The organism is Mesorhizobium sp. BR1-1-13, from assembly GCF_020165515.1.
Taxonomy (GTDB): domain Bacteria; phylum Pseudomonadota; class Alphaproteobacteria; order Rhizobiales; family Rhizobiaceae; genus Mesorhizobium.
Map to the genome: position 1 here is coordinate 1 of NZ_JAIUIH010000003.1, position 451,312 is coordinate 451,312.

The following is a 451,312-nucleotide window of genomic DNA, read 5'->3' on the forward strand; positions in this document are numbered from 1 at the left end:
TCGGTCCACGAGGCATTGGCATCCGGCACCGCCTTCAGGGCCATGGCCATCGCCTTGATCACCATGTCGTTGACCGAGAGCTTGTAGGCGGGCGCCTCGCCCTTGTCGGTCTTCTTTACCGGTGCGGCCGCATTGAGCTGCGTGCGCAGCGAAAGCAGCGCATCGAGCTCGCAGTCGAGCGTCAGGTAGAAATGCGGGATGGTGGTCTTGGCCTCGACCAGCCGCCGCGCGATGGTCTTGCGCATGTTGTCGTGCGGAACCAGCTCGTAGGAGCCTTCCTCGAACAGGCGCAGCACCTGATCGTCCGACATCGCCTTTACCGGCGCGGGAGCAGCGGCCGGCGCGCCAGCCGGAGCCTTGGCAGCGGGTGCTGCCTTGGCGCCGCCGCCGGCTATGGCGGCATCGACATCGGCCTTCACCACCCGGCCATGCGGGCCGGTGCCGGTCACGGCAGACACATCGACGCCCGCCTCTTTGGCAATACGGCGCGCGAGCGGCGAAGCAAAGGTGCGCCCTTCCAAGGATTGGCCGATCTCCCCACCCGTGGGGGAGATGCCCGGCAGGGCAGAGGGGGGCGTGACAGAATGCGACGTGGGAGGGGCAGCGCGCCCCTCTGTCGGCTTCGTCGACATCTCCCCCACGGGTGGGGAGATTGGCGCCTTCTCCTGCTGTGCCTCGGCTTTCGCCGGCGCGGCATCGCCACCGCTTTTCGCGGCGGCACTTGCGTCCTCGCCCTCGGCGGCAAGCACGGCGATCAGCGCATTGACCTTGACGCCTTCGGTACCGGCGGGAACGACCAGTTTCGCCACCGTGCCCTCATCGACGGCTTCGACTTCCATCGTCGCCTTGTCGGTCTCGATCTCGGCAATGACATCGCCGGGCGAAACCTTGTCACCTTCCTTGACCAGCCACTTCGACAGATTGCCCTCTTCCATGGTGGGCGAGAGGGCCGGCATGGTGATGTTGATTGGCATTGTGTCCTCCCGCCCGGTTCAGCGATATGAGACGGCTTTGACGGCCTCGATGACCTCGCCGACATTCGGCAAGGCCAGCTTTTCGAGATTGGCCGCATAGGGCATCGGCACGTCCTTGCCGGCAATGGTGATGACCGGCGCGTCGAGGAAATCGAAGGCTCGCTGCGACACCTGGTTGGCGATATGGTCGCCGACCGAGTTCTGCGGGAAGCCTTCTTCCACCACGACCAGCCGGTTGGTCTTCTTCACCGAGGCGATGATGGTGTCGAAGTCGAGCGGACGGATGGTCCTGAGATCGATGATCTCTGCGTCGATGCTCATGCCGCGCAGTTCCGCTTCGGCCTTGACCGTATAGGTCATGCCAATGCCGAAGGAGACGATGGTGACGTCCTTGCCTGACTTATGGATGCGCGCCTTGCCGATCGGCAGCACGAAATCGTCCAGCTTCGGCACGTCGAAGGACTGGCCGTAGAGGATTTCGTTTTCTAGGAAGATGACCGGGTTCGGATCGCGGATCGCCGCCTTGAGCAGTCCCTTGGCGTCGGCGGCGGTATAAGGCATTACTACCTTCAGGCCCGGTATATGGCTGTACCAGGCGGCGTAGCATTGCGAATGCTGGGCGGCGACGCGAGCCGCAGCACCGTTCGGCCCGCGGAAGACGATCGGCGCGCCCATCTGTCCGCCGGACATATAGAGCGTCTTGGCGGCCGAGTTGACTATCTGGTCGATCGCCTGCATGGCGAAGTTGAAGGTCATGAACTCGACGATCGGCTTCAAGCCCGCCATCGCCGCGCCGACCCCGACGCCGGCAAAGCCGTGCTCGGTGATCGGCGTGTCGACGACGCGACGCGGTCCGAACTCCTGTAGCAGTCCTTGGGTGATCTTGTAGGCGCCCTGGTACTCGGCAACCTCCTCGCCCATGACGAAGACATCGCCGTCGCGGCGCATTTCCTCCGCCATGGCATCGCGCAGCGCTTCGCGCACTGTGGTCGAGACCATCTCGGTGCCTGCAGGAATGTCAGGATCGGCGGCGACTTCAGTCTTCGGCGCGGCCGCCACAGGTGCCGCCGCCTCGCTCTTGGCTGCGGCGGGCGCAGGTGCCGGCGCCGCTGCTTCAGCCTTGGCGGGCTCTTCACCGATGCCTTCACCGGCCTTGTCGACGTCTTCGCCATCCACGGCCAGCACGGCGATCACCGCGTTGACCTTGACGCCTTCGGTGCCTGCGGGAACCACGATCCTGGCAAGCGTGCCCTCATCGACAGCTTCGACTTCCATCGTCGCCTTGTCGGTTTCGATCTCGGCGATGACGTCGCCGGCGACCACCTTGTCGCCCTCGTTCTTCAACCATTTGGAAAGATTGCCCTCTTCCATGGTCGGCGAAAGGGCGGGCATGAGAATTTCGATCGGCATGTCCTTGCCCTCCCGTTACAATACGATGTCGGTCCAGAGCTCGGACGGATCCGGCTCGGCGTCGTGCTGGGCAAACTCGGCGGCATCGGCGACGACGTCGCGAACCTCCTTGTCGATGGTCTTCAATTCGTCCTCGCTTGCCCACTTCTTCTGGATCAGCCGCGCTTTGACCTGCTCGATCGGGTCATGCTCGGAGCGCATCTTCTGCACTTCTTCCTTGGAGCGGTATTTCGCCGGGTCGGACATCGAATGGCCCCGATAGCGGTAGGTCTGCATTTCGAGGATCAGCGGCCCATTGCCGGCACGGCACCATTCGGTGGCGAGATCGCCGGCGGCCTTGACAGCACGCACGTCCATGCCGTCGACCTGGATGCCGGGAATCTTGAACGAGGCGCCGCGATTAGAGAAGTCGGTCTCCGCCGAGGAGCGCGATACCGAGGTGCCCATGGCATAGCGGTTGTTCTCGATAATGTAGATCACCGGCAGCTTCCAAAGCGAGGCCATGTTGAAGCTTTCGTAGACCTGGCCCTGGTTGGCGGCCCCGTCGCCGAAATAGGTCAGCGTGACATTGTTGTTGCCGCGATAGCGGTTGGCGAAAGCCAAGCCCGTGCCGAGCGACACCTGGGCGCCGACGATGCCGTGGCCGCCGTAGAAATGCTTTTCCTTGGAGAACATGTGCATGGAGCCGCCCTTGCCCTTCGACAGGCCGCCTCGGCGGCCGGTCAGTTCGGCCATGACGCCACGCGGCGAGAGTTCCATCGCCAGCATATGACCGTGATCGCGGTAGGCGGTGATCATCTGGTCACCGTCGAGCAGCGCCATCTTCATACCGGTGACGACCGCTTCCTGGCCGATGTAGAGATGGCAGAAGCCGCCGATGAAGCCCATGCCGTAAAGCTGGCCGGCCTTTTCCTCGAAGCGGCGAATAAGCATCATGTGCCGGTAAGCGGCAAGCTCCTCGTCCTTGGTGAATTCCACTGGTTTGGGCGCGGAAAGGCCCGATTTGCCGTCGGATTTCGACTTGGCAGGCGCTTTCCTGGCTGCGGTTGCCATGCATCACTCCCTGTTGGCGGCTCTTCGCGGACATTTCGAGCAAGATAAAAATCTGCTCGAGCAAGATGAAATCTGCTCAGGGGAGATCAGCTCTCCCCACTGATTTTGGGGAGGCTAACACGTGAGAACGTGTTCCGCCATGTCGAAATTGCATAGCTGGCATGCGACTAAGCAATTAGAATCATTGAAAATATTGGTGATTAACCTGATATTGGTTACTTTGCCGAGACCGGCAGCATGATGGTGATCTCGTCGGCCTGGGACAAATTCAGCGCCTTACGCGCCTGCTCGTCGAGCATGTCCTTCTCCAGCGTGCCGTCGTGCATCAGCTTGACGCGCCGTTCCAGCTCCATCCTGCGCGCCTTGATCGCATCGAGCTGGGCCTGCAGGGCAACAGTCTCGGCCTCGAGCTGGTATTTCGAATTGATGCCGAACTCGCCGTGATAGGCATGAAAGCCGAAATAGGCCAGGAACACCGCGCAGAGCGAGGGAATTATCAGCCGGCCGGTGTTTCTCTGTTTGTGCTGACGCGTCCACATCGCCCGATCCCTCGCAGTCGCGAACTCAGGCGACCACGGTCTTTTTCGCTCCATTGTGCTTAACGGACGGTTACGGATGACGCGTCCACAGGCGCTCCAACGAAAAAGGGCGGGAATTCCCGCCCCTCGCCGCCATCCCTGTGTCCGATGCTCCGGCTCAGCCCTTCAACATCGACTTGCCGGCGTAGCGCGCCTGCTTGCCGAGTTCTTCCTCGATGCGGATGAGCTGGTTGTATTTGGCCATGCGGTCGGAGCGTGACAGCGATCCGGTCTTGATCTGCCCGCAATTGGTGGCGACGGCGAGGTCGGCGATGGTCGAATCCTCGGTCTCGCCCGAGCGATGCGACATGACGGCGGTGTAGCCGGCCTTGTGCGCGGTCTCGACGGCGTCGAGCGTCTCGGTCAGCGAGCCGATCTGGTTGACCTTGACCAGGATCGAATTGGCGACGCCCATGCGGATGCCGTCGCGCAGGCGCGCCGTATTGGTGACGAAGAGATCATCGCCGACGAGCTGCGTCTTCTTGCCGATCAGGTCGGTCAGATATTTCCAGCCTTCCCAGTCGTCCTCGGCAAGGCCGTCCTCGATCGAAATGATCGGATAATCGGCGGCGAGTTTGGCCAGGTATTTCGCCTGCGCCTTCGGGTCGCGTGTCTTCTTCTCACCTTCATAGACGTAGTTGCCATCCTTGAAGAATTCCGTCGCGGCGCAATCGAGGCCGAGCGCAATCTCTTCGCCCGGCTTGAAGCCGGCCTGCTCGATCGATTCCATGACGAAATCGAGCGCCACCGGCGCGCTCTTCAGGTTTGGGGCAAAGCCGCCTTCATCGCCGACATTGGTGTTGTGGCCGGCGTCCTTCAGCTTCTTCCTTAGCGTGTGGAACACCTCCGAACCCCAGCGCACGCCTTCGCGCAGCGTCGGCGCACCGACGGGCAGGATCATGAATTCCTGGAAATCGATCGGGTTATCGGCATGGGCGCCGCCATTGATGATGTTCATCATCGGTACCGGCAGCAGATGCGCCTTGGTGCCGCCAACATAACGATAGAGCGGCAGGCCGGCGGCTTCGGCCGCGGCCTTGGCCACCGCCAGCGACACGCCGAGAATAGCGTTGGCGCCGAGCCGGCTCTTGTTGGGCGTGCCGTCGAGTTCGATCATGGTCTGGTCGATGTGGATCTGGTTTTCGGCTTCCATGCCGCCGATCGCCTCGAACAGTTCGCCGTTGACCGCCTCGACGGCCCGCAGCACGCCCTTGCCGAGATAGCGGGCGCCGCCGTCGCGCAGTTCGACGGCCTCATGCGCGCCGGTCGAAGCTCCAGACGGCACGGCCGCGCGGCCCATCGAACCGTCTTCGAGCACCACATCGACCTCGACGGTCGGATTTCCACGGCTGTCCAGGATTTCACGCCCGACAATGTCGATGATGGCGGTCATTGCGATGTCCCCGATTGATCTGACGAAACGTCGCGCCCGTCTTAGCCAAAGCGGCGCAAAAGGCAATCGGGCCACCGGCAATTATTGCCGCCGGCGCGATTCACGAAGCGCAAATTCCTGTCATCATAAGTCATGCGCCATAGGGTGGCCGCCGGTCTATGATGGCAACTGCGCGGGGCGAAACAGGAGGAGTTTCGCCATGTCCGAGTTGAGCGGTATCGTGAGTTTGTTCCTGATCGCGGCGGCGTTCTTGACGTCCTGCGACAACCAGCAGCCTCCACAGGGCGCGGTGCAACTGTCGACCCTCCGCAGCGCGGAGTAGGCACTGCAGGCGATCATGTAAAAGGCCCCCGCTGCGTTTGCGGGGGCCTTTTCACGTCAGGCTGGCCGGTCAGTGCCAGTAAGGCTCGACCTTGTAGTAATTGTAGGAGGCGTCACGTGCGGCCTCGCCATCGGCGCCCGTCAGCTCGTTGATCGAATAGGCGGGAGCGGCTTTCAGCTGGTCCTTGGAGAATGGCACGACATAGCCGCCCCGGTCCTCATCGTAATCCAAACTCGCCCATGGGATGGCGTGATATTTTTCACCCATGCCGAGAAAGCCGCCAAAACCGATCACAGCGAACATGATGCCGTTGGACAGCTTGTCGAGCATGACGTCCTCGATGCTGCCGATCTTCGTGCCTTCGGTGTTATAGACGGATGTGCCGATAACCCGCGAAGCAGCGATAGCCTCTGTGTGTCCTGCCTGGGTTGTCATGATGTGCTCCTCATTGTCGTTGCTCTGGACTTTCACAATGAGGGGCGAGATCGAAGGTTCCCGACTTTTCCGCCGGTCTGTTCGACTTTTTTCGCCTGTATGAAGGTGACTTCTTACTGACGTGGCAGACCGATATATGTCCTCCGCGGCGACAACCTTCAGCTGCGCCGGGTCAGCGGGCCTTCGCCACCCGGTCGAACGCCATCAACCTTTCCAGAAGTGCCGGCATATCCTTCAGCGGCACCATGTTCGGTCCGTCGGACGAGGTCGAATTATCCGGATCCTGGTGGGTCTCGATGAAGACGCCGGCAACGCCGACAGCGACAGCCGCGCGGGCCAAGGTCTCGACAAAGCGGCGTTCGCCGCCGGAGGAACCGCCCTGCCCGCCCGGCTGCTGGACCGAATGGGTGGCGTCGAAAATAACAGGCGCGCCGATGTCGGCCATAATGGGCAGGGCCCGCATGTCGGAGACAAGCGTGTTGTAGCCGAACGAGGCGCCGCGCTCGGTGGTCAAGACATTGGCGTTGCCGGAGCCGGTGATCTTGGCCACCACGTTCTTCATGTCCCAGGGCGCGAGGAACTGTCCCTTCTTGACGTTAATCACCTTGCCCGTCCTTGCGGCGGCAACCAGCATGTCGGTCTGACGCGACAGGAAGGCCGGGATCTGCAGCACGTCGACATGCGGCGCAACGATGGCGCACTGTTCCTCGGTGTGGACGTCGGTCAGAACCGGCAAGGAGAATTCCTTGCGCAACTCGTCGAAGACCGGGAGCGCCGCTTCCATGCCGGCACCTCGCGTTGCCGACAGGGAGGTGCGGTTGGCTTTGTCGTAGCTGGTCTTGTAGACGAGGCCTATGCCCAACCTGCCTGTCAATTCCTTCAGCGCGCCGGCCATGTCGAAAGCATGCTGGCGTGATTCAAACTGGCAAGGGCCGGCGATCAGCGACAGCGGTGCTGCGTTGTCGAAGACGACATTGCCGACGGTTACCGATGAATTGGGCGCCAAGGCGTTGCTCATTGTATCTCCCGAAAGATGAAGGCCGCGCCCTGCCCGGATGCCGGCTGCACGACGATATCATTGCCCGACATATCGTATCTGATGGAATTGGCTGCAAGCAGACCTGCCGCGACAGCGGCACGCTGAACCGAAAAGACGACTGCCGCGAAGCGGAGTTGCGTCGGCTTACCGGCGGGCACGCCAAAGCGTGCCGTGAAAGAGGCCGGGTCGAGCACAGTCAAGACAGCGTTAGGTAGACGAAAAATGGAGGCGCGCGCGTCAGCGGTCGGATCGTTTGCTGCCACGGAAATCAGCCGACGCTGCTCGGCGGGCTCGTCGCTGATTGCCACGATCTCGACAATTCCCGTGGCACCGTTGGCGTGAGCCTGCAGCGCTGTGCGGTCCACTTCCGGCGCGTTGACGCGCTGGCAGGCGAACAGGAACGCATCGGTTGAACCCCCGGACGACGCGAAGGCCAGTCTGAATGACGCCATGTCGCTTTTGCCCGAGGCATCGGTGAACGCGCGCGAAAAGCCCAGCATGTCCCCGCCCGACAGGCTCGCATCGACATAGCGTGCATGGTCCGCATCGGCATCATCCGTGGCCAGGACCACGGCGGAAAAACCTTCCTTGCCATTGCGGTCACGATAGAGTCGGTCACGCGCGACGAAGACATTGCCCTGGCCGGCGGCCCTCATCGCGGCCTGGTCATCGCCGACAGCCAGCGGTTCGAGATAGGTGCCGTCCGCGAGGAAGACGCAGCAATTTTCCGTGCCGAATGGATGGATGCCTGTCGGCGCGACGATGAAGCCGAGGGCCGTTAGCCGCGCCCGCGCCACATCCAGGCTCAAGGTCGGCAGCACGAGGTGGTCCAGCGGATGAGTGCCTGTGGATGGTGTGTGGATCATGCCGGCGCGGTGTGCCTCATTCCGCAAAAGGGTTCAAGAGTGTCGGATCAGCTCCCCGCCACCACATCGGCGGAATAACGCAATTCACGCAACGGTTTGACCCTGCTGGTGGTCTGCGCATAGAGCGGATGCGCCTTGTAGGCGGCCAATGCGGCGGCATCCGTGAATTCGGCATAGACGACCACGTCGATTTCATCCGACAGCGGATCGACCTTGGTGTTCAGCGTCACCTCGAACAGGCTGGAATGGGGAATGCCGCCGAGCGCCAGCAGCCCCGAGCGCACTGCCTCCACATCCTCGCCGCGCCGCGCGCTGAAGAAAACGATATGCCGGATCAAACCCGCCTCCTTGATCAAAATCCGGGGTCTTTTGTGACGACGAAACCGTCAGGTCAACCGTTCAGGGTGCCGCGCGTCCTTGCGACGCGCCCAGGATGCGCCAAATCTAGGCCTTGCCGGTGACGTAACGCACCACGTGAGAGACATTCCTCACCGTCATATCGAGGTACCGGCCCTGGTTGTAGAGACCGTCCCAGATCAGGAAAAACGCAACGGCGGCGATGACGATGACATAACGCATGGCTAATCTATCGCATAAGCCCGGCTGTGCTCCTAGACGTTTCTGCCAGGCAAAAACAGGTCCGTGTCGACCCTCGTCCGGTGTGTGAGCTCTCGGCACCTGGAACTGGCAAATCAATGCCGGCGCGCCTTTGATCTCGTCGCCGGGCGACTGGCCGGGCATGCCCCGAAACGGCCCGCGGCCCAATTGCGAGTGGCGATCAGAGAAGGATTCGGTATTTCGCGAATCCTGCCTCGCCTTCGCCAGCCGGCTCGATCTTCAACGACTTCACTTCAGCGATGAAGTCCTTCGCCTTGGGCCCTGTCTCGAACACGACGCTGGTTCCGGGCAGCGGCGCGAACGACCAGTTGCCGTCCGCCGACGGGTTTATCGTGCCCTGCTTGACGATGTAGCGGACGATGACATCGCGGTTGGTGTCCGGCGCTTCGTAGATGATCCTGGAAGCATCAATGTCAGGGAAATTGCCGCCGCCGCCGGCCCGGTAGTTGTTCGTTGCAACCACAAATTTCTGATTGGGATCAATTGGTTTTCCGTCGAACATCAAGTCGACGATGCGATTGGCGCCGGCATTGGCAAGCCCGCCCTTGGCATCGTATTTCGGCGGCTGGGACAGATCTATTTTGTAGGTGACGCCGTCGATAACGTCGAAATTGTAGGACGGAAAGTCGGTGTTGATGAGCGCCTGGTCGGCCTTGCCAAGTTCGATCCGGTTGAAGATGCCGGCCGACATTTCCAGCCATTCCTTGACCTGCGCTCCGGTGATCTCAACGGCCCGCACGGTGTTGGGATAAAGGTAGAGGTCGGCGACGTTCTTGATGGCGATGTCGCCTGCCGGCACATCGGTGTAGTAGTCGGCGCCGTTGCGCCCGCCGGCCTTGAAGGGGGCTGCCGCCGACAGCAGCGGCACGTTCTTCCATTGGGTGTTTTTCAGGATGTCCTGCAGGTACCAGGTCTGCGCCTGGCTGACGACCTGAACCGACGGATCGTCGGCGACCAGCGCGAAATAGGAATAGAGCGGCGCTGCGGTCTTGCCGACGGGACGACGCACATAGGCGAGCGTTGCCTGGTGGTCCTGCTCGAGCGCGGCGATGATGCGGTTGTCGTCCGCGACAGTCGGCTTGTTCTTGTTATCGACACGCTCGAAGATCGGCCGCGCCTCCGAGGTAGCGGAAACGATCTTCCATTTCGATCCGTCGCGCTCCAGCATCAGATCGATCAGGCCCATATGCGAGCCCCAGAAGCCGCCCATGACGGCGGGCTTGCCCTGTAGCGTACCCTTTTGCGCATCGACGCCTTCGAGCGCCTGAAAATCCTTCTTCCCAGGGAACACCAGATGCTGGTGACCCGTGAACACCGCGTCGATGCCTTCGACGCCGGCGACAAAGAACGATGCGTTCTCCATCATATCGCCCTGCTTGATGTCGATGCCAGAATGCGAGAGCGCGATGATAATGTCGGCGCCGTCCTCCTTCATCTGCGGCACCCAGGCCTTGGCGGCCTCGACAATGTCGCGCGTTCTGACATTACCTTCGAGGTTCTTGAGATCCCAGACCATGATCTGCGGCGGCACGAAGCCGATGATGCCGATCCTGATCGGTTGCTCGGTGCCTGAACCGTCCTTGATCTTCTTGTCGAGGATGACGTAGGGCTTGAGGTAGAGCTTGTCGTCGCGCGGGTTCGCGGCAAGCTTGGTGCCGCGGATCAGGTTGGCGCAGACGAAGGGAAAATTGGCGCCGGCCAGAACCTTGTCCATGAACGACAGGCCATAGTTGAATTCGTGGTTGCCCAGCGTCGAGCACTCGTAGCCGAGCAGGTTCATGCCTTTCATGACCGGATGAAGGTCGCCGTCCTTCATGCCCTTTTCATAGGCGATGTAGTCGCCCATCGGATTGCCCTGCAGCAGGTCGCCATTGTCGATCAGCATCGAATTGATAGCCTGCTTGCGCACCGCGTCGATCAGCGAAGCCGTGCGCGACAGTCCCATCGTGTCATTCGCTTTGTCGGCGTAATAGTCGTAGGGCAGCACATTCACATGGATGTCGGTGGTCTCCATGATCCGGAGATGCGCCTGGTTAGCCTGGGCGCGGGCGGAGAAAGGGTGAAGCGCAATCAGCGCGCCCGTGGCGCCGGCGCCCGCGAGGAGACTGCGGCGGGAGACGGAATGGAGCGGCTGCGACATGTTTTCTCCTTTTCGACGACACGAAAGCCCTGCCCCAAAGCGAACTTCGCGCTGAAACCTATTCGAGTCCATTCAAGAAGTTGCGCGCATCGGAGCTCTCAGTCGATCAGCAACTGATGACGCGCGGATGAACGGGCGCAAGCGCGGAAGATCAGCCCTTGTCGTCGTCGCCCTGCGTGATCAGGCGGGCGCTGCGTTGGCCCGTGACGTAGATCCATAGCCAGCTCAGCGACACCGCGAGCCGGTTGCGGAAGCCGATCAGGAAATAGATGTGCGCCAGTCCCCACAGCCACCAGGCCGGCCAGCCGGTCAGCCTGATCCAGCCGAAATCGATCGCTGCGGCGCGCTTGCCGATCGTGGCCAGGTCACCGGCATGCTTGTAGTGGAACGGCCGTACGCTCGGGTCGCCGGCAAGCCTGGCCTTGATGGTCGCGGCAACATGGCGGCCCTCCTGCTTGGCGGAAGGCGCCACGCCGGGAACTGGCCGTCCATCGGGCCGCAGCACGAGAGCGGCGTCGCCGATGACGAAAATCTCGGGGCTGCCCGGGACGGTGAGATCGGGTTCAACCAGCACCCTTCCCGCCCGATCGGCGGCGGCGCCCAGCCATTCGGCTGCCGGCGAAGCGGCAACGCCCGCCGCCCACAATATGGTCCTCGCCGGCAGATGCGTGTCGCCGAAGACGACGCCCTCGGCGTCGCAGCGCGTGACCGCCCGGCCGAGTTCGATCGTCACGCCGAGCCGCTTCAGCGCCTTTTTGGCATAATCGGACAGTTTCGGCGCGAAATTGGCCAGTATGCGGTCGCCAGCCTCGATCAGCACCACACGCGTCTCGCGCGTGTCGATGTTGCGGAATTCGCCGCGCAGTGTGTCGTGCGCCAGTTCGGCAATGGTGCCGGCAAGTTCGACACCGGTCGGACCGCCGCCGACGATCGCGATGGTCAGCAGCGCCTGGCGCCTGGCGGGATCGGTTTCCCGCTCGGCCTGTTCGAAGGCGAGCAGAATGCGCCGTCGAATGGTGGTGGCGTCCTCCAGGGTCTTCAGCCCTGGCGCGAACGGCTCCCATTCATCGTGGCCGAAATAGGCGTGTCGGGCACCGGTGGCGAGCACCAGCGTGTCGTAGGCGACGGTGCTGCCGTCATCGAGCAGCACGCGTTTTCCGGCTCGGTCGATGCCGGTGACATTGGCGAGCAGCGTCGTCACGTCCTTGCGCTTGCGCAGCAGGTGGCGGATCGGCCAAGCGACCTCCGAGGTCGCCAGCGCCGTCGTCGCGACCTGGTAGAGCAGCGGCTGGAAAAGATGATGATTGCGTTTGTCGATCATGGTGATGCGCACGGGCGCTCCGGCGAGAGCGCGGGTGAATTCGAGGCCGCCGAACCCCGCCCCTACGACGACGACATGGTGATTGGCTTGATCCATCGCGTTCACCCTGACGAGCAATATCGCCTGCCTTTGATGTAGGAGCTTTTGTGCAATGCAGCAACACAAAGGCCGTGCCCGAGACTCGTCGTTCCATGTCGTGAATGCACATGTCGCATCCCGCCGCCGGGTATAGCGTTATGGAAAACAGCGATGAGGTGAAGCATGGCCAACGATCACGACGACCAGGGTCCCGCGCAATATTCCTCGCCGCCATGCTTCATGCACGAACTCGATCCTGCGTTTCACGCGCCCATAGCCGATTGGACCGACGTCAGACGATGGCGCAAGGCCGAACGGGAACGCCTGATCGCGGCGCGTCTCGCGGTTTCCGCCGATGCGCGAACGGCGATGTCGCAGAGCATCGCCGGAGCCCTCGACGCGGTGATCGGCAATATCGCCGGCCGCATGGTCAGCCTCTATTGGCCGTTTCGCGGCGAGCCGGACCTGCGGCCATGGATGGCCGCCATCAATGAACGAGGCGGGCGCACCGCGCTGCCCGTCGTCGTCGAAAAGGCACAGCCGCTGATCTTCCGGGCCTATGTTCCGGGCGACCGGCTGGAGAAGGGCGTGTGGAACATTCCGATTCCGGCCGAGGGCGAACCGGTCTTGCCCGACATCGTCATCTCGCCGATCGTCGGCATCGATTCCGGCAATTATCGCCTGGGCTATGGCGGCGGGTTCTATGACCGAACGCTGGCGGCGATGCCGTTCAAGCCGCTGGTCATCGGCGTCGGCTACGAATTGCAGCGCATCGCCACCATCTACCCGCAGCCGCACGATATCCCGATGGACCGGATCGTGACGGAGGCTGCCAAGGCGTAGACGGCTGAAGGCGTGGAAGGCTGAGAACGCTCAGGCCATTTCGGGCTTCAGACCCATCGCCGTCCGGTCGACGATTTCGCGCAGGGCAAAAGACGAATTGATCTTCGTCACATGCGGCATCGCCGACAGCCACTCCTTGTGGATGCGTTCGTAGTCGGCAAGGTCCTTGGCCGCGATCCTGAGGATGTAGTCGTACTCGCCCGACATCAGGTGACAGGACAGCACGTTGGGGCAGCGCTTGATCGCAGCCTCGAAATCCGACAGCGTCTTCTCGAACTGGCCCGACAGCGATATGTGCACGATCGCCGTCATCTGGTGACCAAGTGCTGCATTGGAAAGCCGGGCATGATAGCCGCGGATGGTTCCGGATTTCTCCAGATTGTCGAGCCGGCGCGAACAGGCCGACTGCGACAGGCCGACCCTTTCGGCAAGGGCGGCGTTCGGCATCCTGCCATCCTTCTGCAAGGTCTCCAGAATGGCGATATCAATCCTGTCGAGCGGCATTCTTCGTGATTCCTGCGAATTTTTGCGCATTCTACGCAACAATTATCGAATAGCGAACCCTCCTGCAAGTGCATTCGCAAACACTTACGCAACGATTCGTGGTTGACTGCGTCAATACAGGGAACGAGCCCGGAAGGGCCGTGTCAGGAGAAAAGAAAATGCGCGTCGGCTGCCCCCGGGAAATCAAGAATCATGAATATCGTGTCGGGCTTACGCCCGGCTCGGTCCGCGAATATGTCGCCCACGGACATGAGGTGCTGGTCGAGACCGGCGCCGGGGCTGGCATTGGCGCCGACGACAACGCCTATCGCGCCGCCGGCGCCACCATCGCCAAGACGGCGGCCGACGTGTTCGCCAAGTCGGATATGATCGTCAAGGTCAAGGAGCCGCAGCCTAACGAATGGGCCCAACTGCGCGATGGCCAGATCCTCTACACCTATCTTCACCTTGCTCCAGATCCGGAACAGACCAAGGGCCTGCTCGCTTCGGGCGTTACCGCCATCGCCTATGAAACGGTGACCGACGACCGGGGCGGCCTGCCGTTGCTGGCGCCGATGTCGGAAGTCGCCGGCCGCCTGTCGATCCAGGCCGGCGCCACGGCGCTGCAGAAGGCCAATGGCGGCCGCGGCGTGCTGCTCGGCGGCGTGCCCGGCGTGCTGCCCGGCAAGGTCACTGTGCTCGGCGGCGGCGTCGTCGGCCTGCACGCGGCCAGGATGGCGGCTGGCCTGGGCGCCGACGTCACCATCATCGACCGCTCGATCCCGCGCCTGCGCCAGCTCGACGACCTCTTTGCCGGCCGCGTCCACACCCGCTACTCGACCGTGGAGGCTCTGGAAGAAGAGTGCTTTTCCGCCGACATCGTCGTCGGCGCCGTGCTGATCCCGGGTGCTGCGGCGCCGAAGCTGGTCTCGCGCGAAATGCTTTCGGGCATGAAGAAGGGGTCGGTGCTGGTCGACGTCGCCATCGACCAGGGCGGCTGCTTCGAGACCTCGCACGCGACCACGCATGCTGAGCCGACCTATGAGGTCGACGGCGTCATCCACTACTGCGTCGCCAACATGCCGGGCGCCGTGCCGGTCACCTCAGCACATGCACTCAACAACGCGACTCTGCACTATGGCCTGCAGCTCGCCGACAAGGGCCTGAAGGCGCTGGTCGACGACCATCATCTGCGCAATGGACTCAACGTCCACAGAGGCAAGATTACCAACCGTGCGGTCGCCGAAGCGCTCGGCTACGAACTGGTCGAACCGAAGGCGGTTCTCGCGGCCTGATTCTCCTGAGAGGATACCGGCCTCCCGTCAGCCCGCCGGTCATTCCCGGCGGGTTTTTTCTTTCCGGATTGGCGGCTGTCAGGCCTGCACCCGGCTCGGGCTTAAAACATGTGCCGCAACCTGCGTCTCGGCGCCAATTGCAAGTTTAACTGAGCCCTCCAGGCAAATAGTCGAAGCCCATCGGCTTCTTTGCGCACAAACTTTCTGTGGGAGGTTCAGGCAAACAAAAAAGCGGAGCCAAGGCCCCGCTTCCTCGATGTCGAGATTTGCCGCCGGTTCATCCGCGGTCGACAAATCGATCGACGACTACCCGTGTACCGCACTGGTGTGACGGGAGTACGACAGCGCTCTGCTATCGCACCGCCCACATGCGCCCCTTCAGGTGCGTTCGATCCGGCATTGGTAGCAATTGTTGCGCGCCGAGCGAACATGGACGTAGGCAATGTCGTCGCGCTCCAAGAGAGCCTCGGCGCGCGCCGCGATCGCATCGGTCGCAATGACGCCGCCGCTGCCATAGACGATGCGGTCATCCCTGCCGTAGCCGCGCACGATATAGTCCGGGCTTTCGAGAATTTCGGGAAGCGCCTGAGATTCCGCGGTGCGCTCGCATTCCTGCGCGTGAAGGAAGATCGGTCCGGTCTCGGCATAGGGCTGAAGTTTGGGGAATGGCCGGTAGGCCAGGATGAGATAGTCGTCTCCGGCGGAGATGTTCTTCAGGCAATGCCGGCATGGCATGCCGTCGCCGTCGGAGACTTTGCGCTCGGGCGTGTTTCCATACGCATCGGGTCCGCCGCGCTGAAGCGCTCGTACATCTTGTGTCGGCAAGGCTTTGAACTGGATGGTCATGGCGAAAATCTCCGATGTCGTTGATCGGAAGTTATGCGCTTCAGCCCCTGCCTCCCACCCGATTCCTGACAACCATTGGCCCTTGACCGGCATTTTCCAGCCGACCAAGGCAAGGCGAACTTCACCGGATTGTCGGAACTCCTCAGCGAATGAAGTCGTCAAAGCGACGGAGGGTGACCCGCCGGTTCCGCCAGTTTTCGTTCTGCGTCTGCACCAGCAGGAATTCCTCGCCATAACCGACCGTCTCCAAAGCATAGGCCGGCACGCCGAATTCGCGCACCAGGGTGCGCTTCAGCGAGGCGGCGCGCTGTTCCGACAGGATCTGGTTCGATTGGAAGGAGCCGACGGCGTCGGTATGGCCCTCGATGAGGACGCGCGCCCCGGGATTGCGGCGCAGGATACGCTGCAACGCATCGGCGATAGTGTCGATCTTGTCGTATTGCGAACTGGAAATCGCGGCCGAGCCGAAGGCGAAATTGATCGACTGGATGTCGATCGACCGGGCCATGCGGCGCAGGTCCGGCCGGCGCTTGAACTCACGGATGGTGACACGCTCGTTCGGGCGCAGCTTCACACGGGGTGCCGCCTCGAGCTTTCGTTCGATGGTTGCGGCCGAAGGTGTTGTCGCCTGCCCGGCGGCGAGACCGGGCATTGCGATTGCCGCGATCAGCGCGGCGGCAAGGGTACGGCGGGTCAGCATGTCTTTTCTCCTTCGGCCCGTATTATGTGCGGGCAAGATCGCAGAGACAGGCTGAAGCGCGGATGAACGAGAGGTTCAGCTTTTGTGAGGGCGTCGCTATGGCCGCATGACGCTGGCCGAGCGCTCGGCGAAGGGCAGAGGGTGCACGGTCTCCTTCTTCTGCGCCACCGGCGCGAAGCCGAGCTTCTGGTAGAGCGGCAAGGCAGCAGGATGGTCGAGCGTGCAGGTCTGCACCGTCACCCGTTTCGGTCCATACGACCAAGCCGCGGCGATCGCCGATCCCAGGAACCAGCGGCCGATGCCTTGCCCGGTGGCATGTTCCATCATGCCGAAATAGGCAAGCTCAACTTCTTCCGGCAGATGCGGCTTGAGGTCGAAAAACCCGGCGGGCGCGCCGTCGAGATAGAGCACCCTGATGTCGCGATCCTCGCGGTGGATGCCGGCAGAAAGCTCGTCGTCATCCAGCCTCAGCACATTGACCCAGTGCCATTTACGCCCCACCCGATCCATCAGGTACCGGTAGAAATGCAGCGGAATGTCCTTGGTTTTCAGGAGTGCGACCTGGCGGTTGTAGGGCATGGGCGGCGACACGGCCGGTGGTGCATGCATCTCGAGGAACGTCACCGTGACTTCGATGTCCTTCAGCTCGCCGTTTTCCATCGTCATTCCTTGCCTGTCACGACTGGTGTGTCGGAGAGACCGCCCCATTCGGTCCATGAGCCGTCGTAAAGCCTGTTGTCGGTATGGCCAAGCGTTTCCAACGCAAGCGTAATCACCGCTGCCGTAACGCCAGAGCCGCAGGAAGTGACGACAGGCTTCGACAGATCGAGGCCGGCGTCCTCGACCACCTTGCGCAACCGCTCCTTCGGCAGAAGCACGCCGTGTTCCGACAGCGCCGAATAGGGCAAGTTGCGCGCGCCCGGCATATGGCCGGAACGGACGCCCGCACGCGGCTCCGGCTCCGCGCCGGTGAAGCGTCCTGCCCCGCGCGCATCGGCAATCTGGCTCTCCCGGGTTTCGACGATGCGGCGCATATCGGCAAGGCTGGCGACCCGGCCGGCGTCGAAATCGGCGTGGAACACGCTGGGCGCGATTTTGGTCGGTTCGGCCGTCACTGGCCGGCCGGCCGCTTTCCAGCCATCGAAACCGCCGTCAAGGATATAGGTCTGGAAGACGCCCATCACCCGGAACATCCACCATGCCCGAGGTGCCGAGAAAAAGCCCGGGCCGTCATAGACGATAATCGTGTCATCGGCCGAAACGCCCATCGCGCCGACATACTGGGCAAAATGCTGCGGCGACGGCAGTGTATGCGGCAGCGCGGCGTCCGGATCGGAGACCGCGTCCTGATCCAGGAAGCGGGCGCCCGGAATGTGCCCGGCATCATATTCGGCCCGCGCGTCGCGGTTCTGCGCCGGGAGATACCAGGATGCATCGACAATCGTCAGGCCAGGCTGGCCCAGACGCTCCTGCAACCAGTCCGCGTCGACGGTGAAAGGACTGTCTTCAGCCATTGTGGTTCTCCTGCCGCCATTGACCAGACGTTGCCTTGCCGCATGATCTTGTCCGAAAACGTCGCAGCTTTCGAGATCATGTTTGAGGCATCAGTCCAAACCGGATGCGGAAGCGCCGGTTCTCACGTCCCTTCTTCTCGATCTTGCCGATATGGATTTCGCCGATCTCGCCGGTGCTTTTGACATGGGTACCACCGCAGGGCTGGCTGTCCACCGAAGCGTTCTCGCCGATGCAGACCAGCCGGATTTTGCCGGTGCCTAGCGGCGGACGGACATTTTTGGACTTCACCAGACCCGGATTGGCGGCCAGTTCCTCGTCGCTGATCAGCCTGGTAAAGATCGGATGATCGGCCCGCACCAAGCCCATCAGGCTCGCCGTCACGTCTTCCTTGCTGAAGCTGGCGTCGGGAATGTCGAAATCGACACGGCTGTCGTGTTCCGAAACCGCCGCGCCGGTGATTGGAAACGGGCAGACGACGGTGAGCAAATGGCAAGCGGCATGCATGCGCATCAAAAGGTGCCGCCGCTCCCAGTCGATAGCGAGCCTCAGGCGCTCCCCGACCGCAGGCGCGGCTTGTTCCGGCGCCGGCACGTGGATGATCTCGTCCTTTGTTTCCCCGGTGATGGTGGCGGCCAGCACGATGCGGCTGCCATCGGCGCGCTGGAGATGGCCGCTATCTCCCGGCTGCCCGCCCGAGGTGGCATAGAAGATGGTGCGGTCCAGAACGATGCCGCCGCGCTCGTTGACGGCGACCACCACGGCATCGGCCGTCCTGAGATAGGCGTCGTCGCGAAACAGCGCTTCGGTCTTGTGCGCCATCACACAACCTCTTCAAACGGCACGGAAATCTCTGATTTCTCTTCCATCCAGCCGGGCACCGGCAGCTTCTTTTCGCGCAGGAATTCGGGATTGAACAGCTTCGATTGGTAGCGTGTGCCGTAGTCGCAAAGAATGGTCACGACGGTATGGCCGGGGCCGAGTTCACGCGCCAGCCGGATCGCGCCCGCTATGTTGATGCCGGTCGAACCGCCGACGCAAAGGCCTTCCTCCTGGACCAGGTCGAAGACGATCGGCAACGCATCCTCATCACGAATCTGGAACGAGAAGTCGGGCGTGAACCCATCGAGGTTGGCTGTGATGCGCCCCTGCCCGATGCCTTCGGTGATCGAACTGCCTTCCGACTTCAGCTCACCGCTGGTGTAGAAACTGTAAAGCGCAGCACCCAGCGGATCGGCGAGGGCGATCTTGACGTCCCTGCTTTTCGCCTTCAGCCCGAAAGCGACGCCGGCCAGCGTTCCGCCCGAGCCGACCGCCGAGACGAAGCCGTCGACCTTGCCGCCGGTCTGGCTCCATATCTCCTGCGCCGTGGTGCGGATATGACCATCGCGGTTGGCGATATTATCGAACTGGTTGGCCCAGATAGCGCCGTTCGGCTCCGACCGCGCCATTTGCTCAGCCAGCCGCCCCGACAATTTCACGTAGTTGTTGGGGTTCTTGTACGGCACGGCCGGAACCTCGATCAGCTCGGCGCCGAGCAGCTTGATCGTGTCCTTCTTCTCCTGGCTCTGCGTCTCGGGAATGACGATGACGGTGCGGTAGCCGAGCGCCTTGGCGACCAGCGTCAGCCCGATGCCCGTATTGCCGGCCGTGCCCTCGACAATGACGCCGCCCGGCCTGAGCAGCCCACGCTCTTCGGCATCGCGGATGATGAACAGGCCGGCGCGGTCCTTGACCGACTGTCCAGGATTCATGAATTCGGCCTTGCCCAGAATCTCGCAGCCGGTCTCTTCCGAAGCCTTGTTGAGGCGGATCAATGGCGTGTTGCCGATAGCGTCGATCACGGAGCGGGGCATTCGGGAGTCCTTGTGTAGCTGCGGCGAAACCCTAGAAACCCGAAGCTTCGGTTTCAAGGCAAGAATTTGCCTGGTCCAGTCGCATTTTCCGCACTGCATTTGCGCCGGCGTCTCCCTGGTGCCGGGCGTATCCGCGCTGTTCATTTGCGACTGGCGTCGAAAACCGCTCTTTTCATTCGATTTCTTCGCGGTTAGAGCAAAAGCCAAGAACAATTCGACGGGGGCGCAGCATGACACTCTATCGGGCCGACCCGAAGCATGGCGTCGCCTGGGTCACGGGAGGCAGCAGCGGCATCGGCCGTTCGCTGGCCAGGGATCTTGCGTCCCAGGGCTATGCGGTGGCCGTAACGGCACCCGATGGCGATCCGATCGACACGCTGATTGTCGAGACCGCGCAGATGCCAGGCAAGGTGAAGGCTTTTCCCTGCGATGTCACCGACGAGCCGCGCATGGCGAGAACCGTCGCTGCGATCGAGAACGAGCTTGGCCCCATCGTGCTCGCCGTCTTAAACGCGGGCAATTACATTTCCACGCCTGGCGAGGCTCTCGTCGTCAGCGATTTTCGCCGCTCTTTCGAGGTCAACTATTTCGGCATCATCAACGGGCTGGTGCCGGTCGTCGAACGCATGCGCGTGCGGGCGCGCGGCCATATCGTGCTGGTCGGCTCGGTCACCGCTTATTTCGGCTGGCCGACGACGGCCGCTTATGGCGGCACCAAAGCGGCGATCAACATCCTGGCCGAATCGCTGAAATACGATTTCGACAAGATGAACGTGCGCGTCCAGGTCATGAATCCGGGCTTCATAGACACACCGCTGACCGAGAAGAACATGCTGCCCATGCCGGGGCTGATGCCGGTCAGCCGAGCGACGCGGCGCATGGTGCGGGGTATCAAATCCGGCGGCTTCGAGGTCACGTTCCCGCGCCGGACGAGCTGGCCCCTGAAGCTGCTCAGCCTGTTGCCGAGACCGGTGTACCGAGGCGTGATCAGCCTCATGACGAGCTGGAAGGCACGGCCGCTGAATTATGACCGCAAGCCGCCGAGCGAATAGAAGCCACCGGATCGGCGGCTTCATCGCCGGGCCGGTCGTTGCCTGTTCCCGGCCACCCCGGTGGGTTTGTTGTTGTTGCGTTTGGAGTCTGCGATGGGGCGACATATCGTGCTTGCTGTGCTGGGGTTAGTCGCCATCCTCGCACTGGCCTTCGTGCTCGGCCCGCGGGTTCCCGTCGACACCACGATCCGCTTCGATCCATCCGCAATCGGCGACGATCCGCAGGCCTACGTGGCCAGGACGGAAGCGGCGATATCCGGCATCCGTGACGGGCTGGAGAAAGAAATCATCTGGGCCAATCCGATGGTGCATGCCAGGACACCGCTGTCCATCGTCTATATCCACGGCTTTTCGGCGTCGAAAGGCGAACTCCGCCCGCTGCCCGACGAGGTTGCCGACCAACTCGACGCCAATCTGTTCTTCACCCGCCTCACCGGCCACGGGCAGGATGGCGCGGCCATGACGCAAGGCAGCGTCAACGCCTGGATCAACGATTATGAGGAGGCGCTCGCGATCGGTCGGGCCATCGGCGACAAGGTGATCGTTATCTCCACTTCGACCGGCGGCTCGCTGGCGGCCTGGGCGGCAACACAGCCGGGCGCTTCGGACGGCGTGGCGGCGATCGCGTTCATCTCGCCGAATTTTGGCGTCAAGGCGTCGGGCGCCGATATCCTGACCATGCGATGGGGCAAACAAATAGCCGAACTCGTCGCCGGCAAAGAGCGCAGCTTCATGCCGCGCAACGCGCTGCACGAGAAGTTCTGGACCACCAGCTATCCCCTTGCCGCGACGCTGCCGATGCAGGCGCTGACGGAACTTGCCTATGGCGCGCCGGTGGAGAAAGCGGTGGTCCCTGCCCTCTTCATCTTTTCGGATTCGGACAGCGTGGTTCGGTCTGACCGCACGCGTGAAATCGCCGGGCGTTGGGGCGCGCCGCACGAACTGGTTCCGGTCGACGACACCGGCGATGCCGACAACCACGTCATCGCCGGCGACGCCCTGTCGCCATCGACCACGACCTTCCTTGCACAAAGAATTGCCGTCTGGATCGAGGCGGTCGCGAAGTAGCCCGAGCTTCCATACGGAAAGGGCGACCGCAGCCTCACCGCGGTCGCCCTTTATCTCACTGGTGACCAGCCGGGCACGCAAATGCCCGGCCGATACGAAGCGGCCTGCCTACGCAGCCCGCGCCGCAGGACGCTTGCCGCCGAAGCGGCGTTTATTGTTGCCCTTGAAGGGCTTGGCGCCTTCCGGTTTGCGGTCGCCAGCGAAGGCCGGCTTGTCACCGAAGCGTTTCTTGCCGGAGCCGTTGTTCTGGCCGCCCGGCCGCCTGCCGTCCCGACGGCCATTGCGCTCGTTGCGGTCATTGGCAGGCTCGAAGCGCTCGTTCTTCTCAGCCGGGTTGCGCTGCGGATCGGGGCTGCCGAGATGGTCGGCGACAACAGGCAGCTTGGCGCGGATGATGCGCTCGACCTGGCGCAGCTTGCTGTTCTCGGACGGGTCGCAGAGCGTAATCGCAATGCCGTCCCGGCCGTTGCGGCCGGTGCGGCCGATACGGTGGACATAGCTCTCCGCCTCATCAGGCAGGTCGAAATTCACGACATGACTGATGCCGGGCACGTCGATGCCGCGCGCGGCGATGTCGGTGGCCACCAGAATGCGCACCGCGCCGTCGCGGAAATCATTGAGCGCCTTCTGGCGCGCATTCTGCGACTTGTTGCCGTGAATAACGGCGGCCTTGAAGCCGTCGCGCTCGAGGTCCTTGGTCACCCGATCGGCGCCGTGCTTGGTGCGCGAAAAGATGATGACGGACTTCATCGCCTCGTCGGCGAGCATTGTCGACAGCACCTGGCGCTTCTGCTTGGTGCGGGCAAGGACGACGCTCTGCACGATCTCGGCCGCCGTCGTGCTCTGTGGCGCGACTTCGACGCGAACCGGGCTCTTCAACAGGCCCTTGGCCAGCTCGGCGATCTCGTTCGGCATCGTCGCCGAAAACAGCGCCGTCTGGCGATCCGGCGCGGTCGCCTTGGCGATGCGCTTGACGTCGTTGATGAAGCCCATGTCGAGCATGCGGTCGCCCTCGTCGAGGACCAGCCATTTGGTGTCGGAGAGGATGAGGTCGCCCTCACGCACCAGGTCGGTCAATCGGCCGGGCGTGGCGATCAGTACATCGACGCCGGGAGCGATCTTCTTCACCTGGCTGAAGCGCGAGACGCCGCCCAGCACGAGCGCCGTCGAGACATGCGCGCCCTTGGCGAGGATCTTGATGGTGTCTTCGATCTGCACGGCGAGCTCACGAGTCGGCGCCAGAATCAGCGCACGGGTCGTCTTGGCACGCCGTTTGGTGCCGAGCGCGATGATCTTGGAGAGGATCGGCAGAGCGAAAGCCGCTGTCTTGCCGGAGCCGGTCTGGGCGATGCCGAAAATGTCACGGCCTTCCATCTGGGGCGGGATAGCCTGGACCTGGATCGGCTTCGGATCGGCGAAGCCGGCGGCATGGGTGGCCTTGAGCAGCGCACCCGTAATTCCCAGTGCCGCGAAACCGGAGAGTTCTCCAGTGTCGTTGCCGGGCAAAGTGTTTTCGTTGGTCAAAATATTCTTCTTTCACACGGCCTCTGGCCGCAAACATCAATGGCGGCAGGGCGCAACCCGCCGTCGGACAATTGTTATGGAACGACAAGGCGGCGGACGTGTCCGTCCGCGCGGCTGCGCTGTCGTGCCCGCAGGCATCATGCCACGGGGCTTTTTCGCCGCCTTGCTAACCAATCGGGGCCGATCAGCAGGAAAGAGGGAAAACAGACGCAACCAGTCTCATTCGAGGAGAAGGCCGGATCAATCCGGCCCAAGCGCCTATGCCGTGCATATGGCTGAGTTCGCTCTGAAATGCAAGGGCATCATGTTGCAGCGCAACAAAACGCCTCGAAAAAGCGACGCTTGCGCTCATCTGCGGGCACCATTACCACAAAGCAGCCCGCGCAGGAGATCGAGAATGAAGGACGTGCTGAAGGAACTCGAGCGTCGTCGCGAGATCGCCCGCATGGGCGGGGGTCAGGCCCGAATCGATGCCCAGCACAAGAAGGGCAAGCTGACCGCCCGCGAACGCATCGACGTATTTCTCGACGAGGGCTCGTTCGAGGAGTTCGACATGTATGTCGAGCACCGTTCGACCGACTTCGGCATGGAAAAGACCAAGATCGCCGGCGATGGCGTCGTCACCGGTTGGGGAACCGTCAACGGCCGTCCGGTCTATCTCTTCGCCAAGGATTTCACCGTTTTCGGCGGCTCGCTGTCGGAAGCGCATGCCGAGAAAGTCATCAAGGTGCAGGAGATGGCGCTGCGCAACCGCGCGCCGATCATCGGCCTCTACGATGCCGGTGGCGCCCGCATCCAGGAGGGCGTGGCCGCACTCGGCGGCTATGCCGAGATATTTCAGCGCAATGTGCTGGCGTCGGGCGTCATTCCGCAGATTTCCGTAATCATGGGGCCTTGCGCCGGCGGCGATGTCTATTCGCCGGCCATGACCGACTTCATCTTCATGGTGCGCGACACGTCCTACATGTTCGTCACCGGGCCGGACGTGGTGAAGACCGTCACCAACGAGACGGTGACCGCCGAGAGCCTCGGCGGCGCTTCCGTCCACACGACGAAATCCTCGATCGCCGACGGCGCCTATGACAACGACGTCGAGGCCCTGCTGCAAATGCGCCGGCTGGTCGATTTGCTGCCAGCCTCGAACACATCGGAGATCCCCGAGATCGAATGCTACCAGTCGGTCACCGATCACGATCTGTCGCTCGACCGTCTGATACCGGACAACGCCAACAAGCCTTACGATATCAAGGAGCTGATCCTGAAAGTCGCCGACGAGGGTGATTTCTTCGAGATCCAGCAAAGTTTCGCCAAGAACATCGTCACCGGCTTCGGACGCATCGAAGGCCGCACGGTCGGCTTCGTCGCCAACCAGCCCATGGTGCTGGCCGGCGTGCTCGATTCCGATGCCAGCCGCAAGGCTGCGCGCTTCGTGCGCTTCTGCGACTGCTTTTCGATTCCAATCGTCACCTTCGTCGATGTTCCGGGCTTCCTGCCCGGCACGGCGCAGGAATATGGCGGGCTGATCAAGCACGGCGCCAAACTGCTCTTCGCCTATGCCGAGGCGACCGTGCCGAAGATCACCGTCATCACCAGAAAAGCCTATGGCGGCGCCTATGACGTGATGGCTTCGAAACACCTGCGCGGCGATATGAACTATGCCTGGCCGACGGCGCAGATCGCCGTGATGGGCGCCAGGGGCGCGGTCGAGATCATCTATCGCAAGGACATCGGCGACGCCGAAAAGATCGCAGCCCATACAAAGGCTTACGAAGACCGCTTCCTGTCGCCCTTCGTCGCCGCCGAGCGCGGCTATGTCGACGAGGTGATCATGCCGCATTCGACCCGCCGCCGCATTGCCCGCGCGCTGCGGATGCTGCGCAACAAAGACATGCAGAACCCCTGGAAAAAGCACGACAACATTCCGCTGTAAGCTGAATGTCGCGGCCGGTCAGCGCGCGCCGCGAGCCGCCACCAGTTCACGCAGCACAGGCACCAGCGCCAGCGGCAAGTCCTCGGCGATCAGCCCCGGTCCGAACCGGCTGCCGGCCTCGGCATGGATCCATACCGCCGCGCAAGCCGCCTCGAAGGCCGGCATGCCTTGCGCCAGGAAGCCGGCCACGAGCCCCGAGAGCACGTCGCCCGAACCGGCGGTTGCCAACCATGGCGCGCCATTGGAGTTTATCGCAGCCCTGCCATCGGGAGCAGCGATTACGGTGTCCGCGCCCTTGTAGACGATCACGGCGTTGGCACGGGTGGCGGCCATACGGGCCCTGCTCAGCTTGGACGAAACGGCGCCGCCCGCAATGTCAGCAAACAGCCTGGCAAATTCCCCCTCATGCGGCGTCATCACAAGCGGCGGTGCGCCCGGCTGGCGCGCGGCTTCGAACAGGACGTCCGGCGCCTCGCGAAACGAGGTGATCGCGTCGGCGTCGAACACCAGGCCATCGACCCGGGCGGAAATGTTCCGGTGCTGGCCAGCGGCGAGCAGCGTGAGCGCAAAATTCTGCGCTCTTTCACCGACACCGAAGCCAGGCCCCAGCACAAAGGCGGAGGGCCGGCGTTCGCCGATGAAGGCGTCGATGTCGCCGCTGTCATTGGCCTTGCGCAGCATGATCGAGGTCAGATGCGCGGCATTGACCTGCATGGCGTTCGCCGGGGACAGGACGGTGACCGCCCCTGCCCCGCTGCGCGCTGCGGCAAGCGCCGCAAGCCGCGCCGCGCCGGTGGCGCTCGGGCCGCCGGAAAAGACGCCGACATGGCCGCGCTTGTATTTGTGCGTATCGACGCCTGGAATCGGAAAAGCGCTGAGCCAAAGCGCCGGCGAGTTCTCGAAGGCCTGGGGCCGAATCCGCGCAATGAGACCATCGGTGATCCCGATGTCGGCGAGTACGATCTCCCCGCACATCTCGCGCCCGGGCAGCAAAAGATGGCCAGGTTTTTTGCGTGCGAAGGTGACGGTGACCTCAGCCCGAAAAGCATGGCCGAGCACTTGGCCGCTGTCCCCGGAAACGCCTGATGGCAGATCGACCGCGACGACCGGCACGGCCAGGTTTGCCACAATGCCAACCGTTCTCGCCGCTTCCCCGGACAGCGGTTTGGACAGCCCTGCGCCGTAAAGGGCGTCGACGACGACAGCGCCGGCCTCGGCCGCGAAATTCGCCAGTGATCGAGGCTTCACCGGGCATTCACCGGCGGCGAGCGCGGCATCGCTGCCCGGCTTCGGCGTGCCCGACGCCCAGACCACCGTGTCGACACCAGCGGCTGCCAGGCAGCGGGCCACGACATAGCCATCGCCGCCATTGTTGCCGGGACCGCAAAGCACATGGACCCGCTTCGCCGCTGGATAGCGCCTGAAAATTTCGGCCGCAACGGCTTCGCCTGCACGGCGCATCAGGCCGATGCCGTCGATTGCGCCGGCGGCAATCGTCAACCGATCCGCCTCGCTCATCTCCCCGGGAGAAAGAAGTTCGTTGCTCATGGATTGCCGATCCGCATTCGATCAAGCATTGTCCAGTTTTCGGCTCGACGCAAACGCAGAGGAGTTGGCGCGGTCCCAGCCAAGCTGAGCGATGCCTACCAAATAAGCAATACGCCTAAATATCGGGCAGACATAAACACTGACGCCGCGTAGGTTTGCAGCCATCCGTCGCGCGCTGGATGCAGTGAACGATGCGAATTTGCATCTTCGTGCGGCATGGTTCTGGAATCGAATGACACCGCTTGAAATCCCGCCAATTGGCACAATTCGTGCTTGATGGAGGCGCAAGCGGGGCTCACAACCCGTTTTTTTGGCAGTGGAGGCCACTTTTTACATGAAAAAGATCGAAGCGATCATCAAGCCATTCAAGCTGGACGAAGTGAAGGAAGCGCTTCAGGAGGCCGGACTGCAAGGCATCACCGTGACCGAGGCCAAGGGTTTTGGACGCCAGAAGGGCCACACCGAGCTTTATCGCGGCGCCGAATATGTCGTCGACTTCCTGCCCAAGGTGAAGATCGAGGTCGTGCTCGGCGACGATGCGGTCGAAGGCGCCATCGAAGCCATCCGCAAGGCGGCCCAGACTGGGCGCATCGGCGACGGCAAGATCTTCGTCTCGAACATCGAGGAAGTCGTGCGCATCCGCACCGGCGAAACCGGCATGGATGCCGTCTGACACCTCGCCCATCTTCCGAAACGTCATTATTAAAAAACGTCACACAGGGATACATGACATGACGACAGCCAAAGACATCATGAAGCAGATCAAGGACAACGATGTGAAATTCGTTGACCTGCGCTTCACCGACCCGAAGGGCAAGCTGCAGCACGTGACGATGGATGTCATCGAGGTCGAGGAAGACATGTTCGCCGATGGCGTGATGTTCGATGGTTCTTCGATCGCCGGCTGGAAGGCGATCAACGAGTCCGACATGGTGCTGATGCCCGATCCTGAAACGGTCCATATGGATCCGTTTTTCGCGCAGTCGACCATGGTCATCCTGTGCGACATCCTCGATCCGGTTTCGGGCGAATCCTATAACCGCGACCCGCGCGGCACTGCCAAGAAGGCCGAGGCCTACATGAAGTCGGAAGGCATCGGCGACACCATCTATGTCGGCCCGGAAGCCGAGTTCTTCGTCTTCGACGACGTCAAGTACAAAGCCGATCCCTATAACACCGGCTTCAGGCTCGATTCCACCGAACTGCCGTCCAATGACGACACCGACTACGAGACCGGCAATCTCGGCCACCGTCCGCGCATCAAAGGCGGTTATTTCCCGGTGCCGCCGATCGATTCGGCGCAAGACATGCGTTCCGAGATGCTGACGGTGCTGGCCGAGATGGGCGTGCGGGTCGAGAAGCATCACCACGAGGTGGCCGCGGCCCAGCACGAACTCGGCATCAAGTTCGACACGCTGGTCCGCAACGCCGACAAGATGCTGATCTACAAATATGTCGTGCATCAGGTCGCCAATGCCTACGGCAAGACCGCCACCTTCATGCCGAAGCCGATCTTCGGCGACAATGGCTCGGGCATGCATGTCCACCAGTCGATCTGGAAAGGCGGTAAGCCGACCTTCGCCGGCAACGAGTATGCCGGCCTCTCGGAAAGCTGCCTGTTCTATATCGGCGGCATCATCAAGCACGCCAAGGCCATCAACGCCTTCACCAACCCCCTGACCAACTCCTACAAGCGTCTGGTGCCGGGCTACGAGGCGCCGGTGCTGCTCGCCTATTCGGCGCGCAACCGCTCGGCATCCTGCCGTATCCCGTTCGGCTCGTCGCCAAAGTCGAAGCGCGTCGAGGTCCGCTTCCCCGATCCGGGTGCGAACCCCTATCTCGCCTTTGCCGCCATGCTGATGGCCGGCCTCGACGGGATCAAGAACAAGATCCATCCCGGCCAGCCGATGGACAAGGATCTCTACGATTTGCCGCCGAAGGAGCTGAAGAAGATCCCGACCGTCTGCGGCTCGCTGCGTGAAGCGCTCCAGAGCCTCGACAAGGACCGCGGCTTCCTGAAGGCCGGCGGCGTCTTCGACGACGACCAGATCGACAGCTACATCGAGTTGAAGATGGCCGAGGTGATGCGCTTCGAAATGACACCGCATCCCGTCGAATACGACATGTACTATTCGGTCTGATTTTTTATCTCCCTGGACCCGGCGCACCCGGATCCAGCGGCTTCAATTCAGCCTGCAAATGCGGGGCCGGAAGATGAACCTCTTCCGGCCCTTTTGTTTGCACATGTCAAGGCTTCCATTCAGCCAAATCCGCGGACACTGACGCGTTCGATCGGATGCTGCCCGATCTAGCGACTGGAAAGGCGCACCGGCTGCTGGGTTCCGTCGGCTGGTCACGTCACACGTGTCGATTGCGCTGAGGCACTGGCCGGCTTGAGCCAGCCAAGCTGGGCTGCCAGGCGATCCGGCATGCGCTTTTTGCAAGTGAAGAGATAGGCCAGGAGCGAGCGGCACACTGCCTCAGGCTGCAATGCCCGCTCGTCCGGCGCCCCCGCCAATGCTGTCGTTCAAGAAACCCCGCCCCGTTCGAACAGCACCGCTTGGCGTATCCCCAATGCCTGCGAATACGCATGTTGCGCCGCAGCCTGTCAATGTCGCCCGCCGGGCGTCGAGAGGGTCGATTTTGGAGTATGAACAGGGGCTTATGAAAGGATCGGTCGACAGGCATTCTTGTCGGAATGGCCAGATTTCCGGGCTTTTTCGAGGATTTCGAAGCCTGCGGCCCAGCGCCAAGGCATGCTTTCGTCAGCCAAAAGCCGTCTTGTCGGGATGGGTTTGAACCGCCCTTTTCAACCTGACTTTTTTTGGGGGAATTTGCTTTGCCAGGCCAGGAGCCAGGAAGGCGAGGATCGGCGAACGGAAACAGCGGCATGCGATAGTGCCCGCCATCGTCATACGAAAAAGCCCCGGCAATTACCGCCGGGGCTCGCGTCATGGTTGTCGAGGATCTTGAGGCCCGACGTGAAATATCAAGCAGCGGCCGAAACCGATGCGCCGGTCGAAACCTGCGAGATCGTCTTCAGGACCTGGGAGGCGATCTGGTAGGGGTCGCCCTGCGAGTTCGGGCGGCGGTCCTCCAGATAACCCTTGTAGTCATTCTTGACGAAGGAATGCGGCACGCGGATCGACGCGCCGCGGTCTGCGATGCCGTAGCTGAATTTGTTCCAGGGCGCCGTCTCGTGCTTGCCGGTCAGACGCTTGTCGTTGTCCGGACCGTACACGGCGATATGGTCCATCAGGTTCTTTTCGAACTGCGCCATCAGGGCCTCGAAATAACCCTTGCCGCCGACCTCGCGCATATATTTGGTCGAGAAGTTGCAATGCATGCCCGAGCCGTTCCAGTCGGTGTCGCCGAGCGGCTTGCAGTGGAACTCGATATCGATGCCGTACTTCTCGGTGAGGCGCTGGAGCAGGTAGCGGGCCATCCACATCTGATCGGCGGCCTTCTTGGAGCCCTTGCCGAAAATCTGGAATTCCCACTGGCCTTTGGCCACTTCGGCGTTGATGCCTTCATGGTTGATGCCGGCGGCGAGGCAGAGGTCGAGATGCTCTTCGACGATCTGGCGCGCGATGCTGCCGACGTTCGAATAGCCGACGCCGGTGTAGTACGGGCCCTGCGGAGCGGGATAACCGCTCTCGGGGAAACCGAGCGGACGGCCATCCTTGTAGAAGAAGTACTCCTGCTCGAAGCCGAACCAGGCATCCTCGTCGTCGAGAATGGTCGCGCGGCTGTTGGACACGTGCGGCGTGACGCCATCGGGCATCATGACTTCGCACATGACGAGAACGCCGTTGGTGCGGGCCGGATCGGGATAAAGCGCGACCGGCTTCAAGACGCAATCGGAGCTACGGCCCTCGGCCTGCATGGTGGACGAGCCGTCAAAGCCCCATAGCGGCAGCTGGTCGAGCGTCGGGAACTCGGCATAATCCTTGATCTGGGTCTTGCCGCGAAGATTGGGGACCGGGGTGTATCCGTCGAGCCAGATATACTCGAGCTTGTATTTGGTCATTCTAGAGCCTCTCGTTGTGCTTGACCACCGCACGCGGTGTCGACGCATGGCCGGAGCAAGCCGACCTGCCGACTGGTAAAAAGCAATTCATATGCCACTCCGGCATCGACCGGTGCGACAAAATGGTCGCGAGATTCCTCTGAATTCGCTGCACCGCCACAGCAATGCGCTGGGATCGATCAGACGCAGAGATTGCGCAAACAATAGGCAATAACTGATCTTTTCATAAGCATATTGCCTAAATGAATCGCAGAACCTATTTTGAGGAAAAGCTGAATCAACTGACCCTCGGAGAAGAAAGGAGATCGCCAATGGAAGTCACCCTCGCCCGTCCATCGGCAAAGATCCTGATGTTCCCGCTTGCAGGCCGCGTATCTGCCTCAAATTTAGGCGCGAAGGCCAAGTTCGCGGCAGAGCTTGCCTCGCTGCGTAACACGTATGCCGATTTCGATGGCTGGTATCACGAGGCCGCTGTCGAGGAAGAAAACCAGCAGCCGAAGAGCTGAACGCATCTTCAGCCTCGATATGAAAACCCGGCGCGATCGCTCGCGCCGGGTTTTCTCATGCATGTGGATCCGACCCGTTACTGCTTGGTCTCCAGGTTCGTGCCCAGCGTGTCCTTGACGAAGATCATGCCGATGACGAGCGACATCGCCGCGATAATCACGGGATACCAGAGGCCATAATAGATATCGCCCCTGTAGGCACTGAGCGCGAACACGGTCGCGGGCAGCAACCCGCCGAACCAGCCATTGCCGATATGGTAGGGCAGCGACATGCCGGTGTAGCGGATGCGTGTCGGGAACATCTCGACCAGGATGGCCGCGATCGGACCGTAGACCATGGTCACGAACAGGACGAGGACGAACAGGATGGCGATCGTCATCGGCCAGTTCACGGCCGCAGGGTCGGCGAACATGGCGAAGGCCCCGCCGCCGGGTATGTTGTAGACGGTGACCTCAGGCGCACCGGCAGCCTCGTCGGCGGTCAAAAGCTTGTCCTTGATCGCCTGATCGGTAGGAACCGTCGCCTTCTCGCCGGCGCGGATGGCGGCGGCGTCGAGCTTCAGTTCGGGATTGGCAGCGACAAACGCGTCGAGCTTCTGGTCCGGTATCTTGATCGCAGCACGCTTCAGCGGATATCCGCCGTCCTGCAGCGACATGTTGACGGCCTTGACGAAGGCGGCCTCCTTGGCCTTGGCCTGGTCGCCCGCGGCGACAGCATCGTAGGATGCCACCGTCTCATTGCCGATCTTGACCGAAGCAGCCGTACCGGGTGCCGCCGTGGAGACGACGTCATAGGGCACCGAGTTCTTGGTCAGGAACGAGGTCGCGATGTCGCAAGACGTCGTGAACTTCGCGGTACCCACCGGATTGAACTGGAACCTGCAGTCGCCGGGTGCCGCGGTCACCGTCGCGCGGGTGCTCTGCTGTGCCTGGGCAAGGGCCGGATTGGCGGCCCAGGTCAATGCCTTGAACAGCGGGAAGGTGCAGACGATCGCCAGTGCGAGCCCGGCCATGATGATCGGCTTGCGACCGATCTTGTCGGATAGCCAGCCGAACACGACGAAGAAGATGGAACCCAGCGCAAGCGCGATGGCGATCATGATGTTGACCGACTGGGCGTCCAGCTTCAAAACGTTCTGAAGGAAGAACAGGGCGTAGAACTGGCCGTTATACCAGACCACGGCTTGGCCGGCCGTAAGGCCGAGCAGTGCCAGCAGCGCGATCTTGGCGTTCTTCCACTGGCCGAAGGCTTCCGAGAGCGGTGCCTTGGAACCCTTGCCCTCTTCCTTCATGCGCTGGAAGGTGGGCGATTCGGAAAGCGACAGCCGGATCCAGATGGAAATGCCGAGCAACAGGAACGACACGATGAAAGGAACGCGCCAGCCCCAGGCGGCATAGGTTTCCTTGCTCATCGAGCCCTGGACGATCAGGATGACGATCAGCGACAGGAACAGGCCGAGTGTGGCGGTCGTCTGGATCCACGACGTGTAGTAGCCGCGCCGGTCGTCCGGCGCATGCTCGGCGACATAGGTGGCCGCACCGCCATATTCGCCGCCCAGTGCCAAGCCCTGGAGCATGCGCAGGATGATCAGGATCACCGGAGCCGCGATGCCGAGGCTCGCATAACCAGGCAGCAAGCCCACCAGGAAGGTCGACAGGCCCATGATCGTCATGGTGACGAGGAAGGTATATTTGCGGCCGACAAGGTCGCCGATGCGGCCGAACAGCAAAGCGCCGAACGGACGGACGAGGAAGCCGGCGGCGAAAGCCAGCAGCGCGAAAATATTGCGCGTCGCTTCCGGAATGGTCGGGCTGAAAAAGGTCGAACCGATAAAGGCCGCCAAAGACCCGTAGAGATAGAAATCGTACCATTCGAAAACGGTGCCGAGTGAGGAGGCGAAGATGACCTTCTTCTCCTCTCGCGTCATGCCGCGGCTCTTTCCGCTGGCGGTCGATGCGATAGTCATTGAGATGCTCCTCCCGTGAGACCCTTGTCCGCGATGCTGCGCGGCTTACGTCCGCGTTCTCCTCCGAACGCGGACTCGCGGCAGCCATCGCGGAAAAAAATGACAGAAAGCACCCGCCAACGGCAGAGAGCCTTTGGGATTATGACTTTGGTATTAGATGCGGTGCGGTAGCCGCAGCATCAGGCTTCGAGCGCCTCGAGAAGGGCGACGGCAGCCATCATGTCGCGCTTGCGGGCGGAGCGGCGCGCGACCGCTTCCGCGTCCTGGCCCCAATGCTCGATCTGCCAGTCCTCGTCGACATGGCCGGCGGTCCAGGCCGCCTCGCCGTCGAGCTCGCCGAAGTCGACAGCCAGCGCCAGCAGCGCCGAACCGGTCAGCGACGTCATGACGTGGATGGCGGCCAGGCGCAGCGGCTCGGCGCGCTGGCTGAGATGGACGCCGAGCACCGTGATGGTTTCGCGCGGCTGCTCGACATGGATAATGCCCTCGGCAAGGTTGAAGCGAGCCCCAAGTGCGGTCCGCGCCCAGTCGAGAACCGGATCCCACTGCTCGTTCTGCCGCTCGACCAGCCCTTGCGGCGCATCGGCGCGATAACAGAGCAGATCTGACGAGGCAAAGCGCAATATGTCTTCCAATACCGCCTGCGGATCGCTAGCGACGCCATCGAGCGCGGTGTTGACGAGGCGCATCACAGGCATCGACACCGGATCGATGGTCTCCCCCTGGGCGGCGAATTCATCGGCGACCAGCGATGCCGCCTTTTCGGTTGGCAGCGCCAGCAGCGCCTTGCCCGGCGTGCGCACCGGTTTGCCGTCTAGATGGACGGCAAAGCCGCCATCGGCCGGGGCGACGGAGACAGTCTTGTAGAAACGCCTAGGCAGTGGCGTCTTCATCTGGATCTGGGCGCGGCGCACCGGGTCGGGATCGGAAAGCAGTTTTCCCGCTTCGAGATCGCTGAGGATATCGCGCATGTCAGCCTCCTTCGGCTGTCTGCTGGCGCGACGGCCTGTTGACGATGATCAGGCCGGCGGCAATGAGACCAAGTGCCAGAAAAATGCGTACGGTCAGCGGCTCGTTCAAGAACAGGGCGCCGCACAGCACGCCAAAGACCGGCGACAGGAAGGTGAAGCTCGACAGGCTGGAGGCGGGATAACGCCGCAGCAGCCAGAACCACAGGACGTAGGTGAAGGCGACGATATAGAGCGCCTGGAAAAGCAGGGCCAAGGTCGGCAACAGCGAGGGATCGCGCACGGATGGCCCCGCCAGAGGCAACGCCAGGACGCCGACAACGGCAGCGCCGGAGAGTTGGTAGAGCAGCAGCTTCTCGGCGCTCGTCTCCACCAGCTTCGAACGCTTGATGAGGATGTTGGTCAAGGCCCAGACGAATCCGGAGCCTAGACTCAGTAAGTCGCCGAACAGCATGTCCCCGCCGCCGAGCTTGTCGGAAAAGACCGCGGCAAGGCCGGCAAAGGCCAGCAGCAGGCCAAGGGCTTTGCGCAGGCTGATTGGTTCGCCGAGCAGGAAATGGCCACCCACCAGCATCCAGAATGGCATGGTGTTGACCAGCAGCGTGTTGCGGGCAACCGTGGTGTGCTCCAGCCCGACGTAAAGGAAGAGGAACTCGATGCCGAAGAGCACGCCCACCGCGATGCCGGCGCGCAAGGTGCCATCCCTGGTGAAAAGCGCTATGCCGCGCCAGCGGCACCAGAGGAAGACGCAGAGCCCGCCGATAGCCGAACGCGCGATCGACAGGAAAACCGGATCATAACCGGCATAAGAGATCTTGGCGGCAACGTAATTCAGCCCCCAGGAGAACGTCAGGCCGACCATGATGGCCGCGGCGGCCATGTCGACTGCGTCACGGCGATCGAGCGCATCGGCGGCGCCACTCACGGTCAATCCTCCGCGCTGGCGTCGTCGAAGCCGATCAGGTTCCAGCTCTGGCGCATGTGCGGCGGCATCGGCGCGGTGACGTCGATAAAACCCTTATCAGGATGAGGGATGACGATGCGGCGCGCGTGCAGATGCAGGCGGTTCTGCATCCCGCCGGGAAAATCCCAGTTGGTGTCGGCCTCGAAATATTTGGGATCGCCGATGATCGGGCAACCGATATGGGCGGCATGGACGCGCAGCTGGTGGGTTCGGCCGGTGTAGGGCTCCATCTCCAGCCAGGTCAGTGCCTGCGCCGCCTGCTCGACGATGCGGTAGTAGGACACGGCGTGGTCGGCGCCCTTTTCACCGTGCTTGGCGACGCGCACCCGATCACCATCCGGTGTCGCTTCCTTGATCAGCCAGGTCGAGATCTTGTCCTCGCGCTTGGGCGGCACGCCCTTGACCAGCGCCCAGTAAGTCTTCTTGGTTTCGCGTGCGCGGAACGCCTCGGAGAGCTTCATCGCCGCCAGCCTGGTGCGGGCAACGACCAGCACGCCGGACGTGTCGCGATCGAGCCGGTGCACCAGCCGCGGTTTCTCGCCCTTCTGGTTACGCCAGGCTTCCAGCATGTCGTCGACATTGCGGGTGACGCCCGAGCCGCCCTGCACGGCAAGGCCAGCCGGTTTGTTGAAGACGAAGACCTTGGGATCCTCGTGGATCAGCATTTTTGCCAGGACGTCAGCGTCGCCTTGGTTGCGGATCGAATGGCCGGTCAGCGAGCTGTCGCCCTTCTTGTCCACTTCCAGCGGTGGAACGCGTACCATCTGGCCAGGCTCGACGCGGGTGTCGGCCTTGACGCGGCCGCCGTCGACGCGGATCTGGCCGGAGCGCAGCAGCTTCTGCAGGTGACCGAAGCCAAGGCCCGGGAAATGGGTCTTAAACCAGCGGTCGAGCCGCATGCCCGCCTCGCCGGCCTCCACCGTGATCTGTTCAACGCCTGCCATGATTTCTTCGCTTATCCGTTTCCTGACAGGCCCAGGCCTGCTCTCGGCGCGGCAATAGCATTAAGGCAGGCTTCTTGCGAGCCAAAGACCCAAAAACAGGGCAATGATGGCGCCAATCACGCTGGCCAGCGCATATCCAAACGCCGGCAAGATGGCTCCCCGCTCCCACAAGGTCGCGAAATCGAGCGAAAAGGCGGAAAAGGTCGTGAAGCCGCCTAAGATGCCGGTGGCAACAAACAGCCTGACTTCGTTAGACCCGCCGCGGCGCGCCAGGGTGGCGATGAACAGGCCCATCGCGAACGAGCCGACGATGTTGATCGCCATCGTGCCCCAGGGATAATTGGGGCCGACAAGGCGCAGCGCGCCCATATTGGTCAGATGGCGGATGCCAGCGCCAATGCCGCCGCCGGCGGCCACGAGAAGCAGATTGAACATCGCCGTCTGTTGTCCCCGACTGTTCATACCTAGCCGGCGCGCCGGACACGTTTGAAAAACTTTCAGCTCAGGTGGTTTCGGCCTTTTTCGGCTTGGTCGAGCCGATCATCTTCCAGTTCTTGTAGAACATCGAATTGATGCGCTCGACGCTCACCGAGACGATGGCGAGAAGGCCGGCGATAAGCCTGGGGACCGGGGACGGCCTGATAATGTCCATGAATACGCAGTAGCGACGACCGTCATACTCATTGACCGACCGATGCAGCAGCGTGTCGTCGAAAATGAACAGCGGATTGTCGTGCCAGTAGTTCTTGACGTTGCCGCACTCGACGAAGATCTCTGACTTCACCGGAATGAGGTTGTAGAGGATGCGCAGGCTGAGCCGCAGCGGCCCGAAGTGCCAGGAAGTCGATTCGCGCTTGCTGAAAACGGAGACGGCTATGGTCTTGATGTATTTGAAATCCTTGTTGAACTCGGCGACGTTATCTATCCTGTGCTTGCCATACCATTGGTAGACATACATGCCGCGCCGGCCGGCGCCGAAATTGGCGTCGATGTCGGCGATGATTTCGGCCTTGCGCGCCTTGAAGACGTCAAGAACCTCGTTGACCTCGCGCTGATAATCCTGCGGGAACTGCTCCAGCTTCCACACGCCCGGATTTCTGTAGCACAGGAGATCGACCAGCAGGTTGAACGGCGAAAGCAGCCAGGTGAAGATGCCGTTGCCCAGGAAATAGCCGCTGAACAAGGACAGATTCTTGCGATCGTTGCGCAGCACGTCGATCAGGCCACAAACGACGAAAATCGTCGTGAGGATCGGAATGAAATAGAAGCCAAGGGCAAGGAGCGGGATGGCAATGGCGAATTTGCGAAGGGTCTTGCGAAGGGTTTTTGTCATTTTTCCACGCGCCGAGCGCGATCCTGTTGCGAATGAGATGCCCAAATCATGGCAACGGCCACCGCCCGACCGTGCGCCTTGATAAGGTTTTTTGGGTCACCGCACAACGGCCATGGTATCTGGCCGGGCTGGCTGCCTGGTGGAGCCTGCCGCGCTGTCAGTGCACCGCCGGCAAGCCAAGCTCGTCCCATTTCTCCCTGGCCACCGGATCGCCGACCAGGAACTCAAAGCCCATGACGCTTTCGCCGTCTGGTGCGAGCTGGCATTTGAATTTCAAACTGTACCAGTTTTTACGGCTGCGGAAAGCCGCGCCGTCGGCGGTGATCGTCGTGCCGGCGATTTTTTCCGCCGTAGTTGCGTAGGGCACCACCCGCTCCGGCTGGAAATCCGCACGCCATTGGCGGATCTGATCCATGGCCTCCAGATTACACAACTGCACCATGCGCTCGTCGGATGCGAAGGTCTTGAGATCGGCGCGGGCCTGCTTGCTGCGCGGATCGGCGAGCGTCTTGGCCGACAGCATTTGGGTCGGCCGGATCATGGCCGGTGCAGCGTGAGGTCGAGGCTGAACAGCGGCGGGAGCGGCCGGCGGCGATTCAGGCGCTTGCGTGGCCGGCACCTCCGGCTCATGCGGCCGAAGCGGCCTTGTCGAGACCTCGAACTGTCGCGGGGTCAGGATGTCGACCGTTACCTGCTCTTCCTCCGGTCGGGTCGGAAGCTTCGGCATTGGCATCGATAGAATCATGGCCGCGAGCAGCACGTGCAGAAGAACCGATGTGGAAATGCCCCAAGGCGAGGCCTCGTTTCGAACCGCAACCGCCACCGGCCGCCGCAAGCCGGCTATTCCCGCTCTTTGCGCAGCTTTGCCCAGTAGTCGAGCCGCTTCCTGATATCGCGTTCAAAGCCGCGTTCGGGTGGGTCGTAGAAGGTCTGGCGGCCCATCTTCTCCGGAAAATAGTCCTGGCCCGAAAACGCGTCCGGCTCGTCATGGTCGTAGCGATAGCCGGCGCCGTAATCCTCTTCCTTCATCAGCTTGGTCGGCGCGTTGAGGATGTGCTTTGGCGGCAGCAGCGAGCCATGTTCCTTGGCAGCGCGGGTGGCTGCTTTGAAGGCCGTGTAGACGGCGTTGGATTTAGGCGCGGTGGCGAGATAGACGGTCGCCTCGGCAAAGGCGAGTTCGCCCTCCGGCGAGCCCAGATAGTCATAGGCGTCCTTGGCGGCATTGGCGACGACCAATGCCTGTGGATCGGCAAGGCCGATGTCCTCCATCGCCATGCGCACCAGCCGGCGGCCGAGATAGAGCGGATCCTCGCCGGCGTCGAACATGCGCGCGAGATAGTAGAGCGCGGCATCGGGATCCGAGCCGCGCACCGACTTGTGCAGCGCCGAGATCAGATTGTAGTGGCCATCCTGGCCCTTGTCGTAGATCGGCGCGCGGCGCTGGACGATGCGTTGCAGTCCCTCCGGGTCGAACACCTCTCCGGGCTTGGCGGCGCGCCAGACTTCTTCCGCCAGCGTCAGGGATGCACGGCCGTCGCCGTCGCTCATGCGGATGAGCATCGTCCGCGCCTCGTCATCGAGCGGCAGCGCCCGGCCCTCCGTCTCTTCCGCCCGCGTCATCAGCTTGGCGATGCTCTCCTCGCCCAGCGAATGAAAGACCATGACGCGCGCACGCGACAACAAGGCTGCGTTCAGTTCGAAGGACGGGTTCTCGGTCGTGGCGCCGACCAGGACGACCGTGCCGTCCTCCATGACAGGGAGAAAGGAATCCTGCTGGGCGCGATTGAAGCGGTGGATCTCGTCGACGAACAGCAGGGTCTGGCGACCGTTGGCGCGGCGCAGCTTGGCCGCTTCGAACACTTTCTTCAGGTCGGCCACGCCGGAGAACACGGCCGAAATCTGCTCGAAGGCAAGGCTGGTTTCGCCAGCAAGCAGACGCGCCACCGTGGTCTTGCCGGTGCCGGGCGGCCCCCAGAAGATCATCGAGCCGAGCGAACCGGAATTGATCAGCCGGGTCAGTGCGCCATCGGGGCCGGTCAGATGCTCCTGGCCGACGACCTCGCCAAGGTTTTTCGGGCGCAACCTGTCTGCCAGAGGGCGGCCTGGCGGCGTCTTTTCCGGTTCATCGACACTGAACAGATCGGCCATGCACTTCTTTTGGGTTTGGAGCGCGATCTCTTCAGCGATCGAACTCAGTAACGCAACACCTGGCGCAGTATCTGCCCGCCGCGCTCGACGGTAAAGCGCCACCAGCGTGTATCCTGCTGGGAAGCCTGCGCCAGCGTCGCCGCCGAATCGATGGTCGTGCCGTTGACCTCGCGCACGATATCGCCCGGCTGGAAGCCGAAATCGGCGGCCGGCGAATCGCGATTGATGTCGACCACGGTGACGCCCTTGACGTCGGTGCGCAGGCCGAGCTTCTGAGCCAGCCGCGGCGACAATTCCGCGACCTTGGCGCCCGAGAACGGGCTGCGGCCATGCAGCGTCACCTCCGAGGGTTTTGCACCCTCGGGCGCGCGTTCCAGCGCGATGTCCATCGCCGCCTGCTGGCCTTTGGTCAGCACCGCGAAATTGGCCTTGGTGCCGATCGACAGCGTCGCCATACGATAGTCCAGCGCCTCGATGCTCTCGACCGGCTTGCCGTTGATCTGCAGGACCACGTCGCCAGGCTTCAATCCGGCCTTGCCGGCCGGCCCGGCCGCGTCAACGGACGAGACCAGCGCGCCGGCCGGCTTTTCCATGCCAAGCGATTCGGCGATCTGAGGCGTCACCGCTTCGAATTCGGCGCCTATGTAAGGCCGCTCGAAGAAATCGAGACCGGCCTTGGCGGCATCGGCGAAAGCGCGCACCATGTTGGCGGGAATGGCAAAGCCGATGCCGATCGAGCCACCGCTGCGGCTGAAGATGGCAGTGTTGATGCCGACCAGCTGGCCGCCCATGTTGATCAGCGCGCCGCCGGAATTGCCGGGATTGATGGCAGCGTCCGTCTGGATGAAATAACCCGAATCCGAAACGCCTATATGGCTGCGGGCAAGTGCGGAAACGATGCCGCTGGTGGTGGTCTGCCCGACGCCGAAAGGATTGCCGATGGCCAGCACCAGGTCGCCGACTTCGAGCGCATCCGAATCGCCGATGGCGATGACCGGGAATGGCTTGTCGGATTCGATCTTGAGCACGGCAAGATCGAGCGTCTCGTCCTTGAGCATCACCTTGCTGGTGAATTCGCGCCCGTCGGCGGTCGCGACCTTCACCTCGTCGGCATCCTTGATGACGTGGAAATTGGTGACGATGACGCCGCTCGGATCGACAAGCACGCCCGAGCCCAGCGAGGACTGCGCGCGCGGCTGCGCGCGACCGAAGAATTCTTCGAAGAACGGATCGCCTTCGAAAGGCGAAACCACCTTGGCCGTTTGCGAGGCATAGACATTGACCACGGCCGGCGCCGTCTGCTTGACCAATGGCGCGAACGACAACTGTACTTCCTCACGGCCGAACGGCACGCGCTTGTCGGGGCCTGAGGTGGCGTTTTCACCCTCGACGCCGTGCAGCAAGTCGGTCAGTACGTCGGAGAGACCCGGATCGGCCTTGGGGGCATCCTCGGCCAGTGCCTGCCGGACTGTCGACATGGTTGCGAACACCATGAAGGCGCAGAGCAGAACCAGGGACAGTCTTTTAGCGCGCATTGCGAATCCTCCGAGCGAGTTCGGGCGCATTGTCCCGACGAATGTGCAAAATAAAAGGCTAAGCCGCTGAAATCCGAATATTTTCACGCCGGCAGCCCAGTACGAGCGCGCCTGACACACGTAGACAAGCAAAAGGGGCCCGCAGGCCCCTTTAAATCATTTGGAAGACGAAGCCTTACGCGGCCGCGGCTTCCTCGTTGGCGCCCTCGGCTTCGAGGCGAGCGCGGTCGCCGGCGCCCTTGGCGTCCGTGTCGCGGTCGACGAACTCGATGACCGCCATCGCGGCATTGTCGCCGTGGCGGAAGCCTGCCTTCATGATGCGCAGATAGCCGCCATTGCGGGTGGCGTAGCGCGGCGCGATGGTGTCGAACAGGCGCTTGACGACGCCTTCATTGCCGATCTGCGCGATCACCTGGCGGCGGGCGTGCAGGTCGCCGCGCTTGCCGAGCGTCACCAGTTTCTCGACGATTGGACGCAGGTCCTTCGCCTTCGGCAGGGTGGTGACGATCTGCTCGTGCTCGAGCAGCGACACGGCGAGGTTGGCGAACATTGACTTGCGGTGGCTTACGCTGCGGGCGAAGCGACGGCCTTTGAAACCGTGGCGCATGGCTCTTTTCCTTCTTCAGTTGTTCAAGAGGCCACGGCCCCTGATGATTTTCTGCATGACCGTCGGATCGAGCGGCTCACGCCGCCGATCCTTGGAATTCATGCTCAATATTGATCTTCGTAACGCTTGGCGAGGTCTTCGATGTTTTCCGGTGGCCAGTCCGGCACCTCCATACCGAGGTGCAGGCCCATCGCCGCCAGGACTTCCTTGATCTCGTTCAGCGACTTGCGGCCGAAGTTCGGGGTGCGCAGCATCTCGGCTTCGGTCTTCTGGATGAGATCGCCGATGTAGACGATGTTGTCGTTCTTCAGGCAGTTGGCCGAACGCACCGAAAGCTCGAGTTCGTCGACCTTCTTGAGCAGCGCCGGGTTGAAGGCGAGCTCGGTGACGGCTTCGGTGGCGACTTCCTTCTGCGGCTCGTCGAAATTGACGAACAGGCCAAGCTGGTCCTGCAGGATACGGGCGGCGAAAGCCACCGCGTCCTCGCCCGAGATCGAACCGTCGGTCTCAATGGTCATGGTCAGCTTGTCGTAGTCGAGAACCTGGCCCTCGCGGGTGTTCTCGACCTTATAGGAGACCTTCTTGACCGGCGAATAGAGGCTGTCGACCGGGATCAGGCCGATCGGCGCATCCTCGGCGCGGTTGCGGTCGGCCGGCACGTAACCCTTGCCGGTGTCGACGGTGAATTCCATACGGATTTCAGCGCCTTCGTCCAGCGTGCAGATGACGTGGTCGGGATTGAGGATCTCGACGTCGCCCACCGTCTGGATGTCGCCGGCGAGAACCGCACCCGGGCCCTGTTTGCGAACGACCATGCGCTTGGGACCGTCGCCTTCCATGCGGATGGCGATTTCCTTGATGTTGAGGACGATGTCGGTCACGTCCTCGCGCACGCCGGCGATGGACGAGAATTCATGCAGAACGCCGTCGATCTGTACGGCCGTGACTGCCGCCCCGCGCAGCGAAGACAGAAGCACGCGACGCAACGCGTTGCCGAGCGTGAGGCCGAAGCCGCGTTCGAGCGGCTCGGCCACCAGCGTGGTCAGCGTCTTCTTCTTCGACGAGAACTCGATCTTGTTCGGCTTGATCAGTTCCTGCCAATTTTTCTGGATCATGATGCTTTCCTTCCGTTGACCCGCCACCATCCAATCGTGGCGGGCGACCTGGAAAACCGCGGAGGAACGCTTCTGGCGTTCACGCGGCGTTCGGTAATTCCTTAGACGCGGCGCTTCTTGCGCGGGCGGCAGCCATTGTGCGGGATCGGCGTCACATCACGGATCGAGGTGATGGTGAAGCCCGCCGCCTGCAGGGCGCGCAGCGCCGATTCACGGCCGGAGCCAGGTCCGCAGACCTCGACCTCGAGCATGCGCATGCCATGTTCCTGGGCCTTCTTGGCAACATCCTCGGCAGCCATCTGGGCAGCGAAGGGGGTCGACTTGCGCGAACCCTTGAAGCCCTGGGCACCGGCCGACGACCAGGCGATCGAATTGCCCTGCGCGTCGGTGATGGTGATCATGGTGTTGTTGAAGGTCGAATTGACGTGGGCAACGCCCGACGAGATGTTCTTGCGTTCGCGACGGCGAACACGAGCGGCTTCCTTGGCCATGGTATTCCTTTCAGTTGATCTCTACACCGCCGTAATGCCAGCGGCTCCACCTAGGAAAGGCAGTAGGGGAGTAGGGCAGTAAGGGAATAGGGAAAACAATCCCTACTGCCTTACTGCCCTATTCCCTTACTCCCCTAAATTACTTCTTCTTGCCGGCGATCGACTTGGCCGGGCCCTTGCGGGTGCGTGCATTGGTGTGCGTACGCTGGCCGCGAACCGGCAGCGAGCGACGGTGACGCAGGCCGCGGTAGCAGCCGAGGTCCATGAGCCGCTTGATGTTCATCGACACTTCGCGGCGCAGGTCGCCCTCGACCTGGTAGTCGCGGTCGATCGTCTCGCGGATCTGCAGCACTTCCGCGTCGGTCAGCTGGTTGACGCGGCGCTCGGCCGGGATGCCGACCTTGTCGACGATTTCCTGGGCGAACTTCTTGCCGATGCCGTGAATGTACTGAAGCGCGATGACAACGCGCTTGTTGGTCGGAATGTTGACGCCGGCTATACGAGCCATGTTCTTCTCATCTCCATATGGGCCGGACGAACCGGCGCTGTCTGCGTTGCCCCGCGTCCGGTGGAGGCCGGCCCTTGCGGGAGTTTCCTGGTCAAAAACAGCTGCCCTGCCCTTGCGGGCAAGCAAACTCCATGCCTGACAGGAAGACGGGCCGCCATACCCCAGCGGACCGCTTCAGTCAAGCACAATCTCTATTTGGCCGCTGCGGCCTCTTTCACCGTCGCCGCGAGCACGGCTTCGATCTCCGACGTCACGGCATCGATACCAGCCATGCCGTCCACGCTCTTCAGCCGGCGCTTGGCATAATAATAGCCGATCAACGGAGCGGTCTTCTTGTAATATTCCCGCAGGCGCTCCTCGAACACCGCCGGATTGTCGTCCTTGCGCACCGGCTGACCGGCTGCCTTGGCCTCATCGGCGCGCTTGACGATACGGCCGACCAGCGCCTTGTCGTCGACGACAAGCTCTATGACGGTGTCGAGCGCGATGCCACGTTCGTCAAGCATCGATTCAACCGCATCAGCCTGCACCAGCGTACGCGGGTAGCCGTCGAGGATGAAACCATTGGCGCAATCGGGCTGGTCAATGCGCTCGGCCACGATGGCGTTGACGATGGCATCCGAGACCAGCTCGCCGGCATCCATGACCGCCTTGGCGCGCTTGCCGACTTCGGTACCGGCCTGGACTGCGGCGCGCAGCATGTCGCCCGTGGAAAGCTGGGGAATGCCGTGTCTCTCTACCAGTCTTTGTGCTTGTGTCCCCTTGCCCGCTCCTGGCGGCCCAAGCAAAATCAACCTCATCTGGCTTTCTTCCCCCCGCGCAGCTTCGACTTCTTGATCAGGCCTTCATATTGGTGCGCGATCAGGTGGCCCTGAATCTGCGCAACCGTGTCGAGCGTGACACTGACCACGATCAGAAGCGATGTGCCACCAAGGTAGAATGGTACGCCAGTCGCCGAGATCAGGAACTCCGGCAGCAGACAGACCAGCACCAGATAGATGGCACCGACGACAGTGATGCGGGTAAGAACGTAGTCGATATAGTCGGCGGTGCGCTCGCCCGGACGGTAGCCGGGGATGAAGCCGGAGTGCTTCTTGAGCTGGTCGGCGGTGTCCTTCGGGTTGAAGACGATCGCGGTGTAGAAGAAGGCGAAGAACACGATCATCGCCGCGTAGAACAACATGTAGAGCGGCTGGCCATGGCCGAGCGAGGCCAGGATGGTGCTGGCCCAGGCCGGCATGTTCGTGGTCTGCGAGAAGCCGGCGACGGTCGCCGGCAGCAAGAGCAGCGACGAGGCGAAGATCGGCGGGATGACGCCCGACGTGTTGAGCTTGAGCGGCAGGTGCGAGGTGTCGCCTTGGAACATGCGGTTGCCGACCTGACGCTTCGGATACTGAATCAGCAAGCGGCGTTGGGCGCGCTCGAAGAATACGATGAGCGCGATGACGACGATGGCCAGCACGATGATCGCCAGGATCAGGCCGGTCGACAGCGCGCCGGTGCGGCCGAGTTCCAGCGTGCCGGAGATGGCATGCGGCAGGCCGGCGACGATACCGGAGAAGATGATCAGCGAAATGCCGTTGCCGATGCCGCGCGCGGTGATCTGCTCGCCGAGCCACATCAGGAACATGGTGCCGCCGACCAGCGTGACGACGGTCGAGATGCGGAAGAACATGCCGGGATCGCTGACGATGCCGTTGCCGCCTTCAAGCCCGACCGAAATACCATAGGCCTGCACCAGCGCCAGGAGCACCGTGCCGTAGCGCGTGTACTGGTTGATGACCTTGCGGCCCTGCTCGCCTTCCTTCTTCAGCGCTTCCAGCGACGGGATAACCGATGTCATCAGCTGCATGATGATGGAGGCGGAAATGTAAGGCATGATGCCGAGCGCGAAGATCGCCATGCGTTGCACGGCGCCGCCGGCGAACATGTTGAACATGCCGAGCACGCCCTTGCTCTGCGAGGAGAAGGCCTGGGCGAAGGCGTCGGGATTGATGCCGGGAAGCGGGATGTAGGTGCCGAGCCGGTAGACGAGCAGCGCGCCGACGGTGAACCAGATTCGTTTCTTCAGGTCCTCCGCTTTGGCGAAGGCCGAGAAATTCAGATTCGAGGCTAGTTGTTCAGCAGCCGAAGCCATGCCCGATTCTCCGCTTGGTCACGCTTGATGGCCCTAAGGTCAGGCGGCGCGTGTCACCGAAGCTCACGAGATAAGCTCCGGACTGTAAACATGCAAGCGGCCGCGTTGACGCGGCCGCCATATTGAACAGGTCGAAGCGCGATCGAAAGCAAAACCGGATCCGGCCTTGCCGAGCGCGCTTCAAATTGCTGTTACTCGGCGGCCGCCTCTTGCGGCAGCTTGACCGAACCGCCGGCCTTTTCGATCTTCTCGATCGCGGCCTTGGAAGCGCCGGCCACATCAAAGGCGAGCTTCGCCTTGAGATCGCCATCCGACAGCACACGCACGCCGTCCTTCACGCGACGGATGACGCCGGCGGCGACCAGCGCCTCGGCCGTCACGGTCGCCTTCGCATCGAGCTTCTTGGCGTCCACAGCGGCCTGGATACGGGCCAGCGAGACGACAGTGAAGCTCTTGGCGAAGATGTTGTTGAAGCCACGCTTCGGCAGGCGCCGATAGAGCGGCATCTGGCCACCCTCGAAGCCGTTGACGGCAACGCCGGAGCGCGCCTTCTGGCCCTTGACGCCGCGACCGGCGGTCTTGCCGGAACCGGAGCCGATGCCGCGGCCGAGACGCTTCTTCGAATGCGTCGCGCCGTCCTTGTCACGCAGATCGTTGAGTTTCATCTTGCTTCTCCTGCGCCTGTGCTCAGCCCTCGTCCACGACGCGGACGAGATGCTGGACGGCAGCGATCATGCCGCGCACGGAAGGCGTATCTTCCAGCGTGCGCTGCTTGTGCATCTTGTTGAGGCCGAGGCCGACCAGCGTCGCGCGCTGCTCCTTCGGGCGGCGGATCGGCGAACCGATCTGCTCAACGGTGATGGTCTTGGTTGCTTTCTTGGCCATGGTCAAAATCCCTGGTCAGATCGACTATTCTTCAGCCGCAACGGCGGTGCCGCGGCGGGCCTGAAGGGTCGAATACTTGATGCCGCGCGCGGCAGCCACATCCTTGGGATGCATCTGGCTCTTCAGCGCATCGAAAGTGGCGCGAACCATGTTGTAGGGGTTCGACGACCCCATCGACTTGGCGACCACATCATGCATGCCGAGCGTCTCGAAGACGGCGCGCATCGGGCCGCCGGCGATGATGCCGGTACCCTGCTTGGCGGCGCGCAGCAGAACGCGGCCGGCGCCCCAGCGTCCCTCGACGTCGTGGTGCAGCGTGCGGCCCGAGCGCAGCGGCACGAAGATCATGTCGCGCTTGGCCGATTCGGTCGCCTTGCGAATGGCTTCCGGCACTTCGCGCGCCTTGCCGTGACCGAAGCCGACGCGGCCCTTCTGGTCGCCGACGACGACGAGTGCTGCAAAGCCGAAGCGGCGGCCGCCCTTGACGACCTTGGCGACACGGTTGATGTGGACAAGCTTGTCCACCATGCCGTCATCGCGCTCTTCACGATCGCGGCCGCGGCCGCCATCCCTACGTTCCTGTGCCATATCCTGTTCCTTGTTCTTTTCCGGAAGCACGGGTTGCTGAATGCCGACGCCTCATTGCGGGTCGCCGACGGTGAAATCATCATTCCCTTGCATGATCCTTTCCGAAAAGTCTGCAACTTTCTGCCGACCTTCGGTCCGGATCAGGCTTAGAAGCTCAAGCCGCCTTCACGAGCCGCCTCGGCCAGCGCCTTGACGCGGCCGTGATAGATGTACGGGCCGCGGTCGAAGACGACTTCCTTGACGCCTGCCTTGGCAGCGCGCTCGGCGATCAGCTTGCCAATCGCGGCAGCGGCAGCGGTATCGGCGCCGGTCTTGAGCGAACCCTTGAGGTCCTTCTCGAGCGTCGAGGCCGCAACGATGGTGTGGCCCTTGGCGTCGTCGATGACCTGGACGTAGATGTTCTTCGACGTGCGGTGAACCGACAGGCGCGGACGCTCGCCGGCGACCTTCTTGATCTGGCGGCGGACGCGCTGCGCGCGGCGCTGAGTTGCTTCCTTGGTACCCATGATGGTCTTCCTTGCCTTCAGAAAACGGGGGCCGCCCTGTGCGGTAGGCGAAAGCGCCTCCCGCGACCGCTCCCCGCGGCGTTACACTTCCTGGCTTGGCCCCTTCCGAAAAGTCTGCACCTTCCCTGGGCCAAACCCACTACTTCTTCTTGCCTTCCTTGCGGACGATCTTCTCGCCTGCGTAGCGGACGCCCTTGCCCTTGTAGGGCTCGGGACCACGGTATTCGCGGATCTCCGCGGCCACCTGGCCAACCTGCTGCTTGTCGATGCCGGCCACGGTGATTTCGGTCGGCTTCGGGACGGTGATGGTGATGCCTTGCGGCGTCTCGTAGACGACGTCGTGGCTGAAGCCGAGCGCCAGCTGCAGGTTCTTGCCCTGCAAGGCGGCGCGATAGCCGACGCCGGTGATCTCGAGCTTCTTCTCGAAGCCGTCCTTGACGCCCTGCAGGATGTTGACGATCTGCGTGCGCGACATGCCCCACTTGGAGCGGGCGGTCTTGGACTGGTCGCGCGGCTCGACAGCGATCTCGCTGCCTTCCATCTTGACCAGCACTTCGTCGTTGACCACGAACTTCAGCTCGCCCTTGGGGCCCTTCGCCGTCACGGTCTGGCCGTTGACGGTCGCGGTCACGCCCTGCGGCAGCGAAACGGGTTTCTTTCCAATACGAGACATTTTGTTGTCCTCGTCACTTCTCTTGTTTCAGGTCTCTGTCTTCGGAACGATCCGAAGACCGGATTCCATTTTTTCGGGATCACGCTGCCGGATCAGAAGATCTGGCAGAGGATCTCACCACCGACGTTCTGTTCGCGCGCTTCGTGGTCGGCCATCACGCCCTTGGGCGTCGAAAGGATGGCGATACCGAGGCCGTTGGCGACATGCGGGATCGACTTGGCCGAAACGTATACGCGGCGGCCCGGCTTCGAGACGCGGGCGATTTCGCGCACGACCGGCGCTCCGTCGAAATACTTCAGCTCGATCTCGATTTCGGACTTGCCGTTGTCGAAGTCGGTCTGGCTGTAGTCGCGGATATAGCCTTCAGCCTTCAGCACGTCGAGGACGCGGGTGCGCAGACGCGAGGCCGGCGTCGACACGCTCGACTTCTTGCGGCCATAGGCGTTGCGGATGCGGGTCAGCATATCGCCGAGAGGATCGCTCAATGACATGTTATGTCCTCCTTACCAGCTCGACTTGACCAGGCCCGGGATCTGGCCGTTATTGCCGAGATCACGAAGCGCGATGCGCGATACTTTGAGCTTGCGATAGTAGGCACGCGGGCGGCCGGTGACTTCGCAGCGGTTGCGGATGCGGATCTTGGCCGAGTTGCGCGGCATGGCGGCAAGCTTGAGCTGAGCGCGGAAGCGCTCTTCCATCGGCTTGGACTGGTCCATGATTATCGCCTTCAGGGCAGCGCGCTTGGGACCGTACTGGTCGGCAAGCTTGCGGCGCCTGTTGTTCTTCTCGACTGAGCTGGTCTTTGCCATTTCAGATTTTTCCTTTTCTCGCTGCCGTTACTGGCGGAAGGGGAAGTTGAAGGCCTTGAGCAGTGCCCTGGCTTCGTCGTCCGTCTTCGCAGTCGTACAAACGATGACGTCCATGCCCCAGATCTGATCAACCTTGTCGTAGTTGATCTCCGGGAACACGATGTGTTCCTTGATGCCCATGGCGTAGTTGCCACGGCCATCGAAGCTCTTCGGATTCAGTCCACGGAAGTCGCGGACGCGCGGCAGCGCGATGTTCACGAGGCGGTCGAGGAACTCGTACATGCGTTCCTTGCGCAGCGTGACCTTGGCGCCGATCGGCATCTTCTCGCGGACCTTGAAGCCTGCGATCGAATTGCGGGCGCGGGTGACGACGGCCTTCTGGCCGGCGATCATCGCCAGATCCTCGGCCGCAATCGAAGGTTTCTTCGAATCGCCGGTCGCTTCGCCAACGCCCATGTTCAGCACGATCTTGTCGATGCGCGGAACCTGCATCTCGTTGTCGTAGCCGAACTGCTCCTGCAAGGCCTTGCGGATGGTCTCGTTGTAGACCTGCTTGAGGCGCGGCGTGTTCTGGGCAGTCGCCTGCTTGGTTTGAGCCTTAGCCATTGATGACTTCTCCCGAGCGCTTGGCGACGCGCACCTTCTTGCCGTCCTTCTGGAAGATGAAGCCGACACGGGTCGGCTTGCCATCCTTGGGGTCGGCCAGCGCGATGTTCGACAGCTGGATCGGCGCTTCCTTGGTGATGATCCCGCCCTCTTGGGACTGGGACTGCTTCTGGTGACGACGGATCATGTTGACGCCGCGCACCAGCGCGGTGTCGTCCTTCGGCTGCACCGACAGGACTTCGCCCGAACGGCCCTTGTCCTTGCCGGCCAGCACGACGACCTTGTCGCCTTTTCTAATCTTCTGCATTGGTCGGCTCCTTACAGCACTTCAGGCGCGAGCGAGATGATCTTCATGTGGTTCTTGGCGCGGAGTTCGCGCGGAACCGGTCCGAAGATACGCGTGCCGATCGGCTCTTTCTTGTTGTCGACGAGAACGGCCGCGTTCTTGTCGAAACGGATCACGCTGCCGTCCGGGCGGCGGATGTCCTTGGCCGTGCGAACCACGACCGCCTTCATCACATCGCCCTTCTTCACGCGGCCGCGCGGGATGGCTTCCTTGATCGACACCACGATGATGTCGCCTACGGAAGCGTATTTCCGCTTCGAGCCGCCCAGCACCTTGATGCACATGACACGACGGGCGCCGGAATTATCCGCGACGTCGAGGTTTGTTTGCATCTGAATCATGACTGGCCGCCTTCTTCTTTTCTAACGGGACGGGTGCTTCACCCCTCCCCGGTCTGTCCAAAATTCGGTTTCTTACGCCTGGTCCGAAGACACGACGATCCAGCGCTTGTCCTTGGAAATCGGCTTCGATTCCTGGATGAACACCTGATCGCCGACCTTGTGGGCGTTGTTCTCGTCGTGCGCCTTGTACTTCTTGGTCATGCGCACGGTCTTCTTCATCACGGGATGCGTGAAGCGCCGTTCGACCTTGACGACAACCGTCTTCTCGTTCTTGTCGCTGACGACGGTGCCCTGCAGAATGCGCTTTGGCATGGTTTTCGTCCTTAAGCCTTCTTAGCCGCGGACTTTTCCGCAGCGATGGTCTTGATACGCGCAATGTCCTTGCGGACCTGCCTCACGCGCGCGGTCTTTTCGAGCTGGCCGGTCGCCTTCTGGAAGCGCAGGTTGAACTGCTCCTTCTTCAGGCTGGCCAGGTCGTCGGTCAGCTGGTCCTGGGTCTTGGTCCGGATGTCTTCGGCTTTCATGATCAGCCCGTCCTTATTCTGCGATGCGCTGTACGAAGCGCGTCCTGACCGAGAGCTTGGCCGCGCCGAGACGCAGTGCCTCACGGGCGGTTTCTTCATTGACGCCGTCGATCTCGAACATGATCCGGCCCGGCTTGACGCGCGCCGCCCAGTAGTCGACCGCGCCCTTGCCCTTGCCCATGCGGACTTCGGTCGGCTTCGAGGTGACCGGCAGATCCGGGAAAATACGGATCCAGACACGGCCGGCGCGCTTCATCTCGCGGGTGATCGCGCGGCGGGCCGCTTCGATCTCGCGCGCTGTGACGCGGTTCGGCTCAAGCGCCTTCAGCCCGAAACCACCGAAATCCAGGTTGGTGCCGCCCTTGGCGGTACCGTGGATGCGGCCCTTGAACTGCTTGCGGAACTTTGTGCGCTTTGGCTGCAGCATCGTTCTAACTCCAAATTCCTAAATGTCTCAGGCGTTTTCGCGACGACGACCGCGTTCGCGATCACCACCACCACCGCCATGCGCATGATCGCCCTCGGTCGCGCGGCGCTCCGAAGCCATCGGGTCGTGCTCGAGGATCTCGCCCTTGAACACCCACACCTTGACGCCGCAGATGCCGTACGCCGTATTCGCCTCGGCCGTGCCGTAGTCGACATCGGCGCGCAGCGTGTGCAGCGGCACGCGGCCTTCGCGGTACCATTCCATGCGCGCGATTTCGGCGCCGCCGAGACGGCCCGAGCAGTTGATGCGGATGCCTTCGGCACCGAGGCGCATCGCCGACTGCACGGCACGCTTCATGGCGCGGCGGAACGCGATGCGGCGCTCGAGCTGCTGGGCGATCGACTGCGCGACCAGGGTCGCGTCGATCTCCGGCTTGCGCACTTCGACGATGTTCAGGTGCGTCTCGGACTTGGTCATCTCCATCAGCTTCTTGCGAAGCTTCTCGATGTCGGCGCCCTTCTTGCCGATGATCAGGCCCGGGCGCGCGGCATGGATGGTGACGCGGCACTTCTTGTGCGGACGCTCGATCACGACCTTGGAGATGGCAGCCTGCTTGAGCTCCTTCTCGAGGTACTTGCGGATCTTGATGTCCTCATGCAGCAGCTTGCCGTACTCGCCGGTGTTCGCGAACCAGCGCGAATCCCAGGTGCGGTTGATGCCGAGGCGAAGACCGATCGGATTGACTTTCTGGCCCATTATGCGGCCTCCCCTTTTTCTTCGACTTCACGAACGACGATCGTGAGGTGCGAGAACGGCTTCTCGATACGGCTGGCGCGACCACGGCCACGAGCGTGGAACCGCTTCATGACGATCGACTTGCCGACATAGGCTTCCGCCACGATCAGCGCATCGACGTCGAGGTCGTGGTTGTTTTCCGCGTTGGCAATCGCCGATTCCAGCGTCTTCTTGACCGTGCCGGAAATCCGCTTGGCCGAGAATTCGAGGTCGGAAAGCGCTGTCGCGACCTTCTTGCCGCGGATCAGCGCGGCAACCAGGTTCAGCTTCTGCGGGCTGATACGGATCGTGCGCAGAACGGCGCGCGCTTCGTTGTCAGCAAGCCTGCGCGGAGCTTTGGCCTTGCCCATGATTATTTCCTCTTCGCCTTCTTATCCGCGCCGTGACCGTAGTAGGTCCGCGTCGGAGCGAATTCACCGAACTTGTGACCGACCATGTCCTCGTTCACCGAGACGGGAACATGCTTCTGGCCGTTGTAAACACCGAAGGTGAAGCCGACGAACTGCGGCAGGATGGTGGAGCGACGGCTCCACATCTTGATCACCTCATTGCGACCACCTTCACGAACCTTGTCCACCTTCTTGAGAAGGTAGCCGTCGATGAAGGGGCCTTTCCAAATAGAACGAGTCACTTGGCGTTACCTCTTCTTAGCTCTTGCGCTGATGGCGCGAGCGCAGGATGAACTTGTCGGTCGCCTTGTTGGACCGCGTCTTCTTGCCCTTGGTCGGCTTGCCCCACGGCGAGACCGGATGACGGCCACCGGAGGTGCGGCCTTCACCACCGCCATGCGGGTGGTCGACCGGGTTCATGGTCACGCCGCGATTGTGCGGGCGCTTGCCACGCCAAACCGTGCGGCCGGCCTTGCCGTCGTTGATGTTGCCGTGGTCCGGGTTGGACACGGCACCGACGGTGGCCATGCAGGAGCCGTGAACGACACGCTGCTCGCCCGAGTTGAGGCGCAGGATCGCCATGCCCTGGTCGCGGCCGACGAGCTGGGCGTAACCGCCAGCCGAACGGGCGACCTGGGCGCCCTTGCCCGGCTTCAGCTCGATATTGTGGACGATCGTGCCGACCGGCATCGAGGCCAGCGGCATTGCATTGCCCGGCTTCACGTCGACCGCTTCGCCAGCCACGATCTTGTCGCCGGCGGCAAGGCGCTGCGGGGCGATGATGTAGGACAGCTCGCCATCGTCATACTTGATCAGCGCGATGAAGGCGGTGCGGTTCGGATCGTATTCAATGCGCTCGACCGTGCCGACGACGTCGAACTTGCGGCGCTTGAAATCGATGATGCGGTACGAACGCTTGTGACCGCCGCCGATGAAACGGGCAGTGATGCGGCCGTAATTGTTACGGCCTCCCGACTTGGTCAGGCCCTCGGTCAGGCCCTTGACGGGCTTGCCCTTGTAGAGGCCCGAGCGGTCGACGATGACCAGCTGACGGGTGCTCGGCGTTATCGGGTTGAATTTTTTAAGTGCCATTGTCCTGTCCTCGCGGCCTTGCTCAGAGACCCGTCGCGACGTCGATCGACTGGCCATCGGCCAGTGTCACTACCGCCTTCTTGACGTCGCTCTGGCGGCCGATCGTGCCGCGGAAGCGCTTGATCTTGCCCTTGCGGACAAGCGTGTTCACGGCCATCACCTTGACGCCGAACAGCGCTTCGACGGCGGCCTTGATTTCCGGCTTCGACGCCTTCTTGGCGACGTTGAAGACGACCTGGTTCTGCTCGGAAGCCATGGTCGACTTTTCGGTGATCGCCGGGCTGACGATTACGTCGTAGTGACGAAGGTCGGTCATTTAAAGCGCTCCTCGAGAGCCTCGACGGCGGCCTTCGAAAGGACCAGCGTGCCGCGGCGCAGAATGTCGTAGACGTTGATGCCCTGGATGGGCAGCACGTCGATGTTCGGGATGTTGGTCGCGGCCAGTTTGAAGTTCCGGTCGAGCTCGGCGCCACCAATCACCAAGGCGTTCGTCAGGCCCAGCGTCGCGAAATTCGCGATCAGCGCCTTGGTCTTCGCCTCGGTCAGCTTCAGCTCGTCGATGACGATGATCGACGCGCTCTTGGCCTTGGCAGAGAGAGCATGCTTGAGGCCGAGCGCGCGAACCTTCTTCGGCAGCTCATGTTCGTGGCTGCGAACGACTGGCCCGTGAGCCTTGCCGCCGCCGCGGAACTGCGGAGCGCGTGCCGAATGGTGACGGGCGCGGCCCGTACCCTTCTGCTTGTACATCTTGGCGCCGGTGCGCGCGATCTCGGCGCGGCCCTTGGCCTTGTGCGTGCCCTGCTGCTTCTTGGCGAGTTGCCAGCGCACGACGCGCTGCAAAATGTCCTCGCGCGGATCAAGGCCGAAAATCTCCTCGGAGAGTTTCACCTTGCCGGCGTCCTTGCCGCCCAGCGTTGTGATCTTGAGATCCATTATTCCGCTCCCTCTGTGGCCGGAGCCTCATTCTTCGTGCCCATACCGGCAGCAACTGGGCGGATCGCGGCGGGCTTCGGCGCATTGGCCGGAAGCGCCACCTTGGCGGCGTCGCGAACCAGGATCCAGGCACCCTTCGACCCGGGAACCGCGCCGCGGATCAGGATCAGGCCGCGGTCGGCATCGGTCGAGACGATCTCGACGTTCTGCGTGGTGACGCGCGTGTCGCCCATGTGGCCGGCCATCTTCTTGCCCTTGAACACCTTGCCTGGGTCCTGGCGCTGGCCGGTCGAGCCGTGCGTGCGGTGCGAGACCGAGTTACCGTGGGTCGCGCGGCCACCACCCATGTGGTGGCGCTTGATGACGCCCTGGAAACCCTTGCCGATCGTCGTGCCGGTGACGTCGACCTTCTGGCCGGCGACGAAATGCTCGACGGTAATCTCGGCGCCGACATCGATCATGTTGTCGGCGGAGACGCGGAACTCGGCAAGCTTGGCCTTCGGCTCGACGGAAGCGGTCGCGAAATGGCCGCGCATCGCCTTCGACGTGTTCTTCACCTTGGCAAGGCCAACGCCGAGCTGAACGGCGGTGTAGCCATTCTTCTCCTGCGTGCGCTGCGCCACGACCTGGCAGTTCTCCATCTGGAGAACGGTGACGGGAACATGTTCCCCGGCATCGTTGTAGATGCGGGTCATTCCCACCTTCTTTGCAATCACACCTGAACGCATCGGTTCAATTCCTTTAGAGTTCCGGGCCAGGGGCACCGCCCCTTACCGCGCTCTCATTCCCTTAGAGCTTGATCTCGACGTCGACACCGGCGGCCAGATCGAGCTTCATCAAAGCATCGACGGTCTGCGGGGTCGGATCAACGATATCGAGCAGACGCTTGTGCGTGCGCATCTCGAACTGCTCGCGGCTCTTCTTGTCGACGTGAGGCGACCGGTTGACCGTGAACTTTTCGATCCGCGTCGGCAGCGGAATGGGGCCGCGGACGTTGGCACCGGTGCGCTTGGCCGTCGACACGATTTCGCGCGTCGAGGCGTCGAGCACCCGGTGATCAAACGCCTTCAGGCGGATGCGGATATTCTGTCCGTTCATGCGTCACTTCCTTGTTCTGGCGCGGCGCGGGCACCCGCGCCCGCGACAGATCGGTTTAAGTCCAAATTACTCTTTGATGGTGACGACGATGCCGGCACCGACGGTGCGGCCGCCTTCACGGATGGCGAAGCGCAGCTTCTCTTCCATGGCGATCGGCACGATCAGCTCGACGTCGACCGTGATGTTGTCGCCAGGCATCACCATCTCGGTGCCGGCCGGCAGCGACACGATGCCGGTCACGTCGGTGGTGCGGAAGTAGAACTGCGGACGGTAGTTGGTGAAGAACGGCGTGTGACGGCCACCCTCGTCCTTGGTCAGGATGTAGGCCTCGGCCACGAACTTCTTGTGCGGCTTCACCGAACCGGGCTTGGCCAGAACCTGGCCGCGCTCGACACCTTCACGGTCGACGCCGCGCAGCAGCGCGCCGATATTGTCGCCGGCCTGGCCCTGGTCGAGCAGCTTGCGGAACATCTCGACGCCCGTGCAGGTCGTCTTGGTGGTCGGACGGATGCCGATGATCTCCAGCTCCTCGCCGACCTTGACCACGCCGCGCTCGACGCGACCGGTCACGACCGTGCCGCGGCCCGAGATCGAGAACACGTCCTCGATCGGCATCAGGAACGGCTTGTCGAGCGGACGGACAGGCGTCGGGATGTAGGCGTCGACCTGAGCCATCAGCTCGCGGATCGCGTCCTCGCCGATCTTCTTGTCCGAATCTTCCAAAGCCGCCAGCGCCGAACCCTTGACGATCGGAATGTCGTCGCCGGGGAACTCGTTCTTGGTCAGCAATTCGCGAACCTCGAGCTCGACCAGCTCAAGCAGCTCGGCGTCGTCGACCTGGTCGACCTTGTTCAAGAACACCACGATCGACGGCACGCCGACCTGGCGGGCCAAAAGGATGTGCTCGCGGGTCTGTGGCATCGGGCCGTCGGCGGCCGACACAACCAGGATCGCGCCGTCCATCTGCGCGGCGCCGGTGATCATGTTCTTCACATAGTCGGCGTGGCCGGGGCAGTCGACATGGGCGTAGTGACGGTTCTCCGTCTCGTACTCAACGTGAGCCGTCGAAATGGTGATGCCGCGCGCCTTCTCTTCCGGCGCCGCGTCAATCTGGTCATAGCGCTTGTATTCGCCAAAATACTTGGTGATCGCTGCCGTCAACGACGTCTTGCCATGATCAACGTGGCCAATCGTGCCGATGTTCACATGCGGCTTGGTGCGCTCGAATTTACCTTTTGCCATGTGATGTCTCCATTCCTGCTCGCCCGTACGGGCTCTTAATTAAGTTGCCGCAGCACCCTGCCGGGTTACGCGTATTTCTTCTGGACTTCCTGGGCGACCGCGGTCGGGACCGGCTCGTAATGGTCGAACTGCATCGTGTATGCCGCACGGCCCTGGCTCATCGAGCGCAGGTTGTCGACGTACTTGAACATGTTGGCGAGCGGCACCATCGCGTTGATGACGACTGCCACGCCGCGGGCTTCCTGGCCCTGGATCTGGCCACGACGGCCGTTGAGGTCGCCGATGACACCGCCGACATAATCTTCCGGCGTCACGACCTCGACCTTCATGATCGGCTCGAGCAGTTGCACGCCGAGCTTCGGCGAAGCTTCCATAAAGCAAGCGCGGGAAGCGATTTCGAATGCGAGCACCGAAGAGTCGACGTCGTGGAAAGCGCCGTCGATCAAGGTTGCCTTGACGCCGATCATCGGGAAGCCGGCAAACGGGCCGGAACCCATCTTGCTCAGCAGGCCCTTTTCGACACCCGGGATGTATTCCTTCGGCACAGCGCCGCCGACGATCTTGGATTCGAACACGAAATCCTCGCCATCGGGGTTCGGCTCGAACACGATCTTCACGCGAGCGAACTGCCCGGTACCACCGGTCTGCTTCTTGTGCGTGTAGTCCTGCTCGTGCCTGCGGGTGATCGTCTCGCGATAAGCCACCTGCGGCGCACCGACATTGGCCTCGACCTTGAACTCGCGGCGCATGCGGTCGACGATGATGTCGAGGTGCAGCTCGCCCATGCCGGAAATGATGGTCTGGCCGCTTTCCTCGTCGGTCTTGACGCGGAAGGACGGATCCTCGGCAGCCAGGCGATGCAGCGCCAGGCCCATCTTTTCCTGGTCGTTCTTGGTCTTCGGCTCGATGGCGATCTGGATAACCGGATCGGGGAATTCCATACGCTCCAGGATGACCGGATGCAGCGGATCGCATAGCGTATCGCCGGTGGTCGTGTCCTTGAGACCTGCGAGAGCGACAATGTCGCCGGCATAGGCCTCTTCAACGTCGGCACGGGAATTCGCATGCATCTGCAGCATGCGGCCGATGCGCTCTTTCTTGCCCTTCACGGTGTTGTCGACCGAGATACCCTTGGTGAGCTTGCCCGAATAGATGCGGGCAAAGGTCAGCGAACCGACGAACGGGTCGTTCATGATCTTGAACGCCAGCATCGACAGCGGCTCGTTGTCATCGGCGTGACGCTCGATCTCGGCGTCGGTCTTGGCATCGACACCCTTGATCGCGGGCACATCGGCCGGCGACGGCAGGTATTCAACGACGGCGTCGAGAAGAGGCTGCACGCCCTTGTTCTTGAATGCCGAGCCGCAGAACATCGGGAAGAACTTGACCGCGATGGTGCCCTTGCGGATCAGCGCGCGGATCTCGTCATTCGACGGCATCTTGCCTTCGAGGTAGTTTTCAAGAGCCGTCTCGTCCATCTCGACGGCGGCCTCGATCATCTTCTCGCGATATTCCTCGGCGCGGGCCTTCAGGTCGGCCGGGATCTCGACGACATCCCAGGCAGCGCCCAGTGTCTCGTCGCGCCAGACCAGCGCGTTCATCTCAACCAGGTCGACGACGCCCTTGAATTCGGTCTCGGCGCCGATCGGCAGCTGCATGACGACAGCCTGCGCACCAAGGCGCGAGCCGATCATCTCAACCGAGCGGTAGAAGTCGGCGCCGGTCTTGTCCATCTTGTTGCAGAAGATCATGCGCGGCACGCGGTACTTGTCGGCCTGGCGCCAGACGGTTTCCGTCTGCGGCTCCACACCGGCATTGGCGTCGAGCAGCGCGATGGCGCCGTCAAGCACGCGCAGCGAACGCTCGACCTCGATGGTGAAGTCGACGTGTCCGGGCGTGTCGATGATGTTGAAGCGGTGCATCTTGCCGTCACGACCCTTCCAGAAGGTCGTGGTCGCGGCCGACGTGATCGTGATGCCGCGCTCCTGCTCCTGCTCCATCCAGTCCATGGTCGCGGCGCCGTCGTGCACTTCGCCGATCTTGTGCGACTTGCCCGTGTAATAGAGGACGCGCTCGGTGGTCGTCGTCTTGCCGGCGTCGATATGCGCCATGATACCGAAATTGCGGTAGTCTTCGATTTTATATTCGCGGGCCATCGTAACTGCCTCTCAGTCTCGTTCGCGCTTTACCAGCGGTAGTGCGCGAAGGCGCGGTTGGCTTCAGCCATCTTGTGGGTGTCTTCACGCTTCTTCACGGCGGTGCCGCGGTTGTTGGCCGCGTCCATCAGCTCGCCGGAAAGGCGGTCGACCATGGTGGTCTCATTGCGGTTGCGGGCCGCGGCGATCAGCCAGCGGATGGCCAGCGCCTGACGGCGCTCGGGGCGCACGTCGACCGGAACCTGGTAGGTGGCGCCGCCGACGCGACGCGAACGCACTTCCACATGCGGCGCGACATTGTCGAGCGCCTGATGGAAGACAGTGACCGGCTCCTGCTTGGTCTTCGACTGAACCTGGTCGAGCGCGCCGTAGACGATGGTCTCGGCAACCGACTTCTTGCCGTCATACATGACGGCGTTCATGAACTTGGTGACGATCAGATCGCCGAACTTGGGGTCCGGATTGATCTCACGCTTTTCTGCACTGTGACGACGGGACATGGCTTTTGTCTCTCAATCTCTCATAGCCCGGCGCAGTCAAAAAAGCGCCGAAGCCGGAAAACCTTACTTCGGACGCTTGGCACCGTATTTCGAACGGCGCTGTTTGCGGTTCTTCACACCCTGCGTGTCGAGCACGCCGCGGATGATGTGGTAACGGACACCCGGAAGGTCCTTGACGCGGCCGCCGCGGATCATGACCACGGAGTGCTCCTGAAGGTTGTGACCTTCGCCGGGGATGTAACCGATCACCTCGAAACCATTGGTCAGGCGGATCTTGGCCACCTTGCGCAGCGCCGAGTTCGGCTTCTTCGGCGTCGTTGTGTAGACGCGCGTGCAGACGCCCCGCTTCTGCGGGTTCTGCTGCATGGCCGGGACCTTGTTGCGCTTCACCGGCGCAATGCGCGGCTTGCGGATCAGCTGGTTGACGGTAGGCATTAAACCCTCTTGTCTCTCAATTCCGTGTCTCGTGCCGGTCAAGGCTCGCTCAAAGCGTCATTTCCATACGCAAATTCGGGCCACAAACCGCGCCTTGCGGTCTTGCCCGAACAAATCGCAGAGGAAGCGGATACCGCTTCGTGCACGCCGGAAATGTCTTTTCGCTCGTAAAACGAACCCTGTTTGAGGCAAACTCCAAAGCGTGTCGCTTCGGAAGGGAGAGCCTCACATCGGTTCTGACTGGGCGGCTTCTACTCGCAAGCCCGCGTACCGTCAACCCCGGAGCGGCAAATATTGCATTGAAGCCGGGGCTTGGCAGCCATGCGTAAACCGCATGTAATTTTCTTTCGTCATTTTGCAAGGGCGAGGAAGAAAGTGCCAAGCCTTTAGCAAAGTGAATGGCGTTTGGCTGTTGCGCGGCGCGGCTTCATGCGAAAAAGCCGCATGAACAGTCAAAGCCCCTCGCCGCGAAGGAATCGGCCCGTGAACGACAACGAGGAACGCCCGGTCACCATCATCACCGGCCGGGTGTGGAAGAGAAAAGGCGGCAAGCCGGAAGGCGTGCACGTCATGCTGGTTGCGCCCGATGACGATTCGGCGGTGCGCCGTGCGCTCGAATCGCTGGCGGCTGAGGGTTACGCCGAAGCCGAGCTCGACCAGATCGGCGACATGGAGGGCGAGCCCGACGAGGAGCCGCATCTTTCGGCCTTCCAGGGCGCGCTCGAAGGCGAAGTGTCGATCGTGACCTTCGATGTGCCGATCTGAAAGCATGCCGGCCCTCGTCGTTCGAATCGGCGCTGGAGCCTTCCAACGAGTGAAAGGCCGGCGCTGCAGCTCCGGCAAAGCCGGAGTTGACCCTTCGGCTCCGGCTTGCCCAGGGCACGTGTTCTGATAAGAAGCGCTCACCATCACACAGCAGACGGAGCGGCCGTGTCCCAGCCCATCAAGATAGGCATTGTCGGTGTCGGCAAGATCGTCCGCGACCAGCACCTTCCGGCGCTCGCCAAGGACCAGGACTACCGGCTGATCGCGGCGGCCAGCCGCCACGGCAAGGTGGACGGCATCGCGAATTTTCCCGATATCGAGACGATGCTTGGCGCCGTTCCCGAACTCGACGCCGTCTCACTCTGCATGCCGCCGCAATTCCGCTACGCTGCGGCGCGCACCGCGCTCGAGGCGAAGAAGCACGTGTTCCTGGAAAAGCCGCCCGGCGCCACGGTCAGCGAGGTCGAGGACCTGAAGGCGCTGGCGGCGAAACAGGGCGTGTCGCTGTTCGCCAGTTGGCATTCGCGCTATGCCCCGGCGGTGGAAGCGGCACGGACATTCTTGGCATCGACGAAGATCAGATCAGCGGCGATCGTCTGGAAGGAAGACGTGCGCCGCTGGCACCCGAACCAAGACTGGATCTGGCAGCCTGGCGGCTTCGGCGTCTTCGATCCAGGCATCAACGCATTGTCGATCGCGACCTACATCCTGCCCGCCATGTACATCACCTCGGCCGCGCTCGATTTCCCGGAGAACCGCGACGCGCCGATCGCCGCCCAGGTCGCCTTCCGCGCGGCAAATGGTTCGGCGGTGACGATGGATCTCGATTGGCTCCAGACCGGACCGCAGAGCTGGGACATTCTCGCCGATACCGATGCCGGCAAGATGGTGCTCTCGGGCGGTGGTTCGAAGCTCGCCATCGACGGCCGCGTCGTCCATGAAGAACCGGAAGCGGAATATCCTGAACTCTACAGGCGTTTCGCCGAGATCGTGCGCGCCGGTATCTCCGATGTCGACCTGGCGCCGCTCCAGCATGTCGCCGACGCCTTCATGCTCGGCAAGCGCAATGTGGTCGAAGCGTTCTTCGACTGAACAGCGACTGTCGCCCGGATCTCTGATCCGGCCGCCATCGCAACAACTCAATCGACAATCGCTATGGCAAACCCGTCATAGCTCTTGGCGCCGACAGTCTGGATCGCGGTGCCGTCCAGGCGCTTGTCGCCGCCGATGAAGGAGAATGCAGCGCGTGCACCTTCGACATTGGCGTCGTTGCCATCCTCATCGAGCACCGCGCCGTCACGGATGACGTTGTCGCAGACGATGACCGTCCCTGAGCGCGACAGCCGCATGGCCCAGGAGAGATAGTTGGGGTTGTTCGGCTTGTCGGCGTCAATGAAAACGAGGTCGAACGGCCCGGCATTCTCGGCGCCCAGCGCAGCGAGCGATTGCAGCGCCGGCCCGACCCGCAGATCGACCCGTTCGGAAACCCCTGCCCGCTCGAAATTCGAACGCGCGACCTTGGCATGGTGCGGATCGAGTTCGAGCGTCACGATCTTGCCGCCGGCCGGCAATCCCCGCGCCATCCAGATGGTGGAATAGCCGCCCAGGGTGCCAATCTCGAGCACCTTTTTCGCACTGCTGATGCGCACCAGCAGCGAGAGGAGCTTTCCTTGCGCCGCCGAGACGTCGATCGCCGGCAAGCCACCGTCGCGGTTGGCCGCCAGGACCGCGTCGAGAACGGGATCCGCCTCGAAGAGCGAGGAAACGATGTAGTTATCGACAGCCGTCCAGGTTTTCGTGCTCATCTGTCTTCCTCTCTCGTTCGTTGAAACGAAAAAGCCGCCGGGTTGCCCCGGCGGCCTTGTTGCCTGAGATTTCGTGCCGCCGCGCTTACTGCGCGGCGGTTGTCATGTCGGCCAGCATCGGCTCGGCGACTTCGACACCGGAGGCCTTGCGGCGCTCGTCGATGATCAGTTCGTCGCGCGAGGTCGCGATGCGGCGGATCTGGCTCATCGTGCCGCCGGTACCGGCCGGGATCAGCCGGCCGACGATGACGTTTTCCTTCAAGCCCTGCAGCATGTCGGTCTTGCCGGCAACCGCGGCTTCCGTCAGCACCCTGGTCGTCTCCTGGAAGGAGGCGGCCGAGATGAAGGACGGCGTCTGCAGCGAGGCCTTGGTGATGCCGAGCAGCACCGGCTGACCTTCGGCCGGCTTCTTGCCGTCCTCGACCAGGCGCTCGTTGACCTCTTCCAGTTCGATCACGTCGACGTGGTCGCCCGGAATATAGGTCGAGTCGCCCTGCGTGGTGATCTCGACCTTCTGCAGCATCTGGCGAACGATCACCTCGATGTGCTTGTCGTTGATCGACACGCCCTGCAGACGGTAGACCTCCTGGATCTCGTTGACGAGGTAGGACGCAAGCGCCTCCACGCCCTTGATCGCCAGGATGTCGTGCGGCGCCGGATTGCCGTCGAGGATGTAGTCGCCCTTCTCGATGACGTCGCCGTCCTGGAGATGGAACGGCTTGCCCTTCGGGATCAGGTATTCGACAGGCTCAAGCGTCGAGTCATGCGGCTCGATGATGATGCGGCGCTTGTTCTTGTAGTCGCGGCCGAAGCGGATCGTACCATCGATCTCTGCGATGATGGCGTGATCCTTCGGACGACGGGCCTCGAACAGCTCGGCAACACGCGGCAGACCGCCGGTGATGTCCTTGGTCTTGGCGCTTTCCATCGGGATACGCGCCAGGACGTCGCCCGGGCGAACCTGAGCACCCGGCTCGACCGAGAGAATGGCCTCGACCGAGAGCAGGAAGCGGGCATCGCCGCCCTTCGACAGCTTGCCGACCTTGCCCTTGGCGTCCTGAACCACGATCGCCGGCTTCAGGTCGTTGCCGCGCGGCGTCGAACGCCAGTCGATGACCTCACGCTTGGTGATGCCGGTCGATTCGTCGGCCGTTTCCTGGACGGAAATGCCGTCGACCAGATCCTCGAACGCCACCTTGCCCTCGATTTCGGTGAGGATCGGGCGGGTGTAAGGATCCCACTCGGCGATGCGCTGGCCGCGCTTCACCTTGTCGCCATCGTCCACGAAGATGCGCGAACCATAGGTGACGCGGTGCGTTGCGCGCTCCTTGCCGGCCTCGTCGAGGATCAGCACCGCCATGTTGCGGCCCATGACCATCTGCTGGCCGTCCGAGTTGCGCACCACGTTGCGGTTGCGGATCTCGACCTTGCCCTCATAAGAGGCTTCAAGGAACGAGCTATCCACCACCTGCGCCGTACCGCCCATGTGGAAGGTACGCATGGTGAGCTGGGTGCCCGGCTCGCCGATCGACTGCGCTGCGATGACGCCGACGGCCTCGCCCTGGTTGACCGGGGTGCCCCGGGCCAGATCGCGTCCGTAGCAGACCGCGCAGACGCCGACCCTGACTTCGCAAGTCAGCGCCGAGCGGATGCGGACCGACTGCACGCCGGCCTTTTCGATCTGCTCCACGTCGCGCTCGTCCATCAGCGTTCCGGCCTTGACCAGCAATTCGCCGGTCACCGGATGGTTGATGTCGTCGAGCGCGGTGCGGCCCAGCACGCGCTGGCCGACCGAAGCGACGACCTGACCGGCATCGACGATCGGCTGCATGGTGAGGCCCTTGTCGGTGCCGCAGTCCACGGAGTTGACGATGCAGTCCTGCGCCACGTCGACCAGACGACGGGTGAGATAGCCCGAGTTCGCCGTCTTCAAGGCGGTGTCTGCCAGACCCTTGCGGGCGCCGTGGGTCGAGTTGAAGTACTCGAGCACGGTCAGGCCTTCCTTGAAGTTCGAGATGATCGGCGTCTCGATGATTTCACCCGACGGCTTGGCCATCAGGCCGCGCATGCCGGCGAGCTGGCGCATCTGGGTGGGCGAGCCGCGCGCACCGGAGTGCGACATCATGTAGATCGAGTTCATCGGCTTTTGACGGCCGCTGTCCTCGAACTCGACCGCCTTGATGCGGGCCATCATTTCGTCGGCGACCTTTTCCGAGCACTTGGCCCAGGCGTCGACGACCTTGTTGTACTTCTCGCCCTGCGTGATCAGGCCGTCATTGTACTGCTGCTCGTATTCCTTGGCCAAGGCCTCGGTGTCCGACACCAGCTTGATCTTGGTGTCCGGGATCAGCATGTCGTCCTTGCCGAACGAAATGCCGGCACGGCAGGCATGAGCGAAACCGAGAGCCATGATGCGATCGCAGAAAATGACCGTCTCCTTCTGACCGCAATGGCGGTAGACGGTGTCGATCATCTTGGAGATGTTCTTCTTGGTCATCTCCTGGTTGGCGGTCTCGTAAGGCACGTTGACGTTCTTCGGCAGAAGCTCGCCGATGATCATGCGGCCAGGCGTGGTGTCGTAGATCTTCGACACCACCTTGCCCTCGGCGTCGACCGAGCGGAAGCGGCCCTTGATCTTGGCGTGCAGGGTCACCGCCTTGGTCTCGAGCGCGTGCTGGAGTTCGCCCATGTCGGCAAACACCATGCCCTCGCCCGGCTCGTTCTGGTTGACGATCGAGAGATAGTAGAGACCCAGAACCATGTCCTGCGACGGCACGATGATCGGCGCGCCGGAAGCCGGGTGCAGGATGTTGTTGGTCGACATCATCAGCACGCGGGCTTCCAACTGCGCTTCCAGCGACAGCGGCACGTGGACCGCCATCTGGTCGCCGTCGAAGTCGGCGTTGAAGGCCGTGCAGACCAGCGGGTGCAGCTGGATCGCCTTGCCCTCGATCAAGATCGGCTCGAACGCCTGGATGCCGAGGCGGTGCAGCGTCGGCGCGCGGTTCAAGAGCACCGGATGCTCGCGGATGACCTCGTCGAGGATATCCCAGACTTCCGGACGCTCCTTCTCGACCAGCTTCTTGGCCTGCTTGACGGTCGAGGAGTAACCCTTGGCGTCGAGGCGGGCGTAGATGAAGGGCTTGAACAGTTCGAGCGCCATCTTCTTGGGCAGGCCGCACTGGTGCAGCTTGAGCTCCGGACCGGTGACGATGACCGAACGGCCGGAATAGTCGACGCGCTTGCCGAGCAGGTTCTGGCGGAACCGGCCCTGCTTGCCCTTGAGCATGTCCGACAGCGACTTCAGCGGACGCTTGTTGGCGCCGGTAATGACCCGGCCGCGGCGGCCGTTGTCGAACAGCGCGTCGACGGCTTCCTGCAGCATGCGCTTTTCATTGCGCACGATGATGCCGGGGGCACGCAACTCGATCAGCCGCTTCAGACGGTTGTTACGGTTGATGACGCGTCGATAGAGATCGTTGAGGTCCGACGTCGCGAAACGTCCGCCGTCCAGCGGGACGAGCGGGCGCAGGTCCGGCGGGATCACCGGAACCACCTTCATGATCATCCATTCAGGACGGTTGCCGGATTCCATGAAGTTCTCGACGACCTTGAGCCGCTTGAGATACTTCTTCTGCTTCAGCTCGGACGTGGTCGAAGCCAGCTCCGAACGCAGATCGCCGGCGATCTTCTCCAGGTCCATGCCGGCCAGAAGGTCATGAATGGCCTCGGCGCCGATCATGGCGGTGAAGCTATCCTCGCCATATTCGTCGACGGCGATCATGTACTCTTCCTCGCTGAGCAGCTGGTGCTCCTTCAGCGCGGTGAGGCCGGGTTCGGTAACGATGTAGTTCTCGAAGTAGAGGACGCGCTCGATGTCCTTCAGGGTCATGTCGAGCAGCGTGCCGATGCGCGAGGGCAGCGACTTCAGGAACCAGATATGGGCGACGGGTGCCGCCAGCTCGATATGGCCCATGCGCTCGCGGCGAACGCGCGACAGCGTGACTTCGACGCCGCACTTTTCGCAGATGACGCCCTTGTACTTCATGCGCTTGTACTTGCCGCACAGACATTCGTAGTCCTTGATCGGGCCAAAAATGCGCGCGCAGAACAGACCGTCACGCTCCGGCTTGAAGGTGCGGTAGTTGATGGTCTCCGGCTTCTTGATCTCGCCGAACGACCAGGACAGAATCTTCTCAGGGCTGGCGAGCGATATCCGGATGGAATCGAACACCTGCGCCGGCGCCTGGGGATTGAAGAGATTCATGACCTCTTGGTTCATGCCGTTCTCCTTTCGGGGTCCTCGAAAACCCCTTGCATCTGATGCGGGGCGAATGCCCGCTGAGTGGTCGGCCCACCGGCCGAAGAATTTGGTGCACCCGGTCGCGGAAGCCTCTCCCGCGACCGGGTGTCTTGTTTATTCCGCTGCGTCGGGCAGCCGAACCGGGGCTTCGTCGAGCTTGGTGTTCTCCAATTCGACGTTGAGGCCGAGCGACCGCATCTCCTTGACGAGAACGTTGAAGCTCTCGGGAATGCCGGCCTCGAAGGTGTCGTCACCGCGGACGATCGCCTCGTAGACCTTGGTGCGGCCGGCGACGTCGTCCGACTTCACCGTCAGCATTTCCTGCAGCGTGTAGGCGGCGCCGTAGGCTTCCAGTGCCCAGACCTCCATTTCGCCGAAGCGCTGGCCGCCGAACTGCGCCTTGCCGCCCAGCGGCTGCTGGGTGACCAGCGAGTACGGACCGATCGAACGCGCGTGGATCTTGTCGTCCACGAGGTGGTGAAGCTTGAGCATGTAGATGTAGCCCATCGTCACCTTGCGATCGAACGGCTCGCCGGTGCGTCCGTCATAGAGCTGCGACTGACCGCTGGTGTGCAGGCCCGCCTGCTCCAGCATGACGTTGATGTCGGCCTCGTGCGCACCGTCGAACACCGGGGTCGCGATCGAGACGCCGCGGCGCATCTGCTCGCTCAGGCGAACGATGCTCTCGTCGTCATACTCGCGGACCGGCTCATTGCGGTCGTTGGCGGGCATGAAGCTCTCCAGCGTCTTGCGCAGCGGCTTGATGTCGCCGGCAGACTTGTAGGCGTCGATCATCTCGCCGATCTTCCTGCCCATTCCGGCGCAAGCCCAGCCCAGATGCGTTTCCAGAATCTGGCCGACATTCATGCGGCTCGGCACACCCAGCGGGTTGAGCACGATATCGGCATGCGTGCCGTCCTCGAGGAAAGGCATGTCCTCGACCGGAACGATGCGCGACACGACACCCTTGTTGCCGTGACGGCCGGCCATCTTGTCGCCCGGCTGCATCTTGCGCTTCACCGCCACGAAGACCTTGACCATCTTCATGACGCCTGGAGGCATTTCGTCGCCGCGCTGCACCTTCTCGACCTTGTCCATGAAGCGCTGTTCGAGCGCCTTCTTGGAATCGTCGTACTGGCCGCGCAGGGCTTCCAGTTCGCTCTGAAGCTTTTCGTTCTCCACGGCGAACTGCCACCACTGCGAACGCGGATACTCGTCGAGCGTATCCTTCGACAGCGTCGAGCCCTTCTTAAAGCCCTTCGGTCCAGCGATCGCTTCCTTGCCGACGAGCACGTCGGAAAGGCGCGCGTAGACGTTGCGATCCAGGATCGCCTGCTCGTCGTCACGGTCCTTGGCGAGGCGTTCGATCTCCTCGCGCTCGATCGCCATGGCGCGCTCGTCCTTCTCCACACCGTGGCGATTGAACACGCGCACCTCGACGACGGTGCCGAAGGTGCCCGGAGGCATGCGCATCGAGGTGTCGCGCACATCGGATGCCTTTTCGCCGAAGATGGCGCGCAGAAGCTTTTCTTCCGGCGTCATCGGGCTTTCGCCCTTCGGCGTGATCTTGCCGACCAGAATATCGCCCGGCTGAACTTCGGCACCGATATAGACGATGCCGGCTTCGTCGAGGTTCTTCAGCGCTTCTTCCGAGACATTCGGAATGTCGCGCGTGATTTCCTCCGGTCCGAGCTTGGTGTCGCGCGCCATGACCTCGAACTCCTCGATGTGGATCGAGGTGAAGACGTCGTCGGCGACGATGCGCTCGGACAGGAGGATCGAGTCCTCGTAGTTGTAGCCGTTCCACGGCATGAACGCGACCAGCACGTTGCGGCCGAGGGCCAGATCGCCGAGCTCGGTCGAAGGACCGTCCGCGATGATGTCGCCCTTGTTGACCCGGTCGCCCATGCGCACCAGCGGACGCTGGTTGATGCAGGTGTTCTGGTTCGAACGCTGGAACTTCATCAGCCGGTAGATGTCGACGCCGGACTTGCCCGGATCGAGATCTTCCGTTGCGCGGATGACGATACGCGTCGCGTCCACCTGGTCGACGATGCCGCCGCGGCGGGCGCCGATGGCGGCGCCCGAATCGCGGGCGACGATCGGCTCCATGCCGGTGCCGACGAACGGCGCTTCGGCGCGCACCAGCGGCACGGCCTGGCGCTGCATGTTCGAGCCCATCAGCGCGCGGTTGGCGTCGTCGTTCTCAAGGAACGGGATCAAGGCCGCGGCCACCGACACCATCTGCTTGGGCGAAACGTCCATCAGGTCGACGTTCTCGCGGGGCGCCATCATCACTTCGCCGGCACTGCGGCAAATGACGAATTCGTCGACAAAGCGACCATCCTTGTCGAGCTCGGCATTGGCCTGCGCGACATGGTGCTTGGCCTCTTCCATCGCCGACAGATAGACGACGTCATTGGTCAGCTTGCCGTCGACGATCTTGCGGTACGGGCTCTCGATGAAGCCGTACTTGTTGACGCGCGCGAAGGTGGCGAGCGAGTTGATCAGGCCGATATTCGGGCCTTCCGGCGTCTCGATCGGGCAGATGCGGCCGTAATGCGTCGGGTGCACGTCGCGCACCTCGAAGCCGGCGCGCTCGCGGGTCAGACCGCCCGGTCCAAGCGCGGAGAGACGGCGCTTGTGGGTGATCTCCGACAGCGGGTTGGTCTGGTCCATGAACTGCGACAGCTGCGAGGAACCGAAGAACTCGCGCACGGCGGCAGCCGCCGGCTTGGCGTTGATCAGGTCCTGCGGCATGACCGTGTCGATCTCGATCGAGGACATACGCTCCTTGATCGCGCGCTCCATGCGCAGCAGACCGACGCGATACTGGTTTTCCATCAGTTCGCCGACCGAACGCACGCGGCGATTGCCGAGATTGTCGATGTCGTCGATCTCGCCCTTGCCGTCACGCAGTTCGACCAGCGTCTTGACCACGGCCAGGATGTCGTCCTTGCGCAATACACGCACGGTGTCCTCGGCCTTGAGTTCGAGGCGCATGTTCATCTTGACGCGGCCAACCGCGGACAGGTCGTAGCGCTCGCTGTCGAAGAACAGCGAGTTGAACATGGCTTCGGCGGTTTCGAGCGTCGGCGGCTCACCGGGGCGCATGACACGATAGATGTCGAACAGCGCGTCCTGGCGGCTCTCGTTCTTGTCGACGGCGAGCGTGTTGCGGATGTAGGCGCCGACATTGACGTGGTCGATGTCGAGGATCTGGATCTCCTCCTCGCCCGTACCGAGCAGCACCTTCAGCGTCTTGTCGTCGATCTCGTCGCCAGCCTCGAGGAAGATCTCGCCGGTGGCGTAATTGACGATGTCCTCGGCGAGATAGTTGCCAAGCAGGTCCTCGTCGGTCGCCTTGATCGCCTTCAGGCCCTTTTCGCCGAGCTGGCGGGCCTGGCGGGCGGTGATCTTCTTGCCGGCCTCGACAACAACCTCACCCGTGTCGGCATCAACCAGGTCGCCGACGGCCTTCAAGCCGCGGAAACGATCGACGTTGAACGGAATACGCCAGTGATCGCCGGCGCGCTTGTAGGTGATCTTGTTGTAGAAGGTCGACAGGATCTCTTCGCCGTCCATGCCGAGCGCCATCAGCAGCGACGTCACCGGAATCTTGCGGCGACGGTCGATGCGGGCGTGCACGACGTCCTTGGAATCGAACTCGATGTCGAGCCACGAACCGCGATAGGGGATGACGCGCGCGGCAAACAGGAGCTTGCCCGACGAGTGCGACTTGCCCTTGTCATGGTCGAAGAAGACGCCCGGCGAGCGGTGCATCTGCGAGACGATGACGCGCTCGGTGCCGTTGACGATGAAGGTGCCGTTCGAGGTCATGAGCGGCATGTCGCCCATGTAGACGTCCTGCTCCTTGATGTCCTTGATCGACTTCGCGCCGGTATCCTCGTCGATATCGAACACGATCAGGCGCAGCGTCACCTTCAGCGGCGCGGCATAGGTGAGGTCGCGCTGACGACATTCGTCAACGTCGAATTTCGGTCCTTCGAACTCGTACTTCACGAACTCCAGCATCGAGGAGCCGGAAAAATCGGAGATCGGGAAGACCGACTTGAAAACAGCCTGCAGTCCCTCGTCCGGACGTCCGCCCTTGGGCTCGTCCACCATCAGGAACTGGTCATAGGATGCCTTCTGAACCTCGATGAGGTTCGGCATCTCCGCAACTTCCGGGATCTTTCCGAAGAACTTGCGTACGCGTCTGCGGCCATTGAAAGTCTGGGTCTGGGCCATCGTCGCTCCTTAGCTCTAAACTCGGGGCGAGCCTCGCCGCGGCTCGCCTTGCATCCGAACCGCCTGGGCAGCGGCTCTCTGTCTGTTCTCCGGCCCCATTACCAAACTACTTGGCGGCGGCCGGCTAAAACGGGAGAAAACCCGTTTCCTGAGGGCCGGTTTTCGGCCCTCAGGAAAGAGGTTTTCGTACATCTCGCGCTACGCAGCCTCCCCACCCGAGGGAGTGGCGGACGGCGCGAGGCCGCCCGCCGCTTGTTACGCTTACTTCAGCTCGACCTTGGCGCCGGCTGCTTCCAGCTGGGCCTTGAACTTGTCGGCGTCGGCCTTGGAAACGGCTTCCTTGACCGGCTTCGGAGCCGCTTCGACCAGATCCTTGGCTTCCTTGAGGCCAAGGCCGGTGATGGCGCGGACTTCCTTGATGACGTTGATCTTCTGAGCGCCGGCGTCGGTGAGGACGACGTCGAATTCCGTCTTTTCCTCGACCGGAGCAGCGGCAGCGGCAGCGCCGCCGGCAGCGGCAACCGCCACCGGAGCAGCAGCCGAAACGCCCCACTTTTCTTCCAGAAGCTTCGACAGCTCAGCCGCCTCGAGGACGGTCAGCTTCGAAAGGTCGTCTACGATCTTCGCGAGATCAGCCATTGTTGTATTCCTTCATAAGGTTCGAACGTGTGTTTGTGATAGCGAGGAACGGCCTCATGCCGCCTCGTCCTTCCGGGCGTAAGCGCCGATGACACGCGCGACCGAAGCCGCGGGCGCATTGACGATCTGGGCGATCCGGGTTGCCGGCGTGGCGATCATGCCAACCAGCTTGGCGCGCAGCTCGTCGAGCGACGGAAGTGTGGCGAGTGCCTTCACACCGTCGGCGTTGAGCGAGGTGGTGCCCATTGCGCCGCCGAGGATGACGAGCTTGTCATTCCCCTTGGCGAAATCGGACGCGACCTTCGGCGCCGCAATCGGATCCTCCGAATAGGCGACCAGCGTCTGTCCCTTGAACAGATCGATGATCGACGCGGAGTCCGTGCCCTGAAGAGCGATTTTGGCGAGACGGTTCTTCGCGACTTTAACGGTGCCACCGGCAGCGCGCATTTTCGACCGGAGGTCGTTCATTTGCGCGACGGTGATACCGGCATAGTGGGCCACGACCACTGAACCCGCGTTCGAGAACGCATCGTTCAGGCCCGTGACGAGTTCGCGTTTTTCCGCTCTGTCCACTGCCTATCTCCAGTTGACCCCCATCCTGCTAACGGGAACATTCCCATTCACGAGGACAGGCGTCGGGTTGCCTTTTGCCGGCCGGGCCATCCAGTAACGGATCTCCCGAACAGCGCTCGAGGATCCTGCCCCCTTTCGCCACATCGCCGGCATGCCGGACGATGCGCAGACAAAAGGCAAACACGGTTCGAACCTTTCATTGGAGCGCTTGCTCCATTGTCAGGTCTTCACCCGTCTCATGCAGGCCCACATGAATTAAGGCCCCCCTTTTCAATCAAGGCCGGGCCGCCTGCAATCTCGGACAGGATGTCCGGAAGCCTTTCGGCTCCCGGTACCGGGCCCAGAACGATCCGGGCCCGGAATTCACTTGCGGATCGACCTTCCAGCGACCGATCCAAATGGTCTTAATCAGGACGCTGCGAGCGTCGAGACATCGAGCTTGAGGCCCGGGCCCATCGTCGAGGTGACGGACACCTTCTTGACGTAGTTGCCCTTGGCGCCAGCCGGCTTCGCCTTGGTCACCGCATCGGCGAAGGCGCGGACGTTTTCTTCCAGCGCCTTGACGTCGAACGAGACCTTGCCGACGCCGGCGTGAACGATGCCGGCCTTCTCGACGCGGAACTCCACAGCGCCGCCCTTCGATGCCTTGACGGCGGCCGCGACGTCGGTGGTGACAGTACCGACCTTCGGGTTCGGCATCATGCCGCGCGGGCCGAGCACCTTGCCCAGACGGCCGACGAGCGGCATCATGTCCGGCGTGGCGATGCAGCGATCGAAATCGATCGTGCCCTTCTGGACGATGTCGACCAGGTCCTCCGCGCCGACGATGTCGGCGCCGGCGGCCTTGGCTTCCTCGGCCTTGTCGCCACGGGCGAACACGGCGACGCGGACCGAGCGGCCGGTGCCGTTCGGCAGGTTGACCACGCCGCGGACCATCTGGTCGGCATGACGGGGATCAACGCCGAGATTCATCGCGACTTCGATCGTCTCGTCGAACTTGACCGTGGAGCGATCCTTGAGCAGCTTCAGCGCGTCACCCAAGGTATAAGCCTTGTTGGGATCGATGCCTTCGCGGGTCTTCGATACACGCTTTGCAATCTTTGCCATGATCTCAGCCCACCACTTCCAGACCCATCGAGCGGGCGGAGCCCTCGACCATGCGCATGGCCGCCTCGACGTCGTTTGCGTTCAGATCCTTCATCTTCTGCTCGGCGATGGCGCGGACCTTGTCGCGGCCGATCGTGCCGGCCTTGACCTTGCCCGGCTCCTTGGAGCCCGACTTCAGGTTCGCGGCCTTCTTCAGGAAGTAGCTCACCGGCGGCGTCTTCATGACGAAGGTGAACGACTTGTCCTGGTAGTAGGTGATGACGACCGGAATCGGCGATCCCTTTTCCATTTCCTGGGTCTGCGCGTTGAACGCCTTGCAGAACTCCATGATGTTGATGCCGCGCTGACCAAGCGCCGGGCCGATCGGGGGCGACGGCGTAGCCGAGCCCGCGGCGACCTGGAGCTTGAGCTGGCCTGCAATTTTCTTAGCCATCTCTATTCCTGCCTTTGTCTATGCCGGTCCCACCATCTGGGAAAACACCGGCTGTTGCAGTCTGGTGGTGCGGTTCCTGCGGCCGGCTAAAGCCGCATTCGCCTCCCACCGTTCTCAGGCCGCGCGTTGCCGCGCCGCCTCCCCTGACCACCGGAACGGCGCCAGGGATTTCGGATCAGCCTTTTTCGACTTGTCCGAATTCCAGATCGACAGGCACGGCGCGCCCGAAGATCGAAACTTCCACCTTGAGCCGCGCCCGCTCCTCGTCCACTTCCTGGACGAAGCCGTTGAAGGACGCGAAGGGGCCATCCGAAACGCGGATCGCCTCGCCGATCTCGAAAGTAACCGAGGGCTTCGGCCGCTCGACGCCTTCCTGCACCTGGTTAAGGATGCGCTGCGCCTCGGCCTCGGTGATCGGCACCGGCTTGGAGTCGCCCAGGAAGCCGGTGACCTTCGGCGTATTCTTGACCAGCGAGAACACGGCGTCAGTCAGGTTGGCCTTCAGGAGCACATAGCCCGGAAAGAACTTGCGCTCGGCGTCGACCTTGCGGCCGCGACGAACCTCGACGACCTTCTCGGTCGGCACGACGATCTGCTCGATATCGGCGGACAGGCCCTTCTGCTTGGCCTTGTTCTCGATGTCCTCGGCGACCTTCTTCTCAAAGTTCGAATAGGCGTGGACGATGTACCAGCGCGTAGTCATTTCACGACTTCTCCGTAATCGCCGGACTTAGCGTCCAATGCCCAGAATCTGTTCGACCGCGAGGCCCATGAGCTGATCAGCGGTGAAGAAAAAGATCATCGCGATCACAGCGAAGGCCAGAACCATCACCGTCGAGATCATCGTTTCGCGTCGCGACGGCCAAGTCACCTTGGCGGTCTCCGCGCGAACCTGCTGGAGAAAGACGAAAGGATTTGTGGTTTTCGAAGCCATATGCCGCTCTGTCTTCAAGACCCGTTGGCCGGGTCTCCTGGATGATCCCGCTGGCCGGGACGTGCCGCCTGGGCCCATTTTCGCGCCGAATCAGCGCAATCATTTCGCCCATGCAAATCAGACGCGTAAAGCCGGCTTCCCAGCTCCACGCGTCGCGTGTCTGTTTCGTCTACATAAAACCGATTCTTGATCCACGCAAGTGGCAAGTGTCCGCTTTATGACCAAACGCCGCCTCGGAACCATCCAGTCGTTCCGTCCCGGCTATGGCGCCCTTATGCCTCAATCAGCCTAATATGGCAAGCCGGTCGCCGATTTTCAAAGGGCAGCCTGCAAAATATCGTTTCGATGGCCATTTTGGAAACGGCTGAGTTTTTGTCTTGACGTGCCATTTCTTGAAATGGCACGGGCAGCAGGGCTCGAACCTACGACCTGCGGTTTTGGAGACCGCCGCTCTACCAACTGAGCTATGCCCGTACACGTGCGCCTCGGCGCAGCAGGGGCTTCCTAAAAGCTTCCGCGCGCTCTGTAAAGAGCGGTTTGCAAGCAATCGCGCCTTCATCCCCTTTACTGGAAATCGGGATGGCCGACGGCCAGCCCGCCGCCATCGGTCTCAAGCTCGCACGTAAGATCGCCGGCATGCCCTTGGCGGAGATGACCCCGCCTGCCGCCGTGCATCTTGAACGCTATTTTGCCTCCGGAACGCGGTATGGTCCGCCGGGCACGCCCCAACCCCAGGCCGGCATCGGCTCGGTCTCCGGGTCGCAGGTTTCGCCGAGATTGGAGTTCATCCTGGCCAGCCGCGATCCCCATTCGATATAGCCCATGAAGGCGGAACGGAACTCGGGATCGTCAGGCAGGCCGACGGCATCCGCCGCATCAGCCAGCAGGTTGATCCAGCGGCGGCGCTGCTCTTCCGTCAAATGCTTGCCCAGGTGATGCATCACCATCTCGCGGTGGCCGCCGAATTTTTCGCTGTAGGTTTTCGGGCCGCCGAAAACCTCGCCGATAAAGGCCGCGACATGGGCGGGGTGGTCGGGCGACATATGCTTGAACACCGGCCCGACGACCGGATCCCGCGCCACCTTGTCATAAAAGGTCTGCGTCAGCCGGTTCAGCGCCTCGATACCGCCGGCCCATTCATACAGTGTCGGAACATCCTGGCTCATACTTGACCTCCGCCCAGCGCCGCCTGCAGCGACGATAGCGGAAAAATCGAGCAAGCCTCAACCTGCCTCGATGGCCAGTTCGATGACGCAGCTGCCGTTCGACCGCGTGTCGGCCCCGGCATGCCAATGGTTGATCTTCAGTCGCCAACAAAAAGGGCGGCCCGCGGACCGCCCTTTCCTTCTCGATCCGGCTGATGCCGGTGTCGACTATTCCTTGATGGTGACGACGATGCCGGCACCGACGGTGCGGCCGCCTTCACGGATGGCGAAGCGCAGCTTCTCTTCCATGGCGATCGGCACGATCAGCTCGACGTCGACCGTGATGTTGTCGCCAGGCATCACCATCTCGGTGCCGGCCGGCAGCGACACGATGCCGGTCACGTCGGTGGTGCGGAAGTAGAACTGCGGACGGTAGTTGGTGAAGAACGGCGTGTGACGGCCACCCTCGTCCTTGGTCAGGATGTAGGCCTCGGCCACGAACTTCTTGTGCGGCTTCACCGAACCGGGCTTGGCCAGAACCTGGCCGCGCTCGACACCTTCACGGTCGACGCCGCGCAGCAGCGCGCCGATATTGTCGCCGGCCTGGCCCTGGTCGAGCAGCTTGCGGAACATCTCGACGCCCGTGCAGGTCGTCTTGGTGGTCGGACGGATGCCGATGATCTCCAGCTCCTCGCCGACCTTGACCACGCCGCGCTCGACGCGACCGGTCACGACCGTGCCGCGGCCCGAGATCGAGAACACGTCCTCGATCGGCATCAGGAACGGCTTGTCGAGCGGACGGACAGGCGTCGGGATGTAGGCGTCGACCTGAGCCATCAGCTCGCGGATCGCGTCCTCGCCGATCTTCTTGTCCGAATCTTCCAAAGCCGCCAGCGCCGAACCCTTGACGATCGGAATGTCGTCGCCGGGGAACTCGTTCTTGGTCAGCAATTCGCGAACCTCGAGCTCGACCAGCTCAAGCAGCTCGGCGTCGTCGACCTGGTCGACCTTGTTCAAGAACACCACGATCGACGGCACGCCGACCTGGCGGGCCAAAAGGATGTGCTCGCGGGTCTGTGGCATCGGGCCGTCGGCGGCCGACACAACCAGGATCGCGCCGTCCATCTGCGCGGCGCCGGTGATCATGTTCTTCACATAGTCGGCGTGGCCGGGGCAGTCGACATGGGCGTAGTGACGGTTCTCCGTCTCGTACTCAACGTGAGCCGTCGAAATGGTGATGCCGCGCGCCTTCTCTTCCGGCGCCGCGTCAATCTGGTCATAGCGCTTGTATTCGCCAAAATACTTGGTGATCGCTGCCGTCAACGACGTCTTGCCATGATCAACGTGGCCAATCGTGCCGATGTTCACATGCGGCTTGGTGCGCTCGAATTTACCTTTTGCCATAGTCTCTTTCCTTGGACGGCCTGGACCTTCAGTTCAGTCGAATGCGGGGCGATTAGCGACAAAGGCCAAAAAACACAAGCGTCTTTTGCCCGGGCGCCGTCTCACTCGGTCCGAACCCGTGATCCGATTGCAGGGATATAGCGCTGATATAGGAACGTGCCGCGCGAAATGGAATGGCCTAAACCCCTGCGCAATGGCGCCGGCATTGCGCGCGCCGCTCGTCGGTTGCTGTCGGATTGGTCGCCGCTCCATGGCCCATTGCGGCGGCGTTCCCGCTCTGATTTCCTGCACCGATGCATTTCATCCCGATAGCCGTTCGCGGCCCCCTGTTCATGATCGTCTCGACCGGGTCGTATCTCGTCAACGATACGATGATGAAGCTCGCCACGGCCGGCCTGCCGGCCTATGAAGTGCTGTTCCTGCGCGGCGCGGCGGCGGCGCTCTGGGGCTTTCCGCTGCTGTTTGCGCTCGGTTATGGCAAGCAGATCCCGCTGATCTTCGACAAGCGCGTGCTGCACCGCAACCTGCTCGAACTGGCCGCCATCCTTTGTTACGTCGTGGCGCTCGCCAACATGCAGATCGCCGATTCCACCGCGCTCGGACAGGTCACGCCGCTCTTGATGCTGGTCGGCTCCTCCATCCTGTTCGGCGAGCGGATCGGCGGCCAGCGCATGGCGCTGATCGGGCTCGGCTTCATCGGCGCGCTGATGGTGGCGCAACCGACCATGCAAGGCATTTCGGTGTATGCCTTGCTGGCTCTTGGCAACGCGGCGTTCGCAGCCGCCCGCGATCTGGCCGGCCGCAAGATCACAGCCGAGGTGCCCGGAATGATCGTGGCGATTTCAGCCGTCGTCGTGGTGCTGATCGGCGCCGGTGCGGCACACCTGGTTTCAGAGCGCTGGATCATGCCCGAAGCGCATCATCTGCTGCTCATGGCCGGAGCCGGATTTTTCCTGATCTTCGGCCATTTCTTCATCTTCATGGCCTATCGCGTCGGGCCGACCAGCGCGGTGGCGCCGTTCTACTACTGCTTCACCGTCTGGGCGGTGATTTCGGGCCTGCTGGTGTTCGGACAATTCCCAAACGCGCTGGCGGTCTGCGGCATCCTTCTGGTTGTCGGCAGCGGATTGGCCATCGTCTCGCTCGACCAGCGCAAGCGCCGGCTGGCCGCCGTCGCATAGGCCTAGCGCCCTGGCAGGCGCCCGCATATGCCCTTTCAGCAGATATTGCAGTAGCCAGATTGATCGTCTAATCGGCGAAGCATCGTCCGACCGACCAAGACATGATGATCAGCCAAGGGAGATTCCCCATGACCGATTTTGACCAGAACAGGCACTCCGACGCCGAGCACAAGGCGGCCATCCGCAAGTCGCTTGTCGGCTGGGCGGTGTTCATCGCGGGAACGCTGATCTTTTTCGCCGCGGCCGACGCAATCCTGATGCCATAGGCAAGCTTGCCGGGCATACCGGCCGGAAGCCGGTGTTGCCTCGGCGGAATTCGAAATATCAGACAGTTCGGCTGGCGCTTAGATCGTGCGTTTGCCGGCGAACTGGTGGTAGGCCCACAACACGACCACGGCCCCCACCACCGCGACGATCAGGCTGTATATGTTGAGGCCGGTCACGCCCGACGCGCCGAAAGCGCTGAAGATCAGGCCGCCGACAATGGCGCCGACAATGCCGAGCACGATATCCATGATCATGCCCTGGCCGCTCTTGTTGACGATCTTGCTGCCAAGAAAGCCGGCGATGACGCCCAGAATAATCCAGCTGATGATTGACATTTTTCCTCTCCAATCCCCTGCCACGTCCATCATTTTCATATGATTGTCAAAAGCTCAAGCCAGCTTGAAATTCCGCCCGATTGCGTCATTGTGAGGATGGGACGGGCTTGGTTGACAAGGAGATCCACGATGGGACTGTTTGACAATGCCGTTCCGGGCGGCAACATCACCAAACCCCTGATGATCGCGCTCGGCGCGCTGCTGGTCGGAAAGATGCTGAGCGGCAGGAGTACCGAACAGCCGGAGCAACCCCAACCTCCCGCACCGGCCGAGCCCAGTGAAACCGCGGCCGGCGATGGCGGCCTGCTTGGCGGACTGGGCGGCCTGCTCGACAAATTGAAGAACTCCGGCCACGGCAACGTCGCCGATTCCTGGGTCGGCACCGGCCAGAACCAGCCGATCAACGCCAACGACCTGGGCAACGCGATCGGACCGCAGGTCATCCGCGAGATCGCGCAGAGGACGGGGCTCGACGAGCAGGAACTGCTCAAGCAATTGAGCACGGCCTTGCCTGGCATCGTCGACAAGCTGACGCCGAACGGCCAGGTGCCGCAGCAACACCAAGTCGCGTCGGCCTTCAACAGCTGAAGCGAGCGGACAGCCATCCTCTGGAGCGCTGCGCGACTTGGCCGCGCAGTGTTTCAGCTTGCCGATGGCGTGGGTTGGAAATCTGGAGCGGGTAGCGGGAATCGAACCCGCATATTCAGCTTGGAAGGCTGCTGCTCTACCACTGAGCTATACCCGCGCCTTGCCCTGAAGTATCGGATTTCCCGGAAAAGCGCCATGCGCTTTTCGCCTCCGATGCTTTCACGTTTCAGGGCTTCCGGGCCGGCAGTGGTGGAGAGGGTTGGATTCGAACCAACGTAGGCTAAGCCAACGGATTTACAGTCCGTCCCCTTTAACCACTCGGGCACCTCTCCAGTCTGCCGCCGGAGCCATGCAACGAGGCATTCTTGCCGATCCGGACCCGAGTATCACTTCTCCGAAATCAGCGAAGCGCCTTATGGCGGCAAGGCCAGTGGGTGTCAACCGCGTGGGAAGGGTTTTTCGATGTTGTTCGCCGGCTGTGGCGACGGGCCATATCCCTGGCCGCCGGAGACCGCTATAGAAGCCGGCCATGAGCAACAAGACCGGCACCCCGAAAGACACCCACTACGCCAAGCTGCGCCGTGCGCACCGCGACGAGAAGAGCGGCGGCGCGCCGGCGTTCCGGCCGCGCCAGCCCGTGCCACCAGGCGAAAACGCAGGCGACGGCCTGGTGCGTCTCTATGGCCTGCACACGGTGCGGGCGGCGCTCGACAATCCGCGCCGCAAGATCAAGAAAATGCTGGTGACGCGCAATGCCGCCGAGAGGCTGGGACTGGCCGACCTCGCGGCCCTGCCTTTCAAGGCGGAGTTGGTCGAACCCAGGGACATCGACAAGATCACGGGTTCGGATGCCGTGCATCAAGGCGTGCTGATCGAGGCCGAGCCGCTGAAGTCCAAGCGCCTCGACGCTCTCGGCGATACGAAGCTGGTGCTGGTGCTCGACCAGATCACCGATCCGCACAATGTCGGCGCCATCCTGCGCTCGGCGGTCGCCTTCGATGCCGGCGCGCTGATCACCACGGCGCGCCACAGCCCGCAGGAATCGGGCGTGCTGGCGAAATCAGCCTCGGGCGCGCTGGAGCATATCGACCAGATCGAGGTGAAGAACCTCGCCGACGCCCTTGGCCAGTTGCACCAGGCGGGCTTCCAGACCATCGGCCTCGATTCGGATGGGCCGGCGGAACTGGAGACCAGCTTTGCCGGTGACCGGATCGCGTTGGTGCTCGGCGCGGAGGGCAAGGGCCTGCGCCAGAAGACGCGCGAGACGGTGACGACACTGGCCCGCCTCGACATGCCCGGCGCCATCCGCTCTCTCAATGTGTCGAACGCCGCGGCGGTGAGCCTTTATGCGGCACGGAAATTTTTAGCGAGTAGCGAGTAGCGAGTAGCGAGTAGCGAGTAGCGAGTAGCGAGTAGCGAGTAGCGAGTAGCGAGTAGCGAGTAGCGAACTCCAATCCCGGCTCTCCGCGGCTGCAACCCCTATTCGCTATTCCCTACTCGCTATTCGCCTCTGCCTACCTCATGTCCCGCCATCCGCTCCAGCGCCCTGACCAGGGCCGAGTGATCCTCCCTGGCGCCGCCGTTGGCGGCGCAGGAATTGAACAGTTGCTGGGTGGTCGACGTGTTGGGCAGGGAGACGCCGAGCGCCCTTGCGCCTTCCAGCGCCAGATTGAGATCCTTCTGGTGCAGTTCGATGCGGAAACCCGGCGCGAAGGTGCGCCTGACCATGCGTTCGCCATGCACTTCGAGGATGCGTGAGGCGGCCAGCCCGCCCATCAGCGCCTGCCTGACCTTGGCGGGGTCGGCGCCGGCTTTCGAAGCAAAAACAAGCGCTTCGGCGACGGCTTCAATGGTCAGCGCGACGACGATCTGGTTGGCGACCTTGGTGGTCTGGCCGACGCCGTTCGGTCCGACCAGGGTGATGTTCTTGCCCATCTTCTCGAAAACGGGCCTGGCGCGCTCGAAGGCCTCTTCCTTGCCGCCAACCATGATGGTCAGCGATGCGGCCTTGGCTCCCACCTCGCCGCCCGAGACCGGCGCATCGAGATAGTCGCAGCCCAGTTCGTTGATTTTTTTGGCGAAGGTCTTGGTCTCGATCGGCGAGATCGAGCTCATGTCGATGACCAATTTGCCTTTGGAAAGACCTGATGCGACGCCGCTGTCGCCGAACAGCACCTCGGCCACCTGCGGTGTGTCGGGCACCATGGTGATGATGATGTCGGCGGCCTTCGCCACGGCGGCATGGCCGGTGACCGACTTCAGGCCCCTGGCGACGAGATCGGCCGGCGGCTTGGAGCGATGGTCGCTGGCGATGACCGTGTAGCCGGCGTCCAGCAAATGTCCCGCCATCGGCGCGCCCATGATGCCAAGGCCGATGAAGCCGATGGTTTCCATTGTGGTTCTCCGTCTTGTTGAGGTTGCGTTCCTTCACGCCCCCTCTGGCCTGCCGGCCATCTCCCCCACAGGTGGGGAGATTGGCAGTTTCGGCGCTGGCCCCAATTTTCTCGGTTTAAAATTTAGCGAGGCCGCCGGTGACATCCGATCTCCCCTTTTTGGGGGAGATCGCCGGCAGGCCAGAGGGTGGCGCCGTAGAGCGCGAGTTCAAATTCCTACTGCTAAGCCGCCGCACTCCCTTGCCCAGCCAACTCTTTGAACCAGCCCAAACCAGCCTCGGTCCCCGCCTTCGGCTTGTATTCCGCCCCGACCCAGCCGGTATAACCAATGCGGTCTATGTGCTCGTAAAGGAAGGGATAGTTGATCTCGCCCGTCCCCGGCTCGTGACGGCCGGGATTGTCCGCAAGCTGGATATGCGCGATGCGGCCGAGATTTGCCTCGATGGTACGGGCGAGATCCCCCTCCATGATCTGCATGTGGTAGATGTCGTATTGGAGGAACAGGTTCTTCGAGCCGACGCGGTCGATCAACGCCAGCGCCTGGTCGGAATAGTTCAGGAAGAAGCCCTCGATATCGCGCGTGTTGATCGGCTCGATCAGCAATTTGATACCGGCCTGCTCCAGTTTCTCCGCGGCGAAGGCGAGGTTCTCGGCAAACACATCCTCGAGCACGTTGCGGTCGACACCGGCGGGCGCGATGCCGGCCAGGCAATTGACCTGTGAGCAGCCGAGTGCCTGCGCGTAGGCGATCGCCTTGGCGACGCCCTGGCGGAATTCCGGCACGCGGTCCGGCAAAACGGCGATGCCGCGCTCGCCCTTGCCCCAATCGCCCGCCGGCAGGTTGAACAGCACCTGTGTCAGGCCGTTCTTCTTCAGCCGCGCGGCCACCACCTCGGGGGCATGGTCGTAGGGGCCTATATATTCGACGCCTTTGAAGCCCGCGCGGGCAGCTGCATCAAAACGTTCGAGGAAGTCATGCTCGCCAAAGAGCATCGAAAGATTGGCTGAAAAACGCGGCATTCTTTTTCTCCTAGTCCAGCATCACGATCGCCGTCGGCGCGTCTTCCTGATGTTCGGCAAGGTCCTCGAATTCGGTGATCTTGTCGATCTCAGTGCCCATCGAGATGTTGGTGACGCGTTCGAGGATGAATTCGAGCACGACCGGGACCTGATGCTCCTTCATTAGCCCCTGCGCCTCCTTGAAGGCGCCGGCGAATTCTTCCGGTTTGCGCACCCTGACCGCCTTGCAACCCATCGCCTCGGCAACAGCGACGTGGTCGACGCCGTAGCCGGCCTCGGGATCGTCCGACCGGTTGATATTCTCGAAAGCGAGGCTGACCTCGTAATCCATGGAGAAGCCGCGCTGCGCCTGGCGGATCAGGCCGAGATAGGCGTTATTCACGACGACGTGGATGTAAGGCAGCTTGTGCTGCGCGCCGACCGCCAGTTCCTCGATCATGAACTGGAAATCGTAGTCGCCCGACAGCGCCACGATGGTGCGCTCGGGATCGGCCGCGCGAACGCCAAGGGCTGCCGGCAGTGTCCAGCCGAGCGGGCCGGCCTGGCCGCAATTGATCCAGTTGCGTGGCTTGTAGACATGCAGGAACTGCGCGCCGGCGATCTGCGACAGGCCGATCGTGGTGACGTAGGTGACATCGCGCCCGAACGCCTTGTTCATCTCTTCATAGACGCGCTGCGGCTTCAGCGGCACCTGGTCGAAATGCGTCTTGCGCTTCATGGTCTTCTTGCGGTCCCGGCATTGCTTCGCCCAGCCCGACCAGTCGCGCAGTCTTCCGGCCGTTTTCCACTCGGTGGCGACGTCGAGCAGCATCTTCAGCGCGGCCCCCGCATCCGAGACGACGCCGAGATCGGGTGCGAACACACGGCCGATCTGCGTCGGCTCAATATCGACATGAATGAACTTTTTTCCCCTGGTGTAGACATCGACGGAACCGGTGTGGCGGTTTGCCCAGCGATTGCCAATGCCGAACACGAAGTCGGCCTCGAGCATCGTCGCGTTGCCGTAGCGGTGCGATGTCTGCAGCCCGCACATGCCGGCCATCAGCCGGTGGTCGTCGGGGATCGCGCCCCAGCCCATCAGCGTCGGGATGACGGGCACGCCTGCTATTTCGGCGAACTCGATCAGCAGGTCCGAGGCATCGGCATTGATGATGCCGCCGCCGGCGACAATCAGCGGCTTTTCGGCGGCGTTGAGCATCGCCAGCGCCTTCACGGCCTGGGCGCGCGTCATTGCCGGCTTGAACGGCGCCAGCGGCTCATAGGCGTCGATGTCGAACTCGATCTCGGCCAATTGGACGTCGACCGGCAGGTCGATCAGCACCGGTCCCGGGCGCGAAGACCTCATCAGGTGGAATGCCTTCTGAAGCGCCATCGGCACGAGATAAGGCTCCATGACGGTGACCGCCCATTTGGCGACGGGCGAAGCGATGGTCGCGATGTCGACGGCCTGGAAATCCTCCTTGTTCAGCCGCGCCCGCGGCGCCTGGCCGGTGATGCAGAGGATCGGGATGGAATCGGCTGATGCCGAATAGAGCCCGGTGATCATGTCGGTGCCGGCCGGGCCTGACGTGCCGATGCAGAGCCCGATATTACCTGCCTTGGCCCTGGTAAAGCCTTCGGCCATGTGCGAGGCGCCCTCCACATGGCGGGCCAGCACATGACGGATGGTGCCCCTCGCCTTCAGGGCCGAGTAGAGCGGATTGATCGCCGCGCCCGGCACGCCGAAGGCGCAGGCGATGCCTTCCTTTTCGAGAACGAGAACCGCCGCATCAACAGCGCGCATCCTGGCCATTTTCCGGCCCTCCACAGGGGTTGTCATTGTTGGATGGCGGAGAATGTCAGCAGGCCGTCTATTTTTCAATTTTTTCAGAATATTTTTTCATTTCTAGGAAGCTGCCGTTGTCTCTTGATTTCATTTCTCTTTTTGTTTTCCAAAAAGTGGCAATGCAGAAGGCGTGAAAAACTTTTTTATTGTCCGCTCGGGAAAATCGGGCATGATGGCGCCATGGAAACCGCTGAAAAACGCCAGCGCGGCCGGCCGCGCGCCTTCAACGGCCCGTCGGAGGCGGCTTCGGTGCAGTCGTTGGACCGGGCCTTGCGCATCCTGGCCATCGTTGCCGAGGGCAGCGGCCTGTCGCTGAGCGAGATTTCAGCGCAAAGCGGGCTGGCCGCCTCCACCGCCTACCGCATGCTGACGACGCTTGAAAACCACGGCATGGTCGAGTTCGACAGCACGGACCAGCTTTGGTCGATCGGCGTCGAGACCTACCGGATGGGCGCGGCGTTCCTGCGCCGCCGCAAGCTGGTCGACCGCGCGCGCATCGTCATGCAGGAACTGATGGAGAAAACCGGCGAGACCGCCAATCTCGGCGTCGCCGAGGACGATTGCGTGGTGTTCGTCAGCCAGGTCGAGACGCACCAGGCGATCCGCGCCTTCTTCCGGCCGGGCACGCGCAGCCCCTTTCATGCTTCAGGCATCGGCAAGGCGGTGCTGGCGCATCTGGAACCCGCGCGCGTCGGAGCCATCCTGCGCAAGGCCGGCCTGCAGCGCTTCACCGACAGGACGCTGTCCGACATCCCTGCCCTCGCCCGCGATCTCGCGACGATCAAGCTGCGCGGCTGGTCGGTCGACGACGAGGAACGGCATCCAGGCATGCGCTGCGTGGCATCAGCCATCTTCAACGAATTCGGCGAGCCGATCGGCGGCGTCTCCGTGTCGGGCCCGACGGTCCGGGTGACGCCTGAGCGGCTGGCCGAGATCGGGCCGATCGTGCGCAATGCCGCGGCCGAGGTCACCAGGATGATCGGTGGCGTACAAACCGGATGATCAACCTGCCCCCGGCAGCGCGCTTCTGCTCGCAAGATCGAAGAAATCGAGCAGGATCGCCATGCCGACACCGCAGGCGGTGAAGACGAGGCCGATGATGAAGATGCGATTGGCGTGTTCATAGAGGCGCCGCTGCAGGCACTTTGTGTCGAGCAGAAGCGACAGTGCCCGCATCTGCAAGGCGATGCCGGCCAGGATCGGTAGCACGGCGACGAGATGATAGGTCTGCCACGGGATCGGATTGGCAGCCCAATGCGTGATGAAGCCCAGCGAAAACGCCAGCAGGATGCCGACGGCCGTGACCGTGCCGTTGCGGAAAATAATTTCGACCTGTTCCTCTTTCGGGTCCTGCTCGTCCAAGGATCACCCTCCCCCATATCTGCCCGCAGATCATCGCCAAGCAGATTAGGCCTTCGGGAAATGCCTGTACATTGCCGATCGCATTGATGATTCAAGGTTCAGGCTTGCCCTTGACAGTCGGCCCAATCCAACAAATGTCCCGCCGTCCAGAGCAGCAGAAAAGGGGCTCGCCTGAACCCCTCTTCCGGTGCTGAACGGTGCTGCTCCTCTCAAAGACGGCAATAATGACGATAGCCGTCGTAACCAATGTAGGTGTCGGAGTCCGGATCGTAGCTCGAATAGCGATCGAAGCAGCGGCGGACGTGCCACGAGCCGCCGTCCTCATCCACATAGACAGCGCGGGGCTGGGCAAGCAGGCTGCCCAGGACAAAACCGCCGACGCCGGCGGCAATGCCGATGCCGATGCCATGGTGGTGGTGATGCGAATGAGCCGCCGAAGGCTGGACGGTGCCGATCAAAGCGGTGGCGGCGACGGTGGTGGCGATGAGGCTGGAAACGAGTGCGCGCTTGAACATGATGATCTCCTTGCTTCGTTTGGAGAGGCGACCCATCCGCCTCTTGATCATCTGTCGTTCGGCACAAGAAAAAGGTTCGAATCTTTTTTTAACGTGAACCGAGGAGGTCGTGCTGACGGCGACCTAAGAGCTTGACGAGACATTCATGACCGCCCCGCTTCGCCCAACGAAAAAAGGCGGCCGAAGCCGCCCTTTCGGGTGAATTGGGTTCCTCCATCAAAGGAAAATGATCACCTTGCCGTGCTTGTGGTGATGATGGTTGTGGTGCTTCCACCAGAACTTCTTGAAGTGCTTCTTGTGATGGTTGTGGTGGTGATGGTGGCCGTGCATGCCGTGGGCCGACGACGTGCCGACGGTGCCGGCGAGCGCGCCGGTGGCGACGAAGATGGCAACGAGGCCTGAAACGAGAGTGCGCTTGAACATGATGATCTCCTGGATCTTTTGATCGAGGCGACCCATTCGCCTCTGACCATCAGTCGGCGCGGCGCGGGAAAAGGTTCGAAAGGTGGAGGAGATTTTTTCGGAGAGGTCGGGGGAGTGGTGAATAGTGAATAGTGAGTAGTGAACCCGCACGACCGACCTCGGGTTCACTACTCACTACTCACTACTCACCACCCACTCTTCACCACCCCAGGCCCGTGACATGGCGCAGCCAGAAGGCGAGCGCGATGAAGCCGATGATTGTGGTGACGCCGGTCCAGTCGATGTTGGCGTTCTTGACGTCCCTGATGAGCTTCACCAGCAGCATCCAGGCTATGACGACGATCGGCAGGATGATGACGAATCTGATCATGCGACAGCCTCGCCCAAGCGATTGCACCTGCCGTAGGATATAGGAAGCGAATTGGCCGTTTTCAGGATGGCGTGTCTGTTGCCCGGCAGCGTCTATGAGCGCCTCAAACCCGACATTTGTCTTTACTGGCGCCGCAAATATGGCTAACCGGTGCCGCATGCCCTTGTAGCTCAGCTGGTAGAGCAGCGGTTTTGTAAACCGAAGGTCGCGGGTTCGATTCCTGCCGGGGGCACCACCCTTCGCTCGAGCTTCGGGTGGCACGCCACCCAGAGCCCGTTATAAGAACACCAGATCTCGCGAAACGAAGAAGTGTCCTCCGAAGCCTGTCGCAGGAGGACTGCTCATGCGGAGAGGCGAAACCCAGCGGACTCTCGCTAGGCGGCCGTCGCAACCTGGCCGGCTGCCACTTCGCCGCCGAACGTATTCTTCACCCTGACGGACTTGTAGACGTAGGCGACCCAGGCCCCGGTGAGGATGAACGACAGAACGGGTGTCATCAGCGCATCTCCAGCGAGGATCTGGCTCACCGGGACGCCTAGGGTTGATGAGATCAAGATCGTGTCCACCACGAACACAACCGGTATCGCAATCCACTGGAACAGAAACAATTGTTGAAAGCGTCGGCTTCGCCGCAGCATCGAAATGAGCACAACCAGTTGAAGCGCCAGAAATGCCAGATTGAGGGCAACCTCGCTATACACCGCAACCGGCCCATTTGGCTGGGGCATGAGTTGCCGGTAACCCTCGACCGAATTGGCCAACGCGGCAAGCGTGCGCAGCGGCGACAACACCTGACCGATCGCCAGTAGCATAAACCAGCCACCGAATCCTACAAGAGCCGCCAGGCCCTGTGACGGCTTCACGGCTGAGCGAACCGCAAAGAAAACAGGCACGCCGATCATCAGCAGCACGATCGCCCAATGCCCGATTGAAAACGTCCCCATTGACCATCTCTCCCCTCTGTCTGCCCCTATAAGTTGTATCAGGTTTCAAACTCAACTCAAGAGGTGAACTCGCGCAATGAGGTCGATGCCGAAGCGGCGACTTTCTCCTGCCTGTTCCTGGCTCTCGAGCCGATAACCCGGAACCAAACCCGGCCGGAGGCGGTTAACGATCGAAGGGACCGCAAACTCTGTAGCGGAACAATGATCGAACTCTTGGACATGGAACTGGCCCAGGCCAGGCAGCGAATTGGCCGAGCTGAACTCGCCCTCAAACGCGCGGAAGAAATGTTGGAGCGAGACTGTGGCGTCGGCATCAATCTCGCGCTTTGCAGCAGGATAAGGTCCGCGCAGCGGCGCGTCACCGAAGCGCGAGAGCGCCTGACGAAGATCGATCCGACCGATCACTGATTCTTACCTGCGCCACTGCGGCCGCGCGTCTGCTTTCCCTCAGTCGATGCTTCGAACGGATCGCTGGTCAGGGCCGGCGGCTACGCTGTCAATCCCTGCAATGTCAAGCCGCTAGGTCATCCCGTGCACCGGAGTCCTGCGGTGTAGACGGATGCCGCCGTTGGCACTCATCGTCAGTCACGCTGGCAGCGGAAGCTGGCTTCATGCCGCGCTCCCTCCTCACACCCCGATCGCCGCCACCAGGATCCGGTTCTGCCGTCGGATCGCCGCGCGCAGTTCCACTATCCTTGCCTCTTCGCGCTTCACGAATTCGATGAACATCATGTTCATGTTGTTGAAGACCAGCTCACCCACCGCCTGCCCGTCGACGTCGCGCCGCACCAGGCCGATCTCCAGCAGCCTTGCGATCAGGGCGCGGATCTGTTCGGTCAAGGCGCGGTCGAGCGCCGTGTAGGCCTGGCCGAACGGGCTGTCGGGCAGTTGCGTCGAGATCGCCATCGCCTGGCGCCACATTTCCTTGCTGAGATAGTGCAGCGAGTGTTCGATATAGATGCCGATCAGCGTGTCCAGCGCATCGCCGACATTGGCCGGTGGGCTGTCCACCACGCCTCGCCCGGCATTCAGCACCTCGTTGACCTCCATGGAGACGATGGCGCCGAGGATGTCGCCCTTATTCTGATAGTAATTGTAAATCGTCCCGATCGACACTTCGGCCTGGGCGGCGATCGTCTCGATCTTCGCGCCTTCATAACCGGCCTCGCGGAAAAGCTCGGCCGCCGCCTCGATGATGCGGCGGTGCCGGTCGGCCTTTTGCCTTGCCCTCAATCCACTCATGCCGGCTGTCTGCCACAAAAACAGAATTGACTCAATTTTAGAATTGGTTCAACTTTTTGCAAGAAGCCACAAAGGCAAGGGAGAACACTCGATGTCCGCACGATCCGCAGCCAATAATCCGCTTTCAACCCTGAAGAGGCATCTGCGCGCCGCTTGCGGCGCCACGGCACTGATGCTCTCAGCAGCCGGCGCCAGCCAGGCCGCCGATCTTAACGCCCTGATCTGGTGCGATCACGCCGACCCGGCGCTGCTGCAGCCCTTCGAAGAGGCCAACAACATCAAGGTCAACGTCAAGGAATTCGAGGGCACCGGCGCGGGGCTCGCCATCGTCGAGCAGTCGCAACCCGGCGATTGGGACGTGATGGTGATCGACAGCATCGATGTGCCGCGCGGCGTGGAAAAGGGCCTGTTCGAGCCGCTGCCGGAGGACAAGCTGCCGTTGGGCGACCTCTTCCCGCAGGTGAAGATGGACAGCTCCACCGTGGTCGGCGGCAAGCGCTACGGCATCACCGAAAAGTTCGGCTACAACACGATCGGCTTCAACAAGACCAAGGTCGACCCGGCCGACATGCAATCCTTGGCGTCGCTGACAAGCGACAAGTACAAGGGCAAGGTCGCCATCTACGATTATTACCTGCCGGTCATCGGCATGGCAGCACTCGCCATCGGCAAGAGGACGGCTGAACTCACCGAGGCCGACCTTCCCGCCCTCAAGGCCGAGCTGCTCAAGATGAAGGCCAACGCCAAGCTGGTTGGCGAGGTGACCGCCAGCCAGACGGCGCTCGCCACCGGTGAGGTCGATATTCTGGTCGGCGGCGGCGAATGGGTGACGGCGGGCCTGGCCAAGGAGAACCCGGCGCTGGACTTCTCGATACCCAAGGAGGGAGCGGTCCTGTGGTCGCAGTCGCTGGCCATGTTCAAGGATTCCAAGAACAAGGACATGGCGTTGAAATTCATCCAATACATCATGAGCCCGGAGGGCCAGGCCCGGCTTGCCACCTCGTCCTGCTACTGGGGCATGCCGGCGAACAGCAAGGCGGCGCTCACCGACGACCAGAAGAAGATCCTGCGCTTCGACGAGCAGCCCGAATTCCTTGCCCGCGCCCAGGCCTATCCGGCGCCGAATGCCGGTCTCGACAAGAAGATGCAGGACATGTGGACCGAGATGCTGCAGGCGCAGTAGACGGGCGTCGTAAGCAGCCCCGCGAACAAGGCCCTGCCCTGGGCGCTGGTTACGCCGGCGCTCGGCTGGACCTTGCTGTTCTTCGTCTTGCCTTTCATTGCCATGGGGCTTTCCAGCCTGACGGCGCATGAGGGCGGCGGCTTCACATCAGCCAACTACAGCCAGTTCCTCACCAACCCCGCCTATCGGCAGGCGATGGTCAACTCGCTCCAACTCACGGCGATCGTCACCGTTGTCTCGGTGCTGCTCGCCTACCCCTTCGCCTGGATCCTGGCCGAACAGGTGCCGGAACGCTGGCAGCGGCTGGCGCTGATGCTGGCCGTGCTGCCCTTCTGGACCTCCTATGTCGTGCGCTCCTACTCCTGGCTTTTGGTGCTGGCGCAGAATGGCGTCGTCAACCGCGCGTTGACCGGTATCGGCGCGATCAGCGAACCGCTGCAACTCGCCAACACCCGCTTCGCCACCGTGACCGGCTTCGTGCACTTCTTCGTCATGCTTTTGACGCTGACGATCTTCGCCAATTTGAAGCAGCTCAGCCCGAGCTACCGCAAGGCCGCGGCCGATCTGGGCGCCGGGCCGGTGCGGACCTTCCTGCATGTCATCCTGCCGCTGACCTTGCCGGGCATCATGGTCGGTGCCTTCCTCACCTTCGTGCTGTGCATCGGCGACTACATCACGCCGCAGCTCCTGGGCGGCAACAACGAGCTGGTCATGCCGCAGCTGGTGATGATGCAGATCGGCCGGCGCGGCGACTTTCCGCTGGCCTCGGCGCTCTCGATCATCCTGATGGCGGTCGTCACGTTAGCCTATCTCGCCTGCGCCCGCTGGCTGAAGATCGAGCGGGCCTGAGATGGGCCGGATCGTCCGCATCGCTTCCTGTCTCTACGCGATCGCCATCTATGCCTTCATTTTCCTACCGGTGGTCGTGCTCGTGCTGTTCTCGCTGCAGGCAACCTCCTTCCCCATCCCACCCTTCACCGGCCCGTCGCTGCGCTGGTACCAGGCCGTCCTGTCCGATACGCGGCTGACCTCGGCGCTGGTGAACTCGCTGCTGGTGGCCGTCCTTTCGTCGCTCGCAGCCGTCACGCTCGGCTTCCTCAGCGCCTGGGCGTTCGCACGCTTCGTGCTGCCGGGTTCGGCCCTGCTGCGGGGATTGATCACCCTGCCGCTGACGGTCAGCTATCTCATCATCGGCATGGGGCTGCTGGTGCTGTTCAACTGGGCCGGCGTGCCGAAATCGCTGATGGCCGCCGGCATCGGCCATGTCGTGATCAACCTGCCGCTCTGCTTCGCCATCGTCTACAGCCAGATGGGCGACCACCAGATCAACATCGAGCGCGCCGCGCGCGACCTCGGCGCGCCGGAATGGAAAGTGCTGCTCTTGATCACCGTGCCTGTCATGGCGCCGGCCATCTTTGCCGGCTTCTTCCTCTCGATGACCTTCTCCTGGGACGAGTTCGTGATTTCCTTCCTGCTGACGCGCTTCGAAACCACGCTGCCGGTGGAAATCTGGAACCTCTTACGCTCCGGCCTCAACCCCAAGACCAATGCCGTCGGCTCGCTGGTCTTTGCCGTCTCCATCGTGCTGGTGGTGCTATTCGAACTGACGCTGCTGCGGAGAAAGCCGGCATGAGCGCGCCCCTGGTCGATATCCGCGGGGTCTCGCACCGTTTCGGCCAGTTGGCGGTGCTGAAAGACGTCTCGCTGCGGATCGAGCCCGGCAGCTATACCATCCTGCTCGGACCGTCGGGCTCCGGCAAGACGACGCTTTTGTCGATTTTGGGCGGCTTCGTCACACCGAGCGAAGGCAAGGTGTTCATACGCGGCGAGGACTGCACCGCGGTTCCGCCGGCAAAGCGCCCGACAACGACGGTGTTCCAGGATTATGCGCTGTTTCCGCATATGAGCGTCGGCGCCAATGTCGGATTCGGCCTGCGCATGCAAGGCGTCGACGGCGCGACACGCGCCGCGAAAGCGCGCGACGCGCTAGCGCTCGTCGGACTGGCTGCCGCCTTCGACAAGAAGCCGCACCAGCTTTCCGGCGGCCAGCGGCAGCGCGTGGCGCTGGCGCGGGCACTGGTGATCGAGCCCGCAGTGCTGCTGCTCGACGAGCCGCTCGGCGCGCTGGACCTCAAGCTGCGCCGGCAGATGCAGGACGAATTGAAAGCGATCCAGAAGCGCGTCGGCACCGCCTTCATCCATGTCACCCACGACCAGGAAGAAGCCATGGCGCTGGCCGACCACTGCGTGGTGATGAGTGACGGTCGCATCGAGGACGAAGGGCCGCCCGAACGCGTCTATGCGCGCCCAAAGACACGCTTTTCGGCGACCTTCATGGGCGAAAGCACCATTCTTCGCGGAACGGTGGCGGAGATGATGGACAGGACAAGCACTGTCGCGACACAGGTCGGGCCGGTCTCGGCGTCCGGAGCGTTGCCGGTGGGATCGGCGGTTGCCTTGGCCATCCGGCCGGAGCACCTTGCCCTGGGCGCGACCTCAGGCCCCACAAAGCTGGGAAAGGCGCAGGTCAGCGATGTCGTGTTCCAGGGCAGCTTCAAGCGCGTGCTCGCGGTCTCCGCTGAAGACCCCACGCTGCAATTCATCGCCAAACTGCCCGCGACGTCCGCCGTGCAGCCGGGCGACACGGTCGCGGTTTCCTGCGATACAGACAAGATCATTCTGCTGACGGATTGAGCCATGGCGAAGCTCCCAATCATCGACGCGCCGGACTGGTACGAAACCATCCGCATGGGCGACGACATCACGCTGATCCACGAGCCGTGGATCAAACCGTTCTTCCGCTGCAATATGTGGCATGTGCGTGGTCGCGACCGCGATCTTCTGTTCGATAGCGGGCTTGGCCATTTCAGCCTGCGGACACATGTGCCGCTGGTCAGCGAGCGCAAGCTCACCTGCGTCGCCAGCCATACGCATTTTGACCATATCGGCTGTCACCACGAATTTCCCGATCGCTGTGTGCATCGCGCCGAGGCTGAAATCCTCGCCGATCCGCGCAACGAATGGACGGTGGCTGACCGCTACGCCAATGAAGAGATGTTCGATCGCCAGCCGGAAGGTTGGGACACGGCGCGCTATCGCATCATGCCCGCCCCGGCGGACCGCCTGCTCGAACATGGCGATATCGTCGACCTCGGCGATCGCGCCTTCGAGGTGATCCACACACCCGGTCATTCGCCCGGCGGCATCGCGCTCTACGAGAAGAAGACCGGCATCCTGCTTTCCGGCGACATCATCTATGACGGCCCGCTGATCGATGACGTCTACCATTCCGATATCGGTGACTATGTCGAAACGCTGCTCTCCATGCGCGCGCTCGATGTCTCGGTGGTGCATGGCGGCCATTTCCCGAGCATCGGCAAGGTGCGCTATCGCCAGTTGATCGACGAGTATCTGGCACAGAAACGCCAGACCGGCTGCCATCTGCAACCGCGCTCCTAGCAATCAGCTTGTTTGACCTACAGCGCCCTTTGCGGACAAGGCATTCCGGCGGCGTCGCCGCAGCGCGAGGCCGTGGGCAATGGCCTCAGGCTTGTTTCTTCCGAGTGGCGCACCAGTTCGGCGAAGATAAGCGCGAAGCTTCCCAGCACGACGGAGATGATGATCAGGCGTGTTACCAGCAATATGTTGGCCCCGGCTGGCGCGTGTCCCCGAAATCGGCCTCGACTCTCGAAGGTTTCGCGCACGATCAAAAGTGCCACAGCGTCTTTCGTATCCTGAAAGGCATAAGATCGCTGCGGGCGCCCCCACGCCACCCATGCCGGCTAACATGATCGATGCGGCTTTACGAGAGTTTAAGCCCGACCTTAACCATCACATTGGCTCGTTCCCTGATATGATTCGCGACTGCCGGTTCGAACCGCACGGCTGCGAGCTCTCTTTGCACACAGGCCCGACCATGCTACCCCGGCCCAGCCGCCAACCGGTCACCGTCGGAGAGCCATGAGCAAAGCCGCCAGCAGCATCGCCTTCGTCTCGTCGGGCACGCCTGACGCCAAAGCGGCGCTGGAAAGCCTGTCGGCGCGCTATGGCCAGCATTCCGTCGCGGAAGCCGAGGTCGTCGTGGCTCTGGGCGGCGACGGTTTCCTGCTGCAAACTTTGCGCGATACGATGGGAACCGGCAAAAAGGTCTACGGCATGAACCGTGGCACCATCGGCTTCCTGATGAACGAATACCGTTCCGGAGGTCTCACCGAGCGCATCGCGGCAGCGGTCGCCGAAACGATCCGTCCGCTGGAGATGCAGACGGTCACCTCGGATGGCGAAACCGTCTCGGCGCTGGCGATCAACGAAGTGGCGCTATGGCGCCAGTCCTATCAGACGGCCAAGATCCGCATTACCATAGACGACCAGGTACGGCTCGAGGAATTGAATTGCGACGGCGTGATGATCGCCACGCCGGCCGGCTCCACCGCCTACAATCTTTCGGCACACGGACCGATCCTGCCGCTCGACGCGCCGCTGCTGGCGCTGACCCCCGTCAGCCCGTTTCGCCCGCGCCGCTGGCGCGGCGCTTTGCTTTCCAACAAGGCAACCGTGCGCTTCGACATATTAGAGGCGGAAAAGCGACCGGTGAACGCCGCTGCCGACCATACGGAAGTCAAGGCCGTGGCTTCCGTGACGGTGCGGGAATCAGCGACGGAGACCGCAACTTTGCTGTTCGATCCCAATCACTCGTGGAACGAACGCATACTGGCAGAACAGTTCCGTTATTGAGCCGATATTGAGCCGGCGCGCGGATAAGCGGTCGGATCAGACATAGCAATTAAGGTTACGACTTCACAATCGAGCCATTCCCGGCCGTTTGTGTTGACAAATCGCGGGCTTGCGCCTAGTTGCAGTGATGATCTTGCGGGCGCGCGGCGCCTGCCGCGACGGATGCCGTTGCGCTTCCCCGAACAGCCAAAGACAGCCAGAACTTGTCCTCAGACACCCAGACCGCTCAAGAAGCGTTGACTTTCGCGGACCTCGGCCTATCGCCGAAGGTCCTTTCCGCAGTCACCGATGCCGGCTACCTCAAGCCGACGCCGATCCAGGCCGGCGCCATTCCGCACGCGCTTTTGGGCAAGGATGTGCTGGGCATAGCGCAGACCGGTACCGGCAAGACGGCTTCCTTCGTGCTGCCGATGCTGACACGGCTGGAAAAGGGCCGCGCCCGCGCCCGCATGCCGCGCACGCTGATCCTGGAGCCGACCCGCGAGCTTGCGGCACAGGTCGAGGAAAACTTCATAAAATACGGCAAGAACCACAAGCTCAACATCGCGCTGCTGATCGGCGGCGTGTCGTTCGACGAACAGGACAAGAAACTGGAGCGTGGCGCCGACGTGCTCATCGCGACGCCCGGCCGCATGCTCGACCACCGCGAGCGCGGCAAGCTCTTGCTCAACGGCGTCGAGATCCTCGTCATCGACGAAGCCGACCGCATGCTCGACATGGGCTTCATTCCCGATATCGAGCGTATCTGCGAGATGATCCCCTTCACCCGGCAGACGCTGTTCTTCTCGGCGACGATGCCGCCCGAGATCACCAAGCTGACCGAAAAATTCCTGCACGCGCCGGTGCGCGTCGAGGTTTCAAAGGCTGCCTCCGCCGCCACCAACATCATCCAGCGGCTGGTGAAGTCCGGTTCCAAACCCTGGGATAAGCGCGAGACGCTGCGCAACCTGATAAAGGCCGAGGATGCGGAGCTGAAGAACGCCATCATCTTCTGCAACCGCAAGATCGAGGTGTCGGAGCTGTTCCGCTCGCTGCTGAAATATGATTTCGACGCCGGCGCGCTGCATGGCGACATGGACCAGCGCGCACGCATGCAGATGCTGGCCAATTTCCGTGACGGCAAGCTTCGGTATCTGGTCGCCTCCGACGTGGCGGCGCGCGGCCTCGACATTCCCGACGTCAGCCACGTCTTCAACTATGACGTTCCGATCCACGCCGAGGATTACGTCCACCGCATCGGCCGTACCGGCCGCGCCGGGCGCTCCGGAAAATCCTTTACCATCGCGACCAAGTCCGACACCAAGTATATCGACGCCATCGAACGGCTGATCGGCACCAAGATCGAGTGGCATGACGGTGACCTGTCGACGGTTGTGGCCAGCGAAGGCGAGGACGAAGCTCCGCGCCGTGGCCGCGGTGCGCCGCGTCGCGCCGGCCGCAAGGACGACGACCGCAAGGACAGGGGCGAGCGCAAGAGAGGCGGACGCCAGGCCAAGCACAGCGAAGACGCGGCACCGGAAACCGTGCGCGAGGAACAGCCGGTCGAGGAAACGGTCGCCGACATCGGTGAGCGGCGCACACGCAAGGACGCTACCCGCTCGGAAAATTCCGAGCGCAAGAACTCCGCGGCGCGCAGCGAGCGACGTGCACCGGAGCGTGGCGACACCAGGCCCCAGCGCGATGACCGTCGCCCTGCCCGCAACCGAGAAGACGAAAACGACGCCACCGTTGGTTTCGGCGACGATATGCCGGCCTTCATGCGGATCGTCGCCAAGGGCTGACCGACGAGTGGTTCCAAGACAAGACGGCCATCCGGCCTGCCCTACCGGCAAGCTCCTGGCTGGGCCGGCCGTTACATCGGCCCAGGCATCATCTTGGTCGGTTTCTCCAACATCGGAAACTCGGCCTTGTTGCATTTCACGTTCGGGTTCGTCGGACTGAACACGCCGTTCGGATTATCACCCAGCCAGGCGTGAAGATCGTAGTGGACGAACTCCCTCGGGATGAGCGGATAGTGTCCCTCCATCGGACCCATGAAGGTTTGGCCAAACAGCTTCGGCGGCTCTTTGAGGTCCGGCGTCAGTGGCACCAGCCATTCCGCCCCGACCAGGCGCAGACCGTTTTTCGTCGGCTCGTAGATCAGCACATTGGGGCGCATCGGGTCGAGTTTTTGGCCGACACTTGGGACGTTGACGAAGTGGATGCCCATGGCGCCTTTCGGGTAGTACATCGCTCCGGATATCTTTTCTCCGCTATAGTAGACGCAACCGACCGTCGACAGATAAAGGTCGCGGACGGCGGCGGTGTAGTCCTCATATTTGGCGAGCGACTTTTTCAAGGCCTCGATGTCAGCTTTGTTGGCATCCTCGGCCCGAGCCGCCGCGACGCCCAACCATGCGCTTACAAGGCCTGTTAAAGCGAGGACGCCGCAGCGCCCGAGGCTGGCTGTTCTTGTCATGCATTCCTCCCAGATTTTTTTGATCTGGCCGTGCAAGACCGAGGCTGAAAAAGAAATGCGTATTGCGCGGCCAGGTGTACCGCCTCATCCCCCCGGAACAGCGACGATGCTATTCCTTTCCATGGCTGCGGGAAAGCGGTTATTTAGGGCTGGCTAATTCTCCGGCACGCCAATCTCAATCTGAGAGCGGCCGGTCGCGGCCGGTGAAGCTGTTGCCGTCATCGCCGAGCGACGCCACCGTTGGCTTCGGCGACGACCCACCGGCCTTTCATGCGCATCGTTGCCAAGGTTTGATATCGTCGTGTGTTGCAAGGACGCACGGCCTCGCCGAAAATGGCGTGATGAAGCGTCTGGTGGAAGATTGGGTCTATGGTGGCGTGCTTGCCGGCCTCACTCTGTGTGTGGTGGCGATCGGGCTGGCCGGCCAATTGGAGACAGCCGAACTCGCCGTCTTCCTGCTGATCCCGATTTACATGCTCCACCAATACGAGGAGCATGCCGAGGACCGGTTCCGGCTTTTTGTCAACAAGATGCTCGGCGGCGGGGCGCCGCTGCTTACACGTTTCGATGTCTTTGTGATCAACGTACCAGGTGTATGGGGCATCTACTCCCTGGTTTTCACCCTCGCTGCCAAGGTCGATGCCGGAATAGGGCTGATCGCCGCCTACACCACCCTGATCAACGCTTTGGTTCACATCGCGCAGGCCATCAGAATGCGCAGCTATAACCCCGGGCTCATCACCGCGATTGTCTTGTTCTTACCCACATCCATCTGGTCGATCCTGACGCTTTCCGGTTCGGGAACGGGCTTCCATGTCCTTGGACTTGCGGGCGGGCTGCTCATTCATGGACTGATCGTTGCCCATGTCGTCCGGCGGCAGCGCCTGATCCAATGAGCGACGATCGATAAGCCGACCTCACAACGCGGGGCCGCAGGCCTGGCCATCGGCCGCATTCTGCAAACAAAAAACGGCCCCTTGCGGAGCCGTTTTGCATTCTGATCGATGCTGCTCAGGTGAGCGGCGAAAGCTGGATCTCGACGCGACGGTTTTGAGCGCGACCCTCGGCGGTGGCGTTGGACGCGACCGGACGGGTCTTGCCGAATCCGGTGACCGCGAAGCGGCGCGAATCGACGCCCTGGCCAGCCAGGTAGTTGGCGACCGCCAGCGCGCGGCGCTGCGACAGATCGAAATTGTGCTGGTCGCCCCCGGTCGAGTCGGTATGGCCGAACACGTCGACCGTGGTCTGCTTGAACTTCTTCAGCACCAGCGCGACCGAATTCAGCACCTGGTAGAAGCCGGGCTTCACCGCGTCCTGATCGACGTTGAAGGTGATGTCGGACGGCATATTGAGGATGATCTGGTCGCCGGAGCGGGTGACGCTGACGCCTGTGCCCTCCAACTGCCGGCGCAGTTCGGCTTCGTTCTGGTCCATGGTGGCGCCGATGGCGCCGCCGGCCAGCGCGCCGATGCCGGCGCCGATCAGCGCGTTGCGGCGATCATTGCCGCCGGCAAGCAGGCCAAGGCTGGCGCCGGCCAGAGCGCCGAGGCCGGCACCGGCCGCGGTGTTGGAAATCTTCTGGTCACCGGTATACGGATCGGTGGTGGTGCAGGCGCTCACCAGCACAGCCGTCGCCACGACGACGAGCACGGTCTTCTTCATAGGATTGTCCCTCTCCAAGTCACGCCTTGCGGTGGCGCCAAATCAGCCCTTCGCGCGACTTGTACCATGAAATGCGGCGAAAAACGGAACGGAAAAAGCGCCGGCCACGGCTTTTCCCCGGGGCACAAATTTCCCGATTGGGCATCCGGGAATCTACCAGAGATTCTTGCCGTCGATGACCACCACTTCCACCTTGTCCAGATCGAAATCGTCAAACAGCCGCGAGTTGACGCTGATCTTGGGATTGTCGAAATCCGGCTCTCCGCTCGACCAGTCCGGTGTTTCGGTGAATGTCCCGCAGCCGCAGGTGTCGCAAAAACCATGCTTAACGGTCTTCGATCCCCACAGATAGAAGGAAACATTCTTCTGCGGCGTGAGGAGCTTGAACTGCGCCGGAGTGTAGTAGGCCCAGAGCGAGCCGCGTTTCGAGCAGAACGAACAAGTGCACTGCGTCAGCGTCTGCGGTGCTTGCGAAACCTCGAATATCGTCGCCTTGCAGTGGCAGCTTCCCTTGATGGTCATGGACGTCACCTCTCCCTTGTCCGCCGCCCGCAGGCAACGCAACACAAAGGAGCGGTCCTGGCAACCGTCCGTCAGCAGGCCCCCGCCCATCGCGGTCCGGGCCGGTCGCCGCTGTGCCTCCCGGGCTTAGTAGGAGCGCGGCGGCACGAACAGGCAGATCGTCTTACCGGCGTCTAGACCCGCTTGATGCGCGCACCAGTGGAATTCGCCGTCCGGGCTGTCCTTCACACGCTTGTCGGTCATCGGGACAACTTCCCCCGTCCCGGCGATCACATAACCCTCGGGTTTTTCCAAAACCTCGCCTGTATGGGCCGTGCGGCAATCGTAGTTGGCACAGCATGCGAATGGATAACTCCAACCCAGCGGTTTCGCCGCTGTAGGCTTGGCATCGTGGGAGAAGGCAGGCGCCATGGGCAACGCAATCGCTGCGATTGCAAGCAGGCAGAGCATGAGTCGGCTCACCGCGGCTCGAGCCGATCTTGATGGGGCAGCAGACATGGAAGCGCTCCTTTCAAACGAGCATCAAGCGTTTCGCTTGCCCGTTCCTGAAACGTGACTTCCCAGTGGCCGGATCGTCAGCAGGCATTTCTGCCGCGCCGGCCATAGATGCTTTTGTCTCCCCTCGACCATGAATGGTGAGCCGATTTGTGAGTCGGCGCAAGAAACCACTGCATGCCGATGTGGCAGGGCTGAATGCCGCGCATCGGCAACAGAAAAACAGGCGCCGTCTCTCGATTGGATAGGCAGGCACAACCATGCCCAGCAGACGGGATCGCAGATAACGAGATTCAGCGAGAGAAGTTCCGGCCTATTCGCCAGCAGGTCCTGCGATCACGTGTTCGTCATACTGCGGCAGGCCGTCACTGATCGTGTACCACGGCGCCTTGGAACCTACGAAGATATGCTCGGTCGGGCGGATGCTCGGGTCGTCGACGAGCGTTCCCATCGCGACATGGACGAAGGCGCCCTCACGCACGACCGAATAGAGCAGCGAACCGCACCGCTTGCAGTGCGCGTCATGGCCATTGTCGTCGCCGAAGACCAGCAGCATGTCGTGGCCCTTGGTCAGGACAAACTTGGCGCGTTCGATGCCCGCGAAGGGCTTGAAAGCCGAACCTGTCGTGCGCCGGCAGTTCGAGCAATGGCAATTCGCCGCGTACAGGAACTCGTCAGCGACCGCATAGTGCACCGCACCGCAGAAGCACTTTCCAACAAGCTTGCGGGCCATAATCCAATCCAGATGTGTGGCACTGTAGGCGCCGGCCCTAATCCAGGTCCGGCACCGCTTCCCCAGCACCACCCTCGATGCGTTGCGACAGCGAGGCTTCCATGAAGTCATCGAGGTCGCCATCGAGCACGCTCGACGGGCTGGTGCTTTCGACGCCAGTACGCAGATCCTTCACCAGCTGATAGGGCTGCAGCACGTAGGAGCGGATCTGGTGACCCCAGCCAATGTCGCTCTTCGATGCTTCGGTGGCGTTGGCGACGGCTTCGCGCTTCTTCAGCTCTTCCTCGTAAAGCCGCGAGCGCAGCATCTCCCATGCCTTTGCCCGATTTTTGTGCTGCGAGCGTTCGGCCTGGCAGGCGACCGCGATGCCGGTGGCGAGATGGGTAATGCGCACCGCCGAATCGGTGGTGTTGACGTGCTGGCCGCCCGAACCGGACGAACGATAGGTGTCGATGCGCACGTCGGATTCGGAAACGTCGATCTCGATCGTATCGTCGATGACAGGATAGACCCAGACGCTGGCGAAGGATGTGTGCCGGCGCGCGTTGCTGTCATAGGGTGAAATGCGCACCAGCCGGTGGACGCCGGACTCCGTCTTTAGCCAGCCATAGGCATTGTGGCCCTTGATCAGCAGCGTCGCGGACTTGATGCCGGCCTCTTCGCCGTCATGCACTTCCAGCACCTCGACCTTGAAGCGGCGGCGCTCGGCCCAGCGCGTATACATGCGCAGCAACATCGAGGCCCAGTCCTGGCTTTCGGTGCCGCCGGCGCCTGCGTGGATTTCGAGATATGTGTCGTTGGCGTCGGCTTCGCCCGAGAGCAGCGTCTCGACCTGGCGAGCCTTCGCCTCGCCTTGCATCGAGCGGATCGCGGCCTCAGCCTCGGCAACGACGCTCTCGTCGCCCTCTTCCTCGCCGAGTTCGATCAGGCCGATATTGTCTTCAAGCGCCTGGGTCAGCCCCCTGACCGCCGCGATGCCTTCCTCGAGGCCCTGGCGCTCGCGCATCAGCTTCTGCGCTTCCAGCGGTTCGTTCCAGAGGCTGGCGTCCTCGGCGCGCACATTCAGGTATTCAAGCCGCTTTATGGCCTGATCCCAGTCAAAGATGCCTCCTCAGCAGGGTAATCGCCTGCCTGATCTCATCGACAATATTCTGCGTTTCCGCGCGCATGGCCTGCTGTTTTATCCTGTTGCTGAAAGTGACGCCTGGTCGGCGCGATACATAGGGACGCCGCCGCCGCCTGTAAAGCAAATTGGACCGGCCCTGGGCCGGCCCAATCCTGCATGCATACCTGTCAGTAGAGGCCGCCGCCGCCCGACTGGATGGCCTGGTTGGCCTGAGGCGACAGCGCGCCGCCGGAGGCATTGGACCCGTCGGCGCCCATGCCGATCACCCAATAGCTGTCGGCTGGGCCGGTGCCCGGCTTGAAGGCTTCGATGATGGTGCCGGGATCGCCCGAATTGGCCCGCATGCCTGTCTTGCGGTTGATGGCGACCAGATTCATGCCTTCGGGAACCTTGAAGTCGACGTTGGGCGTGCCATCCAGCGCCACGCGCATGAAATCCTTGAAGATAGGAGCGGCGAGGCCGCCGCCGGTGGCGCCATGGCCAAGGCCGCGCGGCGTGTCGTAGCCCATATAGAGGCCGACGACGAGGTTCGGCGTGTAGCCGATGAACCAGGCGTCCTTTTCGTCGTTTGTAGTGCCGGTCTTGCCGGCAATGTGGCGTCCGAGCTCGGCGATGGTGGCGCCGGTGCCGCGCTGGACGACGCCTTCCATCATCGAAGTGATCTGATAGGCGGTCATCGGATCGAGCACCTGTTCGGAGTTATCGACGAGCTCGGGTTCCGGCTGGTTCTGCCATTCGGCCGCGTTGCAGCCCTCGCAGCCGCGTTCGTCCTGCTTGAAGACGGTCTTGCCGTAGCGGTCCTGGATACGGTCGATCAGTGTCGGCTTGATCGACTTGCCCCCATTGGCCATGATCGAATAGGCCGAAACCATGCGCATCACCGTCGTCTCGCCGGAACCCAGCGCCATCGGCAAATACGGCGCCAGATGGTCATAGACGCCGAAGCGCTCCGCATATTCGACGACCAGCTTCATGCCCATGTCGTTGGCGAGGCGCACAGTCATCAGATTGCGCGACTTTTCGATGCCGGAGCGCAGGGTTGCCGGACCGGCGACCGTGCCGTCGTAGTTCTTCGGCGTCCAGGTCGTGTTGCCGCTCTGGATGGTGATCGGCCCGTCCATGATGACCGACGCCGGCGTATAGCCATTGTCGAGCGCGGCGGAATAGACGATCGGCTTGAACGAAGAGCCGGGCTGGCGCATGGCCTGGGTGGCGCGGTTGAACTCCGATTGCGCATAGGAGAAGCCGCCGACCATGGCCAGCACGCGGCCGGTGTGTGGATCCATGGCGATCAGGCCGCCTTCCACTTCGGGGACCTGGCGCAGGCTGTAGGCGTCGTCGGAGCCTTCATTCTTCTGGACGAAGATGACGTCGCCCGGCTTCAGCACATCGGCCGGCGACTTGGCCCTGACCGTCTTGCCGCCGACCACATGGCGCATGGCAAAGCCCATGTCTTCCTTGCTGACGGTGCCTTCGACGCGCTCCTTGACGATGTCGCCCGACGCCTGGCGTGCCGGCTGCAAGCCAATCGACAGGCCGGATGCCGAACTGTCGAGCACGACTGCGAGCTTCCATTCGGGAACGTCTTCCAGCCCCTTCACATTGCCCAGCGGCACACCCCAGTCGCCGGACACGTCGATCGTCTTCAGCGGCCCGCGGTAGCCGCGCAGCGTGTCGTACTTGATCAAGCCGTTCTGCATCGCCTTGCGGGCGATGAGCTGGATCTTCGGGTCGAGGGTGGTGCGGACGGACAGGCCGCCTTCATAGAGGGCGTTCTCGCCGTAGCGGGCGATGATCTGGCGGCGCACCTCCTCGGTGAAGTATTCGCCGGCGAACAGATAGGTGCCGTTGCGGCGCGGCGTGACGCCGAGAGGTTCCGCCTTGGCCTTGTCGCCTTCCTCGCGCGTGACGTAGCCGTTCTCGACCATCTGGTCGATGACCCAGTTGCGGCGCTCAAGCGCGCGGTCGGCATGCTTGAAGGGGTGATAATTGTTCGGCCCCTTCGGCAGCGAGGCCAGATAGGCGGCCTCGGCCACGGTCAGCTCGTTCACCGACTTGTCGAAATAAGTGAGCGCGGCACCCGCAACGCCATAGGCGCCGAAACCGAAGAAGATTTCGTTGAGGTAAAGTTCGAGAATGCGGTCCTTGGAATAGGCCTGCTCGATGCGGAAGGCGAGGATCATTTCCTTGATCTTGCGCTCGTAGGTCTGGTCCGAGGTCAGCAGAAAATTCTTCGCCACCTGCTGGGTGATCGTCGAGGCGCCAACCTGACGCCTGCCCGAGCCGAAATTCTGCAGGTTGACGATGATAGCGCGGCCGAGGCCGGTCACGTCAATGCCGGGGTGGTTGTAGAAATTCTTGTCCTCGGCCGACAGGAAGGCCGCCTTGACGCGGTCGGGGATGGCCTGGATCGGCAAATACAGGCGCCGTTCGCGCGCGTACTCGGCCATCAGCGCGCCGTCCGAGGCATGGATTCGGGTCGTCACCGGCGGCTCGTACTTGGCCAGCACCTCATAGTCGGGCAGATCCTTCGACAAATGCCCGATATAGATGGCAACCCCCGCCGCGACCAGCAGGGCCAGCGTCGTGCCGATACCGAAGAAATAGCCAATGAGACGAATCATGCCCGCTCCAGTCCTTGGTTCGGGAATTTCCTAAACGAAGCCGCCTTCCGCGCAAGCATTCGAGCCGGTCCCAACCCGTAATCGAAAACCCATGTCGCTACCATGTGGGCAAAATACGGCAAGGTCGGATTTCGCGGCTGTGAGGCGGAAATAAAAGCGTCGGGTGTTGTCGCCGCGCAACGCTGCCTGTGGTTGCAGGCGTCGTCAGGCATTTCAGCCCCCGGTTCCCGTTCCGGCACGCGCTGAAGCGAACAGCGCGACGGCGTTGGTGATGCTTTGCGCCGCCTTGTCGCGCCAGTCGGCGTTGAGCAGTTGCGCCTCGTCCTTGGCATTCGAGAGATAGCCGAGTTCGACCAGCACGGACGGGACGTCAGGCGCTTTCAGCACTTTGAATCCCGCGGAACGCTGGGGATTGTTGATGAGGCCGACGCTGGTCGACAACTGGCCGACCAGCGTGTGGGCGAAACTCATCGAGAAGGTGTGAGTCTCGCGGCGGATCAGGTCGATCAGGATATCGGTAACTTCCTTGTTGTCGTCCTTGATCTCCATGCCGGCGAACTGGTCGGAGAGATTTTCACGATCGGCAAGCGCCTGTGCTTCCGGATCCGAAGCCTTGTCGGAAACGGTATAGACGGTCGCGCCCCGGATACCCTTGAGGCTGATAGTGTCGGCATGGATGGAGATGAGCAGGTCGGCCTCATGCTGGCGAGCGATGCGCACGCGGTCGTCCAGCCGCAAATATTCGTCGGTGTCGCGCGTCATGAAGACATTGTATCTGCCGACGGCGGCGAGCTTGTCGCGCAGTTCCGTGGCGAAAGCCAGCGTGACGTTCTTTTCGACTGTGCCGTTCAGGCCCTCGGCACCGCCATCGACGCCGCCATGGCCCGGATCGATGACGACGGTGAAGCGATGGCCCGGATTGGAGACCGGCCCGGTACCGACCCGCCCGCCCTTGTCTGTCGAAACCGTGGAACCGGTGGTCAGCGCCTGATTGGCAAGGGCAGTGTCGAACTCGCGTTCGGAGGCCGCCGACATGTCGACGGCGATGCGGTAGCCCACGCCGTCCTCGTTCTTGAGCACGTCGAGCTTGTCGACCGCGAACGGCCCCTTGCCGGTGAGAACCAGCCGCGACACGCCTGCATCGAGTTCACCCAGGCGCACGCCCTTGACCAGCCCGCGTGGCTTCAAATCCTTGGCATCGATGGCCAACTTCGTATTCGCCAGATCGATGACCAGACGATTGGGCCCGCGCAAGAGGAACCATTTGACGTCGGGCTCACGGTCGAAATCCATGACGATGCGCGTCTTGGTGGCATCGCCCGCCATCTTGTAGCCGGTTGCCGTGAGCGGGGCATCGGCGGCGTTGGCGACCAACGAGATGGTCATCGACAGAAGGAGGCAGAAGATCGCGAGCAAACGGCCGCCGGCACGACTGCCCTTGTCTGTGAAGCCTGCCAATCCCATCTCTTTGCAGTCGCTCCCGGTTTGGCGCCGAGGCGCCCGGTCATGTGGTCGAAGTGCCGGTTAGGCCGCGAACTCGATTAACGATTGGTATCCAGAGAAGGTTAACCAAGCCTTTTCACGCGAGCCCCGGACTCGTGCTTACGTGGCGGAACCGCTTTTGCCGGCGTCGGAAATCGGGGTTGCCTTCCAACCCGCCAAATCATAAAAGCGATAGTGGATCACTGCAATCCTGGAACCGCCCTCCTCCGCAGCTTCCCGCTACAGGTGAGACGAAAGGCGGCTCCTTTCGCTCCATGCGAGAAGGGTTCAGGTGATCGCGACGAATTTCGCAGGTGTGCGCCCGTGGCGGGGGAATCGCCTGCGTGAGGAAAACGGCCGGGTTTGTCCCGCGCCGGCTCTGTATGAGCAAACAAGCTGGTCCGGTTTCCGGGCTTTGGTTCAAAAGGTTCTGCTGGTGACGATGGCTTCAAGCGCAATCATGGAAAGGTCCGCATCAAACCGCGCCAATATGGCTGCGGGCGGCACCGCCATGGCGCGCAGGCACCGTCCGGCGGACATTCAGACATCCGGCACCCACATTCATCCAGACACACAGCAGCGGCCCTTGCGCCGCAAGCTGCGGCTGACGGCTGCCGGGGGGAAACGAAATAATGCCCAACAAAATGCTGATAGACGCCTCCCACCCGGAGGAAACACGCGTTGTCGTCGTACGCGGTAATCGTATCGAAGAATTCGACTTTGAATCACAGGACAAGAAGCAGCTCAAAGGAAACATCTATCTCGCCCGCGTAACGCGCGTCGAACCCTCCCTTCAGGCAGCCTTTGTCGAATATGGCGGCAACCGTCACGGTTTCCTCGCCTTCAGTGAAATACATCCCGACTACTACCAGATCCCCGTCGCCGACCGTCAGGCGCTGCTGCGCGCTGAAGCGCAGGAAGCCGAGGACGAGGACGATGAGGACGGCGAAGGCGACGACCGCCAGAGCCGCGATCGCGGCCGGCGCGGACGCCGGCGCGGCGGCAAGGGCCGCGACCGCGCAGAACACAAGCGCGATGCGAGCGGGACCGATGCCGACGAGGCATCCGAAACGGCCGGCGAGGCAGGCGACGACGCCAATGGCAACGACGCCGTCTCAGAGAACACTTCCCGCGGTTCGGAAACCATCGAACATGCGGCCGATGCCCCGGAACAGGCCGCGGATGCATCCAATCATGGCGAAGCCTCCTCCGAGCAGAGTGACGAATCTTCCGGACAGAACGAAGGCGAGACCCGCGAGGGCGGCCCGACGTCGATCGCCGCCTCCGTCGACGCCGATGTGATTTCCGAACCCGTCCCGCAGACGGAACAGGGCAGTGAATCCAGCGACGATGATCGCGGCATGCTGGAAGAGGTTCAGTCTTCGCATCCGGACGATCACGAGGTCGAATCGGTCGGCGCCGAGGATGCCCTGGAGGAAGCGCGCAACCGCCGTAAGCCGATGCGCCGCCAGTACAAGATCCAGGAAGTGATCAAACGCCGCCAGATCCTGCTGGTGCAGGTCGTCAAGGAAGAGCGCGGCAACAAGGGCGCAGCGCTCACCACCTATCTGTCGCTTGCCGGCCGCTATTCCGTGCTGATGCCGAACACGGCGCGCGGCGGGGGAATTTCGCGCAAGATCACCAGTGCCGTCGACCGCAAGCGCCTCAAGGAAGTGGTCGCCGATCTCGAAGTGCCCCAAGGCATGGGCGTCATCCTGCGCACCGCCGGCGAGAGCCGCACCAAGGCCGAGATCAAGCGCGATTATGAATATCTGATGCGGCTTTGGGAGAACGTGCGCAATCTCACGCTCCAGTCCACGGCCCCTGCCCTCGTCTACGAGGAAGGCAGCCTGATCAAGCGTTCGGTGCGCGACCTCTACAACAAGGACATCGATGAGATCCTCGTCTCCGGCGAAGAGGGCTACCGCGAGGCAAAGGACTTCATGCGCATGCTGATGCCGAGCCACGCCAAGGTGGTTCAGCCGTTCCGCGATACGACGCCGATCTTCGTGCGCAATGGCATCGAGGCGCAGCTTGACCGCATGCTGCAGCCGCAAGTGACGCTGAAGAGCGGCGGCTACATCATCATCAACCAGACCGAGGCGTTGGTCGCCATCGACGTCAACTCGGGCCGCTCGACCAAGGAGCACTCGATCGAGGACACCGCGCTCCACACCAATCTGGAAGCAGCGGAGGAAGTCGCCCGCCAGCTCAGGCTGCGCGACCTTGCCGGCCTGATCGTCATCGACTTCATCGACATGGAGGAGAACCGCAACAACCGCGCCGTCGAGAAGCGGTTGAAGGATCACCTCAAGAACGATCGCGCGCGCATCCAGGTCGGCCGCATCTCGCATTTTGGCCTGATGGAGATGTCGCGCCAGCGCATCCGCGCCAGCGTGCTGGAATCGACCATGAAGCCTTGCCCGCATTGCGGCGGCACCGGCCATGTGCGCTCCGATTCGTCTGTCGCTCTGATGGTGGTCAGGGCGATCGAGGAGTTCCTGCTCAAGGATTCGCGCAGCCACATCACGGTTCGCACGCCTGCGGCGACCGCACTTTATGTGCTCAACCACAAGCGCGGCACGCTGGTGGAACTGGAAAGCCGCTTCGGGCTGACCATCACGCTTGAGGCCGACGACACGGTCGGTTCGCAGCATTATGCGATCTTCCGCGGCGCGCTGGCCGAAAAGCCGGAAGGCTTCGTCGAAGCGCGCACCCTGCCGGCCTATGTCGAACCGGAAGAGCCCGAGGATGAGATCCTCGCCGACGAGGGAGAAGAAGCACCGGCCCAAGCCGAACAGCCGCGTCAGCCTCAGCAAGGCCAGCACCAGCAGAGGCCCGGCGAAGAGGGCGAAGGCCGCGACCGCAAGCGCCGCAAGCGTCGCAGACGCCGCGGTGGCAAGGATCGCGATCGCGATCATGGCCACATCGACGGTGCTTCCGTGTCCGCGCAGGCCGACGAGTTGTCCACATCGGAAGGCCCAGTGAGCCGTGACGAGGCGGAAGCCGGCGACGAGGCCCCGGTCCCCGCGGCCGGAACTGCCGAAACGGCGGAAGCATCCGACGAAGGCCAGGGCAAGAAGCGTCGCCGCGGCAAGCGTGGCGGCAAGCGCAACCGGCGCGAGGACGGCGAAGGCGAGGCCGAGGCAAGCGTCGATGAAGCGACCGAGCCTTCCGGGATCGATGCTTCCGAAAGCGAGCCTGTGATCGAGCCGGTAGCCGTCGTGGCTGCGGAAGAGCCGGTGGCTCCGGTGAGCGACGAGGCGACGACCGCCGAGAAGCCCAAGAAGCCGCGGCGTGTAGCCAAGCCGAAGAAGGCAGCCGCCGAGGCCGTCGCCGAGGAGCCGATCGCTGAACTGGCCGTTCCGGCACCCGCCGAGACGCCAGCCACGGCATCGGACGAGGCAGCGGCGACGACCGCCGAGGACACACCGAAGGCCCGTCCGTCACGACGCAAGCCGGCGGCCATCGATGCGCCGGTCGTGCCGGTGGTTTCCTCGACCGTCGCCGAAGAGCCGGAAACCAAGACCGAAGAGAAGCCGAAGCGCGCCGGCTGGTGGCAGCGGAAAGGTTTCTTCTGAGATTTCAGCTCTTTGAACTGATTTCCTGAATAAAAAAAATCCCGCGCGGTCGAAAGACGGCGCGGGATTTTTCAGATCCGGTTTGCCGGAACGTTACGGCGCGAAGATCGACCAGTTCATCATCCTGGCGAGCTTTTCCAGGGCGATCGAGCCCAGCTTGGAATTGCCGTTGGCGTTGAGGCCGGGCGACCAGACGGCGAGCGAGGCGACGCCGGGCACGATGCCCAATATGCCGCCGCCGACGCCGCTCTTGCCCGGAATGCCGACGCGGAAGGCAAAATCACCGGAGCCGTCATAGTGGCCGCAGGTCAGCATCATGGCGCCGATGCGGCGTGCCCGCTCGACCGACACCACGGAATGTCCGGTCGCCGGATTCTTGCCGCCATTGGCGAGGAACCGGCCGGCCATCGCCAACTGCCGGCAGCTCATGGCGATGGCGCAATGGTGGAAATAGACGCCGAGCGCCAGCTCCGGCGCATGATGAAGATTGCCGAAGGATTTCATGTAGTTGGCGAGCGCGAAGTTGCGATAGCCGGTGGCGCGCTCCGACGCCGCGACCTCGCGGTCGATGATGATGGTCTCGTCGTCGGCGAGGAACTGGATGAAGCGCAGGATCTCGCCGATCGCCTCGCGCGGCTGATGACCGGCAAGCAGGATGTCGGAAATGACGATGGCGCCGGCATTGATGAAGGGATTGCGCGGAATGCCGTTCTCATGCTCGAGCTGCATGATCGAGTTGAACGGGTTGCCCGAGGGTTCGCGCCCCACCCTTTTCCACAGCGCATCGCCGACATTGCCCAGCGCCAGCGTCAAGGTGAACACTTTCGAGATGCTCTGGATCGAAAAGGGCTGGTCGGCGTCGCCCGCCATCAGCACGCGGCCGTCATTGGTGACGGCTGCGATGCCGAATTTCTTGGGATCAACCTTGCCGAGTTGCGGGATATAGGTGGCGACCTCGCCGCGATCGGTGCGTTCGGCCATTTCGGCCGCGACTTCGGCCAGGGCCTGCTCGAGTTCCGGCATGGATCTACCTCAGCCAGCGTTCGATGCGCGCCAATGCCTCGACCATGTCGTCATGGCTGCCGGCATAGGAAAAACGCATGGTGCGGTGCCCGGCCTGGGTGTCGAAATCACGGCCGGGCGTGGCCGCGACATGCGCCTCGGCCAGCATCTTGCGGGCGAAAGCCATGCTGTCATTGCTGTGCCGGGTGACGTCGCAAAAGGCATAGAAGGCGCCATCCATCGGTGCGGCCAGCGGAAAGCCGAGCTCCGGCAGACGCGTCATCAGGAGCTCGCGGTTCCAAACATAGCGACCCTTGACCGCTTCCAGCTCCTCGGTAGCGGCAAAGGCCTCGATTGCGGCGACCTGCGACAGTTCCGGCGGCGAGATGTAGAGGCTCTGCGCAATGCGCTCGATGGGCCGCACCAGCGCTTCCGGCAGCACCATCCAGCCGATGCGCCAGCCGGTCATGCAATAGTATTTCGAGAAGGAGTTGATCGCCGTGACACCGGTGCCAAAGGCGAGTGCCGTGGTGTCGGGCGCCGTATAGGCCAGCCGGTGGTAGATCTCGTCGGAGATGACGGCAATGCCGAGCGCCTCCGCCGTCCGGACCAGGTCCGCGAGATCATCGGCCGGAATGACCGCGCCGGTTGGGTTGGCGGGGCTTGCGAACAGCACGCCCTTGAGCGGTTTTTCGCTATGCGCGGTCTCCAGGTGAGCGGCATGAAGATAGGCTGCATCGCCGAGCTCTATCTCGATCACTTCGATGCCCAGCGCCGCCATGATGTTGCGATAAGCGGGGTAGCCCGGCGCTGCGATGGCGACGCGGTCGCCGGGATCGAACATTGCCAGGAAAGCGAGATTGAAGGCGGCCGAGGATCCCGTGGTGACCGCGATCCGGTCGGGCGCGACCTCAAGCCCATAGTGATCCCCATAGTGTTCCGCGATCGCCTTGCGCAATCCAGCCAGGCCCAGAGCATCGGTATAGCCAATACGCCCGTCCTGCAAAGCCCTGGCCGCCGCGGCACGAACGCGGGCCGGAGCCGGATCGGACGGCTGGCCGACGGCCATGGAAATGACCGGCGCGCCCGTCGCTCTCAGCCGGTTCGCCTCGGCCAGCACATCCATGGCGTGGAAGGGTTCGACATTGCCACGGCGTGAGAGCGAAACGACCATTTTGACCTCGATCCGGCGATTGAGCGCGCCACGTCCTGGCGCATGCGCCGCACAAATGCCCGATTGGTGTGAGGATCACAAGTTGAGGAAGTTTTTCCGGTGCCGACTTTTCATCTTTCGCCCGCTCGTCTACCAGTGGACACGTCATGTTGAGCCGACCCAAATCGATGGTTGCCCGGGCAGCGCGCGTCGTTGCGACGCTTTCGCTTGGCGTCGCCGTCGCGGTGTCTGGTTCCATCAGCGCCTTCGCCCAGAACGTGCCGGTCGTGCGCGATGCCGAGATCGAGGCGCTGGTGCGCGATTACGCCCGCCCGATCTTCAAGGCCGCCGGTCTGGCGAATGACGGCATCGACATCGTCCTGGTCAACGACCAGAGCTTCAATGCCTTCGTCACCGGACGCCGGCTGTTCATCAACACGGGCGCCTTGATGGAAGCCGAAACGCCCAACGAGATCATCGGCGTCATCGCTCACGAGGCCGGCCACATCGCCGGCGGCCACCAGCAGAAACTGCGTGACCAGCTCGAGCGCGCCAAAACGATGGCCATCATCGCGACCTTGCTGGGCGCCGGCGCCATGGTCGCCGGGGCGACCACCAACAGCCGCGGACTTGCCGGCGCCGGCGTGGGCGTGGCGGCTGGCGGCGGCGAGATGGCGCAGCGCAGCATTCTCGCCTATCAGCGCACCGAGGAAATGACGGCCGACCGCTCGGCGATCACCTATCTCAACGCCACCGGCCAGTCCGGCATGGGCATGCTGAAGACATTTCAGCGTTTCCAGACGGCCTTGTCGCTGTCGGGCGCGCAGGTCGATCCCTACCGGATCAGCCATCCGATGCCGCGCGATCGAATCTCCAACCTCGAAGTGCTGGTCAAGCAGAGCCCCTATCTCGACAAGGTCGATGCGCCGGCCCTGCAATTGCGCCACGACATGATGCGGGTGAAGATCGCTGTCTACATGGAAGGCCAGGCCGCCGCGTCGCGGCTGATGCGAAAGATGCAGGGCAGCCTTGCCGCGCAGTATGGCGAGGCCCAATCGGCCTATCTTTTCGGCAACATCGCCACCGCACTCGCCAAGACCAACGCCTTGATCAAGGCCCAGCCCGGCAACGCTTATTTCCAGGAATTGCGCGGCGATATATTGATGAAGGCGAACAAGCCCAAGGAAGCTGCCGACGCCTACGCCAAGGCAGTCAACCTCGACAAGGCGCGATCTGGATTGCTGCCGGTTTCGCTCGGCCAGGCGTTGATGGCGACGGGCACCCCAGACGCTCTGAAAAAGGCCGTGGTGCAGATCAACAACGGCTTGCGACGCGATAAGGAAAATTCCGTGGGATACCGCTATCTGGCGCAGGCCTATGGCGAATTAGGAGACATACCGGGCGCCGAGCTCGCCACGGCCGAGGGTCATTTCTATTCCGGTAACTACAAGGATGCGAAGATCTTCGCCATGCGAGCGCAGCAGCAACTCAAACGCGGCGAGCCGCGATGGATTCGCGCCCAGGACATCATAAACTACAAGCCGTCGGGCAAGGTATAATGAACCTTCCGGCCGTGCGCTGCGACGCAGCCAGACCGGAAAACAGGCAAAGGAACGGAACGATGAAAAAGGCACTGTTGCTGGGCACCACGGGAGTTGCGATAGCCCTTGCCATGCTGGCGTTCGGTTTTGTGGCCGGCAGCCCGCAAATCGCGGAAGCCGGTGCGGCGCAACCGCTTCAGACGGCCGCGGCCGATACCAAGATCGACCGCACCGAGGTCGAAGGCATCATCCGCGATTATCTCCTGAAGAATCCGGAAGTGCTGCTGGAAGTCCAGGATGCACTCGAGGCCAAGCAGAAGGAAGAGCAGCGCATTGCCCATCTCGGCGTCATCAAGGGCGCCAAGGAGCAGATCTTCAACTCCTCCTTCGACGGCGTGGTCGGAAACCCGAACGGCAAGGTCACGATCGTCGAGTTCTACGACTACAATTGCGGCTTCTGCAAACGCGCCATCGAAGACATGCAGGCGCTGACCAAGGCCGATCCGGACCTGCGTTTCGTGCTCAAGGAGTTCCCGATCCTCGGCCCGGATTCGCAGAAGGCCAGCGTCGTCTCGATGGCCTTCCACCTGATGATGCCGCAGAAGTATGGCGAGTTCCACAATGCGCTGCTCGGCGGCCAGGGACGCGCCACCGAGGCGGCGGCGATTAAGGTCGCGCTTTCGCTCGGCGCCGACGAAGCGACGCTGCGTGAAAAGATGAAGGACCCGTCCATCACCGAAGCCTTCTCCAAGACCTACGATCTCGCCAACAAACTGGCGATCACCGGAACGCCGTCCTACGTCGTCGGCAACGAGGTCGTGTTCGGGGCGCTCGGACAGGAAGTCCTGGCGGAGAAGATCGAGGCGGCGAAAGCCGCGCTTTGATCGGCCGCGGGTTTTCTTCACGGGCGCATTTCCGCCTGTTGTGGACAGTGAAAGAACGCACTTGCGCTCTTTCCGCGGGCGTCTATGCCCATTATAGAGGGCCCAACGCCGGTTGTACGCCGGTGCCGGGAAAGGTCAGCATTTTTTGAAAACGGTTTTCGTCCTGAACGGTCCCAATCTCAACGCGCTCGGCAAGCGCGAGCCTGGCATCTATGGCGGCAAGACGCTTGCCGCCATAGCGGAGGACTGCAGAGAGGCGGGCACGGCGCTCGGGCTCGAAATCGACTTCCGCCAGTCGAACCACGAGGGCGACCTCGTCGACTGGATCCAGGAAGCGGGCGACAAGGCCGCCGGCATCGTCATCAATCCCGGCGCCTATAGCCACACCTCTATCGCGATCCACGACGCCATCCGTTCCGTGGCGCCGCTGCCGGTCGCCGAGGTCCATCTTTCCAACATCCATGCGCGGGAATCATTCCGCCACGTCTCCATGGTCGCGCCGGTCGCTGTCGGCATGATCTGTGGCTTTGGGCCGCTCGGCTACACGCTGGCGCTGCAGGCGCTGGCCGCACGCCTATGACCGGCCAACAAACAGAAGGCTCGAAAATGTCGATAAAGAAGAACGGTGTTGACCAGCAGCTGATCCGCGACCTGGCGGGCATACTGAACGACACCAATCTCACCGAGATCGAAGTCGAGCTGGGCGACCTGAAGGTGCGCGTGTCTCGACAGGCGCCGGCCGTTCACGCGATAGCTGCGCCGCAGCCGGCCTTCGCGCCGGCGCCGGCGGCCCAACCTGCCACCGCAGCCGTTCCGGCCGCCGCCGACGTGTCGAAAAACGCCGTGGCCTCTCCCATGGTCGGCACCGCCTACCTGGCGCCCTCGCCGGATGCCAAGCCGTTCATCGAGATCGGCCAGAACGTCAAGGAAGGGCAGACGCTGCTGATCATCGAAGCGATGAAGACGATGAACCAGATCCCCTCGCCGCGCGCCGGCACGGTGACGGCGATCCTGTTCGAGGACGCACAGCCGGTCGAATACGGCATGCCGCTCGTCGTGATCGAGTAGAGCGGCCCTAATGTTCCAGAAGATTCTCATCGCCAATCGCGGCGAAATCGCGCTTCGGGTGCTGCGCGCCTGCAAGGAGCTTGGCATCCAGACGGTGGTGGTGCACTCGACCGCCGACGCCGACGCCATGCATGTTCGGCTCGCCGACGAGAGCGTATGCATCGGGCCACCGCCATCGCGCGACAGCTACCTCAATATCCACCAGATCGTCGCCGCCTGCGAGATCACCGGCGCCGACGCCGTGCATCCCGGCTACGGTTTCCTGTCGGAGAACGCCAAGTTTTCCGACATATTGGCAGCGCATAACATTACCTTTATCGGTCCGACCGGTGACCATATCCGCATCATGGGCGACAAGATCGAAGCCAAGCGCACCGCCAAACGCCTTGGCATTCCGGTGGTTCCCGGCTCCGACGGTGCGGTGACCGAGGAAAAGGAGGCCAAGCGCATCGCCGCGGAGATCGGCTATCCCGTAATCATCAAGGCGTCGGCCGGCGGCGGCGGACGCGGCATGAAAGTGGCGCATACCGAGGCCGACCTCGAAGTCGCCTTGCAGACGGCCCGCTCGGAAGCGGGCGCGGCCTTCGGCGATGACGCCGTCTATATCGAAAAGTACCTGCAAAAGCCGCGTCATATCGAGGTTCAGGTGTTCGGCGACGGCTTTGGCCGGGGCGTGCATTTCGGCGAGCGCGACTGCTCCTTGCAGCGCCGCCACCAGAAAGTCTGGGAAGAGGCCAACTCACCCGCCCTCAACGCCGAGGAACGCTCGCGCATCGGCGATATCTGCGCCAACGCCATCGCCGACCTCGGCTATTCCGGCGCCGGCACGATCGAGTTCCTCTACGAGAATGGCGAGTTCTATTTCATCGAGATGAACACGCGCCTGCAGGTGGAGCATCCGGTGACGGAGGCTATCACCGGCATCGATCTGGTGCATGAGCAGATCCGTGTCGCCTCGGGCGGCGGTCTTTCGGTCAAGCAGGAAGACATCCGCTTCCAGGGCCATGCCATCGAGTGCCGCATCAATGCAGAGGATCCGCGCACCTTCACGCCCTCGCCCGGCACGATCACCCATTTCCACACGCCAGGCGGTCTTGGCATCCGCGTCGATTCCGGCGTCTATTCCGGATACAAGATCCCGCCCTACTACGACAGCCTGATCGGCAAGCTGATCGTGCACGGGCGCAACCGCGTCGAATGCATGATGCGGCTGCGCCGGGCGCTGGACGAATTCGTCGTCGACGGAATCAAAACGACGTTGCCGCTGTTTCGCGACCTCGTCGGCAACGCCGACATCGCCAATGGCGACTATGACATCCACTGGCTGGAAAAATATCTGGCCAAAGGCGAATAGCCCCCCGACTTGCCGCTATAATGAAGCGATGACCCGCCCTTACGCGCCAGGCTATCGTATCCCGACCGACCTTCTGCTCAAGGCCTACGCCTCGGGCGTCTTCCCGATGGCCGAAAGTGCCGCCGACCCGGAAGTGTTCTGGGTGCGGCCGGAAACGCGCGGCATCATCCCGCTCGACCGCTTCCACGCACCGAAAAGTCTTAAGAAGGCGATTCGGCGAAACCTCTTCGACATCCGTTTCGACTTCGATTTCGAGGCGACGATCGATGGCTGCGCCGAAAGGCGCGAGGAGCGCCGTTCCACCTGGATCAACGCGCCGATCCGCGAGGCCTATGTGCAATTGCATCGCATCGGCCATTGCCATTCTGTCGAGGCCTGGCGCGAGGAGCGGCTGGTCGGCGGCCTCTACGGTGTCTCGCTGGGGCGGGTGTTCTTCGGCGAAAGCATGTTTTCCCGGGAAACGGACGCTTCGAAGATTTGCCTTGTGCATCTCGTCGAACGCCTGCGGGCGCGCGGTTTCGCGCTGCTCGACACGCAGTTCACCACCGAACACCTCAAGCGCTTCGGCGCAATCGACGTGCCGCGCGGCAAATACGAGAAGATGCTGGCCGACGCGCTGAAGGGTGAAGCGGTGTTTTTCCCCTGATGATCCAGCCCGTCAGCGGACCTTCGTTTCCAGCGGAGCCTGCGAATGGAACATCATCTTCCAGCCGTTGACGCGATGGACATAGCCGGTGCTGACCAGCGCCGCGTAGGCTTCGCCATTGCCCCTCACGGCATGCACTTCATAGGCCAGGATGACGATGTCGCTGCCTGGTTCGACCACGCCCTTGAGATCGATCTCGAGATCACGCCATCGCTTGGGATCGGCGGCGGTTTCGGCGAGATCGGCATTGCTCATGGTCTGGGCCATCCGCGGAAATGCCACCAGGCACTCGGTGTCGGCATTGGCCGCGAAAAATGCCGAATCGCCTGTCCAGAAGCCCTTTTCGAGCTCAAGCAGTTCCTTGATGCTGGCGGTGATCCGCTTTCTGGCAGACATCGGAAAATCCTCCCGGCGCGCATCGTATGGCCGTCAACGCCCAACGCATTGCCGTCAGCGCGGTTCCGAAGGATCAGTTGGTGCTGGTCGTAGGCGGTTCCGTGGCTTCCGGTTCGGCCGCAGCCGGAGCGGCCGTGGCATTCGGCTGGGCTGTATCGGGCTTGGCCCCATCGGTCTTGGCCGCATCGGGCGCTGGCACATCCGACTTCTGCTTGCAGGCCTTCAGCCAGACGTCATAGACGGCATGCTCGACGGCATTGAGACCAGGGCTTTCGGCAAACATCCAGCCAGTGAAGATGCGGCGGATCTTGCGGTCGAGCGTGATCTCGTCGACTTCGACAAAGGAATCGGTCTTCGGCTCCTCGTTCTGCGGCCGGGAGTAGCAGACGCGCGGCGTCACCTGCAAAGCACCGAACTGCACCGTCTCGTCGATATAGACGTCGAAGGTGATGATACGGCCGGTGATCTTGTCGATGCCGGCGAATTCGGCGACCGGGTTGGTGATTCGATCCGACCCCGGCGCCGGCGCGGGTGCGGCCGGCTCTGCCGAAGCGGCAAGTGCTGCGGTGCTAACGGTGAGCCCGGCGGCTACCATCAGTGCGCCCATCGATGTCAGGCTGGAAATGCTCATGCAGGGATACCGGTGGTTAGCGCCCGGGTGATTCTCTTTATCACAAAGGCTAGTCGCCGTTTTTTGATCAGCAAGCAGCTAAACACCAATTGTGGCGATAAAGGACCGACGCCCGCTTACGATCCGGGCGTCCAGGCGTCGTAGTCGCCGGTGACCTGCGGACGGTGCTGGTTGGTCAGCACCGAGCCCTTCGGACGATAGGCCGAGGGCGAGCCGGTCAGGTTCGGTTGATGCGGCTTCTGCCAGTCGCGCGGCTTGTAATCGTCGCTCGGCGGCGCGACGTCGACGCGGTGATGGATCCAGCCGTGCCAGCCGGGCGGGATAGAAGAAGCCTCGGAATAATCGCGATAGATGACCCAGCGGCGCGTGCGTCCTTCGGAATCGACACCGCCTTCGTAGTAGACGTTGCCCACCTCGTCCTGCCCGACCTTCCTGCCGTAGCGCCAGGTGTGCAGGCGCGTGCCAAGCGTCTGGCCGTTCCACCAGGTGAAAAACTGCGTAAGGAAAGTCTTCATCTTCAAAACCCTCGCGCCGATGGCGCCCGTTTCCTGCTTATGGCGTCAGCCCTTCGTGAAGGCAAGGGGCTTGCCGCCAAGAGGGCGCAAATGGCGCGCCGGTAAGGCGACACAAGCCGGTGATGCATTGCCGGCGCCTATGGCGCTTGCCAAGCACCCTCAGCCTTTCTAAAGCTCTGCGCGCGCGCCCCGTGCGGGTATCCTGCCGACCATTGGCCGAGGGAGGTGACGATTGGCCAGGGAATCGCCGACCGCCGACATTCGCATCGGCGCCGATGCCATTCGCCGCCGCAAGCGTGGCGTGCCGATCGTCTGTCTCACTGCCTATACCTACCCCATCGCCCGGCTGCTCGACGACCATGTCGATCTGCTCCTGGTCGGCGACAGCGTCGCAATGGTCCTGCATGGCCACAAAACGACGCTGGGCGCCTCGCTGGAGATGATGATCGCGCATGGGCAAGCGGTGATGCGCGGCTCCGCCAAGGCTTGCGTCGTCGTCGACATGCCGGCCGGCAGCTATGAGGATTCGGCGGCCCAAGCGGTGGCCTCGGCGCGGCGTATCGTTGGCGAAACCGGCTGCCAGGCAGTGAAACTCGAGGGCGGCGTCGGTATGGCCCGGCAGATCGCCGCAGTCGTGGATGCCGGCATCGCGGTCATGGGCCATATCGGCCTACTGCCGCAATCCGTCGAGAAGGATGGCGGCTACAGGATCAAGGGCCGGACCGACGAGAATGCGGCAGCGCTATTTGCCGATGCGCGCGCCGTCGAAGAAGCGGGCGCCTTTTCGGTGGTCATCGAGGGCACGGTCGAGGCGGTCGCGGCCGAAATCACCCACCGCATCGCCATTCCGACCATCGGCATTGGCGCCAGCGGCGTTTGCGACGGCCAGATCCTGGTCATAGACGACATGGTCGGGCTCACCGTCGATCGCGTGCCGAAATTCGTCAAGGAGTACGCCGATTTGCGCAGCGTGGTCTCGCATGCGGCCGCACGTTACGCCAGCGAGGTACGAGACAGGACATTCCCCGGCCCCGAAAATGTGTTTTCGGCCACCTTGGGCAAGGACAACCGATGAGCCGGCCCCTCGTCGTCGACACGGTCGCCAGCCTTCGCGCGCGGATCCGCGACTGGCGGCGCGACGGCCTTCGCGTCGCCATGGTGCCGACAATGGGCGCCTTGCACGAAGGGCACCTGTCGCTGGTCAGGATCGCGCTCGAACGAGCCGAGCGCTGCGTCGTCTCGATCTTCGTCAACCCGACGCAGTTCGCGCCAAGCGAGGATCTCGACAAATATCCACGTCAGCTCGCCCGCGATCTCGACCAGCTCGCTTTGGCCGGAGCCGATCTTGCCTACACGCCTGGGGTTGGTGAGATGTATCCTGCCGGCTTTGCCACCAAAATCTCGGTCGGCGGTCCCTCCACCGGGCTCGAATCGGATTTTCGACCGACTTTTTTCGAAGGCGTCGCCACCGTCGTGGCGAAGCTGCTCCTGCAGGCGTCGCCCAACGTCGCGGTCTTTGGCGAAAAGGATTATCAGCAATTGTGCGTCGTCAGGCAGCTCTGCCGCGACCTCGACCTGCCCGTCGAAATCATCGGCGCGCCGACGATCCGCGACGCGCACGGCCTCGCCATGTCATCGCGTAACGCCTATCTCGGCGAGGCCGAACTCCAGATCGCCCGCCGGCTCAACGTGATCCTGCGCAAGGCAGCCGCGGCGCTGGCAGCCGGCGCCGACCAGAACGGCGCGACAGGCGAAGCCAGCCGCGCCCTCCTCGCGGCCGGTTTCCAGAAGGTCGATTATGTCGAAGCTCGCGAGAGCCGGACGCTGGCGCCATGGCGCCGCGGACAGGAGGGCCGCCTGCTCGCCGCCGCCTGGCTGGGCAAGACCAGGTTGATTGACAATGTGGATATCTCCACCAGATAGGCCGCGGCTCGATCGCTGAATCCGACCGCCGGATTGCGCACCCGAAAAGCTCCGCCGCTATGCGGCAAGCAGCCTTTCATAGACGAGCGCCGGGATAGCGGAATGGGCCGAACCGCAATTGTCGGTGCGGCCGGTCTGGACGAAGCCGTTCGCCTGGTAGAAGGCAATTGCGCGCGTGTTCTTCTCTTCCACTTCCAGCCGGATGGCGCGGGCCTCGGGGAAGCTTTCAATGATCTCGTCGAGAAGCATGCCGCCGATGCCCCGGCCCTGCAGGCCGGGCTGCACGTAAAGCTGCTTCAGCATGATCAAGCCGCCGCTATCGACCGCTTCGGCAAATGCCATGCCGCCAATGCGCTGGCCATCGTCGGCGACGAGGAACTCGCTGTTCGGCTTTGCCAGCCGCGCCGTGAGCGACGCGATCGAATGCCACTCATCGGTGATCTCTGTCACCCGTTCGGCGCCGTAGATGGCGTCGTAAGTCGCATGCCAGGTCTCGACCAGCAGCGCCCGGATGGGGGCGAGGTCGCGATCCCCGGCGGTGCGCACGAACATAGCCTACTCGATGCCCAGCTTGGCCTTGACCAGGTCATTGACGGCTTGCGGGTTGGCCTTGCCGCCGGTCGCCTTCATCACCTGGCCGACGAACCAGCCGGCCATGGTCGGCTTGGCGCGCGCCTGCTCGACCTTGTCCGGGTTGGCTGCGATCACCTCGTCCACCGCCTTTTCGATAGCGCCGGTGTCGGTAACCTGTTTCATGCCGCGGCTCTCAACCAGCTGGCGCGGGTCGCCGCCCTCGTTCCAGACGATCTCGAACAGGTCCTTGGCAATCTTGCCGGAGATGGTGCCATCCTTGATCAGATCGATGATGGCGCCGAGCTGGTCTGGCGAAACCGGAGCGTTTTCAATGTCCTTGCCAGCTTTGTTCAATTGTCCGAGCAGGTCGTTGATGACCCAATTGGCGGCGAGCTTGCCGTCGCGGCCGGCGGCCGCCTTCTCGAAATAGTCGGCGATCGGCTTTTCCGACACCAGGATCGAGGCATCGTAAGTCGACAGGCCGAGCGAGGAGATCAACCGCGCCTTCTTGTCATCAGGCAGTTCCGGCAATTCCTTGGCCAGCGCTTCGACATAAGCCTGGTCGAACTCCAGCGGCAACAGGTCGGGATCGGGAAAATAGCGGTAGTCGTGCGCCTCTTCCTTGGTGCGCATCGAACGGGTTTCGCCCTTCACGGCGTCGAACAGCCGCGTTTCCTGGTCGATCGTGCCGCCATCCTCGATGATGGCGATCTGCCGGCGCGCCTCGAAGTCGATCGCCTGGCCGATGAAGCGGATCGAATTGACGTTCTTGATCTCGCAGCGCGTGCCGAATTCGCCGCCCGGCCGGCGTACCGAAACATTGACGTCTGCGCGCATGGAGCCTTCGTCCATATTGCCGTCGCAGGTGCCGAGATAGCGCACGATGGTGCGCAGCTTGGTGACATAGGCCTTGGCTTCGTCGGCCGAACGCATGTCCGGTTTGGAGACGATTTCCATCAGCGCCACGCCGGAGCGGTTGAGATCGACATAGGACATGGTCGGATGCTGGTCGTGCATCGACTTGCCGGCGTCCTGCTCCAGATGCAGGCGCTCGATGCCGACCTCGATGTCCTCGAACTCGCCCTGGCGGTCGGGACCGACGGAGATGATCACCGTGCCCTCGCCGACGATCGGCTGCTTGAACTGCGAGATCTGGTAGCCCTGCGGCAGGTCCGGGTAGAAGTAGTTCTTCCGGTCGAAAACGGACTTGTGGTTGATCTGCGCCTTCAGCCCGAGGCCGGTACGGATCGCCTGCTTGACGCATTCCTCGTTGATGACGGGGAGCATGCCGGGCATTGCCGCGTCGACCAGGCTGACATTGGCGTTGGGGGCGGCGCCGAACGACGTCGAAGCGCCGGAAAACAGTTTTGCTTCCGATGTCACCTGCGCATGGACCTCGAGCCCGATGATGATTTCCCAGTCGCCGGTGGCGCCGGGGATCAGGCGTTTCGCGTCGGGCGTGCGGGTGTCGATGATGCTCATTGTGGCCTGCGAACTGAATAATGGAAGTTGCATTAATGCACATTCTGATTTGCAACTTCGCTAGTGCAAACCGCATCACGAGACAAGCGTAAAGCCGTCCGCTGGCCTTTTCCGCCGCTTTCGCCTATAGGCCATCCATCCCAATGGAGAGTGGATGTCCACTTACGCTCAGTCCCGGTAAGGCCCTGACCTCGTAGCGAGGCAGGGCAGAAACCTGAAACCCCGTGCCGCGAAGCTTCGCGGCGGCGGCTTTTGTTGTTTTCCCGGAAAACTCTCCCATGGATATTTCGCGTATTGAACAACGCGTTCTGCACCTGCTCGCCCAGGGCGGGCGCATCGAGATCGAAAAGAGCGACAAGAAACGGATTGCCTCCGTCAAATGCCTGACCCGCGACGGCTGGCACTACCCCGGCGTCGATCTCGACCTGTTTCGGAAGCTGAAACGCAAGAAGGCGGTTTCGTCATCGGACGGCGGCCCCTACCGCATCACGCGGCGCGGACTCCAACTCGTCCGCTCCGAACTCGACAACAGGTAGCTATCGCCCGCCGGCCGTTGCGCGGCCGGCGGTTGCTTGCCGCTCAGGCGGTAGCGATATAGGCGCGGATTTCCTCAGCCTCGCGCTCGACATCCTCGATACGACGCTTGACCACGTCGCCGATCGAAACGATGCCGTCGAGCATGCCGTCCTTTTCCACCGGAAGATGGCGGAATCGGCCCCGGGTCATGATCTCCATCACCTCGTTGACGGTGTGGTTCTCGTTGCAGATCTTCACTTTCGGCGTCATCGCGGAACGAACGGCTATGTCGAGCGCGGCAGCGCCTTCCCTGGCGACGACGCGCACGATGTCACGCTCGGAGAGAATGCCGACGATCTTGCGATCGCCATTGGTGATGACCAACGCCCCGATCCTGTGTTCGGCAAGGATGCGGATGGCTTCGCTCAGTTTTTCGTTCGGCCCGAGCGTCAACACGTCGTGGCCTTTTTGCTCGAGAATGGCCTTAACCGTCATGGCGTCCTCCTCTACTTTGCCAACCGGTTCCTGCCCTGACCGGCTTTCACGTAAGAGTGAACATCGTGCGCCGCGATCGGTTGCATTTCAAGTGCGGTGGTCGGTCGTCTCCCAGTCGAGCGGCTGCCAACGTCTGTCGAACCAGCGCAAGCCGAAGAAGCCGGCGACAAAGCCGCCAATGTGAGCCTCCCAGGCGATCTGGCTGTCGATGCCGGGGGCGAAGCCGACAAGGCCGGTGACAAGATTGATCACCATCCAAACGGCAAGGAAGATCATCACGCCACGCGAGCGCAGCACCATTGCGATCGGCAGCACGGGGCCGGCGAAAGCGGCTTTGCCCGCCGAACGATCCGTACGGAAGCCAAAGCGTGCCGCCGCTCCCATCATGCCCGATATCGCACCGGAAGCACCGACCAGCGGCGCTTCGCCATATGGATGCATGGCCCAGAAAAGCGCCACTGAAGCCAGTCCCGTCGCGGCGAAGAACAACGCGAACCAGAACGCTCCGAGCCGATTGGCCAGCGGCGAGCCAAAGGCAGCGAGCCAGACCATGTTGATGGCGATATGGGCAAATCCACCATGCATGAAGGCATATGTGAAGGGCCGCGTGAACAGGAACCAGTCGAAGCCGTATTGGCCGGTGTAGAGGACAGGGATGAAGGCTCCGTCGTAAAGCAGTGTCATTTGCTGAGCATCACTCAGCACGTATTGCTGCAACAGGTAGACGGCCACGCAAATGGCGATCACCGCCAGCACGATCGGCGGCAGGTTGAAGACCGGCTCGCGACGCGGCTCGGGCTCGCGATCCGCCTGTTCCATTTCCGGTGGGCTTACAGGTTCACTCATGCGCACTAGCACTCGGTCCAGGATTCGTTGTTGCGAGCATCTAGACCACTGCCCGCCGGACCACAAAGGGCGAATCGCCGAGCGCGAATCAAAAGTGCCGAATCAAAAGAAAGCCGTCCAAGGTTTCCCTTGAACGGCTGTCGAGTCCCCTGTTCCCCCGAACTCTTGACTGAAGTGCTGCCGATCGTCGCGAAACGACCGCTTCTGGAGTGGTTTTTGTGTGCCACGCGGCTCGCCTGGGCGCAACGTAAACCACTTGTTAACCTTAACGGCCCCGACCCGTGAACAAGTGTTAACGACGCTGGCACGCTTCCTGCTCCGCAACGCATGTAGGTCATCGGAGGGCGCCCTTCTGTTCACCGATGGGACATCAGACGACAGAATGCGCGGAGCTGCTTAGCATGAACCAGAACGGATCGATCACGCTGTTCCAGTATTGGAACCGCTTGCGTGATGAACGCCCTGCTCCGAAGCGCTCGGAAGTAGAGCCGGCCGATATCAAGTCGCTGCTGGCCGACACGTTCATCCTGGAAAGGGACACACGTGGGCAAGCGGTGTTCCGGCTGGCCGGCACAAGGCTCTGCGCCTCCTACGGCCGCGAACTCAAGGGGTTCTCCTTCCCTTCGCTGTGGCGCGAGAAGGACCAGCGGCTGGTTTCGAAGCTGATCCATGGCGTGTTCGACCAGAAATCCGTCGTGCTGATCATATTCGAGGGCTTCAGCCGCAACGGCCGTTCCAACAAATTCGAATTGCTTGCCTTGCCGCTGGATGGCGGCGTCGAAAACCCGCGTTGCCTTGGCGTGATCAGCGCTGTGGAGAAGCCGTTCTGGCTGGGTGCCGACCCGATCACGGACGCTTTGATCGATTCGATCCGTGTCATCGATCCGGAAAAAGAGCTGCTGGCCAGCCGCCCGGCGATCGACGTTCCCTCGCTTGTTCCCGCCGAACTGGAGGCGCCCGAAACCATCTCGGCGCTCGGCCGCGCGCGCCGCATTCGCCACCTCGTCGTCTTCGATGGCGGGCGCGAGGAATAGTTGACGATCCTACAGCCCGCCGGCCCGTTTTTCCCCTTTGTTAACCCGCTTTGCTGTAGTTCTGGGATGAAGTCCCTGGCATCGGCGCGCGGGGATGCCAAACGGGGTGTAGGCAGTCATGAGGTCAGCGGCGGTCGACTACGCGCCGTCCCAAGCTGAGAGACGTAACTTTCAGCGCGTCCGGGTCAAGATATACGGGCGCTTCATGCTGGAAGACCGCACCGAACATCCTTGCCAGGTCGTCGATATGTCGCCGGGTAACGTCGCGCTTCGCACGGACCGCATCGGCATGCCCGGCGAAAAGGTCATCGCCTATATCGACCATATCGGCCGCATAGAAGGCGTCGTCACCCGCACCTTGCAGGACGGTTTCGCAATGACGGTGATTGCGTCGGACCGCAAGAAGGACAAGCTCGCCGCGCAATTGACGTGGCTCGCCAACAAGCACGAACTCGATCTGCCCGAAGACCGCCGCCACGAGCGCGTTGCCCCCCGCAACCCGACCAGCATCCTGCAGCTCACCGATGGCCGTCAGTACCAGTGCCGCATCATCGACCTGTCGCTCTCCGGCGCGGCGATCGAGATCGACGTCAAGCCGGCGATCGGCGTCCAGGTCATGCTCGGCACCATGCGCGGACAGATCGTGCGTCATTTCGAGGATGGCGTCGCCATCGAATTCGCCGTCATCCAGCGGCCTGAGACGCTCGATTCGGAATTCAACACGCCGCGCGCCTGAAGCCCCAACAGCGTCCAGATCAAAACCGGCCCTCGCGGCCGGTTTTATATTTCACGACAGCGCAATTCGAGGCACTTCAGTTCCCGAAACGTTAAACGATTGACCGTTCAAAAGTTTCAAATTTGATACTTATTCTAGGGGCGTTTTACTCAATATCTACTGCGCGCTTTTGCGTCGAATAAATCCACCTGTGGCAATGTCTCCTTCGAACGGGGAGACAAAAACAATGAAGAAAACGAGGGGCAAGCTGTTGCTGATGGCAATGGCGATGCAGCTTTCCGCTTGGGGATCAGCATATGCCGCGGGACCGGCCTATATGCACACCGGCGGCCGCACCACACAGCCTGTCGGCCACTATGAATTCTGCCGGCGCATACCGGGCGAGTGCAGCGAGCGGACACCTAAGGGGGCGCCGGTCGAATTGACCCGCAAGCTGTGGGCGACGATCGTCAGCATCAACAATTCGGTCAATACCCGCGTCAAGCCGCGCACCGACATGGAAAACAACGGCGTCGAGGAATATTGGGCCTATCCCGACAATGGCTATGGCGATTGCGAGGACTACGCGTTGGAAAAGCGCCGCGAGCTGATGGACGCCGGCGTTCCGGCCGGCAACCTGTTGATGACGGTCGCGCGCCAGCCGAACGGTGACGGCCACGCGGTGCTGACTGTGCGCACCAGCCTCGGCGAGTTCATCCTCGACAATCTGGAAACCAAGGTCCTGTCCTGGACGGACACCGACTACACCTACCTCAAGCGACAATCGGATACCAACTCCGGCGTATGGGTGACGATCAACGACGGCCGTGCCGACGCGGTCGCCAGCGTCCGCTGAGGCGTCGATCCATGCCGACCAACGCGCAGCTTTGGGGGACCGGCACGCTTGAACCAGAGACCAGGCGCTACGCATCAACGCGATGCGCCTAAGGAGAAACCCGGTCGAGTCCCCACCCTCCCCGTCCCAACGACCGGGTCTAAGGAGCCGGCCCCGTCCCCGGGCCGGCTCCGCCATTTCTGGCGGAGACTCAGACCTTCTTCAACGCCGCCTTGAACCGCTTGCCGTTGGCGACATAGTGCGCGGCCGAGGCCCGCAGCCTCGCGATCGCCGTCTCGTCCAGCACCCTGATCGCCTTGGCCGGCGAGCCGACGATCAGCGAATTGTCCGGGAATTCCTTGCCTTCGGTGACCAGCGCGCCGGCGCCGACCAGCGAATTCTTGCCGATCCTGGCGCCGTTGAGCACGATTGCGCCCATGCCGACGAGGCTGTTGTCGCCAATGGTGCAGCCATGCAGCATAGCCCGGTGTCCAATCGTGCAGCCTTCGCCAATGGTCAACGGAAAGCCGGGATCAGTGTGCATGACCGTGTGCTCCTGCACGTTGGTGTCGGCGCCGATCACGACAGGTTCATTGTCGCCGCGGATGACGACGCCGAACCAGAAGCCGGCATTGCGGCCGATGCTGATGTCTCCGATGAGCGTCGCATCGGGCGCGATCCAGTTCGAGTCCGCATCCGCGAAGCTTGGTTCGCTGCCATCGATCGCATAAAGCGGCATTTCCGGTCTCCGATTCGTCTCAAGCCTGGAAGTCGAACGACCCTAGGTTGGCAGCCCCCCAACACGCAATGGCGACGAGGACGACGCCGAGCGCCAGCATCCAGGCCACCGCCGTGCAGCCGCAGGAGATCAGCGCCACCGACGAAATGCGACCCTCGCGGCGGGCGTCCAAGGCATCGTTGAGCAGCATGAACGGCCCGGCGCACGCGGTGGCGGCGAGCGAACGCAGTACGTGCGCGGAGGACACATAAGGCTCGGTGAACGCGACCTTGCGCCCGGCAACCAACTCCATCGCCGATCCGACCAGCCCGCAAGCCGTCAACCCGACAAGAAAAGCGAACGCAGTTAGCTCAACCGGGCCCATCTTTACCTTCCGTTTACCATGAAATCGCACAGTCGCTGGGAGGACTGCAAGAGCCGTGCCGTGCGATGCGTGCCGTCACGGGACAGGAATCCGGGGACAGAGATGAAGCAGGCAGCGATCGCCGACGATCCCGAATTCACCGTGGTCGATTCCACGCTGATGAAGCGGGTGTTCTACGCCTTCGCAGCACTCGCCCTGCTGTCGGTCGCAATCAGCCTTGCCGGCAAATGGTTCGGCCATTCGATCGCCATGGCCGGCTACACGGATGATGCGACGATGCGCAAGGTGGTGATCGGCAACAATGTCATCGCCGTGCCGGCCAACTTCATCCGTTTCGAGCAGGCGCGGCGCGACGGCATCGCCTCGCGGCTCGACCTCTACCTGCGCTACCCCCAGATGGATGGCTACAGCGAAGCTGCCCGCCGCGATTTCAATCACACGGGGCCAACCAAAAGCATCGTCTTCCTATCCTTCGAACAGCAGATGATGTCTCGCGACATGAGCGGACGTTTCGGGCCGATCTACAGCGCGCTGATCGTGCAGCCCGGCACGGCAGGTCCGGGCGGCACGACGATTTACGGTTTCAACGCGAAATCAGGTTACCTCAACGAGGTGCTCGTTGTCGGCAACCGGCCCGGCAAGGACCCGTTCGTGGCCCGCTGCCTGAGTGGGCCGGCAGCCGAACAATCGCTGGCGCCTTGCGAGCGCGACATCCATGTCGGCGAGGATCTCAGCCTCACCTATCGCTTCCCGAAGGAATTTCTGGGGGATTGGCAGGCCCTTGACGCGGCAATCACCGCCGAGGCCGGGCGTGTCCTGAAGGCGGGACATTGACGGGAAGGCCGGCCGCGTTTGCGTCCGGCGTCGCCATGGGACGGTAGGATCAGCCCAGATCGATGTCGAGAATCGCCATCGAGAAATTGTAGTCGCCGTCATCCTCGTCCTTGAAGACGATGCCGAGGAATTCGTCGCCGACATAGACTTCGGCCGAATCCTCCTTGCGCGGCCGTGCCTTGACCTCGAGCTTGGGGTTCTGGAAGACGCGCTTGAAATAGGCGTCCAGCTTTCTGATTTCGTCAGGCTTCAACAGTCTTCTCCGATCATCGGGCTTGCTCGTTTGAACGGCGCTTCTGACACGTCGACGATGGCCATGTAAAGGCAAGCTCGCCGTATTGCACGGCAATCGAAGCCGCCGGCGCGAGCAGTGCGGAACTCCGCGACGCCCCGCGGTAAAAATCAGATGTCGAAGCTGACGACCTGGTCCATCGTCTGCGACGGCAGAAGCTGGTCCATCTGGCGCGATGGCTGGTCACAACCGGTCTCGCCGACGACGCGAGCCGGCACGCCCGCGACCGTCTTGTTGTGCGGCACCGGCGAAAGCACCACCGAACCGGCGGCGATCTTGGAGCAATGGCCGATTTCGATATTGCCGAGGATCTTGGCGCCGGCGCCGATCAGCACGCCACGACGGATCTTGGGGTGGCGGTCTCCGCCGGCCTTGCCGGTGCCGCCGAGCGTGACACCGTGCAGGATCGACACGTCGTCCTCGATGACCGCTGTCTCGCCGACGACCAGACCGGTGGCGTGGTCGATGAAGATGCCCTTGCCGATGCGGGCCGCCGGATTGATATCGGTCTGGAAGACCGAGGACGAACGGCTTTGCAGATAGAGCGCGAAATCCTTGCGTCCCTGGTTCCACAGCCAATGCGCCAGCCTGTGGGTCTGGATGGCGTGAAACCCCTTGAAGTAGAGCACCGGCATGATGAAGCGGTCGCAGGCCGGATCGCGGTCGTAATAGGCCTGGATATCGACACGCACCGTGGTCGGCCAATCCTTGTCGTCGGCCAGCATCGACTTGAAGGTCTGGCGGATGAGATCGGAGCCGATGTCCTGGTGCGCCAACCGCTCGGCCAGCCGATGGATGACCGCCTCCTCCAGGCTCTCCTGATTGAGGATGGTCGAATAGAGGAAGGCCGCGAGCAGCGGGTCGCGATTGACCGCGTCCATCGCTTCGTCACGGATCGAGCGCCAGATCGGATCGACCGGCTGCAACGCGCTGTGTCGGGAAATGCTGATGCTGTTCATCGACGTCGTCCTGCCGCCTTGCCTAATGTCGGGCCGCACATATAAGCCAGATCATAGCACGATTGAACTCAATTTTCCTTAGTGCTTTGTCAAATGGATTTGGTTCGCGGGAATTCAAGCCGCCATGGAAAATGAACGCTTGCTCGACGATGCCCTCAAACGCGAGCTTTCCACCCTCTACGAGGACAAGGACCGCCACTACCACAACCTTGCCCATATCGAGGCGATGCTGGCGCTGGCCAGTGAATACCGGGAGCTGCTCGGCGATCCCGAGGCCGTCGAGGCCGCGATCTGGTTCCACGACGCCGTCTATGACAGCCGGGCCAAGGACAATGAGGCGCAAAGCGCGGCGCTCGCGGAAAAAAAGCTCGCGGGCCGCATCGACGCCCAGCGCCTCGGCCGCATCAGCGCCATGATCCTTGCCACCGCGACACACCGGTTGCCGGTCTTCGAAGACATGACCGCGACGCACGACGCCGCCCTTTTCCTGGACATGGACCTGTCGATCCTCGGCGCCCCGCCAGATGCATTCGACGCCTATGAGCGCGCGATCCGCGCCGAATATCAATGGGTGGAGGAGCCGATGTGGCGGGCCGGTCGCGGCGCGGTGTTGAACAGCTTCCTCACCCGCCCGCACATCTTCCACAGCGAGGAATTCCGCCGGCGCTTCGAACCGCAGGCCAGGCTGAACCTTGCCCGGTCGCTCGAAGCGCTTAAGGAATAATTTAAACCCCGGGATCGCAAATGCCGTCTGGCTCAAGGCCCAACGCCGGACAATGACCGCTCAAAGCGGATTTTCGGCGTAGAATTCCAGTACACGCTGCTTGAAGGTCTTGTCGCCGACGGCCAGCATATGGTCCCGGCCCTCAATGTGGAAAGCTTTTGCGTTGGGCATCAGCGCGGCAAGCTCGTCGGGCGAGCCGCCAATATCGTCCGTGGTACCGACGGCGATCAGCGTCGGCTGGGCGATCCGGGCAATTTCGTCCTCGCTCAGCAACTCGCGGGACGTGGCGATGCAGGCCGCGAGCGCCCGGCGGTCGCTGCGGGTCTGGTCGGCGAAGGCGCGGAACGAACGGCCGCGGGGATGGGTGGTCTTGGCCGGATCGTCGGCAAGAAGGGCCGCCGCGATCGGATCCCAATCGCCGACGCCGTCGATCATGCCGATGCCGAGACCGCCGAAAACCAGCGTCGCGACCTTGTCGGGATCCGACAGCGCCAGGAATGCCGCTATCCTTGCGCCCATCGAATAGCCCATGACATGGGCGCGCTGGATGCCGAGATGATCGAGCAAAGCAGCCGCGTCCGAGGCCATCCGGGCCGGGGTGTAATCTGCCTCTTCGTAGCTTTTCGATGACGAGCCGTGGCCGCGATTGTCCAGCGCAATGGCACGGTAGCCGGCATCGTTCAGCGTCTTGAACCAGCCGGGCGAAACCCAGTTGACGTAATGGCTGGATGCAAAGCCATGGATCATCAGCACAGGATCGCCCCGGCCCGATCCCGGCTGGCGATCGAGGAAGGCGATATCGAACCCGTCATGGGAAAAAAACTGCATCGGCTATACTGTCCGCGTCCTCAACCGCCACCGCCGTTCGGCGCATCGCCATTGTCCGATGGCGGCACCCCGGGACCTGATATAGTGTCAACGGCCGGATGGCGCACCAAGTCGCCATACCCGATGCCGTTCCTGGCGGCGGTGCCCGCCTTGAGCTCGAGCACGAAGCGCACCGGGACGCCAGGCGAAATCAGGGCCTGGGATTGCGGCTCGCCGTGCTTGACCGCCCGGATCTTGCCATCCTGGCCGATAAAAACCAGGTCAAGCGGCATCGGCGTGTTCTGCATCCAGAAGTTGACCTGCTGCTGCATGTCGAAGACGAACAACATGCCGTGATCGTCTGCCATATCTTGGCGATACATCAAGCCGGCCTCGCGTTCAGCGTCGGTGTCGGCGATTTCGATGGAAAAGGAGCGATCTCCGCCTTTCGTCGCCACGACCAGCGGCGTCGGGTCCACCGGCAAGGTCATCACCCGGCTGTCGGCCGCCGTCGGTGCAGGCGAATAGAAATAGGCGCCCGCGGCGACGATGACGGCAGCCAGGACGCACATTGCGCCCGCCGTCAGCCAGTTCCTATGTGTCATGCGAAAATCCTCGGCAACCGCCCTAATGCGCGACCGGCAAGGTTCCCATATCGGGATGGATTTCGGCAGCCATAAGGCCTTTGTCGCCGCGCCCGAAGCGGACAAGCACGACCTGCCCCGGCCGAAGCTCGGTGATGCCGTAGCGGCGCAAGGTCTCCATATGGACGAAAATGTCCTCGGTGCCCTCGCCCCGCGTCAGGAAACCAAACCCCTTGGTGCGGTTGAACCACTTCACCAAGGCGCGTTCCAGCCCGCTCTCCGGCGTCACCGAGACATGTGTGCGCTGCTCCTGCATTTCCGCCGGATGGACAGCCGTGGTGACATCCATGGAGAGAATCCGGAAAGCCTGCAATCCGCGCTCGCCCTGCTTGACGAGGCAGACAACGCGCGCTCCCTCCAGAGCAGTCTGGAAACCATCCCGTCTAAGGCATGTCACATGGAGGAGGATGTCGCCTGAAACGCCGTCATCCGGGAGGATGAAGCCATAGCCCTTGGCTACATCGAACCACTTGATGGCGCCGGATATTTCGGTCAGATCGACAGCATCGCCGCCTTCGTCGCGCTTCATGGCGTCGCCAAGGGTTTCGGACCGCCCCGTCAAAGAGGCCTTTTCCCCCATAAGAATGCCCCCTTTTTTCAAGACCACCGCAACTGATTCTTGACACCAGATTAACACTGCGGCTTCCGGTGTGTGCAAGACCTGACGTGCCTTTTTTCACGGCTCATTATGCGAATGCCGGATTTGTTCTTTGGCGGCGCCGGCGGCCGCCTGGGATTTGCCCTTTGGACGGCCCACCCCTATGTTGCGCCGCAACCCAACAAGTCGAGGAAATCACATGCGCTATCTGCACACCATGGTCCGCGTCGCCGACATCGATGCTTCGCTCGATTTCTACTGCAACAAGCTCGGCCTGAAGGAAGTGCGCCGCTACGAGAACGAGCAGGGCCGCTATACGCTGATCTTCCTGGCCGCGCCGGAAGACGAGCAAAGCGGCATCGACGAGAAAGCACCGCTGGTCGAGCTCACCTACAATTGGGACCCGGAAGACTACAAGGGCGGCCGCAATTTCGGCCACCTCGCCTATGAAGTCGACGACATCTACGCCACCTGCCAGCGGCTGATGGACAGCGGCGTCACCATCAACCGGCCGCCGCGCGACGGCAACATGGCTTTCGTCAAGTCGCCGGACGGAATCTCGATCGAACTTCTGCAGAAAGGTCCGGCGAAGGCAAAGGCCGAACCGTGGGCGTCGATGCCGAACACCGGAAGCTGGTGATCGATCACCTTTTCGAGCGGTCGGCAGCCGGCCTATGGCGGCGGGCGAGGTTGCGCCTATCTATGCGGCGATAGCGCCCGCCTCGAAAGCGGGCGCCGTTTCGTGCGTTTCACCCTCGGAGATCCCTTCATGACGATCAGCCATGCCGATGTCACCACCGCACATGCAAGCCGTTATCTGCAGCAATTGTGCAAACATTGGGCCCACAAATTCCCCGTGGAATTCGATCCCAACCATGGCGCCATCGACCTTTCGCTCGGCCGCACCATCATGGATGCCGATGGAGCTGCGCTGCACATCACCGTATCGAGCGACGACCCCGGCTCTATCGAGCGCCTTGAAAGCGTCGTCGCCGACCACATCAAACGCTTTGCGTTTCGCGAGGAGCTGACGTTCGACTGGAAACGCGCCGAGGCGGCATAGGCTCTTCTTTGCGCATTACGGCAGGCATCAATCAGCCGCCGCCGGACTTGCCGGCCATCTCCAGCAGCGCCAGCACCGAGCGCCAGTTGCGGGCAGTGCCCGGTACCTTCAGCGTGCGTGGAATGAGATTGGCAAACACCGATTTGCCCAGTCCGTCGGGTGCATGCAGGTAAAGCACGTCGCCCTTGATCTCGAACCGCTCCGGACCCGTACATCTTTCGGCCAGCCGTGCCACCTCCTCGGCGGTCGGCGCGCGCTCCAGCGCATACGCGTGCAGCTTTGTCGGCTCCTCGGCAATCTCCGGATAGGGATTTTCCCTGACCAGCCGTTCGACCCAGCCGAGATCGCGCACCATGATGCGCGAATGGAACCCCCATTTCTTCTCGAAGGCTGCCTCGATCTCTTTCGTCAGCGTGGCAGCGTCCCCCTTCTCCGACCGAAACACGGCATTGCCGCTCTGCACGTAGGTGGCGACGTCGCAAAAGCCGAGATCCTCGAAGAATGCCCGCAAGTCCGCCATCCTGACGATGCGGTTGCCGCCGACATTGATGCCTGAAAACAGGGCGATGAAGACGTTTCCACTCATATGATGAACCCGGCCAATGTCTCGTTGTCCGTGATATCCTGATGCTGGACGCCTTCGGCCTCGAAATTCGCTTTCAGCAGGTCGAAATTGCGGCGATCCTTGGTTTCGATGCCGATCAGAACCGAGCCGAAATTGCGTGCCGACTTCTTCAGATATTCGAAGCGGGCGATGTCGTCGTCCGGCCCAAGCATTTCAAGGAAGTCACGCAGCGCGCCCGGCCGCTGCGGAAAGCGAATGATGAAGTATTTCTTCAGGCCTTCGAAGCGCAGTGCCCGTTCCTTGACGTCCGGCAGCCGTTCGAAATCGAAATTGCCGCCCGAAACCACGGCCACGATGGTCTTGCCGCGGATTTCCTTCCTGGAAAAATCCTTCAGCGCATCGATAGCCAGCGCGCCGGCCGGCTCCAGCACCACGCCCTCGACATTGAGCATCTCGATCATGGTCGCGCAGAGCCGGTTTTCCGGGATCAGCCGCACCGTCTCGGCGGCGAAGTCCTTGAGGTGCCGCAGGGGCTCACGGCCGATTTCGGCGACCGCCGCGCCGTCGACGAAATTGTCGACCTTGGCGAGTTTGAGTCGTTTTCCCGCCGCAAGGCTCTCGCGCAGGCTTGGCGCCCCTGCCGGTTCGCAAAAGACGAAGCGCGCCTCACGCCCCTGATCGGCGAAGTAGTGCGTCACCCCTGCGGCCAGACCTCCGCCACCGACCGGCAGCACGACAATGTCGGGCATGCCGCGCCGGGCATCTGGTCGGCGATCTCATAGGCGACCGTCGCCTGTCCCTCGATGATGTCCTTGTGGTCGAAGGGCGGCACCATATGAGCGCCGGCGCTTTCTGTGAATTCAATGGCGGCGCGATAGCAATCGTCGAAGAAATCGCCGATCAGCCTGATCTCGACGAAGTCGCCGCCGAACAGCCGCGTCTTGTCGATCTTCTGCTGCGGCGTCGTCACCGGCATGAACACAACGCCCTTTTTGCCGAAATGGCGGCAGACGAAGGCAAAACCCTGCGCATGGTTGCCTGCGGAAGCGCAGACGAACAGTTCGGCATGGTTGCCCTCGCCCAGAGCCTTGCGGAAGAAGTTGAAGGCGCCGCGGATCTTGTAGGAGCGCACCGGGCTCAGATCCTCGCGCTTCAAAAATACCCGCGCGCCGGTCTTCTTCGACAGATAATCGTTCTCCTGCAGCGGCGTTTCCGGAAAGATCCGGCGGATGGCGGAAGCAGCGGTGGCAACGCGGGAAGAGAAGCTGGTCATCGGGGCCACCTTGAACGCATGTCGTTTGGGAATGTCTATCATCGATTGACCACGGAACGACCGTTTGTCGCGAGCCTTGCCGCCGAGCAACCCGATTCCGTCTATTGCACAGGCGGCCCCGTGAAACCATTGCCCGGTCACTCATGTTCCCAAGTCGTCGGCGTTTCGTGATATATTTGCCGTTAGTTGGGGATGGTTGTTCATGTAATTCTTGAAATCCATGCGGGTGCCAAGGCCCGTCGGGGCCCGTCCTGATGCCAGTCTGGCTTTCGTGCAACACTGCGGCGGCGGTCGCCGTACGCCGACCGCTTTTCGGCTGGACACGACTTACTTCCGCCGCACTTGCCCTGTCGGGGGAGACTTGTGGAGGCGATTGGCCTTTTCGGGCCGGAGTGGAATTTCAGACGTGCCGTTGAAGACGATTTTTGCCATTGGCCTAGCCTTGCTTGTCGCGGGCTGCGCGGGACAGCAGACCCAGGAACTGCTCGGCAGCGCCATCGTGGCAGCGCCGGTGACCGAGATCGCCGGCAATCACAGCATCTTCATCGCCACCACGCGCAAGAAATCCGACGATCCGAACAAGGTCTTCGACGGCGAGCGATCGGCCACGCTGAACTACGCCCGCGTCAACGTCACCGTGCCCGGCATCCACCAGACCGGGCAGATCGAACGCCGCTCGCGCGGCAAGTCGAACGATCCGGCCAAGTATTTCATGGCCTCCGAGGTCGTCGGCTACGACACCCAGCCGAAATTCGCCAGTGCGCTGAGTGCTGACATCGCGGCGCGCGGCGACCGCGTCATGGTCTTCGTCCATGGCTACAACACCGGCTTCGACGACGCCGTTTACCGCCTGACCCAGATCGTCCACGATTCCGGCTATCCCGGCACGCCCGTGCTGTTTTCCTGGGCATCCGGCGCCAAGACTACCGACTATGTCTACGACAAGGAAAGCGCCAGCGCCGCGCGCGACCAGCTCGAAGTGACGTTGCGCATGCTGGCGCAGACCGGCGCGCGGCGCATCGATATCGTCGCCCATTCGATGGGAACCTGGGTGACCATGGAGACGCTGCGCCAGCTCGCAATCACCGGCGACCGTGATCTCGGCGGCAAGCTCGGCGACGTCGTGCTCGCATCGCCCGACATCGATGTCGACGTGTTCAAGAGCCAGATGCGCCGCTATGGCAAACCCAACAAGCCGTTCATCCTGTTGTTGTCCGATGATGACCGCGCGCTCCGGCTCTCTGGCCTGATCGCCGGCGCGCGGCCGCGCGTCGGCGACTACAAGGACGCCGCCGACCTTGCATCCTACGGCGTAACCGTCGTCGACCTCTCCAAGATCAAGGGAGCGGACAGTTTCAACCATACGAAATTCGCCGACAATCCCGCGCTGGTGAAGATGATCGGCCAACGGCTGCGCGAAGACGATGGATTTGCCAGCGACCGCGACGTGACCGACCGCATCAGCCTGCTCGGGCAATAGATGCATTGCCGCGGCTTGGCGTGGCCCGCTTGGCCTTGCGAAGGTGCCGACCAACTTTGAACTGGACCGCGCCGGCCTCTGGCCTTATCGAAATATCCAGCGACGTCACGCGTTGACGTCCTCCTTTGCGGGAGCCGGCGTGTGACGGTGCATTCGAAGAGTTTCGTCGTCATTGCGTTCGCGCTGCTGGTCGCAGGCTGCGCCGGCCGAAACACGCACGATCTGCTGAACAGGACTATGGTTGCCGTACCCGCGTCCGACATCGCGGCCACCCACGAGATATTCGTCGCCACCACCCGCCAGAAGGCGACGAAGGACCCGCGGCAGGTGTTCGACGGCGATCGCTCCTTGACCACCAGCTTCGCCCGGGTCGACGTCACCGTGCCGAAAAGCCACAAGGTCGGCATGATCGAGCGTGTCCGAGGGTCTGCCAACAGCAATCCAGCCAAGGACTTCACCGCCAAGGATGTCGCGTTCTATGCGGATGCGCCGCAATTCGCCAAGGCGGTCGGTGCCGACATCGCCATGCGCGGCGACCGTGCGCTGGTTTTCGTGCACGGGTTCAACAATGGTTTCGACGACGGCATCTACCGGCTGACGCAGATCGCGCACGACACGAAATATCCGGGCACGCCGGTGCTGTTCTCCTGGGCTTCGAGCGGCAAGACGACGGGCTACATCTACGACAAGGAGAGCGCCAACGCGGCGCGTGACGACCTCGAGGCAACGCTCAGGATGCTGGCAAAGACGCGGGCCAAGAGCATCGACATCGTCGCCCATTCGATGGGAACATGGGTGACCATGGAGGCGCTGCGCCAGCTTGCCATCACCGGCGACCGCGATCTCCACGGCAAGCTTGGTTATGTCATCTTGGCCTCGCCCGACATCGACGTCGACGTGTTCAAGAAACAGATGATCCGCTACGGCAAGCCGGACAAACCCTTCGCCATCCTGCTTTCCGCGGACGACCGGGCACTCAAATTGTCTTCCCTGATCTCGGGCGACAAGCCCCGCGTCGGCGACTATGGTGACGCGGCCGATCTCGCCAGCTATGGCGTGTCTGTGGTCGATCTCAGCCAGACCAAGGGTGGCGACCGGCTGAACCACGCCAAATTCGCCGACAATCCGATCCTGGTTCAGTTGCTCGGCGACCGGCTGCGGGCCCCGGCCGGCCTGGCGTCGGACGAACCCCCAGTGCAGCTCAACAACCTCGGCCAGGGCCTTGGCAAGGCCGTCGGCTCGGTTGCCGAGATCGTCATCACCACGCCGTTCAAGGTGTTGACGATCGCCACCGGCGGATGAGCGAAGCGACCGCAACTGCTCTTACACGAAGAGGTCGACCTTCTGGAAGGTCGTCACGTCTATCAGGCCGACATCGGAAATCCTGAGCTCCGGAATGACGACCAGCGCCAGCAGCGAGTGCTGCATGTAGGCGTTGTTCAGCGAGCAGCCCATCTGGCGCATGGCCTCGGTCAGTTTGTCGGCCTTGGCCGCGACGATTTCGGCCCGCTCGTCCGACATCAGCCCGGCGATCGGCATTTCGACCAATGCCAGTTCCTTACCCTTGGAAAACAGCACGACGCCGCCACCGACCTCGCCCAGTCGGTTGACCGCAAGCGCCATATCCCGCTTGTTGGTGCCGACGACGATGATGTGGTGGGCATCATGCGCGACGCTCGACGCCATCGCGCAATCGCCGATGTAGCCGAAGCCGGAGACAAAGGCATTGGTGATGCCGCCGGTACCCTTGTGACGCTCGACCAGTGCGATCTGGCAGATGTCGTTGCGGCGATCCATGGCGACCAGCCCGTCCTCGACGGCGAGATCCGCTTCCAGCGCCCGCGTCGGTGCCTGATTTTCGATGACCCCGATGACCCTGACGCGCACCTCGTTGGCGCCCTTGGGTGCCGCGACGTCGAAATCCGCGGCTTTGAGTTTCTTGCCAAGCTTGACCGTATTCTTCGCAGTCTCCGGATAATCGTAGGCCGGAATATCGATGTCGAGCTTGCCGCCCTTGGCCAGCCTGACGCCGCGCGCATAGACCTCGTCTATGGCCATTGCAGCGAGATCCGAGACAATCAGAAGATCGGCCAGCCGCCCCGGCGCGATCGATCCGATCTCGCGCTCCAGCCGGAAATGCTGAGCGGTGTTGAGCGTCGCCATCTGGATCGCTGTCACCGGTTTTAAGCCCTGGCTGATGGCGTGGCGGACCACGCGGTCCATATGCCCCTGGTGAACCAAGGTGCCGGAATGGCTGTCGTCGGTGCACAGGATGAAATTGCGCGGATCGATGCCGCCCTCGGTGACCGCCTTGATCTGCGAGGCGACGTCGTACCAGGCCGAGCCCAGCCTGAGCATCGCCTTCATGCCCTGGCGCACGCGTGCGATGGCATCCTCGGCGCGCGTGCCCTCATGGTCGTCCTCCGGGCCGCCGGCGACATAGCCGTGGAACGGCAGGCCGAGATCGCGCGAGGCATAATGGCCGCCGACCGTCTTGCCCGCCTTCACCGTAGCGGCGATCTCGCCCGACATCACCGGATCGTTGGCGGCGACGCCCGGGAAATTCATCACTTCGCCCAGCCCGATGATGTTTTCCCAGGTCATCGCTTCCGCCACGTCGGCGACCGTCAGCTCGGCGCCGGCATGTTCGAGCCCGGGGGCCGAGGGCACGCAGGACGGCATCTGGACATGCACGTTGATCGGCATGGCGACGGCCTCGTCATGCATCAGCCGCACGCCGGGCAGGCCGAGCACATTGGCGATCTCGTGCGGATCGATAAACATGGAGGTGGTGCCGTGCGGAATGACGGCGCGGCAGAACTCGGTCACCGTCACCATGCCGCTCTCGACATGCATGTGCGCGTCACAGAGGCCGGGCACCAGATAGCGTCCGCCGGCATCGACCACCTTGGTGCTCTGCCCGATCGCGTGGCCGGCATTCGGCCCGCAATAGGCGAAGCGCCCGCCGGCAATGGCGATGTCGGTGCCGGCTATGATCTCGCCTGAGTGAACATTGACCCAGCGGCCGTTGCGGATGACGAGGTCAGCGGGTTTCCTGCCCATGGCGACATCGACCAGATGCGTCGCCATTTCAGTCCATGGTCTGGGTTTGCTGCCCGACGGCGTGTTCGCCATGAAGCGACTCCTGTTTGCTCGACTGTGCCAAGCCGCCACGGTTTTGGCCAGCCTCACACTTTCTCCCGATTGTTCCAAGACCCGACGCAGAGAGCGTAAATCAGCCGCACAGAAATGCGATTCCGTTTTGCCGCAAATCGGGTTAGCGTGCCAGCCAGGATCTTCCAGCTCTTCGTTCGGGGAGTTCGATGCGTCGGCTAATGCTTGCAAGTGTCGGTTTTCTTGCCGCTCTGGCCGCACCGGCTTTCGCAGCCGAACCTGTGGCCGATGTGCCGATGACCGCGCCCGGTTTCGACTGGACCGGCTACTATGCCGGCCTGCAAGGCGGTTATGGCTGGGGCAGTTCGGACATTTCGGGAACCGAGGGCGAGCCGTTTGCCGCCTCGCCAGACCTCGACGGCGGTTTCGTCGGTGGCCATGTCGCCGGTCTGTGGCAATTCGACCAAGCGGTGCTCGGCGCCGAAGCAGAGCTCAACTATTCCTCGGCAAAGGGCGCCGAAGAACTGGGTGCGGGAAATCTGCTCGGCACGGATGTCAAGTGGTTCGGTTCCATCAATGCCAAGGCCGGCTATGCGATGGACCGGTTCCTGATCTACGGCATCGGCGGCATCGCCTTTGCCGGCATCGAAACCTCGCAAGATGCCGGTACCTTGTTCGACAACACGCGAACCAGCATAGGCTGGACGGTTGGCGCCGGCGTCGATTATGCGCTGACCGACAGGTTCGTCGTCGGGGCGCAGTATCGCTACTATGATTTCAGCAAGGAGCATTTCGATGCGCCGGACGATTTTCTCGATCGCGACCAGAATGTGAAGCTGAATACGGTCGGCATCAATCTGAGCTACAAGTTCTGAGCCCATCGCCACGTCCGGTCAACGGACAGGATCATGCTCGATCTCGCATGGTCCGCGACTGCAATTCTACGGCAATTCCAAGGACTGAGGGGCCGGCGTCCCCAGTGGGCGGGGGGATGGGTTGGGCCCGGTAGACGCCGGCCTAGACGGATCAGATCCGCCGCGCAAACACCGTATCATTGCCCGCGGCGCGCGGAATTGCGTGATCGCACCAGTATCACCATGCCCGCTTGTCTGAAAGCGACCGGCGCAGGAGCTGATGCCGCGTGTCGTCATGTTCCCTGCGTGCGAACATCGAAGAGTCGCATCGGGAAAACAGCCGTCGAGTGGCAAGCGCGACGAAGGTCCAAGTAAATCCGCAAGACCTTGGTCCGAATATCTGCGGCAGAGGTCCGATCAGCTCCCCTGCGAGGAACGTACTGGCATTCCTCCCATTTGTTTGATGGGTGCAGCAACGGTCCCTTCATGCGCCCATGAGAGCAGGGGTCACCAATCAACTCCGACCCAACCCGTTGGCGGCCCCTGCTCATTCCGCTGCAAAAGCCCAAATCGAGATTTCTTGCGACTTTGGCTGTTGTGAACGTATCCGAGGGACCGGGAAGATGGAGAACACTTATGAAAGCGATTCTGTTGACAAGTGCCATGGCGCTCATTTTCGTCGCAATGCCGGTTGTCGCGTCGGCGGCAGAGGCCGATGTCGTCATCAAGACCCACCGCCATCATCACCGCCATGTCGCGGTAATCAACGATCAGGGCCAGCGCCTCCATCATCGACGTCACGGCACCGTGGCCTTCTATGATCATGGTCGTCGGCATCATAGCCACGACACCGTCGTTGTTACGGGCTCAATCGAACGTCGCCACCATCGGCATCACCCAGCGGTGATCGACGATCGCGACTACTAATGCATGTTGCCCAAAGCGATCTGAAGCGCGTCGCATGAATTCCTTCAACGCGGCGCGCTTTTGATGTCCTGCCGCCAACCCGGGCTAGCGGAAGCCAAGTCTAACGAAAAACCAGGATCGCTCAACGAAGACGCGACCACCGGCAGCCAGATTTGCCACACGATGGGCCTCGAGGGCACCCCGGCTCAAGCTGCTCGTTCAAGAGGGCAAGAGTAAAAAATAAACACCGGCGACCAGTGTCGATGTCAAGCAAATCGCCATCAGCACGACCACCTTGGCAGCGAGGCGCTCAGCTTTCGCGCAAAGCACGTCGGCGAAGTCGTCGCTCTGGACAATGTCCAAGAGCGACTCGGTGGGAATATCGGCGCCAGCCATCTGATTGTCGTTAGCAGGAATCTCGGTACGGACGTGGCCATCAACTTTGATGGAACCAGGGGTCATGCTTTGCCTCATGATGCGTCGGATTGACATCAACCGCCGTTCGACGGCGCGGCTGGTGCTGCCGGCTTCGCCGGTGCGGGCGCGGAAGGCGCCTCGACCTTGGGAACGTCAACTTTGACGTCAATGTTTTTCCCCCCACCACCAAGATTTATCACGCCCGTAAAGATGAGCAGGACAACAATCGCGACAATTGCTAGAACTACCGCCACAGCAGTGCCGCCGCCGCCAGAATTTACCACAGTAGGGCCGTCGGCCATGATCAGTCTCCTTTTGAACATTAGTAGCAAACGCAACGCACGTTTCTGGGGAGCAGTTCCATTGCGGGGCTTAGGTCCTATTGAACATGCGACCAAAGTCAAATGACAGGACGCAAAGGGCCCAAACCCACCGTTGTTCGGAACTCATGGGTTTGAATGCAATTTGCCTGACAGGTCGTTCGAACGAGATCCCCTTGTCGGCGGCCAAGTTGGGCGCCTGCCAACTCCTGGCGATCTTGGGCGCGCCACTTCGTCTAGCGCAAAAGACTCGCGAGCGCTTCGCGCCAAGCTCAAAGAAGAAAGGAAGCAACATGAGAACCGATCTTACAGCCGTCGCAGCGGGAGTTTTGCTACTTGCCGGCATCGGCGCCGCCGCGGCACAGGACGTGGTCATTCAGCCGCAGGACGAGACAGTCATACAGGAGTACGTCAAGAAAGAGCCTCTGGCCTCAGTCAAGGTTCCCGGCGTGGAACTGAATGTCGGGACCGCTCTGCCCGACACGGTCGAACTCCATGAGGTTCCGAACGTCAAATATCGCTACGTTGTCGTGGACAATCGCACGGTTATCGTGGATCCCGGCACCCGCAAGATCGTAAAGATCATCAAGTAAGCGATTGAGCGCACGGTTCGCCGCTTCGGGCGGCGGACCGTGGCAACATCCAGCCGAGAGACCTGTGGAGGACGGCGCGCCTCGTTGCGCGCTCCCCGAGCCGCCGCTTAAAAGACCCCGACCGGTCCGGTGCACCTGCAGGCGCGGTTCGCGTATCTCCTCCACCTCATGCGCCGTCATCATCTGAAAACTCCCTGTTCCCCATGCCGCATCCCCTGCCCTTCGATGCAGTTCGGTGCAACACTTGACGCCGGTCATGATAGAGGCGTTGAGCGCCTGCCGGCTTGGACGAAAAAGATCGGCAAATCGGGTACAGGGGAATAAAACAGACCATGTTTTGCACAACGCTTTTTCGGGACTACATGACGCCGATTGACGAGACCGCCTAAGTAGTTGAAACGAAACGGGCGCGGACGTGGCGGAATTGGTAGACGCAAGGGACTTAAAATCCCTCGATCTCTGATCGTACGGGTTCGATTCCCGTCGTCCGCACCACCCTTCGCTCTTCTCGCTTCGGGGTGGCAGGCCACCCGCTCAGCCGACAATCGGGTTCAGCTTCAGATGCTGGATCAGAATAATGGTTTTGGCGTCGATGATGCGGCCGTCGGCGATGCCGGCAAGGGCCTCGTCGAGCGGCATTTCCAGCACTTCGATGTCCTCGCCTTCGTCTGCTGCGCCGCCGCCGGCCGAAATGCGGTCGGCGGGCGAATAGAGGGCGGTGAAGAACCAGAGCCGCTCTGTGACGCTGCCCGGGCTCATATACGGCGAGAACAGCCGCTCCACATGGTTCAGCCGATAGCCGAGCTCTTCCTCCGCCTCCTTGCGGATGCAGGTCTCCGGATCGTTTTCGTCGAGCAATCCCGCGCAGGCCTCGACCAGCGGCTCGCGGTGGCCGGTGACATAGGCAGGATAGCGGAACTGGCGCACCAGGAGCACGGTCGAACGCTGGGGATCATAGGGCAGGATCACCGCGCCATCGCCGCGATCGTAAGTCTGGCGGATTTGTGTCTCCCATTGTCCGTCGCGGCGACGGTAGTCGAGGACGGTCTTCTTCAGAACCGCCCAGTCGTCGGATAGGATTTCTTCAGAACGGATGCGTATACGATCTTCCATCGGCGGCCTCCACGTTATCCGGGAGGCGTAGCCGCGAACCGGCGTTCACGCAATCGGGGCGGCGGTTGGTCCAGCAAGCGTTTCACTCTCTCGTGTGTGGCATGGCGGCGATCGATTGCCTAAATAGCGCATCCTGTTCCCGGAGTTTCGTTGATGACCACATCGCTTTTCCAGCCGATCACGCTCGATGGCTTGAGCTTTCCCAACCGCATCGCCGTCGCGCCGATGTGCCAGTATTCGGCCGAAGACGGCTCGGCGAGCGACTGGCATCTCCACCACTGGATGAACCTCGCAATGTCCGGCGCCGGCATGGTCACGGTCGAGATGACCGATGTCGAGCGGCGTGGCCGCATCAGCCATGGCTGCCTTGGCCTCTATTCCGAAGACAATGAAGCCGCTGCGCGCCGCGCCCTGGACGCAGCAAGGCGCGTGGCCGCACCCGGCACCAAATTCGGCACTCAGCTTGCCCATGCCGGCCGCAAGGCCTCGAACCGCAAGCCCTGGGAGGGCGGCGGACCGCTGCAGCCGAACGAGGATCCCTGGCAGACCGTCTCGGCCTCGGCAATCGCCTACGATACCGGCTGGAACGTGCCGCGGGCGCTGGAGGACGAGGAGATCCTGCTGCTCATCGAGCGGTTCGCCGAGGCGGCAAGACGGGCTGAACGCGCGGGCTTCGACTTTATCGAGCTGCATGCAGCGCACGGCTATCTGATCTTCCAGTTCCTGTCGCCACTCTCCAACCAACGCGCGGACCGCTGGGGCGGCTCGCTGGAAAACCGCATGCGTCTTGTGGTCGAGATCGCCAAGGCGGTGAAAAAGGCAGCGCCAAAACTGATGCTGGGCGCCCGGCTGTCGGTCAAGGATTGGGTCGATGGCGGTTTCGACGTCGAGGATGCGATCGAAGTGGCGAAAGCGCTGAAGGCCGAAGGCGTCGCTTATCTCTGTTGCTCGAGCGGCGGCAATTCGCCCTTGCAGAAACTGCCCTCCGGCCCCGGCTACCAGGTGCATCTGGCGGAAGCCGTGCGCAGGGGCGCCGGCATCCCTACCCGCGCGGTCGGTCTGATCGATGATCCCAAGCAGGCCGAGGCGATCATCGCCGAAGGCCGCGCCGACATGGTGGCGCTGGCGCGCGCCTTCCTCGCCGACCCGCGCTGGGGATGGCGAGCCGCCGCCACATTCAGCGAGACGATCCATCCGGCGCCGCAGCTCGCGCGCTCGGTGACGACGATGCAGCACTGGATGAAGGCGACGGGCTGAACGGCCCTTCCGAGAAGGGCGGAACGCGTCGTCGGATGACCGCCGAAATAGAGCTTCCAAGGAGGTCTGGGGCGTTTGGGCGCAGGCTGAGGACACGGTTGCAACCAAATTGACTGCTTTGCGTTGCGCCCATGATGGACAACAAGCCTTTTGAAACACCGGTCGTGGTCGAACTCGGCCATGTCGGCAAATATCGCCATATCCGCAGCACCCAGGAGGCGGCGGAATGCCTGATGACGGTTTGGCCGCTCAATCGCGGCCCTCGTCATCGTGATGCTCTCGACACTTGCCTCAAAGTGCTGGAAGGTTATCGTTCGACAGCGGATGCGCGCCGGGCACTTATCGAAGCCGCCAGGGAATCGGAAGTGCTGGTGCCAGACGACAAGCTGTCCGACGACCGGCTGCATTGAGCGGACGGACCTTTAAACCGGAGGTTTTTTGATGGCGAAGCTGACTTACAAGATCGTCGAGCATGACGGCGGCTGGGCCTACAAGGTCGGAGCGACGTTCTCGGAGACGTTTCCCACGCATCAGGACGCGTTGCGGGCCGCCGAGATCGCTTCGGCCGAGCAGCAGGTCGCTGGGTCGACTGACGGCATTCAGTACGAGGATGCCGAGGGCAAATGGCATGAGGAACTGGCTGATGGACGCGACCGGCCGCAGACCGAGGTTTCCGACTGATCTTTCAGCCCAAAGCCCGATCGCCCCAATGGCCGGCTGCCCCGGAGCGCCGACCGAGGACGTAGGAGAGAAAACGTCCTACGGTCAGCAGGGAGCCTACGGCTGATTATTTGCCGCAGTACTGGTCATTGACGTTGCCCTGAGCATTGGCGTCCGGACCTGGAGTGTTGTGAGCACATGGGCCCATCCCACCGGTATTGCCTTGGGTGCTCAATCCGGAGCCGTATGCGTTGATGCTGCCGGTGGTGCTCTGGTCGATGGCTGATGAATCGTCATTGCCGAACAGCGACCAATTGTTCCCCCAATTGTCATGGTTGTAGTACCTGCCGTCCGTCGACTGCGCCATCGCCGATGTGGCAAGACCGGCCGTCAGAACGAATGCCGCAAGAAGTTTTTTGTACATTGGATCACTCCGTTTTGTCTTCGTCGCCTTGGGTGCGACACGGGGCAAACCAGTCATCAGCCGAATGGTTCCTTGAATTCCTTGTGAAGCATCGGTGAAGCGACGATCCACGGCGTGGACCACAAGCATCGCAAGCAGGAGTAACGCCGCCAGGCGCCGGCGGCACAACGATCAGCCGTGCAGCTTCGCGGCGATTTCGGCGACGCGCCCGCCCTGGAACTTCGCGCCTTCGAGTTCCTGCGCAGAAGGCTGGCGCGAACCGTCGCTATCGCTTGTGGTGGTCATGCCGTAGGGCGCCCCGCCACGCACGACATCGTTGCCCATCTGAGCCTGATAGGCATAGGACAGGGGAACGATGATCATGCCGTGGTGCTGAAGCATGGCCTGGGTGCTGATCAGCGCTAGTTCCGCGCCGCCGTGCTGGGTCGCGGTCGAAGACATCACCGAGCCGATCTTGTTGACCAGCGCGCCCTTGACCCATAGTGGGCCGGTCTGGTCGAAGAAGTTCTTCAGTTGCGCGCACATCATTCCGTAACGCGTCGAGGCGCCGACGATGATCGCGTCATAGTCGCGCAGTTCCAACGGGCTGGCGATCGCCGCTTCCTGGTCGAGCTTGTAGTGGGCTGCCTTGGCGACCGCTTCGGGCACAAGTTCGGCGACGCGCTTGATGGTCACCTCGGCACCGGCTTCGCTTGCGCCTTCGGCTGCGGCCTTGGCCATCTGCTCCATGTGACCCCAGCTCGAGTAGTAGAGAACAAGTACTTTCGCCATTTGCGTCTCCTTGACGTGATGATCCTCGGCCGCCCGGCCACGCCAGGGCACTTAGGGCGCGGATATTCGGGGAATACCGCGTATGCGGGCACAGTTTGTTCACCGGTCGGGTGGCATTGCCGCTGGCCGCGTGCCGCGCTATTTCAGGCGACCCGTTTTTGCCGGAGCCATCGATGTCCGAAATCGTTACCGCCGCCATGCTCGTCATTGGCGATGAGATCCTGTCCGGCCGGACCAAGGACAGGAATATCGGCCATCTGGCTGACATCATGACGGCCATCGGCATCGACCTGAAGGAAGTGCGCATCGTTCCCGATGAGGAAGACGAGATTGTCGCAGCGGTAAATGCAGTGCGGGCCCGCTATACCTATGTGTTCACAACCGGCGGCATTGGCCCGACCCATGATGACATCACAGCTGATTCGATTGCCAAGGCCTTCGGAGTGCCGTGCGAATACGATGCCAAGGCCTATGCCCTGCTGGAAGCAAGCTATGCCGCTCGCGGCATCGAATACACCGAGGCCCGCAAGCGCATGGCCCGGATGCCGCGCGGCGCCGACCATATCGACAATCCGGTGTCGGTCGCGCCCGGATTCCGCATCGGCAATGTCCACGTCATGGCGGGTGTGCCCTCGATCTTCCAGGCCATGCTCGACAATGTCGTGCCGACGCTGAAAGCCGGCACGAAAATGCTGTCGGCGGCGGTGCATTGCCCGTTCGGCGAAGGTCTCGTCGGCGGGCCGCTGGGCGATATCCAGAAAGCGCATCCGGATACGATCATCGGCTCCTACCCGAAATACGGCGACGGTAAGTTCTGGACCGAACTGGTGGTTCGTGCCCGCAGCCAGCAGGCCCTGGACGCCGCGCGCGCCGATGTCGAGGCGATGGTGGCCGGCTTTGCCAGCAGCGCGAGCTGACCCGGTCCAGGCCGGAACCAAGCACAACGCTGCGACGTTTCCTTGCCGCGGGCGGATCGCTCGCAAAATGAGGGGATCACGATGCGCTTCAAGACGATCGTCGCCATTCTGCAGAACGAGCAGGACGCAGAGCGCGTACTCGACTTCGCCATTCCGCTTGCAAACCGCTTCCAGAGCCATCTGATCGGCATCCACGCTGAAGCGCTTCCGGTGCCCTACACCTCGGCCACCGGCTTCCCCGACACCGAGTTCCTGCAGGTTTCGGCCGACATGAACCGCGAACGGGCCGAAAAGCTGCGGGCCGCGTTTCTCAGGCATATCGAGAATTCCGGCCTCTCCTTCGAATGGCATAGCCTGGAGAGTTTTTCCGGCGACAGCGCCTTGACCGGCATTTCAAGCGTGCGTGCCGCCGACTTGATAATCGCCGCCCAGCGCGAGACGGGCGGCGATGCGAGCGCCGACGTCGACACGCTGGTCTACGACGCCGGACGGCCGGTGCTGGTGGTGCCGCACCTGGGCCCACTGATCACCACTTTCAAGCGTGTGCTGCTTGCCTGGAACGGCAGCAAGGAGGCCGCACGCGCCGCCTTCGATGCGCTGCCCTTCATCATTGAGGCCGAGAAAACCGACATTCTGGTCATCGATCCGCCGGACACGCTCGATGAACGCCCCGAGGCCGCTGGAGCGGAAATCGCTTCCGCTTTGTCGCGTCATGGCGCCACCGTGAGCGTCTCGGTGCAGAGGTCGGGCGGCACCTCGGTCGACGAGATAATCCAGACCAGGATCGCGGAGACCGGCGCCGATCTATTGGTCCTTGGCGCCTACAGCCACTCGTGGCTTCGCCAGCTCCTGTTCGGCGGAGTGACGCGCTCCGTGCTGCGCACCGCGCCGGTAGCGGCTTTCCTGTCGCGGTAAGTCCACAATGATCGCTTGCGGTCGCTCTTGCCAAGCGCGAGGTTTTCCAGTTACTTCCGCGCGCATTCCCCTGTTTTCTGCGCGCGACCGCGCGTGCTGCGGAGTGCGCGAAAAATGTCCCTTCCCGAAAAAGCCTTTCCGGTCTCGTGGGATCAGTTCCACCGCGATGCGCGCGCGCTTGCCTGGCGGCTTGCCGGCACCAACAAGGCGCAATGGAAAGCCATCGTCTGCATCACGCGCGGCGGGCTGGTGCCGGCGGCGATCATCTCGCGGGAGCTCGGCATCCGCGTTATCGAGACGGTCTGCGTCGCCTCCTATCATGACTACAGCAGCCAGGGGCAGCTGCAGGTGCTGAAGGAGGTCACGCCGGCCCTGCTCGCCGACGACGGCGCGGGCGTGCTGATCATCGACGACCTGACCGACACCGGAAAGACGGCGGGCATCGTGCGCGCCATGATGCCGAAGGCGCATTTCGCCACCGTCTACGCCAAGCCGAAGGGGCGGCCGCTGGTCGATACTTTCGTCACCGAGGTCAGTCAGGATACCTGGATTTATTTTCCCTGGGATATGGGCTTCACCTACCAGAAGCCGATCGCCGACGATCACGCCGGCTGATTCGCGGCAAGCAACCTGCTGCAATCGAGCCGCAGGGAAGTCTCATCCACTAGGCAAAGGGGTCTCGCGAGGCAGGCTGGCGCGCGGAAATCGGCGTCTATTGGCGAAATCGGCCATCCTAATGAAAGTTTTTACTTTTATTGCCGATAATTAGCCGTAAGATTCGTGAGACGGCAAACGATTCTGGAGGCTGGGGCTAGCTTCTCCGATGCTGACGAGGCCAACGACGCACAACCATCTGGCCGAAAGGGTCCGGCGACTCTTCGGCACCGCGCCGTGCCGTCTGCAGGTAGCCGCCCTGCCCTGGCGTGAAAGCGGAAACAGCGTCGAGATCATGCTGATTACCAGCCGCGACACCGGCCGCTGGGTGCTTCCGAAGGGCTGGCCTGAGGCCAGGGAGCCGCTTTGCGAAGCCGCGGCGCGCGAGGCTGTCGAGGAAGCCGGACTGCGCGGGACGATCTCGCATCTCGAGGCCGGCCGCTATTTCTACGCCAAGGCCCTGGCCTCCGGCGAGGAGGTGCCATGCGAGGTATTGGTGTTCCCGCTGCATGTCGACAAGGTCGCCGACCATTGGAAGGAAAAACGCTCCCGCACCCGCAAATGGGTCAGTTCGAGCGAAGCAGTGCGCATGGTCAACGAACCGGATCTTTGCCAGATCATCGCTTATTTCTGCGCCGACCCGCGCCGGTTTGCCTGAACCGGGACCGGCCGCGCCACCAAGCAGCTCGGACGGGCGCGCCTGCCGGCGTGAATGCTTTTCTAATGAAGACGTCATAGGATCTCATCCGATCCTGGCGTTTCACCGATGACAAATCCCGCAAATCCCAATCCAGAGCGATCCGATGAGCACAAGCGCGAGCATCGCCAGCGCGTGCTCAAGGGCGGCACGATCATCACGGGCATCTCGAATTCGGAAGTTGGCTGCACGCTGCGCAATCAAAATGAAGGTGGCGCCGAACTCAAGGTTCCGCCCGAAGCAAGGATTCCGGATCATTTCCTTCTCTATGTGCCCGTCGACGGCATCGGCTATCGATTCGAAGTCCGCTGGCGCCGCAACGGCCGGATCGGGGTGCACTTCACTGGAACCGAGCCGAAGCCCAGGACGCATTAGGGCTGATCCGCGACGCCGGATGGGCCAGATGGTCTGTGTCTGGATCACGCCCCGGAGCCGTCGCGGAGCCTGACAAGCGCGTCTTTGTCCGCTCGGCCGGCGGCTACCGCGGCAGCTCCATTCTGTCCCCGTTATCCACATGTGTGACACACAAGATGTTGGGGTCACAAAACCTACGCAAACGAATCCTTGACGGCGCAAAACGAGTCGCCTTTTATAGGCCATGCGCTCCTGTTGAGAGCGCGACCGGAAAGTTCTGAGCCCGGTCATTTTCCCGGATTATGTGCGTTTTTTCCCGCATTTCCGCCTGTTTACGAGGCCGGCGGAAGCGTTGGGATGTGGGGGTCGTGGGACAGCGAAAGGGAGAATTGTCGGGCTGGAAAAAATGATCTGTTAACACTATATTTAGTGTTTGCAGGCAGGCTCGACGCTAGATAGTGTGAACTTCCCTCGATTGAGGGAATCGAAAAATTCAGTTTTGAGGGACCCGCGTGGTCGGCTGGCAGCCTCGGCAAAGTGCCCGGCAAGGCGTTTGGCCGTCCGCTGCTGCGGCGCCCGCGACGAGGAGATGCCGGCATCGTTCGAAATGCCGGCAAACGGCGGACTGCGCGTTTCACCTTTGGGGGCAGAAATCCCTTGGGAAAAGCGCTATATATAGACAAAAGGGACCGGACCAATGCGCATCGAGCGTCGTTTCACCAGACAGGGACAATCGGCTTACGCGGAGATCGAATTCCGCAAGGCGCTCTCCGAGATCAAGAATCCGGATGGCTCGGTGGTGTTCCGCTTGGACAATATCGACGTGCCGGCGCAGTTCTCGCAGGTCGCCGCCGACATCCTGGCTCAGAAATATTTCCGCAAGGCTGGCGTCCCCGCGCGGCTGAAGAAGGTCGAGGAGAACGATGTCCCCTCCTTCCTGTGGCGCTCCGTCGCCGACGAGGCGGAATTGGCCAAGCTGCCGGAAGCCGAGCGCTACGGGTCCGAGATCGATGCCCGCCAGGTGTTCGACCGGTTGGCCGGCACCTGGACCTATTGGGGTTGGAAGGGCGGCTATTTCAAGTCGGAGGAAGACGCGCGCGCCTTCCGCGACGAGCTTGCCTACATGCTGGCCACCCAGCGCGTGGCGCCGAACTCGCCCCAATGGTTCAACACCGGTCTCCACTGGGCCTATGGCATAGACGGCCCGAGCCAGGGCCACTTCTATGTCGACCCATTCACCGGCAAGCTGACCAAGTCGAAATCCTCCTACGAGCACCCGCAGCCGCATGCCTGCTTCATCCAGGGCGTGCAGGACGATCTCGTCAATGAGGGCGGCATCATGGATTTGTGGGTGCGCGAGGCGCGCCTGTTCAAATATGGCTCGGGCACCGGCTCCAATTTCTCGCTGCTGCGCGGCGAAGGCGAAAAGCTGTCCGGCGGCGGCCGTTCGTCCGGCCTGATGAGCTTCCTCAAGATCGGCGATCGCGCTGCGGGCGCTATCAAGTCGGGCGGCACGACGCGCCGCGCCGCCAAGATGGTCATCGTCGACGCCGATCACCCCGACATCGAGGAATTCATCGATTGGAAGGTCAATGAAGAGCAGAAGGTCGCCTCGCTGGTGACCGGCTCCAAGATCGTCAAGAAGCATCTCGAAGCGATCATGAAGGCCTGCGTCAACTGCGAAGGCCATGACGACGACTGCTTCGACCCCGCCATCAACACGGCGCTGAAGCGCGAGATCAAGGCGGCCAAGAAGGACGCGGTGCCGGAGAACTACATCTACCGCGTCATCCAGTTCGCCAGGCAGGGCTACACCTCGATGTCGTTCAAGACTTACGACACCGACTGGGATTCCGATGCCTACCTCACCGTGTCGGGCCAGAACTCCAACAATTCGGTGTCGCTGAAGGACAATTTCCTGCGCGCCGTCGAGGATGATGCCGACTGGCATCTCACCGCCCGCAAGGACGGCAAGGTGCTGAAGACGCTGAAGGCCAGGGATCTCTGGGAAAAGATCGGCTACGCCGCCTGGGCATCCGCCGATCCGGGCCTGCACTTCAACACGACGATGAACGACTGGCACACCTGCGCGTCCGCCGGTGCGATCCGGGCCTCCAACCCGTGCTCGGAATACATGTTCCTCGACGACACAGCTTGCAACCTGGCCTCGATCAATCTGCTGCCCTACCGCAACACCGACGGCACGATCGACATCGCGGCCTACGAGCACACGGTGCGGCTGTGGACCATGGTTCTCGAAATCTCGGTGATGATGGCGCAGTTCCCGTCGAAGGAGATCGCCAAGCTTTCCTACGACTACCGCACGCTCGGCCTCGGCTACGCCAATATCGGTGGCCTGTTGATGACGTCGGGCATTCCCTATGATTCCGACGAGGGCCGCGCCATCTGCGCCGCGCTGACCGCCGTCATGACCGGCGTCGCCTACGCCACCTCGGCCGAGATGGCGTCCGAACTCGGCGCCTTCCCCGACTACGACCGCAACGCGCAGAACATGCTGCGCGTGATGCGCAATCATCGCCGCGCCGCCTATGGCGACAAGGACGGCTACGAGAAGCTGGCCGTCAACCCTGTGCCGCTGGTCGCCTCCGACCTCAAGCAGCAGGAGCTGGCGACGCATGCCAAGGCTGCCTGGGACCGCGCCATCGAGCTCGGCGAGGAGCACGGCTATCGCAACGCCCAGGCGACCGTGATCGCGCCGACCGGCACGATCGGGCTGGTCATGGATTGCGACACCACAGGCATCGAACCCGACTTCGCGCTGGTGAAGTTCAAGAAGCTCGCCGGCGGCGGCTATTTCAAGATCATCAACCGCGCCGTGCCGGAAGCGCTGCGCACGCTGGGCTATTCGGAAAGCCAGATCGCCGAGATCGAGGCCTACGCCGTCGGCCACGGAAATCTCAACCAGGCGCCCGGCATCAATCCCGGCTCGCTCAAGGCCAAGGGCTTCACCGACGACAAGATCGCGGCGCTGAATGCCGCGCTGAAGTCGGCCTTCGACATCAAGTTCGTCTTCAACCAGTGGACGCTCGGCGCCGACTGGGTGAAGGAGACCTTTGGCTTCACCGACGAGCAGCTCAACGACTTCTCGTTCGAGATGCTGCCGGCACTGGGCTTCTCCAGGAAGGACATCGAAGCCGCCAACATCCATGTCTGCGGTGCGATGACGCTTGAGGGAGCGCCCTTCCTCAAGGCCGAACACCTCCCCGTGTTCGACTGCGCCAGCCCCTGCGGCAAGATCGGCAAGCGCTCGCTGTCGATCAACAGCCACATCCAGATGATGGCGGCCGCACAGCCCTTCATTTCCGGCGCCATCTCCAAGACCATCAACATGCCGAACGACGCCACGGTGGAGGACGCCAAGAACGCCTACATGCTGTCGTGGAAGCTGGCGCTGAAGGCCAACGCGCTCTACCGCGACGGCTCGAAGCTGTCGCAGCCGCTCAATGCCTCGCTGCTCGCCGATGGCGAGGAGGACGAGGACGAGGCGATCGAACAACTGGTCGCCGCGCCCGCCGCGCAGCGTGCGGTGCAGGTCACCGAAAAGATCGTCGAGCGCGTCGTCGAGCGTCTCTACCGCGACCGCGAAAAACTGCCGAACCGCCGCAAGGGGTATACGCAGAAGGCGGTCGTCGGCGGCCACAAGGTCTACCTGCGGACCGGCGAGTTCGACGACGGGCGTCTCGGCGAGATTTTCATCGACATGCACAAGGAAGGCGCGGCCTTCCGCGCGATGATGAACAATTTTGCCATCGCCATCTCGCTCGGCCTGCAATATGGCGTGCCGCTGGAGGAATTTGTCGAAGCCTTCACCTTCACCAAGTTCGAGCCGGCCGGCATGGTGCAAGGTAATGACGCGATCAAGAACGCGACGTCAATCCTTGACTATGTGTTCCGCGAACTTGCGGTCTCTTATCTCAACCGCCACGACCTCGCCCATGTCGATCAGTCGGATTTCGACAAGACGGCGCTCGGTCGCGGCATCACCGAAGGCAAGGCGACACCCTTCTCCAAGGGGCTCTATCGCGGTGCCTCGCCGGTCAAGCTGGTGTCCGGCGCCGAACCGAAGGGATTTGGCGGCTCTGGTCCGGCTACGCCCCCTGCCCGCATGATGCCGACGGCATTCTCCGGGTCCAATGTGCTGGCGCTGAAGCCGGCGAGCGACGAGGCCATCGCCTACAAGCGCGACTATGAGGAACGCGCCAGGGAGCTGGTCGAGGACATCGCCGAGGAGGAAGCCGAGACTGAGGGCGCCGAAGGGCTGTTCTCTGACGCCGCGGCGCACGAGGCCGCGGAAGCCAAGGCACTCGCCGCCACCCGGCGCCAGCAATCGCTGATGCAGGGCTATACCGGCAACGAGTGCTCGGAGTGCCATAACTTCACCATGGTGCGGAACGGCACCTGCGAAAAATGCGACACCTGCGGCTCGACGAGCGGGTGCAGCTGAGAAATTTGAAATTTGAGACGCATCGGCCCGGTCGCAAGATCGGGCCGATTTGTTTCAATGTCTCGGACCGGGGCTGTGATCGACCACAATCGAAGTGAGGGACAACGAGAGGAGTAAGCTCTTCTACGAGCAGGCTTTCGCGCCGTTAGACTATGGCCTCTTCTTCGGCCTCAATCCGCGTCCGCCACCATCTGCCGGCTGCCGGCCCAGGCGCGCCATTGCCGCTCGTCGCCGTGGAAGACGTTGAGGTCGATGCGGCCCGTCACGCCGTGCGAAAGGCCCGAGCCGGAATACTGCCAGAACAGCCATTTGCGGCCGGGATAGACCTTTGAGGGATGCTGCGCCACGGCGCGGAGCCAGAACGGGTAATCGAGGAATTCGCCCCTGAGATTGTCGCGGTAGAAATCGGGCGCTGTGTAAATGATGGGCCGCTGGCCGTAATGGCGCTCCAGCTTGTCCATGAACACCTGCATCTTCTCCAGCACCTTTTCGCGCGACGGCCGCCGCTTGCAGCTGGATTCGCCGTTCCACTCCACGTCGATCACCGGCGGCAGGGCGCCGTCGACCTTCGGCACGTTGCGGATGAACCAGTCGGCCTGCTCGCCGGCCGTGCGGCACCAGTAGAAGAAATGATAGGCGCCGCGCTTCAGCCCGGCGGCATCGGCGTTGCGCCAGTTCTTCATAAACATCGGATCGAGATGGTCGCCGCCGTCGGTCGCCTTGATGTAGGCGAAGTTGGCCCCCTGGGCGCGCAGCTTCTCCCAGTTGACGTTGCCTTGCCAGCGCGACACGTCGACACCATGCACGGCAAGACGGCGTGGCGAGGAGCGGCCGAAATTGATCGGCTTGGCATCGCGAAAGCTGTAGCGCGTGACCGGTCCGGCCAGCATGGGCGGTGCTGCCCGCGACAAAAGCTTCGGCGGCGATACCAGCGCCGCCGGTTCGACGACCGGCGGCTCGATGCTGTCCGGCAGGTCGGGCGCCGGAAACGCCACCGTCTCTTCCTCCGTCAGGCCGAAAGGCCGGACACTCTCGTCCTCCGGCGTGGCTTCCGCCACTCTCCGCTCGGCCTTTCTCACGGGGACGGATGCGATCGGTGCGCTTGGCCGCACCACGGAGCTGGTGATCTCGTTCGACGGCCTCTGCATGTCCAGCGCGTCCACGCCGGATGTCGACGAACAGCCGGCAAGGCACAGCGATGCGATCACGAAACTGATGACGCCTGGTAACCGCATCTGGACCTGTACTCAAACACAACAGACCGAAGGCGACGGCCGACGGACAAACCAGTTCGAGTTATGAACGAGAAATTACCAATAAAGATTGAATCAAGTTTTTAAGCATGTTGGAGCGGCTACTGTGGAGAGCGCGATGCGCCGACGGCCGTCAGCCCGGATTCCTGAACACGCCGATCATCGGCCCCAGATTCCAGTAGTCGTCATTGCGGCCGATGGCCGGCGCGAGCAGGCTCGATATCGACCCGTCGAGGAACAGCGCATTGTCGCAGCCGAGTCCGTCGCGAAACAGGCGTGCGAATGCATGGAATGTCACCGTGCCATTCGAAATGGCGAAGACGGCGACACCGTCCCTTCGCACCCCGACACCGTCGCGCGTCTTGCGCGAGGTGCCGTCGGCCCGGAATTTCTGGTGCAATCGGCCGTCGATCACCAGCATCGGCCCGGACTGCGTGGCATAGTCGGTGGGCGGACGCTTCTTTAGGAAATCCCTTGTCGCGCGGACCGCGGCCTTGCCGTCGCTGATGTAGAAGATGCCATTGGGCTGGAGCGAAAAATTGCCGCTTCCCGAACCGACCTTCGCCGAGGCCAGCTCCTGCCCGCGCTCGACATACAGGCCGACCGGCGCGAGGTTTGGATGGTACATTCCGGCATTGATGGCGAACAGCATCGTGCGCCCGGCCCGCCGCTGGGCGTCGTCGAGATTGTGCAGCGATTGATAGGGCTTGCCGGCCGGGTCCTTCCAGAACAATTCGATCCGGTATCGTCTGGGATCGACCTCGCAGACCAGGTAGCTGGTGGCCTCGAAGACGAAATCGCGGCATGGCGGCAACGAAGCGAGCCATTGGCCTAACCCCATGCCGATCGCCGCTGCCGACGGCAGCGCGGTCTTGATCAGCGCCAGCAGCAAAGGCGCGGACTGCAGGATAGTCAGAAGATCCATGCGCGCACCGGATTACCAGTTCCAACGGGCGGCCGCCAGCACTCACCGGCACGAAGCAAGGTCGTCCCCAAGGGAGGATGGATCAAACGGCTAAGGTCGAAATGCGGCTGCCGACACAAGGGACCGGCGACATCATTGAACAGAGCTGACGAGCCGCTCGTCGCCGCCAAGGATGGAAACCCAGCGACCGCTGTTGTCGCTAGCCTGTCTCTTCAGGTAGCGATAGCCGGTCTGGTTCCAGAGGCGAACCTTGTCGCTGAGATTGTCGAGGATGAAATCGCCCTTGTCGGTGCGCACCGTAAGTACGGCGTGGCCTTCGCCGTCCGGCTTGCGCACCACCGTCATCAGCAGATTGGATATGGCGATGCCGGCGGCCTTGAGCTCGCGCTGCTTTTCAAGCGCGTAGTCTTCGCAGTCGCCAAACCCGTTGTCGGGGTAGGCCCACCACTCGTCCTTGCCGTAATTGTCGATGTCGCTCATCGGCTTGACGCGCGTGTTGACCGTGAGATTTACGGCGGAAATCTCCCGCAACAGCTGGCCGGTCATGCTCTCCGGAGCGTTGGCGGGCGAGCGGATGGAGCATTCGGCAGAATGGACCTTGCAAAAATCATAGTGTCCGATCGGTTGGGAGGTTTGGCCGCCGATGGTCATGGAAAGCGACGCCGCATTCGCCAAACCCGCCGCCGAACAAGAAGTCGTCAGCGCAAGCGCAAACCCAAACCCCTTCGCCTTGCGGCGCCAACCCACCGAGGATGCCATACGGCCCCACCCATCTGTTTTTCTTAACAGAACATTAAAAGTGGATTTTTGCCCGAAGTCAATGAAGGCGGCCGATCACATCTTCGACGATCGACGCGTGGCTGCCCGGGGTTGCGCCGGCGCAACACCGGCACCCACGTTTCTGGAATTACCTTTTTATCCTTGTCTGACGAATTCCGGACGGAAAACCGCTACGCACTTTTCCTGGAATTGCTTTAGGAGCCGGGATCCTGCCAGCCCAGCACCACCGGAACGATGCGCATATGAGCGGTGGAGGAAATCGGCAGCAGTTCGGTGATGCCTTGGACCAGGCCGAGAAATGCGACCTTGGCGTATCCCAGACCGACAAAGCCGGTGTCCATGCCTTGCATGCAGATGTCGGCCATGACGAATTTCATATGTGAGAGATCGAGTGGGCGGAGGACGACCGCTGGCGATCGGCCCGGGCAAAGCCATACCGCCATGGGCCGGAAAATCAATTCACCGAGTGTGGAAGGCGTGTTCGAATATCAACACCGCGCCGCCTCGGCGCGCTGGCAGCGCCAGACCCGGCCCGTTGAGTCGGTCTGCAAAACTGGAGCAAATCACGATGCGATCAGGGGCAAAGCCAGAGTTTCTGGCACGTCCTAGCGATCACGTGCGCCGGCGGGACAACCGGCTCCTCGACGGAAGGCCGGCGCGCCCGTTCGAGCAGCATGCGCACCTGTTCCGGGCGCACACGATCGCGCTCCATCACAAGCAGGACCATCGGATCGCTCAAAAGCTCGTCCAGGGTGCTGATGCTGTCGTTCATCCGTCGTCTCCTCGAATGCCGGCCCGCACCGGTTAAATAGGGGGACAATGATGGCTCGCCAATGACGGTTTGCCGGCTTTCGCGTGACTGTTTCGGTTATTTCGTGACTGTTTCGATTAATTTTTGTCATGGTCGCGTAACGTCACCCTTCTGTTGGTCCGAAGGGTGGATGCGTGGCCATGCCGCACTTCATCCGGCACGGCTCATCGGTTTCGGCGCTCAAGCGCAGATTCATCTTCTTTCATAAGGCGTGAAGGAAGGCCGGAGGCCTCAGGCAGGCGGCGCGCCTTCGTGCTGCGGCAAGCCGTCATCGAGCACCACCCAGGACTGCTTGGAGACGATCCAGATGTGCATCTGTGGCTTGAAGACGGACGGATCGTCGAGTGACCCGGTGGTGACGCCTATAATGCCGGCGGCATCGCGCCGCGAAAACATCGTCGTGCCGCAGCTTGGGCAAAACCCCCGTTTAATATCCGGCGAGCTGTTCACGGTCGCCACCGGCCCTTCGATCGTCACATCGTCGATGCGAAACAGCACACGCGCATTGAAGGCGGCGCCGATTGCCTTTTGACAAAGCCGACAATGGCAGATGCGTTCGTTGACGGGCTCGACGTCGGCGCGATAACGCACCGCGCCGCACAGGCATCCGCCCTGATAATTAGCCATTGCCGTATCCATTCCTGAGAAGATTTGATGCGAGACTATCGACGCCCGACACCGGGTCAATTCAAAAGCATTGATACGATCGCATCGACTGCGGCGATAAAACTGCCAGCCGCCTCGAGGGAGACCGCCGGCAGCCAATGCCGGGCAAGCTATTCGGTTTCGCCGACCACCTCGTCCCAGCTCTTCACCTTGGTCTCACCGTTGAGGAACGGCAGCGCGGCGGCCGTCAGCTCTGGAGCGAAGAAGACGTCGTAGTGGGTTCGGTTGGGCAGGATCGCCAGGCGGTTCCGCGACAGGTTTTCACGCATCCAGCCCGCGTCCTTCAACCCGCCGCCGAGCATCTGGTAGAACTTGATCTCGTGCTCGAGCTTGTACATGTCGCTGTCGCCGTAGGCCAGCATGACCGGCATCTTTAGCCTGGGAACATCGGCCGAGTAGTCGTAGTTCTGGCGCATGAAGTTGCCGAGTGTGTCGAGCAGCTTCGGGAACTCCTCGGGATGCGGCGCCACCGCGACGTAGGATTTGTACATCGGCGTGTCCTTCATGAAATCGGCCGCTGCCGCGCTCACCTGCGCCTGCTGCGGGCGCATCTCGTCATAGAAACCGTCGGCGGCATAGCCGGTCGAAACCAGCACAAGCCGGCGCACCGTTTCGGGGTGCTGGACGGCCATGCGGAAGGCGACGCCGCCGCCCAGCGAATAACCCATGACGTCGACCTCGCCGTAACCAAGCCGTTTGACGATATCAGCCATGTCGTCGCCCATTGCTTCCAGCGTGAACGACCGGTCGCCAAGCGCAGTGCGGCCATGGCCTTGCAGGTCGACGGTGATGACAGTGCGATGCTCGGCAAGCTTCGGCAGGAGGGGGGCGAACATGTCCGATGTACCGAGACCGCCATGCAGCAGAAGCAGCGGCTCACCCTTGCCGTAGACGGCATAATAGTAATTCAGGCCGTTGATCGGCAGCAGGCCGGATTTTTCAGGCTTCGGCGGTGTCTTCGCTTCGGTCGTCATGGCAGATTTTACCTCTTTTGCGTTGGTGATGCCCGGACCGGCGAGAAGCGCCGCGGCCGAAGCAAGAATGGCGAAAAGCAGGGCTTTGGACATATCGATCTCCTCCAGTCTGTCCGTGTGTCGGTGCGTTCTTGAGATGGCTGGTGCATCGGCCCCAACCCGCGCGAAAACCGATCGAGAATATTGGTCTGACCCGGCTTCCGTCCCAAGGACGAACCAGCGAAATGCAGACCGACATCATCAAGGAGAAATTCTGGGGCTTTCCCGTGGATGGGGACCAACGGCGAAATCGAGGACGCGTCAGTGACGCTTGGCTTGCACCAGATAGGCATCAATCTCGGTCTCGCCGAGCCACTTGGCCGCTTCCAGCCGATGCAGGCCTTCTACCAGGATATGACGCTTGCCGTCGTGACGGACCTGGATCGGCATCTTCATGCCATTCTCCAGAATGTCCTCGGCGAGATGACGGACCGTCTCGGGATGCAGCGTCTTCTTGCGCGCCGTCGGCACGTAGATGTCGTCGACCTTGACCTTCTGCACTCTGAGCATGTCGACCCCCTGGGCGGAACGCCGCCTTGTCCTGAGATAGTCGCTTTGTCGACGAGGGCCAAGGGCATGGCGATGAATAGGGAGGCAAGCGGGTTTGTCTGCCGCCGCACATTCGATATTGCATATCAGCCTTTGTAGATACGGTCCTCGAGCGGCGTCTCGGCGATCAGCGTCTGCAGGCCCGACAGCAACGCCTTCTCGGCGCGGTTCATCGCCTTGTCCGGATTGACCAGCAGGAAGATATCGATGGCCGGCGGCTCATCATAGGGCGGCAGCCGCCACAGCGCGCCGTCCGCCACATCGCGCCGCGCTACATGCAGCGGCAGCGGGCCGATGCCGAGCCCGGCGACGATCATGCGCCGCACCTCCTCCAGGCTCGACGACACACCCACGACATCCGCGTTCAGCCGTGCTTCGCTGCGCAACAGCGCGACCGGCCGCAGCGCATCCGAAATATGGTCGGTCTGGAACGATACCGAGGGCTCGTCGCGGAGATCGGCCAGCGTCAGTCCGGTTTGCCCGTAGAGCCTGTGCCGCGGCCCGCAGAAGAAGCCGAAGAACTCGCGATAGACCATGTCGTATTGCAGCGCCGGATCGCGCTGGCTGACCAGGCAGACGCCAAACGAAGCACGGCGCTCCCTCACCTGCTTGGCCACTTCGGTGCTTGCCGCGACCGAAATGGTGATGCTGGCGCGCGGATAGTTGCGGTGGAATTCCGACAGCGCCCGGTCGAACAGCGGCGAGACCACATGGCTGGCGGTCGCGATCATGACATGGCCGGTAACATCGTCGCTGATGCCGCGCATCAAGAGCGGCAGTTGCGATATGGTGCCGAACACCTCGATGCTCTGCTCGTAGAGAAGCCGTCCAACCTCGGTGAGTTCGAAGCGCGTCGCATCGCGCTCGACCAGCCGTCTGCCGACCCGGTCTTCCAGCCGCCGCAGCGCATTGCTGACGCTTGGCTGCTTGAGGTTCAGCCTCTCGGCGGCACGCGTGATGCTCTTCACCTCCGCGATGACGACGAATGTCCGCAAAAGGTTCCAGTCCAGATCCCAGACCAGCCGTTCGGGGCGCGGCAATGCCATTCCTGATATCTATGCTCCCTATTTCCATTATCTATTTGCGCAATGCTACCGCAAAGGCAATCATTGCCGTCAGGAGGCGCCCCAATGCCTCCCAAGAACAAGCCTTCGCGCTCCATCCAGAGGACGGTTCAAATGAACAAGGTATTTTCCGGCATTGCCGTCGCGGCGCTGCTGTTTGCGTCTTTCTTCACTAACGTCTCGGCCAGGGCCGATGACCTCGAGAAGATCAAGGCGGCGGGCGAATTGAAGATTTCCATGAGCGGTCAGTATCCGCCTTTCAACTTCGTCAACGATCAGAACGAGGTCGTCGGCTTCGACGCCGATATCGGCAAGGCCATCGCCGAGCGCATCGGCGTCAAGGGCACCATCATCACCACCGCCTGGGACGGCATCATCGCCGGCCTGCTCGCCAACAAATACGACACCGTGGTCGGCTCAATGACGATCACGCCGGAGCGTGAGAAGGTGGTCGATTTCGTCGGCCCCTACTACCACGCCGGCCGCGCGGTTTTCGTCAACCAGGATTCCAAGGTGCAGAGCCTCGACGATCTCAAAGGCAAGACCCTTGGCGTGACGCTCGGCGAAACGCATGAGAAATGGGCGCGCCAACAGGGCGGCTGGGACATCCGCACCTATAAGGGGCTGCCGGAATTGCTGCTGGAATTGAAGGCCGGTCGCGTCGACGCCATCGTCGTCGACAACATTCCGGTCATGGTCGCCGTCAAGGAGACCGGCGAGAAGGTACGCAAGCTCGACACGCCGGGTATCGAAGGCGGCAGCGTCGCCATCGGCATCGCCATCCGCAAGGACAATCCGGAGCTCAAGGCCGCCATGCAGAAGGCGCTGGACGGCATGATGGCCGACGGCACCTACCAGAAGATATCCATGCACTGGGTGGGCAGCGACATCCGCTAATTTCGCCAAGGCTTCGACGGTTCAGGCCGCCTGAAGCCGAAAGCCACTGCGCCGGGCCATTTCATGGATTTCTCTTTGATGCAGCGCGTCTTCCCGTTCTTCGTGGAAGCCGCCTTGGTGACGCTGGAACTGACAGCGCTGGCCCTGGTCCTGGGGCTGGCCGCGGCAGCACTTGCCGCGACCGCGAGAATGTCGAGATCGGCGATCCTGCGGGCCGTCGGCACACTCTATGTGAGCCTGTTTCGCGGCACACCGTGCCTGATCCAGCTCTTCGTGTTCTATTTCGGCGGCCCGCAGATCGGCATCAATCTGGATCCGTTCGCGGCCGGCGTGATCGGCCTCGGGCTGAACATCGGCGCCTATATGGCGGAATCAATCCGCGGCGCCGTGGTGGCGGTCGACCGGGGCCAGACGGAGGCGGCGCGCACGATCGGGTTTGGCCGGTTCCAGACCTTGCGCAAGGTGGTGCTGCCGCAAGCCGCCAGGCTGATGATCCGCCCGCTCGGCGTCAACACGGTCGCGCTGCTGAAAGGCTCGGCCCTGGTGTCCACCATCTCGGTCGTGGAATTGACCTACACCGCCCAGCGCTTCATCGGCTCCACCTACAAGCCGTTCGAGATCTTCGGCGTCGCGGCCCTGCTCTACATGATCATGGTCTATGCCGTCGCCCGCATAGTCGACGTGCTCGACAAACGCTTCGCGATCGTCTGAGGGCAGAACACGATGCAAGACCTGGATTTCACCGTCGTCGCGCCCTACTGGGATCTTCTGCTGACCGGCGCCTGGTGGACATCAGTGCTGACGGTCTCGGCGGGAGCGATGAGCTTCGTCGTCGGCATCTTCTTTGCCGTTGTCGTACTCTACGCACCGGCAATCCTGGCCTACCCCGTGCGCGCCTTCATGTGGGTGTTCATGGGCACGCCGCTGCTGTTGCAGCTCTTCCTGATCTATTTCGGCCTGGTGCAGGTCGGTATCGACATCCCTGCGCTGGCGGCCGGCATTGTCGGCCTTGGACTGCATTTTGCCGTCTACAATGCCGATGTCATCCGGGCGGGCATCGTGGCCGTCGATGTCGGCCAGACGGAAGGCGCGCGCAGCATCGGCTTCGGCAAGTGGCAGACGCTGCGCCATGTCGTGATACCGCAAGCCATCCGCAACACGGCGCCACCGATCGGCAGCAATTTGATCGCGCTGTTGAAGGAATCCTCCATCGTCTCGGTCATCGGCATTGCCGAGCTGGTTCACTCGGCGCAACTGGCGATCAGCGAAACGTTTCGCCCTTTCGAATTCTACATCACTGCCGCGGCACTCTACTACATTCTCAACCTCGTGCTCGAGGCGGCCCTGCATCGGTTTGAAAGACATGTGGAGGTTTCCCGATGAGCACGCAGCGGCCAATGGTCGAGGTCCGCGGCGCACGCAAATCGTTTGGCGCCGTCGAGGTCCTCAGAGGTATTAACCTGTCGGTCGAACGTGGGCAGATCGTCGCCATCATCGGCCCGAGCGGCTCCGGCAAGAGCACGCTGCTGCGTTCCATCAACCATCTCGAGAGTTTGAACAGCGGTGAAGTCTGGCTGGACGGCCTGCAGGTCAACCAGAAGCTGCAGGGCCAGGCGTTCGAAAGGCACATCAACAAGGTGCGCCAGCAGATGGGCATGGTGTTCCAGCACTTCAACCTGTTCCCGCATTTGACCGTGATCGAGAACATCACGATGGGGCCGGTGATCCTGAAAAGCATGCCGAAAGCCGAGGCTCGTGCGCTGGCGCTTGGTCTTTTGTCCAAGGTCGGTCTCTCCGACAAGATCGACGCCTATCCCTCGCGTCTTTCGGGCGGGCAGAAGCAGCGCGTGGCGATTGCCCGCGCGCTGGCCATGCAGCCCAAGGTGATGCTGTTCGACGAGGCCACTTCGGCGCTCGATCCGGAGCTGGTCGACGAGGTCAACGCGGTGATGAAGCAGCTTGCCGCCGAGCACATGACCATGCTCATCGTAACGCATGAAATGCGCTTTGCCGGCGAAGTGGCCGACAGGGTGCTGTTCATGGATGGCGGCGTGGTGGTGGAAGAAGGCCCGCCGGGCGACATCTTCCGCGCCCCGCAAAAGGAACGCACCCGCACCTTCCTCAAGAAATACCTTTCAGCCTGAGCATGACAATGACCAGATTGACCACTGAATTCCCCGATTTCGGATTGACGCCAGAGCAACGCCGGCACGCGGTGCGCGGCCACTATTACGAATGGCCGGGTATGGATGGCGAGCGCGGTGAAATCTGGTGCTACAGCGACCGGTTTTCCTATCGCGCTGGCGAGACCGTGGCGCTGCATGTCAGTTCGACTGCACCGTCCTTCAGCATGACGATCGTCCGCGACGGCGGCACCGAAACAAAGGTGTTCGAGAAGTCCGGCATTGCGGCGCGTTGGCAGGAAAGTCCAGACCAGTGCTCGGCCGAAGGCTGCAGCTGGGAAGCCTCGTTCGAATTCACCGTCGGCAGCGACTGGCCGTCCGGCGCCTACCGCGTGACGCTGACCGCGGACGGCCGCGACGGCAAGCCGATCCTCTCCCATCATCTCTTCATCGTCGCGCCGCTGCCCGGCAAGAAGCCAGGCCGTGTGCTGCAGGTGGCGGCGACAGGCACCTGGCTCGCCTACAACACCTGGGGCGGCTCCAATCATTATCAAGGCATCACCGGGCCGGACCGCAACCAGTACTCGCCTGTTGTCTCGACGCAGCGCCCCTGGTGCCGCGGCTTCGTCGTGCTGCCCACGGAGGCGCCGCGCGTGCCGCTGGAGGTCGCGGTGCCACCCAGGACCGTGCCGCGCTATCCGCACATGGAATGGGCGCTTGCGACCGGCCATTCGAAGAAATACGCCTCGTCGGGCTGGGCGAGCTATGACAGCCATTTCTTCCGCTTCGCCGAACGGGCGGGCTACGCCGTCGACCTCGCCAGCCAGCATGATCTGCACTTCTCGCCTGAGATTCTCGACGGTTACGATTGCGCCGTCTTCGTCGGCCATGACGAGTACTGGACCTGGGAAATGCGCGATGCGGTCGACAGCTACGTCGAGCGCGGCGGCCATGCGGCGCGTTTCGCCGGCAATTTCATGTGGCAGACGCGGCTGGAGGATGAAGGCCGGCGGCAGGTCTGCTACAAATACCGTGCCCGGGCCGAAGACCCCGCCTATCGCGGCGGCGACGTCACCCGCGCCACCAACTCCTGGGAGGCGCCCGAGATCGGCCGGCAGGGTTCGGCGACCTTCGGGCTCAACGCCACACGCGGCCTCTATGCCGGCTGGGGCGGCTGCGCCCCACGCGGTGTGCGCGGCTTTCCCGTGTATCGACCCGAGCACTGGGCCTTTGCCGGAACCGGCATCTACTATGGCGACCTGCTTGGCGCCGACAGCCATGTCTATGGCTATGAGGTCGACGGGCTGGACTTCGAAATCCGCGGCGGCCTGCCCTACCCGACCGCGACCAGCGGCGCGCCGGATGGCTTGCAGGTTCTCGCGGTTGGCATGGCCAGCCAGGTCGAGGAAAGCGCCGATATCCCGATCGAGGATCAGTTTCTCACCGACGAGGATGGCCGCTTCAGCGCCGAGACGCTGTTTGGCGATCGGAGCGACGCCAGCCTGGAAAAAGTCAAACGCGGCAACGGCATGATCGTCAGTTTCCCGCGCGGCAAGGGCGAGGTCTTCCACGCCGGGAGTTGCGAATGGGTCGCCGGCCTGCTGAGGCAGGACCCGATGGTCGAACGCGTTACCCAGAATGTCCTCGATCGTTATCTCGGAAAGTCCTGACATGTCGAAAGCCCCGACCGCAGCCTTGGACACTGACTCCCGGCGCCAATCGCATCTGTTCTACCTCTCCAGCCTGCGCCGGCCGCTAATCGACCGCGCCGAGGGCATCTATATGTGGACGCAGGACGGCCGCCGCTTCATCGACGGATCGAGCGGCCCGATGGTCGCCAATATCGGCCATTCCAACCGCAATGTGCTCGACGCCATGAAGCGGCAGATGGATCGCGCTACCTTCGCCTACCGGCTGCATTTCGAGAACGAACCGGCCGAAGAGCTGGCGCGCGAACTCGCCGTCAAACTGCCCGAAGGCATGGATCGTATCTTCTTCGTCTCAGGCGGCTCGGAAGCGACCGAATCCTGCATCAAGCTGGCGCGGCAGTGGGCGGTGGCCACCGGCCAGGCCAGCCGCTGGAAGGTCATCACCCGCTTTCCTTCCTACCATGGCGGCACGCTGGGTTCGCTCTCGATCACCGGCGACGATGCGCTGGCCGAGACCTTCACGCCGATGATGCGGGTGATGCCGACAGTGCCGTCGCCTACCGCCTGGCGCGACCGCGACAATCTCTCGATGGAACAGCGCGGCGTCCGTTATGCAGACATGCTTGAGGAGAAAATCCTGGCCGAGGGGCCGGAAAGCGTGGTCGCCTTCATCATGGAACCGATCGGGGGTGCTGCCACCGCGGCGCTGGTGGCGCCGGACAGCTACTATGCGCGCATCCGCGAGATCTGCGACCGCTACGGCATCCTGCTCATCCATGACGAAGTGATGAGCGGCGCCGGCCGCACGGGAAAATTCCTCGGGGGCGACCACTGGAACTGCAAGCCAGACATCGTCGCGCTGTCAAAAGGCCTGGGATCGGGTTACGCGCCGCTCGGCGCGCTGGCGGCGCCGATGCGGCTGGTGCAGCCGCTGCTTGCCTCCGGCGGCTTCCAGCACGGCCATACCTATGCCGGCAATCCGCTCGCCTGCGCCGCAGGGCTGGCCGTGCTCGGCGAAATGGACCGCCTCGACCTGATCGCCAATGCGGCCGCCATGGGCGATGTGCTGATGGAGGGATTGCAGGGGCTCACCAAGCGCTTCCCGTTCATCGCCGACGTGCGCGGAAAGGGCCTGCTCACCGGCGCCGAGATGGTTGCCGACCCCGAAACGCTGCGGCCGATAGACCAGGGCAAAAAGGCCACCCAGCGCCTGCTCGACCTCGCCTATGAGCGCGGGCTGATCATCTATGGCCGCAAGGTCAAGGGCGGTGTCGACGGCGACAATTTCATGGTTGCGCCGCCAATGATCGTCACCAAGGAGCAGGTCGGCGAGATCGTCTCCATCATCGGCGACTCGCTCGAAGTTCTGGCTGCCGAACTCAACCTGCCGGTCGAAGGCCAGGGATAAAACAATGGCGCCGAGAAAGGTCATCATCACCTGCGCCGTCACCGGCTCGGTCCATACACCGTCCATGTCGCCTTATCTGCCGGTAACGCCGGATCAGATCGCGGCGGATGCCATCGCCGCGGCCGAGGCCGGCGCCTCCATCCTGCATCTCCATGCCCGCGACCCAAAAGACGGCCGGCCAACGGCTGATCCGGATGTGTTCATGCAGTTCCTGCCACGCATCAAGCAGGCGACGTCGGCGGTGATCAACATCACAACCGGCGGCTCCTCCCTGATGACGCTGGACCAGCGTCTGGCCGCGCCGTTGCGGGCCGAGCCCGAAATGTGTTCGCTCAACATGGGCTCGATGAATTTCGCGCTGTTCCCGATGCTCGACAAGCCAAGGGAATGGCAACACGAATGGGAACCGAAGCTGCTGGAAGCCACACGCGACACGATCTTCAAGAATACCTTCGCCGACATGGAGGGCGTTCTCGAGAGACTGGGCAAGGGCTGCGGCACGCGCTTCGAATTCGAATGCTACGATGTCGGCCATCTCTATTCGCTGGCGCATTTCCGAGACCGCGGGCTGGTGTCGGGGCCGCTGTTCATCCAATTCGTGCTGGGCATTCTGGGCGGCATCGGCGCCGATCCGGACAATCTCATCCACATGAAGCGCATCGCCGACAAGCTGTTCGGCGACAGCTACCAGTTCTCGGTGCTGGCCGCGGGCCGCCACCAGATGCCGCTGATCTCGATCGCCGCGGCCATGGGCGGCAATGTCCGTGTCGGGCTCGAAGACAGTCTCTACGACGGCCGCCAGCTGGCGAAGTCCAATGCCGATCAGGTGCGCCGTATCCGTGGCATTCTCGATGGACTGTCGCTGGAGGTTGCCACGCCGGCCGAAGCACGCGACATGCTGGCGCTGAAGGGTGGTGACAGGGTAGCGTTCTAGTGATGGTGATCCGAGATGCGCCTTCAATGACTGTTCCCACGCCCAGGATCGTCTTGCGCCCCGGACGGATCGAAGACGTCGAAACCATCCATGCCGCAATTCTGAAGCTCGGCACCCATATCGGCGCGCCCGAGGAAATCCTCTCAACGCCAGACGATCTCAGGACCTGGGGCTTTGGCGAAAGACCCGCCTTCTCGACCCTGATCGCCGAAGTCGATGGCGAATTCGCCGGACTGTGCCTCTATTTCCCGATCTTCTCGACCTGGATGGGGCGGCCCGGCGTCTATGTGCAGGACCTCTATGTCGAGGACCGGTTTCGCGGCCGCAGGATCGGCGAGCGCCTGCTGCGGCGCGTCGCGGCCGAGTGCCGCAAGCAAGGCGGCGCTTATCTCAGATTGTCCGTCGATACCGACAATGAGAGCGCAAAGGCGTTTTATGAACGGCTGGGCATCGCTTGGTCGAGCTACGAGCAGACGCAGAAGATCATCGGCGACGCTTTCTTCGCCTTTGCCTACGCGCCGGAGGAAAAAGAATGAAAGCCTTCTACGCGCAGGAGCAGAAGCGCCACGACCCCAAGGCTTTCCTTTCCAGCGGCGCCCCGCAGCCCAATCCCGAAAAGCCGGAGCGCGTCGAGAGATTGTTAGCAGGCGCAAAATCGGCCGGCTGCACGATCGAGCGGCCGCGCAATCACGGACTTGGTCCGGTCGCGGCGGTGCACACGCCCGAATATCTCGATTTCCTGGAGCATATCTACACGCGTTGGGAACGCATCGAGGGTGCCTCGGCGGAAGTGATCCCCAACATTCACCCGATCGCGCGCAACGGCTCCTATCCGGCCTCCGCGGTCGGCCAGGCTGGGTACCACATGGCCGACACGGCTTGCCCGATCTCGGGCGAGACCTGGCAAAGCGCGCTGTGGAGCGCGTGGAGCGCGGTCGAGGCGGCGGAAGCGGTGATGGCGGGCGCGCCGGCCACCTATGCGCTTTGCCGCCCGCCCGGTCACCATGCGTTCGCCGACGTCGCCGGCGGCTTCTGCTTCATCAACAATTCGGCCCTCGCAGCACAGGTACTGCGCCGCCAAGCGGCACGGGTTGCGATCCTCGATGTCGATCTGCATCACGGCAACGGCACGCAAGGCATTTTCTATGCGCGGCCGGACGTGCTCACCGTGTCGCTGCATGCCGACCCGGTGCGCTTCTATCCGTTCTTCTGGGGACATGCCGACGAGCGCGGCGAAGGGCTCGGTCTCGGCTACAATTTCAACCTGCCCTTGCCACGCAAATCCGCCGACGCGGCGTTTCTGGAAGCGCTTGAGGTGGCGTTCCAGCGCATCCGCGCCTTCTCGCCCGACGCGCTGGTCGTGGCGCTCGGGCTCGACGTGTTCGAGGGTGATCCGTTCGGCGGACTTTCGGTGACGACGCCAGGTTTCTCGCGCATCGGCGAGGCCATCGCCAAGCTCGGCCTGCCGACGGCAATCGTCCAGGAAGGCGGCTACCTCTCCGACGGACTCGGTGACAACCTCACCGCTTTCCTGACCGGGTTCGGCACCAAGGCACGCTGACCGGTCGATCTCGGGTCAGGGCCGCTGCTGCCTGAGCATGGCGATGATCCGATGCGCGCTCTCCAGCGTCTCGTCGATCTCGTCGGATGTGTTGTAGTGGGCGATGCCGATGCGCACGACGCCTTGTTCGGCCGGAATGCCGAGCTGGTGGACGATCTCCCAGGCGTAGTTGTGGCCGGACCAGAGGAAGATGTTCTCTGCGTTCATCTGCCGGACGATCGTTTCCGGCGCGATCCCGTCGACGGTGAAGGATACCGTCGGCACACGCTCGCCGATCCGGGCAGGATCGGTGATGCCACGGACCGTCAGCCCCTGGATATCCGACAGGCCTTCGATCAGCCTCCGGGTCAGCACATTCTCATATGGGATCGACACTTCGAACGCCTTGGCAATGCTTTGCCGCCGTGAACCGCCCTCGCCCGCCGCGGCACCGAGATCGGCGAAATAGTCGACGGCCGCCGTCAAACCGGCCATCAGTTCGATCTGCGGCGTGCCAAGTTCGAACCGCTCCGGCAGCCTGTCTGACGAGCAGCGGCATTTGTAGGGTTGCAAGTCATCGATGACATCGCGACGGCCCCACAATATGCCCATATGCGGTCCGAAGAATTTGTAGGCCGAGCAGATCAGGAAATCGCAGCCGAGATCCTGCACGTCGATCAGCCCATGCGGCGCGAACTGCACCGCATCGACATAGACCAGGGCACCAGCTTGTTTTGCGAGGCGCGTCAGAGATTTAACCCGGTTGATCGAACCGGTCAGATTCGAAGCGTAGTTCAACGCGACCATTCGTGTCTTCCCGGACAGAAGCCCGGTCAGCGCGGCCTCTTCGATCTGCCAACTCTTTTCATCGAAGGGCAGCCAGCGCACGACGAGACCAAGATCCTCAGCAAGCTGCAGCCACGGCGAAACATTGCCCTCGTGGTCCATGCGCGTGAGGATGATCTCGTCGCCGGGCTTCATCGTGCGGCCGAGCGTACGCGACATGTGGTAGGTCATCGTCGTCATGTTGGCGCCGATGATGATCTCCTCAGGGCCCGCGGCGCCAAGGAAGTCGGCCATTGCGTGATGCGCTTCGTCGACGACAGCTTGAGCCGCGATCGTCGTTTCGAAATAGCCGCCGAGATTGGCGTTGGTGGTCAACAGGCAGCGCGACACTGCGTCTGCCACAGCCTGCGGCACCTGCGTGCCGGCGGGATTGTCGAGATAGATGCGCCGGCGCCCTTTATCGGTCAGAGCGAGCGCGGGGAATTTTCCACGCACTGTTTCAATCGGAAAATCCACCATCATCTGCACCCCACTGTTATTCTTGGTTAATTCCACTCGCGAGCCAATCAAGGACAGGGATTGCCGACCCGCTGGTGAATGGCGTCCACCGCCTTCTGCATCTCTTCGGTCCAGACGACCTCGACTGAAGACAGCGCCATTTCCAGCTGCGAAATGGTCGTCGCGCCAATGATGTTCGACGTGACAAAGGGCCGGCTCGATACATAGGCGTTGGCGAACAGCGCCGGCTCCAGGCCGAAGGAGCGCGCCAGCTCGTTGTATTCAAGCTGCGCCTCGGCGGCATTGGGCGTCTCATAACGCTGGCCGCGGTTGAAGAGCTGCGAGCGCGACCCCTGCGGGCGCGCGCCGTGATCGTATTTGCCCGAGAGGTAACCCTGTGCGAGCGGCGAATAGGCAAGCAGCGAGACCTCTTCGCGATCGCAGACTTCGGCGAGGTTCACCTCGAAGGTCCGGTTGACCAGATTATAGGCGTTCTGGATCGAGGCGACGCGCGGACCAATGGCTTTGTCAGCCTCTGCAATGAAGCGCATGACGCCCCAGGAGCTCTCGTTCGACAGGCCGAAATGACGGATCTTTCCCGCCTTCATCAGTTCATCAAAAACGGCAAGGGTCTCCGCGATCGGCGTTTCCCCGGTCGGCGCCCCGACGGAATCAGTGCGGCGCGCCACGGCGCCGACGCGCGTCGGATTGGCGCCCCAGGGTATATCCCGCTCCGGCCAGTGGATCTGGTAGAGATCGACATAGTCCGTGCCGAGCCTGGCCAGCGACTTGTCCACGGCATCGAAGATATCGGCGCGCACCAGCTGCGACGGCCTGTCGCCGCGAAACCAGCTGTTGGCGGTGCGGCCGACGACCTTGGAGGCGAGTATCATCTTGTCGCGGTTGCCCTTTGCCTTCATCCAGCTGCCGATGATCTTCTCGGTCCGCCCCTGGGTCTCCGCCTTGGGCGGGATCGGGTAGAGCTCGGCAGTGTCGATGAAATTCACCCCGCGCGAAAAGGCCAGGTCCATCTGGGCGTGGCCGTCGGCTTCGGTGTTCTGCTGGCCCCAGGTCATCGAACCGAGGCATATCTGGGTGACAAGAAGATCGGTCCGACCGAGACGGCGTTTGTGCATGGAAGTGTGCTCCGGCGGGAAAAGCTTGCGCGGCTGCGCGGGGAAGGAAGTTTCATCCTACAAGAAAGCAGAGGCGCTCTCCAAGCCTCGGCAAACCGACTTTTGCGTGAACCAGGCTGCGCTAGCGGCGAGCCCCTGCCAGGGCGCGCCGCTTGGCCTCGTCGATCAGCATGTTGGCCACCTGCATGCGGATCATGGCGCGCTGGCGCAGGTGCGGCGCGACGCGATCGGGATGGTTCGAAAAGGCGAAGCTGCGGCGCATGCGGCCAAAATCGGCGACAGCCTTAGGCGTGTCCAATCCCAATTCCACGGCAATTGATTCGGGATCGATCGGTGGCAGTTTTTCTTCGGGCCTTGTCTCTTCGCCCGCAAGTGCCAGCTTCGCATGATCGAGCAGGGCCGCGAATTCTGCGGCGAGATCCGCGCCTGCCTCGCGATACTCGGTGGCAAATCCGCTGCCAGAAACCTTGATACGGCCGGAATGGAGCTCGTCGGCGACGGAAAGATAGTCAAATGGAATCGACGGGCGAGTGGCGGCCTCTTCGCCTCCCCCGTCCTTGTCGGAGGCGACGAAGAGATCATCGAGCAACGAAGCGAAATCCCGCTTGGCGCTGGTAACGATGTCTGCCTCCCCAGTCTCACGGTGTGTTCGAGACATCCACCTTAGGGTCGGCTCGTTAAAAATGCATGCCGCCGATTTTAACAATTGAAAGCGTTGGCGAGACTGGACCGCAGCCCCGTCACTCACAAAAGCCAAGCCGCACTTTCAGCAGTCCGCAATTCGCCAGAAGCGGCGAGGAAAAACCGGCCATGTGCCCAGCAAGAGGGATACGATTCGCGATCTGCGAAAGTTTCAGGCGATGCAGGATCATGGCAGAAAAATTTTGCAGAGCATGGCAGGCATGCAAATGCTGCACTGCACAATTGTCACGAATCCCCTATATTCCGACGCTGGGAGGTCCAACAGGGGCCTGGATTATGGGGTTCTTCACTGAAATGTTCGCGCGGCCACGGCCGCAGGAACATCTGCGTTATCGTGCCGCGCTCGCGCTGCTGCATTCCATGAGCAATGCGGACCGCGCCGACATCGGCGTCAAGCCCGCCGATTTCCCGCGCATCGCCCGCGAAATGTCCGTTCGCTAGTTCGCCCAGCCAGGATATTTCCGCTCCTGATGCGCAACGCCTTGACGGCGTGATCCGTCAACGCGAGCCCAGGAACGTTGCCTTGCCCAACGGCACACCATTGTGGCGAAGAATGTCGTAAGCGGTGGTGAGGTGGAAATAGAAATTGGGCATGGCCAGATGCAAGAGATACTGCAGACCGGCCATCGAGACCTCGCGCCCGCCGAGCCTGACCTCGACAATCCGCTCGTCCGAACCTTCGAGATCGGCCGCAGAGAACGTCGCCAGATGGTCAAGCGTCTTGGCGATGCGTGCCTGCAATTCGGCAAAGCTCGCCTCATTGTCCTCGTATTTGGGAATCTCCCGGCCGGCGAGCCGCGATGGGGCTCCCTTGGCATGGTCGGTGGCGATCTGCACCTGCCTGGTCAACGCGAACATGTCGGGCGCCAGCCGCGCCGTCAGAAACACCTGCGGGTCGATCTTGCGCTCGCCGGCGTTCTGTTCGGCCGTGGATAGCACGCTGGACAGCGCTTTCAACCGGGCCGAAAACACGGCTACCGATACTTCATACATGGATAGGGTCACGCAATTATCTCCCGGGGCAGTTGAGGCGCCGCGAGCGCGAACTAGCGCCTTCCCGGGCGATTCTTCAAGCGATACCCGCAAGGCGTCACCACGTCGCCGCAATCACCGTGGTAGAATTTCCGTTACCGCGTGGAGATTCCCGATGAGACACGCTTTTCTCGCAGCGACTGCCTTGTTCTCCCTTGCCTCGATCGCCCAGTCGGCACCTGCCGACGAGGCGCCCTACGTCGATGACAGGTCGAGCGCCGAGGCGGTTGTCCGCTCGCTCTACAGTGCCATCAACCGGCATGAATTCGCACGTGCCTGGGGTTACTATGGAGATACCAAGCCGGCCAAGGACTTCGACAGCTTCGTCAAGGGCTATGACGGTACCGACAGGGTGGATGTCAGGACCGGCGCCGTATCCAACGAGGGCGCGGCAGGCAGCATCTACTACAGCGTGCCGGTCGCCATCCAGGCAACCGACAAGAAAGGCGAGGCGAAGGTCTTTGCCGGCTGCTACACGCTGCGCCAGGTCAATGCCCAGATTCAGGCGCCGCCATTCCAGCCGATCTTCATCGACAGCGGAGCGCTGAAGCCGTCGAGCGCGGATTTCGAGGAGGCTGTGCCGGCTAGCTGTGGCGACGGCCCGCCGCCGCCGAAGAAGGATGCAGCCCTGGAGCAGGCCAGGAAGGCTTTCCTGGCCAGCTATAGCGATCAATGCGACAGGGATCTCGCGGCCAAGGAGCCGGAGATTTTTTCCATCAAATACAGGGACAAGGATGCGGCGGCCGGCGATCCAGACAAGGAAACGCGCCTGTTCCATTTTTCCTGCTCGGCGGCCGCATACAATGAAAGCTCGATCTACTACATGACCGACGAGGCGAACGGCGTCAGGCAATTGCAGTTCACCGAACCGGAGATGGACATCCGCTACGTGAACAACGACAGCGAAGGCAAGGTCGAATCCATGCACATCGTCGGCTTTCAGACCACCGGCTGGGCGATCAATTCCAGCTACGACCAGGACGCCCACACAATCACCACCTTCAACAAATGGCGCGGCGCCGGCGATGCCTCGTCAGCAGGCACCTATCTGTTCCGCAACGGCGATTTTTCGCTCGTCCAGTACGACGTCGACGCCTCCTATGACGGCGAGGAAAACCCGCAGACGGTTGTCGACTACAACACCGCTCCGTAGGGAAGACTCAATCAAGGACGCCGCGTTCGACCCGTCCTTCGCATTCACCTTCTCGATTCACGCCGCGAACGCATCGGCCGAAAGAAGGCGCGAATGTCCTGGACCAGAAGATTGGGTTCCTCCAGCGCAGCGAAATGGCCGCCCCGCGGCATCGGTGTCCATCGCTGCACGTCGAAGACCCTCGCCACCCAGGAGCGCGGCGGCATTGGCAGTTCGCGGGGGAAAAGCGCTACCCCAAGTGGCGGCGAAACGCGTTCCTGCGCCTTGAACGCAAGAGGGGACAGCCGATTCTCCTTGTAGAGCCGCAAGGACGAGGTGAGCGCATTGGTGAACCAGTAGAGAGAAACGTCCGTAAGGAGCGCGTCCATGCCAAAGGCGCGTTCCACGTCACCGTCGCAATCGCTCCAGGAACGGAACTTCTCGATCATCCAGGCTGCGAGACCGATCGGCGAGTCTGTCAGCGCATAAGCAAGCGTCTGAGGCTTCGTGCCCTGCAGATGGGCATAGGCACCCTCCGTTGCCGTCCAGGCCGCAGCCTTGTCCAGAAATGCCTGTTCCTCAACAGTGACAGGTGGCTCAGTTGCACCCAAGGGTGGCCGATAGCTCCCGGGAATGTAATTGACATGGACGCCAAGCACGTTTTCAGGAAGGAGCCGTGCCATCCAGGCGGAGACGCCCGCGCCGATGTCGCCGCCCTGGCAAGCGAAGCGGTCATAGCCGAGCCCGCACATCAACTGCACCCACAGCTCCGCGATGCGGCCGGAGTGGAAGCCTGGTTCCGTCGGCGCCTGCGAGAAGCCATATCCGGGCAACGAGGGAACCACGACGTGGAAAGCGTCGGCTGGGTCACCACCATGGGCAGATGGATCCGTCAGCAATGGAATGATGTGTTCCATTTCGATGAAGGAACCGGGCCAGCCATGCGTGATGATCAGCGGCAGCGGCGCCGGTCCGGTGCCTGGCTGGTGAACAAAATGGACGTCCAGGTTGTTCACCCTGGCCAGATATTGCGGAAGCCGGTTCAGCCGCGCCTCCTGCGCTCTCCAGTCGAAGCGATCTCGCCAGTAATCCGCAAGGCGCTCCATGAACGGCAGGTCGGCCCCATCGTTCCAGCCTGTTTCGATTGGCGGAACTGGCCATCGCGTTGCGTGAAGACGGCCCTGGAGATCCTCAAGTTGTCCGTTCGGAATCTGGATATTGAAGGGGCGAGCGTCCATCGCCGTGCTTCCGAGCCGTTGGATCATATCAGCCTACACCTGCAAGAGGATATCGGCCGAACGATGATAGCCAAACCCAACACACTTTGGCCGATATGCATCAAGGCGCCTTCGACAGCATCCAGTTGAGCGTGCCGCGCCAGTCGGTCATGCGGATCGGCGTACCATGGGTGCCGGTCTCGAAACGGACAAACCGCGTCGGATAGGGATAGGCTTTCGATCTCGCGATGATGGAGCGGAAGAACGCTTCCTGCTTTTCCACGGGGAAGACCACGTCATGGCTGCCCTGGCCGAAGAAGACCGGGACATGGCGCCTGAAGGCCGGGCTTGCGAGGAAACTCTCGTCCCATAGCGAGCCGAGCAGCAGCAGCCCGTTGATGCGCCGGCCGGTATCGTTGCGGGCGGCTAGTTTCCAGCACAGGGCGCCGCCCATCGAGCCACAGGCGACGAAGATTTTCGCGGCTGGCGATTGTTCGGCATAGTGATTGATCAGGGCCGCGACCTGCGCCGCGCCGGTGTCGCCGAAATCGGAAAAGTCCGGGCTGAGATAGAGGCCGCCATTGCCGGCCATCAGGTTTTTCAGTCGGTTGAAATTACCGCCGAAGGTGAAGTCGTCGACGCCCTGCTTGCGGCTGCCCCCCTGCCCGTGCAGGTAAAGCACGATGATGCCGGCGCCTTGCGTCTTGCCAACGGCAATGTGCCTGACATCACCGGCATCGGTCTTCAACAGCAGATCCTGCTGCACCTTGCGTACGCCGGTGTCGGTATACTGGGCGTGCACCCTTCGCTCCGGCACCTGGTCACGCTGGTTGATGTCACGCATCTCGCGGTAGTCGATGACCGTATAAGTGCCATTGGTGTCGGACGACAGCGTGGCCGGATAGGCGAAGAGGTCGTCTTTGAAGGGTTTTAGTTCCAGAGCGGCAGCGTGGGCGGCGACGCAAAAAACAAATGTCGCTGCCAGAAAGTGGAGTAAGGGCGCAAACGCGGAGGGAAGGAACCGAATAGCCATGCCCAAGGCATGCGTAATTCGGCTCGGGTTTGTCAATCCTGCAGCACGCCGCCGGCGCCTTCCAGCGCCTCGCGGGTGTCGACATCGACGGATGCACCCTCGCCGATCTCCACATCGATGACGTCGAGCCCCTCGGCCTCCACCAGATGACGTGCGCCGGTATCGCCTTCGAGATGGGCGATCGCCGGGAACAGCGCGCGCGGCAGAAGTACCGGGTTGCCGCGCTTGCCAAGGTGCGAGGCGCGGACCACCGAATTGCCTCCTGCCCCGCGAAACGCATCGATCAGCCGGTCGAGATCGGCGGACGAGACACCCGGCATGTCTCCGAGAACAATCATCGCACCGGCGGCATCTCCCGGCAGATAGGCCATACCGGCTTTCAGGGAGGTGGAGAGCCCATCGGCAAAATCGGGATTGTCGGCGAAGGTCACGTCCAGGCCCGACAACGCGCCGCGCACCCGCTCACGCTGGTGGCCGGTAACGACGATCATGCCCGAAGCTTTCGAGGCGAGCGCACGCTCGGCGGTGCGGCGCACCAACGGTTGGCCGTCGAACAGCGCCAGGAGCTTGTTCGGCCCGCCCATGCGACTCGAACGACCTGCTGCCAAAAGCACGATCCCAACCTTGAGCCGGCTTACGGCCGGCAGCGGTTCGCGCGGCTGCGGGCGTGTCGGGATTTCCATCAGCAGGCCGCCGACGCCCATGCCGGCGATGTCGGCCGCCGTTACGTCGAGGCCGGCGATCAGCCGGTCGAGCACCCAGTCGAAGCCATTCTCCTTGGGGCTGCGGGCGCAGCCCGGCGCGCCGATGATCTGCTTGCCGGCGAGTCTGCCGAGCACCAGCAGATTGCCGGGGTCGACCGGCATGCCGGCGCGGATGACACTACCGCCCGCTTCCTCGATCGCGGCCGGAACGACGTCGGCGAAATCGCTCATGGCCGAAGCGCCGAAGATCACCACCATGTCGTTATCGCGCGCCAGCGAGGCGGCCGCCTCGGCAACCGGCGCAACCTCGTGCGGCGTGCGGCGCTCGGCCGTCAGCCGCCCGCCCGAACGCGCCAACCGTGCCTCGGTGACGCGCAACGTCTTGTCGAGCACGCTCGGCTTGACGCCTGGCAAGACGGTCTGGATGACACCGACACGAATGGGCCGATAGGCATTGACGGCAAAGATCTCGCCGCCGGCGCAGATCTTCATGACCGCATCGACCAGCGCCGACCCGACGGCGAAGGGAATGATCTTCACTGTCGCTACCATCTGGCCCTTTTCAACCGGCGCATGCTGGCCAAGCGTGGCAATGGTGATGGTTGGATCGACGGCATTGATGGCGTCGATCATCGCGCTGTTGACGGTGAAGACGCCAGCGGCTTGGGCATGGAGGTTGACCCGCCCGGTCGCGGCAGGCTTGGCCGCGACATTGCGGTGGCGCATACCGGTCGCGATCCGTTCAGCGGCGGCGTCTTCGCCCAGATCGCCGGGAGAAAGCACGGCCGCAACGACTTCGCCGATGCCCGCCGCTTTCAGCAAGCCGACATCCTCTGCACTCAGCCGATGCGCTTTGCGGAAACGTCGCTCGCCGACCGTCGTCGCGTGCGCAAGCACGGCGCCCTCAGCCTGTTCGATAGGAACCGGGCCGAATTTCACGCTGCGGCGTCCCTGGCTTCAAGGCCGCGCAAGCGAAATGCGTGAATAACCTGCGCCAGCACGGCGACGGCGATCTCGGCCGGGCTGGCCGCACCGATGTCGAGACCGATCGGCGCATGGATGCGACCGATCTGCTCGGAACTGGCGCCCAGCGCCAACAGGCGCTCGACCCGCTTGGCGTGAGTTTTCCTGCTGCCGAGTGCCCCGACATAGAAGCACCTGGCGTCGAGCGCCGCTTTCAACGCGAAATCGTCGATCTTGGGATCGTGGGTGACGGCAGCGACCGCCGTGTAGCTGTCGAGTGGCTGTCGTTGCAGGACCTCCGCAGGCCATTCGGCGTGCAACGCGACGTCGGGGAAGCGGTCCGACGTGGCAAAAGCGGTGCGCGGATCGATGATCTCGACTGGATAGCCGGCGATCCTGGCCATCGGCGCCAGCGCCTGGCTGATATGCACGGCGCCTATCACCACCAGGCGCGGATGCGGCAGATGCGCGTTGAGAAAGAAGGTCCGCCCTTCCGCTTCGACCGAGCCGGAATTCCCGGTGCGGAACGCCTTGCTGATCGCGGCACCGAGATCGCCGGCGACCGCATCGCCTTCGCGCACGACACGGTCGCGGCCATCACCAAGATCGGTGACCAGGATCGCGGCGCGGCGGGCACGGCGCTCGGCGTTGAGTGTTTTCAGCGCATAAGGATCCATCGAAGATCAGCCTAGCCTTTCCACATAAACTTTGATGCGGCCGCCGCAGGAAAGGCCCACCTGCCAGGCGGTCTCGTCGGCGACGCCGAATTCCAGCATTCTGGGCTTGCCGGTGCCGATGACGTCCATGGCCTCCGTGACCACGGCGCCTTCGACACAGCCGCCCGAAACCGAGCCGTGGAAATTGCCGTCGGCGTCGATGACCAGATGGCTGCCGGCCGGGCGTGGCGCGGAACCCCAGGTCTCGACGACGGTCGCGATGGCGACATCCTTGCCGTCCTTCATCCAGCCTTCCGCGATGATCAGCGGGTCGCGGGCCTCGTCGAGATAAATGCTGTCGCTCATCGTTGCTTCTCTCAGGGTCTGTTTTTCCCGGAAATATGTGTCTTCAGCAGCATATGGCTACGCGGCGCGCCTCGCGCCACTCTCCATCCATCGCCGCGGATCGACGGCATATCCAGGCTTCCGGTCCAGCGAAGCGCAGAGATCGGCGAGCGCGTCGAGATTGTGCACGGCACGGAATTCATCGACATGCGGCAGCATCGCCCTGACGCCGCGGGCGCGCGCCTGGAAACCGTCGAAGCGCAGCAAGGGGTTCAGCCAGATCAGCCGCCGGCAGGATTTGTGCAGACGCTCCATTTCCTCCGACAGGCCGTCGACCTCGTCTCGCTCCAGCCCGTCGGTGATCAAAAGCACCACCGCGCCCTGTCCCAGCACGCGACGCGACCACATCAGGTTGAACTCGGCCAGTGTGTCGCCGATGCGCGTGCCGCCCGACCAGTCCTTGACCGCCGCGGAACAGTCGGCCAGGGCGGCGTCGGGATCGCGATGGCGCATCTGTCGGCTCAGATTGGTGAGCCTGGTGCCGAAAACGAAAGTGTGCACCCGCCGGCGCTTTTCCGTCAGAGCATGCAGGAAATGCAGGAAGATGCGCGTGTACTGGCTCATCGAACCGGAAATGTCGGCAAGCACGACCAGCGGCGGATACACTTCGCGGGGCGAGCGGAATTTCGGCAGGATCAGTTCGCCGCCGGTACGTGCGGCCGAGCGCATCATGGCACGCGGATCGATGCGGCGACCGTGCGCATCCGCCTTGAAACGGCGCGTCCGCACCATGTCGAAGGGCAACCGCAGTTCGGCGATCGCTTTCCTGGCGTCGGCCATCTCGGCGGCATTCATCTGAGCGAAATCCTTGGCCCTCAGCACCTCGTTGCCGGAGAAAGTAAAGCGCGCGTCGACCTCGATCTCGGGGATTTCCTGCGCCGGCTGGTTCCTGCTGTGGCCTTCGAACATGGCCTGGCTGACACGGCTTTCGGCCGCGCGTGGCTTCTGCTTCTCCCTGGTATCGGGCGCCACCGGCGAAAGCATCGCCAGCATCTTTTCGATCAGTTCACGCGACTTCCAGAATAGCCGGAAGGCTTCGTCAAAGATGGCATGGTCCTCATGCCGCGACACCAGCACGGCATGCAGCGTCCAGTAGAAATCGTCGCGCAAGCCTATGCCGGCGGCAAGTACCGCCTCGATGGCATCCTTGACCGAGGCCGGCCCGACGCGCATTCCTGATTTGCGCAAGACACGGGCGAAATAGACGATGTTGTCGGCGATGTGGCCGTCGACAGCCACCTCCTTGGGTTCCGCGCGAGGCATGACCATGACCCTACTCCGCCGCCGAAAGCTCGGCCTTCACCTCGTCGAGGATACGCCGGCCTTCACCCTCGCCGATGCGGGCAATGTCGTCCTGGTATTTCAGCAGCACGCCGATCGTGTCGGAGACGGTTTCCGGGTCGAGCGCGACCTTGTCGAGTTCGGTCAGCGCGCCGGCCCAGTCGATGGTCTCGGCAACGCCCGGCATCTTGAACAATTCGATCTGGCGCAGCTTCTGGATGAAGGAGACCACCTCGGCCGAAAGCCGGCTGTTCGCCTGCGGCACCTTGCGGCGCACGATCTCCAACTCCCGCTCGGCGCTGGGATAATCGACCCAGTGATAGAGGCAGCGCCGCTTCAGCGCGTCATGGATTTCGCGGGTGCGGTTGGTGGTGATGATGACGATCGGCGGCTCCTCCGCCCTGATCGTGCCGAGTTCGGGCACCGTCACCTGGAAATCAGAAAGGATCTCGAGCAGGAACGCCTCGAACGCCTCGTCGGTACGGTCGAGCTCGTCAATCAGGAAAACCGGGGCGGCGCCGGCCTTGCCGGTCAGCGCATCGAGCACCGGACGGCGTATCAGGTATTTTTCCGAGAAAACATTGCGCTCCATGTCGGACCGGTCAACTTTGCCGGCTGCCTCCTCCATGCGGATCTCGATCATCTGCGCGGCATAATTCCACTCATAGACGGCAGACGAGACGTCGAGACCCTCATAGCATTGCAGACGGATCAGCCGGCGGCCGAGCGCCTCGGCAAGCACCTTGGCGATCTCGGTTTTGCCCACGCCGGCCTCGCCCTCGAGGAACAGCGGCCGCTTCATGCGCAGCGACAGAAAAAGCACGGTGGCCAACGACCGGTCCGCCACATAGTCCGCGCCGGTCAGAAGATCGAGCGTCTCGTCGATCGTCCGCGGCACGGGGCGCGGTTTTAGCTCGGTCATTCCTTCTCCGTGGACGCCTCTGCCCCGCTTTCCAGAATGTGGTAGCCGCGGGCGTGATAGATCAGCGGCCGCAAATTATCGCCCATGCGCAGGCCTGTCACCTTGCCAAAAAGCACACGATGGGTGGCCAGGTCCTTGGTGTCGATCAGTTCGCAGTCGAACACCGCCAGCGCGCCCTTCAACGTCGGCGCGCCGGTGGAGATCACATCCCACTCGCCGAGCGCGAAACGTTCCTCGACCGGCAGGCCGGTCATGCCGGAAAAGCCTACCGACAGCGGCTCCTGGTGCGAGGCAAGCGTGTTCAAGGCAAACCTGCCGTTTTTCACGAACGGCTCGTTCTTGGGATTTTCACGGTTCAGGCAGACCAAAATGGTCGGCGGCGTATCGGAAACCGAACAGGCGGCGATGACCGTCGCGCCACGCTTGCCGGCCGGCCCGTCGGTAGTCACCAGATGGACGTGACCGGCAAAATGGCTCATCGCGTCGCGATAGGCCTGCGGTCCTATGTCGTTCTTCTTCAACACCGGAGATTTTCCATAGCCTGAACCCTACCGCTATATATGGCTAGATATGACATGCCACAAGCGAAGTGCTTGGCCCATATCCCGAAATTCGCGTGTTGCGCCAAGACCGGGCAGCCTTTAGGTCTTGGCGGGAGTGGCGCCGGGACCATCCGGGCTCGCTTGGAGGAAGTCTTCGACAGGATGCGACCCGGGGGAACGATATCTGCCGCGCTGGCCTGGCTGCTGCTGACCGGCGCCGCCAGCGCCCAGACGCTGCTTGTCGGCGTTGCCGCGCCGCTCTCCGGATCCTCGGCGATCCTCGGCAGGCAGATCGAGGCGGGCGCCGAGATGGCCCAGGTGAACGGCATCGAGCTCAAGACCATCGACGATGCCTGCACGGCCGAGGGGGGTGCCGCGGCAGCCCGGGAATTCGCGGCCGCGAAGGTCAATGTGGTGGTTGGATTTCTCTGTACGGAAGCGATCGAGGCGGCGATGCCGATCCTGAAGGACGCAGGCATCCCTGTCATCACTGTTGGCGTGCGAACCGAAAGCCTGACGGACCGCCGTCCCAAGACCGGCTGGCCGGTCTACCGGCTCGGACCGAGGGGCGACGACGAGCGCAACGCCGTCGCCGCCACCCTCACACGGCTTTGGCAGAATGAACTGTTCGCCGTCATCGATGACGGCACTATCTATGGCCGTGAGATCGCCGAGACGTTGCGGGCGGCGGCCGAACAGGCGGCGCTGAAACCGGTGTTCGTCGATACGTTCCGGCCGCAGCTCGACAACCAGATCGGTCTGGTTGGCCGGCTGAAGAAGGCGGGCGCGACCCATGTCTTTGCCGGTGGCGACGGCGACGACATCGCCATCATGGGTCGCGACGCCGCGCAACTCAACGCCGGCATCGTATTCGCCGGCGGTGAGAACCTGCGCACGCCGCCCGGCGCAGTGCCCTATGCCACGGGAACGCTGATGATCGCTCCCCCCGAATGGGCCGATGTCGCCGATCCCAAGGTGCTCGAGGCGTTTGCCGCGCAAAACATCGTGCCGGACGGCTACACGCTGCCGGCCTATGCGGCGGTAGAAACCGCCAAGGCGGCCATGGCGGAAGCGGCAAGCTCCGGCAGGCCGCTTGCCGAGGCCCTCATCCAACATGATTTCACCACGGCGATTGGGCCGGTGCGCTTTGATGCCAAGGGCGACCTCAGCCGGACTCCGTACCGCGTCTTCCGTTTCGATGGCGCCCGCTTCGTACCGCTGGAAAGCAACTGATGTTTCGCACCGGCCCGCGCAACCTGATCACAGACGTCGCCGGTCTCAGCGTCGGCAATGCCTCCGATGCCAGGCTGAAATCCGGCGTGACGACGATTCTTTGCGACGAACCGGCGGTGGCCGGCGTGCAGATCCTGGGCGGCGCGCCGGGGACCCGCGAGACCGACCTGCTGGAGCCGCACAATTTGGTCGAGGTGGTCCATGCCCTGGTGCTTTCAGGCGGTTCGGCCTTCGGTCTCGACGCCGCATCCGGCGTGCAGGCGGCACTGCGCGAGCGCGGCATCGGCGTTGAGGTGGGAGGCTTTCGCGTGCCGATCGTTCCGGCGGCGATCCTGTTCGACCTGCGCAATGGGGGCGACAAGGACTGGGGCCGTTATCCGCCCTACCGCGACCTCGGCTACGAGGCAGCGCAAAATGCCGCCGCCGATTTCCAGATCGGAACGGCGGGCGCCGGTACCGGCGCCCTGATTTCGGGCCTCAAGGGCGGCCTCGGCTCGGCTTCGACGCTGCTTGACAATGGCATCACCATCGGCGCGCTGGCGGCGGTCAATCCGACCGGCTCGGTGACCATTAGCCGAAGCCGCCATTTCTGGGCGGCTCCGTTCGAGATCGGCGACGAGTTTGGCGGGCTTGGCTATCCCTCGCCGATGCCGGACGACGCCAAAAGAATTCTTTTGAAGTTTCGCGACAAGGCCTTCACGGGCAAGGCGGATGCCGGCGGCAACACCACCATCGCCGTCATCGCCACCGACGCCGTTCTCACCAAGTCCGCCGCAAAGCGCCTGGCCATGTCGGCGCATGACGGTTTCGTGCGGGCCATATGGCCGACGCACACGCCGGCCGATGGCGATCTGGTCTTCGCGCTGGCGACCGGCAGGAGCGGTATCCGGCTCGAAGCCGACGCGGCAATCGACCTTTATGCCGCGGCAGGCGCCACGATGGCGCGCGCCATCACTCGCGGCGTTTTCGCCGCCACGCCCGCCGAGGGCGATCTGTTTCCGGTCTGGTCGTCGCGCTGACTTACAGGCGATCAGGTGGGGTCGGACTTTTCTTCCTCGAAAGTGACCGCGACGTCGGAATTCGCCGACAGCCAGACCTTCTTTCCCTCGACCTCCGCGACAAGACTCAGGGGAATGAAATGGTGGTGCCCCTTATGCGAGCCCATGCCGCTGTCGGACTTGGTCAGCTTGATCCGCTGCCCCTCGACCTTGTCGACGGTGCCGACATGAACGCCATCGGCACCGATCACTTCCATATGCTCACGAATTTTGCTGGTGTCGGTCATGGTGGTTCTCCATTGGGACTGCCGACAATAACAAACGAGGCCGCGATTGGATGCATGGCGCCTGCTTTATCGGACAGCGCGACGCCGGCGTCTTGCCGTGATAGGGAATGGCGATATCGTTGGCCCGGCGGAAAACCCTATGCAAAACCGTCTTCTGTTTGCCGTTTGCCTGCTTGCGCAGTTTTGCGCGCTCGTCGCCGCCCGGGCCGGGGATGTCGCCGAGCTTGAAATCCTGGGCTTCACCAAGGACGGCGGCGTCTTCGCGTTCGAGGAGTATGGCGTGCAGGATGGATCGGGATTTCCCTACGCCAATCGCTATTATATCGACACCAGCAACGACCGCTTTCTCAAGGGAACGCCTATCCGCATCCGGCTCGACGACGAGAACGCCACATTGGCGGCGGCTCGCGTTCAGGCCCGCGAGAAGGGCGAAGCGGTCGTCAGCCAGACGGAGTTGGCCGCGAACAAGGGCATTACCGCGGGCTTCAACCCGGTAACGGAGCTGTCCGCCGACCCGCATCGGATGGCGGTCAATCCGCGTCCGATCTTCTCGCCGGTCGACCAGCCGCTCGAGTTCCGGCTGGACGAGATCGGCATGAACGAGACTAAGGGCTGCGAGAGCCAGGGTGAGATCAACGGCTTTCGGCTGCTGCGCGTCGAGGCGCAAGCCGGCGGCGCGACGAAGCTGCTGCACGAGGACAAATCGATCCCCAAGAGCCGGGGTTGCCCGAACGGCTACCGCATCGGAGCCGTGCAGACCTTTTCGATGGACAGTCTCAGCGCCTATGCGGTGCTGATCGCGGTGCGCCAATATGGCTTCGAAGGGCCGGATTATCGCTGGATCGCGGTGACCGGTCGCCTGTGACACCGCTTGTCCAACCCGCCAGGCGTCTCCGCGCCCTGGGCCGCCTCCGCGGCGCCATACCGGAGCTGCGCACGGCGCTGCTCGGCGCTGTGCTGTGGGCCGCCACGATGGGCGCCAGCGCGCTCCTCAACCTGTTGCTGGAAAGCTGGGTGACGCCAGATAAAATCCGCACCGTGACGCTGCTGTTTGCAGGCGGCGGCGCTCTGGCCTTTCCTGTTGGCCTGTTCGCGGCACGGCTGGTCTCGCTCGGAAGGAGCCGGGAAGTCGCCTTCGCGGCCGCATTCGTGGGTCTCGCCGCCGCGACAATCGGCCTGACCGCCGGGCTGTATGCCTTGCAGTACCGGTCCTACTATGCCGAATGGCATGCACCCACCTTCACCCTCACCTGGGGGCTTCAGTTCATCTTCACGATGGCGGTGGCGCTCTACCAGTTCGCGGTGCTGGGCGTCCGGCTCTATTTTCCGCTCGGCTTCGTCGCCTTGTTTACCGCCAGCCTCTGGTTTGCGCGGTGGCGGCGTTGAGCATTTTGTCCGCCTCTGTTAGGACGCGGGCAAATTTCTCGACACGTCAGGACTGACCGATGATCCCTCGCTACTCCCGGCCGGAAATGGTGGCCATATGGTCGCCCGAAACCCGGTTCCGCATCTGGTTCGAGATCGAGGCCCATGCCTGCGACGCGCTGGCCGAACTCGGCGTCATCCCGAAACAGGCGGCGAAGACCATCTGGGAAAAAGGCAATGCCGCGAAGTTCGACGTCGATGCGATCGACGAGATCGAGCGCGTCACCAAGCACGACGTCATCGCTTTTCTCACCCATCTCGCCGAATTCGTCGGACCCGATGCCCGCTTCATCCATCAGGGCATGACATCCTCGGACGTTCTCGACACGTGTTTCGCGGTGCAGCTCACCCGTGCCAGCGACATGCTGCTGGCCGACATCGATGCGCTGCTTGCGGCGCTGAAGCGCCGCGCTTTCGAGCACAAGGATACCGTCACCATCGGCCGCAGCCACGGCATCCATGCCGAGCCGACCACTTTCGGCGTCAAGCTGGCGCAAGCCTATGCCGAATTTTCGCGCTGCCGCGAGCGGCTCGTGCACGCTCGCGAGGACATAGCCACCTGCGCCATTTCGGGAGCGGTCGGCACCTTCGCCAATATCGAGCCTTATGTCGAAGAGCATGTCGCGGCAAAGCTCGGGTTGAAGCCGGAGCCGGTATCGACGCAGGTGATCCCGCGCGACCGCCATGCCATGTTCTTCGCCACGCTCGGCGTCATCGCATCGTCGGTGGAGCGGCTGGCGATCGAGATCCGGCATCTGCAGCGCACCGAGGTGCTGGAAGCCGAAGAGTATTTTTCGCCTGGCCAGAAAGGTTCGTCGGCGATGCCGCACAAGCGCAACCCCGTGCTGACCGAGAACCTCACCGGCCTTGCCCGCATGGTGCGCTCCTTCGCGCTGCCGGCGATGGAGAATGTGGCGCTCTGGCACGAGCGCGACATCTCGCATTCCTCCGTCGAGCGCATGATCGGGCCGGATGCGACGGTGACGCTGGATTTCGCGCTGGCGCGACTGACCAGCGTCATCGACAAACTGCTCGTCTATCCCGACAACATGCTGAAGAACATGAACAAGTTCCGCGGCCTGGTGCATTCACAGCGCGTGCTGCTGGCATTGACGCAAGCCGGTGTCTCTCGCGAGGATGCGTACCGGCTGGTGCAGCGCAATGCCATGAAGGTGTGGGAGCAAGGCGCTGATTTTCTTGAAGAACTACTGGCCGACAAGGACGTCACCGCCGCCTTGCCGGAAGCCGAGATCCGCGAGAAATTCGACCTGGGCTATCACACCAAGCATGTCGACACGATCTTCCGGCGAGTTTTTGGAGAGGCGTGAGGGGCCTTCCTTCTCCCCGTCGCTATACGAAGAGAAGGTACCGTAGGACGTAACTGCCGATCACGCTTTGCCGGGAATGGTCCTGATCACCGTGCCCCACGGATCTTCGCGGGTCGTTTCATTGGTCACGTTGTCGGAACGCATCTCGACCCAGGCAAGGCCCGACCGGGCCGGATCGCGGCGGCCGGCGCCGGCGCTCTGCCACGCATTGGCGCCTATATGATGATGGTAGTGGCCTGACGACAGGAACACAGCCTGGCCGCCATACTTCGCCACCGTGTCGAAGCCGAATTCCTGGTTCCACCAGGCTTCCGCCTCTTCCGGCCGGCCGACGCGCAGGTGGACGTGGCCGACAATGCTGTTTTCAGGCGCTCCCTGCCAGCCCGCATCGCCAGCCGGCACTTCGGCGACGACCGAAGGAATGTTCAGCCGCTCGGTCGCCATCGCGATCTTGTCGCCGTTCCACGTCCAGTCCTGCGGACGGCGATCGGCATAGATCTCGATCCCGTTGCCCTCGGGATCGGTGAGGTACAGCGCTTCGCTGACCAGATGGTCCGAAGCGCCCTCTATGGCAATCTTGTCTGATATGGCGTGGTTGATCCAGCGGCCGAGATCGGCACGGCTGGGCAGCAGGAAAGCCGTGTGGAACAGGCCGGCGCTGCGCGGATCGTCAGGCGTGGCCGACGCATCCGGCTCCAGCACCAACAGCGGACGGTTAGCGGCGCCCAGCGTGATCGCGCCATCGGCGCGGCTCAATTCCTGCAAGCCGACAACAGCGCGATAGTAGGCGGCAAGGCCTTCGGCGTCGCGCGCCTTCAGCCCGACCCGGGCAACGCTCACCGGCGTGGTGGCGGCAAAGGGCAGTTCGCTCATCATTGTCTCCGTTGCGGCGACGCTTGGCATAAACCCAGAGGTCAGGAGCCCGGCGCCGGCGATCATTGTACGTCGTGTCAGCGCCCAAATGCGGTCCTTCACGGCGGTTTCTTTCCCGACGATAAATCGGGATCGTGATCGTTCACACAAGACAGCGAAAAGCGAACATGGTGTTCACCGTTGCAAGCAGGAGCGCGTCCATCGACGGTTGCATGAGGCAATCACGCTCGCTATCTCAGCGCCATGAAGGTCAGAGACGCAGATATTCTCATCATCCCGGGCTACACCAACTCCGGACCCGAGCACTGGCAGACCCGCTGGCAGTCGAAGCTGTCGACTGCGCGGCGCGTCGAGCAGGCGGAATGGTCTAAGCCGGTGCGCGAGGACTGGACGGCTAGCGTGGCCAGTGCGGTCAACGAGGCCGAGAGGCCCGTCGTCCTCGTCGCGCATTCGCTGGGCGTTGCCGCGGCGGTGCAAGCCATCCCGCAGTTCCGCAAGCCGGTCGCCGGCGCGTTCTTCGTGGCGCCGCCCGATGTCGCCAATCCGGAGATACGGCCAAGGCACCTGATGACCTTCGGCCCCTACTCGCGCGAGCCGCTGCCCTTTCCGTCCATGGTGATTGCCAGCCGCAACGATCCGTTCTGTGGCTTCGAGGTCGCCGAGGACATTGCCGGCGCGTGGGGATCTCTGTTCATCGACGCCGGTGAAGCGGGTCACCTCAACGCTGATTCAGGCTTTGGCCCCTGGCCGGAAGGTTCGATGACCTTCGCCAAATTCCTGACCGAACTGAAGGCCTGACGACCCCCACCGGATCATTGCTCTCAATCAGGCGCCGATCGAATCCTTGATGCCCCTCAAAAGCGCCTTCGCCCCCAGCGAAATCAGCGAGTGCTCGGACCCTGTGGCCAGCAGCCGGTAGCCCATCGCCACGACGCGGCCGGCGATGGCCGGTTCGATGACGTAGATCGCCGCATGTTTGCCGGCCTTGCGGGTACGCTCGGCGATCGAACCCACCGTTTCCATCATGCTTTCGAGCGTCGAATTGACGGTCGCGCCGTTCGACCAGGCAATCGAGAAGTCCGATGGCCCCAGGAAAATGCCGTCGATACCGGGTGTGTCGAGGATGCCGTCCAGCGCATCGAGCGCCGCCCGCGTCTCGACCATGGCGAAGGCCATGGTGCGCTGGTTGCTGTCGCGCAGCCATTCGGCATGATCACCCTTGCCATGGCGTGGGAAGGCATAGGTCGGGCCCCAGGAGCGCTCGCCCACCGGCGGGTATTTCATCGCCGCAGCGAACAGTTTTGCATCCGCCACCGAGTTGACCATCGGCGCGATCACCGCCTCGGCGCCGAAATCGAGCGCCCGGCTGGCCATGTCGAAACGGCCGACGGGAATACGCACCAATGCCGGCTTGCCGGTGGCAAGCACGGGCGCCAGGCCGCGCAACACGCTGTCTTCATGATGGCCGCCATGCTGCATGTCGAGCGTGACCGCATCGAAGCCCTGCCTGGCAAGGATTTCGACGGTCAGCGCGTCCGGCACGCCTGACCATGCGGTGACCAGCGTTTCATCGGCCGCAAGGCGGGATTTCAGGGACATCGGCTCTTTCCTCGCTAAGGAGCGCAGTTTCAGCTGGAAACGACGGGAAACGCAAAGAAAAACGCCCGGCTGGGCCGGGCGGTCGATTGGTCCAGTCGTTCTCTTATTTGCCGCAGGTTCTGTCGCAAAATTGTGGGACACTTTCGCGGAACCTGCTTCGGCTGGATCAGGTGTTCTTGATCTGCTCGATCGCCTGCGCCATCAATTCGTCCATGGTGCGGCGGATCTGATGGTCCGACTGGCTGACGCCGGCAGCGTCGAAATCCTTACGGATCTTGCGGAAGACGTCGTGATCGCCGGCTTCCTCGATATCGGAAACAACCACTTCCTTGGCGTAGGCATCGGCCTCGGCGCCGGATTTCCCGAGCTTTTCCGCGGCCCAAAGGCCGAGAGCCTTGTTGCGGCGCGCCGACGCCTTGAACCGAAGCTCCTCGTCGAACACGAATTTGCGCTCAAAACCCTCTTCGCGATCCTTCATGTTGCTCATGGCGTCCCTCCGATGGAAATCGATTCGCTGGCATTGATGAATATGTGATGGCGAAGCACAAACCAAAAGGCTGGCGGCCGGTCAATACGCTTCGTGGCTTGCTGCGCTGCGGCATTTCGGTCCCGAAAGCAGTTGATTGAAAGGATTTGCCGATTGAGCAAACAAGGCGATTACGATAGACACCGGCATTGAACGCCCCCGTCGCCACACTAATTTAGGCAGACGGACAGGAACTGGTCGCTTGCCGCCTGCCCGCAAATCCAGAGAAAAATCAAATGAAAAATCGCCGCCGCATTTATGAAGGCAAGGCCAAGATACTTTATGAAGGCCCAGAGCCCGGGACGCTGATCCAGTTCTTCAAGGATGACGCCACCGCCTTCAACAAGAAAAAACACGAAGTCGTCGATGGCAAGGGCGTGCTTAACAATCGCATTTCCGAGCACATCTTCAATCATCTCAACCGTATGGGTATTCCGACCCACTTCATCCGCCGGCTCAACATGCGCGAGCAGCTGATCAAGGAGGTCGAGATCATCCCGCTCGAAGTGGTGGTTCGCAATGTCGCCGCCGGTTCGCTGTCCAAGCGCCTTGGCATCGAGGAAGGCACGGTCCTGCCCCGCTCGATCATCGAATTCTATTACAAGGCCGATGCGCTCGACGACCCGATGGTCTCTGAAGAGCACATCACTGCCTTCGGCTGGGCGAGCCCGCAGGAAATCGACGACGTCATGGCGCTGGCCATCCGCGTCAACGACTTCCTGTCCGGCCTGTTCATGGGCGTCGGCATCCAACTCGTCGATTTCAAGATCGAATGCGGGCGCCTGTTCGAGGGCGATATGATGCGCATCGTCGTCGCCGACGAGATTTCGCCCGATTCCTGCCGGCTGTGGGACGTGGCGACGCAGGACAAGCTCGACAAGGACCGTTTCCGCCGCGACATGGGCGGCCTCGTGGAAGCCTACCAGGAAGTCGCCCGCCGCCTCGGCATCATGAACGAGAACGAGCCGCCGCGCCCAACCGGACCGGTGCTCGTCGCGTCCAGCGAACCGCCGAAGGGCATGAAGCACTAATTGCCCGCAACGGCTTGCCGGCAACGGCAGGTCCGGCGCAGGCCGATACCGATCATTCAGGAGCATCGATGAAAGCCCGTATCACCGTAACCCTCAAAAACGGCGTGCTGGACCCGCAAGGCAAGGCGATCGAGCATGCGCTGTCGGGGCTAGGTTTTGACGGCATCGGCTCGGTGCGGCAGGGCAAGGTGTTCGACGTCGAGCTCGCCGGGACCGACAAGGCCAAGGCCGAGGCCGACCTGAAAGCCATGTGCGACAGACTGCTGGCGAATACGGTGATTGAGAATTATAGCGTAACGCTTACCTGAGGTTGTGCCGGAGGCACGGATGCCCGAAGTCACGAATGAGTTGATGTGCGAGTTGCTGAAGAACGCATAGACCGCCGTCTCGATTTGCGCGAATTTGCCGAAACTCAGAGGCCTTACGAACCAAAATGAAATCAGCCGTCGTCCTCCTGCCTGGCCTTAACCGCGACCGCGATATGATCGCGGCGCTGACCAAGATTTCCGGCAAGGCGCCAGCCACGGTCTGGCAAACCGACACCGAAATCCCGGACGTCGACCTGATCGCCATTCCCGGCGGCTTCTCCTTCGGCGACTACCTGCGCTGCGGCGCGATCGCGGCGCGCATGCCGGTGATGCGGGCGGTCGCTGAAAAGGCGGCCAGGGGCGTCATGGTCATCGGGGTCTGCAACGGTTTCCAGATCCTGGTCGAGGCCGGCCTGCTGCCGGGAGCGCTCATGCGCAACTCCTCGCTCAAATTCGTCTGCCGGCAGGTGAAGCTCGAGATCGCCAATGCCAACACCATGTTCACCCGCCGCTACCAGCCGGGCCAGATCATCCGCTCGCCGGTAGCGCATCACGACGGCAACTACTTCGCCGATGCCGAGACGCTTGCGCGCCTCGAAGGCGAAGGCCAGGTGGTGTTCCGTTATGCGGACGGCACCAATCCCAACGGCTCGATCAACGACATCGCTGGCATCATCAGCAGCCAGGGCAACGTGCTCGGCCTGATGCCGCATCCCGAGAACCTGATCGAAACGGCACATGGCGGCAATGACGGGCGGGCGCTGTTCGAAGGCGCGCTCGGCATCGCCGCCTGATATTTTCCGAAATTCTTTCAGAACCTGGGGCGGCCTGACCATGAGACTGACGATTGCTCGCTTTGCTCTCCTGGCTGCCACCGGTATTGCGCTGGCCTCCTGCCAGTCGGGCCCGAAAAGCGCGCCGCCGCCTTCCGGCAAGAGCGCGGCCCTGCTGGCCATGGAACAGGTGGCGATATCGGCGCATAACTGCTGGATCGCCAGCAAGGACCCGGCCTTCAAATCCTACCAGATGGCCAATGAGCTGAATTCGTTCAGCGGCACGCCGCGCTTCCTGCTGGTGCCCGCCAAGCATTATGGCGGCAAGCCGCTGCTGGTGGTGCAGGCGCAAGGCAATTCGAGCCGTGTCGACGTGTTCGGTCCGCTGATGGCCGAGCCCCTCGGCGCGCGCATTGGCTCCGACATCGCCCGCTGGCAGGCCGGCAATCCGGCCTGCGCCGCCGCCGCGTAGGATGGGCCGGCTGCTGCAGGTCGCGGGTCTGGTCGCAGGGCTGGCCGGTCTTTTCCTGCAGTTCTCGATCACCGTTCCGGCCTCGATGGAAGCGGGCCGCGGCCTATTCGGTTCCGTCGTCTTCTACTTCAGCTTCTTCACCATCCTGACCAATATCGGCGCGGTGCTCGTCCATGCGTCGCTGCTGTCGCCCGCCGGCCATGCCTGGTTTCCGGCCTTTGCCGGAGCGCGGATGCGGGCAGGCGTCGCCGTCGCCATCACCGTGGTCTTCATGGTCTACGCCACCGTGCTGGCACGCCTCTGGCAGCCGCAGGGCCTGTTCCTGCTATGCGACGTGCTGCTGCACTATGTGACGCCTGCACTGTTCGTGCTGTGGTGGCTGGCCGCCGGTGCCGACGGCAAGACGCGATGGCGAGACGTTTCCTGGTGGATGCTCTATCCGCTCGCCTATCTGGCCTATGCGCTGGCACGGGCGTCCATAACAGGCGAAGTGCCCTACCCCTTCCTCGATGTCGCCAGGAACGGCATCGCCAGCGTCGCCATCGCCTCGCTGGCCATCACCGCCCTTTTCCTGGCGCTATGCGTTGGCGCCGTGCTTGCCGACCACGGCCTATCGCGGATCAGGGCGCCAGCCGTGCGGCTACGCAAGCAGGATTGAACGCTGGCCGGGCTGAACATTGGCCGATTGAACGCAGCATCGCGCCTGTTCAATCCCAGAATGGCCTGATCCCTTCGCGATGGGCGTCGCAGCGGGAAATGCCGATGTCCTTCAACTGATCATCGGTCATGTCCAGCAAGGCAAGCCGGCTGCGCCTGCGCTCCAGCAGGCCGTCGATCCAGCGCCCTAGCGATTTGACCATACGCACGATGCGGCTGACAAAGCCGCCGCGGCCCACAGGTCGCGCGGCGAACAATCCTGCGCCTGCCTGGCTGATTGTCTCGATTGTATCCATTTTCGCTCTACCAAAGCTGCAAATTGCACTCTTTTCTTCCACACTTTGCATGTGAATTGACTCACCGCTCGACGCAATATACAAAATTGTCACCATGACAAATTGGCTTCCCGACCTCACGGCCAGCTCCGGCCCGCTTTATCAGCGCCTTGCTGACAGCATTGAGTCAGATATCGACCGCGGCGTGATCGACGCCGGGACCAAGCTGCCACCGCAGAGGGATCTCGCCTATGACATCGGTGCAACCGTCGGCACGGTCGGCAGGGCCTATCAATTGCTGCGCGAGCGCGGGCTGGTCAGCGGCGAGGTCGGGCGCGGCACCTATGTCCTCGGCCGGCAGAACTCGAGGCCCGACTTCATAGCGCCGGACGCGCAAGGCACGCGCGACATCGATGCGCCGCGCGGCAAGCTGCGCTTCGACAGCACGGCGGCGCCCGATGTCGGCCAGGGCGCCATCGTCACCGAAGTGCTGTCGCGCACGGCTTTGGATCACGCGCATGAGATTTCGAGCTACACGCGGGATTTTCCCGAGCGTTGGTACGAAGCCGGCGCCAGCTGGCTGTCGCGCAACTCGTTTCGACCGAGCGCCGATACGATCGTGCCGACCCTCGGCACGCATGCCGCTGTCATGGCGGCCATCGCGGCATTGACCACGCCCGGCGATTACGTCGCCTTCGAGCACCTGACCTATTCGCAGATTTCGCGCAGCGCCGGCCTGATCGGTCGTCGCACGGCGCTGGTGGCATCGGACCATCAAGGTCTCGATCCCAACGATTTCGAGCGCGTGTGCGCGCAAAAGCATCCGAAGATGATCTTCCTGATGCCGACGGTCCAGAACCCGACGCTGGCGATCCTGCCGGCAGCGCGACGTGAGGCAATCGCGCGGATCGCGCGTGAATACAATGTCGTCATTATCGAGGACGATCTTTACGGCGGCCTGACCGAAGATCCGACGCCAATGCTGGCCGACTATGCACCCGAGCGCACCATCGTCGCAGGCGGCCTGTCGAAGTCGGTCGCAGCCGGCGTTCGCGGCGGCTGGCTCTCCTGCCCGCCCGCTTACCGCCATCGCATCCGCGTCGCCCACAAGATGATGACCGGCGGCATGCCCTTCCTGCTGGCCGAAGTGAATGCCCGGCTGGTGCTGTCGGGCCAGGCCGCGGACATACGCAAACGCAGCATCGCCGAGATCGCCGCCCGCATTGCCATCGTGCGCGAGACATTGACCGGCTTCGAATTCAAGTCGCAAGACAATATACCCTTCGTCTGGCTGACCTTGCCCGACCCCTGGCTTTCCGGCACGTTCAAGAAAGCCTGCCTTGAGCACGGCGTGCTGATTGACGACGAAGATGAGTTCAAGGCGGGCCGTTCCGAGCGGGTCTTCCACGCTGTGCGTTTTGGCGTTTCGCAGCCGAGACAGCGCAAGGATATCGCGGATGGCGTCGCGGCGATCCGACGGCTCCTCGATGAAGGCCGCGCCGGCTACGACAGTTTTTCGTGATCCGCATCGCCTTGGAGCACCGGCGGCCCAGCGCAACGACATGCCTCCAGACAAGACCAAGGCGCATCTCTTGAAGCCGCCCCCGCGCGAAGCGCTTTCAATGGCGTAGCGGCTTTCTCCGGATTTCAGCCATTTTTCGTCGGTCCATGGGGTGTATCGGCCGCAAAGCTTGCGATAAGAGGAGACTCAAAATCCCAAGCTCCCACGGATAAAAACCGCCGCCCATGACCATTTCCAATTCCGTGCCGATCACGCCCGAGCTCATTGCCGCGCACGGGCTGAAGCCAGACGAATACCAGCGCATCCTGGAGCTTGTCGGGCGCGAGCCGAGCTTCACCGAACTTGGCATCTTCTCGGCAATGTGGAACGAGCATTGCTCGTATAAATCCTCGAAGAAATGGCTACGCACGCTGCCGACGACCGGCCCGCGGGTCATCCAGGGGCCCGGCGAGAATGCCGGCGTGGTCGATATCGGCGACGGCGACTGCGTCGTCTTCAAGATGGAGAGCCACAACCACCCCTCGTTTATCGAACCCTACCAAGGGGCGGCGACAGGCGTCGGCGGCATATTGCGCGACGTCTTCACCATGGGCGCGCGGCCGATCGCGGCGATGAACGCCTTGCGCTTCGGTGCTCCCGATCATCCCAAAACAAGGCACCTCGTGGCGGGAGTGGTTTCCGGCGTCGGCGGCTACGGCAATTCCTTCGGCGTGCCGACGGTCGGCGGCGAGGTCAATTTCGACGCCCGCTACAACGGCAATATCCTGGTCAACGCTTTTGCCGCGGGTCTTGCCAAGACGGACGCGATCTTCCTGTCGGAGGCCAAGGGCGTCGGCCTGCCGGTCGTCTATCTCGGCGCCAAGACCGGTCGCGACGGCGTCGGCGGCGCCACCATGGCCTCGGCCGAATTCGACGACAAGATCGACGAGAAGCGCCCGACCGTGCAGGTCGGCGATCCTTTCACCGAAAAGTGCCTGCTTGAAGCCTGTCTCGAGCTGATGGCGTCCGGTGCGGTCATCGCCATCCAGGACATGGGTGCTGCCGGCCTTACCTGCTCGGCGGTCGAGATGGGCGCCAAGGGCGATCTCGGCATCGAGCTCGACCTCGACAAGGTGCCGGTGCGCGAGGAGCGTATGAGCGCCTACGAGATGATGCTGTCGGAAAGCCAGGAGCGCATGCTGATGGTGCTGCGCCCCGAAAAGGAAAAGGAGGCCGAGGCGATCTTCCACAAATGGGGACTCGACTTCGCCATTGTCGGCAAGACGACCGACGATCTGCGCTTCCGCGTTCTGCATCAAGGCGACCAGGTCGCCGACCTGCCGATCAAGGATCTCGGCGACAAGGCGCCGGAATATGACCGTCCGTGGGTCGAGCCGAAGAAGCCGGCGCCACTTGCGGCCAATGACGTTCCGCAGGCCGATGTCGCCGACGCGCTGCTGAAACTGCTCGGCGGGCCTGACCTGTCGTCGCGCCGCTGGGTGTGGGAACAGTACGACACGCTGATCCAGGGCAATTCGCTGCAGCTTCCCGGGGGCGATGCCGGCGTGGTGCGGGTCGAAGGCCATCCGACAAAAGCGCTGGCCTTCTCGTCGGACGTGACGCCACGCTATTGCGAGGCCGATCCCTATGAAGGCGGCAAACAGGCCGTGGCCGAATGCTGGCGCAACCTGACCGCCACCGGCGCGCTGCCGCTGGCCGCCACCGACAATCTCAATTTCGGCAATCCGGAGCGGCCGGAGATCATGGGTCAGCTGGTCGGCGCGGTGAAGGGCATTGGCGATGCGTGCCGCGCGCTCGGCTTCCCGATCGTTTCCGGCAATGTCTCGCTCTACAACGAAACCAATGGCCAGGGCATCCTGCCGACGCCGACCATCGGCGGGGTCGGGCTGATCGCCGACTGGTCGAAGATGGTGCGGGCCGGCTTCGCGGCGCAAGGCCAGATGATCCTGCTGGTCGGTGCACCCGCCTCCTGGGGCACACATCTCGGCCAGTCCGTCTATTTCAGAGACATCCATGGCCGCTCCGACGGTCCGCCGCCCCCGGTCGACCTCGAGCATGAGAAGCGCGTCGGCGACCATGTGCGTTCGCTGATCGCATCGGGCATCGTCACGGCGGCGCATGACGTCTCCGACGGAGGCATCGCCGTGGCTTTGGCTGAGATGGCGATGGCATCGGGCATCGGCGCGACCGTCCCCGGGCTGGCCGGCACCGATCCTATCCCGGTCTGGTTCGGCGAGGACCAGGGCCGCTATCTCCTCACTCTGTCGATCGATCCAGACAGTGAGGACTGGGATGCGATCCGCAAACGGCAAAGCGAACTCGGCATTTTCGCGCCCTGGATCGGCTCGACCGGCGGCGACACGCTGAAACTCGGCGAGGCACGGGCGATCCCGCTCGGCGAATTGACCGCCGCGCACGAAGGCTGGTTCCCGCGCTTCATGGATCAGGCCATTTGACCAGAGCATGATCCCGAAAAGTGGACACCGGTTTTCGGAAAAGATCGTGCTCAATCGCAGGAAACGGGCCGCCCGGGCACTGCTTGCAGTCGTCTTCTGGCCATCGTTGTTCTTCTTCTGGTGCCTCGGCCCGTTCGTCTTTTTCCTGCTGTCGACGACCTCGAGCGAGATCTGCGCCCGGTTGGAAACACGCGCGGAGTTCCTCGCCGCGGCCAACGACACGCTTCCGATGCTTGGCCTGCAAAACCTTTTCTATGCAGTTCCGCTTGTCTGCCTGGTGCTTTGGAGCCGGCTTCTGCCGGACCGGGCACGGACAAGGCACATCTTCACCTGCATCAAACTTTTCGCCGTCGCGGCCGCATTGGGGGCGCTGTGGGAGTATGGCTCCTCGCTGGTCTGCGATGGTTATGGCCAGCCGTTCTTCTCGCCCGCCTGGCGGATGACCGCCTACCTGCCGATTGCCAACCTGGCGATCAACCTTCCCCTCTATGTGCTGACCTTCAGCCTTGGGCGTACCTTCTCGACGCCCGAGGACGACCCGGCAGACGACGCCGGCGGTTAGAGCGAGAACGCGTCGTAAGCCACAATCGCGCTGGGGGTTGGACGGAACGGCTTCAATCCCGGCCGGAAAGGCTTTAGGTTCATCCCGACTCTCATCGCACGGGCAGCCATGCCGCAGCCCGCCCGAAAAACAGGAACTTGCCATGGCAATGGATGCCCGCGACATCGAAAAACTGATCAAGGAGGGCATCCCGGATGCCAAGGTGACCATCCGTGACCTTGCCGGCGACGGCGATCACTATGCGGCCGAAGTCGTGGCTGAGAGCTTTCGCGGAAAAAGCCGGGTGCAGCAGCACCAGATGGTCTATGACGCGCTGAAGGGCAATATGGGCGGCGTGCTGCACGCGCTGGCACTGCAGACGAGCGTGCCGGATTAAGGCATTTCCACAGAGAGGGGCGGAGGACCAGCAGCCGCGATGTCCCGATCGGCAGCGTCTATTGTGCCGGAGCTCGCGACCAAGCCGGCCCGAGTGACTGTTTACGGGATACGGCATCCAGAGTCGCTTGGCCCAAAACGCCGCATCTTTTGCGCCATTCAGGCCACGGCGCGGCTAAAGTCTTGTTTCGGGCAACCTATGGGTTTATCTGAAGGAAAAGCTTCGAGCCTGACTCCCACAGGCGGGAAAGGATATTCCATGAGCGGTATCAACGACTACATCGACAACGAGGTGAAGGGCAACGACGTCGTGCTTTTCATGAAGGGCACGCCCGGTTTCCCGCAGTGCGGATTTTCCGGCCAGGTTGTCCAGATCCTCGACTATATCGGCGCCGACTACAAAGGCGTGAACGTGCTGGACTCGGCCGAACTGCGCCAGGGCATCAAGGAGTACTCCAACTGGCCGACGATCCCTCAGCTCTATGTCAAGGGCGAGTTCGTCGGCGGCTGCGATATCGTGCGCGAAATGTTCCAGGCGGGCGAGTTGCAGACATTCCTTGTCGAGAAGGGCGTGAGCGTCAAAGGCGCCGCCTGATTTCGGTTGGGCATGTCGCTGCCGACATGCCCTGAGCACCGGGGCAGCCCCGCCTCGGCAATTTTGCGTCCGGGACCCGGACCAGGACGAGCCAATGCGCCGGGCTACCGGCGCGTTTTCGTTTGAGAGATCGGACTTGCCGTGGACCAGCAGACGTCAGCACCGCAATCGGCAAGCAAATTGCCCATTCCGCGCTGGGAGTTCATCGCGCTGTGCGCGGCGCTGATGGCGCTCAATTCACTGGCCATCGATATCATGCTGCCGGCGCTGCAGCAGATCGGCGCCTCGCTTGGCGTGGAGAACGAAAACCACCGGCAATATGTGATCACCGCCTATATTCTGGGTTTTGGCGGCGGACAGCTTTTTTTCGGACCGCTCTCGGACCGTTTCGGTCGCCGCGCGCCGCTCGTCGCCGGCCTAATCATTTACGTGGCGGCCGCGGCCGCGGCCGCCATTTCGCCGAGCTTCGAGACGCTTCTCCTCTGCCGCGCCGTGCAAGGCATCGGCGCGGCGGCGACGCGCGTCATCGCCGTTTCGATCGTGCGCGACACGTTCGATGGCCGGCGCATGGCCGAGGTGATGTCGCTGATCTTCATGGTGTTCATGGCGATCCCGGTGATCGCTCCCGGCATCGGCCAGTTCATCATGCTGTTCGCGACCTGGCATTTGATCTTCGTCACCATGGCCGTCGGCGCGCTTGTCGTCTCGGCCTGGTCGCTGCTGCGCCTGCCCGAGACGCTACATCCGGAATATCGCCGGCCATTGACCGTCAATGCCATCATCGGCGGGTTTCGCATCGTGCTGACCAACCGCGTCGCGATCTGCTATGCCTTCGCCAGTACGTTCATCTTCGGCGCCATGTTCGGCTTCATCGCCTCGGCGCAGCAGATTTATGTCGACATATTCAATGTCGGCGAATTGTTTCCGGTCATCTTCGCCGGCGTGGCCGGCGTGCTCGCCTTCTCGAATTACCTGAACTCGCGTCTTGTCGGCCGCGTCGGCATGCGCCGCCTGTCGCAGAGCGCGCTGCTGTTGTTTCTGGTCATCAGCCTGGCCTGGCTGGTCGTTTCGCTGGAAATGAAGATGCCGCTCTGGCTGTTCGTCACCTTCTTTGCCTGCGCCATGCTTCCGTTCGGCGCGCTCGGCGCCAATTTCAACGCGTTGGCCATGGAGCCGCTTGGTCAACTGGCCGGCACGGCGTCGTCCATCCTGGGCTTCATGCAGACGTTTCTCGGCGGCATTCTCGGCACGCTGATCGGTCAGGCTTTCAACGGCACGGTGACGCCGTTGGCCGCCGGCTTCTGCAGCGTCTCGGTCGCAGCGCTGCTGATGATCTTCATCGCCGAACGCGGCAAGATGTTCCAGCCGCAGAACCCACCCGTCTCAGGGCACATCGCCGATCTGCATTGAATTGTCGCCTTTGCGACGCTCGGCTGGGCATTCGAATTGGCAGCCGGCTATTGCGCCCAGAGTTCCCTGCGCAACTCGCGCCAGCTTTCCCGGTCGGGTGCCACAAGCAGGCCGCCGCCGACATGTGACGGCAGGTAGGCACTGGCGTCGAAACGCGCGGCGTGACCGCCGGCCTCGGCATGGATCAGCACGCCGGGCAGATGGTCCCACGGCATCAGCTTGTTGTAGACGACGAAATGGGCATGGCCGCTGGCCAGCAGGCGATATTCATGCGCGGCGCAGCGATAGGCGAATTGCGATAGGATTTTCGTCTGGTTGCGCGCCAGCCGCGACCGCCCCGGTTCGGTCATGTACTGCCAGGAGACGGAGCCGGTCATTTTCGAGATCGGCACGGGCGCCGCGACACGCACCTTTTCAAGGCTGCCATGCGCATGCCTGATATGGCTGCCGGCGCCCTTGGCGCCGATCAGACAGTCCTTGCCGACCGGATCGTGGATGATGCCGGCGACGGTCTCACCCCGGACCACGACACCCAGCATGACGCCGAACAACGGCACGCCGGAAGCGAAATTGAAAGTGCCGTCCACCGGGTCGATGGTGAAAGCCAGATCGGCATCGCCCAGGCCATCGAGCAGCGCCGGATTGTCGGAACAGGCTTCCTCGCCGACGATCATGGCTGTTGGGTAGCGTTCACGCAGCTTGGAGGTGATCAATCGCTCGGCACTGACGTCGGCTTCCGTCACCAGGTCGGCGGCCGACGTCTTCTGGCGGACCTCGCCGTCGCCCAACCGGCGAAAGCGCGGCATGATTTCGGCTTCGGCTGCTTCGGCCAGGGTTCTGGCCAGCCAGTCGATCGCGGTATCGTCAAATGTCATCGGAAATGTCTTGCCTGCTGGAGAGCGTTTCATCGAGTGCGGCGAAATCGAACAGTTTCCTGTCGAGCAGATGCGACGGCCTGGTGTTGGACAACGCACGGAGCATCGTGTCCTTGCGGCCGGGCATGCGCTTTTCGATATCGTCGAGCATAGCCTTCATCGCGTTGCGCTGGAGACCTTCCTGGCTGCCGCAGAGATCGCAAGGGATGATCGGGAACCGCATCGCCGCGGCGAGCTTTTCCAGGTCGATCTCGGCGCAATAGCTCAGCGGGCGCAGCACCATGACGTCGCCCTCGTCGTTGAGCAGCTTTGGCGGCATGGCGGCGAGACGACCGCCATGAAACAGGTTCATGAAGAAGGTTTCGAGAATGTCCTCGCGATGATGGCCGAGCACCAGCGCCGAGCACCCCTCCTCTCGGGCTACGCGATAGAGATGGCCACGCCGCAGGCGTGAACAGAGCGAGCAATAGGTACTGCCCTGCGGCAGCTTGTCGGTGACGACGGAATAGGTGTCCTGGTATTCGATGCGGTGTGCAATGCCGTGGGCATTGAGGTAATCGGGCAGGATGTGCTTGGGAAAGTTCGGCTGGCCCTGGTCGAGATTGCAGGCCAGCAGCTCCACCGGCAGCAGGCCGCGCCATTTGAGGTCCAAGAGCATGGCAAGCAGGCCATAGGAATCCTTGCCGCCCGACAGAGCCACCAGCCAGCGCTCGCCTGGCCTGATCATCGAAAAATCCTCGATTGCCTGGCGAGTCAGCCGCAGCAGCCGCTTGCGCAACTTGTTGAACTCGACCGAGGACGGCACATCGGCGAACAGCGGGTGAAAGCCGCCTTCGATGTCGGCGGCCTGCTCAAGCGATTGAGCGTCTGGCAGCATGTTCATGGCGTCGGTTCCAAATCCTGGAGCAACGAACGTTCGGAGCTTCGTTGCCGCCCGGATTAGCGGACATGGCCGACAAAGAAAAGGCCGCCTCGATGGGCGGCCCCTTCCGGTCTCGCAAAAAGCCGTCGCTTAACGCGAATAGAATTCGACGACGAGGTTCGGTTCCATCTGGACGGCGAACGGAACGTCCGCCAGGCCCGGGATGCGCGAGAAGGTCGCGGTCATCTTGTTGTGATCGGCTTCGATGTAGTCGGGCACGTCGCGCTCGGCGAGGCCGACCGACTCCAGGACGATTACCAACTGCTTCGACTTTTCGCGCACTTCGACGACGTCGCCCGGCTTGCAGCGGTACGAGCCGATGTTGACGCGCTTGCCGTTGACGTTGACGTGGCCGTGGTTGACGAACTGGCGGGCGGCGAAAATGGTCGGAACGAACTTGGCGCGATAGACGACCGCGTCCAGACGCGACTCGAGCAGGCCGATCAGGTTCTCCGAGGTGTCGCCCTTGCGGCGGTCAGCCTCTTCATAGACCTTGCGGAACTGCTTTTCCGAAACGTCGCCATAGTGGCCCTTCAGCTTCTGCTTGGCGCGCAGCTGCAGGCCGAAATCGGAAAGCTTGCCCTTGCGGCGCTGGCCGTGCTGGCCGGGGCCGTATTCACGCTTGTTGACCGGGGACTTCGGGCGGCCCCAGATGTTTTCGCCCAGACGGCGGTCGATCTTGTACTTCGCGGATTCGCGCTTGCTCATCGCATTCCCTTTCAAAACAACATAACCCGGAGCCTCATGGTCCGGGTGAAGGAAACGCGCCCTCCTCTGGCCTCCGTTTTCGAGACCTGACAGGGTTTTTCCACGCAACGCGGCGAAAAACCCACGGGACACGTCAGTTCAAACAAGACCTTGGAAAACAGACTGGCTTCCGTCGAGGTCTTGCGCATGCAAAACAAACCACCGGGCGTTGCGGCCCGGTGTTGGGAGCGCTGTTAAACAGAGATTTAACCGCTGTCAAGGTTCCAACTGGCGCCGCCCGCGCGACCATCTACGATTTTCTATGTTGTTGTTCAATGCGGTGCCGTATCCGGCGGGAGATTGTCGCGCCCGCGGTATTAAAACAATTCCCGGAAAGCGCTAGTGGTTTCTACCCGGGATTGTGTAAAAAACCGGAGCGGGGCGGCGATTCCCTGAAGCTGACCGCTCCAGGAAGGGACTTGAGCAGAGGAGCCTGAATGCGGATGAAGAAGTTCTTTCTAAGCCTGACTGGTGCGGCGGTGTTAGCCGGATCGATGGCCGTCATTACCCCTGAGCCGGCGATGGCAAGGCATTGGCAAGGCCACCGGCCTCATCAGGTATGCCGGACCGTGGTCAAGAAGCGCGTCGTCTGGCGCCATGGTCACCGCCATGTCATTCGCCAAAAAGTGCGACGTTGCCACTGGCGCTAACAGCTGCCACTGGCGCTAACAGCCGCCACTGGCGCTGATTACGTCGGCCATTGACCCGACAACAGCATCAAGGCCTGCGACCCCGTCGCGGGCCTATTTCTTGCATTGGAGGAACCCTTCAAGAAGGTCGTTGCCAAATAGCGCTTCCTCAGTGCTTCTTTTTCTCCGGCAGCCCCTTGCGCTTGGTTTCGGCGAATTCCTCGAGCTGCTTTTCGCTCATGGATTCATACATTCCCTTGGAAGCGCCTTTGAGTTCGCTCTTCTTGGTCTCGCCGCGCTTGGCCGACAGTGCGGCACCGGCGGCCTTCTGCTGGGCTTTCGAGGTGGCAGGCATGGTTTTTCTCCCTTCATTGCCTGGGAGAAAACGAAACGGCCTCGCCAATGTTCCGGAAATCAGGCGACCGCCAGTCCAAAGCCCTGCATCAAACGGCTCGTGGCAAAGTCCGCCTTGCCTGATGTGAAGACGGCAATATCCCGTTGGCCGTGCGGCAACGGCCCATCGACCGGCGCCAGCAGCGACATCGCCCGCCGGGCGATCGCTTCGGCAGGATCGATCCAGTCGACCGGCCAGGGTGCGGTCTTGCGCATGCGGTTGACCAGAAAAGGATAATGCGTGCAGGCGAGCACGGCGATGTCGGTGCGCATGCCGTCGCGCTCAATGAAACACGGGGCGATCTCGGCGCGCACGGCTTCCTCGTCGACGAAACCTTCGCGCATATAGGCTTCGGCCAGCCCCGCCAGGCGGTCGCTGCCGACCAGCCGGACATGGCACTTCTGCGCCCATTTGCTGATCAGGTCGCGCGTGTATTGCCGTTTCACCGTGCCCGGCGTCGCCAGCACGGAGACGAGGCCGGAGCGGGTACGCTCCGCCGCAGGCTTGATGGCAGGCACGGTGCCGACAAAGGGATGGCCGGGAAACCTCTCGCGCAACGCGTCGATCACCAGCGTCGAGGCGGTGTTGCAGGCGATGACCGAGATGGCCGGGGAGAACCGGTCGAGCAATTTGCCGAACAGGTCGAGTATATGGACCCGCAGCGCCGGTTCCTCCCAGGCGCCAAAGGGGAAGGCGGCATCGTCGGCGATATAGACGAAGCGGCGGTCGGGCATCAGCACGCGCGCCTCGCGCAGCACAGTCAGCCCGCCAATGCCGGAATCGAACATCAGGATCGGCTGATCAGTCATTATCGGTTCCCTTGCCGCCGAGCGGCGGCGCGACGTTGTCGTCGTCATCAACCACCTGACGATCCGCATTGGTCTTGCGGCCGGGACCGCCGGCGCGCGCCGCTGCCGGAAGCCGCCTTGGATCATCTCCCGGAGAGCCGTCGCCGCGCGGCATTGCCGGCGAGAACCTGTCCAGCGACGAGATGATGCCGCGCAGCACCTTGAGCTCCGGCTCGGCAAATCCCGCCCGGGTCAATACGGCGCGCAGATTGTCAACCATCTTCGGCTTCTTCGGCGCCGGCCGGAAATAGCCCCGCGCTTCGAGTGCACCTTCGAGATAGGCGAACAGGCCGTGCAGATCTTCCTTGCTGGCCGGCTTCATGTCCGGACCCGTAAAGTTGGTCTTGGTCTCGTCCTCGAGGCCGGATTTCATCCACTCGTAGGACATGAGAAGCGCGGCCTGGGCGATGTTGAGCGAAGAGAAATCGGGATCGACCGGAAAAGTGACGATCTCGTCGGCGAGGCCAACCTCGTCATTGTAGAGGCCGAAACGCTCGCGGCCGAACAGGATGCCGGTTCGCTGACCCATGCCATGGCGAGCCCGGAGCACCCTGCCCGCCTCGACCGGTCCGCGCACGGGCTTGAAGCCGTCGCGTTGCCTTGCCGTGGTCGCGAAAACGAAATTCAAGTCGGCCATCGCTGTGGCGAGATCGCCGAAAACCTTGACGGCGTCGATGACATGGTCGGCGCGGCTGGCCGCCGCCCGCGCCTTCTCGTTCGGCCAGCCGTCGCGCGGGTTGACGAGGCGAAGTTCGGCCAGTCCGAAATTGGCCATAGCGCGCGCGACCATGCCGATATTCTCGCCGAGCTGCGGCTCCACGAGGATGATGGCTGGGCCGGCAGTTGGAGCGTTATCGGGACCTTTGGTGACGGGCATGGTTGTCAATGAACTGCTGTTTGCGGCATTTCAGCGTCCCCTGCCATATTCGGCCGCGAAAATGAAGCATTCGCAAATGGCGGGCGATCGCTTCGCTTTCGTGACCGATCGCCGTTTGCGCGGCCAAAAACGCTTTGATATACGGGCGCATCCCGGCCGAACGCCACGCGGGCAAGGCCGTCCCATTCCCACAACGAGGCATTCTTTCCATGGCGAAGATAAAGGTGGCGAACCCGGTCGTCGAACTCGACGGCGACGAGATGACCCGCATCATCTGGCAGTTCATCAAGGACAAGCTGATCCACCCCTATCTCGACCTCAAGCTTGAGTATTACGACCTCGGCATCGAGCACCGCGATGCCACCAACGACCAGGTGACGATCGATTCGGCCAACGCCATCAAGAAATACGGCGTCGGCGTGAAATGCGCGACGATCACGCCCGACGAGCAGCGCGTCGAGGAATTCAAGCTGAAGAAGATGTGGAAGTCGCCGAACGGCACCATCCGCAACATCCTCGGCGGCACCATCTTCCGCGAGCCGATCATCATGAAGAACGTGCCGCGGCTGGTGCCCGGCTGGACCAAGCCGATCATCGTCGGCCGCCACGCCTATGGCGACCAGTACCGCGCCACCGATTTCCGTTTTCCCGGCAAGGGCAAGCTGACGATCAAGTTCGTCGGCGAGGATGGCCAGGTGATCGAGCACGACGTGTTCGATGCGCCCGGCGCCGGCGTCGCCATGGCCATGTATAATCTGGATGAATCCATCCGCGAGTTCGCCCGCGCCTCGCTGAACTACGGCCTGCTGCGCAACTACCCGGTCTATCTCTCGACCAAGAACACCATCCTCAAGGCCTATGACGGCCGCTTCAAGGATATTTTCCAGGAAGTCTACGAGGCTGAATTCGAGGCCGAGTTCAAGTCCAAGAAGCTGTGGTACGAGCACCGCCTGATCGACGACATGGTGGCCTCCAGCCTGAAATGGTCGGGTGGCTATGTCTGGGCCTGCAAGAACTATGACGGCGACGTACAGTCCGACACGGTGGCGCAGGGTTTCGGCTCGCTCGGCCTGATGACCTCGGTCCTGATGACGCCGGACGGCAAAACCGTGGAAGCGGAAGCCGCGCACGGTACCGTGACGCGCCACTATCGCCAGCACCAGAAAGGCGAGGAAACCTCCACCAATTCGATCGCCTCGATCTTCGCCTGGACCCGAGGGTTGGCCCACCGCGCCAAGCTCGACGACAATGCCGCATTGAAGCGTTTTGCCGAAACGCTGGAAAAGGTCTGCATCCAGACGGTCGAATCCGGCTTCATGACCAAGGACCTGTCGCTGCTGATCGGCCCCGACCAGCCTTGGCTCTCGACCACCGGCTTTCTCGACAAGATCGACGAGAATTTACAGAAGGCGATGGCGTAGGCACCTGCGGGTTCAACATGCCGAAGGCTCCGGAAGGAGCCTTCGCTTTTTGGGCCAACGAAAACGAAGCAAAAGGCTGGCAGCATGGCCAAACCGGTCCTCTACGGCGCGGACTACAGCGTTTACGTGCGCATAGCGCGCATGGCGCTGGAGGAGAAGGGCGTCGACTATGAGCTTGTGCCGGTCGATGTCTTCGCCGCCGAGGGCATCCCCGGCTGGTATTTCGAGCATCACCCGTTCGGCCGCATCCCGGCCTTCGAGCATGACGGTTTTCGCCTGTTCGAGGCCAGCGCGATCGCGCGCTATGTCGACGAGGCGTTCGACGGGCCACCCTTGCAGCCGAAGGATCCGCGCGGCCGCGCGCGGATGAACCAGATCATCGGCATGCTCGACGCCTATGGCTATCGGGCCATGGTCTGGGATGTCGCCGTGGAGCGGCTGGAGAAGGCGTCGCCTGACGAAGCGCTGATTTTCAGCGGATTACGACAAGCAGAAACGGTCCTTCAGGCGCTCTCATCATTGGGACCCGCGGGGCCGTGGTTGCTCGGCAATCAACTGACGCTCGCCGACCTGCATGCGGCACCGATCATCGGCTATTTCGTCAAGGTGGCGGAAGGGCGGGAACTGCTGGCCGAATTTCCCGACGGCGATGCGTGGTGGACGCGGGTCTCAGGACGATCGAGCTTCGCCAACACCGAAAAGGCCGGTTGACCTGCGACGCAAAGACTTTCGGAGACCAATTATCGACGCCGGCGCCGCCCCTCAGCCGCCTGCCGGCACCTTCTCTCGTATAGGGACGGGGAGAAGGGACTGGCCGCGACGTCGGCGCTTGTTCCGCAACCCCGGCGATTGGTGAAACCATCGATGACAGCGTCTTTCTCCCCGTCACTATACGGGGAGAAATGTCCGGTAGGACAATGAGGGGCAGCGTCACCCTCGAAAAAGTGTGGAAGCAATCCTGACTGAAGCGGTTGTCCGACAAAGCTCGCGCTGATCACGCCGCCTCCAGCGCCGCCCTCACCGCAGCAATCGCGTCGTCGGCCTTCGAGGCATCGGGGCCACCGGCCTGGGCCATGTCGGGCCGGCCGCCGCCGCCCTGCCCGCCGAGTGCTGCGGAGGCGACGCGCACCAGGTCGACGGCGCTGAAGCGGCCGACGAGATCGTCGGTGACGGCGACCACGACGCTCGCCTTGTTGTCCTCGCCCGCACCGACGAACACGACCACCCCGGAGCCGAGCGAGCTTTTGCCGGCGTCAGCGAGCGGCTTCAGATCCTTCGGCGAGACACCCGAAACCGACTTGCCGAGGAAGCCGACGCCCGCGACGGTCTCGTTGGCGGCCGGCGCGTCAGCGGGCGACCCGCCGCCCAGTGCAAGCTTCTTGCGCGCTTCGGTGAGCTCCTTCTCGAGCTTCTTGCGCTCTTCGAGCAGGGCTTCAACACGCGCCGGCACGTCGGCCGGCGAGATTTTCAGTGTTGCCGCGGCCGCCTTTAGCCGCCGGTCCTGTTCGTCGAGATGCTTGCGCGCGGCCTCGCCCGTCAGCGCCTCGATGCGGCGCACGCCTGCGGCGACGGCGCTGTCAGACACGACGCGCACCAGGCCGATGTCACCGGTTGCCCTGACATGCGTGCCGCCGCAAAGCTCGACCGAATAGGGGCGGTTGGCCTTGGCGCCATGCAGGCCGGTGCCCATCGACACGACGCGCACCTCATCGCCGTATTTCTCGCCGAACAGCGCCATGGCGCCTTCGGCGATGGCATCGTCGACTGACATCAGGCGCGTGATCACCGGGCTGTTCTGCACCACGATCTCGTTGGCCATGCGCTCGACCTCCTCGAGTTCCGAGGACGAGATGGGCTTGTTGTGCGAGATGTCGAAGCGCAGGCGCTCAGGCGCGACCAGCGAGCCCTTCTGTGCAACATGGGTGCCCAGCACCTCGCGCAGCGCCTCATGGATCAGATGCGTCGCGGAATGGTTCGCGCGGAGCCTGGAGCGCCTCGCATGGTCAACCTTCAGCTCGACGGCGGCACCCGTCCTGGCAGTGCCGCTGACCACCTTGCCGAGATGCACGAACAGCCCGTCGGCCTTCTTCTGCGTATCGGAAATCTCGATCGAGAAGCCTTCGCCTGAAATGGTTCCGGTGTCGCCCATCTGGCCGCCGGATTCGGCATAGAACGGCGTCTGGTTGACGACCACGGCAACGGCTTCACCCTTGCCGGCGCTGTCGACGGTCTTGCCGTCGCGGACAAGCGCCTGGATGATGCCTTCCGCCTGCTCGGTCTCGTAGCCAAGGAATTCGGTAGCGCCGGATTTTTCGCGCACCGGGAACCAGACCGCTTCGGTCGCCGCCTCGCCGGAACCTGCCCAGTGCTTACGCGCCTCGGCCTTCTGCTGCTCCATCGCATTGGTGAAGCCGGCAAGATCGACCGAGATGTTGCGCTGGCGCAGCGCATCCTGCGTCAGGTCGAGCGGGAAGCCATAGGTGTCGTAAAGCTTGAAGGCTGTCTCGCCGTCCAGCATGTCGCCGGCGCCGAGCTTTTCCGTCGCCTCCGACAGCAAACCCAGTCCACGCACCAGGGTCTTGCGAAACCTGGTCTCCTCAAGCTTCAGCGTCTCGGTGATCAGCTGTTCGCCGCGCACCAGTTCCGGATAGGCCTGACCCATCTCGCGAACCAGCGCCGGCACCAGCTTCCACACCAGCGGCTCGTTCGCACCGAGCAGCTGTGCATGGCGCATGGCGCGGCGCATGATGCGGCGCAGCACATAGCCGCGGCCTTCATTCGATGGCAGCACGCCGTCTGCGACCAGGAACGACGACGAGCGCAGGTGATCGGCTATGACGCGATAGGATGCGACGGTCTCGGCGTCGGGACCGCGGCCGAGCGCGGACGACGCTGCATCGATCAGATGGCGGAACAGATCGGTCTCAAAGACGCTTTCCACGCCTTGCAGGATGGAGGCCATGCGCTCCAGGCCCATGCCGGTGTCGATCGACGGGCGCGGCAGGTCGATGCGCTCGTCCTTCGTCACCTGCTCGTACTGCATGAACACCAGGTTCCAGAATTCCAGGAAGCGATCGCCATCCTCCTCCGGGGTGCCGGGCGGACCGCCCCAGATGTGCTCGCCACGGTCGATGAAGATTTCCGAGCATGGCCCGCATGGCCCGGTGTCGCCCATCGCCCAGAAATTGTCGGAGGTCGGGATGCGGATGATGCGATCGTCGGAAAAACCCGCGATCTTCTTCCAGAAGCCGGCCGCCTCGTCGTCGGTGTGATAGACGGTGACGAGCAGCTTGTCCTTCTTCAGCCCGAACTCCCTGGTGATGAGGTTCCAGGCCAACTCGATGGCGCGCTCCTTGAAATAGTCGCCGAAGGAGAAATTGCCGAGCATCTCGAAGAACGTCAGGTGGCGCGCGGTGTAGCCGACATTGTCGAGGTCGTTGTGCTTGCCGCCGGCGCGAACGCTTTTCTGGGCGGTCGTGGCACGCGAATAGGGCCGCTTCTCCAAGCCGGTGAAGACGTTCTTGAACTGCACCATGCCGGCATTGGTGAACATCAGCGTCGGATCGTTGCGCGGCACAAGCGGGCTCGACGCCACGACCTCGTGACCCTCCTTGCGGAAATAGTCGAGAAATGTCGACCGGATCTCGTTCACGCCACTCATGAATGCTGCCTTTTCGAGAGGGCCGCCGGCCGGACCGGCGGAAATGGGCTCTGCTTTAGAAGATGGAGCTGGCCTTTTAGCCGCCGCTTGGCACCCTGTCCAGAAACACGCAAGCCGGCCAATTCGCGGTTCGCCAGCCGCTCAAAACGCAAACCGCCGGCACGGGGGCCGGCGGTTCGAAACGCAATACTACAGAACTCGATTACATAAGCTCAAGTTGATGAACCGGGATTATGGCCGAACTCGGGCCGTAAATCGAATGATAGATCGCGCCCGCGAACGCTTGGATTACGCCGGCGAACGCTTACATCGCGCCGGCTTCATCCTCGAACCCATCGTCACCACCTTCGGAGCCGCCATTCTCTAGGAATTTTTCGGCGATCAGTCCGGCGTTCTGCCTGAGCGCAAGTTCGATCTCGCGCGCCGTATCGGGATTGTCGCGCAGGAACAGCTTCGCGTTCTCCCGGCCCTGGCCGAGACGCTGCGAATTGTAGGAGAACCAGGCGCCCGACTTCTCGACCACGCCGGCCTTGACGCCGAGATCGACCAGTTCGCCGGTCTTCGACACGCCTTCGCCGTACATGATGTCGAACTCGACCACCTTGAAGGGCGGCGCCAGCTTGTTCTTGACCACCTTGACGCGGGTCTGGTTGCCGACGACCTCGTCGCGGTCCTTGACCGAGCCGATGCGGCGGATATCGAGACGCACCGAGGCGTAGAATTTGAGCGCATTGCCGCCGGTGGTGGTTTCAGGCGAGCCGAACATGACGCCGATCTTCATGCGGATCTGGTTGATGAAGATGACCATGGTGTTGGAGCGCGAGATCGAGGCGGTCAGCTTGCGCAGCGCCTGGCTCATCAGGCGGGCCTGCAGGCCGGGCAACGAATCGCCCATCTCGCCCTCGATTTCGGCGCGCGGCGTCAGCGCCGCGACCGAATCGACCACCAGCACGTCGATGGCGCCGGAGCGCACCAGCGTATCGCAGATCTCAAGCGCCTGCTCGCCAGTGTCAGGCTGCGAGATCAGGAGGTTTTCGAGATCGACTCCGAGCTTGCGGGCATAGACCGGATCGAGCGCATGCTCGGCATCAACGAAGGCGCAGATGCCGCCCTTCTTCTGGGCTTCCGCCACCGTGTGCAGCGCCAGTGTCGTCTTGCCCGAGCTTTCCGGCCCGTAGATCTCGATGATGCGGCCGCGCGGCAGGCCGCCGACGCCAAGCGCGATGTCGAGGCCGAGCGAGCCGGTCGGCACGGTTTCGATCTCGACGACCTGCTCGTTCGCGCCGAGCCGCATGATCGAGCCCTTGCCGAAAGCTCGCTCGATTTGCGACAGCGCCGCATCCAGAGCCTTTGATTTGTCCACTGCCTTATCCTCTACAAGCCGCAAGCTGTTCTGAGCCATGATACATCACCCCGTAGTCGTCAATGAAGGCCGGACAATCCGTAATCCTTGGTTATTTGTACCTTTTTTGTTCTCATTTGGCAAGAGGGATCAAGCATTTGAAAAATAAGAAACATCCTGATTTGTTCTTTTTTTGTCTCACGATTCGGCTCCAGCATGGTCCGAATATTAGGCCAGGCTGGTTCGCCGGGCCGACCTCACGAATCGCCGGCTGTTGCCTGCGAAGCTCCGTCGCACAGCATGGCGCTTGTGCGTGACCGCCAACAAAGGTCATATCGGCGCATGGTGAGATCTCCAAGAGTCCTGGCGGTGGGCGGCGCCCATATCGACAGGCGCGGTCAAGTGTCCGGCGCTTACGTGCCGGCTGCCTCCAACCCGGGCACGATGCGCGAGGATGTCGGCGGCGGCGTCTTCAACGCCTTGCGCAGCACGGTGCGGCGAGGCGTCTCGGGCTCGCTGCTGTCGGTGCGCGGCGGCGATGCCGCCGCCGACACGGTTTCGCGCGCCATCGCCGAAGCGGGCATTGCCGACCTGTCCGCGGTGTTCCTCGACCGGACGACGCCGAGCTATACGGCGCTGATCGACCGCGAGGGCGAATTGCTCGTCGGCTTTGCCGACATGGCGCTTTATGAGCTGGCATTTGCAAAGCAGATCCGCCGCTCCAGGGTGCGGGAGGAGATCGCCGCCGCCGATGCCGTTCTGTGCGACGCCAATCTGCCATCGGCGGCTCTGGAGCGGCTGGTATCGCTTGCCGCCGGCAAGCCCGTGTTCGCCATTGCCATTTCACCGGCCAAGGTCGTGCGCTTGACACCGGTGCTCGGCGGACTGGCCGTCGCCTTCATGAACAGGCGCGAGGCGGTGGCGCTTGCCGGGCTTGATGATGCCGCCTCTCAAAAAACTATCGTCGACGGGCTGAGAAGCGCCGGCCTCGACAGCGCGGTGGTCACGGCGGGCGGTGGCCCGGTGCTGGGCTTCGACCGCGACGGCAGCTTTGCCGTCGTCCCGCCCCCTCCAAGAAAGGTCGTGGACGTCACTGGCGCCGGCGACGCGCTGGCGGGCGCTACGGTCGCCGCCCTACTGCGCGGCATGCCCTTGCGCGCGGCGCTGCGCGAGGGCGTCGCCGCCGCGACGCTGGCTATTGAAAGCGCGGGCGCCGTTCCCGATTTCACCACGGCGACTTTTGCGCAAGCTCTGGCTCTTGTGCCCGAAGAGCAGGAAATGGCATGAGACCGGCGTCTGAAAGGATGCCCCGCATTTCGGATTGGAGATCCAGATGACCCCAGATACCGTCCGCCCCTTCATCGATGTCCACGCGCCGGTGGCGCAGGCCCTGTCGGCCGGGAAGCCCGTGGTGGCGCTGGAAAGCACCATCATAACCCATGGCATGCCCTACCCCGACAATGGCGCTATGGCGGCCGACGTGGAAAGGATCATTGCCGATGGCGGCGCGGTGCCGGCGACGATCGCCGTGGTGGCGGGCCGCATCAAGATCGGCCTCTCCGACGGAGAACGCGAATCGCTTGCCATGACCGGCGATGCCATGAAGCTCTCTCGCGCCGATCTCGGCTTCGCCGTTGCGCAAGGGCGCACCGGCGGCACGACGGTTGCCGCCACGATGATCGCCGCGCATATGGTTGGGATAAAGGTGTTCGCCACCGGCGGCATTGGCGGCGTGCACAAGGGCGCCGAAAAAAGCTTCGACATTTCGGCTGATCTCGATGAGCTGGCGCGCACGCCCGTCATCGTCGTCTCGGCTGGAGCCAAGGCCATCCTCGACATCGAAAAGACGCTGGAAGTGCTGGAGACCCGCGGCGTGCCCGTGATTGGCCATGGCTGCGAGACCATGCCGGCCTTCTGGTCGCGGCAGTCGCCGTTCCGGGCGCCGCTGACCTTGCACGCTCCGGAAGACATCGCGCATTTCTACAAGACGCGACAGGCCCTGGGCCTGAGCGGCGGCATGCTGATCGCCAATCCGGTGCCGGAGGGTCACGAAATCCCGGCCGGCGAGATGGGCGGCTACATCGAGGCCGCCCAGAAGGCCGCCGAGGCGCTCAATGTCACCGGCAAGGCGGTGACGCCGTTCCTGTTGTCGAAGATCCTCGAGCTGACCGGCGGCCGAAGCCTGAAGACCAACATCGCCCTGGTCGAGAACAATGCGCGGCTGGCAGCGCGGATCGCCAAGGCGCTGTAGGGCCAATGTCGGCGGTGTGAAGGAACTCGACGGCTGCGGTTCACTTCCCCGCCCTTCGCCCCGCCTCATAGGCCCGCCGCGCCCACACCGCCATCTCATCCGGGTCGTCGAAGGCACTATCGGGAATGCTCCAGTAGGGCATCGCCACCAGCTTGCCGTGGCGGGACCCGGTGTAGGTCCACTGCGTGCAGGCGGCGGCCTCGAAGTCGGGCGCGCTTTGCTCGTCCGCCTTCAGCATCAATTCGCCGCGCAGCACGATGGCGACGATGACGCCGTCGGCATAGATGCCCTTGCCGCCGAACAGTTTCCGGATGCTGACCGGGCCCAGGCTCTGGAAGAGTTCTTCTATGCGTTCATTGTCCATGTGCGGATCATGTCACCGCGATCCGGCCTTGTCATCGGCGCAACCAAAACCATGCTGACAGGTTGAAAAGGATCGATCGGAGTTCCCGCCATGCCTGTCCTGCTCAAGGGGTCCTGCCGCTGCAATGCCGTTCGTTTCGAGGTGGAAAGCCACACGCCCGTGCCGTTCATGCTGTGCTACTGCTCGATCTGCCGCAAGCAGCAGGGCGGCGGCGGTTTTGCCATCAATCTCGGCGCCGACTACGAGACGATGACCATCCGGGGCAAGAGCAGCCTCGGCGTCTATCGGGCCGAGATCGAGGACGACGAACATCCGCATTGCGAGATCTCGACCGGAGAGCGCAATTTCTGCCGCAAATGCGGATCGGCGCTGTGGCTCTACGACCCGACCTGGCCGGAACTCGTCCATCCCTTCGCCTCGGCGATCGACAGCGACCTGCCGAAACCGCCTGAAAAGGTGCATCTGATGCTGAAATACAAGGCCAAGTGGGTCGAGCCCGATATCGGACCGAGCGACAAGGTGTTCGACGTCTATCCCGAGGAATCGATCGCCGACTGGCACAAGCGGACAGGGACGTGGGTGGAGTAGTCTTCTTCTTCCCGTGTACGGGGAACGTGCAGCTGATGAGAGGCGGCACAGACTTCGGATGAGCCAGCGCTGCCCCTGATCCGGCCCTTCGGGCCACCTTCTCCCCGTGAACGAGGCGAAGGAAGGTCAGGCGGAGGCGCGTGCTTCTGCCAGCGCCTTGAGGTCGGCCGGCTTCAGTTCGACGGATTCGCCGCAGCCGCAGGCCGAGCTCTGGTTCGGATTGCGGAAGGTGAAGCCGGTGCGCAGCGTCGTCTGCTCGAAATCCATCTCGGTGCCGAACAGGAAAAGTGCTGCTTCCGGCGCAACATAGACATGGGCGCCGTCGCGCTCGATGTGGTCGTCCTTGGTGTTGGGTTCGGTCACCAGGTCGACCGTGTATTCCATGCCGGCGCAACCGCCCTTCTTGATGCCGAGGCGAATGCCATGCGCGCCTTCACGCGTGGCAACGATCTCGCGCACCCGGTCGGCGGCCTTTTCGGTCATCGTGATGACGGCAAAGCGTCCCATATTTCCTTCTCCATTCCATGCAGGTTCAAGGCCTGCCGAATGATTCCTCACCTAAAATGGTGAAGTTTTACCATTGGCGCAAGTGTACCAGGCTCGCTGCTAGTACCAGCCCACCGCCACCTGCGCCTCTTCCGACATGCGGTCGGGCGACCAGGGCGGGTCGAATGTCATGTTGACCTCGACGCCCGACACACCTTCGACGGCGCCGACGGCATTTTCCACCCAGCCGGGCATTTCGCCGGCCACCGGGCAGCCGGGCGCGGTCAGCGTCATGTCGATCTTGACCGAGCGGTCGTCCTCGATGTCGATCTTGTAGACGAGGCCAAGCTCGTAGATATCAGCCGGGATTTCCGGGTCGTAGACCGTCTTCAGCGCCGAAACGATGTCGTCGGTCAGCCGCGCCAGTTCGTCGGCGGGAATGGCGGAGGCGGAAACCACCGCATTGGCGGCCGCGTCGGGAACAGCGTCGGTGGCTGTGCTGGCATCTTCCATGATCGTCACCCGAAAAACTTGCGCGCTTTTTCCAGCGCATCGGCCAAAGCATCGACTTCGGCTCGCGTATTATACATGCCGAACGACGCCCTGCATGTGGAGGTTACGCCGAAGCGTTTCAACAGCGGCTGGGCGCAATGGGTGCCCGCGCGGACAGCCACGCCTTGCCGGTCGATCACCATCGATACGTCATGGGCATGAATGCCTTGCAGCTCGAACGAGATGATGGCGCCCTTGCCCGGCGCGTCGCCGAAGATGCGCAGCGAATTGATGGCGCGCAATCGTTCGTGCGCATAGTCCTTCAAATCGGCCTCGTGCGCGGCGATGCGCTCGCGGCCGATTTTTTCCATGTATTCGAGCGCGGCGCCGAGCCCGATCGCCTGGACGATCGGCGGCGTACCGGCCTCGAAGCGGTGGGGCGGGTCGTTGTAGGTGACGATGTCTTCAGTCACCTCCTCGATCATCTCGCCGCCGCCCATGAACGGCCGCATGCGCTGCAGGATGTCCTTCTTGCCATAGAGCACGCCGATGCCGGAGGGGCCGTAGACCTTGTGGCCGGTGAAGACGAAGAAATCGCAGTCGAGGTCCTGCACGTCGATGGGCATATGGACGGCGCTCTGGCTGCCGTCGACGAGCACGGGAATGCCGCGCGCATGCGCGATGCGCACGATCTCCTTGATCGGCGTCACCGTGCCCAGCGCGTTCGACATCTGGGTGATGGCGACCAGCTTTGTCCGGTCGGTCAGTCGCTTCTCGAATTCCTCGACATGGAAGACGCCGAGATCGTCGACCGGCACCCAGACCAGCTTGGCGCCCTGCCGCTCGCGAATGAAGTGCCAAGGCACGATGTTGGAGTGATGCTCCATGATCGACAGCACGATCTCGTCGCCCTCGCCGATATTGGGCATGCCATAGCCATAGGCGACGGTATTGATGGCCGAGGTCGTGTTCGAGGTGAAGACGATATTGTCGGTGCTCGGCGCGTTGAGGAAGCGGCGCACCGTCTCTCGCGCCTTTTCATAGGCGTCGGTCGCCGCATTGGACAGGAAATGCAGGCCGCGATGGACGTTGGCGTATTCCTGGCTATAGGCCTGCTGGACGGCGTCGAGCACCGCCTGCGGCTTCTGCGCCGAGGCGCCGTTGTCGAGGTAGACGAGAGGTTTGCCGTAGACTTCGCGCGACAGAATCGGGAAATCGCGGCGGATCGCCTCGACGTCGTAGAAATCGCCGATCTTGCCTGGTGCGTTCATCACTTCACCCGTGCGTCAAAAACCATTCGTCGAGTCGCGCTTCCAGCGCCTCGACGATCACCTCGTCGTCCAGTTCCTCGATCACCTCGGCGATGAAGGCCTTCACCAGCAGACCACGGGCGCTCTTCTCGTCGATGCCGCGCGCCATCAGATAAAACAGATGGTTGTGGTCGATCTCGGTGACGGTGGCGCCATGACCGCAGACGACGTCGTCGGCGAAGATTTCGAGTTCCGGCTTGGTCGAGAACTCGCCGTCGTCCGACAGAAGCAGCGTGTTGCAAGCCATTTTGGCGTTGGTCTTCTGCGCGTACTGATGAACGTTGATGCGCCCCTGGAAGACCCCGCGCGCCTTGCCGGTCACCACATTGCGGATCAATTCCGTCGACGTCGTGTGCGGCACCGCATGGTCGAGCACCATGGTGGTGTCCGTGTGGGCGTCGCCGGCCAGCAGGTTGATGCCGCGCAACTGGAAGTCGGCGCCCTCGCCCGTCGTCTTCACCACGACCTCCTGGCGCACGAGCTTGCCGCCGGCGTTCATGACGAACAGCGTCAGCTTCGCGTTCTTGCCGATATGAGCCTTGAACTGCGCCAGATGCGTTGCCGTGTCCGGCTGCTCCTGGATGATGAGCCACGTCACCTCGGCGCCTTCGCCGAGCACGAGCTGACTGACCGAGCTGACAAGGGCTGCGCCCTCGCCCGCCTGGCGCTCGACGAGGACAGCTTTGGCGCCGGCGCCGACACGCACGGCCAGGCGCACATGCGTCTGGCCGCCGGCCTGCAGGTTCTGCAATTCGATCGGCTTTTCCAATTCAGTGCCGTCGGCGATGTCGACGAAATAGCCGTCGGCGACGAAAGCCGTGTTCAACGCCCCGATGGCATCGTCGCTGCCATAGGGATCGAGCCCAGGCGCGATGCTGCCGTCGGTCAGTTTCTCCGACAGGGCCTGGACGCTGACGCCTTCGATTCCGGGCGTTTTGGCGCTCGACACGCCATTGAGAAGCGGCAACACGGTGGAACCTTCAACAACTGGCGCGATGGCTTTGGCCACGGCCGTCGGATCGAAGTCCGGCACGGTGTTCAGCAGCCGGCGCAGGTCCGTGTAGTGCCAGGATTCGATGCGCCGGGTCGGCAGTCCGTGCTTCACCGCCTCGATGGCGTCGTCGCGCTTCAACATCACCGCGCCGTCGCCCGGCAGCAGCGACAACCGTTCGCCGAAAGCGTCGATCAACGCGGTTTCGACCGGCGTCCGCTGCGGTTGTGCGTGCATGTTCATCAGTTTGACCTTGCCCTCTGGCATCTCACGCGGCTTGCCCGATCACGCCGGCATAGCCATTGGCCTCCAAATCGAGCGCCAGCGACTTGTCGCCGGACTTGATGACCTGGCCCTTGTAGAGCACGTGCACGGTATCGGGCACGATGTGTTCGAGCAGCCGCTGATAGTGCGTGATGACGACAATGGCGCGCTCAGGCGAGCGCAGCGCGTTGACGCCATCGGAGACGATTTTGAGCGCATCGATATCGAGGCCCGAATCGGTCTCGTCGAGCACGCACAGCTTCGGCTCCAGCAGCTTCATCTGCAGGATCTCGGCGCGTTTCTTCTCGCCGCCGGAGAAACCGACATTGAGCGGCCGCTTCAGCATGTTCATGTCCATGTTGAGCGAGCCGGCTGCCTCCTTCACCCGCTTCAGGAATTCCGGGATCTTCAGCGGCTCCTCGCCGCGCGCCTTGCGCTGCTCGTTCATGGCCACCTTCAGGAATTCCATGGTCGCCACGCCCGGTATCTCCATCGGATACTGGAAGGCGAGAAAGATGCCTGATGTGGCGCGCTCGGCCGGATCCATTTCGAGGATCGATTGGCCGTTGTAGAGAATGTCGCCCTCGGTGACCTCATAGTCCTCGCGGCCGGCGAGGATATAGGAGAGCGTCGACTTGCCCGAGCCGTTCGGGCCCATGATCGCGGCGACCTCGCCGGTTTTCACCGAGAGATTCAGGCCGCGGATGATCTCGGTGCCGTCATCGACGATGCGGGCATGCAGGTTCTTGATCTCAAGCATTCTTTTGTTTCCTGAATATCTGTCCGGTCAGCCGACCGAGCCCTCGAGCGAGATCCCGATCAGCTTCTGTGCCTCGACGGCGAATTCCATCGGCAGCTGCTGGATGACGTCCTTGACGAAGCCGTTCACGATGAGCGCGATCGCTTCCTCCTCCGGAATGCCGCGCTGCATGACGTAGAACTTCTGGTCCTCGGAAATCTTCGACGTCGTCGCCTCATGCTCGAACTGAGCCGTCGCGTTCTTGGCTTCCATGTAGGGCACGGTGTGGGCGCCGCATTGGTCGCCGATCAGCAGCGAGTCGCAATTGGTGAAGTTGCGCGCATTGGTCGCCTTGCGGTGCGCCGAAACCTGGCCGCGATAGGTGTTCTGCGAGAAGCCGGCGGCGATGCCCTTGGAGATGATGCGGCTCGACGTGTTCTTGCCGAGATGGATCATCTTGGTGCCGCTATCGACTTGCTGATAGCCGTTCGACACGGCGATCGAATAGAACTCGCCGCTCGAATCGTCGCCGCGCAGGATGCAGCTCGGATATTTCCAGGTGATGGCCGAGCCGGTTTCGACCTGCGTCCATGAAATCTTCGAGCGGTGGCCACGGCAATCGCCGCGCTTGGTGACGAAATTATAGATGCCGCCCTTGCCCTCGGCGTCGCCGGGGTACCAGTTCTGCACCGTCGAATACTTGATCTCGGCATCGTCGAGCGCGACCAGTTCGACCACGGCGGCATGCAACTGGTTCTCGTCGCGCTGCGGCGCCGTGCAGCCCTCGAGATAGGAGACGTAGGCCCCCTCCTCGGCGATGATCAGCGTGCGCTCGAACTGGCCGGTGTTCTTCTCGTTCATGCGGAAATAGGTCGACAGTTCCATCGGGCAGCGAACGCCCTTGGGCACGAAGACAAACGAGCCGTCGGTGAACACGGCCGAATTCAGCGTCGCATAAAAATTATCCGACGTCGGCACGACCGAGCCGAGATATTTCTGCACCAGTTCGGGATGCTCGCGGATGGCTTCCGAGATCGAGCAGAAGATGACGCCCGCCTGCGCCAGTTCCTTCTTGAACGTGGTGACGACGGAAACCGAATCGAACACGGCGTCGACGGCGACGCGGCCGGACTTGTAGACGTTGTCGCTGGCTTCCTCGAGCTCGGACGCATCGGTCTTCTGCACGCCTGCCAGGATCTCCTGCTCCTTCAGCGGAATGCCAAGCTTCTCGTAGACCTTCAAGATCTCGGGATCGACGTCGCTGAGCGAAGTCGGTCCGGGCGTGCTCTTGGGCGCCGCGTAATAGTAGATGTCCTGGAAATCGATCTTCGGATAATTGACGCGCGCCCAGGTCGGCTCTTCCAGCGTCAGCCAGCGCCGATAGGCTTCCAGCCGCCATTCCAGCATCCAGGACGGTTCGTCCTTCTTCGCCGAAATGAAACGGATGATGTCTTCGCTCAGGCCCTTGGGAGCCTTGTCGACAGCGATTTCGGTCTGGAATCCGTATTTGTATTGGTCGACGTCGATCTTTCGGACCCGATCAATCGTGTCCTGCACAGCAGGCATAAGCGTTCTCCATCCACGCCGGGGTCAAGGCCCGACAGTTTTCAAACTATGGCACCGCCGGATGGGCACCCAAGAAGCACCTGCGGCGGCGTAAGTTTCATATAGTGCGCCTCGGCCGGAAATTCACCCGGCCAGCATGAAACGCACGGCTCAACCAGGCCGAAAGGCCCAAATTCGTCCAACCGCTACGCGGCCTTCTCCTTGCCCACCCGACGTTCGGCGATTTCTGCCAATGCCAGGCGGAACGCCTCGATGTCCTGCGCGCCGGTCGCCGCGCCGATCGACACGCGCAACGCACCCAAACTGCCACCGTGACCCATGGCCTTCAGCACATGGCTCGGACCGACTTTTCCCGACGAGCAGGCGGAACCCGCCGACAGCGCCACACCGGCCAGGTCGAAGGCGATCTGTACCGTTTCGGCCTTGGCGCCGGGAATAGCGAAGAATGTCGTGTTGGCAAGCCTCGGCGCGCCAGTTCCGAAGATTTCCACGTCCGGCACCAACGTTTTAACGATGGCCTCGATCTCGTCGCGGCGCCGACGCAGGGCATCGACGGCCTCCAATCCGATGAGAGCCTCCCGCGCCGCCGCGCCAAATCCTGCAATGCCGGGCAGGTTCTCAGTGCCGCCGCGATGGCCCTTCTCCTGGCCGCCGCCGTTGACGAGAGGCTTCGGCATCATGAGATCGGCAGCGGCCACAATGGCGCCGACGCCCTTGGGGCCGCCGATCTTGTGCGACGACAATATCAGATAGTCGGCGTAACCCCCCGAAATGTCGATTGAAATGCGCCCTGCCGCCTGAACCGCGTCTACGACGAGGACACCGCCGAGCGCCTTTACGATTTCGGCGATACGATCGACCGGCTGGATGACGCCAGTCTCATTATTGGCGGCATGGATTGCCACCAGCGGCAGCCCGCTGGCCTTATCGTGCGCGGCAAGCACGTTTGCCATTGCTTCGAGGTCGACAATTCCATTGGCGTCGACGCCGATCCGCGTCACCTGCGAGGCCGGGAAGGACCCGCCGTTCAACAGGCAGGGGTGGTCGGCTTCGCAGACATAGAGATGGCTCATGCGGATGGTCCCGCGCCCCATCCGCCAATCGGGCGTCAGCAGCGTCGAGGCGGCTTCCGTGGCGCCTGACGTGAACACGACATGCCCAGCCTTGGCCTTCACCAATTCCGCCACATCACGCCTTGCAGTTTCGATCAGGCGACGGGCCGCGCGCCCTTCGGCATGGACCGATGATGGATTGGCGGCGGTATCGAGCGCCGCGACCATAGCCTCGCGTGCCGCTGCAAGCAGCGGCGCACTGGCATTGTAGTCGAGATAGGCGCGCATTCCGGCCATTTTCTTCCCATTGGTCCCGTCAGAAGCCATTCCACCGAGATATCGCGTTATTTCCTTGAAATTCCAAGGCAAGCCGTCCTATTTACGCGGCTTGCGGCGCGGGCAGCCGGGCGATTGCGTTCCGGCCACCCAGTTTTGAACAATTCTAAACTAGCTTCTATGAAGACGCTCGCCCTGCGTCAAGGCCAGAGGAAGGTTCTCGGGCGCCGCGCATTCTTATTACCCAAGTTGGAGTATTTCATGCCTGAGGTCATTTTCACCGGTCCGGCCGGCCGCCTGGAGGGTCGCTACCAGCCCTCGAAGGAAAAGAGCGCGCCGATTGCCATTGTCTTGCATCCGCACCCGCAATTCGGCGGCACGATGAACAACAAGATCGTCTACGACCTCTTCTACATGTTCCAGAAGCGCGACTTCACCACGCTGCGCTTCAATTTCCGCGGCATCGGCCGCAGCCAGGGCGAATTCGATCACGGTACAGGCGAATTGTCGGATGCGGCAGCCGCACTCGACTGGGTGCAGTCGCTGCATCCGGATTCCAAGAGCTGCTGGGTTGCCGGCTATTCGTTCGGCTCGTGGATCGGCATGCAGCTTTTGATGCGCCGGCCTGAGATCGAAGGCTTCATCTCGGTCGCGCCACAGCCCAACACCTACGATTTTTCCTTCCTGGCGCCCTGCCCCTCCTCGGGGCTCATCATCCATGGCGACGCTGACAAGGTGGCGCCACCGAAGGACGTGCAGGGCCTGGTCGACAAGCTTCACACGCAAAAGGGCATCACCATCACGCAGAAGACCTTGCCCGGCGCCAATCATTTCTTCGCCAACGATGCCGAACTGCTGATCGAGGAATGCGCGGATTACCTCGATCGCCGGCTGGCCGGCGAATTGTCGGATCCGCGCCCGAAGCGGCTGCGCTAAAGGGCGGATGGCCGCGATGTACCAGCCTCCTCATTTCCAGGAAACGCGGCCGGAGGTGCTGCACGGGCTGATCCGGGCACATCCGCTCGGCCTGCTGGTTTCCAGCGGACCCGAGGGGCCGGCCGCCGACGCCATTCCGTTCCTGATTGACGCCGATGTCGGGCCAAACGGCAGGCTGCGCGCTCATCTGGCCAGAGCCAATCCGCAATGGCGCCTCATCGCCGACAATCCGGCCTCGACGGTGCTGATCGTCTTCCAGGGCACCGATGCCTATGTGACGCCGTCCTGGTACGAGACCAAGCGCGAAACCGGCAAGGTGGTGCCGACCTGGAACTATGCCATCGTGCAGGTGCGCGGCACCGCGAAGGTGATCGACGATCAGGACTGGCTGGCACGGCAGATCGCCGACCTGACGGCTTCGCAGGAGGGCGCGCGTGAGGCGCCATGGGCGGTAACGGATGCGCCTGTCCCGTTCATCCAGTCGCAGATCAAGGGCATCATCGGGCTGGAGATCGAGATCGCCGAAATCCACGGCAAATGGAAGGTCAGCCAGAACCGTCCCGTCGCGGACCGCGCAGGCGTTGCGCGCGGGCTTGAGAGCGAAGCGGCCAATTCATCCGACATGGTGAACCTGGTAAGGTCCTACGGCGGACTGGACGGCGCGTGAAATTCCAGACTCAACGGATCGGACGGCCGTTCGCCTTGTTTCGACCGATCAGCCGAAAGGTTCGCTTGCGCACCGGCAGTCCCGATCGTGTCGGGCTGAAGATGAAGCCAAGCCGGGCAAAGACCAATCCGCAAACCAGCGCGAAGGCAAAGCCAAGACCAAAGCCGGCGACGGTATCGCTCGGATAATGCGCGCCGACGAAGACTCGCGTCGAGGCAATGCAGGTCGTGACAAGCAAAGCGATATACCAGCGCCGCGGGAACAAAAGCAGCAGGATGCCGAACACGGCCCCCATGGTCGTGGCGTGACCGGACGGAAAACCGGCAAAGCGCGCATCGAAGGCGAAGGGACGCAGGGACAGCACACCAAGCTCCTGAAAATAAAGCGGACGCGCGCGGCCGACCGCATATTTCAGGACATTGACCAGCAGGCCGGACAGGCCGACGGCGCTCAGCGCAAGGAACGCCAGGCAGGTCCAGTTGTAGACGAGCATCAATGACCGCCGCGGCAGGCTTCGCCAGTCCGTCAGATTGGCCCCTATGAGCAGCAATGCCGGCGGGATGAGATACCAGCCGCCCAGGCCGAACTGCGTCAGGAACTCGGCAAGCCGGCCGAAGCCCGCCGACCACTGGCCGTGCAGCAGTCCCGCCGGAGTGTCGAGGCCGACGAACGCCACTGCCGTCAGCAAAATCCAGGCCGAGATCCAGAGCGGCCACAGGATCTTGGGATACGATGCGGAACGAGCAGCGAAGCGCCCTCTGACGATCCGCAGCGTGTCGCGGAAATTGCCGGCCGACCGACGCAGCACCGCAGCGGGCGCAATGGAAACGGAAGGGCGCGGTTTCACCAGCATTGAAAACTCGACCCCGTTGTCGAACTCATTGGGCGATACGGTAGAGGCCGAGCGACATTTTGTCTCCCGATGAAAAGTTTAGCCCGTCGATCGTCGTAAGACGGCTCGCCGCCTTGCCTTGCCCGGCCAGCAGACCATCGAGTTTCTGCTCATCCTCGATCGGCGCCAGCCCCAGCGCGCAGGCGGGGTCCGCAAGCAGGTGCTTTGCCACGCCATCGATGTCGGTCAACACCGTTTTCGTGCCCACCAGGAACACAAGGCTCGGCTCGTGATACCGCGCCGACGCCAGCACCGAGGTGTCGCAGGGCTTGTAGGCGCGCACAGCCTCGTTGATCGCCGGGCTCAGCCATATCGGCCCCAAGGATGGGGCGATGACACCAAAGAGCAACCCGTAGGTGATGCCCGCACAGGCGGCGACGGCGCCGATACGGGCAAGCGGCACTTGCAGCTGTCGCGAGAAGGCCAGATAGCCGGCGCCGATCGCCGACGCGGCCGCCGGAATGCTCCACCAGGAGAAAGCATGGGTGAGGTAGATCGGGGCGGCCACGCAGACCGCCGCCAGGCCGAGGCTGACCACGATCAGGCCAAAGGCCGTCGACCACCACAACCATTGCTGCCAGCGCCGGAGCGGCGCATTGGCGTCCTGCGGCTGCAATGTCAAAAGCCAGCCAATCAGCAGCGCCATGCCGGGATAGGCCGGCAGCACATAGTGCGGCAGCTTGGTCGGGATCAACTCGAACACCAGCCAGAAGGGGATGTACCAGGCGAGGCAGAAGCGCAGCCGTGCATCGTCGCGGAGCCGGTTGAGGGCTTGCAAGCCGGCGCCGACGGCGATCAGGCCGAACGGCCACATGAACAGCGAATAGGTCAGCATGTAGAAGCCGGGCGGCAGGCCGTGCGATTCCTCGCCCTGGGCGACCTTGCCGAGCATGTCCTTGCCGACGGCCTGCTGGAGGAAGGCGCCGTGGCTTTTCCAGGTGATCAGGGCGAGCCAGGGCAACACGATCAGCACGACGAGGAGCAGGCCGCGTCCCACCTTGAGCTTCGACAGCCAGCGCCCATCGCGTTCGAATGCAAACAAGACAGCGATGGTGAGCGCCGACAGCAGTGGGGCGATCGGCCCCTTGATGAGGATCGCGGCCCCTTGCGCCAGCCAGAATATCCACCACAGATGGCCGGCGACGGGCTCGTTGCGGCGCGATGCCAGGTAAATCTGCGCCAGCGCGCCCTGCGCCGCCACGCAGCAGGCCAGCAGCATCGCATCGGTCTTGGCGTCACGGCCCTCGAAGGCGGTGGCGAAGATCGCCGCCATCACCAGGCCGGCGGCGATGCCGGCGCTGGCTCCGAAAAGCCTGGTGCCGGTCCAGGCGATGCCGAGAACGGTCAGGGCGATACCCAGCGTCGACACCAGGCGGTAGACCCATATTGGTGCGGCGGCCCCCTTGCCGCTCAGGGCCACGGCCGCGGATTGCAGCCAATAGATGCCGATCGGCTTCTGGTAGCGCGAAGCGTCCTGAAAGCGGATGTCTACATAATCGCCGCTCTCGACCATCTGCTTGCTGGCCTGGACGAAGCGCGGCTCGTCACGATCCAACGGCGGCATGGACGCAAGTCCCGACACCGTCATCACCAGGCTGAACAGGAAGAGAAGGATGTAGTTCCTGTTCAGCGCCATATTCCAGCCTCTCCGACCATTCTTGCTGATGCGCAAAGCCGCTCAATCGACCTTGGTCATCGCCGCCTTGCGTTCATTGGCGATCAGCCAGAGATTTCTGATGTAGATGAACAAGCCCATGCCCTGGCCGGCGATGAACACCGGGTCCTGCCGCTTGATGGCATAAATCAGCAACAGACCCCCTCCGAACAGCGAGAAGAACCAGAAGGCGATCGGCACGACGCTTCGCTTGGCCTTTTCCGATGCGAGCCACTGCACGACGAAGCGCATGGTGAAAAAGAACTGGGCGACGAAGCCGAGCAGGATCCATGCGTTGAACTGTTCGATGAAGACCCGGTGGATCCAGGTCACCAGTTCCTGAAGCACGTTAACCATGCATGATTTCCTCTACTTTTGGCATCCGGCGACGCCTGCGGCGCAGCCACCAGACGCCACAGAGATCGAGCACGCCCTGGAGGCCGCGGTCGAAAATCCCGTAATTCGACTTGCCGTGGCGGCGGGAGCGGTCGACGACGTCGCAATGCACGATATGGTATCCTTCCTGGATGACCAGCGCCGGAACGAAACGATGGGTGCCGTCGAAGAACGGCAGCTTGCGCAGGATCTCGGTGTGGACCGCCTTCAGGCCGCAGCCGGTGTCGCGCGTCTCGTCATGCAGGATGGCGTTTCTCAGCCAGTTGGCGAACCGCGACGCCAGTTGCTTGACCTTGCTGTCGCGGCGCTTCAGGCGCTGCCCTTGCGCGGCACCGTAGTCGGGCCCGGCTCGCCGCAAGGCGTCGACCAGCATGGGAATGTACTGAGGATCGTTCTGGCCATCGCCGTCGATCGTGGCGACGATGGTTCCGCGCGCCGCCCAGGCGCCGGAGCGTACCGAGAGGCTCTGGCCGGCGGATTTCTCGTGCCGCAATTCCCTGACGGGAAACGGTCGAAGTGCTGCCTGCCTGGCGAGAACGGCTGCGGTTTCGTCGGTCGAGCCGTCGTTGACGATGATCAGTTCGAAGTCGCGCCCGGTCATCGCCGCCTCGATCTCATCGATCAGCAGCGGCAGGTTTGCCGCCTCGTTCCTGCAAGGAATGACGATGGATATCAATGCGTCCGGCATGTCGCGTGGGGCTCTGTCGTCGGATATGGCATTGGGTGGATGCCGTGCGGTGCCGCTTGAGGTCGTGGGCTGCAAGGACCTTTTGGCGCGCGCCTCATTACGCCAGCACAAACAATGAAGCAAGCATCCGCGCCGAGAGGCGGCTTGCGGCGTTTCAACAACAAGTGATTGCCAAGCCCCTGATCGAAGCGCGATCGGGCGCAAAACCGGATTCCACTTTTGCTGATCGCGAGTCCCTGGCTAAAGCGCGATCGGACGCAAAACCGGATTCCACTTTTGCTGATCGCGCTTGGGTGCTAAACGCGCGCGTTCATATACGTCCGTACCGGATCGGGCGGACGCTTTCGGGAAAGAAAAAATGCCTGCCTTCAAATCCGATTTCCTGCGCACGATGAGCGAGCGCGGCTTCATCCACCAGACTTCGGATGATGCCGGGCTGGACGATCTCTTCGCCAAGGAGACGGTAACTGCCTATATCGGCTTCGACGCGACCGCCAAAAGCCTGCACGCCGGCTCGCTGATCCAGATCATGATGTTGCACTGGCTGCAGCAGACCGGCCATCGGCCGATCGCCCTGATGGGCGGCGGCACCTCGATGATCGGCGACCCTTCCTTCAAGGACGAGGCGCGCAAGCTTCTGACACCGCGCGACATCGACGACAATCTCGCCGGCATCCGCCGCAATTTCATGCCGTATCTCAAATTCGGCAGCGGCCCGAATGACGCGATCATGGTCAACAACGCCGACTGGCTGATGGAGATCAACTACGTCAATTTCCTGCGCGACGTCGGCCGTCACTTTTCGGTCAACCGCATGCTGGCCTTCGATTCCGTCAAGCTGCGGCTCGACCGCGAGCAGTCGTTGTCCTTCCTCGAATTCAACTACATGATCCTGCAGGCCTATGACTTCGTCGAGCTCTACAAGCGTCTCGGCTGCCGTCTGCAGATGGGCGGGTCCGACCAGTGGGGCAACATCATCAACGGCATCGATCTCGGTCGCCGCATGGAGGACGCGCAACTTTATGCGCTGACGACGCCGCTGCTCACCACCTCGTCGGGCGCCAAGATGGGCAAGTCCGCCACGGGCGCGGTCTGGCTCGATGCCGAGATGCTCTCGCCTTACGAATTCTGGCAGTATTGGCGCAACACGGAGGACGCCGATGTCGGCCGTTTCCTGAAACTCTATACGACGCTGCCGTTGGACGAGGTGGCGCGCCTCGAAAAGCTCGGCGGATCCGAGATCAACGAGGCGAAAAAGATCCTCGCCACCGAGATCACCGCCTTGCTCCACGGTCGCGGCGCCGCCGAACAGGCCAGCGAAACCGCACGCAAGACGTTCGAGGAAGGTGCCCTCGCCGAGACGCTGCCGAGCGTCGAGGTCGAAAACGCCAAGCTCGAAGCCGGCGTCGGCATCCTGTCGCTGCTGGTGACCGCCGGGCTGGCGGCATCCAACGGCGAAGCGCGGCGGCATGTGCAAGGCGGTGCGGTACGGCTCAACGATCAGCCTGTCAGCGATGACCGCCGCACGGTCACGCTTCAGGATTTGAGTCCGGAAAACGTCGTAAAGCTTTCACTCGGCAGGAAAAAACACATTCTGGTGAGGCCGATCTGAGATCGCTTCACCGGTACTCGAAGATCGACCTGAATATCCCGGGCGCGATCACCGAGAGCGGGTTGATGTCGAGCAGCGGCTTGTTGGCGTTGCCCTTGAGCCGGTAGGTCACGCCGATCAGGCCGCGGTCGCGGCCATTGCCCAAAAGCGCGCCGACGATGGGCAGTTCCCCGAAGATGCGGTTGAGGCCATAGACCGGCATGAAGGTGCCGGTCATGTCCATGTTGTTGTTCTGGTCATAGAGCGTGCCCTGGAATGTCGTGCCGATGCGGGGACCGCGCAGCACGCCATTGGCCAGCTTGAGATAGCCGCTGCCCTTCTCAATCTCGGCGTAGCCGCGTTCGAACTGTACCCGTGAGGTGTCGAGCTTGCCCTTGACCGCCTGATTGAGGCTGCGGCTGTCGCCGGCCGGCGTGGTCGAGACGATGGACGCGAGCTTCGGTTCATTGACAACGAAGAAGTTCGTCGTGTCCACCTTGCCCTTCATCGGCCCGTCGCCCGCTCCCGACAGGGCCAGGGCAATCGCCCCACCTTCCATGTGCTCGTAGATGTTGAGGAACCTCAGTATCGCACCGGCGTCCGCCGACTGTACGTTGAGTGAGCGCCGGCCGGCGCTGCTCGTGTTGCTGATGGCAATGGCGGCTCCCGAACTTGCGGTGGCGCTGACCTTCAGCCCGTTCACCCTCGAGCCGGCCGCGCTGTAGTCGAGCTTGAGATCGGACAATTGCTCGTCGTGGAAGCCGGTCAGCCGATCGACGTCAGCGCTGACGGAAATCGCGTCGGCGCCCGTCGTCTTGGTCGCGGTGTCGACGTCGGAGGTGAACTGCTTGATCAGCGAGCGGGCATCCAGGGCATTGCCGCTGATGTTGACTGCATAGCCCCTGCCCGATCGCTTGACGGACACCGCCACGTCGTCGCCCCGGTTCAGGGCGACTTTGCTGAACTTTGCCGAGGACAGGGCACCGTTGACCAGCACGATGTTGCCGTCGACGGAGAATGTCTTGCCGTCGAGGTCGAAGTCGGACAGCGTCGTGGTATCGCCGGACGTGGTCATGACGAATGTAGCACTTGCCGGAATCCCTGCCCCCTTGCTCCATCCAGCCCAGGGGATGTCGAGCCTGGCGTTGGTCAAGTCGGCCGAGACGTTCTGGTTGCCCTCGCCGCTTTTGTCGATCGCGACCTTCACTGTTCCGCCCAACAACGGGGCCAGCCCCGGCATGGCGGCGGCGCGGATCTTGTCGTCGAGCACCAGGGCCACCTTGCGGCTGCGTGCCGGTCCGCCATTCTCCAGCGGCTCGATCAGGTCGAGTTCGGCGGGAATGCCGTTCAGGGATGCCTTGGCGGAAATGACAGCCTTTTCAGGGTCGACCGTGACGGAACCGTCGGCATCCGTGACGGTCTGGCCTTCGAACGGCTTGGCCAATGAAAGCCCGCTGTAGTCGAGCGATACCAACCAATCGAGCTTCGAGCTGTCGACGCCGGATTGCAGCGGAATATCGGCCCTGACATGGCCGGTGACGCTGCCGGACAGGTCTTCCGGCAGGAAGCCGACATGGCGCATGGCATTGATCGGCTCGTAGGAGGCAAGTTCAGCGACCGCGGACGCTTCGCCGGCAACGTCGATGTCGAGTGCGCCGACGACCGGAGGGCGGTTGGCCGCCTTGACGGTCAGCGTACCATTGCTGGCCGCCACGGTGCGGCCGCTGGGCATAAAGACGGTGCCCGAGGACAGGGAGATATCGACGTCATTGCCGTGGAAGGCGACGACACCGACGGCATCGCGTATCGGGGGGATGCGCCCAGCCGTGTCGAAACGCGATCCTTCGATCTGGAAGCGGCCGAACACCTCGTCGGCGGAAAGCGGCACGCCATTGCCGAGGCGATCAGGCACCACTTGGAATTGAAGATTGGCATCGACGACGCGGCCGCCGAACAGATTGTCCAACACCCAGAGCCGCGCATTGCGCGCCGAAAACCATGGCCAAAGCTGCTTGACGTGCGAGACCGGCATGTCGTGGACGTTGAGCGCCAGATTGATGCCGGGAGCCTTGCCGTCAACGAACTCCACGGCCGCGGTTCCAAGGACCTCGCTGGAAGCGGCGGACCGGACTGCGATCTGATCGGCTACCAATTTATGGCTTTTGGTCTGGTAGACGCCGGCGATGCGGGCAAGGAAGGTGAGCGCCGGCTCCGGCGATTCCGAAGGCGCCAGCGTCGAGCCGTCACTGGTCAAATCATATCGGTAGGCCGGCTCCTCTCCGGCGGCGCCGGTCGGGGGCCTGGGCCCAATCGAGCCGGCGAAATCAAAGGTCGAGCGGCCGGTTTTCAGCAACAGCCTGTCCACCTGGATCTTGTTGCTGCCGCGGACGAGCGTGGCGTCGAGATCGACATCGGCCGACAGCATGCCACGCGTGCCGAGATCAAGCACCGATCCCCTGGACGACAGGGCGGCCGTCAGCCGCGACGCGGTGTCGCCGGCTCCTTGCGACCCTTTGAGCGTCACGCTGAGCGCGCCCAACTTGCTGCCGGACGCCGCGGCGCCGCTCGCGCCATCGTCTTCGGCGATGCCGACGGTGGCATCCAGCGATATCACGCGCCGGGTCTCGGCATCGCGGCTGGCGGATGCGGCGACGGTCACCGCCTTGCCGTCGACATTTGCCTGCGAGGAGAACTCCATGCCGCCTGTCCCCGACTGCAGGACGACGGCGTCGGCGACGGTGATCAACCTGACCGCCTCGGTATCGGGCAAGACGAATGCCACATTGTGAAGATCGATACGGTGCAGCGATTCCTCGCGCACCGCATCGAGAGCGTGATTGATGTTGGCAAAGAGCGCATCGGACAGTTTTTCGGGATCGATCAGCCCGTCCCGATTGCGCAGCTCGGCCGTCCAGTCGCCGCCCGACGGCATCGCCGCGGTGACGATGCGCGCATCGGAAATCCTGGCGCTGGTCAGCCGCACCTCGCCTCGAAGCAGCGGCAGCAGGCGGATGCCGAAACCCACCCTGCCCGCATCGGCCATGGGCTTGCCGTCGCTGGCCTTCAGGCTGACGTCGCTCACCTGGAGCGCGACGAAGCTCGAACTGTCGAGGGTGATGCGGGCGGGCCCGACCGCAACATCGACATCGACACCCGCCAGCTTCTCGATGGCGGCCTCGGCCTCGACGCGCAGCCGGTCGGCCCCTATTCCGGAGACACCGATGAGATAGACGGCCACTGCGGCCAGCACCACCAGCGCAATGGCGCCGGCAAACAGCCGCGAAAGGACGCGAAAGCCGCGCCCGATCGCCGCTTGGCCGAGAGGCGGAACGCGGCAAGCCGACGGCAACGCGCCCAGGTCGGTGATTTCATCCCGCCTGAACCTGATCTTCTCGTGCTGCGGTTGCTCCTGATCCACGCAATTTTCCGTTCTACGAACTCGCTCGTGGACGAATCCCCGCTCGACACTATATCGGTGTGGGTTCGCGCGTAACCTCAAACAAGGGCATGGATATGGCTGACCTCAATGTGGGCGATCCCGCGCCGCAATTCGAGTTGCCGCGGGACGGCCGCGGTTCGCTCAGCCTGGCCGGCTTTGCCGGCAGGCCTGTCGTCCTCTACTTCTACCCACAGGACGACACCACCGGTTGCACCGCCGAAGCGATCAGCTTTTCGCAGCTGAAGCCGGAATTCGAGAAGGCCGGCGCCGTCGTGATCGGCCTGTCGCCCGACAGCGCCAGGAAACACGACAAGTTCAAATCGAAATACGATCTTACCATCGACCTTGCCGCCGACGAGGAGCGCAAGGTGATCGAGGCCTATCATCTTTGGGTGGAGAAATCGATGTATGGCCGCAAATACATGGGCGTCGAGCGGGCGACGTTCCTGATCGGCCGCGACGGGCGTGTCGCCAGGATCTGGCGCAAGGTCCGCGTCAAGGGCCATGCCGAGGAAGTCCTGGAAGCTGTGCGCGCGCTTTAAGGGCCAGTAGCGTCTCCGTGCCGGCGCTTTGTTTTCAGAAGGCGGCGCGAAGATTTCTCCCACAACCCCATGCTCGTTTTGCGCGCAATCCTTGCCGACGCCTTGCTTCGGCAAAGCTTTGTTAACCTTAATAATGTGTAGTCGGGCTGTCGTGGTGTCGTAAACGAAAGCTTGGTCCCGTGAACGCAACCGGTCAGTCCGCGATCTTTGGCAGGCGCAAGGAACCGCATACAGTCATCATCGCCCGTGGCAGCGAGATCAGGCACTTCACTATCCGGCCCTGGCTGGTTGTATTTCTCGGTTCGGCGCTGGCGGCGATCGCCATCGGCTACCTGTTGGCCACCTCCTATCTCGTGCTGCGCGACGACCTGATCGGCGCCACCACCGCGCGCCAGGCGCGTATGCAGCAGGCTTACGAAGACCGCATCTCCGCATTACGCGCCCAGGTCGACCGCATCACCAGCCGGCAATTGCTTGATCAGCAATTGATGGAAACCAAGGTGAGCGAGCTTTTGGAGCGCCAGACGCAGCTCAGCCAGCGCCACGGCCGCCTCGGCCCGCTGCTGGACCGCGCCGAAAATGAAGTCGGCGCAGCGACGGCCGAAGATCCGGCAGTGCCGGCAAAGCCTGACAAACACGCCGAAGTAACCGGCAGCATCGCCCAGCCTGCTCAAAGCTACGCGCTGGCCAGCCTCGGCGCCGCCCCTGGCGCCGCCGACACCAGGCCGTTCTCCCTGTGGGCTACCCGCTCCGATCCGCTGCCGAACGATTCAGCCGCCGATCGTGCCGACAAGCTGTTCATTTCGATCAACAAGTCGTTGAAATCCATCGAGAACGACCAGCTCACGCGCATCAGCATACTTGCTGACAACGCCTACAAGAATGCCGACGCCATAACCCAGGCGCTCGAGGCGGCCGGGCTGCCGGTCGACAGCGACTTCGGCAAGAACGAAAGCGATGTCGGCGGACCGCTGATCCCGCTCGACAGCTCGATGTTTTTCGACAGCAAGGTCAAGGAACTGGACGAGGCGCTGGACACGCTCGACCAACTCAAGAAGGAAGCACGCCGGCTGCCGCTCGCCAATCCCGCCCCCGGTCATTCCGTCACCAGCCCGTTCGGCGTGCGCACCGACCCGATCCTCGGCACGGCCGCCCTGCATTCGGGAATGGACTTCAGGGCGCCGATCGGCATGGCGGCCAAGGTCACCGCGCCAGGCGTGGTCACCAAGGCCGGCTGGAATGGCGGCTATGGCCGCATGGTCGAAGTCGATCACGGCAATGGGTTTGCCACGCGCTATGGACATCTCAGCGAAATCGACGTGACCGTGGGCGAAAAAGTGGATGCCGGCGCTGTCATCGGCAAGACCGGCAGCAGCGGCCGCTCGACCGGGCCGCATCTGCACTACGAAGTCCGCCACAATGGCGAAGCGATCGATCCTTTGCGTTTCCTCACGGTCGGCAAGAAGGTCGCGCAGTATCTCTAACGCACGGGCCCAGGCAGTCGCCATCCTGCGCCGTCTTCATTGCTTTTTCGCATCCTTGTCGCCGTTCGGGGCTTTTCCCTTGCGGGGCGACCGCAAATTGTCGAAGCCTATATAGTGGTCGGTATCAGATGTATTCCATCTGCCGCCCAGGCAGATGATGGCAATGGCCGCGGCGAAGATCAGCAAGACATAAATCTTATCCATGTCCCCTATCTAGGGCACGGTGATCAGCCGGACAGCCGCCGGCCTTTCTGCCGTCGCGGGCACATCACTCAAGTGCGACACATTTTTGAATTCCATTTGACTGAATAAATGTTTGGTGCCAACCTTGCGTCAACCGGGGACGCAAGGCATGGCATTGCGAGGGACCAATCAGGAGTTCGGGCGGCCGTACAACCGGCGCATCGTGCTCGAATCGATCCGCCGGTTTGGCCCCATCGCCAGGGGCGACATCGCCAGGCATGTCGGGCTCACCGTCCAGACCGTGTCGACCATCGTTCGCGAACTGGAGGAGCAGGGCTACGTCCTGTCCGTACGCGAGGAGCCGAAGGGCCGTGGCCTGCCACCGGCGACGCTGCGCATCAATCCCGAGGGCGGCTATGCCGTTGGCATCCACCTGACGCCGCTGGGGATCGACGCGGCGCTGATCAATCTCAGCGGTGACGTGATCGACAGCTTGCACCGCGAGGCCCCCAACGCGACGCCCGATCATGCGTTCGACCAGGTCGGCGCCATGGTCCGCGAGCTTACCGGAACGCGCGCCGCGGGCCGTGTCATCGGCATCGGCATGGCGCTTCCCGGCCCGTTCGGCGTCGACACTATGAGCTTCATCGGTCCGACCACAATGGCCGGCTGGAAGGACGTGGCACTGCGCGAGCGGCTAACGGCGGCGACGGGATTGCCGGCCTTTTTCGACGGCGACATGGCAGCGGCCGCGATGGGCGAGCGCCTCTACGGCATCGGCGCCCAGCATTCCGAATATTACTATCTCTATTTCGGCGTCGGCCTTGGCAGCGCCATGATGCATGACGGCAGCGTGCTGCGCGGCGCCTGGGGCAATGCCGGCGAGATCGGCCATATTCCCGTCGTTCCCAATGGCGAGCTTTGCCCGTGCGGCAATCGCGGTTGCCTCGAACGTTATGTCTCGCTCGAGGCGCGGGGGCGCTGGAAGGGCAGCGATGCCGATTGGGTCGCCGAGGTCGGCCCGATCTTCCGCAACGCCATAGCCATCATCGAGAACCTTTTCGACCCCGAGACGGTCGTGCTCGGCGGGCTGGCGGCGCCGGACCTGCTCGAACGCCTGGCGAGGTCGGCTGCGCCTCTGCACAATTCGGTTTCCGCCCGCAAGGACCGCAAGACGCCGCGCATCGTCGTCGCCGGCGGCGGCCAGCATGCCGTGCTGCGCGGCGCGGCCGCATTGGCCGTCTCTGGGGTGTTGTCGCCGCGCTTCGGCCAGATGTTCACCGCCGGGCGCGAGCGCGGCCGCGATATCCTGACGGCCAGGGAGGTTGCCTGATGAGCGAACCCTTGCTGGTGCTCGACAACGTCACCAAGAACTATGGCGCGATCCAGGCGCTGAAGGGCATAAGCTTCTCGATCGGCAAGGGCGAGGTGGTCGCGTTGCTGGGCGACAACGGCGCCGGCAAGTCGACGCTGGTCAAGATCATCGCCGGCGGGCTGGAGCCCACCTCCGGCCGCATGCTGTTCGAAGGCAAGGAGTTCCTCGCCAAATCCCCCGCCGAGGCCAAGGCGGCTGGCATCGAGACCGTGTATCAGGACCTGTCGCTGTGCACGAATGTCGACGTGGTTGCCAATTTCTTCATGGGGCGTGAGATCACGCGCAAGGTGCTTGGCATTCCAGTGCTCGACGAGCGCGCGATGGAGGCCGTGGTCGGCAAGGCGCTTGCCAGTGCCGGCACCCGTATTCCGTCATTGCGCACCAATGTCGAGCATCTCTCGGGCGGACAGCGGCAAGCCATCGAGCTCAACCGCTTCGTGCACTGGGGCGGCAAGCTGGTGCTGCTCGACGAGCCGTTTGCAGCGCTTGGCGTCGAACAGACGCGGCGCGGTCTCGACATGATCCGCCAGGTGGCGAACCAGGGCATCGGCGTCGTCATCATCACCCACATCATGCAGCAGGCCTTCCAGGTCGCAGACCGGATCGTGGTGATCCGGCAAGGCGTCGTGGCCGGCGATGTCGCACGCAACAAGACAAGTCCCGATGCGGTGATCAACATGATCACCGGAGAGACGCTTGCCGGTGCCGGACCGGCGGGCTGAGGGACAAAAGAGGGGTCCGGCACTAGAGGAGCCAACGACATGAAACGAATACTTCTTTCTGTCCTCGGTATCCTGGCACTGGCAGTTGCCACGCTCACGCCGGCATTCGCCCAGTCCAAGGGTACCGTCTACTACATGGTGCCGACCTTGCTCGACGAGTTCCAGACCGGCTCGGTGAGCGCGCTGGAACTGTTCCTGAAACAGGTCGGCTACGAGATGAAGACGCTGAATGCCGACAACAAGACCGACGCCCAGCAATCGCAGATGAACGACGTCATCGCGCTGAAACCGAAGGCGATCATCCTGGCCGCCGTCGACTTCAACGCGCTGAAGCCGTCGATCGAGGCCGCGCGCGCGGCCGGCATACCTGTCGTGGAATTCGATCGCCAGATCACCTCCACTCCATCCGACTTCACCTCGGTAGCCGGCACTGTCGAAATCGGCCACGTCGCCGCCGAACAGGCCGAAGCGCTGCTGAAGGCCAAGAACGGCGCTGTGAAGGGCAAGGTCCTGCAGGTGCTCGGCGATCCCGGCGATCCCTACACGCTCGACATCCAAAAGGGCTTTGAAGAGAAGATGAAGGCGTTCCCGGACGTCAAGATCATCTCGCTGCCTGCCATGCAATGGGAGGCCAGCAACGCCGGCACCATCGTCGCCGACCAGATGCTTGCCAACCCCGACATCGACCTGATCTTCAGCCACGCCGCGCATCTCTCGGTCGCCGCCGTCGCCTCGCTCGAGGCCGCCGGCAAGAAGCCGGGCGACGTCATGCTGATGAGTTCGAACGGCGCGCCGGTCGGCCTCGACCTGATCCGCAAGGGCTGGCTCAACGTCGAAGTCGAACAGCCGCTCTACGCGCAGGCCGCGGCCGTCGCCATGTTCATGGACAAGGTCGTCAACAAGCAGGAGATCAAGCCCGGCGACTATGACGTGCTTGGGCTCAAGTCAGTGGTGACCAAGGAGGCCTGGGGCCCGAACATCAAGATCCCGGGTGCCGCGATCACCAAGGAGAACGTCGATAATCCGGCCTTCTGGGGCAACCAGAAGCCGCCGACGGACACCGTGAAGCCCGTCGAATAAGCCTTCCCCAGAACGGTTCCGGGCCACCCGCCCGGAGCCGCCCTGCCCGGCAGAATTGCCCGGCATAGAGCCGCCGCGGCATTCGAACCCAAACCGGATCAGCCCATGAGCCCCCGCACCCGTCAAATCCTCGAGTTCGTCCTCGATAATCTCGTCTGGTTCATGCTGGTCTTCGTGCTGGTGGTGTTCTCCCTTTTCATTCCCAACTATTTCCAGCTCGGTATTTTCGCCAACATCATCGAAGCCTCCAGCGTGCTGGGCGTGATGTCGATCGGCCTGGCGCTGGTCATCATCGCCGGGCACATGGACCTGTCGGTCGAATCGGTGGCCGCGCTCAGCGCCATGGTGGTCGGCATCCTGTTCTGCTCTTCAGGCATCGGCCTTGGCGTGCAGTTGCACCCGGACTGGCTGATGGTGCCGGTTTCGCTGCTGCTGGCGCTTGCCGTCGGCGGCATCATCGGCGCCTTCAACGGATTCCTGGTCGTCAAGGTCAGGATGAGCGCCTTCATCATCACGCTGGCTTCCTACATCTGGGTGCGCGGCCTGGTGCTGGTCATTTCGGGCGGCCGCTCTGCGCAGGATCTGGCGCCTGCCATCCGCTGGTTCGGCATCCAGCGGCTGATCGGTCTGCCGCTCACCGCCTGGATCGCGATCGCCTGCTTCGTCGTCTTCTCGCTTATCATGGCCAAGACGCCTTTCGGCAGGCATCTGGTGATGATCGGCGGCAACGAGACGGCGACCTTCCGTGCCGGCATCCGCGTCAACCGCAACCTGATCATCGCCTTCGTGCTCGCCGGCGCCATAGCCGGCCTTGCCGGCTGGCTGCTCGCGATCCGCACCTCGGGCGCCACCGCCAATCTCGGCGTCGGCCTGCTGTTCAACGCCTTTGCCGCCGTCGTCATCGGCGGCGTCAGCCTGAAAGGCGGCGTCGGCACCTTGCCCGGCGTCTATGCCGGCGTGCTGCTTTTGTCGGCAATCAACACGGCGATCAACCTGATGGGCCTGCCCGCCAACTTCACCCAGGTCATTCACGGCTTGCTGGTGCTGGCGGCGGTCCTGCTCGACGCCTTCAAGCAAACCATTCGCCAGAGGCTAGCATGACCGTACGGCCAGAGACCGGAAGACTGTCCGGCAAGGTGGCGCTGATCGTCGGCGCCGCGCGCGGCATCGGCAAGGGCATCGCCCAACGTTTCGCTGAGGAAGGCGCCAGGCTTGTGCTTGCCGACACCGAGATCGAGGTGGGGCGAGCGACGGCCAGTGAACTTGACGCCGCCTTCATCGGCACGGATATCTCGCTTTTGGCCGATGTCGAGGCCGCCGTCGCGCTGGCGATCACGCGCCACGGCCGCCTCGACATCATCGTCCAGAACGCCGGCATTTATCCCTGGCAATTGCTGGAGAACACCAGCCCGGACGACTGGGATCGCGTCATGGCGGTCAATCTGCGCGGCAGTTTCAATGCCGCCCGCGCCGCACTGCTGCCGATGAAGGCGCAGCGCCGTGGCCGCATGCTGTTCACCTCCTCGATCACCGGACCGCACGTCACCAGTCCCGGCCACGGCCACTATTCCGCGACCAAGGCAGGCATAAACGGGCTGATTCGTTCGGCGGCGCTCGAATTCGCCGGCTACGGCATAACCGTCAACGGCGTCGAACCCGGCAACATCCTCACCGAGGGAATGGAGCTTCACCGGGGTGCTGCCTTCATCAAGAACATGGAAGACGCCATTCCGCTCGGCCGGCTGGGCAGCCCGCGCGACGTCGCCAATGCCTTCCTGTTCCTGGCCTCCGACGATGCCAGCTACATCACCGGCACCACGATTGTCGTCGATGGCGGGCAATTGCTGCCGGAGGGGAGCGACTTCAGGCTGGCGCCGCCGTGAACAGCCCGTGAGGGAAACAAGAAAGCCGGCGCACATCGCCACAGATGCCAAGCGCAGTGATGCCAAGCGCAGCCGCAGCGTTCCCCCTGGCGGTGATCGATGGGGATTGGGCCCAGCGGAACCTCATGGCGCTACACCCGTTCTTCATGTGTGATTCAGGAGATAGCCACAATGGATTGGAACCGCGTCGAAGGAAACTGGAAACAGGTCAAGGGTAAAGTCAAGGAGCAGTGGGGCAAGCTCACTGATGATGATCTCGACCGCATCGCTGGCAAACGCGATCAGCTTGAGGGCATTATCCAGGAACGCTACGGCATCGAGAAGGATCGCGTACGCCGAGATGTCGACGACTGGTATAGTCGGCAGGGCTGGTAGATAGCAGAGCTGCCATAAAAGGCCTCTTTACCGAGAGCCGTTATGCCTACGGTGGGCGGGCTCCCCCGCCCTTCCTGGCAATCCGCATGATGGCGCTCGCCACGCAAAAGCACAACGTCTACACCTCCAAGATCTGCGGCCAGAAAGCCGATATGCGCCACCTACCCCGGTGGATGAACAGCCGGATCATAGGCCTCTTGAGATCGGCTAGAACTCGCGCAGATGTTCCGTTATCGCGGAATATCGAACCACAAGGTTTTCCGGCATTATACTTCCTGGCGGACCCCAACCCGCCTGGCCGGCGTCCTGCAAGTCGGGTTTACCCCACCCGCCCCCAAAAAAGGGCGCCGGCCACCTAGGCTCGGGAAGGTGGCTCTTGCCGCCTTGATCGACAGGAGACGCTTCACTGTCTGAATGGGCGTTTTTACAAGTAGGCTGCCGTTCGGCGCGTCGGATCAGGTCCCAGATACGCAAGGTCTGGTTCTCTCCGGCAACAAAATATTTTGACATTCAACGTCAACATTTCTCCAAAGCCAAGGGTTTGTTTCCCTTGAGAGAAATGGCGCGAGTGACGGGGCTCGAACCCGCGACCTCCGGCGTGACAGGCCGGCACTCTAACCAACTGAGCTACACCCGCGCATTGACGAGCACGTGTCAGCCGTGTTCGTCGTTGGGGCGCTGGATAAGGGGTTCGCCACCGGGTGTCAAGCGCACGAAACCATCATAACATCAAACTGGAGAAGGTTTTTTGACGGCCGGCGTTTTGTTCGCAAATACGGCCCGCAACCACGGCGTCCCACGCTCATTTGGCCTTGCGAAGCTGGCCCCGACCGCTTAAAGGTCCGGCCCGGAGCGGGCGATTAGCTCAGTTGGTAGAGCGCTTCGTTTACACCGAAGATGTCGGCGGTTCGAGCCCGTCATCGCCCACCATCCAGGCCTTTCATTTCAAGCACCCCTCGCCAGTAGCGCCTCCACCTCGTGCAAGTCCGGCATGGACGGCGCGGTGCCTGGCCTCGTCACCGAAATGCCCGCAACGGCGCAAGCAAAGCGCACAGCTTGCAGGGGCTCCACCCCACGCGACAGCGCGGCGGCCAGGCCGCCATTGAAGGCATCGCCGGCTCCCGTGGTCTCGACCACCGGGCCGGCGCTGACGGCGGCGACATGTTCGGACCGATCCCTCGAGTGCAGCAATGCGCCTTTCTCTCCCAACGTGACGATGACGGCGCCGGCGCCCTTTTCGAGCAGCTTGCCGGCGGCTGCGCGGGCGTCATCGACCGAGGCGACCTTCATGCCGGTCAACTCCTCCGTCTCCGTCTCGTTGGGCGTGAGGTAGTCGCAGAACGAATAGATGCGGTCGGGGAGCCTGGCCGCCGGAGCCGGGTTGAGGATGGTCGTCACCCCTGCCCCGCGCGCGATCTCCAACGCCCGCAGCGCCGCCTCGATGGGCTGTTCGAGTTGCGTCACGAAGACGCTGGCGCCACGAATCAGTTCGGCATTGGCCTCGATGTCGTCGGGCGAGATCAACATCGCCGCGCCGGGGCTGACGATGATGGCGTTGTTACCGGTGCCCTCCTCGACAAAGATATAGGCGGCGCCCGTATAGCTCTCGGGCGTGTCGATCACGGCATTCTTCACGCCGGCGTCCTTCCAGGTGCGCTTGGCCATGTCGGCGAAGGGATCGACGCCGAGGCGCGTAAGAAAGGTTACATCGGCGCCGAGCTTACCGGCCGCAACCGCCTGGTTCGAACCCTTGCCGCCGGGACCGAGGGTAAAGGATGTTCCGAGGATCGTCTCGCCCATGCGCGGCTGCCGCGCGGCGCGATAGGCCGTGTCGGCGACGAAGACTCCGAGGATGACGATCGGCTTGCCGGCCACCATGCCGCTACTCCGCATCCGGCGGGACCACGCCCTTGCGGAAGGCAAAACAGCCGTAGAAACGGCGTTCGCCGGTCTGGATAACGCAGTAAGCCTGCTTGGCGCGCTCGTAGAAAGCGTAGCGCTCGACCGGCAGCATCGGCCATGGCTTCCCCTCGGCGGCGTCGATCTCCTTTTGCACTTCCTGCTGGACGGGCGGGATCTCGTCCGGCTTGCCGACGATCTCCATGCGCGCGGCCGAATCGTCGACGAACGTATCCAGCGGGTAGAGCGACAGCACCGCCTTCACGACTTGCGCCGCCGGCGCGTCGATGCGCAGCAGCCGCCCGAGCGCCGTCTGGCGCGCCACCGAATCGGAGGGGAAGTTGGTGTCGGCGATAATCAGGTCGTCGCCGTGTCCCATCGCCCGTAGTGCCCGGAGCACGTCGGCATTGAGGAGCGGATTGATCCCTTTGAGCATGATATTCCTTGTGAAATGAGTTTGAGATCAGAGACGCCTGCCGGTCTCGGCATCGAACAGATGGATGTGGTCGAGCCTCGGCCTGAGCTTGAGCGTATCGCCGGGCTTGAAGTCGTGGCGTTCGCGGAACAGCGCCACCAGCTCGCCGTCCCCGAAACGCAGAAAGACCAGGGTTTCCGAACCAGTCGGCTCGACCACCGAAATCTTGGCAGGCACGCCATCGGCATGGATCTCGACATGCTCCGGGCGCACGCCATAGACGACCGCGCGTCCTTCCTCCACAGCGCTGCCGGGCGCGACCGGGAACAGGGCGCCGGCGATGTCGACGCCGCCCTTGCGCGCGACGCCCTTGAGCAGGTTCATCGACGGCGAGCCGATGAAGCCGGCAACAAACAGGTTGGCAGGCCGGTCGAACAGTTCCAGCGGCGCGCCGACCTGCTCAATGCGGCCGTCGCGCATCACCACGATCTTGTCGGCCATGGTCATGGCCTCGATCTGGTCATGCGTGACATAGATGGTGGTGGTCTTCAGCCGCTGGTGCAATTCCTTGATCTCGGTGCGCATCTGCACTCGCAGCTTGGCGTCGAGATTTGAGAGCGGCTCGTCGAACAGGAACACCTGCGGGTTGCGCACGATGGCGCGGCCCATGGCGACGCGCTGGCGCTGGCCGCCGGAAAGCTGCCGGGGATAGCGTTTCAGGTAAGGGTTGAGGTCGAGGATGTCGGCGGCGCGCTTGACCCGCTCGGCAACCACGGCCGGATCGGTTTTGCGCAGTTTGAGCGCAAAGGCCATGTTCTGCTCGACTGTCTTGTGTGGATAGAGCGCATAGTTCTGGAACACCATCGCGATGTCGCGCTTGGCCGGCGGCAAGTGGTTGACCACGCGGTCGCCGATGGCGATCGTGCCGCCGGAGACGGTCTCCAGCCCGGCCACCATTCTCAGCAGCGTGGACTTGCCGCAACCCGAAGGACCGACCAGCACAACGAATTGGCCGTCAGATATATCGACGCTGACTTCGTGCAGAACCTTGACGGTTCCAAACGCCTTGGCCACTTTGCTGATCGCGACTTGAGCCATATCTCCCCCATCGGCTCCATTGCCGTATGCGCAGAAGCTAACCAACGCGACCTGCCAGGGCAAGCCGGTCTCTTCCCGACAAAAACCGGGTCTCGTTGACACGGCGTTTGGTTGCGAGAATAGTGACAAGCGCTGGTCCGAATACCGGTCGCCCGAACCAAAAAAACGGAACTTCAATCGAGCAGGTGGGGTCCTGCATCGTTCGTTTCCGAGCCGGGAGAATCGTTTGGCGCGCCAGCGCCTGAGAAATTTGGCCGCATTCACAACAGATATTCTGGGAGGAACATCGATGAAAACAGGTCTCTACGAAACGCTGGTCCGCGCGGGGGCAACCCGACGCGACATATTGAAGGGCGCGGCCTCGATGGCCGCGATCGCCGCCGCATCCGGCGCCGGGCTCGGCGCCCTCACGCGCCCTGCCTCCGCCGCCAGCGAGCTGCGCTCGAAAATCCTGCAGATCCCCGGCGTGGGCAAGGGTCAGCCGACCGACGCCGACTTCCAGAAGGTCGGCGAGCTCTGCCTCGAGGCGACCAAGGCCAATGTCAAGGAAGGTGAATTCGCCGGCGTCGAGCTTACCTTCATGGGTCTCAACAACCAGAACCTGCACAATGTGCTGTTCCGCGGCTTCCTGAAGCCCTGGGAAACCTATACCGGCGCCAAGATCAACTGGATCGATCTGGCGCAGGCCGACTACAATGCCCGCCTGCAGCAGTCGATCGCCACCGGCACGGTCGACTTCGACATCATCGAGATGGGCGCGCCGTTCGAGGGCGACGTCTGCGGCAAGGGCCTCACGTCCGAGATGCCCGACTGGGTCAAGACCCAGATCGATTTCGATGACCTCGTCAACTATCTGAAGCCGCCTGTCGGTACCTGGAACGGCAAGCAGTACCGCGTGACCGTCGACGGAGACGCGCATAATTTCAATTACCGTACCGATGTGTTTTCCGATGCCGATCTCGCCAAGGCCTGGAAGGACGGCGGCGGCGGGGGTGAATGGGGCGTGCCGAAGACCTGGCAGCAGGTCCAGGCGGTCACCAAGTTCCTCAAGGGCAAGCAGGTCAAGGGTCAGGACGTCTACGGCTATCTCGACGCGCCGAAACCCTGGGGCGGATTCGGCTTCTATTTCCTCGGCAGCCGCGCCACCGCCTACGCCAAGCACCCCGACGACAAGGCTTGGCTGTTCGACGCCGACACGATGAAGCCGCGCATCAACAATCCGGCCTGGGTGCGCGCCATACAGGACGTGATCGACGCGCTGCCTTCGGAGCCTGCCGACCAGATCAACGCCGATCCGAACACCACCGCCTTCCAGCAGTTCCTGGCCGGCACCGGCTCGATGGTAACCTGGTGGGGCGATGTCGGCTCGAACGTCAAGACCAACGACTCCTCCGTCGTGGGCGACGTCACCGGCTTCTCGATCCTGCCCGGCTCCGACGATGTCTACAACTCCAAGACCGGGCAGTGGGACAAACTCGCCAGCGGACCGAATTATGCGCCGAACTGCGCCTATCTCGGCTGGGGCGTATACGTCATGGCCCGCGTCGATAGCGACGAGAAGAAGAAGAAGGCGGCATGGTCCGCTGCCGCCCATCTCGGCGGCAAGGACCTGTCGATCTGGACGGCGATGTACCCGTCGGGCTTCCAGCCCTACCGCAACTCGCATTTCGACATTCCGGAGTGGGTGGCGGCGGGCTATGACGAAGCCTTCATCACCTCCTATCTCAAGTCGGAATCGGACAGCTACAACCACCCGAACGCGGCGATCGAGCCACGCATCCCCGGCATCTTCCAGTACTATTCAGCCGCCGAGGACATTCTGGCAAACACCTTCGCCGGCAAGATGAAGGCGCAGGAGGGCGCAGACGCCATTGCCGCGGCCTGGGAAAAGCTGACCGACCAGATCGGCCGCGACAACCAGATCAAGCTCTACAAGGCCTCGCTCGGCCTGTAGGCAGGCGTTACGATGGATCACGGCCCGGCGGAACGTCGTCGCCGGGCCGTATCTCGGCCGGCTTAGGCCGGTCATTTGCGCAAAAGAGGCAAGAGGCGTGGCTGACCAGACTTCGACCACGAACGCGTGGCCGGCAAATTCCGTACCGACCGACCTGATTCCGCCCGGCCGCAAACGCCTTGGTTGGTCCCTGATGGCCGTCGCGACGCTCGGCCTTCTGGCAACGATCCTGGTGCAAATCCTCTACAAGAGCGAGGTCGACACGATCGGCTTCGAGACATGGCGGCCCGTGGTCTACGCCTATGTGCTGTGGGGCGTGGCGCTCGGCATCGGCCAGGTGCTGACGCGCGGCGAAGACGGGCAGCGCGCGCTGTTCCTGCTGCCAGCGCTGCTGTTCACCATCGCCATGGTGATCTTCCCGACCCTGTTCGGCTTCTACATCGCGCTGACCGACTGGAACCTGAGTTCATTCTCGGGCCGCAAGTTCAACGGGCTCGACAATTTCTGGCAGATGCTCGGCGATCCCTATTACCGCAACGCGCTGTTCAACATGGTGCTCTATGTGCTGGCGGTGCTGGTCGAATATGTCATCGCCTTCGGCCTGGCGCTGCTGCTCAATGCGCAGATCCGGGCGCGCAAATTCTTTCGCGTCGTCTTCCTGATGCCGCTGATGCTGTCACCGGTCGCGGTCTCGTGGATGATCGGCAAATCGCTGATGGAGTACCGGTTCGGGCCGGCGGCGACACTGGCCCGCAACCTCGGCTGGGACAACCCCGCCTTCTTCTCCAACCCGATCACCGCCCGTATCTCGATCATGATGCTCGACGCCTGGACCTTCATCCCCTTCATGATGATCATGCTGCTTGCCGGCCTGCAGGCGATGTCGCGCGAGGTGCTGGAGGCCGCGCGGGTTGATGGCGCCACGGCCTGGCAGACCTTCTGGCAGGTCACTTTCCCGCTGATGCTGCCGGTGTCGGTGACCGCGGTCGTGCTGCGCATCATCTTCAAGCTGAAACTGGCAGACATCATCATCACGGTCACCTCGGGTGGTCCCGGCGGCGCCACCGATTCCGTGTCGAGCTTTATTTATCGCGAGTACCGGGACCGTTCCAATGTCGGCTACGGCACGATGCTGGCGATGGCCTATCTCGTCATCATCGTGGTGTTCGTGACCTGGCTGCTGAAGGTCGCCAACCGCTTCGTGCGCAATGTGAATTAGAGCGGCCGGGATCATGAGCGTTCAGACCACCGACTATACCGTCTCCGAAATCCGCTCGCCGGCGAGCTTCATCACCAGCCGCGTCTTCATCTATGGCGCGCTGGTGTTCTGGGCCTTCATCTGCCTGTTTCCGATCTACTGGACGATCACGACCTCGTTCAAGTCGGCGGTCGACGTGACCCAGGGTCATTTGATCCCCTTCGTCGACTTCCAGCCGGACTGGAAGGGCTGGCGATCGCTCGGCCTGTCGCCGGATTCGATCTTCCAGACGTCGACCGTCCGCGACGAATTCTTCAAGCGTTTCATGAATTCGGTCATCACTTCGGTCGGCGCGTCGAGCCTCGCCATCGTCATCGGCAGCCTCGCCGCCTACGGTCTTACACGCTATCGCTATCACTTCGCCTGGTTCAAGAACGAGGACATTTCCTTCTTCTTCCTGTCGCAGCTCATCCTGCCGCCAGTTGTGCTCGCACTGCCGTTCCTGGTGCTTTACCGCGAAGTCGGCCTGCTCGACACGCGCATCGGGCTGATCCTGCTTTACACGCTGATGGTGCTGCCAATCGTCATCTGGATCATGCGCGACCAGTTCAATTCCATCCCGGTCGAGCTCGAGGAAGCGGCCCTCGTCGACGGGTTGTCGATCTGGGGCGCGTTCTTTCGCATCGTCATGCCGATTGCCCTGCCCGGCATGGTCGCGGCCTTCATCCTGGCGATGGTGCTGTGCTGGAACGAGTATTTCTTCGCCGCCCTTTTGACCTCGACCGACGCCAAGACAATTCCGGTCATGGTGGCGAGCCAGACCGGTTCGCAAGGCATCAACTGGTGGTCGATGGCAGCGCTTGCCACAGCGGCAATCGCGCCCTTGGCCGTCATTGGCATCGCGCTGGAGCGTTACCTGATCATGGGCATGACCGCGGGAGCGGTGAAATAGGCGGCGCCGTCCTTACCTTCTCCACGAGGAAGAAGGAAGAGCCGCGCTAGCCCCTTAGGATCGTGCGCAGGTGATCCATGATCATGGCAACGCCCTCTGCTCCGAGCGCAGCGGAGGCATCCGGAGCGCTGGCCGTATACCAGCTCGTATTGTCGGCGAAATGGCCGGCATCGACAGCCTCAGGGCATAGCGCCAGCATCAGCGAGGTCTCGCCGATGCCGGCATGGTCGAATGGGTACTTGCCGTTCATCGCGGCCGGCATCAGCGGATGCACCTGCACCCAGTTGAAGAAATTTTCACCCGCGGCGTGTCCGGCATAGTAGTCGGCCATCGCGTCGGCCCCCCACCAGCCCTCGCCACGCTGCTTTTCGAGGAAGCGGAAGATCGCCTGGCGGCCGGCGGTCTTGAAGGCGAGATCGGTCGGCATGCCGGCGGCGAAATTCTCGGTCTGGTGGTGGATTATTGCATGGATGTTGCGAAAACCGATGCGCAGCAGGCTGTAGAACAGTTCCTCCGCGAAGGGGGCCAGTTGATTGCCGCCAACCTGCACCGAGCCGGTGCCCTCCGGCGGCGCCACGGCGTAGCTCGCCGCGCCGTAGTAGAAGGGCGGCAGGATGACGATGTCCCGCTCCTTCTCGAACAGCTCCAGCGTCTTGACGACCGCCAGCGTGTCCATGCCGACCGCCATATGCTCACCATGATATTCGAGCACGCCGAGCGGCAGCGCGACCGGCCAGTTCTGGACGATCGCCTTGCGGATCTGGTGCGGCAGCATCAGCTCATAGCGCATCGCACTACTCCATATTGGTGTGGCGGGCCCGCATCGCCTCCGGCGAGGCCGCGGTCAAACCCCTGAGCTTCAGCACCATGACCTCGAACAGCAGGAACAGCGCGCCTTCGAACACCGATCCCATCGGCAGGACCGATGTTTTTTGCGGGCCTTGGTCGTCGGCCATGGTCTGCGCCGGCACGAGCAGCGTGAAGTCGGCCAAGCGTGCTGCACTGCCACCCGGCTGGGCGGTCAGAAGAAGAACCGTCGCGCCGGCCTGGCGCGCCACCTGCATCAGGGTCAGCACGGTCGCGGTTTCTCCAGGCCCGGAACTGACGAGGAAGACATCGCCCTGCCCCAAGGGCGGCGTGGTCATGTCGCCGACCACCGACACCGGCAGGCCCAGATGATAGAGCCGCATGGCGAAGCCCTTGACCTGCAAGGCCTCACGGCCGCAGCCATAGACAACGATCTGCCGTGCTCCTGCGAGCATCCCGCAGACGGCATCGATCCGGCCGTCGTCAACGCGTGCCAGCACAGTGCCGAGCTCGTCCAGAGCGGTCCTGAACATCTGCGAGCCCTCATCGCTCATGACGGTGCCGTCCAACGATCCAAGGTCGAAGAAGAGTGGAAATTCCCGGTCACGTCTCTCCCCGAACAGCTTGTTTTTATTCATGGTATCACCGCGAAAATCCGTGTCCAACGCCCCTGCGCGCTTTTGCTGTGCCACGGGCGTGATAGTGTCATGTCAGACAAATCAATGAGGCAAACGGCAGGACATGAAGACACGGCATTTCGACCGCATCGGCAATGGCGGCATCAGCTTCACCGAACTCGGCTTCGGCACGGCGCCGCTTGGCAACCTCTACCGCGCCGTCTCCGACGAGGACGCCAATGCGACGCTGGAGGCTGCATGGGCGACCGGCTGCCGCTACTATGACACCGCGCCGCTCTATGGGCTTGGCCTGTCGGAGACGCGGCTCAACCCCTTCCTGCGCGGCAAGAAGCGCGACGACTACGTGCTGTCGAGCAAGGTCGGCCGCATCATGCGCGCCTGTCCGCCGCAAGAGCGCACCGGCATCGGCAAGTTCTTCGACACGCCGTCGCGCAAGGAGGTCTACGACTACAGCTATGACGGCGTGATGCGCTCCTTCGAAGCGTCCCTGGAACGGCTCGGCGTCGACCGCATCGACATTCTGTTCGTGCACGACGTCGACATCTTCACCCATGGCAGCAAGGAAGCGTCCGACCAGCGCATAGAGGAGTTTATGCGCTCCGGCTATTACGGGCTGCTTGCCTTGCGCGACCAGGGCGTCATCAAGGCCTTCGGTGGCGGCATCAACGAATGGCAGGTTGCCCAAACATTGGCCGAGCGCGGTGATTTCGATCTGTTCCTGCTCGCCGGCCGCTATACGCTGCTCGAGCAGGAGGCGCTGACATCCTTCCTGCCGCTCTGCCAGAAGCGCGGCATCGGCATCGTTTTGGGCGGCCCCTACAATTCCGGGATCCTGGCCACGGGGCCGAAGCCGGGGGCCTTCTACAACTACACCGAAGCGCCGCGGGACGTGCTCGACCGAGTGGCGCGCATCGAGGCGGTCTGCCGACGCCATGACGTGCGGCTGATCGAGGCAGCGCTGCAGTTTCCGTTGCTGCATCCGTCCGTCGTGTCGGTGATCCCCGGTGGCCAGCGGCCAAGCGAGGTCGAAAGCAATCGGTCACTGCTCGATGCGAAACTGCCGGCGGCACTCTGGGCCGACCTGAAGAAGGACGGCCTGATGCGGGCGGACGCGCCGACCGGGTAGCTCGCCATCGCGAACCCATCCACCACTATCTGCGCAAAAGAAAAGCCGGGGCTTGCCCCGGCTTTTCTGATATTTTGAAATTTAAAAAAAGGCGCTTAATTGACGGCGTCCTTGAGACCCTTGCCGGCCGAGAACTTCGGCACGGTGCGCGCCGGGATCTTCACTTCGGCGCCGGTCTGAGGGTTGCGGCCGGTCGAGGCCGCGCGCTTTGACACGGTGAAATTGCCAAAGCCGACAAGCCGGACATCGCCGCCCTTCTTCAGTTCGCCGGTGATGACGGAGAATACCGCATCGACAGCCGACTGCGCGTCACCCTTCGAAATGCTCGCGGCGTCGGCGACAGCGGACACCAGTTCGTTCTTGTTCATAAAAATTCCCTTCCATGAGAACACCGGAACTCACGACTCATCCGGCAGGAAACGGACTTTAGAAAGAAGCGCTCGCGCAACCAAGTCGAAAAGCCGGGAAAGAGCGGAAAAAAGCCCGGAATTCCGGGGTTTTTCACATGAAAAAGCCGGGCGCGAGGCCCGGCTTTCTGTTTGTGCGCTGCAACTTTAGCAAGAACTAATGCGCAAGCGACTTTCCGGCGTCATCCGCAGCGTCCGTCGCGGCAGGAGGATTGACCGGTTCGACCCATTCGATTGGCTCCGGCATACGCACCAACGCGTGGCGTAACGCCTCGCCGACCCGCGAGACCGGGATGATCTCCATACCGTTCTTCACGTTGTCAGGAATATCCGCCAGATCCTTGGCGTTGTCTTCCGGGATCAGCACCTTCTTGATGCCGCCGCGCAGTGCGGCAAGCAACTTCTCCTTCAGACCGCCGATCGGCAGCACCCTGCCGCGCAGCGTGATCTCGCCGGTCATGGCGACATCGGCCCTGACTGGAATGCCGGTCAGCACGGAGACGATCGCGGTCGCCATCGCCACACCGGCCGACGGTCCATCCTTGGGCGTGGCACCCTCCGGCACGTGGACGTGGATGTCGCGCTTGTCGAACAGCGGCGGCTCGATGCCGAAATCGAGAGCGCGCGAGCGGACATAGGAGGCCGCCGCCGAAATCGATTCCTTCATCACGTCGCGCAGATTGCCGGTCACCGTCATGCGGCCCTTGCCGGGCATCATGACACCTTCGACCGTCAGCAGCTCGCCGCCGACTTCCGTCCAGGCAAGTCCGGTGATGACGCCGACCTGGTCGTCTGCCTCGACCTGACCGAAGCGGAAGCGCGGAACACCGAGATAGTCGGCGAGATTGTCAGCCGTGATGTTCACAGTCTTCTTCTTCGTCTTCAGGATCTCGGTCACCGCCTTGCGTCCGAGCTTCATCAGCTCGCGCTCCAGGCTCCTGACACCCGCTTCACGGGTGTAGGTCTGGATGATGGCGCGGATCGCGTCCTCACTGACGGAGAACTCCTTCGGCTGCAGCGCGTGATCGCGCACCACCTTGGGCAGCAAATGCCGCTTGGCGATCTCGATCTTCTCGTCCTCGGTGTAGCCGGCGATACGGATGATTTCCATGCGGTCCATCAAGGGCGCAGGGATGTTCAGCGTGTTCGCCGTCGTCACGAACATCACACTCGACAGGTCGTACTCGACCTCCAGATAGTGGTCCATGAACGTCGAGTTCTGCTCGGGGTCGAGCACCTCCAGCAAAGCCGACGACGGATCGCCGCGGAAATCCTGGCCCATCTTGTCGATCTCGTCGAGCAGGAAGAGCGGATTGGATTTCTTCGCCTTCTTCATCGACTGGATGACCTTGCCGGGCATCGAGCCGATATAGGTGCGCCGGTGGCCGCGGATCTCGGCCTCGTCACGCACGCCGCCCAGCGCCATGCGGATGAACTCGCGGCCGGTCGCCTTGGCAATCGACTTGCCGAGCGAGGTCTTGCCGACGCCGGGAGGGCCGACGAGGCACAGGATGGGCCCCTTGAGCTTCTTCTGGCGGCTTTGCACGGCGAGATACTCGACGATGCGGTCCTTGACCTTGTCGAGACCGAAATGGTCGGTGTCGAGCACGTTCTGCGCGAACGCCAGATCCTGCTTGACCTTGGAGTTCTTGCCCCACGGGATCGACAGGATCCAGTCGAGATAATTACGCACCACGGTCGATTCCGCCGACATAGGCGACATCGTCCTCAGCTTCTTCAATTCGGCTTCCGCCTTTTCGCGGGCCTCCTTGGAGAGCTTGGTCTTCTTGATGCGGGCCTCGATCTCGGCGGCCTCGTCGCGGCCATCCTCGCCTTCGCCGAGCTCCTTCTGGATCGCCTTCATCTGCTCGTTGAGGTAGTATTCGCGCTGCGTCTTCTCCATCTGGCGCTTGACGCGCGAGCGGATGCGCTTCTCCACCTGCAGGACGGAGATTTCGGCCTCCATGAAGCCCATAGCCTTTTCCAGCCGCTCCTTGACCGAGAGCGTGGCCAGCATCTCCTGCTTTTCGGGGATCTTGATGGCGAGGTGCGAAGCGACCGTGTCGGCGAGCTTGGAATAGTCGTCGATCTGGCTGGCGGCACCAACCACCTCGGGCGAGATCTTCTTGTTGAGCTTGACGTAGTTCTCGAAGTCGGTGACGACCGAACGAGCCAGCGCCTCGACCTCAACCTCTTCCTCTTCCGGCTCGACCAGCGCGGTGGCGCGGGCCTCATGGAAGTCGGGACGGTCGGTGAACGCGGTGATTTTCGCGCGCGAGGCGCCTTCGACCAGCACCTTGACGGTGCCGTCGGGCAGCTTCAGCAATTGCAGCACGTTGGCGAGCGTGCCGATATCAAAGATGGCATCGGGCTCCGGATCGTCATCGGCGGCATTCATCTGGGTGGCGAGCAGGATCTGCTTTTCCTGACCCATCACCTCTTCCAGCGCCTTGATCGACTTTTCACGGCCGACAAAGAGCGGAACGATCATGTGGGGGAACACCACGATGTCGCGCAGTGGGAGGACTGCGAAGACACCGTCGCTGGGAGCCTTGGTTATTTTGGCCATTGTCCAACCTTTCATGTCGCGGCCGCCAATCGGCCAACCGCGAATCTTATATTAACGACCGGGGATCGTTCCGCCTACCACCGTTTGTGACGGGAGTTTTACAGCACAGAAATCGGGCACCTCGGCCTTCCCGTGTTAGGTGGATGCAAGCGGCCCAAAGATCAAGAGTTAACATCGTCGGCAATCCACTCCATCGCATACCCCTTTACGGCAAAACGGCGCCCCGAGGGCGCCGTTCCACAAAATATGGGATCAAGTGCCATATCAGGCACTGACATTGCCCTTCTTTTCCTTCTGTTCGGAATAGATGTAGAGCGGCCGGGCGCTGCCGGTCACCACTTCTTCCGAAATCACCACTTCGCGCACGCCTTCGAGCGCCGGCAGTTCGAACATGGTGTCGAGCAGGATCGCTTCCATGATGGAGCGCAGGCCGCGCGCGCCGGTCTTGCGCTCGATGGCGCGCTTGGCGATCGCCGACAAAGCGTTCTCGTGGAAGGTCAGGTCGACATTTTCCATCTCGAACAGCCGCTGGTACTGCTTGACCAGGGCGTTCTTCGGCTCGGTCAGAATCTGGATCAGCGCCGGCTCGTCGAGGTCTTCCAGCGTCGCCAGGACCGGCAGACGGCCGACGAACTCCGGAATGAGGCCGAACTTCAAGAGATCCTCTGGCTCCACCAGGCGGAAGACATCGCCGGTGCGACGATCCTCGGGCGATGCCACGGTGGCGCCGAAGCCTATCGAGGTCTTGCGGCCACGATCCGAGATGATCTTGTCCAGCCCGGCGAAGGCGCCGCCGCAGATGAACAGGATGTTGGCGGTGTCGACCTGCAGGAATTCCTGCTGCGGATGCTTCCTGCCGCCCTGTGGCGGTACAGAGGCGACAGTGCCTTCCATGATCTTCAACAGCGCCTGCTGCACGCCCTCGCCCGACACGTCGCGGGTGATGGAGGGGTTGTCGGACTTGCGCGAAATCTTGTCGATCTCGTCGATGTAGACGATGCCGCGCTGGGCGCGTTCGACATTATAGTCGGCCGACTGCAATAGCTTCAGGATGATGTTCTCGACGTCCTCGCCGACATAGCCGGCCTCGGTCAGCGTCGTGGCGTCGGCCATGGTGAAGGGCACGTCGATGATGCGGGCGAGCGTCTGCGCCAGCAACGTCTTGCCGCAACCGGTCGGGCCGATCAGCAGGATGTTGGACTTTGCCAGCTCGACATCGTTGTTCTTGCCGGCGTGGGCGAGGCGCTTGTAGTGATTGTGGACGGCCACCGAGAGCACGCGCTTGGCGTAGGGCTGGCCGATAACGTAGTCGTCGAGAACCTTGAGGATCTCCTGCGGGGTCGGCACGCCCTCGCGCGACTTCACCATCGAGGTCTTGTTCTCCTCGCGGATGATGTCCATGCACAGCTCGACGCATTCGTCGCAGATGAAGACCGTCGGGCCGGCGATCAGCTTGCGCACCTCATGCTGGCTTTTGCCGCAAAACGAGCAATAAAGCGTGTTCTTGGAATCGCCGCTGTTGTTGCCGACTTTGCTCATTTTCATGTCCTTTCATGGCCGCCCGCCGATGGTCTGGCTGAAAGGGCGCATACTCTATTTATCGCGGGAATCCGCCGCCGCCAGTATCCCGGCTCCCGCAACGTATTCCGTACGAAACACAAATCAGAAAACGTGGCAATGATTCGCAGCAACCCCACACAAAGCTAAGCCGTCGAAAATCAACATAGCCTTAACGTAGGCAATCCCGATCGTCGAGGGAACAGCCAATTGTGGCCGAAATGCCGCAAGACGTGCCAAAAGCGCGTGATGCCGCCATCCAACTGCCAATATGCCGTTATGCCAGCGCCCCTTCGGCCGCTTCGCGCGACGAAATGACCTTGTCGATCAGGCCGAAGTCCCTGGCCTCGTCCGCGGTCATGAAATGGTCACGGTCAAGCGTCTTTTCAATCTCGTCGTAGCTCTTGCCGGTGTGCTTGACGTACACCTCGTTGAGGCGACGCTTCAGTTTGATGATGTCCTGGGCATGACGCTCGATGTCGGACGCCTGGCCCTGGAAGCCGCCGGACGGCTGGTGAACCATGATGCGGGCGTTCGGCGTGGCGAAGCGCATGTCCTTGTGGCCGGCAGTCAGGAGCAGCGAGCCCATGGAGGCCGCCTGGCCGATGCACAGCGTCGACACGGCCGGCTTGATGAATTGCATGGTGTCGTAGATGGCCATGCCCGAGGTGACGACGCCACCGGGCGAATTGATGTAGAGGTTGATTTCCTTTTTCGGATTCTCGGCTTCCAGGAACAGAAGCTGCGCGCAGACCAGCGTCGCCATGCCGTCCTCGACCGGACCGGTGATGAAAATGATACGCTCCTTGAGGAGGCGCGAGAAAATGTCGTAGGCCCGCTCGCCGCGATTGGTCTGTTCGACCACCATCGGAACGAGGTTCATGTAGGTTTCGACGGGGTTCTTCATTCGTTATCTCTTGTCTCGCGGTGGGATTCCGGCGCCGGACATGCTGGCAACTCGGGCAGAATCGGTTCTGGATCGTTATTGTGTAAATAGGATGCCGGCTCATCCTTGTGCAAGGCCGACCCCTCCTAGCCATCTGGGTAAGTCGAATCAAGCTTCCAGGCAAGATTCGTAGCGGCGGGCGCTTCCACCAACTCGCGACGGCACCTGCGGCCTGACAGGTAGCAGTTTCTTAACCCCGTCACTTAACGAATGCGCCGAACCCGCTTTCCTCGCGGACCGCTTCCCCTACAATTCAACATTGAACTTGTGTCCGTGGTTCAACAGGGGGAATGTCATGTCCAGGAAAACCGCATGCTTCGCCATGGCCGGGCTGACCATGCTCGGCTCGATTTCGCAGACGGCGGCCGGCGGCCGCGCCGTCGAATGCTATGAGCCGGTCCAAACGCCTGATGTCTATGACACCGTGTACGAGGACGTGATGATCAGTCCGCCCAGCCAACAGGTCGATTATGAAGCGCCGATCTACGGCACTCGCGAGCGCGTGGTGATGACGGTTCCGGCACAAGTGACCTATGAGGTGGTGCCCGCAATCACCCGTACCGTCTATCGCACGGTCAAGGTCGACGATGGCGGTTATTCCTGGGAATGGCGGCTCATCCACGGCCGCAAGGTGCTGTGCAAAGTCTGGCACAAGGCGCGCTATGAACGCGTCGCCGAGACGGTGGTGATCCAGCCGGAGCGCACAAGGCGTGTCGTCATTCCGGCGCAATATGAGAGGATCGCCCAAGAGGTGCTGGTGCGACCGGAGCAAAGGCGCGTCATTGACATTCCCGCCGCCTACCAGACCGTCGCGCGACGCGTGCTGGTGCGCGAAGGCTCATCCGGCTGGCGGCGCGTGCATATTCCGAGGCACTGTCAGGACTGAATTCAGGCGATTTCGGCCCGCAGCCAACGTTTCAGGCCGGCGACATCGACATCATCAATGGCCGCCGCCACGCGCCGGCCAACCGCCGCCCCGAATTTGTAGCCATGGCCCGAGCAGGCCGAGACGATCAGGCACTTGCCTGTCTCATGCGCCAGGAATTTCTCGTCGTCCGTGAATGTGTAGGCGCAGGTGACGACCTCGGTCACCTCATACTCCTCGATGCGGGCGATCGGCGGCGAGAACAGGTTGCGGATCGCCTCGCCCTCGCCCGGCACCGGGTCGCGGTTCCAGTCGGCGTCGCTGGTCGGCACCTTGTGCAGGCCCGAACCGAATTTCATGCCGGCACCTCGGGTCAGCGGAATCATGTAGCCGTCGGTCTTGCCACCTACATCGAGGACCACGGGCGCCACTTCCCAGACGGCCTTGAGGTCCGCCGGCGGTTCGACATAGGCGAGCGCGGTTCGGTACGTCTTCAGTTCGCCCCCGAGTTCGGGGAACAATTTCAGCACCCAGGCGCCCGCGGCGACGACGATGCGGTCGGCCTGCATCGTCTCGCCGGACGCGAGCACGATATGGCCTGCCTCGGGGTCGACCGCCGTCACCTTGCTGTTCTCGTAGACGTTGGCGCCGTTGGCGCGCAGCCAGTTGGCCAGGCCGGACGCGATCTTGCGGCAATGCAGCGCGCCGCCTTCCGGCGAAAAATAGGCGTAGCGGAACGAGCCCGGTTCCAGGAAAGGCCAGCGTTCGACCGCGGCATCGGATTCCAGCAGATCGAACGGATAGTTTCCCTCCTCCAGCCCTTCCCGGTATTCCTCGGCTTCGTCGCCCGGCTCGCGCGACACGCAGAGAAAGCCCCTCGAATCAAGATGGTTGTCGCCGAGGTCGGCCCACATTTCGTCCCAGGCTTCATAGGCCTCGCTGATCAGCCGGCCGTAGCCGGTCCCGGCCCGGTAGGCACGGCGAATGATGCGGTGATGGTCGCCGGATGCCGCCAACGGATTGGGGATCGGCCCCTGCTCGACGATGGAAACGCTATGGCCGGCCTTGACCAGCGACCATGCGGTGGAGAGACCGGCGATGCCCGCGCCGACAACGATCACATTCATCAAATCAGACTTTCCGCAGCCGTCGCGGCTGGCTCAACGCATTGGATTGCGGGCGCCAACATACGGTCTGGAACCAGGCTGGCAAGCCGCGCTATTGGTCTGGCATGACCAAATCGACGCCATCCTACCTCGCCTTTGATCCAGCGACCCGTCGCCTGAGGCTAGACCCGCATGAGCGGGCTTTCTTCCAGGATCCGTACGAGGCCTACGCGTTCCTGCACGCTGCATCGAACGTCTTTTTCTGGGAAGAATTCGGGTTCTGGTGCTTTGGCGGCTTCGAGGACGTCAACAAGCTGTTGCGCGACCGCCGCTTCGGCCGCCAGAACCCGGCGGGCATTCCCGACAGTCGTGGCATCGGCCGGGATAGAACACATCTCAAGGCGTTCGACGGCATCGAAGCCAATTCCATGCTGGAACTGGAGCCGCCGGTGCACACGCGGCTTCGAACACTGGTCAACCGCGCCTTCGTCTCGCGCCAGGTCGAGCGACTGCGGCCGCGCGTGGAGGCGCTCGCCAACGAGCTGATCGATCGTTTCGAGCCGGGCAAGCAAGTCGACCTGCTGCCCGCCTTCGCTTCTCCCCTGCCCATCACCATCATCGCCGAGATGCTCGGCGTGCCGGTCGAAATGGGACCGCAACTGCTCGACTGGTCACATCGAATGGTCGCCATGTACGTGCATGGCCGCACCCGCGAGACCGAGGAGACGGCCAATCGCGCGGCTCAGGATTTCGCCGATTTCCTGCGCGGCACCATAGCCGAACGGCGCAAAAATCCCGGCGACGACCTGCTGTCGCTGCTGATCTCGGCGCAGGAGGACGGCCAAAAATTGTCGGAAGCCGAAATGGTGTCCTCGGCGATCCTGCTGCTCAATGCCGGCCACGAAGCCACCGTGCACCAGACCGGCAATGCGGTGCGCACGATCCTTGCGCAAGGCGGCGACCCACGTCGTTTCTTCACCTCACCTGAAGCGACCACGGTCGCTGTCGAGGAATGCCTGCGCTTCGACGCGCCGCTGCACATGTTCACGCGTTACGCCTACCAGGAGATCGAAATCGCTCCCGGGATCGTCGTGCAGCCCGGCCAGACGATCGGTCTGCTGCTTGGCATGGCCAACCATGACCCTCATGCCTTTGCCGAGCCGCGGGCCTTCCGGCCGGATCGTGCCGACCAGAAGAACGTGTCGTTCGGCGCCGGCATCCATTTCTGCATCGGCGCGCCCCTGGCCAGGCTCGAGTTGCAGGTGTCGCTGAAAACCTTGTTCGAGCGGCACCCAAAGCTCCGTCTTGCCGAAAGCCCAAGCTTCCGCGACACGTATCATTTCCACGGGCTGGAAGCGCTCACCGTCGGCTTCTGAAGGAGCGCAGGCCTGGGCTGTGAGCTGCGCGCGGCAAAGGATCACAGCCTGATCACATACTCCTTGCGGGTGGTTTCAAGCACTTCCCAGCTTCCCTTGAAGCCAGGCCGCAGCACGAAGCTGTCGCCGGCCCTGACGGTGCGCGCTTTGCCACCCTCTTCTTCGATCACCGAAACGCCGGAGAGGATGTGACAGAATTCCCATTCATCGTAGACGATGCGCCACTTGCCCGGAGTCGATTCCCAGATACCGGCATAAAGGCCGCCTTCGCGCTCCTCGACGTTCCAGGTGCGGAATTTCGGATCGCCCGAGATCAGACGATCGGGCGCCGGCGCGCCTTCTTCGGCGTCGACAGAGTCCGTCGATATCATCAGGTAATGCGCGGACAGGATTTGCCTCCATGAAAGAACCGGCCTCGGGCCGGCTCGCCCTAACCCGGCGCTTTGCGCCGACCCTCCTACGAGGGAGAGAACAGATCAAACTTTGGCGAGTGCCTGTTCGAGGTCGGCGACGATGTCGGTAACGTCTTCGATGCCGATCGACAGCCGCACCGTGTCCGGTCCCGCACCCGCCTTGACTTTCTGCTCGTCGGACAGTTGTCGGTGCGTGGTCGACGCCGGATGGATGACCAAGGACTTGGTGTCGCCGACATTGGCCAAGTGCGAGAACAACTCCAACGCTTCGACGAATTTGACGCCGGCGTCGTAACCGCCCTTGAGGCCGAAGGTGAAGACCGCGCCGGCGCCTTGCGGCGAGTATTTCTTTTGCAGGGCGTTGTTCTTGTCGCTGGGAAGGCCGGGATAGTTGACCCAGGCCACCTTGGGATGGTTGGACAGCCAGCCCGCGACGGTGATCGCATTGTCGCAGTGGCGTTGCATGCGCAGCGGCAAGGTTTCGAGGCCTGTCAGAATGAGGAAGGCGTTGAACGGCGAGATCGCCGGGCCGAGATCGCGCAGGCCAAGCACGCGCGCGGCGATGGCGAAGGCGAAATTGCCGAAGGTTTCGTGCAGCACCAGGCCGCCATATTCGGGGCGCGGTTCTGACAGCATCGGGTACTTCCCTGATTTCGACCAGTCGAACGTGCCGCCATCGACGATGGCGCCGCCGATCGAGTTGCCGTGACCGCCAATGAACTTGGTCAGCGAATGGACGACAATGTCGGCGCCGTGCTCGATCGGCCGGATCAGGTAGGGCGAGGCCAGGGTGTTGTCGACGATCAGCGGCAGGCCATGCTTGCGCGCGATGTCGCCGATCTTCTCGATATCGACGAAGGTGCCGCCGGGATTGGCCAGACTCTCGATGAAGATCGCCTTGGTCTTGTCATCGATCTGGCTCTCGAAGGTTGACGGATCGTTCGCTTCGGCCCAGCGCACCTCCCAGCCAAAGTTCTTGAAGGCATGGCCGAACTGGTTGATCGAACCGCCATAGAGCTTGTTGGCGGCGATGAAATTGTCGCCCGGCTGCAACAGATTGTGGAACACGATTACCTGGGCGGCGTGGCCGGACGCGACCGCAAGGGCGGCCGTGCCGCCCTCGAGCGCCGCTATGCGCTCTTCGAGCACCGCCTGCGTCGGGTTCATGATGCGGGTGTAGATGTTGCCGAAGGCCTTCAGCCCGAACAGCGAGGCAGCATGATCAGCGTCGTCGAAGACAAAGGAGGTCGTCTGGTAGATCGGCGTGGCGCGTGCGCCGGTGGCCGGATCGGGCTTGGCGCCGGCATGGACGGCGAGCGTGTTGAAACCGGGCGTGCGGGTCACTGAAACCTCCCTCGAAAAAATTCTGAATTCGCCGGCCATTCTTGGCCAAGCTCGACCACGAATGCAAAGAAGAAAATACCCTTCGGCGTGTCATCTTCGACCAGGCAGCAGGAAAATACGGCTCCTGCCGGAATAATTTTGCGCCTTCCCCTTGTCTATTTTTGCCGCACGCCGAAACTCTGGAACCCCGACCGCATCAGCGGCTTCTTCGACGACAGCACACCGGAATTGACCCCGGTCCAGCCGATCTCGCCGGACAGCTTGCCATATTCGATCTTGGGGCAGCGGTTCATCACCACCTTGATGCCGGCGGCTTCGGCGCGCGCGGCGGCTTCGTCGTGGCGCACGCCGAGCTGCATCCAGATCACTTTCGGCAGAGGATCGAGCTTCAGCACCTGGTCGACAACGCCGGGGACCGCCGCCGAGGCGCGGAAGATGTCGACCATGTCGATCGGCTGCGCAATCTCGGCAAGGCTGCCATAGACCGTACGGCCGAGTATCTGCTTGCCGGCATGGCCCGGATTGATGGGGAACACCTCAAACCCCTTGGCCAGCAGGTATTTCAACACGAAATAGCTCGGCCGCACGTCGTTGGCAGACGCGCCGACCATGGCGATGGTCTTCACCGAATTGAGGATGCCGGCGATGTAGGCGTTGTCGTAGCTATCGTGATTCATGGCTCGTCCTCATACAACGCCTCGGCGAGAAAGCCATCAGGATCACTGCTGAAATCGCGCATCATGCGGAAGTGGTCCGTATCACGAAAATTGGTCGAATCCAGCCCGAACCGGCTGATGCGGAACAGCCGCGCGCCTGGACAGGCCATCAGCAGCGGCGAATGCGTCGCCATGATCACTTGCGCAGTGCCCGACCGATCCATGCGCCGCAGCATCTTGAGAAGTTCGATCTGGCGCGATGGAGACAGCGCACTTTCGGGCTCGTCGAGGATGTAGATGCCTTGCCTGCGGCAACGTTCCTCGAAGAAGCGGATGAACCCTTCGCCATGCGACCAGGACAGAAAGTCGGGCGGAGGTGGGTTGAACGGATCTTCCAGGGCCACCTGGTCGAGATAGCGAGCCACCGAGTAGAAGGATTCGGCGCGAAAGAACCAGCCGGCGGTGACTTTTGGCAACCAATGGCCACGGAAGGTATCTGCCAGCGCGGCACCACTCCTGTCGATGGCGCCGGAATGATCGACAGGCCGGTAGCCCTTGCCGCCTCCGGCTTCGTCGTAACCGGCGAGCGCGCCGATCGCCTCGAGCAATGTCGATTTGCCGGTACCGTTCTCACCGACGATGATGGTAATTGGTGTGGTGAATTCGAGTTCGAAGGCGTGACCGCGAAACAGCGGCAGCTTCCACGGGTATTTTTCCCAATCGGTCACCCGCTCGGAATCGAGCAGAATGCGCTTGAGATAGGGCGCCTTGAGCCGCGTCAACTGCCTGCGGTGAGCCATCAATCGGGCAGCGAGATCGTACCGTCTTCCGCGATCGGAAAGGCCGGGTTGTGCGCCACTTCCCAGACATGTCCGTCGGCATCGGCGAAATAGCCGTACCAGCCGCCCCAGAAGGCACGGCCTGCCGGCTTGACGATGCGGCCGCCGGCCTTTTCAGCCATCGCAAGCACCGCGTCGACTTCGGCATCGGAGCGGGTGTTGTAGGCGAGATAGACGGCGGAAGGCGCCTTGGCGAAGGTGATGCCGGAATCCTCCTCGGCGCTGACGCGCGGGAACAGGCCGAGTATAACACCACCCATCTGGAAGAAGGCGACGCCATCGGTGATGCCGGCATGACGCTTCAGGCCCATCGTCTCGTAGAAGCGCACCGCACGATCGAGATCGTCGGTGGCGATGGTGATGATGGAGATGCGCGGCTCCATGACTTTCGTCCTTATTCGTCGGTCCATTCCGGTTTGCGTTTGCCAATGAAGGCGCCGATGCCCTCCTGGGCGTCACGCGCCAGCATGTTCTCGACCATGACCCGGCCGGTATAAGCATAGGCATCCGCCAGCCCCATCTCGGCCTGCGCGTAAAACGCTTCCTTGCCGGTCTTCACCACCGAAGATGATTTTGAAGCAATGGTTTGTGCGTATTTGTTGACAATCTGATTCAGGTACTCGCGCGGCACGACGCGGTTGACCAAGCCGAACTCCTTGGCGGTCGCGGCATCGATGGTTTCGCCAGTCAGGAGCATTTCCATGGCGTGCTTGCGCGAGACGTTGCGAGACAGCGCCACCATCGGCGTCGAGCAGAACAGGCCGATGTTGACGCCCGGCGTGCAGAAGGTCGCCTCATGCGAGGCGATGGCGAGGTCGCAACTGGCGACAAGCTGCAGGCCGGCGGCGGTGGCCAGGCCATCGACTTCGGCGATCACCGGCTTGGGATGGCGCACGATCGCCTGCATCAGCGTGGCGCAGGCGGCAAACGTCTCTTCGAAGAAGGCCTTGCCGCGATCGGCGTCGGCGCGGCGCGCTGTCATCTCCTTGAGATCGTGGCCGGCGCAGAATACTTTGCCGGCCGCCGACAGCACTATGACGCGAACGGCCTTGTCGGCCCTGGCGCGGTCCAATTCCTCCGTCAGCGCCGCCATAACCGCCAGGGAAAGCGCGTTAGCGGGGGGATTGGCAAGCGTCAGGCGCAGCACGCCCTTGTCGAGGCTGGCAAGGACGGGGCCTTCGGCGGCCGGCTTGATGGCGACGATTTCAGCCATATGAAACCTCTTTGTCTGCCCGGCTTGGCGGGCCATGGAGCAAAAGAACTAGCATGCTGCCGATTGAAGAACAGCCGCGAGGCGTGTTTTCTCCATGGCAACATTTGGTCCAGGCATCCTCGCCCGAAGCTCTCATATTTCATATAGGAAACCGCCCATGCCCGCCCAAAGCAATCTGACGCCCGTGCTGAGCGCGGCCGAAACCAACACGTTGATGAATAGCGTCTATCCGCAGCTCAACGAGCAGTTCCGCTTCTATGAGGTGCTCGACGTGTTTCCCGGCGGCTGCACGGTTCGGCTCAACGCCTCCGGACGGCACCTGCGCCCCGGCGACACGGTGTCGGGCCCGTCGCTGTTCACGCTTGCCGACATAGGCGGCTATGCCTGCGTGCTCTCTCATGCCGGCCCGGACGCGCTCTCGGTAACCACCAATCTCAACATCAACTTCGTGCGCAAGGCGCAAGCCGGACCGGTCGACGGCCATTGCCGGATTCTCAAGCTTGGAAGAAGCCTGATGGTGTTCGATATCGACATCGTCGCCGGCCCGGAGGGACAGACGGTGGCACATGCGACCGGCACCTATTCGATCCCGCCGCAACGATCTTAGCGATTGAACCAATAGGGATGCCGGAGGCTGAGATGGAGAACCATTTCGCGCTAGTCGAAAAAGAGACTAACAGCGCGTTCGGTATCCGCTTCCCCGATATCCCTGGCTGCTTTTCGGCTGCGGATGCTGCGGAAGATATCGTACCCCACGCCGTTGCAGCCTTGCAATTGTGGGCGCGCAGGACGTGTCCGTTACAGAATCCTCCAGCCACGAAATGATTGTCGCCCTTCCCGATATATGCGAGTCGCTTGCCGAATGGGGCTATCTCGTCTCGGTGCCGTTCATCGACTATGACAGCGCAGTCGTCAGGGCTACGTTACTTTCGAGCGCGGCCCGCAAGGGAATCGAGGCAAGCACTCACCAAACCAGGCGCGCGGCCCCACAAGCTGTGGTAAAATAATACCTTTAAGCCAAGTATCTGTTTTCGCTATAGTTTCTTTGACACCGGCTTTCTCACTCGCCTTGACGTGATCCTCGCCCTCCCCTATAAGCCCTCACGAAGCAGCGGCCCGCAAAGGCCGCCGTTTTGTTATTGGCGGCGGGCAAGCGCTTTTCGCCAATCCAAGCAACAAGAAACGCCTTCCTTATCATTTGTGGATTGGGGAAGGTCCGAACCGAAAGCAGAAAACATGACAACCTTTTCGCAGAAGCCTGCGGATGTGGTGAAAAAGTGGATCCTGATCGACGCCGAAGGTCTCGTCGTCGGCCGTCTCGCCACCGTTATCGCCAATCATCTTCGCGGCAAGCACAAGCCGACCTTCACCCCGCATGTCGACGACGGCGACAATGTCATCGTCATCAATGCCGACAAGGTGGTGTTCACCGGCAAGAAGTTTACCGACAAGGTCTATTATTGGCACACCGGCCATCCCGGCGGCATCAAGGAGCGCACCGCGCGCCAGCTGCTCGAAGGCCGTTTCCCCGAGCGTGTCGTCGAGAAGGCCGTTGAGCGCATGGTTCCGCGTGGCCCGCTCGGCCGTCGCCAGATGAAGAACCTGCGCGTCTATGCAGGCGCCGAGCATCCGCATGTCGCCCAGCAGCCAGAAGTCCTCGACGTGGCCAAGCTGAATTCCAAGAACAAGAAGGTCGCATAAGATGGCTGAGCTTTCCTCGCTCGCAGAACTGGGCGCCGCCACCGGCAACACCAATACGCAGGCCGCGGCACCCGTCCATGTCCAGAAGCTCGACAAGTCGGGCCGCGCCTATGCCACCGGCAAGCGCAAGAACGCCATCGCGCGTGTTTGGGTGAAGCCAGGTTCGGGCAAGATCGTCGTCAACGACAAGGAATTCGCGACCTATTTCGCGCGTCCGGTCCTGCAGATGATCCTCAACCAGCCCATCATCGCCGCCAACCGCTCGGGCCAGTACGACATCATCGCCACGGTCATCGGCGGCGGCCTTTCGGGCCAGGCCGGCGCTGTGCGTCACGGCATCTCCAAGGCGCTGACCTATTACGAGCCGGCGCTGCGTGCCGTGCTCAAAAAGGGCGGCTTCCTGACTCGCGACAGCCGCGTCGTCGAACGCAAGAAGTACGGCAAGGCGAAGGCCCGTCGTTCGTTCCAGTTCTCGAAGCGCTAAGCGCACGCAGCTTCACAATCGAAAGGCCGCCTCCGGGCGGCCTTTTTGTTTGGCGAGGATGGCAACGAGCCGACCTCCCTTCGTGGCCCCAGAAAGGGGGAGATCGGCAGCTTCAGCCGCCTAATTAATACTTGCCGTGCTCGCCGGCTCGGCCGGTCGGCCCTCGTCCGCATAGGGCACGCGAAAACCGTTCGCGGCGAGCCAGCCTATCGCCGCTTTTGGCTCATCGGTCTGGATGATGGTGGCGCCGCGATCGGCCCAGAAGCCCCAAGCTTCGCGCGGCAGGCTGGCCTGAACCGCCAGTTCATCGCCGCGGCCGCCGGCAAGGAAGCCGCCCGGTTTGTTGACGATGGCATAGGTGTCGGCCCAGATGTGCCAGTCGCCCCTCACCGCGGCCGCGCGCATGCGCGTGCTGAACAGCGGCCCGCCAGTCTCGGTCAATGTCTCCGCGCCGGCGCGCCAGTTGATCAGCTCGATCGCGCGCGGCGCAAAAGCATGGTCGACCGTCGCGGCGAAACCGGCGTCATGCACTGCGTCGTCGGCGATGATCGGCATAAACTGGAAGCCGCCGCCGACCGCTTCCATGGCAGCCTTCACCGTAGCGATCCTGGTCTGGTTCCACAGGTTCTCCTTGACGATGACCTGGTCGGCCATGCCGAGATCTCGCGCCACCGCGACCATACCCGACAGGTCCCCAACCTCGAGCTTGTTGTCGAGATTGATGAGGATCTTGTCCCGGGTCGCCAGCAGCATCTCGCGCAGCGTCGAGACTGTCTCGTCGGTGACGGCGCCCGTGCCTTCGATCACCAGCCGGCAACTCTTCAGTTCGGCCAGCGTGTATTTAACCACCTCACCCTTGCAGGTCGTGGTGCGATCAAGCCAGCTGTCATGCATGACGACAAACTCGCCGTCCTTCGAGCGCCGGATGTCGACCTCGACGATCTCGGCGCCGATCGCGATCGAGCCTTCGACGGCGGCGAGCGAATTTTCCGCATAGAGCGTCTTGCCGGCCTGCATGCTGCCGGCGCGATGCGCGGCCACCATGACGTGGTCGCGCCAATGGTTGGCATGTTCGAAGCGGTCGAGGATCTGCCTGGCGCGGGTTTCGCCCGCCATTGACTGGCTGGCGGAAGCCGCCAGCGTGACGGAAAGCAGAAGGCTCGGCCAGAAGGTCCGCATCGAGAATCGCTCCATTCCGGATCGAACCGGGAATAGGCGATGCCCGTGACATCTGGGTGAACGAAGCCGGCTGGCGGTTGCCGCGATATGTCGCCTCAGATGCGTTTCGACAGTCGGCGGGACCAGGCCATCGCAGGCATTTCGACGCAACGCCAGGTGATCCAGGAGACAGCTATCGTGGCAATAAGCATGACGAGGATCGCAACGTCCCCCGCCCAGCCGGAGCCGAAGCCGGTCGCCGGTTCTCCGCGCAAGACGATGTCGCCGACAAGACCGAGGCCGAGCTTGCGCTCGACCAGGCCGGCGACGTTGATCATGCGCGCCTGGACGAAGATGTGGACCATGTAGATCGAGTAGGACAGCGCGCCGAGCGTCAGCATGAGTGGGGTTCTCAGAAAGACGCTGATCCAGCCGCCCTCATGAGCAAAGAGAAACAATGCCAGTGCAAACACCAGCGGTGCTGCGATCCCGGCATCATTGTCGCCCGCCAGCGCGACGAAAAGCACAATGACAGCCGCCATGACGATTTCGGCAAGGGTCCAGCTCAGCAGCGGGCCGGTCCGGGCAAGCGCCTGTCGCGCGCCTGCAATGGAATCATGCTGGAACCAGGCAAGCAAGGCGCCGAGCGAGAAGCCGTACAGGCAGCGTATGAAGCCGAAATCGAAGGACACATCCATATGGTGGGTCGAGAAGCCAAGCAGGAACAGCGGCGCGGTGATGGCGGCGGCGACAAACCACACCCAGGCGCGTGCGCCGGCGGTGAAGACCACTCCCGCGAACAACAGATAGGCGAAGAACTCCGCCGAAATGCTCCAGCTTGGCGCATTCCAGGTCAATTGGTCCTCGAAACCGACCCCCTGGAGCAGCAGCAGATTGCTGAGCAGGCTCTCGAGGCTGAAGCCGCCGGTGAAGGGAGCGGCACCGGCGCCATGCACCTGCGGCAGCATCAGCCGCAGCAGCTCGAATCCGGCAAAAGCGGCGAGCATGAGAAAGTGCAGCGGATAGATGCGGCCGAAGCGCACCAGCGCAAAGCGTGCGACCTCCCGCGGCTGGTTCAGCCGCCAGCCATAGGAGCTGGCGATGACGAAACCGGAGAGAACGAAGAAGAAGTCGACGAACAGATAGGACGAACCGACAAAGGCGCTTTGCGAGATCGTCGAAGCGGTCGGGAAGTGGAACAGCGCCACCAGCAGGGCGCAGATGCCGCGCCACGAATCGAGAACCAGGAACCGCTCACCCGCCACCGTGCCGGCCTGGATCGACACCGCGCCACGGGGAGAATCAAGAAACGCGGTCTGTGTCATGATGATACAATCCTGTCTCGCGGCGGCACCGCGGCCGCGCCGTTTCGTTTCCCCAAGCTGTGACTGGCATGTTGCGTGCCGGTTCTGTAGTTGTTGCACCCCGATGAAAACCAAGGATCCGTAATGGCGAACAAGAACATCGACCATGCCTTCACCGCCCGCTCAAAGACGGGCGCCTCGTTCGAGCCGACCTATGCCGGCGCGCTGTCGTTCATGCGACGCAGATATACGAAGGACGTGAAAGGCGCGGACGCTGTGGTTTGGGGCATCCCTTTCGATGCCGCCGTCACCAATCGGCCCGGCGCGCGTTTTGGGCCGCAGGCGATCCGCCGCGCCTCGGCAATCCTCGACAACGATCCGCAATATCCCTTTTCGCGCGATCTGTTCGAGCACCTTGCGGTGGTCGACTATGGCGATTGTCTGCTTGATACCGGCAACCACCAGAAGACGCCGGGGACGATCGAACGCGAGGCGGCCAAGATCCTGAAGTCAGGTGCTTTCCTGCTGTCGCTGGGCGGCGACCATTTCGTCACCTGGCCGCTGCTCAGGGCACATGCCGCAATCCATGGCCCGCTCGCTCTGGTGCAGTTCGATGCGCACCAGGATACCTGGGAGGATGACGGCAAACGCATCGACCACGGATCCTTCGTCGGCCGCGCGGTCAAGGAAGGCATTATCGATCCCGACCGCTCGATCCAGATTGGCATCCGCACCCACGCGCCCGACACATTCGGCATCAAGATCCTCTACGGTCATGAGATCGAGGAGATGCGTGCATCCGACATCGCCTACGCCATCGTCGACAGGACGGGCGGCAAGAAGACCTATCTCACCTTTGATATCGACTGCCTTGATCCTGCCTATGCACCCGGCACCGGCACGCCGGTCGCCGGCGGGCCGTCCTCTGCAAAGATCCTGTCGACGCTGCGCCAGCTCAACCAGATCGATATTGTCGGGGCCGACGTCGTGGAGGTTGCGCCGGCCTACGATCACGCCGATATAACGGCGATTGCCGGCTCGATGATCGCCATGCAGTATCTCGGCCTGCTGGCCGAGCGGAAAGCACGGCTCGAAGAGCTGAACAACGGCAGCCACAACGGCGCCGCCGTGAATCAAGGCAACGGCATATAGTTTTCGATATCAGGGAATTTGATCAGCCAATGAAACCGAAAATCTTCATCGACGGCGAGCACGGCACCACCGGCCTCCAGATCCGGGCGCTGCTTGCCGAGCGCGGCGACCTGGAGATCATTTCAATTCCCGCCGAGCGCCGCAAGGAAACGGCGGCGCGAGCCGAATTCCTCAATGCCGCCGACGTTGCGATCCTGTGCCTGCCGGACGATGCGGCGAAGGAGAGCGTGTCGCTGATCTCCAACGAGACCACCAGGGTCATCGATGCCTCGACCGCGCATCGCGTCGCGCAAGGCTGGGAATATGGCTTTGCCGAGATGGACAAGGAGCAGGCGAAGAAGATCGGGGCGGCAAAACGCGTCGCCAATCCCGGCTGCTGGCCGCAGGGACCGATCGCGACGCTGCGGCCGCTGGTCGTCGCCGGCCTGCTGCCTGCGGATTTCCCGGTCACCGTCAACGGCATCTCGGGTTATTCGGGCGGCGGCCGCCCGATGATCGAGGACTATGTCGCCAAGGGCCAGGATGCCCCTGAATTTCTGCCCTACGGGCTCACCCTCCAGCACAAGCACGTGCCGGAGCTCAGGGCCTATGCGAAGCTGTCGCACGATCCGATCATGCAGCCAGGGGTGGGCAATTTCGCGCAAGGCATGATCACGGTGGTGCCGCTGCAGCTCGGTGGCCTCGACCATGTGCCGACCGGTGCGGAACTCCATGCAGCCATCGCCGACCATTTCGCCGCCATCAAGGGCGGCGTGGTCGAAGTGGCGCCCTATGCGCATCTGGAACGCATTCCGGAGATTGATCCCGAAATCTACAATGGCACCAACCGCATGAAACTCTACGTCTTTGCCAATGACAAGCGCGCGCAGGCCCTGCTGCTCGCCGTCTACGACAATCTCGGCAAAGGGGCATCGGGGGCTGCCGTGCAGAACATGGACCTGATGCTCGGCCTCTGATGGGGGCACCGGCATTTCCGGACCGCTGGAAGGTCAGCGCGCCCGAGCTCATCGCCGAGACGTTTTCGAGCCGCATCTGGAAGGTGCGGCGCGAGGACGGGTCGCCGGCGATCGTCAAGGCGCTGAAGCCCTTCGATGACGTCGCAGACGAGTTGCGCGGCGAGCATTTCCTTGCCTGGCGGCGCGGCGAAGGCGCCGTGCGGCTGCTGGGCCGCGACGGGCACTCCATGCTGCTCGAATATGCCGGGGAGACCATGCTGTCGCATGTTCTTGCCGAGCAGGGAGATTTGGCCGCCACAGAAATCGCGGCGGAGGTGATGGCAAAGCTGTTTTCGCCATCGGATCACCCCGCCCCGGCCGACCTGCAGCCGCTTCGGGAACGGTTTTCCAGCCTGTTCAAGAAAGCGGAGACCGACCGTGTCGATGGCCGGAACAGCCTTTATGTCGAAGCGGCGGAAATCGCCGACCGGCTGCTGAGTGGTCCGCATGATGTCAGGCCGCTGCATGGCGACCTCCATCACGACAACATCATGCACGGAGCACGCGGCTGGCTGGCGTTAGACCCGAAGGGCGTTCTCGGCGACCCCGGATTCGATGCCGCGAACATGTTCTACAATCCCCTTGATCGCGACGACCTTTGTCTCGATCCCCAACGGATTGCCGGGATGGCCGAAGTCTTTGCGCGAACGCTGGGCCAGACGCCGGCGGCAATACTGGACCACGCCATCGCCTATGGCTGCCTGTCGGCCTCGTGGCACCATGAGGACGACAACGCGGTCGAGGAGAACCGCGAACTGTCGGTCGCAGCAGCGATCCGAACGGTACGGCTCGGCTTCTGATCCGTGCCGCCTTGCGTCAGGCGGAATTCGACGGCGACAAGACGATGGCGCAGTCGAACGTTCTGGATGCGACCGGCGAAACTCAGCGTCCGACGGCGATCTCGTGGGGCAAGGGATAGGCGCCCTTGGTCCCGCGCCAATGCGCGGCGGCGAACCCCAGCACGATCAACGCGAATCCCTGGTGGATCAGCGCCATGTGCAGCGGCACATGCATCAATAGCGTGCCGATGCCAATGGAGGCCTGCGCCAGCACCAGGGCAAACAACAGCGTCGCGCGACGAGCATGCGTTGAGCCGGGCAGACGGCGACGCGTGGCGATCATGTGCCACAGGGCGACGACGAACACCGTGTAGGCGCCGATCCGATGCACGAACTGCACCGTCTTGGGGCTTTCGAAGAAATTGCGCCATGCCGGCTCCAGGATCAGCAGATCGCCGGGGATGATCTTTCCGTCCATCAGTGGCCAGGTGTTGTAGCTCAGGCCGGCGTCGAGCCCGGCGACCAGACCGCCGAGATAGATCTGGATCAGCGCCAGAAGCACTATGAAACCAGCCATTTTCTGGGTCGAGCGATCGGCCGCTGGCTCCGAATGCGGCGCCAGGCCACGCGCGACGACCATGGTCGCCGTGAAGATCAGGGCGGCAAGCGTCAGATGGGTGGCGAGCCGATACTGGCTGACCGAGACGCGGTCGACCAGACCCGAGGCAACCATCCACCAGCCGATGGCGCCCTGCAGACCGCCGAGAAGCAGGATGCCGACCAGCTTCGGCCCCAGTCCGCGCTCGATGCGGCGCGCCGCCCAGAAGAACAGCAGCGGCAAGGCAAAGACCAGACCGACGCTGCGCGCCAGGAGACGATGCGCCCACTCCCACCAGAAGATCGACTTGAATGCCTCGATGCTCATGCCCTTGTTGAGCTCGGCATATTGCGGGATCTGCTGATAGCGCTGGAATTCCTCTTGCCATTCGGCGTCGTTGAGCGGCGGAATGACGCCGTGGATCGGCTGCCACTCGGTGATCGACAGGCCGGACTCGGTGAGCCTTGTGGCGCCGCCGACCAGCACCAGCGCGAACAGCACCAGAAGCACGACGTAAAGCCAGCCACGCACCAGCGCGCGGTTGTGCAGATCGCGGTCACGCGCCTCGTAAGGCGCGGCAGTGATGGCGGCCATGGATTTATCCCGGCAGGTTGAAGTCGCGGATTGGTGGACCATCGCATTCCCGCATGCAAGACCGGGCGGCGCGGCACGCCGTCGCGCCGCGTCTGCCGGGTTGCGCAGCTTCGCGTCAGGTTCTATGCGAAGCCGACACATTGAGCTGGGCCGCACCTTTACCCAGCTCCAGGAGGCCAACCATGCCCGTGCGCCTGAAAAAGCTGATCGGAATGTTCCTGCTGGTGGCGCTTGTCATCATCTATGCGCTGGTCGCATCGATCTTCGCGGTCGCCCGATTGTCCGAGGCGGGTCCGTGGACGCATTTCCTATTCTTCCTGCTGAGCGGCCTGCTCTGGGTGCTGCCGGCGATGGGCATCATCAAATGGCTGATGCTGGAGCCCCGACCCAAGCGCTGAACCGTGGCCGGCCGGCGTCAGATGGTGACCACCATCTTACCGGCGTTGGCGAGCGGCGTCGTCACGCCCGACAGCATGGTGCGGATGTGGGCGAGGTTCTGGTAGCGGCCGTTCACCGAGATGCGCGGCAATGCTTGCAGGAAGCCGGCGTGTTCGGCGCGCAGCACGCCATGACGTGTGGTCACGGCCGAAGTATAGCCGGCATCGCGGACAAAGCCCACTTCGCGGCAGCCGACGGCGCTGGCATAGCCGTAGGGATAGGCGAAATGGCGCGGCTCCTCGCCCAGCTCGGCTCGCAGGATGGACTTCACCCCGACGATTTCGTGCCGCGCATCGGCTTCTGAAAGCCGTTTCAGATTGCTGTGGTTGATCGTATGGGCGCCGATCGTCACCAGCGGATGCGCTGCGATCGCGCGGATCTCCGACCAGGTCATCAGCGTGTCTACGCGCGGCCGGCCGGCATCGACGCCGTTCGCATGCGCCAGTTCGCGCAGCACGGCGCGCAGGTCCTCCTCGCGAACCTCGGTGGTGAGATAGGTGTGCAGCCGTGCGATGGCCTGGAGCTTTTTGGCCGGGCTGGCGCAGTCGATCGTCGTTTGCCCGTCGGACGTCGTCAGGGTCAGGCGATCGCCTGCGTTAACGAGATCCTCTACCACGTCCCACCACAGATCCGCGGTGCCGTTGATCAGCCCGGGAGCCACATAGATGGTGATCGGCGCGCCGTGCTTTTCGAGCACCGGCAAAGCCTCGGTCATGTTGTCGCGATAGGCGTCGTCGGCGGTGATGGCGGCGAATTGGCCGCCCTTGCCGCGCGCCGCGATACGCTCCACCGCCTCGTCCATCGAGACGAAAGCGTAGCCATCCGCCTTCAGGCCGGCGATCATGGCGTCGAGGAAGCCGGGCGCAATGTTGAGATGACGGTTGACGCTGTCGGGCTTTTCGGGCTTTGCCGTAACGCGGTGCAGCATGAGGATGGCGCCAATACCGCCGACCAGCGGTTTGGCCAGCGGTGCGAGGCCGGTATAGCGGGCGACGTTGAGCGCCAGCTTTCGGATTGCCTCCCCGCCGTCGATCATTCCTTCACCTTTTGCGCCTAGGCTGAACCAAGCACGGATACGCCTGAGCGCCCCCAAATCGGCAGCAATACGCCCTAAGGATTGAGGTATGGTTGACGCGGCCGCGTCATTTGACGGCAATCGCCTGGCGGCAACCGAAGCCTCGCCCAGTGTGCCGCCGATAGAGCCGGCTGGGCTGACGGTTTCCACCGCTTCCGCCGATGGGTTCGCGGCCTATGCCGCGTTCTGCCGCTCCGCCGTGTTCGCGCCGGCGCAAAGCGCGGTTTGGATCCGCAACTGGGCCGCGCAGGTCGAGCCGGACACGGTCGTGGCGATGCTGAATTGCGAAGGCAGGCCGGTTTTCGCCCTCGCGCTGGAGGTCGTCAGCCATGGGCCATTCCGGGTTGCACGCTTCATGGGCGGCCGCCATGCCAATGGCAATTTCGTCGCCACCGACCCGCAATGGCTTGCCAGAGCGGATAGCGCAGCCCTCCGCATGATTCTGGCGGCCATCGCCAGGGACCGTCCCGACATTGATCTGATCGCTCTCGAGCGCCTCTTGCCCGATCTCGATGGCGTGGCCAACCCACTTGCCTCGTTCGATCATTTCGACAGCCCAAACCTGTCGCTTGCCGTCGACCTCGCCGGCGGTTTCGACGCACTGCTTTCCCGCGCGAGCGGCAAGCGCAAACGCAAAAAGCACCGTTCGCAAACGCGCAAGTTCGAGGCCGTCGGCAGCCATCGCCGCATCGAGGCGCGGACGGCGGACGAGGTCGCCCGGCTGCTGGACGCCTTTTTCGAGATGAAGGAATCCCGCTTCCGCAGGATGGGCATCGCCAATGTTTTCGGCGACGACCAGGTGCGCGCCTTCTTCCGCGCGTTGTTCACCGGCGCGCTTGCCGAGGACAACCCGTCCTTCGTGCTGCACGGGCTCGAGGTTGCCGGCAAGCTTCGCGCCGTGACCGGATCGAGCCGCGCGGGCAAACGCCTGATCTGCGAGTTTGGCGCGATCGCAGAGGATGACCTCGCCCACACCAGCCCAGGTGACTTCCTGTTCTTCGGCAATATCCAGGAAGCCTGCGAGGCGGGGTTCGACGTCTATGATTTCTCCGTCGGCGACGAGCCCTACAAGCGCTTGTGGTGCGATATCGAAACGCAGCATTTCGAGGTGCTGGTTCCGCTGACGGCGAAAGGCCGTGCATTGGCACTGATGCTGCGGCAAAGCGCAAGGCTGAAAGCCGTCGTCAAGAACAGCCCGATGATCTGGAAGCTGACCAAGCTTCTGCGCCGCAAGGCCGCTGGCCAGGCGCCGGCACCCACCGAAGACGGTAGCTAACCCCTTCCAACGTGATGACCACAAGCGCCGCTCAACGGACTCAAGCCGCCGAGCGCCTTCCCGGCACCGGGGTGCCCGGCGGTTCGTGGCCGAGCGGGGTCACCAGCGTCAACTCCGGATAGCCATTCTCGATCAGCTTGACGGCGGCCTGCGTCACCTCATCATCCGGCTCCAGCATGGAGAGGAACACCTCGGTCGCTTCGCCACCCAGGCGGCTGATGCCTTGGGCATCGGCGGGCCCGCATTCGACCACCACCAGGTCATAGGCGGTGGTCAGCGATTGCATGATGATCGGTAAGCGGTCGGCGGCGCGCATGGCGCGAACCGGATCGGCGGTGCCGACGGGAATGACATGGCAGTCGGAATAGAGGTCGGGGTGGATGACCTCGCTGAACTGCGCCTGCGACGCGAGCAGATTGGTGATGCCCGGGAACAGCCCGCTGTCGAGCATTGGTCGCGAGGCGGCGCCGGAAGCCGTGAGGTCGAGCAGCAGCACGCGCAGGCCAGCGTCGGAGACCTCGCGCGCCACCAGGATCGCGGACGCGGCCGCCTCGTCACCTTCCGGTGACACGAAGATGGCGCGCGCGGCGCCGCTTGCGATCAGCTTTTCCGCCGCTTTTTCAACGTCGATCTCGCCCAGCACCGAACGCGGCCTGGTTTTGGCGACCGGGGCGGCCTCGGCGACAGGGGCGGTTTCGGCGACCGGGGCGCCGGCGGCGGGTTCGACCTCTGTGGCAGGGCCCGCCGGCGAGGGCAGATCCGGTTCCGCCATCATCTCCGGTTCTGCCGCTTTCTCGGCGTAGTGCTTAGGCGCGAGCTCTGGAATGATCGTCGGTTCCCTGGCCGCGACCGGCATCGCCACCTCGTCGATCGGCTCGAAGCGAGCGCCGCTAGCCGGGCGCATGGCACGGCCGGAAAAGAGTTCGCGCAGCAGCGTGATCACCGACATGAGCAAAAGCGAGGCGGCAAAAGCAGCACCGACGATCGGCCCGATCTTGGGGAAGTAGGCCTCGGAAGGCACCACGGCCTTCGAGATGACACGTGCGTCGACCGGCACGTAGTTGCGATCCTGGCGCGAAGCCGCCTCGCGGTAGTTGGTCAGGTAAAGTTCGAGCTGCTGGCGCTTGGCGGCAGCGTCACGCTGCAGCGCATCGAGACCAACCTGCTGTTCGCCCGCCGCGGCGGAAGCCGCCTTCAGCGTGTTGACGTCGGCGACGAGCTGGCTCTCCCGTGCCTTGGCGGCATCGGCCTGCATGGCCAGGCCCTTCATCACCTTCTGAGCTTCGCTGCGGATCTGCGCGTCGAGATCGGCCAGCTGTGATTTTGCCGCACGAATGCGCGGATGATTGTCGAGCAGCGTCGTCGACAGGTCGGCGATGTTGGCGCGCAGCTCGACCTGCCGTTCGCGCAAGCGCTGGATGAGATCGGACGACAGCACTTCGGGCAGCGAATCCAGCGAGCCGCCATTCTGCAGTGCCTTGCGCATGCTGTCGGCGGTGCCTTCGGCGGCGGCGCGGTTGGCCCGCACCCGCGATAATTCGGTCGATAGTTCGGCCAGTTGTTGAGTGGCGAGCACAGAATTGTTGCCGCCCACCAAAAGGTCAGACTGGGCGCGATAGGCGGCGACCTTGGCCTCGGCATCCCTGACCTGCTTCTGCAGATCGGCGATCTCGGGAGCCAGGAAGTCCGCGGCGGCTGTGTTGGATTCGAGCTTGGCCGCACCCTGCCCGGCAATATAGGCGGCGGCAATGGCATCCGGGATAGCAGCCGCGAGCTTGGGATCTTCCGAGGAGAACTCGATGGCGATGATACGCGTCTTTTCGACGCCATAGACGTTGAGCTTCTCGCGCATCTTCTTCAGGACGCGCTCGTCGACCGGGATATCCATGGGATCATTCTTCAACCCCACCAGGATCAGCAGGCGGTTGAGAGGCGACATATCGACAGTCTCATCGAATTCGTGCAGTCGCGACAGATCAAGCTTCTGCGCCACCCGCTTGAGGATTTCGTTGGACGAAATGATCTGGACTTGGGTGGCGACGCCTTGCTCATCGAGGATCGGCTTGTCGCTGTCATTGCTGCCGGCTGGGCGCGTGTAGACGGATTCACGCGTATCGATCTGAACCTGCGTCTGGGCCTTGTAGTGCTTGGTTGCCAGCGAAGCGAGCGCAAACGCCAACCCGGTGACCACCAGGGAGACGACCAATATTCGCAGCCAGTTCCTCGCCAAGCTTGCGAAGAGCCGGCTGAGATCGACGTCAACGTCTGCGGCCGTGGGCTGAACGGACATGCATCCTACTCCGATACGGATCGGCATGCACCGTAAACAACTATGGTAACTCAGCCGTTAAGATCACAGCAAGCTTCCGTTAGCACTTACTGACAGGCGCCAAGCAAAACCGTCAAAGTTGTAAAACTCCTGTCGATCGGTGCCGTATCGGTCGCGCCCTTTACCGGCCATTAACCCTAACAGGACGATAACGGACGCGCTCTCAGATGTTTGCTGCGACGCCGCAGCGGCCAGTCGAAGGTATGTGTCCTGTCATGAAAAGCACTGCTTCCCTTTTTCGCGCGCTGCTTGCCGTGTCGATGCTTGCTGGCTGCTCCAGCTACCGGCCGACGCCGGCCGCCTTCCACGAGGTGCTCGATCAACCCTATCGCCTGGGCGCCGGCGACCGCGTCCGCGTCACGGTGTTCGAGCAGGACGGGCTGACCAACACCTATAGTGTCGACCAGTCCGGCTATCTCTCCTTCCCGCTGGTCGGTGCCGTGCCGGCGCGCGGCCACACCGCCCAGCAGATGGAAAAGGAAATCGCCGACAAACTGCGCCAAGGCTATCTGCGCGACCCTGACGTTTCCGTCGAGATCGACCGCTACAGGCCTATCTTCGTCATGGGCGAAGTGGGCGCCGCCGGCCAGTATTCCTATGTGCCCGGCCTCACCGTTCAGAAAGCCGTCGCGATTGCCGGCGGCTTCACGCCGCGCGCCAACCAGGAAAGCGTCGACATCACCCGAGATATCAACGGCAAGGTGATGACGGGCCGGGTCGTCACGTCAGACCCGCTGCTGCCCGGAGATACCGTCTATGTGCGCGAACGTCTGTTCTGACGAACACACGTGGCGGACAAGCTCAGGATCGTCCATTGCTTTCGTTCACCTGTCGGCGGGATCTTTCGGCATGTGCGCGACCTCGCGGAAGCTCAGGTCGCCGCCGGCCATTCGGTCGGCATCGTGTGCGATTCGACCACAGGCGGGGAATTCGAGGAGCGCCTGTTCGATCGGATGAAGGCCATGCTGGCGCTCGGCATCCATCGCACGCCGATGCAGCGCCATGTCGGACTGGGCGATCTCGCCTCGGCCTGGCGCACTTACGGGATCATCAAGGAATTGCGGCCGGACGTGCTGCACGGGCACGGCGCCAAGGGTGGCGCCTATGCCCGTCTGTTCGGCTCATTGTTGCGGGTATCAAGGTCTCGCGTAGCCCGCCTTTATTCGCCGCATGGCGGTTCTCTCCACTACGACGAGAGCACGTTCACGGGAAAGCTGTTCTTCGCGCTCGAGCGATCCATGGCTCACTTCACCGACTGTCTGCTGTTCGTCTCGGACTATGAGCGACGCACCTATCGCAGGAAGGTCGGCGAGGCGCCCATTCCGAACGCGCTGGTCTACAATGGCCTGCGCGCGGCCGAGTTCGACCCTGTTCCTGAGAAGCCCGGAATGGTGGACCTGCTCTACATCGGCATGATGCGTGACCTGAAGGGACCCGACATCTTCATCGACGCGCTGGCCCTTGCCGGGACACGGCTCGGACGCCCGCTGGGCGCGGTCATGGTGGGCGACGGCGACAACCTGCCTCGCTACCGCGCGCAAGTGAAGCGGCTAGGGCTCGACGGCAACGTGCGTTTCCTGCCGCCGATGCCTGCCAGGGATGCCTTTGCGCTGGCCGCACTGGTCGTCGTCCCCTCGCGCGCCGAAGCCTTGCCCTATGTCGTGCTGGAGACGCTGGCGGCGGGAAAACCGATGATCGCCACGGCCGTCGGCGGCATACCGGAGATTTTCGGCGCCGAATCCCCTGCCCTGATCAGGCCTGATCCGTTGCAGCTTGCCGACAAGATGGCCGAAGCGCTGGTCGATCCCGCCGCGTATCGAAAACTGATGCCCGATCGCGCCGATCTGGAGGCACGCTTCGGCGCCGATGTCATGGCCGCCGAGATCGAGAAGGCGTATTTCGCGGCGCTGGCCAAATAAACCACCGGCCCAAGCCCTTCCAAAGCCACGCGTTGTTTCAAGGGTTTCTTAGCTCTCTTTTGCTATTGCCTGGGGGAAGCTTGCGGAAACCCCATGAACGAGATCGATCCCGTGCACCGCTTTTCGGCAGAGGCTGTGCGCAAACTCGACACCCCGACTGATGGCGGCATGCCGGGCGGCATGAATGATGTCGCCCGTCAGGTCGCCTCGCAATACCGGCGCGATACGATGTCGCCCATCATGGTCAGCGGCGTCCTGCGGATGGTCGAGTTCGCAGTGCTGTTTCTTGCCGGGCTCGGCGTCTATTTCTACTTTGTCGGCTTCTTCAACTATTTCGCCTGGCAATATCCGCTGACGATCGCCGCCGCGTCGTTCCTTGCAGTGGTGCTGCTCGACGTCACCGATTGCTACCAGATCGTCTCGCTCATGCGGCCGATCGCCAATTTTGGACGTTTGCTGCTGGTCTGGGCCGGCACGTTCGCCCTCATGGCGCTGACGGCATTCGTGATGAAGATATCTGAAAACTATTCACGATTGCTGTTCGGCACCTGGTTCGCCGTCGGTTTCATTCTGATCTTCGGCCTGCGGCTGGTGATGTCGAAGCTGATCCGGCGCTGGGCGCGCGACGGCCACATGGAGCGGCGCGCCGTCATCGTCGGCGGCGGCAAGGCAGCGGAGATCCTGATCCGCTCGGTCGAGAGGCAGCCCTACAACGACATCCGCATCTGCGGCATCTTCGACGATCGCAGCGACAAACGCTCGCCGCCTATCGTCGCCGGCTATCCCAAGCTCGGCACAATCTCGGAGCTGATCGAATTCGCCCGCATCGCCCGCATCGACATGCTGATCGTGTCGCTGCCGCTGACCGCCGAATCGCGCGTGCTGCAATTGCTGAAGAAGCTGTGGGTGCTGCCGGTCGATATCCGGCTGTCGGCGCATTCCAACGCGCTGCAGTTTCGTCCGCGCGCCTATTCCTACATCGGCTCCGTGCCGATGCTCGACATCTTCGACAAGCCGATCAACGACTGGGATTCGGTGGCCAAGCGCGCCTTCGACATCGTTTTCAGCCTGATCGGCATCGTCGTGTTCTCACCGGTGATGCTGGCGACCGCTATCGCCATCAAGCTCGACAGCAAGGGACCGGTGCTGTTTCGCCAGAAGCGGCATGGTTTCAACAATGAGGTGATCGAAGTCTACAAATTCCGCTCGATGTATGCCGACCGGTCGGACCCGACCGCCAAGCAGACGGTCACCAAGAACGACCCGCGCGTCACCCGCGTCGGCCGCTTCATCCGCAAGACCTCGATCGACGAGCTGCCGCAGTTCTTCAATTCGCTGCTGGGTTCGCTGTCGCTGGTCGGCCCGCGGCCGCACGCGATTGCCGCGCAATCGCACAACCTGCTCTACAACGAAGTGGTCGACGGCTATTTCGCGCGCCACAAGGTCAAGCCCGGCGTCACCGGCTGGGCGCAGATCAATGGCTGGCGCGGCGAGATGGACACCAACGAGAAGATCCGCATGCGGACGGAATACGACCTCTACTATATCGAGAACTGGTCGATGCTGTTCGACCTGCGGATCCTGTTCCTGACGCCGATCCGGCTGCTCAACACGGAAAACGCCTATTGAGCGCGGTCACCCATGACCTGCCGCGTGCGGCGGTCAATGCCAAGCTGATCGCACTGATTTCCTCGGGCGCGGTCGCGCTCGGCATCCTGCTTTCCGGCTTCGTCATCAGCGAGCCGGCTCCTTACGAAATCTACATGGCCGGCCTGATCGCCATCTGGGCGCTCTTCGGTTTGAGGATTTCGCGCGCGGCCGCGCCGCTGCTGGTGCTTCTGGTGACGATGAATATCGGCGGCATGATCGCCATGACGCAGATGTCGGACCTCGCCAACACGCCGCTCTACCTTGCAGTGTCGCTGTTTCTCGCCTTCAGCGCGGTGTTCTTCGCATCCGTCACCGCCACGCAGCCGAGCCTCTACCGGCTGATCTTCATCGCCTATGTCGTATCCGCGGTGATGACGTCGCTGCTCGGCATAGCGGGCTATTTCCATGCCTTCCCAGGCGCGGAGATGTTCACCAAATACGACCGCGCCGCGGGCGCCTTCCAGGACCCGAACGTGTTCGGGCCATTCCTGGTTCTGCCCGGCATCTATCTGCTTTATCTGCTGCTGACCGGGCCGGTCTCGCGCATGCCGCTGCTGGCGGTACCGCTGCTCATCATCACATCCGGCATCTTCTTCTCCTTCTCGCGCGGCGCCTGGGGCATGTTTGCCGTCTCAGCCGTCCTGCTCACCGGCTGCCTGTTCCTGCAGAGCAACAGCGGCATGTTCCGGCTGCGCGTGGTGGTGATGACCATCGCGGCACTGTCGCTGCTGACGATCGCCATGATCGTCATCCTGCAGCTGCCCGGCGTGGCGGAGATGTTCTCCAACCGTGCCCATCTCGAACAGAGCTACGACACCGCCCGCCTCGGCCGGTTCGCCCGCTATGCAATCGGCTTCCAGATGGCGATGGAGCATCCGTTCGGCATCGGGCCTCTGGTGTTCGGCACCATCTTCGGCGAGGACACCCACGACATCTGGCTGAAGATGCTGATGGATTATGGCTGGCTCGGCTTCGTATCGTTCCTGACGCTCGTCATCTGGACGGTATGTGCCGGATTCCGCATCCTGCTGCGCGACCGGCCGTGGCAGCCCTATCTCCTGTGCGCCTATGTCGCCTTCATCGGCAATGTCGGGCTCGGCACCTTCATAGACATCGACCATTGGCGCCACGTCTATCTACTGCTCGGATTGGTCTGGGGCGCGATCGCGCTGGAACACCGCCATCAGCGGCAGTTACGGATGGCGATGCCGGATTCAACAGCCATCCCATCCACACGGGCGCGACAAGCGCCGAATTTCGGTTGACCCGAGCGGGGTTATCACGATACATCGCGACCGGTCCGGAGTGTAGCGCAGCCCGGTAGCGCACTTGACTGGGGGTCAAGGGGTCGTCGGTTCGAATCCGGCCACTCCGACCATTTTTCACAAGGACTTACCCCCAAAGTCCGTCTTATCGATTGCCATCTACCCTTGGCAGACATCGACCCATTCAGCGTCGGTGAGATCAGCCATGCGTTGCGGCGCGATACGCACCGCCGCGTTGGTGGCGCCGGCGGCGGGCACGACCTCTTCGAAACCGCGCAGCGACACGTCGCAATAGACCGGCAGCGGCGCCGGCAGGCCGAACGGGCAGACACCGCCGACCGGATGGCTGGTTGCCTCGACAACCTCAGCGGCCTCCAGCATGCGCGGCTTACTGCCGAACCGATCCTTGAACTTGCGATTGTCCAGCCTGGCGGTGCCGCTGGTCACCACCAGCATGGTGCGTGCGCCGACGCGAAGGCAGATCGTCTTTGCGATCTGCGCCGGCAACACGCCGTGCGCCTGCGCAGCCAATGCCACGGTCGCCGAACTCGCGTCAGTCACGATCACCTCGATGTCAGGCGCCTTGCTGGCGAAAAAGGCACGAACGGATTCCAGGCTCATCGAACCCCCATGGAGCGGCATGATGAAATCGGCAAGCTAGGCCGGCGCGTCCACAAACACGCGCCAAGGGCAAGCAGGCAAGCCTTCAGTCACGGCAAACAGAAAACCCGCCAAGGTCCCCGGCGGGTTTTCGAACATGCCTGGCACTGGCCCTCACAGCGCGGGGCGGTCTTGCGCTGCCCGCGCCTGCGCGGCCGTGCCGAGCAGCGCCTCCTGAGGAAGCCGAAGCGCCGACGCAATACGGCGCAGCTTCGACGGATCGGCCGTCCTGCCGTTCTCGATATCCTCGATTTCGTCGACCGCCAGACCGGTTGTCAGGGAAAGCTCCTCGACACTGTATCCCTTGGTTTCCCGAATCGTTCTGAGGGCGCTCTGGCCTTGCCCGGCTTCGCTGGCAACCAGTTCCGGGAGGGGTTCGCGCTTTGCACTGTATGGCATTGGCAACTCCGTTGGCTGAAAGAGTTTGATGAAAATGGTGTTGCCTGAGACGGCGAGAACATGCCCGCTTGCGGGTGATTTGCCAAGTCACAAACTGGCCGTCACAGCATCGTGAACCGGGATGTGCGCACGTCGCTCGCAGCCTTTCTCGATCAAGTTCTTTTGAACGCCTGATCACCTCGTCGCTCGATAATTTTGACACCCCGTTCGTTGTTTCAATTGCGCCGGCGCGTAACCCAAGACCGTTGCCGGCGCGGCTATCATTTTCCTGAAAGGATCGATGCGATGAAATTGCGGACAATCATGATCGTGCTCGGCGCGCTTTCCAGCCTTGGCCTTGCTGCAACCAGCGCGCCGGCGGCAGACACGGTGCGCGTGCGCGGCGTCGTGGCCAGTTCCGATCAATCCCAGTTGACGGTGAAAAACCGCCAGGGCGGCATGGATAAGGTCAAGCTAGCCGCCGGATGGAAGATATCGGGCGTCGCGGGCGCGTCGGTAAAGGACATCAAGCTCGGCGATTTCCTCGGCATAGCGTCCGTGTCGAAGGCCGATGGCGGCAGCGGTGCGCTCGAGGTCGTGGTGTTTCCCGCTGCCTTGAAAGGCACGGGCGAAGGCGACCGCGCCTGGGACCTCAAGCCCAACAGCCGCATGACCAACGGCACCGTCGCCGACGTGACCGAGGTAAATGGCCGCGCGGTGACGCTGACCTATGACAACGGCCAGACAAAGAAGATCTCAATCCCCGACAAAACACCGGTCGTCACCTTCGCACCGGCCACACCGGCCGATCTCAAGCCCGGCGCGCCCGTCGTGGTCACCGCGACGCGCGGCGCCGACGGCACGCTGAGTGCCAACCGCGTCGTGGTCGGCAACAATGGCGTGGTCCCGCCCATGTAAACCGGTTGCGTCTGCGCCTCGTACCGAAATCTCTTCCGCTCAACGGCACTGTGGGCCCAGCTGTCGCCGGAGCCCACAGCCCTGCGCCGCCAGACACATTCCAGAAACAAATTTCTATATTCGGGAAATACTGACGAAAAAAATCGAGAGCGTAATCCCGCTCGCGGCGATCAGGCCGTCGGCTTGATTCACATTGCCTGCGAAAAAAGGAAAATATCCATGAAGAAGTCCCTCCTCTCGGCCCTCGGGCTTGCAGTTGCACTTGCGTTCACGATGCCAATCCTGAGCGCAACCAGCGCTGATGCGGCGCCGATGCACAAGCATCACCGTCATCATCATCATCGCAAGCACCATCGCAGCCACCATTACCATCACCACCACCACCATATGGCCAAGAAGGCCTGAGCCTAACCGACTGCCAATGAGAAGACCGGTTTAGGGCTCTCGTTCGAAGCCGGTCTTCTCTTGGTTTCCTCCGGACACGCGCCGTATCAGTGCGATCCCGCGGAGCCCGAGAGCTACAACGAGCGTCTGCTCTGAAGAAAAATCCCCTGTTCATGATGCAGACCGACAAGCTGGTGGAAGGGGTCCTTTCTTCGTGGCGCCCGAAGGCGCCGCCGTCCCAAACCGGGTGCATTTTCGGGCGACATAGATCGCCCCCAGCACCGGCTCCGGTGGAACCGTCTTTTGAGAAGAATGAAATAAAGGTCAGCGCCGGCTGAATAGCAGACTGGCGACCAGACCAACTATCACGAGACCTATGGCGGCTGCCGTCGCCGGATGCTCGCGGGCTGATTTCTCGATCGCCCTGCCTCGTTCGCGGATCGCCGGCATCGCATCGTGCAGACGTTCCGCAAGGTCGGAATACGTGTCAAGTGCGGCGTCGCGACCGCCTTCGTAATAAGCGCCGCCCCGCCTGGACACGGCCTTCTTCAGGGCCGCCAGTTCCCTGGAGAGTGCAGCGACCCGCTTGTCGAGATCGACGTCCGAGAGGGCCGAGAATGATGCCATGATGCGTTTCCTTGTCTGCTCAAGCCTTGTCTTGCTCAAGGAAACGTAACGCATCACCCAAAGGCGGGTTCCCGTTCTTCAGGCGCCGCGGTTGCCCGTCAGCGCACCTGGTCGAGGAGGCGCTTGCATTCGAGCAGGTCGAACAACGCTTCCTGCAACAGCGCGCGGTTGTCGCGCGACAGTTTCGAAGCGTCCGGCTGGACCGGGCCTTCCTCGTCGCTCTTGCCAAGGCCGAAGAAACGGCGGCTGGGCTTGACCCTCGGCTGGCCAACCAGTTCGTCATCTCCGCCGCGCGGCTGCGCTGCCGCTGTCAACGGCACCTGATCGGCCTGCTTTCGTTGCGAGATCGCCTCGACGGCGGCCATGTCGCCATTGCCGATGGCAACCAGGAAATGGTTGCCGTTTTCACGCAACAGCTTCTGCACGCCCTTGATGGTGTAGCCCTGGTCGTAGAGCATATGGCGGATGCCCTTGATCAGTTCGACATCCTGCGGCCGGTAGTAGCGGCGGCCGCCTCCGCGTTTCATCGGCTTGATCTGGTTGAAACGCGTTTCCCAGAAGCGCAGCACGTGCTGCGGCAGATCGAGGTCTTCGGCGACCTCGCTGATGGTGCGAAAGGCGTCAGGGCTCTTGTCCATGGGCGAAATCCTCACACTGGAGCATGATCCCGGGACATGGGAACCGGCGTTCGAACGGGATTCCCTCGACAGGAGGGAAGCTCATTCCGGCTGCGCGTAACGATCACGCGGAACACCAATCCGGCCATGTTGCCGAATCGGGTCTCATTTCAGCGGTTTGTGAGGCAATATTCAAGCCCGGCATCTCGCAAGGCCTGTTTTCAACCGGGCATTTGGAGCGAGCCTACTTGCCGCCCTTCGCCTTGCCGCTCTGGTGGGAGCGCAAGATACGGTTCTTCAGCACGTTCGACGACTTGAAGGTCATCACCCGGCGCGGCAGGATCGGCACCTCTTCGCCGGTCTTGGGATTGCGCCCGATGCGCTCGTTCTTGGAGCGGACGTGGAATGTCGCGAAAGACGACAGCTTCACCGTCTCGCCACGGACGATCGCCTCGCAGATCTCGTCCAGCACCGCCTCGACGAGTTCGGCCGATTCAGTGCGCGACAAACCTACCTTGCGGTAAACGGCTTCGGCAAGGTCGGCGCGCGTAAGTGTCTTTCCCCCCATGCGACCGTCCCATCAGCTCAAAACATAAAATCGACACAACAGCGGCAGAGCCTAAGTAATTGATCCGGCAAGGTCAAGGACCGAACCGGACCGTTCGGCACTTACCAGCGAAGCAGAACCGCCCCCCAGGTGAAGCCGCCGCCCATCGCTTCCAGAAGCACAAGGTCGCCCTTTTTGATGCGGCCATCGGCAACAGCCACAGAAAGCGCCAGCGGCACGGAAGCAGCCGAAGTGTTACCGTGCAGATCGACCGTCACCACCACCTTTTGCTCGGCTATCCCGAGCCTCTTGGCGGAAGCGTCAATGATCCGTTTATTGGCCTGATGCGGCACGAACCAGTCGAGGTCGTCGGCGGTGATGCCGGCCTGCGAGAACGTCGCCTCGATGACGTCGGTAATCATGCCCACCGCGTGCTTGAAGACCTCGCGGCCTTCCATCCTGAGATAGCCGACGGTTCCCGTCGTCGAAGGCCCGCCGTCGACAAAGAGCTTGTCCTTGTGGGCGCCGTCGGAGCGCAGGCTCATCGCCAGCACGCCGCGGTCGGCAATATCGCCACCCCCCTCGCCGGCTTCAAGAACCAGGGCGCCGGCGCCGTCGCCGAACAGTACGCAGGTCGAGCGATCGGTCCAGTCGAGGATGCGCGAAAAGGTTTCCGAGCCGATCACCAGCACGCGCTTGGCCAAGCCGCCACGAATATAGAGGTCGGCCGTGGTTACCGCATAGACGAAGCCCGAGCATACCGCCTGCAGGTCGAAGGCAAAGCCGTGATGCATGCCGAGCCGGTTCTGGATCTCGACGGCTGTGGCCGGAAAAGTGTTGTTGGGCGTCGAGGTCGCCAGCACGATCAGGTCGATGTCTCCGGGCGTCAGGTCGGCATCGGCGAGCGCTGCGCGCGCCGCCGCCTCACCCAGCGAAGCCGTCGTCTCGTCGTCGGCCGCGATATGGCGCTGGCGGATGCCGGTGCGCTGGGCGATCCACTCGTCCGAGGTTTCGACCATGCCTTCAAAGTCGGCATTCTTCATGATGCGGCGGGGCAGCGCGGCGCCCATGCCGCGCACGACTGATCTGATCAAAGTTCTTTCCTATTCCTTTGCGTCGCTGACGACGTCGGATTTCCTAGATGTCTGGGCATGCGGATTGCGCGCATGGAACAAGTCCAGGTCGGCCTCGATGCGGTCGAGCAGATTGTTGCGCACCATGTCGTAGCCGAGTTCGATGGCGGCGGCCAAACCATCCGAATCGGCGCCGCCGTGGCTTTTGACCACAATGCCGTTCAGGCCGAGGAAAACGCCGCCATTGGAGCGGCCGACATCCATCTTTTCGCGCAGGCGATCGAACGCGCCCTTGGCGAAGATATACCCGATCCTGGCCATCAGTGTACGGCTCATCGCCGCTCGCAGGTAACCGCCAATCTGGCGCACCGTGCCTTCCGCCGTCTTCAGGGCGATGTTGCCGGCGAAGCCTTCGGTGACGACGACGTCGACCACGCCCTTGCCGATGTCGTCGCCCTCGACGAAACCGTGATAGTTCATCGAGGCCATATTGGCTTCGCGCAGCATGCGCCCAGCCTCCTTGACCTCTTCCTGGCCCTTGATCTCCTCGACCCCGACATTGAGCAGGCCGACACTGGGTCGCGAGACGCCGAAGACCGATCGGGCCATGCCGGTTCCAAGGATGGCAAAATCGATGAGCTGGTGCGCATCCGCGCCAATGGTGGCGCCGACGTCGAGGACCACGCTTTCGCCGCGCAGCGTCGGCCAAAGTGCCGCGATCGCCGGGCGGTCGATGGTAGCCATGGTGCGCAAGCAGAATTTCGACATCGCCATCAGCGCGCCGGTGTTGCCGGCCGAGACGCACGCGTCCGCCGTGCCCGACTTGACCGCCTCGACAGCCTTCCACATCGATGACTTCCAGCGGCCATGGCGCAGCGCCTGGCTCGGCTTGTCGTCCATCCTGACGGCCACCTCGCAGTGGAAGAATTCACTCACACCGGCCAGCTTGGGAAATTTGGCCAGTTCGGGCCGTACGGCCTCCTCCCGCCCGTAGATGACGAAGCGAACGTCGGGACGGCGGGTCGCGACCGTCATGAGCGCCGGAATGACCACGGCTGGTCCGTGATCGCCGCCCATGGCATCGATGGAAATCCTGATCACGCGGTATTCATCTCACGGTTTTGCTTAGGCGGCGGATCGTTTTAGTGATCGCGAAGGTTCGGCGAAAATAGCGGTTTTGGACATTCGCACAACCGACTTTTCCGTCGCGGGTGAGGTTTTCAGGATTTTCCCAGCAGCGACCGCAGTTTCTGCTGAAATTCATTCTCCACCGGTTCGGCCTCGCCGCCGGCATCAAGCGACGCACCCGGCTTGCGCGGATAAGGATCGATGGCCAATCCGAAGAACTGCTCGGCGAGTGCCCCGACATCGATCGTGTCGCCTGAAAATGTTTCGGGACTGTCAGGTCCATCCGCATCGAGCAGGATCTCGCCGCCGCCTTCGAAACCCTGTCGTCCAAGCTTGGAATCCTCGGGCAGGAACAGAGCCTCGAATGATTCGTCGATATGCGCTCCGACCGGATCGAGCGTGACGATACAGGCCTGGGTGATGTCGGCCTCGACCCGGCCGCTGACCTTCACGCCATTGCGTTTCCACGGCGTCACCAGGAACTCGGCGCGGTAGGCTTCGACCGAGAGCAAGCTGTGCTCCTCGGCGAGTGTCGCGCGCTGCGTGGCGTCGGCCTCGATGACCACCGGCAGGCCCTTCTGCGGCAGGCGGGCGACGTTGGCAAAAAACGACACCGGGCTTTGCGGATCGGCGTGCTTCATCGATCTGCCTCCTGGGCGAGCGGAAAGGTCACTGTGCCGGAGACGATCGCCCGGCATGGCTGCGTGGCCAGCCGGTTGCGGGCATCGGCGACATAGTCGGACAGTCGTGACGCTTCCGCCCAGGCCGCGGCGTCGGGCCGGACATTGCGGGCAAGGGCGGCGGTGAGCCCATCATGGTCATTGCGCTCCAATGCGTCGTCATAGGCGGCGGTGCGGCCATAAAACATCTTCGCCAGCTTTTTCATACGCTTGGGCACTCCGACATCGCCAATGCCGAGTTCCCGCAGCGAATGGTCGACGTCGAGGAAAAACTCGTCGATCAGCACCTGAGCGATCTCCTGCGCCACGCCGTCTTCGCCACGCAGCCGGTGCTGGACCAGGAACATGTGCAGCGACAGCATCTCGAAACGGCCAAGCGGCGTGTCCGGCACATTCCAGTGGGAATAAAATACGGTCTGCCGCGCGGCCGCCACGATTTGTGCGTAAAGCGCGTCGGTGATGGCGCGGTTGGCGTGGCGTTCACGACCAAAAAGGCGCTGGAACATGGGGATGGTCTCCGGGGACCGTTTGTTGAATTGGCCTTGTTGCATCGGCAAGCAAGCTGGTTTACCGGTTTTGCGGCCCAGCGCAAGTTGCGGCGATATAATGGAGAATTGTTGTTGCGCGCGCTGAATTTCAAGTCGACCTTCTCTTTCAGGCCCGCTGGCGCGATCTCGCTGCTGGCCATCATTGCGGCGCTTTCGGCCTGCAACAGTTCCAAGATGATCGGCGATCTGAACCCCAGCGAAACGTTGACGCAGGGATATGTCATCGATCAGCAGGCGATCGATTCGGTGCCGGTCGGCTCAAGCCGCGAGCAGGTGCTTCTCGCGCTCGGAACGCCCTCGACGACGGCGACCTTCGACAATGAGGCCTTTTATTACATCTCGCAGACTCGCAAGCGCTACGTCGCCTTCGACAAGCCGCGGCTGGTCGATCAGCATGTGCTGGCGGTCTATTTCGGGGCCGATGGGCGGGTCACCCAGATCGCCAATTACGGCCTGAAGGACGGCAAGATCTTCGATTTCATATCGCGCACCACGCCGACTGGCGGCAAAGACCAGAACTTCCTCAGCCAGATCATCAACGGCGCCAGCAAGCTGGCGCCTGGCATTCCCGGCGGCGGCACTCCCTGATCTCAGACCGCCTCCCCTCGGGGAAGGCAGCACCATCTCAGGCGACCAAAAACCCGTGGGAGCGATCCCACGGGTTTTTGTTATCAAGGGACGGAGAGGCCGGCTCGCCGGTGATGGGCAGCCAGCAACGGCAGGACGCGGACGCAGCCGTTGAAATTCGCTTTCCGCCTTCCGAGACCGCCGTCAAATTAAAGCCCGCGGGGATTGCTCTCCGCGGGCTTTCAATGCCGAGCTTTGCCGCTCAGCCGTGCGCCAGCACCGCCAGCAGCAGGAGCGCCACGATGTTGGTGATCTTGATCGCCGGGTTGACCGCCGGGCCGGCCGTGTCCTTGTAGGGATCGCCGACCGTATCGCCAGTCACCGAGGCCTTGTGCGCCTCGGAACCCTTCAGGTGCTTTACGCCGTCCTTGTCGGTGAAACCGTCCTCGAACGACTTCTTGGCGTTGTCCCAGGCGCCGCCGCCCGAAGTCATCGAGATGGCGACGAACAAGCCGTTGACAATGACGCCGAGCAGCGAGGCGCCGAGAGCCGCAAAGGCCGATGCTTTCGAGCCCGAGATCAGCAGCACGCCGAAATAGACGACGAGCGGCGCCAGCACCGGCAGCAGCGACGGGACGATCATTTCCCGGATAGCCGCCTTGGTCAGAAGATCGACCGCGCGCGCATAGTTCGGCTTGGACGTGCCGGCCATGATGCCCGGGTCGTCACGGAACTGCTTGCGCACCTCCTCGACGATGGCGCCCGCCGCGCGGCCGACGGCCGTCATGGCGATGCCACCGAACAGATACGGGATCAAGCCGCCGAAGATCAGGCCGGCGACGACATAGGGGTTGGAAAGATCGAAGGAGACCTCGCCCATGCCCTGGAAGTAGGGGTATTTGTCGCCATTGGCGGCAAAGAATTTCAGGTCGTTCGAATAAGCCGCGAACAGCACCAGCGCGCCGAGGCCTGCCGAACCGATGGCATAGCCCTTGGTCACCGCCTTGGTGGTGTTGCCGACCGCGTCGAGCGCGTCGGTGGAGTGGCGCACTTCCTTGGGCAGGCCGGCCATTTCGGCGATGCCGCCGGCATTGTCGGTGACCGGGCCGAACGCATCGAGCGCGACGATCATGCCGGCAAGGCCGAGCATGGTGGTGACGGCGATCGCCGTGCCGTAAAGGCCGGCGAGCTGGTAAGTCGAGATGATGCCGCCGACGATGACGATGGCCGGCAGTGCCGTCGATTCCAGAGAGACCGCAAGGCCCTGGATGACGTTGGTGCCGTGCCCGGTCACCGACGCCTGGGCGATCGAGTTGACCGGACGCTTGTTGGTGCCGGTGTAGTACTCGGTGATCACGACGATGAGACCGGTCACCACGAGGCCGATCAGGCCGCAGATGAACAGGTTCTTGCCGGTGATGACCATGCCGGCGACAGTGCCGACCTCGCCCCAGCCAAGCGTGGCCGAGGTGGCGACGCCCAAGCCCACGATGGACAACAGGCCGGTGACGATCAGGCCCTTGTAGAGCGCGCCCATGATCGAACCGTTGGAGCCGAGCTTGACGAAGAAAGTGCCGACGATCGAGGTCAGGATGCAGGCGCCGCAGATGGCGAGCGGATAGAGCATCGCCGCACTCAGAACCGCGGTGCCGCCAAAGAAGATGGCGCCCAGAACCATGGTGGCGACGACTGTGACCGCATAGGTCTCGAACAGGTCGGCGGCCATACCGGCGCAGTCGCCGACATTGTCGCCGACATTGTCGGCGATGGTGGCGGGGTTGCGCGGGTCATCCTCGGGAATACCAGCTTCGACCTTGCCGACCAGATCGCCGCCGACATCGGCACCCTTGGTGAAGATGCCGCCGCCGAGACGGGCGAAGATCGAGATCAGCGAGGCGCCGAAGCCGAGTGCGACCAGCGAATCGATGACGACGCGGTCATTGGGCTGAAGCCCCATGAAATGGGTGAGGATCAGGTAGTAGATCGACACGCCAAGCAGGGCAAGCCCGGCAACCAGCATGCCCGTGATGGCGCCCGACTTGAAGGCGATGTCGAGGCCGGCGGCAAGGCTGTTGGAAGCGGCCTGTGCCGTGCGAACATTGGCCCGCACCGAAACATGCATGCCGATGAAGCCGGCCGCGCCCGAAAGCACGGCCCCGATCAGGAAGCCGATCGCGGCGGTCATGGACAGCAGCCACCAGGCGAGCAGCAGCACGACCACGCCGACGATGGCGATGGTGGTGTACTGGCGCGCCAGATAGGCTTGCGCGCCCTCACGGATGGCTGCGGAGATTTCCTGCATGCGTGCGTTGCCCTGGTCCGAAGCGAGGACCGAACGTGTCGCCCAGATGGCGTAAAGGACAGAAAGCAGGCCGCAGGCGATGACGGCGGAAATTATGGTCATTGCCGGGTTTTCCTCGATTGCTGGCCCAAAAGAACCCCTCCCTGGGCCGTTGAGACAAAGACGGAATCCCGTGCACGGAATCCCCCTCTTCGCAGCGGTGTATGCGAAACAGGGCCGCGAACGTCAAGATATTGTTCGGTTTTTGCCCGGCTTTCGCCCAAAAGAGCCAAACGGCGGCAGGTGTCGCCATGCCGCTGCTGCTTTATATCGATTGAAATCGCCAATCAGCAGTCAGGCCTGGCGCAGATCGCCGTCTGGCTGGATGACGAAGATCAGCACCGCCAGCATGGTCATGTAGAACATGAATGCCTTCTGCTGCCCGTTCCAGATGCTCGACTGCCACATGGCGAACCACTCGCCGCCCACCACCATGAATCCAAGATACCAGATCAGGAATCCCATCGTCGCGGCGATAACGGCGAATTTCTTGGCATCGTTGAAAACCTGTCCGCTGGCATTGCGCGCCTGCCACAGGTTCCAGGCAGCGATCAGGTAGAGCAGAGACGTCAGCGCCTCGCCGGCGATGATGAGCCAGTAGCCCGCCGTCCACAGCGAGGGGTTGGTGATCGAGCGATACATCAACGCGTTGCCGGGAAAGGTCGTGTCCATGCTCAGCACATGCTGGACAAAGGCGAAGTTTGAGCCGTAATCGGTGACGTTGCCGAAAGCGACAAGAAAGGCGAAAGCCGCCAGACAGAGACACATGACGATCTTGGAGAAGCGCAAGGTCATGGCAAGAACTCCTGCTGAAGGATCGGGGCATCGGCCCAATCAATCGCCGAGTCCCGAAGATCACGCAACTGGCAGGCGGGTGTCGATTATGCTCACTGCCAGCGCAAGACATTATGCCGGCAAGCAAGTCATCGCCGAACCCATCGAGGCGCTCGAGCTCGGCAGCGATTGCGCCGTGGGTGATCTTGTCTCGCTCGTGAAAGCCGGCACACAACACGACTTTGCCGTCATCTGCCGCCGCTGGATCTGCAAAGACCAAGGCATCGAACTCGAACTGACGCTCGACCACCCTGCCCGTTCAAGTGGACGTTGAAAGATCGGAGCTCCTGGACAGAAGCCTACTCGGCCTGGCGCCCCATGCGCCGCGCGGCATAGCGTTCGACCGCCGACAATCCGTCATAGATCAGCACGGCCAAGGCGGCGACGATCAGGCCGCCCTGCAAGATGAAAGCGAGATTGTTGGACAAGAGCCCGGCAATGATCACCTCGCCCAACGTCTTCGCTGCAACCGTCGAGCCAATGGTGGCGGTGGCGAGGCTGATAACCACCGACAGCCTTATGCCGCCGAGAATGACCGGCGCGCTGAGCGGCAATTCGACCTTCAGCAGCCTTTGCCAACCGGTCATGCCGGCACCGCGCGCCGCTTCCATGACATTGCCGGGCAATGTCGTCAGGCCGGTCAGCGCGTTCTCGAAGATCGGCAGCAGACCATAGAGGAACAATGCGATCAGCGTCGGCTTCTCGCCGAACCCGACCGCCGGCACGGCAAGCGCCAGCACCGCCACCGGCGGGAAAGTCTGGCCGATATTGACCAGGCTGCGTGACAGCGGCAGGAATTCGGCGCCGGCAGGCCTGGTGACCAGGATGGCGAGCGCGACCGCCACGATGGTGGCGGCGAGCGTGGCGATCAGCACGGTGCGCAGGTGCAGCAGCATCAGCGTCAGCAGGCTGCCCTGATTGTAGATCACCGGCGCGCCGTTCTCGGTCAGCGGCTTGAGCAGCGGCTCGAACCAGCCTGGACTGGTGACGAAAGCGACCAGCAGCACCACCAGCGCAAGCCTGAGCAGCAACGGCAGCCAGGCTTTCATGCCGGCCTCGCCGCACGCTTCACCAAGCCGTCGACGGTAACGCGGCCGAGCGGCTTGCCGTCGGCATCCCTGACCGGCAGCGCCGGACGGCCGGACCAGAGAAGTTCGGCCAGCGCGTCGCGCTGGCTGGCGTCGCCGGGGATCGCCTCACCTTCCGCCGCGCCCTTTTCGACTGCGTCGCGCACGCGGCCGAGCGACAGCAGCCGGAACGGTTTTTCGCTGGCGCCGACCAGGGTCTCGACGAAGCCGCTGGCCGGCCTCGCCAGTATCTCCGCCGGCCTGGCATATTGTACCAGCTTGCCGGCATCCATGACGGCGATCTTGTCGCCCATATGCACGGCCTCTTCCATGTCGTGGGTGACGAGGATGATGGTGGTGCCGAAGCGCCTCTGGATCGCAAGCAGATCTTCCTGCGCCTTGGTGCGGATGATCGGGTCAAGCGCGCCGAACGGCTCGTCCATCAACAGCACATTGGGTTCGGCCGCGAGCGCGCGGGCGACGCCGACGCGCTGTTGCTGGCCGCCGGAGAGCTCGTGCGGATAGCGCGGCCCGTAGGCCTTCGGGTCGAGCTGGTAGAGCGTCATCAGTTCATCGACACGGGCCTTGATGCGATCCTTGTCCCAGCCAAGCAGCACCGGCACGGTGGCGATGTTCTGCGCCACCGTCCGGTGCGGGAACAGGCCGTGGCCCTGGATGGCGTAACCGATGCTGCGCCGCAGCTCGTAGCCCGGCACCGAGCGGTTGTCGGCGCCGTCGAGCTTGATGACGCCGGAAGTCGGCTCGACCAGCCGGTTGATCATGCGAAGCAGCGTCGTCTTGCCGGAGCCCGAGGTGCCGACGATGACGCAAAGCGTGCGGGGCTCGATGATCATCGAGACATCGTCGACCACCGTGGTCGCATCGTAACGCTTGGTAATGCCTTCGATCTCGATCATGCGGGGTCCGCCCTGCGCTTGGTTGAGGTCATTTCGATCACCGCGTCGAGAATGATGGCGGCAGCGAAGGCGAGCGCGACCGTCGGCATGGCGCCAAGCAGCACCAGGTCCATCGCCGTCTGGCCGACGCCCTGGAACACGAACACGCCGAAACCGCCGCCGCCGATCAGGGCGGCGATGGTGGCGAGGCCGATGTTCTGCACAAGCACGATGCGGATGCCGGTGAGAATCACCGGGAAGGCCAGCGGAAACTCGACGCCGAACAGACGTTGGCGATCGGTCATGCCCATGCCGCGCGCCGCGTCATTGGCGGCACGCGGCACACCGGCAAGACCGACCACGGTGTTGGCGACGACCGGCAGCAGCGAATAGAGGAACAGCGCCACGAACGCAGGTGCCGTTCCGATGCCGCGGATACCGAGCGCGGCCGCTCCCGGCACATGCGCCGCCACCCAGCCGAGCGGCGCGATCAGCAGGCCGAACAGCGCGATCGAGGGAATGGTCTGGACGATGTTGAGCACGTTGAGCACGCCGGCGCGCAGGCGCTCGACGCGATGGCACAGGATGCCGAGCGGCAGGCCCACTATCACTGCCGCCGCCAGCGAACCGAGCGCCAGCGTGACATGTTTGGCGCCCTCGGCCCAGAAACTGTCGGCACGGTTGAAATATTCCTTGAGGATCGAAAGACTGTCCCAGGATCCCGATATCAGCAGCAGCCCGATGGCGAGCGCGGCAACGACAAGCACGCCGACACGTGACCAGGGAGACAGGTTCATTCTCGTCAGCACGTCGGCCAGCAGGAGGGTAAAGGCGAAAATCAGCAGCCAGAATCCGGAGGCCGGCGAAACGCGCGCGAAGGTATTGCCTGCCGGGGTCAGGAATGTCCCGGTGACGCCGATCAACAGCGCGAGAGCCGCCAATGTCACGACGCTGGCGGCCAGGCGCAGCACGAGCGGCGTTTTCAGCAGCGCGACAAGCGCGGCTGCGACAACGATGGCCAAAAGCAGCGGGCCGGCCATTGCCGGAAGTGCCTCAACGATCGATCGCGCCTGGCCGGGCACGATGCGATTGGCGCGGAACGTGGCGAAAGGAGCGGCGAAAACCGCATAGGCAGCGATCGCGGCGATGACCACGCCGAGCTTGTCGAAGCGGAGGGTCATAGGGCGCATCTGCGCAGAGCGACGTCACCAGAACGCAACGCAGTTGCAGAATTGTGAGCTCTGTGCGAGGCGCCCCCCTCTGGCCTGCCAGCCATCTCCCCCTCGAGGGGGGGAATCGAATGTCGCAGGGGCATTCGCCAATCTCTGACGCCGAAGAAAGAAGCGGGGCGCAGGAACTGCCAATCTCCCCCCTTGAGGGGGAGATGTCCGGCAGGACAGAGGGGGGCGCCTCGCACTGGTGCCACGATCTGAGGCTGTTTACTTCAAGAACCCGTTCTTCTTCAAAAAGTCTTCCGCCACACCCTTGACCGGCTCTCCGCCGACCTGGACGCGGCCGTTGAGCTCCTGCAGCGTGACGAGGTCGAGCTTGGCGAAGACCGGCTTCAACAACGTATCGATCTCGGGATGCTCCTTCAGCACCGCCTCGCGGATGATCGGCGCCGGCTGGTAGACCGGCTGCACGCCCTTGTCGTCGTCGAGCACGACCAGCCCGGAGGGCGCGATGCCGCCGTCGGTACCGTAGACCATGGCGGCGTTGGCGCCATTGGTCTGGTTGGCTGCCGCCGCGATGGTCGCGGCCGTGTCGCCGCCGGAGAGCGTGATCAACTGGTCAGGTTTCAACGCGAAGCCGTAGGTGGTCTGGAAGGCGGGCAAGGCCGCGGCTGAATTGACGAACTCGGCCGAGGCCGCGAGCACCACCTTGCCCCCGCCGGCGACATATTTGCCGAAGTCGGACAGGGTGGCGAGCTTGTTGGCCTCGGCCACCTCCTTGCGTAGTGCGATCGCCCAGGTGTTGTTGGCCGGCGACGGCGACAGCCAGACGATCTTGTTGGCGTCATAGTCGAGCTTCTTGGCCGTCTCATAGGCCTTGGCGGCGTCCTTCCAGACCGGGTCGTCGGTCTTCTCGAAGAAGAAGGCGGCATTGCCGGTGTATTCGGGATAGATGTCGATCTCGCCGGCGGTGATCGCCTTGCGCACCACCGGCGTGCCGCCAAGCTGGATGCGGTCAGTGGTCTTGACGTTGTTGGCGTTGAGGACGAGCTGGATGATGTTGCCGAGCACGCCGCCCTCGGTGTCGATCTTCGAGGAGACGACCACCTGAGCATTCGCCGATGCTATCGCAATACCGAGCGCGAGCGCCGCGCCAGCCAGAATCTTGATTGAAAACATTGTGAAAATCCCTTGCTGTGAACCGGAATTCGGTGCCGCATATGAGCACGGCTCCAACGTCTCGTCGGGGCACACGGTTTCATAACAAGTGGTACAGACGCAATATTTTTGTTCGGAAGGCCAATTGCGACGCGACGCTGGCGATCTGCTGACATTTGGCGGATAATGCGGTGAGGGTGCGGGTGGCAAACACGGAGAGCGTGTCATGGCCATACACAAAGTCGGTTACCTCATCGGCAGTCTTGCCCGGGAATCCATCAACCGCAAGCTCGCGAAGGCGCTCGTTCAACTTGCCCCTCCCGAACTCGATATGACCGAAATCGCCTTCAAGGATCTGCCACTCTACAGCTACGACTATGACGCCGATTTCCCACCGGTCGCCCAGGCTTTCAAAAAGGCGATCGCCTCCGTCCAGGCCGTATTGTTCGTCACCCCGGAGTACAACCGCTCGATCCCTGGTGGATTGAAGAACGCAATCGACTGGGCCAGTCGGCCCTAGGGCAAGAATTCGTTCGCGCGCAAACCGTCAGCCGTCATCGGAACATCGCCGGGCGCCATCGCGACCGCCGTCGCCCAACAAAGCCTTCGAAGCGTTCTGAGTTTCTGCAATTCACCCCAGATGAACGCGCCTGAAGCCTACATACAGTTCACGCCGGGGCTGATCACGGACGACGGCGAGGTGACGGTCGAATCCACTAAGGACTTCCTGCGCAACTACATGGCTGAGTTTCACATGTTCATAGCGCGAGTGCTTCAGGTTCTGCCGCCGGACGCATAAATTCAAATTGGGCGTCAAGCCAGACGCAAGCTCGCCATCCTCAGCGCGCCGAGCGCGACGAAGCATAGCACGGTGACGGGAAAGATCATCCAGTTCAGCATGGTCCAGCCCCAGGCATTGTAGACCATGCCCGACATCAGCGAGGCGCAGGCCACGGAGCCGAACAGGACGAAGTCGTGGAACCCCTGCACCTTGCCCTTTTCGGAAGGCCGGTAGCCTGCCGCGACCATGGCCGTGGCGCCGATGAAGCCGAAATTCCAGCCGAGGCCGAGCAGGATCAGCGCCGTCCAGAATTGCCATAGCGTCAAGCCGGACAGCGCGACGACCGCACAGCCGATCAGCAGGAGGAGGCCGGCCGCGACAATGCGTTCAGCACCGAAGCGATGGATCAGCGATCCGGTGAAGAAGCTCGGCCCGAACATTGCCATGACATGCCAGGAAATGCCGAGCGTCGCATCGTCCTCCGACAGGCCGCAGCCGACCATGGCGAGCGGCGCACCGGTCATGACGAAGCTCATCAGGGCATAGCTGCCGACGGCGCAAAAGAGTGCCGCGACGAAACGCGGCTGCGTAACGATCTCGGCCAAGGGCCGGGCATCGCTGCCGGCAATTTCCGTTCCGCCGGCGGTGGCCCTCGCCGGCAGGCGCAGCAATGACAGGATCGCTGCGCCGACGGCGGCCAGCACCAGTATGGATGCGAACGAACCGGCAAACATCACCGGTGCGAACAACTCGCGGGTGAAGATGACGATCTGCGGTCCGAGAATGGCGGTGATGATGCCGCCCGCAAGTACGAAGGAGATCGCGCGCGCCTTGAACTGCGGCGGCGCATTGTCGGCGGCGGCAAAGCGGAACTGCTGGACGAAGGCGCCACCGACACCGATCACCGTCAGGCCGAAGGCGAACAGCCAAAAATTGCCATGGAAGAGTGCCAGCGTCGCGACCAGACCGCCAAGCGCGGTGACGATCGTACCGGTCATAAAGCCGCCGCGCTGGCCCATCGCGCGGATGATGGCCGCCGCCGGCAGCGCGCCGAGCGCCACGCCGAGATTGAAGCCGGTGATCGGCGCCGTCGCCAGCGACTTGTCGGGACCGAGCAGATATTGACCGGCCAGCGCGCCCATGGAGATGGCGATGGGCGCTGCCGAACCGATGATCGCCTGCGAGGCGGCGAGGATCAACGCGGTGCGCCGCGCCTCCCTGGCCGCCTCAATGGCGGCCGCCGTCATGAAGCGTCCTTGCCGCGTCCCTCGCCACGCACCCGACGGGAGACGCGGTCGAGCACGGCGTTGACCAGCTTCGGCTCGTCTTCCTCGTAGAAAGCCTTGGCGATATCGACATATTCGGAAACGATCACCGCCACCGGCACGTCTTCGCGCTTCATCAGTTCGTAGACACCGGCGCGCAGGATTGCGCGCAGCGTCGAATCGAGGCGCGACAGCGGCCAGTCATCGGTCAGCGCCTGGCGGATAACCGGATCGATGGTTTTCTGGTCCTCGACGACACCGGTGAGGATGGCGCGGAACCATTGGGCATCCGCCTCGCGGTAAAGCGCACCATCGACTTCCTTGCCAAGACGAAACGCTTCGTATTCGGCCGTGATCTCGAAGACGCCGCTGCCGGCGACATCCATCTGATAGAGGGCCTGCACGGCGGCAAGCCGCGCCGCGCCGCGCTTGTTGGCGTGGCGCACCGTGGGCTGTCCGGGCGAAGCGGGGTCGCTCACGATCGCGCTCCCAGTCGTTCCTTGAGCGCGATCATGGTCAGCGCCGCGCGCGCGGCAAAGCCACCCTTGTCGCCTTCCGAACGTTTGGCCCGCGTCCAGGCCTGTGCGTCGTTTTCCGTGGTCAGGATGCCGTTGCCGATGCAGACCGAGTCCTGCACGGACAGGTCCATCAGCGCGCGGCTGGATTCATTGGCGACGATATCGAAGTGATAGGTGTCGCCGCGGACGACGGTGCCAAGCGCGACGAAGCCGTCATAGTTCGTGCCGCCTTCCGCCGCGCCGTCCAGCGCGAAGGTAATGACGGCGGGAATTTCGAGCGAACCTGGAACGGTGACGACGTCGTAGGTCGCATCCGCTTCGTCAAGCGCGCGTGTCGCGCCTTCGAGCAGCGCGTCGGCAAGATCGTCGTGGAAGCGTGCCTCGATAACGAGAAGGTGGGCCTTCTTCTTCGGGCGAATGAACGCTTTGCCGTGTTGGGATGTGCCAGCCATAAATGTCTCCGGGATCGCCGGTGACTTAGGCCGAAGCCGGATTGATCGCAAGCACAAGATTGCCTCATTGGGCCGGGGTACCGAGATCGGACAATCTGTAGCGAGGCTTTGAGCCCAGGCAACAATGGCGTGGGCCACTACTCGGCCAGCATCTATATCGGCCACCTCATCCGCGCTTGCACTTTGGAACTCCTGTGTTCCATCACCGCTAGTTCCTCATGAACAGCTCGGCGATGCTCAAAGCCCCTCCTTCGCCGCTTCCGCCAGGCGGGCCGCATAGCGGGCCATGGTGTCGATCTCGAGATTGACGCGGTCGCCGACCTGGCGCTCACCCCAGGTGGTGACGGTCAGCGAATGGTGGATCAGAAGCACGTCGAAGCGGGTGCCATCCACCTTGTTGACGGTGAGCGAGGTACCGTCGAGCGCGACGGAGCCTTTCGGCGCGATGAACTTCGCCAGCTCGCGCGGCGCTTCCAGCGTGAAGCGAACGGCGTCGCCCTCATCCTTGCGCTCGACGATCTCGGCGGTACCGTCGACATGGCCCGACACGATGTGGCCGCCAAGCTCGTCGCCGATCTTCAACGCCCGCTCAAGATTGATCCGCGTGCCCGATTTCCAGCCCATTGCCGTCGTCAGCCGGAGCGCCTCCTCCCAGACCTCGACTTCGAACCAGCGCGCGTTCGAGCCGCTGTCGGGCAAGGCCGTCACGGTAAGGCAAACGCCGCCGCAGGAGATCGAGGCGCCGATGGCGATGGTTTCGGGATCATAGGCGGTGTCGATGCGCAACCCCACGCCTTCCCGCAGCGGCTTGACCGCCGCGACGGTGCCTACGTCTGTAACAATGCCGGTAAACATCGGTGTTGATCCTAAAAGTCTCTTATCCACTCGGCGTAGCTGTCCTCGCCGAACCGCATCTCGCGCAGTTTGCGAAATCCCGCCGGGACATGGTTGGCATCGATGGGCGATACAATGCCCCCCTTGCCGATCGCCTCCGGCCCCCGGAACAGCACGATGCGGTCGACCAGGCCTTCCGACAGGAAGGCGCTGGCCACCTTGGCTCCGCCTTCGACCAGCACGCTGGCCATACCGAGCGCGGCAAGATCCTCGAGCAGTTCCGGCAGCGCCACGCCGCCTTCATGCGTCTCGGTGCCGATGAAACGCACGCCGGCGCGTTCGAGCGTTGCCCGCCGCAGAGGATCCGCTTCCAGACAAGCCGCGACGTAGAGCGGCACCCTGTCAACACCGGACACCAGTTTCGAAGTCTCAGGCAGCCTGATCTGCCTGTCGAGCACAATGCGCGCCGGCGACCGGTTCTCCAGTCCCGGCAAGCGCACCGTCAGCGCCGGGTCGTCCTCCAGCGCTGTGCCAATGCCGACCAGGATAGCATCAGCCTCGGCGCGCATCAGATAGACTTCGCGGCGCGCAATGTCGCCTGTGATCGACACCTGCCCGGCCCCTTCCATGCCGATCTTGCCGTCGCTGGAAAGCGCTAGCTTGAGAGTCACTTCCGGCCGTTTCCTAAGCGATCGAATGAGATAGCCGGCCATCTGCTCGGCGGCCTCCGCCGCCAGGACATTCTCCACAACCTCGACGCCCGCGGTGCGCAGGATCGCGTAGCCTTGGCCCGACACGCGCGGATCGGGGTCGCTGGCGGCGCCAACGACGCGCGCGATGCCGGCATTAACCAGAGCGTTGGCGCAAGGCGGCGTGCGTCCGTGATGCGCGCAAGGCTCCAACGTGACATAGGCGGTGGCGCCGCGCGCCAGTTCGCCCGCTTCGGCGAGCGCCTCGGTCTCGGCATGCGGGCGGCCGCCGACGGCGGTGACGCCGGTGCCGACGATCATCGGGCCCAAGCCATCGTCGCGCACAATGAGTGTGCCAACGGAAGGATTGGTTGAGGTCCGGCCCGCATTCTTGCGCGACAGTCGGAGTGCAGCCGCCATGAAACGGCGGTCAAGGGCTGCCTGTTCGGCCTCGCTGCGTTCCGCCATGCTCAGCCGGCGTCCTCTTCGCTCTTGTCCTCGTCGCCCTTCAATTCCCCCAGCAGCTCATGGAAATCCTTGGCCTCGCGGAAATTGCGGTAGACCGAGGCAAAGCGGACATAGGCGACGTCGTCGAGCGACTTCAGCGCTTCCATGACCAGCCGCCCAACCTCACCCGAGGCCACTTCGGTCTCGCCGGAGCTTTCCAGCTGGCGCACGATGCCGGTCACGGCACGATCGATGCGCTCGGGATCGACATTGCGCTTGCGCACCGCGATCTCGACGGAGCGCAAGAGCTTGTCGCGGTCGAAAGGCACTTTTCGCCCCGACTTCTTGACCACGACGAGGTCGCGCAACTGCACGCGCTCGAAGGTGGTGAAACGGCCGCCGCAATCGGGGCAGACGCGACGCCTGCGGATCGCCGCGCCATCCTCGGCGGGGCGCGAATCCTTCACCTGCGTATCTTCGGACTGGCAATAGGGACAGCGCATTGAGAGCCTTGGGTTCGCGAATCTGGTGAGGCGAAAAGGCTTAGAGCCTTTTGCCACGATGGCAAGGCACGCAGACCCTTTCGCTCCAGAGATAGCGAGCCGCGAGGCAGATTGCCAGCACCCGCTTCCGCGCGCTTGGCTAGGGTGCAACGTCCTTGGTCGGAAAGCCGCATGATGTGCCGAGGTTGCGGTAGGCCTTGGTGAAGCCGTCCATTGGAATGCTGGCGAAAGCCTCTTTGCCGAAAGCGACATCGAGCGAGGTGACTTTGCGCATGGCTCGCAAGAGCGCGAGACTGGTCTTGGGCTGGTTGTCGACCGTCCAGCTGGGACGGCCGTTGACGGCATCGTTCGAATAGACGGTGGCGGAAACCTTGACGCCAGGATCACCAAAAGTGGCGGCGATCTTCTTGCCGGTGGGAAGGTTCCCGTTGTCGACAATAATCATGATGGCCGGGTAGGCGTCCGGCGGCATGGCGTCGCCGTTCGAGATCGACAGCGTCAGCGTGCCCGAATTGCCGCTGGCATCGAAAAAGGCGGTCGAAGCGGCGCAGGTCTTGCGCGCATCCTGGCCGGTGTCGAGCGTATCGACGATGGTTGTCCATCTGCCGAAGGTAGCGGTGGCGGGCATTTCTGGGGCGGGTTGGGTCTGCGCAAGGGCAGCTCCGGGTAATGTCAGGAAAACGCCCAGCAAGGTATGGACGCCAAGAGTGGCGGGGCGGAAATTACGCATCGTCTGGTCTCCAGTTCGGCGCGTCGACCGATTGGGGTCGGCGCACCGCTGGCGATAAAAGATGACGCGTGGCGCGAGGTCAACCGAGATAAGGGTAGAGCGGGAATCGATCGGTCAGTGCCACGACCTTGGCCTTGACCGCGGCCTCGACCGCGGCATTGCCGTCATCGGAATTGGCGGCCTTGAGGCCATCCAGCACCTCGGCGATCAGCTTGCCTATTTCGCGGAACTCGGCCTGGCCGAAACCGCGCGTGGTGCCGGCGGGCGTGCCAAGCCGCACGCCTGAGGTTACGAAGGGCTTTTCCGGGTCAAAGGGGATGCCGTTCTTGTTGCAAGTGATGTTGGCGCGGCCAAGCGTTGCCTCGGCGCGCTTGCCGGTGGCATTCTTGGGGCGCAGGTCGACCAGCATCAGGTGGTTGTCGGTGCCGCCCGACACGATGTCGAGGCCGGTCTCCTGAAGGCTGGACGCCAGCGCCTTGGCGTTGGCGGCGACGCTCTCGGCATAGAGCTTGAAGCTCGGCTTCAGCGCCTCGCCGAAGGCAACCGCCTTGGCGGCGATGACATGCATCAGCGGTCCGCCCTGCAGGCCGGGGAACACCGCCGAGTTCATCTTCTTGGCGATCTCCTCGTCATTGCACAGGATCATGCCGCCGCGCGGGCCGCGCAGCGACTTGTGCGTGGTGGTCGTCACGACATGGGCATGCGGCAGCGGCGAGGGATGCACGCCGCCTGCCACGAGGCCCGCGATGTGGGCCATATCGACCATGAGGTAGGCGCCGACCGCATCCGCGATCTCGCGAAAGCGCTTCCAGTCCCAGATGCGCGAATAGGCGGTGCCGCCGGCCAGGATCAGCTTCGGCTTCGTCTCATGCGCCGTCTTCTCGATGGCGTCCATGTCGAGCAGATGGTCGTCCTTGCGCACGCCGTAGGACACGACCTTGAACCATTTGCCGCTCATATTGACTGGCGAGCCGTGCGTCAAATGCCCGCCGGAATTGAGATCGAGGCCCATGAAGGTGTCGCCCGGCTGCAAGAGCGCCAGGAACACCGCCTGGTTCATCTGGCTGCCGGAGTTGGGCTGCACATTGGCGAAGTTGCAGCCGAACAGTTTTTTCGCGCGCTCGATCGCCAGCTCCTCGGCGACATCCACGAACTGGCAGCCGCCATAGTAGCGCTTGCCCGGATAGCCCTCGGCGTATTTGTTGGTCATGATCGAACCCTGCGCTTCGAGCACGGCGCGCGAGACGATGTTTTCAGACGCGATCAGCTCGATTTCGTGGCGCTGGCGACCGAGCTCGTTGCGGATGGCGCCGAAAATTTCCGGATCGGCATCTTCCAGCGTGGTTTCGAAGAAGGATTCGAATTTGTTCGACGCTGCCGCTGCTGTTGCCATGGCCTGAATTCCTTAGGTCCGGAGGGTCGGTTTTGTCTTGTGCATGCCGTTATCCCAAACCGCTGCACATTTTTGGATGACAGGATTGGGTTCGCCGCGCATTAACACAGTTGTTTTCGCCTCGCCACGTTTGCGGCGCGAAATTTGCTGGCCGGATTGCGGCAAGCAGAGCGGCGGACCGTTATTTCCTGTCGCGCCGCTGCTTCAGAAGAGCCTCGGTCAAGGTGATCTCGGAAAACAGCGCCCGCATCGTATGGTCATTGATCTCGCGGCTGAGAAACATGGCGCGTAGCGCGGCGCGCTCGGCTTCTATGCCGGCCGCCCTGAGTTCAAGCTCCAGACGGCTCGCCTCGCGCGCTTCGTCGGCGTCGTCGGAAGCGGCGATGCGGCGCCGGTACCCGGCGACGATGCTGTCGGCAACGGCGAGCCGTGCCTCGACGGCCCCGCCCTCGCCTGCCTCATTGGCGATGCTCTCGGTGTGAACGGCCTGGCGGCGGCGACAGGAAAAGGCCGGCCCAAGAGCGGCCTTTTCCCTGAATAATCAGTCTCTTAGAGCGACGAGGTGATCTGCAGCTCGTTGTTTCCGTCGAGGCCATATATGTCGTCGCGGAACTGGACGACGCCGGGGCCCGTCGACCAAGCCGAGAGATAGAGGAAATGCACCGGCACCGGGTTGGTGACCTGGATCGGCGTGTTTTCGCCGGTCTTGATCGCAGCCTCAAAATGCTGGCGGTCCCAGCCGGGCGTGTCGCGCAGGATCCAGGTGACGAGGTCGCGCACGTTTTGCACACGCACGCAACCCGAGGAATCGAAGCGCATCATCTTGCCGAACAGGCTCTGCTGCGGTGTATCATGCATATAGACACCGTCCGGGCTCGGGAAATTGATCTTCACCGACGCCATGGCGTTGTCCGAACCGGGATCCTGGCGGAAACGGTACTTGGCCGCGTCGTCGGTCGACCAGTCCACATTCATCGGATCGACTTCGCTGCCATCTGGCGCAAACAGGCGAATATGGCTGTTCTTGAGATAATCGGGGTCCTTGCGCATCAATGGGATGATGTCCTTGCGCACGATCGACACCGGCGCGTTCCAATATGGATTGACGATGATCTCATTGATCTTGGAATTGACGATCGGTGTCTGGCGATCGATCTTGCCCACGATCGCGGTATGGCGAAGCACGACGCGGTCGTTCTCGACCGCCTCCACCTGCGCTGCCGGAATATCGACCAGCACATAACGGCTGCCAAGCGTGCCCGCCTTCTCCTTCAATCGCTGGAGATTGGTTTGCAACTGGCCGAGCCGGATCTGCGCCGAAACGTTCATCGCCGCGTAGGTATATTTGCCCAGCGCTCCGTCGGCCGGCAGGCCGTGGCGCAATTGGAAGCGCTTGACCGCCGAGTCGACATAGGAATCGAAGGCCGTCGAGATGCCGGCGCTCTGCGACAGGTCGCCGGCGACCATCAGGCGCTTGCGAAGCGGCACGACATCGGGATCGTCGACGCCGAGCTGCAGTTTCTTGGTCGCGGGAACCTCGACCCAGCCGCCCTGCCCGACGATGTTCTGGTACTGCGCCACAGCCTGCTCGGTGAAGGCGACGGTCTGCGGGCTGAAGATGGGCAGCGTCGAGGCCACCTTGCCGCCTGCGCTGGCGCGGGCGTCGAACTGATCGTCCCAGTTGCCGCGCGCCGAGGACTTCAGGATGTCCCCGATCACGTCCTGCGCGCTGGCGCGGCCGGCAACAACGGCGGCTGCGAGCGCGGAGGCTCCGGAAAGGAAGAAACGGCGGCTGGTTCTCATGGACGTTCCAGACATATGTAGCAGTTCGAACACTTGCTGCGTTGATCATCGGGCGATCTCGCCCGTACTCTAAAATTGGCAATCTTAACAATTAGCCAACCATGGTCCGCATCACCTCGGTGTGAAAACGCGCAAGGCTACACGGCTACGGGTGAACCCATGGTCTTTACCACAGCATCACTGCCATCTTCGGTTCCATTGGAATATGGCGGCAACGTGGCCTTGGCCCGCAATTTGCTTCGGCCAACGCAACGAAAAGAAAAGACCGATGCTTTTCGGCACCGGCCCTGACTGGAGGTCGCTGTTGCTGCCACGCTTCTGTGGCGCGGCTTCTGATTGGAGACGTGGCTTACATCCGGTAAGCGATGGTGTCGTTCCAGAAGCGGTCGAGACGCTGGAGGGCGCGGTTCATCTGCTTGAATTCGTCGGTGTTGATGCCGCCGACCTGCTCGATCGAACCGACATGGCGCTCATAGAGACCGGCGACCACGTCCGCCACCTCATTGCCTTTCGGCGTCAGCGAGACGCGGACGGAACGACGGTCGATGCGCGACCGCTGGTGGTTGATGAAGCCGAGATCGACAAGCTTCTTGAGATTGTAGGAGACGTTCGAGCCGAGATAGTAGCCCCGCGAGCGCAGCTCGCCGGCGGTCAGCTCCGAATTGCCGATGTTGAAGAGCAGCAACGCCTGGATGGCGTTGATGTCGGAACGGCCGTTGCGGTCGAACTCGTCCTTGATCACGTCGAGCAGACGGCGGTGCAGGCGCTCGACCAGTTGGAGCGATTCCATGTACAGGGAACGGATTGCCTCGCGGCGATCGTCGGAAACGTTGGCGGTCTTTGCCGCCGGACGCGAATTGATCATTGTCTTTGCCTCTCGTTTGTCGCCCTGGTGATTTTTTGTTTTTCACCTTGATCGCGACACTATCGAATACTCATAAAATTCGACTTAAACGCCAAGGCTAACAAGAGCTTACCGGTAATAGGTTTCGCAAGACGCTTAACAAACGGTCACTTGGGCAAGGATAATTAACCTAAAGATTTAGCCAATGATTTCAGGGCGAAATCCGATCAGCGGACCGCCGGCGGCGCGTGCCTGCTTCAGGTCCGGGGCGACCGCTTCTGCAGATAGATGACGAGGCGGAAAACGGCATAGAGCAGCGCCACCCCCGCATGCGAGACGACGATGAGCGGACGGTGGCCGAAGAGTTCGGGAAAGCCGGCATACATGACGATCTCCGTCACGGCGCAGATGAACCAGATCACCGGCCCCCAGGAGGCCAACATCCATAGGCCGGCGGCGGCAAAGGGGAAAAATACGGCGAGCATCACCGCCGTCACCTGCCAGTGGACCGGCATCAGGTCGAAGCGCCAGAGCGAGCCGGGATAGAAGCCGATAAGCCTGACCCAGTACAGGATACCGAACAGCAAGCAGTAACCTGATATGATCCGCTGGAACCAGGCGAAGATAACCTCCACCCCTGAAGGCTGAAGCACGACGCGTCTGGACGTCACCTCGCTCATAGCGCGAGTTCCCGTTCACCGAGCGAGGCAAAATAGGCATCGACATCCGCGTCGTCGACCGCATCGAGGGTTGCCGGCAGCCATTGCGGCTTGGAACCTTTTTCGATGATGGTGGCGCGTATCCCTTCGTAGAAATCGTGGCCCGCAAGCATCCGGTTGAGGATGCGGAATTCCATCTTCATGCATTGATCCATCGGCAGCGTCAGGCCGGCAGTGATCTGGCGCCAAGCGACACGAAGGCTGGTCGGCGAGCGCGTCAGGATCGTCGCCAGCGTCCTTGCCGCAAACTCGTCGCTGCCTGCCGCCTGCTCCAGGCTGCCGATGATATCGGCAAGCGAGTCCTGCGCGAAGTGATGGGCGATCGCCTCCAGCACCTGCCTGTCCGTCTCGCGCTTCGCCGGGATGAAGAAGCCGCGCAGCACCGATTCAGGATCGCCGGTTGCGGCGAACTGGTCGAGAAAGCCAGCCTGGTCCTGCGCCTTGATCGTATGCGTGGCCAGCCCGGACCACAACGCGTCGCCATAGCGGATGCGATTGCCGGTCAGCGCCAGGTACATGCCGAAGGAACCGCCAAGATCGGGCAGCAGATGGCTGGCGCCAACATCCGGGAAAAACCCGATTCCCACCTCCGGCATGGCGAACTGGGCATTTTCCGTCATCACCCGATGCGATCCATGAAAGGAGATGCCGACGCCGCCACCCATGACGATGCCGTCGATCAGCGCCACATAAGGTTTTTTGAAACGTGCGATCTGGGCGTTCAGCCGATACTCGTCGGCGAAGAACTCGACAGGCGGCTTGCCGGCCCGGCCGGCCTCATAGATGTGGAGAATGTCGCCGCCGGCTGAAAACGCCCTACCCTCGGCCTTAACGACGACGGCATCGACGCCCCAGTCCCGCTCCCAAGCGTGCAATGCCTTGGCGAGCGCGTTGACCATCCTGTGCGTGACCGCATTGAGTGCCCGCGGCCGCGTCAACGTGACGATGCCGGCCCGGCCCAGATGTTCGAAGCGGATCTCGTCGCCTCCGCCAAAATCCATCGTGAAAGAATCCCTCCCCCGCTCCGCCGGGACTGAAGTGCTAAAGCGTGGCGCATGGGCGCGTCAATGCCGGCATGCTGACAGCGCGTCTTGGCTCGTGCCGGAGCCCAGTGCTAAAAAGAGGCCGTTGTGGCCGCAGCGCCGGGAACCGAATGGCGACGGCGCACCTGTAGCAAGTTTTTCGATGGGTGTGGCTCATGGCTGGATTTGCGCGCCTCGTGCCGATGACGATCGGGCTGATTGTCATTTGCCTGGCTTTGCAACCGACCCTGGCGGCAAGCCTCGCCGAGCTTTACCAGTCGCAGACCATCGTCAACGGTCGGTATGAGAAAAACCGCCAGGCCGGCTTCAAACGTTGCCTCGACGCGGTTCTGGTCCGGGTTTCCGGCGACCAGCGCCTGCTGGCGAAACCGGAGATGGTGGCGTTGCGCGACAGGGCCGCCAGCTTCGTCGCCAGCTTTCGCTACCGCGATCGCATGGAAGGCATTCCCAACCATGACGATCAGGGCACGTATGATCGGCCTCACAATCTCTACTGCCAGTACAGCCCGGCGATGATCGATCCGGTGCTGGCTTCGCTCGGCAGCAGGCCGTGGCTGACCGAACGGCCACGGCTGGCGGTGTTCTTGTCGACCGAGCGCGGCGCCAGGCATTTCGCGCTCGATGCCGACGACGAGCACGGCGTGCTGATGCGCGAGTCGTTCGGCAATGCCGCCGCGCCGATGGCCATGCAGGTAACCTTCCCAACGGCAGTGCTGCTGTCGAAGGCCGGGCTGGACGACAGGATCATGCGCGACGCCGACATGGCGAAGCTCGACACGGCTGCGAAAATGGCCGGCGCCGATCAGGCGCTTTCCGGCAGCATCGTCTGGAGCGACAAGGAGTTCGGCTGGATCGCCGACTGGCGGCTAGCGAAGGCCGGCAGGACCTATGCCTGGCAAGTGCGCGGCGTCGGCTTCGACGAGGCGTTCCGTGTCGGCATGCACGGTGCGGCGCAGATCCTTTCGGGCAATGGGCAACCCGAATAGGGACCCGACCGGATTGCTGGCACAAACGTGTCGCATTGGTCAGCACCACGGTGCGTGATAAAAGCCGGCCAAAAGAGAGTTTTTGGCGATGAACAGATTCACCCCGGCAAAACCTGCCGGCGCGCGCAGCGTCGACGACATCACCGGCAGCCGCCGCTTGCGACGCATGCGCAAGGCCGACTGGTCGCGGCGCCTGGTGCAGGAGAACAGGCTTTCCGTCGACGACCTGATCTGGCCGATCTTCGTCGTCGACGGCAGACAAGTGCGCGAGCCGATCGCCGCCATGCCGGGCGTCTTCCGCCTGTCGATCGACTTTGCCGTCAAGGAGGCCGAACGCGCGGCAAAGCTCGGCATCCCCGCGCTCGCCACCTTTCCCAATGTGGACATTTCGCTGCGCGACCAGACCGGCTCCCATATCCTCGATCCCGACAACGTCATCAACCGCGCCACGCGCGCGATCAAGGACGCGGTGCCTGAGATCGGCGTCATCACCGATGCCGCGCTCGACCCGTTCACCAGCCATGGCCATGACGGCATCCTGCGTGACGGTCTCATCGTCAATGACGAGACGGTGGAACAGGTGACCGCGGCCGCCGTCATACAAGCAGCGGCCGGCGCCGACATCATCGCGCCGTCCGACATGATGGACGGCCGCATCGGCGCCATCCGCGACGCGCTCGACGCAAACGGTTTCCAAGACGTGGCGATCATGTCCTATGCAACGAAATTCGCCTCCGCCTTCTACGGGCCGTACCGCGAGGCGGTCGGCACGGCCGGCCTGCTCAAGGGCGACAAGAAGACCTATTACATCGACCACGCCAATTCAGACGAAGCGGTGCGCGAGGCCGAGCAGGACCTGGCCGAAGGCGCCGACATGCTGATGGTCAAGCCCGGCCTGCCCTATCTCGATATCATCCGCAGGCTGAAGGACGAATTTGCGGTGCCGACCTTCGCCTACCAGGTGTCGGGCGAATATTCGATGATCAAAGCGGCGGGCGCCAATGGCTGGATCGACGGCGAAAAGGCTATGCTGGAATCGCTTCTTGCCTTCAAACGCGCCGGCTGCGACGGCATTTTGACCTATTTCGCCCCTGAGGTGGCGGAGATGCTGAGAGCATAGTTTCCTCCCACGCCTTCAGACCATATGCTCTTCATGGAACTCACCGGCGAATGAGCCGGTATGGCGGCCGTCTCGGCAGCCGCTACTTTGGCATCCGAGCCGACCATCAGGTAATCCTCTGGACATCGCACGGGCGAGGTAGGGATATGCGTCTTCTCGACCGCTGAAAATACCGCTTGCAATTCGCCATCGGTTTGCTAGAAAAATAACTGCTTGCAAAATACAACCGGTCCTGAGGAGGCTTTCCATGTCCAAACTTCGCGTCAACGCATTCACCTTGTCGCTCGACGGTTACGGCGCCGGTCCCGACCAGGATTTGAAAAACCCGCTCGGCGTCGGTGGGGAAGCCCTGCACAAATGGATGATCGGCACCCGCACCTTCCGCAAGATGGTGCTCGGAGACGATGGCGGCACCACCGATACCAACGAGGCGTTCGCGGCGCGCAGCTTTGAAAATGTCGGCGCCTGGATCCTGGGCCGCAACATGTTCGGGCCGATCCGCGGCGAATGGGCCGACGAAAACTGGAAGGGCTGGTGGGGCGACAACCCGCCCTATCATGTGCCGGTCTTCGTGCTGACCCACCATGCGCGCGAGCCCATCGTCATGGAAGGCGGCACGACCTTTTACTTTGTCACGGATGGCATCCATTCGGCGCTCGAGCAGGCAAGAGCAGCGGCCAATGGCAGCGATGTGCGGGTCGGCGGCGGCGTCGCCACCGTCCGGCAATATATTCAGGAGAGGCTCATCGACGAGATGCATCTGGCGATCTCGCCGGTGCTGCTCGGCTCCGGCGAGCACCTCTTCGCCGGGATTGATATGCCGAAGCTCGGCTACGCGTGCAGCGAACAAGTAGCGACGCCGCTTGCCACGCATGTCGTCATCAAGCGGACTTAGGAATTAGTTGTGCGACAGTGGGAATTGGCGAAACCCTTGGTGCAGATCCTTTCTCCCGGTCACTATACGGGGAGAAGGCCAAACTCTCGTTCAATACTTCTCGGGCACGTAGAGCTCGCGCGGCAGCACCTGGCGCTCGTATTCGGGATTGAAGACGCGCTCGGGTAACGTGATCTCCTCGTGCGGCACCTCTTCGTAGGGAACCTGCTGCAAGAGGTGGTCGATGCAGTTCAGCCGCGCCCGCTTCTTGTCATTGCCCTCGACGATGAACCAGGGTGCCTCCGGAATGTTGGTACGGGCGAAGGTCTCTTCCTTGGCTTTGGTGTACTGTTCCCAGCGCACGCGCGACTGCAGGTCCATCGGCGACAGCTTCCACTGCTTCATCGGATCGTGGATGCGCATCAGGAAGCGCATCTGTTGTTCCTCGTCGGTGATCGAGAACCAGTATTTGACCAGCGTGATGCCCGAGCGGACCAGCATGCGCTCGAACTCCGGCACGTCACGGAAAAATTCCTCCACCTGATCGGGCCCAGCGAAACCCATCACCCGCTCGACGCCGGAACGGTTGTACCAGGAGCGGTCGAACAGAACGATCTCGCCGCCGGCCGGCAGGTGCGGCACATAACGCTGGAAATACCATTGCGACTTCTCGCGCTCGGTCGGCGCCGGAAGCGCCACGACGCGGCAGATCCGCGGATTGAGCCGCTGGGTGATGCGCTTGATGACGCCGCCCTTGCCAGCCGAATCACGGCCTTCGAAGATCACCACAAGCTTCTTCTTGTGGTAGGCGACCCAGGATTGCAGCTTGATCAGCTCGGATTGCAGCCCGATCAGGTCGCGAAAATACTGCATTCGGTCGATAGAAGGCGGATGCGCGTTCTTGTAGATCCTGGCGATCTCCAGCGACAGCGCCGGTTCCGACATCTCCAGCTCATAGTCCTCGTCGAGCGTGTCGGCGAGTTCGGCTTCCAGCCAGTCACGGGCGCCGGACTTGGGTATGGATTCATTCATCTGGTGCTCCTCCATCTGCAAGCTGCCGCCTCCGGCAACGACCGGGCACACTGGCCGCGTCCTGACGGCGGCGCGCAACACCCTGACCGACTGAGTATAGGCCGGCAATGACGGTTTTATTGCAGGGGCACGCCAGGGCCGCTCATCGGTGTGCCGGGGCCGGAGGGCGACAAGCCGCGCGGATTGTCCTACAAATCCAGCAACCTGCTCGGGCCATTCTCAATCGCGAGGACTGACATGGAATACCGCACTCTCGGCCGTTCCGGCCTGAAGGTTTCGGCGCTGACCATGGGCACCATGACCTTTGGCGGCGCAGGCCCGTTCGCGGCTGTCGGCAACAGCGATCTCGCCGAAGCGAAGCGCATGATCGATCTGTGCATCGATGCCGGCATCAATCTCATCGACACGGCCAATGTCTATTCGGACGGCCTGTCAGAAGATATCATCGGCGAGGCACTCGGCGGCAAGCGCAGGAACGACGTGCTGATCGCCTCCAAGGCGCGCATGCGCATCGGCGACGGTCCCAATGACGAAGGCCTGTCGCGCCATCATTTGATCCGCGAATGCGAGAAAAGCCTGAAGCGGCTCAAGACTGACGTCATCGACATCTATTTCCTGCACGAATGGGACGGCGTGACGCCACTCGAAGAGACCATCGCCGCGCTCGATGCGCTGGTCGGCCAGGGCAAGATCCGCTATATCGGCTGCTCCAACTATTCCGGCTGGCAGGTGATGAAGGCGCTGTCCATCAGCGACAGCCGCCATCAGCCGCGTTTCGTCACCCAGCAGATCCACTACACGCTCGAGGCACGCGAAGCCGAATACGAGCTGCTGCCGATCTCGGTCGACCAGGGATTGGGCGTGCTGGTGTGGAGCCCGCTGGCGGGAGGCCTGCTGTCGGGCAAGTATCACCGTGACAACCCGACCGCGCGCCAGGTCGCCGGCTGGTCCGAACCGCCGATCCGCGACGAGGACCGGCTGTGGCGGATCGTCGATGTGCTGGTCGAAATAGGCAAGGCCCGCGGTGTGTCCGCCGCACAGGTGGCGCTTGCCTGGCTGCTTGGCCGGCCGGCTATCAGCTCGCTGGTGATCGGCGGGCGCAACGAGGCCCAGTTCAGGGACAATATCGCGGCGGCCAGCCTGACGCTGACCGGCGAGGAACGTGATCGCCTCGACGCGGTCAGCCGCCCGCCCCTGCTCTATCCCTATTGGCATCAGCAGTTGACAGCAAAGGAGCGTTTCGGCGCCGCCGACCTTGTGATCGACCGAAGCAGCTTATAGGAACCCTGGTGCCGGCTCCGAGACCTCGGAAGGCGAACGACGCGTAGTCAGCCCACAAGAACAGCAAAAAAGGAGCCGCTATGGCACGAGCACCAAATTACGATCAGGAACGCAAGGAACGCGATCGCCAGAAGGCGGCCAAGAAGGCCGAAAAGCTGGCGGCCAAGGCTGCGGCGCGGGAGCGTCAGAAACCCGAGACTGACGCCGAGACTGAAACAGAGGAATGACGGCGCGCGGCGGCAATCCGGCCTGGATCAGGCCGGCGCCTTGTCGCTGACGAAGACGTCCACTTCACGCGCCGCCGCGATAAAGGCGCGCCTTGCGTTCATGGCCGGCTTGTCGCCGGCCAGCGCATCGTGGCAGGCCTGCAGCGCCGCGCGATGCTTGGGAGTGCGCTTCCCGGGCCAGCTGTTCATGAGATAGTCGGAAGCCTCGCGGGCCGAGCGTAAGAGCTGTGTACTTCCCGCCGTGACTGATTTGACGGTCACGGGTACTTCAAATCGGTTGTTTTCCATCGCCCGGTCCTACGCCATCGGCGTCCACGAAGCGAGGCCGAAAGTGGGGCTCGGGGCCGGCGGTCCTTTTTTCGGCGGCGAGTGGCCTGCCCTGCAGGCTGCATTATGCCGCCACGACGGCGAATCCCCTGGCGCGAAGGCCGCGGCGATCATTGGCCAGCGACGTCAACAGACGGTCGCGACTGCCGACGATATGCTCTGAGAGCAAGCGCCCGGCTTCCTGTGCATCGCCGCTCCGCACGGCGGCCAGGATGGCGTGATGTTCAGCCCACGCGCGGCCAAGGGCCGCTCCATCGCGTACCTCCAGCCAACGGGCGCGCGAAAGCCTGGTCATCGCATCGCGGACGGCCCGAAACAGGAATTCATTGCCGGACAGTCGCGCCAGCTCGATGTGGAAGTCCATGCCGACGCGATGCCATTCCTCGCGCGGAGTGTCGTCGTCGCAGGAGACGAGCATAGCCTCGACGACATCGACGGCGCTTCTGTCGGCAAGCCCGCATGTCAGCCGCAAGGCCGCGACCTCGACCGCTTCGCGGTAGACCGCGATCTGCTCGAGTTCGGTCAGGTTGATGGGCGAGACCGTCCAGCCGCGCCCGTCCCTGCCGACCAGCCCCTCGGTTTCGAGCCGCAGCAACGCAGCCCTGACCGGCGTACGCGAGGCGCCGAAGCGGCTTTCGATCCAGCGCTCGGTGAGTTTCTCACCCGGTCCGATCTCAAGTCCAAGGATCATCTCGCGGAGCTGCCGTTCGACGTTGTGCATCTGCGACATCGTTGTTGCCTTTTCACGTGCGCATTGACAGCGGTCGGGCTGTGGGTCCATGACGGATACCGACTTGGTATCCCAAAATGGTATCCACAACAATCCCCTGACACACGCAGGCACGACATGACGCAGAACGACACGGACCAGGGCGGCTACAACATCCACTGGCGGCGCAATCTTGCCGTCTGCTTCGCGGGTTCGTTCAGCACGCTCATCGCCATGACCCTGCTCTTGCCGTTTCTGCCGCTCTATGTCGAGCAACTGGGCGTCGAGGGCCATGCGGCGATCGTGCAATGGTCGGGCATCGCCTATGGGGCGACCTTCTTCGCGGCGGCCCTCGTTGCGCCGTTATGGGGACGGCTCGGCGACCGCTACGGCCGGAAGCTGATGCTGGTGCGCGCCTCCTTCGGCATGGCGATCTGCATGTCGCTGACCGGAATGGTCGAGACGGTCTGGCAATTGGTGCTGCTGCGCCTGCTGATCGGCTTTGCCGGCGGCTATTCCTCCGGCTCGACGATATTGGTGGCCATGCAGACGCCGAAGGACCGCTCCGGCTGGGCGCTCGGTGTCTTGTCCGCTGGCATCACGGCAGGCTCGCTGGTCGGCCCCTTGCTCGGCGGCGCGCTGCCGCCGGTAATCGGCATCCGCGCGACCTTTCTGTTGTCCGGCGGCGTCATCTTCCTTGCCTTCCTGGCCACGACATTCCTGATCAAGGAGAACCAGCGCCCGCAAGCAAGCAAAGCCGCGACGGCGGCAAAGCCGAAGAGCGGCTGGTCGCAAATTGCCGACAAGCGTCCGGTCGTGGCCATGCTGACGACCGGCATGCTGCTGGCCTTCGCCACCATGTCGATCGAGCCGATCATCACTGTTTATGTGCAGCAGCTGATCGAGGACCAGAGCCGGGTGACGCTCGTTGCCGGCGTGGTGATGTCGGCTGCCGCCCTTGGCGCAATCCTGTCGGCGTCATGGCTTGGCAGGCTCGCCGACCGCGTCGGTCATTGGAACGTCGTCGTCGGCGCGCTGGCCGTGTCGGCGCTGCTGCTCATTCCGCAGGCCTTCGTCACCGACGGCTGGCAACTGATCGGGCTGCGCTTCCTGATGGGCCTGGCACTCGGCGGTTTGCTGCCTTGCATCACCAGCGTCATCCGCCACAACATTCCCGACGGCGTCGGCGGCAACGTGCTCGGCCTTTCGATCTCGGCCCAATATGTCGGCCAAGTCGCCGGACCGCTTGCCGGCGGTTTCGTCGGCGGCCATTTCGGCATGCGGGCGGTGTTTCTCGGCACGTCGGTGCTGATGGCGCTCGGCGCGGTCTACAACTGGATTGTCCAGGCGCGGCGGACGCGGCATATGTTGATGGAAGCGGGCAAGCCCTGACAAGCTGCCCAGCCGATCAAGCGAAGGAGCGTCGACATGAACCTGGCCGAAACGACCGGCAGCCGTCTGCTTGTGCTCGCCGCCGGCATCGTGGGCGCGGCGGGGGTGGCGCTGTCGGCGGCCGCCGCACATCTCGGCGGTGCCTTCACCGGTACGGCGGCATCCTTCCTGCTGATGCACGCACCGGCGTTTCTGGCCGTCGGTCTCCTCGACGCGAATCGCCCGCTGCGGATAGCCAGCCTAGTGCTGCTCGCCGGGCTCGTGCTTTTCACGGGCGATCTTCTCGCTCGCGATTTTCTCGGATCGAGGCTGTTTCCGATGTCGGCGCCGATCGGAGGCACCCTGCTCATCGCAGGCTGGCTGGCCATAGCTGTCTCCGCCGTGGTGCGTCGGCGACCCTGAGATGGGCGGCCGGTTTCAATCCCGGCGACGTTCAAGTCGGATCCAAAGATCGCGGTTGCGCGCCGAGAGCTTCGCGCGGCGCGGCGCCTCTGGCCGCTCCGCGGCCGGGCCGATGCCCCAATAATTGCGATAGATGTCGTCGAACAGATGTTTCAGGGGATGCATGGCTCTTCTCCTCTTGATTTGAATTGAATCGATCCAATCAGCCGGCGCGAAAAATTCACGCCAGTCAGCTCCGCTTACGCGCCACCAGGAAGCGCAGATCGCGAATCCACGGGCTTGTTCCGCCGCGGCGCTTGGACTTTTTGGCGGCCGCCCCGATGCTCCAGTCGCTGCGGTAGATGTCTTCGAAAAGATAGTTGACCGGATGCATGGCGCACCTCCCATCTAGGTTTGATCCAACAGGCAAATCTGAGTTGGATCGATTCAACGATAGGCTTATGGAAGCCGTCGGTCAAGCAAAATTTGAATCGATCCAACGAAAGTGCTAGATGCAAATCGGGAACGTGCTAAATGCATATCAGGAGGCACGCACAAATGGCGTCACTCACCGCAGGCAATCGACGACCCGTCCGGCTGGCCGACATCGCCAAGGCCGCCGGTGTTTCGCATGGCACTGCCTCCAATGTCTTCAGCCGCCCCGAGATCGTGCGCGAAGAAGTCCGCGAACGCGTTCGCGCGACGGCCGAGGCGATGGGCTATGCCGGCCCCGACCCCAAGGGCCGCCTGCTGCGGGCAGGCAAGGTCAACGCCATCGGCGTGGCCACCGCGGAGCCCCTCTCCTATTTCTTCGAGGATCCCTTCGCGCGCGTGATGATGGCGGGCATCTCGCAGGCCTGCGATGCGACCGGGGCCGGCATATCGTTAGTCTCGGCCGCCAACACCGAACAGCTTGCCTGGAACATCCAGAGCGCCCTTGTCGACGGCTTCATCGTCTTCTGTATCGAAGGCGGCTCGCGCCTCGTCGAATTGGCGCGTGAGCGCAAGCTGCCCTTCGTGGCGCTCGACCTGGATTCGGAGGATGGGTCCGTCGCGGCGATCGGCGTCGACAACATCGCCGGCGCCGGCCTGGCGGCACGTCATCTTACGGATCTCGGGCATCGCCGCTTTACCGTGCTGGCGCTGCCTTTCGCCGATGGCAGGACAGGCCTCATTTCGCCCGAGGAGCTTCGCGCCGCAGCCTATGCGGGGACACGCGATCGCCTCACCGGTTATTTCCGGGAGCTTTCGCGGGTTGGCATCGACACGTCCAAAGTGCCCGTCTACGAAACCGCCAACGATGCCGCTACTACAAAGGCGGGGCTGGAAACGATCTTTGCTTCCGGCGAGCCACCCACGGCCATCCTGGCGATGTCGGACAGAATGGCCTTGGCAACGCTTGAATGGCTGAGCGCGCGAGGGCTGAACGTCCCCCATGATGTTTCAGTCATCGGTTTCGACGGCGTTCCCGAAGCAGGGTTGTCCGAGCCACCATTGACCACGGTCGCACAGCCGATCGCCGAGATGGGCCGGCTTGCGGTCAAGGCGATTCTTGAAAGCGACGGCAAGGTCAGCCGGCAATTGTTGCCGGTCGAACTGATCGTGCGCGCCTCCTCGGCTCCGCCGCGCCGCTGAATCGGCTCGCCGACCTCAGCGGTTGGCTCTTGCCACGACCGAGATACCGAAAGACGCCTGGACGGGCTTGGCGTCCTTTTGCGTCGTCGTGGCTTTCCCCGAACCGCCGATGGTCGACAACCATTCGAGATAAAAAGCGAGCGCGAACTGCATGGCGATGCCGGCGGCGAGCAACAGGCTGTCATAAGTGAGGCCGCCGGGATTGATCAGTTTCATCACCTGGGCAACCATGGCGATCAGCGTGCCGGCGATGAACACCGGCAGCGAGCGCTTGCCGAGTATCGCCAGCGGATGGTCGGGGCCGGTGCGAAACAGGTTCGAGACCACAGGCAGTGCCACCACCAGATAGCTGACCGCCAGGATGTGCAGCAGCCGCGGGAGCGACAGGAATGTCTTGTCGAAGCCGGTCAGCACCACCGGCAAGTCGAACCAGGTCACCTGCCCCCAAAGCGGACTATGCACCCATGCCAGCGCGGCCAGCACATAGGCCGCGGCGGCACCGGTCAGCCAACGGTTGACTGGAATGACGCCGCCGCGCCTGACATGCAGCATGGCGGCAAGGCCGATGTTGAACAGGAACTGCCAGGACAGCGGATTGAGGAACCACAGGCCGGGCTCGGGATAGTTCGGCGGGGCGATCTGCCAGATGCCGGCTACAAGCCATAGCAGGCCGGACACGGTCAGCGCTGCAAGCGGCCTGTAGCTGATGAACAGCAAGAAGGCCGGCGCCAGCAAAAGCAGCACCGCGTAGACCGGCAGGATGTTGTTGTAGCCGAGCTGGTGGCCGAGCGTGACGATGCCGACCAGCACCTCGGGCGTGTTCCTCATCAGCGGTTCGATGTTGATCAGCTTCAGCAGTTCCGGCCGCCGGCCGAACACCGCCGCGGCACAGAACAACGCCATTACCACCATCGTGGTGACGATATGAGCGATGTAGAGCACGCCGGCCCGCCGCCACATTTTCAGCGTCGCGAGCAGCCGGCCTCCCGGGCGGAACTTCGTGCCATAGGCGAGCGCGACCGAAATACCCGATATCAGCACGAAAGCCTCGGCCGCATCCGAAAAGCCGAAATTCTTGTAGGTCAGGGTCTCGAAAGCCGTGCCCGGCACATGGTCGACGAAGATCGTCAGCAGCGCGAGCGCACGCAACACATCGATGCGCGTATCGCGCTCGGTTGGAACTGGGGTGGTCATCGACAAAAGGCCTCAAAGCTGGTTGTTCATGCCCAGCAATGCGACCCCCGGCGCACCGCTTCGATTCCTCCGCGATGGAGTATATCGGCGCAGAAACGGACTGAAATGCGCCCGGTTCAATCAACTTTCGCGGAGCATGAAAATATTGCGTTTTGAAGCCGGCAAATTGAGTGAAATGAAATGTAATCAAAAGGATACGGCATGAGCGATCCAAGCGTCGAAAACAGCCCGCCGCGGCTGGATCTGGCCTTCCCCTATCGCTTCTTCGGATCCGGCGGGGCCAGCGACGAATGCCTGTTCCTGCTGCATGGATCAGGTGTCGACGAGACGACCCTGGTGCCGCTGGCGAGGCAGATCGCACCGCATGCCTGCCTGGTCGCCGTGCGTGGCCGCATCGTCCAGGACGACGGCTTCCGCTGGTTCGAGCGGATCACGCCGACCAGCTTCGAGCAGGCCAGCATCCGCCGCGAGACGGCCGCTTTCGCACGCTTCATGGCCGAAGCCATGAAGCGGCACCGCATCGATCCGAAGCGCACGGCTTTCCTCGGCTATTCCAACGGCGCCAATCTGGTTTCCAGTCTGATGCTGCTCAACCCTGGCCTTGTCGGACGGGCGGCGCTGCTGCGGCCGATGCCGGTGCTGGACGAGACGCCAGCAACCGACCTGACCGGTATCAAGGCCTTGATCATCGCCGGCGCCGCCGACCTGACTTACGGACCCTTCGCGCCGGCGCTGGTGACGCTGCTCAGCCAGCGCGGTGCCGCGGTCGATGCGCGCATCATCGCGTCCGGTCACGAGATCGGCGATCCCGATGCCGCAATCGTCCGGCAATGGCTCGGCTCGCCCGCACCTGTCGCCTGAGGAACCGGCAAAACGCCCTTCGCTGACAGCAGCAGGATCAGCCCTGCCCCATCCTGTTCCAGGCGTCCAGCCCGGCGATCTTGTAGGCCTCGGCCAGCGTGGGATAGTTGAATGTATTGTTGACGAAGAAGTCGACCGTGCCACCCAGATTGATCACCGCCTGGCCGATGTGGATCAGTTCGGTGGCGCCCTCGCCGACGATATGCGCGCCGAGCAAGCGGCGTGTCTCGATCGAGAACAGAAGCTTCAGGAAGCCGGTGTTGACGCCCATGATGTGGCCGCGCGAGGTCTCGCGGAAACGCGCCACGCCAACCTCGTAGGCGGCGCCGCTCTCGCGCACCTGCTCCTCGGATTGGCCGACGGTGGAGATCTCGGGCACCGCGTAAATGCCATAAGGAAAGGTTTCCGGCGGCGGCGGCAAGGTCACGCCGAAGGCATGGCAGGCGGCCACACGGCCCTGCTCCATCGAGGTGGAGGCCAGGCTCGGAAAGCCGATCACGTCGCCGGCGGCGTAGATGTTGGGCACGCTGGTCTGGAAGGTATGCGGATCGACCTTGATGCGTCCCCTGGAGTCAGCCTCGATGCCGACCGCGTCGAGGCTGAGGCTACCGACATTGCCGGTGCGGCCCGCGGCGTAGAGCACGATCTCGGAACGTATGGTGCGCCCGTCGGCCAGCGTGACCTCTGCATGGTCGGGCCTGGAGGCAATCTCCTTCACGGCGCTTCCCAGCCGGATGGTCATGCCGCGGTCGCGCATCTGGTGGATGAAGTCGTCGACGATCTCGCGGTCGACGAAATCGAGGATCGTGTTGCGCGGCTCGACCAGCGTCACCGGCACGTCGAGTGCCGAAAAGATCGTCGCGTATTCGACCCCGATGACCCCGGCGCCGATGACCGTCAGCGTTCGCGGCAAGCGGTCGAGCTCGAGCATTTCGTCACTGTCGAACACGCGGCTCTTGTCGAACGGCACGTCGCCCGGCCGGTGCGGCCTCGTGCCGACGGCGATCAGCGCATTGGCGAAGCCGACCTCACTGTAGTCGCCATTGTCCGATGTCAGGCTGACCCTGTTGGGCCCGAGAAATTTCACCTCGGCGCGGGCGCTCTTGACCGTGTTGCGCATGAACTGGTGCTGCAGCACCTCGACCTCGTGATCGAGGGTCTTGTGCAGGCGCTCGACCAGGTCTCCGACCGAGATGTCCTGCTTGACCCGGTAGCCGCGCCCATAGAAGCCGCGCTCACGCCAGCCCGAGAGATTGAGCACGGTTTCGCGCAGCGTCTTCGACGGAATGGTGCCGGTGTGCACGGAAACGCCGCCCAGGCGCCGCCCCCTGTCGACGACCAATACCGATTTGCCTAGTTTGGCCGATTGTACGGCGGCACGACGGCCGGAAGGGCCGCTGCCAATGACCAGCATGTCGTAATCCATCCTGCCCGTCCCTGCCCCTTGGCGCTTTTGGTGCGCCGCAACAAGCTAACGCCATGTCAGGCGCGAATTCAACCGGCCCGCCGGCCGCTTCGCCCGCCTTGCCTACCGGCAAAGGCTCGATCTTGATTCCGCCATCAGCCTTTACCATTTTCCCAGCAGGTGGGGCGCAGGCTAAGCAGGCCCCTGTTACGAGGAAATGACATGAACGCTCGCGTTCTCGACGGCGAAATCATCAACACCAGGCTCGACGACGTCAGGGCCTATGAAGGCGTACGCACGCGGCGTGTCCTGGCGGTCATGATCGACTATGTCATTGTCGCGCTGCTCACCATCCCTGTCGCCATATTGGTGTTCTTCCTCGGGCTTTTGACCCTCGGCCTTGGCTGGATGCTGTTTGGCGTCCTGGTCCCGGCCGTCGCGATCCTCTACATCTGGAACACGCTTGGCAGCGCCGACCAGGCGACCACGGGCATGAAGATGATGGGCATCCGGCTCGATCGGCTCGACGGCAGGCCGATCGACGGGCTCACGGCAGTGGTCCATTCTGTGCTGTTCTGGGCCGGCAACGTCATCCTGTCGCCGCTGGTGCTGCTGGTGACGCTGTTTGCCGATCGCAAGCGCACGCTGCACGACCTGCTGCTCGGCACGGTGGTCAGCCGCACCAGCCGCTGAGGCGCATTTTCGCAAGCATCGCCGCGGCGTCGGCGCAAATGTGAAGGCGTCCGCATGGCCACGCCTTCACAATCCTGTTGAATTTTTCGCTTTCCGCGCCAAAGGTAGAGCGATTCGAAGGAGTGTTTCCGAGACTCGATGACGCAGCACCCGACCCAGTCGCCGCAGTTCTTCCTGACCGCGCCGTCGCCGTGCCCCTATCTCGACGGCCAGTTCGAGCGCAAGGTGTTCACGCATCTGGTCGGCGACAAGGCGTCGGAGATGAATGATCTCCTGACCCAAGGCGGGTTCCGCCGCTCCCAGAATATCGCCTACAGACCGGCCTGCGAAACCTGCCGCGCCTGCGTCTCCGTGCGCATCCTGGCGCAGGAATTCGTCGCCAGCCGCAACATGAAGCGCGTGCTGCAGCACAATTCCGATCTCGTCGGCGCGATGCACAATGCCGAGCCCTCGACCGAACAATATTCGCTGTTCCGCAGCTATCTCGATGCTCGCCACCGCCGCGGCGGCATGTCGGACATGACGGTTCTGGACTACGCCATGATGGTCGAGGACACCCATGTCGACACCAAGGTCATCGAATATCGCCGGCGCGGACCCGATACCTTCATCACTGGCAAGGGACAGGGCGAGCTGATCGCGGTGGCGCTCACCGACAAGATGGCCGACGGCCTGTCGATGGTGTATTCCTACTTCAATCCCGACTTCGAGGAGCGGTCTCTCGGCACGTTCATGATCCTCGATCACATCGCTCGCGCCAGGGCGATGGGGCTGCCCCATGTCTACCTGGGATACTGGGTCAACGGCTCGCGCAAGATGAATTATAAGATGCGCTTCATGCCGCAGGAGCATCTCGGCCCGAAGGGCTGGGAGCGCTACACCAACGAAGCGGTCTCACGCTGAGTTTTTCCAAGATCCACGTTTAACTGTTTCAACGCAGGGGATGCTGGTCTTTCAGCCGCTTGGCGGGAGAGTGCGTCATTGCGCCGATCGGCTGTCCCATCTGTATTTCATTACGAAAGTTCGCAAATGACGTCCCACAGCGACCACCAGAAGGGCCTTCTGATAACCGCCATTGGCGGCCTGACGCTGACCCTCGACATTCCGCTGATCCGCCTCGCCGATGGCGGCGCATGGACGATCCTGCTCTTGCGCGGGGCCGCCACCTTCATCGCGGCAATGATCATCTGGGCTGTCTGGCGGGCGCTGAGCCGAAACGCGCCCCAGCTCATTCCAGGCTGGTCGGGACTTGCGGCCGCGATATGCTACGGGCTGACCTCGATCACCTTCGTCACCGCCGTCTTCTACACCTCGACCGCCGACCTGGTGTTCATCCTGGCCTTCAACACCGTGTTCGCCGCGCTCTTGTCCTGGTTGTTTCTCCGCGAAAAGCCGCGGGCGGTGACGCTCGCGGCGATGCTGGTCATGATCCTCGGCGTGCTGGTAATCGTCGGCGGATCTGTCGGCGCCGGACACCTGTTCGGCAATTTCATGGCGTTGTGTTCGGCCTTCTTCATTTCCGTGGCCATCACCATTTCGCGGGCCAGCGGCAAGGACATGGGCTTCACGGCGCTCGTCGGGGTGGTTCCGTCGCTCGTGCTGGCGGCCTTCATGGTGTCAGGTGAAGGCGTCCATGTGAGCGCGCCCTGGTGGATCATCTTTAACGGCGCCGTGATCATGCCGATTTCGTTCTTCTGCCTGGCGGCCGGCCCCAAATACATCTCCGGACCGGAGGTGGCGATGTTCTACCTTCTGGAGACCGTGCTGGCACCGGTGTGGGTATGGCTGATCTTCTCCGAAACGCCGTCACGCAACAGCCTGATCGGCGGCGCGATCCTGATCGTCACATTGGTGGTTCATTCGGTGTGGCAGCTGCATGACGGACGCAGGCGCCGCGCCGCCCTTGCGGTGCGTCATCCAGCCTGAATCTTCTTCGCCTCGCCGTCAATCTCGATCAGCGACGGCGAGCCTTCCTGTTCCGGGGAGGCGGGCATCTCGTCCATCATCTCGACCTCGCGCAGCCATTCGCGCCAGATCGCCACCAACAGCGCCATCAGCACCGGGCCGATGAACAAGCCGAGAAAGCCCATCGTCTTGACGCCGCCGATCAGGCCGAAAAAGGTCGGCAGGAAGGGCAGTTTTATCGGCCCGCCGACGAGCTTCGGTCGCAAGGTCTTGTCGACGATGAACAGTTCGACCGTCCCCCAGATGAACAAAGCCAGGCCGGCCACCGGTGAGCCGCTGGCAGCGAGATAGATCGAAACCAGCGTGAAGGAGAGCGGTGCCCCGCCGGGAATCAGCGCCATGACGCCGGTCAGGGCGCCAAGCGTCACCGGCGACGGCACGCCGGCCAGCCAGTAGGCGATGCCCAGCACCAACCCCTCGCCGATGGCAATAACGGTCATGCCGGTCACGGTCGAGGAAATGGTCGCCGGCACGACGCGCGAGATACGCTCCCACCTCGTCGGCAGGATGCGCTCGCCGAGCCGGTCGACCTGGCCGGCGAAATGCTCGCCGTCGCGATAGGCGAAGAACAGCGCGATCATCATGAACAGAAGCGTCAAAAGCAGGCCGAAGGCGCTGCCGCCGGCGGCAAGAACGCCGCGATAGATGCTGCCGATATTGGCGCCGCTGACCAGTTGGATCAGTTCGCCAATGCCGCCGGGATGGCCAAGATTGGTCGTCCATTGCTGGTTCAGCCATTCTCCCACGACAGGCAGCGTGGCGATCCAGTGCGGCGTGGGGGCGCCGTGCCGGTTGGTCTCGATCGCCCAGCCGACCCATTCGCGCACCTCGTTGATGGCGTAGGTGCCCGCGAGCGCAATCGGTATCACCAGGAAGGCAAGGATGAACAATATGGCGAAGGTGGCGGCGATGGTGCGGTTGCCGCCGACACCGGCCAAAAGCCGCCGGTAGAGCGGCCAGCTCGCGAAGGCGATGACCAGCGCGGCCAGCACCGGGAACAGGAAGCCGTGGAAGAAATAGACGCCGGCGGCAACGATCAGCACCAGCAGCCAACGCGCCGCTGAGAGCGGTGGGATGACGGCGGCTCTGAGCGGCGTCGACAGACCGAACAGGCGCTGCCCCGGTTTCTGGATCTTCGCTTCCTTCAAACGCTCGTCTCTCCCCGGCCATCCCGCTGCTTATGCACTGATATAGTGCAGCAATCGTGACGATAGTCCAAATGAGTGGGTAGCGTCTCTTCCTTCTCCCCTTGTGGGAGAAGGTGGCCGGGCGAAGCCCGGTCGGATGAGTGTTCCAGGGAACGCCAACGCCTCACTCCGCTGGAACACCCCTCAACCGTCTCGGCGCTGCGCGCCGATCCACCTTCTCCCACAAGGGGAGAAGGAAGAGGGCGCTACCCAAATTTCCCCGTCCTCGGGAAACCCTTCGGCACCATGCGGCCGGCCGAAGCGCGGGCGCCGATCCATTCGGCCAATTCCTCGCGTGACCTGGTGAAGGTACGGTCGGCCGAATCCTGCCAGGAAAGGCCGGTCTCCAGCGTGAACGGCTTGAGATCGAGAAGGCCGCCATCCTTGTATTTCTGCAGCCGCACGCCCTTGCCGCGGCTCATTTCCGGAATGTCGGACAGCGGAAACACCAGCATCTTTCGGTTCTCGCCGACGATAGCCAGATGATCGCCGCCGACCGGCACGCAGCGCTTGGCTTCGTCGGGCGCCTTGACGTTCATCACCTGCTTGCCCTTGCGGGTGTTGGCGACGACCTCTTCCTCGGGCACGATGAAACCGTTGGCGTCATGCGAGACCAGCAGCAATTTGCGCTTCGGATCGTGGACGAAGGCCGTGACGATGTCCTGGTCATTGTCCATGTCGACGATGATGCGGATCGGCTCGCCATGGCCGCGCCCGCCCGGGAGCCGATCGGCGCCGATTGTGTAGAACTTGCCGCCGGTGGTGAACACCAGGATCTTGTCGGTCGTCTGCGCAGGGAAGGCGAGTTTCAGGCTGTCGCCTTCCTTGAATGCAAGCTGCGAATGATCGGTCAGATGACCCTTCATCGCCCGCAGCCAGCCCTTTTCCGAAACCACCACGGTGACCGGCTCGCGCTCGATCATGGCATGCGCGATGTCGGTCAGGTCATGCTCGGGCGCATCGGCGAACTGGGTGCGGCGCTTGCCGAGCTCGGTCTCGGGGCCGAATTTGTCCCGCAGGCTCGCAACCTCCCACTTGATCGTCCCCCATTGCTTGGCTTCGGACGCAAGCAGCGCCTCGATCTGCTTCTTTTCGGCGGTGAGGCCGTCGAATTCCTTGCGGATCTCGAATTCTTCCAGCTTGCGCAGGGCGCGCAGGCGCATGTTGAGAATGGCTTCGGCCTGGGTGTCGGTGAGCGACCAGCGGGCGATCATGACCTGCTTTGGCTCATCCTCCTCGCGGATGATCTTGATCACCTCGTCGATATTGAGATAGGCGATCAGGTAGCCGGCAAGGATCTCCAGCCGTCTTTCGATCTCGCCGAGGCGATGTTTCGAGCGGCGGATCAGCACGTCGCGGCGATGCTCGAGCCATTCCTGCAGCACGCCTTTCAGCGACAGGACGTTAGGCACCTTGCCGCGCGACAGCACGTTCATGTTGAGGGGAAAACGGCTTTCAAGCTCGGTGAGCTTGAACAGCGATTCCATCAGGATACCGGGATCGACGGAACGGCTCTTGGGCACCAGCACGACGCGGATGTCCTCGGCGCTTTCGTCCCTGATGTCCTCGAGCAGCGGCAATTTGCGCGCCATCAGGAGCTCGGCGATCTTCTCGATCAGCCGCGCCTTCTGCACGCCATAGGGGATTTCGGTGACGACGATGCTCCAGGTGCCCCTGCCCTGGTCTTCCTGGCTCCATTTTGCCCGCACGCGAAAGCCGCCGCGACCGGTTTCATAGGCTTCGAGGATGGAGGCTCGGCTGTCAACGATGATGCCCCCGGTCGGGAAATCCGGGCCCTGGACGAAATCCATCAGCTTGGCCACCGGCGCGTCCCGATGCTCGATCAGGTGAAGGGCGGCGTCGCAAAGTTCGGCGGCGTTGTGCGGCGGGATCGATGTCGCCATGCCGACAGCGATGCCGGACGAGCCGTTGGCCAGCAGGTTGGGGAAGGCGCCCGGGAGCACCACCGGCTCCTCGTCCTCCTCATTGTAGGTCGGCCGGTAGTCGACGGCATCCTCGGTGATGCCCGCGAGCAGCTCGGTCGCCACATCGGTCATGCGCGCTTCGGTGTAGCGCATGGCGGCGGCGTTATCGCCGTCGATGTTGCCGAAATTGCCCTGGCCGTCGACCAGGGGGTAGCGCATCGAGAAATCCTGCGCCAATCGCACCAGCGCGTCGTAGATCGACTGGTCGCCATGCGGGTGGAACTTGCCCATAACCTCGCCGACGATACGGGCGCATTTGGCGAAGCCCTGGTCGGGGTTGAGGCGCAGCAGGCGCATGGCGTGCATGATGCGGCGATGGACCGGCTTCAGCCCGTCGCGGACATCGGGCAGCGCCCGGTGCATGATGGTCGACAGCGCATAGGCAAGATAGCGCTCTTCCAGCGCCTTCTTCAGATCGACCGGTTCGATGTGATCGCCGCCACCATTGTCAGGCGGCAAAAGCCTTTTTCCCATGGGCTGGAACTAGCCGAGCGGGCGATTCGCGGCAAGAGGGCAAGCCTTGAAGCGGGTGCATGCCCTGCCCTGCAACACGAAGCCGCAGGCAAGCCCGCCAGCCAACATCAATCCGTTACATGCCGTCTCTATTGCGAAGCGCGACGACGCTCGGCGGCGGCCCGGTCTCCAGCATGTTCGGATCGGGTTTGCCTTTCGCCGCGATTTTTGACCATTGTGGCGGGATGCGCCTTTTTCCCGTCCAGTTCGTCACTGAAGGGTGATGGCGCCAAAAATTGAAAAATAATTTTCAGGACACTCGCAGGGGCATTCGCGATGACAATCAAACGCTCGACTCTCAGGAAATTCGCCTTTTCGACCTTCTTGCTCACACTGCCGCTGAACGCGGCGCTCGCCCAGGACACCGCAGTCGCCGACCGGCTGAAGGCGGCGCTTGCCGCGCAGGGCGTCGATATTTCCTGGACCGGCGTGACCGGCGACAACGCCAGCATGGTGTTGCAGGGCGTATCCATCAAACCGGGTGCGGAAAAGGAGGCCTTTGCGATCGGCGACGTCAAACTCGAAGGCGTGACCGAAGCCAATGGCGGCTATGATATCGCAACCGTGTCGACCTCGGCGTTCGAACGTAGCAAGGACGGCGTCACCCTCAATTTGAGCCCCCTCGTCATCCATGACATGACGGTTCCGGCCGATGGCGCCACAGGCCCGCTGGGCTCGCTGATGATGTACAAGTCCGCCGAACTGTCGAACATGACGGTCAAGGTCGCCGACAAGACGGCCTTCTCTATGGATGGGCTTGCCATCCAGATCACGCCGCCGGCGGACGGCAAGGCGATGGAATTCACCGGCACCACCGAGAAGTTCAATGCCGACCTGACGCTGGTCGAGGATCCCAAGTCGAAGGAAGTCATCAACGCACTCGGCTACCAGAACATTGCGGGCAATTTCGAGATGGCCGGCACCTGGCAGCCCACGGACGGCAAGATGGAGCTGTCGAAATACAACATTTCGGTCGAGAATGCCGGAACGCTCGGCATGACCTTCGATCTCGGCGGCTACACGCTCGACTTCATCAAGTCGCTGCAGGAAATGCAGAAGAAGATGGCGGCACGGCCCGAAGGCGCCGACAATTCCGCACAAGGCATGGCCATGCTCGGGCTGCTGCAGCAGCTTTCCTTCAACAGCGCCTCGATCCGTTTCGACGACGATTCTCTGACCAACAAGGTGCTGGACTATGTCGGCAAGCAGCAAGGCATGTCGGGCAAGGACATCGCCAACCAGGCCAAGGCGATCGTGCCGTTCGGCATGGCACAGCTCAACAATCCCGAGCTGACGGCGCAGGTAACGGCGGCGGTCGGCAAATATCTCGACGACCCGAAGAGTCTTGAAATCTCGGCCAAGCCGCCGGCGTCGGTGCCGTTCGCGCTGATCATGGCGGGCGCCATGTCCAATCCGACCGACCTGCCGAAGACGCTCGGCGTCACCGTCAAGGCCAACGAAGACTGATCGAAGCGACCTCGACTTGCTTCAAGATACGAAAAGCCCGGCAGCGATGCCGGGCTTTTGTCTGGGATTCTCAAATCGAACGAATCGCTTCGGAGGGTTCTTTAAAGCGCCGTCCGAAGCGCCATCATGCCTCTTTCTTGATCGACGCGACACGCAGCGACAAGTCGCGAAGCTGCTGCGGCGTGGCTTCCGATGGCGCATTCATCAACAGGTCGTAAGCCTGCTGGTTCATCGGGAACATGGTGATTTCGCGCAGGTTCTTGGCGCCCACCAGCAGCATCACGACCCGGTCGATGCCGAATGCCGCTCCGCCGTGCGGCGGCGCGCCATACTGGAAGGCACGGTAGAGGCCGCCAAAGCGTTCCTCGACGGTCTGGCGATCAAGACCGACCATCTCGAAAGCCTTGACCATGGTTTCGGGCAAATGGTTGCGGATACCGCCCGAGGCGATCTCGAAGCCGTTGCACACGGCGTCGTACTGGAACGCCTTGATGCCGAGCGGCTCCTGGTTGTTGAGGGCGTCAATGCCGCCCTGCGGCATCGAAAACGGATTGTGGGCGAAATCGATCTTCTTCTCGTCCTCGTTCCATTCGAAGAATGGAAAGTCGACGATCCAGCACAGCTCGAAACGGTCGCGGTCGACAAGGTTCAGTTCCTCGCCGGCGCGCGTGCGCGCAGCGCCCGCGAAGGAGACGAATTTCTTGGGGTCGCCGGCGACGAAGAAGGCGGCGTCGCCATCGGCAAGGCCCAGTTGAAGGCGGATCGCCTCGGTGCGCTCCTCGCCGATGTTCTTGGCAAGCGGACCCGCGCCTTCGAGTTTCTCGCCTTCCTTGCGCCAGAAGATGTAGCCCAATCCGGGCTGCCCCTCGCCTTGCGCCCAGTTGTTCATGCGATCGCAGAAGGCACGGCTGCCCCCGGTCCTGGCCGGAATGGCCCAGACCTCGGCCTTGGGATCGTTGGCCAGGATGTTGGCGAAGACCTTGAAGCCGGAATCACGAAAATGGTCGGAGATCGCCTGCATCTCGATCGGGTTGCGCAGATCCGGCTTGTCGGTACCGTATTTGCGCATCGCAACATCATAGGGAATGCGCGGCCAGTCCTTCGTGACGGGCTTGCCGTTGGCAAAGGCCTCGAAGACCGATGTCATCACCGGCGCCATGGTGGAAAGCACGTCATCCTGCTCGACAAAGCTCATTTCGAGGTCGAGCTGGTAGAATTCGCCGGGCAGGCGGTCGGCGCGCGGATCCTCGTCGCGGAAGCAGGGGGCGATCTGGAAATAACGGTCGAAACCCGAGACCATGATCAGCTGCTTGTACTGCTGCGGCGCCTGCGGCAGCGCATAGAAGGTGCCGGGGTGAATGCGTGACGGCACCAGGAAGTCGCGCGCGCCTTCGGGCGACGATGCGGTGAGGATCGGCGTCGAGAATTCGGTGAAGCCAACCTCGCCCATGCGCTTGCGCATCTCGGCGATGATCTTCGTGCGCGCCACGATGTTCCTGTGCAGCGTCTCGCGGCGCAGGTCGAGGAAACGGTATTTCAACCTGATGTCCTCCGGATAGTCCGGCTCGCCGAACACCGGCAGCGGCAATTCCTTGGCCGCCGAAAGCACTTCGATCTCGCGCGCGAAAATCTCGATCTCGCCGGTCGGCAGGTTGGCATTGGTGGTTTCAGGCAAGCGCGCCTTAACCTCGCCGTCGACCCGGATCACCCATTCGCCGCGCACCGTCTCGGCGATCTTGAAGGCCGGCGAATCGGGATCGGCGACGATCTGGGTCAGGCCATAGTGGTCGCGCAGGTCGATGAACAGCAGGCCGCCGTGGTCGCGCACGCGATGCACCCAGCCCGACAGGCGAACGGTCGAGCCAACATCGCTCTTCCTCAACTGGGCACAGGTATGGCTGCGGTAACGGTGCATTGTCATGGGCAAAAGTCCGGGATGTTGGGTTGCCGGCCGAAGCATCGCGGCCCGGCCTGAAAAATTTGCGCGAAAAGCGCATGGGAGGCCCGGTTTGTCAAGGCGAGTGGGCGGAGGACCAGGGCAACGAACCCGGGTTAACGGGTTCTTTCGGAGCGTTCGCCGGCGCGCAGGTCGCCCTATGAACCAAGGCTCGACAGCCGCAGGCGACGCGCGAGGTGATCGACGACCAATGCGGTGCTTGCGGAGGATGTTGCGGCCTGATGAAGGCGGATCTCCGCCCCGGGCAGCGGCGGCACATAAGGGCCAGGATGGACATCGCGCAGGCCGGGCGCGAGCATGCTGCCCTTGACCACGGTAACCGCAAGGCCCTGCTCGACGATCGCCTCCGTCGCGGCAAGGCTCGGGCTGACATAGGCCAGTCGCCACGGCCGGCCCGCTCTGTCGAGCGCCTCAACCGCCCACGCGCGAAACAAGCAATCAGGGTCGGACAACGCGACGGGCAGCGGGTCGAGTTCCTCGACAGAGTGGGTCCTCGCCGCCGCCCATATCGCCCTTTCGCGGCATATCAGATCGCCCTCGGCCGCACCTTCCGGATGCATGGCGATCACCGCGTCAAATGATGAGCCGAGCCGTTTCAGCAGCCGCGCGGTGAGGCCGATCTCCATTTCGACCTGCATGAGCGGAAATCGCACGGCGATATCGGCGAGGAGGCGTGGCAGGATCTTGGTGCCGTAGTCCTCCATGACGCCGATCCGGATGCGTCCCGCCACCCGTTGGTTGGAGACACGGGCAATCGCCTGCTCATTGAGTGCAAGAATGCGGCGCGCGTCGATCAGAAACCCCTCGCCGGCGGCCGTAAGCTCGACATGGGCCGTCGAGCGATGGAACAGCGAAATGTCGAGGCGCTCTTCAAGGCGCTTCACCTGCAAGCTGACGGTGGCTTGCGTTCGATTGAGCTGCTCGGCCGCTCGCGTGAAAGAGAGCCGCTCGGCAACGACGACGAAAGCCCGCAACAATTCCGGATCGAGACTCCGACTGCTCATAGCGCAAGCTTATCAAGCTCATTGCATTTATTCGATTCCTTTTACCCGGTTTGCCCGATACCGCTGGGCTCCGAACTGGCAGGGGGGAGCGATGGAAACTGGAGGCGTGCTCGCGGCGATTCTCTCCAGCGCCTTTGGCGGCACCGCCGTCGGTGCAACGCGCTATCTCGCGCGTTCGCTGGATCCGCTCACCATCGGCGCGATCCGGTTCGGGGGTGGTTTTCTGGTGCTCGCCGCCGTAGCGCTTCTGCGGCGGGACAAGTGGCCTGCGAAAAGCGATTGGCCGGGCGCCGCCGCATTGGGCCTGCTGTTCTTCGGCCTATTCCCCGTGCTCTTCAACGGAGCCCTTGTCTACACGACGGCGGCGCGAGGAGCTCTGGCGCTTTCGACGCTGCCTGTGCTCACCATGCTGGCAGGCGCGGTTCTGGGGATCGAACCGCCGACGACGCGCAAGATCGTCGGCGTCCTGGTCGCGATGGCCGGAGTGGCTGTCGCGCTTGGCAGCAGCCTGACGACAGCTCCCCAAGGCGCATGGCGCGGAGACCTCCTGATGATCGCGGCGGCATTCTGCATGGCGCTCTACAATGTCTGGTCGCGACCTTTTCTCACGCGCTGCTCGCCGACATCATTCGCCGCGTCTGGCATGGCCGTCGGTACGGCCTGCCTGTTGGCGCTGTCGACTTTGACTGGAGGCTTGCCGCGACTTGCCACGCTTGACGCGTCTCAATGGGTTGCCAGCGGATACCTGGCCGTAATTTGCGGTGCCCTGATTTTCTTCCTCCGGGCGTTCGCGCTTGAACGTGCGGCGCCAACGCTGGTTGCCGTTTCGGTTGCCGTGAATCCCGTGACGGCATCGATCTTTGGCGCCGTCTTTCTCGGGGAGCAAATCAATGCAAACCTGATTATCGGGCTCATCGCGGTCCTCGCGGGAATAGCCATCGCGTCGGGAGCAGCCGGGCGGTTCGCCGTGGGACGTCGAGGACGCAGGCGCCGACTTCCTTGAACGGAAAGGCGGACACATCCTGTTGGCGCGGGGAATTGCCGCTGGCATTGACGGAAGCGATGGTTCAAGAAGGGATCACAGACATGTGATCGCCTAATGTCCTCCATCCGTCCGCTGATCCCGCTCCTCATCGCCGCAGGCATCCTGCTCGGCGGCAATGGGCTGCAAAGCACGTTGATCGCACTGCGCGGCGCGCAGGAAGGTTTTTCGGCTTCCGCCATCGGCCTGATGGGCACGTTCTATTTCGCCGGCTTCCTGCTCGGCTGTCTGGCCGTCACCCGCATCCTGAAGGCGGTCGGTCATGTCAGAACCTTCTCGGCGCTGGCCGCGGCCGCCTCGGCCGGCACATTGCTCCTGGTTCTGGTCATCGACCCGGTGATGTGGTGCGCGGTGCGCTTTGCCGGCGGTTTCTGCTTCGCCGGCCTGTTCACTGTGATGGAGGCCTGGCTCAACTCCGGGGTCAGCAACAAGGATCGCGCCCGCGTGCTTGCCATCTACCGCATGGTCGACATCGGCTCGGTCACCGGCGCGCAATTCCTCATCCCGATCTTCGGCGCGGGCGGCTTCGCCATCTTCGCCATCATGTCGATGATGATCACGCTGTCGCTGGTGCCGGTGTCGCTGGGCGACCGCTCCAATCCGACGCCGCCGGAAGACGTCAAGCTCGACCTGGCGCGCGTCTGGCGGATCTCGCCGCTCGGCTGTTTCGGCTGCATCGCCGTCGGCGTCACCAACAGCGCGTTCCGCACGCTGTCGCCGGTCTATGCCGAGCAGATCGGCATGTCTGTCGCCGATGTCGTCACCTTCGTCAGCGTCGGCATATTCGGCGGCGCCCTCATCCAATACCCGTTGGGCTATCTCTCCGATCGCTGGGACCGGCGCTCGGTGCTGCTGGCGACGACCTGCTGCGCCATGCTAGCGGCGCTGGCGCTGGCGTTCGTGGCGGGAGCCGACCCGTTTCTGAATTTCATCATCATCTTCATCTTCGGCTGTTTCGCCATGCCGCTCTACTCGCTGTCGGCGGCGCACTCCAACGACCGCGCCGGAGCGGGCGAGTTCGTTCTGATCAACGCCGCCTTGATGCTGTTCTATTCCTTCGGCGCCATTGGCGGCCCTTTCGCCGCATCGACGGCGATGCAGTATTTTGGCCCGAGCGCGTTGTTCGTGTTCAGCGCCCTGGTCTATGCGATCCTCATCGCGGTCATCCTCTATCGGATGCGGGCGCGGTCGGGCGTGCCGGCTGGCAAGCGCAGCCGCTTCACCGCGCTTTTGCGCACCTCGACGGTTTTCGCCCGGCTGGCGAGAAGAAACGGCGATCCGGACGGGACGGACGGACCGTGACGCAGCGCCAAAGCTTGACGAAAGCCTTTCCGGCTGAAATCTAGGAAGACCCTACTCCTGCCAAAAGCGATTTGATGCACGTCATCACCACCCAAAAAGAACTCGAGACCGTTCTCGCCGCTTTCGAAAAATCGGATTTCGTCACCGTCGACACCGAATTCATCCGGGAAACGACCTTCTGGCCGATCCTGTGCCTGATCCAGATGGCAGCGCCCGGAATAACGGCGCTGATCGATCCGCTGTCGCCAGACATCGACCTGAAGCCGTTTTTCAGGCTGATGGCCAACGAAGCTGTGGTCAAAGTCTTCCATGCCGCGCGGCAGGACATCGAAATCATCGTCCATCTGGGCGATCTCGTTCCCCATCCGGTGTTCGATACCCAGGTTGCGGCGATGGTCTGCGGATTCGGCGACAGCGTTTCCTACGATCAGCTCGTGCAGCGCGTGACCGGCGCGCGGCTCGACAAGTCCTCGCGCTTCACCGACTGGCGCCACCGGCCGCTATCCGAAAAGCAGCTCGACTATGCGCTGGCCGACGTCACCCATCTTATCGAGGTCTACCAGCATCTCAGCGCCGAACTGGAGCGAGAGAACCGCGCCCACTGGCTGAACGAGGAGATGGACGTCCTGACCTCGCGCGAAACCTACGATCCGCACCCCGAGGATGCCTGGAAGCGGCTGAAGATGCGGCTGCGCAAGCCGCAGGAGCTGGCGATCGTGCAGGCCGTGGCGGCATGGCGCGAGCGCGAGGCACGCGAACGCGACGTACCCCGCGGCCGGGTGCTCAAGGACGATGCGATCTATGAGGTGGCGCAGCAGGCGCCGCGCGACGCGGCCGCGCTGGCCAAGTTGCGCACGACACCGAAGGGCTGGGAGCGCTCCTCGACCGCGGCGGCGCTGCTCGGCGCGGTCAACACCGCACTAGCCCTGCCCAAGGAGCAATTGCCGAAGCTGCCGAAGAGTTTTCAGCCGCCCGAAGGATCGAGCGCCGCCGCGGAGCTGTTGAAGGTGCTGCTCAGGATAGTGGCCGAAAAGCAAGGCGTCGCATCGAAGGTCCTGGCTTCCAGCGACGACATCGACCGCATCGCCGCCGAAGGCGAAGCCGCCGACGTGCCGGCGCTGCAGGGCTGGCGTCGCGCCGTGTTCGGCGAGGCGGCGCTGAAGCTGGTGCGCGGCGAGATCGGCATCAAGTTCGACAAGCGCAAAATAGCGGTGTTCGATTTGTAGGCGGAGCGCCCCAACAAAGGGGAGTACTGCTCAAACCACCCGGAGCAGGTGCAGCGCGAACCAGATCCAGCCCAGCAAAAGAATCACTGCCCCCAGGGAGAAAGACCGGCTGCGCAGGAGCAGATTGTTGCTGGTCAGGTGAACCCAGGCATGAAAATAGCGGGTCGCGACAAAGATCCACATCAGGGCCAAGGTCAGATAGTTGACGCCGTTGGTCAGGTGCAACATCAGGCACAGCACATAGAAAAGCACCGGCAGTTCGAACTGGTTGCTGAGGTTACTGGCAACTGTCACGCAGGAGGCCGGCTCGGTCGAGCGCGCCTTGTACTGGCTGACTTGGGCTTCGCCCGATTGAATGGCGACATATCTGCGCCGGGCCATGACGCCATAGACGATGTAGACCAGCAACACGTGCGCGAGAACAGGCCAGAAAATCGATGTCTGGTTCATGAACCCTCCCCGCCCGGTGCCGAGTCAGATCAATTCTGTTTCTGACCCGCCAGCCAGAAGACGGCGATGACGATCACCGGAATTGCGAGCAGCGCGAATTTGGTGACGATCAGCGCCGAGACGAGAGCCAGGGAATCGGGATTGGCCGACAGGAAATCCGACAGAAGGCGGGCCACGGCGATGTTCTGGGCGTAGTTGGCGATCGTGTAGGGCAGCACCAGTATCAGTGCGAAGATCGATTGTATCTGGCCCGGAAGCACGCGGAAATTCCTCAACCGCCTTCCCGTTGCCAGGATCAGGCTGACCAGCGTCACCGACAACAGCGCGGGGAACAGAAGATCGAAGGTCAAATAGTGCCAGACCAGGATGATCTCGCCGCCGCGCCGGCCGAGCGCCGTCAGCCAGGCCATGCCTTCGTCCGGCGTGAAGCCGAAAACGCGCATGTCGAGCGACGGCAAACCGCCGCTCAACTGGCGGAAATAGAAGAATTCCATGAGCGTCATGGCGATGAAAACCGCCACCGATGCGGTGCAAAGGGCGGCAGCGTGGCGCGATAGCCGCAGGATGGTCGCGGCCAGATTGCGCCAGAACGTGTCCTGGTCGGGCCGATCAGGCTCCGCCGGGATAGTTGGGGCTTTCGCGGGTGATCGTGACGTCATGGGCGTGGCTTTCACGAAGTCCGGCGTTGGATATGCGCACAAAGGTGGCGCGTTCGCGGAAATCGGCAAGGTCGCGGCCACCGACATAACCCATAGCGGCTTTCAGGCCGCCTGCAAGCTGGTGCAGCACGCCAGACACAGGTCCTTTGTAGGGAACCTGCCCCTCGATGCCTTCCGGCACCAGTTTCAGCGTGTCGCGAACCTCCGCCTGGAAGTATCGGTCGGCCGAGCCGCGCGCCATGGCGCCGACCGAACCCATGCCGCGATAGGCCTTGAAGGAGCGGCCCTGGTGCAGATAGACCTCCCCCGGGCTTTCATCGGTGCCGGCAAGCAGCGAGCCGATCATGGCGGCACTGGCGCCGGCGGCAAGCGCCTTGGCCAGATCGCCGGAATATTTGATGCCGCCATCGGCGATCACCGAGGCGCCCGATTTGTGCGCGGTCTCCACCGCCGACATGATGGCCGAAAGCTGCGGCACGCCGACGCCGGCGACGATGCGGGTGGTGCAGATGGAGCCGGGGCCGATGCCGACCTTGACGGCATCGGCGCCGGCATCGATCAGCGCCTGGGTGCCCTCGGCGGTGGCGACATTGCCGGCCAGGATGCGCACCGAGTTGGACAGTTTTTTCGCCCGCGTGACAGCGTCAAGGACGCGCTGCGAGTGACCATGCGCGGTGTCGATGACCAGAAGGTCGACGCCTGCCTCTATCAGGCGCTCGGCGCGCTCGAAACCGTCGTCGCCGACGCTGGTGGCGGCGGCCGCGCGCAGACGTCCCTGTGCGTCCTTGGTGGCGTGCGGGTTGAGCTGCGATTTCTCGATGTCCTTGACGGTGATCAGGCCGACGCAATTGCCCTGCTTGTCGACGACGACGAGCTTTTCGATGCGGTGCTGATGCAGAAGCCGCTTGGCCTCGTCCTGATCGACATTCTCCTTGACCGTGATCAGGTTCTCACGGGTCATCAATTCATAGACCTTCTGCGCCGGATCGGAGGCGAAGCGCACGTCGCGATTGGTCAGGATGCCGACCAGCCGCCCGCTCTTGTGCCCGCCGGAGCCGCCATTCTCGACCACCGGAATGCCCGAGATCGAGTAGGTGCGCATCAGTGACAACGCGTCGGCCAGCGTCGCGTCGGGACCTATGGTGACCGGGTTGACCACCATGCCGGATTCGAATTTCTTCACCTGCCGCACCTGCTCGGCCTGCTCGGCCGGCGAGAAATTGCGGTGAATGACGCCGATGCCGCCGGCCTGCGCCATGGCGATGGCAAGCCTTGCCTCCGTGACGGTGTCCATGGCCGCCGACAGGATCGGCACGTTGAGGTCGATGTCGCCGGCAATCCGGGTGCGGATGTCGGTCTGGCCGGGCATGACTTCGGAATGGCCGGGCTGCAAAAGCACGTCGTCAAAGGTCAGCGCCAGCGCGCCGGTGGACGTTTCGATGATTTTTGCCATGGCCAGCCCTTTGAATGCGGAAAAAGCGCTGGACCAGGATGGACAGCGCGACTCTCTTCTTCCCTTTCAGGATTGGCGGTGGCTGGTACCACGTCCCGGGACGGAAGAAAAGCCGATCGTTGCATTGCACAACAGATCAAGGCGAGCCGCAGCCGCCACCGGAGGTTGCGGTCGCATAAAAGTGACAGCAATTTAACACGACATTGGTGTCCAGCCGTGATAACCGCCCTGCCTGCCGGCAAACTCCCGGTCGGCAACATCTGGAATCAAGCCCGGACGCGTTCCCTTGAACCGAACCATTCCGCTCATATTGGCGGTCGCTCTTTTCATGGAAAACATGGATTCGACCGTCATCGCGACATCGCTGCCGGCGATCGCCCTCGACATCCACACCAGCCCGATCGCGCTCAAGCTGGCGTTGACCTCCTATCTTGTGTCGCTGGCGATCTTCATTCCGATCAGCGGCTGGATGGCGGATCGCTTCGGCGCCAAGAACGTTTTCCGCGCCGCGATCGCGGTGTTCATCGTCGGTTCGGTCGCCTGCGCCGTTTCAGGATCGCTGCCGGCCTTCGTGGTGTCGCGTTTCCTGCAAGGCATAGGCGGCGCTATGATGACGCCGGTCGGGCGCCTGGTGCTGGTGCGCGCCACGCCCAAGAGTGAGCTTGTAGCGGCGATGTCCTGGCTGACCGTGCCGGCGCTGGTGGGCCCGCTGGTCGGACCGCCGATCGGCGGCTTCATCACCACCTACTTCACCTGGCACTGGATCTTCCTGATCAATGTGCCGATCGGCCTGATCGGCATCGGGCTGGCCACCCGCTTCCTGCCGGAAACCGAATCGATGGAGACGCCGCCGCTCGATTTCATCGGCTTCGTGCTGAGCGGGCTGGCGGCGTCCGGCGTCGTGTTCGGCCTGTCGGTGATCAGCTTGCCCTATCTGCCGCCGGCGACCGGTTTCATCACCGTGGGCGTCGGGCTGGTGTCGGGCGCTCTCTACCTCATGCATGCGCGCCGTGCCAGAAACCCCCTGCTGGCGCTCGAACTGTTCCGCAACCAGGTATTCCGCTCCTCCGTGCTTGGCGGCGGACTGTTCCGCATCGGCATCGGCGCCGTGCCGTTCCTGCTGCCGCTGATGTTCCAGATCGGTTTCGGGCTGACCCCGTTCCAGTCCGGCATGATCACCTTCGTCTCCGCGATCGGCGCCATCGGCATGAAATTCGTCACAGCGCTGATCTTCCGCGTCGTCGGCTTTCGTCGCGTGCTGATCGTTGGCTCGCTAGTGGCTGCCGCGTCGATCGCCGTCAACGGGCTGTTCACGCCCCACACGCCCTATCTCTTGATGCTGGCCATGCTTTTGGTCGGTGGCTTCATCCGCTCGATGTTCTTTACCGGCATCAACGCCCTCGCTTACGCCGAGGTTTCAGCCGAGGACACGAGCAAGGCAACGCCGATCGCCGCCGTCTTCCAGCAACTGTCGATCGCGCTGGGCGTGGCGGTTGCCGGCGGCATCCTGGAAATATCGACGAGCATCCATGGCAGATCGCTGACACTGGCCGATTTCCACACCGCCTTCTTCATCGTCGCCGCAATTTCCGCCGCCGCGTCGCTGTCGTTCATGCGGCTGACGCCCGATGCCGGCAACGCCGTCTCCGGCCACGGCCGCCTGACCATGCCCAAGCCGCTGGAACCGGTGAGGTCGCCGGGGGAGTGATCTTTTCCCTTCTCCTCTTGTGGGAGAAGGTGGATCGGCGCGCAGCGCCGAGACGGTTGAGGGGTGTTCCAGCGGAGTGAGGCGTTGGCGTTCCCTAGAGCACCCCTCATCCGACCTCGCTTCGCGAGGCCACCTTCTCCCACAAGGGGAGAAGGTAAGGCGCTACTCGCGGGCCGCCTCTCTTCCTTTAAAATCCTTGGCCAACAAATAAAGCTCAACCGACTCGTCGCGCGAGGCCGGGGGCTTGACGTGGTGCACCGAGCGGAAATTCTTCTTCAGCATCGAGAGCAGCTCGTTTTCGGCGCCGCCCTGGAACGTCTTGGCCAGGAAATGTCCGCCCGGCTTCAGCACCGACAGCGCGAAGTCGGCCGCGACCTCGCACAGATGCATGGTGCGGATGTGGTCGGTCCGCTTGTGGCCGGTGGTGGGCGCCGCCATGTCGGACAGCACGACATCGGGATCGCCGCCCAGCGCCTCGGCCAGCTTCCGCGGCGCCTCGGGATCGAGGAAGTCCATCAACAGCACCGGGGCGCCGGGCACCGCATCCATCTCGAGATAGTCGATGCCTACGACATGGGGATTTTCCGCGGTCGATCTGGTCCGCGCGGCCGCGACCTGGCACCAGCCGCCGGGGGCCGCACCAAGGTCGATCACCTTCATGCCGGGTTTCAGCAGATGGTGCTTGTCGTCGATCTCGATAAGCTTGTAGGCCGCGCGCGAGCGGTAGCCGTCGGCCTTGGAGCGTTGGACGTAAGGGTCGTTGATGTGGCGCTGCAGCCAGCGGCGCGACGATTCCTTCAACCCGCTTTTCTTCTTGATCCGCGTCTTCAGCACGCGAATGCCGGCCGAGCCCGGCTTTTCCGGTTTCTTGGTCATTGGTTGATTTCTTTTTTGAGCGGGATCATGTCCTGCCGCGTCCATCGTTGCGCCAGACGCCGTCATCGGCCATCAGCTCGCTCAATATGCCCTCGCGCAGCCCACGGTCGGCGACGCGCAGCCGCTCCGACGGCCACACGGCCCGGATCGCTTCCAGAATGGCGCAGCCGGCCAGCACCAGGTCGGCGCGGTCGGCGCCGATGCAGGGGTTGGCGACGCGCTGCTGGAAATCCCAGCCGACAAGTTTTTCCACCATGCGGTCGACGCTGTCCCTGTCCATCCACAGGCCGTCGACGCGGCGGCGGTCGTAGCGCTCGAGATCGAGATGGACGCCGGCCAGCGTCGTCACCGTTCCGGAAGTGCCCAGCAGATGAAAGTTCGGGCTGGCCTTGAGGTGGCTTAGCCTGTCACGCCCGTCGAAGGCGGCGAGCCGGGCGGCGACGTCGTCGACCATGGCGCCAAAAATTTCGCGCGTGACCGTGCGGCCGCCGAAACGCTCGGCCAGCGAGACGACGCCGACCGGCAGCGACGTCCACGACACGATGTGGTTGGCAAGCCGCGGCGAGCGGCGGCCGGTGAGATCGATCAGCGCAATCTCGGAAGAGCCGCCGCCGATGTCGAACAGCACGACGCCCTGCGTGTCGCGCTCGACCAGCGAACCGCAGCCTGATACCGCGAGCCGCGCTTCGGTCTGCCGGTCGATGATTTCGAGCTTCAGGCCGGCCTCGCGCTCGACGCGCTCCAGGAACTCGACGCCGTTCGCCGCCGAGCGGCAGGCCTCGGTGGCGATCAGCCGCGCCTTCCTGATCTTGCGGTTGCGCAGTTTCTCGCCGCAGACTTTCAGGGCCTCGACCGCGCGGTCCATCGCCGGTTGGCCGAGCCGGCCATTGGCCGTGAGCCCCTCGCCCAGGCGCACGATGCGCGAAAAGGCGTCGATGACGCGAAACTGGCCATGACGCGCCGGCACTGCGACCAGCAGCCGGCAATTGTTGGTGCCGAGATCGAGCGCGGCGAATACCGGCAATTCCGGCATCGACGGCCGACGAGCCCCCGGTTCGGGCCGCGCCACCACGATGGGCTGTGAGGCTATGCCTGCGGGTCCAGGCGCCGCGCCAGGGCCGGGCGCCGGCGCTCCGTTCACCGCGGGACGAACACCGTCGCGCGCAAAAACCTTGCGCCCGCGCCGGCGTTTGCGCCTTTTCTTGGGCTTGCCCTTTTGATGATGGTTCGCGTCGCTCGCCTGCCCGTCGGCGGAGCGTGGCTCCGTCGGGCGGCGTTGCTGCCATTTGGCGGTCCCCGGGCCTGCCGGCCCCGGGGAAGCGCTGGACGCGCCCACCTCCGGCGCGCCGGCGCCGGTGTCGCGGTCTTCCACTGTCGTTCCTTCCGGCGCCGCGCGAACCGGCGAACGGACGCAGCAGGCGCTTCTTTGTTTCAAGTTGCCGCCAGACTAACAGCGCCGGCCCGGATCACCAAGTGCCGCGTGGCACGAATTTTGCCGGCTGTCCGCAAACCGCCTGCTGCCACGTCTTACGCAAAGTGGGGGCAAACAGCGAGTTTCAGCACAAATGCATGCGGGGACGGTCGCATGGCCGGGCCGATATTCCCGCTCGGTTGCCGATTTTCCGCCTCTCAACGACGATAACGATTGCGGCTTGCCATAGCGGCAAGGCCCGGCGGTTGAATAGCCGGCTTCGATGAGGCATTTCTGAAATGAGAGGGCAAAGCGATCGGAATCGCCGACCGCTTTCCCGCAATGACAGCGAAGGAAACGGACCCGCAACGCATGGCAATCAGGCAATGAACTGGAGACGCTATTTCTGGCCGGTCGTCGGCATCGGGGCGGTGATTTTCTCGCTCCTGCTGCTCTGGCATGAATTGCGCGGCATTTCGCTCGACGATGTCTGGGACGGTATTGCGGCGATCCCGGCGCGCGGCTGGGTCCTCGCGGGGCTGAGCTCGGTTGTCGCCTACGCCTCGCTCGCCGGCTACGACCACATCGCGCTCCTGCATATCGGCAAACGCGTGTCGTGGCTGTTCGTCACGCTGTGCTCCTTCACCACCTACGCGCTGTCGCACAATATCGGCGGCTCGGTGTTTTCGGGCGCCGTTATCCGTTATCGCGCCTATGGCACGAGGGGATTGAGCGGTCAGGATGTCGGCGTGCTGGTGGCGATCTGCTGGATCACCTTCGTGCTGTCGACCGTACTTGCCTCCGGCCTCGTGCTGGTATTCGAACCGCAGATCATCGATCGCTTCTCGGGCATTGCTCATCACGACCTCTCGCGGGCGGCGGGCATCGTCATGCTTGCCGTCGTCGCCGCCTACATCTTCGGCAGCTGGCTGCATCTGCGGCCGCTCAAGATCGGCAGCTTTCAGATTCACTATCCGGCGCTGCCGATCGTGGCGCGGCAATTGCTGATCGGCCCGATTGAGCTCCTGGCGGCGGCCGCGATCATCTTCTTTGCCCTGCCCGAGCCCCACAACCCCGGCTATTTCGTCGTACTCGGCGTGTTCCTCGTCTCCTTCGCGATCGCGCAGATCTCACACGCGCCGGGCGGGCTGGGCGTGTTCGAAGTGGTGTTCCTGGCCGGGCTTTCGGACATGGATCCGGTGGGCGTGCTGGCGGCCCTGCTGGTATTCCGGCTGTTTTATCTCATCGTCCCGCTGTTTCTGGGCCTGGGCATCGTGCTGTACTTCGAGCGCTCGCAGTTCGGGCGGACAGGCAATTGAAAAGCCGCGCCGAAACATCACAATTGAAACAACGGCAGGCTTGACTATTTTCTGCTGGCGGCTACAAGGCAGCGCTCACAGCGGTTCGCCCGCTCGGCCCGCGCGGTTTATGACCTCGCCTGCTGGGGAATAGGTTAACGGTAGACCCACGGACTCTGACTCCGTTAGTCCTGGTTCGAATCCAGGTTCCCCAGCCAGCTTCACTCTCACCGTCCACACCAGACCAACCAGCCTGATCCGCCGTCTCGCGATCGAACCGGCAGCCCGATCGCGGGTTGAAATATCGGGACGGCCTCTTACCTCGGTGAAGGGCGGGCGAACAATCCAGCAGATCGGAGAGCGGTTTTGGCGTCTCGCGGGATTCGACCACCGGCTATCCTGTTTCTTCTCACCGGCACGGTCGCGCTCTGGTCCTGCGTCGTTCCCGACGACACCTCCACGCTTGCGAAAGAGGATCCCACGACGGCAGCCGCCAAAAAGGAAATGGTCGGTCTCAGCGAAGCGGATCTGCGAATGTGTGCGGGATTCCCCACCGCCACCGCCGACGAAGGAGCATCGGGGCAAATCTGGAGCTACGAGCGCGCGGTGCAGCGGGGCAATGTCAATGTCGTGCTTCCTACCTTCGCGGTGGGCCCTATCCCTTCCGTCGGCGGGTCGTTGAATGTCGCTCCGGGAGGTTACTGCAACACACAGGTTCGCATCGTCGATGGCCGTGTGGCTGAGGTCGCCTATGCGGGCGACAACAACCTTCCAAACCGCCGCGATGGGCTGTGTGTCAGCGCCGTCGACGCATGCGTCGTCTATGCGCGCAAACAAAACAAGGGCAGGCCTGGCAGTTAAGGGCGTTCGGCACCGATGCGGGTGAGCCCGGCTTTGTCATAGGCGCTGCACGGGCTGCTAGAATGCCTGACACGGCGCGGCGAGGGGTTGCCGGCGCTGCTGGCAAGCTCGCCACGGCGATGGCAAGGCGGATGTACCGATCAGCTCGTCATGCCTGTGCGGGACGAGCGTGCAGCCGGCGCCGAGCTGCTGCCGTTGAGCCTATCATCAGTTGAGCCTATCATCACATGCATCCGCGCGACCGCCGGACGTCCCGATCCGTATTCGCATACGGGCAGTCGGTGATCGCGGCTCAAGTGCAGGGGGAATGGAACCAGATCGGCCCTGCGACGTCATAGAAGCAGGTGCTCATGCAGGAGTGTGACGTCGATGACCAGGCTCCTTCTCGTCGCGGCTGTTGTGCTCGCCATGGCATGCGACGCAGCGGCGGCAAAGCTGGATGTCGCAACCGTCAACAACGCGCAATTCGACGACAGCGAAGCAAAAGGCGTCAGTGCGACCGTGCTGAAGGCACAGATCCTTCTGGATCGCGCGCGCTTCTCGCCGGGCCTGATCGACGGCCGCGCAGCAGAGAACTTCGCCAAGGCGATCCGGGCGTTTCAGGCGGCCAACGGGCTGCCCGCCGATGGCAAGCTCACCCGCGAGACCTGGGACAAGCTGGTCGCGACCTCCCCGAGCCCGGTGCTCGAGACGTACGAGCTGACGCGCAAGGATGTGCGCGGACCGTTTACCAGGCGAATTCCGGCGCGCATGGAGAGAATGGCCCGCCTGCGCAGGCTCGGCTACCACAACGCGGCGGAAAAAATAGCGGAGCGCTTCCACGTCAGCCAACAGTTGCTTCAACGGCTCAACCCTGGCGTCCGCTTCAGGAAAGCGGGGCAAAAGGTGCTGGTGCCGGCCGTCACCCGAGGCGATCCGCCCGCGGGTGTTGCTGACATCGAGGTCGACAAGGGCGCGCGCCAGCTTCGCGTGCTCGACCCGTCCGGCAAAGTGCTTGCTTTGTACCCCGCCTCGATCGGCAGCCAGGAGAAGCCGGCGCCGAGCGGCCAGGCAGAGGTCAAACGCGTGGTGCACAACCCCACCTATCACTACGATCCCGACTTCGCCTTCAAGGGGGTGAGGACCAAACGGCCCTTCACGATCGCTGCCGGGCCAAACAATCCGGTAGGATCGGTGTGGATCGATTTATCCATCGAAAGTTACGGAATTCACGGGACACCGGACCCGAGCAAGATCGGGAAAACCTTCTCGCATGGCTGCATCAGGCTGACCAATTGGGACGCCGAAGACCTCGCCTCCGAAGTGCAAGAAGGCACGAAGGTCATCTTCACCGGCGAAGCGGTGGGATCGATCGACCAGGGATCGCCGTAGCGGCAACCGGGGGCGACCCACTTTCGACTTGGCTGCTGCCATCGAGCCGCTGCCAGCCTTGCCGTCAGCCAGTCGGCGCCTCAATTCGCGCCTGATTTATCCCAGCCACTTCTCATAGTCGGATACCAGCAGGTGCACCGGGGCGACGTCCTCGTCGATGTTGGAGAAGCGGCCGATCGGCTCGCGAAACACATTGTCGGTGAGATCGTCATTGACCGTCGACACCTCGCCGATCAGTACGTCCTTGTCTTCGGCCCAGAAGGCATGCCAGACGCCGGGCAGCAGCGTGACGCTCTGGCCCGGATCGAGCTTCAGCAGCCCGCCCGCCGGCAACCGGTGGATGGTTCCGTCGACAGGCACCGACACCTCAGCCTTGGGATCGATGCCGCCGTCGCGGTCGTGCATGAACAGTTCCAGCACCAGCTTGCCGCCGCCACGGTTGATGATGTCCTCGGCCTTGATGTTGTGGCGGTGCATCGGCGAGAGCTGGTCCTTGCGCGAAATCATGATCTTCTCGGCATAGAGCATGCCCATGCCCTTCTTCATGTCCTCGTAGCGGCCGTTGCGCACTGTGAACAGGAACAGGCCAAGCTCCTTGAATTTTTCCTGGCCGTAGTCGGTGATGTCCCAGCCGAGCCGCGAGGTGAAGATGGCCGAGGAATCGACCTGGCGCGCCTTCATCTCTTCCGGCGACCAGTAGGCGAAGGGCGGCATGATGTAGCCGAACGAGCGGATGAAAGCGTCGGCTTCGCGGATGATGTCGTTGATGGCGGAGCGTTTCATGATCGTGGTCCTCGTGTCGACTTTTCCGATAAATCGCATAGCCGAACGCCGATGCGGTGTCGATCCGTATTGCCTCGCCCCGGCTTGCGGCGTGGCCGCATGGAACCATGGATCCGCTCGGCTGGCCGCGTGACATAAGGCGGTTTCAGGGCCATAACCGCTGCGATTCCACAGGGCGACAGATGATGCCGACCATTCACGACCTCGATACGCCATCGATCCTGATCGACGCAGCGCGCGCCGAAGCCAATATTGCCCGCGCGCAAGCGCATGCCGACCGCCACGGGTTGAAGCTCAGGCCGCACATCAAGACCCATAAGCTGCCCTATTGGGCCAAGAAGCAGGTCGCCGCGGGCGCGGTCGGCATCACCTGCCAGAAGATCGGCGAGGCCGAGGTGATGGCCAATGCCGGGCTGACCGACATTTTTCTCCCCTACAACATCCTTGGCCGCGCCAAGCTGGAGCGGCTGAAGGCGCTGCACATGCGCGTAACCTTGTCGGTGACGGCGGACAGCGTGGAGACGATCGAAGGGCTGGCCGCCACCTTCACCGATGCCGGCCATCCCCTGCCAGTGCTGGTCGAATGCGACACCGGCATGGGGCGCTGCGGCGTGCAGACGGCTGGTGAAGCGGTTGGGCTGGCAAGACAGATCGGCACGGCCAAGGGCCTCGCCTTCGGCGGGCTGATGACCTACCCGGCCGCGGGCCGTGCGGCGGAGGCCGAGGCCTGGCTCGCCGACGCAAGGCAGGCGCTTGCCGCCTGCGGCCTTGCCTGCGCGCGCATCTCCAGCGGCGGCACGCCTGACATGTGGCGGTCGGGCGAAGACAGCGTCGTCACGGAATACCGGCCCGGCACCTACATCTATCTCGACCGCTACCAGGTCGCCAAGGGCGTCGGTAGCCTCGACGATTGCGCGCTGAGCGTGCTGTCGACCGTGGTCAGCCATCCGACGCGGACACGTGCCATTCTCGACGCCGGCAGCAAGGCGCTGTCGAGCGACACGCTGGGGCTCGCCGATTTCGGCGAGTTGTTGGGCGTTGCGGGAGCGCGGGTGACGGGCTTGAGCGAAGAACACGGCACGGTCACGCTGTCGGGCGATGGCAAGCTTCGCATCGGCGAGCGCGTGCGCGTGGTGCCCGATCATTGCTGCGTGGTCACCAACCTGTTCAACGAGGTCAATTTGATCGACGGCGAGACGGTGCTGGAAACCTTGCCGGTCGCAGCGCGCGGGCTGATGGGATGACTTCTTTCGCCAGGAGCGGGTGATTCAAGCCGGCTGACGCTCAGCCTGCCGGGCCGCGACCCTGCGCATCGCAATCACCCTCCGCCGGCGGATTTCGGTGCGCATCGCCATCAGGTGCAGCGCGAAGAACAGCACCGTGAAGCCGATGGCCATCACCAGCAGCGGCCACAGCATCGAGGGGTCGATGGTCGATCCGCCCATGCGGAACACCGAGGCCGGCTGATGCAGCGTGTTCCACCAATCGACCGAGAATTTTATGATCGGGATGTTGATGAAGCCGACCAGCGTGATGACGGCGGCGGCCCAGGCGGCGCGGCCGGCGTCATCGAGAGCGCGGGTCAGCGCGATGATGCCGAGATACATCAGGAACAGCACAAACACCGAAGTCAGCCGCGCGTCCCACACCCACCAGGTGCCCCACATCGGCTTGCCCCAGATCGAACCGGTGACCAGCGCCAGGGCGGTGAAGACGGCACCTATAGGGGCCGCCGATTTCAGTGCGACATCGGCCAGGGGATGGCGCCAGACCAATGTGCCGAGCGCCGAGAGCGCCATCAGCGTGTAGCACATCATGGCCAGCCAGGCGAAAGGCACATGGATGTACATGATGCGGACAGTGATGCCTTGCTGGAAGTCCTCGGGCGCGGTGAAGCTCATATAGAGCCCGGCGGCAAGGGTCAGCGCCGCAATCGTCGCCAGCCACGGCACCACCCGGTCGGCAAGCGCCACGAACCGTGTCGGGTTGGCAAGATCGGTCCAGCCGCTCAGGCGTGAAGTGCTGTCGCTCATGCCGCTTTAAATAGCCCGGCTATGCGCCTGGGGCAATCGAGGGAGTGTCGCAGGCTTTGTCACCTCCCCTTTTGTGGGGAGGGTCGCTGCGAAGCAGCGGGGTGGGGACGGCGGCGCTCCCCGACCGGATCTTCGGTCCGACCTTCCCACGAGGGGGAGGTAAAAGAACCCGCTCAGGCGGCCTCGCCCTGTATCGAGCGGCTGAGGCGGCGGACCTCTTCGTCGTTGAGCAGGCCGCCGGCGCGCAGCAGGCTGGCGAAACGGCCGTTGCGCAGCGACAGCTCGGCGAACCCACCCATTTCGACCACCCTGCCCTTGTCCATGAACACGACCAGGTCGGCGTCGCGGACGGTGGTCAGGCGGTGGGCAATGATGAAGGTGGTGCGGTCGCGGCGCAATTCGTCGATCGCTTCCTTAACACGGTCTTCCGTCTCGACGTCGAGCGCGCTGGTCGCCTCATCCAATACCAGGATCGGAGCATCCTTCAGCACGGCGCGGGCAATGGCGATGCGCTGGCGCTCGCCGCCGGACAACTGGCCGCCGCGTTCGCCGACCACCGTGTCGTAGCCATTGCTCTTGGCCAGGATGAAGTCCTGTGCGGCAGCCGCGTCGGCGGCGGCATGGATCTCGTCGTTGGTCGCATCGGAGCGGCCGACGCGGATGTTGTCCTCGATCGAGCGGTTGAGCAGGCCCGCATCCTGGAACACGGTGGCGATCGAATGGCGCAGCGACTTGCGGGTCACAGTGCGGGTGTCGATGCCGTCGATCAGGATACGGCCGGTGGACGGCGAGAAGACGCGCTGCAAAAGATTGATGAGCGTGGTCTTGCCGGCGCCGGTCGGCCCAACGATGGCTACGGTCTGGCCCGCCTGGACCTCGAAGGAGACGTCGTGGATGCCCTGCCCCGAATTGGCGAATTCGAAGCCGACATTCTCGAAACGGACATGGCCGGTTACGTTGGTGAGATCGCGCAGCCCGTCCGGTTCGGCGGCGTCGGCCGCCGAGTCCTCGAGATGGTAGAAATCCTCGAGCTTGGCGCGAGCCTCCGAAATCTGGTTGGCGAATGCCGACATCTGGTCGAGACGGGCGATCAGCAGCGTTGCAAAACCGGTGAAGGCGATGACGTCGCCGATGCGCAGCTGGCCGTGGGTGACCAGATAGGCGCCGATCAAAAGCACCACCATCATCGAAATCGTCGACGACAGGCGATGCAGCGCATTGGCCATGGCCCACCAGTCGAGCACAGGGTTCTGCGCATCGAGCAGGTTCTTGACATAGCGGCGCAGCGTATCGGCCTCATGGCCGAGGCGGTTGTAGCTCTGCAAAACCGCGACGTTGCTGACTGAGTCCGTCACATGGGCGAATACGGTATGATAGTGGCGCTCCACGGCGGCCTGGCCCGCCTTGGTCCGCTTCATCACCAGCCGGCCGATGCCGACATAGAGCACGCCGAGGGCCAGCAGCACCATCGACATGCGCACGTCCATGCTGAGCGCGGTCGGGATCAGCAGGAACAGCGCGACGGCGGTGGACAGATGCTGGCGCATGAATTCGAGCCAGAGGCTGAACAAGGTCTCCACGGCACGCAGCAGCGTGTGCAGGGAATTGGACGTGCCGCGCTGGTGATGCCAGGCGAGCGGCATGGTGATGACGCGCTCGAAGGAGTCGCAGAGCACTTCGCTGCGCCGGGCGTGGGCGAAGCGGTCGGCGCCGCGCGCCACAAGAACGAACGCGATGATGTTGAAGGCACCGAGACCAGCCCAGAGGGCGAGCGTCGAAAAGACGGAGCCATGTGCGGAAATCGCGTCGATCACGCGACCGAACATGATCGGCTCCAGGATGGCGATGATGGCCAGCGCGACATTGGCTGAGCAGATCAGCGCCACGCGTTTCCTGTCAGCTGCCAAATAACCGAGCGCTCGCCAGTAGATTTGCAGAAGGGACACTTCAGCTACTCCGCCAAAACATTTATTGTGCACCGCACCATTTCTTGACACGTATCGGTTAACGCGTCGCAAAACAATGCCCGTCTATCCCTTCCGTTCCCGTTTAGCGAACAAAAGATGACGACGATGCGAAATCTCACGTGATCACCTAACGGGTTGAGATAAAAGGTGAAATGTCAGCCTTGCGGCAAAATCATGGCAGCCGCTGAGCGCTGCCGCATTTTTAATCACGGGGAACTTGCCCGGCATGGCCCGACCGGGTGCGCCGGCTGCCGAAGCGGAGATCTGCAAATAGTCAAAAGACTATCCCGCGCATTCCGGAGAATGCGCGCGATAGGGTTGAAACTGTTGATTTTACGAAGGTATCTTCACGACAACTTCGACCTTGCTACCAGCCTTCGGTTGGAAAGACGCGGATTTCGTCTTCGAACCATCAACTTCAAGCGAGATCGACTTGGTCTTTTTGTCGCGGACGACACGCACCGTGATTTCGGCCCCCAGCATTTTGAGCGTGGCGGCGTAGCCATCCCAATGGCTGGGCAGTTTCGGCCTAAACGTGATCTGCTTCCCACGCCGCTCGATGCCGAGAATGCCTTCGACCGCCGCCCGGTACAGCCAGCCCGCCGAGCCCGTGTACCACGTCCAGCCGCCGCGGCCGCCCTTGTTGTCGCTGGCATTGCCGTCACCGGCGTAGATATCGGCCGCAACCACGTAGGGCTCGACGCGGTAGCGTTCGGCCGAGGCCTCGTCCAAGGCGTGGTTGACCGGGTTCAGCATCGAGAAGCAGCGATAGGCCTCGTCGTTCAGCCCCATTTCGGCCAGCGCGATGACGAACCAGGTAGCGGCATGGGTATACTGGCCGCCATTCTCGCGAACGCCCGGCGGATAGCTCTTGATGTAGCCCGGATCCTTCTTCGTCTTCGAAAAGGGCGGCGTAAACAGCTTGAGGATCTTGAGTTCGTCGTCGACGAGCAGCTTGGTCGCCTGCTGCATCGCCGTCGTCGAACGCGCCGGATCGCCCTCGCCCGAGAGCACGCTCCACGACTGGGCGATGGAGTCGATCCTGCACTCCTGGGATGAGCGCGAACCGAGCGGCGTGCCATCGTCAAAACTGCCGCGCCGATACCATTCGCCGTCCCACGCCGTGCTCTCCAGCGCGCGTTTCAGCGCGTCGGCATGCTTTGCCCAGGCCTGCGCGTGCTTGGCATCACCCTCGGTCTTGGCCACGGCGGCGAAGTCGCCCAGCGTCCGCAGCAGGAACCATCCGAGCCAGACGCTCTCGCCCTTGCCTTGCTCGCCGACGCGGTTCATGCCGTCATTCCAGTCCCCGCCGAGGATCAGCGGCAGCCCGGCGGGACTGCTGCGCGCAACGGCAAGATCGAGCGCACGCGCGCAATGCTCGTAGAGGGACGCCGTTTTTTTCGAAATTTCGGGCGTGAAGAAGGCATCGTGCTCGCCCTCGCCCAGCGGCTGTCCATCGATGAAGGGCAGTTGCTCCTTCAGGATGGTGGCGTCACCCGTCACCAGCAGGTAGCGCGCGGTGGCATGGGCGAGCCAGACCACGTCGTCGGAGATCAGCGTACGCACGCCCGCTCCGGTGCGCGGCAGCCACCAATGCTGCACGTCGCCTTCAGGGAACTGCCGACGCGCCGCGTTGAGGATCTGGTCTCGCGCCAGTTTGGGATCGTGCGCCAGCAGAGCCAGCGTGTCCTGCAACTGGTCGCGGAAGCCGAAGGCGCCACTGGCCTGATAGAAGGCAGAGCGGGCGCGGATGCGGCAGGCGAGGCTCTGGTAGGGCAGCCAGTGGTTGACCATGGCGTCGAGCGCCTTGTCAGGCGTTTCGACCTGGATGGTGTCGAGGAAGCCGCGCCACTCGCGCTCGTTGTCGGCCAGACGCTGGTCGAAATCCCTGCCCCGATGCTTGCGCACCAGGGCGCTCGCTTCCGCGGCCGAGCCGGCATCCCCGAGCAGCCAGAACAGCGTGACGTCGCCGCCGGCCGGGACATCGATGTCGCGGGCGATTGCCGCGCAGGGATCGTCGCCGGCCTCCACGCGGCCTGACAATCCCGCGCCGCTCAGCACCGCCTGCGGAAATTCGCTGGTGCCGTGCCGGCCCAGGAATTCGGTCCGGTCTGCTGTCACCGAATGCACGCCATCATCGGCGGCGAGGAAGGCGACGCGCTCGCCGAAATCGAGCCCGTAGGGGTTCTGTGCCAGCAAGGCGCCGGTGGCGGCATCGCGCGATGGAACGATGGTCGCCGCCGTGCGCGAGCGATGTCCGCCCAGCACCCATTCGGCATAGGCATAGACGCGCAGTCTGGCCGGCGACGGGCCGGCATTCTGGATGCGCAGGCGGGAAATCTTCACCGGGTCGACCGGGTCGACGATATGGGTGAGGTCCATCGACAATGAGCCGCGCTTCGACCGGAAGGTGGAGAACCCTTGGCCGTGCCACGTCTCGTAAGTCATCGACGGATCGCGCACCACGGCGGCGAGCGGCGAGAATGCCCGGCCACTGGCGTGATCATAGATATAGATGCCCTCACCGGGCCGGTTCGAAACCGGATCGTTCGACCACGGCGTCAGCTGGTAGTCGCGGCTGTTGCGGCTCCAGGTGAAGGCAGCGCCTTCGGCGGAGACGTGGAAGCCGAACGAGGCGTTGGAAATAACATTGATCCAGGGTTGGGGCGTGGTGCTGCGGCCGGCCAGGCGCACGACATAATGCCGCCCGTCGCCCTCGAAACCACCGAACCCGTTCCATTGGCTGAGCCCGTGCCCGTCCGCCGCCAGGGCCTGCGAGCCAAAAGAATGCGTCATGGACGCCAATTCGGGCAATGCCGCCGGCTGCTGGGCATCGCGCGCCTGCAAGGCGGCCACCTCGGCCCGCTCGATCTGATCGAAGATGGTGCCGTTGCGCGTGTGCAGAACCACGCGGGCAACCGCGAGCAGCGTCTTGTAGGTGGTCTCGTCCATCAAGTCGCGGCGCACGGCGAATATGTGCTGGCGCGGTCCGAGCTCCTTGCCGCGCAAGCGGCTGTTCTCGCACAGGGATTCGACCGCCCGCTGCAGGTCCTGCACATAGGACGAAGCCTGCTCGTTGACGACGACGAAATCGATCATCATGCCACGGGTGCGCATGTACTCCTGGAAACGCAGCGCCTGCGCGACGATTTCGAGATCGGCGACGTCGCCGATCCTGACCAGGAAGATCGGGAAATCGCCCGAGATGCTGGTCGGCCACAGGCTCGACTGCTTGCCCAGTCCCGAAGCGATGGATTCAGCCGGCAGGCGCAGGAACGGATCCGGATAGATCAGATAGCGCGCCAGCTTCTGTACGTTGGCGGCGTCGGCCAGGCTGAGGCCGAGATGCCGGGTCTGCACCTGGCTGCGCGTCCAGGCGAGCATGGCCTGGCGGGCAAAGCTCTCCGGGTGGTCGAGCCGGGCAATGGCCTCCTCCAGCTCCGCGCGATTGGAACCGACGACTGTCCAGAAGGTCAGCGATATCTTCTTGTTGGCGGGCACGCGCACCTGGCGGCGCAGCGAGGCGACGGGATCGAGGGTGAAGCCGGAATGGCCGCCAAGCCGGGCGCCCGGATCGAAAGCCGCAGCGTCGACGATGGTGCGGCCACGGCCGATGAAGGCGCGCCTGTCGGTCTCGGCTTCGGCGTCGCGCGCCGGGCCGGACGGGTCGGTGACGAAATGCACCATCGTCACGTCTGGCTCGCTGGTCTCGCGCTTGCGCCGCGTGGCGAAGATCGCCCCATTGTTTGGGGCAATTTCGGTCTCCACGAACATTTTCGAGAAGGCGGGATGGGCATTGTCGGATACCTCCAGCCCCAGCACCAGCTCCGCGAAGGAGGTCACTTCGATGTGACGGTCGGTCGGTCCCTCGTTGAACAGCGTCACGCGCCGGCCTTCGCCGTTGCCTTCCGAGATGACGATGCATTCGACCTCGGAGCGCAGCGTGCCGACCAGTTTGACGAAGCTCGCCTTGTCGTCGGAGAACAGTGTCTGGGTGCGCTCCTCGGCGGCGCGCTTGGGCTCCGCCGTCGCCGACCACCAATCACCAGTGCCGGCGTCGCGCAGGAAGATGTAGGAGCCGAGCCGGTCCTCGGTCGGATCCGGTTGCCAGCGCGTGACGGACAGATCGCCCCACCGGCTGTAGCCGGAGCCTGTCGCGGTGACCATCACCGAATAGCGGCCGTTCGACATCACATTGGTCGAACGCAGTGCCCGCACAGGATCGAGCACGATGCGGGTGTCGGGACTCTCGGTTTCGGTCTCGTCCTTCGCCCGTTCGTCCGCCTCGGTCCTGACGGTCGCAGTCGGGATGTCGCGCGGCGCCCTCTCCTGGAGCAGAAGTTCGGCCGACTCAATGACCGGATCGCTGTGGAAACGGTCGCGCAGGCGACCCTCGAAAATGGCATCGGCGACCGCCGCGATCGACATACCGGAATGGTGGGCCATGTAGTTCTGCACGACGACGTGATCGGTGCCTTCCGGCACGCGCTGCGGCGTGAAATCGACCGCGTCGTAGTAACCATGGCGGCCAAGCGCGCCGAGCTCCCGCAGTCGCGCTAGGTTCTGCACCGCTTCGCGCGGGTTGAATTGCGCGGCCAGCACGGTGGCGTAAGGCGCGATCACCGTGTTCTGGCCAAGACCACGCTTCAGCCCGAGACCGGGCACGCCGAAATTGGTGTACTGGTAGGTCAGCTCGCGGTCGCGGGCGTTGTAGGCCGCTTCCGAAATGCCCCAGGGCACATTCTTCTGGCGGCCATACTGGATCTGGCGCTTGATGATCAGCTTGCTGGTCTGGTTGAGAATCGATCCTTGCGGTTCCTTCATCACCAGCGGCGGCATCAGATACTCGAACATCGAGCCGGACCAGGACATCAGCGCGCCCTGGAAGCCGATTTCTACGATCGGCCGGCCAAGCCGGAACCAATGCTCGGTCGGCAGGTCGCCCTTGGCGATGGCGAACAGGCTGGTCAGCCGCGCCTCGGAGGCCAGAAGATCGTAGCAGCTCTCGTCGAGCTGGTGCTCCTCGACCCGGTAGCCGATCGACAACAGCTTGCGCTCCGGCCGCATCAGGAACGAGAACTCCATCTCGAAGGCGAAGCGGCGCGTGCGCTCGCGCAAGGTGAGCAGCTTGGCCCGCAGCGCCTCGACGGCGCTGTCGTCGCTGTGGGCGTCGTGGACATGCGCCTCGCAGGTGGCTTCGAGTCTGGCCGCCCAGTCGACGATGACGTCGCTCTGCGGCGATGCCGCCTCGGTATGGATGGCGGTGGCGAGCTTGCGGATCTCGCCGGCCAGCACAGCCAAATTGATGGTACGGATCGAGGCCATTTCCGGCTGCGCCTTGATGGTGTCGACGGCGCGCCGCATGCCGTCGAGGCGGTCGGCCAGGCGCTGGCGCAAGGGACGCAGTTGACGGCGATCGTCGGGCAGCTCATCCAGGCTCTCGCCGAGGATGGTCACTGTGTCGAGGATGCCCTCGAAATCGCCCTGGAGATGAACGGACGGCGCCTCGGCCCATTCGGCGCAGGCCGCCGCCACCGCCACCAGATGGCCGGCGAGATTGCCGCTGTCGACAGCCGAGATGTAGAGCGGATAGAGCGGCTTCAGTGTGGTGGTGTCGTACCAGTTGAAGAGATGGCCGCGGTTGCGCGGCATGCTTTCGATGGTAGTCATCGTCGCGTCGATGCGGGTTATGGCGTCGGACAGGCTGATCCAGCCGAAATCGCGGGCCGAGACGACCGACAGGAGATAGACGCCGATATTGGTCGGCGAGGTGCGCGGCGCGACCACCGGCGCCGGGCTCTCCTGGAAATTGTCCGGCGGCAGATGATGGTGCTCCGCCGTGACGAAGGTTTCGAAATAGTGCCAGGTGCGGCGCGCCACGGTGCGCAGCGCATGGATGTCAGCCTGCGAGATGCGCAGCCGGTCCTCGGTCTCGGCCGAGCGGCTGATCCAGCTGGCGATCGCCGGGGAGCCGATCCAGAACAGAGCGAAGAAAAAGGCGACGAAGGCGCCGGTGGAATCGGCCAGCACCGGAATGGCGAGGCCGACGAAGCCGATGATCACGGCGCCGTACATCATGCCGTAGTAGGAGCCGATGTCGTTCTCGCCGGCCTTGTGCGCTTGCGAGGCCGTGCGCCATTCCAGCAGGTTCTGCCGGGAGACGAAGAGCCGGTAGAGCGTGCGCACGATGGCGTCGCCCATCATCCAGGCGTTATGAGCCATCAGCACGATCTTCAAGGCCACCATGGCGGTGCCGAAGGCCACGTCGCGCGCCAGCGCGGAGAAATGACCGCGCGGCGTCTGATCACCGCTCTTGGGCAGTATGGCGTTGACGACGTCGAAAGTGGGCGCCATGAACAGGCTGAGGATCAGCAATGCCTGCCACTGCGCGGCCTGCGTGAAGGGCAGCAGCGTCCAGCCGGCGATCGCCGCCATCACCCAGAAGATCGGCGTCAGCGAGCGGCGCAGATTGTCGACCATCTTCCAACGCGACAGCGCCGGGACGCCGGAGCGCGGATCGAGGATGAAGCCCAGGAGCTGCCAATCGCCGCGCGCCCAGCGATGGTGGCGCGAGGCGTCGACCGAATAGCGGGTCGGGTAATCCTCGACCAGTTCGACGTCGGTGACGAGCGCAGAACGCGCCAGCGCGCCTTCGAGCAGATCGTGGCTGAGGATGGTGTTTTCCTCGATGCGGCCCTGCAACGCGGCCTCGAAGGCATCGACGTGGTAGAGGCCCTTGCCGGTGAAGGAACCGTCGCCGAAGACGTCCTGGTACAGGTCGGACACCGCAAAGACATAAGGATCGAGGCCGCGATTGGCCGAGAAGACCCGTTGGAAGAACGACGCCTCGTCGCCGCTGGTCAGCGAGGCGGTGATGCGCGGCTGCAGGATCGTGTAGCCCGAGGTGACGACGCGCCTGGTGGCATCGAAATGCGGCCGGTTGAGCGGATGGCAGAGCTTGCCGACAAGCGTGGCGACCGCGTCGCGGGTGGTGCGCGTGTCGGCGTCGAGCGTCATTACATGAACGACCTTTTCCGGCAGCGGCACGTCGAGCGGCAGGAAGGTGGTGTCGCTGTCGCCGCGCAGCAGCAGATCAAGCTCGTGCAGCTTGCCGCGTTTGCGCTCCCAGCCCATCCAGCATCCCTGCGCGGCATTGTAGAGCCGGCGGCGGTGCAGGAGATAAAAGCGCGGTGCGCCTTCGGCGGGATAGCGGGCGTTGAGGCGAGCGATCTCGCCACGGGTGAATTCGAGGATCTCGGTGTCGGCCGCGTCGATCTCGGTCTTGCTGTCGGGCCAGTCCGACAGCAGGGCGAAGTGGATCTCGTCCGCGAGATTGGCGAGGTAATGCACCTCGATGTTGCGGATGTTTTCCTCGACGTCGTCGCGCGAGCCGATCAGCGACGGCACCACCACCAGCGTGCGTGCCTCGGACGGCACGCCGTGCCTGTAGTCATAGCCGATAAGGCGCGTCGGTTTGAGGAACAGCGAGACGACGGTGTTGAAGAAAGCGAGCGCGCCTTCGCTGGCCGGCACGGCAAACAGCGCCAGCATCAAGACGATCGAAGGCACTGACAGACCGAGATTGGCAAGGGCATTGCCGGAAACCACCAGCAGCAGCACGGTCAGCGCAAAGACCGGCAGGACGATGCCCAGCCATCCGGTCTTGGCAAAGGTGCGCTTGACCGTCTGACTGACGGTCGGCCGGTAGCCGATCGCCTTTTCCAGCTCCAGCCGGCGTGGCCCGACAAGGAAAAAACCGACATCCGTGTCCGCGATAGGAGCCGCAAGGCCATCTGCGCCATCGGCGGCGGATGCATTTTCGTTGGTGATCTGGCCGGCCAGTTCGATCGCCTTTTCGGCGACGCGATATTCCGAGAGATTCGAGCGGCGGGCCAGCTCTTCGATCGCGGTCCGGTACTGGTCACGCGAGAAGAAATCGAGCGCGGCGAAGTCGGTGCGCTCGCGCAGCACCGTGTCGATACGGCTGACGCCCTCGAACCACACCGTCCAGTCGATATCGTTGATGAGCCGCAGGCCGCGTATGATGTTGCCGGTCGTCACATTGCCGCTGGACAGCGTATGATGCTCGGAAATGATGATTTCCTCGGCGTCCGAGCCGGTCTTCTCGAGTTCGCCTTCCAGCCACTCCAGCGCCTTGCCTGCATTCTGCGAGCCGTCGCGCAAGCGATAGAGCAGTTGCGTGGCGAAGGTGGTGTCCTGAGCATGCGCGCTGAAATTGGCCAGGATCGCTTGCCGGTCGCGGGTATCGTCGGTCGCCAGCACCTTGTCGGCGACATCATTGGCGATCTGCCGCATCTGCCGGGTGCGGTTGACCCTGACCGCCAGGCGGCGAAGATTTTCGATCAGAACGAAGCGCAACAACGACGGCAGCGCCCAGAGTTCGCCGATCTTCAGCGGCTCGACCGACTGGAAGCCCTGGACGATGGCCTTGAACATGGTCGCGGAGACGGAACTGTCGGAATGCGCCACATAGGTCCAGGCCAGCGCCAGCGCGCGCGGCACGCCGCCGCCCTCGGGCAGCTTCAGCGTCGGCAGTTGACGATAGAAGCGGCGCGGCAGGTCGCGCTTGACCTGGAAAATGGTTTCCTCGACCAGATAGTTGTTGTCGAGCAGCCATTGCGCCGCGGGCGTGATGGTCTCGCCCCTCGCCTGCGCGGCGTTGGTCGAACGGTAGACTTCGAGGATCTTCTTGGCGCTGTCGCGGATGCGGGCCTGGAAATCGAACGGTGTCAGGCCGAACAGATCCGCGAGATCGCCCTTGGCCAGGCTTTCACCGAGCAGCCGAAGGCGTTCCTCCGGCAGGAAAATGGATCTTATCGGTTCTTCCGTGATGGGCGGGAAGCTCGCGCTGGTCTTTTCGATCTGTGCTGGATTCGTCTGAATATTCATTGAAAATTCCGTAAGCGGGCACTCAGCGGCGTCACCGCCACGGCAATGGCCCTAAAACCGATTCAAATGCAATTGGTTGCATGCCCAGCTTTTGCCGAAAATTGTTTCCGCACCACGACAAGGCATCGTCTTTTCGACCGTTTCAAAGACGAACGCCTCTCACTCCCGCCGAGACCGATCGACGGAAAGGATTCAGGCTTTTTCGTGATCCCGGCTGGAGCTTACCCTATATTTCGCCGGCATCGCGATCATGTTTGGAAACAAGCGTTAATCGTTGGCTCGAATGCAATCGATCCGGACCACGAATACTGTCGTGTCGTCGATCGGCTGGATGCGCAGGCCAGTTGTGGCTGAGGCAGTCAGGAGCGCGTCGAGATGGCCAAGGCGAACAGGCTCAGCGGCGGAAACCACGACTTCCCCACCCAGGCACAGGACGAGGGTCGCGCGGCTTTCAGTCCCGATTTCCGCAGGGGCCGAAATCACGAGACGCTCGACGGAATGCCTCATGCGGCCGCGACGGGTCATTACGTTGAGATCGGTGATCGGGCCGGCGATCAGTTCGGCGCCGGTCGGCCGGTCGGCCGGAAAGGAAAACGGGGCTGAAGCGGCGGTCAGGCGCGCCGGCGGCTGGGCGGCGACATCAAGAACGATCCCTTCGCCCTCCAGCACCGACAGCGTGCGGTCGATGCCGGCAAAGCTGGAGAACGGCCCGCCGCTCTCGACGCGGGCCATCGAGACACGCCAGTCGAAGGCGTCGAGCCCGGCATCGGCCGGCGAGACGGCGATTTCCGTCGTCACGCCGCCGCCGTTCTTCCATGGCATCGATTTGTATCCGGCTGCCCGCAGGACGCGCATCGTCGGCCCGTTAGCCCAGGATGCCCGGCAAGTTGAGCTGGTGCTCCCTGGCGCAGTCGATGGCGATGTCGTAGCCGGCGTCGGCGTGACGCATGACACCGGTCGCCGGGTCGTTCCACAGCACCCGCTCCAGGCGCCTGGCGGCCTCAGCCGTGCCGTCGGCGACGATGACCATGCCGGCATGCTGGGAAAAGCCCATCCCGACGCCGCCGCCATGGTGCAGCGACACCCAGGTGGCGCCCGACGCGGTGTTGAGCAAAGCGTTGAGCAGCGGCCAGTCGGACACCGCGTCCGAGCCGTCCTTCATCGCCTCCGTCTCGCGGTTCGGCGAGGCGACCGAGCCGGAATCGAGATGGTCGCGGCCGATGACGACAGGCGCCCTGAGTTCGCCTTTGGCGACCATCTCGTTGAAGGCCAGGCCCAGCCGGTGGCGGTCGCCGAGGCCGACCCAGCAGATGCGCGCCGGCAAGCCCTGGAAAGCGATGCGCTCGCGCGCCATGTCCAGCCAATTGTGCAGATGCGTATTGCCGGGCGTCAGTTCGCGCACTTTGGCGTCGGTCTTGTAGATGTCCTCCGGATCGCCGGAAAGGGCCGCCCAGCGGAACGGGCCGATGCCACGGCAAAACAGCGGGCGGATATAGGCCGGCACGAAGCCTGGAAAGGCAAAGGCGTTCTCGAACCCTTCTTCCTTCGCCACCTGGCGGATGTTGTTGCCGTAGTCGAGCGTCGGCACGCCGGCGTTCCAGAAGGCCACCATCGCCTCGACATGCTCGCGCATCGAGGCGCGGGCGGCTTTCTCGACTGCTTTCGGGTCGGACGTGCGCTTCTCGCGCCACTCGGCGAGCGTCCAGCCCTTGGGCAGATAGCCGTTCAACGGATCGTGCGCCGAGGTCTGGTCCGTGACCATGTCGGGGCGCACGCCGCGCCGCACCAGCTCGGGCACGATATCGGCGGTATTGCCGACCAGGCCGACCGACTTTGCCTCGCCTGCCCTGGTCCAGCGCGCGATCTTCTCCAGCGCCTCGTCAAGCGTATCGGCCCGCTCGTCGACATAGCGGGTGCGCAGCCGGAAATCGATGCGGTCGGGATCGCATTCGACGGCCAGGCAGCAGGCGCCGGCCATGACGGCCGCGAGAGGCTGGGCGCCCCCCATGCCGCCGAGGCCGCCAGTCAGGATCCATTTGCCCCTGAGATCGCCGCCATAGTGCTGGCGGCCGGCCTCGACGAAGGTCTCGTAGGTGCCCTGCACGATGCCTTGCGTGCCGATATAGATCCACGAGCCGGCCGTCATCTGGCCGTACATCATCAGGCCTTTCCTATCGAGCTCGTTGAATTTCTCCCAGGTCGCCCAATGCGGCACCAGATTGGAGTTGGCGATCAAAACGCGCGGCGCATCGGGATGGGTGCGGAAGACGCCGACCGGCTTGCCGGACTGCACCAGCAGCGTCTCGTCCTCACCAAGCGTCTTCAGCGAAGCGGCGATGCGGTCGAAATCATTCCAGGTGCGCGCCGCCCGGCCGATGCCGCCATAAACCACCAGTTCGTTGGGATTTTCGGCGACATCGGGATCGAGATTGTTCATCAGCATGCGCAGCGGCGCTTCGGTCGTCCAATACCTGGCGTTGAGCTTGTCGCCACGGGGGCTGCGCACTTCGCGGATGTTGCGGCGAGGATCGGTCATGTCGTCACTTCCCTTTCAGATGAGCGCGGCGAGGCGTCAGCTCTCGACCCACGAAATCGCGGTCTCGAGGATGGATGTCAGCGTGGTGCGGATCGGCGCGGCGAAGGCGGCGTCGTAAGGCACCGGCCAGTTGTCGGGCGTGCCCTTGCCTTCGGGCTCGCGCATATAGCCGCGGTTGGACAGTTCCATCTGCAGCGCATGGACGCCGTTTTGCGGCTGGCCGAAATGGCGGGTGATCCACCCGCCCTTGAAGCGGCCGTTGACCACGAAGGTCTCGCCGGTCTCGGCCAGGATCCCGGCGACCTTTTCCTGCAGCGCCGGATCCGTGCTCCTGCCGTCATTGGTGCCGAGATTGAAGACCGGCAGCGTGCCATCGAACAGGCGCGGCAGCACAGAGCGGATCGAGTGGCAGTCATACAGGACGATTTTGCCATGCAATCCCCGCAGCCGGTCGATCTCGGCCTGGAGCGCGGCATGATAGGGCATGAAGAATTTTCGGCGGCGCTCGTCGATCTCCGACGGTCCCGGTTCCTCGCCTGTACGGTAGAGCGGATCGCCATCGAAGGTTTCGGTCGGGCAGAGGCCGGTCGTCGCCTGACCAGGGTAGAGCGAGGCGCCGGACGGATCGCGATTGACGTCGATGACGGTGCGCGAGATGGCGGTGTGCACGACGGTGGCGCCAAGACCGGCGGCGAAATCATAGAGCTTGTCGATCCACCAGTCGCAGTCGCGCTGGCCAAGCCAGCTCGATACCAGCCGGTTGTCGAGACCGGCGAGATCGATGCCGGTGTGCGGCATGGAAACCAGTAGCGGTGCGGTGCCTTGTTTTACCGTCAGCCAAGGAGGTGTCATGCGAGATCTCCGCAAGTTGGAGCTCTACGGCTGGGATGCGAAGGAACGCGACCTATGATGCCAAGCACTCTCATGAGGCAATCCCCGGCAGCGCCACCGCGCTCGCCGCCTTCACGGTCGCGCCGCTTCGCACCATGGCGATCGCCTTTTCCATGTCCGGATGGAAATGCCGGTCACTGTCGAGATGCGGCACCTCGGCCCTGACCACTTTGCGCACCGCTTCGAGTGCGGCGCTGGAAGCGAGCGGCGCGTGGAAATCGCAGCCCTGGGTCGCGGCCAGCAACTCGATGCCGATGACGGCCGTGGCGTTCTCGACCATGCCGATCAGCCGGCGCGCACCGTGCGCGGCCATCGAGACGTGATCCTCCTGGTTGGCCGAGGTCGGGATCGAATCGACACTTGCTGGATAAGCCTTCTGCTTGTTTTCGGAAACCAGCGCCGCCGCCGTCACCTGCGGGATCATGAAACCGGAGTTCAGGCCCGGCTTCGGCGTCAAAAAGGCCGGCATGCCCGACAGCGCCGGGTCGACCAGCATGGCGATGCGGCGCTCCGACAGCGAGCCGATCTCGCAGACGGCGAGTGCGATCATGTCGGCTGCGAAAGCCACCGGCTCGGCGTGGAAATTGCCGCCCGACAAGGCGGTGTCGTCCTCGGCGAAGATCAAGGGATTGTCGGTGACGCCATTGGCTTCCGTGCCGAGCGTGTCGGCCGCCTTGCGCAACACGTCCAGAGCTGCCCCCATCACCTGCGGCTGACAGCGCAGGCAGTATGGATCCTGCACGCGCTCGTCGCCGACACGGTGCGATTCGCGGATGGCGCTGCCGGCCATCAGGCTGCGCAGCGCATCCGCCGTCTCGATCTGGCCGCGATGCTTCCTCAAGAGATGGATGCGCGGATCGAAGGGGGCGTCCGAGCCCCTGGCGGCATCGGTGGACAATGCACCCGCGACCAGTGCCGACTGATAGAGAATTTCGGCCTCGAACAGGCCCGCCAGCGCGTAGGCGGTCGAGAATTGCGTGCCGTTAAGCAGCGCCAGCCCTTCCTTGGCGCCGAGGATGACTGGCTCCAGTCCATGCGAGACGAAGGCGACCTTGGCCGGGAAGCGGCCATGCGGGGTGAAGCATTCTCCGACGCCGATCATCACGGCCGTCATGTGCGACAGCGGCGCAAGATCGCCGGAGGCGCCGACCGAACCTTGTGCCGGCACCACCGGGATGACATCGTTGGCCAGCATCGCTTCCAGCAGTTCGATGGTGCGCGACCGCACGCCTGAGGCGCCTTGCGCCAGGCTGGCAAGCTTCAAGGCCATCATCAGCCTGCAAACAGCGACCGGCATCGGCTCGCCGACGCCGGCGGCGTGCGAGAGCACGATGTTCCGCTGGAGCGTTTCGAGATCCTGGGCAGGAATGCGGACGCTGGCCAGTTTGCCGAAACCGGTGTTGATGCCATAGACCGGCTCGCCCTTGGCGACGATGCGTGCGACAGCTTCCGCACTCGCCCTGATCTTTGGCCGGCAGGCATCGTCGAGCCTGGGCACGGCGCCGCGATAGATGGCGCGCCAGTCGGCCAGGGTCACGTTGCCGGGTTTCAGTACGAGTTCGGTCATTGTCCTCTCCAGATGCGCGCGCGCAAGGGGTTGAAGCCCATGCGGTAGACGAGTTCGGCAGGGCGCTCGATGCTCCAGATCGCTAGATCGGCGGACTTGCCCGCCTCCAGCGTGCCAGCCTGCCCGAGCAGACCCAGCGCGCGGGCGGCTTCGCGGGTCACGCCCGCGAGGCATTCATCGACCGTCATGCCGAACAAGGTCGCCGCCATGTTCATGGTCAGCAGCAACGACGTCAGCGGCGAGGTGCCGGGATTGTTGTCGGTGGCGACGGCCATCTTAACGCCATGCCTGCGGAATAATTCGACCGGAGGTTTCTTCGTCTCGCGAATAAAATAATAGGCGCCGGGCAGGATCGTCGCCACGCTGCCCGATGCGGCCATTGCCGCCGCGCCTGCCTCATCGGTGTATTCGAGATGGTCGGCCGACAGCGCGCCATAGCGCGCCGCGAGTTCGGCGCCGTGCAAGTTCGACAATTGGTCGGCATGGAGTTTTACCGGCAAGCCAAGCGCCTTGGCGGCGTCGAAAACCCGTGCCATCTGGTCGACTGAGAAGGCAATGCCTTCGCAGAAGCCATCGACGGCGTCAGCAAGCCCGTCGGCAGCGATGGCCGGCAGAATCGTGGCGGTGATGAGATCGATAAAGGCGTCCTTGTCGCCCTTGGCTTCCGGCGGCAAGGCATGGGCGCCGAGGAAAGTCGTGCGGATCGTCACCGGGCGCTCGGCGCCCAAACGGCGCGCTGCCCGCAGCGACTTTTTCTCGTTTTCCAGGTCAAGCCCATAGCCGGACTTGACCTCGACGGTGGTAGCGCCCTCGGCGATCAGCGCATCGAGACGCGGCAGTGTCTGGGCGACCAGTTCGTCCTCGCCCGCGGCACGCAAAGCCCTGACCGACGAGACGATGCCGCCGCCGGCCCTGGCGACCTCCTCATAGGTGGCGCCGGCCAGCCGCATCTCGAACTCGTTGGCGCGGTTGCCGGCATGGACGAGATGGGTGTGGCAGTCAATCAGGCCGGGCGTGATCCAGCGGCCCTCGCAATCGACGATGTCGGCATGCCGCTCGAACGCCGCCGGAATATCGGCTTCGGCGCCGGCATGGACGATGATGCCGTCACGCGCGGCGATGGCGCCCTTTTCGACGACGCCCTGCCCTGCCGCCCCTTCGGCAAAAGTCGCCAGGCGCGCATTGCGCCATATGCGAACCGCCGCCGTCCGGCCCTTGCTCTCTCCAGCCATCATCTTTTCCCTTTGAAAGGATGGCAGTTATGTATATACATATTAAAAAGCACCGCAAGTGCTATTGTCATCATAAGCCAGGATTCGGAGAACAAATTGACGGCAATCTTTGCGGAACAGGCGCTCCTGCCGGAAGGCTGGCGAAGCAATGTGCGCATCGCCCTGGGCGAAGGCCGCATTGCGGCAATCGACGCCGGGGTTGCGCCGAACGCCGACGACGAGCGCCACGCCATCGTCTTGCCGGGCATGCCCAACCTGCACAGCCACGCGTTCCAGCGCGGCATGGCCGGACTTGCCGAGCTGCGCGGCCCGTCGGCCGACAGTTTCTGGAGTTGGCGCGAGACGATGTACCGTTTCGCGCTGTCGATGACGCCCGACCAGGTCGAGGCAGTCGCCGCCCAGCTCTATGTCGAGATGCTGGAGGCCGGCTTTTCGCGCGTCGGCGAATTTCATTATCTGCATCACGACCGCGACGGAAAGCCCTACGCCAACATCGCCGAAATGGCCGAGCGCATCGCGGCCGCCGCCGCAGAAACCGGCATAGGCTTGACGCTGCTGCCGGTCTTCTATGCGCACTCTTCTTTCGGCGGCGCGGCTCCCAACGAAGGTCAGCGCAGATTCCTCAATGATGTTAACCGGTTCTCACGCCTGGTTGAGAAAAGTCGCGAATGCGTTCGCGCCTTGAATCAAGCGGTCATCGGCGTCGCCCCGCATAGTTTGCGTGCCGCGACGGTCGAGGAATTGCGACAAGTCGCTGCGATGGCGCAGGACGGACCGATCCACATCCACGTCGCGGAACAAGTGAAGGAGGTCGAGGACTGCATGGCCTGGTCGGGCGCGCGTCCAGTCGAATTTCTGCTTGGCCATGCCAATATCGACCCGCGCTGGTGCCTGATCCACGCCACCCATATGACCGATGCCGAGACCGTGGCGATGGCAAAAAGCGGCGCGATCGCGGGGCTCTGCCCGATCACCGAGGCCAATCTCGGCGACGGCACTTTTGCGGCGCCGCTGTTCACGCAACATGGCGGCCGCTTCGGGGTCGGCTCCGATTCCAACGTGCTGATCGGGCTGCCGGACGAGCTTCGGCAACTCGAATATTCGCAACGTCTTGCCCACCGCGCCCGCAACGTGCTGGCGGTCGCCGACGGCTCGACCGGCCGCGCGCTGTTCGACGCCGCGCTAGACGGCGGCAGCGTCGCCCTTGGCGCCGGCGCCTCGCGGATCGCCATTGGCGCATCCGCCGATCTCGTCTCGCTCGACCACAGCCAGGCTTCGCTTGCCGGCAAGGCCGGAGATACCATCCTCGACGCCTGGATCTTCGCCAACGGCACCAAGGTCGATTGCGTCTGGGTGCACGGCCAAAAGCAAGTCAGCGGCGGCAGGCACGCCAGGCGCGACGCCATCGCGGCGCGTTTCCGCAATGTCATGGCCGCGCTTTCGGCAGGCTGATCAGGGACATCCCATGAGCATGGTGGCGACAGCGGAGACAGAGGGCGGCGAGACGGTGTCGCTGCATCAGCGCATCCTGTCCGATATAAGCGAGAAAATCCTGTCCGGCGCCTGGGCGCCTGGGCATCGCATCCCGTTCGAGCACGAGCTGACGGCCGAATATGATTGCTCGCGCATGACGGTGAACAAGGCGCTGTCGCAGCTTGCCAAGTCAGGACTGATCGAACGCCGCCGGCGCTCAGGCAGTTTCGTGCGTCAGCCGCAATCGCAAGCGGCGGTGCTGGAAATCCACGACATCCGGATCGAGGTCGAAGCGCTCGGCCTGCCCTATCGCTACGAGCGGCTTGCGCGCCTGAAGCGGCGCAGCAGCGCGCAAGACCGGTCGCGGCTCGGGCTTTCCGCCTCGGGTTCGGTCCTATCGCTGGAATGCCTGCATTTCGCCGGAGAACGGCCGTTCGCGCTCGAAGAGCGGCTGATCAATCTCTCCGCTGTCACGGAAGCCGGCGAGGAAGGGTTCCTCGATATTGCACCAGGCCCGTGGCTGATCGGCCGTGTGCCGTGGAGCGAGGCCGAGCATCGCATTCGTGCTGTTGCCGCCGATGATCGTGTCGCCGGTGCCCTCGACATCGGCCTGGACGCGGCCTGTCTTGTGGTCGAGCGCCGGACATGGAGTGCCGAGCACCCGGTTACCCATGTGCGCTTCACCTATGCGGCCGGAAGCCACACGCTGGTGGCTAGATTCAAGCCGTCACACGGATAGCATCTCTTGCCTTCTCCCCTTTTTGCCTTCGCAAGGAAGGGGAGAAGGGAAAGCGCAGCGCCTCAGATCGCCGCTGTGATAATGATCTCGACCAGATATTCCGGACCGGCGAGCTTGGCTTCGCCGGTGGCGCGGGCGGGCGTGTGGCCCTGGGGCACCCACTTGTCCCATTCCGAGTTCATCTCGGCGAAGGTGCCCATGTCGGCCAGCCAGATGATCGCCTGGACGATCTTGGTCTTGTCGGTGCCGGCCTTGGCCAGCAATTCATCGATCGTCGCCAGAATATCGCGGGTCTGCGAGGCGACATTGCCGCCGGGCTCACCGACCTGGCCGGCCAGATAGACTGTGTTGCCGTGAATGACGATCTGGCTCATGCGCGGGCCAACATCAATGCGACGAATGCTCATGGGAGGTTTCCTTCCTTTGTGGTCGCGCCTCTTTAGAGTTGGCATCGGCTTCGGGCAAGGCCGAGCGTTCCAGATCCCCTTGGACCAGCGGCGCCGGGGGGTCGCGGCAAGTTGAGCCGGCAGCCACAATTACGCTCGATTGGCTTCTTGACTAATGTAATAACATCACATATCCAATCGGCGCTGCCCAGCAGCCGCACTTCCACCCCACGGACCGTCGAATGACCCAAAGCTGCCTGACATTCCGTGACCTGACGCTTGGCTATAACAGCCATCCGGCGATCCATCATCTGGACGGCGTCATACGCAAAGGCTCGCTGACCGCCGTCGTTGGCGCCAATGGTTCGGGCAAGTCGACGCTGATGAAGGGTATCGTCGGCGTGCTGAAGCCGATGGCCGGCGCAGTGACGCGGGCGCCGGGCGTGCGCGCCGCCTATCTGCCGCAGCAGTCGGAACTCGACCGCAGCTTTCCGGCCCGGGTTGTCGATCTGGTCTCGCTCGGCCTGTGGCCGAAACGCGGGCTGCTCGGCCGCCATACGAAGGAGGATCGCCAATCCGTCAGCGAGGCGCTGATGGCGGTCGGCCTTGGTGGCTTCGAGACACGCCCGATCGACACCCTGTCGGGCGGCCAGTTGCAGCGCACCTTGTTTGCCCGCGTGCTGTTGCAGGATGCGGATCTCATCCTGCTCGACGAGCCGTTCAACGCCGTCGATGCAAAGACGGTGGGCGATCTCATTGCGCTGATCAAGCGCTGGCATGGCGAGGAACGCACCATCATGGTCGTCGTCCACGACCTCGACCTTGTCCGGCAGAATTTTCCCGAGACGCTGCTGCTGGCCCGCCAGCCTGTCGCCTGGGGCGAGACGAAGGAGACGCTGCGGTCCGAGAATCTCCTGCGGGCCAGGCGCTTCCATGAAGCGTGGGAAGAAAACGCGCCGTGGTGCGAGCCGGGTGGGCAAGATCATGACCATGACGGGCGTGACCATGAGGGACATGGTCACGATCATGACAAGCCTGCCCATGCACAGGATCGTCACCACCATCATGGCGCCGGACCAAGGGCTGCATGATGAACGTCCTCTATGAACTCTTCATCGCGCCTTTCGCCGATTTTGCGTTCATGCAGCGGGCACTGTTCGGCTCGCTGATGCTGTCGCTGGGCGCCTGCCCTGTCGGCGTGTTCCTGATGTTGCGGCGCATGAGCCTCTCGGGCGACGCCATGGCGCACGCCATCCTGCCGGGCGCCGCCGCCGGCTTCCTGCTTTACGGGCTGGAAATCCTGCCGATGACCATTGGCGGCCTGATCGCGGGCGTCGTCGTTGCGCTCGGTGCAGGCGCCGTCTCGCGATTCACCATCCAGCGCGAAGACGCCTCGATGGCCGCCTTCTACCTGATTTCGCTTGCCGTCGGCGTGCTGATGGTTTCGATCCGGGGCTCCAGCGTCGACCTCATGCATGTGCTGTTCGGTACGGTGCTGGCGCTCAACGATGAAGCGCTGACGCTGATCGGCGGCATCGTGCTGGTGACGCTTGCCAGTCTCGCCATCTTCTGGCGGGCCTTGGTCGCCGAATGCCTCGACCCGCTGTTCCTGCGCTCGGTCAGCCGGTGGGGCAGTCCGGTGCATTTCATTTTCCTCGGCCTCGTCGTGCTCAACCTCGTTGGCGGCTTCCAGGCGTTGGGCACGCTTCTGTCGGTCGGGCTGATGATGCTGCCGGCCGCCGCGGCCCGTTTCTGGACCGTGCGCGTCGAACCGATGTGCGTGCTGGCCGTGCTGATCGGCTTTGCCTCGTGCATCGCCGGACTGCTTCTGTCCTACCATGCCTCGCTGCCCTCAGGCCCGGCCATCATCCTGTCGGCCGGCGTCGTCTATTTCGCCTCGATCCTGTTCGGCACGCGCGGCGCGCTGCGCGCCCGCATCGTCCATCACCGTCATCGGACGGCCTGATCCATCCCCAGCCTCCAAGGAGACCGCCCATGTTGAAGTCGATCCGCGCCGCCCTCACGATGAGCGTTATAACATTAACTGCGTTCGGCGCATCGTCGGCCTTTGCGGCGCCCTTGAAAGTGGTCGCAAGTTTTACCGTCATTGCCGATTTCGCCAGGAATGTCGGCGGCGACCGCGTCAACATCACCACCATCGTGGGACCCGATGGCGATGCGCATGTCTACGAGCCGAGCCCGGCTGATGCGGTAGCCATGGCGGGCGCCGACTTGGTGCTGGTCAACGGCCTGCATTTCGAGGGCTTTCTACAGCGGTTGGTCGATGCCAGCGCCACCAAGGCATCGATCGTCACGCTGACCAAGGGTGTGACGGCGATCGACTTCAAGCCGGAATTCGCCGATGCGGACGCGGCGGAAGGCGCGGGTACGGGCGGCGGCAAGACGGTCACCGATCCCCATGCCTTCCAGTCGATTGCCAATGCCAAGATCTATGTGAAGAACATTGCCGAGGCGTTCTGCGCAGCCGACAATGATGGCTGTGTCAGCTACCAGACCAATGCCGCGGCCTACACGAAGAAGCTCGACGCGCTGGAAGGCGAGGTGAAAGCGGCGATCCAGTCCATCCCCGAGGCGAAGCGCGTCGTCATCACCTCGCATGACGCGTTCGGCTATTTCGAGCACGAATACGGCCTGACCTTCCTAGCGCCCGAGGGCGTCTCGACGGACTCCGAACCGTCGGCCGCCGACGTCGCCAAGCTGGTCGAACAGGTCAAGCAGGATAAAGCGGCGGCGATCTTCGTCGAGAACATCACCAATCCGCGCCTGATCGAGCAGATCGCCAGCGAGACCGGCATCAAGGTCGGCGGCACGCTGTATTCCGACGCGCTGTCGCAGTCCGACGGCCCGGCCTCGACCTATATCGACATGATGCACAACAACATCACGCAGATCAAAGGCGCGATCCTCGGCAGTTGAGCCGCTCCGGTCCAACCGGGCCTCGGCGGCCCGGTTGGATTTTCCGGTCAGCACTCGCTATTTGGCAGAGAAATCCCTCGGCGTGGATTGCCGGCCGTGCCGGGGAGTGGCAAGACTGCCCAACCAGATTGCGAGGACACCACAATGGAATACCGCCAGATCAGCGAGGACTATTCGGTCTCGGGCCAGATCCAGCCCGAGGACGTCGCCGCCATCAAGGCAGCCGGCTTCAAGAGCGTGATCTGCAACCGGCCGGACGACGAGCAGCCCGGCCAGCCTTCGGCCGACACGCTCAAGGCCGCAGTCGAGGCTGCCGGGCTTGCCTTCCGCTACATCCCCGTCATCAGCGGCCAGATCACCGCCGAGAATGTCGAGGACCAGGGACAAGCGCTCGACGAGTTGGAAGGCCCGGTCTTTGCCTATTGCCGTTCCGGCGCCCGCTGCACCAATCTCTATGGGCTGATCCAGCAGTCGAAGGGTTAGATCGGCAGCGCGCCCGTTTCCTTGAGCGTCTCGAGCACAATCGCCGTCTTGACGTGCTGCACGGATTCGTGCGGCAAGAGCACGCCATTGACGAACTCCGACAATGATTTCAGGTCGGGCGTAACCACCTTCAGGATATAATCCATTTCGCCGGTCAGCGCGTGCGCCTCCTGCACTTCGGGCAGCCGCGCCACGAGTTCGCCGAAGCGCCGGGCATTGTCGCGGTTGTGAGTGGCCAAGGTCACCGAGATGACATTGACCAGCGAAAAGCCCAGCCGGTCGCGGTCAAGCACGGCGCGATAGCCCTTGATATAGCCGTCTTCCTCCAGCCGCTGGCGGCGGCGCGAGCATTGCGAGGCCGAGAGGTTCACCCGCTCCGAAAGGTCGTTGTTGGTGAGCCGCGCGTCACTCTGCAAAAGCGCCAGTATCTTGCGATCAAACTGATCAAGGCGCGTATCATTCATGATATTTCCGAAAGCTATGCATACTTCATGCATCAGATAAACATTTCAAGCGTTTGAATGCAAGCACCGTGCGGCGCGCCAGCGCTATGATGGCATGGCCTATGCAGGCCAAGCCAGCTTCCGGAGGATAATCATGGGTCCCTTCCCGCACGACGCTCCACCCGCCAAGATCAGCAAGGCCAACCCCGCCGGCACCGATGGTTTCGAATTCGTCGAATTCGCGCATCCTGAGCCACGGAAGCTGGCCGAATTGTTCACCCACATGGGTTATGTAGCGGTGGCAAAGCACCGCACCAAGGACATCACCGTCTGGCGTCAGGGCGACATCAACTATGTCGTCAACGCCGAGCCCGGCTCGCATGCGATGAAGTTCGTCGACAAGCACGGCCCATGCGCCGCCTCCATGGCGTGGCGGGTGGTCGATGCCAAGCATGCCTTCGAACACGCGGTGTCGAAGGGAGCCACGCCTTACGAAGGCGCCGACAAGACGCTTGACGTGCCGGCGATATCAGGCATCGGCGGCTCGCTGCTCTACTTCATCGAAACCTATGGCGAGAAGGGCTCGGCCTATGATGCCGAATTCGAATGGCTGGGCGAACGCGACCCCAGACCGGAAGGCGTCGGCTTCTATTTCCTCGACCATCTGACGCACAACGTCTACCGCGGCAACATGGACAAATGGTGGGATTTCTACCGCGACCTGTTTGGCTTCAAGCAGATCCATTTCTTCGACATCGACGGCAAGATCACCGGGTTGGTCAGCCGGGCGATCACCTCGCCCTGCGGCAAGATCCGCATTCCGCTCAACGAATCCAAGGATGAGACCAGCCAGATCGCCGAATATCTGAAGAAGTACAATGGCGAGGGCATCCAGCACATAGCGGTGGGCACCGACGCGATCTACGAGGCCACCGACAAGCTTGCCGCCAATGGGCTGAAATTTATGCCCGGCCCGCCGGAGACCTATTACGAGATGTCGCATGCACGCGTGAACGGCCATGACGAGCCGATCGAACGCATGAAGAAGCATGGCATTTTGATCGACGGCGAAGGTGTGGTCGACGGCGGCACGACGAAGATCCTCCTGCAGATCTTCTCCAAGACCGTGATCGGACCAATCTTCTTCGAATTCATCCAGCGCAAAGGCGACGAAGGCTTTGGCGAAGGCAATTTCCGCGCACTGTTCGAATCGATCGAGCAGGACCAGATCAAGCGCGGCGTGATCAAAATGGACGGCAAGGCGGCGTAACACCAAACTTGCGGCTCGGCCAATTATGACTTAAATTATGGTCAGAAAGGTCGAGCCATGAACATTTCCATCGCAGAAGCAAAGGCCAAACTGTCGGAACTCGTCAGCCGCGCGGAAGCTGGCGAGGAGATCGTGCTCACGCGTCATGGCAAGATCGCCGCGAGGCTGGTGCCGCCAGCGAGGGCAGATCTCCTGCCTCGTATTGGTGCCTTGAAAGGCAAAATCTGGATTGCGAACGATTTTGACGAACTCGGTCCCGAATGGGACGAGTACGTCAGATGACGGTGGGACCGTTTCTCGCCGACACACATATCATCCTCTGGTCCATTTCGGACGATCGACGTCTCAGCGAGCACCACCGCGCCATCTTGGCTTCGGAAGCAGTAGTGTTCGCGAGCGCGGCGAGCGTTTGGGAAATTGCTATCAAACGTTCGATCGGAAAACTCACTGCGCCGCACGACCTGCCGGCGCTGCTTCCAAGGATGCAATTTCAGCCGCTCGCCGTCACCTTGCAGCACGCGCATGCGGTTGGCAGCCTCCCGCATCACCATGGCGATCCGTTCGACCGGTTGCTGATTGCACAAGCGCAAATGGAGAACCTGACAATCGTGACATCGGACCCGCATTTTGCGCGCTACGCTGTGACGCTTGCCTAGCTTTCCAACCCGAGCCTCTCAACCTCCGCCTTCCTGAGCTTCACATCGTAATCGAGCAGGAATTCGTCGAGCTGCGGCGGCGCGACCGACGTGCCGGACAGCATCGCGTGCACCTGGCCGCGATGGTGGATGTCATGCAGGAAAACATGGGCGAGGATGTCGCCGATCTTTTCCCGGATCATACCGTCCTGACGCCGGTCGGTGATGACCCGCCGTTCGAGGCCGGTCTCCGACAGGCTGTCGCAGAAGGTAATCAGCCTGCGATCAAAATCGGCCTGTGCCTCTGCCAAGCTTGCCGCATCGTCGAACGGCTCGAAATCATCATAGGCGGCAGCTCCGCGGCCGCCATCTGTCAGGAAATCGAGATAGAGATGATCTACCGCAAGGATGTGGTTGAGCGTTTCCTTAATTGAGGGGAAGAAACTGCTGCGCTCGGCCTCGAACTCCCCGGGCTGAAGCGCCAGCACAGCACGGTAGAGCCGGTCGTTCGACCACAGATTGTTGCGCGCCATACGGCACAGGTGTTCAAGCAAGGTCACGGTTTGGGTTCCCCCTCACCCCTCGTATTTCTCGACCGTCTGCTCGATGGCGCCGAAGATCGAATGCCCGGCCTTGTCCTTCATCTCTATGCGCACCGTGTCGCCGAAACGCAGGAACGGCGTCTTCGGCTCGCCGCTCTCTATGGTCTCGATCATGCGCAGTTCGGCGATGCAGGAATAGCCCGCCCCGCCGGCCGAGACGGGCTTGCCAGGCCCGCCGCCGAGCTTGTTGGAGACGGTGCCGGAGCCGATGATGGTGCCGGCCGCCAGCGGCCGTGCTTTCGCCGCATGGACGATGAGCGCGGGGAAATCGAAAGTCATGTCGACGCCGGCATTCGCCCGGCCGAAAGGTTTGCCGTTGAGGTCGGCAAGCAGCGGCAGGCTGACCTTGCCGCCGTCCCAGGCCTCGCCCAACTCGTCCGGCGTCACCGCGACCGGTGAAAAGGCCGAAGACGGCTTGGACTGGAAGAAGCCGAACCCCTTGGCGAGTTCCGGTCCGGCAATGGCACGCAGCGTCACATCGTTGACCAGCATCACCAGGCGAATCGCCTCCCGCGCCTTCTCGAGGCTGGCGCCCATTCGCACATCATCGACAACGACCGCGACTTCCGCCTCCATGTCGATGCCAAAGGTCTCGTCGGCCATGCGGATCGGATCTCGCGGCGGGATGAAGCTGTCGGAGCCGCCCTGATAGATCAGCGGGTCGGTCCAGAAGCTTGCCGGCATTTCGGCCCCGCGCGCCTTCCGCACCAGCTCGACATGGTTCACATAGGCTGAACCGTCAGCCCATTGATAGGCGCGCGGCAGCGGCGAATGGGCATTATGTTCGTGAAAGCGCGCCGACGGCACTGCATTGCTCTCGAGCGACTCCGCCATTGCGGCCAGATGCGGCGAAATCCGCCGCCAATCGTCGAGAGCCGCCTGCAGCGTCGGCACCAGGAAGGAGGCATCGGTGAAGCGTGTAAGATCGCGCGAGACGACGACGAGCTTTCCGTCGCGCGTCCCGTTCTTCAATGTGGCAAGCTTCATGCGGTTTCCTCTCCTGACGCGGCCTTGCGCCGCTTGGCCCACAACAAGGCTGTTATGGGCAATCGTCAAGCCGCCGGCTCAACTTTCCTGAAGGCAGTTTTCCGACGGCAGCGATCCATTCAGGACCAATCGCCCTCGGGCGTGCCATTGAAGCGCTTCTTCAGATCGGCCCAGCAGTCGATGTAATTGTCCTGCCTGGCGTCGAGTTCGGCGGCGTAGCGGGTCAGCATCTGCGGGAACCGGGTCTCGAACATGAAGGCCATGGTGTTGTCGAGCTTGACCGGTTTCAGATCCGCGCGCGAGGCCTTTTCGAAACCAGGCGCGTCCGGGCCATGCGCCAGCATCAGATTGTGCAGGCTGATTCCGCCGGGGACGAAACCCTCTTCCTTGGCGTCGTACTGGCCGTGGATCAGCCCCATGAACTCGCTCATGATGTTGCGGTGATACCAGGGTGGGCGGAACGTATCCTCCGCCACCAGCCAGCGCGGCGGAAAGATGACGAAATCGATGTTGGCGGTGCCCTCCTCGCCGCTCGGCGCGGTCAGCACCGTGAAGATCGACGGATCCGGGTGGTCAAAGAGGATCGCACCAACCGGCGAAAACGTCGCCAGATCATATTTGTAGGGCGCATAGTTGCCGTGCCACGCCACCACATCGAGGGGCGAATGGCCAATTTCGGTGACATGGAACTGTCCACACCATTTGACGGTCAGCCGGCAGGGCGTCTCCTTCTCCTCGAACCAGGCGCAGGGCGTCTTGAAATCGCGCGGATTGGCCAGGCAATTGGCGCCGATCGGGCCGCGGTCGGGCATCGTCAGCTTGGCACCGTAGTTCTCGCAGACATAGCCGCGCACTTCCGCATCGACCAGTTCGACCTTGAAGACGAGGCCGCGCGGCAGCACCGCGATCTCGCCGGGCCTGAGCTCGATGACCCCCATCTCGGTGACGAAGCGCAAGGCGCCCACCTGCGGCACCACCAGCAACTCGCCGTCGGCGTTGAAGAAATGGTCGTCGCCCATCGATTTGTTGGCGACATAGACATGCGCCGCCATGCCGGTCTGCCCAAGAACGTCGCCGGCGGTCGTCATCGAGCGCATGCCGGCGATGAAATCGGTTGGCTCCTTCGGCATCGGCACCGGGCTCCAGCGATACTGGCCGAGCGCCAGCTCATGATCGCCGACATTGGGCGCACTTTTCCAGAAGGGATAACTCACCGACGTGAAGCGCCCGGTATGTCTGACGCTTGGCCGGATGCGATAAAGCCAGGAGCGCTCATTGGTGCCACGCGGCGCGGTGAAGGGCGAACCGGAGAGCTGCTCGGCATAGAGGCCGTAGGCCGGCCGCTGCGGTGAATTGCGCCCGTGCGGCAGCGAACCCGGCAGGCTTTCGGTTTCGAAATCGTTGCCGAAACCCGGCATGTAGGAAAAGGCCATCGCTTCCTCCTCGCGAATGCTTGACCAAATTGGTTTCATTTGTAACCATCGAAAATGTAACTATCAATGCCGTGCGCGGGCATTTCTCGATGGCTGGTCATGGAATCCGAAATCCTGGAACTCGAAAGCTTTCTGCCCTACCGGCTGTATCGGCTGGCCGATGCCGTGAGCCGCGAATTCTCCCGGATCTACAAGGAGCGTCACGGCCTCACGCGCCCGGAATGGCGTACGCTTTCGGGGCTTGGCCAGCGCGGCACAATGACCGCGACGGAACTCGGCGCGCAGTCGGCGATGCACAAGACAAAGGTTTCGCGTGCCGTGGCGGAGCTTGAGCGTCGCCGATGGCTCATCCGAACCACTGACGAGAACGATCGCCGCGTCGAGCACCTGGCGCTGACCAGAGCCGGACTTGCGGCCTATAGCGAGATGGTGCCGCTGGCGAAGGCGTTCGAACGGGAGTTGCTGGCCCAGCTGAGCGCCGACCAGCAAGCCTCCATCGTCAAAGGCATCGCGTCGTTGGAAAGCGCGTTGGGTCTGAGATAGCGGCTATCGCCAGATGGAATAGGAGACGATGGCTCGACGCGACAGCGCCTTGAAGCAGAGACGGTCTGGCGGTCATTTTCGATCCCTGCTTGCCCGGTGGCGAATTTTCAGCGCTGTATGTAAGCCAGTGATCATCGACGGGCGAATTGGGGGGAAGGATGAAGTCGCTGCTCGCGAGGCCGGTGGCCGTGGTCGTCTTGCTGTTTGCCCGAGCCATCACCGCCGTGCGGCCGTTTTGGCATGAAGGCAGGTTGCCTCGGCGTCGCTCGATCTTCTTTGCCAATCACTCCAGCCATGGTGATTTCATCTTGATCTGGGCTGTCCTGCCGCCGCGCCTGCGTCGGCGGGTGCGACCCGTAGCGGGTGCCGACTACTGGCTGAAATCAAAAGTCCGAGCCTTCGTCGGCCGCGACGTTTTCAATGCCGTCCTGATCGAGCGCAATCGCGATGGACGCACGATGGATCCCGTCGAGAGCATGGGGGAGGCGATGAGAGAAGGCTCTTCGCTCATTCTCTTCCCGGAAGGCACGCGCAACCAATCCGACGCTTCCCTGCAGCCATTCAAGTCCGGGCTGTTCCATTTGGCGGCATCGCACCCGGATTTCGAGTTGGTGCCGGTATGGATCGCCAATCTCAACCGGGTGATGCCGAAAGGGGAATTCGTGCCTATCCCGCTGATCTGCACGGTGACGTTCGGCGAGGCAATGCACCTGGCTGACGGCGAGAGCAAGCATATGTTCCTCGAACGGGCACGTGGGGCGCTGCTGGCGCTGGCACCGAAAAAGGCAGCGGAATGAGCTCAACCCAATTCGATATGATGGTTCTCGTGCTCGGCGTCTGCGGGATCCTGCTCGTGGCCTCTTTCGTGGGGCATATCCTGGAGCGACGGCTGTCGCCGGAAGGCTCCAACCCAGCCATCGAGAACCTCAACGCCCGTATCAATGCCTGGTGGGTAATGGCGATTCTCATCGCCATAGCATTCATCGCCGGGCGGATCGGCGTCCTGCTTCTCTTCGGCTTCTGTTCCTTCGCCGCACTTCGCGAATTCGTGACGCTGACCAATACCCGGCGTGCCGACCACTGGGCGCTGGCCACGGCGTTTTTCGTCGTGCTGCCGGTACAGTATGTGCTGCTCTGGATCGAGGACTACGAGATCTTTTCTGTTTTCATCCCGGTCTACGCCTTCCTGTTGATGCCCATCATCTCAGCCATACGGGGCGATACCCAGCACTTCCTCGTTCGAATTGCCGAGGTGCAATGGGCGTTGATGATCTGCGTTTTCTGCGCCTCCCACGTCCCGGCTCTTCTGACGTTGCATATTCCCGGCTACGAGGGCCGCAATGTGCTTCTGATAGCCTTCCTTGTCATCGTCGTGCAATTGAGCGACGTACTGCAATATGTCTGGGGAAAGGCGATCGGGCATACGAAGATCGCACCAAAGCTTTCGCCGTCCAAGACGCTTGAAGGTTTCCTCGGAGGCGTTGCAAGCGCCAGCCTCATCGGCGCTGGCCTGTGGTGGATCACGCCGTTCTCTCCGCTTGAGGCGGGCGCGATGGCCTTCCTGATCACGCTGATGGGTTTTTTCGGCGGCCTTGTGATGTCGGCCATCAAACGTGACCGCGGCGTGAAGGATTGGGGCCATCTGATCGATGGCCACGGCGGCCTGATAGATCGGCTGGATTCGGTGGTCTTCTCCGCTCCGATCTTCTTCCATCTCACGCGTTATTTCTGGTCACCGGGATGAGGCAGTGATCAACACGGGCGATCGCAGACCACTTGCAAGCCGCGACACGCGCTGGGCACAAGCGACGGCCAGACGTCTCGCCGCGCTCTCCGTGCCCCCCAACCGGATTTCGCAGGCCAGTATCCTCGCCGGCGCGCTGGCAGGCGCGGCCTTCTGGCTTGGCGGGCAGAGCGGCGGCACTTCTCGTTTGTTGCTGTTGCTGGGCGCGGCGCTGTTTTGCCAACTGCGGCTGCTGTGCAATCTGTTCGATGGCATGGTCGCCGTCGAGGGCGGCAAGGCGTCGGCCGACGGGCCGTTCTGGAACGAGTTCCCGGACAGGATCGCCGACATCGCCATCATGGCCGGAATAGGCTACGGCATCGGCATGCCTGGCCTAGGCTGGGCGGCGGCCTGTTTTTCGGTTCTCACCGCCTATGTGCGGGAATTGGGGCGGGCCAACGAGGCGCCGAGCGATTTCACCGGACCGATGGCCAAGCCACATCGCATGGCAGTTGCAACCGTCGCGGCACTGCTATCGGCCGGAGAATTCCTTTGGAATGGCCACAACGAAGCCTTGACGCTCGCGCTCGCCGTCATTGCGATCGGCGCCGCCGCAACTGCGTTGCGGCGCGCGTGGCGACAGGTGCGATGGCTGAAAACCAGGCTACTCTAGCATCGCCTGCCTCGAAGGCTGAAGCTCTCAGCGCATCGATTACCAGTCCATCACCACCTTGCCCGAACTGCCGCTGCGCATCGCATCGAATCCAACCTGGAAATCGTCGATGCCGATGCGATGGGTGATCAGGCCTGAAACGTCGAGCGGGCCCTGTACGAGCGCGATCATCTTGTACCAGGTCTCGAACATCTCGCGGCCGTAGATGCCCTTGAGATGCAGCATCTTGAAGATGACCTTGTTCCAGTCGATCTCGAACCCGGTCGGCGCAATGCCGAGGATGGCGATCTTGCCGCCATTATTCATGGTGTCGATCATGTCGCGGAAGGCAGGGGCCGCGCCCGACATCTCCAGGCCGACGTCGAAACCCTCGGTCATGCCGAGTGCCGGCATCACATCGCGCAGTTTTTCCTTGGAGGCATCGACGACATGCTGGACGCCAAGCTTGCGCGCTAGGTCCAGCCGAACCGGATTGATGTCGGTGATAACGACCTTCCTGGCGCCGACGCATTGCGCCACCAGCGCGCCCATGATGCCGATCGGTCCTGCGCCGGTGACCAGCACGTCCTCGCCGACCAGGTCGAAGGACAATGCCGTATGAACGGCATTGCCCAGCGGGTCGAAGATCGCAGCGATCTCGTCGGGCACATCGTCGGGGATCGGCACGACATTGTGCTGCGGGATCGCCAGATACTCGCCGAAAGCACCCGGACGATTGACGCCGACGCCGAGCGTGTTGCGGCACAGATGCCCCCTGCCCGCGCGGCAGTTGCGGCAATGTCCGCAGACGATGTGGCCTTCGCCTGACACACGCTGGCCGACCTTGTATTCGGTGACCGCGGCGCCGAAATCCGCAACGGTGCCGACGAATTCATGGCCGGTCACCATCGGTACCGGCACCGTTTTCTGCGCCCACTGGTCCCAATTGTAGATGTGGACGTCGGTGCCGCAGATCGCGGTCTTCTTCACCTTGATCAGCACGTCGTTGGGGCCGATTTCCGGCACCGGCACCTCTTCCATCCAGATGCCTGGCTCGGCCTTGGCCTTCACCAGCGCCTTCATCATGTTCGACATTCTCTTGTCCCTTGAATCTCTTGATCCGGAAGCGGTTTGCGGTGCCGGTCGCTCAGGAAATCACACCTAGTTCCTTGCCAACCGCACCGAAAGCCTGGACCGCCCGATCAATGTCGGCGGTGGAATGCGCGGCCGACATCTGGGTGCGGATGCGCGCCTGGCCCTTTGGCACCACCGGAAAGGAGAAGCCGATGACATAGATGCCGCGCTGCAGCATGCGCGCCGCCATCTCCTGCGCCAAGCTGGCATCGCCCAGCATGACCGGGATGATCGGATGGCCGGCGCCTGCCAGCGTGAAGCCGAGCTTGCCCATCTGTGTCCGGAACCGTTCCGCATTGGCATATAGGCGCTCGCGCAGGGCATCGCCATTGCGGATCATGTCGAACACTCTGATCGAGGCGCCGGCGATCGCCGGCATCAGCGTGTTGGAGAACAGATAGGGTCGCGAGCGCTGGCGCAGCCAGTCGACCACCTGTTTCTTGCCGGACGTGTAACCGCCGGAAGCGCCGCCCAGCGCCTTGCCGAGCGTACCGGTGATGATGTCGACCCTGCCCTCGACGCCGCAATGCTCAGCCGAGCCGCGGCCGTTCCTGCCGACGAAGCCGACCGCGTGACTGTCGTCGACCATGACCATGGCATCGTATTTTTCAGCCAGATCGCACACACCTGCGAGATTGGCGATGATACCATCCATCGAGAACACGCCGTCGGTGGCGATCAGCCGGAAGCGGCAATCCTTCGCCTCCTTCAGCCGCGCCTCGAGATCCGCCATGTCGTTGTTGGCGTAGCGGAAGCGCTTGGCCTTGGACAGCCTGACCCCGTCGATGATGGAGGCGTGGTTCAGCGCGTCGGAGATGATGGCGTCCTCCTCGCCCAGAAGCGTCTCGAACAGGCCGCCATTGGCATCGAAGCAGGAGCCGTAGAGGATGGTGTCGTCCATGCCGAGGAAGGACGATATCGTCGCTTCCAACTGCTTGTGCTCCTCCTGCGTGCCGCAGATGAAACGCACCGAAGCCATGCCGTAGCCGTAGCGGTCGAGCGCGTGCTTTGCCGCCTCGCGCAGGTCGGGGCTGTCGGCGAGGCCGAGATAGTTGTTGGCGCAGAAATTCAGCACCTTCTCGCCGCCGACCTCGATCTCAGCCGACTGCGTGGAGGAAATCACCCGCTCGGACTTGTACAGTCCAGCCGATCTGAGCCCCTCAAGTTCGCCGTCGATATGGGAGAGAAATGCTGCGGTCATGATCATGCCTCGTTTGACGTGGGCAGACTGTCGTCCCGCACGCACAAAAAATCCACCGCAAAAGCGACCGGATCAGGTGGCTGGACAATGTCGAACGGATGCCGCAGGCATGGCTCGAGAAACGATCCCGATCACATGGGAGCCGGCGAATGTTCAAATGCGGACCGGCCGCGAAAGAGGCCGATAACCATTTCGCGATCTTTAAGCCTTTCCCCTTGTCGACCGGCCGTCGATTTCCGGCCCTGTTAATGTTTGCAGTTCAATGATGCTCATACAGGAATCCGTTGGCGAGAGGGCCGCCCCCCAAGATGTCGCAGCAGCCGGTGCAAACCGTTTCAGGCAAGCTCATACTGCTGATCAAGGCCGGCTACTGGCTGGCGCTGCTGATCATCGCCGCCATGGTGGTGGCTTCCTTCATCCTGCTGCAGCAGGTGATGGCCACCCAACGGCACAACCATACGCTGCTCGATATCGTCAGCACGCAAAAGACGCTGTCGCAGCGCATCGTCTTCCTCGCCGGTGCGACCGGTGCTGCTTCGCGCGACAAGCAGCCGGCGCTCGTCAACGCGCTCAAGCAAGCGACGGCGGAGTTCGAAACCAACTATGACCTGCTGCTCAAGCAGACGGCCGCCGATCCAAAGTCGCCGGCCAGGCTGGATCCGAAGACGATCGAGAACGTCCTTTTCGGCAAGCCTTTCCATCTCGACTATTTTTCCGTTGGGCTGGTCGCCAATGGCGAACGCCTGGTATCGGCCTTCTCGTCGCAGCTCGCACTCGGCGACAATGGCGGCTACAAGGGCGGTTACGAACGCGTCACCCTCGACGCCTCGGTCGCCAACGCAACATTGTCGGGCTATTCGGCACTGGGCCAGCGCATCAGCGCTTTCGCCGACGAACGATCCGAAAAGATGCTCGATCTGCACCGCACGCTGTTTTACGCCACGATCGGCGTCATCGTACTGGTGGCGCTGTTCATCTTCCGACCCATGTCGAACGCGATCCTGCGCAAGACGCGCGAACTCGTCGATGCGCGCAATTCGATGGCCTTCATCGCCGTTCATGACGGGCTGACCGGTCTGCACAACCGCACATTCCTGACCGACCATTTCGACACGCTGATCAAGAGCGCGCATCGTCGGCGCGAACGTCTTGCGGTGGTGCAGCTTGACCTCGACCGGTTCAAGCAGATCAACGACACGCTCGGCCACGCCGCCGGCGACTATGTGCTGGTCATCACGGCCCAGCGCATGCGCGATTCGTGTCGGGCGTCGGATCTGTGCGTGCGCCTCGGTGGCGACGAGTTCGTGATGATCCTCAACGGCGCCGGCGGCAGCGAAGACATCAACATGCTGGCACGGCGCATTCTTGCGCACATCAACGAGCCGATCGTCTTCCAGGGCACGACCATTCTACCGGGCGCCAGCGGCGGCATCGCCGTCTATCCGATCGACGCCGACAACGCCCAGGACCTGCTGGTTCACGCCGATCTGGCGCTTTACTCCGCCAAGAAGATGGGCGGCGGCAATTTCTCATTCTTCTCCGAGGAATTGCGTCGCGAACTCGATTATCGCAAGCAACTCGAGCACGACATCAAGGTTGCCATTTCACAGCAGGCATTCCAGGTCTATTTCCAGCCGCAGGTTTCACTGAGCGACGGCACGATCAGCGGCATCGAGGCGCTGGTACGCTGGAACCATGTCGAGCGCGGCATGATCTCGCCTGGCGAATTCATTCCCGTCGCCGAGAAATGCGGTTTCATGCCTGATATCGGCCGCATCGTCATCAGCAAGGCGATCAACGAAGCCGCCGAATGGAACCGCGCCGGCATTGCTTTCGGACGGCTTGCGGTCAACGTATCCGGAACCGAATTGCGCGAGCACGACTTCGACGCTTTCCTGTTCGAGACGCTTGAGAAGGCCGGCCTGCCGCCGCAGAAACTGTCGCTGGAAATCGTCGAATCCGTCATTCTCGATGACGAGAAGACAGGCATCGCGGCAAAGTTACGCCATATCAGGGCCGCCGGCGTCCATCTTGAGCTCGACGATTTCGGCACCGGCTACGCGTCGCTCAGCCACGTCAATCCCAACGAGATCGACCGGCTGAAGATCGATCGCCGCTTCGTCCAGAACATCCATGAGAACGGTGACAACTCCAAGATCGTGCGCGCCATCACCGAGCTCGCGCGGGGCCTTGGCATCTCGATCGTCGCGGAGGGCGCCGAGACCGAAGCCGAACTCGATTCACTGATGGCGATCGGCTGCGACCAGGTGCAGGGCTACTCCATCGCCTTCCCGATGCCGCAGGACAAAGCCCGTGACTGGCTGAGCGCCCGCATGCCGAAGAAGGCCAGGCTGACGGTGCTGCAGGGAAGCCTGGCGTAGGCAGCCCTTACCCGCGCTTGACAACTCATCACCGAGATGGCGCCCTGATCGCAAACGGGTAGTCCCGATGCCGCTTCTGCTTGCTTTGCTGACCATGCTCGCCGCATTTCCCGCTTACGCAGCGGATCGCACCATCTATCTGACCTTCGATGACGGGCCGCTGAACGGCACCAGCACCATCCTCGACGTGCTGGAGGCGCAGCAGGTGCCGGCGACGCTGTTCATGGTCGGCATGCATGCGCAGGCGAGCGCGGGCAACAAGGCATTGGTCAGACGCGCAAAAGCTCTGCCGCTGGTGACGGTGGGCAATCACAGCTACAGCCACGCCAACAACCGCTACCAACATTTCTATGCCGATACGGAAGGCGTTGTGGCCGACATGCTGCGGGCCAACGTCGTGCTCGGGCTCTCACCGGCGGTTCATGCGAGGCTGCCTGGGCGCGACGTGTTCAGACTGCCCTCAATGTCGAAGAACGACACCTCGCTCGGCCTTGCGCAGGAAGGCCGGGAGGAGCCGGACTACGAATTCGTCGCCGCCTCCGGGTTCTATCTCTATGGCTGGGACCATGAGTGGGTGCATGACGACACAGGCAAGCCGGTGCAAAGCGTCGACCACCTGGTCAGCGAGATCGATCACCTGTTCGGCTATGGCCGCTTCGTCAAGCGCGGAAAGATGATCCTGCTCATGCATGACGAGATGTTCCAGGACAGCTTCGATGGCAAGACGAGACTGACCAAGCTGATTACAGCGCTGAAGCAGCGCGGTTATGCTTTTGGCACAATCCAGAGCTATGACGACTGAGGCGGTGAGTCCTAAAGCGCGTCGTGTCGAAAGAGATTCACGTGGCGCGCCTTGGACATCGTCAGCTTTCCACATTGGCCCGCAACGTCGCCAGCACTTGCGCAAACTCCGCCAATCTGTCGTCTGACAGGCCGACACGCAGTCGCTTGTCGAAGGCAATCGCCGCCTTGCGCAGTGTCTCGAACATCGCTTCTCCGGCCTCTGTCAATTCGACCAGATGGACCCGGCGGTTGACGGGATCGCGGCGGCGCGTCAGCAATCCTTGCGCCTCCATCGCGTTCAGATGATGGGTGAGCGTCGCCCCCTGTATGCCGATCATTCCGGCGAGCTCGCGCTGGTTGGCTAGCTCGCTCGATTTGACCGACAGCAGAGTAAGCCAGACGGGCAACGTGCCGCCCGCTTCCACCAACGCGGTGTCGAAGGCCTGTGCAACAAGCTTGGCGGTGCGGCCGAGATTCATGCCGACCGGCGGGCGTTCAAAGGGCGTCATGGCAAGACACTAGACGGTGTTTTCCACGGATGGAACTGGCATCCTTTATACATTGACATCTAACAGTTAGATATCTAATTATTGAGGCGACGACGGGCAAGAGAGGAGAGCTGGTATGCAATATGTCTACATCATCACCATCGGTCTTCACGTCATGGCGGGGGTGTTCTGGGCCGGCACCACCATCACGCTGGCGCGCGACCCCGAGATCCGGGCTGAACGCTTCATTGGGCCGCAAATGGGAGCGGCCGGCATGGTGTTTCTCACCGGTGCGCTGCTCTGGTATTTCTTCCATGGCGCCTATTTCGGCTCGATGGAAATGGTGCTGGCGCTCGGCATCGTTGCCGCCTTCGCCGCGGCCGGCGTGCTCAGCACCATGGTCCGCCGCACCAGCACGCAACTTGCTGGCGCCGACGCGGCCACCGAACCCGCCCTGCGCGCGAAGATGGCCCAAGGCGAGCGAATCGCCGCCTGGCTGCTGGTTCTCACCGTGCTCTGCATGGCCACCGCCAGAATGTTCTGATCACGGATCGTACGGTGCCGGCGCAAGCAGGCGGCGTGCGCGGCGCGCAACGAACCAAGGCAGCAGATGGCTCTCATTGCGGAGGTTCCGTTGCGCGCCACAACTTTCCCCGGAATTGTTAGCGACAGCAGCCTTTCAAATCCTTAGCCCGAACCGGATGCCGTCATAGATGGCGGCGTGGATGTTGCGTGAGGCGACGGCATCGCCGACGCGGAACAGCACGAAAGATCCTCGCGGATTGCGCTCGGGAAAGATGTCGCCGCCACTCACCAGCCGCTCATAATCTATGGCGCCGCCGTTCTTCGCCAATGGCTTCAGCGAGAGGTAAAGGTCGTCGAGCGGCGCCGTGCCATGTTCGACCACCACCTGGTCGACCCGCCGCTCGCCGCGCCAGCCGTCGGCGAAATCGGAGGCAAGCTCGGCAACCAGTTGGTTGCCCTCGCGGCGCACCGAGCGCAGCCTTGTGTTGATAGTGATGGTGACCCCCTTCTCCTGGAAGGCGCGCATGTAGGGTACGTGGTTCATGCCGCCCATTTCCGGCGCGAAGAATCGCTCCGGCGAAACCAGTTCCAGTTTCGAACCGGCAGCCGCGACGAGTTCTGCAGCGCCCATTCCCTGATGGCCGCCATTGTCATCATAGAGCAGCACGTTTTCAGCCGGCTTGACGCTGCCGGCCATGATGTCCCAGCTCGATGTGACAAGAGTGCCGCCCGCCGTCAGCGGCGGATTCTGCGGCAGTCCGCCGGTGGCGACCACCACGACATCCGGCGACAACGCCAGAACGTCGTCCTTCTCCGCCCAGCTGTCGTAGCGAATCTCGACGCCGAGCCGGTCGAGTTCGGCCAGCCGCCAATCAACGATGCCGATCAACTCCTTGCGGCGCGGGTTCTGTGTCGCCAGCCTGACCTGCCCGCCGGCCTGGCCCGATGCCTCCAGCACCGTCACCTGATGGCCGCGCTCGGCGGCTACGCGCGCTATCTCCAGTCCACCTGCACCAGCGCCGATGACGACGACCTTTCGCTTTGGTCCCTCGGCCTTGGCGATGATATGCGGAATGTCTGCCTCGCGGCCGGTCGCCGCATTGTGGACGCAGAGCGCCTCGCCGCCTTCGTAAATGCGGTCGAGGCAGTAGGTGGCTCCGACACACGGGCGGATTTCGTGCTCGCGCCCTTCCATCACTTTGCGGACGATGTGCGGATCGGCGATGTGGGCGCGGGTCATGCCGACCATGTCGAGCTTGCCGGTGGCGATGGCGTGGCGGGCGGTGGCAACGTCGGAAATGCGCGCGGCATGGAAGGTCGGGAACTTCGTCGCCGCCCTCACCTCGCCGGCGAAGTCGAGATGCGGCGAAGAGCGCATGCCGGTCACCGGAATGACCTTGGTCAGCGCCGCGTCGGTTTCGATCGAGCCGCGGATGATGTTGAGGAAATCGACCTTGCCGGATGAGGCCAGCCGCCTGGCGATCTCGACGCCCTCCTCCTTCGACAGGCCCTGCGAAAAATCCTCGTCGGCGACCATGCGGATGCCGACGACGAACTTCTCACCGACCGCCGCGCGCACGGCGTCGAGCACCAAATCGGTGAAGCGCAGCCGGTTATCGAGCGAGCCACCGAACTCGTCGTCGCGATGGTTGGTGGCCGGAGACCAGAAGCCGTCCATCAGATGGCCGTAAGCCTCGAACTCGATGCCGTCGAGGCCGGCAGCCTGGCAGCGCTGGGCGGCCGACGCGTAGTCGGCGACGATGCGCTCGATATCCCACTCCTCGATGGTCTTGGGAAAGGCGCGATGCGCCGGCTCCCGTACCGGCGAAGCCGACAGCACCGGCAGCCAGTCGGCTTTGTTCCAGCCGGTTCGACGGCCGAGATGAGTAATCTGGATCATCACCTTGCAGTCATGCTCGTGGCAGGCGTCGGCCAGTTCCGCGAGCCATGGCACGATCCCGTCATCATAGAGATGCAAATTGCCGAAGGCGGCCGGGCTGTCGCGCGAAACGATGGCCGAGCCGGCGGTCATTGTCAGCGCCATGCCGCCCTTGGCCTTCTCCGCATGGTAGAGCCGGTAGCGCGCCTTGGGCATGCCGTCTTCCGAATAGGCGGGCTCGTGGCTGGTAGACATCACCCGGTTCTTCAACGTCAGATGTTTGAGCTGATAAGGCTGGAGAAGCGGATCGTTGCTGGTCATCGTCTTCCTGCAGGTTCAAATTGTGTTATTGAGCGGCCAGATGTGCCGCCCCTGAATGGATTGCGGCGTTTATTCCAATCTTCGTTCGCGCCGACCGCCATGGAAGCGTGCTTCCGGCGACAGGCAGGCAAGGAGCCGTCCATGATCGATACCAAAACCCTCACCCAGCTCGGCGCGCATGTCGAGACGCCACAGAGCCCGGAAGCGGCGGTCCTGGAAACCGTGCCGTTTTCGCGCGGCGACGGCCCGCCGGCCATCGTGCGCTTCACCTGCCCGGAATTCACCTCGCTGTGCCCGGTCACCGGCCAGCCTGACTTCGCCCATATCGTCATCGACTACGCACCCGACGCGGCTCTGGTGGAATCGAAGTCGCTCAAGCTGTTCATGACCTCGTTCCGCAATCATGGTGCTTTCCATGAGGATTGCACCGTCATGATCGGCCGCCGCATCGTGGCGGCAACGAGCCCGCTATGGTTGCGCATCGGCGGCTATTGGTATCCACGCGGCGGCATTCCGATCGACGTGTTCTGGCAGACGGGCGCGCCGCCGGAAGGCGCCTGGCTGCCCGAGACCGGAGTGGCACCCTATCGCGGGCGAGGCTAGCTCGAACCGTCATTCGCATTGGTACTGGCTGAGCGCCCATTCACCGGTCACCGATAGCAGGTCCGATATCTTCCATTCACCGTCGACCTTCTTGAACTTCCACTCAAGGCGGTGCGGGTTGCCGGCGACGACGAAGGCGACGATGACCTTGGCCTGGTCGCCATTGATCGCCTCGAGCGTCTTCAGGCTCTTGTCGATCTCGGCCTTGTCATAGTCGGCATTGTCGAGCGCCATGTTGGGGTCGAGGCACTCGCCCTGTCCGGATTTGCGCAGCGCATCGCTCTTGTCGAGCACCGTTTTCGCCGGATCGACGAAATGGCCGCGCTGCGACGGATCGACCTCCAAGCCGACCTGGTCGTAGAACGGCCGCACCACCTCCGTCGGCGAGCCCGGCTGAATTGGGGCGGCAGGTTCGCCCGGCGAGGCAACCGGTGGCGTTGCCGGCTCGGCGGCTCCGCGAGGTGCAGGCGCTGGCGGCGACCCGTTGTCATCGGGCGCGGTGGCCGCCGGAGCGTTTGCCGGCGGCGCGCCGAGCAGCCCCTGCGCGGCGCCGCCACTCAAGTCCGCCGCCATCATGCACACGGCCGACAGCGCCAGGAACCGGCGGCGGGCCATCGGATCACTCCGGATCTTGGCCCGCCAGGCATTCGAGCTGGCTCAGCGTCCAATCGTTGGTCTTCGATGCGATGTCCGATATCCTCCACTTGCCGTCGATCTTCTTCAGCGACCAATGCATTTCGCGTTGTGCATCGTCTCCTTCCGGAAAGAGACTGAAGCTCGCCACCACCTGGGCAGTGTCGCCGTCCACTGTCTCGGACACTTTCAGGGTCTTGGAGACGGTCTTCTGGTCGAAATCCTGCGCATCGAGGCCCGGATCGAAATCGATGCAGGCGAGTTGGTCCGGATTCTTCCTCGTTGCCTGATCGTTGAGGTCGAACAGTCTCGTCACCGGCTCGGTGAAGCGATCCCGGTATTTTGCGTCGGCCTCGAACTTGACCTCCGGAACATAGAAGAACTTCACGGCGTCCGACGCCGGACCGGCCAGGGCGACAGCGGGAAACGCCGTCGAAAGGGCGGCAAGGAGCACTGTCAGTCTCATGCAGAATCTCCGGCTTTTGATGGCTTGGCGCAATCCAGTAACACGCATCCTGCATATCGGCTTTTTTGCGGCTCATGAAGCCCGAGGGCCGCTCGCCGCTGGTGCAGGTCATCCGACAGGCGCGCGTGCCAAGACCGCGATCAGAGACCAAGCGCCACCTTGCGGCCATCATGGATGGCAAAAGCCGCCTGCCTTGAGGCGGTGCAATCACCAATCGACGTGTGGGCAATTTTCCGTCTGTCGAGTTCGATGGAAAGCATGTCGGCCGCCATACTCGTCGTGGCGAAGACCAGCGCATCGGCTTCGACGTCCTGCTCGGTTCCGTCGAGTAGGGAAGCGACCCTGGCCGCTTTGCCGTCCCAATGAACGATGGCGCTCTCGGTCAGAAACCGCACCCGCAGCCTGGCGAGTGCGCGGCGCAGCGGCGCGTCGACGGCCATTCGCTGAAGCTCTTTGCCAACCAGGGCGTCAGGTGTCACAAGCGTCACATTGTGACCGTCCTCGGCGAGTTTCCAGGCGGTGCCGCACCCTTTCCAATTGCCGCCATCGTCGAGCAAGACAATATTTTTGCCTGGCCTCACCTCACGGGCCATCACGGCTTCAGCCGAGAGAACCAGCCCGCCGCCCGGGATGCTTTCCCACTGCGGCAATGCCCGTTGGAAAGCGCCGTCCGGCGGCATCGAGCCGGTTGCAATGATGACGTGATCCGCGCCTTCGCGCTCGACATCCTCCGCCTCGACATATTGTCCGTACCAGACGTCGACCTGAAGCTGGCTGAGCTGGCGCTGGTACCAGTCGATCAGATCCAGAATCTGGGCGCGGCGCGGTTGCAGCCCCGCAAGGCGGAACTGCCCCCCAAGGCGGTCGGAAGCCTCGGCCAGTGTGACACGGTGACCGCGCTCGGCTGCTACACGCGCCGCTTCGAGGCCGGCGGGACCGCCGCCTACGACCAGCACGCGCTTGGGTTGGCTAGCAGGGGCGAAGCGATCTCCGCCCCACTCCCATTCCCGCCCCGCGGAAGGATTGATGACGCAGCTGATCCAGTAGTCGCGGCTGCGTCGGCCCCAGCACATCTGATTGCAGGACAGACACCCGCGAATGTCTTCCGGCCGTCCGGCGGCGGCCTTTGCAGCCAGGTGCGGATCGGCGATCTGCCCCCGCACGATGGAAACCAGATCAGCGTGGCCCTCGCTCAGCACGCTTTCGGCGTTCTGCGGCGTACGGATGTGACTCTCGGCCGTGATCAACGCGTGGCGCACGGTGGATTTGAGCACGGACGCCAGGTCGGCGCCGAGCTTTTCCGGATAAACAAAGGTCGGGATGATCTTGTAGAAATCGAAGTAGGAGCCCGTTCCACAAGTCACATAGTCCATCAAAGAATCGCGGTCGTGGAGGTCGATTATCTCGGCCAATGCTTCGCGCTTGAGCGCCACTTCGACTTCCGGTTCGTCGTTGACCGCAAGGCCGATGATGAAATCGTCGCCGCATTCCCGGCGAATTCTGCTCATCACCTCACGGCTCATCCGGGTGCGATTTTGAAGGCTGCCGCCCCACCGGTCGTCGCGGCGGTTCGACCAGGGCGTCCAGAACTGGTCCAGCATCGAATGATACGCCGCCCAGACCTCGACGCCGTCGAAACCGGCCTCGCGGCAACGGCGCGCCGCTTGTACGAAACCGTCGATCGTTTCTTCGATCTCGACTTCGGACATTCGATGCGAACCGTCAGAGTCGTGATAACTCGGCAGCCCGGAAGGGGACCAGCCGGCATGGAACGAGTTGTCCGCGTCCGCGTGCTGACCGACATGATAGAGCTGCTGGATGGCGACGGCGCCGTTGCCGCGGATCGCTTCCGTCACTTTGCGGAAATGGGGGATCACGCTGTCGTCGGAAGGACGGAAGTTGCCGCGGGTAAGAACCGCGGCCCCGTGCACCGGCATCGGCTCGACGACGATCATCCCCGCGCCGCCGATAGCGCGTTCGGCATAATAGCCGACATGCCGTTCTGTCGGCAGTCCCTCTACTGCCATGTTCGCGGTATGGGCCCCGAACACGATCCTGTTGCGTAAGGTCTTGCCGCGCAGAGCAATCGGCGCGAACAACCGGTTGAAGACCTGCCCAGACATGTACCGCTCCTCAAAAGCCTTAGCGGCAGCACCCGAGCGCCAGCGCCCGCAGCCAAAATCGATTTTTGCCGGAATGCCGGCACCTGAAAGGGTGCCGGCATTCGCCAACCATTGCAGCTAGGCGTCCAGCCAGACGTTCTGGAGGTCCATTTCGAAGGTCTGGTGGACGCCGTAGTTCTTCACCTTCTTGCTCGTATGACTGTAGAGCTTCTGCCAGAACGGCTGGATGATGACGCCGGAATCCTGCAGGATCTGCTCGACATCCTTCATAACCTCCTTGCGCTTGGCGACGTCGATCAGCGACAGCGCCTGCTTGAGCTTGGCGTCGAAATCGGGATTCGAATAGGCCGATTCATTCCAGGCCTCGCCGGTGCGATAGCCGAGCGCCAGCACCTGGACGCCGAGCGGGCGCATGTACCAGATCGTCATCGAATAGGGATATTTCGTCCAGTCGTTCCAGAACGTCGAGCCCGGCAGCACCGTGCGCTTCACCTTGATGCCGGCCTCCCGCAGTTGGCCCGCGATGGCATCGCCGGTGTTCTTCTGCCAGTCATCCTCGATGGTGATCAGCTCATGCTCGAAGTCGGCCTGACCCGCCTCCGCCATCAGCTTCTTGGCGCCAGCGGCATCACGCTCCTTCTTGGGCAGTGGGTAATATTCCGGATGGATGGGGCTGACATGGTGGTTTTCGCCGACCGTGCCGCGACCGCTGTAGCCGAGCTGCAGCACCGCGTTGTTGTCGACCGCCATCTGGAGCGCGTTGCGAACACGCTTGTCGTCATAGGGTTTGTGCGTGACGTTGGTGCGCGCAACCAGGGTGGTCGCGGTCGCCACCTCCGATTTCTCCAGCCCCATCTTGTCGAGGATGTCGATAAAATCGGCGGGCGACTCGAAATTGAGGTCGATTTCGCCGGAATCGAAGGCATTCACCGTGGCGTTGAAGTCGGTGCCGTAGTCGATGAATTCGACGCCGTCGAGCGGAGCTTCGCCGCCCCACCATTTGCCGTTCTCGCGGCGCTTGACGACGGCTTTCTGGCCAACATCGTAAGAGACCAGCTCGAAGGGTCCGGTGCCGATCGGCTTCTTGATCGGATCGGCGCCGTCGGCATCGAAATTGCGGTGAACGACGAGCGCCGGATAGTCGGTGAAGTTCGGGATCAGCGAAATGTCGGGCTCGGAGAGCTTCAGCTTGACCGTGTTGTCGTCGATCTTGGTGATCGCGCCGTCCCTCGCCTTACCGGTCTTGGCGTCGATAAGCGCGCCGACGCGCGCGGCCATGGAGTTGCCGGCGACGCCCTTCTCGCACCAGCGCGTCACATTGTGCACCACGTCATCGGCGTTGAAGGTATCGCCATTGTTCCAGGTGACGCCCTTGCGCACATGCAGCGTATATTCGGTGGCGTCGTCGTTGATGTCCCAGCTTTCGAGCAGCACCGGCTCGAAGGTGAACTGTCTGGTGTAGCGCACAAGCGGCTCCAGCCAGGTGCGCGAGATGTTGGCAAGCTCAACCCAGTCGTAGGTGCGCGGATCCTTCTGCGCCTTCACGGACATCGAGACATGCAGCGTTCCGCCCTTCTTCGGCTCCTCGGCCAAGGCGTTTGTCGGCGCGGCAAGGCCGATCATGCCATAGGCGAGCGCGGTCGACGCCCCGAAGGCGCTGGCCAGCGCCAGGAACTCGCGCCGGTCCATCCGGCCTGCCCGTGCTTCCACGGCCATTGCATCGATGGCGCCCGGGACGCGATCGCCGTTGCTTCTGAACAATGTCATTTCTTCCTCCCTGTGGTTCCCCTGGGCCTTCGCCCTTTGCATCAACTAACGGTGTCCGGCAGCTTCTCCTCACGCCGCGCGATCAAATCCCTGAGACCTTCGGCGATGCCCTCGTCGAGCTTCGGCTCTTCGTAATCGGCGAGCATGTTGCGGGCTTTTTCGCGACCGCGCGTGTCATGGTCCTTCGCGCCTTCGGCATTCCACTGCTCGTAGGAATTGAAGTCCATGATGCTGGGCATGAAGAAGGCCCGCTCGAAATGTTCGAGCGTGTGCTGGGTGCCGAGGAAATGGCCCTGCGGCCCCACCTCGCGGATGGCGGCCATCGCTTCCTTGAAATCGTCGAAGGGCAGCCCGCCGGCATATTTGTACCAGCCGACGAGTTGTTCGCAGTCGGTCGCGAACTTCGAATAGCCGCAGGTGAGACCCGCCTCGAGCCATCCGGCCGAGTGCCAGATGTAGTTGGCGCCGGCAAGGATGGCGGCATGCATGAGCATGTTCGCCTCGTAGCCCGCCTGGGCATCGTTCAGCTTGGAGCCGACATGGAAGCCGGACGTGCGCCACGGCAGCCCGTATTTCCGTGCCAGCGCGCCCATCAGATACATCATCTGCGCGGCCTCCGGCGTGCCGCCCATCGGAGCGCCGGTCTTCATATCGACCGTGACCATGAACTGGCCGTAGATCTGCGGCGAACCCGGACGGATGAGCTGGGTGAAGGCCACGCCCGCCAGCGCCTCCGCATTGACCTGCGCCACCGCGCCCACTGCCGAGGCCGAGGTCGAGGCGCCGCACAGCGCGAAGGGCGCCAGGATCAGCGGCTGATTGTGGCGCGCATAGACCTTCATCGCATCCAGCATGGTGGCATCCCACACCAGCGGTGAATTGCAGTTGGTGATCGACACCAGCACAGGGTTGTCGCGCACGTAATCCTCACCGAACACGATGCCCGCCATCGCCATCGTGTCTTCCGCCCGATCCTTCGACGTGACGATGCCCATGAACGGCTTGTCGGAATGCTTCAGCGCCGAGTGGATGATGTGGAGGTGCCGCTTGGGCACCGCTATTTCCATCGGCTCGCAGACGATGGAGCTCGAGGAATGCAGGGCCGGCGCCATGTAGGCGAGCTTGTGGAAATTGTTGAGGTCGGCGAGCGTGCCGTAGCGCCTGACATTGTCGAGGTCACGCACATAAGGCGCGCCATACATCGGCACGAAGATGGAATTCTTGCCGCCCACGCGCACCGAACGCTCAGGGTTGCGCGCGTTGAGCGTGAACTCCGACGGCACCTTCGAGACGAGTTCCATCAGCAAGGCGCGGTCGATCCGCACTCTCGTCTCGGAGACGTCTGCGCCGGCGGCCTTCCACATTTCGATGGCCTCATCGTCGCGGAACTCGCATCCGACATCCTCCAGGATGGCGAGCGATTCCTGGTGTATGAGTTCCACTGCCTCGTCCGGCACCATCTGATAGACGGGGATTTGGCGGACCAGTGTCGGAAACGACGTTACGGGAGCTCCCCGCAGCGCCTTGCGCCCCAGGCGGCCGCCGGCTCGACGATTGGCGTGTTCGGTCACAGCGGCCGGTGCGTTCATGGCAACTCCATTCCTCTTATACCTCGCAGCCTAGACGCACAAAACAGGAATGTGACGCTGGAAAATCCTGATCTCTTGTATAAGCTCTGCTTATGCGAAACCTGCGCCACCTCCTTCCCTCGGCGGGCAGCCTGATCGTTTTCGAGGCGGCGGGTCGCCTGTCGAGTTTCACCGCCGCCGGGCGAGAGCTCGGCATGACCCAGGCCGCCGTTTCCTACGCGGTGCGCGGGCTGGAGGAACAGCTCGGTGCCAAACTGTTCCAGCGCCGTCACCGGCAGGTCAGCCTGACGGAGGCCGGCGAGCGTTTCCACGCCGACGTTTCGCTGGGCCTGTCCCACATCCGCAAGTCGGCGGAGGATCTGCGCCTGCAGGCGACCGGAGGCCACGTGACGCTTGCCGCCTCAACCGCCTTCGGTTCCTTCTGGATGATGCCGCGGCTCCAGCAGTTCCGCGACGAACTGCCGGGCATTGATCTGCGCATCCAGACCGCCGACCGCGACCTTGACATCATCGCAGAGGGCATCCCGCTTGCCGTGCGCGGCGGCGAACCGAGGGACTGGCAGGACTATCATTCGCTGCCGCTTGCCGACGAAGAGATCTTTCCCGTCGCCGGCACCAGCTACGCGGCGAAGTTCGGCCTGCCCAAATCGGTCGCGGAACTGGCCACGCACCGTCTCATCCATCTCGAGGAGCCCTATCGAGAGGCGGCGAGCTGGAATGAGTGGTTCGAATCGGCCGGCGCCCGTCTCGGCGATACCGCGCGCGGCTTGCGCATCAACGACTACGGGCTGGTAATCCAGGGCGTCATGGAGGGACAAGGCATCGCACTGGGCTGGCGACACCTGGCCGAGCGGCTGCTGGCGACGGGCCTGTTGGTGCCGGTGACGGACCATGTGCTCAAGACCGGCAAGGCGTTCTATGTCATCTGGCCGAAGAACCGGGAGCTTAGCGAGAATGCCCGCAAGGTACGGAATTGGCTGGCAGCGCAAGCGTGAGACCGTTCACTGTTTTCGCCGTACTTCACCCTCGCCCGCTCGGCACGAATCCGCCTATACTGTCACCATGCCCATACGCCAGCTTTCCGAAACGATGATCAACCAGATCGCCGCCGGCGAAGTCATCGAGCGTCCGGCAAGCGTGGTGAAGGAACTGGTCGAGAACGCGCTTGATGCCGGTGCGGGAAAGGTCGAGGTCGTCACGTCGGGCGGCGGGTTGAACCTGATCCGTGTCACCGATGACGGCTTCGGCATCCCCGAAAAGGAGCTTTCGCTGGCAATCGCACGCCATTGCACCTCCAAGCTCGCCGAAGACATCCACGACATCCGCTCGCTCGGCTTTCGCGGCGAGGCGCTGCCGTCGATCGGCTCGGTGTCGCGGCTGTCGATCCGCTCGCGCACGGCGGCAAGCGACAGCGCCGCCGAGATCGGCATCGAGGGCGGCAGGATCTCGCCCGTCAGGCCGGCGGCGGCCAATCGCGGCACCACGGTGGAGGTGCGCGACCTTTTCTTCGCCACCCCGGCAAGGCTGAAATTCATGAAAGGCGAGCGCGCCGAAAGCTCGGCGACCAGCGACGTGGTCAAGCGCATCGCGATCGCCTTTCCGACCGTTCGCTTCACGCTCACCGGTTCCGACCGCTCGACGCTGGAATTGCCGGCGACCGATGACAGCGCGGAAGGCAGCCTGCGCCGCATCGCCCAGGTGATGGGGGCCGAGTTTCCCGACAATTCCATTGCCATCGATGCGATGCGCGAAGGCGTGCGCCTGACCGGTCATGTGTCGATCCCCTCCTTCACCCGCGCCAACGCGTTGCAGCAATATGCCTATGTCAATGGCCGGCCGGTGCGCGACAAGCTGGTCGCCGGCGCTATCAGAGGCGCCTTCGCCGACGTCCTGCCACGCGACCGCCATGCGGTCACTGTGCTTTTCCTGACGCTCGACCCGGCGATCGTCGACGTCAATGTCCACCCGGCCAAGGCCGATGTTCGCTTCCGCGACCCCGGCCTGGTGCGCGGGCTGATCGTCGGCGCCATCCGCCAGGCGCTTGCCGGAGCCGGCATCCGCGCCGCCACTTCCGGTGCCGCCGGCATGATGGCGGCGTTCCGGCCGGGAGCGGCGTCATATGCCCATGGCGGCCCGGCCAATGGCCACCGCAGCTACGAAGCGGCCTACCACGCCTCGGGCTCTGCCGGTTTCGACCCCGCACGCTCGCCGCAACGGCCACTCGACATGGAGTTCCAGGGTTCAGGATTCGAACGCGCGAGTAGAGCAAACGGCGGGTTCGGCGAAAACGAGCAGGCGGCGTTCGATGCCGGCCCGATCGCCAGCGCCGACGCCCGGGCAGGACAGGGCGAAGTGGCGGAGACGCTGCTTGGCACGGTGCTCGGTGCGGCACGGGCGCAGGTGCATGAGAACTACATCGTCGCCCAGACCAGGGACTCACTCGTCATCGTCGACCAGCACGCCGCGCATGAGCGGCTGGTCTATGAGGCGTTGAAGAACGCGCTGCACGCGCGCGCCGTGCCGTCGCAGATGCTGCTTCTGCCGGAGATCGTCGACCTGCCTGAAGAGGATGCCGAGCGGCTTGCCTTGCATTCCGAAACGCTCGCTCGCTTCGGGCTCGGCATCGAGCGTTTCGGGCCGGGCGCCGTGGCCGTGCGCGAGACGCCCTCGATGCTCGGCGAGACCAATGTCCAGCAATTGGTGCGAGACCTCGCAGACGAGATCGCCGACAACGACACCGTCGACACGCTGAAGGAAAGGCTGGACAAAATCGCGGCGACCATGGCCTGCCATGGTTCGGTGCGTTCCGGCCGCCTGCTCAAGCCCGAGGAGATGAACGCGCTGCTGCGCCAGATGGAGGCCACGCCCGGCTCCGGCACCTGCAACCACGGTCGCCCGACCTATATCGAACTCAAGCTGGCGGATATCGAAAGGCTGTTCGGGCGGCGGTGAAGGCTGCCTGCGAGGTTTGCCGGTGCAGCCCCCACCTCGCTGCTTCGCAGCGGGCGGGGGTCCGAAAAGAGCCGCTTCCAAGCGGCTCTTCTCGAATCAAGAAGTGACCCCAACCCCCTGATTCATCTCTTCAAATTCACCACGATGACGCCCCCCAGCGCCAGCGCGCCGCCAAGCAGGCCGAGCAGCGTCGGGACTTCGCCCAGCCAGAAGAAGCCGATCAGGGCGGACATGGGAGAGACCAGATAAAGGAAGTTCGAGGCACGCGCCGCAGGCAGGCGCGAAAGCGCCGTCGCCCAGGCGGCATAGGCGATCAGGCTCGGCACGACGCCGAGATAGATGACCGCGCCCAGCCCCGCCGTGTCGGCGACCGCCGCCTGCGAAAAAGCTGACGGCAGGAAGGGCGCCAGGCAGAGCGCGCCGAGCACCATGTTCGAGGCCGCGATGGTCAGTGGATGGTGGCGGGCAAACAGCGGCTTCTGGACGATGGTGTTGACGGCCGAACAGAGCGCCGATCCCAGAACCAGAAGTGCACCCGTGTCGAAATGCAGGCCCTGTCCGTCGGCCATCGCGATAATGCCGATGCCGCTGAAGGAAATGGCGGTGCCGACCCAGGCCATCGTCGAGAATCGTTCGCCGAGCAGCGCCATCGCCATGATGGCGGTGAAGATCGGGCTGACATTGATGATGAAGCCGGCAGCGCCGGCCGAAACCGTCAGCTCGCCGAAATTGAGCATGGCGGTGTAGAGCGCCACGAAAACGGCGCCGCCAAAGGCCAGGCGCCACAACTCGCCTATGCGCGGCAGCGTCGGCCGTCTGACGGCGAGGAAGATCGCCGCAGGTACCGCGGCGATGGCAAAGCGCAGGGCGCCGAGTTCGAGCGGCCCGAAAGCGGCGAGACCAGCCCGGATAGCCGGAAAGGCCGAGGCCCAGCCAATCACCGTCAGCGCCACCGCTACGGCCGCGGTGGTGTCCATCCGCTGTGCTGGATTCAACGTGCTCGTCATTGCCCTCACATCGTCCTCCCGTTCTTTCGCCTCTCGATTGGGACAAAACCCCTTTTCGGGCCGATTGACAAACGACCAAATCAAGGGTCAGCTGTGACTATGGATCACAGCTTAGACGGCATCTTGCCGCTTGAGACCCTGCGCGCCTTCGATGCAGCGGCACGCACGGGGAGTTTTTCGGCCGCCGCGCAGAGGCTCAACCTTACCCATGGCGCTGTCAGCCGGCAGATCGCCAAGCTGGAGGGCTGGCTTGGCCTGAAGGTTTTCGAACGCGGGGCGCGTGGCGTGACGCTGACGAACGAAGGCAATCGCCTGCATCTGAGGACCACCGAAGCCTTCGCGTTGATCTCGGTCAATTCGGATCGTTGGGTTGAACCGCGCGGCACCGCAGTGGTGCGGCTGGCCTCGATCCCCTCGGTGAGCGGCCTGTGGCTGATGCCGCGCATGGCGGCGCTTGAGAACGATCCCACCCGCCTGCGCATCGTGCTGGATGTCGACAACCGCCAGGCCGATCTCGCCGACGAAGGCATCGATCTGTCGGTGCGTTGCGGACGCGGCCGCATCCCGGGCCGCGTTTCGATGCAGTTGTTCGAGGAGTATCTGTTTCCGATCGCCTCGCCGAGTCTCGCGCCGGAGATCGGCGGCGGCGACCCGGCCCGGCTGCTCAAATTCCCGCTGATCAACGATTCCGATGCATCCGGCTGGCGCGCCTGGTTCGCCGCGCGGGACATGGACTACCGGCCGCGCCCGCAGGATCGCCGCTTCGAAGACTACAATCTGGTGCTCGATGCCGCGGCGTACGGCCTGGGCATCGCGCTGGCACGCCCGCCGCTCACCGAACACCAGATACGGTCGGGGCGCGTCGTGGCCGTCGACGACCGCGTTGTGCTCAACCCCGTTTCCTACTGGCTCGATCGTCCTGCCGGGAGGCCCCGCGCCGCTGCCGCCGACCTGTCGCGCCGCATCGCGGCGCAGGCGGGGGTGTCGGCAGAAAGGATCGAACACTTCATCGAAGCCGACACGTAGGTTTCACCGAATGGCCAGCCAGGCAAATGCAATGAGCGCGGCAACCAGCAGGCCCGTTGCGATGGGGCCGATGCCGACCACGCCTTGTTCGCGTTTTCCTGGGGCGGCGTCATTTGGCTGGCCGGTCACGCGCCCCGGCACCACATTGTCGGCTGACGCCTTTTGCACGACGGATACCCGCGGTGAGATGAACGCCAGCCACGAGGGCGGCGTGGGCCGGGCAGCGCCACCGTCTTCGGGTCTTGTGACGATCACTGGCACGCCGCGCTGAGCCTCGTCACCTGGCGACGCCTGCTTGCGCGCCGAAATCTCGGAGACGGTCTTTCCGGCGGTGTCCATATCCGGCTCCATGGCCGCCTGGTAGGCCCGTACGATCTGCGGTGCGGCCAATTGCTGCGACGTCTCGGCTGACGCGGGCGGCAAGGCCGCCAGCGTTTCCACGGCCGGTTGCGGGCGCAAGGCCGGCAGCGGCGGTCGCAAGGCCACCTTGACCAGCGCTGCCTTGAGCGCATCGGGTTTCGCCGACGGCGCCGCCTGCGGCGTCATCGCCTCCTTGAGCAAGGAAGCCAGCCGAGCGGAAGAAATGTCCATCATGTCCCCACCAATGGTACTCTTCGGCTCATCAAATAGGATATCAGCATTGCCTCGAGCTTGTCCCATGCTTGACCTTGCCGGCAATTTGTGGCGATGAACTCGGCATGAAGCTCGGCACCACAGCATGATGAACCGTTTCGAAGGCCCAGGCGGCAAGGAAGCCCGTATCCGCTATCTCGACGGCGACTTCCAGGTGACGAGCCCCGGCGCGTTCGTGCGCTGCGCCGTGACCGGCGAAAGCATTCCGCTCGACGAGCTGAAATACTGGAGCGTCGAGAGGCAGGAGCCCTACATCAACGCCGCGGCCTCATTGCGCCGCGAGATCGAGGCGCACCCGGAATTGCGCAAGCGAAGCTAACGCTTAAGCTTACGCTGGCGCCAGGCATCGAGTGTCTCCTCGATGATGCGTTCGGGAACGTGGTCGAGCTCGAAGACCGCGTCGATTTCCAGCACGTCGAGACGATCGAGAAAGTCCTTCGAAGCGCCATGGCGCAGCCGGGCGGCGTCCTTGGCGGTGGTGATGAGGCCGAGCCCTTCGGCGCGCGCGTTGGCCGCCAGTTCGGCAAGCTCATCCTCGGCATAGAAATGATGATCCGGAAACGGCCGCTTCAAAGCCACCTCGCCACCGGCCTCCTCTACCGTGTCGAAGAATTTTTCGGGATGGCCGATGCCGGCGAAGGCAAGATAGCGTTTGCCGGCGAGGCGTCCCTTGCCGCTCGGCTCGGTGTGAGCCTCGAAGATCGGCCGGCCGGCGCGCGCCGCCTGGCGCACCACCGCGTCAGCGGCGGTGCCGTGACCCATCTTCAACAACCCGCTGGTGAAGACCAGTTGATCGACGACCCTGGCCCTGAGCGGTCCGCCCGGGATGACACGGCCGTTGCCGATGCCGTAGCGCGCATCGACGACGACCAGCGCATAGTCGATATGGATGCGAGCGCTCTGGAAGCCATCATCCATGATCAGGAAATCGCAGCCATGATTTTCCATGAGCAGCCGGGCTCCGGCGGCGCGGTGCGGCGTCACTGCCACGGGCGCGTGTTCGGCCAGCAGCAGCGGCTCGTCCCCGACATGCCTGGCGCTGTCGTGTTTGATGTCGACGATATGCGGCTCGGCGAAGGAGCCGCCATGGCCGCGCGACAGGAAACCGGGTTTGAGCCGCATGCGCCTGGCGTGTTCGGCCATGGCGATCGCCACCGGCGTCTTGCCCGTCCCGCCGACGGTGAAATTGCCGATGCACAGAACCGGCGCTTCGATCTTCTCGCGCCTGGCCCGCCGCATGCCACGGCCGGCAACAAATGCATAGGCGGCCGACAGCGGCGACAGCGCGAAAACGCGCCAGTCCGGCTCCTCCCACCAGAATGGTGGTGCTTCGGAGGCCATCTTAGCGCCCGTTCGCGCCCTTCAGGCGCGCCTTGACGACCAGTGGCTGGATATAGGGCTCAAGCGATTTCAGCGTGCACGCCAGCGCGCCACGCATCTCATCGACGGTCGCGGCGCCGGCCGCCATCATCTCGTGGCGCGCCACTTCGTTGGTGAGCAGGAAGTTGACGGCACCGGCCAGCATGTCGCGGTCGCGCACCAACTTGGCGCCGCCGCTGTCGAGCAGGCGCTGATAGGCCTCGCGGAAATTCTGCACGTTGCGCCCGGCAAGGACCGCCGTCTCGAGCATGGCCGGTTCGAGCGGGTTCTGGCCGCCTTCGGAGGTGAGCGAACGGCCGACAAAGGCGATCTCGGTCATCCTGAGATAGAGCCCCATCTCGCCGATCGTATCGCCGAGCAGGATGTCGACGTCGGGCCCGATCCTGTCGGCCTTGCTGCGCCGCGCGACCTTGAGGCCCATGCCGGAAATCTGCTCGGCCAAGGCCTCCGCGCGGTCAGGATGGCGCGGGACGACGATCGTGACCAGGCCGTGGTGACGCTTGTGCAGCATCGCATGAACCTCGGCGGCAACCACTTCCTCGCCGTCATGGGTCGAGATCGCCGCCCAGGTCGGACGGCCGCCGATCTGCCGTTGCAAGGTGGCCAGCGTCCGTTCGTCGACCGGCGGCGGGTTCGTGTCGACCTTGAGATTGCCGGAGACGGTTACCGGGCGGGCGCCGAGCGCGCGGAAACGTTCGCCATCGACATCGGACTGGGCAACGACATGGGCAAGATTCTCGAACAGCGCCTCGGCGATGTTGGGGCGCTTCTTCCAGGACGTGAAGGAGCGGTCGGACAGCCTGCCATTGACGAGAACCTGCGGCACGTGGCGGGCGCCAAGCTCGAGAATCGTCATCGGCCAGATCTCGGATTCGGCGATGATCGCCAGATCCGGCTTCCAGTGGTCGAGGAAACGGCTGACCGCCGGCTTGAGGTCGAGTGGCACATATTGGTGGATGATGCGGTCGCCCAATCTCTCGTCGGCGACCTTGGCCGACGTCACGGTGCCGGTCGTCAGCACGATGTTGACGCCGTAGTCGAGTATGCTCTCGACCAGGGGAACGACAGCTATGGTTTCGCCGACGCTCGCGGCATGGATCCAGATAACAGGCCCATCGGGGCGAGGCCGGCCGGCGACGCCGTAGCGTTCGCGGCGGCGATTGCGGTCTTCCTTGCCGCGCGAGGTGCGCCAGGCAACATAGGGTCCGACCAGCGGATAGGCGACAGCGCCCGCCAAACGATATGCCGACAACATGGTGCGCGCCCAGCGACCGCTCATCGCGGGGCATCCACGAGACGGTAGGCCTCGGCGGTCGCGGCATTGAGCGAGGCCGTCACTTCGAGGCGCTTGCGCTCCATTTCGGCGTCATCGGCATTGGCCGGCACGAAAACCGGTGTACCGATGATGATGGACGAGCGGCCGAACGGCAGGTTGATGGTCGTCTTGTCCCAGCTCTTCTCCAGCACCTTGCGGCGGCTGGTGGCAATGGCCGCCGGCAGAATCGGCCGGCCGGAGAGCCGCGCCAGGAGCACGATGCCGAGCCCCGCATCGCGCGGCGTGCCATGGGGGATGTCAGCGATCATGGCGACGTTCTTGCCGGCGACGAGCGACTTTTTCAGGGCGATCAGCGCCTTGGCGCCGCCCTTGTCGAGATGTTTGGCATTATCGCGCCCGCCGGACCCGCGTACGGCCTCGATGCCGAATCTCTCGATCATCAGGGCGTTGAGTTCGGCATCGGCGCTTCGCGACACCATGGCGACCAGCGGCCTGCCCTTGGGGTAGTAGGCCGGCGTCAACAGATGCTGGCCGTGCCAAAGCGCAATGATGCCGGGCTCGAACTGGGCATAGGCACCGCCGGTCAATTTCGCCGAGCCGTCGACAACGCGGTTGGTCAGGCGCACCAGCCGAACGAACTGCGCCAACAGGCCGACAATAATGTTCTTGACGAATCGCGACTGCGCCAGCGGCTTGCGGACCCTGCGCCAGAAGGCCTTGGTGGCGCGGCTGCGGCCCCTGCCCGTTGGCGTAGCCTGGCCGGGCGGCGCTTTCGCCAGATCATTGTCCATCGAAGTCAACCGACAGCCTTGTGGTCGGGGTCCAGGAGCCGATGCAGGTGCACGACGAAATAACGCATATGGGCATTGTCCACGCTGGCCTGCGCCTTGGCTTTCCATGCCGTATGGGCGGATTGATAGTCGGGATAGATGCCGACGATGTCGAGCGCGTCGAGATCGCGGAATTCGGTGCCGCCAAGCTTCTTCAGTTCGCCGCCGAACACCAGGTGCAAAAGCTGTTTCTTTCCGTCTTCCGCGGCCATTTCGGTCCTTCACATATTGTGAGTTTGTGACAGGTCTAGACCAAAGCCGCCGACTTTGGAACCTTCGATAATGCTTTCAATCATCCAGTCCGGCAATGACACCCACGAGCACCGCCAGCAGTTCACCGCTGCCGGCGGCGAGCGCGCCGTGGCGGGTCACCTCGCCGGCATAGAGCGGCGCGCGGCCATGCGGGTCGAGCAACTGGCCGCCCGCCTCGCGCAGGATAAGGTCGGCGGCGGCGATATCCCAGTCGTGCGCGTTGGGCTTGACGAAAGTGGCGTCGAGCGTGCCGTTGGCGATCATTGCCAGGCGGTAGGCAAGCGAAGGACTGTAGGGCGCCCGCTTCAACCGTTCCTGCCAGCCGGCCGGTATCCTGTCGAGCAACTGCTTCAACCCGGAAATTTCGGCCTTGTCGCCGGGCTGGCGCACCGCGATGCGGCTGCCGTTGCGGAACGCGCCCTGGCCAGGCAGCGCCCAGTAAGTCTCGTTGAGCGCCGGACATTCGAGCACGCCGGCAAGCGAGCGGCCATGCTCGACAACCGCAACGCTGACGCACCAGGTGCGCTGGCCTTCCAGGAAGCCGCGCGTGCCGTCGATCGGATCAACGACAAAGGTTCGGCGCGCCGAAAGCCGCACTGGATCGTCGACCGTCTCCTCGGACAGCCAGCCATAATCCGGTCGCGCCGCAAGCAGGGTCTGGCGAAGATACGCATCGGCGGCGTGATCGGCCTCGCTGACTGGCGAGCTGCCGCCTTTCATCCAGACTTGCGGACTGTTGCCGAAGTAGCGCATCGCGATGGCGCCCGCCTCGCGGGCAGCATCGCGCAGCAGCGGCAGATCCTCCGTGGCGCCGGTCGTGGTCAGATCATGCTCCGGCAAGGGTCATGCCTTCGATCAGCAGCGTGGGGGCAGCGGTGCCGAAATTGCGATCGAGGTCGCTTGCCGGCACCATGTTGAGGAACATCGTCTTCAGGTTGGAGGCGATCGTGACTTCGGCCACGGGATAGGCAAGCTGGCCGTTGTCGATCCAAAACCCGGAAGCGCCGCGGCTGTATTCGCCGGTCACCATGTCGACACCTTGCCCGAACACCTCGGTGACGTAGAAGCCGGTCTTGAGCGACGCAATCAGTTCTTCCGGCGAGCGCTCACCCGGCTCGATGGCAAGATTGGTCGAAGACGGCGAGACGGAGGAGCCGCTGCGCGAACCGCGTCCATTGGTGACGAGACCCAGTTCCCGCGCCGCCGAGGTCGACAGGAACCAGTGGTTGAGCACGCCGTTCTCGACCATCAAAAGTTTGTCGCCTTCGACGCCTTCGCCGTCGAACGGACGCGAGGCCTGGCCGCGCCGCCTCAGCGGCTCGTCGGTGACGGTAATGGCCGATGCAGCCACCTTTTTGCCCATCATGTCGCGCAGGAACGACGTCCTACGTGCGACGGCAGCGCCGTTGATGGCACCCGCGAGATGGCCGGCAATGCCGCGCGCCACGCGCGGATCGAACACCACGTCGACCGGGCCGGTCGCGGCCTTGCGCGCGCCGAGGCGGCGCACGGCGCGCTCCCCGGCCTTGCGGCCTATGTCTTCCGGCGCATCCAGGTCGGCAAAATGCTGGCGCGAGGAGAATTCATAATCGCGTTCCATGCCGGTACCCTCGCCGGCGATGACGCTCGTGGAGCGCGAGAAGCGCGAGGCGACATAATGGCCGAGGAAGCCGTGCGAGGTGGCCAATACCAGCCCTCCGAGCCCCGCGCTGGCATTGCTGCCCGCCGAATTGGTCACGCCTTTGACGGCCAGGGCCGCCGCTTCCGCGGCCAGCGCCGCTTCCTTCAATTGGTCGGCCGATACTTCTGTTGCATCGAACAGGTCGAGATCGCGCGTCTGCCTGGCCAGCAGCGCCGGATCCGCGAGGCCCTGGTTGGGATCTTCGGGAGAGACCCTGGCCATGGCGACGGCACGTTCGGCAAGCGCCTTCGGGTCGGACGCGGCAGTCGCGGAAACGCTTGCCACCCGCTGGCCGACAAAGACACGCAGCGAAACGTCGTCGCCTTCCGACGCCTCGGTGTTTTCGACCTTGCCCAGCCGCACCGACACACCGGTCGAGCGGCCACGCACCGCGACGGCATCCGCGGCATCGGCGCCAGCTTTTTTGGCAGCCTCGACCAGGGCCGCGACGCGGTCGGTCAATCTTGATGCGTCCGATATATCGCTCATGCGCGTGATCCTGCTGTTGCGGCTGGCCCGAGAGCCGCCGTCCCCCATCTATTGTTCCGGTCCGGCTTGTGCAATGGCACAAGCTTCAATCAAAATGCATCGGTTCAGCCGCGCATCACGAAGCGCGGCACCGCATCGCCAGCACGGAGCTTTTCCAATGACGCCTTTCCATCTTGCCTTCCCGATCCGTGATCTCGATGAAACACGCGCTTTCTATGGCGAGGTGCTGGGTTGCGCCATCGGCCGCTCTTCGGAGACCTGGGTCGATTTCGACCTATTCGGCCATCAGATGTCGGCGCATCTGCGGCCACGGGCCGCGCCGGCCGCCAGTGACGGGAAGGTCGACGGCATGGCGGTGCCGATCCCGCATTTCGGCGCCGTGCTTTTGATGGACGACTGGCAGCGGCTTGCCGCGCGGCTGGAAGCACGCGCCGACATAGACTGGCTGGAGCGGCCGATGATCCGCTTCAAGGGAGAGCCCGGCGAACAGGCGACGCTGTTCATCCGCGACCCCTCGGGCAATGCTTTGGAATTCAAGGGTTTTCGTTCGCTGGAGCAGATTTTCGCGCATTGAGACGGCGCGAGCCGCAGCGCTGGGGCTCAAGACCCGGCAACAGGCGTCCAGATCACATCCTCGATTTTTTGCGCGCCCGTGGCTAGCATGGCCAGCCGGTCGAAGCCGAGCGCGATGCCACTGGCCTGTGGCATGACCGCAAGTGCCGCGAGAAAATCCTCGTCCAGCGGATAGCGCTCGCCATAGACTCGCTCTTTCTCGTCCATTTCCATGATGAAGCGCCGGCGCTGCTCTTCGGCGTCCGTCAACTCGCCAAAGCCGTTGGCGAGTTCGACGCCGCAGCAATAGAGCTCGAAGCGCTCGGCAACGCGGAGGTCGCGTGGGCTCGGTCGCGCCAGGGCCGCCTCGGCGACCGGATACTCGCACAGGATGGTCGCGCGGCCGATACCGAGATTGGGCTCGATCTTTTCCACCATCACCCGGCTGAACAGGTCGGCCCAGCCGTCGTCGGGCGCGGTACGCAGGCCGGCACCGGTCAAGGCTTGATGGAGCGAATCGCGGTCGGTACCCCCATCGGCGTTCACCGTCGCAAGCAGATCGATCCCGGCATGGCGGGCGAAGGCGTCCGCCACCGTCAGCCGTTCCGGCTCCGCGAAAGGATCGCAGTCGCGGCCGCGAAAGCTGAAACGCGTGGCCCCTGCCCTTGTCGCGGCCAGCGCCAGCAGATCCGCGCAATCCCGCATCAGGGTCTCATAGGTTTCGCCGACCCTGTACCATTCGAGCATGGTGAATTCGGGATGGTGCAAAGGGCCACACTCGCGGTTGCGATAGACCGGGCCGAAGCTGAAGATCCTGGTCTCGCCGGCGGCGAGCAGCTTCTTGCAGGCGAATTCCGGCGACGTGTGCAGATAGAGCGGCTTGCGCTGCCCGTCCGGCGCGACCGCCTCCGTGGCGAAGGCCGCCAGATGCGCCTCGTTGCCGGGCGATATCTGCAGGGCCGATGCCTGCACCTCGACGAAATCGCGGCGGGCGAACCAATCGCGCAAGGCGGCGGCAAGGCCGTTGCGCAGCATCAGGCGCGGGCGGCGATCGGCATGCACATGCGGCGTCCACCAGGGGGAAGCGGCGGTCATGGGCGGTTTGAAGGCGGGCTGGTTCGCGTTGGGGGCTGGCGGTTCGCGCCGAGATGCGCTAGGCCCCCATCCAGCGCCGCGCAAGCCGGCAAACGCCCGTCAACTCTCGCAGGATAAAAAACCGTGGTGAAAGTCATCGCCAGTTCGCTCCGCAAAGGCAATGTCGTCGACAAGGACGGCAAGCTTTATGTGATCCTCTTTGCCGAAAACATCCACCCAGGCAAGGGCACGCCCGTGACGCAGCTCGACATGCGCCGCATTGGCGACGGGGTGAAGGTTTCGGAGCGCTACCGCACCACCGAACAGGTGGAGCGCGCCTATGTCGAGGAGCGCGAGCACACCTTCCTCTACGCGGATGGCGAAGGTTATCACTTCATGAATCCGGAAACCTACGACCAGGTGGCGGTACCGGAAAGCGTCGTCGGCGACGCGGCGCCCTATCTCCAGGAAGGCATGCCGGTTCAGGTCTCCCAGTTCAACGGCATCGCAATCGCGCTGGTGCTGCCGCAGCGCGCCACTTTCGAGGTGGTGGAGACCGAGCCGACGACCAAGGGCCAGACGGCGTCGTCGTCCTACAAGCCGGCTGTGCTCTCCAACGGGGTGCGCACCACTGTGCCGCCGCACATCGCGCCGGGGACCCGCGTGGTGGTGATGACGGCCGATGGATCCTATGTGGAGCGGGCGAAGGACTGAGGGGACGGGCGTCAGCGGAGCATTACTGCTTAAAACAGTTTTCGCGATGCCATTGCAGGAAACGGGGATGCGGCCGCTCGAACGGCCGGCCCGGCGGAAGTGCTCGCCGAGTCTTGTTTATGAATGACTGCACGCTTCCGGGGTCATTGACCTGCCTCGATATCAGGATTTCCAGGTCATCGGATAAGCTGATCAATCCGCGATCGAACATCCAATGCGCGGTACCGGACAGTGCGATCCCGTTATTGATGACATCGGGTCCGTTCGCTTCGACCGACCGAATATGAGCGGCTGAAACCTCTGCTCGGCCGCCGCCATTTATCAACTTGAGTCCCGTAATCGCGCACCGCTCGTCATAGGCGCGCAAGACGATACGGCGGAAAATACGATCTCGTACGATTCGCGATCCGATGTAGCTCACGCGGTCACGGCTCTGCTCGAATTCAAATGGCGCCTGCACATCCTGAAAGCCGGCGGATGGATCGGCCTTATCCAAGCGTGGCAGCAACATCTCATTTGTGTCCAGGCCCAAATCGATGATGCGGTTGAAGTCGGCTGCACTAAGCGGGCGCACGGCAGATTGCGCACGACCGGAAATCCGCCCCTCGGGGTTGAGCAATGCTCGCTCCATGAGACCATCAGGTCCGTTAAATGGAACAGGATTGACGAAATCGAGGTAACTCCCGGGCTCAATCAGAGCGAGATACATGTCGGGTGCCACAGGATCGGAAATGACCTTCTGGACTTTCGCTACAGCGTAGTAACCCCGAGTATCGTTCACTTTGCTAGGTTCGTAGTAAATGATCCAGCTGCCGACACATTCTTCAACGCGGCGCAGATACGGGCGAGGAAACTGGTATTGCTCTGCGGGGCGGTCGTTGTATCGCGAATCCGAGCGGTGAATGAAGACGCCGAATCCCATGATCTTCCTGCGAGGCGTTCTTAAGAACAATTGCTTCAGACGCAGTACCAAAATCCGATCTTGGGGGCTTAGTCCAGGCCCGTCGTACTTTTCCCACGATATCGATCTTTCCTAAACGCGCTTAGATCCATCCTCTGAAGGGCGTTGCGATATTTTTCCCAAGCGTGTCGCAGAAAGCTGGCGCGGCACGTCCTCTGAGCGGAGAAGGAGAACGCCATGAGAAAGCTTATCGTCACCGAATTCATCAGCGTCGATGGCATTGCCGAGGTCGAGAAGCTGCCCGGCGTCACCTGGAACGACGAGATGGACAGGTTCAAGGAGGACGAGCTTACCGACAGCGGCGCCATGCTTTTGGGGCGCACGACCTACGAGATTTTCGCCGGCTCGTGGCCGAGCGAAACCGGAGACTTCGCCGACCGGTTCAACGCGCTGCCTAAATATGTCGCGTCCAGCAGTTTGAAGGTGCTCGACTGGAAACCGGCCGAGCTGCTCAGGGGGCCGCTGCCGGAGGCGGTCAGGACACTGAAGCAAGGTAGCGGCGGCAACATCTATGTGCATGGCAGCCTCAGCGTCGCGCAGGAACTGTTGCGCCATGGTCTGGTCGACCGCGTCAGGCTGCTGAGCTACCCCGGCACCGTCGGCCAGGGCAAAAAGCTGTTTCCGGCCGGCGATCCGGTGTCGCTTGAGTTGATTTACGCCAAGCCATTCAGCAACGGCGTGGTGGCGCTGGAGTATGCGCCGGTGCTGGCGAAATCGTGAACGGTTAGAGTGCCCTTCTTCCAGAGAGGACTGGAGGGCGCCGGGCTTTCGGGATCAAAGCTATAGCGGTGACGTGAGGCAACCTATGGACCTCGCGTCACCCGGTCTGCTTTTCCCGTCTTTGCTCGACGGCAGCACTTTCCCTAGCCTCCACAACCCTCTCCACCTCGCGCTTCAATTGGTCCTTGATATCGGCGGTCTCGGTCATCAGGACCTCGATCTTCAGGAAGTCGAGCACGCGGTATTTGGACACCGCCGGGCGGATCAGGATATCGGGCTGGCACTGCTTCAGCTTGTTGGCGATGATCGACTGCATCATCAGTTGCGTGGCGCCGAACATCAGGTCGACGGAGGTCGGCCGCCTGCGGTCGGCCTCTTCCGGCGCGCCGACCACGTCGACGCCGATGATGATGTCGGCATCCTCCTCGATCAGGTCGAAGGGCACGGGGTTGTAGATGCCGCCGTCGATCAGCAGCCGGCCGTCGCGCATCACCGGGCCGAACACGGCAGGAATGGCCGCTGAAGCTGCGAGCGCCGAATGCAGGTCGCCTTCGGCGAACACGGCCAGCTTGTGGCCGAAATAGTCCGTCGCCGTCACCTTCAGCGGGATTTTCAGCTCGGCGAAGGTTTCTGGAATGGCTTCGGGCAGGAATGCCTTGAGGATGCGTTCGACATTGAACTGGCTGACGCGGATGCCGGCCTGCATGGCCTCGGCGATGGTGCCGGGCCGCGCCCGCCACATGCGGCTCGCCACCTCGGCGCGACGGCCGAGGATCGAGCGGGCATAATCATGAATGTCCTTGCCGGTCATGCCTGAGGCCATACCGGCGCCCATGATGGCGCCGATCGACGAGCCGGCGATTGCGACCGGACTGATGCCCAGTTCGTCCAGCGCCTCGATAACATGGATGTGCGCCAGACCGCGCGCGCCGCCGCCGCCAAAGGCGATGCCGAAGGTGAGGCTCATCCCTTATTGGCTCCGGCCAAGGGCGGTCCGACGACCATAATGGTCGGCTCGGCCGACAAAAGCTTCTTCGCCGCGGCCTTGACCTGGTCGAGCGTCACTGCGTTGATGAGGCCGGTGCGGCGCTGAATGTAATCGACGCCGAGGTCGTCGAGCTGCAGCTCGACCAGGGTCGCGGCGATGGCGCTGGAGGAGTCCAGGTTGCTGATGGCGTAGGCGCCGATCAGGTATTTCTTGGTTGCCGCCAGTTCCTCCTCGGTAGGGCCGTCCTCGGCAAGCCGCCTGACCACGTCGCGCACGATGCCGAGGGTTTCGGCGGCGCGGTCCGAGCGCGTGCCGGTGGTGACGATCAGCGCGTCGGCATGGTCCTGGTTGATGAGCGAGGAGTTGACACTGTAGGCCAGCCCGCGCTTCTCGCGCACCTCCTGGAACAGGCGCGAGGTGAAGGTGCCACCGCCGAGGATCTCATTCATCAGAACCGTGGGGAAGAAATCCGCCGCCTTGCGTTTCACGCCAGGCCAGGCGAGCTGCAGCGAGGTCTGCGGCAGGTCGTAGTCGACCTCGACATGCTGCGCCAGATTTGGCTTGACGTCGGCGACCGGAGCTAGCGTCTGGTTCTGCGGCAGGTCGCCGAACACCATGTCCAGTTTCTTCTTCAGCGTTTCCGGGTCGATGGCGCCGACCACCGCGACATGCAGCCCGCTCCGCGCGAAGACCGCCTTGTGCAGCGCCTTCAAATCGTCCCGCGTGATGGCGGCGATGCTCTGCCTGGTGCCCTGGTCGGAGCGCGAATAGGGATGATCGCCATAGAGCGCGCGCGCCCATCTGTCCTGCGCGATCGTGTCGGGGTCGTTCTCTCCGGCGATGATGCCGGACAGGATCTGAGCGCCGATGCGATCGATCGGCGCCTGGTCGAAACGCGGCTCGTTGACCGCCAGCCGCAGCAGGTCGAACGCCTCGTCTCGCTGCTCGGCCAACATGCGCATGGAACCGTAGATGCCGTCGCGGGTCTCCTCGAAGCTCATCTCGGCGCCGGCGTCGTCGAGCTTCACCTGGAAAGCGTCGCTGTCCAGAGGGCCTGCGCCTTCGTCGAACAGACCGGTCATCAGATTGGCCAGCCCCTCCTTGCCCGGCGGATCCTGCGTCGAGCCGCCCCCAAAGACAAAACGGACGGCCACCATCGGCACCGAATAGTCTTCGACCAGCCAGGCGGTGACGCCCTTGGGCGAGGTGACCTGCTGGATGTCCATGGCGCGGGCGGCAAGCGCCGGCAGGACAAGGAAGAAGATGGTGAGGAGCAAAGTGACAAGCGCAGCGCGTGCCTTCCTTTCTCCCCTTGTGGGAGAAGGGAGAGAGCCGTGGTGCTCGCTATTCATCGTCAATTCCCCGCCCGTTGCTGCGGCAAGAGATAGCCGGTCGTCGACCGGGCCAGCACCAGGTAGCGCGCGGCGACGGCCTTGATCTCGCCGGCGGTGATCTTGCGGATGCGCTCCGGCCATTGCTCGATGTCCTGCACATTGCCGCCGGTGGCGAGCTCGGCGCCATAGATATTGGCCATTGAATCCTGCTTGTCGCGGGCGAAAACCATCGAGCGGACATAGCGGTCCTTGGCCTTGTCCAGCTCCTTGACGGTGACGCCGTCCCTGGCGATGCGCGCGACCTCCGCGTCGACGGCCGCCTCGACATCAACGAGCCTGGCGTCGCCGCGCGGCGTGCCATAGACGGTGAAGTTGGTGTCGTCCAGCATGGTGCCCTGGAAATAGGCGCCGGCGTTGGAAGCGATGCCTTGCCTGACCACCAGCGCCTGATAGAGCCGGCTGCGGTTGCCGCCGCCCAGTATTTCCGCCAGCAGGTCGAGCGCCTCGGCTTCGCCGGGCTTGGCCGTGTGGTAGGACGGCACCACCCATTGGGTGGAGAAATTCGGCACGCTGACGCGGGCGTCGGACAGCGTCACCGTTCGCCTGGTGTTCTGCTCCGGTTCGACCGGGCGCACGCGCGGCGGCAGGTCGGGCCCGCGCGCGATCTTGCCGTAGGTTTTCTCGGCCAGTGCCTTGACCGTGTCCGGCTCGACGTCGCCGGCCACGATCAGCACCGCGTTGTTGGGCTGGTAGTATTTGTTGTAGAAGGCGATGGCGTCGGTGCGGTTCAACTGCTCCATTTCCTGCATCCAGCCAATGACCGGAATTCGGTAGGGCTGGTTCTGCCACAGCGTGGCGTCGAGTTCCTCGTCGAGCACGGCCTCGGGACTGTTGTCGATGCGCGAACGGCGCTCCTCGAGGATGACGTCGCGCTCGGTCTTGATGACATCGTCGGTGAGGATGAGGTTGCGCATGCGATCGGCCTCGAAGCTCATCATCAGCTCGAGCGCCGACGGCGCCACCGTCTCGTAGAAGGCGGTGTAGTCGTAGGAGGTGAAGGCGTTGTTGGAGCCGCCTATGTCGGAGACGGCACGGTCGAACTCGCCTGCGGCGTGATTGGCAGTCGCCTTGAACATCAGATGCTCGAAAAAATGGGCGATGCCGGATTTGCCTGGCGGTTCGTCGGCGCTGCCCACCTTATACCACACCATATGGGTGACGATCGGCGAGCGATGGTCGGGAATGACGACCACTTCCATGCCGTTGTCGAGCAGGAAATCCGTCACCTTGAACTCGGCCGGCCGTTTGTCGGCGGCGAAGGCTGGGCCCGGCCCGGCAATGATGAAAGCCAGCGATGTCGCCAAGAGGGTCTTGCGCAGCCAGTCAGCCTGAAATGTCATCAATGGCTCCGGTTTCTCATCACGGACGATAGGCGGCGAGCCGATGTTGGGAAAGTGAATTGTTGATCATTGGCATGGCACAACCTGCTCCCTGGGAAAGAAGGGGTCGCATTCCATCTTCGCCTGCAAATGAAGCTTAACTCAGGCGGCCTCGACAAACCGGATCAGCGTCTCGCCATAGTGGCGCTCGTCGACAACTGAAAATCCCGGTCCCGGCTCGAAAGGCGCCGCCGCTGCCTCCTCGACCACGCACAGCGCGCCGGGACGCAGCCAGCCGCCTTGATTGGCCGACCTCAGCGCGCGCTCGCCAAGACCCTTGCCGTAGGGTGGATCGGCGAAAACGAGGTCGAACGGCGCCAGCGTGCCGGCCTCGCCCAGAGCCGTCGCATCGCGCCGGAATATCTTGGTGCGGCCGGTCAGGCCGAAGGCCTCGACATTGTCGCGGATCAGGCCCCGGCCTTCGGCCGATTCCTCGATGAAGACGCCATAGGACGCGCCGCGCGACAGCGCCTCGAGACCGAGCGCACCCGTTCCGGCGAACAGGTCGAGCACGCGCGCGCGCTGCAGCCGATCGGCAAAGCGATGCGCCAGCACATTGAAAACAGCCTCGCGGGTGCGGTCGGTCGTGGGGCGGATGGCGCTGCCGCGGGGCGTCGCCAGCGGGCGCCCGCGAAACTCGCCGCCGACGATCCTCATTTCGCCCTGGGACCCTTGGGACCGCCGCGCGGCCGCTCGCCGCCGCCACCCGAACGCTCGCCACGCGGCTTGCCGAACGGCTTTGGGCCGCCCGGCTTGCCGCCGGGCTTGCCATAGGCCGGCTTGAAAGACGCCTTGCGGGCCTTGGCTTCAGCGGCTTTGGCAGCATCCGCCTCCGCCCTGCCCTTGCCGATCGGCCGCGCGCCCGGCGCCATCCAGACATTGGCCTTGCGCTGGCCCGGCGGTTCGATCGGCCGCTGCTCGCGCTCGGATTTCTTGCCGCCCGGCTTGCCGCCAAAACCACCGCGCGGCTTGTCGCCGAAGCCACCGCGCTCGGGTCGCGGGCCGCGGTCGCCAAAGCTTTTTTCCGGCCTGGCGCCTCTGTCGGGGCTGGTCGACAGTTTGCCCAGCGCTTCGTCACGGCTGCCTTCGCGGCGCTTGCGGTTCTTGATCAGGCCGCCCTCGCCGATCGGCCGGTGGTCACCCTCGCGCGAAAATCTCGGCCGCTCGGCCTCCTCGCGGCGCGGCTCGACCCGCCGCACCGGCAGGTTGGAAAACGGCTTTGTTATCTCGGCATCGAAATTGGCGCCGGATTCCTCTATCAGGCGTTCGCCGAGCTGATCGCGCAAAACCTTGCCCTTGATTTCCAGCACATGGCCTTCGGGAAGATCCTCGAGCTGGAACGGACCGTAGGAGATGCGGATCAGCCGCGTCACGTCGAGGCCGAGCGCGCCGAGAATGTTCTTGACCTCGCGATTCTTGCCTTCGCGCAAGCCGATCGTCAGCCAGGCGTTCGAGCCTTGCTCGCGGTCGAGGCTCGCCTCGATGGCGCCATAGAAGACGCCGTCCACGGCAATGCCTTCGCGAAGGCCCGCAAGCGCACTTTCCTCGACCTTGCCATGGACGCGGACCCGGTAGCGGCGCAGCCAGCCGGTGGCCGGCAGTTCGAGCACGCGAGACAGGCCGCCATCATTGGTCAGCAGCAGCAGGCCTTCAGTGTTGATGTCGAGCCGGCCGATGGTCATCAGCCGGGGCAATTCGGCGGGCAGCACGTCGAAGACGGTCTTGCGGCCCTCGGGGTCGCGGTTGGTGGTCACGACGCCGGCAGGCTTGTGGAACAGGAACAGCCGGGTGCGCTCGATCGGCGGGATCTCCATGCCGTCGAGATGGATGATGTCGTCGGGCATTACATTGAAGGCTGGCGAAGACAGAACCCGGCCGTTGACCTTGACGCGGCCGGCCGCGATCAACTCCTCGGCGTCGCGGCGCGAGGCAAGCCCGGCGCGAGCCAGGCGCTTGGCGATCCGCTCGCCGGCTTCTTCCGCCGCCTCGGCGGGACGCGGACGGGACTTGAAACCGCCTTGCGGCCGGTCGGCAGCGAAATCGCGCTTCGGACGGTCAGAGAAGACGGGTTTGGGCCGATCGGCAAAATCACGCTTAGGTCGATCGAAACGTCTTTCACCCGCCGCACCTTCAGCCGCCATCGGCCGCTCGCCGCGCGGTGCATAGGGCTTGCGCGGCCCTTCGCGGTTTTCATAAGGCTTGCCTTGCGGACGCAGACCCTTGTTGAAGGGCCGCTCCGAGCGCCCGCCTTCGCCGCCTTCGCGCGGCTTGTACTCACGCTTCTGGGGCCGTTCGCCATCGGCGGCCATTGGACGCTCGCCACGCGGCGCGTAGGGCTTGCGCGGGCCTTCGCGCTTCTCATAAGGCTTGCCTTCCGGACGCGGACCGTTGTTAAACGGCCGCTCCGAGCGCCCGCCCTCACGCGGTTTGTACTCGCGCTTCTGGGGCCGTTCGCCTTCGGCTGCCATTGGCCGCTCGCCGCGCGGCGCGTAGGGCTTGCGCGGCCCTTCGCGTTTTTCGAAGGGCTTGCCGCCGTCGCCACGCTTGGCAAACGGTTTCTTGGCGCCGAAGGCCGGTTTGCCGCCTTTGCCGGTATCGCGCCCACGCGCGGCCGCCGGCTTCGGACCGCTTTTGCCCGGACCCTTCTGGCGCGGAGATTTCTTGTCGTTGTCGTCCATGTGGCCTTTGTCCGTTTGCGCTGCTACAGCGTGGCGCATCCTTTCGGGCGCGCAACGAACGCTGTAGCATTTTTAATTTGGCGCATGATCATTGCCGAAAACCGTACCCGATTTTCGAGGTTATGCGCTCAATAACAGGATCACCGTCGAGTGGCGAGGAGATAATCGGAATGGAAACCCGCGTGAAGCGGCCCGATTTCATGGCGCTGGCGCTGGCGGAGGCGCAGGCGGCAGCCTCGCGAGGCGAAGTGCCGGTTGGCGCCGTCATCGCCAGCGCCGGCACGGTGGTGGCCAGTGCCGGCAACCGCACCCGCGAGCTTGCCGATCCGACGGCCCATGCCGAGATGCTGGCCATCCGCGAAGCCTGCCGCAGGCTGTCGAGCGAGCGGCTCACCGGACACGATCTCTATGTGACGCTGGAGCCTTGCGCCATGTGCGCCGGCGCCATCTCCTTCGCCAGACTGCGCCGGCTCTACTTTGGCGCCGCGGACGAAAAGGGCGGCGCGGTGGTCAACGGCGTGCGCTTCTTCGCTTCGCCGACCTGCCATCACACGCCCGACATCTATGCGGGCATGGCAGAGGCCGAAGCGGCCCTGCTGCTGAGGGATTTCTTTCGGGAGCGCCGGGACTGAACCGAGGCAATGCCCGTCGGCAAGCAAACGCGGCCCGCTTTTTACAGAGACGGCAGCCAGTCGAACCAGCCGCTGCCCTTCTTGCCTTCCGCCTCTCTCTTGAGGCGGCGTTCCTTTTTATACTCGTCTTCGCCGAGTTCGTTTTGCGGCGCCGTGTCGGATGCGACGCGATAGGCAAGGGGCGGTTCGCTCAGATATTTGCGGGTATTCGGATCGCCCTGCTTGCTTTCGGCGAGGCGGCGCTGGATGTCGGCGGCGCGACCCTTGTCGGAATCGGCAGGCGTCCAGCGCGGCGGGTGACTTGAGCCGGATTCCTCCATCGCCTTCTTCACCGAGGCGGGATCCGTCTGCACGTCGTCGACGATCTGCGACTGGTAGGAGGGATCATCCTGGTGTGCGGTGGCGTCGGCGCGCAGGCGGGCACGGCGCTGCTCGGGCGATTCGGGCCATTCGGCGCTTGCGGTTTCGATGCTCTCCTGTGGCGCCGGCAGCGCTTCCTTCTGACCAGGCGCCGGCTTCACCAGGGTGGGACGCGGCTTGTAATCGATGTGTTCCTTGCGCTTGGGGGCGAACGAAAAAGCGCCGGTGAGATCGCCGGCCAGTTGTTCGCCGGCGGTCTTGTCGGTGCCGTAGGTCGGAGAACCGACACAGCCGGACAGAGCGAGTCCCGATGCGACAAGCGGCGCCAACAGCGCGAGGCGCGCGTTAAATCTCTCGGTCATGCCAAAAAGTCCCACTCTAGACAGCCTCTCGATCGCCGCCGGTCCCAAGGTCCGGTCCCCATCGTTCAAGCACTTGCGACGGAAATCCGGCGACAATTTGTCTTCCGGAGTTTCGCGTGTTTACCTCAACCACTCGTTAAGGGCAACGCACGGACGGGTTTCGCCCGTCCGGCGTGGCATTTGTGCACTATTTCATTGATGCATGTCGTTGTCCCAAAACCGCGGCACACTTTTGGGCGACATGCATTTTGGTTGATGCATGTCGTTGTCCCAAAACCGCGGCACACTTTTGGGCGACATGCATCTAGAGCCTTCCCAGCGCCTTCAGTTCATGCAGCACGGCGGCGTCGCGCGCCGAGACATCGGGAAAGGCAGGATCCTGCCCGACATCGGCGGTGTAACGCCACGACCGCGCGCATTTGACCAGACCGCGGTCCTCGGCCTTTTCGATCACCACGGCGACGCCCTTGACGTCTTCGAGTGTGAAGGCGCCTTGTTGCGCCTCCCCATGGACGATGACGAGATCGCTGGTGATCGCCATTTCGGCCATGTCGACGTCCGAAATAGCCGCTTCAAGCGCTGCGTCGTTGATGGTGACGACCGGCACCGCTTCCAACGACGAGCCGATCACTTTCTGGGCACGCGCGATTTCCAGCGCACCGGTGACGACACGGCGCACCTGCCGCACCTTACGCCATTTCTCCGCCAGCGCCTCGTTCTTCCAGTTTTCCGGGATCGCCGGGAACTGGTCGAGATGCACCGAGACGGCATCGGGATGGCGGTCGAGCCAGGCCTCTTCCATGGTGAAGGGCAGCATCGGCGCCAGCCATCTCACCAGGCAGTCGAACAGGTGGCGCACCACCTGCACCGAGGCCTTGCGCTTCGCGCTCGACGGCGCATCGCAGTAGAGCGCGTCCTTGCGGATGTCGAAATAGAAGGCCGACAACTCGACCACCATGAAATCGAGGAGCGCACGGGTGATGCGCTTGAACTCGAACGCATCGTAGCCCTGGCGCACCACCTCATCGAGTTCGGCGAGGCGATGCAGCATCAGCCGTTCCAGCTCCGGCATCCCTTCCAGCGGCACCTCCTCGCCATCGTCATGGGCGAGCGTGCCCAGCATCCAGCGGATGGTGTTGCGCAGCTTGCGGTAGGCGTCGATGTTGGTCTGCAGCACGTTCTTGCCGAGCCGCTGGTCTTCCCAATAGTCGGTCGTCACCACCCACAGGCGCAGGATGTCCGCGCCGGACTGCTTGATCACGTCCTGCGGGACGACGGTGTTGCCGAGCGATTTCGACATCTTGCGGCCGTCCTCGTCCATGGTGAAGCCATGGGTGACGACGGTGTCGTAGGGCGCCCTGCCCCTGGTGCCGCAGCTTTCGAGCAGCGAGGAGTGGAACCAGCCACGATGCTGGTCGGAGCCTTCGAGATAGACGTCGGCCGGCCATTTGAGGTCCGGACGATCCTCCAGCGTGAACACGTGGGTCGAGCCTGAATCAAACCAGACGTCGAGGATATCCGTCACCTGCTTCCATCTGGAGGCATCGTGATTGCCGAGGAAACGTTCCTTGGCACCGGCGGCGAACCAGGCATCGGCGCCTTCTTTCTCGAAAGCGTCCATGATGCGCTGGTTGACCGCCTCGTCCTGGAGCACATTGCCATCGACGTCGGCGAAGACCGCGATCGGCACGCCCCAGGCGCGCTGGCGCGACAGCACCCAGTCGGGCCGCTCCTCGATCATGGCGCGAATACGGTTCTGCCCCGCCCCTGGCACGAAACGGGTGTCGTCGATCGCCTTCAGCGCACGGCTGCGTAGCGTCGTGCCGTCGCCGAGGTCCTTGTCCATGTAGACGAACCATTGCGGCGTGTTGCGGAAGATGACCGGTTTCTTCGACCGCCAGGAATGCGGATAGCTGTGCTTGAGGCGACCGCGGGCAAACAGGGCGTTGCGCTTGATCAACTCGTCGATGACCGCCTGATTGGCATTGCCCTTCTTGCCGTTGTCGTCGAGAACGCGCGCCGCGCCACCCTCACGATCCGGACCGAAGCCCGGCGCATCCTTGGTGAAAAAGCCGGCATCGTCGACGGTGAACGGGATCGCGGTGTCGACGCCGCGCGCACGCAGGTCCTGTGCCGCATCCATCCAGGCGTCGAAATCCTCGCGGCCATGGCCCGGCGCCGTGTGAACGAACCCGGTGCCCGCATCATCGGTGACATGGTCGCCGGCAAGCATGGGCACCGGAAACCCGTAACCGCCGCCAAGACCCTTGAAGGGATGCGAAAGCGTAAGACTTCCAAGCTCTTGCGCCGACACGCTGCGAAGACGATTCAAGGTGACTTTGGCCTTGGCCGAAGCCTCTTCGGCCAGTGTATCGGCAAAGATCAGCTTTTCGCCCGGCTGCGGGCCGAAGGCGTTCTCAGCTGCCGTGACCTCGTAGAGACCGTAGTTGATACGGGGCGAATAGTTGACGGCACGGTTGCCGGGGATCGTCCAGGGCGTCGTCGTCCAGATGACGACATGGGCCTGCAGCAGATCGAGAGCACCCTCGGTCAATGCGGTTTCCCCGTCAGCAACGGCGCGCACCAGACTGGCGACCGGGAACTTCGCCCAGATCGTATCCGACTCGTAGTCCTGGTATTCGATCTCGGCCTCGGCGAGTGCGGTGCGCTCGACGACACTCCACATCACCGGCTTGGAGCCGCGATAGAGCTGGCCCGACATGGCGAATTTCAACAGTTCGCCGGCGATACGCGCCTCGGCGTGGAAGGCCATGGTCGTATAGGGGTTCTTGAAGTCGCCGATGACGCCAAGGCGCTGGAATTCCGCCCCCTGAACGCCGATCCAGTGAGCTGCGAAATCCCGGCATTCCTTGCGGAACTCGTTGACCGGCACCTCATCCTTGTTCTTGCCCTTGGCGCGGTACTGCTCCTCGATCTTCCATTCGATCGGCAGGCCGTGGCAGTCCCAGCCGGGCACGTAATTGGCGTCGCGGCCGCGCATCTGGAAGGAGCGGTTGATGACGTCCTTGAGGATCTTGTTCAGCGCATGGCCGATATGGATGTTGCCGTTGGCATAGGGCGGACCGTCATGCAGCACGTATTTCGGGCGGCCGGCGGAGGCCTCGCGCAGCTTGCGGTAGAGATCCATCTCCTGCCAGCGCTTGACCAGCACCGGTTCCTTCTCGGGCAAACCGGCACGCATCGGGAAATCCGTCTGCGGCAGGTAAAGCGTCTTGGAATAGTCGATCGTCTCAGCTGTATCGGTCATTGGTCTGCCATTGTGGATTGCCCGGCGGCAAGGGAGCTCGGGCCTGAACTATCATGATCTGGAAAAAGCGCGAGGGGTCGCGCGCAAGATTCCCGGCGGCTCCGACAGCTCTCAGGCCGTCCGGAACACCGGGCTGGTAATTCGTATCGTAATCGCGACAGAACGCGAAAAGCTCGTCATTGGTGGGCTTTTAGCGGAGATGAGCGCAGGAATAAAGCGTCTCGTTCGATTCACCTACATCTTGAAATCGAAGCGATAGGTCGTCGACACGCCGATCATGAACTGGTTGCGGTCGCCGCGCTCCTTGACCAGGCTGGAATCGGCGGCCGGGCCCTCGAGGCGCGAATATTCGCCGAACAGGCTGGCAGTCATCGGGTCGGTCACCTTCCACGTCACCGCACCGCCAAGGCCGACCGATTTCAGGCCGCCGCCGGGATTATACTGGTTCAACCCCGAGGCCACGGCTTCCTGCGCGTTGACGCCGTAATAGGCGTCGAAATATTTGGCGGAGGCGAACGAGACGCGCGGCCCGCCAGAAATCCTGACGGTTGGCGTCACATCGTAGAAGGCGTCGGCGGCGATGTCGGCGACGAAGCCGTTATGGGCGCGGATGCCGTGCCGCAGCTCGGCACGCGCACGTATCCAGTCCGTCGGATAGAATTCGAAGAAGCCGCCCACCTCGCCGCCCCAGCGGACCGGATCGAGGCCTTTCAGCTCGTCGGCATCGCCGTCGTCGCGCGAGAACAGGAACTTGCCGGTCAGGCCGGCGCGGACGCCGCCGTCATCGACCAGCGCCAGCGAAATGTTGTCGTTGCGCGAGGTGAAGCGGGCCGCCGGGCCAGCCTTGCCCAAGGAGATAATCGGCGAGGCGCTGAGCAGGTACTTCTTGCCCCCCTCGAAATTAGGCGCCACCATGCCGGTGGCGCCGACCGTCAGATACCAATCGCCGGACAGCCAGCCGAAGGCGCCCCCGCCGGCATCGGCCGCACCCGAGGTAGCCAGCATGACGGTAGCCAAGGCTGCAGAAATTTTCCCGACCGGACTCATGGCTACCCCATTAACACGATACGACTGTCTTTCGGTCACAGCTTTGAAGAGGCTTTGGTAAAATTTGATTTAAGGTCGAGACGTCCGGCTCGCATTGCTTGCACCATCCGGCCGCCGTCGGCTGGACGCGGGTCGGCACCGAGGGTAACTTCATTCCTGCTGGCGGTCCTCGATGGAGGTGGCGACATGACCTTGCACGGCGATGCACTGAAGGACGCGATCGGACAGACGCGAGCAAAGTGGGGATGGTTTGTTGGCCTGGGCGTGTTGCTGCTGATCCTCGGCGGCATTGCTTTCGGCAACCTCTTCATCGCTACGGTGGCTTCCGTCTATGTCGTGGGGTGGCTGATGCTGGTGGCCGGCATCATCGAGATCATGCATGCCTTCGGGGTCAAGACGTGGGGCCGCTTCTTCTACTGGCTGCTCAGCGGATTGCTCTACGCGGTCGCGGGCTTTTTCGCCTTCGACAACCCGCTGCTGGCCTCGGCGGTGCTGACCTTCCTGCTGGCCGTCGCGCTCGTCGCTTCCGGCGTGCTGCGCGCCTGGGTCGGCTACAGCCACCGGCCTGAGCGCGGCTGGGGCTGGATCGTCGCGGCCGGCGCCATCAGAGCGATCGCAGGGTTGATCATAGCCATGGGCTGGCCGGTCAACAGCGTATGGGTGCTCGGCCTGTTCCTGGCAATCGACCTGATCTTCCAGGGCTGGACCTTCATCGCCGTCGGTCTGGCGCTGAAAAAATAACGTCTGATTCGAACATGATCTAACCCGAAAACCGGGCTCCACTTTTCGGGATCATGCTTCAAAAAGCCATGGCCGCGTCGAGTTGCGAAAGCGGCTTGACGCCGGCCAGCAGTGCTCTCGCCTCGGCCTCGTCGCGCTTCATCTGCGCGACCAGCGCATCAAGCCCGTCGAACTTGACCTCGCTGCGCAGGTAACCGAAGAACGACACCTCGCAGATCTCGCCATAGAGGTCACCGGAAAAATCGAAGACGAAGGTTTCCAGAAGCGGCGCGCCATCATCGTCGACGGTCGGACGGCGGCCAAAGCTGGCAACGCCATCATGCAGCCTTCCGTCGGCGCGGCGAAAGCGAACGGCATAGATGCCTTCCCTGAGGGTGGCCTCGGCAGGAAGCCTCATGTTCGCGGTCGGAAAGCCGAGCGTTCGCCCCAGTTTCTGGCCGTTCACGACTTCGCTCTCCACCGTGAAGCGATAGCCGAGCAGGCCGGCGGCCTCCGCCACCTCACCATCGCAAAGCAAGGCGCGGATGCGGCTCGATGAAACCACCTCGGCGCTCTCGTCCCGAAATGCATCGACCAGCGTGACGCCGAAGCCATGGCGCTCGCCAGCCGCCATCAGATAGGCCGGCCCGCCCTGGCGGTCCTTGCCGAAATGGAAATCGAAGCCGGTCACCGCATGGGTGATGCCAAGCGTTCTCTCCAGAACGTCGGTCACGAAGGCTTCCGCCGATAGCGAGGCGAAGTCGCGCGTGAAAGGCTGTTCGACGAGCGCGGCAAAGCCCAGCAGCGACAGGAGCCGCGCCTTCATCGGCGGCGGCGTCAGCACGAACAGCGGTATTTCGGGCCTGAATACCTTTCGCGGGTGCGGTTCGAAAGTCAGCACCAGCGCCGGCACGCCACGCCGCCGCGCCTCCGCCAATGCCCGTTCGAGCACCGCCTGGTGACCGCGATGGACGCCGTCGAAATTGCCGATGGCGACAACGCCGCTGCGCAAATCGGCCGGCAGCGGCGCGGTTGCCGAAAGGTGCTGGAAAGCGTCCATCGCCATCTACCGCAGCCTGGGAATGACGGCCACTGGATGATAGCCGTGCCTGTCAAGAAACGCGGCGAGCCTTGCCGGATCCGGCTGCGATGCATCGCCATAGTCGCGGGCATGGATGCCGCCCGAGACATAGAGAACGTCGAAACCGTTGTCGGCCGCGCCTTTGATGTCGGTCAGCATGCCGTCGCCGATGGCCAGCACCTGGCGGCGCTCGACCGGCCGGCCAAGGATCTCCGCCACCTCCTTCATCGCCACATCATAGACGGGCGCATAAGGCTTTCCGGCGATCAGCGTGCGACCGCCGAGCTGCGCGTAGTCGCGCGCCAGGGCGCCGGCGCACCAGATGATGCGTTCGCCGCGCTCGACCATGATATCCGGATTGGCGCAGATGAAAGGCAGGTTCCTGGCGCGCAGCCGCCGCAGCAGCTCCGCATAATCTTCGGGCTTCTCCACTTCGTCATCGAACAGGCCGGTGCAGACGACGCCGGATGCCTCGAACTCCTCCACGAGATCGACGTCGAGCCCGTCATAGAGGGTCAAGTCTCGCTCGGCGCCCACATGGAAGATCTTTCGCGGGCCTTCCACGATCAGGTCGCGGGTCACGTCGCCCGAGGTGACCACGCGGTCGTATGCCGATGGGGGAACGCCGATGACGTTCATCTGGGCCACGACGTCGGCGCTGCGGCGCGGCGAATTGGTGATCAAGACGACGGGGATGCCGGCCGAACGGGCTGCCGTCAGCGCCGAAGCCGCCGCCGGAAAATGTGTCTCGCCATTGTGCACCACGCCCCAGACATCGCAGAGAATGGCCGAATAGTTCTTCGACACGTCTTCGAGCGAACCGATAATGTCAGGCGAGGCCGCCATGCCGTATCCTTCAGTCATGATCGTTGCGGTGCCGCAGCCGACGGTTTGCCGCAGCCGGTTGGAATTATCCGAACCGGCCCAGCCTGTCACCAGCTTTCGCCCTGAAGCGGACATCCGCCACCGTTCACCGGTTGGTTAACGAGCTTTGAAGGTGCGGCCTGACCTTGGATATATTCCAGAAACCTGAAATTTAACGATTTATGACACCGTCCCCAATGACTATCGATTTCGCGGGGCAGCTGTGACAATGATCCGAAGATTCGGACGCGACCGGCGTGGCAATTATGCGCTGATGACCGTGCTCGCCATGGTGCCGCTGATGGGCGCCGTGGCTATCGCCGTCGACTATACGGAAATGGTGGGCCAAAGGCAAAACGCCTTGAATGCCTTGGACGCGGCAGGCTTCGCCACGGCCCAGCAGATCGTTGCCGGCGCCAGCGACGCCGACGCGGTGGCCTATGCCAAGAATTTCTTCGAAGCCAATCTCGCGCATATAGATCCGGCCAACACCACGCTGGCCGTGACGCTGCCCAACAACAACACGGGCGGCGGGACGCTGAAGCTCTGCGCTACCTTGGTCTACAAGCCCTATTTCGAGCCGACGGCTAAACTACTGCTGGGCGGCAGCGCCGGCAGCACCGATATCGGCTTCAGCACCTGCTCCGAAGTGCGCCTGAAGAACACGCTGGAAGTGTCGCTGGTGCTCGATAATTCCGGTTCCATGAAGGAGCTCGGCAAAGGCTCGAACAAGGTGAGGTTCGACCTTCTCAAGAGCGCCGCCAAGCAGCTGGTCGACCAGTTGGCCGGCCAGGCCCAGCAGATGAGGCAGGTCACCAAGCCGGTCCAGTTCAGCCTGGTTCCCTTTGCCGCCTCGGTGAATGTCGGTCCGGGCAACGCTTCGGCGGCGTGGATGGACACGACCGGCATCTCGCCTATCCATCATGAGAATTTCGACTGGACGACCATGAGTTCGTCCTTTTCGTCCACCAAATACGCGCAGAACATCGCCGGCGTCTGGTACGCGAAAGGCACCGGCTGGGACGCGAGCCAGAAAGACCAGCCGCTGACCCGGTTCTCGATCTACAAACAGATGAAACGCACCACGGGGTGCAGTTCAAGGAACCGGGACGGCAGTTGCAGGACCTACACCTACGATACGGTTGCCAACTGGGGAGGCTGTGTCGAATCTCGGCCCTATCCATACAACATCCAGGATACCGCAGCGTCCATACCCGCTACCCTGTTCGTGCCGATGTTCGCGCCCGATGAAACCGATCTCATCGACAGCAGCAGCCGCCCGGCCAACAACAATTGGCGTGCCGATGTGCCGTCAGGGACACTTGTGCCGCCAGTCACCAGCGCCGAACGCCAGCGCTACATGCCGAAATATTTCAATGATCCGGGCACTACGGTGACGCCGGCCTACGGCATGGACGCCGGGCCGAATACAAGCTGCAGCACGACGGCAATCACGCCCCTGACCGATGTTTCCACGACAGCCGGCGCAACTTTGATCAAGAACGCTGTCGACGCCATGGCGGCCGCCGGTGCCACAAACGTGCCGGAAGGCATGGCGTGGGGCTGGCGAACCCTTTCCAGCACCGCACCTTTCACCGAGGGACGGCCCGAGACGGAAAGGGGCAACGACAAGGTGCTGATCGTGCTGACCGACGGCGCCAATACCTACTACACGCCGACCTCGGTGACGGCGCAGACCTACTCTGGAACCAATTGGAGTTCTGGCGGCAACGACCTGGCCGGCAGCAAGGCGATCTATGCGGCTCTCGGATACGTCGTACCTTTCATCAAAAGCTATACCTATGGCCGCATGTTCCTCGGCACCGATGTCACCAAGGACGACTACAGCAACGCCAACTACACCAAGGCGATGAACGAGCATTTCACCGCGCTCTGTAACAACGCCAAGGCCGCCGGGGTCATGGTTATGACCATCGCGCTTGATCTGGACGCCACCAAGACGGCGGAGAAAACGCAGATGGATGCGCTGAAGGCCTGTTCTTCGGATTCCCGCTTCAGCAAGGACAAGACCGATCCGAACAAGCCGATGAAGCTGTTCTGGAATTCGACGGGCGCAACGCTGTCCGACGATTTCAAGGCGATCGGCAACGAGCTGTCCAACCTGCGCATCGTCAGCTGATCCGACGAATTCCACGTCGACGCCCTGCATCGGCGGGGCGTCGTTCTGGACGGCACCGGGGGGCCGCTCCAGATTGGTTAGTGCTTGGTGAAGCGCGAACCAAGCAATCGAGCGGTTTCCCAAACCCGTCCTTCAGCGTTTTGTGGAAAGCTGGCGCCGATCGAGAATCCGCCGGCGGGGGCCGCTGCAAGACATGCGTGAAATCTGGCGTCAGTTCCGCCGCGACAGGCGCGGCAACTATGCTCTCATGACGGCCTTCGCGATGGTCCCGCTGATGGGCGGGCTTGCGCTCGCGGTCGACTTCACGGAAATGAACCGCGAAAAGCAGACGGTGTTGAACGCGCTCGACGCCGCCAACTTCGCCACGGCGCGCCGCCTGACGGAAGGCGCCACCGACGACCAGCTGAGGGCCTATGCGCTCGACTTCTTCAACGCCAATCTGAACGATGTCGATCCCGCCAACACGACGCTCAACCTCACTTTGCCCAGCAACGCCGCTGGCGGCGGAACAATGAAGCTTTGCGGCACCTTGACCTATAATCCTTACTTCCTGCCGACGGCGAAGATACTGCTCGGCGGCACCGGCGCCACCAATATCGGCTTCACCGCATGCTCTGAGGTGCGGCTGAAGAACACGCTCGAAGTGGCGCTGGTGCTCGACAATTCCGGATCGATGGTCACGCCCGGAACCGGCTCGGGGCAGAAGCGCATCGATCTCCTCAAGACTGCGGCGAAGCAGTTGGTCGACACGCTTGCCCAACAGGCCGCGATGATCAAGCAGGTCGACAAGCCGGTGCAGTTCGGCCTCGTACCCTTTGCCGCCTCGGTCAATGTCGGTCCTGGCAATGGCAATGCGTCCTGGATGGACACCGAGGGCTTGTCACCGGTGTCGAACGAGAATTTCGACTGGTCGACGCTGAACGCCGCCAACAAATACGCCCAGCAGACCAACGGCATCTGGTACAAGCGCGGCACCGGCTGGGGCGACGAGGAAGGCCAGATGCTGACCCGGTTTTCGCTCTACCGCGACATGAAGGTCGTCACCAGCCATGAGCGTGTTAAAAACAGCAAGCACGTTGTTTGTGCTGAATACAACTGGAACAATACCTGCAAGCGCAGTTACGACGCGTACGACTATGTCGATTCCTACGGTCCGTTCGCCAGTTGGCAAGGCTGTGTCGAAGCCCGGCCCTACCCCTACAATGTCAACGACGCCCCGCCGTCCGGCGGCTCGGCCAACACGGGGATAGGCGTGGGCGATCCGGCGACGATGTTCGTGCCGATGTTCGCCCCGGATGAACCCGGCAATCACTGGAAGATCACCCAGGATCCCAACGAAGCCGCGCCAAGGACCTACGGCGCCATTAACAGCTGGTGGAACGACGATCCTTCGAGCAGCAGCGGCCAAGTCCGGCTGCGCAACATGGCCAAATATTTCCAGCCGCGACCGATCGATGCGCCGGTATTGCCCGCAGGCAACGGCCCGAACTACAGCTGCACCACCAACCCGATCACGCCGCTGACCGACGTCAGCGTCGCCGATGGGCTCGCCACGATCAAGGCCGCGATCGACCTGATGCAGCCGGATGGCGGCACCAATGTTCCCGAGGGCATGGGCTGGGGCTGGCGGGTGGTCTCGAGCGGCGAGCCGTTCACGCAGGGGCGCCCGGAAACAGAAAAAGGCAACGACAAGGTGGTGATCGTGCTGACCGACGGCGCCAACACCTATTACACGCCTTCCTCGCTCAGCTATTCCGACCCCGCCGATTCGAAGTCGACCTACGCGTCCTACGGCTATCTCAAGCCCGGCTATGCCGGCACCTCGGTCGGGCGCCTGTTCATGGGCACATCCAGCGCCATCGGCCAGTTCGACTATTCGAACGGCAATTACACCAGCGCGCTCAACGAGCAGATGACGACGCTCTGCAACAACGCCAAGGCGGCCAACATCATGGTGATGACGGTGGCTCTCGACCTGTCCACGACCAAGACCAGCGACAAGAACGCCATCGATGCGCTGAAATCATGCTCGTCGGACTCGCGCTTCCGCAAGGACCCGGCGGACCCGAGCAAACCCGCCAAGCTGTTCTGGAACGCGACGGGCGCCAGCCTGTCGAACGATTTCAAGGAAATCGGCAACGAATTGTCGAACCTGCGCGTGGTCGGTTAACCGAACTCTGGCGCAACGCCTGGCGACGCCAAGCCCTTGTGGGCGCCTGCCGCAACGGGCACATAGGGGCCGCACGCCGGATCGCATCCATCGCGGCACGCCTGGGGACGAACAATGCCCGATACCGCCAACCACCTCGCCTTCGCGCTGGTCTGCCTGGGCATGGTGCTGACGCCGGGTCCAAACATGATCTACCTGATCTCGCGCTCCCTGTCGCAAGGGCCGAAGGCCGGACTGATCTCGCTTGGCGGGGTCGCCGTCGGTTTTCTCTTCTATGTGCTGTCGGCGGCCTTCGGCATCACCGCGCTGCTGCTGGCCGTGCCCTTCGCGTATGATGCGCTGCGCTTTGCCGGCGTGCTCTATCTCCTGTGGCTGGCCTGGCAGGCGGTGAGGCCGGGCGGACGCTCGCCATTCCAGGTGCGCGACCTGCCGAAAGACGGGCCGCGCAAGCTGTTCGCCATGGGGCTGATGACCAATCTGCTCAATCCGAAGGTGGCGGTGCTCTATTTGTCGCTGCTGCCGCAATTCATCAGCATTGGCGAAGGTCACGTCCTGTCTCAGCTTCTTGTGCTCGGCGCGACGCAGATTTCGATCAGCCTGACCGTGAATGCCATCATCGCGGTGACGGCCGGCTCCATCGCCGCCTTTCTCGCCGGGCGGCCTTTGTGGCTGGTCATCCAGCGCTGGATGATGGGAGGCGTGCTGACGGCGCTGGCGCTGAAGATGGCGACCGACGCGCAGCGCTGAGGGCGGGCCCGGTGTTGGTCTACATCGGCCGTCTTGTCTGCTGCGTCCGCTCCGGCTCCACCACCTTGCGGTAGAGGTGCCAGGTGGCATGGCCAAGGATGGGCATAACGACCGCGAGCCCGGCAAACAGCGGGATCGAACCGATCACCAGCAGCACCGCGACCGTCAGGCCCCAAAGAGCCATCTGCAGCGGGTTTGCCATCACCGCCCGCACCGAGGTTTCTATGGCCGAAACGGCGCCGACATCACGGTCGAGCAGCAGCGGGAAGGCGACGACTGTGGTGGCCAACACGATCACGGCGAAAACGAAGCCGGCGGCGTTGCCGAGAAGGATCAGCGTCCAGCCCTTGCTGGTCGTCAGCACGTCGCGGACAAAGGCGCCGATCGAAGCCGGCGGCTGGTCGCCGAACAGGCTGGTGTAGATCGACTGCGCGGTGAACAGCCACAACAGGAACAGCACGAAAAGCATGATGCCGATGACCGCGATCGAAGGTACCGCCGGCGAGTGGCGGACATCGAGGGCATGCCGCCAGTTGGTGTTCATGCCGAGCTCGCGGCGGCGGCTGATCTCGTAGAGGCCGAGCGCGGCGAAAGGGCCGACAAGGGCGAAACCCGACATCAAGGGATAGACGAGCTGAATGGCGTTGGAGCCAGACGTCCACTGCGTCAGGATCAAGCCGACGATGGGATAGATCAGGCACAGGAAAACGTAGTGAGACGGTTTTGCCCAGAAATCCTCGGCACCGAGCCGCAGCGCATCCCAGAGGTCCGATGTGGTGATGTGGCGCACCGTGGGCTGCACATGCATTCCACGCGCGTCCGCCATGACATGAAAGCTGGCCATAAGCTTTCTCCCTTTGTCGGGGGCGGTCACCACCGTGATGGCCGCCCGTAGCTGCCACTAGTAGATGTAACAGCATACCCGATTTGCCAGGGGCTGTCGCCAATTCGATGGTTCCGGACAGGCCATCACGGGATTGTCATCGCTGCCCGGCAGAAGCCGCGCGATCTTCGACATCGGATTTCTCGGATGGTGGGTCATTCGAAGCTGGATGGCCAAACGGAACGTTTGAAGACTACGCGGTGCGATCAGCGAAGGCCAAGGCATCAATTTCCTCGACAGTTTCTTCGGCTTGCCCGTCAAAAGCCATGATCGCGACTATGCAGGCAGGAATGAGCATTGTCATCGACCTCCCTCCAGAACCGCGCCCGACAAGGCGCTCCTTGCTGATCGGTCTTGCGGCCATTGCGGGGCTTGCCGCCTGCAGCACCGTTTCCGTGCCCACCGGTGAGGGCGCAGGTGTCTCTTCCTCCGCCACGGCCACCCTAGCCGACTTGCGCGCCGCGGCCGGGCGGAGTCCGCTGACCGCGGACACCCAGCTCGAACAGGCGGCGTTGCAGCAGGCCGGCTACATGGCGTCGCGGACGCGCATGAGTCACACCACCGGCTGGGGCAAGGATTTCGCCTCGCGCATGAAGGACAATGGCGTGCGCGGCGCTGCGGCCGAGAACATCGCCGAAGGCCGCTTCGACCAGCAGAAACTGTTCGATATCTGGATGCATTCGACCGGCCACCGGCGCAACATACTCGACGCGGACTTCAGCCGTTTCGGGCTTGCCTATGTCCGCGACGGCCGCGACCCCAGCCTCCGCTACTGGGCCCTGGTGCTCGGAAGGTAGCAAAGCCATCGCCGGCAGCGGACAGCCGTCGGCGAATATCAATCCATATGTGCCGCCGGCGCGCCGCCAGCCGGCGCCGTCTTCGGCTTGCGCAGCAGGATCACGAACGGAATGGCGGCCAGCGTCATGATCATCAGGATTTTGAAGTCGTTGACGTAGGAGATCATCATCGCCTGGATGTTCACCATCCTGTCGACCTGGGACAATGCCATCTGGTCGCCGCCGGCCGCCGCCGGCGAAACCGCCCACAGATTGGGGTTGAACGGATTGATAAAGGCGGAAAGCTCGGCGTGATTTATCTGTGTATTGCGCACCATGAGCACCGTCACGACCGATACGCCGATGGAAGAGCCGAGGTTGCGCACAAGGCTGAACAAAGCCGTGGCATCGGTGCGGAAGCGCACGTCAAGCGTGGCGAAGGCCACCGTCGACAGCGGAACGAATACCATTCCCATTCCCAGGCCCTGGATGATGCCGGAAGTGATGATCAGCCAGTTGTCCATCTGCGGCGAGAAGCCGGCCATCGTGTAGAGCGACTGCGCGGTCAGGAGGAAGCCGATGACGACGAGGATTCTGGCGTCGACCTTGCTCATGAGCCGGCCGACGACGAGCATCGAAATCATCGTGCCGACGCCGCGCGGCCCTATCACGACGCCGATGGTGATGGTCGGATAACCGAAGATGGTCGACAGCATGGGCGGCAGCAGCGACATGCTCGCCAGAATGAGCACGCCCATGACGAAGATGAACGCCAGCCCGGTCACGAAATTGCGGTCGAGGAAGATCTTGGGGTCGATGAAGGGATGCTCCGCGGTCATCGTGTGGATGATGAACACCCAGAAGCCAGTTATCGAAAGGCCAAGCTCGATCCAGATCTCGACCGACGAGAACCAGTCGACCTCGGCGCCACGATCGAGCAGCAGCTGCAGCGCGCCGACGCCGAGCGATATCATGGCGAAGCCGAAGAAATCGAAGCTTCGCACCCGCCGCGCAATGGCCGGCAGATAAGCGGCCATGCCGAGGAAGGCGACGATACCGACCGGCAGGTTGATGAAGAACACCCAGCGCCAGCTGAAATTCTCGGTCAGCCAGCCACCAAGCGTCGGACCCAGAATCGGCCCCAGCATGATGCCGGCGCCCCAGATGGCCATTGCCTGGCCGTGACGTTCCTTCGGGTTGATGTCGAGCAGGAAGGTCTGCGACAGCGGCACGATCGCGGCGCCGAACACGCCTTGCATGAGCCGGAACAACACGATGGTTTCAAGGCTCCAGGCCAGGCCGCACAGCATCGAGAAGATGGTGAAGCCGACCACCGCCGTCAGGAACAGTTCCTTGCGGCCGAAACGGTCCGCAAGCCAGCCGGTGACCGGCGTCATGATCGCCGCCGCGACGATGTAGGAGGTCAGCACCCAGTTGATGTTGTCGGGCGAGGCGCCGAGATCGCCGGTCATGGTCGGCAGCGCGACGTTGGCGATCGTGGTGTCGAGCGCCTGCATGATCGTCGCCAGCATGAGCGCAACCGTGATCAGGCCGCGATGCGGCACTTCTTTGAAAGGTTCTGGCGTGCTCATGATGCGGAACTTCCAGCCGGTAACAAAAACGTGTACACAGGGTTTCCGGGCGGCAAAGCCTTCCGTTGAGAGACCCTCATCGCGGTGGGACGCGATTATCGATGTGGGGGTTACATCGACCGAAAGTCTCGATTGAGCGGATGCCTGCCGCCCGGAAACATGAGGACCGACGGGTCCGTGTCGAAGATTTCAGCTTTCGATCAAACCGCGATGCGGTTTGCCCCGAAGGCTGACCCTTCCACTCCTCCCATCAGACCAATCCCCCTGCTCTGTGCGTCCACCCGCATGATCCCCGCGGGCTTCCGCTGATTTACTTCGCGGCCTCGCCAGCCGTGGCGTGGCCGAAAATGCCAGGCAGGCCGCGCGCCACGCCTGTGTCGACGGTGACGGCCGCGCTCATGCCTGTGCGCAGCATCATCTTGGCGTCGGGATCGCTCAGCTCCAGACGGACCGGAATGCGCTGGGTGACCTTGACCCAGTTGCCGGTGGCGTTCTGGGCGGGCAGCAGCGAGAAGTCCGCGCCGGTGCCGGCGCCGATGGCCTTGACGGTCGCTTCGAAGGTCCTGCCCGGATAGGTGTCGACCACGATTTCGGCCTTCTGGCCCGGCTTCATATTGGTCAGCTGCGTTTCCTTGAAATTGGCGTCGATCCAGGTATCGCCGGTCTCGACCAATGAAAACAACGGCGTGCCGGAGCCGACATACTGGCCGACCTTGAAGGAAGCGGCCTGGTAGACGACGCCATCGGCGGGCGCCTTCACGGTGGTCTGCGCCAGGTCGTAGGCAGCCTTGTCGCGCGCGGCGAGCGCCGACATCACGGTCGGATGTTTGTCGGTCTCGATATCGGGATTGCCGCCCAGCGCGGCCTTGGCGCTGACGATGCCCTGCTCGGCGACGGCAAGCTGCTGTTTTGCCTTGTCGAGATCGTTCCTGGCCTCATCGAGCGAAGACTTGGCGTTGATGCCTTTCTGGGCGAGATCGGCGGCACGGTCGTATTGCGACTGGGCATAGGCAACTTCGCTGCTGGCGGATTTCTCCTGCGCCATGGCCTGGCTGTAGGCGGCACGCAGCTGCTCGACGTTGAGCCGCGCCGCGGCCACCGCCGCGTCGGCCTGCGCAAGCGCGATCCGGTAAGGCTCGGGGTCAATGGCGAAGAGAAGATCGCCTTGCTTCACGCTCTGGTTGTCCGAGATTGCGACCTGAACGATGCGGCCCGCCGTGTCCGAGGCGATCGATACCTTGGCCTGCTGCAGGTTGGCGTTCTCCGTCTCCTGGTAGCGCCCCCCAGTGACCCAGACATAGCCGCCACCAATGACCAACGCCGCCGGCAGGGCGAACATCAACAAGAAGCGGCCGAGACGGCGCTTCTTCCTTGGCGCCGGTGCCGGCTCTGCCGGAGGTGCCACTGTAACAGGGGCCGCGGCCGGCTGCTGCGGCGCTTCCATTTCCACTTTGGCGGCGTTTTCGTCAACCTTGGCTACCGCGTTCATGCTGCTGCGCCTTCCGTATTCTTGACCTTGTCGCAGGACGGTGAATCGCCATCCGCGAGATTCTGTGCCATCGCATCCAATGCCCTGATCAGGACGCGGCGATCGTCCGGCGAAACGCCGGTCAGCGACTCCTCATAGACTTCGCCGGCGAGGCTCTTGACCTCCGCATACGCGGCACTTGCCTTGGGAGTTGGGAAGATCATGCGCACCCGGCGATCGGCGGCGTCGGAGCGGCGCTCGATCCAGCCGCCCTCCTCCATCCGATCGACCAGCCGCGAGACGCTGATCGGCTCGATTTCGAGCAGTTCGGCAAGCCGCGCCTGCGAAACGCCGGCTTCCTTGGCGACGCGAACCATCAGGCGCCATTGCGCCGAGGACAGGCCAAGGCCGCTGGCGCGCGCTTCGAAGCGCTTTCGCATCAGCCGCTGCACGTCGTGGATCAAAAATCCCAATCTGTCTACGCCTTCGGAAACCATGAGTGGGATATATAATAAGCGTGCTTATCATTCAAGTCCGGCACTGTTCCAGAAGCCGGCAAACGTGCATGGCAGCCGTGCGGCACAATCATGGCTGCGTCCCATGATTTGCGGCCGCCGCTACACCCATCACAAGCGGTTGCGGATCAGCATGGTGACAACGAAGAAGGCGCCGAGTGAGCTGGTGATGATGCCGATCGGCAGTTCCTGCGGGCAGCAATGGCTTCGACCCGAAAATCGGGCTTCACCATGTTCCCTTTTCACCCCTTGCCTTGCGGCGCGGGGACCATCACGAGTCGGAGCCTAGGATGCAGGCAGCGTCAAGGCAAGGTCGATGTATGTTCTGTTATAACAATACAATCGTCTGGTCAATCGCTATCGCGCGCCACCAGTTCCAGCGGCCAGACCTCGCGAATGATCTCTGGCCCTTTCGCGCCGGCGAAAGCCGGGAGCGAGGCGAGCAGGATTTCGCCAAGCCGCCGCCCCATCGGGTCAAGGCTCGGACGAAAGCCGGTCAGCGCCGGCGAGAAATAACGGCAGAGCGGCGTGTCGACGATGACGATCACCGCGACATCCTGCCCGGGCTTGATCCCCATTTCGGCGAGCGCTTTGCAGCCGCCGAGCGCCATCGAGTCGTTGTTGAAGATAATCGCGGTCGGCGGATCCTTCGACCGCATGACTTGCGGTGTCACCGCGTAGCCACCGGCTTCGTTGATAAAACCATCCACAATCAGGCCGGGATCGACTTCGATGCCGTGCCGCCGCAGCGCCTTGCAATAACCCTCCAGAAACAGATAACCGAAATTCAGGTCAAGCGACGGCCGGATGGCGGCGATGCGGCGGTGGCCACGCGTAACCAGCCGGTCGACCGCATCGGCGCCCGCCTTCTCGAAATCCAGATCCAGAGAGGGATAGCTGTCGTCGCCGGACCGGCTTCGGCCGAGCGTCGCGAAGGGAAAGCCGGCCTTGCTCAGATAGTCGATGCGATCGTCCTCGCGCCGCGTCCAGGCCAGCACGACGGCATCGGCACGACGCGTCTCGACGACGCGGCGCAGCCGCTCCTGCTGATAATCCGCCGGCGCGCCCATGACGATGATCAGGTCCAGCCCGCATTCGGCCAATGTCGCTTGCAGTCCGGTGAGGAAGGGAATGAAGAACGGCTCGCCATATTGCTGATCGCCCGGATGCGGCTGCAGCATGAAAGCCACTGCATGAGTGGTGCCGCGGCGCAGGTTCCTGCCCGAATGGTTCGGTGAATAATTGAGCTTCCGGGCCGCCTCGAGCACGCGCTGGCGTGTCTCGGCGTTCACGTCGGCACGCCCGTTAAGCGCGCGCGAGACCGTACCGATCGAAATATTCAGGTGCCGCGCAAGATCGTGAATGCTGGACGCCAAGACCTCCCCCTCCTGCTTCTGGCTAGCACCAGCCGGTCGTGCGGCCAAGGCGTTTCAGAACCGACGGTACAAATCCGATTGACAATATACGCCATCGGGTGTGTCATCGTAAACGTTTACGGAAGTCATTTACGGACTGCCGTGGTGCCAGCCAGGAGGGGTTGGCCGGAGGAGCGCTGGATGATGCACGTCGTCCTGGTCGGGTGCGGAGCCATGAGCAAAACCTGGCTCGAGGCCATCAGCCAATCCCCTGCCGTCAGGATCGTCGGTCTCGTCGACCTCGACGCCGACAGGGCGCGCCAGCGGGCCCGCGAATACGACCTCGCCGGGGTCGCGATCGGGACCGATCTCGACGCCATTCTGGGCCAGACCCGACCCGATGCGGTGTTCGATGTGGTCGTGCCCGCCGCCCGCCGCGCCGTGGCGAATTCGGCCTTTGCCCATGGCTGTCATCTGTTGACGGAAAAGCCGCTGGCCGACAGCCCGGACAATGCGCGCGCCATCATCGACGCTGCCCGGCGTGCGCGACGCGTCCATGCCGTGGTGCAGAACCGCCGCTACGTCGCCAACGTCCGGCGCATCCGGCGCTTTCTCGGCTCCGGCGCCATCGGCGCTGCGACCAGCATCCACGCCGATTTTTTCGTTGCGCCGCATTTCGGCGGTTTCCGCGAAGACATGCGCCACGTGCTGCTGCTCGACATGGCGATCCATACGTTCGACGCCGCCCGCTACATGATAGATGGCGAGCCGACCGAAGTGTATTGCCGGGAATGGGAGCCGGCCAATTCCTGGTACCGGCAGGGATCGTCGGCAAGCGCCACCTTCGAACTCGGCCAGGGCAAGATGTTCACCTATCGCGGCAGCTGGTGCGCCGACGGCTTCCGCACCAGTTGGGAAGGCAGTTGGCGCATCGTCGGCGAACGCGGCAGCCTGACCTGGGATGGTCATGACGAGTTGAAGGCCGAAGCCGTGCTGCCGGAACGTGAAGGCCTGCTCGACAAGGTCGTGCCGGTAGCGGTGCCGCCGCTCGACCCTACCGACCGCATCGGCGGGCATCTCGGCGTCATGGAAGATTTCGTCCGCGCCGTGGAAACCGGCACAGAGCCGGAGACGCGCGGGGCCGACAACGTCAAGAGCCTGGCCATGGTTTTCGCAGCGATCGAAAGCGCCGAGACCGGGCTCCGGATCGAAATCCCCAGGCAGGAAGGATGATCATGCCGAACCCGCTTCTCGACATCAGGATCGGCACCATGGTGCGGGCCAATCTCGAAGATCCGGCCGCCTATATCAGGCAGATCCTGCCGCTCGGCTTCGAGAGCATTCAGCCCTTCTTCTGGCAGACGCTGGGCGGCAAGGACCTGCCGCGGCTGGCCGGCGAGATTCGCGAGGCGATCGGCGACGCCGACGTCACCCTCTCCTCGATCGGCGTGTTCGGCAATCCGCTCGAGATCGGCGATACCGACCGGGGCGTGCTCAAGGCCTGGGAGACGGTGATCGACAATGCGCATCTGTTCGGCACCAATTTGGTCAGCGGCTTCACCGGTCGCATTCGCGGCAAGCCGCTGACCGACAGCCTGTCGCGCTACCGCGAAGTGTGGGGCGAATTGGCCAGGCGCGCGGCCGACAAGGGCGTGCGCATCGCCTTCGAGAATTGCGCCATGGACGGCAACTGGGCGGGTGGAGACTGGAACATCGCCCACAATCCCGATGCCTGGGAGCTGATGTTCAACGAATTGCCCAACGACAATCTCGGCCTGGAATGGGAGCCCTGCCATCAGCTCGTCTACCTGATCGACCCGATCCCGCAGATCCGCAAATGGGCGCCGCGCATCTTCCATGTCCACGGCAAGGACGCGACGGTGCGCTGGGATGTCATCCGCGAGCACGGCGTCTTCGGCCGCCTGCCTTTCGTGCAGATGCGCACGCCCGGCTTCGGCGACAGCGACTGGACGCGTGTGATCAGCGAATTGCGGCTGGCCGGATACAAGGGCGCCATCGATATCGAAGGTTGGCACGATCCGGTCTATCGCGACGATCTTGAAATGACAGGCCAGGTCCGCGCGCTGGAATATCTCCAGCAATGCAGAGGAGGCCTGAGCTACCTGCCGAACCCGACGTGAGAATTGGCCGGCGGGAGGAGCCGGACGGGATTGCCGAAGCAGATGTCGAAACCCTCGCTCGCGAGGACAAAGGGAGGAACGTGCATGAGCATCGCCAAGAGAACGACACTTCTGCGCACGACCGTGGTGGCGGCCGCCACCGCGCTCGCCGCCATCTCCACCTTGCCGGCACAGGCGCTCGACGCGCAATGGTGCAAGGACGTTCACATCCGCTTTTTCGTCGGCGGCGCCGAGGGCGACGCCTTCGGCACCATTGTCTACAATGGCGCCAAGCAGGCTGCGGCCGATCTCGGACCGAAGGTCGACTACATCTTCTCAGGCTGGGACATCGAAAAGATGGTCCAGCAGCTGCGCGAGGCGGTCGCTGTCAAGCCCAGCGGCATTGCCATGATGGGCCATCCCGGCGACGCCGCCATCATGCCGCTGGCCGAACAGGCGCATAAGGACGGCATCAAGATGATGTATCAAAACGTGCCGGTGCCGACGGTGGTGGCGGCCTTCGGCGGGGGCTATGTCGGCGCGCAGCAGGAACAGCAGGGCCGCGCGCTTGGCGCGGAAGCCTTCAAGCTGGCCAAGCTCAAGGCCGGTGACAAGGCCATCATGATCGGCCCGTTCGAGAACGAGAGCCGCGGCGCCCGCGAGCGAGGAACCGTCTCCGCCTTGAAAGAGGCCGGCATCGATGTCGTTCAAATCAATTCCGCAACCGAATGGGCGGCCGATCCGAATCTGGCGATCCCGGTGATCACCGCCGCCTTGCTCAACAATCCCGGCGTGAAGGCCGTCGGCTACCCCGGCGGGCAGATGCTCGGGAACGCTCAGACCTATATGACGGCGGCGGGCCGGAAGCCGGGCGACATCTTCAATTTCGGCTTCGACACCAGCCCGCAGATCGTCGAGGCCTTCAAGGGCGGCTGGGTGCAACTGACCGCCGACCAGCAGCCGTTCATGCAGGGCTATCTGCCGATCCTCAGCCTCTGCCAGCAAGTGGTGCTGGGACTGGCACCGATGAATGTCGATACCGGCGCCGGCTTCGTCACGCCTGAGAATTACAAGATCGTCGCCGAACTGGCCAAGCAGGCACTGCGCTGACCTCCCAAGCCGCCGGCCGGGGGCTTAGGCCCGGCCGGCGGGACCGCCGGCGAGAGCCGGCATGCGACAAGCAAGCGAGGACCCGATGGCCGAACGCATCATCGAACTGCGCGACATCACGAAATCCTACGGCCAGGTCTATGCGCTTGGCGGGGTCAATCTCAGCGTCGACCGCGGCGAGGTGGTCGGACTGATCGGCGACAATGGCGCCGGCAAGTCGACGCTGATCAAGATTCTTGCCGGCGCGGTCAAGCCCACCAGTGGCGAGATCCTCGTTCGCGGCAAACCGGTCACCGGCTGGAACGCGGCGCGCTCGCGCGACGCCGGCATCGAGACCGTATTCCAGGATCGTGCGCTGGCCGTGCAGCAGACCATCGTGCGCAATATCTTCATGGGGCGCGAACTCACCGGTTTCCTCGGCTGGCTGAAGGTCGGCACCGAAATCAGGGAGGCGAGCCGGCTGATGCGCGAGATCGGCTTCACTTCGAAAGTGTTCACGCCGCAGTCCGTTGTCGGCCAGCTTTCCGGCGGCGAACGCCAGGGCGTGGCGATCGCGCGCGCCATCTACAAGCAGGCCGACCTGATCATCCTCGACGAGCCGACGACGGCTCTGTCGCTGACCGAAACCGCCAAGGTCTTCCACTTCGTGCGCCAGGTGCGGGCGAGCGGGCGCTCGATCCTGTTCATCGGCCACAACATCCACCATGTCTTCGACATCGCCGACCGTTTCGTCGTGCTCGATCGTGGCACTGTGGCGCTACAGGTCGACAAATGCGACATCAAGTCGGCCGACACGCTCGTCAATTTCATGGAAGACCTCGCGCATCCCGGCGGCCTGCCCGGCTTGGGCGAAGCCCAGCGCGCGGAGGACACAAGGCCATGAGCAACATCGCCGAACCCAATCGCCATGCCCCCTCGCCCCGTACCGAAATGGGCGAAGCGGCGTGGAAGCACCCGTCCGATCATTTGCTGCGCGGCTTCGTTCTCGACAATCGCGCGGCGCTGGGCACGCTCGGCGTGTTCGTGGTGATGATGGTCGCCTTCACCATCGCCAATCCGACCGTGTTCACCACCTGGTTTCTTTACAGCTCGGTGCTGACCACGCTGCCGGTGGCGCTGTTCGTGGTCGTGCCGCTGGTCTTTGTCGTCACTGCCGGCGAAATCGACCTGTCGTTTCCGGCGACGATGGGTTTTGCCTCGTGGGTTTTCGCGCTGGTCGTTCAGGCCGGCTACGATCCGTTCCTCGGCATCGTCGCAGCACTCGCCACAGGCATGCTGCTCGGCTTCCTGGTCGGCGTGCTGGTCGTCTATGGCAGCCTGTCGTCGCTGATCGCCACGCTCGGCATGAACTTCCTGCTGCGCGGGCTGATCCAGATCATCAACGAAGGCAAGTCGACCGCGCTGCCGACGCTCGGGCAAAGCTGGACCTATACGATCTTTTCCAGCCAGGTTTACGGCATTCCGGTGCAGATTCTGTGGGCGCTCGCCTTCGTCGTCTTCGCCGCGCTGCTCTACAACCGCCACCGCTTCGGCGCGCAGGTGAAGGTGGTCGGCGACAATCCCGACAGCGCCCAGCAGATGGGCATCGACGTCAAGCGGGTGAAGGTCAAGGTGTTCGTTTTCGTCGGCATCGGGGCCGCGATCGGCGGCACCTTCTCGACGATGATCAACTTCACCTGGTGGCCAACCGCCGGCGACGGCTATCTGTTGCCGGTGCTGGCTTCGGTGTTCGTGGGCGGCACGCCGACCTGGGGCGGCATCGGTACCGTGCTTGGCGGCGCGATCGGCGCACTGACGGTGGCGTTCATCCAGACCGGCGTCGTCGCCGCCGGCCTCAGCGGCTTCTATGTGCAGTTCTTCAACGGGCTGATCATCATCCTGTCGCTGCTTGGCCACCGATGGAACCAGGCGCGCTACCGCTGAAGCATTGCCGTTCGGCACGACCGTCGAGCTCATCCGGGTGGTGAAGCAATGGCCGCAACGCCCTACCCCATCGGCAGCGCGGGCCAGCGGTCCACGAGCCTGCCGCCCGAAAAAACCGCGATCGGTCCGAACTGCTGCAGCACCGCCTCGCTCTGCGTTGGGCGCAGGAAGGCGTAGTCGCCGGACCTGGTGGTGGCATCGCCGGGTAGGCCCATGAACTGCTGGTTCGAAGAAAGGCCAAGCAGGCCATTGGCCTTCATGCCTTCGGGAAACACCGGTTCGGCCATCCATTTGCCGCCATAGAGATAGCAACCCTTGCGCGGAAACCGACCGATCGTCTGCAGCAGGCGGGTGACCGCCGGCGGGCCTGGCAGCATCGGCTCGACCACCTTGAGGATCGGCGTGGCGATGAAGGCCGCGGGCTGGAAGCCGTCGAGGCCGGGCGTGTCGAAATCGCCGGGCAGCACGAAGGCCGACCCGATCGACACTTCGTTGGCCATGCCGCCACGATGAAGCAACGCGGTCTTCGAGCCGCCGATGTTCAGTATTCGGCGCTGGTCCTCGCCGAGAGCCGCGATGAACGCCGCGGCCCGCTGCGACGCCTCTGCCAGCGCCTTCTTGGGCCCGCCGAACAGACCGGGAATGTGCGGCGCGTGCGCCTCATAGGCCATGACGCCTTCGCAGCGCAACCGGGCGGGCAGCGCGTTCAATGCCTTCGACAAGGCCTGCGGTTCGGCGAACCCGCCGCGATGCAGCCCGACATCGATCTCGAAAACGATGCGCAACTCGGTCTCGAGTTCGGCGGCCAGAGCGCCGTATTCCGCCAGTCTTTCCTCGCTGTCGATCAGCCAGCAGACGCGCGACCAGTCGGCGGTGCCGCCTGAAATCGCCTGCTTTGCCGCGCCGACCGGCATCGGCTTGCCGTAGAGCATGTCGGCATCGGGAAAAGCGTCGAGCACGGCCCTTGTGATCGGCGGATGAAACGTCATGAAGCGATGGGTGCCGAGCGCCCCGGCGATGTGCGAAAGCAGCGGCAGGCAAGCAAGCGACTTGTCGACCAGCCGCACGGCAAGGCCGGGCGCCAGTCTCTGCTTCACCAGGTCGATGTTGCGGTCCAGCCGGTCGCGGTCGAGCACGAGACAAGGCTGAAAGACGCCGGCTGCCCTCAACGCATCCGACAGCGCGGTGAAATAGCCGCTCATTGGCCGATGCCGAACAGGCCGGCCATGTAGGGCGAGACGAAACGGTTCTCGGGATCGGTGTCTCGCCGAACGGCCATGGCATCATCCCAGCGCGGATAGAGCTTTTTGAGATCCGCCGCCTTCAGGCTGTGCATCTTGCCCCAATGCGGCCGGCCGCCATGCCTGCGGAAGATCGGCTCGGCCGCCCGCATGAAGGGTTCAGGGTCGTTGGCGGCATCGTGATGAATGGCGATCGAGCAGGTGAGACGCTTGTAGAAGGGCGAAAGCCAGAACATGTCGGGTGCCACCGAGCGCACCTCCATCGGAAAATAGACTTCCGGAAAGTGCTTCTCGGTCAGCTCGATGATCTGGGTGATCACCTTCGGCCCCTCCTCGAAGGGCAGATGATACTCCATCTCGTTGAACTTGGTCTGCCGGTCGCTGGCATAGACGTTGAGCCAGTCCTGCACATAATCCTCGGCCGCCACCTTTTTCACGGCGCCGCGGATCAAAGAGCGGCGCAGCCATGGCAGCCGGCGCAGCGCCCTGCTCAGCTTGCGTAGCGTCGCCAGTCCGGCCTCGTCGTCGTCGGTGGGCCTGGTGGTCGGGTTCGCGTCGCTGAGGTCGCTGGCGATGAACTGCGCGTAGCCGGAAAACGGAATGTAGTAGAATTCGGCCGACCGGTGCGCGGCCATCATCGTCTCGAAGTCGCGCA

Annotated in this window: 456 protein-coding genes, 9 tRNA genes and 3 pseudogenes (1 of these 468 cut by a window edge); 185 read left to right on the forward strand and 283 right to left on the reverse strand. The window is 62.9% G+C overall.

The features are described from left to right. The 5 genes from LB533_RS07480 to eno form a co-directional block, all read right to left on the reverse strand. Positions 1–974, reverse strand: a 974-nt coding sequence (locus LB533_RS07480) for a biotin/lipoyl-containing protein (RefSeq protein WP_224676995.1), incomplete at its 3' end; no start/stop codon positions are given. Between the two features lie 18 nt (positions 975–992). Further along, a complete protein-coding gene (locus LB533_RS07485; RefSeq protein WP_140638076.1) occupies positions 993–2,384 on the reverse strand; it encodes a pyruvate dehydrogenase complex E1 component subunit beta in 1,392 nt (463 codons plus the stop codon). Between the two features lie 15 nt (positions 2,385–2,399). After that, complete coding sequence (gene pdhA, locus LB533_RS07490; protein ID WP_140638075.1) at positions 2,400–3,437, reverse strand: pyruvate dehydrogenase (acetyl-transferring) E1 component subunit alpha; 1,038 nt, start codon at positions 3,435–3,437, stop codon at positions 2,400–2,402. A gap of 215 nt (positions 3,438–3,652) precedes the next feature. Continuing rightward, positions 3,653–3,976, reverse strand: coding sequence for an FtsB family cell division protein (locus LB533_RS07495; protein WP_140501344.1), 324 nt, complete (start codon positions 3,974–3,976; stop codon positions 3,653–3,655). A 157-nt stretch (positions 3,977–4,133) separates the two neighbouring features. Beyond that, positions 4,134–5,408: a phosphopyruvate hydratase gene (eno, locus tag LB533_RS07500; protein ID WP_140638074.1), complete on the reverse strand. Its 1,275-nt coding sequence runs from the start codon at positions 5,406–5,408 to the stop codon at positions 4,134–4,136. Positions 5,409–5,607: 199 nt separating this feature from the next. Between eno and LB533_RS29835 the strand changes: the two genes are divergently transcribed. Continuing rightward, a complete protein-coding gene (locus LB533_RS29835; RefSeq protein ID WP_263483006.1) occupies positions 5,608–5,730 on the forward strand; it encodes a hypothetical protein in 123 nt (40 codons plus the stop codon). A 69-nt stretch (positions 5,731–5,799) separates the two neighbouring features. On the opposite strand, the gene LB533_RS07505 is transcribed toward LB533_RS29835, so the two are convergent. The 7 genes from LB533_RS07505 to LB533_RS07530 form a co-directional block, all read right to left on the reverse strand. Further along, a complete protein-coding gene (locus tag LB533_RS07505; protein ID WP_140501340.1) occupies positions 5,800–6,165 on the reverse strand; it encodes a PRC-barrel domain-containing protein in 366 nt (121 codons plus the stop codon). 172 nt (positions 6,166–6,337) lie between these two features. After that, on the reverse strand, positions 6,338–7,183 hold the full coding sequence (gene kdsA, locus LB533_RS07510) for a 3-deoxy-8-phosphooctulonate synthase (RefSeq protein WP_140557261.1): 846 nt from the start codon (positions 7,181–7,183) through the stop codon (positions 6,338–6,340). Next, positions 7,180–8,070, reverse strand: coding sequence for a VOC family protein (locus tag LB533_RS07515; protein ID WP_140638073.1), 891 nt, complete (start codon positions 8,068–8,070; stop codon positions 7,180–7,182). The genes kdsA and LB533_RS07515 overlap by 4 nt, the downstream gene beginning before the upstream one ends. Positions 8,071–8,117: 47 nt before the next feature. Then, positions 8,118–8,408 (reverse strand): Dabb family protein, encoded by a 291-nt coding sequence (locus tag LB533_RS07520; protein WP_140501335.1) that lies wholly within the window; start codon positions 8,406–8,408, stop codon positions 8,118–8,120. Positions 8,409–8,514: 106 nt separating this feature from the next. Continuing rightward, positions 8,515–8,649, reverse strand: coding sequence for a hypothetical protein (locus LB533_RS29840; protein ID WP_263486323.1), 135 nt, complete (start codon positions 8,647–8,649; stop codon positions 8,515–8,517). Between the two features lie 199 nt (positions 8,650–8,848). Continuing rightward, a complete protein-coding gene (locus tag LB533_RS07525) occupies positions 8,849–10,828 on the reverse strand; it encodes a bifunctional 2',3'-cyclic-nucleotide 2'-phosphodiesterase/3'-nucleotidase (protein WP_140638072.1) in 1,980 nt (659 codons plus the stop codon). Positions 10,829–10,979: 151 nt separating this feature from the next. Next, on the reverse strand, positions 10,980–12,245 hold the full coding sequence (locus LB533_RS07530; protein WP_224676996.1) for an NAD(P)/FAD-dependent oxidoreductase: 1,266 nt from the start codon (positions 12,243–12,245) through the stop codon (positions 10,980–10,982). Positions 12,246–12,410: 165 nt separating this feature from the next. On the opposite strand from LB533_RS07530, the gene LB533_RS07535 reads away from it, so the two are divergent. Then, complete coding sequence (locus tag LB533_RS07535; protein ID WP_140638070.1) at positions 12,411–13,070, forward strand: 5-formyltetrahydrofolate cyclo-ligase; 660 nt, start codon at positions 12,411–12,413, stop codon at positions 13,068–13,070. 30 nt (positions 13,071–13,100) lie between these two features. On the opposite strand, the gene LB533_RS07540 is transcribed toward LB533_RS07535, so the two are convergent. After that, a complete protein-coding gene (locus tag LB533_RS07540) occupies positions 13,101–13,574 on the reverse strand; it encodes an Lrp/AsnC family transcriptional regulator (protein ID WP_140501327.1) in 474 nt (157 codons plus the stop codon). Positions 13,575–13,732: 158 nt separating this feature from the next. On the opposite strand from LB533_RS07540, the gene ald reads away from it, so the two are divergent. Next, a complete protein-coding gene (gene ald / locus LB533_RS07545; protein WP_140501325.1) occupies positions 13,733–14,848 on the forward strand; it encodes an alanine dehydrogenase in 1,116 nt (371 codons plus the stop codon). Positions 14,849–15,226: 378 nt separating this feature from the next. On the opposite strand, the gene LB533_RS07550 is transcribed toward ald, so the two are convergent. The 6 genes from LB533_RS07550 to LB533_RS07575 all read right to left on the reverse strand — a co-directional run bounded on the left by LB533_RS07550 (position 15,227) and on the right by LB533_RS07575 (position 19,762). Further along, positions 15,227–15,694 carry a DUF1203 domain-containing protein gene (locus tag LB533_RS07550; RefSeq protein WP_140638069.1) on the reverse strand — a complete coding sequence of 156 codons (468 nt, stop codon included), beginning with the start codon at positions 15,692–15,694 and terminating at the stop codon, positions 15,227–15,229. A 142-nt stretch (positions 15,695–15,836) separates the two neighbouring features. Then, entirely contained in the window at positions 15,837–16,394 is a 558-nt protein-coding gene (locus tag LB533_RS07555) for an OmpA family protein (RefSeq protein ID WP_140638068.1), read from the reverse strand. 96 nt (positions 16,395–16,490) lie between these two features. Then, the gene (locus tag LB533_RS07560; RefSeq protein ID WP_140501320.1) at positions 16,491–17,054 is read right to left on the reverse strand and encodes a GNAT family N-acetyltransferase; all 564 of its coding nucleotides are present in this window, start codon (positions 17,052–17,054) and stop codon (positions 16,491–16,493) included. 2 nt (positions 17,055–17,056) lie between these two features. Next, on the reverse strand, positions 17,057–17,908 hold the full coding sequence (sseA, locus tag LB533_RS07565; protein ID WP_140638067.1) for a 3-mercaptopyruvate sulfurtransferase: 852 nt from the start codon (positions 17,906–17,908) through the stop codon (positions 17,057–17,059). A gap of 76 nt (positions 17,909–17,984) precedes the next feature. Next, a complete protein-coding gene (locus LB533_RS07570) occupies positions 17,985–18,728 on the reverse strand; it encodes an alanyl-tRNA editing protein (RefSeq protein WP_140638066.1) in 744 nt (247 codons plus the stop codon). Beyond that, complete coding sequence (locus LB533_RS07575) at positions 18,728–19,762, reverse strand: cysteine synthase A (RefSeq protein WP_140638065.1); 1,035 nt, start codon at positions 19,760–19,762, stop codon at positions 18,728–18,730. The genes LB533_RS07570 and LB533_RS07575 overlap by 1 nt, the downstream gene beginning before the upstream one ends. A gap of 230 nt (positions 19,763–19,992) precedes the next feature. Here LB533_RS07575 and LB533_RS07580 point away from each other — a divergent pair, with 230 nt between their 5' ends. Next, complete coding sequence (locus tag LB533_RS07580) at positions 19,993–20,814, forward strand: SDR family oxidoreductase (protein WP_140501312.1); 822 nt, start codon at positions 19,993–19,995, stop codon at positions 20,812–20,814. A gap of 93 nt (positions 20,815–20,907) precedes the next feature. Next, positions 20,908–21,882, forward strand: coding sequence for an alpha/beta hydrolase (locus tag LB533_RS07585; RefSeq protein WP_224676997.1), 975 nt, complete (start codon positions 20,908–20,910; stop codon positions 21,880–21,882). 108 nt (positions 21,883–21,990) lie between these two features. Here LB533_RS07585 and LB533_RS07590 read toward each other — a convergent pair whose 3' ends face one another. Beyond that, entirely contained in the window at positions 21,991–23,406 is a 1,416-nt protein-coding gene (locus LB533_RS07590) for a DEAD/DEAH box helicase (protein ID WP_140548627.1), read from the reverse strand. A 397-nt stretch (positions 23,407–23,803) separates the two neighbouring features. On the opposite strand from LB533_RS07590, the gene LB533_RS07595 reads away from it, so the two are divergent. After that, complete coding sequence (locus LB533_RS07595) at positions 23,804–25,336, forward strand: acyl-CoA carboxylase subunit beta (RefSeq protein WP_140638063.1); 1,533 nt, start codon at positions 23,804–23,806, stop codon at positions 25,334–25,336. Positions 25,337–25,354: 18 nt separating this feature from the next. Here LB533_RS07595 and LB533_RS07600 read toward each other — a convergent pair whose 3' ends face one another. Continuing rightward, positions 25,355–26,884 (reverse strand): NAD(P)H-hydrate dehydratase, encoded by a 1,530-nt coding sequence (locus LB533_RS07600; protein WP_140638062.1) that lies wholly within the window; start codon positions 26,882–26,884, stop codon positions 25,355–25,357. A gap of 334 nt (positions 26,885–27,218) precedes the next feature. Here LB533_RS07600 and LB533_RS07605 point away from each other — a divergent pair, with 334 nt between their 5' ends. Beyond that, the gene (locus tag LB533_RS07605; RefSeq protein WP_006205430.1) at positions 27,219–27,557 is read left to right on the forward strand and encodes a P-II family nitrogen regulator; all 339 of its coding nucleotides are present in this window, start codon (positions 27,219–27,221) and stop codon (positions 27,555–27,557) included. A gap of 58 nt (positions 27,558–27,615) precedes the next feature. Continuing rightward, complete coding sequence (gene glnA, locus LB533_RS07610) at positions 27,616–29,025, forward strand: type I glutamate--ammonia ligase (RefSeq protein ID WP_140515442.1); 1,410 nt, start codon at positions 27,616–27,618, stop codon at positions 29,023–29,025. Between the two features lie 848 nt (positions 29,026–29,873). Here the strand turns inward: glnA and LB533_RS07615 are convergent. Beyond that, positions 29,874–30,914, reverse strand: coding sequence for a glutamine synthetase beta-grasp domain-containing protein (locus LB533_RS07615; RefSeq protein ID WP_140638061.1), 1,041 nt, complete (start codon positions 30,912–30,914; stop codon positions 29,874–29,876). A 311-nt stretch (positions 30,915–31,225) separates the two neighbouring features. Here LB533_RS07615 and LB533_RS07620 point away from each other — a divergent pair, with 311 nt between their 5' ends. Further along, positions 31,226–31,420, forward strand: a complete 195-nt coding sequence (locus LB533_RS07620) for a DUF2735 domain-containing protein (RefSeq protein ID WP_140638060.1) — start codon at positions 31,226–31,228, stop codon at positions 31,418–31,420. Positions 31,421–31,497: 77 nt separating this feature from the next. On the opposite strand, the gene LB533_RS07625 is transcribed toward LB533_RS07620, so the two are convergent. From LB533_RS07625 to rpsL, 40 genes are all read right to left on the reverse strand, one after another. Next, entirely contained in the window at positions 31,498–33,387 is a 1,890-nt protein-coding gene (locus LB533_RS07625) for an MFS transporter (RefSeq protein WP_140638059.1), read from the reverse strand. A 179-nt stretch (positions 33,388–33,566) separates the two neighbouring features. Further along, positions 33,567–34,358 carry an ATP12 family chaperone protein gene (locus LB533_RS07630; protein WP_140638058.1) on the reverse strand — a complete coding sequence of 264 codons (792 nt, stop codon included), beginning with the start codon at positions 34,356–34,358 and terminating at the stop codon, positions 33,567–33,569. Between the two features lies 1 nt (position 34,359). Beyond that, the gene (locus tag LB533_RS07635; protein WP_181169281.1) at positions 34,360–35,235 is read right to left on the reverse strand and encodes a DMT family transporter; all 876 of its coding nucleotides are present in this window, start codon (positions 35,233–35,235) and stop codon (positions 34,360–34,362) included. Positions 35,236–35,282: 47 nt separating this feature from the next. Further along, positions 35,283–36,263 (reverse strand): RluA family pseudouridine synthase, encoded by a 981-nt coding sequence (locus LB533_RS07640; protein WP_140638056.1) that lies wholly within the window; start codon positions 36,261–36,263, stop codon positions 35,283–35,285. 60 nt (positions 36,264–36,323) lie between these two features. Next, a complete protein-coding gene (gene crcB, locus LB533_RS07645; RefSeq protein WP_224557234.1) occupies positions 36,324–36,698 on the reverse strand; it encodes a fluoride efflux transporter CrcB in 375 nt (124 codons plus the stop codon). A 67-nt stretch (positions 36,699–36,765) separates the two neighbouring features. After that, positions 36,766–37,596, reverse strand: a complete 831-nt coding sequence (locus LB533_RS07650; RefSeq protein WP_140638054.1) for an aspartyl/asparaginyl beta-hydroxylase domain-containing protein — start codon at positions 37,594–37,596, stop codon at positions 36,766–36,768. A gap of 157 nt (positions 37,597–37,753) precedes the next feature. After that, a complete protein-coding gene (locus LB533_RS07655; RefSeq protein ID WP_224557236.1) occupies positions 37,754–38,356 on the reverse strand; it encodes a DUF930 domain-containing protein in 603 nt (200 codons plus the stop codon). A gap of 80 nt (positions 38,357–38,436) precedes the next feature. Continuing rightward, complete coding sequence (locus tag LB533_RS07660) at positions 38,437–39,744, reverse strand: replication-associated recombination protein A (RefSeq protein WP_140638053.1); 1,308 nt, start codon at positions 39,742–39,744, stop codon at positions 38,437–38,439. Between the two features lie 44 nt (positions 39,745–39,788). Continuing rightward, complete coding sequence (locus LB533_RS07665) at positions 39,789–41,279, reverse strand: DegQ family serine endoprotease (RefSeq protein ID WP_140638052.1); 1,491 nt, start codon at positions 41,277–41,279, stop codon at positions 39,789–39,791. Positions 41,280–41,454: 175 nt separating this feature from the next. Next, positions 41,455–41,886: a 50S ribosomal protein L17 gene (rplQ, locus tag LB533_RS07670; RefSeq protein ID WP_140548653.1), complete on the reverse strand. Its 432-nt coding sequence runs from the start codon at positions 41,884–41,886 to the stop codon at positions 41,455–41,457. 104 nt (positions 41,887–41,990) lie between these two features. Further along, the gene (locus LB533_RS07675; protein ID WP_023682599.1) at positions 41,991–43,001 is read right to left on the reverse strand and encodes a DNA-directed RNA polymerase subunit alpha; all 1,011 of its coding nucleotides are present in this window, start codon (positions 42,999–43,001) and stop codon (positions 41,991–41,993) included. A gap of 101 nt (positions 43,002–43,102) precedes the next feature. Then, the gene (rpsK, locus tag LB533_RS07680; protein ID WP_006205444.1) at positions 43,103–43,492 is read right to left on the reverse strand and encodes a 30S ribosomal protein S11; all 390 of its coding nucleotides are present in this window, start codon (positions 43,490–43,492) and stop codon (positions 43,103–43,105) included. Positions 43,493–43,631: 139 nt separating this feature from the next. Next, the gene (rpsM, locus tag LB533_RS07685) at positions 43,632–44,000 is read right to left on the reverse strand and encodes a 30S ribosomal protein S13 (protein WP_006205445.1); all 369 of its coding nucleotides are present in this window, start codon (positions 43,998–44,000) and stop codon (positions 43,632–43,634) included. Positions 44,001–44,191: 191 nt separating this feature from the next. After that, entirely contained in the window at positions 44,192–44,800 is a 609-nt protein-coding gene (locus LB533_RS07690; protein ID WP_140638051.1) for an adenylate kinase, read from the reverse strand. Continuing rightward, the gene (gene secY / locus LB533_RS07695; protein WP_140501275.1) at positions 44,797–46,137 is read right to left on the reverse strand and encodes a preprotein translocase subunit SecY; all 1,341 of its coding nucleotides are present in this window, start codon (positions 46,135–46,137) and stop codon (positions 44,797–44,799) included. The genes LB533_RS07690 and secY overlap by 4 nt, the downstream gene beginning before the upstream one ends. 191 nt (positions 46,138–46,328) lie before the next feature. Further along, the gene (gene rplO, locus LB533_RS07700; protein WP_140501273.1) at positions 46,329–46,802 is read right to left on the reverse strand and encodes a 50S ribosomal protein L15; all 474 of its coding nucleotides are present in this window, start codon (positions 46,800–46,802) and stop codon (positions 46,329–46,331) included. 22 nt (positions 46,803–46,824) lie between these two features. Further along, positions 46,825–47,022: a 50S ribosomal protein L30 gene (rpmD, locus tag LB533_RS07705; protein ID WP_006205449.1), complete on the reverse strand. Its 198-nt coding sequence runs from the start codon at positions 47,020–47,022 to the stop codon at positions 46,825–46,827. A 24-nt stretch (positions 47,023–47,046) separates the two neighbouring features. Beyond that, positions 47,047–47,610, reverse strand: a complete 564-nt coding sequence (gene rpsE / locus LB533_RS07710; RefSeq protein WP_006333394.1) for a 30S ribosomal protein S5 — start codon at positions 47,608–47,610, stop codon at positions 47,047–47,049. A gap of 146 nt (positions 47,611–47,756) precedes the next feature. After that, the gene (gene rplR / locus LB533_RS07715) at positions 47,757–48,116 is read right to left on the reverse strand and encodes a 50S ribosomal protein L18 (protein WP_140638050.1); all 360 of its coding nucleotides are present in this window, start codon (positions 48,114–48,116) and stop codon (positions 47,757–47,759) included. 139 nt (positions 48,117–48,255) lie between these two features. Further along, positions 48,256–48,789 carry a 50S ribosomal protein L6 gene (gene rplF, locus LB533_RS07720; protein ID WP_140501269.1) on the reverse strand — a complete coding sequence of 178 codons (534 nt, stop codon included), beginning with the start codon at positions 48,787–48,789 and terminating at the stop codon, positions 48,256–48,258. A 92-nt stretch (positions 48,790–48,881) separates the two neighbouring features. Then, on the reverse strand, positions 48,882–49,280 hold the full coding sequence (rpsH, locus tag LB533_RS07725; protein ID WP_006205453.1) for a 30S ribosomal protein S8: 399 nt from the start codon (positions 49,278–49,280) through the stop codon (positions 48,882–48,884). A gap of 12 nt (positions 49,281–49,292) precedes the next feature. Then, the gene (gene rpsN, locus LB533_RS07730) at positions 49,293–49,598 is read right to left on the reverse strand and encodes a 30S ribosomal protein S14 (protein ID WP_013895695.1); all 306 of its coding nucleotides are present in this window, start codon (positions 49,596–49,598) and stop codon (positions 49,293–49,295) included. Positions 49,599–49,625: 27 nt separating this feature from the next. Then, positions 49,626–50,204, reverse strand: a complete 579-nt coding sequence (gene rplE / locus LB533_RS07735) for a 50S ribosomal protein L5 (protein ID WP_023717521.1) — start codon at positions 50,202–50,204, stop codon at positions 49,626–49,628. Then, on the reverse strand, positions 50,197–50,511 hold the full coding sequence (rplX, locus tag LB533_RS07740; protein ID WP_006205456.1) for a 50S ribosomal protein L24: 315 nt from the start codon (positions 50,509–50,511) through the stop codon (positions 50,197–50,199). Before rplX ends, rplE begins: the two co-directional genes overlap by 8 nt. Before the next feature lie 11 nt (positions 50,512–50,522). Beyond that, complete coding sequence (gene rplN / locus LB533_RS07745) at positions 50,523–50,891, reverse strand: 50S ribosomal protein L14 (protein WP_006205457.1); 369 nt, start codon at positions 50,889–50,891, stop codon at positions 50,523–50,525. Positions 50,892–50,963: 72 nt separating this feature from the next. Further along, the gene (rpsQ, locus tag LB533_RS07750; protein ID WP_010909280.1) at positions 50,964–51,203 is read right to left on the reverse strand and encodes a 30S ribosomal protein S17; all 240 of its coding nucleotides are present in this window, start codon (positions 51,201–51,203) and stop codon (positions 50,964–50,966) included. Between the two features lie 11 nt (positions 51,204–51,214). Beyond that, on the reverse strand, positions 51,215–51,415 hold the full coding sequence (rpmC, locus tag LB533_RS07755; protein WP_006205459.1) for a 50S ribosomal protein L29: 201 nt from the start codon (positions 51,413–51,415) through the stop codon (positions 51,215–51,217). A 13-nt stretch (positions 51,416–51,428) separates the two neighbouring features. Continuing rightward, positions 51,429–51,842, reverse strand: coding sequence for a 50S ribosomal protein L16 (gene rplP / locus LB533_RS07760; RefSeq protein WP_027026963.1), 414 nt, complete (start codon positions 51,840–51,842; stop codon positions 51,429–51,431). A 27-nt stretch (positions 51,843–51,869) separates the two neighbouring features. Next, the gene (gene rpsC, locus LB533_RS07765; protein ID WP_140501263.1) at positions 51,870–52,598 is read right to left on the reverse strand and encodes a 30S ribosomal protein S3; all 729 of its coding nucleotides are present in this window, start codon (positions 52,596–52,598) and stop codon (positions 51,870–51,872) included. After that, on the reverse strand, positions 52,598–52,987 hold the full coding sequence (gene rplV / locus LB533_RS07770) for a 50S ribosomal protein L22 (protein ID WP_006205462.1): 390 nt from the start codon (positions 52,985–52,987) through the stop codon (positions 52,598–52,600). Before rplV ends, rpsC begins: the two co-directional genes overlap by 1 nt. Positions 52,988–52,989: 2 nt before the next feature. Beyond that, positions 52,990–53,268, reverse strand: coding sequence for a 30S ribosomal protein S19 (gene rpsS, locus LB533_RS07775; RefSeq protein ID WP_006205463.1), 279 nt, complete (start codon positions 53,266–53,268; stop codon positions 52,990–52,992). 16 nt (positions 53,269–53,284) lie between these two features. Further along, on the reverse strand, positions 53,285–54,118 hold the full coding sequence (rplB, locus tag LB533_RS07780; RefSeq protein WP_140501261.1) for a 50S ribosomal protein L2: 834 nt from the start codon (positions 54,116–54,118) through the stop codon (positions 53,285–53,287). A gap of 22 nt (positions 54,119–54,140) precedes the next feature. Beyond that, on the reverse strand, positions 54,141–54,434 hold the full coding sequence (locus tag LB533_RS07785) for a 50S ribosomal protein L23 (RefSeq protein WP_006205465.1): 294 nt from the start codon (positions 54,432–54,434) through the stop codon (positions 54,141–54,143). Further along, the gene (gene rplD / locus LB533_RS07790; protein ID WP_140501259.1) at positions 54,431–55,051 is read right to left on the reverse strand and encodes a 50S ribosomal protein L4; all 621 of its coding nucleotides are present in this window, start codon (positions 55,049–55,051) and stop codon (positions 54,431–54,433) included. The genes LB533_RS07785 and rplD overlap by 4 nt, the downstream gene beginning before the upstream one ends. Next, a complete protein-coding gene (gene rplC / locus LB533_RS07795; RefSeq protein WP_140501257.1) occupies positions 55,051–55,779 on the reverse strand; it encodes a 50S ribosomal protein L3 in 729 nt (242 codons plus the stop codon). The genes rplD and rplC overlap by 1 nt, the downstream gene beginning before the upstream one ends. Before the next feature lie 61 nt (positions 55,780–55,840). Beyond that, positions 55,841–56,149: a 30S ribosomal protein S10 gene (gene rpsJ / locus LB533_RS07800; RefSeq protein WP_006205468.1), complete on the reverse strand. Its 309-nt coding sequence runs from the start codon at positions 56,147–56,149 to the stop codon at positions 55,841–55,843. 66 nt (positions 56,150–56,215) lie between these two features. Beyond that, positions 56,216–57,391 (reverse strand): elongation factor Tu, encoded by a 1,176-nt coding sequence (gene tuf, locus LB533_RS07805; RefSeq protein ID WP_140515452.1) that lies wholly within the window; start codon positions 57,389–57,391, stop codon positions 56,216–56,218. 65 nt (positions 57,392–57,456) lie between these two features. Continuing rightward, the gene (gene fusA, locus LB533_RS07810; RefSeq protein WP_140501638.1) at positions 57,457–59,547 is read right to left on the reverse strand and encodes an elongation factor G; all 2,091 of its coding nucleotides are present in this window, start codon (positions 59,545–59,547) and stop codon (positions 57,457–57,459) included. Between the two features lie 29 nt (positions 59,548–59,576). Beyond that, the gene (rpsG, locus tag LB533_RS07815; RefSeq protein WP_008875664.1) at positions 59,577–60,047 is read right to left on the reverse strand and encodes a 30S ribosomal protein S7; all 471 of its coding nucleotides are present in this window, start codon (positions 60,045–60,047) and stop codon (positions 59,577–59,579) included. Between the two features lie 63 nt (positions 60,048–60,110). Then, a complete protein-coding gene (gene rpsL / locus LB533_RS07820) occupies positions 60,111–60,482 on the reverse strand; it encodes a 30S ribosomal protein S12 (protein WP_006333356.1) in 372 nt (123 codons plus the stop codon). 483 nt (positions 60,483–60,965) lie between these two features. On the opposite strand from rpsL, the gene LB533_RS07825 reads away from it, so the two are divergent. Both LB533_RS07825 and LB533_RS07830 read left to right on the forward strand, forming a co-directional pair. Next, positions 60,966–61,247 (forward strand): transcriptional regulator, encoded by a 282-nt coding sequence (locus LB533_RS07825; protein WP_140501636.1) that lies wholly within the window; start codon positions 60,966–60,968, stop codon positions 61,245–61,247. Between the two features lie 165 nt (positions 61,248–61,412). Further along, positions 61,413–62,339 carry a Gfo/Idh/MocA family protein gene (locus LB533_RS07830; RefSeq protein WP_224676998.1) on the forward strand — a complete coding sequence of 309 codons (927 nt, stop codon included), beginning with the start codon at positions 61,413–61,415 and terminating at the stop codon, positions 62,337–62,339. A 47-nt stretch (positions 62,340–62,386) separates the two neighbouring features. On the opposite strand, the gene LB533_RS07835 is transcribed toward LB533_RS07830, so the two are convergent. The 12 genes from LB533_RS07835 to tuf (LB533_RS07890) all read right to left on the reverse strand — a co-directional run bounded on the left by LB533_RS07835 (position 62,387) and on the right by tuf (LB533_RS07890) (position 77,841). Further along, entirely contained in the window at positions 62,387–63,052 is a 666-nt protein-coding gene (locus LB533_RS07835; RefSeq protein WP_224676999.1) for an O-methyltransferase, read from the reverse strand. Between the two features lie 85 nt (positions 63,053–63,137). Then, positions 63,138–67,334, reverse strand: a complete 4,197-nt coding sequence (rpoC, locus tag LB533_RS07840) for a DNA-directed RNA polymerase subunit beta' (protein ID WP_140638046.1) — start codon at positions 67,332–67,334, stop codon at positions 63,138–63,140. Between the two features lie 135 nt (positions 67,335–67,469). Next, the gene (gene rpoB / locus LB533_RS07845) at positions 67,470–71,606 is read right to left on the reverse strand and encodes a DNA-directed RNA polymerase subunit beta (RefSeq protein WP_140638045.1); all 4,137 of its coding nucleotides are present in this window, start codon (positions 71,604–71,606) and stop codon (positions 67,470–67,472) included. Between the two features lie 261 nt (positions 71,607–71,867). Next, entirely contained in the window at positions 71,868–72,245 is a 378-nt protein-coding gene (rplL, locus tag LB533_RS07850) for a 50S ribosomal protein L7/L12 (protein WP_027146630.1), read from the reverse strand. 54 nt (positions 72,246–72,299) lie between these two features. Next, the gene (gene rplJ / locus LB533_RS07855; protein ID WP_126054425.1) at positions 72,300–72,818 is read right to left on the reverse strand and encodes a 50S ribosomal protein L10; all 519 of its coding nucleotides are present in this window, start codon (positions 72,816–72,818) and stop codon (positions 72,300–72,302) included. Between the two features lie 408 nt (positions 72,819–73,226). Continuing rightward, the gene (rplA, locus tag LB533_RS07860) at positions 73,227–73,925 is read right to left on the reverse strand and encodes a 50S ribosomal protein L1 (protein WP_140501624.1); all 699 of its coding nucleotides are present in this window, start codon (positions 73,923–73,925) and stop codon (positions 73,227–73,229) included. 4 nt (positions 73,926–73,929) lie between these two features. Next, positions 73,930–74,358, reverse strand: coding sequence for a 50S ribosomal protein L11 (rplK, locus tag LB533_RS07865; protein WP_140501622.1), 429 nt, complete (start codon positions 74,356–74,358; stop codon positions 73,930–73,932). A gap of 175 nt (positions 74,359–74,533) precedes the next feature. Beyond that, positions 74,534–75,061, reverse strand: coding sequence for a transcription termination/antitermination protein NusG (nusG, locus tag LB533_RS07870; RefSeq protein ID WP_140501620.1), 528 nt, complete (start codon positions 75,059–75,061; stop codon positions 74,534–74,536). A gap of 27 nt (positions 75,062–75,088) precedes the next feature. Continuing rightward, positions 75,089–75,292: a preprotein translocase subunit SecE gene (secE, locus tag LB533_RS07875; protein WP_013531408.1), complete on the reverse strand. Its 204-nt coding sequence runs from the start codon at positions 75,290–75,292 to the stop codon at positions 75,089–75,091. Positions 75,293–75,690: 398 nt separating this feature from the next. Then, positions 75,691–75,766, reverse strand: a tRNA-Trp gene (locus tag LB533_RS07880). Positions 75,767–75,975: 209 nt separating this feature from the next. Next, positions 75,976–76,458, reverse strand: coding sequence for a group II truncated hemoglobin (locus LB533_RS07885; protein ID WP_140638044.1), 483 nt, complete (start codon positions 76,456–76,458; stop codon positions 75,976–75,978). 207 nt (positions 76,459–76,665) lie between these two features. Next, positions 76,666–77,841 carry an elongation factor Tu gene (gene tuf / locus LB533_RS07890; protein ID WP_140515452.1) on the reverse strand — a complete coding sequence of 392 codons (1,176 nt, stop codon included), beginning with the start codon at positions 77,839–77,841 and terminating at the stop codon, positions 76,666–76,668. 293 nt (positions 77,842–78,134) lie between these two features. On the opposite strand from tuf (LB533_RS07890), the gene LB533_RS07895 reads away from it, so the two are divergent. Together LB533_RS07895 and LB533_RS07900 are read left to right on the forward strand one after the other, a co-directional pair. Continuing rightward, positions 78,135–79,022 (forward strand): DMT family transporter, encoded by an 888-nt coding sequence (locus tag LB533_RS07895; RefSeq protein ID WP_224677000.1) that lies wholly within the window; start codon positions 78,135–78,137, stop codon positions 79,020–79,022. A gap of 128 nt (positions 79,023–79,150) precedes the next feature. Further along, positions 79,151–79,288, forward strand: a complete 138-nt coding sequence (locus LB533_RS07900) for a hypothetical protein (RefSeq protein WP_181169285.1) — start codon at positions 79,151–79,153, stop codon at positions 79,286–79,288. Positions 79,289–79,366: 78 nt separating this feature from the next. Here the strand turns inward: LB533_RS07900 and LB533_RS07905 are convergent, their stop codons facing one another. Next, positions 79,367–79,624, reverse strand: a complete 258-nt coding sequence (locus LB533_RS07905) for a GlsB/YeaQ/YmgE family stress response membrane protein (protein ID WP_140493554.1) — start codon at positions 79,622–79,624, stop codon at positions 79,367–79,369. A gap of 129 nt (positions 79,625–79,753) precedes the next feature. On the opposite strand from LB533_RS07905, the gene LB533_RS07910 reads away from it, so the two are divergent. Further along, the gene (locus tag LB533_RS07910; protein WP_140638042.1) at positions 79,754–80,212 is read left to right on the forward strand and encodes a YidB family protein; all 459 of its coding nucleotides are present in this window, start codon (positions 79,754–79,756) and stop codon (positions 80,210–80,212) included. A gap of 83 nt (positions 80,213–80,295) precedes the next feature. On the opposite strand, the gene LB533_RS07915 is transcribed toward LB533_RS07910, so the two are convergent. Together LB533_RS07915 and LB533_RS07920 are read right to left on the reverse strand one after the other, a co-directional pair. Further along, a tRNA-Gly gene (locus LB533_RS07915) sits at positions 80,296–80,369 on the reverse strand. A gap of 90 nt (positions 80,370–80,459) precedes the next feature. Beyond that, a tRNA-Tyr gene (locus LB533_RS07920) sits at positions 80,460–80,544 on the reverse strand. 197 nt (positions 80,545–80,741) lie between these two features. Here LB533_RS07920 and LB533_RS07925 point away from each other — a divergent pair. Then, positions 80,742–81,593 carry a TrmH family RNA methyltransferase gene (locus tag LB533_RS07925; RefSeq protein WP_140638041.1) on the forward strand — a complete coding sequence of 284 codons (852 nt, stop codon included), beginning with the start codon at positions 80,742–80,744 and terminating at the stop codon, positions 81,591–81,593. 119 nt (positions 81,594–81,712) lie between these two features. On the opposite strand, the gene LB533_RS07930 is transcribed toward LB533_RS07925, so the two are convergent. The 3 genes from LB533_RS07930 to gcl all read right to left on the reverse strand — a co-directional run bounded on the left by LB533_RS07930 (position 81,713) and on the right by gcl (position 85,417). Beyond that, on the reverse strand, positions 81,713–82,606 hold the full coding sequence (locus LB533_RS07930) for a 2-hydroxy-3-oxopropionate reductase (protein ID WP_140638040.1): 894 nt from the start codon (positions 82,604–82,606) through the stop codon (positions 81,713–81,715). A gap of 221 nt (positions 82,607–82,827) precedes the next feature. Continuing rightward, on the reverse strand, positions 82,828–83,625 hold the full coding sequence (hyi, locus tag LB533_RS07935; protein WP_140638039.1) for a hydroxypyruvate isomerase: 798 nt from the start codon (positions 83,623–83,625) through the stop codon (positions 82,828–82,830). 10 nt (positions 83,626–83,635) lie between these two features. Next, positions 83,636–85,417, reverse strand: coding sequence for a glyoxylate carboligase (gcl, locus tag LB533_RS07940; RefSeq protein ID WP_140638038.1), 1,782 nt, complete (start codon positions 85,415–85,417; stop codon positions 83,636–83,638). Between the two features lie 213 nt (positions 85,418–85,630). Between gcl and bhcR the strand changes: the two genes are divergently transcribed. Beyond that, positions 85,631–86,452, forward strand: coding sequence for an HTH-type transcriptional regulator BhcR (gene bhcR / locus LB533_RS07945; RefSeq protein ID WP_140638037.1), 822 nt, complete (start codon positions 85,631–85,633; stop codon positions 86,450–86,452). On the opposite strand, the gene LB533_RS07950 is transcribed toward bhcR, so the two are convergent. From LB533_RS07950 to LB533_RS07965, 4 genes are all read right to left on the reverse strand, one after another. After that, positions 86,453–86,812, reverse strand: a complete 360-nt coding sequence (locus LB533_RS07950; protein WP_140638036.1) for a hypothetical protein — start codon at positions 86,810–86,812, stop codon at positions 86,453–86,455. It lies immediately after the preceding gene. Between the two features lie 209 nt (positions 86,813–87,021). After that, the gene (locus LB533_RS07955; RefSeq protein WP_140638035.1) at positions 87,022–87,327 is read right to left on the reverse strand and encodes a BA14K family protein; all 306 of its coding nucleotides are present in this window, start codon (positions 87,325–87,327) and stop codon (positions 87,022–87,024) included. A gap of 216 nt (positions 87,328–87,543) precedes the next feature. Further along, positions 87,544–87,750 carry a hypothetical protein gene (locus LB533_RS07960; protein ID WP_140638034.1) on the reverse strand — a complete coding sequence of 69 codons (207 nt, stop codon included), beginning with the start codon at positions 87,748–87,750 and terminating at the stop codon, positions 87,544–87,546. A 199-nt stretch (positions 87,751–87,949) separates the two neighbouring features. Continuing rightward, on the reverse strand, positions 87,950–88,120 hold the full coding sequence (locus LB533_RS07965; RefSeq protein ID WP_140638033.1) for a hypothetical protein: 171 nt from the start codon (positions 88,118–88,120) through the stop codon (positions 87,950–87,952). A 159-nt stretch (positions 88,121–88,279) separates the two neighbouring features. Between LB533_RS07965 and LB533_RS07970 the strand changes: the two genes are divergently transcribed. Further along, positions 88,280–88,355: transfer RNA gene (locus tag LB533_RS07970), tRNA-Thr, on the forward strand. A 139-nt stretch (positions 88,356–88,494) separates the two neighbouring features. On the opposite strand, the gene LB533_RS07975 is transcribed toward LB533_RS07970, so the two are convergent. The 3 genes from LB533_RS07975 to LB533_RS07985 form a co-directional block, all read right to left on the reverse strand. Next, positions 88,495–89,064: a DUF2569 family protein gene (locus LB533_RS07975; protein ID WP_224677001.1), complete on the reverse strand. Its 570-nt coding sequence runs from the start codon at positions 89,062–89,064 to the stop codon at positions 88,495–88,497. A gap of 51 nt (positions 89,065–89,115) precedes the next feature. After that, on the reverse strand, positions 89,116–89,469 hold the full coding sequence (locus tag LB533_RS07980) for a hypothetical protein (RefSeq protein WP_181169250.1): 354 nt from the start codon (positions 89,467–89,469) through the stop codon (positions 89,116–89,118). Between the two features lie 222 nt (positions 89,470–89,691). After that, entirely contained in the window at positions 89,692–90,306 is a 615-nt protein-coding gene (locus LB533_RS07985) for a TetR/AcrR family transcriptional regulator (protein WP_140637990.1), read from the reverse strand. Between the two features lie 91 nt (positions 90,307–90,397). On the opposite strand from LB533_RS07985, the gene LB533_RS07990 reads away from it, so the two are divergent. The 5 genes from LB533_RS07990 (at position 90,398) to LB533_RS08010 (ending at position 94,948) form a co-directional block, all read left to right on the forward strand. After that, a complete protein-coding gene (locus tag LB533_RS07990) occupies positions 90,398–91,489 on the forward strand; it encodes a spermidine/putrescine ABC transporter substrate-binding protein (RefSeq protein WP_224677002.1) in 1,092 nt (363 codons plus the stop codon). Between the two features lie 72 nt (positions 91,490–91,561). Beyond that, a complete protein-coding gene (locus tag LB533_RS07995) occupies positions 91,562–92,338 on the forward strand; it encodes an ABC transporter permease (RefSeq protein ID WP_224677003.1) in 777 nt (258 codons plus the stop codon). Between the two features lies 1 nt (position 92,339). Beyond that, on the forward strand, positions 92,340–93,122 hold the full coding sequence (locus tag LB533_RS08000) for an ABC transporter permease (protein ID WP_140637987.1): 783 nt from the start codon (positions 92,340–92,342) through the stop codon (positions 93,120–93,122). Beyond that, positions 93,119–94,183: an ABC transporter ATP-binding protein gene (locus LB533_RS08005; protein WP_140637986.1), complete on the forward strand. Its 1,065-nt coding sequence runs from the start codon at positions 93,119–93,121 to the stop codon at positions 94,181–94,183. Before LB533_RS08000 ends, LB533_RS08005 begins: the two co-directional genes overlap by 4 nt. A 3-nt stretch (positions 94,184–94,186) precedes the next feature. Next, on the forward strand, positions 94,187–94,948 hold the full coding sequence (locus LB533_RS08010; RefSeq protein WP_140637985.1) for an MBL fold metallo-hydrolase: 762 nt from the start codon (positions 94,187–94,189) through the stop codon (positions 94,946–94,948). Between the two features lie 17 nt (positions 94,949–94,965). Here the strand turns inward: LB533_RS08010 and LB533_RS08015 are convergent, their stop codons facing one another. After that, positions 94,966–95,130, reverse strand: coding sequence for a hypothetical protein (locus LB533_RS08015; protein ID WP_181169249.1), 165 nt, complete (start codon positions 95,128–95,130; stop codon positions 94,966–94,968). A 319-nt stretch (positions 95,131–95,449) separates the two neighbouring features. Here LB533_RS08015 and LB533_RS08020 point away from each other — a divergent pair, with 319 nt between their 5' ends. Together LB533_RS08020 and LB533_RS08025 are read left to right on the forward strand one after the other, a co-directional pair. Continuing rightward, complete coding sequence (locus LB533_RS08020; RefSeq protein WP_140637984.1) at positions 95,450–96,223, forward strand: NAD kinase; 774 nt, start codon at positions 95,450–95,452, stop codon at positions 96,221–96,223. A gap of 203 nt (positions 96,224–96,426) precedes the next feature. Beyond that, positions 96,427–98,004 (forward strand): DEAD/DEAH box helicase, encoded by a 1,578-nt coding sequence (locus LB533_RS08025; protein WP_181169248.1) that lies wholly within the window; start codon positions 96,427–96,429, stop codon positions 98,002–98,004. 71 nt (positions 98,005–98,075) lie between these two features. On the opposite strand, the gene LB533_RS08030 is transcribed toward LB533_RS08025, so the two are convergent. Then, entirely contained in the window at positions 98,076–98,681 is a 606-nt protein-coding gene (locus LB533_RS08030) for a hypothetical protein (protein ID WP_140638311.1), read from the reverse strand. A gap of 62 nt (positions 98,682–98,743) precedes the next feature. Here LB533_RS08030 and LB533_RS08035 point away from each other — a divergent pair, with 62 nt between their 5' ends. Then, complete coding sequence (locus LB533_RS08035) at positions 98,744–99,577, forward strand: HXXEE domain-containing protein (RefSeq protein WP_210239861.1); 834 nt, start codon at positions 98,744–98,746, stop codon at positions 99,575–99,577. Positions 99,578–99,692: 115 nt separating this feature from the next. On the opposite strand, the gene LB533_RS08040 is transcribed toward LB533_RS08035, so the two are convergent. The 7 genes from LB533_RS08040 to LB533_RS08070 form a co-directional block, all read right to left on the reverse strand. Further along, positions 99,693–100,343, reverse strand: a complete 651-nt coding sequence (locus LB533_RS08040) for an OmpA family protein (RefSeq protein WP_140493627.1) — start codon at positions 100,341–100,343, stop codon at positions 99,693–99,695. 153 nt (positions 100,344–100,496) lie between these two features. Further along, a complete protein-coding gene (locus LB533_RS08045; protein WP_140548721.1) occupies positions 100,497–100,865 on the reverse strand; it encodes a GFA family protein in 369 nt (122 codons plus the stop codon). Between the two features lie 126 nt (positions 100,866–100,991). Continuing rightward, a complete protein-coding gene (locus LB533_RS08050) occupies positions 100,992–101,363 on the reverse strand; it encodes a hypothetical protein (RefSeq protein ID WP_140637983.1) in 372 nt (123 codons plus the stop codon). A 310-nt stretch (positions 101,364–101,673) separates the two neighbouring features. After that, entirely contained in the window at positions 101,674–102,093 is a 420-nt protein-coding gene (locus tag LB533_RS08055; protein WP_140637982.1) for a GFA family protein, read from the reverse strand. Between the two features lie 37 nt (positions 102,094–102,130). After that, positions 102,131–103,262, reverse strand: a protein-coding gene (gene prfB, locus LB533_RS08060; protein ID WP_140637981.1) for a peptide chain release factor 2 whose coding sequence is annotated in 2 segments (ribosomal slippage) — positions 102,131–103,195 and positions 103,197–103,262 — 1,131 coding nt in all. Because the reading frame shifts where the segments join, the coding sequence is not laid out codon by codon here. Positions 103,263–103,386: 124 nt separating this feature from the next. After that, positions 103,387–105,843, reverse strand: a complete 2,457-nt coding sequence (locus tag LB533_RS08065; protein WP_140548729.1) for a penicillin-binding protein 1A — start codon at positions 105,841–105,843, stop codon at positions 103,387–103,389. Positions 105,844–106,056: 213 nt separating this feature from the next. Beyond that, on the reverse strand, positions 106,057–107,307 hold the full coding sequence (locus tag LB533_RS08070) for an N-acetylmuramoyl-L-alanine amidase (protein WP_224677004.1): 1,251 nt from the start codon (positions 107,305–107,307) through the stop codon (positions 106,057–106,059). Between the two features lie 650 nt (positions 107,308–107,957). Between LB533_RS08070 and LB533_RS08075 the strand changes: the two genes are divergently transcribed. Next, positions 107,958–110,906 (forward strand): ribonuclease E/G, encoded by a 2,949-nt coding sequence (locus LB533_RS08075; protein WP_224677005.1) that lies wholly within the window; start codon positions 107,958–107,960, stop codon positions 110,904–110,906. Positions 110,907–110,999: 93 nt separating this feature from the next. On the opposite strand, the gene LB533_RS08080 is transcribed toward LB533_RS08075, so the two are convergent. Both LB533_RS08080 and LB533_RS08085 read right to left on the reverse strand, forming a co-directional pair. Then, positions 111,000–111,929 (reverse strand): glutaminase, encoded by a 930-nt coding sequence (locus LB533_RS08080; protein ID WP_140637978.1) that lies wholly within the window; start codon positions 111,927–111,929, stop codon positions 111,000–111,002. 4 nt (positions 111,930–111,933) lie between these two features. Continuing rightward, positions 111,934–113,082 carry a pyridoxal phosphate-dependent aminotransferase gene (locus LB533_RS08085; RefSeq protein ID WP_140637977.1) on the reverse strand — a complete coding sequence of 383 codons (1,149 nt, stop codon included), beginning with the start codon at positions 113,080–113,082 and terminating at the stop codon, positions 111,934–111,936. A gap of 146 nt (positions 113,083–113,228) precedes the next feature. Here LB533_RS08085 and LB533_RS08090 point away from each other — a divergent pair, with 146 nt between their 5' ends. From LB533_RS08090 to aat, 6 genes are all read left to right on the forward strand, one after another. After that, positions 113,229–114,620 (forward strand): M48 family metalloprotease, encoded by a 1,392-nt coding sequence (locus LB533_RS08090; RefSeq protein WP_140637976.1) that lies wholly within the window; start codon positions 113,229–113,231, stop codon positions 114,618–114,620. 62 nt (positions 114,621–114,682) lie between these two features. Further along, complete coding sequence (locus LB533_RS08095) at positions 114,683–115,486, forward strand: DsbA family protein (protein WP_140517637.1); 804 nt, start codon at positions 114,683–114,685, stop codon at positions 115,484–115,486. A gap of 145 nt (positions 115,487–115,631) precedes the next feature. Then, complete coding sequence (aroQ, locus tag LB533_RS08100) at positions 115,632–116,066, forward strand: type II 3-dehydroquinate dehydratase (protein ID WP_140637975.1); 435 nt, start codon at positions 115,632–115,634, stop codon at positions 116,064–116,066. 26 nt (positions 116,067–116,092) lie between these two features. Then, on the forward strand, positions 116,093–116,554 hold the full coding sequence (gene accB, locus LB533_RS08105) for an acetyl-CoA carboxylase biotin carboxyl carrier protein (RefSeq protein WP_140637974.1): 462 nt from the start codon (positions 116,093–116,095) through the stop codon (positions 116,552–116,554). A 10-nt stretch (positions 116,555–116,564) separates the two neighbouring features. Then, a complete protein-coding gene (gene accC / locus LB533_RS08110) occupies positions 116,565–117,908 on the forward strand; it encodes an acetyl-CoA carboxylase biotin carboxylase subunit (RefSeq protein WP_140493663.1) in 1,344 nt (447 codons plus the stop codon). A gap of 28 nt (positions 117,909–117,936) precedes the next feature. Next, positions 117,937–118,554 carry a leucyl/phenylalanyl-tRNA--protein transferase gene (aat, locus tag LB533_RS08115; RefSeq protein WP_140637973.1) on the forward strand — a complete coding sequence of 206 codons (618 nt, stop codon included), beginning with the start codon at positions 117,937–117,939 and terminating at the stop codon, positions 118,552–118,554. A gap of 12 nt (positions 118,555–118,566) precedes the next feature. Here aat and LB533_RS08120 read toward each other — a convergent pair whose 3' ends face one another. The 3 genes from LB533_RS08120 to LB533_RS08130 all read right to left on the reverse strand — a co-directional run bounded on the left by LB533_RS08120 (position 118,567) and on the right by LB533_RS08130 (position 120,096). Beyond that, positions 118,567–118,950 carry a hypothetical protein gene (locus LB533_RS08120; RefSeq protein WP_140637972.1) on the reverse strand — a complete coding sequence of 128 codons (384 nt, stop codon included), beginning with the start codon at positions 118,948–118,950 and terminating at the stop codon, positions 118,567–118,569. Positions 118,951–119,023: 73 nt separating this feature from the next. Continuing rightward, a complete protein-coding gene (locus LB533_RS08125; protein WP_181169247.1) occupies positions 119,024–119,581 on the reverse strand; it encodes a DUF2155 domain-containing protein in 558 nt (185 codons plus the stop codon). A gap of 116 nt (positions 119,582–119,697) precedes the next feature. Then, the gene (locus tag LB533_RS08130; RefSeq protein ID WP_140548754.1) at positions 119,698–120,096 is read right to left on the reverse strand and encodes an NADH:ubiquinone oxidoreductase subunit NDUFA12; all 399 of its coding nucleotides are present in this window, start codon (positions 120,094–120,096) and stop codon (positions 119,698–119,700) included. A gap of 232 nt (positions 120,097–120,328) precedes the next feature. Between LB533_RS08130 and panB the strand changes: the two genes are divergently transcribed. Together panB and panC are read left to right on the forward strand one after the other, a co-directional pair. After that, a complete protein-coding gene (gene panB / locus LB533_RS08135; protein ID WP_140637971.1) occupies positions 120,329–121,171 on the forward strand; it encodes a 3-methyl-2-oxobutanoate hydroxymethyltransferase in 843 nt (280 codons plus the stop codon). Next, positions 121,168–122,019 carry a pantoate--beta-alanine ligase gene (panC, locus tag LB533_RS08140; protein ID WP_140637970.1) on the forward strand — a complete coding sequence of 284 codons (852 nt, stop codon included), beginning with the start codon at positions 121,168–121,170 and terminating at the stop codon, positions 122,017–122,019. The genes panB and panC overlap by 4 nt, the downstream gene beginning before the upstream one ends. Positions 122,020–122,076: 57 nt before the next feature. Here the strand turns inward: panC and LB533_RS08145 are convergent, their stop codons facing one another. Together LB533_RS08145 and gatB are read right to left on the reverse strand one after the other, a co-directional pair. Beyond that, on the reverse strand, positions 122,077–122,571 hold the full coding sequence (locus LB533_RS08145; RefSeq protein WP_140637969.1) for a GNAT family N-acetyltransferase: 495 nt from the start codon (positions 122,569–122,571) through the stop codon (positions 122,077–122,079). 3 nt (positions 122,572–122,574) lie between these two features. Then, positions 122,575–124,074, reverse strand: a complete 1,500-nt coding sequence (gene gatB / locus LB533_RS08150) for an Asp-tRNA(Asn)/Glu-tRNA(Gln) amidotransferase subunit GatB (RefSeq protein ID WP_140637968.1) — start codon at positions 124,072–124,074, stop codon at positions 122,575–122,577. A gap of 278 nt (positions 124,075–124,352) precedes the next feature. On the opposite strand from gatB, the gene LB533_RS08155 reads away from it, so the two are divergent. Beyond that, on the forward strand, positions 124,353–124,610 hold the full coding sequence (locus LB533_RS08155; RefSeq protein WP_140637967.1) for a YjhX family toxin: 258 nt from the start codon (positions 124,353–124,355) through the stop codon (positions 124,608–124,610). Between the two features lie 43 nt (positions 124,611–124,653). Here the strand turns inward: LB533_RS08155 and LB533_RS08160 are convergent, their stop codons facing one another. Together LB533_RS08160 and LB533_RS08165 are read right to left on the reverse strand one after the other, a co-directional pair. Further along, on the reverse strand, positions 124,654–125,085 hold the full coding sequence (locus LB533_RS08160) for a CBS domain-containing protein (protein WP_140493682.1): 432 nt from the start codon (positions 125,083–125,085) through the stop codon (positions 124,654–124,656). 87 nt (positions 125,086–125,172) lie between these two features. Further along, the gene (locus LB533_RS08165; protein ID WP_140637966.1) at positions 125,173–125,931 is read right to left on the reverse strand and encodes a rhomboid family intramembrane serine protease; all 759 of its coding nucleotides are present in this window, start codon (positions 125,929–125,931) and stop codon (positions 125,173–125,175) included. Between the two features lie 401 nt (positions 125,932–126,332). Here LB533_RS08165 and LB533_RS08170 point away from each other — a divergent pair, with 401 nt between their 5' ends. From LB533_RS08170 to LB533_RS08180, 3 genes are all read left to right on the forward strand, one after another. Beyond that, entirely contained in the window at positions 126,333–126,965 is a 633-nt protein-coding gene (locus LB533_RS08170; RefSeq protein ID WP_140637965.1) for a PAS domain-containing protein, read from the forward strand. Between the two features lie 118 nt (positions 126,966–127,083). After that, complete coding sequence (locus tag LB533_RS08175) at positions 127,084–127,701, forward strand: PilZ domain-containing protein (protein ID WP_140548770.1); 618 nt, start codon at positions 127,084–127,086, stop codon at positions 127,699–127,701. A gap of 226 nt (positions 127,702–127,927) precedes the next feature. Then, positions 127,928–128,536 (forward strand): transglutaminase-like cysteine peptidase, encoded by a 609-nt coding sequence (locus LB533_RS08180; RefSeq protein WP_224677006.1) that lies wholly within the window; start codon positions 127,928–127,930, stop codon positions 128,534–128,536. A 190-nt stretch (positions 128,537–128,726) separates the two neighbouring features. On the opposite strand, the gene LB533_RS08185 is transcribed toward LB533_RS08180, so the two are convergent. Next, positions 128,727–129,254, reverse strand: a complete 528-nt coding sequence (locus tag LB533_RS08185) for a gamma carbonic anhydrase family protein (protein WP_140637963.1) — start codon at positions 129,252–129,254, stop codon at positions 128,727–128,729. Positions 129,255–129,273: 19 nt separating this feature from the next. Further along, the gene (locus tag LB533_RS08190; protein WP_140637962.1) at positions 129,274–129,618 is read right to left on the reverse strand and encodes a DUF6949 family protein; all 345 of its coding nucleotides are present in this window, start codon (positions 129,616–129,618) and stop codon (positions 129,274–129,276) included. Between the two features lie 102 nt (positions 129,619–129,720). On the opposite strand from LB533_RS08190, the gene LB533_RS08195 reads away from it, so the two are divergent. After that, positions 129,721–130,452, forward strand: a complete 732-nt coding sequence (locus tag LB533_RS08195; RefSeq protein ID WP_140637961.1) for a hypothetical protein — start codon at positions 129,721–129,723, stop codon at positions 130,450–130,452. A 49-nt stretch (positions 130,453–130,501) separates the two neighbouring features. On the opposite strand, the gene LB533_RS08200 is transcribed toward LB533_RS08195, so the two are convergent. Beyond that, a complete protein-coding gene (locus tag LB533_RS08200) occupies positions 130,502–130,705 on the reverse strand; it encodes a DUF3126 family protein (RefSeq protein WP_019857879.1) in 204 nt (67 codons plus the stop codon). Between the two features lie 149 nt (positions 130,706–130,854). Next, positions 130,855–131,703, reverse strand: a complete 849-nt coding sequence (gene cysE, locus LB533_RS08205; RefSeq protein WP_140493699.1) for a serine O-acetyltransferase — start codon at positions 131,701–131,703, stop codon at positions 130,855–130,857. 124 nt (positions 131,704–131,827) lie between these two features. On the opposite strand from cysE, the gene LB533_RS08210 reads away from it, so the two are divergent. Continuing rightward, a complete protein-coding gene (locus tag LB533_RS08210; protein ID WP_140637960.1) occupies positions 131,828–132,427 on the forward strand; it encodes a hypothetical protein in 600 nt (199 codons plus the stop codon). Positions 132,428–132,487: 60 nt separating this feature from the next. On the opposite strand, the gene LB533_RS08215 is transcribed toward LB533_RS08210, so the two are convergent. The 3 genes from LB533_RS08215 to LB533_RS08225 are packed head-to-tail and all read right to left on the reverse strand — an operon-like array spanning position 132,488 to position 134,407. Continuing rightward, on the reverse strand, positions 132,488–133,255 hold the full coding sequence (locus LB533_RS08215) for an alpha/beta fold hydrolase (RefSeq protein WP_224556752.1): 768 nt from the start codon (positions 133,253–133,255) through the stop codon (positions 132,488–132,490). Positions 133,256–133,275: 20 nt separating this feature from the next. Further along, complete coding sequence (locus LB533_RS08220; RefSeq protein ID WP_140637958.1) at positions 133,276–133,839, reverse strand: DUF192 domain-containing protein; 564 nt, start codon at positions 133,837–133,839, stop codon at positions 133,276–133,278. A 22-nt stretch (positions 133,840–133,861) separates the two neighbouring features. After that, positions 133,862–134,407, reverse strand: a complete 546-nt coding sequence (locus LB533_RS08225) for a cold-shock protein (RefSeq protein ID WP_181169246.1) — start codon at positions 134,405–134,407, stop codon at positions 133,862–133,864. 268 nt (positions 134,408–134,675) lie between these two features. Between LB533_RS08225 and gloA the strand changes: the two genes are divergently transcribed. Both gloA and LB533_RS08235 read left to right on the forward strand, forming a co-directional pair. Further along, entirely contained in the window at positions 134,676–135,116 is a 441-nt protein-coding gene (gloA, locus tag LB533_RS08230) for a lactoylglutathione lyase (RefSeq protein ID WP_140522101.1), read from the forward strand. Between the two features lie 129 nt (positions 135,117–135,245). Continuing rightward, on the forward strand, positions 135,246–135,539 hold the full coding sequence (locus tag LB533_RS08235) for a DUF2218 domain-containing protein (protein WP_140522099.1): 294 nt from the start codon (positions 135,246–135,248) through the stop codon (positions 135,537–135,539). Positions 135,540–135,570: 31 nt separating this feature from the next. Here the strand turns inward: LB533_RS08235 and LB533_RS08240 are convergent, their stop codons facing one another. Further along, positions 135,571–136,125: a DUF1697 domain-containing protein gene (locus LB533_RS08240; protein WP_140637956.1), complete on the reverse strand. Its 555-nt coding sequence runs from the start codon at positions 136,123–136,125 to the stop codon at positions 135,571–135,573. Continuing rightward, positions 136,122–137,377 (reverse strand): annotated as a pseudogene (gene ilvA, locus LB533_RS08245) (threonine ammonia-lyase IlvA). Before ilvA ends, LB533_RS08240 begins: the two are co-directional and overlap by 4 nt. A 406-nt stretch (positions 137,378–137,783) precedes the next feature. Between ilvA and LB533_RS08250 the strand changes: the two are divergent. Further along, positions 137,784–138,857 (forward strand): alpha/beta hydrolase, encoded by a 1,074-nt coding sequence (locus LB533_RS08250; protein WP_140637954.1) that lies wholly within the window; start codon positions 137,784–137,786, stop codon positions 138,855–138,857. Between the two features lie 141 nt (positions 138,858–138,998). Continuing rightward, a complete protein-coding gene (locus LB533_RS08255; protein WP_140637953.1) occupies positions 138,999–140,159 on the forward strand; it encodes an alpha/beta hydrolase in 1,161 nt (386 codons plus the stop codon). A gap of 21 nt (positions 140,160–140,180) precedes the next feature. Here LB533_RS08255 and ade read toward each other — a convergent pair whose 3' ends face one another. Further along, positions 140,181–141,992 (reverse strand): adenine deaminase, encoded by a 1,812-nt coding sequence (gene ade / locus LB533_RS08260; protein ID WP_140637952.1) that lies wholly within the window; start codon positions 141,990–141,992, stop codon positions 140,181–140,183. A 188-nt stretch (positions 141,993–142,180) separates the two neighbouring features. On the opposite strand from ade, the gene LB533_RS08265 reads away from it, so the two are divergent. After that, a complete protein-coding gene (locus tag LB533_RS08265) occupies positions 142,181–142,846 on the forward strand; it encodes an outer membrane protein (protein WP_140637951.1) in 666 nt (221 codons plus the stop codon). Positions 142,847–143,461: 615 nt separating this feature from the next. Further along, positions 143,462–143,752 (forward strand): hypothetical protein, encoded by a 291-nt coding sequence (locus LB533_RS08270; protein WP_140637950.1) that lies wholly within the window; start codon positions 143,462–143,464, stop codon positions 143,750–143,752. 198 nt (positions 143,753–143,950) lie between these two features. Here LB533_RS08270 and LB533_RS08275 read toward each other — a convergent pair whose 3' ends face one another. Continuing rightward, complete coding sequence (locus LB533_RS08275; protein WP_140637949.1) at positions 143,951–144,193, reverse strand: hypothetical protein; 243 nt, start codon at positions 144,191–144,193, stop codon at positions 143,951–143,953. 29 nt (positions 144,194–144,222) lie between these two features. Then, on the reverse strand, positions 144,223–144,450 hold the full coding sequence (locus LB533_RS08280; protein ID WP_140637948.1) for a hypothetical protein: 228 nt from the start codon (positions 144,448–144,450) through the stop codon (positions 144,223–144,225). Between the two features lie 311 nt (positions 144,451–144,761). Between LB533_RS08280 and LB533_RS08285 the strand changes: the two genes are divergently transcribed. Continuing rightward, positions 144,762–145,061 carry a DUF1236 domain-containing protein gene (locus LB533_RS08285; RefSeq protein ID WP_140638308.1) on the forward strand — a complete coding sequence of 100 codons (300 nt, stop codon included), beginning with the start codon at positions 144,762–144,764 and terminating at the stop codon, positions 145,059–145,061. A gap of 409 nt (positions 145,062–145,470) precedes the next feature. Beyond that, positions 145,471–145,556 (forward strand) — tRNA-Leu (locus tag LB533_RS08290). Between the two features lie 39 nt (positions 145,557–145,595). Here the strand turns inward: LB533_RS08290 and LB533_RS08295 are convergent. After that, positions 145,596–146,174, reverse strand: a complete 579-nt coding sequence (locus LB533_RS08295; protein ID WP_140637947.1) for an NUDIX domain-containing protein — start codon at positions 146,172–146,174, stop codon at positions 145,596–145,598. 153 nt (positions 146,175–146,327) lie between these two features. On the opposite strand from LB533_RS08295, the gene LB533_RS08300 reads away from it, so the two are divergent. From LB533_RS08300 to LB533_RS08310, 3 genes are all read left to right on the forward strand, one after another. Continuing rightward, positions 146,328–147,431 carry an NADH:flavin oxidoreductase/NADH oxidase gene (locus LB533_RS08300; protein WP_140637946.1) on the forward strand — a complete coding sequence of 368 codons (1,104 nt, stop codon included), beginning with the start codon at positions 146,328–146,330 and terminating at the stop codon, positions 147,429–147,431. 131 nt (positions 147,432–147,562) lie between these two features. Continuing rightward, positions 147,563–147,841 carry a DUF982 domain-containing protein gene (locus LB533_RS08305; protein ID WP_032920128.1) on the forward strand — a complete coding sequence of 93 codons (279 nt, stop codon included), beginning with the start codon at positions 147,563–147,565 and terminating at the stop codon, positions 147,839–147,841. A 31-nt stretch (positions 147,842–147,872) separates the two neighbouring features. Beyond that, a complete protein-coding gene (locus LB533_RS08310) occupies positions 147,873–148,112 on the forward strand; it encodes a DUF2188 domain-containing protein (RefSeq protein ID WP_013895802.1) in 240 nt (79 codons plus the stop codon). A gap of 106 nt (positions 148,113–148,218) precedes the next feature. On the opposite strand, the gene LB533_RS08315 is transcribed toward LB533_RS08310, so the two are convergent. Together LB533_RS08315 and wrbA are read right to left on the reverse strand one after the other, a co-directional pair. Further along, positions 148,219–148,515, reverse strand: a complete 297-nt coding sequence (locus LB533_RS08315) for a hypothetical protein (RefSeq protein WP_140637945.1) — start codon at positions 148,513–148,515, stop codon at positions 148,219–148,221. A 171-nt stretch (positions 148,516–148,686) separates the two neighbouring features. Continuing rightward, on the reverse strand, positions 148,687–149,286 hold the full coding sequence (gene wrbA, locus LB533_RS08320) for an NAD(P)H:quinone oxidoreductase type IV (RefSeq protein WP_140637944.1): 600 nt from the start codon (positions 149,284–149,286) through the stop codon (positions 148,687–148,689). A 173-nt stretch (positions 149,287–149,459) separates the two neighbouring features. Here wrbA and LB533_RS08325 point away from each other — a divergent pair, with 173 nt between their 5' ends. From LB533_RS08325 to LB533_RS08350, 6 genes are all read left to right on the forward strand, one after another. Continuing rightward, complete coding sequence (locus tag LB533_RS08325) at positions 149,460–150,203, forward strand: competence/damage-inducible protein A (RefSeq protein WP_140637943.1); 744 nt, start codon at positions 149,460–149,462, stop codon at positions 150,201–150,203. 81 nt (positions 150,204–150,284) lie between these two features. Further along, positions 150,285–151,118: a universal stress protein gene (locus LB533_RS08330; RefSeq protein ID WP_140637942.1), complete on the forward strand. Its 834-nt coding sequence runs from the start codon at positions 150,285–150,287 to the stop codon at positions 151,116–151,118. Positions 151,119–151,232: 114 nt separating this feature from the next. Beyond that, positions 151,233–151,733 carry a xanthine phosphoribosyltransferase gene (gene gpt / locus LB533_RS08335; protein WP_140493737.1) on the forward strand — a complete coding sequence of 167 codons (501 nt, stop codon included), beginning with the start codon at positions 151,233–151,235 and terminating at the stop codon, positions 151,731–151,733. A 208-nt stretch (positions 151,734–151,941) separates the two neighbouring features. Further along, complete coding sequence (locus LB533_RS08340) at positions 151,942–152,430, forward strand: NUDIX hydrolase (RefSeq protein WP_140637941.1); 489 nt, start codon at positions 151,942–151,944, stop codon at positions 152,428–152,430. 108 nt (positions 152,431–152,538) lie between these two features. After that, a complete protein-coding gene (locus LB533_RS08345; protein ID WP_140637940.1) occupies positions 152,539–152,844 on the forward strand; it encodes a PilZ domain-containing protein in 306 nt (101 codons plus the stop codon). 676 nt (positions 152,845–153,520) lie between these two features. Continuing rightward, positions 153,521–157,288: a vitamin B12-dependent ribonucleotide reductase gene (locus LB533_RS08350; protein ID WP_224677007.1), complete on the forward strand. Its 3,768-nt coding sequence runs from the start codon at positions 153,521–153,523 to the stop codon at positions 157,286–157,288. 170 nt (positions 157,289–157,458) lie between these two features. On the opposite strand, the gene LB533_RS08355 is transcribed toward LB533_RS08350, so the two are convergent. From LB533_RS08355 to LB533_RS08395, 9 genes and pseudogenes are all read right to left on the reverse strand, one after another. Beyond that, on the reverse strand, positions 157,459–158,523 hold the full coding sequence (locus LB533_RS08355) for a GH25 family lysozyme (protein ID WP_140637938.1): 1,065 nt from the start codon (positions 158,521–158,523) through the stop codon (positions 157,459–157,461). Between the two features lie 151 nt (positions 158,524–158,674). Continuing rightward, positions 158,675–159,466: a phosphodiester glycosidase family protein gene (locus tag LB533_RS08360; protein ID WP_140637937.1), complete on the reverse strand. Its 792-nt coding sequence runs from the start codon at positions 159,464–159,466 to the stop codon at positions 158,675–158,677. Positions 159,467–159,598: 132 nt separating this feature from the next. Further along, positions 159,599–160,225 (reverse strand): transglutaminase-like cysteine peptidase, encoded by a 627-nt coding sequence (locus tag LB533_RS08365; RefSeq protein ID WP_224556756.1) that lies wholly within the window; start codon positions 160,223–160,225, stop codon positions 159,599–159,601. Positions 160,226–160,443: 218 nt separating this feature from the next. Further along, positions 160,444–160,611, reverse strand: a pseudogene (locus LB533_RS08370) (undecaprenyl-diphosphate phosphatase); the annotation flags it as partial. A 209-nt stretch (positions 160,612–160,820) separates the two neighbouring features. Continuing rightward, a complete protein-coding gene (locus LB533_RS08375; protein WP_140637935.1) occupies positions 160,821–161,018 on the reverse strand; it encodes a hypothetical protein in 198 nt (65 codons plus the stop codon). A 270-nt stretch (positions 161,019–161,288) separates the two neighbouring features. Then, entirely contained in the window at positions 161,289–161,684 is a 396-nt protein-coding gene (locus tag LB533_RS08380; protein ID WP_140637934.1) for a GFA family protein, read from the reverse strand. Between the two features lie 149 nt (positions 161,685–161,833). Further along, entirely contained in the window at positions 161,834–162,790 is a 957-nt protein-coding gene (locus tag LB533_RS08385) for an alpha/beta fold hydrolase (protein WP_140637933.1), read from the reverse strand. 207 nt (positions 162,791–162,997) lie between these two features. Then, a complete protein-coding gene (locus LB533_RS08390) occupies positions 162,998–163,246 on the reverse strand; it encodes a ParB N-terminal domain-containing protein (RefSeq protein ID WP_006206067.1) in 249 nt (82 codons plus the stop codon). A gap of 125 nt (positions 163,247–163,371) precedes the next feature. Further along, entirely contained in the window at positions 163,372–164,331 is a 960-nt protein-coding gene (locus LB533_RS08395; RefSeq protein WP_140637932.1) for a LysR family transcriptional regulator, read from the reverse strand. Between the two features lie 132 nt (positions 164,332–164,463). Between LB533_RS08395 and LB533_RS08400 the strand changes: the two genes are divergently transcribed. From LB533_RS08400 to LB533_RS08440, 9 genes are all read left to right on the forward strand, one after another. After that, positions 164,464–165,246 (forward strand): ABC transporter substrate-binding protein, encoded by a 783-nt coding sequence (locus tag LB533_RS08400; protein ID WP_140637931.1) that lies wholly within the window; start codon positions 164,464–164,466, stop codon positions 165,244–165,246. Positions 165,247–165,309: 63 nt separating this feature from the next. Next, a complete protein-coding gene (locus LB533_RS08405; RefSeq protein WP_140637930.1) occupies positions 165,310–165,957 on the forward strand; it encodes an amino acid ABC transporter permease in 648 nt (215 codons plus the stop codon). A gap of 12 nt (positions 165,958–165,969) precedes the next feature. Beyond that, positions 165,970–166,629, forward strand: coding sequence for an amino acid ABC transporter permease (locus LB533_RS08410; RefSeq protein WP_140637929.1), 660 nt, complete (start codon positions 165,970–165,972; stop codon positions 166,627–166,629). After that, positions 166,626–167,390, forward strand: a complete 765-nt coding sequence (locus tag LB533_RS08415; RefSeq protein ID WP_318011215.1) for an amino acid ABC transporter ATP-binding protein — start codon at positions 166,626–166,628, stop codon at positions 167,388–167,390. Before LB533_RS08410 ends, LB533_RS08415 begins: the two co-directional genes overlap by 4 nt. An 8-nt stretch (positions 167,391–167,398) precedes the next feature. Further along, positions 167,399–169,039 carry a N,N-dimethylformamidase beta subunit family domain-containing protein gene (locus tag LB533_RS08420; RefSeq protein WP_140637927.1) on the forward strand — a complete coding sequence of 547 codons (1,641 nt, stop codon included), beginning with the start codon at positions 167,399–167,401 and terminating at the stop codon, positions 169,037–169,039. Between the two features lies 1 nt (position 169,040). Further along, positions 169,041–170,426 (forward strand): aspartate aminotransferase family protein, encoded by a 1,386-nt coding sequence (locus LB533_RS08425; protein WP_140637926.1) that lies wholly within the window; start codon positions 169,041–169,043, stop codon positions 170,424–170,426. Between the two features lie 4 nt (positions 170,427–170,430). Continuing rightward, positions 170,431–171,360, forward strand: a complete 930-nt coding sequence (locus tag LB533_RS08430; protein WP_140637925.1) for a 3-keto-5-aminohexanoate cleavage protein — start codon at positions 170,431–170,433, stop codon at positions 171,358–171,360. 26 nt (positions 171,361–171,386) lie between these two features. Further along, entirely contained in the window at positions 171,387–171,896 is a 510-nt protein-coding gene (locus LB533_RS08435) for a GNAT family N-acetyltransferase (RefSeq protein WP_140637924.1), read from the forward strand. After that, complete coding sequence (locus tag LB533_RS08440; protein WP_224677008.1) at positions 171,893–172,921, forward strand: histone deacetylase family protein; 1,029 nt, start codon at positions 171,893–171,895, stop codon at positions 172,919–172,921. Before LB533_RS08435 ends, LB533_RS08440 begins: the two co-directional genes overlap by 4 nt. A 15-nt stretch (positions 172,922–172,936) precedes the next feature. Here LB533_RS08440 and LB533_RS08445 read toward each other — a convergent pair whose 3' ends face one another. The 3 genes from LB533_RS08445 to LB533_RS08455 all read right to left on the reverse strand — a co-directional run bounded on the left by LB533_RS08445 (position 172,937) and on the right by LB533_RS08455 (position 175,909). Next, entirely contained in the window at positions 172,937–174,205 is a 1,269-nt protein-coding gene (locus LB533_RS08445; RefSeq protein WP_181169279.1) for a cysteine desulfurase-like protein, read from the reverse strand. A 47-nt stretch (positions 174,206–174,252) separates the two neighbouring features. Continuing rightward, positions 174,253–175,320: an aldo/keto reductase gene (locus LB533_RS08450; RefSeq protein ID WP_224677009.1), complete on the reverse strand. Its 1,068-nt coding sequence runs from the start codon at positions 175,318–175,320 to the stop codon at positions 174,253–174,255. Positions 175,321–175,441: 121 nt separating this feature from the next. After that, positions 175,442–175,909 (reverse strand): hypothetical protein, encoded by a 468-nt coding sequence (locus LB533_RS08455; RefSeq protein WP_140494990.1) that lies wholly within the window; start codon positions 175,907–175,909, stop codon positions 175,442–175,444. Between the two features lie 281 nt (positions 175,910–176,190). Here LB533_RS08455 and LB533_RS08460 point away from each other — a divergent pair, with 281 nt between their 5' ends. Then, entirely contained in the window at positions 176,191–176,463 is a 273-nt protein-coding gene (locus tag LB533_RS08460; protein ID WP_181169284.1) for a hypothetical protein, read from the forward strand. A gap of 57 nt (positions 176,464–176,520) precedes the next feature. Here the strand turns inward: LB533_RS08460 and LB533_RS08465 are convergent, their stop codons facing one another. Then, positions 176,521–177,027 (reverse strand): DUF1993 family protein, encoded by a 507-nt coding sequence (locus tag LB533_RS08465; RefSeq protein WP_140637921.1) that lies wholly within the window; start codon positions 177,025–177,027, stop codon positions 176,521–176,523. A gap of 142 nt (positions 177,028–177,169) precedes the next feature. Between LB533_RS08465 and LB533_RS08470 the strand changes: the two genes are divergently transcribed. Further along, positions 177,170–178,207 (forward strand): DUF1176 domain-containing protein, encoded by a 1,038-nt coding sequence (locus LB533_RS08470; RefSeq protein ID WP_140637920.1) that lies wholly within the window; start codon positions 177,170–177,172, stop codon positions 178,205–178,207. Positions 178,208–178,251: 44 nt separating this feature from the next. Here the strand turns inward: LB533_RS08470 and LB533_RS08475 are convergent, their stop codons facing one another. The 8 genes from LB533_RS08475 to LB533_RS08510 all read right to left on the reverse strand — a co-directional run bounded on the left by LB533_RS08475 (position 178,252) and on the right by LB533_RS08510 (position 185,891). Continuing rightward, positions 178,252–179,424 (reverse strand): epoxide hydrolase family protein, encoded by a 1,173-nt coding sequence (locus LB533_RS08475; RefSeq protein ID WP_140637919.1) that lies wholly within the window; start codon positions 179,422–179,424, stop codon positions 178,252–178,254. 100 nt (positions 179,425–179,524) lie between these two features. Next, positions 179,525–180,436: an alpha/beta hydrolase family protein gene (locus LB533_RS08480; protein ID WP_140637918.1), complete on the reverse strand. Its 912-nt coding sequence runs from the start codon at positions 180,434–180,436 to the stop codon at positions 179,525–179,527. Between the two features lie 32 nt (positions 180,437–180,468). After that, positions 180,469–182,079: an NTP transferase domain-containing protein gene (locus LB533_RS08485; protein ID WP_140637917.1), complete on the reverse strand. Its 1,611-nt coding sequence runs from the start codon at positions 182,077–182,079 to the stop codon at positions 180,469–180,471. Next, positions 182,076–182,780: an XdhC family protein gene (locus tag LB533_RS08490; protein WP_140637916.1), complete on the reverse strand. Its 705-nt coding sequence runs from the start codon at positions 182,778–182,780 to the stop codon at positions 182,076–182,078. Before LB533_RS08490 ends, LB533_RS08485 begins: the two co-directional genes overlap by 4 nt. A 6-nt stretch (positions 182,781–182,786) precedes the next feature. After that, positions 182,787–183,125 (reverse strand): XdhC family protein, encoded by a 339-nt coding sequence (locus tag LB533_RS08495; RefSeq protein ID WP_140548880.1) that lies wholly within the window; start codon positions 183,123–183,125, stop codon positions 182,787–182,789. Positions 183,126–183,182: 57 nt separating this feature from the next. After that, positions 183,183–184,427, reverse strand: coding sequence for a vWA domain-containing protein (locus tag LB533_RS08500; RefSeq protein ID WP_140638305.1), 1,245 nt, complete (start codon positions 184,425–184,427; stop codon positions 183,183–183,185). Between the two features lie 10 nt (positions 184,428–184,437). Continuing rightward, complete coding sequence (locus tag LB533_RS08505; protein WP_140493800.1) at positions 184,438–185,367, reverse strand: AAA family ATPase; 930 nt, start codon at positions 185,365–185,367, stop codon at positions 184,438–184,440. Then, a complete protein-coding gene (locus LB533_RS08510; RefSeq protein WP_140637915.1) occupies positions 185,364–185,891 on the reverse strand; it encodes a flavin reductase in 528 nt (175 codons plus the stop codon). Before LB533_RS08510 ends, LB533_RS08505 begins: the two co-directional genes overlap by 4 nt. A 180-nt stretch (positions 185,892–186,071) precedes the next feature. On the opposite strand from LB533_RS08510, the gene LB533_RS08515 reads away from it, so the two are divergent. Both LB533_RS08515 and LB533_RS08520 read left to right on the forward strand, forming a co-directional pair. After that, on the forward strand, positions 186,072–187,142 hold the full coding sequence (locus LB533_RS08515) for a branched-chain amino acid ABC transporter substrate-binding protein (protein ID WP_140637914.1): 1,071 nt from the start codon (positions 186,072–186,074) through the stop codon (positions 187,140–187,142). Next, entirely contained in the window at positions 187,142–188,161 is a 1,020-nt protein-coding gene (locus LB533_RS08520; RefSeq protein WP_140637913.1) for a P1 family peptidase, read from the forward strand. The genes LB533_RS08515 and LB533_RS08520 overlap by 1 nt, the downstream gene beginning before the upstream one ends. Before the next feature lie 11 nt (positions 188,162–188,172). Here the strand turns inward: LB533_RS08520 and LB533_RS08525 are convergent, their stop codons facing one another. Then, positions 188,173–188,427: a DUF2171 domain-containing protein gene (locus tag LB533_RS08525; RefSeq protein ID WP_140637912.1), complete on the reverse strand. Its 255-nt coding sequence runs from the start codon at positions 188,425–188,427 to the stop codon at positions 188,173–188,175. A 139-nt stretch (positions 188,428–188,566) separates the two neighbouring features. On the opposite strand from LB533_RS08525, the gene LB533_RS08530 reads away from it, so the two are divergent. The 3 genes from LB533_RS08530 to purB are packed head-to-tail and all read left to right on the forward strand — an operon-like array spanning position 188,567 to position 191,180. Continuing rightward, complete coding sequence (locus LB533_RS08530; RefSeq protein WP_140637911.1) at positions 188,567–189,292, forward strand: DUF2259 domain-containing protein; 726 nt, start codon at positions 188,567–188,569, stop codon at positions 189,290–189,292. A 56-nt stretch (positions 189,293–189,348) separates the two neighbouring features. Next, the gene (locus LB533_RS08535) at positions 189,349–189,813 is read left to right on the forward strand and encodes a hypothetical protein (RefSeq protein WP_181169278.1); all 465 of its coding nucleotides are present in this window, start codon (positions 189,349–189,351) and stop codon (positions 189,811–189,813) included. 59 nt (positions 189,814–189,872) lie between these two features. Further along, positions 189,873–191,180 carry an adenylosuccinate lyase gene (gene purB, locus LB533_RS08540; RefSeq protein WP_140637909.1) on the forward strand — a complete coding sequence of 436 codons (1,308 nt, stop codon included), beginning with the start codon at positions 189,873–189,875 and terminating at the stop codon, positions 191,178–191,180. A gap of 60 nt (positions 191,181–191,240) precedes the next feature. Here the strand turns inward: purB and LB533_RS08545 are convergent, their stop codons facing one another. Further along, entirely contained in the window at positions 191,241–192,053 is an 813-nt protein-coding gene (locus LB533_RS08545; protein ID WP_140637908.1) for a VOC family protein, read from the reverse strand. A gap of 243 nt (positions 192,054–192,296) precedes the next feature. On the opposite strand from LB533_RS08545, the gene LB533_RS08550 reads away from it, so the two are divergent. Beyond that, a complete protein-coding gene (locus tag LB533_RS08550; protein WP_140637907.1) occupies positions 192,297–192,851 on the forward strand; it encodes an RBBP9/YdeN family alpha/beta hydrolase in 555 nt (184 codons plus the stop codon). 27 nt (positions 192,852–192,878) lie between these two features. Here LB533_RS08550 and LB533_RS08555 read toward each other — a convergent pair whose 3' ends face one another. Both LB533_RS08555 and LB533_RS08560 read right to left on the reverse strand, forming a co-directional pair. Next, entirely contained in the window at positions 192,879–193,652 is a 774-nt protein-coding gene (locus LB533_RS08555; protein ID WP_140637906.1) for an HpcH/HpaI aldolase family protein, read from the reverse strand. Between the two features lie 166 nt (positions 193,653–193,818). Further along, complete coding sequence (locus LB533_RS08560; protein WP_140493820.1) at positions 193,819–194,139, reverse strand: DUF1476 domain-containing protein; 321 nt, start codon at positions 194,137–194,139, stop codon at positions 193,819–193,821. Positions 194,140–194,414: 275 nt separating this feature from the next. On the opposite strand from LB533_RS08560, the gene purC reads away from it, so the two are divergent. The 5 genes from purC (at position 194,415) to LB533_RS08585 (ending at position 197,420) form a co-directional block, all read left to right on the forward strand. Continuing rightward, a complete protein-coding gene (gene purC / locus LB533_RS08565) occupies positions 194,415–195,209 on the forward strand; it encodes a phosphoribosylaminoimidazolesuccinocarboxamide synthase (protein WP_127282327.1) in 795 nt (264 codons plus the stop codon). A 68-nt stretch (positions 195,210–195,277) separates the two neighbouring features. After that, entirely contained in the window at positions 195,278–195,517 is a 240-nt protein-coding gene (gene purS / locus LB533_RS08570; protein ID WP_140517697.1) for a phosphoribosylformylglycinamidine synthase subunit PurS, read from the forward strand. A 125-nt stretch (positions 195,518–195,642) separates the two neighbouring features. Then, positions 195,643–196,311 (forward strand): phosphoribosylformylglycinamidine synthase subunit PurQ, encoded by a 669-nt coding sequence (gene purQ / locus LB533_RS08575; RefSeq protein WP_140637905.1) that lies wholly within the window; start codon positions 195,643–195,645, stop codon positions 196,309–196,311. Positions 196,312–196,351: 40 nt separating this feature from the next. Further along, a complete protein-coding gene (locus LB533_RS08580; protein ID WP_140637904.1) occupies positions 196,352–196,762 on the forward strand; it encodes a hypothetical protein in 411 nt (136 codons plus the stop codon). A 1-nt stretch (position 196,763) separates the two neighbouring features. Further along, on the forward strand, positions 196,764–197,420 hold the full coding sequence (locus tag LB533_RS08585; RefSeq protein WP_140637903.1) for a Pr6Pr family membrane protein: 657 nt from the start codon (positions 196,764–196,766) through the stop codon (positions 197,418–197,420). 49 nt (positions 197,421–197,469) lie between these two features. Here LB533_RS08585 and LB533_RS08590 read toward each other — a convergent pair whose 3' ends face one another. Further along, positions 197,470–197,811, reverse strand: a complete 342-nt coding sequence (locus tag LB533_RS08590; RefSeq protein ID WP_411970880.1) for a DUF1127 domain-containing protein — start codon at positions 197,809–197,811, stop codon at positions 197,470–197,472. On the opposite strand from LB533_RS08590, the gene LB533_RS08595 reads away from it, so the two are divergent. The 6 genes from LB533_RS08595 to LB533_RS08620 all read left to right on the forward strand — a co-directional run bounded on the left by LB533_RS08595 (position 197,810) and on the right by LB533_RS08620 (position 204,614). Then, the gene (locus tag LB533_RS08595) at positions 197,810–199,216 is read left to right on the forward strand and encodes a PLP-dependent aminotransferase family protein (RefSeq protein WP_140637902.1); all 1,407 of its coding nucleotides are present in this window, start codon (positions 197,810–197,812) and stop codon (positions 199,214–199,216) included. The two genes, LB533_RS08590 and LB533_RS08595, sit on opposite strands and share 2 nt — an antisense overlap. 224 nt (positions 199,217–199,440) lie before the next feature. Continuing rightward, entirely contained in the window at positions 199,441–201,672 is a 2,232-nt protein-coding gene (gene purL, locus LB533_RS08600; protein ID WP_140637901.1) for a phosphoribosylformylglycinamidine synthase subunit PurL, read from the forward strand. Between the two features lie 7 nt (positions 201,673–201,679). After that, positions 201,680–202,234, forward strand: coding sequence for a hypothetical protein (locus LB533_RS08605; protein WP_224677010.1), 555 nt, complete (start codon positions 201,680–201,682; stop codon positions 202,232–202,234). A 142-nt stretch (positions 202,235–202,376) separates the two neighbouring features. Continuing rightward, positions 202,377–202,610, forward strand: coding sequence for a BolA/IbaG family iron-sulfur metabolism protein (locus LB533_RS08610; protein ID WP_140637899.1), 234 nt, complete (start codon positions 202,377–202,379; stop codon positions 202,608–202,610). 258 nt (positions 202,611–202,868) lie between these two features. Next, positions 202,869–203,204 carry a Grx4 family monothiol glutaredoxin gene (gene grxD / locus LB533_RS08615; protein ID WP_013532137.1) on the forward strand — a complete coding sequence of 112 codons (336 nt, stop codon included), beginning with the start codon at positions 202,869–202,871 and terminating at the stop codon, positions 203,202–203,204. A 141-nt stretch (positions 203,205–203,345) separates the two neighbouring features. Next, entirely contained in the window at positions 203,346–204,614 is a 1,269-nt protein-coding gene (locus tag LB533_RS08620) for a multidrug effflux MFS transporter (protein ID WP_140637898.1), read from the forward strand. A 47-nt stretch (positions 204,615–204,661) separates the two neighbouring features. On the opposite strand, the gene LB533_RS08625 is transcribed toward LB533_RS08620, so the two are convergent. From LB533_RS08625 to rpsD, 3 genes are all read right to left on the reverse strand, one after another. Continuing rightward, positions 204,662–205,489 (reverse strand): inositol monophosphatase family protein, encoded by an 828-nt coding sequence (locus tag LB533_RS08625; protein ID WP_140637897.1) that lies wholly within the window; start codon positions 205,487–205,489, stop codon positions 204,662–204,664. Beyond that, positions 205,479–206,372: a tRNA 2-thiocytidine(32) synthetase TtcA gene (ttcA, locus tag LB533_RS08630; RefSeq protein ID WP_140637896.1), complete on the reverse strand. Its 894-nt coding sequence runs from the start codon at positions 206,370–206,372 to the stop codon at positions 205,479–205,481. Before ttcA ends, LB533_RS08625 begins: the two co-directional genes overlap by 11 nt. 129 nt (positions 206,373–206,501) lie before the next feature. Further along, positions 206,502–207,119: a 30S ribosomal protein S4 gene (gene rpsD, locus LB533_RS08635; protein WP_140493847.1), complete on the reverse strand. Its 618-nt coding sequence runs from the start codon at positions 207,117–207,119 to the stop codon at positions 206,502–206,504. A gap of 476 nt (positions 207,120–207,595) precedes the next feature. Between rpsD and LB533_RS08640 the strand changes: the two genes are divergently transcribed. Then, entirely contained in the window at positions 207,596–207,808 is a 213-nt protein-coding gene (locus LB533_RS08640) for a hypothetical protein (protein ID WP_224556760.1), read from the forward strand. Between the two features lie 148 nt (positions 207,809–207,956). Here the strand turns inward: LB533_RS08640 and LB533_RS08645 are convergent, their stop codons facing one another. From LB533_RS08645 to LB533_RS08655, 3 genes are read right to left on the reverse strand one after another with little or no spacing between them, the layout of a single operon-like run. Beyond that, on the reverse strand, positions 207,957–208,142 hold the full coding sequence (locus tag LB533_RS08645) for a DUF3008 family protein (protein ID WP_140637895.1): 186 nt from the start codon (positions 208,140–208,142) through the stop codon (positions 207,957–207,959). Positions 208,143–208,201: 59 nt separating this feature from the next. After that, a complete protein-coding gene (murI, locus tag LB533_RS08650; RefSeq protein WP_140637894.1) occupies positions 208,202–208,990 on the reverse strand; it encodes a glutamate racemase in 789 nt (262 codons plus the stop codon). Continuing rightward, positions 208,983–209,906, reverse strand: a complete 924-nt coding sequence (locus tag LB533_RS08655; RefSeq protein WP_140637893.1) for an RNA methyltransferase — start codon at positions 209,904–209,906, stop codon at positions 208,983–208,985. Before LB533_RS08655 ends, murI begins: the two co-directional genes overlap by 8 nt. A gap of 209 nt (positions 209,907–210,115) precedes the next feature. Here LB533_RS08655 and LB533_RS08660 point away from each other — a divergent pair, with 209 nt between their 5' ends. After that, entirely contained in the window at positions 210,116–211,327 is a 1,212-nt protein-coding gene (locus LB533_RS08660; protein WP_140637892.1) for an NADP-dependent isocitrate dehydrogenase, read from the forward strand. A gap of 84 nt (positions 211,328–211,411) precedes the next feature. Beyond that, complete coding sequence (locus LB533_RS08665) at positions 211,412–212,038, forward strand: glutathione S-transferase family protein (RefSeq protein ID WP_140637891.1); 627 nt, start codon at positions 211,412–211,414, stop codon at positions 212,036–212,038. 283 nt (positions 212,039–212,321) lie between these two features. Here LB533_RS08665 and alaS read toward each other — a convergent pair whose 3' ends face one another. Next, on the reverse strand, positions 212,322–214,988 hold the full coding sequence (gene alaS, locus LB533_RS08670; RefSeq protein WP_140637890.1) for an alanine--tRNA ligase: 2,667 nt from the start codon (positions 214,986–214,988) through the stop codon (positions 212,322–212,324). A gap of 304 nt (positions 214,989–215,292) precedes the next feature. After that, a complete protein-coding gene (gene recA / locus LB533_RS08675) occupies positions 215,293–216,390 on the reverse strand; it encodes a recombinase RecA (RefSeq protein ID WP_010909075.1) in 1,098 nt (365 codons plus the stop codon). Between the two features lie 282 nt (positions 216,391–216,672). Here recA and LB533_RS08680 point away from each other — a divergent pair, with 282 nt between their 5' ends. Together LB533_RS08680 and LB533_RS08685 are read left to right on the forward strand one after the other, a co-directional pair. Next, positions 216,673–217,617, forward strand: a complete 945-nt coding sequence (locus LB533_RS08680; RefSeq protein ID WP_140637889.1) for a carbohydrate kinase family protein — start codon at positions 216,673–216,675, stop codon at positions 217,615–217,617. Positions 217,618–217,663: 46 nt separating this feature from the next. Next, a complete protein-coding gene (locus tag LB533_RS08685; protein ID WP_140637888.1) occupies positions 217,664–218,581 on the forward strand; it encodes a pseudouridine-5'-phosphate glycosidase in 918 nt (305 codons plus the stop codon). 40 nt (positions 218,582–218,621) lie between these two features. Here the strand turns inward: LB533_RS08685 and LB533_RS08690 are convergent, their stop codons facing one another. Beyond that, positions 218,622–218,945, reverse strand: a complete 324-nt coding sequence (locus tag LB533_RS08690) for a TfoX/Sxy family protein (RefSeq protein ID WP_140637887.1) — start codon at positions 218,943–218,945, stop codon at positions 218,622–218,624. A 90-nt stretch (positions 218,946–219,035) separates the two neighbouring features. On the opposite strand from LB533_RS08690, the gene LB533_RS08695 reads away from it, so the two are divergent. Then, a complete protein-coding gene (locus LB533_RS08695) occupies positions 219,036–219,533 on the forward strand; it encodes a GFA family protein (RefSeq protein ID WP_140637886.1) in 498 nt (165 codons plus the stop codon). A 126-nt stretch (positions 219,534–219,659) separates the two neighbouring features. Here LB533_RS08695 and sufA read toward each other — a convergent pair whose 3' ends face one another. The 7 genes from sufA to LB533_RS08730 all read right to left on the reverse strand — a co-directional run bounded on the left by sufA (position 219,660) and on the right by LB533_RS08730 (position 226,730). Next, complete coding sequence (sufA, locus tag LB533_RS08700) at positions 219,660–220,040, reverse strand: Fe-S cluster assembly scaffold SufA (protein ID WP_140637885.1); 381 nt, start codon at positions 220,038–220,040, stop codon at positions 219,660–219,662. 99 nt (positions 220,041–220,139) lie between these two features. Further along, entirely contained in the window at positions 220,140–220,532 is a 393-nt protein-coding gene (locus LB533_RS08705) for an SUF system Fe-S cluster assembly protein (RefSeq protein WP_140493873.1), read from the reverse strand. Positions 220,533–220,537: 5 nt separating this feature from the next. Then, on the reverse strand, positions 220,538–221,782 hold the full coding sequence (locus tag LB533_RS08710; protein ID WP_140637884.1) for a cysteine desulfurase: 1,245 nt from the start codon (positions 221,780–221,782) through the stop codon (positions 220,538–220,540). Positions 221,783–221,786: 4 nt separating this feature from the next. Next, entirely contained in the window at positions 221,787–223,055 is a 1,269-nt protein-coding gene (gene sufD, locus LB533_RS08715) for a Fe-S cluster assembly protein SufD (RefSeq protein ID WP_140637883.1), read from the reverse strand. Between the two features lie 25 nt (positions 223,056–223,080). After that, positions 223,081–223,836 carry a Fe-S cluster assembly ATPase SufC gene (sufC, locus tag LB533_RS08720; protein WP_140637882.1) on the reverse strand — a complete coding sequence of 252 codons (756 nt, stop codon included), beginning with the start codon at positions 223,834–223,836 and terminating at the stop codon, positions 223,081–223,083. A gap of 27 nt (positions 223,837–223,863) precedes the next feature. Continuing rightward, complete coding sequence (gene sufB, locus LB533_RS08725) at positions 223,864–225,381, reverse strand: Fe-S cluster assembly protein SufB (protein ID WP_224677011.1); 1,518 nt, start codon at positions 225,379–225,381, stop codon at positions 223,864–223,866. Positions 225,382–225,566: 185 nt separating this feature from the next. Further along, on the reverse strand, positions 225,567–226,730 hold the full coding sequence (locus LB533_RS08730) for a cysteine desulfurase family protein (protein ID WP_224677012.1): 1,164 nt from the start codon (positions 226,728–226,730) through the stop codon (positions 225,567–225,569). 240 nt (positions 226,731–226,970) lie between these two features. On the opposite strand from LB533_RS08730, the gene LB533_RS08735 reads away from it, so the two are divergent. Then, positions 226,971–227,645 carry an alpha/beta hydrolase gene (locus LB533_RS08735; RefSeq protein WP_140493883.1) on the forward strand — a complete coding sequence of 225 codons (675 nt, stop codon included), beginning with the start codon at positions 226,971–226,973 and terminating at the stop codon, positions 227,643–227,645. Between the two features lie 16 nt (positions 227,646–227,661). After that, entirely contained in the window at positions 227,662–228,312 is a 651-nt protein-coding gene (locus LB533_RS08740) for an FMN-binding negative transcriptional regulator (RefSeq protein ID WP_224677013.1), read from the forward strand. Between the two features lie 10 nt (positions 228,313–228,322). On the opposite strand, the gene LB533_RS08745 is transcribed toward LB533_RS08740, so the two are convergent. The 4 genes from LB533_RS08745 to LB533_RS08760 are packed head-to-tail and all read right to left on the reverse strand — an operon-like array spanning position 228,323 to position 231,942. Further along, positions 228,323–229,165: a phosphatase PAP2 family protein gene (locus LB533_RS08745; protein ID WP_224677014.1), complete on the reverse strand. Its 843-nt coding sequence runs from the start codon at positions 229,163–229,165 to the stop codon at positions 228,323–228,325. Between the two features lie 25 nt (positions 229,166–229,190). Then, a complete protein-coding gene (locus LB533_RS08750) occupies positions 229,191–230,840 on the reverse strand; it encodes an ArnT family glycosyltransferase (protein WP_224677015.1) in 1,650 nt (549 codons plus the stop codon). 42 nt (positions 230,841–230,882) lie between these two features. Next, positions 230,883–231,215, reverse strand: a complete 333-nt coding sequence (locus LB533_RS08755; RefSeq protein ID WP_140493889.1) for a lipid-A-disaccharide synthase N-terminal domain-containing protein — start codon at positions 231,213–231,215, stop codon at positions 230,883–230,885. After that, positions 231,208–231,942, reverse strand: coding sequence for a glycosyltransferase family 2 protein (locus LB533_RS08760; RefSeq protein WP_224677016.1), 735 nt, complete (start codon positions 231,940–231,942; stop codon positions 231,208–231,210). Before LB533_RS08760 ends, LB533_RS08755 begins: the two co-directional genes overlap by 8 nt. A 358-nt stretch (positions 231,943–232,300) precedes the next feature. On the opposite strand from LB533_RS08760, the gene tyrS reads away from it, so the two are divergent. Further along, positions 232,301–233,554, forward strand: a complete 1,254-nt coding sequence (gene tyrS / locus LB533_RS08765) for a tyrosine--tRNA ligase (protein ID WP_224677017.1) — start codon at positions 232,301–232,303, stop codon at positions 233,552–233,554. A gap of 7 nt (positions 233,555–233,561) precedes the next feature. Here the strand turns inward: tyrS and LB533_RS08770 are convergent, their stop codons facing one another. Next, positions 233,562–236,951, reverse strand: a complete 3,390-nt coding sequence (locus tag LB533_RS08770) for a DUF3971 domain-containing protein (RefSeq protein WP_224677018.1) — start codon at positions 236,949–236,951, stop codon at positions 233,562–233,564. Between the two features lie 95 nt (positions 236,952–237,046). Between LB533_RS08770 and LB533_RS08775 the strand changes: the two genes are divergently transcribed. Together LB533_RS08775 and LB533_RS08780 are read left to right on the forward strand one after the other, a co-directional pair. Then, positions 237,047–237,514: a peroxiredoxin gene (locus LB533_RS08775; RefSeq protein ID WP_224677019.1), complete on the forward strand. Its 468-nt coding sequence runs from the start codon at positions 237,047–237,049 to the stop codon at positions 237,512–237,514. A gap of 179 nt (positions 237,515–237,693) precedes the next feature. Beyond that, positions 237,694–238,998 (forward strand): M23 family metallopeptidase, encoded by a 1,305-nt coding sequence (locus tag LB533_RS08780; protein ID WP_224677020.1) that lies wholly within the window; start codon positions 237,694–237,696, stop codon positions 238,996–238,998. A 36-nt stretch (positions 238,999–239,034) separates the two neighbouring features. Here LB533_RS08780 and LB533_RS08785 read toward each other — a convergent pair whose 3' ends face one another. Then, positions 239,035–239,184 carry a hypothetical protein gene (locus tag LB533_RS08785; protein ID WP_224677021.1) on the reverse strand — a complete coding sequence of 50 codons (150 nt, stop codon included), beginning with the start codon at positions 239,182–239,184 and terminating at the stop codon, positions 239,035–239,037. A gap of 166 nt (positions 239,185–239,350) precedes the next feature. On the opposite strand from LB533_RS08785, the gene LB533_RS08790 reads away from it, so the two are divergent. The 6 genes from LB533_RS08790 to LB533_RS08815 all read left to right on the forward strand — a co-directional run bounded on the left by LB533_RS08790 (position 239,351) and on the right by LB533_RS08815 (position 244,616). After that, positions 239,351–240,514, forward strand: coding sequence for an ROK family transcriptional regulator (locus tag LB533_RS08790; protein WP_224677022.1), 1,164 nt, complete (start codon positions 239,351–239,353; stop codon positions 240,512–240,514). Then, complete coding sequence (locus LB533_RS08795) at positions 240,514–241,278, forward strand: ATP-binding cassette domain-containing protein (protein WP_140493903.1); 765 nt, start codon at positions 240,514–240,516, stop codon at positions 241,276–241,278. The genes LB533_RS08790 and LB533_RS08795 overlap by 1 nt, the downstream gene beginning before the upstream one ends. A 39-nt stretch (positions 241,279–241,317) precedes the next feature. Beyond that, the gene (locus tag LB533_RS08800; RefSeq protein ID WP_140637871.1) at positions 241,318–242,358 is read left to right on the forward strand and encodes a sugar ABC transporter substrate-binding protein; all 1,041 of its coding nucleotides are present in this window, start codon (positions 241,318–241,320) and stop codon (positions 242,356–242,358) included. 105 nt (positions 242,359–242,463) lie between these two features. Beyond that, the gene (locus LB533_RS08805) at positions 242,464–243,459 is read left to right on the forward strand and encodes an ABC transporter permease (RefSeq protein WP_140515772.1); all 996 of its coding nucleotides are present in this window, start codon (positions 242,464–242,466) and stop codon (positions 243,457–243,459) included. Beyond that, entirely contained in the window at positions 243,456–244,241 is a 786-nt protein-coding gene (locus LB533_RS08810; RefSeq protein ID WP_140637870.1) for an SDR family NAD(P)-dependent oxidoreductase, read from the forward strand. The genes LB533_RS08805 and LB533_RS08810 overlap by 4 nt, the downstream gene beginning before the upstream one ends. Before the next feature lie 171 nt (positions 244,242–244,412). Then, entirely contained in the window at positions 244,413–244,616 is a 204-nt protein-coding gene (locus LB533_RS08815) for a CsbD family protein (protein WP_140493912.1), read from the forward strand. Between the two features lie 560 nt (positions 244,617–245,176). On the opposite strand, the gene LB533_RS08820 is transcribed toward LB533_RS08815, so the two are convergent. Then, positions 245,177–245,253: transfer RNA gene (locus LB533_RS08820), tRNA-Asp, on the reverse strand. Between the two features lie 217 nt (positions 245,254–245,470). Between LB533_RS08820 and LB533_RS08825 the strand changes: the two genes are divergently transcribed. Beyond that, a tRNA-Val gene (locus LB533_RS08825) sits at positions 245,471–245,546 on the forward strand. A 15-nt stretch (positions 245,547–245,561) separates the two neighbouring features. Here LB533_RS08825 and rbsK read toward each other — a convergent pair. Genes rbsK through LB533_RS08840 form a run of 3 tightly spaced genes read right to left on the reverse strand, consistent with a single transcriptional unit; the run spans position 245,562 to position 248,028 of the window. Next, positions 245,562–246,494 (reverse strand): ribokinase, encoded by a 933-nt coding sequence (gene rbsK / locus LB533_RS08830; protein ID WP_140637844.1) that lies wholly within the window; start codon positions 246,492–246,494, stop codon positions 245,562–245,564. Between the two features lie 4 nt (positions 246,495–246,498). Further along, on the reverse strand, positions 246,499–246,951 hold the full coding sequence (locus tag LB533_RS08835) for an RbsD/FucU family protein (RefSeq protein WP_140637843.1): 453 nt from the start codon (positions 246,949–246,951) through the stop codon (positions 246,499–246,501). A 27-nt stretch (positions 246,952–246,978) separates the two neighbouring features. After that, positions 246,979–248,028 (reverse strand): ABC transporter ATP-binding protein, encoded by a 1,050-nt coding sequence (locus tag LB533_RS08840; protein WP_140637842.1) that lies wholly within the window; start codon positions 248,026–248,028, stop codon positions 246,979–246,981. A 289-nt stretch (positions 248,029–248,317) separates the two neighbouring features. Between LB533_RS08840 and LB533_RS08845 the strand changes: the two genes are divergently transcribed. The 3 genes from LB533_RS08845 (at position 248,318) to LB533_RS08855 (ending at position 252,132) form a co-directional block, all read left to right on the forward strand. Then, positions 248,318–249,982 (forward strand): ABC transporter substrate-binding protein, encoded by a 1,665-nt coding sequence (locus LB533_RS08845; protein WP_140493924.1) that lies wholly within the window; start codon positions 248,318–248,320, stop codon positions 249,980–249,982. A 97-nt stretch (positions 249,983–250,079) separates the two neighbouring features. Beyond that, on the forward strand, positions 250,080–251,201 hold the full coding sequence (locus LB533_RS08850) for a carbohydrate ABC transporter permease (protein WP_140637841.1): 1,122 nt from the start codon (positions 250,080–250,082) through the stop codon (positions 251,199–251,201). A 13-nt stretch (positions 251,202–251,214) separates the two neighbouring features. Beyond that, on the forward strand, positions 251,215–252,132 hold the full coding sequence (locus LB533_RS08855) for a carbohydrate ABC transporter permease (protein WP_140515758.1): 918 nt from the start codon (positions 251,215–251,217) through the stop codon (positions 252,130–252,132). Between the two features lie 46 nt (positions 252,133–252,178). Here LB533_RS08855 and LB533_RS08860 read toward each other — a convergent pair whose 3' ends face one another. Then, entirely contained in the window at positions 252,179–252,922 is a 744-nt protein-coding gene (locus LB533_RS08860; RefSeq protein ID WP_140637840.1) for a creatininase family protein, read from the reverse strand. A 4-nt stretch (positions 252,923–252,926) separates the two neighbouring features. Further along, positions 252,927–253,493 (reverse strand): SIS domain-containing protein, encoded by a 567-nt coding sequence (locus tag LB533_RS08865; RefSeq protein ID WP_224677151.1) that lies wholly within the window; start codon positions 253,491–253,493, stop codon positions 252,927–252,929. Positions 253,494–253,680: 187 nt separating this feature from the next. Here LB533_RS08865 and LB533_RS08870 point away from each other — a divergent pair, with 187 nt between their 5' ends. Next, complete coding sequence (locus LB533_RS08870) at positions 253,681–254,703, forward strand: aldo/keto reductase (RefSeq protein ID WP_140583422.1); 1,023 nt, start codon at positions 253,681–253,683, stop codon at positions 254,701–254,703. 95 nt (positions 254,704–254,798) lie between these two features. On the opposite strand, the gene LB533_RS08875 is transcribed toward LB533_RS08870, so the two are convergent. The 4 genes from LB533_RS08875 to LB533_RS08890 all read right to left on the reverse strand — a co-directional run bounded on the left by LB533_RS08875 (position 254,799) and on the right by LB533_RS08890 (position 260,143). Continuing rightward, a complete protein-coding gene (locus tag LB533_RS08875; protein ID WP_006201846.1) occupies positions 254,799–255,071 on the reverse strand; it encodes an HU family DNA-binding protein in 273 nt (90 codons plus the stop codon). Positions 255,072–255,267: 196 nt separating this feature from the next. Continuing rightward, positions 255,268–257,679, reverse strand: a complete 2,412-nt coding sequence (lon, locus tag LB533_RS08880; protein ID WP_224677023.1) for an endopeptidase La — start codon at positions 257,677–257,679, stop codon at positions 255,268–255,270. 264 nt (positions 257,680–257,943) lie between these two features. Then, the gene (gene clpX / locus LB533_RS08885) at positions 257,944–259,218 is read right to left on the reverse strand and encodes an ATP-dependent Clp protease ATP-binding subunit ClpX (protein ID WP_140493939.1); all 1,275 of its coding nucleotides are present in this window, start codon (positions 259,216–259,218) and stop codon (positions 257,944–257,946) included. A 295-nt stretch (positions 259,219–259,513) separates the two neighbouring features. Beyond that, complete coding sequence (locus tag LB533_RS08890) at positions 259,514–260,143, reverse strand: ATP-dependent Clp protease proteolytic subunit (RefSeq protein WP_140549039.1); 630 nt, start codon at positions 260,141–260,143, stop codon at positions 259,514–259,516. 334 nt (positions 260,144–260,477) lie between these two features. Between LB533_RS08890 and LB533_RS08895 the strand changes: the two genes are divergently transcribed. Beyond that, the gene (locus LB533_RS08895; RefSeq protein WP_224677024.1) at positions 260,478–261,068 is read left to right on the forward strand and encodes a hypothetical protein; all 591 of its coding nucleotides are present in this window, start codon (positions 260,478–260,480) and stop codon (positions 261,066–261,068) included. A gap of 2 nt (positions 261,069–261,070) precedes the next feature. Here LB533_RS08895 and LB533_RS08900 read toward each other — a convergent pair whose 3' ends face one another. Continuing rightward, positions 261,071–262,174: an NAD(P)/FAD-dependent oxidoreductase gene (locus LB533_RS08900; RefSeq protein WP_224677025.1), complete on the reverse strand. Its 1,104-nt coding sequence runs from the start codon at positions 262,172–262,174 to the stop codon at positions 261,071–261,073. A gap of 104 nt (positions 262,175–262,278) precedes the next feature. Between LB533_RS08900 and LB533_RS08905 the strand changes: the two genes are divergently transcribed. Continuing rightward, the gene (locus LB533_RS08905; protein WP_224677026.1) at positions 262,279–263,529 is read left to right on the forward strand and encodes a cytochrome P450; all 1,251 of its coding nucleotides are present in this window, start codon (positions 262,279–262,281) and stop codon (positions 263,527–263,529) included. Positions 263,530–263,570: 41 nt separating this feature from the next. Here LB533_RS08905 and LB533_RS08910 read toward each other — a convergent pair whose 3' ends face one another. The 6 genes from LB533_RS08910 to LB533_RS08935 all read right to left on the reverse strand — a co-directional run bounded on the left by LB533_RS08910 (position 263,571) and on the right by LB533_RS08935 (position 267,994). Further along, positions 263,571–263,900, reverse strand: a complete 330-nt coding sequence (locus LB533_RS08910; RefSeq protein WP_224677027.1) for a cupin domain-containing protein — start codon at positions 263,898–263,900, stop codon at positions 263,571–263,573. A 105-nt stretch (positions 263,901–264,005) separates the two neighbouring features. After that, complete coding sequence (locus tag LB533_RS08915; protein ID WP_224677028.1) at positions 264,006–265,286, reverse strand: O-acetylhomoserine aminocarboxypropyltransferase; 1,281 nt, start codon at positions 265,284–265,286, stop codon at positions 264,006–264,008. Positions 265,287–265,441: 155 nt separating this feature from the next. Beyond that, entirely contained in the window at positions 265,442–265,963 is a 522-nt protein-coding gene (locus LB533_RS08920; protein ID WP_140637835.1) for a CoA-binding protein, read from the reverse strand. Next, positions 265,960–266,742, reverse strand: coding sequence for an AAA family ATPase (locus tag LB533_RS08925; protein ID WP_224677029.1), 783 nt, complete (start codon positions 266,740–266,742; stop codon positions 265,960–265,962). The genes LB533_RS08920 and LB533_RS08925 overlap by 4 nt, the downstream gene beginning before the upstream one ends. Continuing rightward, on the reverse strand, positions 266,742–267,164 hold the full coding sequence (locus LB533_RS08930) for a VOC family protein (protein ID WP_224677030.1): 423 nt from the start codon (positions 267,162–267,164) through the stop codon (positions 266,742–266,744). Before LB533_RS08930 ends, LB533_RS08925 begins: the two co-directional genes overlap by 1 nt. Before the next feature lie 11 nt (positions 267,165–267,175). Beyond that, positions 267,176–267,994, reverse strand: a complete 819-nt coding sequence (locus tag LB533_RS08935) for an enoyl-CoA hydratase (RefSeq protein ID WP_224677031.1) — start codon at positions 267,992–267,994, stop codon at positions 267,176–267,178. Positions 267,995–268,151: 157 nt separating this feature from the next. Between LB533_RS08935 and LB533_RS08940 the strand changes: the two genes are divergently transcribed. The 4 genes from LB533_RS08940 (at position 268,152) to rpsI (ending at position 270,179) form a co-directional block, all read left to right on the forward strand. After that, the gene (locus LB533_RS08940) at positions 268,152–268,601 is read left to right on the forward strand and encodes a PaaI family thioesterase (RefSeq protein WP_140637831.1); all 450 of its coding nucleotides are present in this window, start codon (positions 268,152–268,154) and stop codon (positions 268,599–268,601) included. Positions 268,602–268,633: 32 nt separating this feature from the next. Next, positions 268,634–268,819 carry a type II toxin-antitoxin system HicB family antitoxin gene (locus tag LB533_RS30100; RefSeq protein WP_224677032.1) on the forward strand — a complete coding sequence of 62 codons (186 nt, stop codon included), beginning with the start codon at positions 268,634–268,636 and terminating at the stop codon, positions 268,817–268,819. A gap of 411 nt (positions 268,820–269,230) precedes the next feature. Further along, a complete protein-coding gene (gene rplM / locus LB533_RS08950) occupies positions 269,231–269,695 on the forward strand; it encodes a 50S ribosomal protein L13 (protein WP_010915638.1) in 465 nt (154 codons plus the stop codon). 1 nt (position 269,696) lies between these two features. Beyond that, positions 269,697–270,179: a 30S ribosomal protein S9 gene (gene rpsI / locus LB533_RS08955; protein WP_140637829.1), complete on the forward strand. Its 483-nt coding sequence runs from the start codon at positions 269,697–269,699 to the stop codon at positions 270,177–270,179. Positions 270,180–270,299: 120 nt separating this feature from the next. Here rpsI and LB533_RS08960 read toward each other — a convergent pair whose 3' ends face one another. Beyond that, positions 270,300–271,358 (reverse strand): glycerophosphodiester phosphodiesterase family protein, encoded by a 1,059-nt coding sequence (locus LB533_RS08960; protein ID WP_224677033.1) that lies wholly within the window; start codon positions 271,356–271,358, stop codon positions 270,300–270,302. Between the two features lie 95 nt (positions 271,359–271,453). Next, a complete protein-coding gene (locus tag LB533_RS08965) occupies positions 271,454–272,662 on the reverse strand; it encodes an acyltransferase family protein (protein ID WP_224677034.1) in 1,209 nt (402 codons plus the stop codon). 123 nt (positions 272,663–272,785) lie between these two features. On the opposite strand from LB533_RS08965, the gene speB reads away from it, so the two are divergent. Genes speB through LB533_RS08980 form a run of 3 tightly spaced genes read left to right on the forward strand, consistent with a single transcriptional unit; the run spans position 272,786 to position 275,588 of the window. Continuing rightward, the gene (speB, locus tag LB533_RS08970) at positions 272,786–273,793 is read left to right on the forward strand and encodes an agmatinase (protein ID WP_224677035.1); all 1,008 of its coding nucleotides are present in this window, start codon (positions 272,786–272,788) and stop codon (positions 273,791–273,793) included. 29 nt (positions 273,794–273,822) lie between these two features. Then, positions 273,823–274,749 carry an N-acetyl-gamma-glutamyl-phosphate reductase gene (argC, locus tag LB533_RS08975; RefSeq protein WP_224677036.1) on the forward strand — a complete coding sequence of 309 codons (927 nt, stop codon included), beginning with the start codon at positions 273,823–273,825 and terminating at the stop codon, positions 274,747–274,749. Next, positions 274,746–275,588: an aminoglycoside phosphotransferase family protein gene (locus tag LB533_RS08980; RefSeq protein ID WP_224677152.1), complete on the forward strand. Its 843-nt coding sequence runs from the start codon at positions 274,746–274,748 to the stop codon at positions 275,586–275,588. The genes argC and LB533_RS08980 overlap by 4 nt, the downstream gene beginning before the upstream one ends. An 82-nt stretch (positions 275,589–275,670) precedes the next feature. Here the strand turns inward: LB533_RS08980 and LB533_RS08985 are convergent, their stop codons facing one another. Further along, positions 275,671–276,759, reverse strand: a complete 1,089-nt coding sequence (locus LB533_RS08985; RefSeq protein WP_140637824.1) for a COX15/CtaA family protein — start codon at positions 276,757–276,759, stop codon at positions 275,671–275,673. A gap of 182 nt (positions 276,760–276,941) precedes the next feature. Here LB533_RS08985 and LB533_RS08990 point away from each other — a divergent pair, with 182 nt between their 5' ends. After that, positions 276,942–277,157: a DUF2842 domain-containing protein gene (locus tag LB533_RS08990; protein WP_140522178.1), complete on the forward strand. Its 216-nt coding sequence runs from the start codon at positions 276,942–276,944 to the stop codon at positions 277,155–277,157. A gap of 17 nt (positions 277,158–277,174) precedes the next feature. Here the strand turns inward: LB533_RS08990 and LB533_RS08995 are convergent, their stop codons facing one another. Next, positions 277,175–278,233: a polysaccharide deacetylase family protein gene (locus LB533_RS08995; protein WP_224677037.1), complete on the reverse strand. Its 1,059-nt coding sequence runs from the start codon at positions 278,231–278,233 to the stop codon at positions 277,175–277,177. A gap of 88 nt (positions 278,234–278,321) precedes the next feature. On the opposite strand from LB533_RS08995, the gene LB533_RS09000 reads away from it, so the two are divergent. Further along, positions 278,322–279,548 carry a GNAT family N-acetyltransferase gene (locus LB533_RS09000; protein WP_224677038.1) on the forward strand — a complete coding sequence of 409 codons (1,227 nt, stop codon included), beginning with the start codon at positions 278,322–278,324 and terminating at the stop codon, positions 279,546–279,548. Between the two features lie 40 nt (positions 279,549–279,588). Here the strand turns inward: LB533_RS09000 and LB533_RS09005 are convergent, their stop codons facing one another. Then, a complete protein-coding gene (locus LB533_RS09005) occupies positions 279,589–281,838 on the reverse strand; it encodes a GumC family protein (RefSeq protein WP_224677039.1) in 2,250 nt (749 codons plus the stop codon). Positions 281,839–282,092: 254 nt separating this feature from the next. On the opposite strand from LB533_RS09005, the gene LB533_RS09010 reads away from it, so the two are divergent. The 5 genes from LB533_RS09010 to LB533_RS09030 all read left to right on the forward strand — a co-directional run bounded on the left by LB533_RS09010 (position 282,093) and on the right by LB533_RS09030 (position 286,824). Further along, entirely contained in the window at positions 282,093–282,656 is a 564-nt protein-coding gene (locus LB533_RS09010) for a polysaccharide biosynthesis/export family protein (protein ID WP_140493982.1), read from the forward strand. A gap of 9 nt (positions 282,657–282,665) precedes the next feature. After that, positions 282,666–283,796: a glycosyltransferase family 4 protein gene (locus LB533_RS09015; protein ID WP_224677040.1), complete on the forward strand. Its 1,131-nt coding sequence runs from the start codon at positions 282,666–282,668 to the stop codon at positions 283,794–283,796. A gap of 93 nt (positions 283,797–283,889) precedes the next feature. Then, on the forward strand, positions 283,890–285,425 hold the full coding sequence (locus LB533_RS09020; protein WP_224677041.1) for an undecaprenyl-phosphate glucose phosphotransferase: 1,536 nt from the start codon (positions 283,890–283,892) through the stop codon (positions 285,423–285,425). Beyond that, the gene (locus tag LB533_RS09025; RefSeq protein ID WP_224677042.1) at positions 285,422–286,711 is read left to right on the forward strand and encodes an O-antigen ligase family protein; all 1,290 of its coding nucleotides are present in this window, start codon (positions 285,422–285,424) and stop codon (positions 286,709–286,711) included. Before LB533_RS09020 ends, LB533_RS09025 begins: the two co-directional genes overlap by 4 nt. A gap of 36 nt (positions 286,712–286,747) precedes the next feature. After that, positions 286,748–286,824: transfer RNA gene (locus LB533_RS09030), tRNA-Pro, on the forward strand. A 46-nt stretch (positions 286,825–286,870) separates the two neighbouring features. On the opposite strand, the gene LB533_RS09035 is transcribed toward LB533_RS09030, so the two are convergent. Then, a complete protein-coding gene (locus LB533_RS09035) occupies positions 286,871–287,332 on the reverse strand; it encodes a YbaK/EbsC family protein (protein WP_224677043.1) in 462 nt (153 codons plus the stop codon). Between the two features lie 153 nt (positions 287,333–287,485). Further along, positions 287,486–287,770, reverse strand: coding sequence for a helix-turn-helix domain-containing protein (locus LB533_RS09040; RefSeq protein WP_224677044.1), 285 nt, complete (start codon positions 287,768–287,770; stop codon positions 287,486–287,488). 285 nt (positions 287,771–288,055) lie between these two features. Between LB533_RS09040 and LB533_RS09045 the strand changes: the two genes are divergently transcribed. Both LB533_RS09045 and LB533_RS09050 read left to right on the forward strand, forming a co-directional pair. After that, the gene (locus LB533_RS09045; RefSeq protein ID WP_224677045.1) at positions 288,056–288,667 is read left to right on the forward strand and encodes a hypothetical protein; all 612 of its coding nucleotides are present in this window, start codon (positions 288,056–288,058) and stop codon (positions 288,665–288,667) included. A 219-nt stretch (positions 288,668–288,886) separates the two neighbouring features. Further along, complete coding sequence (locus tag LB533_RS09050; protein ID WP_140637816.1) at positions 288,887–289,072, forward strand: hypothetical protein; 186 nt, start codon at positions 288,887–288,889, stop codon at positions 289,070–289,072. A gap of 303 nt (positions 289,073–289,375) precedes the next feature. On the opposite strand, the gene LB533_RS09055 is transcribed toward LB533_RS09050, so the two are convergent. The 7 genes from LB533_RS09055 to LB533_RS09085 form a co-directional block, all read right to left on the reverse strand. Continuing rightward, positions 289,376–289,678, reverse strand: a complete 303-nt coding sequence (locus tag LB533_RS09055; protein WP_224677046.1) for a hypothetical protein — start codon at positions 289,676–289,678, stop codon at positions 289,376–289,378. A gap of 98 nt (positions 289,679–289,776) precedes the next feature. After that, the gene (locus tag LB533_RS09060) at positions 289,777–290,316 is read right to left on the reverse strand and encodes a MerR family transcriptional regulator (RefSeq protein WP_140494005.1); all 540 of its coding nucleotides are present in this window, start codon (positions 290,314–290,316) and stop codon (positions 289,777–289,779) included. Positions 290,317–290,539: 223 nt separating this feature from the next. After that, on the reverse strand, positions 290,540–290,863 hold the full coding sequence (locus LB533_RS09065) for an integration host factor subunit alpha (protein WP_140494007.1): 324 nt from the start codon (positions 290,861–290,863) through the stop codon (positions 290,540–290,542). Between the two features lie 101 nt (positions 290,864–290,964). Next, the gene (locus LB533_RS09070) at positions 290,965–291,936 is read right to left on the reverse strand and encodes a beta-ketoacyl-ACP synthase III (protein ID WP_224677047.1); all 972 of its coding nucleotides are present in this window, start codon (positions 291,934–291,936) and stop codon (positions 290,965–290,967) included. A gap of 9 nt (positions 291,937–291,945) precedes the next feature. Further along, positions 291,946–293,016, reverse strand: coding sequence for a phosphate acyltransferase PlsX (plsX, locus tag LB533_RS09075; protein WP_224677048.1), 1,071 nt, complete (start codon positions 293,014–293,016; stop codon positions 291,946–291,948). Between the two features lie 119 nt (positions 293,017–293,135). Next, complete coding sequence (locus tag LB533_RS09080) at positions 293,136–293,684, reverse strand: YceD family protein (protein WP_224677049.1); 549 nt, start codon at positions 293,682–293,684, stop codon at positions 293,136–293,138. Beyond that, entirely contained in the window at positions 293,681–294,229 is a 549-nt protein-coding gene (locus LB533_RS09085) for a ubiquinol-cytochrome C chaperone family protein (RefSeq protein WP_140494013.1), read from the reverse strand. Before LB533_RS09085 ends, LB533_RS09080 begins: the two co-directional genes overlap by 4 nt. A 114-nt stretch (positions 294,230–294,343) precedes the next feature. Here LB533_RS09085 and LB533_RS09090 point away from each other — a divergent pair, with 114 nt between their 5' ends. Continuing rightward, the gene (locus LB533_RS09090; protein ID WP_140637810.1) at positions 294,344–294,859 is read left to right on the forward strand and encodes an outer membrane protein assembly factor BamE; all 516 of its coding nucleotides are present in this window, start codon (positions 294,344–294,346) and stop codon (positions 294,857–294,859) included. Between the two features lie 241 nt (positions 294,860–295,100). Here LB533_RS09090 and LB533_RS09095 read toward each other — a convergent pair whose 3' ends face one another. Both LB533_RS09095 and LB533_RS09100 read right to left on the reverse strand, forming a co-directional pair. Then, positions 295,101–297,242, reverse strand: a complete 2,142-nt coding sequence (locus tag LB533_RS09095) for a sodium-translocating pyrophosphatase (protein WP_224677050.1) — start codon at positions 297,240–297,242, stop codon at positions 295,101–295,103. Between the two features lie 231 nt (positions 297,243–297,473). Continuing rightward, on the reverse strand, positions 297,474–297,974 hold the full coding sequence (locus LB533_RS09100; RefSeq protein WP_224677051.1) for a DUF2165 family protein: 501 nt from the start codon (positions 297,972–297,974) through the stop codon (positions 297,474–297,476). A gap of 88 nt (positions 297,975–298,062) precedes the next feature. Here LB533_RS09100 and LB533_RS09105 point away from each other — a divergent pair, with 88 nt between their 5' ends. Next, on the forward strand, positions 298,063–298,287 hold the full coding sequence (locus LB533_RS09105; RefSeq protein WP_224677052.1) for a hypothetical protein: 225 nt from the start codon (positions 298,063–298,065) through the stop codon (positions 298,285–298,287). Between the two features lie 25 nt (positions 298,288–298,312). Here the strand turns inward: LB533_RS09105 and LB533_RS09110 are convergent, their stop codons facing one another. The 4 genes from LB533_RS09110 to LB533_RS09125 all read right to left on the reverse strand — a co-directional run bounded on the left by LB533_RS09110 (position 298,313) and on the right by LB533_RS09125 (position 302,327). After that, positions 298,313–299,062 (reverse strand): ABC transporter permease, encoded by a 750-nt coding sequence (locus LB533_RS09110; protein WP_140494023.1) that lies wholly within the window; start codon positions 299,060–299,062, stop codon positions 298,313–298,315. Beyond that, positions 299,059–299,997: an ABC transporter ATP-binding protein gene (locus LB533_RS09115; RefSeq protein WP_224677053.1), complete on the reverse strand. Its 939-nt coding sequence runs from the start codon at positions 299,995–299,997 to the stop codon at positions 299,059–299,061. Before LB533_RS09115 ends, LB533_RS09110 begins: the two co-directional genes overlap by 4 nt. Beyond that, positions 299,994–301,157 (reverse strand): ABC transporter permease, encoded by a 1,164-nt coding sequence (locus LB533_RS09120; RefSeq protein ID WP_224677054.1) that lies wholly within the window; start codon positions 301,155–301,157, stop codon positions 299,994–299,996. Before LB533_RS09120 ends, LB533_RS09115 begins: the two co-directional genes overlap by 4 nt. Positions 301,158–301,415: 258 nt before the next feature. After that, on the reverse strand, positions 301,416–302,327 hold the full coding sequence (locus tag LB533_RS09125) for an ABC transporter substrate-binding protein (protein WP_224677055.1): 912 nt from the start codon (positions 302,325–302,327) through the stop codon (positions 301,416–301,418). A 205-nt stretch (positions 302,328–302,532) separates the two neighbouring features. Between LB533_RS09125 and LB533_RS09130 the strand changes: the two are divergent. Then, positions 302,533–303,105: pseudogene (locus LB533_RS09130) on the forward strand (NADPH-dependent FMN reductase). A gap of 14 nt (positions 303,106–303,119) precedes the next feature. Here the strand turns inward: LB533_RS09130 and LB533_RS09135 are convergent. The 12 genes from LB533_RS09135 to LB533_RS09190 all read right to left on the reverse strand — a co-directional run bounded on the left by LB533_RS09135 (position 303,120) and on the right by LB533_RS09190 (position 314,285). Further along, positions 303,120–304,334 (reverse strand): MFS transporter, encoded by a 1,215-nt coding sequence (locus LB533_RS09135; protein WP_140637803.1) that lies wholly within the window; start codon positions 304,332–304,334, stop codon positions 303,120–303,122. Then, positions 304,331–304,831: a transcription antitermination factor NusB gene (nusB, locus tag LB533_RS09140; protein ID WP_140494035.1), complete on the reverse strand. Its 501-nt coding sequence runs from the start codon at positions 304,829–304,831 to the stop codon at positions 304,331–304,333. The genes LB533_RS09135 and nusB overlap by 4 nt, the downstream gene beginning before the upstream one ends. After that, positions 304,828–305,322 carry a 6,7-dimethyl-8-ribityllumazine synthase gene (gene ribH / locus LB533_RS09145; RefSeq protein ID WP_140637802.1) on the reverse strand — a complete coding sequence of 165 codons (495 nt, stop codon included), beginning with the start codon at positions 305,320–305,322 and terminating at the stop codon, positions 304,828–304,830. Before ribH ends, nusB begins: the two co-directional genes overlap by 4 nt. Before the next feature lie 237 nt (positions 305,323–305,559). After that, positions 305,560–306,177 (reverse strand): riboflavin synthase, encoded by a 618-nt coding sequence (locus LB533_RS09150; RefSeq protein ID WP_140637801.1) that lies wholly within the window; start codon positions 306,175–306,177, stop codon positions 305,560–305,562. Positions 306,178–306,188: 11 nt separating this feature from the next. After that, positions 306,189–307,313, reverse strand: coding sequence for a bifunctional diaminohydroxyphosphoribosylaminopyrimidine deaminase/5-amino-6-(5-phosphoribosylamino)uracil reductase RibD (gene ribD, locus LB533_RS09155; RefSeq protein ID WP_140637800.1), 1,125 nt, complete (start codon positions 307,311–307,313; stop codon positions 306,189–306,191). A 2-nt stretch (positions 307,314–307,315) separates the two neighbouring features. After that, positions 307,316–307,795, reverse strand: a complete 480-nt coding sequence (nrdR, locus tag LB533_RS09160) for a transcriptional regulator NrdR (RefSeq protein ID WP_010915593.1) — start codon at positions 307,793–307,795, stop codon at positions 307,316–307,318. Between the two features lie 139 nt (positions 307,796–307,934). Beyond that, positions 307,935–308,525 (reverse strand): hypothetical protein, encoded by a 591-nt coding sequence (locus tag LB533_RS09165; RefSeq protein ID WP_140637799.1) that lies wholly within the window; start codon positions 308,523–308,525, stop codon positions 307,935–307,937. Between the two features lie 79 nt (positions 308,526–308,604). Next, positions 308,605–309,918: a serine hydroxymethyltransferase gene (gene glyA, locus LB533_RS09170; RefSeq protein ID WP_140637798.1), complete on the reverse strand. Its 1,314-nt coding sequence runs from the start codon at positions 309,916–309,918 to the stop codon at positions 308,605–308,607. 549 nt (positions 309,919–310,467) lie between these two features. Then, positions 310,468–311,721: a murein L,D-transpeptidase gene (locus LB533_RS09175; RefSeq protein ID WP_140557007.1), complete on the reverse strand. Its 1,254-nt coding sequence runs from the start codon at positions 311,719–311,721 to the stop codon at positions 310,468–310,470. A gap of 349 nt (positions 311,722–312,070) precedes the next feature. After that, positions 312,071–312,586 (reverse strand): transcriptional regulator LdtR, encoded by a 516-nt coding sequence (gene ldtR, locus LB533_RS09180; protein ID WP_013896002.1) that lies wholly within the window; start codon positions 312,584–312,586, stop codon positions 312,071–312,073. 236 nt (positions 312,587–312,822) lie between these two features. Then, positions 312,823–313,245 (reverse strand): DUF6163 family protein, encoded by a 423-nt coding sequence (locus LB533_RS09185; RefSeq protein WP_140637797.1) that lies wholly within the window; start codon positions 313,243–313,245, stop codon positions 312,823–312,825. Further along, positions 313,242–314,285 carry an enoyl-CoA hydratase/isomerase family protein gene (locus tag LB533_RS09190; protein ID WP_140637796.1) on the reverse strand — a complete coding sequence of 348 codons (1,044 nt, stop codon included), beginning with the start codon at positions 314,283–314,285 and terminating at the stop codon, positions 313,242–313,244. The genes LB533_RS09185 and LB533_RS09190 overlap by 4 nt, the downstream gene beginning before the upstream one ends. Positions 314,286–314,482: 197 nt before the next feature. On the opposite strand from LB533_RS09190, the gene LB533_RS09195 reads away from it, so the two are divergent. The 3 genes from LB533_RS09195 (at position 314,483) to LB533_RS09205 (ending at position 317,328) form a co-directional block, all read left to right on the forward strand. Then, complete coding sequence (locus LB533_RS09195; RefSeq protein WP_140637795.1) at positions 314,483–315,313, forward strand: DUF2066 domain-containing protein; 831 nt, start codon at positions 314,483–314,485, stop codon at positions 315,311–315,313. Positions 315,314–315,401: 88 nt separating this feature from the next. Next, a complete protein-coding gene (gene hemB, locus LB533_RS09200) occupies positions 315,402–316,433 on the forward strand; it encodes a porphobilinogen synthase (protein WP_140637794.1) in 1,032 nt (343 codons plus the stop codon). A gap of 247 nt (positions 316,434–316,680) precedes the next feature. Then, on the forward strand, positions 316,681–317,328 hold the full coding sequence (locus tag LB533_RS09205; protein WP_140637793.1) for a dihydrofolate reductase family protein: 648 nt from the start codon (positions 316,681–316,683) through the stop codon (positions 317,326–317,328). A 90-nt stretch (positions 317,329–317,418) separates the two neighbouring features. Here the strand turns inward: LB533_RS09205 and ppk2 are convergent, their stop codons facing one another. Beyond that, on the reverse strand, positions 317,419–318,339 hold the full coding sequence (gene ppk2 / locus LB533_RS09210; RefSeq protein ID WP_140637792.1) for a polyphosphate kinase 2: 921 nt from the start codon (positions 318,337–318,339) through the stop codon (positions 317,419–317,421). 237 nt (positions 318,340–318,576) lie between these two features. On the opposite strand from ppk2, the gene LB533_RS09215 reads away from it, so the two are divergent. Continuing rightward, on the forward strand, positions 318,577–319,620 hold the full coding sequence (locus LB533_RS09215; RefSeq protein WP_140637791.1) for an aldo/keto reductase: 1,044 nt from the start codon (positions 318,577–318,579) through the stop codon (positions 319,618–319,620). A gap of 80 nt (positions 319,621–319,700) precedes the next feature. Continuing rightward, on the forward strand, positions 319,701–319,847 hold the full coding sequence (locus tag LB533_RS09220) for a hypothetical protein (protein ID WP_140560567.1): 147 nt from the start codon (positions 319,701–319,703) through the stop codon (positions 319,845–319,847). A gap of 27 nt (positions 319,848–319,874) precedes the next feature. Here LB533_RS09220 and LB533_RS09225 read toward each other — a convergent pair whose 3' ends face one another. Both LB533_RS09225 and LB533_RS09230 read right to left on the reverse strand, forming a co-directional pair. Then, positions 319,875–320,108, reverse strand: coding sequence for a DUF982 domain-containing protein (locus tag LB533_RS09225; RefSeq protein WP_246670991.1), 234 nt, complete (start codon positions 320,106–320,108; stop codon positions 319,875–319,877). A 130-nt stretch (positions 320,109–320,238) separates the two neighbouring features. Further along, the gene (locus LB533_RS09230; protein ID WP_140637790.1) at positions 320,239–320,904 is read right to left on the reverse strand and encodes a GntR family transcriptional regulator; all 666 of its coding nucleotides are present in this window, start codon (positions 320,902–320,904) and stop codon (positions 320,239–320,241) included. Positions 320,905–321,021: 117 nt separating this feature from the next. On the opposite strand from LB533_RS09230, the gene LB533_RS09235 reads away from it, so the two are divergent. Together LB533_RS09235 and LB533_RS09240 are read left to right on the forward strand one after the other, a co-directional pair. Further along, a complete protein-coding gene (locus tag LB533_RS09235; protein WP_140637789.1) occupies positions 321,022–322,275 on the forward strand; it encodes a multidrug efflux MFS transporter in 1,254 nt (417 codons plus the stop codon). Positions 322,276–322,311: 36 nt separating this feature from the next. Continuing rightward, the gene (locus tag LB533_RS09240; protein WP_140637788.1) at positions 322,312–322,677 is read left to right on the forward strand and encodes a DUF423 domain-containing protein; all 366 of its coding nucleotides are present in this window, start codon (positions 322,312–322,314) and stop codon (positions 322,675–322,677) included. Positions 322,678–322,692: 15 nt separating this feature from the next. On the opposite strand, the gene LB533_RS09245 is transcribed toward LB533_RS09240, so the two are convergent. After that, complete coding sequence (locus LB533_RS09245) at positions 322,693–322,842, reverse strand: hypothetical protein (protein WP_181169239.1); 150 nt, start codon at positions 322,840–322,842, stop codon at positions 322,693–322,695. Positions 322,843–322,906: 64 nt separating this feature from the next. Then, positions 322,907–323,050: a hypothetical protein gene (locus LB533_RS09250; RefSeq protein ID WP_181169238.1), complete on the reverse strand. Its 144-nt coding sequence runs from the start codon at positions 323,048–323,050 to the stop codon at positions 322,907–322,909. A 164-nt stretch (positions 323,051–323,214) separates the two neighbouring features. Between LB533_RS09250 and LB533_RS09255 the strand changes: the two genes are divergently transcribed. Next, entirely contained in the window at positions 323,215–324,291 is a 1,077-nt protein-coding gene (locus LB533_RS09255; RefSeq protein WP_140637787.1) for a LacI family DNA-binding transcriptional regulator, read from the forward strand. A 15-nt stretch (positions 324,292–324,306) separates the two neighbouring features. On the opposite strand, the gene LB533_RS09260 is transcribed toward LB533_RS09255, so the two are convergent. Beyond that, a complete protein-coding gene (locus LB533_RS09260) occupies positions 324,307–325,485 on the reverse strand; it encodes an OpgC family protein (RefSeq protein ID WP_140637786.1) in 1,179 nt (392 codons plus the stop codon). Between the two features lie 201 nt (positions 325,486–325,686). Here LB533_RS09260 and LB533_RS09265 point away from each other — a divergent pair, with 201 nt between their 5' ends. Then, a complete protein-coding gene (locus LB533_RS09265) occupies positions 325,687–326,346 on the forward strand; it encodes an alpha/beta hydrolase (RefSeq protein ID WP_140637785.1) in 660 nt (219 codons plus the stop codon). A 37-nt stretch (positions 326,347–326,383) separates the two neighbouring features. On the opposite strand, the gene sthA is transcribed toward LB533_RS09265, so the two are convergent. Beyond that, positions 326,384–327,772: a Si-specific NAD(P)(+) transhydrogenase gene (gene sthA, locus LB533_RS09270; RefSeq protein ID WP_140637784.1), complete on the reverse strand. Its 1,389-nt coding sequence runs from the start codon at positions 327,770–327,772 to the stop codon at positions 326,384–326,386. A 201-nt stretch (positions 327,773–327,973) separates the two neighbouring features. Between sthA and LB533_RS09275 the strand changes: the two genes are divergently transcribed. From LB533_RS09275 to LB533_RS09285, 3 genes are all read left to right on the forward strand, one after another. After that, a complete protein-coding gene (locus tag LB533_RS09275) occupies positions 327,974–328,444 on the forward strand; it encodes an RDD family protein (RefSeq protein WP_140637783.1) in 471 nt (156 codons plus the stop codon). Between the two features lie 138 nt (positions 328,445–328,582). Beyond that, complete coding sequence (locus tag LB533_RS09280; RefSeq protein WP_140494092.1) at positions 328,583–329,347, forward strand: arginyltransferase; 765 nt, start codon at positions 328,583–328,585, stop codon at positions 329,345–329,347. Between the two features lie 126 nt (positions 329,348–329,473). Continuing rightward, complete coding sequence (locus tag LB533_RS09285; protein WP_224677056.1) at positions 329,474–330,370, forward strand: DMT family transporter; 897 nt, start codon at positions 329,474–329,476, stop codon at positions 330,368–330,370. Here LB533_RS09285 and LB533_RS09290 read toward each other — a convergent pair. Together LB533_RS09290 and parC are read right to left on the reverse strand one after the other, a co-directional pair. Then, entirely contained in the window at positions 330,358–331,557 is a 1,200-nt protein-coding gene (locus LB533_RS09290; protein ID WP_140637781.1) for an AI-2E family transporter, read from the reverse strand. The two genes, LB533_RS09285 and LB533_RS09290, sit on opposite strands and share 13 nt — an antisense overlap. Before the next feature lie 245 nt (positions 331,558–331,802). Then, a complete protein-coding gene (gene parC / locus LB533_RS09295) occupies positions 331,803–334,055 on the reverse strand; it encodes a DNA topoisomerase IV subunit A (RefSeq protein WP_224677057.1) in 2,253 nt (750 codons plus the stop codon). A 315-nt stretch (positions 334,056–334,370) separates the two neighbouring features. Between parC and LB533_RS09300 the strand changes: the two genes are divergently transcribed. Then, positions 334,371–335,561: a hypothetical protein gene (locus LB533_RS09300; protein WP_224677058.1), complete on the forward strand. Its 1,191-nt coding sequence runs from the start codon at positions 334,371–334,373 to the stop codon at positions 335,559–335,561. 124 nt (positions 335,562–335,685) lie between these two features. Here the strand turns inward: LB533_RS09300 and aspS are convergent, their stop codons facing one another. Together aspS and LB533_RS09310 are read right to left on the reverse strand one after the other, a co-directional pair. Further along, positions 335,686–337,476, reverse strand: coding sequence for an aspartate--tRNA ligase (gene aspS / locus LB533_RS09305; protein WP_224677153.1), 1,791 nt, complete (start codon positions 337,474–337,476; stop codon positions 335,686–335,688). 179 nt (positions 337,477–337,655) lie between these two features. Beyond that, positions 337,656–338,492: a LysR family transcriptional regulator gene (locus tag LB533_RS09310; RefSeq protein ID WP_318012493.1), complete on the reverse strand. Its 837-nt coding sequence runs from the start codon at positions 338,490–338,492 to the stop codon at positions 337,656–337,658. A gap of 136 nt (positions 338,493–338,628) precedes the next feature. Between LB533_RS09310 and LB533_RS09315 the strand changes: the two genes are divergently transcribed. The 3 genes from LB533_RS09315 to rnd all read left to right on the forward strand — a co-directional run bounded on the left by LB533_RS09315 (position 338,629) and on the right by rnd (position 342,092). Continuing rightward, positions 338,629–339,525, forward strand: coding sequence for a DMT family transporter (locus tag LB533_RS09315; RefSeq protein ID WP_318012494.1), 897 nt, complete (start codon positions 338,629–338,631; stop codon positions 339,523–339,525). A 96-nt stretch (positions 339,526–339,621) separates the two neighbouring features. After that, complete coding sequence (locus LB533_RS09320; RefSeq protein WP_224677061.1) at positions 339,622–340,866, forward strand: MFS transporter; 1,245 nt, start codon at positions 339,622–339,624, stop codon at positions 340,864–340,866. A 74-nt stretch (positions 340,867–340,940) separates the two neighbouring features. Beyond that, the gene (gene rnd, locus LB533_RS09325) at positions 340,941–342,092 is read left to right on the forward strand and encodes a ribonuclease D (RefSeq protein WP_224677062.1); all 1,152 of its coding nucleotides are present in this window, start codon (positions 340,941–340,943) and stop codon (positions 342,090–342,092) included. A 30-nt stretch (positions 342,093–342,122) separates the two neighbouring features. Here the strand turns inward: rnd and LB533_RS09330 are convergent, their stop codons facing one another. The 3 genes from LB533_RS09330 to guaB are packed head-to-tail and all read right to left on the reverse strand — an operon-like array spanning position 342,123 to position 344,654. After that, the gene (locus tag LB533_RS09330; RefSeq protein WP_140637774.1) at positions 342,123–342,542 is read right to left on the reverse strand and encodes an MAPEG family protein; all 420 of its coding nucleotides are present in this window, start codon (positions 342,540–342,542) and stop codon (positions 342,123–342,125) included. 29 nt (positions 342,543–342,571) lie between these two features. After that, positions 342,572–343,201, reverse strand: coding sequence for a hypothetical protein (locus LB533_RS09335; RefSeq protein ID WP_140637773.1), 630 nt, complete (start codon positions 343,199–343,201; stop codon positions 342,572–342,574). Further along, a complete protein-coding gene (gene guaB, locus LB533_RS09340; protein ID WP_140494114.1) occupies positions 343,152–344,654 on the reverse strand; it encodes an IMP dehydrogenase in 1,503 nt (500 codons plus the stop codon). Before guaB ends, LB533_RS09335 begins: the two co-directional genes overlap by 50 nt. A 286-nt stretch (positions 344,655–344,940) precedes the next feature. Between guaB and LB533_RS09345 the strand changes: the two genes are divergently transcribed. Next, entirely contained in the window at positions 344,941–346,362 is a 1,422-nt protein-coding gene (locus LB533_RS09345; RefSeq protein WP_140637772.1) for an MFS transporter, read from the forward strand. 162 nt (positions 346,363–346,524) lie between these two features. Here the strand turns inward: LB533_RS09345 and LB533_RS09350 are convergent, their stop codons facing one another. Together LB533_RS09350 and LB533_RS09355 are read right to left on the reverse strand one after the other, a co-directional pair. Beyond that, positions 346,525–347,238 carry an RlmE family RNA methyltransferase gene (locus LB533_RS09350; protein WP_140637771.1) on the reverse strand — a complete coding sequence of 238 codons (714 nt, stop codon included), beginning with the start codon at positions 347,236–347,238 and terminating at the stop codon, positions 346,525–346,527. Between the two features lie 25 nt (positions 347,239–347,263). Beyond that, positions 347,264–348,610 (reverse strand): Ppx/GppA phosphatase family protein, encoded by a 1,347-nt coding sequence (locus LB533_RS09355; RefSeq protein WP_140637770.1) that lies wholly within the window; start codon positions 348,608–348,610, stop codon positions 347,264–347,266. A 425-nt stretch (positions 348,611–349,035) separates the two neighbouring features. On the opposite strand from LB533_RS09355, the gene LB533_RS09360 reads away from it, so the two are divergent. From LB533_RS09360 to LB533_RS09375, 4 genes are all read left to right on the forward strand, one after another. After that, on the forward strand, positions 349,036–349,968 hold the full coding sequence (locus LB533_RS09360) for a lysylphosphatidylglycerol synthase domain-containing protein (RefSeq protein ID WP_140637769.1): 933 nt from the start codon (positions 349,036–349,038) through the stop codon (positions 349,966–349,968). Positions 349,969–350,091: 123 nt separating this feature from the next. Continuing rightward, a tRNA-Gln gene (locus LB533_RS09365) sits at positions 350,092–350,165 on the forward strand. A gap of 148 nt (positions 350,166–350,313) precedes the next feature. Beyond that, complete coding sequence (locus LB533_RS09370; RefSeq protein ID WP_224556783.1) at positions 350,314–350,808, forward strand: hypothetical protein; 495 nt, start codon at positions 350,314–350,316, stop codon at positions 350,806–350,808. A 369-nt stretch (positions 350,809–351,177) separates the two neighbouring features. Next, the gene (locus LB533_RS09375; protein ID WP_140637768.1) at positions 351,178–352,179 is read left to right on the forward strand and encodes a L,D-transpeptidase; all 1,002 of its coding nucleotides are present in this window, start codon (positions 351,178–351,180) and stop codon (positions 352,177–352,179) included. Between the two features lie 96 nt (positions 352,180–352,275). On the opposite strand, the gene LB533_RS09380 is transcribed toward LB533_RS09375, so the two are convergent. Continuing rightward, a complete protein-coding gene (locus tag LB533_RS09380; protein ID WP_140637767.1) occupies positions 352,276–352,962 on the reverse strand; it encodes a D-lyxose/D-mannose family sugar isomerase in 687 nt (228 codons plus the stop codon). A 185-nt stretch (positions 352,963–353,147) separates the two neighbouring features. Here LB533_RS09380 and LB533_RS09385 point away from each other — a divergent pair, with 185 nt between their 5' ends. Then, positions 353,148–354,206 (forward strand): D-TA family PLP-dependent enzyme, encoded by a 1,059-nt coding sequence (locus tag LB533_RS09385; RefSeq protein WP_181169273.1) that lies wholly within the window; start codon positions 353,148–353,150, stop codon positions 354,204–354,206. 24 nt (positions 354,207–354,230) lie between these two features. On the opposite strand, the gene LB533_RS09390 is transcribed toward LB533_RS09385, so the two are convergent. From LB533_RS09390 to hutI, 8 genes are all read right to left on the reverse strand, one after another. Beyond that, on the reverse strand, positions 354,231–354,995 hold the full coding sequence (locus LB533_RS09390) for a heme ABC transporter permease (RefSeq protein WP_224677063.1): 765 nt from the start codon (positions 354,993–354,995) through the stop codon (positions 354,231–354,233). Between the two features lie 173 nt (positions 354,996–355,168). Further along, positions 355,169–356,941, reverse strand: coding sequence for a glucan ABC transporter ATP-binding protein/ permease (locus LB533_RS09395; RefSeq protein WP_140521731.1), 1,773 nt, complete (start codon positions 356,939–356,941; stop codon positions 355,169–355,171). 354 nt (positions 356,942–357,295) lie between these two features. After that, entirely contained in the window at positions 357,296–365,872 is an 8,577-nt protein-coding gene (locus LB533_RS09400) for a GH36-type glycosyl hydrolase domain-containing protein (RefSeq protein WP_224677064.1), read from the reverse strand. Between the two features lie 267 nt (positions 365,873–366,139). Continuing rightward, positions 366,140–366,727, reverse strand: coding sequence for a HutD family protein (locus tag LB533_RS09405; protein ID WP_224677065.1), 588 nt, complete (start codon positions 366,725–366,727; stop codon positions 366,140–366,142). A gap of 10 nt (positions 366,728–366,737) precedes the next feature. Further along, positions 366,738–368,408: a urocanate hydratase gene (gene hutU, locus LB533_RS09410; protein WP_224677066.1), complete on the reverse strand. Its 1,671-nt coding sequence runs from the start codon at positions 368,406–368,408 to the stop codon at positions 366,738–366,740. A gap of 36 nt (positions 368,409–368,444) precedes the next feature. Continuing rightward, positions 368,445–369,260 carry an N-formylglutamate deformylase gene (hutG, locus tag LB533_RS09415; protein ID WP_224677067.1) on the reverse strand — a complete coding sequence of 272 codons (816 nt, stop codon included), beginning with the start codon at positions 369,258–369,260 and terminating at the stop codon, positions 368,445–368,447. A 70-nt stretch (positions 369,261–369,330) separates the two neighbouring features. Further along, positions 369,331–370,866 (reverse strand): histidine ammonia-lyase, encoded by a 1,536-nt coding sequence (hutH, locus tag LB533_RS09420; RefSeq protein WP_224677068.1) that lies wholly within the window; start codon positions 370,864–370,866, stop codon positions 369,331–369,333. After that, positions 370,863–372,098: an imidazolonepropionase gene (gene hutI, locus LB533_RS09425; protein WP_140637759.1), complete on the reverse strand. Its 1,236-nt coding sequence runs from the start codon at positions 372,096–372,098 to the stop codon at positions 370,863–370,865. Before hutI ends, hutH begins: the two co-directional genes overlap by 4 nt. Before the next feature lie 96 nt (positions 372,099–372,194). Between hutI and LB533_RS09430 the strand changes: the two genes are divergently transcribed. Together LB533_RS09430 and hutC are read left to right on the forward strand one after the other, a co-directional pair. After that, positions 372,195–373,550 (forward strand): formimidoylglutamate deiminase, encoded by a 1,356-nt coding sequence (locus LB533_RS09430; protein WP_140637758.1) that lies wholly within the window; start codon positions 372,195–372,197, stop codon positions 373,548–373,550. Positions 373,551–373,563: 13 nt separating this feature from the next. Beyond that, positions 373,564–374,310 carry a histidine utilization repressor gene (hutC, locus tag LB533_RS09435; RefSeq protein WP_140637757.1) on the forward strand — a complete coding sequence of 249 codons (747 nt, stop codon included), beginning with the start codon at positions 373,564–373,566 and terminating at the stop codon, positions 374,308–374,310. A gap of 62 nt (positions 374,311–374,372) precedes the next feature. Here hutC and LB533_RS09440 read toward each other — a convergent pair whose 3' ends face one another. Further along, complete coding sequence (locus tag LB533_RS09440; RefSeq protein ID WP_056562755.1) at positions 374,373–374,717, reverse strand: RidA family protein; 345 nt, start codon at positions 374,715–374,717, stop codon at positions 374,373–374,375. Between the two features lie 221 nt (positions 374,718–374,938). On the opposite strand from LB533_RS09440, the gene aztA reads away from it, so the two are divergent. The 4 genes from aztA (at position 374,939) to LB533_RS09460 (ending at position 378,116) form a co-directional block, all read left to right on the forward strand. Beyond that, positions 374,939–375,787 (forward strand): zinc ABC transporter ATP-binding protein AztA, encoded by an 849-nt coding sequence (gene aztA / locus LB533_RS09445; RefSeq protein ID WP_140637756.1) that lies wholly within the window; start codon positions 374,939–374,941, stop codon positions 375,785–375,787. Further along, positions 375,787–376,662: a zinc ABC transporter permease AztB gene (gene aztB / locus LB533_RS09450; protein WP_140638296.1), complete on the forward strand. Its 876-nt coding sequence runs from the start codon at positions 375,787–375,789 to the stop codon at positions 376,660–376,662. Before aztA ends, aztB begins: the two co-directional genes overlap by 1 nt. A 29-nt stretch (positions 376,663–376,691) precedes the next feature. After that, positions 376,692–377,633 carry a zinc ABC transporter substrate-binding protein AztC gene (gene aztC, locus LB533_RS09455; RefSeq protein ID WP_140637755.1) on the forward strand — a complete coding sequence of 314 codons (942 nt, stop codon included), beginning with the start codon at positions 376,692–376,694 and terminating at the stop codon, positions 377,631–377,633. A 144-nt stretch (positions 377,634–377,777) separates the two neighbouring features. Continuing rightward, on the forward strand, positions 377,778–378,116 hold the full coding sequence (locus tag LB533_RS09460) for a TIGR01244 family sulfur transferase (protein ID WP_140549140.1): 339 nt from the start codon (positions 377,778–377,780) through the stop codon (positions 378,114–378,116). Here LB533_RS09460 and LB533_RS09465 read toward each other — a convergent pair. Then, positions 378,113–378,580, reverse strand: coding sequence for an Lrp/AsnC family transcriptional regulator (locus LB533_RS09465; RefSeq protein ID WP_140637754.1), 468 nt, complete (start codon positions 378,578–378,580; stop codon positions 378,113–378,115). The two genes, LB533_RS09460 and LB533_RS09465, sit on opposite strands and share 4 nt — an antisense overlap. A 133-nt stretch (positions 378,581–378,713) precedes the next feature. Here LB533_RS09465 and hppD point away from each other — a divergent pair, with 133 nt between their 5' ends. Genes hppD through LB533_RS09480 form a run of 3 tightly spaced genes read left to right on the forward strand, consistent with a single transcriptional unit; the run spans position 378,714 to position 380,485 of the window. Further along, the gene (gene hppD / locus LB533_RS09470; RefSeq protein WP_140637753.1) at positions 378,714–379,829 is read left to right on the forward strand and encodes a 4-hydroxyphenylpyruvate dioxygenase; all 1,116 of its coding nucleotides are present in this window, start codon (positions 378,714–378,716) and stop codon (positions 379,827–379,829) included. A gap of 57 nt (positions 379,830–379,886) precedes the next feature. Further along, a complete protein-coding gene (locus tag LB533_RS09475; protein ID WP_140637752.1) occupies positions 379,887–380,111 on the forward strand; it encodes a type II toxin-antitoxin system Phd/YefM family antitoxin in 225 nt (74 codons plus the stop codon). After that, positions 380,108–380,485 (forward strand): type II toxin-antitoxin system VapC family toxin, encoded by a 378-nt coding sequence (locus LB533_RS09480; protein WP_140637751.1) that lies wholly within the window; start codon positions 380,108–380,110, stop codon positions 380,483–380,485. The genes LB533_RS09475 and LB533_RS09480 overlap by 4 nt, the downstream gene beginning before the upstream one ends. Here the strand turns inward: LB533_RS09480 and LB533_RS09485 are convergent. The 3 genes from LB533_RS09485 to hmgA form a co-directional block, all read right to left on the reverse strand. After that, positions 380,482–381,024 (reverse strand): DinB family protein, encoded by a 543-nt coding sequence (locus LB533_RS09485; RefSeq protein ID WP_140637750.1) that lies wholly within the window; start codon positions 381,022–381,024, stop codon positions 380,482–380,484. The two genes, LB533_RS09480 and LB533_RS09485, sit on opposite strands and share 4 nt — an antisense overlap. A gap of 15 nt (positions 381,025–381,039) precedes the next feature. After that, complete coding sequence (locus LB533_RS09490; protein WP_140637749.1) at positions 381,040–382,053, reverse strand: fumarylacetoacetate hydrolase family protein; 1,014 nt, start codon at positions 382,051–382,053, stop codon at positions 381,040–381,042. A gap of 119 nt (positions 382,054–382,172) precedes the next feature. After that, a complete protein-coding gene (gene hmgA, locus LB533_RS09495) occupies positions 382,173–383,486 on the reverse strand; it encodes a homogentisate 1,2-dioxygenase (protein WP_140637748.1) in 1,314 nt (437 codons plus the stop codon). Positions 383,487–383,585: 99 nt separating this feature from the next. Between hmgA and LB533_RS09500 the strand changes: the two genes are divergently transcribed. The 4 genes from LB533_RS09500 to LB533_RS09515 all read left to right on the forward strand — a co-directional run bounded on the left by LB533_RS09500 (position 383,586) and on the right by LB533_RS09515 (position 386,425). Further along, positions 383,586–384,029: a MarR family winged helix-turn-helix transcriptional regulator gene (locus LB533_RS09500; RefSeq protein WP_140637747.1), complete on the forward strand. Its 444-nt coding sequence runs from the start codon at positions 383,586–383,588 to the stop codon at positions 384,027–384,029. Positions 384,030–384,187: 158 nt separating this feature from the next. After that, on the forward strand, positions 384,188–384,826 hold the full coding sequence (locus tag LB533_RS09505) for a lysophospholipid acyltransferase family protein (protein WP_140637746.1): 639 nt from the start codon (positions 384,188–384,190) through the stop codon (positions 384,824–384,826). Then, positions 384,823–385,773 (forward strand): phosphatidate cytidylyltransferase, encoded by a 951-nt coding sequence (locus LB533_RS09510; protein WP_140637745.1) that lies wholly within the window; start codon positions 384,823–384,825, stop codon positions 385,771–385,773. The genes LB533_RS09505 and LB533_RS09510 overlap by 4 nt, the downstream gene beginning before the upstream one ends. Before the next feature lie 4 nt (positions 385,774–385,777). Continuing rightward, complete coding sequence (locus LB533_RS09515; protein ID WP_224677069.1) at positions 385,778–386,425, forward strand: CDP-alcohol phosphatidyltransferase family protein; 648 nt, start codon at positions 385,778–385,780, stop codon at positions 386,423–386,425. A gap of 39 nt (positions 386,426–386,464) precedes the next feature. Here the strand turns inward: LB533_RS09515 and tdh are convergent, their stop codons facing one another. Further along, complete coding sequence (gene tdh, locus LB533_RS09520; RefSeq protein ID WP_140549151.1) at positions 386,465–387,499, reverse strand: L-threonine 3-dehydrogenase; 1,035 nt, start codon at positions 387,497–387,499, stop codon at positions 386,465–386,467. A 52-nt stretch (positions 387,500–387,551) separates the two neighbouring features. Further along, positions 387,552–388,739, reverse strand: coding sequence for a glycine C-acetyltransferase (locus LB533_RS09525; RefSeq protein WP_224677070.1), 1,188 nt, complete (start codon positions 388,737–388,739; stop codon positions 387,552–387,554). A 308-nt stretch (positions 388,740–389,047) separates the two neighbouring features. Here LB533_RS09525 and LB533_RS09530 point away from each other — a divergent pair, with 308 nt between their 5' ends. Further along, on the forward strand, positions 389,048–391,120 hold the full coding sequence (locus LB533_RS09530; RefSeq protein WP_224679470.1) for a putative bifunctional diguanylate cyclase/phosphodiesterase: 2,073 nt from the start codon (positions 389,048–389,050) through the stop codon (positions 391,118–391,120). 67 nt (positions 391,121–391,187) lie between these two features. Next, the gene (locus tag LB533_RS09535) at positions 391,188–391,922 is read left to right on the forward strand and encodes a polysaccharide deacetylase family protein (protein WP_224677072.1); all 735 of its coding nucleotides are present in this window, start codon (positions 391,188–391,190) and stop codon (positions 391,920–391,922) included. Positions 391,923–391,983: 61 nt separating this feature from the next. Here LB533_RS09535 and LB533_RS09540 read toward each other — a convergent pair whose 3' ends face one another. Then, positions 391,984–392,382, reverse strand: coding sequence for a MarR family winged helix-turn-helix transcriptional regulator (locus LB533_RS09540; protein WP_224677073.1), 399 nt, complete (start codon positions 392,380–392,382; stop codon positions 391,984–391,986). 145 nt (positions 392,383–392,527) lie between these two features. Here LB533_RS09540 and LB533_RS09545 point away from each other — a divergent pair, with 145 nt between their 5' ends. Next, positions 392,528–392,935, forward strand: a complete 408-nt coding sequence (locus LB533_RS09545; RefSeq protein ID WP_140521694.1) for a hypothetical protein — start codon at positions 392,528–392,530, stop codon at positions 392,933–392,935. Positions 392,936–393,070: 135 nt separating this feature from the next. Here LB533_RS09545 and LB533_RS09550 read toward each other — a convergent pair whose 3' ends face one another. Beyond that, positions 393,071–395,116, reverse strand: coding sequence for an NADH:flavin oxidoreductase (locus LB533_RS09550; RefSeq protein ID WP_224677074.1), 2,046 nt, complete (start codon positions 395,114–395,116; stop codon positions 393,071–393,073). 141 nt (positions 395,117–395,257) lie between these two features. Here LB533_RS09550 and queF point away from each other — a divergent pair, with 141 nt between their 5' ends. Beyond that, positions 395,258–395,719 (forward strand): preQ(1) synthase, encoded by a 462-nt coding sequence (queF, locus tag LB533_RS09555; RefSeq protein ID WP_140515582.1) that lies wholly within the window; start codon positions 395,258–395,260, stop codon positions 395,717–395,719. Between the two features lie 9 nt (positions 395,720–395,728). On the opposite strand, the gene LB533_RS09560 is transcribed toward queF, so the two are convergent. From LB533_RS09560 to LB533_RS09580, 5 genes are all read right to left on the reverse strand, one after another. Further along, entirely contained in the window at positions 395,729–396,334 is a 606-nt protein-coding gene (locus LB533_RS09560; RefSeq protein WP_224677075.1) for a hypothetical protein, read from the reverse strand. 4 nt (positions 396,335–396,338) lie between these two features. Continuing rightward, on the reverse strand, positions 396,339–396,818 hold the full coding sequence (locus LB533_RS09565; protein ID WP_224677076.1) for a DUF3828 domain-containing protein: 480 nt from the start codon (positions 396,816–396,818) through the stop codon (positions 396,339–396,341). 140 nt (positions 396,819–396,958) lie between these two features. After that, positions 396,959–398,941, reverse strand: a complete 1,983-nt coding sequence (locus LB533_RS09570; RefSeq protein WP_224677077.1) for an FAD-dependent oxidoreductase — start codon at positions 398,939–398,941, stop codon at positions 396,959–396,961. 117 nt (positions 398,942–399,058) lie between these two features. Further along, entirely contained in the window at positions 399,059–400,708 is a 1,650-nt protein-coding gene (locus tag LB533_RS09575; RefSeq protein WP_224677078.1) for an ABC transporter substrate-binding protein, read from the reverse strand. A 41-nt stretch (positions 400,709–400,749) separates the two neighbouring features. After that, entirely contained in the window at positions 400,750–402,297 is a 1,548-nt protein-coding gene (locus tag LB533_RS09580; RefSeq protein WP_224677079.1) for a trimethylamine methyltransferase family protein, read from the reverse strand. A gap of 92 nt (positions 402,298–402,389) precedes the next feature. Here LB533_RS09580 and LB533_RS09585 point away from each other — a divergent pair, with 92 nt between their 5' ends. Both LB533_RS09585 and mutL read left to right on the forward strand, forming a co-directional pair. Continuing rightward, positions 402,390–403,292 (forward strand): LysR substrate-binding domain-containing protein, encoded by a 903-nt coding sequence (locus tag LB533_RS09585; RefSeq protein WP_224677080.1) that lies wholly within the window; start codon positions 402,390–402,392, stop codon positions 403,290–403,292. A 67-nt stretch (positions 403,293–403,359) separates the two neighbouring features. Then, positions 403,360–405,249: a DNA mismatch repair endonuclease MutL gene (mutL, locus tag LB533_RS09590; protein ID WP_224677154.1), complete on the forward strand. Its 1,890-nt coding sequence runs from the start codon at positions 403,360–403,362 to the stop codon at positions 405,247–405,249. 122 nt (positions 405,250–405,371) lie between these two features. On the opposite strand, the gene LB533_RS09595 is transcribed toward mutL, so the two are convergent. Next, positions 405,372–406,265 carry a DMT family transporter gene (locus LB533_RS09595; protein ID WP_224677081.1) on the reverse strand — a complete coding sequence of 298 codons (894 nt, stop codon included), beginning with the start codon at positions 406,263–406,265 and terminating at the stop codon, positions 405,372–405,374. Between the two features lie 90 nt (positions 406,266–406,355). Here LB533_RS09595 and LB533_RS09600 point away from each other — a divergent pair, with 90 nt between their 5' ends. Beyond that, complete coding sequence (locus tag LB533_RS09600; RefSeq protein WP_140637731.1) at positions 406,356–407,282, forward strand: LysR family transcriptional regulator; 927 nt, start codon at positions 406,356–406,358, stop codon at positions 407,280–407,282. 3 nt (positions 407,283–407,285) lie between these two features. Here the strand turns inward: LB533_RS09600 and LB533_RS09605 are convergent, their stop codons facing one another. Then, positions 407,286–407,843, reverse strand: coding sequence for a hypothetical protein (locus LB533_RS09605; RefSeq protein ID WP_210239849.1), 558 nt, complete (start codon positions 407,841–407,843; stop codon positions 407,286–407,288). Between the two features lie 157 nt (positions 407,844–408,000). Here LB533_RS09605 and LB533_RS09610 point away from each other — a divergent pair, with 157 nt between their 5' ends. Continuing rightward, on the forward strand, positions 408,001–408,234 hold the full coding sequence (locus tag LB533_RS09610; RefSeq protein WP_140494196.1) for a DUF2093 domain-containing protein: 234 nt from the start codon (positions 408,001–408,003) through the stop codon (positions 408,232–408,234). Here the strand turns inward: LB533_RS09610 and lpxK are convergent. The 6 genes from lpxK to LB533_RS09640 all read right to left on the reverse strand — a co-directional run bounded on the left by lpxK (position 408,231) and on the right by LB533_RS09640 (position 413,823). Then, positions 408,231–409,256 carry a tetraacyldisaccharide 4'-kinase gene (gene lpxK, locus LB533_RS09615; RefSeq protein ID WP_140637729.1) on the reverse strand — a complete coding sequence of 342 codons (1,026 nt, stop codon included), beginning with the start codon at positions 409,254–409,256 and terminating at the stop codon, positions 408,231–408,233. The two genes, LB533_RS09610 and lpxK, sit on opposite strands and share 4 nt — an antisense overlap. A gap of 1 nt (position 409,257) precedes the next feature. Then, a complete protein-coding gene (waaA, locus tag LB533_RS09620; RefSeq protein ID WP_140637728.1) occupies positions 409,258–410,574 on the reverse strand; it encodes a lipid IV(A) 3-deoxy-D-manno-octulosonic acid transferase in 1,317 nt (438 codons plus the stop codon). Then, positions 410,571–411,362 carry a lysophospholipid acyltransferase family protein gene (locus LB533_RS09625; protein ID WP_140637727.1) on the reverse strand — a complete coding sequence of 264 codons (792 nt, stop codon included), beginning with the start codon at positions 411,360–411,362 and terminating at the stop codon, positions 410,571–410,573. The genes waaA and LB533_RS09625 overlap by 4 nt, the downstream gene beginning before the upstream one ends. A gap of 5 nt (positions 411,363–411,367) precedes the next feature. Further along, on the reverse strand, positions 411,368–411,613 hold the full coding sequence (locus LB533_RS09630; RefSeq protein ID WP_140494203.1) for a DUF4170 domain-containing protein: 246 nt from the start codon (positions 411,611–411,613) through the stop codon (positions 411,368–411,370). Positions 411,614–411,689: 76 nt separating this feature from the next. Beyond that, the gene (locus LB533_RS09635; protein WP_140637726.1) at positions 411,690–412,493 is read right to left on the reverse strand and encodes a 3'(2'),5'-bisphosphate nucleotidase CysQ; all 804 of its coding nucleotides are present in this window, start codon (positions 412,491–412,493) and stop codon (positions 411,690–411,692) included. Beyond that, positions 412,480–413,823, reverse strand: coding sequence for a TldD/PmbA family protein (locus LB533_RS09640; protein WP_224556793.1), 1,344 nt, complete (start codon positions 413,821–413,823; stop codon positions 412,480–412,482). Before LB533_RS09640 ends, LB533_RS09635 begins: the two co-directional genes overlap by 14 nt. A 157-nt stretch (positions 413,824–413,980) precedes the next feature. Between LB533_RS09640 and LB533_RS09645 the strand changes: the two genes are divergently transcribed. Then, positions 413,981–414,397 carry a VOC family protein gene (locus tag LB533_RS09645; RefSeq protein WP_140637724.1) on the forward strand — a complete coding sequence of 139 codons (417 nt, stop codon included), beginning with the start codon at positions 413,981–413,983 and terminating at the stop codon, positions 414,395–414,397. Positions 414,398–414,423: 26 nt separating this feature from the next. Here LB533_RS09645 and epmA read toward each other — a convergent pair whose 3' ends face one another. Beyond that, the gene (gene epmA / locus LB533_RS09650) at positions 414,424–415,470 is read right to left on the reverse strand and encodes an EF-P lysine aminoacylase EpmA (protein ID WP_140637723.1); all 1,047 of its coding nucleotides are present in this window, start codon (positions 415,468–415,470) and stop codon (positions 414,424–414,426) included. 123 nt (positions 415,471–415,593) lie between these two features. Here epmA and efp point away from each other — a divergent pair, with 123 nt between their 5' ends. Then, positions 415,594–416,163, forward strand: coding sequence for an elongation factor P (gene efp, locus LB533_RS09655; protein WP_140637722.1), 570 nt, complete (start codon positions 415,594–415,596; stop codon positions 416,161–416,163). 22 nt (positions 416,164–416,185) lie between these two features. Here efp and LB533_RS09660 read toward each other — a convergent pair whose 3' ends face one another. Continuing rightward, the gene (locus tag LB533_RS09660; RefSeq protein WP_140637721.1) at positions 416,186–417,085 is read right to left on the reverse strand and encodes an HNH endonuclease; all 900 of its coding nucleotides are present in this window, start codon (positions 417,083–417,085) and stop codon (positions 416,186–416,188) included. Between the two features lie 216 nt (positions 417,086–417,301). Here LB533_RS09660 and LB533_RS09665 point away from each other — a divergent pair, with 216 nt between their 5' ends. Further along, positions 417,302–417,844, forward strand: coding sequence for a dihydrofolate reductase family protein (locus tag LB533_RS09665; RefSeq protein WP_140637720.1), 543 nt, complete (start codon positions 417,302–417,304; stop codon positions 417,842–417,844). A gap of 97 nt (positions 417,845–417,941) precedes the next feature. On the opposite strand, the gene LB533_RS09670 is transcribed toward LB533_RS09665, so the two are convergent. From LB533_RS09670 to LB533_RS09690, 5 genes are all read right to left on the reverse strand, one after another. Then, complete coding sequence (locus tag LB533_RS09670) at positions 417,942–418,811, reverse strand: patatin-like phospholipase family protein (protein WP_140637719.1); 870 nt, start codon at positions 418,809–418,811, stop codon at positions 417,942–417,944. Beyond that, entirely contained in the window at positions 418,808–420,184 is a 1,377-nt protein-coding gene (locus tag LB533_RS09675) for a M16 family metallopeptidase (protein ID WP_140637718.1), read from the reverse strand. Before LB533_RS09675 ends, LB533_RS09670 begins: the two co-directional genes overlap by 4 nt. A gap of 2 nt (positions 420,185–420,186) precedes the next feature. Continuing rightward, entirely contained in the window at positions 420,187–421,566 is a 1,380-nt protein-coding gene (locus tag LB533_RS09680) for a M16 family metallopeptidase (protein ID WP_140637717.1), read from the reverse strand. A gap of 141 nt (positions 421,567–421,707) precedes the next feature. Further along, positions 421,708–422,262 (reverse strand): 16S rRNA (guanine(966)-N(2))-methyltransferase RsmD, encoded by a 555-nt coding sequence (rsmD, locus tag LB533_RS09685; RefSeq protein WP_140637716.1) that lies wholly within the window; start codon positions 422,260–422,262, stop codon positions 421,708–421,710. Beyond that, positions 422,259–424,283 (reverse strand): pseudouridine synthase, encoded by a 2,025-nt coding sequence (locus tag LB533_RS09690; RefSeq protein ID WP_140637715.1) that lies wholly within the window; start codon positions 424,281–424,283, stop codon positions 422,259–422,261. The genes rsmD and LB533_RS09690 overlap by 4 nt, the downstream gene beginning before the upstream one ends. A gap of 182 nt (positions 424,284–424,465) precedes the next feature. Here LB533_RS09690 and LB533_RS09695 point away from each other — a divergent pair, with 182 nt between their 5' ends. Further along, positions 424,466–424,915, forward strand: coding sequence for a nucleoside deaminase (locus LB533_RS09695; RefSeq protein ID WP_140638294.1), 450 nt, complete (start codon positions 424,466–424,468; stop codon positions 424,913–424,915). 41 nt (positions 424,916–424,956) lie between these two features. Here the strand turns inward: LB533_RS09695 and LB533_RS09700 are convergent, their stop codons facing one another. The 3 genes from LB533_RS09700 to LB533_RS09710 form a co-directional block, all read right to left on the reverse strand. Further along, on the reverse strand, positions 424,957–425,637 hold the full coding sequence (locus tag LB533_RS09700; protein ID WP_140637714.1) for a hypothetical protein: 681 nt from the start codon (positions 425,635–425,637) through the stop codon (positions 424,957–424,959). A 304-nt stretch (positions 425,638–425,941) separates the two neighbouring features. Next, positions 425,942–428,905, reverse strand: a complete 2,964-nt coding sequence (ileS, locus tag LB533_RS09705) for an isoleucine--tRNA ligase (RefSeq protein ID WP_140637713.1) — start codon at positions 428,903–428,905, stop codon at positions 425,942–425,944. A gap of 234 nt (positions 428,906–429,139) precedes the next feature. Then, positions 429,140–429,910, reverse strand: coding sequence for a MipA/OmpV family protein (locus LB533_RS09710; protein ID WP_224556794.1), 771 nt, complete (start codon positions 429,908–429,910; stop codon positions 429,140–429,142). A 228-nt stretch (positions 429,911–430,138) separates the two neighbouring features. Between LB533_RS09710 and LB533_RS09715 the strand changes: the two genes are divergently transcribed. Then, positions 430,139–430,693 carry an HdeD family acid-resistance protein gene (locus tag LB533_RS09715; protein ID WP_224677082.1) on the forward strand — a complete coding sequence of 185 codons (555 nt, stop codon included), beginning with the start codon at positions 430,139–430,141 and terminating at the stop codon, positions 430,691–430,693. 58 nt (positions 430,694–430,751) lie between these two features. On the opposite strand, the gene LB533_RS09720 is transcribed toward LB533_RS09715, so the two are convergent. Next, positions 430,752–431,732, reverse strand: coding sequence for a bifunctional riboflavin kinase/FAD synthetase (locus tag LB533_RS09720; RefSeq protein WP_140638293.1), 981 nt, complete (start codon positions 431,730–431,732; stop codon positions 430,752–430,754). A gap of 6 nt (positions 431,733–431,738) precedes the next feature. Beyond that, positions 431,739–432,599 carry a TIGR01459 family HAD-type hydrolase gene (locus LB533_RS09725; protein WP_224677155.1) on the reverse strand — a complete coding sequence of 287 codons (861 nt, stop codon included), beginning with the start codon at positions 432,597–432,599 and terminating at the stop codon, positions 431,739–431,741. Between the two features lie 247 nt (positions 432,600–432,846). Here LB533_RS09725 and LB533_RS09730 point away from each other — a divergent pair, with 247 nt between their 5' ends. The 3 genes from LB533_RS09730 to LB533_RS09740 all read left to right on the forward strand — a co-directional run bounded on the left by LB533_RS09730 (position 432,847) and on the right by LB533_RS09740 (position 437,674). Further along, the gene (locus tag LB533_RS09730) at positions 432,847–434,757 is read left to right on the forward strand and encodes a pilus assembly protein (RefSeq protein ID WP_140637710.1); all 1,911 of its coding nucleotides are present in this window, start codon (positions 432,847–432,849) and stop codon (positions 434,755–434,757) included. 193 nt (positions 434,758–434,950) lie between these two features. Continuing rightward, entirely contained in the window at positions 434,951–436,927 is a 1,977-nt protein-coding gene (locus LB533_RS09735) for a TadE/TadG family type IV pilus assembly protein (RefSeq protein WP_181169237.1), read from the forward strand. A 114-nt stretch (positions 436,928–437,041) separates the two neighbouring features. Then, positions 437,042–437,674 carry a LysE family translocator gene (locus tag LB533_RS09740; protein ID WP_140637709.1) on the forward strand — a complete coding sequence of 211 codons (633 nt, stop codon included), beginning with the start codon at positions 437,042–437,044 and terminating at the stop codon, positions 437,672–437,674. Between the two features lie 19 nt (positions 437,675–437,693). Here LB533_RS09740 and LB533_RS09745 read toward each other — a convergent pair whose 3' ends face one another. Next, positions 437,694–438,518 (reverse strand): DUF2189 domain-containing protein, encoded by an 825-nt coding sequence (locus tag LB533_RS09745; protein WP_224677083.1) that lies wholly within the window; start codon positions 438,516–438,518, stop codon positions 437,694–437,696. A gap of 329 nt (positions 438,519–438,847) precedes the next feature. Between LB533_RS09745 and LB533_RS09750 the strand changes: the two genes are divergently transcribed. After that, positions 438,848–439,354, forward strand: coding sequence for a CAP domain-containing protein (locus LB533_RS09750; RefSeq protein ID WP_140637707.1), 507 nt, complete (start codon positions 438,848–438,850; stop codon positions 439,352–439,354). 38 nt (positions 439,355–439,392) lie between these two features. Here LB533_RS09750 and LB533_RS09755 read toward each other — a convergent pair whose 3' ends face one another. The 4 genes from LB533_RS09755 to LB533_RS09770 all read right to left on the reverse strand — a co-directional run bounded on the left by LB533_RS09755 (position 439,393) and on the right by LB533_RS09770 (position 444,284). Continuing rightward, a complete protein-coding gene (locus tag LB533_RS09755) occupies positions 439,393–440,925 on the reverse strand; it encodes a DHA2 family efflux MFS transporter permease subunit (protein WP_140637706.1) in 1,533 nt (510 codons plus the stop codon). 310 nt (positions 440,926–441,235) lie between these two features. Next, positions 441,236–442,414 carry an HlyD family secretion protein gene (locus tag LB533_RS09760; RefSeq protein WP_140637705.1) on the reverse strand — a complete coding sequence of 393 codons (1,179 nt, stop codon included), beginning with the start codon at positions 442,412–442,414 and terminating at the stop codon, positions 441,236–441,238. Beyond that, positions 442,411–442,890, reverse strand: a complete 480-nt coding sequence (locus LB533_RS09765) for a MarR family winged helix-turn-helix transcriptional regulator (protein ID WP_140495025.1) — start codon at positions 442,888–442,890, stop codon at positions 442,411–442,413. The genes LB533_RS09760 and LB533_RS09765 overlap by 4 nt, the downstream gene beginning before the upstream one ends. A 368-nt stretch (positions 442,891–443,258) precedes the next feature. After that, positions 443,259–444,284, reverse strand: a complete 1,026-nt coding sequence (locus LB533_RS09770) for a LacI family DNA-binding transcriptional regulator (RefSeq protein WP_140637704.1) — start codon at positions 444,282–444,284, stop codon at positions 443,259–443,261. A gap of 180 nt (positions 444,285–444,464) precedes the next feature. Here LB533_RS09770 and LB533_RS09775 point away from each other — a divergent pair, with 180 nt between their 5' ends. The 5 genes from LB533_RS09775 (at position 444,465) to LB533_RS09795 (ending at position 449,416) form a co-directional block, all read left to right on the forward strand. Beyond that, positions 444,465–445,496, forward strand: coding sequence for a Gfo/Idh/MocA family protein (locus LB533_RS09775; RefSeq protein ID WP_140637703.1), 1,032 nt, complete (start codon positions 444,465–444,467; stop codon positions 445,494–445,496). A gap of 2 nt (positions 445,497–445,498) precedes the next feature. Continuing rightward, complete coding sequence (locus tag LB533_RS09780) at positions 445,499–446,404, forward strand: sugar phosphate isomerase/epimerase family protein (protein WP_181169236.1); 906 nt, start codon at positions 445,499–445,501, stop codon at positions 446,402–446,404. Positions 446,405–446,488: 84 nt separating this feature from the next. After that, positions 446,489–447,493, forward strand: coding sequence for a substrate-binding domain-containing protein (locus LB533_RS09785; RefSeq protein WP_224677084.1), 1,005 nt, complete (start codon positions 446,489–446,491; stop codon positions 447,491–447,493). Between the two features lie 85 nt (positions 447,494–447,578). Beyond that, a complete protein-coding gene (locus LB533_RS09790) occupies positions 447,579–448,376 on the forward strand; it encodes an ATP-binding cassette domain-containing protein (protein WP_140638289.1) in 798 nt (265 codons plus the stop codon). Further along, a complete protein-coding gene (locus LB533_RS09795) occupies positions 448,373–449,416 on the forward strand; it encodes an ABC transporter permease (protein WP_140637701.1) in 1,044 nt (347 codons plus the stop codon). Before LB533_RS09790 ends, LB533_RS09795 begins: the two co-directional genes overlap by 4 nt. Positions 449,417–449,478: 62 nt before the next feature. On the opposite strand, the gene LB533_RS09800 is transcribed toward LB533_RS09795, so the two are convergent. Further along, positions 449,479–450,618 carry a DSD1 family PLP-dependent enzyme gene (locus tag LB533_RS09800; RefSeq protein WP_140637700.1) on the reverse strand — a complete coding sequence of 380 codons (1,140 nt, stop codon included), beginning with the start codon at positions 450,616–450,618 and terminating at the stop codon, positions 449,479–449,481. Beyond that, positions 450,615–451,312: the 3' portion of a D-arabinono-1,4-lactone oxidase gene (locus LB533_RS09805; RefSeq protein ID WP_140637699.1), read on the reverse strand. It continues 595 nt past the right edge of the window; the window shows 698 of its 1,293 coding nt (coding positions 596–1,293); its start codon lies beyond the right edge, outside the window; the stop codon is at positions 450,615–450,617. Before LB533_RS09805 ends, LB533_RS09800 begins: the two co-directional genes overlap by 4 nt.

Coding starts and splice junctions, on each gene's coding strand:
- LB533_RS09700 (WP_140637714.1), bottom strand. CDS start 425,637: ATGACCGAGAGATTTAACGCGCGCCTCGCGCTGTTGGCGCCGCTTGTC.
- accB (WP_140637974.1), top strand. CDS start 116,093: ATGTCGATAAAGAAGAACGGTGTTGACCAGCAGCTGATCCGCGACCTG.
- LB533_RS08170 (WP_140637965.1), top strand. CDS start 126,333: ATGAACCAGAACGGATCGATCACGCTGTTCCAGTATTGGAACCGCTTG.
- rpsN (WP_013895695.1), bottom strand. CDS start 49,598: ATGGCAAAGACCAGCTCAGTCGAGAAGAACAACAGGCGCCGCAAGCTT.
- rpsL (WP_006333356.1), bottom strand. CDS start 60,482: ATGCCTACCGTCAACCAGCTGATCCGCAAGCCGCGCATTGCGCCGGTG.
- LB533_RS08315 (WP_140637945.1), bottom strand. CDS start 148,515: ATGTACAAAAAACTTCTTGCGGCATTCGTTCTGACGGCCGGTCTTGCC.
- LB533_RS09240 (WP_140637788.1), top strand. CDS start 322,312: ATGAACCTGGCCGAAACGACCGGCAGCCGTCTGCTTGTGCTCGCCGCC.
- LB533_RS08130 (WP_140548754.1), bottom strand. CDS start 120,096: ATGAAGACTTTCCTTACGCAGTTTTTCACCTGGTGGAACGGCCAGACG.
- LB533_RS08935 (WP_224677031.1), bottom strand. CDS start 267,994: ATGGCTGAAATCGTCGCCATCAAGCCGGCCGCCGAAGGCCCCGTCCTT.
- LB533_RS08295 (WP_140637947.1), bottom strand. CDS start 146,174: ATGGAAGATCGTATACGCATCCGTTCTGAAGAAATCCTATCCGACGAC.
- rpsD (WP_140493847.1), bottom strand. CDS start 207,119: ATGAGCAAGCGCGAATCCGCGAAGTACAAGATCGACCGCCGTCTGGGC.
- LB533_RS08890 (WP_140549039.1), bottom strand. CDS start 260,143: ATGAAGAACCCCGTCGAAACCTACATGAACCTCGTTCCGATGGTGGTC.
- LB533_RS08710 (WP_140637884.1), bottom strand. CDS start 221,782: ATGAACGCACCAGGCAAGATCGGCGATTTCTACGACGTCGAGGCGATC.
- LB533_RS08925 (WP_224677029.1), bottom strand. CDS start 266,742: ATGGCTCACCGCAGGCAGTTGACGCGGCTCAAGGCGCCCTATCTCAAG.
- LB533_RS08410 (WP_140637929.1), top strand. CDS start 165,970: ATGCAAGACCTGGATTTCACCGTCGTCGCGCCCTACTGGGATCTTCTG.
- LB533_RS08220 (WP_140637958.1), bottom strand. CDS start 133,839: ATGACACATAGGAACTGGCTGACGGCGGGCGCAATGTGCGTCCTGGCT.
- eno (WP_140638074.1), bottom strand. CDS start 5,408: ATGACCGCCATCATCGACATTGTCGGGCGTGAAATCCTGGACAGCCGT.
- LB533_RS08165 (WP_140637966.1), bottom strand. CDS start 125,931: ATGAGTGAACCTGTAAGCCCACCGGAAATGGAACAGGCGGATCGCGAG.
- LB533_RS09640 (WP_224556793.1), bottom strand. CDS start 413,823: ATGAGCGATATATCGGACGCATCAAGATTGACCGACCGCGTCGCGGCC.
- LB533_RS08085 (WP_140637977.1), bottom strand. CDS start 113,082: ATGGTCGTTTCGCTCTCACGCCGTGGCAATGTCGAACCCTTCCACGCC.
- LB533_RS07975 (WP_224677001.1), bottom strand. CDS start 89,064: ATGGGGACGTTTTCAATCGGGCATTGGGCGATCGTGCTGCTGATGATC.
- LB533_RS08750 (WP_224677015.1), bottom strand. CDS start 230,840: ATGGCGCTGAACAGGAACTACATCCTTCTCTTCCTGTTCAGCCTGGTG.
- LB533_RS09780 (WP_181169236.1), top strand. CDS start 445,499: ATGCCGAACCCGCTTCTCGACATCAGGATCGGCACCATGGTGCGGGCC.
- tuf (WP_140515452.1), bottom strand. CDS start 57,391: ATGGCAAAAGGTAAATTCGAGCGCACCAAGCCGCATGTGAACATCGGC.
- LB533_RS09185 (WP_140637797.1), bottom strand. CDS start 313,245: ATGAGCGAGGTGACGTCCAGACGCGTCGTGCTTCAGCCTTCAGGGGTG.
- LB533_RS08340 (WP_140637941.1), top strand. CDS start 151,942: ATGCTGACGAGGCCAACGACGCACAACCATCTGGCCGAAAGGGTCCGG.
- LB533_RS08900 (WP_224677025.1), bottom strand. CDS start 262,174: ATGAATGTGATCGTTGTCGGCGCGGGCATCGCCGGTCTCTCCACCGCA.
- LB533_RS08545 (WP_140637908.1), bottom strand. CDS start 192,053: ATGAGCGAACTGCCCTTTGCCGCCACCACGCCGGTGAGCGTTGCCCGG.
- LB533_RS08405 (WP_140637930.1), top strand. CDS start 165,310: ATGGATTTCTCTTTGATGCAGCGCGTCTTCCCGTTCTTCGTGGAAGCC.
- hyi (WP_140638039.1), bottom strand. CDS start 83,625: ATGCCGCGTTTTTCAGCCAATCTTTCGATGCTCTTTGGCGAGCATGAC.
- LB533_RS08030 (WP_140638311.1), bottom strand. CDS start 98,681: ATGACAAGAACAGCCAGCCTCGGGCGCTGCGGCGTCCTCGCTTTAACA.
- LB533_RS08475 (WP_140637919.1), bottom strand. CDS start 179,424: ATGGACGCTCGCCCCTTCAATATCCAGATTCCGAACGGACAACTTGAG.
- LB533_RS07630 (WP_140638058.1), bottom strand. CDS start 34,358: ATGCGCGATATCCTCAGCGATCTCGAAGCGGGAAAACTGCTTTCCGAT.
- LB533_RS07485 (WP_140638076.1), bottom strand. CDS start 2,384: ATGCCGATCGAAATTCTCATGCCCGCCCTTTCGCCGACCATGGAAGAG.
- LB533_RS07785 (WP_006205465.1), bottom strand. CDS start 54,434: ATGACCGACCTTCGTCACTACGACGTAATCGTCAGCCCGGCGATCACC.
- LB533_RS08500 (WP_140638305.1), bottom strand. CDS start 184,427: ATGCCTCGCGCGGAACCCAAGGAGGTGGCTGTCGACGGCCACATCGCC.
- LB533_RS07495 (WP_140501344.1), bottom strand. CDS start 3,976: ATGTGGACGCGTCAGCACAAACAGAGAAACACCGGCCGGCTGATAATT.
- LB533_RS08180 (WP_224677006.1), top strand. CDS start 127,928: ATGAAGAAAACGAGGGGCAAGCTGTTGCTGATGGCAATGGCGATGCAG.
- LB533_RS08680 (WP_140637889.1), top strand. CDS start 216,673: ATGGTGAGATCTCCAAGAGTCCTGGCGGTGGGCGGCGCCCATATCGAC.
- LB533_RS08375 (WP_140637935.1), bottom strand. CDS start 161,018: ATGAACGACAGCATCAGCACCCTGGACGAGCTTTTGAGCGATCCGATG.
- crcB (WP_224557234.1), bottom strand. CDS start 36,698: ATGTTCAATCTGCTTCTCGTGGCCGCCGGCGGCGGCATTGGCGCTGGC.
- ribH (WP_140637802.1), bottom strand. CDS start 305,322: ATGGCTGGCACATCCCAACACGGCAAAGCGTTCATTCGCCCGAAGAAG.
- ppk2 (WP_140637792.1), bottom strand. CDS start 318,339: ATGAATGAATCCATACCCAAGTCCGGCGCCCGTGACTGGCTGGAAGCC.
- rpmC (WP_006205459.1), bottom strand. CDS start 51,415: ATGAAAGCCGAAGACATCCGGACCAAGACCCAGGACCAGCTGACCGAC.
- LB533_RS07900 (WP_181169285.1), top strand. CDS start 79,151: ATGACCGATTTTGACCAGAACAGGCACTCCGACGCCGAGCACAAGGCG.
- ribD (WP_140637800.1), bottom strand. CDS start 307,313: ATGGCGGAACGCAGCGAGGCCGAACAGGCAGCCCTTGACCGCCGTTTC.
- LB533_RS09095 (WP_224677050.1), bottom strand. CDS start 297,242: ATGACCATAATTTCCGCCGTCATCGCCTGCGGCCTGCTTTCTGTCCTT.
- kdsA (WP_140557261.1), bottom strand. CDS start 7,183: ATGAGCAACGCCTTGGCGCCCAATTCATCGGTAACCGTCGGCAATGTC.
- wrbA (WP_140637944.1), bottom strand. CDS start 149,286: ATGGCGAAAGTACTTGTTCTCTACTACTCGAGCTGGGGTCACATGGAG.
- gcl (WP_140638038.1), bottom strand. CDS start 85,417: ATGGCCAGGATGCGCGCTGTTGATGCGGCGGTTCTCGTTCTCGAAAAG.
- clpX (WP_140493939.1), bottom strand. CDS start 259,218: ATGAGCAAAGTCGGCAACAACAGCGGCGATTCCAAGAACACGCTTTAT.
- hutI (WP_140637759.1), bottom strand. CDS start 372,098: ATGGCTGGAGAGAGCAAGGGCCGGACGGCGGCGGTTCGCATATGGCGC.
- LB533_RS09715 (WP_224677082.1), top strand. CDS start 430,139: ATGACCTTGCACGGCGATGCACTGAAGGACGCGATCGGACAGACGCGA.
- rpsG (WP_008875664.1), bottom strand. CDS start 60,047: ATGTCCCGTCGTCACAGTGCAGAAAAGCGTGAGATCAATCCGGACCCC.
- rplV (WP_006205462.1), bottom strand. CDS start 52,987: ATGGGCAAGGCCAAAGCTCCGCGCAGGCTTGCTGACAACGAAGCGCGC.
- LB533_RS08265 (WP_140637951.1), top strand. CDS start 142,181: ATGCGTCGGCTAATGCTTGCAAGTGTCGGTTTTCTTGCCGCTCTGGCC.
- LB533_RS09585 (WP_224677080.1), top strand. CDS start 402,390: ATGCGAAACCTGCGCCACCTCCTTCCCTCGGCGGGCAGCCTGATCGTT.
- LB533_RS08080 (WP_140637978.1), bottom strand. CDS start 111,929: ATGCCGGAACTCGAGCAGGCCCTGGCCGAAGTCGCGGCCGAAATGGCC.
- LB533_RS08690 (WP_140637887.1), bottom strand. CDS start 218,945: ATGGACAATGAACGCATAGAAGAACTCTTCCAGAGCCTGGGCCCGGTC.
- LB533_RS08790 (WP_224677022.1), top strand. CDS start 239,351: ATGGCATTGCGAGGGACCAATCAGGAGTTCGGGCGGCCGTACAACCGG.
- LB533_RS08480 (WP_140637918.1), bottom strand. CDS start 180,436: ATGGCTATTCGGTTCCTTCCCTCCGCGTTTGCGCCCTTACTCCACTTT.
- rplN (WP_006205457.1), bottom strand. CDS start 50,891: ATGATTCAGATGCAAACAAACCTCGACGTCGCGGATAATTCCGGCGCC.
- LB533_RS07960 (WP_140638034.1), bottom strand. CDS start 87,750: ATGTTCAAGCGCACTCTCGTTTCAGGCCTCGTTGCCATCTTCGTCGCC.
- hppD (WP_140637753.1), top strand. CDS start 378,714: ATGGGTCCCTTCCCGCACGACGCTCCACCCGCCAAGATCAGCAAGGCC.
- aspS (WP_224677153.1), bottom strand. CDS start 337,476: ATGCACCGTTACCGCAGCCATACCTGTGCCCAGTTGAGGAAGAGCGAT.
- rpsH (WP_006205453.1), bottom strand. CDS start 49,280: ATGTCATTGAGCGATCCTCTCGGCGATATGCTGACCCGCATCCGCAAC.
- LB533_RS08870 (WP_140583422.1), top strand. CDS start 253,681: ATGAAGACACGGCATTTCGACCGCATCGGCAATGGCGGCATCAGCTTC.
- secY (WP_140501275.1), bottom strand. CDS start 46,137: ATGGCTTCGGCTGCTGAACAACTAGCCTCGAATCTGAATTTCTCGGCC.
- rnd (WP_224677062.1), top strand. CDS start 340,941: ATGCACGTCATCACCACCCAAAAAGAACTCGAGACCGTTCTCGCCGCT.
- LB533_RS07675 (WP_023682599.1), bottom strand. CDS start 43,001: ATGATCCAGAAAAATTGGCAGGAACTGATCAAGCCGAACAAGATCGAG.
- LB533_RS08270 (WP_140637950.1), top strand. CDS start 143,462: ATGAAAGCGATTCTGTTGACAAGTGCCATGGCGCTCATTTTCGTCGCA.
- LB533_RS09675 (WP_140637718.1), bottom strand. CDS start 420,184: ATGAATAGCGAGCACCACGGCTCTCTCCCTTCTCCCACAAGGGGAGAA.
- LB533_RS08755 (WP_140493889.1), bottom strand. CDS start 231,215: ATGGTTAACGTGCTTCAGGAACTGGTGACCTGGATCCACCGGGTCTTC.
- rplX (WP_006205456.1), bottom strand. CDS start 50,511: ATGCAGAAGATTAGAAAAGGCGACAAGGTCGTCGTGCTGGCCGGCAAG.
- purB (WP_140637909.1), top strand. CDS start 189,873: ATGATCCCTCGCTACTCCCGGCCGGAAATGGTGGCCATATGGTCGCCC.
- LB533_RS09120 (WP_224677054.1), bottom strand. CDS start 301,157: ATGACCCTCCGCTTCGACAAGCTCGGCGTGGTCATCGCCGCGATCGCT.
- rpsK (WP_006205444.1), bottom strand. CDS start 43,492: ATGGCCAAGGAAGCCGCTCGTGTTCGCCGTCGCGAACGCAAGAACATC.
- LB533_RS09100 (WP_224677051.1), bottom strand. CDS start 297,974: ATGACCTTGCGCTTCTCCAAGATCGTCATGTGTCTCTGTCTGGCGGCT.
- LB533_RS07835 (WP_224676999.1), bottom strand. CDS start 63,052: ATGAGCACGAAAACCTGGACGGCTGTCGATAACTACATCGTTTCCTCG.
- LB533_RS09085 (WP_140494013.1), bottom strand. CDS start 294,229: ATGTTCCAGCGCCTTTTTGGTCGTGAACGCCACGCCAACCGCGCCATC.
- LB533_RS09385 (WP_181169273.1), top strand. CDS start 353,148: ATGCCGACCATTCACGACCTCGATACGCCATCGATCCTGATCGACGCA.
- LB533_RS08090 (WP_140637976.1), top strand. CDS start 113,229: ATGTTGAGCCGACCCAAATCGATGGTTGCCCGGGCAGCGCGCGTCGTT.
- LB533_RS08420 (WP_140637927.1), top strand. CDS start 167,399: ATGACCAGATTGACCACTGAATTCCCCGATTTCGGATTGACGCCAGAG.
- grxD (WP_013532137.1), top strand. CDS start 202,869: ATGAGCGGTATCAACGACTACATCGACAACGAGGTGAAGGGCAACGAC.
- LB533_RS29835 (WP_263483006.1), top strand. CDS start 5,608: ATGTCCGAGTTGAGCGGTATCGTGAGTTTGTTCCTGATCGCGGCGGCG.
- LB533_RS09165 (WP_140637799.1), bottom strand. CDS start 308,525: ATGCGTAATTTCCGCCCCGCCACTCTTGGCGTCCATACCTTGCTGGGC.
- LB533_RS08470 (WP_140637920.1), top strand. CDS start 177,170: ATGAGACACGCTTTTCTCGCAGCGACTGCCTTGTTCTCCCTTGCCTCG.
- LB533_RS08560 (WP_140493820.1), bottom strand. CDS start 194,139: ATGAGCAACATGAAGGATCGCGAAGAGGGTTTTGAGCGCAAATTCGTG.
- LB533_RS09550 (WP_224677074.1), bottom strand. CDS start 395,116: ATGACCAGCAACGATCCGCTTCTCCAGCCTTATCAGCTCAAACATCTG.
- LB533_RS09380 (WP_140637767.1), bottom strand. CDS start 352,962: ATGAAACGCTCCGCCATCAACGACATCATCCGCGAAGCCGACGCTTTC.
- LB533_RS08985 (WP_140637824.1), bottom strand. CDS start 276,759: ATGGCCGCCATCACTGCCGCGCCTTACGAGGCGCGTGACCGCGATCTG.
- aat (WP_140637973.1), top strand. CDS start 117,937: ATGACCCGCCCTTACGCGCCAGGCTATCGTATCCCGACCGACCTTCTG.
- rpmD (WP_006205449.1), bottom strand. CDS start 47,022: ATGGCCAAGAAAGCAACCAAGACCATCACCGTTGAGCAGATCGGTTCG.
- LB533_RS07690 (WP_140638051.1), bottom strand. CDS start 44,800: ATGAGGTTGATTTTGCTTGGGCCGCCAGGAGCGGGCAAGGGGACACAA.
- LB533_RS09400 (WP_224677064.1), bottom strand. CDS start 365,872: ATGAATATTCAGACGAATCCAGCACAGATCGAAAAGACCAGCGCGAGC.
- LB533_RS08940 (WP_140637831.1), top strand. CDS start 268,152: ATGCCCGCCCAAAGCAATCTGACGCCCGTGCTGAGCGCGGCCGAAACC.
- LB533_RS08425 (WP_140637926.1), top strand. CDS start 169,041: ATGTCGAAAGCCCCGACCGCAGCCTTGGACACTGACTCCCGGCGCCAA.
- LB533_RS09790 (WP_140638289.1), top strand. CDS start 447,579: ATGGCCGAACGCATCATCGAACTGCGCGACATCACGAAATCCTACGGC.
- LB533_RS09535 (WP_224677072.1), top strand. CDS start 391,188: ATGCCGCTTCTGCTTGCTTTGCTGACCATGCTCGCCGCATTTCCCGCT.
- LB533_RS08305 (WP_032920128.1), top strand. CDS start 147,563: ATGATGGACAACAAGCCTTTTGAAACACCGGTCGTGGTCGAACTCGGC.
- panC (WP_140637970.1), top strand. CDS start 121,168: ATGAGCCGGCCCCTCGTCGTCGACACGGTCGCCAGCCTTCGCGCGCGG.
- LB533_RS09235 (WP_140637789.1), top strand. CDS start 321,022: ATGACGCAGAACGACACGGACCAGGGCGGCTACAACATCCACTGGCGG.
- LB533_RS08005 (WP_140637986.1), top strand. CDS start 93,119: ATGAGCGCGCCCCTGGTCGATATCCGCGGGGTCTCGCACCGTTTCGGC.
- LB533_RS07930 (WP_140638040.1), bottom strand. CDS start 82,606: ATGGAAACCATCGGCTTCATCGGCCTTGGCATCATGGGCGCGCCGATG.
- LB533_RS08685 (WP_140637888.1), top strand. CDS start 217,664: ATGACCCCAGATACCGTCCGCCCCTTCATCGATGTCCACGCGCCGGTG.
- LB533_RS09560 (WP_224677075.1), bottom strand. CDS start 396,334: ATGGCCCGCCGCCGGTTCCTGGCGCTGTCGGCCGTGTGCATGATGGCG.
- gpt (WP_140493737.1), top strand. CDS start 151,233: ATGTCCCTTCCCGAAAAAGCCTTTCCGGTCTCGTGGGATCAGTTCCAC.
- LB533_RS09220 (WP_140560567.1), top strand. CDS start 319,701: ATGGCACGAGCACCAAATTACGATCAGGAACGCAAGGAACGCGATCGC.
- rplR (WP_140638050.1), bottom strand. CDS start 48,116: ATGGGTACCAAGGAAGCAACTCAGCGCCGCGCGCAGCGCGTCCGCCGC.
- LB533_RS09540 (WP_224677073.1), bottom strand. CDS start 392,382: ATGAATCTCGGCCGCACCGCCAAGCTTGTTGCACAGGCCTTCGACACC.
- LB533_RS08965 (WP_224677034.1), bottom strand. CDS start 272,662: ATGACACAGACCGCGTTTCTTGATTCTCCCCGTGGCGCGGTGTCGATC.
- LB533_RS09670 (WP_140637719.1), bottom strand. CDS start 418,811: ATGAGCCTCACCTTCGGCATCGCCTTTGGCGGCGGCGGCGCGCGCGGT.
- rplM (WP_010915638.1), top strand. CDS start 269,231: ATGACAACCTTTTCGCAGAAGCCTGCGGATGTGGTGAAAAAGTGGATC.
- LB533_RS07635 (WP_181169281.1), bottom strand. CDS start 35,235: ATGGCCGCCGCGGCCATCATGGTCGGCCTGACGTTCTCCTGGGGGCTG.
- LB533_RS09150 (WP_140637801.1), bottom strand. CDS start 306,177: ATGTTTACCGGCATTGTTACAGACGTAGGCACCGTCGCGGCGGTCAAG.
- LB533_RS08865 (WP_224677151.1), bottom strand. CDS start 253,493: ATGAGCGATGAGGGCTCGCAGATGTTCAGGACCGCTCTGGACGAGCTC.
- hemB (WP_140637794.1), top strand. CDS start 315,402: ATGAACAGATTCACCCCGGCAAAACCTGCCGGCGCGCGCAGCGTCGAC.
- LB533_RS08665 (WP_140637891.1), top strand. CDS start 211,412: ATGGCCAAACCGGTCCTCTACGGCGCGGACTACAGCGTTTACGTGCGC.
- LB533_RS09175 (WP_140557007.1), bottom strand. CDS start 311,721: ATGAGAACCAGCCGCCGTTTCTTCCTTTCCGGAGCCTCCGCGCTCGCA.
- glnA (WP_140515442.1), top strand. CDS start 27,616: ATGACGACAGCCAAAGACATCATGAAGCAGATCAAGGACAACGATGTG.
- rplQ (WP_140548653.1), bottom strand. CDS start 41,886: ATGCGCCACGGTTTCAAAGGCCGTCGCTTCGCCCGCAGCGTAAGCCAC.
- gatB (WP_140637968.1), bottom strand. CDS start 124,074: ATGAGCATCATCGACACCCGCACGCCCGACGCGAAACGCCTGATCCCC.
- LB533_RS09230 (WP_140637790.1), bottom strand. CDS start 320,904: ATGTCGCAGATGCACAACGTCGAACGGCAGCTCCGCGAGATGATCCTT.
- LB533_RS07985 (WP_140637990.1), bottom strand. CDS start 90,306: ATGAGTGGATTGAGGGCAAGGCAAAAGGCCGACCGGCACCGCCGCATC.
- LB533_RS09490 (WP_140637749.1), bottom strand. CDS start 382,053: ATGAAGCTTGCCACATTGAAGAACGGGACGCGCGACGGAAAGCTCGTC.
- LB533_RS08040 (WP_140493627.1), bottom strand. CDS start 100,343: ATGAAGAAGACCGTGCTCGTCGTCGTGGCGACGGCTGTGCTGGTGAGC.
- LB533_RS07555 (WP_140638068.1), bottom strand. CDS start 16,394: ATGCTGACCCGCCGTACCCTTGCCGCCGCGCTGATCGCGGCAATCGCA.
- rpoC (WP_140638046.1), bottom strand. CDS start 67,334: ATGAACCAAGAGGTCATGAATCTCTTCAATCCCCAGGCGCCGGCGCAG.
- LB533_RS09065 (WP_140494007.1), bottom strand. CDS start 290,863: ATGGGGGGAAAGACACTTACGCGCGCCGACCTTGCCGAAGCCGTTTAC.
- LB533_RS08640 (WP_224556760.1), top strand. CDS start 207,596: ATGCGGATGAAGAAGTTCTTTCTAAGCCTGACTGGTGCGGCGGTGTTA.
- rpsI (WP_140637829.1), top strand. CDS start 269,697: ATGGCTGAGCTTTCCTCGCTCGCAGAACTGGGCGCCGCCACCGGCAAC.
- LB533_RS09570 (WP_224677077.1), bottom strand. CDS start 398,941: ATGTCTGGGCAGGTCTTCAACCGGTTGTTCGCGCCGATTGCTCTGCGC.
- LB533_RS08050 (WP_140637983.1), bottom strand. CDS start 101,363: ATGTCTGCTGCCCCATCAAGATCGGCTCGAGCCGCGGTGAGCCGACTC.
- LB533_RS07605 (WP_006205430.1), top strand. CDS start 27,219: ATGAAAAAGATCGAAGCGATCATCAAGCCATTCAAGCTGGACGAAGTG.
- LB533_RS09710 (WP_224556794.1), bottom strand. CDS start 429,910: ATGCTGGCTACCTCGGGTGCGGCCGATGCCGGCGGGGGCGCCTTCGGC.
- rplF (WP_140501269.1), bottom strand. CDS start 48,789: ATGTCTCGTATTGGAAAGAAACCCGTTTCGCTGCCGCAGGGCGTGACC.
- rbsK (WP_140637844.1), bottom strand. CDS start 246,494: ATGGTGGCCGGCAAGCCGATCGTCATCCTCGGAGTCTTCGTCGCCGAC.
- LB533_RS08350 (WP_224677007.1), top strand. CDS start 153,521: ATGCGCATCGAGCGTCGTTTCACCAGACAGGGACAATCGGCTTACGCG.
- LB533_RS08810 (WP_140637870.1), top strand. CDS start 243,456: ATGACCGTACGGCCAGAGACCGGAAGACTGTCCGGCAAGGTGGCGCTG.
- LB533_RS08120 (WP_140637972.1), bottom strand. CDS start 118,950: ATGTCTGCCAGAAAGCGGATCACCGCCAGCATCAAGGAACTGCTTGAG.
- LB533_RS08815 (WP_140493912.1), top strand. CDS start 244,413: ATGGATTGGAACCGCGTCGAAGGAAACTGGAAACAGGTCAAGGGTAAA.
- LB533_RS08610 (WP_140637899.1), top strand. CDS start 202,377: ATGGCAATGGATGCCCGCGACATCGAAAAACTGATCAAGGAGGGCATC.
- LB533_RS09045 (WP_224677045.1), top strand. CDS start 288,056: ATGAAATTGCGGACAATCATGATCGTGCTCGGCGCGCTTTCCAGCCTT.
- ald (WP_140501325.1), top strand. CDS start 13,733: ATGCGCGTCGGCTGCCCCCGGGAAATCAAGAATCATGAATATCGTGTC.
- LB533_RS09730 (WP_140637710.1), top strand. CDS start 432,847: ATGATCCGAAGATTCGGACGCGACCGGCGTGGCAATTATGCGCTGATG.
- LB533_RS09750 (WP_140637707.1), top strand. CDS start 438,848: ATGAGCATTGTCATCGACCTCCCTCCAGAACCGCGCCCGACAAGGCGC.
- LB533_RS07660 (WP_140638053.1), bottom strand. CDS start 39,744: ATGGCCGATCTGTTCAGTGTCGATGAACCGGAAAAGACGCCGCCAGGC.
- queF (WP_140515582.1), top strand. CDS start 395,258: ATGATCGATACCAAAACCCTCACCCAGCTCGGCGCGCATGTCGAGACG.
- LB533_RS09125 (WP_224677055.1), bottom strand. CDS start 302,327: ATGTTTTCAATCAAGATTCTGGCTGGCGCGGCGCTCGCGCTCGGTATT.
- LB533_RS09755 (WP_140637706.1), bottom strand. CDS start 440,925: ATGAGCACGCCAGAACCTTTCAAAGAAGTGCCGCATCGCGGCCTGATC.
- lon (WP_224677023.1), bottom strand. CDS start 257,679: ATGGCCAAAATAACCAAGGCTCCCAGCGACGGTGTCTTCGCAGTCCTC.
- LB533_RS07600 (WP_140638062.1), bottom strand. CDS start 26,884: ATGAGCAACGAACTTCTTTCTCCCGGGGAGATGAGCGAGGCGGATCGG.
- LB533_RS09800 (WP_140637700.1), bottom strand. CDS start 450,618: ATGAGCGGCTATTTCACCGCGCTGTCGGATGCGTTGAGGGCAGCCGGC.
- LB533_RS08010 (WP_140637985.1), top strand. CDS start 94,187: ATGGCGAAGCTCCCAATCATCGACGCGCCGGACTGGTACGAAACCATC.
- LB533_RS09330 (WP_140637774.1), bottom strand. CDS start 342,542: ATGAACCAGACATCGATTTTCTGGCCTGTTCTCGCGCACGTGTTGCTG.
- LB533_RS08330 (WP_140637942.1), top strand. CDS start 150,285: ATGCGCTTCAAGACGATCGTCGCCATTCTGCAGAACGAGCAGGACGCA.
- LB533_RS09020 (WP_224677041.1), top strand. CDS start 283,890: ATGAACGAGATCGATCCCGTGCACCGCTTTTCGGCAGAGGCTGTGCGC.
- rpsJ (WP_006205468.1), bottom strand. CDS start 56,149: ATGAACGGACAGAATATCCGCATCCGCCTGAAGGCGTTTGATCACCGG.
- LB533_RS09680 (WP_140637717.1), bottom strand. CDS start 421,566: ATGACATTTCAGGCTGACTGGCTGCGCAAGACCCTCTTGGCGACATCG.
- LB533_RS08580 (WP_140637904.1), top strand. CDS start 196,352: ATGAGACTGACGATTGCTCGCTTTGCTCTCCTGGCTGCCACCGGTATT.
- LB533_RS09775 (WP_140637703.1), top strand. CDS start 444,465: ATGATGCACGTCGTCCTGGTCGGGTGCGGAGCCATGAGCAAAACCTGG.
- LB533_RS08875 (WP_006201846.1), bottom strand. CDS start 255,071: ATGAACAAGAACGAACTGGTGTCCGCTGTCGCCGACGCCGCGAGCATT.
- LB533_RS08590 (WP_411970880.1), bottom strand. CDS start 197,811: ATGGTGACAATTTTGTATATTGCGTCGAGCGGTGAGTCAATTCACATG.
- LB533_RS07895 (WP_224677000.1), top strand. CDS start 78,135: ATGCATTTCATCCCGATAGCCGTTCGCGGCCCCCTGTTCATGATCGTC.
- LB533_RS07650 (WP_140638054.1), bottom strand. CDS start 37,596: ATGACAAAAACCCTTCGCAAGACCCTTCGCAAATTCGCCATTGCCATC.
- LB533_RS08520 (WP_140637913.1), top strand. CDS start 187,142: ATGTTTCGCACCGGCCCGCGCAACCTGATCACAGACGTCGCCGGTCTC.
- LB533_RS08145 (WP_140637969.1), bottom strand. CDS start 122,571: ATGTTCGTGCGCACCGCCGGGGATCGCGACCTCGCCCCCATCCGGGCG.
- LB533_RS08525 (WP_140637912.1), bottom strand. CDS start 188,427: ATGACCGACACCAGCAAAATTCGTGAGCATATGGAAGTGATCGGTGCC.
- LB533_RS09725 (WP_224677155.1), bottom strand. CDS start 432,599: ATGGCGGCCTCGCCTGACATTATCGGTTCGCTCGAAGACGTGTCGAAG.
- LB533_RS07640 (WP_140638056.1), bottom strand. CDS start 36,263: ATGGCAGGCGTTGAACAGATCACGGTGGAGGCCGGCGAGGCGGGCATG.
- LB533_RS07585 (WP_224676997.1), top strand. CDS start 20,908: ATGGGGCGACATATCGTGCTTGCTGTGCTGGGGTTAGTCGCCATCCTC.
- LB533_RS07535 (WP_140638070.1), top strand. CDS start 12,411: ATGGCCAACGATCACGACGACCAGGGTCCCGCGCAATATTCCTCGCCG.
- LB533_RS08445 (WP_181169279.1), bottom strand. CDS start 174,205: ATGGTGGATTTTCCGATTGAAACAGTGCGTGGAAAATTCCCCGCGCTC.
- LB533_RS09630 (WP_140494203.1), bottom strand. CDS start 411,613: ATGGCCGCGGAAGACGGAAAGAAACAGCTTTTGCACCTGGTGTTCGGC.
- LB533_RS09625 (WP_140637727.1), bottom strand. CDS start 411,362: ATGGACAATGATCTGGCGAAAGCGCCGCCCGGCCAGGCTACGCCAACG.
- LB533_RS07515 (WP_140638073.1), bottom strand. CDS start 8,070: ATGATCCACACACCATCCACAGGCACTCATCCGCTGGACCACCTCGTG.
- purL (WP_140637901.1), top strand. CDS start 199,441: ATGACCATTTCCAATTCCGTGCCGATCACGCCCGAGCTCATTGCCGCG.
- LB533_RS07580 (WP_140501312.1), top strand. CDS start 19,993: ATGACACTCTATCGGGCCGACCCGAAGCATGGCGTCGCCTGGGTCACG.
- rplC (WP_140501257.1), bottom strand. CDS start 55,779: ATGCGTTCAGGTGTGATTGCAAAGAAGGTGGGAATGACCCGCATCTAC.
- LB533_RS07595 (WP_140638063.1), top strand. CDS start 23,804: ATGAAGGACGTGCTGAAGGAACTCGAGCGTCGTCGCGAGATCGCCCGC.
- guaB (WP_140494114.1), bottom strand. CDS start 344,654: ATGGCAAAAATCATCGAAACGTCCACCGGCGCGCTGGCGCTGACCTTT.
- LB533_RS08695 (WP_140637886.1), top strand. CDS start 219,036: ATGCCTGTCCTGCTCAAGGGGTCCTGCCGCTGCAATGCCGTTCGTTTC.
- LB533_RS08280 (WP_140637948.1), bottom strand. CDS start 144,450: ATGGCCGACGGCCCTACTGTGGTAAATTCTGGCGGCGGCGGCACTGCT.
- LB533_RS08905 (WP_224677026.1), top strand. CDS start 262,279: ATGACCAAATCGACGCCATCCTACCTCGCCTTTGATCCAGCGACCCGT.
- LB533_RS08160 (WP_140493682.1), bottom strand. CDS start 125,085: ATGACGGTTAAGGCCATTCTCGAGCAAAAAGGCCACGACGTGTTGACG.
- LB533_RS07910 (WP_140638042.1), top strand. CDS start 79,754: ATGGGACTGTTTGACAATGCCGTTCCGGGCGGCAACATCACCAAACCC.
- LB533_RS09050 (WP_140637816.1), top strand. CDS start 288,887: ATGAAGAAGTCCCTCCTCTCGGCCCTCGGGCTTGCAGTTGCACTTGCG.
- LB533_RS08990 (WP_140522178.1), top strand. CDS start 276,942: ATGCCCGTGCGCCTGAAAAAGCTGATCGGAATGTTCCTGCTGGTGGCG.
- nrdR (WP_010915593.1), bottom strand. CDS start 307,795: ATGCGCTGTCCCTATTGCCAGTCCGAAGATACGCAGGTGAAGGATTCG.
- LB533_RS09135 (WP_140637803.1), bottom strand. CDS start 304,334: ATGACGGCGGCCGCCATTGAGGCGGCCAGGGAGGCGCGGCGCACCGCG.
- LB533_RS09785 (WP_224677084.1), top strand. CDS start 446,489: ATGAGCATCGCCAAGAGAACGACACTTCTGCGCACGACCGTGGTGGCG.
- LB533_RS09035 (WP_224677043.1), bottom strand. CDS start 287,332: ATGAGCCTGGAATCCGTTCGTGCCTTTTTCGCCAGCAAGGCGCCTGAC.
- LB533_RS09390 (WP_224677063.1), bottom strand. CDS start 354,995: ATGAGCGACAGCACTTCACGCCTGAGCGGCTGGACCGATCTTGCCAAC.
- LB533_RS08175 (WP_140548770.1), top strand. CDS start 127,084: ATGAGGTCAGCGGCGGTCGACTACGCGCCGTCCCAAGCTGAGAGACGT.
- rsmD (WP_140637716.1), bottom strand. CDS start 422,262: ATGAGGATCGTCGGCGGCGAGTTTCGCGGGCGCCCGCTGGCGACGCCC.
- sseA (WP_140638067.1), bottom strand. CDS start 17,908: ATGGCTGAAGACAGTCCTTTCACCGTCGACGCGGACTGGTTGCAGGAG.
- ade (WP_140637952.1), bottom strand. CDS start 141,992: ATGGCGAACACGCCGTCGGGCAGCAAACCCAGACCATGGACTGAAATG.
- LB533_RS08515 (WP_140637914.1), top strand. CDS start 186,072: ATGCGACCCGGGGGAACGATATCTGCCGCGCTGGCCTGGCTGCTGCTG.
- LB533_RS08390 (WP_006206067.1), bottom strand. CDS start 163,246: ATGCTCAGAGTGCAGAAGGTCAAGGTCGACGACATCTACGTGCCGACG.
- LB533_RS07905 (WP_140493554.1), bottom strand. CDS start 79,624: ATGTCAATCATCAGCTGGATTATTCTGGGCGTCATCGCCGGCTTTCTT.
- accC (WP_140493663.1), top strand. CDS start 116,565: ATGTTCCAGAAGATTCTCATCGCCAATCGCGGCGAAATCGCGCTTCGG.
- LB533_RS08655 (WP_140637893.1), bottom strand. CDS start 209,906: ATGCCCGTCACCAAAGGTCCCGATAACGCTCCAACTGCCGGCCCAGCC.
- LB533_RS09060 (WP_140494005.1), bottom strand. CDS start 290,316: ATGGACAAGAGCCCTGACGCCTTTCGCACCATCAGCGAGGTCGCCGAA.
- tuf (WP_140515452.1), bottom strand. CDS start 77,841: ATGGCAAAAGGTAAATTCGAGCGCACCAAGCCGCATGTGAACATCGGC.
- LB533_RS08530 (WP_140637911.1), top strand. CDS start 188,567: ATGCAAAACCGTCTTCTGTTTGCCGTTTGCCTGCTTGCGCAGTTTTGC.
- LB533_RS07620 (WP_140638060.1), top strand. CDS start 31,226: ATGGAAGTCACCCTCGCCCGTCCATCGGCAAAGATCCTGATGTTCCCG.
- LB533_RS08185 (WP_140637963.1), bottom strand. CDS start 129,254: ATGCCGCTTTATGCGATCGATGGCAGCGAACCAAGCTTCGCGGATGCG.
- LB533_RS09735 (WP_181169237.1), top strand. CDS start 434,951: ATGCGTGAAATCTGGCGTCAGTTCCGCCGCGACAGGCGCGGCAACTAT.
- LB533_RS07625 (WP_140638059.1), bottom strand. CDS start 33,387: ATGACTATCGCATCGACCGCCAGCGGAAAGAGCCGCGGCATGACGCGA.
- LB533_RS09105 (WP_224677052.1), top strand. CDS start 298,063: ATGCTCACTGCCAGCGCAAGACATTATGCCGGCAAGCAAGTCATCGCC.
- LB533_RS08415 (WP_318011215.1), top strand. CDS start 166,626: ATGAGCACGCAGCGGCCAATGGTCGAGGTCCGCGGCGCACGCAAATCG.
- LB533_RS08460 (WP_181169284.1), top strand. CDS start 176,191: ATGGCAGAAAAATTTTGCAGAGCATGGCAGGCATGCAAATGCTGCACT.
- LB533_RS09575 (WP_224677078.1), bottom strand. CDS start 400,708: ATGACATTGTTCAGAAGCAACGGCGATCGCGTCCCGGGCGCCATCGAT.
- LB533_RS09285 (WP_224677056.1), top strand. CDS start 329,474: ATGACGTCCCACAGCGACCACCAGAAGGGCCTTCTGATAACCGCCATT.
- LB533_RS08625 (WP_140637897.1), bottom strand. CDS start 205,489: ATGACATTTGACGATACCGCGATCGACTGGCTGGCCAGAACCCTGGCC.
- LB533_RS09350 (WP_140637771.1), bottom strand. CDS start 347,238: ATGACCAAGAAACCGGAAAAGCCGGGCTCGGCCGGCATTCGCGTGCTG.
- LB533_RS08355 (WP_140637938.1), bottom strand. CDS start 158,523: ATGCGGTTACCAGGCGTCATCAGTTTCGTGATCGCATCGCTGTGCCTT.
- LB533_RS07885 (WP_140638044.1), bottom strand. CDS start 76,458: ATGAGCCAGGATGTTCCGACACTGTATGAATGGGCCGGCGGTATCGAG.
- rplD (WP_140501259.1), bottom strand. CDS start 55,051: ATGGATCTCAAGATCACAACGCTGGGCGGCAAGGACGCCGGCAAGGTG.
- LB533_RS08095 (WP_140517637.1), top strand. CDS start 114,683: ATGAAAAAGGCACTGTTGCTGGGCACCACGGGAGTTGCGATAGCCCTT.
- LB533_RS07965 (WP_140638033.1), bottom strand. CDS start 88,120: ATGATCAGATTCGTCATCATCCTGCCGATCGTCGTCATAGCCTGGATG.
- gloA (WP_140522101.1), top strand. CDS start 134,676: ATGCGCTATCTGCACACCATGGTCCGCGTCGCCGACATCGATGCTTCG.
- LB533_RS08285 (WP_140638308.1), top strand. CDS start 144,762: ATGAGAACCGATCTTACAGCCGTCGCAGCGGGAGTTTTGCTACTTGCC.
- hutU (WP_224677066.1), bottom strand. CDS start 368,408: ATGACCGATCCTCGCCGCAACATCCGCGAAGTGCGCAGCCCCCGTGGC.
- LB533_RS08745 (WP_224677014.1), bottom strand. CDS start 229,165: ATGCTGGTGAAACCGCGCCCTTCCGTTTCCATTGCGCCCGCTGCGGTG.
- LB533_RS08435 (WP_140637924.1), top strand. CDS start 171,387: ATGACTGTTCCCACGCCCAGGATCGTCTTGCGCCCCGGACGGATCGAA.
- rplP (WP_027026963.1), bottom strand. CDS start 51,842: ATGCTGCAGCCAAAGCGCACAAAGTTCCGCAAGCAGTTCAAGGGCCGC.
- LB533_RS08195 (WP_140637961.1), top strand. CDS start 129,721: ATGAAGCAGGCAGCGATCGCCGACGATCCCGAATTCACCGTGGTCGAT.
- LB533_RS09505 (WP_140637746.1), top strand. CDS start 384,188: ATGAAGTCGCTGCTCGCGAGGCCGGTGGCCGTGGTCGTCTTGCTGTTT.
- LB533_RS09215 (WP_140637791.1), top strand. CDS start 318,577: ATGGAATACCGCACTCTCGGCCGTTCCGGCCTGAAGGTTTCGGCGCTG.
- LB533_RS08645 (WP_140637895.1), bottom strand. CDS start 208,142: ATGCCTGCCACCTCGAAAGCCCAGCAGAAGGCCGCCGGTGCCGCACTG.
- LB533_RS07665 (WP_140638052.1), bottom strand. CDS start 41,279: ATGCGCGCTAAAAGACTGTCCCTGGTTCTGCTCTGCGCCTTCATGGTG.
- LB533_RS09275 (WP_140637783.1), top strand. CDS start 327,974: ATGAACGCTCGCGTTCTCGACGGCGAAATCATCAACACCAGGCTCGAC.
- LB533_RS09720 (WP_140638293.1), bottom strand. CDS start 431,732: ATGGACGCTTTCCAGCACCTTTCGGCAACCGCGCCGCTGCCGGCCGAT.
- LB533_RS09610 (WP_140494196.1), top strand. CDS start 408,001: ATGATGAACCGTTTCGAAGGCCCAGGCGGCAAGGAAGCCCGTATCCGC.
- LB533_RS08395 (WP_140637932.1), bottom strand. CDS start 164,331: ATGGCATTGCCGCGCCCCGAACGGCTGGTCTGGGATCTGGACTGGAAC.
- LB533_RS09260 (WP_140637786.1), bottom strand. CDS start 325,485: ATGACCACCCCAGTTCCAACCGAGCGCGATACGCGCATCGATGTGTTG.
- LB533_RS08740 (WP_224677013.1), top strand. CDS start 227,662: ATGTACCAGCCTCCTCATTTCCAGGAAACGCGGCCGGAGGTGCTGCAC.
- LB533_RS08125 (WP_181169247.1), bottom strand. CDS start 119,581: ATGAGCATTTCCAGCCTGACATCGATGGGCGCACTGATGGTAGCCGCC.
- LB533_RS08065 (WP_140548729.1), bottom strand. CDS start 105,843: ATGATTCGTCTCATTGGCTATTTCTTCGGTATCGGCACGACGCTGGCC.
- LB533_RS08055 (WP_140637982.1), bottom strand. CDS start 102,093: ATGGCCCGCAAGCTTGTTGGAAAGTGCTTCTGCGGTGCGGTGCACTAT.
- LB533_RS09530 (WP_224679470.1), top strand. CDS start 389,048: ATGTCGCAGCAGCCGGTGCAAACCGTTTCAGGCAAGCTCATACTGCTG.
- LB533_RS08020 (WP_140637984.1), top strand. CDS start 95,450: ATGAGCAAAGCCGCCAGCAGCATCGCCTTCGTCTCGTCGGGCACGCCT.
- LB533_RS09335 (WP_140637773.1), bottom strand. CDS start 343,201: ATGACGTCACGATCACCCGCGAAAGCCCCAACTATCCCGGCGGAGCCT.
- sufB (WP_224677011.1), bottom strand. CDS start 225,381: ATGCCTGCTGTGCAGGACACGATTGATCGGGTCCGAAAGATCGACGTC.
- LB533_RS09440 (WP_056562755.1), bottom strand. CDS start 374,717: ATGAGCATTCGTCGCATTGATGTTGGCCCGCGCATGAGCCAGATCGTC.
- LB533_RS08235 (WP_140522099.1), top strand. CDS start 135,246: ATGACGATCAGCCATGCCGATGTCACCACCGCACATGCAAGCCGTTAT.
- nusG (WP_140501620.1), bottom strand. CDS start 75,061: ATGACTACGCGCTGGTACATCGTCCACGCCTATTCGAACTTTGAGAAG.
- LB533_RS08360 (WP_140637937.1), bottom strand. CDS start 159,466: ATGGATCTTCTGACTATCCTGCAGTCCGCGCCTTTGCTGCTGGCGCTG.
- LB533_RS09250 (WP_181169238.1), bottom strand. CDS start 323,050: ATGCATCCGGTCAACTATCTTTTCGAAGACATCTACCGCAGCGACTGG.
- LB533_RS08070 (WP_224677004.1), bottom strand. CDS start 107,307: ATGGGATTGGCAGGCTTCACAGACAAGGGCAGTCGTGCCGGCGGCCGT.
- hmgA (WP_140637748.1), bottom strand. CDS start 383,486: ATGGCCTTTTCCTACATGCCGGGTTTCGGCAACGATTTCGAAACCGAA.
- LB533_RS09010 (WP_140493982.1), top strand. CDS start 282,093: ATGAAAAGCACTGCTTCCCTTTTTCGCGCGCTGCTTGCCGTGTCGATG.
- LB533_RS09255 (WP_140637787.1), top strand. CDS start 323,215: ATGGCGTCACTCACCGCAGGCAATCGACGACCCGTCCGGCTGGCCGAC.
- LB533_RS29840 (WP_263486323.1), bottom strand. CDS start 8,649: ATGCGTTATGTCATCGTCATCGCCGCCGTTGCGTTTTTCCTGATCTGG.
- LB533_RS09525 (WP_224677070.1), bottom strand. CDS start 388,739: ATGACCGCAGCATTTCTCTCCCATATCGACGGCGAACTTGAGGGGCTC.
- LB533_RS08805 (WP_140515772.1), top strand. CDS start 242,464: ATGAGCCCCCGCACCCGTCAAATCCTCGAGTTCGTCCTCGATAATCTC.
- LB533_RS09795 (WP_140637701.1), top strand. CDS start 448,373: ATGAGCAACATCGCCGAACCCAATCGCCATGCCCCCTCGCCCCGTACC.
- LB533_RS08595 (WP_140637902.1), top strand. CDS start 197,810: ATGACAAATTGGCTTCCCGACCTCACGGCCAGCTCCGGCCCGCTTTAT.
- LB533_RS08930 (WP_224677030.1), bottom strand. CDS start 267,164: ATGGAGCCGCGCATCTCCATCATCACCATCGCCACCGACGATCTCGAT.
- LB533_RS09110 (WP_140494023.1), bottom strand. CDS start 299,062: ATGAAAGCCTGGCTGCCGTTGCTGCTCAGGCTTGCGCTGGTGGTGCTG.
- LB533_RS08310 (WP_013895802.1), top strand. CDS start 147,873: ATGGCGAAGCTGACTTACAAGATCGTCGAGCATGACGGCGGCTGGGCC.
- LB533_RS07505 (WP_140501340.1), bottom strand. CDS start 6,165: ATGACAACCCAGGCAGGACACACAGAGGCTATCGCTGCTTCGCGGGTT.
- LB533_RS08760 (WP_224677016.1), bottom strand. CDS start 231,942: ATGCCGGACGCATTGATATCCATCGTCATTCCTTGCAGGAACGAGGCG.
- rplO (WP_140501273.1), bottom strand. CDS start 46,802: ATGAAACTCAACGATCTGCGTGACAAGGACGGCGCGACGCATTCGAAG.
- LB533_RS08325 (WP_140637943.1), top strand. CDS start 149,460: ATGTCCGAAATCGTTACCGCCGCCATGCTCGTCATTGGCGATGAGATC.
- LB533_RS08960 (WP_224677033.1), bottom strand. CDS start 271,358: ATGCGGACCTTCTGGCCGAGCCTTCTGCTTTCCGTCACGCTGGCGGCT.
- LB533_RS09510 (WP_140637745.1), top strand. CDS start 384,823: ATGAGCTCAACCCAATTCGATATGATGGTTCTCGTGCTCGGCGTCTGC.
- LB533_RS08860 (WP_140637840.1), bottom strand. CDS start 252,922: ATGCGCTATGAGCTGATGCTGCCGCACCAGATCCGCAAGGCGATCGTC.
- LB533_RS08555 (WP_140637906.1), bottom strand. CDS start 193,652: ATGTCCCTGAAATCCCGCCTTGCGGCCGATGAAACGCTGGTCACCGCA.
- tyrS (WP_224677017.1), top strand. CDS start 232,301: ATGCCTGCCTTCAAATCCGATTTCCTGCGCACGATGAGCGAGCGCGGC.
- LB533_RS07955 (WP_140638035.1), bottom strand. CDS start 87,327: ATGTTCAAGCGCGCACTCGTTTCCAGCCTCATCGCCACCACCGTCGCC.
- rplB (WP_140501261.1), bottom strand. CDS start 54,118: ATGGCACTTAAAAAATTCAACCCGATAACGCCGAGCACCCGTCAGCTG.
- LB533_RS09080 (WP_224677049.1), bottom strand. CDS start 293,684: ATGAAGCACGCCGATCCGCAAAGCCCGGTGTCGTTTTTTGCCAACGTC.
- LB533_RS08845 (WP_140493924.1), top strand. CDS start 248,318: ATGAAAACAGGTCTCTACGAAACGCTGGTCCGCGCGGGGGCAACCCGA.
- rpsQ (WP_010909280.1), bottom strand. CDS start 51,203: ATGCCAAAGCGCATTCTGCAGGGCACCGTCGTCAGCGACAAGAACGAG.
- LB533_RS09405 (WP_224677065.1), bottom strand. CDS start 366,727: ATGCGCGTCCTGCGGGCAGCCGGATACAAATCGATGCCATGGAAGAAC.
- ileS (WP_140637713.1), bottom strand. CDS start 428,905: ATGACCGATACAGCTGAGACGATCGACTATTCCAAGACGCTTTACCTG.
- LB533_RS08490 (WP_140637916.1), bottom strand. CDS start 182,780: ATGGATCCTTATGCGCTGAAAACACTCAACGCCGAGCGCCGTGCCCGC.
- LB533_RS30100 (WP_224677032.1), top strand. CDS start 268,634: ATGGAGAACCATTTCGCGCTAGTCGAAAAAGAGACTAACAGCGCGTTC.
- LB533_RS09360 (WP_140637769.1), top strand. CDS start 349,036: ATGAACTGGAGACGCTATTTCTGGCCGGTCGTCGGCATCGGGGCGGTG.
- LB533_RS08240 (WP_140637956.1), bottom strand. CDS start 136,125: ATGAGTGGAAACGTCTTCATCGCCCTGTTTTCAGGCATCAATGTCGGC.
- LB533_RS09375 (WP_140637768.1), top strand. CDS start 351,178: ATGACCAGGCTCCTTCTCGTCGCGGCTGTTGTGCTCGCCATGGCATGC.
- LB533_RS08705 (WP_140493873.1), bottom strand. CDS start 220,532: ATGGAAGATGCCAGCACAGCCACCGACGCTGTTCCCGACGCGGCCGCC.
- LB533_RS08910 (WP_224677027.1), bottom strand. CDS start 263,900: ATGATATCGACGGACTCTGTCGACGCCGAAGAAGGCGCGCCGGCGCCC.
- fusA (WP_140501638.1), bottom strand. CDS start 59,547: ATGGCCCGCGAATATAAAATCGAAGACTACCGCAATTTCGGTATCATG.
- LB533_RS07530 (WP_224676996.1), bottom strand. CDS start 12,245: ATGGATCAAGCCAATCACCATGTCGTCGTCGTAGGGGCGGGGTTCGGC.
- LB533_RS09320 (WP_224677061.1), top strand. CDS start 339,622: ATGTCCTCCATCCGTCCGCTGATCCCGCTCCTCATCGCCGCAGGCATC.
- LB533_RS08840 (WP_140637842.1), bottom strand. CDS start 248,028: ATGGCTCAAGTCGCGATCAGCAAAGTGGCCAAGGCGTTTGGAACCGTC.
- LB533_RS08440 (WP_224677008.1), top strand. CDS start 171,893: ATGAAAGCCTTCTACGCGCAGGAGCAGAAGCGCCACGACCCCAAGGCT.
- recA (WP_010909075.1), bottom strand. CDS start 216,390: ATGGCTCAGAACAGCTTGCGGCTTGTAGAGGATAAGGCAGTGGACAAA.
- LB533_RS08045 (WP_140548721.1), bottom strand. CDS start 100,865: ATGACCATCAAGGGAAGCTGCCACTGCAAGGCGACGATATTCGAGGTT.
- tdh (WP_140549151.1), bottom strand. CDS start 387,499: ATGTCGAACATGATGAAGGCGCTGGTGAAGGCCAAGGCCGAGCCAGGC.
- LB533_RS09460 (WP_140549140.1), top strand. CDS start 377,778: ATGGAATACCGCCAGATCAGCGAGGACTATTCGGTCTCGGGCCAGATC.
- aztA (WP_140637756.1), top strand. CDS start 374,939: ATGACCCAAAGCTGCCTGACATTCCGTGACCTGACGCTTGGCTATAAC.
- rpsM (WP_006205445.1), bottom strand. CDS start 44,000: ATGGCTCGTATAGCCGGCGTCAACATTCCGACCAACAAGCGCGTTGTC.
- LB533_RS08000 (WP_140637987.1), top strand. CDS start 92,340: ATGGGCCGGATCGTCCGCATCGCTTCCTGTCTCTACGCGATCGCCATC.
- purQ (WP_140637905.1), top strand. CDS start 195,643: ATGAAATCAGCCGTCGTCCTCCTGCCTGGCCTTAACCGCGACCGCGAT.
- LB533_RS08585 (WP_140637903.1), top strand. CDS start 196,764: ATGGGCCGGCTGCTGCAGGTCGCGGGTCTGGTCGCAGGGCTGGCCGGT.
- LB533_RS09545 (WP_140521694.1), top strand. CDS start 392,528: ATGCAATATGTCTACATCATCACCATCGGTCTTCACGTCATGGCGGGG.
- LB533_RS08300 (WP_140637946.1), top strand. CDS start 146,328: ATGACCACATCGCTTTTCCAGCCGATCACGCTCGATGGCTTGAGCTTT.
- LB533_RS09565 (WP_224677076.1), bottom strand. CDS start 396,818: ATGAGACTGACAGTGCTCCTTGCCGCCCTTTCGACGGCGTTTCCCGCT.
- LB533_RS08735 (WP_140493883.1), top strand. CDS start 226,971: ATGCCTGAGGTCATTTTCACCGGTCCGGCCGGCCGCCTGGAGGGTCGC.
- LB533_RS09280 (WP_140494092.1), top strand. CDS start 328,583: ATGACGCAGCACCCGACCCAGTCGCCGCAGTTCTTCCTGACCGCGCCG.
- hutH (WP_224677068.1), bottom strand. CDS start 370,866: ATGACCGAACTCGTACTGAAACCCGGCAACGTGACCCTGGCCGACTGG.
- LB533_RS08895 (WP_224677024.1), top strand. CDS start 260,478: ATGTCCAGGAAAACCGCATGCTTCGCCATGGCCGGGCTGACCATGCTC.
- sufD (WP_140637883.1), bottom strand. CDS start 223,055: ATGAACATGCACGCACAACCGCAGCGGACGCCGGTCGAAACCGCGTTG.
- lpxK (WP_140637729.1), bottom strand. CDS start 409,256: ATGGCCTCCGAAGCACCACCATTCTGGTGGGAGGAGCCGGACTGGCGC.
- LB533_RS09690 (WP_140637715.1), bottom strand. CDS start 424,283: ATGGACGACAACGACAAGAAATCTCCGCGCCAGAAGGGTCCGGGCAAA.
- LB533_RS09205 (WP_140637793.1), top strand. CDS start 316,681: ATGTCCAAACTTCGCGTCAACGCATTCACCTTGTCGCTCGACGGTTAC.
- LB533_RS09600 (WP_140637731.1), top strand. CDS start 406,356: ATGGATCACAGCTTAGACGGCATCTTGCCGCTTGAGACCCTGCGCGCC.
- LB533_RS08795 (WP_140493903.1), top strand. CDS start 240,514: ATGAGCGAACCCTTGCTGGTGCTCGACAACGTCACCAAGAACTATGGC.
- LB533_RS09265 (WP_140637785.1), top strand. CDS start 325,687: ATGAGCGATCCAAGCGTCGAAAACAGCCCGCCGCGGCTGGATCTGGCC.
- waaA (WP_140637728.1), bottom strand. CDS start 410,574: ATGAGCGGTCGCTGGGCGCGCACCATGTTGTCGGCATATCGTTTGGCG.
- LB533_RS07540 (WP_140501327.1), bottom strand. CDS start 13,574: ATGCCGCTCGACAGGATTGATATCGCCATTCTGGAGACCTTGCAGAAG.
- LB533_RS08275 (WP_140637949.1), bottom strand. CDS start 144,193: ATGACCCCTGGTTCCATCAAAGTTGATGGCCACGTCCGTACCGAGATT.
- LB533_RS09475 (WP_140637752.1), top strand. CDS start 379,887: ATGAACATTTCCATCGCAGAAGCAAAGGCCAAACTGTCGGAACTCGTC.
- LB533_RS08855 (WP_140515758.1), top strand. CDS start 251,215: ATGAGCGTTCAGACCACCGACTATACCGTCTCCGAAATCCGCTCGCCG.
- LB533_RS08365 (WP_224556756.1), bottom strand. CDS start 160,225: ATGGCATCCTCGGTGGGTTGGCGCCGCAAGGCGAAGGGGTTTGGGTTT.
- secE (WP_013531408.1), bottom strand. CDS start 75,292: ATGGCTTCGAAAACCACAAATCCTTTCGTCTTTCTCCAGCAGGTTCGC.
- LB533_RS09765 (WP_140495025.1), bottom strand. CDS start 442,890: ATGGTTTCCGAAGGCGTAGACAGATTGGGATTTTTGATCCACGACGTG.
- LB533_RS08730 (WP_224677012.1), bottom strand. CDS start 226,730: ATGGCCGGAATGCGCGCCTATCTCGACTACAATGCCAGTGCGCCGCTG.
- ldtR (WP_013896002.1), bottom strand. CDS start 312,586: ATGATCAATTCGCGTCCGGCGGCAAAGACCGCCAACGTTTCCGACGAT.
- LB533_RS08495 (WP_140548880.1), bottom strand. CDS start 183,125: ATGAGCGACAGCATTTATCTCGACGAGGCCCGCGACCCGCTGATCATC.
- LB533_RS09300 (WP_224677058.1), top strand. CDS start 334,371: ATGACAATCAAACGCTCGACTCTCAGGAAATTCGCCTTTTCGACCTTC.
- mutL (WP_224677154.1), top strand. CDS start 403,360: ATGCCCATACGCCAGCTTTCCGAAACGATGATCAACCAGATCGCCGCC.
- sthA (WP_140637784.1), bottom strand. CDS start 327,772: ATGGATTACGACATGCTGGTCATTGGCAGCGGCCCTTCCGGCCGTCGT.
- LB533_RS07550 (WP_140638069.1), bottom strand. CDS start 15,694: ATGACCATCCAGTTCAAAGCCTTGCCGACACAAGATGTACGAGCGCTT.
- LB533_RS08155 (WP_140637967.1), top strand. CDS start 124,353: ATGGATATTTCGCGTATTGAACAACGCGTTCTGCACCTGCTCGCCCAG.
- LB533_RS09190 (WP_140637796.1), bottom strand. CDS start 314,285: ATGGATTTTGGCGGAGGCGACGAGATCCGCTTCGAACATCTGGGCCGG.
- purC (WP_127282327.1), top strand. CDS start 194,415: ATGAAAAATCGCCGCCGCATTTATGAAGGCAAGGCCAAGATACTTTAT.
- ttcA (WP_140637896.1), bottom strand. CDS start 206,372: ATGAACATGCTGCCAGACGCTCAATCGCTTGAGCAGGCCGCCGACATC.
- LB533_RS08385 (WP_140637933.1), bottom strand. CDS start 162,790: ATGTCCAAAGCCCTGCTTTTCGCCATTCTTGCTTCGGCCGCGGCGCTT.
- LB533_RS09055 (WP_224677046.1), bottom strand. CDS start 289,678: ATGGCATCATTCTCGGCCCTCTCGGACGTCGATCTCGACAAGCGGGTC.
- LB533_RS08605 (WP_224677010.1), top strand. CDS start 201,680: ATGATCCCGAAAAGTGGACACCGGTTTTCGGAAAAGATCGTGCTCAAT.
- LB533_RS08190 (WP_140637962.1), bottom strand. CDS start 129,618: ATGGGCCCGGTTGAGCTAACTGCGTTCGCTTTTCTTGTCGGGTTGACG.
- LB533_RS08775 (WP_224677019.1), top strand. CDS start 237,047: ATGGCTGACCTCAATGTGGGCGATCCCGCGCCGCAATTCGAGTTGCCG.
- LB533_RS09645 (WP_140637724.1), top strand. CDS start 413,981: ATGACGCCTTTCCATCTTGCCTTCCCGATCCGTGATCTCGATGAAACA.
- cysE (WP_140493699.1), bottom strand. CDS start 131,703: ATGAACAGCATCAGCATTTCCCGACACAGCGCGTTGCAGCCGGTCGAT.
- LB533_RS08380 (WP_140637934.1), bottom strand. CDS start 161,684: ATGGCTAATTATCAGGGCGGATGCCTGTGCGGCGCGGTGCGTTATCGC.
- glyA (WP_140637798.1), bottom strand. CDS start 309,918: ATGGCAACAGCAGCGGCAGCGTCGAACAAATTCGAATCCTTCTTCGAA.
- argC (WP_224677036.1), top strand. CDS start 273,823: ATGAAACCGAAAATCTTCATCGACGGCGAGCACGGCACCACCGGCCTC.
- rplA (WP_140501624.1), bottom strand. CDS start 73,925: ATGGCAAAGATTGCAAAGCGTGTATCGAAGACCCGCGAAGGCATCGAT.
- LB533_RS09580 (WP_224677079.1), bottom strand. CDS start 402,297: ATGAACGCACCGGCCGCTGTGACCGAACACGCCAATCGTCGAGCCGGC.
- LB533_RS08660 (WP_140637892.1), top strand. CDS start 210,116: ATGGCGAAGATAAAGGTGGCGAACCCGGTCGTCGAACTCGACGGCGAC.
- LB533_RS09745 (WP_224677083.1), bottom strand. CDS start 438,518: ATGGCCAGCTTTCATGTCATGGCGGACGCGCGTGGAATGCATGTGCAG.
- sufA (WP_140637885.1), bottom strand. CDS start 220,040: ATGGGACGCTTTGCCGTCATCACGATGACCGAAAAGGCCGCCGACCGG.
- epmA (WP_140637723.1), bottom strand. CDS start 415,470: ATGACCGCCGCTTCCCCCTGGTGGACGCCGCATGTGCATGCCGATCGC.
- parC (WP_224677057.1), bottom strand. CDS start 334,055: ATGGGAAAAAGGCTTTTGCCGCCTGACAATGGTGGCGGCGATCACATC.
- sufC (WP_140637882.1), bottom strand. CDS start 223,836: ATGCTTGAGATCAAGAACCTGCATGCCCGCATCGTCGATGACGGCACC.
- LB533_RS07525 (WP_140638072.1), bottom strand. CDS start 10,828: ATGTCGCAGCCGCTCCATTCCGTCTCCCGCCGCAGTCTCCTCGCGGGC.
- LB533_RS07990 (WP_224677002.1), top strand. CDS start 90,398: ATGTCCGCACGATCCGCAGCCAATAATCCGCTTTCAACCCTGAAGAGG.
- LB533_RS09480 (WP_140637751.1), top strand. CDS start 380,108: ATGACGGTGGGACCGTTTCTCGCCGACACACATATCATCCTCTGGTCC.
- LB533_RS08215 (WP_224556752.1), bottom strand. CDS start 133,255: ATGCAGTTTTTTTCCCATGACGGGTTCGATATCGCCTTCCTCGATCGC.
- LB533_RS07925 (WP_140638041.1), top strand. CDS start 80,742: ATGAGCAACAAGACCGGCACCCCGAAAGACACCCACTACGCCAAGCTG.
- LB533_RS08450 (WP_224677009.1), bottom strand. CDS start 175,320: ATGCACAAACGCCGTCTCGGTCGGACCGATCTTCTTGTCACCCAGATA.
- LB533_RS08210 (WP_140637960.1), top strand. CDS start 131,828: ATGGAAAATGAACGCTTGCTCGACGATGCCCTCAAACGCGAGCTTTCC.
- LB533_RS07560 (WP_140501320.1), bottom strand. CDS start 17,054: ATGGAAAACGGCGAGCTGAAGGACATCGAAGTCACGGTGACGTTCCTC.
- LB533_RS07615 (WP_140638061.1), bottom strand. CDS start 30,914: ATGACCAAATACAAGCTCGAGTATATCTGGCTCGACGGATACACCCCG.
- LB533_RS08430 (WP_140637925.1), top strand. CDS start 170,431: ATGGCGCCGAGAAAGGTCATCATCACCTGCGCCGTCACCGGCTCGGTC.
- rpoB (WP_140638045.1), bottom strand. CDS start 71,606: ATGGCCCAGACCCAGACTTTCAATGGCCGCAGACGCGTACGCAAGTTC.
- LB533_RS09040 (WP_224677044.1), bottom strand. CDS start 287,770: ATGCCATACAGTGCAAAGCGCGAACCCCTCCCGGAACTGGTTGCCAGC.
- rplL (WP_027146630.1), bottom strand. CDS start 72,245: ATGGCTGATCTCGCGAAGATCGTAGACGACCTTTCGAAGCTGACCGTC.
- LB533_RS08550 (WP_140637907.1), top strand. CDS start 192,297: ATGAAGGTCAGAGACGCAGATATTCTCATCATCCCGGGCTACACCAAC.
- LB533_RS09195 (WP_140637795.1), top strand. CDS start 314,483: ATGGCTGGATTTGCGCGCCTCGTGCCGATGACGATCGGGCTGATTGTC.
- LB533_RS08345 (WP_140637940.1), top strand. CDS start 152,539: ATGACAAATCCCGCAAATCCCAATCCAGAGCGATCCGATGAGCACAAG.
- LB533_RS08400 (WP_140637931.1), top strand. CDS start 164,464: ATGAACAAGGTATTTTCCGGCATTGCCGTCGCGGCGCTGCTGTTTGCG.
- rpsE (WP_006333394.1), bottom strand. CDS start 47,610: ATGGCACAGGAACGTAGGGATGGCGGCCGCGGCCGCGATCGTGAAGAG.
- speB (WP_224677035.1), top strand. CDS start 272,786: ATGGCGAACAAGAACATCGACCATGCCTTCACCGCCCGCTCAAAGACG.
- LB533_RS09005 (WP_224677039.1), bottom strand. CDS start 281,838: ATGTCCGTTCAGCCCACGGCCGCAGACGTTGACGTCGATCTCAGCCGG.
- LB533_RS08505 (WP_140493800.1), bottom strand. CDS start 185,367: ATGACCGAGCTAAAACCGCGCCCCGTGCCGCGGACGATCGACGAGACG.
- rplK (WP_140501622.1), bottom strand. CDS start 74,358: ATGGCTAAGAAAATTGCAGGCCAGCTCAAGCTCCAGGTCGCCGCGGGC.
- purS (WP_140517697.1), top strand. CDS start 195,278: ATGAAAGCCCGTATCACCGTAACCCTCAAAAACGGCGTGCTGGACCCG.
- rplE (WP_023717521.1), bottom strand. CDS start 50,204: ATGGCTAAGGCTCAAACCAAGCAGGCGACTGCCCAGAACACGCCGCGC.
- aztB (WP_140638296.1), top strand. CDS start 375,787: ATGAACGTCCTCTATGAACTCTTCATCGCGCCTTTCGCCGATTTTGCG.
- murI (WP_140637894.1), bottom strand. CDS start 208,990: ATGACTGATCAGCCGATCCTGATGTTCGATTCCGGCATTGGCGGGCTG.
- LB533_RS08995 (WP_224677037.1), bottom strand. CDS start 278,233: ATGATCGACGGCGGGGAGGCAATCCGAAAGCTGGCGCTCAACGTCGCC.
- LB533_RS08225 (WP_181169246.1), bottom strand. CDS start 134,407: ATGAAGCGCGACGAAGGCGGCGATGCTGTCGATCTGACCGAAATATCC.
- LB533_RS09245 (WP_181169239.1), bottom strand. CDS start 322,842: ATGCATCCCCTGAAACATCTGTTCGACGACATCTATCGCAATTATTGG.
- LB533_RS09465 (WP_140637754.1), bottom strand. CDS start 378,580: ATGAATGATACGCGCCTTGATCAGTTTGATCGCAAGATACTGGCGCTT.
- LB533_RS09115 (WP_224677053.1), bottom strand. CDS start 299,997: ATGATCGAGATCGAAGGCATTACCAAGCGTTACGATGCGACCACGGTG.
- LB533_RS09740 (WP_140637709.1), top strand. CDS start 437,042: ATGCCCGATACCGCCAACCACCTCGCCTTCGCGCTGGTCTGCCTGGGC.
- hutG (WP_224677067.1), bottom strand. CDS start 369,260: ATGACACCTCCTTGGCTGACGGTAAAACAAGGCACCGCACCGCTACTG.
- LB533_RS09000 (WP_224677038.1), top strand. CDS start 278,322: ATGGTTGACGCGGCCGCGTCATTTGACGGCAATCGCCTGGCGGCAACC.
- LB533_RS08075 (WP_224677005.1), top strand. CDS start 107,958: ATGCCCAACAAAATGCTGATAGACGCCTCCCACCCGGAGGAAACACGC.
- alaS (WP_140637890.1), bottom strand. CDS start 214,988: ATGAGTGGCGTGAACGAGATCCGGTCGACATTTCTCGACTATTTCCGC.
- LB533_RS07570 (WP_140638066.1), bottom strand. CDS start 18,728: ATGGCGCACAAGACCGAAGCGCTGTTTCGCGACGACGCCTATCTCAGG.
- LB533_RS08920 (WP_140637835.1), bottom strand. CDS start 265,963: ATGAATCACGATAGCTACGACAACGCCTACATCGCCGGCATCCTCAAT.
- LB533_RS07575 (WP_140638065.1), bottom strand. CDS start 19,762: ATGCCCCGCTCCGTGATCGACGCTATCGGCAACACGCCATTGATCCGC.
- LB533_RS09760 (WP_140637705.1), bottom strand. CDS start 442,414: ATGAACGCGGTAGCCAAGGTTGACGAAAACGCCGCCAAAGTGGAAATG.
- rpsC (WP_140501263.1), bottom strand. CDS start 52,598: ATGGGCCAGAAAGTCAATCCGATCGGTCTTCGCCTCGGCATCAACCGC.
- LB533_RS08835 (WP_140637843.1), bottom strand. CDS start 246,951: ATGCTCAAAGGGATCAATCCGCTCCTCAATGCCGACGTGCTCCGGGCA.
- bhcR (WP_140638037.1), top strand. CDS start 85,631: ATGGAAACCGCTGAAAAACGCCAGCGCGGCCGGCCGCGCGCCTTCAAC.
- aztC (WP_140637755.1), top strand. CDS start 376,692: ATGTTGAAGTCGATCCGCGCCGCCCTCACGATGAGCGTTATAACATTA.
- LB533_RS09500 (WP_140637747.1), top strand. CDS start 383,586: ATGGAATCCGAAATCCTGGAACTCGAAAGCTTTCTGCCCTACCGGCTG.
- LB533_RS09665 (WP_140637720.1), top strand. CDS start 417,302: ATGAGAAAGCTTATCGTCACCGAATTCATCAGCGTCGATGGCATTGCC.
- pdhA (WP_140638075.1), bottom strand. CDS start 3,437: ATGGCAACCGCAGCCAGGAAAGCGCCTGCCAAGTCGAAATCCGACGGC.
- LB533_RS08800 (WP_140637871.1), top strand. CDS start 241,318: ATGAAACGAATACTTCTTTCTGTCCTCGGTATCCTGGCACTGGCAGTT.
- hutC (WP_140637757.1), top strand. CDS start 373,564: ATGAGCATGGTGGCGACAGCGGAGACAGAGGGCGGCGAGACGGTGTCG.
- LB533_RS09660 (WP_140637721.1), bottom strand. CDS start 417,085: ATGGGATTCGGCGTCTTCATTCACCGCTCGGATTCGCGATACAACGAC.